At 56.7% G+C, this 461,373-nt stretch carries 408 protein-coding genes, 14 tRNA genes, 5 pseudogenes and 1 riboswitch (1 of these 428 running past the window's edge); of the genes and pseudogenes, 234 read left to right on the top strand and 193 right to left on the bottom strand.

The window, feature by feature from the left end; translation table 11 throughout:
• Positions 1-397, top strand: partial view of a hypothetical protein gene (locus B3X29_RS06090; protein ID WP_159339315.1) — the 3' portion only. The gene continues 65 nt to the left of window position 1, outside the view; the window shows 397 of its 462 coding nt (coding positions 66-462); its start codon lies off the left edge, out of view; the stop codon is at positions 395-397.
• Between the two features lie 557 nt (positions 398-954).
• On the opposite strand, the gene B3X29_RS06085 is transcribed toward B3X29_RS06090, so the two are convergent.
• Positions 955-3,195: a TonB-dependent siderophore receptor gene (locus tag B3X29_RS06085; RefSeq protein ID WP_159339314.1), complete on the bottom strand. Its 2,241-nt coding sequence runs from the start codon at positions 3,193-3,195 to the stop codon at positions 955-957.
• Between the two features lie 254 nt (positions 3,196-3,449).
• Here B3X29_RS06085 and fes point away from each other — a divergent pair, with 254 nt between their 5' ends.
• The 3 genes from fes to entF are packed head-to-tail and all read left to right on the top strand — an operon-like array spanning position 3,450 to position 8,742.
• Positions 3,450-4,652 carry an enterochelin esterase gene (fes, locus tag B3X29_RS06080; RefSeq protein WP_159339313.1) on the top strand — a complete coding sequence of 401 codons (1,203 nt, stop codon included), beginning with the start codon at positions 3,450-3,452 and terminating at the stop codon, positions 4,650-4,652.
• Positions 4,653-4,666: 14 nt separating this feature from the next.
• On the top strand, positions 4,667-4,879 hold the full coding sequence (locus tag B3X29_RS06075) for an MbtH family protein (RefSeq protein ID WP_103178621.1): 213 nt from the start codon (positions 4,667-4,669) through the stop codon (positions 4,877-4,879).
• Positions 4,876-8,742 (top strand): enterobactin non-ribosomal peptide synthetase EntF, encoded by a 3,867-nt coding sequence (gene entF / locus B3X29_RS06070; protein WP_159339312.1) that lies wholly within the window; start codon positions 4,876-4,878, stop codon positions 8,740-8,742. The genes B3X29_RS06075 and entF overlap by 4 nt, the downstream gene beginning before the upstream one ends.
• 96 nt (positions 8,743-8,838) lie before the next feature.
• On the opposite strand, the gene fepC is transcribed toward entF, so the two are convergent.
• From fepC to fepD, 3 genes are read right to left on the bottom strand one after another with little or no spacing between them, the layout of a single operon-like run.
• The gene (gene fepC, locus B3X29_RS06065) at positions 8,839-9,633 is read right to left on the bottom strand and encodes an iron-enterobactin ABC transporter ATP-binding protein (protein ID WP_103178623.1); all 795 of its coding nucleotides are present in this window, start codon (positions 9,631-9,633) and stop codon (positions 8,839-8,841) included.
• Positions 9,630-10,619: an iron-enterobactin ABC transporter permease gene (gene fepG, locus B3X29_RS06060; RefSeq protein WP_159339337.1), complete on the bottom strand. Its 990-nt coding sequence runs from the start codon at positions 10,617-10,619 to the stop codon at positions 9,630-9,632. Before fepG ends, fepC begins: the two co-directional genes overlap by 4 nt.
• Complete coding sequence (gene fepD / locus B3X29_RS06055) at positions 10,619-11,623, bottom strand: Fe(3+)-siderophore ABC transporter permease (protein WP_263951182.1); 1,005 nt, start codon at positions 11,621-11,623, stop codon at positions 10,619-10,621. The genes fepG and fepD overlap by 1 nt, the downstream gene beginning before the upstream one ends.
• Before the next feature lie 111 nt (positions 11,624-11,734).
• On the opposite strand from fepD, the gene entS reads away from it, so the two are divergent.
• Positions 11,735-12,970, top strand: coding sequence for an enterobactin transporter EntS (gene entS, locus B3X29_RS06050; RefSeq protein WP_159339310.1), 1,236 nt, complete (start codon positions 11,735-11,737; stop codon positions 12,968-12,970).
• Between the two features lie 174 nt (positions 12,971-13,144).
• Here the strand turns inward: entS and fepB are convergent, their stop codons facing one another.
• Entirely contained in the window at positions 13,145-14,104 is a 960-nt protein-coding gene (gene fepB, locus B3X29_RS06045) for a Fe2+-enterobactin ABC transporter substrate-binding protein (protein WP_159339309.1), read from the bottom strand.
• Positions 14,105-14,291: 187 nt separating this feature from the next.
• Here fepB and entC point away from each other — a divergent pair, with 187 nt between their 5' ends.
• The 7 genes from entC to B3X29_RS06010 all read left to right on the top strand — a co-directional run bounded on the left by entC (position 14,292) and on the right by B3X29_RS06010 (position 21,731).
• Complete coding sequence (gene entC, locus B3X29_RS06040) at positions 14,292-15,467, top strand: isochorismate synthase EntC (RefSeq protein ID WP_159339308.1); 1,176 nt, start codon at positions 14,292-14,294, stop codon at positions 15,465-15,467.
• Positions 15,468-15,476: 9 nt separating this feature from the next.
• Entirely contained in the window at positions 15,477-17,075 is a 1,599-nt protein-coding gene (gene entE, locus B3X29_RS06035; protein WP_159339307.1) for a (2,3-dihydroxybenzoyl)adenylate synthase EntE, read from the top strand.
• 11 nt (positions 17,076-17,086) lie between these two features.
• On the top strand, positions 17,087-17,941 hold the full coding sequence (locus B3X29_RS06030; protein WP_159339306.1) for an isochorismatase: 855 nt from the start codon (positions 17,087-17,089) through the stop codon (positions 17,939-17,941).
• Positions 17,938-18,690 carry a 2,3-dihydro-2,3-dihydroxybenzoate dehydrogenase EntA gene (gene entA, locus B3X29_RS06025; protein ID WP_201304717.1) on the top strand — a complete coding sequence of 251 codons (753 nt, stop codon included), beginning with the start codon at positions 17,938-17,940 and terminating at the stop codon, positions 18,688-18,690. The genes B3X29_RS06030 and entA overlap by 4 nt, the downstream gene beginning before the upstream one ends.
• Positions 18,691-19,104 (top strand): proofreading thioesterase EntH, encoded by a 414-nt coding sequence (gene entH / locus B3X29_RS06020; protein ID WP_159339305.1) that lies wholly within the window; start codon positions 18,691-18,693, stop codon positions 19,102-19,104.
• A 264-nt stretch (positions 19,105-19,368) separates the two neighbouring features.
• A complete protein-coding gene (gene cstA / locus B3X29_RS06015; protein WP_156654077.1) occupies positions 19,369-21,474 on the top strand; it encodes a pyruvate/proton symporter CstA in 2,106 nt (701 codons plus the stop codon).
• A 59-nt stretch (positions 21,475-21,533) separates the two neighbouring features.
• Entirely contained in the window at positions 21,534-21,731 is a 198-nt protein-coding gene (locus B3X29_RS06010; RefSeq protein WP_014169079.1) for a YbdD/YjiX family protein, read from the top strand.
• On the opposite strand, the gene B3X29_RS06005 is transcribed toward B3X29_RS06010, so the two are convergent.
• The 4 genes from B3X29_RS06005 to B3X29_RS05990 all read right to left on the bottom strand — a co-directional run bounded on the left by B3X29_RS06005 (position 21,728) and on the right by B3X29_RS05990 (position 24,502).
• Complete coding sequence (locus B3X29_RS06005) at positions 21,728-22,132, bottom strand: helix-turn-helix domain-containing protein (protein ID WP_103178634.1); 405 nt, start codon at positions 22,130-22,132, stop codon at positions 21,728-21,730. The genes B3X29_RS06010 and B3X29_RS06005 overlap by 4 nt on opposite strands.
• Positions 22,113-22,409, bottom strand: a complete 297-nt coding sequence (locus tag B3X29_RS06000) for a type II toxin-antitoxin system RelE family toxin (RefSeq protein ID WP_103178635.1) — start codon at positions 22,407-22,409, stop codon at positions 22,113-22,115. The genes B3X29_RS06005 and B3X29_RS06000 overlap by 20 nt, the downstream gene beginning before the upstream one ends.
• Positions 22,410-22,599: 190 nt before the next feature.
• The gene (locus tag B3X29_RS05995; protein ID WP_103178636.1) at positions 22,600-23,343 is read right to left on the bottom strand and encodes an SDR family NAD(P)-dependent oxidoreductase; all 744 of its coding nucleotides are present in this window, start codon (positions 23,341-23,343) and stop codon (positions 22,600-22,602) included.
• 61 nt (positions 23,344-23,404) lie between these two features.
• On the bottom strand, positions 23,405-24,502 hold the full coding sequence (locus B3X29_RS05990) for an oxidoreductase (RefSeq protein WP_159339304.1): 1,098 nt from the start codon (positions 24,500-24,502) through the stop codon (positions 23,405-23,407).
• Positions 24,503-24,660: 158 nt separating this feature from the next.
• Between B3X29_RS05990 and B3X29_RS05985 the strand changes: the two genes are divergently transcribed.
• The 4 genes from B3X29_RS05985 to B3X29_RS05970 all read left to right on the top strand — a co-directional run bounded on the left by B3X29_RS05985 (position 24,661) and on the right by B3X29_RS05970 (position 29,567).
• Positions 24,661-26,163: a sugar ABC transporter ATP-binding protein gene (locus tag B3X29_RS05985; protein WP_103178638.1), complete on the top strand. Its 1,503-nt coding sequence runs from the start codon at positions 24,661-24,663 to the stop codon at positions 26,161-26,163.
• Entirely contained in the window at positions 26,160-27,155 is a 996-nt protein-coding gene (locus tag B3X29_RS05980) for an ABC transporter permease (RefSeq protein ID WP_156654079.1), read from the top strand. The genes B3X29_RS05985 and B3X29_RS05980 overlap by 4 nt, the downstream gene beginning before the upstream one ends.
• A 20-nt stretch (positions 27,156-27,175) precedes the next feature.
• A complete protein-coding gene (locus B3X29_RS05975; RefSeq protein ID WP_156238044.1) occupies positions 27,176-28,240 on the top strand; it encodes a sugar ABC transporter substrate-binding protein in 1,065 nt (354 codons plus the stop codon).
• An 85-nt stretch (positions 28,241-28,325) separates the two neighbouring features.
• The gene (locus B3X29_RS05970) at positions 28,326-29,567 is read left to right on the top strand and encodes an LVIVD repeat-containing protein (RefSeq protein ID WP_290512930.1); all 1,242 of its coding nucleotides are present in this window, start codon (positions 28,326-28,328) and stop codon (positions 29,565-29,567) included.
• Between the two features lie 91 nt (positions 29,568-29,658).
• Here B3X29_RS05970 and mtnK read toward each other — a convergent pair whose 3' ends face one another.
• Positions 29,659-30,858 (bottom strand): S-methyl-5-thioribose kinase, encoded by a 1,200-nt coding sequence (mtnK, locus tag B3X29_RS05965; protein WP_159339302.1) that lies wholly within the window; start codon positions 30,856-30,858, stop codon positions 29,659-29,661.
• A 105-nt stretch (positions 30,859-30,963) separates the two neighbouring features.
• Between mtnK and mtnA the strand changes: the two genes are divergently transcribed.
• Positions 30,964-31,992: an S-methyl-5-thioribose-1-phosphate isomerase gene (gene mtnA, locus B3X29_RS05960; RefSeq protein ID WP_159339301.1), complete on the top strand. Its 1,029-nt coding sequence runs from the start codon at positions 30,964-30,966 to the stop codon at positions 31,990-31,992.
• An 87-nt stretch (positions 31,993-32,079) separates the two neighbouring features.
• On the opposite strand, the gene B3X29_RS05955 is transcribed toward mtnA, so the two are convergent.
• From B3X29_RS05955 to B3X29_RS05945, 3 genes are read right to left on the bottom strand one after another with little or no spacing between them, the layout of a single operon-like run.
• The gene (locus tag B3X29_RS05955; protein ID WP_156654082.1) at positions 32,080-32,622 is read right to left on the bottom strand and encodes a 1,2-dihydroxy-3-keto-5-methylthiopentene dioxygenase; all 543 of its coding nucleotides are present in this window, start codon (positions 32,620-32,622) and stop codon (positions 32,080-32,082) included.
• Complete coding sequence (mtnC, locus tag B3X29_RS05950) at positions 32,619-33,308, bottom strand: acireductone synthase (protein ID WP_103178645.1); 690 nt, start codon at positions 33,306-33,308, stop codon at positions 32,619-32,621. Before mtnC ends, B3X29_RS05955 begins: the two co-directional genes overlap by 4 nt.
• On the bottom strand, positions 33,305-33,919 hold the full coding sequence (locus B3X29_RS05945) for a methylthioribulose 1-phosphate dehydratase (RefSeq protein ID WP_159339300.1): 615 nt from the start codon (positions 33,917-33,919) through the stop codon (positions 33,305-33,307). The genes mtnC and B3X29_RS05945 overlap by 4 nt, the downstream gene beginning before the upstream one ends.
• 121 nt (positions 33,920-34,040) lie before the next feature.
• On the opposite strand from B3X29_RS05945, the gene B3X29_RS05940 reads away from it, so the two are divergent.
• Entirely contained in the window at positions 34,041-35,201 is a 1,161-nt protein-coding gene (locus B3X29_RS05940; protein ID WP_159339299.1) for a pyridoxal phosphate-dependent aminotransferase, read from the top strand.
• A 109-nt stretch (positions 35,202-35,310) separates the two neighbouring features.
• Here the strand turns inward: B3X29_RS05940 and citR are convergent, their stop codons facing one another.
• The gene (gene citR / locus B3X29_RS05935; protein WP_103178648.1) at positions 35,311-36,225 is read right to left on the bottom strand and encodes a DNA-binding transcriptional repressor CitR; all 915 of its coding nucleotides are present in this window, start codon (positions 36,223-36,225) and stop codon (positions 35,311-35,313) included.
• 714 nt (positions 36,226-36,939) lie between these two features.
• Here citR and ahpC point away from each other — a divergent pair.
• A complete protein-coding gene (gene ahpC / locus B3X29_RS05930) occupies positions 36,940-37,503 on the top strand; it encodes an alkyl hydroperoxide reductase subunit C (RefSeq protein ID WP_103178649.1) in 564 nt (187 codons plus the stop codon).
• A 315-nt stretch (positions 37,504-37,818) separates the two neighbouring features.
• On the top strand, positions 37,819-39,384 hold the full coding sequence (gene ahpF, locus B3X29_RS05925; RefSeq protein WP_159339298.1) for an alkyl hydroperoxide reductase subunit F: 1,566 nt from the start codon (positions 37,819-37,821) through the stop codon (positions 39,382-39,384).
• Positions 39,385-39,440: 56 nt separating this feature from the next.
• On the opposite strand, the gene uspG is transcribed toward ahpF, so the two are convergent.
• A complete protein-coding gene (gene uspG / locus B3X29_RS05920; protein ID WP_103178651.1) occupies positions 39,441-39,869 on the bottom strand; it encodes a universal stress protein UspG in 429 nt (142 codons plus the stop codon).
• 202 nt (positions 39,870-40,071) lie between these two features.
• Between uspG and B3X29_RS05915 the strand changes: the two genes are divergently transcribed.
• Positions 40,072-41,310, top strand: coding sequence for a zinc-dependent alcohol dehydrogenase (locus tag B3X29_RS05915; protein WP_159339297.1), 1,239 nt, complete (start codon positions 40,072-40,074; stop codon positions 41,308-41,310).
• Between the two features lie 71 nt (positions 41,311-41,381).
• Here the strand turns inward: B3X29_RS05915 and rnk are convergent, their stop codons facing one another.
• Complete coding sequence (rnk, locus tag B3X29_RS05910) at positions 41,382-41,792, bottom strand: nucleoside diphosphate kinase regulator (protein ID WP_103178653.1); 411 nt, start codon at positions 41,790-41,792, stop codon at positions 41,382-41,384.
• A gap of 397 nt (positions 41,793-42,189) precedes the next feature.
• Between rnk and B3X29_RS05905 the strand changes: the two genes are divergently transcribed.
• Positions 42,190-42,810 (top strand): flavin reductase family protein, encoded by a 621-nt coding sequence (locus B3X29_RS05905; protein WP_159339296.1) that lies wholly within the window; start codon positions 42,190-42,192, stop codon positions 42,808-42,810.
• 4 nt (positions 42,811-42,814) lie between these two features.
• Here B3X29_RS05905 and rna read toward each other — a convergent pair whose 3' ends face one another.
• Positions 42,815-43,624 (bottom strand): ribonuclease I, encoded by an 810-nt coding sequence (gene rna / locus B3X29_RS05900; protein WP_159339295.1) that lies wholly within the window; start codon positions 43,622-43,624, stop codon positions 42,815-42,817.
• 88 nt (positions 43,625-43,712) lie between these two features.
• Positions 43,713-45,086 (bottom strand): anaerobic C4-dicarboxylate transporter DcuC, encoded by a 1,374-nt coding sequence (dcuC, locus tag B3X29_RS05895; RefSeq protein ID WP_159339294.1) that lies wholly within the window; start codon positions 45,084-45,086, stop codon positions 43,713-43,715.
• Between the two features lie 715 nt (positions 45,087-45,801).
• Here dcuC and pagP point away from each other — a divergent pair.
• Both pagP and cspE read left to right on the top strand, forming a co-directional pair.
• Complete coding sequence (gene pagP, locus B3X29_RS05890; protein WP_255410820.1) at positions 45,802-46,377, top strand: lipid IV(A) palmitoyltransferase PagP; 576 nt, start codon at positions 45,802-45,804, stop codon at positions 46,375-46,377.
• 190 nt (positions 46,378-46,567) lie between these two features.
• Positions 46,568-46,777, top strand: a complete 210-nt coding sequence (gene cspE / locus B3X29_RS05885) for a transcription antiterminator/RNA stability regulator CspE (protein WP_002439184.1) — start codon at positions 46,568-46,570, stop codon at positions 46,775-46,777.
• Positions 46,778-46,997: 220 nt separating this feature from the next.
• Here the strand turns inward: cspE and crcB are convergent, their stop codons facing one another.
• Positions 46,998-47,381: a fluoride efflux transporter CrcB gene (crcB, locus tag B3X29_RS05880; protein ID WP_103178657.1), complete on the bottom strand. Its 384-nt coding sequence runs from the start codon at positions 47,379-47,381 to the stop codon at positions 46,998-47,000.
• Between the two features lie 66 nt (positions 47,382-47,447).
• Between crcB and B3X29_RS05875 the strand changes: the two genes are divergently transcribed.
• Positions 47,448-48,236 carry a deaminated glutathione amidase gene (locus B3X29_RS05875; RefSeq protein ID WP_103178658.1) on the top strand — a complete coding sequence of 263 codons (789 nt, stop codon included), beginning with the start codon at positions 47,448-47,450 and terminating at the stop codon, positions 48,234-48,236.
• A 125-nt stretch (positions 48,237-48,361) separates the two neighbouring features.
• Positions 48,362-48,565: a twin-arginine translocase subunit TatE gene (tatE, locus tag B3X29_RS05870; protein WP_103178659.1), complete on the top strand. Its 204-nt coding sequence runs from the start codon at positions 48,362-48,364 to the stop codon at positions 48,563-48,565.
• A gap of 84 nt (positions 48,566-48,649) precedes the next feature.
• Here tatE and lipA read toward each other — a convergent pair whose 3' ends face one another.
• The 14 genes from lipA to leuS form a co-directional block, all read right to left on the bottom strand.
• Positions 48,650-49,615 (bottom strand): lipoyl synthase, encoded by a 966-nt coding sequence (gene lipA / locus B3X29_RS05865; protein WP_103178660.1) that lies wholly within the window; start codon positions 49,613-49,615, stop codon positions 48,650-48,652.
• A 206-nt stretch (positions 49,616-49,821) separates the two neighbouring features.
• Entirely contained in the window at positions 49,822-50,775 is a 954-nt protein-coding gene (locus B3X29_RS05860) for a YbeF family transcriptional regulator (RefSeq protein ID WP_156654091.1), read from the bottom strand.
• A gap of 304 nt (positions 50,776-51,079) precedes the next feature.
• Positions 51,080-51,721 (bottom strand): lipoyl(octanoyl) transferase LipB, encoded by a 642-nt coding sequence (gene lipB, locus B3X29_RS05855; protein WP_103178662.1) that lies wholly within the window; start codon positions 51,719-51,721, stop codon positions 51,080-51,082.
• Positions 51,722-51,813: 92 nt separating this feature from the next.
• Complete coding sequence (gene ybeD / locus B3X29_RS05850; protein ID WP_003022706.1) at positions 51,814-52,077, bottom strand: DUF493 family protein YbeD; 264 nt, start codon at positions 52,075-52,077, stop codon at positions 51,814-51,816.
• 107 nt (positions 52,078-52,184) lie between these two features.
• Positions 52,185-53,396 (bottom strand): D-alanyl-D-alanine carboxypeptidase DacA, encoded by a 1,212-nt coding sequence (dacA, locus tag B3X29_RS05845; RefSeq protein WP_103178663.1) that lies wholly within the window; start codon positions 53,394-53,396, stop codon positions 52,185-52,187.
• A gap of 138 nt (positions 53,397-53,534) precedes the next feature.
• On the bottom strand, positions 53,535-54,656 hold the full coding sequence (rlpA, locus tag B3X29_RS05840; RefSeq protein WP_103178664.1) for an endolytic peptidoglycan transglycosylase RlpA: 1,122 nt from the start codon (positions 54,654-54,656) through the stop codon (positions 53,535-53,537).
• Between the two features lie 10 nt (positions 54,657-54,666).
• On the bottom strand, positions 54,667-55,779 hold the full coding sequence (gene mrdB, locus B3X29_RS05835; protein WP_103178665.1) for a peptidoglycan glycosyltransferase MrdB: 1,113 nt from the start codon (positions 55,777-55,779) through the stop codon (positions 54,667-54,669).
• A 2-nt stretch (positions 55,780-55,781) separates the two neighbouring features.
• Positions 55,782-57,683, bottom strand: a complete 1,902-nt coding sequence (gene mrdA, locus B3X29_RS05830; RefSeq protein WP_103178666.1) for a peptidoglycan DD-transpeptidase MrdA — start codon at positions 57,681-57,683, stop codon at positions 55,782-55,784.
• A gap of 30 nt (positions 57,684-57,713) precedes the next feature.
• Entirely contained in the window at positions 57,714-58,181 is a 468-nt protein-coding gene (rlmH, locus tag B3X29_RS05825) for a 23S rRNA (pseudouridine(1915)-N(3))-methyltransferase RlmH (RefSeq protein ID WP_103178667.1), read from the bottom strand.
• A 3-nt stretch (positions 58,182-58,184) separates the two neighbouring features.
• A complete protein-coding gene (gene rsfS / locus B3X29_RS05820) occupies positions 58,185-58,502 on the bottom strand; it encodes a ribosome silencing factor (RefSeq protein ID WP_103178668.1) in 318 nt (105 codons plus the stop codon).
• Positions 58,503-58,772: 270 nt separating this feature from the next.
• Positions 58,773-59,426, bottom strand: coding sequence for a nicotinate-nucleotide adenylyltransferase (gene nadD, locus B3X29_RS05815; protein WP_103178670.1), 654 nt, complete (start codon positions 59,424-59,426; stop codon positions 58,773-58,775).
• 3 nt (positions 59,427-59,429) lie between these two features.
• The gene (holA, locus tag B3X29_RS05810; RefSeq protein ID WP_159339292.1) at positions 59,430-60,461 is read right to left on the bottom strand and encodes a DNA polymerase III subunit delta; all 1,032 of its coding nucleotides are present in this window, start codon (positions 60,459-60,461) and stop codon (positions 59,430-59,432) included.
• Positions 60,461-61,039, bottom strand: a complete 579-nt coding sequence (lptE, locus tag B3X29_RS05805; RefSeq protein ID WP_103178672.1) for an LPS assembly lipoprotein LptE — start codon at positions 61,037-61,039, stop codon at positions 60,461-60,463. The genes holA and lptE overlap by 1 nt, the downstream gene beginning before the upstream one ends.
• Positions 61,040-61,053: 14 nt before the next feature.
• Entirely contained in the window at positions 61,054-63,636 is a 2,583-nt protein-coding gene (gene leuS, locus B3X29_RS05800; RefSeq protein WP_159339291.1) for a leucine--tRNA ligase, read from the bottom strand.
• 215 nt (positions 63,637-63,851) lie between these two features.
• Here leuS and B3X29_RS05795 point away from each other — a divergent pair, with 215 nt between their 5' ends.
• Positions 63,852-64,334, top strand: a complete 483-nt coding sequence (locus B3X29_RS05795; protein WP_103823619.1) for a zinc ribbon-containing protein — start codon at positions 63,852-63,854, stop codon at positions 64,332-64,334.
• Positions 64,335-64,380: 46 nt separating this feature from the next.
• On the opposite strand, the gene B3X29_RS05790 is transcribed toward B3X29_RS05795, so the two are convergent.
• From B3X29_RS05790 to miaB, 12 genes are all read right to left on the bottom strand, one after another.
• A complete protein-coding gene (locus B3X29_RS05790; protein WP_159339290.1) occupies positions 64,381-66,171 on the bottom strand; it encodes a filamentous hemagglutinin N-terminal domain-containing protein in 1,791 nt (596 codons plus the stop codon).
• A gap of 65 nt (positions 66,172-66,236) precedes the next feature.
• The gene (locus B3X29_RS05785) at positions 66,237-67,910 is read right to left on the bottom strand and encodes a ShlB/FhaC/HecB family hemolysin secretion/activation protein (RefSeq protein WP_156654095.1); all 1,674 of its coding nucleotides are present in this window, start codon (positions 67,908-67,910) and stop codon (positions 66,237-66,239) included.
• Positions 67,911-68,260: 350 nt separating this feature from the next.
• Positions 68,261-69,199 carry a pyrimidine-specific ribonucleoside hydrolase RihA gene (gene rihA / locus B3X29_RS05780; protein ID WP_159339289.1) on the bottom strand — a complete coding sequence of 313 codons (939 nt, stop codon included), beginning with the start codon at positions 69,197-69,199 and terminating at the stop codon, positions 68,261-68,263.
• Positions 69,200-69,321: 122 nt separating this feature from the next.
• On the bottom strand, positions 69,322-70,047 hold the full coding sequence (locus B3X29_RS05775; RefSeq protein ID WP_103178677.1) for an amino acid ABC transporter ATP-binding protein: 726 nt from the start codon (positions 70,045-70,047) through the stop codon (positions 69,322-69,324).
• Positions 70,047-70,721, bottom strand: a complete 675-nt coding sequence (gene gltK, locus B3X29_RS05770) for a glutamate/aspartate ABC transporter permease GltK (protein WP_103178678.1) — start codon at positions 70,719-70,721, stop codon at positions 70,047-70,049. The genes B3X29_RS05775 and gltK overlap by 1 nt, the downstream gene beginning before the upstream one ends.
• The gene (gene gltJ / locus B3X29_RS05765) at positions 70,721-71,461 is read right to left on the bottom strand and encodes a glutamate/aspartate ABC transporter permease GltJ (RefSeq protein ID WP_103178679.1); all 741 of its coding nucleotides are present in this window, start codon (positions 71,459-71,461) and stop codon (positions 70,721-70,723) included. Before gltJ ends, gltK begins: the two co-directional genes overlap by 1 nt.
• Before the next feature lie 158 nt (positions 71,462-71,619).
• Positions 71,620-72,528, bottom strand: a complete 909-nt coding sequence (locus tag B3X29_RS05760; protein ID WP_201304716.1) for an amino acid ABC transporter substrate-binding protein — start codon at positions 72,526-72,528, stop codon at positions 71,620-71,622.
• A 352-nt stretch (positions 72,529-72,880) separates the two neighbouring features.
• Positions 72,881-74,419, bottom strand: a complete 1,539-nt coding sequence (gene lnt, locus B3X29_RS05755) for an apolipoprotein N-acyltransferase (RefSeq protein WP_159339287.1) — start codon at positions 74,417-74,419, stop codon at positions 72,881-72,883.
• Between the two features lie 5 nt (positions 74,420-74,424).
• Positions 74,425-75,303 (bottom strand): CNNM family magnesium/cobalt transport protein CorC, encoded by an 879-nt coding sequence (gene corC, locus B3X29_RS05750; protein ID WP_103178682.1) that lies wholly within the window; start codon positions 75,301-75,303, stop codon positions 74,425-74,427.
• A gap of 104 nt (positions 75,304-75,407) precedes the next feature.
• Positions 75,408-75,875 (bottom strand): rRNA maturation RNase YbeY, encoded by a 468-nt coding sequence (ybeY, locus tag B3X29_RS05745; protein ID WP_103178683.1) that lies wholly within the window; start codon positions 75,873-75,875, stop codon positions 75,408-75,410.
• Positions 75,872-76,918 (bottom strand): PhoH family protein, encoded by a 1,047-nt coding sequence (locus B3X29_RS05740; RefSeq protein ID WP_103178684.1) that lies wholly within the window; start codon positions 76,916-76,918, stop codon positions 75,872-75,874. The genes ybeY and B3X29_RS05740 overlap by 4 nt, the downstream gene beginning before the upstream one ends.
• Before the next feature lie 150 nt (positions 76,919-77,068).
• Positions 77,069-78,499: a tRNA (N6-isopentenyl adenosine(37)-C2)-methylthiotransferase MiaB gene (gene miaB / locus B3X29_RS05735; RefSeq protein WP_103178685.1), complete on the bottom strand. Its 1,431-nt coding sequence runs from the start codon at positions 78,497-78,499 to the stop codon at positions 77,069-77,071.
• Between the two features lie 136 nt (positions 78,500-78,635).
• Between miaB and ubiF the strand changes: the two genes are divergently transcribed.
• Positions 78,636-79,811, top strand: a complete 1,176-nt coding sequence (gene ubiF, locus B3X29_RS05730) for a 3-demethoxyubiquinol 3-hydroxylase (protein WP_159339286.1) — start codon at positions 78,636-78,638, stop codon at positions 79,809-79,811.
• Positions 79,812-79,908: 97 nt separating this feature from the next.
• Here ubiF and B3X29_RS05725 read toward each other — a convergent pair.
• The 12 genes from B3X29_RS05725 to nagB all read right to left on the bottom strand — a co-directional run bounded on the left by B3X29_RS05725 (position 79,909) and on the right by nagB (position 86,779).
• Positions 79,909-79,983, bottom strand: a tRNA-Gln gene (locus tag B3X29_RS05725).
• A 36-nt stretch (positions 79,984-80,019) separates the two neighbouring features.
• Positions 80,020-80,094 (bottom strand) — tRNA-Gln (locus tag B3X29_RS05720).
• 43 nt (positions 80,095-80,137) lie between these two features.
• A tRNA-Met gene (locus B3X29_RS05715) sits at positions 80,138-80,214 on the bottom strand.
• 16 nt (positions 80,215-80,230) lie between these two features.
• Positions 80,231-80,305, bottom strand: a tRNA-Gln gene (locus B3X29_RS05710).
• Between the two features lie 33 nt (positions 80,306-80,338).
• Positions 80,339-80,413 (bottom strand) — tRNA-Gln (locus tag B3X29_RS05705).
• A 23-nt stretch (positions 80,414-80,436) separates the two neighbouring features.
• Positions 80,437-80,521: transfer RNA gene (locus B3X29_RS05700), tRNA-Leu, on the bottom strand.
• Positions 80,522-80,529: 8 nt separating this feature from the next.
• Positions 80,530-80,606: transfer RNA gene (locus B3X29_RS05695), tRNA-Met, on the bottom strand.
• Between the two features lie 225 nt (positions 80,607-80,831).
• Entirely contained in the window at positions 80,832-82,496 is a 1,665-nt protein-coding gene (gene asnB, locus B3X29_RS05690) for an asparagine synthase B (protein ID WP_103178688.1), read from the bottom strand.
• A 250-nt stretch (positions 82,497-82,746) separates the two neighbouring features.
• A complete protein-coding gene (locus tag B3X29_RS05685; RefSeq protein ID WP_159339285.1) occupies positions 82,747-83,499 on the bottom strand; it encodes an HAD-IIA family hydrolase in 753 nt (250 codons plus the stop codon).
• Between the two features lie 45 nt (positions 83,500-83,544).
• Positions 83,545-84,765 (bottom strand): DNA-binding transcriptional regulator NagC, encoded by a 1,221-nt coding sequence (gene nagC, locus B3X29_RS05680; protein WP_103178689.1) that lies wholly within the window; start codon positions 84,763-84,765, stop codon positions 83,545-83,547.
• Between the two features lie 8 nt (positions 84,766-84,773).
• On the bottom strand, positions 84,774-85,922 hold the full coding sequence (nagA, locus tag B3X29_RS05675) for an N-acetylglucosamine-6-phosphate deacetylase (RefSeq protein ID WP_103178690.1): 1,149 nt from the start codon (positions 85,920-85,922) through the stop codon (positions 84,774-84,776).
• A gap of 56 nt (positions 85,923-85,978) precedes the next feature.
• The gene (gene nagB / locus B3X29_RS05670; protein WP_103178691.1) at positions 85,979-86,779 is read right to left on the bottom strand and encodes a glucosamine-6-phosphate deaminase; all 801 of its coding nucleotides are present in this window, start codon (positions 86,777-86,779) and stop codon (positions 85,979-85,981) included.
• Between the two features lie 328 nt (positions 86,780-87,107).
• On the opposite strand from nagB, the gene nagE reads away from it, so the two are divergent.
• The 4 genes from nagE to chiQ all read left to right on the top strand — a co-directional run bounded on the left by nagE (position 87,108) and on the right by chiQ (position 93,120).
• On the top strand, positions 87,108-89,057 hold the full coding sequence (gene nagE / locus B3X29_RS05665) for a PTS N-acetyl glucosamine transporter subunit IIABC (protein WP_159339284.1): 1,950 nt from the start codon (positions 87,108-87,110) through the stop codon (positions 89,055-89,057).
• A gap of 179 nt (positions 89,058-89,236) precedes the next feature.
• Positions 89,237-90,904, top strand: a complete 1,668-nt coding sequence (gene glnS, locus B3X29_RS05660) for a glutamine--tRNA ligase (protein ID WP_103178693.1) — start codon at positions 89,237-89,239, stop codon at positions 90,902-90,904.
• 433 nt (positions 90,905-91,337) lie between these two features.
• A complete protein-coding gene (chiP, locus tag B3X29_RS05655) occupies positions 91,338-92,744 on the top strand; it encodes a chitoporin ChiP (RefSeq protein ID WP_156654102.1) in 1,407 nt (468 codons plus the stop codon).
• 46 nt (positions 92,745-92,790) lie between these two features.
• Complete coding sequence (chiQ, locus tag B3X29_RS05650) at positions 92,791-93,120, top strand: ChiQ/YbfN family lipoprotein (protein ID WP_103181045.1); 330 nt, start codon at positions 92,791-92,793, stop codon at positions 93,118-93,120.
• A gap of 155 nt (positions 93,121-93,275) precedes the next feature.
• On the opposite strand, the gene fur is transcribed toward chiQ, so the two are convergent.
• The 4 genes from fur to ybfF form a co-directional block, all read right to left on the bottom strand.
• Positions 93,276-93,722 (bottom strand): ferric iron uptake transcriptional regulator, encoded by a 447-nt coding sequence (gene fur, locus B3X29_RS05645; RefSeq protein WP_010428651.1) that lies wholly within the window; start codon positions 93,720-93,722, stop codon positions 93,276-93,278.
• Between the two features lie 290 nt (positions 93,723-94,012).
• Positions 94,013-94,543, bottom strand: coding sequence for a flavodoxin FldA (gene fldA, locus B3X29_RS05640; protein WP_168192007.1), 531 nt, complete (start codon positions 94,541-94,543; stop codon positions 94,013-94,015).
• A gap of 155 nt (positions 94,544-94,698) precedes the next feature.
• Positions 94,699-94,986 (bottom strand): LexA regulated protein, encoded by a 288-nt coding sequence (gene ybfE, locus B3X29_RS05635; protein ID WP_103178695.1) that lies wholly within the window; start codon positions 94,984-94,986, stop codon positions 94,699-94,701.
• A 128-nt stretch (positions 94,987-95,114) separates the two neighbouring features.
• Entirely contained in the window at positions 95,115-95,888 is a 774-nt protein-coding gene (ybfF, locus tag B3X29_RS05630) for an esterase (RefSeq protein WP_103178696.1), read from the bottom strand.
• 183 nt (positions 95,889-96,071) lie between these two features.
• On the opposite strand from ybfF, the gene seqA reads away from it, so the two are divergent.
• On the top strand, positions 96,072-96,614 hold the full coding sequence (seqA, locus tag B3X29_RS05625; RefSeq protein WP_159339283.1) for a replication initiation negative regulator SeqA: 543 nt from the start codon (positions 96,072-96,074) through the stop codon (positions 96,612-96,614).
• Positions 96,615-96,638: 24 nt separating this feature from the next.
• Positions 96,639-98,279: a phosphoglucomutase (alpha-D-glucose-1,6-bisphosphate-dependent) gene (gene pgm, locus B3X29_RS05620; RefSeq protein ID WP_103178698.1), complete on the top strand. Its 1,641-nt coding sequence runs from the start codon at positions 96,639-96,641 to the stop codon at positions 98,277-98,279.
• A gap of 96 nt (positions 98,280-98,375) precedes the next feature.
• Here the strand turns inward: pgm and potE are convergent, their stop codons facing one another.
• The 9 genes from potE to kdpF form a co-directional block, all read right to left on the bottom strand.
• On the bottom strand, positions 98,376-99,689 hold the full coding sequence (gene potE / locus B3X29_RS05615) for a putrescine-ornithine antiporter (RefSeq protein WP_103178699.1): 1,314 nt from the start codon (positions 99,687-99,689) through the stop codon (positions 98,376-98,378).
• Entirely contained in the window at positions 99,686-101,884 is a 2,199-nt protein-coding gene (speF, locus tag B3X29_RS05610) for an ornithine decarboxylase SpeF (protein WP_159339282.1), read from the bottom strand. The genes potE and speF overlap by 4 nt, the downstream gene beginning before the upstream one ends.
• A gap of 254 nt (positions 101,885-102,138) precedes the next feature.
• Positions 102,139-102,243, bottom strand: coding sequence for a leader peptide SpeFL (gene speFL, locus B3X29_RS05605; protein WP_138369585.1), 105 nt, complete (start codon positions 102,241-102,243; stop codon positions 102,139-102,141).
• Between the two features lie 276 nt (positions 102,244-102,519).
• Entirely contained in the window at positions 102,520-103,197 is a 678-nt protein-coding gene (gene kdpE / locus B3X29_RS05600; protein ID WP_159339281.1) for a two-component system response regulator KdpE, read from the bottom strand.
• A complete protein-coding gene (gene kdpD, locus B3X29_RS05595; protein WP_214421733.1) occupies positions 103,194-105,869 on the bottom strand; it encodes a two-component system sensor histidine kinase KdpD in 2,676 nt (891 codons plus the stop codon). The genes kdpE and kdpD overlap by 4 nt, the downstream gene beginning before the upstream one ends.
• Positions 105,870-106,445, bottom strand: coding sequence for a potassium-transporting ATPase subunit KdpC (gene kdpC / locus B3X29_RS05590; RefSeq protein WP_159339279.1), 576 nt, complete (start codon positions 106,443-106,445; stop codon positions 105,870-105,872).
• A gap of 12 nt (positions 106,446-106,457) precedes the next feature.
• Positions 106,458-108,506: a potassium-transporting ATPase subunit KdpB gene (gene kdpB / locus B3X29_RS05585; protein WP_180210003.1), complete on the bottom strand. Its 2,049-nt coding sequence runs from the start codon at positions 108,504-108,506 to the stop codon at positions 106,458-106,460.
• 18 nt (positions 108,507-108,524) lie between these two features.
• Entirely contained in the window at positions 108,525-110,204 is a 1,680-nt protein-coding gene (gene kdpA / locus B3X29_RS05580; RefSeq protein ID WP_156654107.1) for a potassium-transporting ATPase subunit KdpA, read from the bottom strand.
• Positions 110,204-110,293: a K(+)-transporting ATPase subunit F gene (kdpF, locus tag B3X29_RS05575; RefSeq protein ID WP_103178707.1), complete on the bottom strand. Its 90-nt coding sequence runs from the start codon at positions 110,291-110,293 to the stop codon at positions 110,204-110,206. The genes kdpA and kdpF overlap by 1 nt, the downstream gene beginning before the upstream one ends.
• A 309-nt stretch (positions 110,294-110,602) precedes the next feature.
• On the opposite strand from kdpF, the gene B3X29_RS05570 reads away from it, so the two are divergent.
• From B3X29_RS05570 to nei, 10 genes are all read left to right on the top strand, one after another.
• A complete protein-coding gene (locus tag B3X29_RS05570; RefSeq protein ID WP_103181047.1) occupies positions 110,603-110,809 on the top strand; it encodes a YbfA family protein in 207 nt (68 codons plus the stop codon).
• 179 nt (positions 110,810-110,988) lie between these two features.
• On the top strand, positions 110,989-112,401 hold the full coding sequence (phrB, locus tag B3X29_RS05565) for a deoxyribodipyrimidine photo-lyase (RefSeq protein WP_159339277.1): 1,413 nt from the start codon (positions 110,989-110,991) through the stop codon (positions 112,399-112,401).
• Positions 112,402-112,410: 9 nt separating this feature from the next.
• The gene (locus B3X29_RS05560; RefSeq protein WP_103178709.1) at positions 112,411-113,154 is read left to right on the top strand and encodes a type 2 GTP cyclohydrolase I; all 744 of its coding nucleotides are present in this window, start codon (positions 112,411-112,413) and stop codon (positions 113,152-113,154) included.
• A gap of 14 nt (positions 113,155-113,168) precedes the next feature.
• Positions 113,169-113,825 (top strand): 5-oxoprolinase subunit PxpB, encoded by a 657-nt coding sequence (gene pxpB, locus B3X29_RS05555; protein WP_103823566.1) that lies wholly within the window; start codon positions 113,169-113,171, stop codon positions 113,823-113,825.
• Positions 113,819-114,751: a 5-oxoprolinase subunit PxpC gene (gene pxpC / locus B3X29_RS05550; protein WP_103178711.1), complete on the top strand. Its 933-nt coding sequence runs from the start codon at positions 113,819-113,821 to the stop codon at positions 114,749-114,751. The genes pxpB and pxpC overlap by 7 nt, the downstream gene beginning before the upstream one ends.
• Positions 114,741-115,475, top strand: a complete 735-nt coding sequence (gene pxpA / locus B3X29_RS05545; protein ID WP_103181048.1) for a 5-oxoprolinase subunit PxpA — start codon at positions 114,741-114,743, stop codon at positions 115,473-115,475. Before pxpC ends, pxpA begins: the two co-directional genes overlap by 11 nt.
• Before the next feature lie 35 nt (positions 115,476-115,510).
• Positions 115,511-116,221 carry a DUF969 domain-containing protein gene (locus tag B3X29_RS05540; RefSeq protein WP_103178712.1) on the top strand — a complete coding sequence of 237 codons (711 nt, stop codon included), beginning with the start codon at positions 115,511-115,513 and terminating at the stop codon, positions 116,219-116,221.
• The gene (locus tag B3X29_RS05535; RefSeq protein ID WP_159339276.1) at positions 116,218-117,213 is read left to right on the top strand and encodes a DUF979 domain-containing protein; all 996 of its coding nucleotides are present in this window, start codon (positions 116,218-116,220) and stop codon (positions 117,211-117,213) included. Before B3X29_RS05540 ends, B3X29_RS05535 begins: the two co-directional genes overlap by 4 nt.
• A 9-nt stretch (positions 117,214-117,222) precedes the next feature.
• Positions 117,223-117,867: a pyroglutamyl-peptidase I gene (gene pcp, locus B3X29_RS05530; protein WP_114387648.1), complete on the top strand. Its 645-nt coding sequence runs from the start codon at positions 117,223-117,225 to the stop codon at positions 117,865-117,867.
• A 12-nt stretch (positions 117,868-117,879) separates the two neighbouring features.
• On the top strand, positions 117,880-118,671 hold the full coding sequence (gene nei, locus B3X29_RS05525) for an endonuclease VIII (protein ID WP_159339275.1): 792 nt from the start codon (positions 117,880-117,882) through the stop codon (positions 118,669-118,671).
• A gap of 72 nt (positions 118,672-118,743) precedes the next feature.
• Here nei and B3X29_RS05520 read toward each other — a convergent pair whose 3' ends face one another.
• Together B3X29_RS05520 and B3X29_RS22635 are read right to left on the bottom strand one after the other, a co-directional pair.
• Positions 118,744-120,030 (bottom strand): citrate synthase, encoded by a 1,287-nt coding sequence (locus tag B3X29_RS05520; RefSeq protein ID WP_103178716.1) that lies wholly within the window; start codon positions 120,028-120,030, stop codon positions 118,744-118,746.
• A gap of 205 nt (positions 120,031-120,235) precedes the next feature.
• Positions 120,236-120,343: a hypothetical protein gene (locus B3X29_RS22635; protein ID WP_418936630.1), complete on the bottom strand. Its 108-nt coding sequence runs from the start codon at positions 120,341-120,343 to the stop codon at positions 120,236-120,238.
• A 327-nt stretch (positions 120,344-120,670) separates the two neighbouring features.
• Here B3X29_RS22635 and sdhC point away from each other — a divergent pair, with 327 nt between their 5' ends.
• The 26 genes from sdhC to pnuC all read left to right on the top strand — a co-directional run bounded on the left by sdhC (position 120,671) and on the right by pnuC (position 143,099).
• Positions 120,671-121,075 (top strand): succinate dehydrogenase cytochrome b556 subunit, encoded by a 405-nt coding sequence (sdhC, locus tag B3X29_RS05515; RefSeq protein WP_168192044.1) that lies wholly within the window; start codon positions 120,671-120,673, stop codon positions 121,073-121,075.
• Entirely contained in the window at positions 121,069-121,416 is a 348-nt protein-coding gene (sdhD, locus tag B3X29_RS05510; RefSeq protein WP_103178717.1) for a succinate dehydrogenase membrane anchor subunit, read from the top strand. The genes sdhC and sdhD overlap by 7 nt, the downstream gene beginning before the upstream one ends.
• Positions 121,416-123,182 carry a succinate dehydrogenase flavoprotein subunit gene (gene sdhA / locus B3X29_RS05505; protein ID WP_159339274.1) on the top strand — a complete coding sequence of 589 codons (1,767 nt, stop codon included), beginning with the start codon at positions 121,416-121,418 and terminating at the stop codon, positions 123,180-123,182. Before sdhD ends, sdhA begins: the two co-directional genes overlap by 1 nt.
• Before the next feature lie 15 nt (positions 123,183-123,197).
• Complete coding sequence (gene sdhB, locus B3X29_RS05500) at positions 123,198-123,914, top strand: succinate dehydrogenase iron-sulfur subunit SdhB (protein WP_103178719.1); 717 nt, start codon at positions 123,198-123,200, stop codon at positions 123,912-123,914.
• A 238-nt stretch (positions 123,915-124,152) separates the two neighbouring features.
• Positions 124,153-126,960, top strand: a complete 2,808-nt coding sequence (sucA, locus tag B3X29_RS05495; protein ID WP_103823558.1) for a 2-oxoglutarate dehydrogenase E1 component — start codon at positions 124,153-124,155, stop codon at positions 126,958-126,960.
• Positions 126,961-126,974: 14 nt separating this feature from the next.
• Entirely contained in the window at positions 126,975-128,201 is a 1,227-nt protein-coding gene (odhB, locus tag B3X29_RS05490) for a 2-oxoglutarate dehydrogenase complex dihydrolipoyllysine-residue succinyltransferase (protein ID WP_103178721.1), read from the top strand.
• An 87-nt stretch (positions 128,202-128,288) separates the two neighbouring features.
• Positions 128,289-129,455, top strand: a complete 1,167-nt coding sequence (gene sucC, locus B3X29_RS05485) for an ADP-forming succinate--CoA ligase subunit beta (RefSeq protein ID WP_103178722.1) — start codon at positions 128,289-128,291, stop codon at positions 129,453-129,455.
• Positions 129,455-130,324, top strand: coding sequence for a succinate--CoA ligase subunit alpha (gene sucD / locus B3X29_RS05480; RefSeq protein WP_032617085.1), 870 nt, complete (start codon positions 129,455-129,457; stop codon positions 130,322-130,324). Before sucC ends, sucD begins: the two co-directional genes overlap by 1 nt.
• 811 nt (positions 130,325-131,135) lie before the next feature.
• Entirely contained in the window at positions 131,136-132,737 is a 1,602-nt protein-coding gene (cydA, locus tag B3X29_RS05475; protein WP_103178724.1) for a cytochrome ubiquinol oxidase subunit I, read from the top strand.
• 15 nt (positions 132,738-132,752) lie between these two features.
• Complete coding sequence (gene cydB / locus B3X29_RS05470; protein ID WP_103178725.1) at positions 132,753-133,892, top strand: cytochrome d ubiquinol oxidase subunit II; 1,140 nt, start codon at positions 132,753-132,755, stop codon at positions 133,890-133,892.
• Positions 133,893-133,906: 14 nt separating this feature from the next.
• The gene (cydX, locus tag B3X29_RS05465) at positions 133,907-134,020 is read left to right on the top strand and encodes a cytochrome bd-I oxidase subunit CydX (RefSeq protein WP_003858598.1); all 114 of its coding nucleotides are present in this window, start codon (positions 133,907-133,909) and stop codon (positions 134,018-134,020) included.
• Entirely contained in the window at positions 134,020-134,304 is a 285-nt protein-coding gene (gene ybgE / locus B3X29_RS05460) for a cyd operon protein YbgE (RefSeq protein WP_103178726.1), read from the top strand. Before cydX ends, ybgE begins: the two co-directional genes overlap by 1 nt.
• Before the next feature lie 148 nt (positions 134,305-134,452).
• On the top strand, positions 134,453-134,857 hold the full coding sequence (gene ybgC / locus B3X29_RS05455) for a tol-pal system-associated acyl-CoA thioesterase (protein ID WP_032617092.1): 405 nt from the start codon (positions 134,453-134,455) through the stop codon (positions 134,855-134,857).
• Positions 134,854-135,546: a Tol-Pal system protein TolQ gene (gene tolQ, locus B3X29_RS05450; protein WP_072036639.1), complete on the top strand. Its 693-nt coding sequence runs from the start codon at positions 134,854-134,856 to the stop codon at positions 135,544-135,546. Before ybgC ends, tolQ begins: the two co-directional genes overlap by 4 nt.
• A gap of 3 nt (positions 135,547-135,549) precedes the next feature.
• A complete protein-coding gene (gene tolR, locus B3X29_RS05445; RefSeq protein WP_039029343.1) occupies positions 135,550-135,978 on the top strand; it encodes a colicin uptake protein TolR in 429 nt (142 codons plus the stop codon).
• Between the two features lie 37 nt (positions 135,979-136,015).
• Positions 136,016-137,341: a cell envelope integrity protein TolA gene (gene tolA / locus B3X29_RS05440; protein WP_103178727.1), complete on the top strand. Its 1,326-nt coding sequence runs from the start codon at positions 136,016-136,018 to the stop codon at positions 137,339-137,341.
• Between the two features lie 127 nt (positions 137,342-137,468).
• Positions 137,469-138,761 (top strand): Tol-Pal system beta propeller repeat protein TolB, encoded by a 1,293-nt coding sequence (gene tolB / locus B3X29_RS05435; RefSeq protein ID WP_103178728.1) that lies wholly within the window; start codon positions 137,469-137,471, stop codon positions 138,759-138,761.
• A 34-nt stretch (positions 138,762-138,795) separates the two neighbouring features.
• A complete protein-coding gene (gene pal, locus B3X29_RS05430) occupies positions 138,796-139,317 on the top strand; it encodes a peptidoglycan-associated lipoprotein Pal (protein WP_032617096.1) in 522 nt (173 codons plus the stop codon).
• A gap of 9 nt (positions 139,318-139,326) precedes the next feature.
• Positions 139,327-140,109: a cell division protein CpoB gene (gene cpoB / locus B3X29_RS05425; protein ID WP_103178730.1), complete on the top strand. Its 783-nt coding sequence runs from the start codon at positions 139,327-139,329 to the stop codon at positions 140,107-140,109.
• A 162-nt stretch (positions 140,110-140,271) separates the two neighbouring features.
• Positions 140,272-140,347: transfer RNA gene (locus B3X29_RS05420), tRNA-Lys, on the top strand.
• Positions 140,348-140,482: 135 nt separating this feature from the next.
• Positions 140,483-140,558 (top strand) — tRNA-Val (locus B3X29_RS05415).
• Positions 140,559-140,561: 3 nt separating this feature from the next.
• Positions 140,562-140,637: transfer RNA gene (locus B3X29_RS05410), tRNA-Lys, on the top strand.
• Between the two features lie 146 nt (positions 140,638-140,783).
• Positions 140,784-140,859: transfer RNA gene (locus B3X29_RS05405), tRNA-Lys, on the top strand.
• Positions 140,860-140,888: 29 nt separating this feature from the next.
• Positions 140,889-140,964 (top strand) — tRNA-Lys (locus tag B3X29_RS05400).
• Between the two features lie 341 nt (positions 140,965-141,305).
• Positions 141,306-142,349, top strand: coding sequence for a quinolinate synthase NadA (gene nadA / locus B3X29_RS05395; protein WP_156654111.1), 1,044 nt, complete (start codon positions 141,306-141,308; stop codon positions 142,347-142,349).
• Positions 142,350-142,379: 30 nt separating this feature from the next.
• Positions 142,380-143,099 (top strand): nicotinamide riboside transporter PnuC, encoded by a 720-nt coding sequence (pnuC, locus tag B3X29_RS05390; protein WP_103178732.1) that lies wholly within the window; start codon positions 142,380-142,382, stop codon positions 143,097-143,099.
• Here the strand turns inward: pnuC and zitB are convergent.
• Positions 143,096-144,034 carry a CDF family zinc transporter ZitB gene (gene zitB, locus B3X29_RS05385; RefSeq protein WP_159339273.1) on the bottom strand — a complete coding sequence of 313 codons (939 nt, stop codon included), beginning with the start codon at positions 144,032-144,034 and terminating at the stop codon, positions 143,096-143,098. The two genes, pnuC and zitB, sit on opposite strands and share 4 nt — an antisense overlap.
• A 108-nt stretch (positions 144,035-144,142) precedes the next feature.
• A complete protein-coding gene (locus tag B3X29_RS05380; protein ID WP_168192045.1) occupies positions 144,143-144,673 on the bottom strand; it encodes a protein YbgS in 531 nt (176 codons plus the stop codon).
• A gap of 321 nt (positions 144,674-144,994) precedes the next feature.
• Between B3X29_RS05380 and aroG the strand changes: the two genes are divergently transcribed.
• A complete protein-coding gene (aroG, locus tag B3X29_RS05375; protein WP_159339272.1) occupies positions 144,995-146,047 on the top strand; it encodes a 3-deoxy-7-phosphoheptulonate synthase AroG in 1,053 nt (350 codons plus the stop codon).
• Between the two features lie 66 nt (positions 146,048-146,113).
• Here aroG and gpmA read toward each other — a convergent pair whose 3' ends face one another.
• From gpmA to modE, 7 genes are all read right to left on the bottom strand, one after another.
• Positions 146,114-146,866: a 2,3-diphosphoglycerate-dependent phosphoglycerate mutase gene (gene gpmA / locus B3X29_RS05370; RefSeq protein WP_103178736.1), complete on the bottom strand. Its 753-nt coding sequence runs from the start codon at positions 146,864-146,866 to the stop codon at positions 146,114-146,116.
• Positions 146,867-147,077: 211 nt separating this feature from the next.
• Positions 147,078-148,118, bottom strand: a complete 1,041-nt coding sequence (galM, locus tag B3X29_RS05365) for a galactose-1-epimerase (protein WP_103178737.1) — start codon at positions 148,116-148,118, stop codon at positions 147,078-147,080.
• Positions 148,112-149,260 (bottom strand): galactokinase, encoded by a 1,149-nt coding sequence (gene galK / locus B3X29_RS05360; RefSeq protein ID WP_114387637.1) that lies wholly within the window; start codon positions 149,258-149,260, stop codon positions 148,112-148,114. The genes galM and galK overlap by 7 nt, the downstream gene beginning before the upstream one ends.
• Positions 149,261-149,262: 2 nt before the next feature.
• Complete coding sequence (galT, locus tag B3X29_RS05355) at positions 149,263-150,309, bottom strand: galactose-1-phosphate uridylyltransferase (RefSeq protein WP_103178739.1); 1,047 nt, start codon at positions 150,307-150,309, stop codon at positions 149,263-149,265.
• A 9-nt stretch (positions 150,310-150,318) separates the two neighbouring features.
• A complete protein-coding gene (galE, locus tag B3X29_RS05350; RefSeq protein WP_156654112.1) occupies positions 150,319-151,335 on the bottom strand; it encodes a UDP-glucose 4-epimerase GalE in 1,017 nt (338 codons plus the stop codon).
• Between the two features lie 206 nt (positions 151,336-151,541).
• Positions 151,542-153,011 (bottom strand): molybdate ABC transporter ATP-binding protein ModF, encoded by a 1,470-nt coding sequence (gene modF, locus B3X29_RS05345; RefSeq protein WP_159339271.1) that lies wholly within the window; start codon positions 153,009-153,011, stop codon positions 151,542-151,544.
• Between the two features lie 68 nt (positions 153,012-153,079).
• Positions 153,080-153,868, bottom strand: a complete 789-nt coding sequence (modE, locus tag B3X29_RS05340; RefSeq protein WP_103178742.1) for a molybdenum-dependent transcriptional regulator — start codon at positions 153,866-153,868, stop codon at positions 153,080-153,082.
• A gap of 128 nt (positions 153,869-153,996) precedes the next feature.
• Here modE and B3X29_RS05335 point away from each other — a divergent pair, with 128 nt between their 5' ends.
• From B3X29_RS05335 to modC, 4 genes are all read left to right on the top strand, one after another.
• Positions 153,997-154,146: an AcrZ family multidrug efflux pump-associated protein gene (locus B3X29_RS05335; RefSeq protein WP_103178743.1), complete on the top strand. Its 150-nt coding sequence runs from the start codon at positions 153,997-153,999 to the stop codon at positions 154,144-154,146.
• Between the two features lie 179 nt (positions 154,147-154,325).
• Positions 154,326-155,102, top strand: coding sequence for a molybdate ABC transporter substrate-binding protein (modA, locus tag B3X29_RS05330; RefSeq protein ID WP_159339270.1), 777 nt, complete (start codon positions 154,326-154,328; stop codon positions 155,100-155,102).
• The gene (gene modB, locus B3X29_RS05325) at positions 155,099-155,788 is read left to right on the top strand and encodes a molybdate ABC transporter permease subunit (RefSeq protein ID WP_156654116.1); all 690 of its coding nucleotides are present in this window, start codon (positions 155,099-155,101) and stop codon (positions 155,786-155,788) included. The genes modA and modB overlap by 4 nt, the downstream gene beginning before the upstream one ends.
• Positions 155,789-155,790: 2 nt before the next feature.
• The gene (gene modC, locus B3X29_RS05320) at positions 155,791-156,849 is read left to right on the top strand and encodes a molybdenum ABC transporter ATP-binding protein ModC (protein ID WP_103178746.1); all 1,059 of its coding nucleotides are present in this window, start codon (positions 155,791-155,793) and stop codon (positions 156,847-156,849) included.
• On the opposite strand, the gene B3X29_RS05315 is transcribed toward modC, so the two are convergent.
• Positions 156,850-157,668, bottom strand: coding sequence for a pyridoxal phosphatase (locus B3X29_RS05315; protein WP_159339269.1), 819 nt, complete (start codon positions 157,666-157,668; stop codon positions 156,850-156,852).
• Between the two features lie 153 nt (positions 157,669-157,821).
• On the opposite strand from B3X29_RS05315, the gene pgl reads away from it, so the two are divergent.
• Both pgl and tisB read left to right on the top strand, forming a co-directional pair.
• Positions 157,822-158,817, top strand: a complete 996-nt coding sequence (pgl, locus tag B3X29_RS05310; RefSeq protein ID WP_159339268.1) for a 6-phosphogluconolactonase — start codon at positions 157,822-157,824, stop codon at positions 158,815-158,817.
• 440 nt (positions 158,818-159,257) lie between these two features.
• Positions 159,258-159,347, top strand: coding sequence for a type I toxin-antitoxin system toxin TisB (tisB, locus tag B3X29_RS05305; protein ID WP_103178749.1), 90 nt, complete (start codon positions 159,258-159,260; stop codon positions 159,345-159,347).
• Positions 159,348-159,399: 52 nt separating this feature from the next.
• Here tisB and B3X29_RS05300 read toward each other — a convergent pair whose 3' ends face one another.
• The gene (locus B3X29_RS05300) at positions 159,400-160,683 is read right to left on the bottom strand and encodes a putative acyl-CoA thioester hydrolase (protein WP_103178750.1); all 1,284 of its coding nucleotides are present in this window, start codon (positions 160,681-160,683) and stop codon (positions 159,400-159,402) included.
• A gap of 1,351 nt (positions 160,684-162,034) precedes the next feature.
• Between B3X29_RS05300 and B3X29_RS05295 the strand changes: the two genes are divergently transcribed.
• The 3 genes from B3X29_RS05295 (at position 162,035) to B3X29_RS05285 (ending at position 164,382) form a co-directional block, all read left to right on the top strand.
• A complete protein-coding gene (locus B3X29_RS05295; protein ID WP_156654119.1) occupies positions 162,035-162,313 on the top strand; it encodes a hypothetical protein in 279 nt (92 codons plus the stop codon).
• Positions 162,314-162,389: 76 nt separating this feature from the next.
• Complete coding sequence (locus B3X29_RS05290; RefSeq protein ID WP_156654120.1) at positions 162,390-163,664, top strand: hypothetical protein; 1,275 nt, start codon at positions 162,390-162,392, stop codon at positions 163,662-163,664.
• Positions 163,665-163,734: 70 nt separating this feature from the next.
• The gene (locus B3X29_RS05285; protein ID WP_236560450.1) at positions 163,735-164,382 is read left to right on the top strand and encodes a hypothetical protein; all 648 of its coding nucleotides are present in this window, start codon (positions 163,735-163,737) and stop codon (positions 164,380-164,382) included.
• A 441-nt stretch (positions 164,383-164,823) separates the two neighbouring features.
• On the opposite strand, the gene B3X29_RS05280 is transcribed toward B3X29_RS05285, so the two are convergent.
• Positions 164,824-165,441 (bottom strand): hypothetical protein, encoded by a 618-nt coding sequence (locus B3X29_RS05280; RefSeq protein WP_159339267.1) that lies wholly within the window; start codon positions 165,439-165,441, stop codon positions 164,824-164,826.
• A 447-nt stretch (positions 165,442-165,888) separates the two neighbouring features.
• Between B3X29_RS05280 and B3X29_RS05275 the strand changes: the two are divergent.
• The 6 genes and pseudogenes from B3X29_RS05275 to hutH all read left to right on the top strand — a co-directional run.
• Positions 165,889-165,987: pseudogene (locus tag B3X29_RS05275) on the top strand (recombinase family protein); the annotation flags it as partial.
• Positions 165,988-166,768: 781 nt separating this feature from the next.
• Positions 166,769-167,992 carry an imidazolonepropionase gene (gene hutI, locus B3X29_RS05270; RefSeq protein ID WP_159339333.1) on the top strand — a complete coding sequence of 408 codons (1,224 nt, stop codon included), beginning with the start codon at positions 166,769-166,771 and terminating at the stop codon, positions 167,990-167,992.
• Positions 167,989-168,927: a formimidoylglutamase gene (gene hutG / locus B3X29_RS05265; protein WP_156654122.1), complete on the top strand. Its 939-nt coding sequence runs from the start codon at positions 167,989-167,991 to the stop codon at positions 168,925-168,927. Before hutI ends, hutG begins: the two co-directional genes overlap by 4 nt.
• Positions 168,928-168,971: 44 nt before the next feature.
• The gene (locus B3X29_RS05260) at positions 168,972-169,706 is read left to right on the top strand and encodes a histidine utilization repressor (RefSeq protein ID WP_103178753.1); all 735 of its coding nucleotides are present in this window, start codon (positions 168,972-168,974) and stop codon (positions 169,704-169,706) included.
• Positions 169,707-169,831: 125 nt separating this feature from the next.
• Positions 169,832-171,517, top strand: a complete 1,686-nt coding sequence (gene hutU, locus B3X29_RS05255) for a urocanate hydratase (protein ID WP_156654123.1) — start codon at positions 169,832-169,834, stop codon at positions 171,515-171,517.
• Positions 171,517-173,037, top strand: coding sequence for a histidine ammonia-lyase (gene hutH / locus B3X29_RS05250; RefSeq protein ID WP_156654124.1), 1,521 nt, complete (start codon positions 171,517-171,519; stop codon positions 173,035-173,037). Before hutU ends, hutH begins: the two co-directional genes overlap by 1 nt.
• Positions 173,038-173,178: 141 nt before the next feature.
• On the opposite strand, the gene B3X29_RS05245 is transcribed toward hutH, so the two are convergent.
• Positions 173,179-173,655, bottom strand: a complete 477-nt coding sequence (locus B3X29_RS05245; RefSeq protein WP_103178756.1) for a kinase inhibitor — start codon at positions 173,653-173,655, stop codon at positions 173,179-173,181.
• 44 nt (positions 173,656-173,699) lie between these two features.
• Positions 173,700-175,007, bottom strand: coding sequence for an adenosylmethionine--8-amino-7-oxononanoate transaminase (gene bioA / locus B3X29_RS05240; protein ID WP_156654125.1), 1,308 nt, complete (start codon positions 175,005-175,007; stop codon positions 173,700-173,702).
• A 69-nt stretch (positions 175,008-175,076) separates the two neighbouring features.
• Between bioA and bioB the strand changes: the two genes are divergently transcribed.
• The 4 genes from bioB to bioD are packed head-to-tail and all read left to right on the top strand — an operon-like array spanning position 175,077 to position 178,707.
• Positions 175,077-176,117 (top strand): biotin synthase BioB, encoded by a 1,041-nt coding sequence (gene bioB, locus B3X29_RS05235; RefSeq protein ID WP_103823529.1) that lies wholly within the window; start codon positions 175,077-175,079, stop codon positions 176,115-176,117.
• The gene (bioF, locus tag B3X29_RS05230) at positions 176,114-177,271 is read left to right on the top strand and encodes an 8-amino-7-oxononanoate synthase (RefSeq protein WP_156654126.1); all 1,158 of its coding nucleotides are present in this window, start codon (positions 176,114-176,116) and stop codon (positions 177,269-177,271) included. Before bioB ends, bioF begins: the two co-directional genes overlap by 4 nt.
• A complete protein-coding gene (gene bioC / locus B3X29_RS05225) occupies positions 177,255-178,010 on the top strand; it encodes a malonyl-ACP O-methyltransferase BioC (protein WP_156654127.1) in 756 nt (251 codons plus the stop codon). The genes bioF and bioC overlap by 17 nt, the downstream gene beginning before the upstream one ends.
• The gene (bioD, locus tag B3X29_RS05220) at positions 178,003-178,707 is read left to right on the top strand and encodes a dethiobiotin synthase (protein WP_168192008.1); all 705 of its coding nucleotides are present in this window, start codon (positions 178,003-178,005) and stop codon (positions 178,705-178,707) included. The genes bioC and bioD overlap by 8 nt, the downstream gene beginning before the upstream one ends.
• Here the strand turns inward: bioD and B3X29_RS05215 are convergent.
• Positions 178,667-179,371 carry an ABC transporter ATP-binding protein gene (locus B3X29_RS05215; protein WP_103178761.1) on the bottom strand — a complete coding sequence of 235 codons (705 nt, stop codon included), beginning with the start codon at positions 179,369-179,371 and terminating at the stop codon, positions 178,667-178,669. The genes bioD and B3X29_RS05215 overlap by 41 nt on opposite strands.
• 745 nt (positions 179,372-180,116) lie before the next feature.
• On the opposite strand from B3X29_RS05215, the gene uvrB reads away from it, so the two are divergent.
• Positions 180,117-182,132, top strand: coding sequence for an excinuclease ABC subunit UvrB (uvrB, locus tag B3X29_RS05210; protein WP_103178762.1), 2,016 nt, complete (start codon positions 180,117-180,119; stop codon positions 182,130-182,132).
• Positions 182,133-182,224: 92 nt separating this feature from the next.
• On the opposite strand, the gene yvcK is transcribed toward uvrB, so the two are convergent.
• A complete protein-coding gene (gene yvcK, locus B3X29_RS05205; RefSeq protein WP_103178763.1) occupies positions 182,225-183,133 on the bottom strand; it encodes a uridine diphosphate-N-acetylglucosamine-binding protein YvcK in 909 nt (302 codons plus the stop codon).
• A 225-nt stretch (positions 183,134-183,358) separates the two neighbouring features.
• Positions 183,359-183,493: riboswitch (molybdenum cofactor riboswitch) on the top strand.
• Here yvcK and moaA point away from each other — a divergent pair.
• The 6 genes from moaA to B3X29_RS05175 all read left to right on the top strand — a co-directional run bounded on the left by moaA (position 183,481) and on the right by B3X29_RS05175 (position 186,950).
• Positions 183,481-184,470 (top strand): GTP 3',8-cyclase MoaA, encoded by a 990-nt coding sequence (gene moaA / locus B3X29_RS05200; protein WP_159339265.1) that lies wholly within the window; start codon positions 183,481-183,483, stop codon positions 184,468-184,470. Its footprint overlaps the riboswitch before it by 13 nt.
• 20 nt (positions 184,471-184,490) lie before the next feature.
• Complete coding sequence (gene moaB, locus B3X29_RS05195; RefSeq protein WP_103178765.1) at positions 184,491-185,003, top strand: molybdenum cofactor biosynthesis protein B; 513 nt, start codon at positions 184,491-184,493, stop codon at positions 185,001-185,003.
• Positions 185,004-185,006: 3 nt separating this feature from the next.
• Complete coding sequence (gene moaC, locus B3X29_RS05190; RefSeq protein ID WP_156654129.1) at positions 185,007-185,492, top strand: cyclic pyranopterin monophosphate synthase MoaC; 486 nt, start codon at positions 185,007-185,009, stop codon at positions 185,490-185,492.
• On the top strand, positions 185,485-185,730 hold the full coding sequence (gene moaD / locus B3X29_RS05185) for a molybdopterin synthase sulfur carrier subunit (protein WP_159339264.1): 246 nt from the start codon (positions 185,485-185,487) through the stop codon (positions 185,728-185,730). Before moaC ends, moaD begins: the two co-directional genes overlap by 8 nt.
• Position 185,731: 1 nt before the next feature.
• A complete protein-coding gene (gene moaE, locus B3X29_RS05180) occupies positions 185,732-186,184 on the top strand; it encodes a molybdopterin synthase catalytic subunit MoaE (protein WP_103178768.1) in 453 nt (150 codons plus the stop codon).
• A 58-nt stretch (positions 186,185-186,242) separates the two neighbouring features.
• Positions 186,243-186,950 carry a Bax inhibitor-1/YccA family protein gene (locus B3X29_RS05175; protein WP_103178769.1) on the top strand — a complete coding sequence of 236 codons (708 nt, stop codon included), beginning with the start codon at positions 186,243-186,245 and terminating at the stop codon, positions 186,948-186,950.
• Between the two features lie 84 nt (positions 186,951-187,034).
• Here B3X29_RS05175 and B3X29_RS05170 read toward each other — a convergent pair whose 3' ends face one another.
• The 3 genes from B3X29_RS05170 to B3X29_RS05160 are packed head-to-tail and all read right to left on the bottom strand — an operon-like array spanning position 187,035 to position 189,996.
• Positions 187,035-187,997: a lysylphosphatidylglycerol synthase domain-containing protein gene (locus B3X29_RS05170; protein ID WP_103178770.1), complete on the bottom strand. Its 963-nt coding sequence runs from the start codon at positions 187,995-187,997 to the stop codon at positions 187,035-187,037.
• Positions 187,997-189,238: a cardiolipin synthase ClsB gene (gene clsB, locus B3X29_RS05165; RefSeq protein ID WP_103178771.1), complete on the bottom strand. Its 1,242-nt coding sequence runs from the start codon at positions 189,236-189,238 to the stop codon at positions 187,997-187,999. The genes B3X29_RS05170 and clsB overlap by 1 nt, the downstream gene beginning before the upstream one ends.
• The gene (locus tag B3X29_RS05160) at positions 189,235-189,996 is read right to left on the bottom strand and encodes an endonuclease/exonuclease/phosphatase family protein (protein ID WP_103178772.1); all 762 of its coding nucleotides are present in this window, start codon (positions 189,994-189,996) and stop codon (positions 189,235-189,237) included. The genes clsB and B3X29_RS05160 overlap by 4 nt, the downstream gene beginning before the upstream one ends.
• A 132-nt stretch (positions 189,997-190,128) precedes the next feature.
• Here B3X29_RS05160 and B3X29_RS05155 point away from each other — a divergent pair, with 132 nt between their 5' ends.
• Positions 190,129-190,539 (top strand): YbhQ family protein, encoded by a 411-nt coding sequence (locus tag B3X29_RS05155; RefSeq protein ID WP_114315572.1) that lies wholly within the window; start codon positions 190,129-190,131, stop codon positions 190,537-190,539.
• Here B3X29_RS05155 and B3X29_RS05150 read toward each other — a convergent pair.
• From B3X29_RS05150 to cecR, 5 genes are all read right to left on the bottom strand, one after another.
• Positions 190,501-191,607: an ABC transporter permease gene (locus B3X29_RS05150; RefSeq protein ID WP_103178774.1), complete on the bottom strand. Its 1,107-nt coding sequence runs from the start codon at positions 191,605-191,607 to the stop codon at positions 190,501-190,503. The two genes, B3X29_RS05155 and B3X29_RS05150, sit on opposite strands and share 39 nt — an antisense overlap.
• Positions 191,608-191,715: 108 nt before the next feature.
• Positions 191,716-192,849, bottom strand: coding sequence for an ABC transporter permease (locus B3X29_RS05145; protein WP_159339263.1), 1,134 nt, complete (start codon positions 192,847-192,849; stop codon positions 191,716-191,718).
• Positions 192,842-194,578 carry an ATP-binding cassette domain-containing protein gene (locus tag B3X29_RS05140; RefSeq protein WP_103181051.1) on the bottom strand — a complete coding sequence of 579 codons (1,737 nt, stop codon included), beginning with the start codon at positions 194,576-194,578 and terminating at the stop codon, positions 192,842-192,844. Before B3X29_RS05140 ends, B3X29_RS05145 begins: the two co-directional genes overlap by 8 nt.
• Positions 194,571-195,566, bottom strand: coding sequence for a secretion protein HlyD (gene hlyD / locus B3X29_RS05135; RefSeq protein ID WP_103178776.1), 996 nt, complete (start codon positions 195,564-195,566; stop codon positions 194,571-194,573). Before hlyD ends, B3X29_RS05140 begins: the two co-directional genes overlap by 8 nt.
• Positions 195,563-196,240, bottom strand: coding sequence for a transcriptional regulator CecR (gene cecR, locus B3X29_RS05130; protein WP_114315569.1), 678 nt, complete (start codon positions 196,238-196,240; stop codon positions 195,563-195,565). Before cecR ends, hlyD begins: the two co-directional genes overlap by 4 nt.
• 270 nt (positions 196,241-196,510) lie before the next feature.
• Between cecR and rhlE the strand changes: the two genes are divergently transcribed.
• Both rhlE and dinG read left to right on the top strand, forming a co-directional pair.
• On the top strand, positions 196,511-197,872 hold the full coding sequence (gene rhlE / locus B3X29_RS05125) for an ATP-dependent RNA helicase RhlE (RefSeq protein WP_103178778.1): 1,362 nt from the start codon (positions 196,511-196,513) through the stop codon (positions 197,870-197,872).
• 95 nt (positions 197,873-197,967) lie between these two features.
• Positions 197,968-200,145 (top strand): ATP-dependent DNA helicase DinG, encoded by a 2,178-nt coding sequence (gene dinG / locus B3X29_RS05120; protein WP_159339262.1) that lies wholly within the window; start codon positions 197,968-197,970, stop codon positions 200,143-200,145.
• Here dinG and B3X29_RS05115 read toward each other — a convergent pair.
• From B3X29_RS05115 to B3X29_RS05095, 5 genes are read right to left on the bottom strand one after another with little or no spacing between them, the layout of a single operon-like run.
• The gene (locus tag B3X29_RS05115) at positions 200,132-200,632 is read right to left on the bottom strand and encodes a fimbrial protein (protein ID WP_159339261.1); all 501 of its coding nucleotides are present in this window, start codon (positions 200,630-200,632) and stop codon (positions 200,132-200,134) included. The two genes, dinG and B3X29_RS05115, sit on opposite strands and share 14 nt — an antisense overlap.
• A gap of 7 nt (positions 200,633-200,639) precedes the next feature.
• Positions 200,640-201,629, bottom strand: coding sequence for a fimbrial protein (locus B3X29_RS05110; protein WP_103178780.1), 990 nt, complete (start codon positions 201,627-201,629; stop codon positions 200,640-200,642).
• Positions 201,630-201,645: 16 nt separating this feature from the next.
• Positions 201,646-204,189 carry a fimbria/pilus outer membrane usher protein gene (locus B3X29_RS05105; RefSeq protein ID WP_159339260.1) on the bottom strand — a complete coding sequence of 848 codons (2,544 nt, stop codon included), beginning with the start codon at positions 204,187-204,189 and terminating at the stop codon, positions 201,646-201,648.
• Positions 204,190-204,202: 13 nt separating this feature from the next.
• The gene (locus B3X29_RS05100) at positions 204,203-204,877 is read right to left on the bottom strand and encodes a fimbrial biogenesis chaperone (protein ID WP_159339259.1); all 675 of its coding nucleotides are present in this window, start codon (positions 204,875-204,877) and stop codon (positions 204,203-204,205) included.
• A gap of 57 nt (positions 204,878-204,934) precedes the next feature.
• Positions 204,935-205,471: a fimbrial protein gene (locus tag B3X29_RS05095; protein ID WP_103178783.1), complete on the bottom strand. Its 537-nt coding sequence runs from the start codon at positions 205,469-205,471 to the stop codon at positions 204,935-204,937.
• Positions 205,472-205,751: 280 nt separating this feature from the next.
• Here B3X29_RS05095 and ybiB point away from each other — a divergent pair, with 280 nt between their 5' ends.
• Positions 205,752-206,714, top strand: a complete 963-nt coding sequence (gene ybiB / locus B3X29_RS05090) for a DNA-binding protein YbiB (RefSeq protein WP_156654136.1) — start codon at positions 205,752-205,754, stop codon at positions 206,712-206,714.
• Positions 206,715-206,826: 112 nt separating this feature from the next.
• Here the strand turns inward: ybiB and ybiJ are convergent, their stop codons facing one another.
• From ybiJ to mcbA, 5 genes are all read right to left on the bottom strand, one after another.
• Positions 206,827-207,087, bottom strand: a complete 261-nt coding sequence (ybiJ, locus tag B3X29_RS05085; RefSeq protein ID WP_159339258.1) for a DUF1471 family protein YbiJ — start codon at positions 207,085-207,087, stop codon at positions 206,827-206,829.
• 285 nt (positions 207,088-207,372) lie between these two features.
• Positions 207,373-207,639 (bottom strand): DksA/TraR family C4-type zinc finger protein, encoded by a 267-nt coding sequence (locus tag B3X29_RS05080; protein ID WP_039029401.1) that lies wholly within the window; start codon positions 207,637-207,639, stop codon positions 207,373-207,375.
• Between the two features lie 72 nt (positions 207,640-207,711).
• The gene (ybiX, locus tag B3X29_RS05075; protein ID WP_156654137.1) at positions 207,712-208,389 is read right to left on the bottom strand and encodes a PKHD-type hydroxylase YbiX; all 678 of its coding nucleotides are present in this window, start codon (positions 208,387-208,389) and stop codon (positions 207,712-207,714) included.
• Positions 208,390-208,471: 82 nt separating this feature from the next.
• Positions 208,472-210,757: a catecholate siderophore receptor Fiu gene (locus B3X29_RS05070; RefSeq protein WP_290511850.1), complete on the bottom strand. Its 2,286-nt coding sequence runs from the start codon at positions 210,755-210,757 to the stop codon at positions 208,472-208,474.
• Between the two features lie 272 nt (positions 210,758-211,029).
• A complete protein-coding gene (gene mcbA / locus B3X29_RS05065) occupies positions 211,030-211,290 on the bottom strand; it encodes a DUF1471 family periplasmic protein McbA (RefSeq protein WP_156654138.1) in 261 nt (86 codons plus the stop codon).
• Positions 211,291-211,531: 241 nt separating this feature from the next.
• On the opposite strand from mcbA, the gene rlmF reads away from it, so the two are divergent.
• The gene (rlmF, locus tag B3X29_RS05060) at positions 211,532-212,446 is read left to right on the top strand and encodes a 23S rRNA (adenine(1618)-N(6))-methyltransferase RlmF (RefSeq protein WP_159339256.1); all 915 of its coding nucleotides are present in this window, start codon (positions 211,532-211,534) and stop codon (positions 212,444-212,446) included.
• Between the two features lie 34 nt (positions 212,447-212,480).
• Here rlmF and ybiO read toward each other — a convergent pair whose 3' ends face one another.
• The 6 genes from ybiO to rhtA form a co-directional block, all read right to left on the bottom strand.
• Positions 212,481-214,694 (bottom strand): mechanosensitive channel protein, encoded by a 2,214-nt coding sequence (ybiO, locus tag B3X29_RS05055; protein ID WP_156654140.1) that lies wholly within the window; start codon positions 214,692-214,694, stop codon positions 212,481-212,483.
• Between the two features lie 135 nt (positions 214,695-214,829).
• On the bottom strand, positions 214,830-215,552 hold the full coding sequence (glnQ, locus tag B3X29_RS05050) for a glutamine ABC transporter ATP-binding protein GlnQ (RefSeq protein WP_103178792.1): 723 nt from the start codon (positions 215,550-215,552) through the stop codon (positions 214,830-214,832).
• Positions 215,549-216,208 carry a glutamine ABC transporter permease GlnP gene (glnP, locus tag B3X29_RS05045; protein ID WP_039029408.1) on the bottom strand — a complete coding sequence of 220 codons (660 nt, stop codon included), beginning with the start codon at positions 216,206-216,208 and terminating at the stop codon, positions 215,549-215,551. Before glnP ends, glnQ begins: the two co-directional genes overlap by 4 nt.
• 120 nt (positions 216,209-216,328) lie before the next feature.
• On the bottom strand, positions 216,329-217,075 hold the full coding sequence (glnH, locus tag B3X29_RS05040; RefSeq protein ID WP_103178793.1) for a glutamine ABC transporter substrate-binding protein GlnH: 747 nt from the start codon (positions 217,073-217,075) through the stop codon (positions 216,329-216,331).
• 360 nt (positions 217,076-217,435) lie between these two features.
• The gene (gene dps / locus B3X29_RS05035) at positions 217,436-217,939 is read right to left on the bottom strand and encodes a DNA starvation/stationary phase protection protein Dps (RefSeq protein WP_103178794.1); all 504 of its coding nucleotides are present in this window, start codon (positions 217,937-217,939) and stop codon (positions 217,436-217,438) included.
• A 279-nt stretch (positions 217,940-218,218) separates the two neighbouring features.
• Positions 218,219-219,106, bottom strand: coding sequence for a threonine/homoserine exporter RhtA (gene rhtA / locus B3X29_RS05030; protein WP_156654142.1), 888 nt, complete (start codon positions 219,104-219,106; stop codon positions 218,219-218,221).
• A 355-nt stretch (positions 219,107-219,461) separates the two neighbouring features.
• On the opposite strand from rhtA, the gene ompX reads away from it, so the two are divergent.
• Positions 219,462-219,980, top strand: coding sequence for an outer membrane protein OmpX (gene ompX / locus B3X29_RS05025; RefSeq protein ID WP_103178796.1), 519 nt, complete (start codon positions 219,462-219,464; stop codon positions 219,978-219,980).
• A gap of 278 nt (positions 219,981-220,258) precedes the next feature.
• Here the strand turns inward: ompX and B3X29_RS05020 are convergent, their stop codons facing one another.
• Together B3X29_RS05020 and mntS are read right to left on the bottom strand one after the other, a co-directional pair.
• The gene (locus B3X29_RS05020; RefSeq protein ID WP_159339254.1) at positions 220,259-221,842 is read right to left on the bottom strand and encodes a phosphoethanolamine transferase; all 1,584 of its coding nucleotides are present in this window, start codon (positions 221,840-221,842) and stop codon (positions 220,259-220,261) included.
• A gap of 279 nt (positions 221,843-222,121) precedes the next feature.
• Positions 222,122-222,247, bottom strand: a complete 126-nt coding sequence (mntS, locus tag B3X29_RS05015; protein ID WP_103178798.1) for a manganase accumulation protein MntS — start codon at positions 222,245-222,247, stop codon at positions 222,122-222,124.
• Between the two features lie 183 nt (positions 222,248-222,430).
• On the opposite strand from mntS, the gene mntR reads away from it, so the two are divergent.
• The 5 genes from mntR (at position 222,431) to B3X29_RS04990 (ending at position 228,302) form a co-directional block, all read left to right on the top strand.
• On the top strand, positions 222,431-222,904 hold the full coding sequence (gene mntR / locus B3X29_RS05010; protein ID WP_103178799.1) for a manganese-binding transcriptional regulator MntR: 474 nt from the start codon (positions 222,431-222,433) through the stop codon (positions 222,902-222,904).
• Entirely contained in the window at positions 222,901-224,010 is a 1,110-nt protein-coding gene (locus B3X29_RS05005; protein WP_159339253.1) for an anion transporter, read from the top strand. The genes mntR and B3X29_RS05005 overlap by 4 nt, the downstream gene beginning before the upstream one ends.
• A gap of 103 nt (positions 224,011-224,113) precedes the next feature.
• Positions 224,114-225,214 (top strand): HlyD family secretion protein, encoded by a 1,101-nt coding sequence (locus tag B3X29_RS05000; protein ID WP_156654146.1) that lies wholly within the window; start codon positions 224,114-224,116, stop codon positions 225,212-225,214.
• Positions 225,211-226,782 (top strand): DHA2 family efflux MFS transporter permease subunit, encoded by a 1,572-nt coding sequence (locus B3X29_RS04995; RefSeq protein WP_159339252.1) that lies wholly within the window; start codon positions 225,211-225,213, stop codon positions 226,780-226,782. The genes B3X29_RS05000 and B3X29_RS04995 overlap by 4 nt, the downstream gene beginning before the upstream one ends.
• Positions 226,779-228,302 (top strand): efflux transporter outer membrane subunit, encoded by a 1,524-nt coding sequence (locus B3X29_RS04990; protein WP_201304726.1) that lies wholly within the window; start codon positions 226,779-226,781, stop codon positions 228,300-228,302. The genes B3X29_RS04995 and B3X29_RS04990 overlap by 4 nt, the downstream gene beginning before the upstream one ends.
• An 812-nt stretch (positions 228,303-229,114) precedes the next feature.
• Here B3X29_RS04990 and ldtB read toward each other — a convergent pair.
• Positions 229,115-230,035 (bottom strand): L,D-transpeptidase, encoded by a 921-nt coding sequence (ldtB, locus tag B3X29_RS04985; protein WP_103178805.1) that lies wholly within the window; start codon positions 230,033-230,035, stop codon positions 229,115-229,117.
• Positions 230,036-230,254: 219 nt separating this feature from the next.
• Here ldtB and B3X29_RS04980 point away from each other — a divergent pair, with 219 nt between their 5' ends.
• Entirely contained in the window at positions 230,255-231,850 is a 1,596-nt protein-coding gene (locus B3X29_RS04980) for an ABC-F family ATPase (RefSeq protein WP_103823489.1), read from the top strand.
• 407 nt (positions 231,851-232,257) lie between these two features.
• Here B3X29_RS04980 and B3X29_RS04975 read toward each other — a convergent pair whose 3' ends face one another.
• From B3X29_RS04975 to B3X29_RS04960, 4 genes are all read right to left on the bottom strand, one after another.
• Entirely contained in the window at positions 232,258-233,520 is a 1,263-nt protein-coding gene (locus tag B3X29_RS04975) for a DUF1479 domain-containing protein (protein ID WP_103178807.1), read from the bottom strand.
• A gap of 150 nt (positions 233,521-233,670) precedes the next feature.
• Positions 233,671-234,486, bottom strand: coding sequence for a Cof-type HAD-IIB family hydrolase (locus tag B3X29_RS04970; RefSeq protein WP_103178808.1), 816 nt, complete (start codon positions 234,484-234,486; stop codon positions 233,671-233,673).
• Between the two features lie 168 nt (positions 234,487-234,654).
• Entirely contained in the window at positions 234,655-237,087 is a 2,433-nt protein-coding gene (locus B3X29_RS04965) for a formate C-acetyltransferase/glycerol dehydratase family glycyl radical enzyme (RefSeq protein WP_159339250.1), read from the bottom strand.
• Between the two features lie 4 nt (positions 237,088-237,091).
• Positions 237,092-237,991 carry a glycyl-radical enzyme activating protein gene (locus B3X29_RS04960; protein WP_159339249.1) on the bottom strand — a complete coding sequence of 300 codons (900 nt, stop codon included), beginning with the start codon at positions 237,989-237,991 and terminating at the stop codon, positions 237,092-237,094.
• A 127-nt stretch (positions 237,992-238,118) separates the two neighbouring features.
• On the opposite strand from B3X29_RS04960, the gene fsa reads away from it, so the two are divergent.
• On the top strand, positions 238,119-238,781 hold the full coding sequence (gene fsa, locus B3X29_RS04955; RefSeq protein ID WP_159339248.1) for a fructose-6-phosphate aldolase: 663 nt from the start codon (positions 238,119-238,121) through the stop codon (positions 238,779-238,781).
• A gap of 89 nt (positions 238,782-238,870) precedes the next feature.
• Here the strand turns inward: fsa and moeB are convergent, their stop codons facing one another.
• Both moeB and moeA read right to left on the bottom strand, forming a co-directional pair.
• The gene (gene moeB, locus B3X29_RS04950) at positions 238,871-239,623 is read right to left on the bottom strand and encodes a molybdopterin-synthase adenylyltransferase MoeB (RefSeq protein ID WP_156654151.1); all 753 of its coding nucleotides are present in this window, start codon (positions 239,621-239,623) and stop codon (positions 238,871-238,873) included.
• Positions 239,624-239,625: 2 nt separating this feature from the next.
• On the bottom strand, positions 239,626-240,858 hold the full coding sequence (gene moeA / locus B3X29_RS04945) for a molybdopterin molybdotransferase MoeA (protein ID WP_159339247.1): 1,233 nt from the start codon (positions 240,856-240,858) through the stop codon (positions 239,626-239,628).
• A 189-nt stretch (positions 240,859-241,047) separates the two neighbouring features.
• Here moeA and iaaA point away from each other — a divergent pair, with 189 nt between their 5' ends.
• The 5 genes from iaaA to gsiD are packed head-to-tail and all read left to right on the top strand — an operon-like array spanning position 241,048 to position 247,321.
• Positions 241,048-241,986 carry a beta-aspartyl-peptidase gene (gene iaaA, locus B3X29_RS04940; RefSeq protein WP_159339246.1) on the top strand — a complete coding sequence of 313 codons (939 nt, stop codon included), beginning with the start codon at positions 241,048-241,050 and terminating at the stop codon, positions 241,984-241,986.
• A gap of 11 nt (positions 241,987-241,997) precedes the next feature.
• Entirely contained in the window at positions 241,998-243,869 is a 1,872-nt protein-coding gene (gene gsiA, locus B3X29_RS04935; protein WP_159339245.1) for a glutathione ABC transporter ATP-binding protein GsiA, read from the top strand.
• Between the two features lie 32 nt (positions 243,870-243,901).
• Positions 243,902-245,440, top strand: a complete 1,539-nt coding sequence (gene gsiB, locus B3X29_RS04930; protein WP_156654155.1) for a glutathione ABC transporter substrate-binding protein GsiB — start codon at positions 243,902-243,904, stop codon at positions 245,438-245,440.
• 47 nt (positions 245,441-245,487) lie between these two features.
• Positions 245,488-246,408 (top strand): glutathione ABC transporter permease GsiC, encoded by a 921-nt coding sequence (gene gsiC / locus B3X29_RS04925; protein ID WP_159339244.1) that lies wholly within the window; start codon positions 245,488-245,490, stop codon positions 246,406-246,408.
• 1 nt (position 246,409) lies between these two features.
• The gene (gene gsiD / locus B3X29_RS04920; RefSeq protein WP_103178818.1) at positions 246,410-247,321 is read left to right on the top strand and encodes a glutathione ABC transporter permease GsiD; all 912 of its coding nucleotides are present in this window, start codon (positions 246,410-246,412) and stop codon (positions 247,319-247,321) included.
• 107 nt (positions 247,322-247,428) lie between these two features.
• Here gsiD and B3X29_RS04915 read toward each other — a convergent pair whose 3' ends face one another.
• Both B3X29_RS04915 and B3X29_RS04910 read right to left on the bottom strand, forming a co-directional pair.
• Complete coding sequence (locus tag B3X29_RS04915; RefSeq protein WP_159339243.1) at positions 247,429-248,169, bottom strand: nitroreductase family protein; 741 nt, start codon at positions 248,167-248,169, stop codon at positions 247,429-247,431.
• 109 nt (positions 248,170-248,278) lie between these two features.
• Positions 248,279-248,956, bottom strand: a complete 678-nt coding sequence (locus B3X29_RS04910; RefSeq protein ID WP_159339242.1) for a type 1 glutamine amidotransferase domain-containing protein — start codon at positions 248,954-248,956, stop codon at positions 248,279-248,281.
• 149 nt (positions 248,957-249,105) lie between these two features.
• Here B3X29_RS04910 and B3X29_RS04905 point away from each other — a divergent pair, with 149 nt between their 5' ends.
• The gene (locus B3X29_RS04905) at positions 249,106-249,543 is read left to right on the top strand and encodes a GNAT family N-acetyltransferase (protein ID WP_103178821.1); all 438 of its coding nucleotides are present in this window, start codon (positions 249,106-249,108) and stop codon (positions 249,541-249,543) included.
• A gap of 57 nt (positions 249,544-249,600) precedes the next feature.
• Here the strand turns inward: B3X29_RS04905 and B3X29_RS04900 are convergent, their stop codons facing one another.
• Positions 249,601-249,774: a hypothetical protein gene (locus B3X29_RS04900; RefSeq protein ID WP_168192009.1), complete on the bottom strand. Its 174-nt coding sequence runs from the start codon at positions 249,772-249,774 to the stop codon at positions 249,601-249,603.
• Positions 249,775-249,854: 80 nt separating this feature from the next.
• Positions 249,855-250,418, bottom strand: coding sequence for a hypothetical protein (locus B3X29_RS04895; RefSeq protein ID WP_159339241.1), 564 nt, complete (start codon positions 250,416-250,418; stop codon positions 249,855-249,857).
• 318 nt (positions 250,419-250,736) lie between these two features.
• Between B3X29_RS04895 and B3X29_RS04890 the strand changes: the two genes are divergently transcribed.
• From B3X29_RS04890 to B3X29_RS04860, 7 genes are all read left to right on the top strand, one after another.
• Positions 250,737-253,499: a sigma 54-interacting transcriptional regulator gene (locus tag B3X29_RS04890; RefSeq protein WP_159339240.1), complete on the top strand. Its 2,763-nt coding sequence runs from the start codon at positions 250,737-250,739 to the stop codon at positions 253,497-253,499.
• A 105-nt stretch (positions 253,500-253,604) separates the two neighbouring features.
• Positions 253,605-254,027, top strand: coding sequence for a PTS sugar transporter subunit IIA (locus tag B3X29_RS04885; protein ID WP_156654159.1), 423 nt, complete (start codon positions 253,605-253,607; stop codon positions 254,025-254,027).
• A gap of 15 nt (positions 254,028-254,042) precedes the next feature.
• Positions 254,043-254,513, top strand: coding sequence for a PTS sugar transporter subunit IIB (locus B3X29_RS04880; protein ID WP_103178825.1), 471 nt, complete (start codon positions 254,043-254,045; stop codon positions 254,511-254,513).
• Positions 254,514-254,529: 16 nt separating this feature from the next.
• On the top strand, positions 254,530-255,306 hold the full coding sequence (locus B3X29_RS04875; RefSeq protein WP_156654160.1) for a PTS mannose/fructose/sorbose/N-acetylgalactosamine transporter subunit IIC: 777 nt from the start codon (positions 254,530-254,532) through the stop codon (positions 255,304-255,306).
• Complete coding sequence (locus tag B3X29_RS04870) at positions 255,287-256,132, top strand: PTS system mannose/fructose/sorbose family transporter subunit IID (protein ID WP_103178827.1); 846 nt, start codon at positions 255,287-255,289, stop codon at positions 256,130-256,132. The genes B3X29_RS04875 and B3X29_RS04870 overlap by 20 nt, the downstream gene beginning before the upstream one ends.
• A gap of 12 nt (positions 256,133-256,144) precedes the next feature.
• Positions 256,145-257,206, top strand: a complete 1,062-nt coding sequence (locus tag B3X29_RS04865) for an SIS domain-containing protein (protein ID WP_156654161.1) — start codon at positions 256,145-256,147, stop codon at positions 257,204-257,206.
• 13 nt (positions 257,207-257,219) lie between these two features.
• Positions 257,220-258,230, top strand: a complete 1,011-nt coding sequence (locus tag B3X29_RS04860) for an SIS domain-containing protein (protein WP_156654162.1) — start codon at positions 257,220-257,222, stop codon at positions 258,228-258,230.
• A 51-nt stretch (positions 258,231-258,281) separates the two neighbouring features.
• On the opposite strand, the gene rimO is transcribed toward B3X29_RS04860, so the two are convergent.
• Positions 258,282-259,607: a 30S ribosomal protein S12 methylthiotransferase RimO gene (gene rimO / locus B3X29_RS04855; protein WP_159339239.1), complete on the bottom strand. Its 1,326-nt coding sequence runs from the start codon at positions 259,605-259,607 to the stop codon at positions 258,282-258,284.
• 294 nt (positions 259,608-259,901) lie between these two features.
• On the opposite strand from rimO, the gene bssR reads away from it, so the two are divergent.
• Entirely contained in the window at positions 259,902-260,285 is a 384-nt protein-coding gene (bssR, locus tag B3X29_RS04850; protein ID WP_103178831.1) for a biofilm formation regulator BssR, read from the top strand.
• Between the two features lie 104 nt (positions 260,286-260,389).
• Positions 260,390-261,508: a PQQ-dependent sugar dehydrogenase gene (locus B3X29_RS04845; RefSeq protein WP_159339238.1), complete on the top strand. Its 1,119-nt coding sequence runs from the start codon at positions 260,390-260,392 to the stop codon at positions 261,506-261,508.
• A 1-nt stretch (position 261,509) separates the two neighbouring features.
• Here B3X29_RS04845 and B3X29_RS04840 read toward each other — a convergent pair whose 3' ends face one another.
• The gene (locus tag B3X29_RS04840) at positions 261,510-262,136 is read right to left on the bottom strand and encodes a glutathione S-transferase family protein (protein ID WP_103178833.1); all 627 of its coding nucleotides are present in this window, start codon (positions 262,134-262,136) and stop codon (positions 261,510-261,512) included.
• Between the two features lie 256 nt (positions 262,137-262,392).
• On the opposite strand from B3X29_RS04840, the gene dacC reads away from it, so the two are divergent.
• Positions 262,393-263,598 carry a serine-type D-Ala-D-Ala carboxypeptidase gene (gene dacC / locus B3X29_RS04835; RefSeq protein WP_103178834.1) on the top strand — a complete coding sequence of 402 codons (1,206 nt, stop codon included), beginning with the start codon at positions 262,393-262,395 and terminating at the stop codon, positions 263,596-263,598.
• A 107-nt stretch (positions 263,599-263,705) separates the two neighbouring features.
• Here dacC and deoR read toward each other — a convergent pair whose 3' ends face one another.
• The 3 genes from deoR to B3X29_RS04820 form a co-directional block, all read right to left on the bottom strand.
• A complete protein-coding gene (deoR, locus tag B3X29_RS04830) occupies positions 263,706-264,464 on the bottom strand; it encodes a DNA-binding transcriptional repressor DeoR (RefSeq protein WP_103823460.1) in 759 nt (252 codons plus the stop codon).
• A gap of 67 nt (positions 264,465-264,531) precedes the next feature.
• A complete protein-coding gene (gene ybjG, locus B3X29_RS04825; protein ID WP_156654169.1) occupies positions 264,532-265,140 on the bottom strand; it encodes an undecaprenyl-diphosphate phosphatase in 609 nt (202 codons plus the stop codon).
• Between the two features lie 7 nt (positions 265,141-265,147).
• Positions 265,148-265,876 carry a phosphatase PAP2 family protein gene (locus tag B3X29_RS04820; protein ID WP_290511848.1) on the bottom strand — a complete coding sequence of 243 codons (729 nt, stop codon included), beginning with the start codon at positions 265,874-265,876 and terminating at the stop codon, positions 265,148-265,150.
• A 167-nt stretch (positions 265,877-266,043) separates the two neighbouring features.
• Here B3X29_RS04820 and B3X29_RS04815 point away from each other — a divergent pair, with 167 nt between their 5' ends.
• Positions 266,044-267,279 carry an MFS transporter gene (locus tag B3X29_RS04815; RefSeq protein WP_103178842.1) on the top strand — a complete coding sequence of 412 codons (1,236 nt, stop codon included), beginning with the start codon at positions 266,044-266,046 and terminating at the stop codon, positions 267,277-267,279.
• Between the two features lie 196 nt (positions 267,280-267,475).
• Here B3X29_RS04815 and B3X29_RS04810 read toward each other — a convergent pair whose 3' ends face one another.
• Together B3X29_RS04810 and B3X29_RS04805 are read right to left on the bottom strand one after the other, a co-directional pair.
• Positions 267,476-268,288 carry a Cof-type HAD-IIB family hydrolase gene (locus tag B3X29_RS04810; RefSeq protein WP_159339236.1) on the bottom strand — a complete coding sequence of 271 codons (813 nt, stop codon included), beginning with the start codon at positions 268,286-268,288 and terminating at the stop codon, positions 267,476-267,478.
• The gene (locus tag B3X29_RS04805) at positions 268,288-269,496 is read right to left on the bottom strand and encodes an MFS transporter (RefSeq protein ID WP_103178844.1); all 1,209 of its coding nucleotides are present in this window, start codon (positions 269,494-269,496) and stop codon (positions 268,288-268,290) included. Before B3X29_RS04805 ends, B3X29_RS04810 begins: the two co-directional genes overlap by 1 nt.
• Before the next feature lie 81 nt (positions 269,497-269,577).
• Between B3X29_RS04805 and B3X29_RS04800 the strand changes: the two genes are divergently transcribed.
• From B3X29_RS04800 to crtB, 7 genes are all read left to right on the top strand, one after another.
• Entirely contained in the window at positions 269,578-270,126 is a 549-nt protein-coding gene (locus B3X29_RS04800; RefSeq protein WP_156654173.1) for a TetR/AcrR family transcriptional regulator, read from the top strand.
• Between the two features lie 211 nt (positions 270,127-270,337).
• Positions 270,338-270,910 carry a DUF2239 family protein gene (locus B3X29_RS04795; RefSeq protein ID WP_290511847.1) on the top strand — a complete coding sequence of 191 codons (573 nt, stop codon included), beginning with the start codon at positions 270,338-270,340 and terminating at the stop codon, positions 270,908-270,910.
• Between the two features lie 210 nt (positions 270,911-271,120).
• The gene (locus tag B3X29_RS04790) at positions 271,121-272,041 is read left to right on the top strand and encodes a polyprenyl synthetase family protein (RefSeq protein ID WP_103178847.1); all 921 of its coding nucleotides are present in this window, start codon (positions 271,121-271,123) and stop codon (positions 272,039-272,041) included.
• A complete protein-coding gene (gene fni / locus B3X29_RS04785) occupies positions 272,038-273,066 on the top strand; it encodes a type 2 isopentenyl-diphosphate Delta-isomerase (RefSeq protein ID WP_103178848.1) in 1,029 nt (342 codons plus the stop codon). Before B3X29_RS04790 ends, fni begins: the two co-directional genes overlap by 4 nt.
• Positions 273,066-274,241 (top strand): lycopene beta-cyclase CrtY, encoded by a 1,176-nt coding sequence (gene crtY, locus B3X29_RS04780; RefSeq protein WP_290511846.1) that lies wholly within the window; start codon positions 273,066-273,068, stop codon positions 274,239-274,241. Before fni ends, crtY begins: the two co-directional genes overlap by 1 nt.
• Positions 274,234-275,712 (top strand): phytoene desaturase, encoded by a 1,479-nt coding sequence (locus tag B3X29_RS04775; protein ID WP_103178850.1) that lies wholly within the window; start codon positions 274,234-274,236, stop codon positions 275,710-275,712. Before crtY ends, B3X29_RS04775 begins: the two co-directional genes overlap by 8 nt.
• A complete protein-coding gene (gene crtB, locus B3X29_RS04770; protein WP_103178851.1) occupies positions 275,709-276,635 on the top strand; it encodes a 15-cis-phytoene synthase CrtB in 927 nt (308 codons plus the stop codon). Before B3X29_RS04775 ends, crtB begins: the two co-directional genes overlap by 4 nt.
• On the opposite strand, the gene B3X29_RS04765 is transcribed toward crtB, so the two are convergent.
• Both B3X29_RS04765 and B3X29_RS04760 read right to left on the bottom strand, forming a co-directional pair.
• Positions 276,574-277,110, bottom strand: a complete 537-nt coding sequence (locus B3X29_RS04765) for a sterol desaturase family protein (protein WP_103823447.1) — start codon at positions 277,108-277,110, stop codon at positions 276,574-276,576. The two genes, crtB and B3X29_RS04765, sit on opposite strands and share 62 nt — an antisense overlap.
• Positions 277,111-277,342: 232 nt before the next feature.
• Positions 277,343-277,960 (bottom strand): hypothetical protein, encoded by a 618-nt coding sequence (locus tag B3X29_RS04760; protein WP_290511845.1) that lies wholly within the window; start codon positions 277,958-277,960, stop codon positions 277,343-277,345.
• Positions 277,961-278,323: 363 nt separating this feature from the next.
• Here B3X29_RS04760 and B3X29_RS04755 point away from each other — a divergent pair.
• The 6 genes and pseudogenes from B3X29_RS04755 to B3X29_RS04730 form a co-directional block, all read left to right on the top strand.
• Positions 278,324-279,430: pseudogene (locus B3X29_RS04755) on the top strand (replication endonuclease); the annotation flags it as partial.
• A gap of 155 nt (positions 279,431-279,585) precedes the next feature.
• Positions 279,586-279,774 carry a hypothetical protein gene (locus B3X29_RS04750; protein WP_159339234.1) on the top strand — a complete coding sequence of 63 codons (189 nt, stop codon included), beginning with the start codon at positions 279,586-279,588 and terminating at the stop codon, positions 279,772-279,774.
• 9 nt (positions 279,775-279,783) lie between these two features.
• Positions 279,784-279,965 (top strand): annotated as a pseudogene (locus tag B3X29_RS04745) (DinI-like family protein).
• Between the two features lie 294 nt (positions 279,966-280,259).
• Positions 280,260-281,441 carry an AAA family ATPase gene (locus B3X29_RS04740; RefSeq protein WP_159339233.1) on the top strand — a complete coding sequence of 394 codons (1,182 nt, stop codon included), beginning with the start codon at positions 280,260-280,262 and terminating at the stop codon, positions 281,439-281,441.
• 1 nt (position 281,442) lies between these two features.
• The gene (locus tag B3X29_RS04735) at positions 281,443-282,189 is read left to right on the top strand and encodes a hypothetical protein (protein WP_159339232.1); all 747 of its coding nucleotides are present in this window, start codon (positions 281,443-281,445) and stop codon (positions 282,187-282,189) included.
• 452 nt (positions 282,190-282,641) lie between these two features.
• Positions 282,642-283,340 (top strand): DUF4145 domain-containing protein, encoded by a 699-nt coding sequence (locus B3X29_RS04730; RefSeq protein ID WP_159339231.1) that lies wholly within the window; start codon positions 282,642-282,644, stop codon positions 283,338-283,340.
• An 8-nt stretch (positions 283,341-283,348) separates the two neighbouring features.
• On the opposite strand, the pseudogene B3X29_RS04725 reads toward B3X29_RS04730, so the two are convergent.
• The 3 genes and pseudogenes from B3X29_RS04725 to B3X29_RS04710 form a co-directional block, all read right to left on the bottom strand.
• Positions 283,349-284,378: pseudogene (locus B3X29_RS04725) on the bottom strand (phage portal protein).
• A pseudogene (locus B3X29_RS04720) lies at positions 284,378-285,408 on the bottom strand (terminase large subunit domain-containing protein); the annotation flags it as partial. The pseudogenes B3X29_RS04720 and B3X29_RS04725, both read right to left, overlap by 1 nt.
• 422 nt (positions 285,409-285,830) lie before the next feature.
• Positions 285,831-287,516 (bottom strand): aspartate:alanine antiporter, encoded by a 1,686-nt coding sequence (locus B3X29_RS04710; protein WP_103178853.1) that lies wholly within the window; start codon positions 287,514-287,516, stop codon positions 285,831-285,833.
• 273 nt (positions 287,517-287,789) lie between these two features.
• Here B3X29_RS04710 and B3X29_RS04705 point away from each other — a divergent pair, with 273 nt between their 5' ends.
• A complete protein-coding gene (locus B3X29_RS04705) occupies positions 287,790-288,179 on the top strand; it encodes an inner membrane protein YbjM (protein ID WP_103178854.1) in 390 nt (129 codons plus the stop codon).
• A 13-nt stretch (positions 288,180-288,192) separates the two neighbouring features.
• On the opposite strand, the gene B3X29_RS04700 is transcribed toward B3X29_RS04705, so the two are convergent.
• Entirely contained in the window at positions 288,193-288,462 is a 270-nt protein-coding gene (locus B3X29_RS04700; protein ID WP_159339230.1) for a GrxA family glutaredoxin, read from the bottom strand.
• A gap of 181 nt (positions 288,463-288,643) precedes the next feature.
• Between B3X29_RS04700 and nfsA the strand changes: the two genes are divergently transcribed.
• From nfsA to B3X29_RS04645, 11 genes are all read left to right on the top strand, one after another.
• Positions 288,644-289,366, top strand: a complete 723-nt coding sequence (gene nfsA, locus B3X29_RS04695) for an oxygen-insensitive NADPH nitroreductase (protein ID WP_103178856.1) — start codon at positions 288,644-288,646, stop codon at positions 289,364-289,366.
• A gap of 72 nt (positions 289,367-289,438) precedes the next feature.
• Positions 289,439-290,341 carry a 30S ribosomal protein S6--L-glutamate ligase gene (gene rimK / locus B3X29_RS04690; RefSeq protein ID WP_103178857.1) on the top strand — a complete coding sequence of 301 codons (903 nt, stop codon included), beginning with the start codon at positions 289,439-289,441 and terminating at the stop codon, positions 290,339-290,341.
• 61 nt (positions 290,342-290,402) lie between these two features.
• Positions 290,403-290,879 (top strand): YbjN domain-containing protein, encoded by a 477-nt coding sequence (locus tag B3X29_RS04685; RefSeq protein WP_103178858.1) that lies wholly within the window; start codon positions 290,403-290,405, stop codon positions 290,877-290,879.
• 349 nt (positions 290,880-291,228) lie between these two features.
• Complete coding sequence (gene potF, locus B3X29_RS04680) at positions 291,229-292,341, top strand: spermidine/putrescine ABC transporter substrate-binding protein PotF (RefSeq protein ID WP_103178859.1); 1,113 nt, start codon at positions 291,229-291,231, stop codon at positions 292,339-292,341.
• 96 nt (positions 292,342-292,437) lie between these two features.
• Positions 292,438-293,571, top strand: a complete 1,134-nt coding sequence (gene potG / locus B3X29_RS04675; protein WP_103178860.1) for a putrescine ABC transporter ATP-binding subunit PotG — start codon at positions 292,438-292,440, stop codon at positions 293,569-293,571.
• A 9-nt stretch (positions 293,572-293,580) separates the two neighbouring features.
• Positions 293,581-294,531: a putrescine ABC transporter permease PotH gene (gene potH / locus B3X29_RS04670; RefSeq protein ID WP_103178861.1), complete on the top strand. Its 951-nt coding sequence runs from the start codon at positions 293,581-293,583 to the stop codon at positions 294,529-294,531.
• Positions 294,528-295,373, top strand: coding sequence for a putrescine ABC transporter permease PotI (gene potI, locus B3X29_RS04665; protein WP_103178862.1), 846 nt, complete (start codon positions 294,528-294,530; stop codon positions 295,371-295,373). Before potH ends, potI begins: the two co-directional genes overlap by 4 nt.
• 59 nt (positions 295,374-295,432) lie before the next feature.
• Positions 295,433-295,921 carry a YbjO family protein gene (locus tag B3X29_RS04660; protein ID WP_103178863.1) on the top strand — a complete coding sequence of 163 codons (489 nt, stop codon included), beginning with the start codon at positions 295,433-295,435 and terminating at the stop codon, positions 295,919-295,921.
• Between the two features lie 40 nt (positions 295,922-295,961).
• Positions 295,962-297,089, top strand: a complete 1,128-nt coding sequence (rlmC, locus tag B3X29_RS04655) for a 23S rRNA (uracil(747)-C(5))-methyltransferase RlmC (protein WP_156654179.1) — start codon at positions 295,962-295,964, stop codon at positions 297,087-297,089.
• Between the two features lie 157 nt (positions 297,090-297,246).
• Positions 297,247-297,939 (top strand): response regulator transcription factor, encoded by a 693-nt coding sequence (locus B3X29_RS04650; RefSeq protein ID WP_103178865.1) that lies wholly within the window; start codon positions 297,247-297,249, stop codon positions 297,937-297,939.
• Complete coding sequence (locus B3X29_RS04645; protein WP_159339229.1) at positions 297,936-299,390, top strand: sensor histidine kinase; 1,455 nt, start codon at positions 297,936-297,938, stop codon at positions 299,388-299,390. The genes B3X29_RS04650 and B3X29_RS04645 overlap by 4 nt, the downstream gene beginning before the upstream one ends.
• Before the next feature lie 147 nt (positions 299,391-299,537).
• On the opposite strand, the gene artJ is transcribed toward B3X29_RS04645, so the two are convergent.
• The 6 genes from artJ to B3X29_RS04615 all read right to left on the bottom strand — a co-directional run bounded on the left by artJ (position 299,538) and on the right by B3X29_RS04615 (position 304,069).
• The gene (gene artJ, locus B3X29_RS04640) at positions 299,538-300,269 is read right to left on the bottom strand and encodes an arginine ABC transporter substrate-binding protein ArtJ (protein WP_103823610.1); all 732 of its coding nucleotides are present in this window, start codon (positions 300,267-300,269) and stop codon (positions 299,538-299,540) included.
• 173 nt (positions 300,270-300,442) lie between these two features.
• On the bottom strand, positions 300,443-301,111 hold the full coding sequence (gene artM / locus B3X29_RS04635) for an arginine ABC transporter permease ArtM (RefSeq protein ID WP_039029540.1): 669 nt from the start codon (positions 301,109-301,111) through the stop codon (positions 300,443-300,445).
• Entirely contained in the window at positions 301,111-301,827 is a 717-nt protein-coding gene (gene artQ / locus B3X29_RS04630) for an arginine ABC transporter permease ArtQ (RefSeq protein WP_156654181.1), read from the bottom strand. The genes artM and artQ overlap by 1 nt, the downstream gene beginning before the upstream one ends.
• A gap of 6 nt (positions 301,828-301,833) precedes the next feature.
• Positions 301,834-302,565: an arginine ABC transporter substrate-binding protein ArtI gene (gene artI / locus B3X29_RS04625; protein WP_103178869.1), complete on the bottom strand. Its 732-nt coding sequence runs from the start codon at positions 302,563-302,565 to the stop codon at positions 301,834-301,836.
• Positions 302,566-302,584: 19 nt separating this feature from the next.
• Entirely contained in the window at positions 302,585-303,313 is a 729-nt protein-coding gene (gene artP / locus B3X29_RS04620) for an arginine ABC transporter ATP-binding protein ArtP (protein WP_039029538.1), read from the bottom strand.
• Between the two features lie 237 nt (positions 303,314-303,550).
• Positions 303,551-304,069 carry a lipoprotein gene (locus tag B3X29_RS04615; RefSeq protein ID WP_159339228.1) on the bottom strand — a complete coding sequence of 173 codons (519 nt, stop codon included), beginning with the start codon at positions 304,067-304,069 and terminating at the stop codon, positions 303,551-303,553.
• Positions 304,070-304,184: 115 nt separating this feature from the next.
• Between B3X29_RS04615 and B3X29_RS04610 the strand changes: the two genes are divergently transcribed.
• From B3X29_RS04610 to B3X29_RS04600, 3 genes are all read left to right on the top strand, one after another.
• Entirely contained in the window at positions 304,185-304,508 is a 324-nt protein-coding gene (locus tag B3X29_RS04610; protein WP_103178871.1) for a heavy metal-binding domain-containing protein, read from the top strand.
• The gene (locus tag B3X29_RS04605) at positions 304,505-305,335 is read left to right on the top strand and encodes an N-acetylmuramoyl-L-alanine amidase (RefSeq protein WP_159339227.1); all 831 of its coding nucleotides are present in this window, start codon (positions 304,505-304,507) and stop codon (positions 305,333-305,335) included. The genes B3X29_RS04610 and B3X29_RS04605 overlap by 4 nt, the downstream gene beginning before the upstream one ends.
• A 253-nt stretch (positions 305,336-305,588) precedes the next feature.
• On the top strand, positions 305,589-306,212 hold the full coding sequence (locus tag B3X29_RS04600; RefSeq protein WP_103178873.1) for a helix-turn-helix domain-containing protein: 624 nt from the start codon (positions 305,589-305,591) through the stop codon (positions 306,210-306,212).
• Here B3X29_RS04600 and B3X29_RS04595 read toward each other — a convergent pair.
• Together B3X29_RS04595 and B3X29_RS04590 are read right to left on the bottom strand one after the other, a co-directional pair.
• Complete coding sequence (locus B3X29_RS04595) at positions 306,206-306,859, bottom strand: hypothetical protein (protein WP_197431837.1); 654 nt, start codon at positions 306,857-306,859, stop codon at positions 306,206-306,208. The genes B3X29_RS04600 and B3X29_RS04595 overlap by 7 nt on opposite strands.
• Positions 306,859-308,436 (bottom strand): ExeA family protein, encoded by a 1,578-nt coding sequence (locus B3X29_RS04590; protein ID WP_156654184.1) that lies wholly within the window; start codon positions 308,434-308,436, stop codon positions 306,859-306,861. Before B3X29_RS04590 ends, B3X29_RS04595 begins: the two co-directional genes overlap by 1 nt.
• A 304-nt stretch (positions 308,437-308,740) precedes the next feature.
• On the opposite strand from B3X29_RS04590, the gene gspC reads away from it, so the two are divergent.
• From gspC to B3X29_RS04515, 15 genes are all read left to right on the top strand, one after another.
• Positions 308,741-309,472, top strand: coding sequence for a type II secretion system protein GspC (gene gspC / locus B3X29_RS04585; RefSeq protein WP_103181054.1), 732 nt, complete (start codon positions 308,741-308,743; stop codon positions 309,470-309,472).
• A gap of 13 nt (positions 309,473-309,485) precedes the next feature.
• Positions 309,486-311,396 (top strand): type II secretion system secretin GspD, encoded by a 1,911-nt coding sequence (gene gspD, locus B3X29_RS04580; protein ID WP_156654185.1) that lies wholly within the window; start codon positions 309,486-309,488, stop codon positions 311,394-311,396.
• Between the two features lie 11 nt (positions 311,397-311,407).
• The gene (gene gspE, locus B3X29_RS04575; RefSeq protein ID WP_159339226.1) at positions 311,408-312,886 is read left to right on the top strand and encodes a type II secretion system ATPase GspE; all 1,479 of its coding nucleotides are present in this window, start codon (positions 311,408-311,410) and stop codon (positions 312,884-312,886) included.
• The gene (gene gspF / locus B3X29_RS04570; RefSeq protein WP_103178877.1) at positions 312,886-314,094 is read left to right on the top strand and encodes a type II secretion system inner membrane protein GspF; all 1,209 of its coding nucleotides are present in this window, start codon (positions 312,886-312,888) and stop codon (positions 314,092-314,094) included. The genes gspE and gspF overlap by 1 nt, the downstream gene beginning before the upstream one ends.
• Before the next feature lie 2 nt (positions 314,095-314,096).
• Positions 314,097-314,540 (top strand): type II secretion system major pseudopilin GspG, encoded by a 444-nt coding sequence (gene gspG, locus B3X29_RS04565; protein WP_159339225.1) that lies wholly within the window; start codon positions 314,097-314,099, stop codon positions 314,538-314,540.
• Entirely contained in the window at positions 314,540-315,025 is a 486-nt protein-coding gene (gspH, locus tag B3X29_RS04560; protein ID WP_159339224.1) for a type II secretion system minor pseudopilin GspH, read from the top strand. Before gspG ends, gspH begins: the two co-directional genes overlap by 1 nt.
• Positions 315,018-315,398: a type II secretion system minor pseudopilin GspI gene (gene gspI / locus B3X29_RS04555; RefSeq protein ID WP_159339223.1), complete on the top strand. Its 381-nt coding sequence runs from the start codon at positions 315,018-315,020 to the stop codon at positions 315,396-315,398. Before gspH ends, gspI begins: the two co-directional genes overlap by 8 nt.
• Positions 315,395-316,054: a type II secretion system minor pseudopilin GspJ gene (gene gspJ / locus B3X29_RS04550; protein WP_159339222.1), complete on the top strand. Its 660-nt coding sequence runs from the start codon at positions 315,395-315,397 to the stop codon at positions 316,052-316,054. Before gspI ends, gspJ begins: the two co-directional genes overlap by 4 nt.
• Entirely contained in the window at positions 316,051-317,064 is a 1,014-nt protein-coding gene (gene gspK / locus B3X29_RS04545; protein ID WP_159339221.1) for a type II secretion system minor pseudopilin GspK, read from the top strand. The genes gspJ and gspK overlap by 4 nt, the downstream gene beginning before the upstream one ends.
• Positions 317,065-317,079: 15 nt before the next feature.
• Positions 317,080-318,225 (top strand): type II secretion system protein GspL, encoded by a 1,146-nt coding sequence (gspL, locus tag B3X29_RS04540; protein WP_159339220.1) that lies wholly within the window; start codon positions 317,080-317,082, stop codon positions 318,223-318,225.
• Positions 318,222-318,707, top strand: a complete 486-nt coding sequence (gene gspM / locus B3X29_RS04535) for a type II secretion system protein GspM (RefSeq protein WP_156654191.1) — start codon at positions 318,222-318,224, stop codon at positions 318,705-318,707. The genes gspL and gspM overlap by 4 nt, the downstream gene beginning before the upstream one ends.
• A complete protein-coding gene (locus tag B3X29_RS04530) occupies positions 318,704-319,501 on the top strand; it encodes a prepilin peptidase (protein ID WP_103178885.1) in 798 nt (265 codons plus the stop codon). Before gspM ends, B3X29_RS04530 begins: the two co-directional genes overlap by 4 nt.
• 247 nt (positions 319,502-319,748) lie before the next feature.
• Positions 319,749-322,439: a glycosyl hydrolase family 18 protein gene (locus B3X29_RS04525; RefSeq protein ID WP_156654192.1), complete on the top strand. Its 2,691-nt coding sequence runs from the start codon at positions 319,749-319,751 to the stop codon at positions 322,437-322,439.
• A 96-nt stretch (positions 322,440-322,535) separates the two neighbouring features.
• Positions 322,536-322,979 (top strand): type III secretion system invasion protein IagB, encoded by a 444-nt coding sequence (gene iagB / locus B3X29_RS04520; protein WP_156654193.1) that lies wholly within the window; start codon positions 322,536-322,538, stop codon positions 322,977-322,979.
• Between the two features lie 135 nt (positions 322,980-323,114).
• On the top strand, positions 323,115-324,956 hold the full coding sequence (locus B3X29_RS04515; protein ID WP_159339219.1) for a glycoside hydrolase family 19 protein: 1,842 nt from the start codon (positions 323,115-323,117) through the stop codon (positions 324,954-324,956).
• A 55-nt stretch (positions 324,957-325,011) separates the two neighbouring features.
• Here the strand turns inward: B3X29_RS04515 and B3X29_RS04510 are convergent, their stop codons facing one another.
• From B3X29_RS04510 to poxB, 4 genes are all read right to left on the bottom strand, one after another.
• A complete protein-coding gene (locus B3X29_RS04510) occupies positions 325,012-326,025 on the bottom strand; it encodes an NAD-dependent epimerase/dehydratase family protein (RefSeq protein WP_103178888.1) in 1,014 nt (337 codons plus the stop codon).
• Between the two features lie 91 nt (positions 326,026-326,116).
• Positions 326,117-327,553, bottom strand: a complete 1,437-nt coding sequence (locus B3X29_RS04505) for an SDR family oxidoreductase (RefSeq protein ID WP_159339218.1) — start codon at positions 327,551-327,553, stop codon at positions 326,117-326,119.
• 9 nt (positions 327,554-327,562) lie between these two features.
• A complete protein-coding gene (gene ltaE, locus B3X29_RS04500; protein WP_159339217.1) occupies positions 327,563-328,564 on the bottom strand; it encodes a low-specificity L-threonine aldolase in 1,002 nt (333 codons plus the stop codon).
• 38 nt (positions 328,565-328,602) lie between these two features.
• The gene (gene poxB, locus B3X29_RS04495) at positions 328,603-330,321 is read right to left on the bottom strand and encodes a ubiquinone-dependent pyruvate dehydrogenase (RefSeq protein WP_159339216.1); all 1,719 of its coding nucleotides are present in this window, start codon (positions 330,319-330,321) and stop codon (positions 328,603-328,605) included.
• A gap of 151 nt (positions 330,322-330,472) precedes the next feature.
• Between poxB and B3X29_RS04490 the strand changes: the two genes are divergently transcribed.
• Positions 330,473-330,907: a DoxX family protein gene (locus tag B3X29_RS04490; protein WP_156654197.1), complete on the top strand. Its 435-nt coding sequence runs from the start codon at positions 330,473-330,475 to the stop codon at positions 330,905-330,907.
• A gap of 99 nt (positions 330,908-331,006) precedes the next feature.
• On the opposite strand, the gene hcr is transcribed toward B3X29_RS04490, so the two are convergent.
• From hcr to aqpZ, 4 genes are all read right to left on the bottom strand, one after another.
• Positions 331,007-331,975 (bottom strand): NADH oxidoreductase, encoded by a 969-nt coding sequence (hcr, locus tag B3X29_RS04485; RefSeq protein WP_159339215.1) that lies wholly within the window; start codon positions 331,973-331,975, stop codon positions 331,007-331,009.
• A gap of 11 nt (positions 331,976-331,986) precedes the next feature.
• Positions 331,987-333,639 (bottom strand): hydroxylamine reductase, encoded by a 1,653-nt coding sequence (hcp, locus tag B3X29_RS04480; protein WP_156654198.1) that lies wholly within the window; start codon positions 333,637-333,639, stop codon positions 331,987-331,989.
• Between the two features lie 143 nt (positions 333,640-333,782).
• Positions 333,783-334,682, bottom strand: a complete 900-nt coding sequence (locus B3X29_RS04475) for a lysine exporter LysO family protein (protein ID WP_103178895.1) — start codon at positions 334,680-334,682, stop codon at positions 333,783-333,785.
• A gap of 167 nt (positions 334,683-334,849) precedes the next feature.
• Entirely contained in the window at positions 334,850-335,545 is a 696-nt protein-coding gene (gene aqpZ / locus B3X29_RS04470; RefSeq protein ID WP_156654199.1) for an aquaporin Z, read from the bottom strand.
• 371 nt (positions 335,546-335,916) lie between these two features.
• Between aqpZ and B3X29_RS04465 the strand changes: the two genes are divergently transcribed.
• Positions 335,917-337,575 carry an ATP-dependent endonuclease gene (locus B3X29_RS04465; RefSeq protein WP_156654200.1) on the top strand — a complete coding sequence of 553 codons (1,659 nt, stop codon included), beginning with the start codon at positions 335,917-335,919 and terminating at the stop codon, positions 337,573-337,575.
• Here B3X29_RS04465 and B3X29_RS04460 read toward each other — a convergent pair.
• Entirely contained in the window at positions 337,572-338,528 is a 957-nt protein-coding gene (locus tag B3X29_RS04460) for a VirK/YbjX family protein (RefSeq protein WP_159339213.1), read from the bottom strand. The two genes, B3X29_RS04465 and B3X29_RS04460, sit on opposite strands and share 4 nt — an antisense overlap.
• Positions 338,529-338,687: 159 nt before the next feature.
• Between B3X29_RS04460 and macA the strand changes: the two genes are divergently transcribed.
• Both macA and macB read left to right on the top strand, forming a co-directional pair.
• Positions 338,688-339,803: a macrolide transporter subunit MacA gene (macA, locus tag B3X29_RS04455; RefSeq protein WP_103178898.1), complete on the top strand. Its 1,116-nt coding sequence runs from the start codon at positions 338,688-338,690 to the stop codon at positions 339,801-339,803.
• Positions 339,800-341,740, top strand: coding sequence for a macrolide ABC transporter ATP-binding protein/permease MacB (gene macB, locus B3X29_RS04450; protein WP_159339212.1), 1,941 nt, complete (start codon positions 339,800-339,802; stop codon positions 341,738-341,740). Before macA ends, macB begins: the two co-directional genes overlap by 4 nt.
• A gap of 164 nt (positions 341,741-341,904) precedes the next feature.
• Here macB and cspD read toward each other — a convergent pair whose 3' ends face one another.
• Positions 341,905-342,126, bottom strand: a complete 222-nt coding sequence (gene cspD, locus B3X29_RS04445; protein WP_032617324.1) for a cold shock-like protein CspD — start codon at positions 342,124-342,126, stop codon at positions 341,905-341,907.
• Positions 342,127-342,451: 325 nt separating this feature from the next.
• Here cspD and clpS point away from each other — a divergent pair, with 325 nt between their 5' ends.
• From clpS to B3X29_RS04430, 3 genes are all read left to right on the top strand, one after another.
• Positions 342,452-342,772, top strand: a complete 321-nt coding sequence (gene clpS, locus B3X29_RS04440; RefSeq protein ID WP_103823399.1) for an ATP-dependent Clp protease adapter ClpS — start codon at positions 342,452-342,454, stop codon at positions 342,770-342,772.
• Positions 342,773-342,802: 30 nt separating this feature from the next.
• Positions 342,803-345,079 carry an ATP-dependent Clp protease ATP-binding subunit ClpA gene (gene clpA, locus B3X29_RS04435; RefSeq protein ID WP_159339211.1) on the top strand — a complete coding sequence of 759 codons (2,277 nt, stop codon included), beginning with the start codon at positions 342,803-342,805 and terminating at the stop codon, positions 345,077-345,079.
• Positions 345,080-345,814: 735 nt separating this feature from the next.
• Complete coding sequence (locus B3X29_RS04430; protein WP_103181057.1) at positions 345,815-346,228, top strand: hypothetical protein; 414 nt, start codon at positions 345,815-345,817, stop codon at positions 346,226-346,228.
• A gap of 77 nt (positions 346,229-346,305) precedes the next feature.
• Here the strand turns inward: B3X29_RS04430 and infA are convergent, their stop codons facing one another.
• From infA to trxB, 5 genes are all read right to left on the bottom strand, one after another.
• Entirely contained in the window at positions 346,306-346,524 is a 219-nt protein-coding gene (gene infA, locus B3X29_RS04425; RefSeq protein WP_001040187.1) for a translation initiation factor IF-1, read from the bottom strand.
• 286 nt (positions 346,525-346,810) lie between these two features.
• On the bottom strand, positions 346,811-347,518 hold the full coding sequence (gene aat / locus B3X29_RS04415; RefSeq protein WP_103178902.1) for a leucyl/phenylalanyl-tRNA--protein transferase: 708 nt from the start codon (positions 347,516-347,518) through the stop codon (positions 346,811-346,813).
• A gap of 47 nt (positions 347,519-347,565) precedes the next feature.
• Positions 347,566-349,287, bottom strand: coding sequence for a heme ABC transporter ATP-binding protein/permease CydC (cydC, locus tag B3X29_RS04410; protein ID WP_290508574.1), 1,722 nt, complete (start codon positions 349,285-349,287; stop codon positions 347,566-347,568).
• Positions 349,287-351,053 (bottom strand): heme ABC transporter permease/ATP-binding protein CydD, encoded by a 1,767-nt coding sequence (cydD, locus tag B3X29_RS04405; RefSeq protein WP_159339209.1) that lies wholly within the window; start codon positions 351,051-351,053, stop codon positions 349,287-349,289. Before cydD ends, cydC begins: the two co-directional genes overlap by 1 nt.
• Positions 351,054-351,166: 113 nt before the next feature.
• Positions 351,167-352,135, bottom strand: coding sequence for a thioredoxin-disulfide reductase (gene trxB, locus B3X29_RS04400; protein ID WP_103178905.1), 969 nt, complete (start codon positions 352,133-352,135; stop codon positions 351,167-351,169).
• Positions 352,136-352,684: 549 nt separating this feature from the next.
• On the opposite strand from trxB, the gene lrp reads away from it, so the two are divergent.
• From lrp to B3X29_RS04350, 10 genes are all read left to right on the top strand, one after another.
• The gene (gene lrp / locus B3X29_RS04395; RefSeq protein WP_000228469.1) at positions 352,685-353,179 is read left to right on the top strand and encodes a leucine-responsive transcriptional regulator Lrp; all 495 of its coding nucleotides are present in this window, start codon (positions 352,685-352,687) and stop codon (positions 353,177-353,179) included.
• 133 nt (positions 353,180-353,312) lie between these two features.
• Positions 353,313-357,191: a DNA translocase FtsK gene (gene ftsK, locus B3X29_RS04390; RefSeq protein ID WP_159339208.1), complete on the top strand. Its 3,879-nt coding sequence runs from the start codon at positions 353,313-353,315 to the stop codon at positions 357,189-357,191.
• Positions 357,192-357,318: 127 nt separating this feature from the next.
• A complete protein-coding gene (lolA, locus tag B3X29_RS04385) occupies positions 357,319-357,933 on the top strand; it encodes an outer membrane lipoprotein chaperone LolA (protein ID WP_290504601.1) in 615 nt (204 codons plus the stop codon).
• 9 nt (positions 357,934-357,942) lie between these two features.
• Positions 357,943-359,286: a replication-associated recombination protein RarA gene (gene rarA / locus B3X29_RS04380; protein ID WP_103178908.1), complete on the top strand. Its 1,344-nt coding sequence runs from the start codon at positions 357,943-357,945 to the stop codon at positions 359,284-359,286.
• Between the two features lie 92 nt (positions 359,287-359,378).
• Positions 359,379-360,671 carry a serine--tRNA ligase gene (serS, locus tag B3X29_RS04375; RefSeq protein WP_103178909.1) on the top strand — a complete coding sequence of 431 codons (1,293 nt, stop codon included), beginning with the start codon at positions 359,379-359,381 and terminating at the stop codon, positions 360,669-360,671.
• Positions 360,672-360,878: 207 nt separating this feature from the next.
• The gene (gene dmsA / locus B3X29_RS04370; RefSeq protein WP_159339206.1) at positions 360,879-363,323 is read left to right on the top strand and encodes a dimethylsulfoxide reductase subunit A; all 2,445 of its coding nucleotides are present in this window, start codon (positions 360,879-360,881) and stop codon (positions 363,321-363,323) included.
• Positions 363,324-363,333: 10 nt separating this feature from the next.
• Positions 363,334-363,951, top strand: a complete 618-nt coding sequence (locus B3X29_RS04365) for a DMSO/selenate family reductase complex B subunit (protein WP_156654207.1) — start codon at positions 363,334-363,336, stop codon at positions 363,949-363,951.
• 1 nt (position 363,952) lies between these two features.
• The gene (locus tag B3X29_RS04360) at positions 363,953-364,816 is read left to right on the top strand and encodes a dimethyl sulfoxide reductase anchor subunit family protein (RefSeq protein ID WP_156654208.1); all 864 of its coding nucleotides are present in this window, start codon (positions 363,953-363,955) and stop codon (positions 364,814-364,816) included.
• Positions 364,817-365,090: 274 nt separating this feature from the next.
• Complete coding sequence (locus B3X29_RS04355; RefSeq protein WP_103178912.1) at positions 365,091-366,239, top strand: MFS transporter; 1,149 nt, start codon at positions 365,091-365,093, stop codon at positions 366,237-366,239.
• A 123-nt stretch (positions 366,240-366,362) separates the two neighbouring features.
• Positions 366,363-366,881 carry an anti-virulence regulator CigR family protein gene (locus B3X29_RS04350; RefSeq protein WP_103178913.1) on the top strand — a complete coding sequence of 173 codons (519 nt, stop codon included), beginning with the start codon at positions 366,363-366,365 and terminating at the stop codon, positions 366,879-366,881.
• 34 nt (positions 366,882-366,915) lie between these two features.
• On the opposite strand, the gene pflA is transcribed toward B3X29_RS04350, so the two are convergent.
• The 4 genes from pflA to ycaO form a co-directional block, all read right to left on the bottom strand.
• The gene (gene pflA, locus B3X29_RS04345) at positions 366,916-367,656 is read right to left on the bottom strand and encodes a pyruvate formate lyase 1-activating protein (protein WP_114315454.1); all 741 of its coding nucleotides are present in this window, start codon (positions 367,654-367,656) and stop codon (positions 366,916-366,918) included.
• 202 nt (positions 367,657-367,858) lie between these two features.
• Positions 367,859-370,141, bottom strand: coding sequence for a formate C-acetyltransferase (gene pflB, locus B3X29_RS04340; protein WP_103178915.1), 2,283 nt, complete (start codon positions 370,139-370,141; stop codon positions 367,859-367,861).
• A gap of 51 nt (positions 370,142-370,192) precedes the next feature.
• The gene (gene focA, locus B3X29_RS04335) at positions 370,193-371,050 is read right to left on the bottom strand and encodes a formate transporter FocA (RefSeq protein ID WP_139156327.1); all 858 of its coding nucleotides are present in this window, start codon (positions 371,048-371,050) and stop codon (positions 370,193-370,195) included.
• Between the two features lie 403 nt (positions 371,051-371,453).
• Entirely contained in the window at positions 371,454-373,214 is a 1,761-nt protein-coding gene (gene ycaO, locus B3X29_RS04330) for a 30S ribosomal protein S12 methylthiotransferase accessory factor YcaO (protein ID WP_156654210.1), read from the bottom strand.
• Between the two features lie 139 nt (positions 373,215-373,353).
• Between ycaO and B3X29_RS04325 the strand changes: the two genes are divergently transcribed.
• The 13 genes from B3X29_RS04325 to B3X29_RS04265 all read left to right on the top strand — a co-directional run bounded on the left by B3X29_RS04325 (position 373,354) and on the right by B3X29_RS04265 (position 388,223).
• A complete protein-coding gene (locus B3X29_RS04325; protein ID WP_156654211.1) occupies positions 373,354-374,046 on the top strand; it encodes a DUF421 domain-containing protein in 693 nt (230 codons plus the stop codon).
• Between the two features lie 163 nt (positions 374,047-374,209).
• Positions 374,210-375,298, top strand: coding sequence for a 3-phosphoserine/phosphohydroxythreonine transaminase (serC, locus tag B3X29_RS04320; RefSeq protein WP_159339204.1), 1,089 nt, complete (start codon positions 374,210-374,212; stop codon positions 375,296-375,298).
• Positions 375,299-375,367: 69 nt separating this feature from the next.
• Positions 375,368-376,651, top strand: a complete 1,284-nt coding sequence (gene aroA, locus B3X29_RS04315) for a 3-phosphoshikimate 1-carboxyvinyltransferase (RefSeq protein ID WP_103178920.1) — start codon at positions 375,368-375,370, stop codon at positions 376,649-376,651.
• A gap of 183 nt (positions 376,652-376,834) precedes the next feature.
• Positions 376,835-377,518, top strand: a complete 684-nt coding sequence (cmk, locus tag B3X29_RS04310) for a (d)CMP kinase (RefSeq protein WP_103178921.1) — start codon at positions 376,835-376,837, stop codon at positions 377,516-377,518.
• 111 nt (positions 377,519-377,629) lie between these two features.
• Positions 377,630-379,303: a 30S ribosomal protein S1 gene (gene rpsA / locus B3X29_RS04305; RefSeq protein ID WP_032617357.1), complete on the top strand. Its 1,674-nt coding sequence runs from the start codon at positions 377,630-377,632 to the stop codon at positions 379,301-379,303.
• A gap of 120 nt (positions 379,304-379,423) precedes the next feature.
• Positions 379,424-379,711 (top strand): integration host factor subunit beta, encoded by a 288-nt coding sequence (ihfB, locus tag B3X29_RS04300; protein ID WP_039029484.1) that lies wholly within the window; start codon positions 379,424-379,426, stop codon positions 379,709-379,711.
• A gap of 213 nt (positions 379,712-379,924) precedes the next feature.
• Positions 379,925-382,189 (top strand): ComEC family protein, encoded by a 2,265-nt coding sequence (locus B3X29_RS04295; RefSeq protein WP_159339203.1) that lies wholly within the window; start codon positions 379,925-379,927, stop codon positions 382,187-382,189.
• A gap of 36 nt (positions 382,190-382,225) precedes the next feature.
• A complete protein-coding gene (gene msbA / locus B3X29_RS04290) occupies positions 382,226-383,974 on the top strand; it encodes a lipid A ABC transporter ATP-binding protein/permease MsbA (RefSeq protein ID WP_103178923.1) in 1,749 nt (582 codons plus the stop codon).
• Positions 383,971-384,975: a tetraacyldisaccharide 4'-kinase gene (lpxK, locus tag B3X29_RS04285; protein WP_159339202.1), complete on the top strand. Its 1,005-nt coding sequence runs from the start codon at positions 383,971-383,973 to the stop codon at positions 384,973-384,975. Before msbA ends, lpxK begins: the two co-directional genes overlap by 4 nt.
• A 15-nt stretch (positions 384,976-384,990) precedes the next feature.
• Positions 384,991-386,220: a winged helix-turn-helix domain-containing protein gene (locus B3X29_RS04280; RefSeq protein ID WP_159339201.1), complete on the top strand. Its 1,230-nt coding sequence runs from the start codon at positions 384,991-384,993 to the stop codon at positions 386,218-386,220.
• 45 nt (positions 386,221-386,265) lie between these two features.
• Positions 386,266-386,448, top strand: a complete 183-nt coding sequence (ycaR, locus tag B3X29_RS04275; RefSeq protein ID WP_103178926.1) for a protein YcaR — start codon at positions 386,266-386,268, stop codon at positions 386,446-386,448.
• On the top strand, positions 386,445-387,191 hold the full coding sequence (gene kdsB, locus B3X29_RS04270; RefSeq protein WP_159339200.1) for a 3-deoxy-manno-octulosonate cytidylyltransferase: 747 nt from the start codon (positions 386,445-386,447) through the stop codon (positions 387,189-387,191). Before ycaR ends, kdsB begins: the two co-directional genes overlap by 4 nt.
• Before the next feature lie 138 nt (positions 387,192-387,329).
• Positions 387,330-388,223 (top strand): YcbJ family phosphotransferase, encoded by an 894-nt coding sequence (locus B3X29_RS04265; protein WP_103178928.1) that lies wholly within the window; start codon positions 387,330-387,332, stop codon positions 388,221-388,223.
• Here B3X29_RS04265 and elyC read toward each other — a convergent pair.
• On the bottom strand, positions 388,200-388,979 hold the full coding sequence (gene elyC, locus B3X29_RS04260) for an envelope biogenesis factor ElyC (protein ID WP_114315443.1): 780 nt from the start codon (positions 388,977-388,979) through the stop codon (positions 388,200-388,202). The two genes, B3X29_RS04265 and elyC, sit on opposite strands and share 24 nt — an antisense overlap.
• A 124-nt stretch (positions 388,980-389,103) precedes the next feature.
• Here elyC and cmoM point away from each other — a divergent pair, with 124 nt between their 5' ends.
• The 7 genes from cmoM (at position 389,104) to B3X29_RS04225 (ending at position 399,738) form a co-directional block, all read left to right on the top strand.
• Positions 389,104-389,889: a tRNA uridine 5-oxyacetic acid(34) methyltransferase CmoM gene (cmoM, locus tag B3X29_RS04255; RefSeq protein ID WP_103178930.1), complete on the top strand. Its 786-nt coding sequence runs from the start codon at positions 389,104-389,106 to the stop codon at positions 389,887-389,889.
• Positions 389,886-391,208 (top strand): chromosome partition protein MukF, encoded by a 1,323-nt coding sequence (gene mukF / locus B3X29_RS04250; RefSeq protein ID WP_103178931.1) that lies wholly within the window; start codon positions 389,886-389,888, stop codon positions 391,206-391,208. The genes cmoM and mukF overlap by 4 nt, the downstream gene beginning before the upstream one ends.
• Positions 391,189-391,893: a chromosome partition protein MukE gene (mukE, locus tag B3X29_RS04245; RefSeq protein WP_103178932.1), complete on the top strand. Its 705-nt coding sequence runs from the start codon at positions 391,189-391,191 to the stop codon at positions 391,891-391,893. The genes mukF and mukE overlap by 20 nt, the downstream gene beginning before the upstream one ends.
• Positions 391,893-396,341, top strand: a complete 4,449-nt coding sequence (gene mukB / locus B3X29_RS04240; RefSeq protein ID WP_103178933.1) for a chromosome partition protein MukB — start codon at positions 391,893-391,895, stop codon at positions 396,339-396,341. The genes mukE and mukB overlap by 1 nt, the downstream gene beginning before the upstream one ends.
• 183 nt (positions 396,342-396,524) lie before the next feature.
• Positions 396,525-398,345, top strand: coding sequence for a L,D-transpeptidase (gene ldtD, locus B3X29_RS04235; RefSeq protein WP_159339199.1), 1,821 nt, complete (start codon positions 396,525-396,527; stop codon positions 398,343-398,345).
• A 178-nt stretch (positions 398,346-398,523) separates the two neighbouring features.
• Positions 398,524-399,072 carry a YcbK family protein gene (locus B3X29_RS04230; protein WP_103178935.1) on the top strand — a complete coding sequence of 183 codons (549 nt, stop codon included), beginning with the start codon at positions 398,524-398,526 and terminating at the stop codon, positions 399,070-399,072.
• A gap of 18 nt (positions 399,073-399,090) precedes the next feature.
• The gene (locus B3X29_RS04225; protein ID WP_159339198.1) at positions 399,091-399,738 is read left to right on the top strand and encodes an MBL fold metallo-hydrolase; all 648 of its coding nucleotides are present in this window, start codon (positions 399,091-399,093) and stop codon (positions 399,736-399,738) included.
• 112 nt (positions 399,739-399,850) lie between these two features.
• On the opposite strand, the gene B3X29_RS04220 is transcribed toward B3X29_RS04225, so the two are convergent.
• The 4 genes from B3X29_RS04220 to pncB all read right to left on the bottom strand — a co-directional run bounded on the left by B3X29_RS04220 (position 399,851) and on the right by pncB (position 405,676).
• Positions 399,851-401,041, bottom strand: coding sequence for an amino acid aminotransferase (locus tag B3X29_RS04220; RefSeq protein WP_103178937.1), 1,191 nt, complete (start codon positions 401,039-401,041; stop codon positions 399,851-399,853).
• Positions 401,042-401,225: 184 nt separating this feature from the next.
• Positions 401,226-402,305: a porin gene (locus B3X29_RS04215; RefSeq protein ID WP_159339197.1), complete on the bottom strand. Its 1,080-nt coding sequence runs from the start codon at positions 402,303-402,305 to the stop codon at positions 401,226-401,228.
• A 605-nt stretch (positions 402,306-402,910) separates the two neighbouring features.
• A complete protein-coding gene (gene asnS / locus B3X29_RS04210) occupies positions 402,911-404,311 on the bottom strand; it encodes an asparagine--tRNA ligase (protein ID WP_103178939.1) in 1,401 nt (466 codons plus the stop codon).
• 162 nt (positions 404,312-404,473) lie between these two features.
• A complete protein-coding gene (gene pncB / locus B3X29_RS04205; protein WP_103178940.1) occupies positions 404,474-405,676 on the bottom strand; it encodes a nicotinate phosphoribosyltransferase in 1,203 nt (400 codons plus the stop codon).
• A gap of 264 nt (positions 405,677-405,940) precedes the next feature.
• On the opposite strand from pncB, the gene pepN reads away from it, so the two are divergent.
• Positions 405,941-408,553 carry an aminopeptidase N gene (gene pepN, locus B3X29_RS04200; protein WP_290504600.1) on the top strand — a complete coding sequence of 871 codons (2,613 nt, stop codon included), beginning with the start codon at positions 405,941-405,943 and terminating at the stop codon, positions 408,551-408,553.
• A 156-nt stretch (positions 408,554-408,709) separates the two neighbouring features.
• Here the strand turns inward: pepN and ssuB are convergent, their stop codons facing one another.
• The 5 genes from ssuB to ssuE are packed head-to-tail and all read right to left on the bottom strand — an operon-like array spanning position 408,710 to position 412,950.
• Positions 408,710-409,480, bottom strand: coding sequence for an aliphatic sulfonates ABC transporter ATP-binding protein (gene ssuB / locus B3X29_RS04195; RefSeq protein WP_156654217.1), 771 nt, complete (start codon positions 409,478-409,480; stop codon positions 408,710-408,712).
• Complete coding sequence (gene ssuC, locus B3X29_RS04190) at positions 409,477-410,268, bottom strand: aliphatic sulfonate ABC transporter permease SsuC (protein WP_114387510.1); 792 nt, start codon at positions 410,266-410,268, stop codon at positions 409,477-409,479. The genes ssuB and ssuC overlap by 4 nt, the downstream gene beginning before the upstream one ends.
• Positions 410,269-410,277: 9 nt before the next feature.
• Positions 410,278-411,423: an FMNH2-dependent alkanesulfonate monooxygenase gene (gene ssuD, locus B3X29_RS04185; RefSeq protein WP_159339196.1), complete on the bottom strand. Its 1,146-nt coding sequence runs from the start codon at positions 411,421-411,423 to the stop codon at positions 410,278-410,280.
• Complete coding sequence (locus B3X29_RS04180) at positions 411,420-412,382, bottom strand: sulfonate ABC transporter substrate-binding protein (protein WP_159339195.1); 963 nt, start codon at positions 412,380-412,382, stop codon at positions 411,420-411,422. The genes ssuD and B3X29_RS04180 overlap by 4 nt, the downstream gene beginning before the upstream one ends.
• Positions 412,375-412,950 carry an NADPH-dependent FMN reductase gene (gene ssuE / locus B3X29_RS04175; protein WP_103178946.1) on the bottom strand — a complete coding sequence of 192 codons (576 nt, stop codon included), beginning with the start codon at positions 412,948-412,950 and terminating at the stop codon, positions 412,375-412,377. The genes B3X29_RS04180 and ssuE overlap by 8 nt, the downstream gene beginning before the upstream one ends.
• Positions 412,951-413,198: 248 nt before the next feature.
• Between ssuE and pyrD the strand changes: the two genes are divergently transcribed.
• Complete coding sequence (gene pyrD / locus B3X29_RS04170; protein WP_103178947.1) at positions 413,199-414,209, top strand: quinone-dependent dihydroorotate dehydrogenase; 1,011 nt, start codon at positions 413,199-413,201, stop codon at positions 414,207-414,209.
• A 167-nt stretch (positions 414,210-414,376) separates the two neighbouring features.
• The gene (gene zapC, locus B3X29_RS04165) at positions 414,377-414,913 is read left to right on the top strand and encodes a cell division protein ZapC (RefSeq protein ID WP_103178948.1); all 537 of its coding nucleotides are present in this window, start codon (positions 414,377-414,379) and stop codon (positions 414,911-414,913) included.
• On the opposite strand, the gene B3X29_RS04160 is transcribed toward zapC, so the two are convergent.
• The gene (locus tag B3X29_RS04160; RefSeq protein WP_103178949.1) at positions 414,910-416,019 is read right to left on the bottom strand and encodes a YcbX family protein; all 1,110 of its coding nucleotides are present in this window, start codon (positions 416,017-416,019) and stop codon (positions 414,910-414,912) included. The genes zapC and B3X29_RS04160 overlap by 4 nt on opposite strands.
• 97 nt (positions 416,020-416,116) lie before the next feature.
• Here B3X29_RS04160 and rlmKL point away from each other — a divergent pair, with 97 nt between their 5' ends.
• The 6 genes from rlmKL to rmf all read left to right on the top strand — a co-directional run bounded on the left by rlmKL (position 416,117) and on the right by rmf (position 424,045).
• Positions 416,117-418,225 carry a bifunctional 23S rRNA (guanine(2069)-N(7))-methyltransferase RlmK/23S rRNA (guanine(2445)-N(2))-methyltransferase RlmL gene (rlmKL, locus tag B3X29_RS04155; protein WP_290504599.1) on the top strand — a complete coding sequence of 703 codons (2,109 nt, stop codon included), beginning with the start codon at positions 416,117-416,119 and terminating at the stop codon, positions 418,223-418,225.
• A gap of 12 nt (positions 418,226-418,237) precedes the next feature.
• On the top strand, positions 418,238-420,145 hold the full coding sequence (locus B3X29_RS04150) for an ABC transporter ATP-binding protein (protein WP_103178951.1): 1,908 nt from the start codon (positions 418,238-418,240) through the stop codon (positions 420,143-420,145).
• An 18-nt stretch (positions 420,146-420,163) separates the two neighbouring features.
• Positions 420,164-421,417, top strand: coding sequence for a membrane integrity-associated transporter subunit PqiA (gene pqiA / locus B3X29_RS04145; protein WP_103178952.1), 1,254 nt, complete (start codon positions 420,164-420,166; stop codon positions 421,415-421,417).
• A gap of 4 nt (positions 421,418-421,421) precedes the next feature.
• The gene (pqiB, locus tag B3X29_RS04140; RefSeq protein WP_103181058.1) at positions 421,422-423,059 is read left to right on the top strand and encodes an intermembrane transport protein PqiB; all 1,638 of its coding nucleotides are present in this window, start codon (positions 421,422-421,424) and stop codon (positions 423,057-423,059) included.
• Complete coding sequence (gene pqiC / locus B3X29_RS04135; RefSeq protein ID WP_103178953.1) at positions 423,059-423,622, top strand: membrane integrity-associated transporter subunit PqiC; 564 nt, start codon at positions 423,059-423,061, stop codon at positions 423,620-423,622. Before pqiB ends, pqiC begins: the two co-directional genes overlap by 1 nt.
• 255 nt (positions 423,623-423,877) lie before the next feature.
• A complete protein-coding gene (gene rmf, locus B3X29_RS04130) occupies positions 423,878-424,045 on the top strand; it encodes a ribosome modulation factor (protein WP_010429337.1) in 168 nt (55 codons plus the stop codon).
• Between the two features lie 73 nt (positions 424,046-424,118).
• Here rmf and fabA read toward each other — a convergent pair whose 3' ends face one another.
• Both fabA and B3X29_RS04120 read right to left on the bottom strand, forming a co-directional pair.
• The gene (gene fabA / locus B3X29_RS04125; protein ID WP_000227926.1) at positions 424,119-424,637 is read right to left on the bottom strand and encodes a bifunctional 3-hydroxydecanoyl-ACP dehydratase/trans-2-decenoyl-ACP isomerase; all 519 of its coding nucleotides are present in this window, start codon (positions 424,635-424,637) and stop codon (positions 424,119-424,121) included.
• Between the two features lie 68 nt (positions 424,638-424,705).
• Positions 424,706-426,466, bottom strand: coding sequence for an AAA family ATPase (locus B3X29_RS04120; protein ID WP_159339194.1), 1,761 nt, complete (start codon positions 426,464-426,466; stop codon positions 424,706-424,708).
• A 186-nt stretch (positions 426,467-426,652) separates the two neighbouring features.
• Here B3X29_RS04120 and matP point away from each other — a divergent pair, with 186 nt between their 5' ends.
• Entirely contained in the window at positions 426,653-427,108 is a 456-nt protein-coding gene (gene matP, locus B3X29_RS04115; protein WP_103178956.1) for a macrodomain Ter protein MatP, read from the top strand.
• A gap of 66 nt (positions 427,109-427,174) precedes the next feature.
• Here the strand turns inward: matP and ompA are convergent, their stop codons facing one another.
• Positions 427,175-428,230: a porin OmpA gene (gene ompA / locus B3X29_RS04110; RefSeq protein WP_103181059.1), complete on the bottom strand. Its 1,056-nt coding sequence runs from the start codon at positions 428,228-428,230 to the stop codon at positions 427,175-427,177.
• A gap of 354 nt (positions 428,231-428,584) precedes the next feature.
• Positions 428,585-429,094, bottom strand: coding sequence for an SOS-induced cell division inhibitor SulA (gene sulA / locus B3X29_RS04105; protein ID WP_156654225.1), 510 nt, complete (start codon positions 429,092-429,094; stop codon positions 428,585-428,587).
• 217 nt (positions 429,095-429,311) lie between these two features.
• Here sulA and B3X29_RS04100 point away from each other — a divergent pair, with 217 nt between their 5' ends.
• Positions 429,312-429,941 (top strand): TfoX/Sxy family DNA transformation protein, encoded by a 630-nt coding sequence (locus B3X29_RS04100; protein WP_159339193.1) that lies wholly within the window; start codon positions 429,312-429,314, stop codon positions 429,939-429,941.
• Here the strand turns inward: B3X29_RS04100 and yccS are convergent.
• Both yccS and B3X29_RS04090 read right to left on the bottom strand, forming a co-directional pair.
• On the bottom strand, positions 429,922-432,057 hold the full coding sequence (gene yccS / locus B3X29_RS04095) for a YccS family putative transporter (RefSeq protein ID WP_103178959.1): 2,136 nt from the start codon (positions 432,055-432,057) through the stop codon (positions 429,922-429,924). The genes B3X29_RS04100 and yccS overlap by 20 nt on opposite strands.
• A gap of 18 nt (positions 432,058-432,075) precedes the next feature.
• Entirely contained in the window at positions 432,076-432,522 is a 447-nt protein-coding gene (locus B3X29_RS04090) for a YccF domain-containing protein (RefSeq protein ID WP_103178960.1), read from the bottom strand.
• Positions 432,523-432,645: 123 nt separating this feature from the next.
• Here B3X29_RS04090 and helD point away from each other — a divergent pair, with 123 nt between their 5' ends.
• Positions 432,646-434,700: a DNA helicase IV gene (gene helD, locus B3X29_RS04085; RefSeq protein ID WP_159339192.1), complete on the top strand. Its 2,055-nt coding sequence runs from the start codon at positions 432,646-432,648 to the stop codon at positions 434,698-434,700.
• A gap of 39 nt (positions 434,701-434,739) precedes the next feature.
• Here helD and mgsA read toward each other — a convergent pair whose 3' ends face one another.
• Together mgsA and csgI are read right to left on the bottom strand one after the other, a co-directional pair.
• Entirely contained in the window at positions 434,740-435,198 is a 459-nt protein-coding gene (gene mgsA / locus B3X29_RS04080; protein ID WP_103178962.1) for a methylglyoxal synthase, read from the bottom strand.
• 79 nt (positions 435,199-435,277) lie between these two features.
• Positions 435,278-435,940 carry a curli synthesis inhibitor gene (csgI, locus tag B3X29_RS04075; protein ID WP_103178963.1) on the bottom strand — a complete coding sequence of 221 codons (663 nt, stop codon included), beginning with the start codon at positions 435,938-435,940 and terminating at the stop codon, positions 435,278-435,280.
• A 170-nt stretch (positions 435,941-436,110) separates the two neighbouring features.
• Here csgI and B3X29_RS04070 point away from each other — a divergent pair, with 170 nt between their 5' ends.
• The gene (locus tag B3X29_RS04070) at positions 436,111-436,524 is read left to right on the top strand and encodes a CoA-binding protein (protein ID WP_103178964.1); all 414 of its coding nucleotides are present in this window, start codon (positions 436,111-436,113) and stop codon (positions 436,522-436,524) included.
• Positions 436,525-436,561: 37 nt separating this feature from the next.
• On the opposite strand, the gene hspQ is transcribed toward B3X29_RS04070, so the two are convergent.
• Both hspQ and rlmI read right to left on the bottom strand, forming a co-directional pair.
• On the bottom strand, positions 436,562-436,879 hold the full coding sequence (hspQ, locus tag B3X29_RS04065) for a heat shock protein HspQ (protein WP_103823342.1): 318 nt from the start codon (positions 436,877-436,879) through the stop codon (positions 436,562-436,564).
• A gap of 60 nt (positions 436,880-436,939) precedes the next feature.
• Positions 436,940-438,130 carry a 23S rRNA (cytosine(1962)-C(5))-methyltransferase RlmI gene (gene rlmI / locus B3X29_RS04060; RefSeq protein ID WP_159339191.1) on the bottom strand — a complete coding sequence of 397 codons (1,191 nt, stop codon included), beginning with the start codon at positions 438,128-438,130 and terminating at the stop codon, positions 436,940-436,942.
• Between the two features lie 175 nt (positions 438,131-438,305).
• Between rlmI and B3X29_RS04055 the strand changes: the two genes are divergently transcribed.
• The 3 genes from B3X29_RS04055 (at position 438,306) to yccX (ending at position 440,006) form a co-directional block, all read left to right on the top strand.
• Complete coding sequence (locus tag B3X29_RS04055) at positions 438,306-438,863, top strand: kinase inhibitor (RefSeq protein WP_159339190.1); 558 nt, start codon at positions 438,306-438,308, stop codon at positions 438,861-438,863.
• A gap of 71 nt (positions 438,864-438,934) precedes the next feature.
• Positions 438,935-439,663 carry a helix-turn-helix transcriptional regulator gene (locus tag B3X29_RS04050; RefSeq protein ID WP_409201136.1) on the top strand — a complete coding sequence of 243 codons (729 nt, stop codon included), beginning with the start codon at positions 438,935-438,937 and terminating at the stop codon, positions 439,661-439,663.
• Between the two features lie 61 nt (positions 439,664-439,724).
• A complete protein-coding gene (gene yccX / locus B3X29_RS04045) occupies positions 439,725-440,006 on the top strand; it encodes an acylphosphatase (RefSeq protein ID WP_156654232.1) in 282 nt (93 codons plus the stop codon).
• On the opposite strand, the gene tusE is transcribed toward yccX, so the two are convergent.
• Both tusE and yccA read right to left on the bottom strand, forming a co-directional pair.
• Positions 440,003-440,332: a sulfurtransferase TusE gene (gene tusE / locus B3X29_RS04040; protein WP_103823605.1), complete on the bottom strand. Its 330-nt coding sequence runs from the start codon at positions 440,330-440,332 to the stop codon at positions 440,003-440,005. The two genes, yccX and tusE, sit on opposite strands and share 4 nt — an antisense overlap.
• Positions 440,333-440,418: 86 nt before the next feature.
• Positions 440,419-441,078, bottom strand: a complete 660-nt coding sequence (gene yccA / locus B3X29_RS04035; protein WP_103823337.1) for an FtsH protease modulator YccA — start codon at positions 441,076-441,078, stop codon at positions 440,419-440,421.
• 267 nt (positions 441,079-441,345) lie between these two features.
• On the opposite strand from yccA, the gene B3X29_RS04030 reads away from it, so the two are divergent.
• The 5 genes from B3X29_RS04030 (at position 441,346) to B3X29_RS04010 (ending at position 448,140) form a co-directional block, all read left to right on the top strand.
• Positions 441,346-442,974 carry an ABC transporter substrate-binding protein gene (locus tag B3X29_RS04030; RefSeq protein ID WP_156654233.1) on the top strand — a complete coding sequence of 543 codons (1,629 nt, stop codon included), beginning with the start codon at positions 441,346-441,348 and terminating at the stop codon, positions 442,972-442,974.
• Between the two features lie 145 nt (positions 442,975-443,119).
• Positions 443,120-443,207, top strand: a tRNA-Ser gene (locus B3X29_RS04025).
• A 228-nt stretch (positions 443,208-443,435) separates the two neighbouring features.
• Complete coding sequence (locus tag B3X29_RS04020; protein WP_103178972.1) at positions 443,436-445,433, top strand: BCCT family transporter; 1,998 nt, start codon at positions 443,436-443,438, stop codon at positions 445,431-445,433.
• Positions 445,434-445,665: 232 nt separating this feature from the next.
• On the top strand, positions 445,666-446,031 hold the full coding sequence (locus B3X29_RS04015) for a hypothetical protein (protein ID WP_103823334.1): 366 nt from the start codon (positions 445,666-445,668) through the stop codon (positions 446,029-446,031).
• 12 nt (positions 446,032-446,043) lie between these two features.
• Positions 446,044-448,140, top strand: coding sequence for a pyrroloquinoline quinone-dependent dehydrogenase (locus B3X29_RS04010; RefSeq protein WP_103178974.1), 2,097 nt, complete (start codon positions 446,044-446,046; stop codon positions 448,138-448,140).
• 63 nt (positions 448,141-448,203) lie between these two features.
• Here B3X29_RS04010 and B3X29_RS04005 read toward each other — a convergent pair whose 3' ends face one another.
• On the bottom strand, positions 448,204-449,061 hold the full coding sequence (locus tag B3X29_RS04005) for an alpha/beta fold hydrolase (RefSeq protein ID WP_159339189.1): 858 nt from the start codon (positions 449,059-449,061) through the stop codon (positions 448,204-448,206).
• A gap of 208 nt (positions 449,062-449,269) precedes the next feature.
• Here B3X29_RS04005 and B3X29_RS04000 point away from each other — a divergent pair.
• Together B3X29_RS04000 and B3X29_RS03995 are read left to right on the top strand one after the other, a co-directional pair.
• A tRNA-Ser gene (locus tag B3X29_RS04000) sits at positions 449,270-449,357 on the top strand.
• A gap of 219 nt (positions 449,358-449,576) precedes the next feature.
• Entirely contained in the window at positions 449,577-450,581 is a 1,005-nt protein-coding gene (locus tag B3X29_RS03995; protein WP_156654235.1) for a substrate-binding domain-containing protein, read from the top strand.
• On the opposite strand, the gene B3X29_RS03990 is transcribed toward B3X29_RS03995, so the two are convergent.
• From B3X29_RS03990 to B3X29_RS03975, 4 genes are all read right to left on the bottom strand, one after another.
• Entirely contained in the window at positions 450,574-451,458 is an 885-nt protein-coding gene (locus B3X29_RS03990) for an NAD(P)-dependent oxidoreductase (protein ID WP_159339188.1), read from the bottom strand. The genes B3X29_RS03995 and B3X29_RS03990 overlap by 8 nt on opposite strands.
• Positions 451,459-451,508: 50 nt before the next feature.
• Positions 451,509-452,864: an NAD(P)H-dependent oxidoreductase gene (locus B3X29_RS03985; RefSeq protein ID WP_159339187.1), complete on the bottom strand. Its 1,356-nt coding sequence runs from the start codon at positions 452,862-452,864 to the stop codon at positions 451,509-451,511.
• Between the two features lie 25 nt (positions 452,865-452,889).
• A complete protein-coding gene (locus tag B3X29_RS03980) occupies positions 452,890-454,248 on the bottom strand; it encodes an MFS transporter (protein WP_159339186.1) in 1,359 nt (452 codons plus the stop codon).
• A 232-nt stretch (positions 454,249-454,480) separates the two neighbouring features.
• Positions 454,481-455,587: an NADH:flavin oxidoreductase/NADH oxidase gene (locus B3X29_RS03975; RefSeq protein WP_103178979.1), complete on the bottom strand. Its 1,107-nt coding sequence runs from the start codon at positions 455,585-455,587 to the stop codon at positions 454,481-454,483.
• Positions 455,588-456,445: 858 nt separating this feature from the next.
• On the opposite strand from B3X29_RS03975, the gene B3X29_RS03970 reads away from it, so the two are divergent.
• The 4 genes from B3X29_RS03970 to B3X29_RS03955 all read left to right on the top strand — a co-directional run bounded on the left by B3X29_RS03970 (position 456,446) and on the right by B3X29_RS03955 (position 461,314).
• Positions 456,446-457,006, top strand: a complete 561-nt coding sequence (locus B3X29_RS03970; protein WP_103178980.1) for a fimbrial protein — start codon at positions 456,446-456,448, stop codon at positions 457,004-457,006.
• Between the two features lie 61 nt (positions 457,007-457,067).
• Complete coding sequence (locus tag B3X29_RS03965; protein WP_159339185.1) at positions 457,068-457,730, top strand: fimbrial biogenesis chaperone; 663 nt, start codon at positions 457,068-457,070, stop codon at positions 457,728-457,730.
• 78 nt (positions 457,731-457,808) lie between these two features.
• The gene (locus tag B3X29_RS03960) at positions 457,809-460,238 is read left to right on the top strand and encodes a fimbria/pilus outer membrane usher protein (protein ID WP_159339331.1); all 2,430 of its coding nucleotides are present in this window, start codon (positions 457,809-457,811) and stop codon (positions 460,236-460,238) included.
• 11 nt (positions 460,239-460,249) lie between these two features.
• Positions 460,250-461,314 carry a fimbrial protein gene (locus B3X29_RS03955; RefSeq protein WP_159339184.1) on the top strand — a complete coding sequence of 355 codons (1,065 nt, stop codon included), beginning with the start codon at positions 460,250-460,252 and terminating at the stop codon, positions 461,312-461,314.
• Positions 461,315-461,373: the final 59 nt, after the last annotated feature.

Raw genomic sequence — 461,373 nt, 5'->3', positions numbered from 1 at the left:
CACCGTGCTGGCGAATCACTGTGAGCGTTTTGCTTATACCCTGCTGGAAACCGACGAACCCGCTGAAAAGCTGGCGCTGTGCGCCCGTCTTTGTGCCTGTCTCGCGCTGTTGCAACCCATGCTCAACGAGCCCATCCCGGCGCACCTGGTGGAACATTTCACCCTTAGCGATCTGCCTTCCCGTCTGCCCGCATTCGAGCCGGAAAGCGATCAGCTGGGCATCTATTGCCAGACCGTCACGCAGCTTTTAATCAGCAATATCCTGCCGCCGGAGATGGCGCGCGTGATGGAGGGGCTGCTGTATGACCTGGTGAGCTTTTACGCCGACACGCTCAACGCCCCACGCTGGCTGCAAACGCCGGATGGGCGGGTGGCGTTTGATGCGTTGATCGATTGAGTTTGTAGGCCGGGCAAATGCAGTGCCGCCCGGCACAACAATGCCGGGTGGCGGCTTCGCCTTACCCGGCCTACAAAACTGCAAACGCCGGATGGGCGGGTGGCGTTTGATGCGTTGATCGATTTAGTTTGTAGGCCGGGCAAACGCAGTGCCGCCCGGCGCAACAATGCCGGGTGGCGGCTTCGCCTTACCCGGCCTACAAAACCAAAAAAATAAAAACCAGCGATGAAGAAATTAAAAAAAACAACGGGCTTACAGCGGCTCCCTGGTCCGGCTGAAAATCGCCGAAGCGTTGACCGCAGGCCGGGGCGAGGCGCAGGGACGCGCCGAGAGGGGGCGACCTACAGGGATGTAGGATCGCCCCCGACCCGATAGCCGGAGGGAATAAGCTGAGGGCACCGCGAAGCGGCGATTTTCTTGCCGGGAGCCGGGATTGTTAAGGGGGCGGCGATAGCCCCCTTAACACGTTCACGGGTGACGAGGTCAACAAAGAAGCAGCGAACGCAAGGTGAACGGAACCACCTCCATTGCCGCATGTCCCCCCAACCGACAAACCATCAGAACCGCGTATTCACACTCATAAACCAGGTCCGCCCCGGCTCATTATAGGTATACGCCCCCGCACCATACATATACGCCCCTGTCGTCGCATTCCCCGTCGTCTGGGCATTCCCCGCACGCCACTGGCGTTTATCAAAGACGTTATCCACGCCCCCGGTGAGACTCACATATTTGGTCACATCCCAGGTCGCGCTCAGGCCGACGATGCTGTACGGGCTCACTTCGTCCAGCTCAGATCCGGTCGCCGGCTGGCCTTTATAGTTGTACTTCTTCGGCTGCTGCTTGCCGTACCAGGTGAAGGTCGACTGCAACGACACATCCTGCTGCACCTGCCAGCTCAGGGTGGAGTTCAGCGTGTACTCCGGGATGATCGACAGACGATCGCCGGTCTCCTTGTTCTTGCTTTGCAGCATATAGGTAATGTTGTTGGTCCAGTTGATGGCGTCGCTGACCGGCACGTTCAGGGTGCCTTCCAGCCCTTCAACTACCGCCTTCGGCACGTTTTCCCACTGATAAATATCGGTGCGGGTTCTCCCGGCAGAGGTCTGGCCGATCGGCGCATAGCCCGCTTCAATCTTGTCGCGGTAGTCGTTGCGGAACCAGGTCACGCCCGCCAGCCAGCCGTCGCGTTTCCACTCCAGGCCAATCTCTTTGTTGATGCTGGTTTCCGCTTTCAGATCTTCGTTACCCAGCATGTAGCAGCCCACGCCGTCGGCACTGGCATAGCAGCCCTGGCCCTTGCTGTAGAGCAGGTAGTTCGGGTTGGTCTGGTAGAGGCTTGGCGCTTTATAGGCGCGGGCGATGCCCATCTTCAGGGTGAAATCATCCCCCAGCCCCTGGGAGAGGTTCAGGGACGGGCTCCAGTTGTTGCCGACAATGGAGTGATGGTCGAAGCGCAGCGCCGGGGTCAGCATGGTGGTGTCGGTCAGCTCCATGTTGTTTTCAGCGAACAGGGAGAAGATTTCCGCGTCGGAGTAGGGACTGCGATTATCGCTCATTCCCGCAATGGCGCCGCCCTGCAGGGCCTGGCCGTTGGAGGACATATCCTTCATCCGCTGCTGATCCCACTCGGCGCCCAGGGTCAGGTTCTGGTTGACGATAAAGTCGATCGGCAGGTTGATCTCACTGTGCAGCATCACGTCGGAGAGGTCGGTGTCGGTGAACTTATCGCTGTTGAACAGCCCCTCCAGACCGCCCGCCAGCCCCTCGCCGAGACGGGAGTTGCGGGTGTGCTCGTACTGCGCCCAGTTATTGGTGGTGATGCCATTATCCCAGCCGCCGGTCCAGGTCAGGGCGAAGTTCTGGCGATAGATCCGGTTGGACTCTTTGCCATAATTTTTCTTCACCAGCCCGTTGCTGCTGTTGTCGTTGTTGGTGTTCTGGGTATCCCCGGCATAGAGGTTGTTCTGGCGGCTATAGCCCGCTTCGAACTGCAGGGCCTGCATCGGGGCAAACTCCCAGCGCAGCACGCCGTTCACGTCTTTATTCTCCACGCCTTCACGTCCGGCGGGCAGCGTGTCGGCATAGGCGCCGGTACGTTCAGACTGATGGCCCTGGTTGATATCCCAGGCGTCGGCCTGGGTTTTATCCAGGTTGCCATACAGACGGAAGCTGAACGCGTCGCTCAGCGGGCCGCTCAGGCTAAAGTTGGTGCGTTTGGTGGAGCCTTCTTCGTTGTGCTCAGGGGCATTCAGGTAGGTGTTCCAGGAGCCATGCCACTCGTTGCTGACCTTTTTGGTGATGATGTTCACCACGCCGCCCGCCGCGCCGTTACCGTAACGCGCCGCCGCCGGGCCTCGGATCACTTCGATACGCTCGATCATCTCTGGCGGCACCCAGCCGGTGTCGCCGCGGGTGTCACGCTCGCCGCGCCAGCCCAGACGGATGGAGTTGCGGCTGGTCACCGGCTTACCGTCAATCAGGATCAGGGTGTTTTCCGGGCCCATGCCGCGGATATCAATCTGGCGGTTGTTGCCGCGCTGGCCGCTGGTGGAGTTACCGGTCAGGTTAACGCCCGGCATGGTGCGGATGATCTCCGACACATCGCGCGCCGACGGGTTTTTACGGATCTCATCCGCGGTAATGGTGGAGACGCCCGGCGCCTGCAGGTTCTGCTCGGCGGCGGTAATCACCATGGTATCTTCGTGCCCGGCGGTTTCGGCTGCCATCGCAGGCAGTGCCACACCGTAAATTCCCAGATTGACCAGTAAGGTCAGCGAGTGAAGCTTATTATTCATTGTATGTCCTGCTTTTCGATGCCGCATGCCTCATGGCTCCGTCCCGAATGGGTGAGGCGGCGGAAGGAGATCGCCCGCAGTCTGCGAAAACCCCTCGATCCTGAGTCAGTACGCAGCGCAGAGCATGGTTATTAACTGTTCGCGCTTCCCACAGCGCGCCCATACGCTATTGCAAATGCAAATAGTTATCAATAATATTATCGATATTGTTTATCTTTAATCAACAATTCAGAACAAATCATGGGGTTGAATCGGTGACGACGCTGGAAACGGGAAGTGATGCCTGGTGGCAGTCGAAACAGGGACCCGACCGGGTGCGGGAGGGGGATCATTATCGGGTGACGTTCTGCTGGCGCGACCCGCAGGGCACGGAGCAGACCTCGCCGCTAAAAAAGGTGTGGCTCTATATCACCGGCGTGACCGATCATCACCATAACGCCCGCCCCCAGACGCTGGAGCGGATTAATGGCACCGACGTCTGGCAGTGGCAGGGCGAGTTCAGCCCCCACTGGCGCGGCAGCTACTGTTTTATCCCCTCTGAACGCGACGACGACTTTGCGGATGCGGTGTTTGCCTCCGACCCGCCGGACCGCATGGCCCTGCGCGAAGGCTGGCGCAGGCTGCTGCCAAAGGCTATCGCCGATCCGCGCAACCCGCAGCACTGGCGCGGCGGACGAGGCCATCCGGTCTCGGCTCTCGAAATGCCCGAAGCGCCGCTACAGCCTGGCTGGGATCGGCCGGATACCCCCTGTCAACCCGCGCAGTGCATCACCTGGCAGAGCGCAAGGCTCGGCAACACCCGCCGGGTATGGATCTTTACCACCGGCGAAGCATCCCCAAACGAACGTCCGCTGGCGGTGCTGCTCGACGGGCAGTTCTGGGCCGAGAGCATGCCGGTCTGGCCCGCGCTGACGGCGCTCACCCTCGATGGTCAGTTGCCGCCTGCAGTCTACGTGCTGATCGACGTCATCGACACCGACCATCGCAGCCGCGAGCTCCCCTGTAATCCCGATTTCTGGCTCGCCGTTCAGGAGGAGCTACTGCCACAGGTGCAGGCCCTGGCGCCGTTCAGCGACCGCGCCGATCGCACCGTGGTTGCCGGGCAGAGCTTTGGCGGCCTCTCGGCGCTCTATGCCGGGCTGCACTGGCCCCAGCGCTTTGGCTGCGTGCTCAGCCAGTCGGGCTCCTTCTGGTGGCCACATCGCGGCGGCAAACACGACGGCATCATTATCGAACAACTCAAAAACCAACAACTTTCAGCCCAGGGGCTGCGCATCGTCCTGGAGGCGGGGCGACGTGAACCGCTGATTTTTCGCGCCTGTCAGGCGCTGTATGCCGAGCTACAGCACACGCAGCAGCCGGTTATCTGGCGTCCGGTGGACGGCGGACATGATGCACTTTGCTGGCGGGGAGGGCTGACGCAGGGGCTGATGACTCTCTGGCAGCCGCTTATTTAATAATGGAGTCTGGTATGGAATTCAGTAACCCCTTCGACGATCCGCAGGGTCTGTTCACCATTGTGCAAAACGCCCAAAATCAGTACAGCCTCTGGCCGCAGCAGTGCGCCTTGCCCGACGGCTGGCACGTGGTGTGTGAGGCGCAGTCGCAGGAAGCCTGTCAGCAGTGGCTGGCGGCCCACTGGCAAACCCTGATCCCGGCCCATTTTGCACAGGTGACTCCATGAGCGTTAAACATCCTCTCGTGGCGGCCCAGCCGGGGATCTGGATGGCGGAACAGCTCTCCGACCTGCCCAACGCCTGGAGCGTGGCCCACTACGTCGAGCTGACCGGCCCGGTGGATGCGCCATTGCTGGCGAAAGCGGTGGTGGCGGGCATGATGCAGGCCGATACCCTGCGCATGCGGTTTACCGAGGATAACGGCGAGATCGGGCAGTGGGTGGATGAGAGCCTTATCCTGCCGGAACCGCAGATTATCGACCTGCGCCATCACGCCGACCCGCATGCCGCCGCGTTGGCAACCCTGCAGGCCGACCTCAACCAGAATCTGCGCGTCGACAGCGGCCAACCGCTGGCCTTCCACCTCCTGCTTCAGGTGGCAGATAACCGATGGTACTGGTATCAGCGCTATCACCATTTAGTGGTAGATGGCTTCAGTTTCCCCGCCATAACCCGGCAGATCGCCGCCATTTACCGCGCCTGGTCTAAGGGGGAAGCCACGCCGGAATCGCCGTTTACCCCCTTTGCGGAGGTGGTGGAGGAGTATCAGCGCTACCAGCAGAGCGACGCATACGCCCGCGACGGCGCCTTCTGGGCGGAGCAGCGTAAGCAGCTGCCGCCGCCGGTGTCGCTCTCCAGCGCGCCACTGCCGGGGCGCGCCGCCACAACCGATATTTTGCGCCTGAAGCTGACCGCCGATCGCCAGGCCTTCAGCCAGCTGGCGAATAAGAGCCAGAGCCAGCGCACCGACCTTGCCCTGGCGCTGGTGGCCCTCTGGCTCGCCCGCCTGACCGGACGGATGAGCTACGCCGCCGGGTTTATCTTTATGCGCCGGATGGGCTCCGCGGCGCTGACCGCCACCGGCCCGGTGCTGAACGTGCTGCCCCTGGCGGTGAACATCAACCCGCAGGAGACGCTGCCCGAGCTGGCCCAGCGCCTGGCCGGGCAGATGAAAAAGATGCGCCGTCACCAGCGTTACGACGCCGAGCAGATTGTCCGCGACAGCGGGCGTGCCGCCAGCGACGAGGCGCTGTTTGGCCCGGTGTTTAACGTCAAGGTCTTTGATTACCAGCTGGATATCGATGGCGTGCAGGCGGTGACCCATACCCTCGCCACCGGCCCGGTCAACGATCTGGAGATGGCGCTCTTCCCGGACGAGCAGGGCGGGCTGAGCATTGAGATCCTCGCCAACAAACAGCGTTACGACGAGGCCACCCTGCTGCGCCACGTCGAGCGCCTGCCCGGGCTGTTGGCGCAGTTTGCCGCCAACAGCGACCTGCGCTGCGGCGAGGCCGAAACGGTCTCCGACGTTGAATATCAGCAGCTGGAAAAGATTAACCAGACCGCGGTTCCGCTGCCGCGCACCACCCTGAGCGGGCTGGTGGCGGAGCAGGCGGCGAAAACCCCGGACGCCCCGGCGCTGGCCGATGCGCAATACGAGTTGACCTACCGCCAGATGCGCGAGCAGGTGGTGGCCCTGGCGAACCTGCTGCGCGAGCGCGGGGTGAAGCCCGGCGACAGCGTGGCGGTGGCGCTCCCGCGCTCGGTGTTCCTGACCCTGGCCCTGCATGCCATTGTCGAAGTGGGGGCCGCGTGGCTGCCGCTGGACACCGGCTATCCCGACGATCGCCTGCAGATGATGATCGAGGATGCGCAACCCTCGCTGCTGATCACTACCGACGACCAGCGCCCGCGCTTTGACCATCTGCCGGTGGCGACTTTTAGTTACAACATACTATTGTCTGCGGCCGATGCCAGACCTCTGCACCTGAGCAGGCCGGAACAGACCGCCTATATCATCTTTACCTCCGGCTCAACAGGACGACCGAAAGGGGTGATGGTCGGCCAGACCGCCATCGTCAACCGCCTGCTGTGGATGCAAAACCACTACCCGCTCACCGCCGCGGATGTGGTGGCGCAAAAAACGCCGTGCAGCTTTGACGTCTCGGTATGGGAGTTCTGGTGGCCGTTTATCGCCGGGGCGAAGCTGGTGATGGCCGAGCCGGAGGCGCACCGCGATCCGCTGGCGATGCAGGAATTCTTCGGGAAATATGGCGTCACCACCACCCACTTTGTGCCGTCGATGCTGGCGGCCTTTGTCGCGTCGCTGACCCCGGAAAATGTTGCCTGCTGCGCCAGCCTGAAGCAGGTGTTCTGTAGCGGCGAAGCCCTGCCCACCGCCCTGTGCCGGGAGTGGGAGCAGCTTACCCAGGTGCCGCTGCATAACCTTTATGGCCCCACCGAAGCGGCGGTGGATGTCAGCTGGTATCCGGCTTATGGCCCGGAGCTGGCGGCAGTAGAAGGCAACAGCGTGCCGATTGGCTTCCCGGTGTGGAATACCGGCCTGCGCATTCTGGATGGGATGATGCGCCCGGTGCCGTTCGGCGTGGCGGGGGATCTGTACCTCACCGGCATTCAGCTGGCGCAGGGCTATCTGGGCCGTCCGGATCTGACCGCCAGCCGCTTTATCGCCGATCCTTTTGCCCCCGGCGAGCGCATGTACCGCACCGGGGATGTGGCCCGCTGGCTGGATAACGGCGCGGTGGAGTATCTGGGCCGCAGCGACGATCAGCTGAAAATTCGCGGCCAGCGCATCGAGCTGGGTGAAATCGACCGGGCGATGCTGACCCTGCCGGACGTGGCCCAGGCGGTGACCCACGCCTGCGTCATCAACCAGGCGGCAGATACCGGCGGCGATGCCCGGCAACTGGTGGGGTACGTGGTTTCGGAATCCGGCCTGCCGCTGGATCGCGATGCGCTTTTAACGGCGCTGAAAGCCCAACTGCCGCCGCACATGGTGCCGGTAGTGTTACTGCAACTCAGTGACCTGCCGCTCAGTGCTAACGGCAAGCTGGATCGTAAGGCGCTGCCGCTGCCGGAACTGACGGTTAAAGCCCAGGGGCGCCCGCCACAAACCGACGCCGAATGGACCATTGCCGCGGCGTTTTCCGCCCTGCTGGGGTGTGAGGTTAACGATATCGAGGCGGATTTCTTTGCCCTCGGCGGCCACTCGCTGCTGGCGATGCGCCTTGCCGCCAGCCTCAGCCGCCACTTTGCCCGTCAGGTGACCCCCGGCCAGGTGATGGTGGCCCCGACGGTGGGCAAGCTGAGTGCCTTACTGGCATCCGACATCAGCGACGAGCAGGCTCAGCGTCTGGGCTACGAGACGATATTGCCTCTGCGCGAAAGCCACGGCCCGACGCTGTTCTGCTTCCATCCGGCCTCCGGGTTTGCCTGGCAGTTCAGCGTCCTGGCCCGCTACCTGAATCCGCGCTGGTCGATCATTGGCATTCAGTCGCCGCGCCCGGGGCCGATGCAAAACGGCGCGACCCTGGATGAGGTGATTGAACACCATCTGGCGACGCTCCGGACTCAACAGCCGCGCGGGCCTTATTATCTGTTCGGCTATTCGCTGGGTGGCACCCTGGCTCAGGGGATCGCCGCCCGCCTGCGCGCGCAGGGAGAAGAGGTGGCGTTCCTCGGCCTGCTCGACACCTGGCCGCCGGAGACGCAAAACTGGTCCGAAAAAGAGGCCAACGGCCTGGATCCTGAGGTCTTAGCGGAGATTGAACGTGAGCGACAGGCGTTCCTCGCCGCCCAGCAGGGGCAGGCATCCGGGGAGCTGTTTAGCGCCATCGAGGGTAACTACGCCGATGCGGTGCGCCTGCTGACCACGGCGCACAGCTCAACCTTTGACGGCAAAGCGACGCTGTTTGTTGCGGAACGCACGCGAACGATGGATCCGCACAAGGCCTGGGCGCCGTGGGTAGGGGAGTTAGAGGTCTACCATCAGGATTGCGCCCATGTGGAGATCATCTCCCCGCAGGCGTTTGAGCACATCGGTCCGGTGTTGAAGGAAATATTGGGGTAGCCACAATGCCCGGCGGCGCTGCGCTTGCCGGGCCTACGGTTCGTGCCATAAGGGTTTTTTAGGCCGGGTAAGGCGTAGCCGCCACCCGGCGTTTTTCTACCGCCGTCCCAGCGGCACCACCAGCGGCGTGCCCGCCACCGGGTCGTCGATGATCATGCAGCGCATCCCGTAGATCCGCTCGATCAGATCCGGGGTGACGATCGCTTTCGGTGCCCCCTCCGCCACAATCTTGCCGTCGCGCAGGGCAATCAGATGGGTGGCATAGCGGCACGCCTGGTTCAGATCGTGCAGCACCGCCGCCAGGGTAAAGCCCTGGGTGCGGTTGAGGTCGCTCAGCAGCTCCAGCAGATCGATCTGATGGCTGATATCCAGCCAGGTGGTCGGCTCATCCAGCAGCATGATCGACGTCTCCTGGGCCAGCACCATCGCAATCCACGCCCGCTGGCGCTGCCCGCCAGAGAGGGTATCCACGCTCTGCGCCGCCAGGTCGGTAATACCGGTGGCCTGCATCGCTTTGGTTACCGCCGCCTCATCCTCTTTACGCCAGCGGGTAAACAGCGGCTGGTGCGGATAGCGCCCGCGCGCCACCAGCTCCTGGACGGTAATATCCCCCGGCGTAGTGGCGTTTTGCGCCAGCAACCCGACCCGGCGCGCCACCTCTTTGCTGGCGAAGCGCTGGATCTGCTCCCCATCGAGATAAACGCTGCCGTGCAGCGGCGTCATCAGACGGCTCAGGGTACGTAAGAGCGTCGATTTCCCGCAGCCGTTGGGGCCGATAATGGCGGTAAAGTGGCCGTCGGGGATCGCCACCTGCAGATCCTCGGCCACGATTTTCTTACCGTAGCCAAGGGTCAGATTGTCGCCGCGCAAGCGGGTCAGATTGGCACTCATTTCTTGCGGGACTCCTGAACAAGCAAGACGATGAGGTAGATGCCGCCAAGACTGACGGTCACCACCCCCACCGGAAGTTGATAGGGCATAAACAGCCGCTGGGCGCAGAGATCTGCCGCCAGCAGCAAAAGCGATCCGCACAGCGCCGACTGGGTTAATCCCCAGCGGGCGGTGCCGCTCAGGCGGCGGGCGATGTGCGGCGCCACCAGCGCAATAAAGGAGATCGGCCCGGCGATGGCGGTGGCCGCGGCGGTTAACACCACCGCCACCAGCATCAGCATCAGGCGTGAACGCTCGACGCTCACCCCCAGCGCACAGGCGCTGTCATCGCCCATCTCCAGCAGCCGCATGCGCTTCACCAGCAACAGGGCGCAGACAAACATCAGCAGGATCAGCGGGGCGGCGGGCAGGGTTTTGGCCCACGTCAGGCCGTTAAGCGACCCGGCGAACCACAGCCCGGCAGAGAGCGAGGTCTCCAGCGACGCCTGTAGCAGCAGCCAGGTATTAAAGGCCATCAGCATGGCGCGCATGCCGATGCCGATGATGATCAGGCGGAAGGTCTCGATCCCGTCGCGCCAGGCAAGCGCCCAGACCACCAGCGAAGTGAGAATACCCCCCGCCATGGCCGCAAGCGTAATGGCCGTCAGGTGCTGGCCAAACAGCACCATCGCCACCAGCACGCCGCTCCAGGCGCCGGTGTTAAAGCCCATCACGTCCGGGCTGCCCAGCGGGTTGCGCATCAGCGACTGGAATATCGCGCCGCTGATCCCCAGCGCCGCGCCGACCAGCAGGGCCATCATCACTCTGGGTAAGCGCCATTCGGTGACCACCATGGTGATATTGCGCGGCGCGCTGCCGGTGAGGGCGTTAAAGACCTGACTCATATCAAGCGTCACCGCGCCGCTTTGCAGGCTGACGATCGCCACGGCGAGACTCACCAGCACCAGCAGCAGGCAGCTGAACACTAAACGACGGGAAGGGGCCATCACACTCCACCTCCGCGCTTGCGACGCACCAGGAAGATCAGCACCGGCGCGCCGATAAAGGCGCTGACCACGGATACCCGCAGCTCGCCCGGTACCAGAAGGCGACCGAGGATATCGGCAAACAGCAGCAGGGCAGGGGTGGCAAGCAGGGTTACCGGCAAGGACCAGCGGTGATCGGCCCCCACCAGCCAGCGGGCCATGTGCGGCATCATCAGGCCGATAAAGGCGATGGGGCCCACCACCGCCGTGGCGCTTCCGCACAATACGGTGATGGTCAGTAATCCCAGCAGCTGGGTGCGCGCCACCCGGCTGCCGAGCGCGGTAGCGGTGTCGCTCCCGAGGCTCAGGCTGTTGAGCGCCCGGCTTAACAGCAGCGCCACGGCGGCGGCGATCAGTACCGGCACGCTCACCACCTGCAACGTTTGCAGGGTGCGGATATCCAGAGAGCCCGCCTGCCAGAAGCGCAGCTGGTCGTAAACGTCCGGGTTGAGCAGGGCGATGCCGTTGGAGAGCCCCTCCAGCACCGCGCCGAGGGCCACGCCCGCGAGCGTCAGGCGCACCGGGCTGAGCTGGCCGCCGCCCTGGCTGCCGGTAAAGGCCACCAGCAGGGAGGCGGCAAAGGCGCCGCACAGCGCCATCACCAGCTGTTCGCCGGGAGAGGAAAAGCCAAACAGCGCCGCGCCCAGCACGATGGCGAAGCTCGCTCCGGCGTTAACGCCGAGAATACCGGGGTCAGCCAGCGGGTTGCGGGTCAGGGTCTGCATCAACGCCCCGGCGAGACCGAGGGCAGCACCGGCCAGCAGGCCGGCCAGGGTGCGCGGCAGGCGGGCATCCCGCACGATGGTGCAGTCGGCGGTTTGACAGGTGGCGGAGATGGCATCCACCACCACCGAAAAGGGCAGCGGTTTGGCGCCCACCAACAGGCTGAGGGCAATCGCCAGCGTGAGCAGTAACAGTAAGCCGGGCACGGCAACGGCCCGTGACGCGGAAAGGGAGTACGACATAGCTACGTCCATGATTTGATAATGATAGTAATTATCGTTATCTATCTTATTTAGCTATGTTAGCATGTGCGGCCATGGAATTGGTACAAAAGAAACCATTAAGGCTTTGTAATGACCCGACAATCCTGGCTGCTCAATCTGAGTTTGCTGAAGACCCATCCGGCGTTTCGTGCTGTTTTTATTGCCCGTTTTATCTCTATTTTATCCCTTGGCCTGCTCGGTGTGGCCGTCCCGGTACAAATCCAGATGATGACCCACTCCAGCTGGCTGGTGGGGCTCTCCGTTACCCTCACCGGCGGGGCGATGTTTATCGGCCTGATGGTGGGCGGAGTGCTGGCGGATCGCTACGAGCGTAAGAAGCTGATTCTGCTGGCGCGGGGCACCTGCGGGGTGGGCTTTGTCGGTCTCTGTCTGAACGCGCTGCTGCCGGAGCCGTCATTAATTGCCATCTATGCCCTCGGTCTGTGGGATGGCTTTTTTGCATCATTAGGGGTGACGGCGCTGCTGGCGGCGACACCTGCGCTGGTGGGGCGTGAGAACCTGATGCAGGCGGGAGCCATCACCATGCTCACCGTGCGTCTGGGATCGGTGATCTCGCCGATGGTCGGCGGCCTGCTGCTCGGCACCGGGAACGTGGCCTGGAACTACGGCCTGGCGGCGGCGGGCACCTTTATCACCACCTTAACCCTGCTGCGGCTGCCGCTGCTGCCGCCTCCGCCCCAGCCGCGCGAGCATCCGCTTAAGTCGCTGCTGGCGGCGATCCGCTTTCTGTTCAGCAATCCGCTGATCGGTGGCATCGCCCTGCTGGGCGGGCTGCTGACGATGGCGAGCGCGGTGCGGGTGCTCTATCCGGCGCTGGCGATTTCGTGGCAGATGAGCGTGTCACAGATTGGCCTGCTCTATGCTGCCATCCCGCTGGGTGCAGCCTTTGGCGCCCTCACCAGCGGCAACCTGGCGCAGAGTGCCCGTCCGGGGCTGATTATGCTGCTGGCGACCCTGGCCTCGTTTATCGCCATCGGCTTCTTCAGCCTGATGCCGGTCTGGGCGCTGGGGGTGATCTGCCTGGCGCTGTTTGGCTGGCTGAGCGCGGTGAGTTCGCTGCTGCAGTACACCCTGATCCAGACCCAGACCCCGGAGGCGATGCTCGGGCGTATCAACGGCCTGTGGACGGCGCAAAACGTCACCGGCGATGCGATTGGTGCCGCCATTCTCGGCGGGCTGGGGGCGATCATGACCCCGGTAGCGGCGGCGAGCAGCAGCGGGTTTGTGCTGGCGATAGTGGGGGCGATATTGCTGGTGGTGCTGGCGGAGCTACGCCGGTTCCGGCAGGAGATTGCCACGGTTTAACGCGGTGGAATGTGCCGGGTGGCGGCTACGCCTTACCCGGCCTACAAAACCTACACCGGCACGAACCGTAGGCCCGGTAAGCGCAGCGCCACCGGGCATCAGGCCGCACGGTACAACCCCCCCCCGAACCGTAGGCCCGGTAAGCGCAGCGCCACCGGGCATCAACATGCACGACTATTTAAACAAGGTCTCTAACCGCTCCAGCACCCGGGTGGCGCTGAAATAATCCAGACGGAAGGTCTCCGTCCCCAGCGCCCAGACGCGTTTGTTCTGCACTGCCGGCAGATGGGACAGCAATGGATTGGCGTAGATCGCATCCACATCCTTCTGATCCCCTGCAAACAGGAACAGCCCTTCGCCGTTCAGCCCGGTCGCCAGGTTTTCCCCTCCTAACTGCACAATGTCGTGGCGCTTGCCCTGGCTCTGCGAGGCGTTCAGCCCGGCGGGCAGGGGAGCGAGGGAGAAGCCCAGCTGTTGCAGCAGCTTGCCCTGCGCTGACTCGGCGGTCCACAGGTTGGCGCTGTGGGCGGCAGCGGTATAGACGATGGCATTCACCGGCTGCGGCGGCAGCGTCATCTGCGCTTTCACCCGGGCGAGCTGCTTATCAAACTCCGCAATCCGCGCTGCGGCCTGCTGCTCCTGGCCTGTAATCGTGCCCAGCTGGGTCAGCAGCGCCTGCCAGCTTTTATCGTCGTAATTGATGATAAGCGTCGGGGCGATGGCGGAGAGCTGATCGTAGAGCGCGACGGCGGAATCGCCCCCGGTGGCGCTAATGAGGATCAGATCCGGCATCTGGGCGGCCACCGCTTCTGCGCTCGGCTCGCCGATGTAGAGCCGCGCCAGCTTACGCTCTTTCGCGATCTCTCCCCACTGGCGCAGGAAACCCTGACCGTCCGCCACCCGGTTATTCGGGGTGGTGGCGCCGCTGGCAACCACCGGGGCGTCAATGGCCAGCAGGGAGCCGGTGAGGGTCACGCTGGTGGAGACAATCCGCGTCGGTTTGCTCTCAAGGGTGTGCGTTCCGCGGCTGTCCGTCACCTGACGCGGCCAGTCGGCGGCGACGGCTGAGGTTAATCCTGAAAATAAAAGGCTGATAAAAAGCAGGGTGTTACGGCAATAGGCGGGCAGTTTCACTAAGGGGCATCCTGTTTTTGTTGAAGTTAATGCTTCTCATTTTCATGAATGAGCCGAAGGGATGCAAGCGATAGTCGCACAAGTTACACGCTGGGCTGTTGACACCATTGCACTCTGGGATTAGGTTAGCCAGCGAAAATATAAATGATAATAATTCTTACTGCTTTTATCATTTCAGGAGGATGATATGGATACGTCACTGGCTGAGGATGTTCAGCACACCGCGACCCGGCTGCAAAAAGAGAGCTTCTTCTTTATGTCGCCCTATCGCAGTTTCACCACCTCTGGCTGCTTTGCCCGTTTTTCCACTCCCGCCGTTGGCGGCGACGATCCGGCAAGCCCATTCCAGCAGCAGCTGAAACAGGCCTTTGCCAATGCTAAAGCCGCTGGCATCAGCAACCCGGTGATGGTAGGGGCTATCCCCTTCGATACCCGCCAGCCGTCATCGCTGTTTATCCCGGAGCTGTGGCAATCATTTGCCCGCCCGGCGCGTCAGCAGTCTGCCCGCTATGCCGCCCGAACCTCACCGCTGACGGTCAAATCCCGCACCGAGATCCCGGCCCAGTTAGCCTTTGAGGAGATGGTGGCCCGCGCCGCCGTTTTGACCGCCACTCCGCGCGTCAACAAGGTAGTGCTGTCGCGCCTGATCGATATCGCAACCGAAGAGAAACTCGACAGCGGCGCGCTGCTGGAAAAACTGATCGCCCAGAACCCGGCCAGCTTTAATTTCCACGTCCCGCTGGAGGATGGCGGGGTGCTGCTGGGCGCCAGCCCGGAGCTGCTGCTGCGTAAAGAGGGGGCGCACTTCAGCTCCCTGCCGCTGGCAGGCTCGGCTCGTCGTCAGCCGGATGACATGCTCGATCGCGAGGCGGGCAACAAGCTGCTGGCCTCGGAAAAAGATCGCCACGAACATGAGCTGGTCACCCAGGCGATGAAGGCGGTGCTGGCTCCGCGTAGCCATCGGCTGACCATGCCCGCCTCGCCGCAGCTCATCACCACCCCGACCCTGTGGCACCTCGCCACCCCGGTGGAAGGCGAAGCGCGTGAAGATGAGAACGCCCTGACCCTGGCCTGCCTGCTGCACCCGACCCCGGCATTGAGCGGCTTCCCGCACCAGGCGGCGAAGGAGCTGATTGCCGAGCTGGAGCCGTTTGACCGCGAGCTGTTCGGCGGCATCGTCGGCTGGTGCGACAGCGAAGGCAACGGCGAGTGGGTGGTGACCATCCGCTGCGCGCGTATTCAGGCCAACAGCGTACGTCTGTTTGCCGGTGCCGGGATTGTTCCGGCCTCTTCCCCGGTGGCCGAATGGCGTGAAACCGGCGTGAAGCTGACCACCATGCTCAACGTTTTTGGTTTGCATTAAGGATTAATCATGACCCTTCCCTTTACCCGCTGGCCCGACGAATTTGCCCGCCGCTATCGTGAAAAAGGTTACTGGCAGGATCTGCCCCTGACGGACATTCTCACCCGCCACGGCGACAGCGACGCGTGGGCGTTAGTCGACGGCGAACGCCGCATCACGTACCGCCAGTTCCAGCAGTCCGTCAATAACCTGGCGTCGGCGTTGCAGGCGCAGGGCGTTCAGCGGGGTGAAACCGCCCTGGTACAGCTGGGCAACGTCGCCGAGTTCTACATCACCTTTTTCGCCCTGTTGCAGGTGGGCGTGGCCCCGGTTAATGCCCTCTTCAGCCATCAGCGCAGCGAGCTGAACGCCTACGCCAGCCAGATTGAACCCGCGCTGCTGATTGCCGATCGCGCTCACGGTCTCTTTGCTGGCGACGACTTCCTCAACACCTTTGTTGACCAGCACCGTTCCGTGCGCACGGTGCTGCTGCGTGGAGACGGGCTGGAGGCAGCGATTGCCCGCCCGGCGGAACATTTTATCGCCACCCCGACCCCGGCGGACGAAGTGGCGTTCTTCCAGCTTTCCGGCGGCAGCACCGGCACGCCGAAGCTGATCCCGCGCACCCACAACGACTATTACTACAGCATTCGTCGCAGCAACGAAATCTGCGGCATTACCGCGGATACCCGTTACCTGAACGCACTCCCGGCGGCGCATAACTTCGCGATGAGTTCCCCCGGCTCGCTGGGGGTCTTTATGGCCGGAGGCTGCGTGGTGCTGGCGAACGATCCGAGCGCCACGCTCTGCTTCCCGCTAATCGAACAACATCAGATCACCGTCACCTCGCTGGTGCCGCCTGCGGTCAGCCTGTGGTTACAGGCTATCAGCGAGGGGGCGGGCAATGCGCAGCTGGCATCCCTGCAACTGTTGCAGGTGGGCGGGGCGCGACTCTCCGCCACCCTGGCCGCCCGTATTCCGGCTGAGATCGGCTGTCAGCTCCAGCAGGTGTTTGGCATGGCCGAAGGGCTGGTGAACTACACCGCGCTGGATGATACGCCGGAGCGCATTATCAATACCCAGGGTCGCCCGATGTGCCCGGATGACGAAGTGTGGGTGGCCGATGAGCACGGTAATCCGCTGCCGCGCGGCGAGGTGGGGCGCCTGATGACCCGCGGGCCGTACACCTTCCGCGGCTACTACAAGAGCCCGGAGCACAACGCCAGCGCCTTCGATGAGAACGGCTTTTACTGCTCCGGGGATCTGATCGCCATTGACGAGCAGGGCTACATCACCGTGCAGGGGCGTGAGAAAGATCAGATTAACCGCGGCGGTGAAAAAATTGCCGCCGAAGAGGTGGAAAACCTGCTCCTGCGCCACGAGGCGGTGATCCACGCCGCGCTGGTCAGCATGGAAGACAGCCTGCTGGGCGAGAAGAGCTGCGCGTATCTGGTGGTGAAACAGCCCCTGCGAGCGGTGGAGGTGCGCCGCTTCCTGCGCGAGCAGGGCGTCGCCGAATTTAAGCTGCCGGATCGCGTCGAGTGCCTGGAGGCACTGCCGCTGACGCCGGTAGGGAAAGTGGATAAAAAACAATTACGCCTGTGGCTGGTCGAACGGGCCCGGGGCTGAGGAGCAAGACGATGGCAATTCCAAAATTAACCGGTTACACGCTGCCGGGCGCGGCAGATCTGCCGACCAATAAAGTGAGCTGGACGATGGAGCCCGCGCGCGCCGCGCTGCTGATCCACGATATGCAGGAGTATTTCCTCAACTTCTGGGGCGAGAACTGCCCGATGATGGCGCAGGTGGTGGCGAACATCGCCCGGCTGCGTGACTACTGCAAACAGCAGGGGATCCCGGTCTACTACACCGCCCAGCCGAAAGAGCAGAGCGATGAGGACCGCGCCCTGCTGAACGACATGTGGGGGCCGGGCCTGACCCGCTCGCCGGAGCAGCAGCGCATCGTGGCTGAACTGACGCCGGACGAAGCCGACACCGTGCTGGTGAAGTGGCGCTACAGCGCGTTTCACCGCTCGCCACTGGAGCAGATGCTCAAAGAGAGCGGCCGCGACCAGCTGATTATCACCGGCGTGTACGCCCATATCGGCTGCATGACCACCGCTACTGACGCCTTTATGCGCGACATCCAGCCATTCTTCGTCGCCGATGCGCTGGCAGACTTCACCCGGGACGAGCACCTGATGTCGCTCAACTATGTGGCCGGTCGCTCCGGGCGCGTGGTGACTACCGACGAGCTGCTGCCCTCGCTGCCAACCAGCAAAGCGGCGCTGCGCGAGCTCATCCTGCCTCTGCTGGATGAGTCCGACGAGCCGATGGATGATGAAAACCTGATCGACTACGGGCTGGATTCGGTGCGGATGATGGCCCTGGCGGCACGCTGGCGCAAAGTGCACGGCGATATCGACTTCGTGATGCTGGCGAAAAACCCGACCCTTGATGCCTGGTGGGCGCTGCTCTCCCGCGAGGTGAAATGATGCTGGGTTTCACGGGTAAAACTGTCTGGGTGACCGGGGCCGGAAAAGGCATCGGTTACGCCACGGCCCGGGCGTTTGCGGCGGCGGGCGCGGAGGTGACGGGCTTTGATGTCGCCTTCCCGCAGGCGGAATATCCCTTTGCCACCGAAGTGCTGGACGTGGCGGATGCGCAGCAGGTCAACGCGGTTTGCGGGCGTCTGCTGGCGAGCCTCGAGCGGCTTGATGTGCTGGTGAATGCCGCCGGTATTTTACGCATGGGCGCCACCGACCAGCTCTCACAGGCGGACTGGCAGCAGACCTTTGCGGTCAACGTCGGTGGAGCGTTCAACCTGTTCCAGCAGACGATGGGCCAGTTCCGTCGTCAGCAGGGCGGGGCGATTGTCACCGTGGCCTCCGACGCGGCCCATACGCCGCGCATCGGCATGAGCGCTTACGGCGCCTCGAAAGCGGCGCTGAAAAGTCTGGCGCTCACCGTCGGCCTGGAGCTGGCGGGGAGCGGCGTGCGCTCTAACCTGGTCTCGCCGGGCTCCACCGATACCGACATGCAGCGCACCCTGTGGAAAAGCGACGATGCCGAGCAGCAGCGTATTCGCGGGTTTGGCGAGCAGTTCAAGCTCGGCATTCCGCTGGGTAAAATCGCCCGCCCAGAGGAGATCGCCAGCACCGTGCTGTTCCTCGCCTCCGACCACGCCAGCCACATCACGTTGCAGGATATCGTGGTGGACGGCGGCTCCACGCTGGGGGCCTAGATGATCTGGAAACGTCATTTATCGCTGGAGGCGCTGAACGCTACCAGCCTGAATACGATGGTGGCGCATCTGGGGATCGTCTACACCCGGCTGGAGGATGACACCCTGGAGGCCGAGATGCCGGTGGATACGCGCACTCATCAGCCGTTTGGTTTACTGCACGGCGGCGCGTCGGCGGCGCTGGCGGAGACCCTGGGGTCGATGGCTGGCTTCCTGATGACCCGCGACGGGCAGAGCGTGGTGGGCACGGAGCTGAACGCCACCCATCACCGGGCGGTGGCGCAGGGCAAGGTGCGCGGGGTGTGTCAGCCGCTGCACCTCGGGCGCACCAGCCAGAGCTGGGAGATTGTGGTGTTTGACGAGCAGGGACGGCGCTGCTGTACCTGCCGGTTGAGTACGATGGTGTTGGGGTAGAGCGTGCGGCTGTGTGCCGGGTGGCGCTGCGCTTACCCGGCCTACGGTTCGATGCGGCTGTTTGCCGGGTGGCATTTCAGCGCTGAGCCCTGTTTTAATTAAGGTCCTCCGCCGCGGGACGGGGTGAAAGTGATCGGCTTAACAATGTTATGTAAATGACTGGTTGGATGTCTGTTTTTACGTGTGGTTGAGTTGTTAAATCTTAAGCGAGTGTTATAGATACAAAATGTAACATCTCACTTCTGCGATGATGGAAACCATATCATGAATAACTCAGGGAAATACCTCATATGGGCAGGGCTCTCCGTGGTGGGTGCCTTTGCGCTGGGCTATATCGCCCTCAACCGCGGTGAACAGATCAATGCGCTGTGGATAGTCGTCGCAGCGGTCTGTATCTATCTGATTGCCTACCGTTTTTACGGCAAGTTTATTGCCCATAACGTCCTCTCGGTTGACCCGACGCGCATGACGCCAGCGGTGCGCCATAACGACGGGCTGGACTATGTGCCAACCGATAAAAAAGTGCTGTTCGGTCACCACTTTGCCGCTATCGCCGGGGCCGGGCCGCTGGTGGGGCCGGTGTTGGCCGCGCAGATGGGCTACCTGCCGGGGATGATCTGGATCCTCGCCGGGGTGGTGCTGGCAGGCGCAGTGCAGGACTTTATGGTGCTGTTCGTCTCCACCCGCCGCGACGGGCGTTCCCTCGGCGAGCTGGTAAAAGAGGAGATGGGCCCGACCGCCGGGGTGATTGCGCTGGTGGCCTGCTTTATGATCATGGTGATCATCCTTGCGGTGCTGGCGATGATCGTGGTGAAAGCCCTGACCCACAGCCCGTGGGGGACATATACCGTCGCCTTTACCATTCCGCTGGCAATTTTTATGGGGATCTACATCCGCTACCTGCGCCCGGGGCGCATCGGCGAAGTGTCGGTGATTGGCCTGGTCTTCCTGGTCTTCGCCATTATCTCCGGCGGCTGGGTGGCCGAGAGCCCAACCTGGGCGCCATACTTTGACTATACCGGCGTGCAGCTGACCTGGATGCTGGTGGGCTATGGCTTTGTAGCGGCGGTGCTGCCGGTGTGGCTGCTGCTGGCTCCGCGCGATTACCTCTCCACCTTCCTGAAAATCGGCACCATTGTTGGCCTGGCGATTGGCATTCTGATCATGCGCCCGACCCTGACCATGCCGGCGGTGACGAAGTTTATTGATGGCACCGGTCCGGTCTGGTCCGGCAATATGTTCCCGTTCCTGTTTATCACCATCGCCTGTGGCGCGGTCTCTGGCTTCCATGCCCTGATCGCCTCCGGCACCACGCCGAAGATGTTGGCGAATGAAAACCAGGCCTGCTTTATCGGCTACGGCGGCATGCTGATGGAGTCCTTCGTGGCGATCATGGCGCTGGTCTCCGCCTGCATTATCGATCCGGGCGTCTACTTTGCGATGAACAGCCCGATTGCGGTGCTGGCGCCTGCCGGTACGGCGGACGTGGTGGCCTCTGCGGCCCAGGTGGTCAGCGGCTGGGGCTTTAGCATTACCCCGGATACTCTCTCTCAGATTGCCAACGAGGTGGGCGAGCAGTCGATTATCTCCCGCGCGGGCGGTGCGCCGACCCTGGCGGTGGGCATGGCCTACATTCTGCACGGCGCGCTGGGCGGTCTGATGGATGTGTCGTTCTGGTATCACTTCGCCATCCTCTTCGAAGCGCTCTTTATCCTGACGGCGGTGGATGCCGGGACACGTGCGGCGCGCTTTATGCTGCAGGATCTGCTGGGGGTGATCTCCCCCGGCCTCAAACGCACCGAATCGCTGCCTGCGAACCTGCTGGCGACGGCGCTCTGCGTCCTGGCGTGGGGTTACTTCCTGCATCAGGGGGTGGTCGATCCGCTGGGCGGCATCAACACCCTGTGGCCGCTGTTCGGTATCGCTAACCAGATGCTGGCCGGTATGGCGCTGATGCTCTGCGCGGTGGTGCTGTTCAAGATGAAACGTCAGCGTTACGCCTGGGTCGCCCTGGTGCCAACCGCCTGGCTGCTGATCTGTACCCTGACCGCAGGCTGGCAGAAAGCCTTCAGCAGCGATGCCAAAGTGGGCTTCCTGGCCATCGCCAACAAGTTCCAGGCGATGATCGACAGCGGCAAGATCCCGGCGCAGTATACCGAGTCCCAGCTCTCGCAGCTGGTCTTTAACAACCGTCTGGATGCCGGGCTGACCATCTTCTTTATGGTGGTGGTTGTGGTGCTGGCGCTCTATTCTCTGAAGACCGCGCTGGCCGCCCTGAAACAGGACAAACCTACCGCGAAAGAGACGCCGTATGAGCCGATGCCGGCCAACTATGAAGAGATTGTGACCCAGGCGAAAGGGGCGCATTAACCTGTGTGCCGGGTGGCGCTAGCGCTTACCCGGCCTACCTTTTTTGTGAGAGAAGAGCGATGTTCGATACCCTGTCAAAAGCCGGTAAATATTTAGGGCAGGCCGCAAAAATGATGATCGGCGTGCCGGACTACGACAACTATGTCGAGCATATGCGCGTCAACCATCCTGACCAGACGCCGATGACCTACGAGGCGTTTTTCCGCGATCGCCAGGATGCCCGCTACGGCGGTAAAGGCGGCGCGAAGTGCTGTTAACCCTCTTTCGGTAAGTAGAGGCTGATCTGCTCCTGCTTACAGCCATAAATGGCCGCCAGCTTTTCGCGGGTGCGTTTTTGCGGGCGGGAATCCACGGCTTCCAGCTGTGATACGGCGGACTGGCTGATGCCCAGCTTGTCGGCCACCTCCTGCTGGGACAGGCCGCGGTAGATGCGCCAGGCCGCCTGCAGGCTGACATTTTCGCTATGCATTATGTTGCAGACCTCTCCCGGCAAGCCAACACTATCGTAGATATCTGATTCGTAAGGAATGTCTTCCCATTCGCTTTCATCGTCGTCATCCTGCTCCAGCATGGCTAAGCGCATGCGAAGATAGTCCCTGTACGGAATGACGGCATATTGCGTTTTTCCCTCTTCATCCTTAATCAACTGCACAGTCATATTCCATCTGCTCCTCATGAAGATAGGTGGTTGTTGTTCGACGCTTAACGGATACCACATAACAGGTATCACTTTGCTGATTCTCAAGGGTGTAGATGACCCTGTAATCACCCACCCGCAATCGATGGTGGTTTTCGGGTGAGGACAATTTTTTAATATCCGCCACGGGAGCGGCGTGGTCATCCAGACTCGCCAGCCTGCGTGCAATGCGCCAGCGATAGCGGGGATCGATTTTCGCTAACTGTTTCTCCGCGGTTTTTGACCAGACAATCTTCATCCGTACCTCCACTATACGCCCACACGAAATATAAGGAAATAATAAGACTATTAGATAAATTCCGAATGTCTTATGGGGTACTGTAGGGCGAGGGGGAGAGCGGAAAAAGCGGCAAAAGTGAGTTTGTCGAGGCGGGTCGAAAACGCCTCTGCCGGACGACAGAGGCTAACATCAAAACTGCGAGCAGGCGTCAGGCGTTCAGCCCGCCGTCCACATCCAGCCCGGTGCCGGAGATCTGCCCGGCGGCGGGGCTGGCAAGGAAGGTCACCGCGGCGGCGACATCCTCTGGCTGACCATAGTGCCCGAGGGCAATAAGCTGACGCTGGGAGGCGGCCTGATCGCCATCTTCCGGGTTCATGTCACTGTTGGTTGGGCCAGGGTGAACCAGGTTGACGGTGATCCCGCGCGGGCCGAGATCGCGCGCCAGCCCGCGGGTCAGGGAGTTGAGCGCCGATTTGGTCATGGAGTAAACGGCGATGCCGGGCTGGGCAACGCGGTTCGCCAGACAACTGCCGATGTTGATGATGCGCCCGCCGTCGGACATGTGAACCAGCGCCTCCTGAATGGCGATCACCACCCCGCGAATATTGACGTTGATAAGGGCATCAATGTCCGCCAGGGTCATCGTCTCCAGCGGACCACCGCGCGCAATCCCGGCATTGTTCACCAGGATATCCAGCCCGCCGAGGCTGCGCGCCGCCTGGGTGACGGCATCCTGAATCGCCTGAGCGCTGGCGCTGTCCGCCTGGATCGCCTCGGCGCGCCGCCCCAGCGCGCGGATCTCATCCGCGACGGCCTGGGCTTTATCGGCGGATTTCTCATAGGTGATAACGACATCGGCGCCGGCGCGTGCCAGGGAGAGCGCAATGGCACGGCCTAACCCACGACTGGCACCGGTTACCAGCGCCTTTTTACCTGTTAAGTCGATCTGCATGATGACCTCGTTACGAGAGTGGTGATGATCATCATTAGGTATAGAGGGCCAGTTCCCGGCGTCAATGCGCCGGGTGGCTGAAGTTTTCCACTTTTTCAAATGCGGCGCGCAGCACCTCCGGCGTCAGGGCGATCGGCAGGGCGTGGATCGACTCTACCGGGCGCAGGGTATGGGCGATCACCTGGTCCAGCGCCTCGCGGTTATGGATGTCCACTTCCAGCTCACGCAAGGTGGTGGGCAGGTTAAAGCGCTGGTAGGCCGCGACCAGCTCGCGCAGCACCTCGTCCTGGCCGAGCAGGGCGCTCTGCACCAGGATCCCGTATGCCACCTTGGTGCCGTGGAGGAATGGCGCGGTCTGCGGCAGCACCGTTAAGCCGTTATGCACCGCATGCGCTGCCGCCACGCGGGTGTAGCGCTCCCCGAGCCCGCCGACCATGCCGCCACCGGCGATAATGGCATCCACCACGTCATGAAACTCACGCGTCACCTCGCGCCGCGTCTGGTCCGCTAACGCCTGCTCGCTGTGCGCCAGCAGCACGTCGCGGATCGCCAGCGCCCCGTTAATGCCGAGCCTCACCGTCAGCGGGAGGTGTTCGGGCTCTGGAGCCAGCACCACCGCTTCATACCATTTCGCCAGCGTGTCGCCGATCCCCGCCAGCAGGTACTCTGCCGGGGCGTTGAGGACGATCTCGGGCTCGACGAGCACCAGATAGTTGGCATCGTCAAAGATCTCAAAATGGAGCGCCTGCCCGGCGTCGTTGTACCACACCGACAGCGGGGTCCATGCCGCGCAGGTGGCCGCGATGGTGGGAATAGCCACCAGCGGCAGACCCAGACGGCGGGCCATTGCTTTAGCGGTATCCAGCAGCGCGCCGCCGCCGACGCCAATCACCACGCTGCGATCCGCGCCGGAGGCTTCTGCAAGCTGATTCACATCGCGCTTGCTGCAGTGGCCTTTAAAGAGCAGCCGTTTTGCTCCGGCAGCGTCAAAACTGTCCGGCAGGAACGGTCGGGCCCCGGCCAGGGCGCGTTCACCGTAGATCCATACCGCCCGGGAGAGTTGCTCCGGGGTAAAAAAATCGTCCAGGCGAGCCAGAGCGCCGCGGTGGGAGTAGTAGTTTGCCGGGCCGGGAACGACGCGGATGTCAGTGTTGCTCATGAGGGTTTCCTTTTTGCGAAGCGCTAACCTGATGTTATGTCTGGACATCCGGATGGCTAATACTATTTTGCTTTATCTTATGCTTTTTCCGTCGTTGCCAGCCAGCCAGTGCTGTGAAAAATTCTATAAATCAAAAGATTAATACAGGATTGCAGCGGATGATAACCAGTCGCCTCGAGATGCGCGGCATCAGCCTGGCTTTTTCTGGCTTTCAGGCGTTGTCGCAGGTGGATTTCACCCTGACGGGCGGATCGGTGCACGCGCTCACGGGCGCGAACGGCGCCGGGAAATCCACGCTGATGGCGGTGCTGTGCGGGACGCACGCCCACTATACGGGCGAAATCAGCATCAACAATCAGCCCGTCATCATTCGTGAGCCGGTGGAGGCCAAACAGCTGGGTATCCACCTGGTGCAGCAGGAGGTGGACGTGGCGCTGATCCCCGGCCTCAGCATCGCAGAAAACATCATGCTCGACCATCTGGCGCAGCCGGGACACCGCTTTCGCTGGGGCGCGATGCGGGAGCAGGCCCGGCAGGCGCTGGCGCAGCTCGACGTCTCCCTCGACGTGCGACGTTCCATCGACAGTTGCACCCTGGCAGAAAAGCAGCAGATCCTGCTGGCGCGGGCGCTCTCCCATCACTGCCGCTTTCTTATTCTCGACGAACCTACCGCGCCGCTGGATGCCCACGAAAGCGAGCGGCTGTTCACGGTTGTGCGCCGCCTGCAACAGCAGGGGATCGGGGTGGTCTTTATCTCCCACCGCATCCATGAGCTGAAGGCGATCTGCGACACCTTAACGGTGCTGCGCGACGGCAAGTTGATTGAGTCCGGCCCGATGGCGAATCTCAGTGGGGAGGCGATTGTCGAGAAGATGCTCGGCCATGCGCTGACCGATATCTACCCTCCTGCGCGACCAAAGCACAGCGCCGAAACGCTGCTGCGGGTGGAAGGGCTGCACGACGAAGGGCTGCTGAAGGATATCTCCCTGCATCTGCGTAAGGGGGAGATTCTCGGTATCGCCGGGCTGGCGGGGGCCGGAAAAACCGAGCTCTGCAAGGCGCTCTTTGGCGCGACCAAAAGCCAGGTGGCGAAGGGCGAGCTGAACCAGCAGCCGTGGACGCCGCGCGACCCGGCAGACTCCGTGCTGCGCGGGCTGGCGCTGGTGCCGGAGGAGCGGCGTAAAGAGGGCATTTTTATCGATGAGCCGGTGAGCATGAACCTGGCTGTGTCAGCGGATAACTCCTTTTCACGCTGGAGCCTGTTTGGTCATCGCCAGGCGTGGCGCTGGGCCGAAGAGGTGATCGCCCGGGTGGGTGTGCGCACCCGCGGGCCAGGGCAGGTACTGCGCCGTCTGTCGGGCGGCAACCAGCAAAAGGTGGCGATTGGCAAGTGGCTGCGCGGTAACGCCCAGGTGCTGATCTTCGACGAGCCCACCAAAGGGGTGGACGTGAAGGCCAAAACCGATCTGTTCCAGCTTATTGACGGCCTGGCGCGGGAAGGTAAAGGGGTGATTTACGCCTCGGGCGAGTTCGCCGAACTGGTGGGGCTGTGTGACCGCATCTGCGTGCTGTGGGACGGGCGCATTGTGGCGGAAGTGGACGGGGCAAGCGCCCGGGAAGAGACATTACTTTATTATTCAACCGGAGGAACGGCGTCGTGAGCAAGGCCCTTTCAGTCAACGAGGCGGTGTCTGGCCGTCAGCACATTTTCGATTTTCTCTATAAATGGGGCATGTTGCTGACGGTGGTCGCGCTGGTGGCCATTTTCGGCCTGGCGTCGGAGAACTTCCTCGACCCCAACAACATCATCAACATTCTGCGCTCCATTGCCATCGTGACGGTGATTGCCGTCGGGGTCTCCATCTCGCTGACCATCGGCGGGTTTGACCTCTCGGTGGGCTCGACGGCGTCACTGGCGAATGCGCTGGTGATCTCGCTCTTCGTCTGGCACGGCTTCGGCACCACCGAATCGATTCTCATCACTCTGGCGCTCTGCACCCTGGTGGGGCTGTTTAACGCCTTTTTAATCGTCATTCTGCGCATTCCCGACATGCTCGCCACCCTCGCCAGCCTGTTTGTGATCCAGGGGGTGGCGATGACCTACAGCTATGGCGGGTCGATCACCGAGAACATGGTCCTGCCGAGCGGCGACATGGCGGAGGGGACTATTCCGGCGACGTTTGGCGCGCTGGGGCAGGTGCCAACCATCGTCATTATCATGCTGGCGGTGACGCTGCTGGCGCAGCTGGGGCTGTCGCTCACCACCCACGGTCGCCGGATGTATGCCATTGGCGGTAACCCGGAGGCGGCGCGCCTGTCCGGGATCCGCACCACCCGCTACAAGGTGGCGGCCTATGTGATCGCCTCGCTGCTGGCGGGGCTGGGCGGGATTCTGCTCGCCTCGCGCATTGGCTCCTCGCAGGTGAATGCCGGCGGCGGCTATCTGATGGATGCGGTGGCGGCGGCGTGGATCGGCTTTTCGCTGGCGGGCTCCGGTAAACCGAACGCGCTGGGCACCCTGGTGGGGGCGGTGATCCTCGGGGTGCTCTCCAACGGGCTGGTGATGCTCTCGGTACCCTATTACGCCATGGACATTATAAAAGGGCTGGTGCTTGCGGTGGCACTGGCGATGACGTACGTACAAAAACGCTAACAACACAACGGGATAACAGAATGAAAAAAGTTGCACTCTCTTTGCTGACGCTGGGATTACTGAGTTCACTGCCGGGCTATGCGGCGACCCCTGCGCCGGTGCCGGCGGCGATTGCCAACCATGAGGGGCAGATCCGCATCGCGGTGATCCGCAACCTCGGCTCCGACGACAACACCACCCAGTTTGTGGCCGGGGCGATTCAGGAAGGGAAAAAGCTCGGCTTTAAGGTCAGCACCTTTTTAAGCAACGGCGACGATGCCAAATTCCAGGACTTCGTTAACCAGGCCATCAGCCAGAAGTATGACGGGATTATTCTCTCTCAGGGGCGTGACCCGTACTCCACCGCGCTGGTGAAAAAGGCGGTGGATGCCGGGATCAAGGTGGCGGTGTTTGATACTGCGGTGAACGGCGAGATCCCGGGCGTGACGGTGACCCAGCAGGATGACGCCTCCCTGACCAACCTCTCGTTCGGCCAACTGGTGAAGGATTTCAACGGCAAGGCTAACATCATCAAGCTATGGGTGGCGGGCTTCCCGCCGATGGAGCGCCGTCAGACCGCTTACCAGGCGTTGCTGAAGGCGAACCCGGGCATTAAAGAGCTGGAGTCCATCGGGGCGGTATCGTCCGATGTGCAGGGCGACACCGCCAACAAGGTGGGCGCGGTGCTGGCGAAATACCCGAAAGGCAAGATCGACGCCATCTGGGGCACCTGGGATGCCTTCAGCCAGGGCGCTTATAAAGCGCTGAAAGAGAATGGCCGCACCGAGATCAAACTCTACAGCATCGATATCTCCAACCAGGATCTGCAGCTGATGCGCGAAGCGGGCAGCCCGTGGGTGGTGAGCGTGGCGGTCGATCCGAAGCTGATTGGCGCGACGAACGTGCGTCTGATCGCCAATAAAATTGCCGGAGAAGCGACGCCTGCGACCTATGACTTTAAAGCCGCGGCTATTCCGCAGGCGCTGCTGTCGGCCCAGCCGGGTGCGGTGAACGTGGCCTCTTTAGGCAAAATCATTCCAGGCTGGGGCCAGACCGACGATTTTATCGCCCCGTGGTTCGCGACGCTGGAAGCGAAGGCTAAATAAACTTTGCCGGGTGGCGGCTGCGCCTTACCCGGCCTACGGACAGTAGGCCCGGTAAGCGCAGCGCCACCGGGCAACAGGAGGTTGTGTGACCGCATTACCCACCCCCGAATACAGCCGCAATATGCGCTTAATCGGCCACAGCGACCAGGGCGGACGCCCGGACGGCGTGCAGCTGATGGTGCATCGCGGCTTCGCCTATATTGGGCATATGGTGTCGCAGGGCTTTTCCATCGTCGACGTGCGCGATCCAAAGAACCCGAAGGCGGCGGGCTATGTGCCTGCGCCGCCGGGCACCTGGAACGTGCATCTGCAGGCCCATGACGATCTGCTGCTGGTGATCAACGCCCGGGATCTGTTTGCCGATGCCCGCTTTGCTGACGAAAAGGTCTACTACACCCGCCAGGTGGGGGAGACGGTCAGCGACGTGCAGGACAAAGGCTGGAGCGCCGGGCTGCGCATCTTTGATATCTCCACTCCGGATAAGCCGCGGGAAATCAGCTTCCTGTCGCTAAGCGGCATCGGCATTCACCGCATCTGGTACGTGGGCGGGCGCTGGGCCTACGTCTCGGCGCTGATCGACGGCTTTACCGATTACATTTTCCTGACCATCGATCTGGCGGACCCGCGCAAACCCGAAGTGGCGGGGCGCTGGTGGCTGCCGGGGATGAACCAGGCGGCAGGGGAGACCCCCAACTGGCCGGAAGGCAAACGCTACGCCCTGCATCACGCCATCATCGCCGGGGATACCGCCTACGGCAGCTGGCGCGACGGCGGCCTGACCCTGCTGGATGTAAAGGATCGCAGCCAGCCGAAATTGATCAGCCATCGCAACTGGAGCCCGCCGTTTGGTGGCGGCACCCACACCGCGCTGCCGCTGCCGGACCGGGATCTGCTGGTGGTGCTGGATGAAGCGGTGCTCGACAATCAGGAGGATGGGGAGAAGCTGATCTGGCTGTTTGATATTCGCGAGCCATCGAACCCGGTCAGCATCGCGACCTTCCCGCAGCCAAACGAGCGGGATTATGTGGCGAAAGGGGCGCATTTCGGGCCGCACAATTTACATGAGAACCGCCCCGGGAGCTTTGTCAGCTCAACGCTGATTTTTGCCACCTACCAGAACGCCGGGATGCGCGCCTATGATATCTCCGATCCCTACCGTCCGGTGGAAACCGGCGCGCTGGTGCCTGCCGCACCGGAGAAAATGATGGATACGCGACCCAACCGCCCGCAGGTGATCCAGTCCTGCGATCTGTTTGTCGATGCACAGGGGATTATCTACAGCACCGACTACAACGGCGGGCTGTCGGTAATTGAGTATTTAGGTTGAGTTTTTGCCGGGTGGCGGCATCGCCTTACCGGGCCTACATTCGAATCGTAGGCCCGGTAAGCGTTAGCGCCACCTGGCAAACAGACCGCACCTAACTGTACTGACGCACCCGCGCCACCAGCTCATCCACGCTGTCGATACGGTCGGCAATGACGATTAACGCTTTACCGAGCGTAATGGCGTGGCGCAGGCATTCGTGGCGCATCTCGTCATCACGGATGGTGTCGATATCCGCCACGTGTGACAGGCCCACGCTGCGGCGGATCAGCTCGGTGCCGCAGAAGCCAATCGCGTCGTGCCAGACCTTTTTCAGAAACGCGCTGGCATAACCCGGCACGCTGAGCGCCGCATCGCGGGATTTCTCCGTTGCCAGCGCCTGGAAACGTTCCGCGAAGGTATTCCAGAGTTCCTGGATATCGATCAGGCGCTGTTCACGCCCGGCCGCTGCATCCCGGATGCCAAGGTGGCCCGGCAGGCCGCAGAAGTTCAGCAGCAGGTTGCCGATGGCGGTGCCGATATCAAACCCAATCGGGCCGAAATAACCGAACTCGGCGTCAATGGCCTTCAGGCTGCCCTCGGCGACAAAAATCGAGCCGCTGTGAATGTCGCCGTGCAGCAGCGCTTCGGCCTGGGAGAAGAAGCGGTGTTTCAGGGCGGCGACGGCAATTTTCAGCTGGGCGTCGTCGCGCAGGGCGGCCACGTCGCTTTCCAGCGCCGCCGGGTAGTTGTTACGCGCGTGGATCTGGTACGGATCGTTGAAGAAGAGATCTTCGGTGATCTCGCACATCGCCGGGTTGAGGAACTTCGCCACCTGCGCTTTTTTGGTATGCGGGTGCAGGTAAAAATCGCTGGTGTGGAACAGGGCGTGAGCGAGGTACTCCCCCAGCTGACGTGCTGCCTGGGGGTAAAACACATTGTTGATCAGCTCCCCGCGCCAGATCTTATGGCTGGAGAGATCTTCCATCACCATCACCGCCAGATCCGGGTCGAAGTGGTGGATTTTGACCGTATGCTGCGGGCTGTGCTGATAGTGCTCCACCAGAGTTTGCGCTTCGAGGCGGGCGCGATCCAGCGTCAGCGGCCAGGATTCCCCCACGCAGCGCACGTAGGGCAGGGCCTGCTTTACGATGATGCGGCTGACGCCCTGGTTATCGAAGATTTTAAACACCAGATTGAGGTTACCGTCGCCTACCTCCTGCGCCTCTACCAGCGAGGCGGGATCGTCGAGGCCGCCAAACTGTTGGGCATACGCTACGGCGTCCTGAGCGGTAAAGGTATGGTATTGCGACATTGCTTGTTCCTCATCTGTTCCGGTAATAAAGACATTTAGACGTCTATACATCTGAATTTTATCCTGACACAATGTGCTACAACAACGCAACAGAGAATTAACGACATGCAGAGATTACAGACGACCAGCCTGCGGGTGACGGAAAATCAGCTATTTATTCTCGACCAACAGGCGCTTCCGCAGGAGAAACGCTGGCTGGATGCGACAACGGTAGAGGCGCTGGTGGGACATATTCACGCCCTGCGCGTGCGGGGCGCGCCGCTGATTGGGCTTTCTGCCAGCCTGCTGTTGGCGCTGCTGGCGGAAAACGGCCATAGCCGGGATGAACTGGCGGTGGCGCTGGAGACGCTGCGCGCCTCGCGTCCGACCGCGGTCAACCTGATGAACAATCTCGACCGTATGAAACTGGCGCTGTGGCAGGAGGATTTTGTCCCGGCGCTGGGGGCAGAGGCGCTGCGCCTGATCGACGAAGATAAGCAGCTCTGCGACGCGATTGCCCATGCAGGCAGCGCGCTGGTGAAGCCCGGCAGCCGCCTGCTCACCCATTGCAATACCGGTGGCCTGGCGACCGCCGGTGTGGGCACCGCGCTGGGGGTGATTGCCCTTGCCCATCAGCAGGGCAAGGTCAGCAACGTCTGGGTGGATGAGACCCGTCCGCTGTTGCAGGGCGGCAGGCTGACGGCCTGGGAGCTGGGTGAGCTGGGCGTGCCGTATAGTCTGATCACCGATTCAATGGCCGCCAGCCTGATGGCCAAAGGCCAGGTGGACGCGGTGTGGGTGGGGGCGGATCGCATTGCCGCTAACGGCGATGTGGCGAATAAAATCGGCACCTACTCCCTGGCGGTACTGGCGAAATTCCACGGTATTCCCTTCTATGTGGCCGCCCCGCAAACCACGCTCGATCCGAACTGTCCGAACGGGGAGGCGATCCCTATTGAACAGCGCGATGCCCGGGAAGTGACCGGCGTGGCGGGGAGCTTCGGTGCGGTGCAGTGGGCGCCCACTGACGCACAGGTCTATAACCCGGCGTTCGACGTCACGCCAGCGTCACTGATAAGTGGGTGGGTGCTGGATACGGGCGTGGTGCGGCCGGAAGAGGTGGCGAAGGGATTTTTTGGCAAGGGTGCGGTCTGAATAATGCCGGGTGGCGCTAACGCTTACCCGGCCTACAAACCGTTTGTAGGTCCGTGCAAGCGCAGCGCCGCCGGGCAGGGCATGGTGCTACGGCAATCTCGGATAGCTATCTGCAATCGCATCCCCGGTAAACTGCGCCACCCAGCCTTCCGGGTTATCGAAAATCCGGATCGCGGTAAAGTTCGGCTCAGAGCCCATATCAAACCAGTGCGGCGTACCGGCGGGAACGGAGATCAGGTCGTTCTTCTCGCATAACACCTGACAGACCTGGTCGCCAATGTGCAGGCAGAACAGCCCGGCGCCTTCAACAAAGAAACGCACTTCATCTTCGCCGTGGGTGTGTTCATTGAGAAACTTCGCCCGCAGGGCCTCTTTTTGCGGGTTATCCGCGCGCAGGCTGATGACATCCCAGCTCTGGTAGCCCTTCTCCGCCACCAGCTTATCGATGGCGTGCTGGTAGGCATTAATCACCGTCTCCGGCGACGGATCGCGGCCCAGATCGCGGTCGGCTTCCCAGCGCTCAAAGCGGACGCCGCGGGCGTTCAGCTGCTGCTGGATCGCCTCAGCGTCGGTGCTGTGCCACTCCGGCTGGCTGGCTTCTTTATCTGAATAAATGGTCAATGCGCTCATGAAGGGATCTGCTCCGGATTGATGTCGTCAAACTGATGCACCTGATGGTGATGGCTGGCCCCGTCCTCATCGCCGCGAATCAGCTGCAGGGTGCGAAAACCGGCCTGTTCCGCGGCATCCAGCTCCTGATGAATATCCGACAGGAAGAGGATCTGCGAGGGGGCTGCGCCAATCTGGGCCGCAATATTCTGATAAGACGCTACCTCGCGCTTGGCACCTATGTGGGTATCAAAATAGCCGCTGAACAGATGAGTAATATCACCTTCGTCGCTGTAGCCAAATAACAGTTTCTGCGCCGCCACGGAGCCGGAGGAATAAACATAGAGATCAATGCCCTGCGCTTTCCATTTTTCGAGAGAGGGCAGAACGTCCGGATAGAGATGGCCGGTGAAGTCGCCGTTGACGTAACCCTCCCGCCAGATGATCCCCTGCAACGCTTTGAGCGCTGTCGATTTGCGATCGTCATCCATAAAGGCGAACAGGGTGTCAATCAGATCCCGGGTGCTGGCCTGCGGCTGGTCAATCTCTTCGCGCAGATTGTCCAGAATGGTGTTGACCGGTTCGGCATACTGCTGGGCGTTGATAAAGGCCGCCAGCCGCTCGCGCGCATAAGGGAACAGAACATTGTGGACAAAACGAATATCGCTGGTGGTGCCTTCAATATCCGTCACAATCGCGCGAATCATACTCTCTCCAGTTGTCGTAAACGCATCTCGCACTCGAACAGGAATTCGAGGCCTTCAAGGTGACGCCGGGCTTCGGCCACGTCGCGTCCCCAGCAGGTTAAGCCATGACCGCGCAGAAGAAAACCATAATTCAGCGGGCGCTCCCGACCGTAATGGGCGATTCGCGAGGCCAGGGCGTCGATATCCTGGTCGTTATCAAACACGGCGATGGGCACCGTATCGAGGTGGCTGGTCTGGCCGCGGAGTGATTTCTGCATCTCAAAGCCGCTGAGGCGTAGCTCCGGCGTTTTCACCAGTCGGGAGAGCACCGTGGCGTTGACCGTATGCACATGCAGCACCGCGTTGGCCTCCGGGAAGAGGCGATAAATCAGAGTATGCAGGCCAGTTTCTGCGGAAGGCTTACGCCCGGAGGGGGCGCGGTTGGTGGCAATCTCAACCTGCAGGAAATCCGCGGGCGTCAGGCTGCCTTTGTCTTTGCCGGACTCGCTGAGCCAGCACCAGGTCTCATCCTGCCGCACGGACATATTGCCCCCGGTGGCGGGTGCCCATCCCTTTGCGCCGATCCAGTGGCAGGCATCCACCAGTGCTGTGAGTCGCAGGTCGTCTGTCATCCTTCTTACCTCTTCGGCCAGGAATATCATTATGGTTTAGACGTCTAAGCGTCTTGATTGCCAAATACTAACATCGTGTTATAGTGGCAGCAACATATGTATTACATACAGGTCCGTCGACATGCGTAATAACCCCTTGATTCCAGACAGCAAACTTCCGGCTCTCGGCACCACGATCTTCACGCAAATGAGCGCTCTGGCGCAGCAATACAACGCCATAAATCTGTCGCAGGGTTTTCCCGATTTCGATGGCCCGGACTACCTTCAGCAACGTCTGGCCTGGCATGTGGCGAACGGTGCGAACCAGTATGCGCCGATGACGGGGGCGCAACCGCTGCGCGAAGCGATTGCCGATAAAACCGCGGAACTGTATGGCTATCAACCGGATGCTAATAGCGACATCACCGTCACCGCCGGGGCGACTGAGGCCCTCTACGCCGCAATCACCGCCCTGGTGCGTACCGGCGACGAGGTCATCTGCTTTGACCCAAGCTACGACAGCTATGCCCCGGCGATTGCGTTATCGGGTGGGGTGGTAAAGCGCGTGGCGCTCCAGCCGCCGCACTTTCGCCCGGACTGGCAGGCCTTCGCGGCACTGCTCAGTGAGAAAACCCGGCTGGTTATTTTGAACACGCCGCACAATCCCTCTGCGACGGTATGGCGGCAGGCGGATTTTGCCGTGCTCTGGCAGGCCATTGCGGAACGCGAAATCTATGTGCTGAGCGATGAAGTGTACGAGCATATCTGCTTTGCAGAGGCGGGGCATGCCAGCGTGCTTGCGCATCCGCAGCTGCGCGAGCGGGCCGTTGCCGTCTCCTCTTTTGGCAAAACGTTCCATATGACCGGCTGGAAAGTGGGGTACTGCGTGGCGCCTGCGGCGATCAGCGCCGAACTGCGTAAGGTGCATCAGTTCCTGACGTTTGCGGTCAATACCCCGGCACAGCTGGCAATTGCTGATATGCTGCGCCACCAGCCGGAACACTACCGTGAGCTGCCGGACTTTTATCGCGCCCGCCGGGATCGCTTTATCGGGGCGTTGAGTGAAAGTCGTCTGGAAATTCTGCCCTGCGAAGGGACCTATTTCCTGCTGGCGGACTACAGTGCAATCTACGATCTGGATGACGTCAGTTTTTGCCAATGGTTAACCAAAGAGGTAGGGGTGGCGGCGATCCCGCTGTCGGTATTCTGTGCTGACCCGTTCCCGCATAAACTTATTCGCCTCTGTTTTGCCAAGCAGGAGACGACATTACTGGCGGCGGCAGAACAGCTGAACAAATTATAATAAAATAAATATAAATCAGTGGGTTCTAATACGCAGAATTATAAAATAATTTCTGCGTATTTATTTTGTAATAGTATTAACAGTGTGATTCAATTCCCATCAGACCTTGTTACTCATACTGAAAACCCTCGGCACTCACTTGCTCGACAAAAGTAGAGAATACGCTGCTATTTAATGCCGTGCGGTTATACAGCATATAAACATTCAGGGTGGGTAAGGTAAAAGGGACCTCAATTTTTTTCAGATTAAATGCCTCACGATACTGTTCATATACCGCCTCAGGCATAAAGCCGAGTAAGTTTGATGAACCTACCATCATAATCAGTGAAAAAAAGGAGTCACAGCGGAAAGCGATTTTCCTGTCCGGAAACGAGTTTTCTGCCTGCATCTGAAAGACTTTAACGCCCGGTTCATCACTCATAAAGAAAGTGTATTTTTCCTTACTCAGTTCTTCCTGAGTGGCAACCGAGCCGATGCGCGGGTGATCCTGACGACACACCGTCACCACGGGTAAATCGAGGTAGCGAGTGCAGACAATCGACCGGTTGGCTATCGGGGCGAAAGAGAAGACCAGGTCAGCTTTACGGTAGGCTAACAGGTCTTCCGCCGAGTCGGCCGCCAGCAGCATGTCGTGGTATTCAATTTCATAATTATGCTCACGCATCAACAGTTTCATCGACGCGATCAATGGGCCTCTCGTCATGACCTGCGGGCAGTAGATAACAAAGTTCTTCTTCAGCGCCGAGCCATGCATGATATTGATCGTCTGCTCGATACTATTCAGATTTTGTTCGAGATGCATATGTAAATTGACCCCCACCGTCGTCGGGGAGATGCCTTTACCGGAGCGGATAAACAGCGGATCGTTCAGCTGATTACGTAATCGTTGCAGTGACTGGCTCACCGCAGAGGGGGTAATAAATAGCGTTTCTGCTGCTTTGCTGATACTGAGATGCTGGTAAATGCACTCAAAAATCACCAACAGATTAAGGTCAAATTTTTTCAAATCGTAAAGGTTAGCCATGATTCGTCCTGAGTAAGCTCTCTGAATGGCATTATCATATAAATAATAACTATAGAAGTAAGTTTGCCATTCATCATCCATTTGATCGGATAACTTAAGATAATTTAAATTTCAACTTAATATATCATGGCTGCAAATTAATTAAATAAAGGCCGAACAATTATTATAGTAATTTTCACCATAAAAAGGCGGGCAAAAGCGTTGCTATTACGCTGCCAGTCAGGTATTAAGGCTTACTCATCATCCTATTAAGCTGTTCCTTATTCGCCAGGCTGGCCACCTGCTGTAATTCATTCTGGCTATTCGTATAACAGCGCGCCAGCGTGGCCGCTGCGCCTGGCTTATCCATGATCCCCTATAAAATCACTCGCAAAGCGCGGGTTCGGTAAAACCTATCACAGCCATAGGTATTATTACCCTGTCAGCGAATTGCCCTTTCGTTGAGGGGGTGGTGTAATCCCCTTTGCTGTCACGGCCTGACTAAAGGTCATGTAGAGCGCAACACATCGCCAGCTTCGGCTGGCACTGATGTTACCCCCGGGTAGCTCAGGTATCAGGGCCGCCGTCAAGGCGGCCTTTTTACTTTTTTAGTTCACGCAGTTTCTTGTGAAAGGTTGTTAGGTATCGCTGATTGATTTGATAATGCAAACGCATTAGCCCGGATCGGCAAAGTTCGGTACCTTACACCTCAACGAAAACACGGAGGAAGTACAGATGTCTTTAATTAATACCAAAATCAAACCTTTCAAAAACCAGGCGTTCAAAAACGGTGAATTCATCGAAGTTACCGAGAAAGATACCGAAGGTCGCTGGAGCGTCTTCTTCTTCTATCCAGCTGACTTCACCTTCGTCTGCCCGACTGAACTGGGTGACGTTGCTGACCACTACAGCGAGTTCCAGAAGCTGGGCGTAGATATCTACTCTGTCTCTACTGACACCCACTTCACGCACAAAGCATGGCACAGCAGCTCTGAAACCATCGCGAAAATCAAATATGCGATGATCGGCGACCCAACTGGCGCCCTGACCCGTAACTTTGACAACATGCGTGAAGATCAGGGTCTGGCAGACCGTGGTACTTTCATCGTTGACCCGCAGGGCATCATCCAGGCGGTAGAAGTTACAGCTGAAGGCATCGGCCGTGACGCATCTGACCTGCTGCGTAAAGTGAAAGCGGCTCAGTACGTTGCTTCTCACCCAGGCGAAGTTTGCCCGGCGAAATGGAAAGAAGGCGACGCGACTCTGGCTCCGTCCCTGGACCTGGTTGGCAAAATCTAAATTTCCGTCGTATTTCGCGCCATAGCGGCGTTGGCGTCGCCTGCTCACCCCGGTCACTTACTTATGTAAGCTCCCGGGGACTCACAGGCTAGCCGCCTTGCTCTGACGCGAACCACTTTGGAGATTCGTTTGCAACGCCCGGCGGCGCTGCGCTTGCACAGGCCTACAAAACGCAGGCCGGGTAAACGAAGTGCCACCCGGCATTCAATGGGCGCATCCGCGCCCATTTCATTCCAGCACCATGATGCAAGTTGCACTCAGGCAGCCAGGATTAGGCCGCTTGCATGATGATGTTTTTTAAGCAGGAGATAAAGAATGCTCGACACAAATATGAAAACCCAGCTCAAAGCCTACCTTGAGAAGCTGACCAAACCTGTTGAGCTGATTGCCACGCTGGATGACAGCGCTAAATCGGCAGAAATCAAGGAACTGCTGGCGGAGATCGCCGACCTGTCCGAAAAGGTCACTTTTAAGGAAGATAACACCCTTGCGGTGCGTAAACCCTCTTTCCTGATCACCAACCCAGGTTCGACCCAGGGGCCGCGCTTTGCCGGTTCTCCGCTGGGACATGAATTTACCTCACTGGTGCTGGCCCTGCTGTGGACCGGTGGTCATCCGTCGAAGGAAGCGCAGGCATTACTTGAGCAGATCCGCGACCTGGAGGGTGATTTTGAATTCGAAACCTACTACTCGCTCTCCTGCCATAACTGCCCGGACGTGGTGCAGGCGCTGAACCTGATGGCGGTGCTGAACCCGCGCATCAAACACACCGCCATTGACGGCGGGGTGTTCCAGAACGAAATCACCGATCGTAACGTGATGGGCGTTCCGGCGGTGTTTGTGAACGGTAAAGAGTTTGGTCAGGGTCGTATGACGCTGGCTGAAATCGTCGCAAAAGTGGATACCGGCGCGGAAAAACGTGCAGCAGAAGAGCTGAACAAGCGTGATGCCTATGACGTGCTGATTGTCGGTTCCGGCCCGGCGGGTGCGGCGGCTGCGGTTTACTCTGCCCGTAAAGGTATTCGCACCGGTCTGATGGGCGAACGCTTTGGCGGCCAGGTACTGGATACGGTAGATATTGAAAACTATATCTCCGTGCCTAAAACCGAAGGTCAGAAACTGGCTGGCGCCCTGAAAGCGCACGTCAGCGAATATGAAGTGGATGTGATCGACAGCCAGAGCGCCAGCAAACTGGTGCCGGCAGCGCAGGAAGGCGGTTTCCACCAGATTGAAACGGCATCTGGTGCGGTGCTGAAAGCGCGCAGCGTGATCATTGCTACCGGTGCCAAATGGCGCAACATGAACGTGCCTGGCGAAGAACAGTATCGCACCAAAGGGGTAACCTACTGCCCGCACTGCGACGGCCCGCTCTTCAAAGGCAAACGCGTGGCGGTAATTGGTGGCGGTAACTCCGGTGTGGAAGCGGCCATCGACCTCGCCGGTATCGTGGAGCACGTCACGCTGCTGGAGTTTGCGCCAGAGATGAAAGCCGATCAGGTCCTGCAGGATAAAGTGCGCAGCCTGAACAACGTCGACATCATCCTGAACGCGCAGACCACCGAAGTGACAGGCGATGGCAGTAAAGTGACCGGCCTTGAGTACCGCGACCGCGTGAGCGGTGACGTACACAGCGTTCAGCTTTCGGGGATCTTTGTGCAGATTGGTCTGCTGCCGAACACCACCTGGCTGGAAGGCGCCATTGAGCGTAACCGCATGGGCGAGATCATCATCGACGCCAAGTGTGAGACCAGCGTGAAGGGCGTATTTGCGGCGGGCGACTGCACCACCGTACCGTACAAACAGATCATCATCGCCACTGGCGAAGGGGCGAAAGCGTCACTGAGCGCCTTTGATCATCTGATTCGTACCAAAACAGCATAAGAACGTAAGATAACACCTGCACTGTAAAGAGGCTACCCTGGGGTAGCCTCTTTTTTTTATCTCACGACCAGCACCGGCACAAAGGCGTGGCGGATCACGCTGGAGGCGTTCGACCCCAGCAGATGGGTGGAGATTGACGGGTTACGCGACCCGATCACCACGATATCGGCCTTCAGCTCGCTGGCCATCTCATTCACGACGTCACGCACGTGACCAAAACAGACATGGGTTCTGAGACGTGAGGAGTCGATGCTGAAGTGGCCGATCATGGTCTGCAGCCGGGCTTGTGCTTCTTTTTCGATATGCTCTTCAAAGCGGCGCATATCGGCGGCAAAGCGATGCAATCCGAAGGTGGACGAGCCCGGTAAAACATGCAGTAAGTGAATAATACCATCCTGCTGCGCCAGGAATTCAGCGTGGCGAATCGCCTTGTCGCTCAATTCCATCTCAAAAACATCCACCGGCATAATAATCGTCTGGTACATACCCGTTTCTCCCTGTTTATTTACGCTTATTCCATTCAAACACAAAATATAAGCAAATTCTGATAGCTGGCAGGCATTTTTTAATATCGTCGCGCTTGTAGGCCAGGAATAATCCCAAAGCCGTGCAATTTCCCGGTATATCCCCGCTGATGGCTACCCTTTTAAGGTAAACCCGCATTTTTTCTCTGAATCCGGAGGTCGAATGAAAGCATTGACGTATCATGGCCCACATAACGTTAAGGTTGAAACGGTACCCGATCCGGCCATCGAGCAAGCTGACGATATTATTCTGCGCATCACCGCCACCGCGATCTGCGGTTCTGATCTGCATCTCTATCATGGGAAGATCCCGAAGGTGGAACATGGCGATATCTTCGGCCATGAGTTTATGGGGGAAGTGGTAGAGACCGGCCGAGAGGTGAAAAACCTCGCTAAGGGCGATCGGGTAGTGATCCCCTTTGTGATTGCCTGCGGCGACTGCTTTTTCTGCCGCCTGCAGCATTATGCCGCCTGTGAAAATACCAACAGCGGGCGCGGCGCTTCCCTGAATAAAAAACAGATCCCACCTCCGGCTGCGCTTTTTGGCTATAGCCATCTTTACGGTGGTGTGCCCGGCGGCCAGGCGGAATATGTCCGCGTGCCAAAAGGCAACGTCGGCCCCTTTAAGGTGCCGCCGCTGCTGTCAGATGATAAGGCCCTGTTCATGTCGGACATCCTGCCCACTGCCTGGCAGGCCGCCAAAAATGCCCAGATCACTCAGGGCAGCAGCGTCGCGGTATTTGGCGCCGGGCCAGTAGGCCTCCTGACCGTTGCCTGCGCACGTTACCTCGGGGCCGAGCAGATTTTTATCGTCGATCATCACGACTACCGACTGCGCTTCGCCCAGGATCGTTACGGCGCGATCCCCATTAACTTCGATCGCGACGACGATGCCGCAGAAAAAATCATTGAGCAGACCCGGGGTCAGCGTGGGGTGGATGCTGTTATCGATGCGGTAGGTTTTGAGGCGAAAGGGAGCACCACGGAAACGGTGCTGACCAACCTCAAGCTCGAGGGCAGCAGCGGTAAAGCCCTGCGGCAGTGTATTGCTGCGGTACGGCGCGGTGGGATCGTCAGCGTGCCGGGCGTCTATGCCGGCTTTATTCATGGTTTCCTGTTTGGCGATGCCTTTGACAAAGGGCTCACCTTTAAAATGGGGCAGACTGACGTTCATGCCTGGCTGGGTGAACTGTTGCCGCTGATCGAGCAGGGGCTGCTCACGCCTGAAGAGATCGTCACCCATTATATGCCGTTTGAAGAGGCGGCTCGCGGATATGAGATCTTTGATAAGCGTCAGGAAGAGTGCCGGAAAATTATTCTGGTGCCTGGTGCACAAAGCGCGGAAGTGGCAAAAGAGCGGGTCACGGGGCTGGTCAACCCTATGCCTGGCGGCGTGATCTGATAGCGGAAGGCCGGAAAGAGGATGCCCGGGCATCCTCTGGGTTAAGCGCGTAAACGCTTATTCAGATGGGCTTAGCGCAGGTATTCGCCTGCTGCTTCAGGCTGCCAGAGCAGTTCCAGCACCTCCAGATGCGTGGCGGTACCGCCTGGCAGTTCCCAATGGATAGTGTCGCCGGTACGCAGGCCAATCAACGCGGCCCCCACCGGTGCCAGGACCGACAGTTGCGTGCTGCTGTCGGTCATCTGCGCCGGGTAGACCAGCGTGCGGGTACGCACTTCGCCAGTGGTCAGATCGCGGAATTTCACCTGGCTGTTCATGGTGACCACGTCAGACGGCATGTCCTGCGGGGCACACATCTGGGCACGATCCAGTTCAGCGTTCAGGGCATCTGCGACGGGTAGCGATGCAAAGGCCGGTTGCTCCAGCAGGCGGTCGATACGTTCAGCATCGAGTTCGTTAATGATAATGGTGGGTCTGGACATTATTTACTCCATGTCGTTAATGCTGCGACAACCGCAGAAGATGCCAAAAGAAAACCCTCGCCATCCGGTAGCGAGGGTTTAACGATAACTGATAATACTGAGTCTGCGCCCGGGTTTGAAGTGATGGCTGTCACATTCATGGTGTGGATTGAGTTCCAGGCTGTCATCTGCCTCTATAGTATGAATTTTGTACGAAAAACGTGATCGTTCGCCGATTTGGATTATCCTTTTTATGCGCCCTTACAAAGTAAGCGCCGCTGATAAGCGTCGATAAACGACACATATTCATTCTTCATTTCATACGGATTGCGTTACGCTGATCCTCTTGGGGCAGGGGGATGAGCGAAGCGTAATCCGTGCCTGCCGGTTTACATTCCAAACCTGTTCAGAGAGCGCTATGTACTTTTATCAACCTTCCCAGGGACACGGCCTGCCGCACGATCCACTTAACGCCATTGTTGGCCCACGTCCGATTGGCTGGATTGCCTCATGCGATCCTCAAGGACGCCCCAATCTGGCCCCCTACAGCTTCTTCAACTGTTTTAATTACCATCCGCCCATCATCGGTTTTGCCAGCACCGGCTGGAAGGACAGCGTGCGCAATATTGTCGAGACCGGGGAGTTTGTCTGGAATCTCACCACCCGTGAGCTGGCCAGCGCCATGAATGAGACCTCTGCCAGCCTCGCGCACGGGGAGGATGAGTTTTTACGTGCCGGGCTGACTAAAGCGGAGAGCCAGCTGGTGAAGGTGCCGCGCGTCGCCGAAAGTCCGGTCAATTTTGAGTGCCGCCTGTCACAGTGTATCCAGTTGACTGCCGCCAGCGGCGCTCCGGTCGATACCTGGCTGGTGCTGGGGGAAGTGGTGGGGATCCACATTGACGAAAACCTGCTGCAGGACGGGATCTATCAGACGGCGAAAGCCCAGCCGGTGCTGCGCGCCGGTGGCCCGACGGCGTACTTCGCCATTAGCGAGGATCAACGCTTTGACCTGGTCCGCCCGGACGCGCGAAAAGGGTAAGATCTCAGTAACCGATTTTGTCGATCACAAACTGTTTGCCACAGTTGCCCGGATGCGGCTGTGGCACAAATGAGGAGGTTGCCAGCGGGGCGTTGATGCTGGCCGCGGTGAGGGAAAGCTGTACTTCAGTGAGATAGGCCGGATTACCGCTGCAGCTGAGCTTGACGGCTTTCACCGTTGTCTGCCCCCAGCTTCTGGCGACGGCGGCGTCAAAGGCGCTGCGGGTGACGGTTTTGCCGTAGTTGGCCGCGAGGAACTGCCCCAGCGGGCTGGCTTTGACTTCCTGGTTCATGCGCACCATGGTGCCGAAATAGGCGTCGGGATCGAACCCAAAGCAGACGCCGTGTTTGGCATATTCGTAACGTTCGAGGCAGGAGTTGCCGCCTGCGCCGGGCATCACCTCATTTAGCTTCGCGGCACCGGTTAGCGACAGGCCGGTCTCGGCGGCGTCGCATTTACGGCTGGCTTTTGCCTCCGGCATATTGGGAATGGGGCGGGTGGCGCAGCCATAGCGCATCCAGCGGCGATCGTCGACGCCGCGAGCGGCGATAGATTTCGGCAAGCCCGGCCACAGGCCGTGAACGGTGAGGATCGTCGTTTTGTCGTTACGCTCTTTTTGCAGGCGGCACTCATCTGGCGCTGCGCGGTTGCGGTCATGCAGGCTCTGGCAAAAACCAGATTGCCATGAGAGCGCCAGCACGTAGCGATCGAAATCCGCATATTGCGTCGCCTGAAGCGGGGCGGCCTGCGCCGGGAAAGCGCACAGCGCAACTGCGGTTACGCTGACAGGCAAAACGAAATCCTTTCTGAACATGTCAATTCCTGATGGTTGAATGCAAAATATTGCTGGTGCTTATTAAAGCACAAAAAGCGCCCGCAGGCGCTTTATGCTGTGGCGTGGCTTAGCCCACGGCGGTGCCAGGCACCAGTACTTCCGTGGCAATAATCACAATCACCAGCCCCACCAGCACCGGAACAGAGGTGCGTTTTACCACTTCGAACGGCGAAATCTTCGCCATCCCGGCAACGGCGACCACCACACCGGAAACCGGGGAGATGGTGCGGCCCAGGTTGGAGGCCTGCAGCATCGGGATGGTGAGATAGGCCGGGTTAATACCGGACGAGTGCGCCAGTTTCGGGATCATCTCCACGAAGGCGTAGAACGGCGCATTACCGGAGCCGGTGGTCATCGCCGCCAGCATGGTCAGGACAACCAGCACCATCATCAGGATGATACTCGCCGAACCAAACGAGGTGGCGATGGAGATCAGGCTCTGGATAAAGCCGATAGTGCTCAGCCCCTGGGCAAAGACCCCGGCCGCCACCAGTAGCATCACTACCCCGGCGAAAGCATCCGCCATGCCGCGATAGGCCACTTCCAGGCCGCTAAAGACCTTCTGAGTATTGAAGCCGCGAACAAATTCCAGCAGCGCGGCAATCAGCATGCAGAGCACCAGAATGGTGATGATATGCAGTTCCGGACCCCATTTGCCCTCGAAAATCAGCACGCCGACGATGGGCGTAAACGGCAGAATTGCATAGAAGGAGGGGGCGGTGGTGGTGATTTCGCTGACATCGAGGCGTTCGTGCGAGATGTTCTCTTTATTATCGAGGTAACGCTGCCAGAAGAAGTGCGCAATTGCCATGCCGATAATGGCGGCAATAGAGATCGGCAGGGTGGTTTTAAAGGCGAAATCGATCAGCGGCATCTCGGCAGCTTTAGCGGCCAGTACCACGTCACCGGAGGTGGGGGAGAGAATAATCGCTGCCGGGGAGGCACAGATGGCTGCCGCCGCACCGCGACTGATCCCCACGTTGACCATTACCGGGAACAGGGTCGCCATCAACAGTACCCCGAGGCCCGTCGCTGACGACACGGCCAGTGACATCAGGCAGGCGACAAAATAGGCGGCAATCATCAGCAGGTAAGGGGAGTTGATATAGCTCAGCGGCTTTGAGGCCAGCTTAACGACCATATCATTGGCGCCGATGTGAGTCATATAGGCGGCAAAGCCGCAGAGCATCATGATCATCATCCCCAGATCGCCACCGCGGCTCATCAGCAGGATTTTGATATATTCAATGATGTCGGTTGCGGTGTAACCGGTGCTGGTGGCACTGGACGGCAGCACCTGGTGACCCATCAGGGCACTGACAATCAACAGAGCCAGACCGCCGACAAAGAGCACCCCGGTAGCGGAGTAACCTTTAATGATGTAGCGTGCGACGCCGACAATGACAACCACCCCGATCAGGAGCTCGATAAACGTTAGCATGGTTTCCTCTGTTTCCCGACGCCCCCAGAGCGAAGGATAAAGTAGCAATGAAAATAAGGTGACAAAATGTGCCGAAATAATGGCCCGGTCTCGCTGACTAAAATCAATAAATCGGCGACTAAAGCGTCGTTGTTGCCGATTTTCTGCTGCAGCGCTATGTATCTTCGCTGGTTGGTCCTGGTTCGCGTGTCGACGCGCGATCACCACACTCCTTAAACCCGCCTTTGGCGTCTCTCTGCTGCAGAAAGAAACCCGATACATTCAGATAATCAAATTTCAATACGCTTTAACCGTCACTTCGCGGATAATATTTTACCGCTCGGATCGCTCTTAAAATATATTTAAGATGGGCTTATGCGGATAAAAATATTACCTTTTTAGCCGTTATTTCAATGCGGATAAATATCCGGCAAAGGCGTCCTGGCGCGATGCGTGTTGCCAGCCTGAGGAGTGGGTGGTTGGCGGGTTTCTCGACGGTATAGGAGCCCCGCAACACCGCTGCGATAGGGGGTAAGCTATTCGTGTGCTATATAAGCTATTGCATCATCATTAATTTTTCTTAAAAGCATCTTAATATTTTGCGGTAAGCCATTTTTTATCAGGACAATTCTTATCTGCTGCGCTGAATAATTAAGATAAACGCCAATGTCGTCATGTTTCCATTCCGCTATTCTGTGCGAGAAGACGCGGTGAATATGAAAATGGTAATTTGATTGTGACGTTTTTTAATAAATCTTTCCTTATTTTTTCTTTTATTTTTGCTCAGTTACCTTTTTCAACTGCGGCAATGGCTAAAGATGTGCCTACTCTCAGGGACTGGGTCAAAACGATCCACAACGATATGGTTGAAACCTGGGAGGCGCCCCAGCATTACGATCTCTATGTCCCCGCCATCACCTGGCATGCCCGCTTTGCCTACGATAAAGAGAAGACCGATCGCTATAACGAACGTCCGTGGGGCGCGGGAGCGGGCCAGTCGCGCTGGGATGAAAAAGGTAACTGGCATGGACTTTATGCCATGGCGTTTAAAGACTCTTACAATAAATGGGAGCCGATTGCGGGCTACGGCTGGGAGAAAACCTGGCGGCCGCTGGCCGATGACAACCTCCATCTGGGGCTCGGGTTTACTGCTGCAGTGACGGCGCGCGATAACTGGAATTACATCCCCGTTCCGGTGCTCTTACCGCTGGCTTCTGTGGGATATGGTCCGGCAACCTTCCAGATGACCTACATCCCCGGTACCTATAACAACGGCAACGTTTACTTCGCCTGGATGCGGTTTCAGTTTTAACTGAAAAAACTTTACACGCTGGTGATTTAATAGCCAGTTATTGAATAGTAAAGGATAAAAATTGGGCAGGAAAAATTAACGCGACTTTTGTCACTTTTCTTCAAAAAGCCACTGGACAAAACCGCTAACAATTGTTGTACTGATACCCGACACAGCATTTGTGTCCAATTTTCATGTAAAGGTAATTTTGATGTCTAAGATTAAAGGTAACGTTAAGTGGTTTAATGAGTCCAAAGGATTCGGTTTCATTACTCCGGAAGATGGCAGCAAAGACGTGTTCGTACACTTCTCTGCAATCCAGAGCAATGGTTTCAAAACTCTGGCTGAAGGTCAGCGCGTTGAGTTTGAAATCACTAACGGTGCCAAAGGCCCTTCTGCTGCTAACGTAATCGCTCTGTAATTCAGACGAGACAGCAAGAATTTCAAAACCCGCTCACCGAGCGGGTTTTTTTCGTTTTCAGCTCAGCTAAACATGTACAGTTTCAGAAAGCTGGCGATAATCAGTATGCCCAGCATCACCGCCCCTGCGCTTGCCATTTTCTCTTTCATTCCCACGCCCTCTCAGTCAACTGCCTCAAGGGTGCCTGAGAAAAATTAAGCCAACATTAAGGGCCGTGGTTTTAGTGTGCGTTAATTGCAGAAACTAACCAAAATGCGAGCGCGGTCATCATTAGCGAGCCCAGCAGATTGACCGCGACGTTCAGCAGCGCCCAGGCGGCGCGGCCATCCTGTAACAGGAACACCACTTCCGCCGAGAAGGTTGAGAACGTGGTCAGCCCGCCGCAGAAGCCGGTGGTGATCAATAATTTCCACACCGGATCGATGTGGGTCATCCTGTTGAACCACGCCAGCCCCAGGCCAATAATAAAGGCACCCGTGAGATTCGCTGCCAGCGTGCCGAACGGGATTTGCTGATGCAGCGGATTAAATCGCATGCTCAACAGCCAGCGCGCCACGCTTCCTGTGCCCCCACCGATAAAAACGGCTAAAAGTAGTTGAAACACGAACAATACCTGCTGTTTGATGTGTAAGGGCTATGAGTGTAACGCCGTTTGAGGCAGGGGGAAAATATGTACGTGGCGGTTGGACAGTTTGCAGTAACAGCGGAGTGGCAAAAAAATGCCGAAACCTGCGTGTCGCTGATGGCACAGGCGGCAGAGCAGGGGGCATCGCTGCTGGTCCTACCCGAAGCGCTGCTGGCACGTGATGATAACGATCCCGACCTCTCTGTAAAGTCCGCCCAGCAGCTCGACGGTGGCTTTCTGACGCGGTTGCTGGAGGAGAGCGCACGTAATCACCTGACTACGGTACTGACCGTACATGTTCCTTCAAGCAGAGGCAGAGCCATTAACACCCTTGTCGCCCTACGCGACGGCAGGATCGTTGCGCAGTACGCCAAACTCCATCTTTATGATGCGTTCAGTATTCAGGAGTCCCGTCTGGTTGATGCGGGCTCGGTTGTGCCGCCGCTGATTGAGATCGACGGCATCCATCTGGGGCTAATGACCTGCTACGATTTGCGCTTCCCGGAGATGGCATTGAATCTGGCGCTGGCGGGAGCTGAGGTATTGGTTTTACCTGCGGCATGGGTCAGAGGGCCGCTCAAGGAGCACCACTGGTCAACGCTTCTGGCGGCCCGGGCGCTGGATACAACCTGCTATGTGATCGCAGCAGGCGAGTGCGGCAATAAGAATATCGGTCAGAGCCGCATTATCGATCCCCTGGGCGTGACCATTGCAGCCGCGGCTGAAGGCCCGGCACTGTTGCTGGCTGAGATCGACCGGGAGCGCATCATCAAGGCGCGCCAGCAGTTGCCGGTCCTGCGCAACCGACGTTTCGCGCCACCGCAATTATTGTGAGTTTTTTAAACAACGCTTGATTCACCTTGTTACAGATTGCTATTGTGTGCGGGCGCCAAATGACCGTTAATAAGGTCGGGTTTTTAAGGCGCGAAATGCAGCCTGTTTACGTCAAGAAGGTATCTATGGGTGAGATTAGTATTACCAAACTGCTGGTGGTAGCCGCACTGGTTGTCCTGCTGTTTGGTACCAAAAAATTACGTACGCTGGGCGGAGACCTGGGTGCTGCCATCAAAGGCTTTAAAAAGGCGATGAACGAGGATGACGCAACGGCGAAAAGAAGTGCCGACGCGGATATCACTGCCGAGAAGCTCTCTCACAAAGAGTAACGGCAACGCGTTAAAGCGTTTGATAAAAAAACCGGCCTGTAAGCCGGTTTTTTTATGGGTGAACTGTAAACTTTTGTGACGGGTTTACTTCACCTCTTCGCCTTTCGCCTGCATATCGGCGTGATAAGACGAACGCACAAACGGACCACAGGCAGCGTGGGTGAAGCCCATTGCCATCGCTTCGGCTTTCATCTCGTCAAACTCTTCCGGGCTCACGTAGCGCTGCACTGGCAGGTGGTGACGGCTTGGCTGCAAATACTGGCCCAGCGTCAGCATGGTGACGCCATGACGACGCAGATCGCGCATCACTTCAACGATCTCTTCGTTGGTTTCACCCAGCCCGACCATCAGACCCGATTTCGTCGGGATATCCGGATGGGCTTCTTTAAAGCGCTCCAGCAGCTTCAGGGACCAGTTGTAATCTGCACCCGGGCGCACCTGACGATAGAGGCGCGGTACGTTTTCCAGGTTGTGGTTAAAGACATCTGGCGGGTTGGCATTGAGAATCTCCAGCGCGCGATCCATACGGCCACGGAAGTCCGGAACCAGCGTCTCAATCTTAATGGACGGGCTTTTCTCACGGATGGCAGTGATGCAGTCAGCAAAGTGCTGAGCGCCGCCGTCGCGCAGATCGTCACGGTCGACGGAGGTGATAACCACATAGCGCAACGCCATATCAGCAATGGTCTGCGCCAGTTTCTGGGGTTCATTGGCGTCCGGGGCGACAGGACGTCCGTGGGCAACGTCACAGAATGGGCAACGGCGGGTACAGATTGCGCCGAGGATCATGAAGGTCGCGGTGCCGTGGTTGAAACATTCAGCGAGGTTCGGGCAGGAGGCTTCTTCACAAACGGAGTGAAGGCCGTTTTTGCGCATCGCCGCTTTAATTCCCTGAATACGCGAAGAGTCCGCCGGAAGTTTAATTTTCATCCATGCCGGTTTTCTTAACAGCGCTTCGCGCTCCGTAGCCACGTTTTTAACCGGGATTAGGGCCATTTTATCGGCATCGCGGTATTTAACACCGCGTTCCATCACAATGGGTTTACTCATAGCGTGCGTCTTCCAGTTGCGAATATCGAAGGAAAGCGTTTCAATTCAAGGGAATGTTGTATTTATCAACTATTTTTGAACGAACGACAGGCAGTATATCATTGATACGGACGATAAAGCAGCCTGCCCGGTCGCCAAATTGTAAAATAGTTGTTGTTTTGAGCCTTTTATGCGGAATAACCCGCTTTTATGGATGAGGATAAGGCTTAAAAGGCCTGGCGGATGACGTTGATGAGATTTTCCAGCACCGGGTCGCGCAGGCTCAGCTTGTTGTAATACAGCGAGATTTCTACGCATTCAGCATTGAGCGGGGCGAAGGGGATCTGCTCCAGCGGCCAGCAATGGCGTACCAGGTTAAACAGGCGCTCCGGGATGATACCAATCAGATCGCTGTTGCCGATCAGGGCGGCAATCGTAAAAAGATTGTAACTGCTGAAGTTGACCTGCTTTTCCGGGAAAATGTCGTTAATGCGTTGTCGCAGCCCATTCAGGTTTTGGCCTTCCAGCGTGAGCAGCGTTTGCTCATAGTGCTGCAAATTGTCTACCGTTGCGGCCTGGCTCAGCGCCGGATGGTCTTTACGGCAGATTAGCAGCAGTCTGTCGGCGAAAAGTACGTGGTGGCTCAGGGCGCGGGCATTCAGGGAATTGCTGTCCACAATCAGATCGGACTGGAACTGCCCTAACTGCGTCTCGGCGTCAACGATCGAAATATTACGCAGCATCAGGTGTGGCGCATGGATCTTCACGGCCTGGTAGATTGGCGGCAGAACCAGAGCGCCTACGGTCGGGGTCGTGCCAATGGTGATAGTGCGCTGCTTATCGTAGCTGCCGGTAAGATCCAGCGCCCCGAGAATCGATTCCAGCCCCTGGCTGATATATTCGTGCAGATGTGTGGCGTAGGCGGTGGGGGTCACCCCCTGGCCTTTACGAATAAAGAGCGGATCGGGAAAAATTGTCCGTAATTTTTGAATGGACTGACTAATTGCCGAGGGAGTGAGATTCAGAATTTTCGCAGCATTAACGATCCCTTTATGAACATATACCGCCTCAAAAATCGTCAATAAGTTGAGATCGATATTACGTAAAGTCCGAAAAATTTGCGGTTTTGCATCACTGCCGATTTCACTCAAGCGCTTTTCTGGAAGTTTATTATTATCCACGCTATCCCTCCATATATATTCACGATATAAATAATAGTTGAATTTAAATAATGTGCTTATTGAGATGGGTAAACAGGTTCTGTTAATTGAGGTTCTTTACATTAACTCTTTGAATTACATTGTTTTCGATCAGGCGTGACTGCGCCAGTCGGCATGCCATGCCGACGCGGAAAAACAGGTGAAATGCGAATGTGCAGACGTGTTGCAGGCGTTTTGAAAATATAGAAATCAGGGAGTGTTGTAAAGGATAAATGGTTCAAATAAGACTGGCTCATCAAATAAATGAGCCAGTCGGGAAAGAGAATTAAGCAGCAATATATTTATGAGGTGGATTATTTAGCAGTGCTAAAATAGAGTTAACCAAATGTGGGCGCGCCACCTCGGGCGTAATGTCCTTGACCCACTCACACATTTGCGCCATCTCCATCCCGGCATAACCGCAAGGGTTAATGCGCTGAAAAGGCGAAAGATCCATATTGATGTTTAATGCCAGACCGTGAAAAGAGCACCCTTTACGAATTCGCAGACCAAGGGAGCATATCTTTCTTTCACCGACATAGACGCCGGGAGCGTCCGCCCGCGGGTGCGCATCAATATCAAATTCAGCCAGCGTGTTAACCACTGTCTGTTCCAGCAGCGTCACCAGCTCGCGCACGCCGAGCTTTCTGCGTTTCAGGTTAAGCAGAACATACATCACCTGCTGGCCCGGCCCGTGATAGGTAATCTGTCCGCCACGATCGCTCTGGATAACCGGTATATCGCCAGGCATCAACAGATGCTCAGCTTTGCCTGCCTGGCCCTGGGTAAAGACGGGGGGATGCTCTACCAGCCATATCTCATCCGGCGTGTTCTCGTCGCGTGTGTCAGTAAATTCATGCATAGCCTGGGAGACAGGCTCATAGGGCTGCAGCCCAAGCTGGCGAACGAGAAGGGTGTCCTGATACAAAACGATCTCTCCGAACGAAGGAACAAACTGTAGCGGGGAGTATATCACAGAGGAGAAGCAGGTTACCCGGCGATGCGGGTAACCGAAAGGCGTTAAAGCACCATACGAACGATATCGATATTGCCGAGCTCTTCGTACAGGGTCTCGACTTGTTCAATATGCGTGGCCGTGATGGTGATCGACACAGAGTGGTAGTTACCTTTGCTGCTTGGTTTCACCGTCGGAGAGTAGTCTCCTGGCGCATGGCGCTGTACCACCTCAACCACCTGATCAACCAGCTCAGGCAACGCCTGTCCCATTACTTTGTAAGTAAAAGGAGTAGGGAATTCAAGCAGTTCATTAAGTTTGGTTTTCATGGGAGCTCCGGCAGTACGTCAAAAAAATAATAACTCCCACATCAGGTGGGAGTTATCAGGTTACATAGTATATGGGGACAGAAATCACACTTTCAAGTGTTCAATTCTTAACCAAACCAGTGATGGAACATCAATTTAATGTAATCAATGATTTTGCCGAAGAAATTGCCTTCAGGGATTTCATCCAGCACCACCAGTGGGCGCTGATCGATGGTTTTACCATCGAGCTGGAAGTTGATGGTGCCGACAACCTGGTTTTTCTTCAGCGGGGCGTGCAGCTCGCTGGCGTTCAGCACATAGCTGGCCTTCAGATCTTTCATGCGTCCACGAGGAATGGTCAGGTAGAGATCTTTATCTACACCCAGGGAGGCACGATCGTTATTACCGAACCAGACCGGCTCAGAAGCAAACTCTTTCCCCGCTTTCAGCGGGTTAACGGTTTCGAAGAAGCGGAAGCCCCAGGTCAGCAGCTTCTTGCTCTCAGTCTCGCGTCCTTTAAAGGTACGACCGCCCATCACGGCAGAGATAAGACGCATCTGGCCTTCCGTCGCCGAGGCGACCAGGTTGTAACCCGCTTTTTCAGTGTGGCCGGTTTTGATGCCGTCAACGTTCAGGCTGTTGTCCCACAGCAGGCCGTTACGGTTGGTCTGACGAATACCGTTAAAGGTGAACTCTTTCTCTTTGTAGATGGTGTATTCGTTCGGTACGTCACGGATCAGCGCCTGACCAATCAGCGCCATATCGCGCGCAGAGCTGTACTGACCTTCAGCATCCAGGCCGTGAACCGTCTGGAAGTGGCTGTTTTTCAGACCCAGCGCGCTCACGTAGCTGTTCATCAGGCCGACGAAGGCATCCTGGCTGCCAGCCGCAAAGTCTGCCATCGCCACGCAGGCATCGTTACCGGACTGCAGGTTGATGCCGCGGATCAGCTGAGAGACAGGCACCTGCATACCCGGTTTCAGGAACATCAAAGATGAGCCCTTAAATACCGGGTTGCCGGTAGCCCATGCATCGTTACCGATGGTGACCAGGTCGGTCTCTTTGAATTTACCTGCTTTCATGGCCTGACCGATGACATAGCTGGTCATCATTTTGGTCAGACTGGCCGGATCGCGTCGTGCATCAGCGTTCTGTTCAGCCAACACTTTGCCGGAGTTGTAGTCGATCAGGATGTAGGATTCCGCGTCGATCTGCGGAACGCCTGGGATCATGGTCTTGATATTCAGGTCATCGGCGTGAGCAACAGAGAGCGTGGCAGCGCAAAGCGCCGTAGTGAGCGCCATGCGCTGCATAAAACGAGCGGAGAAAGTGGTCTTCATGGTCAGAACAACGACATCCGTGATGGAATTAAAAAAAGTGCCTTACTATAGCAAATGCTATACAGGCAGGCATCCGACTTTCAGCATGAGAATGTGAATCATCATGACAAAAACTGACAATTCGGATACCGCCGATTATCATTTTGCAACAGCGATAAATGACTGTAACTGCGCTTCATTCTGCAGGCGCTGCTGCAACGCGGCGGCCTCAGATTTGCTGGCAAACGGGCCTAACTGGATACGCCAGACTGCACCATTTTGCTCAACACGACCCGGAACACCAAACTGCTGGCCGAGGCGCTGCTGATACTGCTGCGCACGTGCCCGATCGCTGACTGCGCCAACCTGCACGACATAGCCACCGGCCTGGGCAGGGGCGGAAACGGGGGCCGTAACCGGCGCCTGAGTCGGAGCGGAAACTGGCGCAGTGACCGGAGCTGTCTGGTTCACCGGCGCGGTGACGACCGGCTGCGGCGCTGGCGGTTCGCTGCCTTCCAGTACACCTGGCGCAAGCGTGGTGGGTGCGCCGAGGAAGCCGCTGCTGCTGACCGGTGCGCCCATGCTGTCTTCGCTTTTCAGCGTGTCGTTACTGATGGGGCGCACGTCACCCTGCGGCGCAGGTTCGGAAACGGACGACGCGCTACCCATACCGCCGCTCAGATCGGGACGCGCGGGCAGGGCATAAGTCTGTTTTGCCACGGTAGTACAGGCCATACCCGGGCCGGAGAGCGAACCGTCCTGGGCGACAATAATCGGGTCGATCCGCACTTTGGTATTGTTTGACGTGTTCAGGCGGTCTGCCGCGGCGCGCGAAAGCGAGATGACGCGATCGTTGCCGTAAGGGCCCCGGTCATTAATACGCACCACGATCATCCGGCCATTCGCCAGGTTGGTGATACGCGCATAGCTCGGGATCGGCAGGGTCGGATGCGCAGCCGTAAGCTGCATTGGATCAAACACTTCACCGGATGCGGTCAGGTTGCTTCCCGGCTCGGCATCATAAATAGCCGCCAGGCCTGCCTGACTGAAGCGGGAAAGATCCTGGACGATTTTGTAGCTCTTACCGTCTCGCTCGTAATCCTGGTTCGCGGTAGCGCTGAGCGGTTCAAAGCGCGGATCGGCTCCGCTGATCTCAACCACCGGACCATTACATACTGCCGGCTGCGGCGGTGCGACGGTCGCTTGCTGCTGACCATCGTCACTTGTACAGGCTGCCAGTAAACTCACTGCGATGCAGATCCCAGACCACTGCTTACGCATTGCGTGCCCCTTATACGCTTTTTGACAACATTTTTCTGTGTGTGTGGATCGACATGACGATCCCGAACCCGGCCATCAGAACGATCAGGGCCGAGCCTCCGTAACTCACCAGGGGAAGCGGTACGCCTACCACCGGCAGAATACCGCTCACCATACCAATATTTACGAAAACATAAACGAATAAAATCAACATCAAGCCACCGGCCATCACGCGGCCAAAGGTGGTTTGCGCCCGGGCGGCTATCCACAATCCACGCATGATCAACAGCAGGTAGAGCGCCAGCAGGATCAAAATCCCCACCAGACCTAACTCTTCGGCCAGTACCGCGAAAATAAAGTCGGTATGGCGTTCGGGCAGGAACTCAAGCTGCGACTGTGTTCCGTGCAGCCAGCCTTTACCGCGCAGGCCGCCAGAGCCGATTGCAATCTTCGACTGTATAATATGATAGCCTGCTCCCAGCGGGTCGCTCTCCGGATCCAGCAGCATCATCACACGCTGACGCTGGTAATCATGCATCAGGAAGAACCACAGAATCGGTACAAAGGCTGCGACCAGCACCACCGCAATGCCGATAAGCCGCCAGCTCAGGCCAGAGAGGAACAGTACGAACAGGCCGGAGAGGGCGATCAGGATTGAGGTGCCGAGGTCTGGCTGCGCCGCCACCAGCAGCGTCGGCAGGAAGATCAGCACCAGCGCGATAGCCGTATTTTTCAGCGACGGCGGACACACATCACGGTTGATAAAGCGCGCCACCATGAGGGGGACGGCGATTTTCGCAATCTCTGAGGGCTGAAAACGCACAATACCCAGGTCGAGCCAGCGCTGCGCGCCTTTCGAAATCGCCCCGAACGCATCGACCGCCACCAGCAGAATAATACAGAAGATGTAGAGATAGGGGGCCCAGCCTTCGTAGACGCGCGGCGGGATCTGCGCCATCACCACCATGATGATCAGACCCATGGTGATCTGGCCGATCTTGCGTTCGGTCATCCCGAGGTCCTGGCCGCTGGCGCTCCAGATGACCAGGGCGCTATAAACCAGCAGCGCCAGCAGGATCAGCAGCATGGCCGGGTCGATGTGGATCTTGTCCCACAGCGATTTTTTATTCGGATTATCCGTCACGATTATTGGTCCTCCGCGCCGGCGGCAGCCGGGCTCTCGCTCGGCAGGTCAGTGTTGTTGTCACCCAGCATAATGTGGTCAAGGATCTGGCGCATAATGGTGCCGACCGCCGGGCCGGCACCGCCGTTTTCCAGAATGATCGACACAGCAACCTGTGGGTTCTCATAAGGGGCAAACGCAATCATCAGCTTATGGTCACGCAGACGTTCAGCAATTTTGTGTGCGTTATAGGTTTCGTTCGCCTTCAGGCCGAAGACCTGCGCAGTACCGGATTTGGCAGCAATTTTGTACGGTGCGCCGGCAAAGTACTTATGGGCCGTACCGTTCGCGCGGTTAGCAACGCCGTACATCCCGTCTTTGGCAATTTCCCAGTAACCGGAGTGGATGTCTCCCACCGGCGGTTCATGGGGCTGCGCCCACGGCACTTTTTTGCCATCTTCGACGGTGCTCATTAGCAGGTGCGGCACTTTCACCACCCCGTCGTTGATAAGGATCATCAGCGCTTTGTTCATCTGGATCGGGGTCGCGGTCCAGTAGCCCTGGCCGATGCCTACCGGAATGGTGTCACCCTGATACCACGGCTTTTTAAAGCGTTTCAGCTTCCATTCTCGGGTTGGCATGTTACCGGAACGCTCTTCGGCCAGGTCGATACCGGTGTAATGGCCATAGCCAAATTTGCCCATCCATTCCGAGAGACGGTCGATGCCCATATCGTAGGCCACCTGGTAGAAGAAGGTGTCTGCCGACTCCTCCAGCGATTTGGTGACGTTCAGATGACCGTGCCCCCACTTTTTCCAGTCGCGGTAGCGTTTTTCAGAGCCCGGCAGCTGCCACCAGCCCGGGTCGAAGAGACCGGTGTTGCGGGTGATGACCCCGGCGCTCAGGGCCGAGACCGCCACGTACGGTTTCACCGTTGACGCAGGCGGATAGACCCCCTGGGTCGCGCGGTTGACCAGCGGCGTATTCGGGTCGTTGAGCAGGCCAGAATAGTCTTTGCTGGAGATGCCATCCACAAACAGGTTCGGGTCATAGCTCGGGGTTGAAACCAGCGACAGAATGCTGCCGGTGCGCGGATCGGTGACAATCACCGCCGCACGACTGCCTGCCAGCAGGGTTTCGATATACTGCTGGAGCTTAAGATCCAGGGTCAGATAGATGTCATGTCCGGCCTGCGGCGGCACCTCTTTCAACTGACGGATCACCCTTCCCCGGTTGTTAACCTCAACTTCTTCATAACCGGTCTGGCCGTGGAGAACGTCTTCGTAATAACGCTCAATACCCAGCTTGCCGATATCGTGCGTTGCCGCGTAGTTGGCGAGCTTGCCATCTTTATCCAGCCTGTCGACATCTTTATCGTTGATTTTCGAGACATAGCCGATAACGTGAGTTAGCGCAGAGCCGTACGGATAGAAGCGACGTTTGTAGCCTTTAACTTCCACGCCGGGGAAGCGGTACTGGTTCACGGCGAAGCGGGCAACCTGCACTTCGGTGAGGTTGGTTTTTACCGGGATCGAGGTAAAGCGGTGCGAGCGTGAGCGCTCTTTTTTGAAGGCGGCGATATCGTCATCAGTAAGATCGACCACATTGCGCAGCGCATCAAGCGTCTGCTGCACGTTATCGACCTTCTCCGGCATCATTTCAATCTGGTAGATGGTGCGGTTCAGCGCCAGCGGCGTACCGTTGCGGTCATAGATGATGCCGCGACTGGGGGCGATGGGAACAAGTTTGATGCGGTTTTCGTTGGAGCGGGTCTGGTAATCGGTAAAACGGACAATCTGCAGATTATAGAGGTTGGCGATCAGCACGCCAGTCAGCAGCAAAATCCCCAAAAAGGCGACCAGCGCCCGGCGCACAAACAGCGCGGACTCAGCCGTATAGTCGCGAAAAGAATTCTGTAGTTTCATCCGCTGCTTAATTTATCCAGGACTTAATCATTACTCACGGTGATAAGGGTGGTTGGTCGTGATGCTCCACGCGCGGTAGAGGCTTTCAGCAACCAGAACCCGAACCAGCGGGTGGGGGAGCGTCAGCGCGGAGAGAGACCAACTCTGTTCTGCTGCCGCTTTGCAGGCGGGGGATAACCCCTCCGGTCCGCCAATTAACAGGCTGACGTCGCGACCGTCCTGCTTCCAGCGTTCCAGCTCAACCGCCAGTTGCGGCGTATCCCAGGGTTTGCCCGGAATATCGAGAGTGACGATGCGGTTTTTACCGGCAGCAGCCAGCATCAGTTCACCCTCTTTATCGAGAATACGTTTGATATCCGCGTTTTTACCGCGCTTGCCAGCGGGGATCTCCACCAGCTCGAACGGCATGTCTTTTGGAAAACGACGCAGATATTCAGTAAACCCCGTTTGTACCCAGTCGGGCATTTTTGTACCGACGGCTACCAGTTGCAGCTTCACGCATTAACCCCAGAGTTTTTCCAGCTCATACAGGCGACGGCTCTCTTCCTGCATGACGTGGACAATCACATCGCCAAGGTCAACGACGACCCAGTCAGCGGTCGCTTCGCCTTCAACGCCGAGCGGCATCATGCCGGCAGCGCGAGACTCCTGAACCACATGATCGGCGATGGAGGCAACATGGCGCGTAGAAGTGCCGGTGCAGATAATCATGCAATCGGTGATGCTTGATTTGCCCTGAACGTCGATGGCAATGATGTCCTGACCTTTCAGATCATCAATTTTGTCGATAACAAAATCCTGGAGTGCTTTACCCTGCAAGTTTTCCCCCTGGGAGAGTGAGATTGAACAACTATAAATTCGTAGCCAGACAGTATACCTGAACTGGCTGCAGTGTCGGGACAAATGTCACCGGACGGGCATGAGAAGGCGGGTATCATCCCACCCTCAGCCGAAGATTGCATCGCCATTTTTGTAAAACAGTTTTTGTAAAACAGTGCTGGCGGGAAGTCTGGCAGCGGAGGATATCAGCCTGGTCGGGGGTGTCAATGGCGAGAGCGCGAATGGCGCGCTTTTTCTCCCGGGCGCCAGTCAGTTGCTGCTTTTCTGATACAACCCCTGCTGTTGAATATAACGCAACACCGGCATCGGTAACATCTCATCACAGGGGAGCCCCTGCTGCAGGCGCTGGCGGATAAGTGTGGCTGAGATATCAAACCAGGGCGTCTCCGCGAGGTAAATTTTGCCGGCAGGCTGGTTGTGCAGATCTTCAGATTGATAAGTGAGGTGCTGCTCCAGCCACAGCTGATGCCGCTCCTCTTTCATCGCCAGGGGATAGCCTGGCCGACGGCAGACGATTAAATGGCTGTTATCGAGGATTGTTTCGTACTGATACCAGCTCGGGAAATTGAGCAGCGAGTCCTGGCCGATAATAAAGGCCAGCGGTTTTTCCGGCCCCTGTTCGCGTCGCCACTCCTCTAGCGTCTGCGCCGTATAGGAGGGGCTGTTCCGGCGCAGCTCGCGCTCATCAAGAACAAACAGCGGTTTATCGGCGATCGCCAGCTCCAGCATCTGTTTGCGCTGGGCGGGGGTAGCCTCGGGCTGCGGGCGATGCGGCGGCACGTTGTTCGGCATAATAGTGACGCATTGCAGGCCAATCTGGTTGGCCAGGATCTCGACCGGTTTCAGATGCCCGTAATGTACCGGGTCAAAGGTGCCGCCATAGAGTGCCTGTAGAGAGTGCATCTCTTACCCTTCTATAAAAATGTCTGCCAGCGCCTTGTGGCACAGCAGCAGAGAAAGGCTTTCCAGCTCAGACCAGATCGACTGACCGTAATCCTGCTTCAGAGTCAGTTCGGTGCGTGTCAGAAGCTGAACGGCCTGGCGCAGCTGTTCCGGGCTCAGCCGGTTCAGGGCTTCGGTGGTCATGACGCGGCGGTTCTGCCAGACCCGGTGTTTATCAAACAGCGCGCGCAAAGGCGTATGCGCTGACTGGCGTTTAAGCGTCACCAGCAGCAGCAGTTCCCGCTGTAAGGTTCGCAGCAGAATCACCGGCTCGCTGCCTTCGAGACGCAGCTGCTGCAGAATATGCAGAGCGCGTTTGCTCTTAGCGGACAGCAGGGCATCGACCCAGTGAAAAGGGGTAAAGTGCGCCGCGTCGTTAACTGCCTGCTCAACGCGCGGTAAGGTCAGTTTGCCATCGGGCCAGAGCAGCGCCAGCCGCTCCAGAGCCTGGGCCAGCGCCAGCAGATTACCTTCGTAACAGTAACAAAGGAGCTGGTTGGCCGCGTCATCCAGCTGCAGATTGCGCTGCTTTGCCCGGGCCGCCACCCATTTTGGCAGATGCGCCTGCTCCGGTGTCTGGCAGGTCACCAGCACCGAATGGTTTGCCAGCGCCGTAAACCAGGCGGCATTTTCCTGCGCTTTGGTCAGTTTATTGCCGCGAACGATCAGCAGCAGATCGCTGTGCAGCAGGCTAACCAGCGTGGCAAGCTGTTCGTTGATCGCCGCGTTAGGGCCGTTTTCCGGGAGCTGGATAAGCAGCGTTTGCCGGGCAGCAAACAGGCTCATGGCCTGACAAAGGGAGAAAATCTCCTGCCAGTCGGTGCTGTTATCCAGGGTGAAACTGTGGTGCTCCTCAAAGCCCTGAGTGGCCGCAACCTGACGCACGGCGTCCTGGCTTTCCTGGAGCAGCAGCGGATCGTTTCCGAGAAACAGATACGCCGCGCGCAGCCCTTCATTGAGCTGCGCGCGGAGTTGTTCAGGGTACAACCTGAGCATTACTGACCCAGCGTCGTGGAGACGCGCGAGGAGGATGCCGTTGGCTGAGCAGCAGGCTGAGCTTTCAGGTCATTCTCTTTTTCAGCAGTCTGGACGCTCGGCAGCTTACGGATCAGCTGTTCCGCCGCCTTGTCGTACATTTCGTTGATGATAATGGTCTGCTCAGCGTCTTTCGCCAGTGCCGTCTGCGGGTTATCGAAGAACGAACGGTAGACCTTGGTGCTGATAGGGTAAATGTCACTACCCGGGATCAGTACCGCAGCGTGCACTTCCATCACCATCTGATATTCCGCAGTACGACCATCCTGGAAGATGGAGGCGGTATCCTGGCTCAGGGTAGAGTTCAGGATGCGGAACGATGGGATGTCCTGGCGCAGCGTACCTTTTTCGATCAGTTCAACGCCGTTAAGACGCAGCTGGTTACGAATGGCACGGCTAAGCGGACCATTTGGATCGCCCGAATCGAAAATCATCGTTTTCATCTGCTCCGGCACCTGTGTGGTGTTACGCAGATGCCAGCCACATCCGGCGGTGACCAGCACCGCTAGCGATAACAGTAATGTTGCCAGTTGTCGCACGCTTCCTCCCGCGCTTAGCCAACGACCAGGTTCAGCAGTTTACCAGGCACGTAGATCACTTTACGTACGGTAACGCCATCAAGATACTTCGCCACCAGAGTTTCCTGGCCAGCACGCTCGCGGACCTGCTCTTCGGTTGCATCAACCGGAACAGTAATCTTACCGCGAACTTTACCGTTGACCTGCACGACGACCAGCGTGGTGTTTTCCACCATTGCGGATTCATCAGCCACCGGCCACGGGGCATTGTCGATATCGCCTTCGCCGTTCAGCTCCTGCCACAGGGTGAAGCTGACGTGCGGGGTGAACGGGTTCAACATACGTACCACTGCCAGCAGCGCTTCACGCATGATGGCGCGATCCTGCTCGCCCTCCTGCGGGGCTTTCGCCAGCTTGTTCATCAATTCCATAATAGCCGCAATTGCGGTATTGAAGGTCTGACGGCGACCAATATCATCGGTCACTTTGGCAATCGTTTTATGCACATCGCGACGCAGCGCCTGCTGATCTTCCGTCAGCGCCGCGGTATTCAGTGCCGGTGCGTCACCCTGAGCGGTGTGCTCGTAAACCAGTTTCCAGACACGTTTCAGGAAGCGGTTAGCCCCTTCCACGCCGGACTCCTGCCATTCCAGAGTCATATCCGCCGGCGAGGCGAACATCATGAACAGGCGCACGGTATCGGCACCGTAGCGCTCAACCATCACCTGCGGGTCAATGCCGTTGTTTTTGGACTTCGACATTTTGCTCATGCCGGTATAAACCAGCTCGTGGCCCGCGGCATCTTTCGCCTTCACGATACGGCCTTTTTCGTCGCGCTCAACGATGGCATCAACCGGGGAGACCCAGTTACGCTCGCCGTTTGCGCCCACGTAGTAGAAGGCGTCGGCCAGCACCATGCCCTGACACAGCAGCTGTTTGGCTGGCTCGTCAGAGTTCACCAGGCCCGCGTCGCGCATCAGCTTGTGGAAGAAGCGGAAGTAGAGCAGGTGCATGATGGCGTGTTCGATACCGCCAATGTAGATATCTACCGGCAGCCAGTAGTTTGCGGCTTTGGAATCCAGCATCCCTTCCTGATGCTGCGGGCAGGTGTAACGCGCATAGTACCAGGAGGACTCCATAAAGGTGTCGAAGGTGTCGGTTTCACGCAGCGCAGGCATACCGTTTACGGTAGTCTTCGCCCACTCAGGGTCGGCTTTGATTGGGCTGGTGATGCCGTCCATGACCACATCTTCCGGCAGGATCACCGGGAGTTGATCTTCTGGCGTTGGCATAACGGTGCCATCTTCCAGGGTGACCATTGGAATTGGCGCGCCCCAGTAACGCTGACGGGAAACGCCCCAGTCGCGCAGACGGTAGTTAACTTTACGCTCGCCGACGCCCAGCGCGGCCAGTTTGTCAGCAATGGCGTTAAAGCCCTCTTCAAAGCTCAGGCCGCTAAATTCACCGGAGTTAAACAGGGTGCCTTTTTCGGTCAATGCCTGTTCAGACAGGTCAGGCTCGCTGCCATCTGCTGCCAGGATAACCGGCTTGATCGCCAGGTTGTATTTGGTGGCAAACTCATAGTCGCGCTGATCGTGACCCGGAACCGCCATGACAGCGCCCGTACCGTATTCCATCAGCACGAAGTTGGCGACCCAGACCGGGATTGCTTCGCCGGTCAGCGGGTGTTTGGCGTAGAAACCGGTGGCAATGCCTTTTTTCTCCATCGTCGCCATGTCGGCTTCGGCCACTTTGGTGTTGCGGCATTCGTCGATGAAGGTCGCCAGTTCCGGATTGTTCTCTGCCGCTTTCTGCGCCAGCGGGTGACCTGCGGCCACGGCCAGGTAGGTCGCACCCATGAAGGTGTCCGGACGGGTGGTGTAGACGGTCAGCGGCCGATCGTAGTTTTCAACGTTGAAGGTGATCTCTACCCCTTCAGAGCGGCCGATCCAGTTACGCTGCATGGTCTTCACGGTATCTGGCCAGTGGTCCAGGTTATCCAGATCGTTCAGCAGTTCGTCGGCGTAAGCGGTGATTTTGATAAACCACTGCGGGATCTCTTTGCGCTCAACTTTGGTGTCGCAGCGCCAGCAGCAGCCGTCGATAACCTGTTCGTTCGCCAGAACGGTCTGATCGTTCGGGCACCAGTTAACGGCGGAGGTTTTTTTGTAGACCAGCCCTTTTTTGTAGAGCTCGGTGAAGAACTTCTGCTCCCAGCGGTAATATTCCGGGGTGCAGGTCGCCAGCTCGCGGCTCCAGTCATAGCCAAAGCCCAGCATCTTGAGCTGGTTTTTCATGTAGGCGATGTTGTCGTAGGTCCATGGCGCTGGCGCAGTGTTGTTTTTTACCGCGGCACCTTCTGCAGGCAGACCAAACGCATCCCAGCCGATTGGCTGCAGGACGTTTTTACCCAGCATACGCTGATAACGGGCGATCACATCACCGATGGTGTAGTTACGCACGTGGCCCATGTGTAGTCGGCCAGAAGGATAGGGAAGCATCGACAGGCAGTAATACTTCTCTTTGCTCTCGTCTTCGGTGACTTCAAAAGTGCGCTTCTCGTCCCAGTGTTGCTGGACTTTCGATTCTATCTCTTCCGGGCGGTATTGCTCTTGCATGGCAGCCAGTGGTCCTGTGTTCAATACAGCTACAAACGTAGCCAATGGATGTGGTAATTCAGATCCGCATAGCATAGCCCAAACGCCCGCGTCAAAACAGCCTTTACCACTAAAAGCGCCTTGCAGGAATTTACGTAGAGTGTGGATGACCTGACAAAGCGGGGCGCAAATAAGGTCTATCATTAGAGAGGTTTACTTACCCGGGAGGCAAAATGATGAACAAGGTTGCTCAATTTTACCGTGAACTGGTCGCCACATTGACAGAACGTCTGCGGAATGGTGAGCGTGATATTGATGCGCTCGTCGAGCATGCACGCGTTAAGGTGATGCAGACGGGTGAGTTAACGCGCACCGAAGTGGAAGAGGTGACCCGCGCGGTTCGCCGCGATCTGGAAGAGTTCGCCCGTAGCTATGGCGAGAGTCAGGACGAGGCCACCGACAGCGTATTTATGCGGGTGATCAAAGAGAGCCTCTGGCAGGAGCTGGCGGACATTACCGATAAAACCCAGCTGGAGTGGCGTGAGGTCTTTCAGGATCTGAACCACCACGGGGTGTATCACAGCGGTGAGGTTGTCGGGCTGGGGAATCTGGTATGCGAGAACTGCCATTTCCACATGGCGATTTATACGCCGGAGATGCTGCCGGTCTGTCCTAAATGCGGCCACGATCAGTTCCAGCGTCGGCCATTTGAACCCTGAGGTAAACGCAACGATGCGCGAGGCGCGCATCGTTGCGTTTTGGCACTTATTGCGCGCGCTTGATCTCAACAGAGTTAAAGTGTTGCAGGCCGCCCATTTCACTGGTGCTGTTATGCGATGAAGTCAGCACCAGTCTGGATGCGGACAGGGTGCCTTTATCACAGGTTTGCAGTTTAAATAAACCGCAGCGATAGCCGCCATTCTCAACTTTATTTGCCGTGATATTGAGCGTATCGTCGGCGCTAATCGTGCCGCGGTTGGTAAACCGGGCGTTTTTCGTGTTTAAGGTCATGTTTTTTAACGCGCGAATGGACCCCTCATTCCATAATTCCTGCCCCGAGTTGAGTGTGATGTCGTTGGCGTAAAGGGTGCCCGCGTTCTTGAGGGTCTGATTATTTATTTCAATTGACGGGGCGGTGATATCGCCAAGGTTGGTGAGGTTGTTAACGTTAGCCGTGAACTTCTTCCATACCTCAGTATTGGCTGTCGCCGTCTGCCCGAACATGCCATTGGTCTGCACAATGAGATCGCCCTGTGAAACCAACTGGCCTTCGTTGATGATTGAGCCATTGCTGATGGCGTTATGTTCCTGATTAGCTGACTGAATGATCACATTATCATAACCGTACAGGTTGCCGGTAATCTGCATCGCGCTGCCAGAGAAATTCACGCGTACATTTTGGCCGCTAATGGATCCGCCGTTAAGAACGTTATTCAGGACGTTAACGTTAGTATTACCGTTGGAAGTGAGAGTAGAACCATAGCGGGTAATGAGGTCGCCGTAGGTCGTTAACTCCAGCCCTTCCTGGCCTTTGATGTTACCCTTATTCTCCACGCTTCCATAGTTGGACAATATCAACTGTTTGGTCGAGGTGATATTGCCCTCGTTAATCAGATGATTCATCCCGCGAATCAGCGTATTGTTTTTGGTGCTAATGTTCCCCGTATTATACAGAACGCCAGCTGAAACCACCTGAGTGGCAAAGCCATTGCTGTTGATAGCGCCTTCGTTCACCAGCGCGCCGTTGCTGGCCATTGCCAGGCTGGTATTCGCAACGATAGTGCCCTTGTTACGCACGCCAAAACCCAGGTTATTACCCATCATGGTAATGGAGTTGGCGCGGACCCCGCCGAAGTTAGCGATATCAATGCTGTAGACCGGATTATTTAGCTCTTCTTCGGTTGCCTGTTTCTTATGGGAGGTCACCACATCGGTTTTCCCATCCATGGTGAAACTACCCGCGCTCAGATAGGCGTTGCTGGCTTCCAGGGTGCCGGTGAGCTTAATGGCGTCCGCCAGCAGCATGACGTAACTGTTTTCGGCGTTCATGCCGTTGCCGTTGATAGTGATGTTGCCTTTCGTCACGTCATAGCTGCCAATGGCGCCACTTTCAGCCAGATTCACTTTACCGGTGGTCAGAATGGCTTTATTAGTGTTAATGAAGCTACAGCCTGAACAGGTAATACCGTTCGGGTTAGCGACAATGACATCGGCTTTTTGGCCCGACACTTCCATAAAACCAGCGAGGAGACTGGCTTTGTTCGAGGCCACTTCATTGAGGATCACCGATGCCGCAGCGCCATCCAGGTTACTGTTTTTTGCGATGTCGCCATATTTGCTGTGCGTAGCATCTGCCAGGTTGTTATTGAAGATAACGCCTTTGCTGTCGACGTTAAATTCATTATAAATATTATGAGACACACCCGCCTTGTTGGGCTTTTCAATATCGATGACTTTAGGCCCATTCCCCAATTTATAGGTGTTTGGCTCAGCCATGACCACGGATGAACTCAGCGCGGCGGCAAGCGCTACGTAGATGATTTTCATTTTGAACATATTATTTATTCCTTTAAATAGAAGTACTCTGTAGAATTAACGCGAGATTGCTGTATATGTGGCGATTAAAACCTCCATTTTAATGACATACCTAAATTCAGTGCGTCGCTATGGAAATTATCCGGCTTGACCAGTGGGGTCGCGACGAAGAGATCGTATTGCGTCAGATATTTTTCACCCCGGAGCCCGATTACCGCGCCTGATAATACTTTTCCATTATAATAATTCGGGCTGCCAATCATTCGGCCAATATCTAAACCCAGGTAAAGCTGCTGGTTCGGGTCGGGAAGATCCCAGATGAAGTCGTTACGCCAGTACCATCCCTGATGGCCGGAAAGGGTGTTTTCACCGTCGAAACCGCGTACCGTCCAGCGGTTGCCGATATTGAACTGATTGTCGGAAGAGAGGATATCCGGTGAAAATTGCGCGCGAATCTGCGGGGCATAGCTAAATTTATCCCCTGTCAGATCGAATTTCAGTAATGCCTGGATCTCGGCATGGAGTACGCGTGAGAACTTGCTGTAAAGGTTAGCTTTCTCCTCGGGGGTCGGCGTGGAGCGTAGCCACGCCAGGCTGCGCTGAATGCCCAGGCTGGCATCGACCACTTTGCGGTCGAAATAACGCTGATGACGCAGGGTCATTTCCCATCCCGGATTCTGTTTGCGCATGACCTCGATTTCGGTGCCGCCTAAAAAGTAGCTCGACCGGCTTTTAAATATCCGGCCCTCAAGGGTCGTTTTCTGCTGGCGTGTGTGGGAAAGCAGACGAGAGAGCGTGGCGCTGTAATAGCGATTTTTCGAGATGTACTCGCTTGTAGTCCAGTATCCTTTGAAAAGCTGGCGATATTCGCTGTATGCGCCGTAGAGCGCTAACGCCCAGTAGCCAAAGGGGACGGAATAGTAAAGGCTGCCGTTGTGGTTGCCATCTTTGCGCTGGTTGAATTCAACATCACCGCCAGCCGAGAGATAGAAAATGTCGTTCAGACGGGTGATGTCATACAGATAGAGGGCCGCGCCGCCCAGATAGCGGCCGCTGGCGCGGCTGCCTGAGTCGTCCAGCCATGCACCTGCCTGCCACTTTTTACCCAGTTGACGGGTTAATGAAATGTCGGTTTCCGCGTGGTGCTCCCCCGGTATAAGCTGCATATGGGCTGAGGAACCTGGAAGGCGTTGCAGGTTGGCCATGCCTTGCTCCAGATCGGATAAGCGCAGGGTATCGCCGGAAGAGAAAGGCAACGTGTTCCAGAGTGCCGTCGTCGCTTTTGTCCTGGGCTGAAAAGCAATTTTCCCGATTGTCCCGTAGGTCAGAATCAGGTGCAGGACACCCCCTTCCAGGGATTGCTGCGGTACGTTGATTAACGAGGTGATATATCCCTTTACCAACAACTCGTTCTGCATGGTATTAGAGAGCAGGCGGATGCCTTTAATACCGAGGCATTTATTCACCCCCTGCCTGGTGATTTTACCCAGCAGCCTGCTGGTTAATTTTTCATCGTCAGATTCAATAATGATTTTATTTATATTTTTGCAGATTGCTTCGTTTGGAAAATTGATAATCCCCGGGCGACTATTTTCACGCGTGGAGGAATGTTCCTGTTCCTGCGGCGTCAGCGCGGAATAACGGGCTTTATCCTGCTCAATTTGGTTAGCGGTGCCGCTTGAAACACTGGCTTCAGCGAGCGGGCAGACTGCGAGTAAAATTAACAGGCTGGAAAGCAGCCTGTTTTTATTAATTAGCATGAAGCAACATCCATTTTGTTTCATTTAATCTATTGAGGCGCCGCCCATAAGTATAAGAATCATTCTCAGACTTGACCTGCGGCGTGTATAGTTTCAGTGCCGATTGCCACGAAAGCAAATTATGTATATTTTTAGCAAAGCTAATCCCCTCTGTTTTATTTTAAATAAGCAGGGCGGGGATTTTTTCTGAAAAGGCCTGGATAATATCCGGGTTTTGTCTTTTCTACCACTCTCAGCTATCTCAAGAAAGCATGAATTCATTATTTACAGCTTTGCTTTTATATATTTTACGGAGAGTTATTTGCAGAATAAATGGATCAAGCGCCCGTCCGCTGTCGGGCGCCAGTGAGTTAGTGCGAATAAAATGCCAGTCTGTCTGCCAGTAAATCAACAAACGCCTGGCGATCGATATCCAGCATAATGTCGGTGTTGGGCGTATTGCCGCTGAGGAAGTAATAATCGACCACGGTCATACCCTGGGTATATTTGCCCTGCGTTTCAACCCCAACCCAGCGTTTAGCGGTACTGAAGATCTCTGGTTTTAACAGCCAGGCGATAGTGCAGGGATCGTGCAGCGGTGCCCCCTGGAAACCCCATTTCTCGGTTTTATGGTACTCCATAAAGAAGTCGAGCAGCTCCGCCACGGTGGTTGCCACCGGGTTGCCGATCCGGCGAAAACGTTCGATATCCTCCGCCATAATTTGCGCCTGATGCGTCACATCCAGCCCGGCCATGACCACCGGAATGCCGGACTGAAAGACGATCTCGGCCGCCTCGGGGTCAACAAAGATGTTGAATTCCGCCGCAGGCGTCCAGTTACCCAGCCCCATCGCACCACCCATGATCACAATCCGGGCGATTTTCGCATGCAGTTCAGGGTGGCCATTCAGCAGCAGGGCGACGTTGGTTTGCGGACCGGTAGAGACCAGCGTCACCGGTTCTGTGCTTTCGCGCAGTACGTTTGCCATCAGCTCCACTGCCGTACAATCCTGCGGCACAAAATCTGGCTCGGGCAGGGCAGGGCCGTCAAGCCCACTTTCCCCGTGTACATTGTCGGCAATGATCAGATCGCGCATCAGGGGCTTAATCGCGCCGCCTGCCACCGGAATATCGCCGCGTTTCAGCAGGGTCAGCATGCGCAGCACATTGCGCAGGGTTTTGTCAGGGGTCTGGTTACCGGCAGAAGAGGTTACAGCCTTGAGCTCAAGCTCGGGTGAGGCGAGGGCAAGGACGAGTGCTATCGCGTCATCATGACCCGGATCGCAATCGAGGATAATGGGCAGTGCCATAGAAATCTCCATTTCTCAGTGTTGTTTGGCGACAAGGCTAACGCTGAAGGCAGAGGCAGACGAGATAAAGAGATAAAAAGCGTGAAGCGGTGCGCAATCTGAGCGATTGCGCACCGGGGAGATTAATGCAGGATCTTGGCGAGGAAGTCTTTAGCGCGTTCAGACTGCGGGTTATTAAAGAACTCCTCTTTCGCGGAGTCCTCGACGATTTTCCCCTCATCCATAAAGATCACGCGGTTTGCGACTTTACGCGCAAAGCCCATTTCGTGCGTGACCACCATCATGGTCATTCCTTCCTGCGCCAGTTGCACCATAACATCCAGCACTTCATTGATCATCTCCGGATCAAGGGCGGAGGTCGGCTCATCAAAGAGCATCGCGACGGGATCCATACAGAGCGCACGGGCAATCGCCACGCGCTGCTGCTGGCCGCCGGACAGCTGCGCCGGGAATTTATCGGCATGGGCGGAGAGGCCCACGCGCTCCAGCAGTTTCAGCCCTTTCTCACGTGCGGCCGCCTTATCGCGCTTGAGGACTTTGACCTGCGCCAGGGTCAGGTTCTCAATGATCGACAGATGCGGGAAGAGTTCAAAGTGCTGGAACACCATCCCGACGTTGGAACGCAGCTTCGCCAGATTGGTCTTCTTGTCATTCACCCTGGTGCCGTTGACGATGATCTCGCCCTGCTGCACCGGCTCAAGACCGTTCACGGTTTTAATCAGCGTGGATTTACCCGAGCCGGATGGCCCGCACACCACTACCACTTCGCCCTTTTTCACTTCCGTGGAGCAGTCGGTCAGCACCTGAAAGTGCCCATACCATTTAGAAACATTTTTCAGGGAAATCATTACACTGTCCTTTTCTTCAGCCAGCTGACCAACAGCGACGCGCTTAAACTAATTGCAAAATAGACCGCACCTGCGAACAGGATCATCTCAACCTGGGTACCATCGCGCTCGCCGATGGTAGAGGCGGTACGGAAGAAGTCTGCCAGGCTCAATACATAAACCAGCGAGGTATCCTGGAACAGCACGATACCCTGGGTGAGCAGCAGCGGAACCATGGCGCGGAACGCCTGCGGCAGAATGATGAGCTTCATCGACTGCCAGTGGGTCATGCCTAACGCCAGCGCAGCGCTGGACTGCCCGCGGGAGATACTCTGGATCCCGGCACGAATAATTTCTGAATAGTAGGCCGCCTCAAACATGGAGAAGGCCACCATTGCCGAGATTAAACGGATATCGGATTTCGGCGACAGGCCTAAAACGTTCTGCAGGAATCCAGGAACGATCAGATAGAACCACAGCAGCACCATCACCAGCGGGATAGAACGGAAAACGTTCACGTAAGCGGTCGCAAACCAGGCCACAGGCTTAAAGCTCGACAGACGCATTACCGCCAGCAGGGTACCCCAGACAATCCCGACAATCACCGCCGTCAGGGTGATCTTCAGCGTGATGATCAGGCCATCGATCAGGTAGGGCATGGAGGGAACAATAGAGCTCCAGTCAAATTCGTACATTATTTGCCCCCCAGGTTGCCCGGCAGGCGAACTTTACGTTCAACCAGGTTCATCACCAGCATAATGACAGCATTAATCAATACATAGGCCAGGGTAATGGCGGTGAAGGATTCCCACGCATGGGCGGAATAATCCAGCAGTTTGCCCGCCTGCGCGGCCATATCCACCAGACCGATGGTCGAGGCGATGGCCGAGTTTTTCACCAGGTTCATCATCTCCGACGTCATCGGCGGTACAATCACGCGGTAGGCGTTGGGCAGCAGCACATAGCGGTAAGCCTGCGGCAGGGTAAGACCCATCGCCAGCGCCGCATTTTTTTGTCCACGTGGCAGAGACTGGATAGCCGCACGCACCTGCTCGCAGACGCGGGCGGCGGTGAACAGACCCAGACAGAGCATCGAGGAGACAAAGAACTGCACGTTTGGATCCAGTTCCGATTTGAACCACATGCCGATATCTTCCGGCAGCAGTTCCGGGATGACCAGATACCAGGTAAAGAACTGCACGATTAACGGAACGTTACGGAACAGTTCGACGTAGCAGGTGCCAATGGAAGAGAGAAAACGGTTAGGCACGGTACGCAAAATACCGAACAACGAGCCGACAAGAAACGCAATAATCCAGGCGGTGATCGACAGCGCGACCGTGACCTGAAAACCGCTCCACAGCCAGCCAAGATAGGTGGTGTTGCCGAACGGGGCTTGCTGCAGGAAAATGCCCCAGTTCCAGTCAATTGACATAGTAAACTCCAGAAAAAAAAGGGTAGCAGCGCTACCCTCGAAGATTGGTGAGAAGCTTTAATATTCGCGCTGAATGGGGAACGACCACTCAGCGTTTAGTCTGTCCGCGCTTCCCGACAATCGAGAGGGCAGGAGAACCCGCCCCTTAGTGGTTCTAATTAGTTAAGTGCCTTGTCATTCGGTTCTTTAAACAGTGCTTTCATATCGTCAGACAGTTCAAAGTTCATGTTGAGATTTTTTGGTGGGATTGGGTTTTTAAACCACTTATCGAACCATTTCTCTGCTTCACCGGAGGTCTGAACCTGAGCGATGGTGTCGTCGACGAGTTTCTTAAACTCCGCGTCGTCTTTACGCATCATGCAGCCGTAGGCCTCTTTTGATTGCGCCGTGCCAACGATTTCCCAGTTATCCGGTTTTTTCGCTTTAGCACGCTCACCCGCCAGCAGAGCATCGTCCATCATAAACGCGACGGCGCGGCCGCTTTCCAGAGTACGGAAAGAGTCACCGTGGTCTTTGGCGCTGATGATACGCATGTCCATTTTCTTCTCTTCATTCAGCTTGTGCAGCAGAACTTCAGAGGTCGTCCCGGAGGTCACAACCACCGCTTTGCCTTTCAGATCGGCGAAGTCTTTAACATCGCCGCCTTTTTTGGTCAGCAGACGGGTACCCACCACGAAGATGGTGTCGGAGAAGGCAGCCTGTTTCTGACGCTCAAGGTTGTTGGTGGTGGAGCCACACTCAAAATCAAAGGTGCCGTTTTGCAGCAGTGGAATACGGTTTTGTGAAGTGATTGGGATCAGCTTCACTTCCAGATCCGGTTTGTTGAGCTTTTTCTTCACCGCGTCGACGATCGCGTTGGAGTAAGCCTGTGAGTAGCCCACGACTTTTTGCGTGTTGTCGTAGTATGAGAACGGAACAGACGATTCACGGTGACCGACCACAATCACGCCGTTTTTCGCGATTTTTTCCAGGGTGCTGCCTGCTGCCGGAGCAGCATCTTCGGCGTGAACGACGCCTGCGGACAATCCCATCACCAGCATTGCTGTGGCCAGTTTACGTAATTGCATATCCAACTCCTTTATTATCAGCGCCAGAGACGCATTGATATTCGGTGTGATGTTGTTATAGCTCGCGCGATACGAGTGCAGTGTTATACCTGTTTGTTAACATTTAGTTTGGCTTAATGTAAAGATTTTGCTGCGTTATTGTTTATTTTTGCGAAGCGCGCCGCACCATTCAGAGGCATAAATCTTTCGTTGCACCGTTTCGGTGCTACCGATGAGCTACCCTGGTGCGACCGGGTTGCACAGTAAGCCAAATCGCGTTTACGTAATTAGGTAAAGCAATAACCGTGCCAGAGTTGCGGCGTAGGCCCGGCAAGCGTAGCGCCGCCGGGCAAAGAAGAGGAGGAGAAGGGGACTACTTACGACGCTGACGCAGGCTCATCAGCACGGCGCCAAAACCGAACAGCGCGGTGAGGATCCACAGGGGCCAGTTGCCGGTGCGGGCGTAAGGCGTCAGCCCGGTCGTCGGCGTGACTTTTGTGGTCAGCACGTCGCGGGTGAACTGCGGCAGCATGGCCTGAATTTCACCCTGCGGACCAATCACGGCGGTAATGCCGTTATTGGTGCTACGCAGCAGAGGGCGCGCCAGCTCCAGGGAGCGCATCCGCGCCATCTGGAAATGTTGCCACGGGCCGATCGACTTACCGAACCAGGCATCGTTGGAGATGGTCAGCAGATAGTCGGTGTTCGGGCGGAAATTATCCCGCACCTGCTCACCGAGGATGATCTCGTAGCAAATGGCGGCGGTCAGTAAAAAGCCATGGGCGCTCAGCTGAGGCTGAACGTAGGCGCCCCGGCTAAAGGAGGACATCGGCAGATCGAAGAACGGCGCCAGCGGGCGAAGAATCGACTCCAGCGGCACAAACTCACCAAACGGCACCAGGTGATTCTTGTTGTAGCGGTTCGCCGACTCGTAGCTGTACGGATTGTCTTTTCCCAGCGTGATAATGGTGTTGTAAGTGTCGTAACGGTTCTGCTTGTTCAGCCGCGCGTCAACGATACCGGTGATCAGCGTGGAGTTTCGCGCCCGCAGCAGATCGTCCATCATGGTCAGAAAACGCTGCTGGTTGATCTCCAGATCCGGAATTGCCGACTCAGGCCAGATAATCAGCTGGGATTTGCCCATCTCTTTCTGGGTGGCATCCAGATAAATTTTCAGGGTGTTGATCAACTGACCTTCATCCCATTTCAGCGACTGGGGAATATTACCCTGCACCATCGACACCTGGGTGGCGCGTTCCGGCTCAAGGGTAAACCACTGGATATAACGCAGCGGGAAAGGCAGGGCAAAAAGCACCACAGCCATGACCAGCGCTCGCCCGTTGCGCTGCACCAGCGCCAGCACCAGCAGGCCGCTTACCACCATCAGCAGGAAGTTGATCGCCTCGACGCCCATCACCGGCGCCAGGCCCTTTAGCGGGCCATCTATCTGGCTGTAGCCGAACTGCAGCCACGGAAAGCCGGTCAGCACCCAGCCGCGCAGGAACTCGGTAATTTGCCAGACCACCGGGGCGGCAATCGCCACCCGCAGCCAGCTGGTTTTTGGCCACAGGCGGGAGAGGATCCCGGCAAACAGACCCGTGTAGAGCGAGAGGTACGCCGCCAGCAGCACCACGAGGAAAACATTCACCGGGCCTGGCATGCCGCCAAACTGGGCAATACTGACGTAAACCCAGTTAATACCGGAGCCAAACAGGCCCAGCCCCCAGAAATAGCCAATCGCCGCCGCCTGAACAGGGCGTCGGTTAAGGGTCAGCCCCTGGAGCCCCATCAGGGAGAGGAGGGCCGCTGGCCAGAAGTCATAAGGGGAAAAAGCCAGCGTACCGCTGGCTCCGAGGATCAGCGCCAGCAGCAGACGCGTGCGCTGGCGTTCAAGCAAGGGGGCAAATGCCATTTAAATCAATCATCCAGTGTGGGTTGCGGAGCATTGTCCGGCATTCTGACATGAACCTGAATAATACGTCGACTGTCGGCCATCGCCACCTTGAACTGATAGCCGTCAATTTCCACGGTTTCGCCACGCGCCGGCAGGTGACCAAACGCCTGCATCACCAGCCCGCCGATGGTATCTACCTCTTCGTCGCTGAAATGCGTGCCGAAGGTGTCATTGAAATCTTCGATTGGGGCGAGCGCACGCACGGTCCAGGTGTGGCGGCTCAACTGACGGAAGTCGATATCCTCTTCTTCGTCATATTCATCTTCAATTTCGCCAACAATCAGCTCAAGAATATCTTCGATGGTGACCAGGCCCGAAACACCGCCAAATTCATCGATAACAATCGCCATGTGGTAGCGCTGAGAGCGGAACTCTTTCAGCATGCGATCGACCCGCTTACTTTCCGGGACCACTACCGCCTGACGTAACACTTTTTCCATGCTGAAGGCTTCGGCATCGCTGCGCATAAACGGCAGCAGATCCTTGGCCATCAAAATTCCTTCAATGTGGTCTTTGTCTTCGCTGATCACCGGGAAACGAGAGTGAGCGGATTCGATAATGACATCGAGGCACTCATCCAGGGTCTGGTTGCGTTTCAGGGTAATCATCTGCGAACGGGGGATCATGATATCGCGAACGCGCTGGTCGGCGATGTCCATTACCCCTTCAAGCATCTCGCGCGTATCTTCATCGATAAGCTCGTTCTGCCCGGAGTCACGGATAAGCTCCAGAAGGTCATCACGGTTTTTAGGTTCACCGTGGAACAGCTGGCTCAGAAGGAGGGAGAAAAATCCTTTTTTGCTGTTTGGTGTGTCGCTACTGTGTGAATTGTCGTCGCTCATGGCGTTTGTTAAGGGTTCTCATGTTGGTCTGTTGACTGCCGTCGCGGACTTTTGTCATACGCAACGGCACATTATGCCAGTAAGGCGCAAACGCACCCTACAGACTACTCTTTCTCGGCAATGTACGGATCCTCATAGCCCAGAGCAAGCATTATCTCTGTCTCAAGGGATTCCATCTCTTCCGCTTCGTCATCTTCAATGTGGTCGTAGCCCAGCAGATGCAGGCTGCCGTGCACCACCATGTGCGCCCAGTGGGCCTCGAGGGGCTTCTGCTGCTCCTTCGCTTCCTGCTCAACCACCTGGCGGCAGATGATCAGATCGCCAAGCAGCGGCATTTCGATACCCGGTGGGGCTTCGAACGGGAAAGAGAGCACATTGGTCGGCTTATCTTTCCCGCGGTAGGTCAGGTTCAGGTCGTGGCTTTCTGCTTCATCCACCAGGCGAATCGTGACTTCTGACTCCTCCTGAAACTGCGGGATGACGGCATTCAGCCACGCCTGGAACTGGCTCTCTTCCGGCAGGCCGGCGTTATCTTCACAGGCCAGCTGTAAATCGAGGATCACCTGACTCATTTCTGCTCTTGCTCCTGGGCTTCGCGTTTACGTTCCGCGGCCTGTTCTGCTTTACGTTTTTGATCTGCGGCTTCCCACGCTTCATACGCCGTGACGATGCGGGCAACTACCGGGTGGCGCACCACGTCTTCACTGTGGAAGAAGTTGAAGCTGATTTCGTCCACTTCGGACAGGACTTCAATAGCGTGACGCAGACCCGACTTGGTGCTGCGTGGCAGGTCAACCTGGGTGATATCGCCGGTGATCACCGCTTTGGAGTTAAAGCCAATACGGGTCAGGAACATCTTCATCTGTTCGATGGTGGTGTTCTGGCTCTCATCCAGGATGATGAACGCATCGTTCAGGGTACGGCCACGCATATAGGCCAGCGGAGCCACTTCGATGACGTTACGTTCAATCAGTTTTTCGACCTTCTCAAAGCCAAGCATCTCAAACAGCGCATCGTACAGCGGGCGCAGGTAAGGATCGACCTTCTGGCTCAGATCACCAGGCAGGAAGCCCAGCTTCTCGCCCGCTTCAACGGCCGGACGGGTGAGCAGAATGCGGCGGATCTCCTGGCGCTCAAGGGCATCCACGGCAGCAGCCACCGCAAGGTAGGTTTTACCAGTACCTGCCGGGCCGACACCGAAGGTGATGTCATGATCGAGGATATTGGCGATGTACTGCGCCTGGTTTGGCGTGCGCGGCTTAATGACGCCACGCTTGGTCTGAATGTGGATAGCCTTGCCGAATTCCGGCACGCTCTCCGCGCTCTGCTCCAGCACTCGCGATTCTTTGATCGCCAGATGGATCTGTTCCGGCTCAATATCCTGAGTTTCACCGCGCATCGGCGCGGTATCAACGTACAGACTACGGAGAATATCCGCAGCGGCATTGACGCAAATGGCGCGTCCGGTGAGTTTGAACTGGTTATCGCGACGATTAATCTCGATACCCAGACGTCGCTCCAGATGTTTGATGTTGTCATCAAACGGCCCGCACAGGCTCAGCAGGCGAGCGTTGTCTGCTGGCTCAAGGGTAATTTCACGTGTGTCTATATTCAAACCGTTCCTCTTAATGTCTCGGGTGTCATAGGGCAGTGGGTCTGTCTTATGAAAGTATTCACGCCACGGAATAAAGGCGCAAGCATTGCGAAGGATATGGGGGAGAGCAGGGGGAAATACAAGGCCTGTCAGAAACGACAGGCCGAAGGATCACGGCTGATAAACGCTGACGCCGAGATCGTTTTCTTTACGAGTACGGGCAATCACCGATTCCGGCGACTGGGCGACGCGCAGGCCCATTTCATCTTCGGTGCGCACCAGTTTGCCACGCAGGGAGTTGGTCAGCACCTCGAGGATCTCAATATCGACGAACTTGCCCACCAGATCCGGCGTACCTTCGAAGTTCACCACGCGGTTGTTCTCTGTACGGCCAGAGAGCTCCATGATGCTCTTACGTGAAGTGCCTTCTACCAGTACACGCTGCACGGTGCCGAGCATCCGGCGGCTCCAGGCGTTGGCCTGCTGGTTAATGCGATCCTGCAGAATATAGAGACGCTGCTTTTTCACCTCTTCCGGCACGTCGTCAACCATATCGGCGGCAGGCGTCCCTGGACGCGCCGAGAAGATGAAGCTGTAACTCACGTCGAAGTTCACATCACCAATCACCTTCATGGTGCGTTCAAAATCGTCGTCCGTTTCCCCCGGGAAGCCGACGATGAAGTCAGAGCTTATCTGAATATCCGGGCGCGCTTCACGCAGCTTGCGGATAATCGCTTTATATTCCAGCACGGTGTGGGTGCGGCCCATCAGGTTCAGTACGCGGTCAGAACCACACTGGATCGGCAGATGCAGGAAGCTCACCAGCTCTGGCGTATCGCGGTAAACCTCGATGATGTCATCGGTAAATTCGATCGGGTGGCTGGTGGTAAAGCGGATGCGGTCGATACCGTCAATCGCCGCCACCAGACGCAGCAGTTCAGCAAACGAGCCGGTGCTGCCGTCATAGTTCTCGCCGCGCCAGGCGTTAACGTTCTGCCCGAGCAGGTTCACTTCGCGCACACCCTGTGCCGCCAGTTGGGCGATCTCAAACAGGATGTCGTCGCAAGGACGGCTGACTTCTTCGCCGCGGGTATAAGGCACCACGCAGTAAGTACAGTATTTATTGCAGCCTTCCATGATGGAGACGAAGGCGGTCGGGCCATCTGCGCGCGGTTCCGGCAGACGGTCAAATTTTTCGATTTCCGGGAAGCTGACGTCAATAATCGCCTTGCGATTACCGCTTCCGCGTACGGCGTTGATCATCTCCGGCAGACGGTGCAGGGTCTGCGGACCAAAAATAATGTCGACGTAGTGGGCGCGCTGACGAATCAGCTTCCCTTCTTGCGAGGCAACACAACCGCCGACGCCGATGATGATATCCGGGTTTTTCTGCTTGAGGAGCTTCCAGCGACCTAACTGGTGAAAGACTTTTTCCTGCGCCTTCTCACGGATTGAGCAGGTATTCAGCAGCAGCACATCTGCCTCTTCCGCCACGTCGGTGAGTTGATACCCATGGGTGGCATCCAGCAGATCGGCCATCTTGGATGAATCGTATTCGTTCATCTGACAGCCCCAGGTTTTAATATGGAGTTTTTTTGTCATCGACTTGCTCATGCTCAGGATTGCAGGGCGCGTATTGTAATGCTTTGGTGCGGTTGTGACCAGTATGAAGGTTGTCAGCCTCAAGGCCAAAAAAATCCGGTAAACTTAGGAGATTATTAAATAAGGACAAATGACCATGACTATCCAACAAGCCGGGATCGCCGTCGTCGGCGGCGGTATGGTCGGCGGGGCGCTGGCGCTGGGGCTGGCGCAACACGGGTTCGACGTCACCGTTATCGAACAGGCGCCACCTGCTGCTTTTGACGCGTCACAGCAGCCGGATGTACGCATTTCGGCGATCAGCGCCGCGTCAGTTGATCTGCTTCGTGGGCTGGGGGTATGGGACGCGGTGCTGGCCATGCGCGCGCATCCGTATCGTCGCCTGGAGACCTGGGAGTGGGAAAACGCCCACGTGGTGTTTGACGCCGCGGAGATGAAACTCCCGCTGCTGGGTTACATGGTTGAAAATAGGGTGCTGCAACAGGCGCTCTGGCAGGCGCTGGAGGCGCATCCGCAGGTGACGCTGCGCGTTCCTGCGTCGGTGAAGGCGCTCCACCGCCACAACGATCAGCATCTGATTGAGCTGGATAATGGCGAGCAGCTGGCGGTAAAACTGCTGGTTGGGGCCGACGGCGCAAATTCCCGGGTGCGCGAGCTGGCCGGGATCGGCATTCACGCCTGGCAATATCAGCAATCCTGCATGCTGATCACCGTCGCCTGTGAGAACGATCCGGGTGACAGCACCTGGCAGCATTTCACCCCGAACGGTCCGCACGCGTTTTTACCGCTGTTTGACCGTTGGGCATCCCTGGTGTGGTATGACACCCCCGCGCGGATCCGCCAGCTGCAGGGGCTCTCTATGGAACAGCTGCAGCGCGAAATCGCCCACCATTTCCCGCCGCGTCTGGGTAAGGTCACGCCGGTCGCCGCAGGGGCATTCCCCCTGACGCGTCGTCATGCGCTGAAGTATGCCCGCGAAGGGCTGGCGCTGGTCGGCGATGCGGCGCATACCATTCATCCGCTGGCGGGGCAGGGGGTTAACCTGGGCTATCGCGACGTCGAAGCGCTGATAGATGTACTCAGTAATGCCCGCAGCCACGGCGAAGCCTGGGCCAGCCATCAGGTGCTTAAGCGTTATCAGATGCGACGAATGGCCGATAACTTCATTATGCAGTCCGGGATGGATCTCTTTTACGCCGGGTTCAGCAACGATCTCGGGCCGCTGCGCATCCTGCGTAATGTGGGATTGATGGCGGCACAGCGCGCCGGTGGACTGAAACGTCAGGCGCTGAAGTACGCCTTAGGGCTCTAGACATTCCCTGGGCCGGGTAAGGCGAAGCCGCCACCCGGTTTGTTCAGTCTGGAAACGTAGAAAAGCAAAAAGCTCGCCGAAGCGAGCTTTTTTTATGTGGCTGGGGTGCAGGGATTCGAACCCCGGAATGCTGGTATCAGAAACCAGAGCCTTACCGCTTGGCGACACCCCAATTGCGTTAAACAAATAGCTTAACGACTTTTTAAATTGGCTGGGGTACGAGGATTCGAACCTCGGAATGCCGGAATCAGAATCCGGTGCCTTACCGCTTGGCGATACCCCAACAAATTTTTTGCTTTACCGACCGGAATCGATACAAGCTGATATGGTGGCTACGACGGGATTCGAACCTGTGACCCCATCATTATGAGTGATGTGCTCTAACCAACTGAGCTACGTAGCCAGACTGCTTTCTTCGATGGCTGGGGTACCTGGATTCGAACCAGGGAATGCCGGTATCAAAAACCGGTGCCTTACCGCTTGGCGATACCCCAATAACCGCGGAGAACCGCAAAATCGAAGAAATATGGCTGGGGTACCTGGATTCGAACCAGGGAATGCCGGTATCAAAAACCGGTGCCTTACCGCTTGGCGATACCCCATCCGTGCAACGCTTACCTGGGAATGGTGCGGGAGGCGAGACTTGAACTCGCACACCTTGCGGCGCCAGAACCTAAATCTGGTGCGTCTACCAATTTCGCCACTCCCGCAAAAAAGATGGTGGCTACGACGGGATTCGAACCTGTGACCCCATCATTATGAGTGATGTGCTCTAACCAACTGAGCTACGTAGCCATCTTTTTTTCGCGTTACCTTATCGGCGTTGCGGGGCGCATTATGCGTATAGACCCTTGCAGCGTCAACACCTTTTTCAACGAAAATGTCTGGAATGTGACTGTTTGGTTAGGTTGCGAACAGCGTGACCGAATATTCGGCAATTATTGGTTATTAATCGTTTTTGTCCAGCGAAACGCGAGGCAAAAAAAGAGGCCCCGAAGGGCCTCATGGCGATCTGACTGATTACTTATAGGCGGACTGATGCACACCCACGGCACGACCTGATGGATCGTTCATGGTTTTGAAAGCTTCATCCCACTCAATGGCTTTCGCCGAGGAGCAGGCGACGGAAGGACCGCCAGGAACACACTCTGCTGCGCTTGGCAGCGGGAACAGCTCTTCGAAGATCTCACGGTACAGATAGGCTTCTTTCGAACCCGGCGTGTTGTACGGGAAGCGGAAGCTGGCGGTTTCCAGTTGCTGATCGGAAATCTGCTTCGCTGCCACCTCTTTCAGGGTGTCGATCCAGCTGTACCCTACGCCGTCAGAGAACTGCTCTTTCTGACGCCATGCCACGCTTGCAGGCAGGTAAGATTCGAAGCATTCGCGCAGAACGTGTTTCTCCATCTTACCGTTGCCGCACATTTTGTCCTGCGGGTTGATACGCATGGCCACGTCGAGGAATTTTTTATCCAGGAAGGGAACGCGCGCTTCAACACCCCATGCAGACATCGCTTTGTTGGCACGGGCGCAGTCAAACATGTGCAGGGCCTGCAGTTTACGCACGGTCTCTTCGTGCAGCTCTTTGGCATCCGGCGCTTTATGGAAGTAGAGGTAGCCGCCGAACACTTCGTCAGAACCTTCGCCGGAAAGTACCATTTTAATGCCCATAGCCTTGATTTTACGGGACATCAGGTACATCGGCGTGGAGGCGCGGATGGTGGTCACATCATAGGTTTCAATGTGATAGATAACGTCGCGGATCGCATCCAGCCCTTCCTGCACCGTAAAGTGGATCTCATGGTGCACGGTGCCCAGGTGATTTGCCACCTCCTGCGCGGCTTTCAGGTCCGGGGATCCTTCCAGGCCGACGGCGAAGGAGTGCAGCTGCGGCCACCAGGCTTCGGAGCGCTCCTGATCTTCCACGCGACGTGCGGCATACTTTTTGGTGATCGCCGAGATAACGGACGAGTCCAGACCGCCTGAGAGCAGCACGCCGTAAGGCACGTCCGACATCAGGTGGCTTTTCACTGAATCTTCCAGCGCCTGGCGCAGCTCGTTTTTATCGGTGACGTTGTCTTTAACGGCATCGTAATCGAACCAGTCGCGCTGATAGTACTGGCGAATTTCGCCATCCTGGCTCCACAGATAGCTGCCTGCCGGGAACTCTTTGATGGTGCGGCAAACCGGCACCAGGGCTTTCATTTCAGAGGCAACATAGAAGTTGCCGTGCTCATCATGGCCCATATAGAGCGGGATAATCCCGATGTGGTCGCGGCCAATCAGGTACGCATCTTTTTCGCTATCGTACAGCGCAAAGGCAAACATACCCTGCAGATCGTCGAGGAACTCGGGCCCTTTCTCCTGGTAGAGGGCCAGGATCACTTCGCAGTCAGAACCGGTCTGGAAGGTGTAGCGATCGCCGTACTCCGCGCGCAGCGCCTGGTGGTTGTAGATTTCACCGTTGACCGCCAGCGCATGGGTTTTTTTCTCGTTATATAACGGCTGGGCACCGGCATTGACATCCACAATCGACAGACGCTCGTGCGCCAGGATGGCTTTATCGCTGGCGTAGACACCGGACCAGTCCGGGCCGCGATGGCGCATCAGACGGGAGAGTTCCAGTGCTTTTTTACGCAGTTCGCCTGCGTCAGTTTTGATATCCAGTACGCCGAAAATTGAACACATAACCTTCTCCATTAACCCTGTTGCAGTGTGATGTTGCTTGCTTATGAAAATGCCGCAAAAGCGGAGGGGCGGCAAGCGATTTGCCGGGTAAAAAGAAAAAAGTGCAATACCTGTTGATGAATGTTGAAAAAAGCGTACGCCTTAAGCTGGATTATTGATGTTTATTCAGTAAAAGGCGTTTTTTATTAGATGAATTTCTATTTTTGACGCGGCAAAATGAAAAAACCACGTCCGGGGACGTGGTTTTGGGTTACAGGACATCAATTTCCGCGACCGAGGGGTAAATCCAGCTTGGTCGGAACGGCATCGAATCGATATCGTCCAGGGTGGATACCCCCGACAGGACCAGGATGGTTTCCAGCCCGGCCTGGAAGCCGGCCAGAATATCGGTGCGCAGGTTATCGCCCACAATCACCGTATCTTCCGAGTGGGCCTGCATTGTGTTGAGTGCTGCACGAATGATCCACGGGCTGGGCTTACCAACATAAAACGGCATGCGGCCGGTCATCTTCTCAATACCGGCACAGAGTGCGCCGCAGGCCGGGTAAAAGCCGCGGCCATGGGTATCCGGGTTGGTGGCGATAAAGCGGGCGCCGTTGGCGACAAAGAAGGCCGCCTTGTGCATCATCTCCCAGTTATAGGAGCGCGTTTCGCCAACGATAACAAAGTCGGGGTTGACGTCGGTGATGGTAAAGCCCGCTTTGTACAGTTCATGGATCAGTGCGCCTTCACCGACTACATACGCTTTTTTGCCTTCCTGACGCTTCAGGAAATCTGCGGTGGCCATTGCCGAGGTATAGAACACGCTGGCGGGCACATCGATACCGGCGTTGGCAAAACGGTTCGCCAGATCCTGTCCGGTCTGCGACGGGAAGTTAGTGAGCAGCACCAGCGGCATACCCTTTTCCATGATGCCGTTAAGAAACTCTGCAGCGCCCGGCACGGCAACGTTGTCGTGCATCAGCACGCCGTCGATATCACAAATAACATTCTTAATGGTCATGAACTTCCCGACATCAAAAAAAGAAGGCGTCACTATGAAGCGCTGTCAGCTTTCCAGCAAACGCTGCAACAGGATACCGTTAAGCATGGCGCGTTTTACCAGGGCAAAAGCGCCAATCGCGGAACGGTCGTTCAGCGCGGAGCGAACCACCGGCAGGTTCTGGCGAAACGCCTTCAGCGCCTGGGTATTGATGCACCCTTCGATGGCAGGCAGCAGCACTTTTTCGGCCTCGGTAATTTCACCGGCGATCACCACTTTTTGTGGGTTAAACAGGTTGATGGCGATGGCAATGGTTTTACCCAGATGACGGCCAACCTGCTCAATCACTTCACTGGCTAACGCGTCGCCCTTATTGGCCGCCCGGCAGATGGCGCTGATTTTACAGTCATCGAGCGTGACGCGGCTCTGATAACCCTGCTCCAGCAGATGGCGCACCCGCTGCTCAATGGCGGCGTTGGCAGCGACGGTTTCCAGACAGCCAAAGTTGCCGCAGTGGCAGCGCTCACCCAGCGGGTCAACCTGAATGTGGCCAATCTCGCCCACGTTACCGTTACGGCCAATAAAAATGCGGCCATTAGAGATAATACCGGCACCCGTACCGCGGTGAACGCGCACCAGAATTGAGTCTTCACAATCCTGACTTGCACCAAAGTAGTGCTCGGCCAGCGCCAGGCTGCGGATATCGTGACCCACAAAGCAGGTTACGGCGAAACGCTTTTCCAGCGCGTCGATCAGCGCCCAGTTTTCGACCTGAATATGCGGCATATAGCGGATCACGCCGCTTTCGGGATCGACGAGCCCGGGCAGGATCACCGAAATGGCAATCAGCTCGCGGATTTTGCGCTGGCAGGATTCGATAAACAGCTCGATGGCGTTAAGCAGCGCATGTTCGAGGGTCTCCTGAGTGCGTTCCGGCAGGGCATAGTGCTCTTCAGCAATGGCCTTACTGCTGAGATCGTACAGCGTCAGGGTGGCGTCATGACGTCCAAGGCGCACGCCAATGGCGTGGAAATGACGGGTTTCGGTAACAATTGAGATAGCGCGACGGCCTCCGGTGGAGGCCTGCTGATCCACTTCTTTAATCAGCCCGCGCTCAATAAGCTGACGGGTAATTTTCGTCACGCTGGCGGGGGCAAGCTGGCTCTGTTCTGCAATCTGAATCCGCGAGATGGGTCCGTGCTGGTCAATCAGTCGATAAACCGCCGCACTGTTCAGCTGTTTTACCAGATCAACGTTGCCAATTTGAGCTTGTCCGCCAGGTGTCATACTTTCGCTTACTCTGTAACGACCTCGTTACCATTAACGATGGTCTTGATGATTTTATAATCGTGTGTGAATGCGGTGAGGTTAGCGACCATCCCCGGTGCAATACTGCCCAGCTGTTTATCTACGCCTATCGCGCGTGCCGGATAGAGCGTTGCCATACGCAGCACTTCATCGAGGGCAATGCTGCAATGTTCAACCAGATTGCGCACGCCTTCGATCATGGTCAGAGCCGAGCCGCTTAACGTTCCGTTCTCATCCACACAGAGTCCATTCCGGTAGTATATTGTTTTACCAGCAAAAATGAACTGTTCAATATTTGCCCCAGCTGGTGCCGTGGCGTCTGTTACCAGACACAGTTTGTCACCTTTCAGGCGCTTAGCGTTACGCACGTTGGCGTAATCGACATGTAAACCGTCAACAATAATGCCGCAATAGACATCTGGTTCGTCGAAGATCGCCCCGGCGAGACCGGGTTCGCGTCCGGTAATATAAGGCATAGCATTATAAAGATGGGTCGCGAAGGTGATACCGGCGCGGAAGCCCACTTTGGCCTCTTTTAGCGTGGCGTTGGAATGCCCTGCAGAGACCACAATACCTGCGCCCGCCAGCTTGCGGATCACCTCAGGATCGACCATTTCTGGCGCCAGGGTCACTTTGGTGATCACATCCGCGTTGGCACAGAGAAAATCAACCAGTTCACCGTCAGGTTTACGGACGTAATCAGGATTATGGGTGCCTTTCTTGACGATATTCAGCCACGGCCCCTCAAGGTGCAGACCCAGCGCCTGGTGTGGATATTTCGCCAGATATTCACGCATCACGCGAACGCCTTGCTTCATCAGGTCGTCGCTGGTGGTAATAAGCGTCGGCAGGTAGCTGGTGCAGCCCGATTTTTCATTGGCGCGCTGCATAATTTCCAGCGTTTCAACGGTGACGGCTTCGGCAGTATCGTTGAACTGCACGCCGCCACAGCCGTTAAGCTGTACGTCGATAAAACCGGGGGAGATGATTGCTCCATTGAGCGAGCGTTGTTCAATGTCCGCTGGCAGTTCGGCCAGTGGGCAGACACGTTCAATCAGGCCATTGGCGATAACGATCGCATGGTCATCCAGAATTTCATGGCCGGTATAAATCCGACCGTGGGTTAAAGCGTACATAACGACCCCCGGTTTAAAAATAGCATGCCGTCTCTGCAGGCAGAGACGGCGTCACATTACAGACCTTTAATATTTTCTGCTTCTAATTCGTTGAAATACTTCAACGTCTTCACTTTCAGTTCCATGGTAGACGGTTCATCGCATACCACAACTGCTTTCGGATGCAGTTGCAGACAGCTGATGGTCCACATGTGGTTGACGTTGCCTTCTACCGCCGCCTGCAGCGCCTGCGCTTTTACACTGCCCAGCACCAGAATCATCACTTCTTCCGCATCCAGCAGGGTACCCACGCCAACGGTCAGGGCATATTTTGGTACCTGGTTAACGTCGCCATCAAAGAAACGGGAGTTTGCCACACGGGTGTCATGTGTCAGGGTTTTGATACGGGTACGGGAGGCCAGAGAAGAAGCAGGTTCGTTGAAGGCGATATGACCGTCGTTACCGACGCCACCCATGAACAGGTGGATTTTACCGTAAGCACGGATTTTTTCTTCGTAATGACGGCACTCTGCATCAATATCCGGGGCATTTCCGTCCAGCAGATTAATATTTTCCGGTTTAATATCAATGTGATCAAAGAAGTTCCGGTGCATGAAGCTATGGTAGCTCTCCGGGTGCTCTTTTGGCAGGCCTACATACTCGTCCATGTTGAAGGTGACAACATGTTCAAAGCTAACCTGGCCCGCTTTATGCATCTCAACCAGTGCTTTATAGGCGGTAAGAGGTGTGCCACCGGTAGGCAGACCCAGTACAAAAGGACGATCGGCTGTCGGTTTGAACGCGTTGATACGTTGTACGATATGGCGAGCAGCCCATTTGCCGACTTGTTCTGCGGTTGCCAGGGGGATCAGTCTCATTATTCACCTCTGAAGTTTTAGTAAAAGTTGGCGGATTGCTTGTCGGGGTATGATATAAGCCTAACCTGTTTCACACCGAGAGGGGTCAATCCGTCCTGATTTTTCGTATCATAAAATAAGTTTTCACTGTTTGCCAGTACAGGGGAGGGGAAGAAACAATATTTGGTGACAAAACTCACAAAAAGTACGCGTTTAATTTGCGATACGAATTAATTTTTCAGACACTCTCAAAGCCAGTGAATCATCAACTGTATTTATCGTTCGTTACACAATAAAAAAACATAGTTTATGCGCGAGCCTTAACAAAGGGTCTCGTAGGGGGAATAGGATGAATATTTTAGGTTTTTTCCAGCGCCTCGGTAGGGCTTTGCAGCTCCCTATCGCCGTGCTACCGGTTGCAGCGCTCCTGCTGCGATTCGGGCAACCCGATCTTCTTAACGTGCCGTTTATTGCTCAGGCTGGCGGCGCAATTTTTGACAACCTGGCGCTGATTTTTGCCATCGGTGTGGCGTCAAGCTGGTCAAAAGACAGCGCTGGTGCTGCGGCACTGGCCGGGGCCGTGGGTTACTTCATCCTCACGAAAGCGATGGTGACCATCAACCCTGAAATCAACATGGGCGTACTGGCGGGTATCATTACCGGCCTCGTCGGTGGTGCCGTCTACAACCGCTGGGCAGGTATCAAACTCCCTGACTTCCTGAGCTTCTTCGGCGGAAAACGTTTCGTGCCGATCGCGACGGGCTTTTTCTGTCTGATCCTTGCCGCCATCTTTGGCTACGTGTGGCCACCGGTGCAGCACGCTATCCATGCGGGTGGCGAGTGGATCGTTTCCGCGGGCGCAATGGGTGCGGGTATCTTCGGTTTCATCAACCGTCTGCTGATCCCAACGGGTCTGCATCAGGTGCTGAACACCATCGCCTGGTTCCAGATTGGTGAGTTCACCAACGCGGCGGGTGCCGTGTTCCACGGTGATATCAACCGTTTCTACGCAGGCGACGGCACCGCGGGCATGTTCATGTCCGGCTTCTTCCCAATCATGATGTTTGGTCTGCCTGGCGCTGCGCTGGCAATGTACCTGGCTGCGCCGAAAGAGCGTCGCCCAATGGTTGGCGGTATGCTGCTGTCCGTTGCGATCACGGCCTTCCTGACCGGCGTGACCGAGCCACTGGAATTCCTGTTCATGTTCCTGGCGCCGCTGCTGTATCTCATGCACGCCTTCCTGACCGGTATCAGCCTGTTTGTGGCCACTCTTCTGGGTATCCATGCTGGCTTCTCCTTCTCCGCAGGCGCTATCGACTACGTGTTGATGTACAACCTGCCGGCGGCAAGCAGCAATGTCTGGATGCTGATGGTGATGGGCCTGGTGTTCTTCGTTATCTACTTCCTCCTGTTCAGCGCGGTTATTCGTATGTTTAACCTCAAAACGCCGGGCCGTGAAGAGACAAAAGATGACGTCGTAACCAGTGAAGCAAACAGCAATACCGAAGAAGGTTTAACTCAGCTGGCAACCAGCTACATTGCCGCTGTAGGCGGTACCGATAACCTGAAAGCCATTGATGCCTGTATTACCCGCCTGCGTCTGACCGTTGGCGACTCTGCGCGCGTGAGCGATGCCATGTGTAAACGCCTGGGCGCGTCTGGTGTGGTGAAACTGAACAAACAAACCATCCAGGTTATCGTGGGTGCGAAGGCCGAATCTATCGGCGACGAAATGAAAAAAGTGGTTGCCCGTGGGCCGGTCGCTGCTGCCTCAACGGATAGCGCACCCGTGGCTGACGCGCCGGTTGCGAAACCGCAGGCGGTGCCAAATGCGGTAACCATTGCCGCACTGGTTTCGCCAGTCACCGGTGAGGTGGTGGCTCTGGAGCAGGTTCCTGATGAAGCCTTCGCCAGTAAAGCCGTGGGTGACGGTGTCGCGGTTAAACCAACGGAGAAAACCGTTGTGTCGCCTGCGGCGGGCACCATCGTTAAAATCTTCAATACCAACCACGCGTTCTGCCTGGAAACCGACAAAGGGGCGGAGATCGTTGTCCACATGGGCATCGATACCGTAGCGCTGGGTGGCCAGGGCTTCAAACGCCTGGTCGAAGAGGGTGCGGAAGTGGTGGCGGGTCAGCCGGTTCTGGAGATGGATCTCGACTACCTGAACGCCAACGCGCGCTCGATGATTAGCCCGGTTGTCTGCAGCAATATCGATGACTTCAGCGGCCTGGTCATTAAGGCGCAGGGTCAGGTTGTGGCCGGTCAGACACCTCTGTATGAAATTAAAGGCAAATAAGTGCTCCTGAGTAAGCGTTAGTGCCTGAGCGGCGGGGATATCCCCGCCGCTTTTTTTTGCAGCAATCGCCCTCATAATTCTCTTCCGGGACCGTTTTTTGCGTAACTAAAGGTTGTCACTACGCCCGGCTTATAAGATCATATGCCGTTATACGTCGTTTACGCTTTGAGGAATCCACGATGAGTGAGGCTGAAGCCCGCCCGAGCAACTTTATCCGTCAGATCATTGATGAAGATCTGGCCACTGGTAAGCACACCACAGTTCATACCCGTTTCCCGCCGGAGCCGAATGGCTACCTGCATATTGGTCATGCGAAATCGATCTGCCTGAACTTCGGCATCGCGCAGGACTATCAGGGTCAATGCAACCTGCGTTTCGATGACACCAACCCGGTGAAAGAAGATATCGAATACGTAGAGTCCATTAAGAACGACGTGCAATGGTTGGGCTTCAACTGGTCTGGCGACATCTGCTACTCCTCCGACTATTTTGACCAGCTGTATGCTTACGCCGTAGAGCTGATCAACAAAGGTCTGGCCTACGTTGACGAGCTTTCCGCTGACGAAATCCGCGAATACCGCGGCACGCTGACCGCGCCGGGCAAAAACAGCCCGTACCGCGATCGCAGCGTGGAAGAGAACCTGGCGCTGTTTGAAAAAATGCGTGCCGGTGGCTTCGAAGAGGGTAAAGCCTGCCTGCGCGCTAAAATCGATATGGCCTCACCATTTATCGTGATGCGTGACCCGGTGCTGTACCGCATTAAGTTTGCCGATCACCATCAGACCGGCAGCAAGTGGTGCATCTACCCAATGTACGACTTCACCCACTGCATCAGCGATGCGCTGGAAGGCATTACTCACTCCTTATGTACGCTGGAGTTCCAGGACAACCGTCGTCTGTATGACTGGGTGCTGGATAACATCTCCATTCCGGTGCATCCGCGTCAGTACGAATTCTCTCGTCTGAATCTGGAATACACCGTGATGTCCAAGCGTAAGCTGAACCTGCTGGTTACCGACAAGCACGTTGAAGGCTGGGATGACCCGCGTATGCCAACCATCTCCGGTCTGCGTCGTCGTGGCTATACCGCCGCATCTATCCGCGAGTTTTGCAAACGCATCGGCGTGACCAAGCAGGACAACACCATTGAGATGGCGTCGCTGGAATCCTGCATTCGCGAAGATCTGAACGACAATGCGCCGCGCGCGATGGCTGTTATCGATCCGGTTAAGCTGGTTATCGAAAACTATCCTCAGGGCGAAAGCGAGCTGGTGACCATGCCGAACCATCCGAGCAAGCCGGAGATGGGTAGCCGTGAAGTGCCGTTCAGCGCAGAGATCTGGATCGATCGCGCCGACTTCCGCGAAGAAGCGAACAAGCAGTACAAACGCCTGGTGCTGGGCAAAGAAGTGCGCCTGCGTAATGCCTACGTGATCAAAGCTGAGCGTGTTGAAAAAGATGCTGAAGGCACTATCACCACGATCTTCTGCAGCTACGATGCCGAGACTCTGAGCAAAGATCCTGCCGATGGCCGCAAGGTGAAAGGCGTTATCCACTGGGTCAGCGCGGCACATGCGCTGCCGGTTGAGATCCGTCTGTACGATCGCCTCTTCAGCGTGCCAAACCCGGGTGCCGCAGAGGACTTCCTGGAGGTCATTAACCCGGAGTCGCTGGTGATCAAGCAGGGCTTTGCGGAGCCATCCCTGAAAGGGGCTGTTGCCGGCAATGCGTATCAGTTTGAGCGCGAAGGTTACTTCTGCCTCGACAGCCGCTACGCCACAGCCGATAAACTGGTGTTTAACCGTACCGTTGGTCTGCGTGATACCTGGACGAAAGTCGGCGAATAACCGATCATTTTCTGATAAACGCCGCGCATTGCGGCGTTTTTTTTGCCAGACAATCGGGTCAGAATTTAACCATATGTTCGCGTTGCGAATTAATTCCCTTTCTTAAAACTGTTCGCTTTTTCTTCCTTTTCGCAAATTCACCGTAATAGCTATCAGAATGGCTGTTTAATGCCTGCCTGTTAAAAATAACTCGCTAATTATTCCTGTTATTTTAATAAAATATTCTTCTTCCTTTGCTTTGTTACAATTAGCAATCAAATATGTGCGCTTTGTCATAATCCTGACGTTTGATCGCTGAAAAGCATTGATAATTCGCGTCGCGAAAAATAGTCTACAGAGAGGAGATGTAAGCGGGTATTTCTGGTTACCTCCACTTTTTACTTTTTGTTTTTCGCCGTTTTAGGCGCTTTAAATACGTCAAAGAGGATTAATTATGCGTACGTTCAGTGGCAAACGTAGTGCGCTAGCGCTGGCTATTGCCGGTGTAACAGCAATGTCAGGCTGGATGGTTTCTCCGAAAGCCCAGGCCGAAGGTTTTATTGATGATTCCACGCTCACGGGCGGTATTTATTACTGGCAGCGTGAACGTGACCGTAAAGATGTCGAAGCAGATAAATATAAAACTAACCTGGCTCACTCCACCTGGAACGCCAACCTCGATTTCCAGTCCGGCTATGCCGCCGATATGTTCGGTCTTGATCTTGCTGCGTTCACGGCCATTGAAATGGCGGAAAATGGCGACAGCGGCCACCCGAACGAAATTGCGTTCTCCTCCAGCAACAAAGCCTACAAAGAGGACTGGTCCGGCGATAAGAGCGGAATCAGCCTGTATAAAGCGGCAGCAAAATTTAAATACGGTCCGGTCTGGGCGCGCGGCGGCTGGCTGCAACCAACCGGCCAGACCCTGTTAGCGCCACACTGGAGCTTTATGCCAGGTACCTACCAGGGTGCCGAAGCCGGGGCAAACTTTGACTACGGCGACAGCGGGGCGCTGAGTTTCTCGTATATGTGGACCAACGAGTACAAAGCGCCGTGGCATCTTGAGATGGACAAGTTCTATCAGAATGACAGAAAAACCCGCGTTGATTATCTCCACTCATTTGGCGCGAAGTACGATTTCAAAAATAACCTGATTCTGGAAGCCGCGTTTGGCCAGGCGGAAGGCTTCATCGATCAGTACTTTGCCAAAGCGAGCTACAAACTGGATATCGTGGGCGGCCCCCTCTCTACCAGCTACCAGTTCTACGGCACGCGTGATAAAGCCGATAGCGGCACCGTGAACGATATCTACGACGGCACGGCATGGCTGCAGGCGCTGACCCTGGGTTATAAGGTCGGTCAGGTCGACTTACGTCTGGAAGGGACTTACGTTAAGGCGGAAGGGCAGCAGGGCTATTTCCTGCAGCGCATGACCCCAACCTATGCTTCGTCCAACGGTCGTCTGGACGTGTGGTGGGATAACCGCTCCGACTTCAACGCCAATGGCGAAAAAGCGGTCTTCTTCGGCGCGATGTATGACCTGAGCAACTGGAACCTCGCAGGCTGGAGCGTCGGTGCTTCTTATGTTTACGCCTGGGATGCAAAACCAGCAGACTGGCTGATCAACAGCGCGGGCCAGCGTGAAGATATCGCCTCTAACAAGATCAAAGAGTCTGCCTATAGCCTGGATGCGATCTACACCCTGCAGGACGGTCGCGCGAAAGGCACCATGTTCAAACTGCACTTCACGCAGTATGACAACCACTCCGACATCCCAAGCTACGGCGGCGGTTACGGCAACATCTTCCAGGATGAGCGAGACGTGAAGTTTATGGTTATCGCCCCGTTCACCATCTTCTGATGACTCACCCGGCGGGGGATAACCCCGCCGACTGGAGACTGCTATGCTGAAAAAATTCGTACTGGTTGCGCTGCTGGCATCAGGACTGGCCGCCTGCGCACAACCCCAGACCCAGAGAGAAGACACCCGTCTGAAAGAGGCCTACAGCGCCTGTATCAATACCGCTGAAGGTTCGCCAGAAAAAATCGAAGCCTGCCAGAGCGTGCTGAACGTGCTGCGCCAGGAGAAGAAGCACGAACAGTTTGCCACCCAGGAAAGCGTGCGAGTGGCGGATTACCAGGCCTGTATTATGGCGCGCAAAACGGGTAACAATCAGGACGTGACCAAAAATTGCGACAAAATCTGGCAGGAAATTCGCAGTAATAACAGCAAGTAATTCGCTGTTTTTAACGCCCGGTGGCGCAATGCTCACCGGGTCTACCAGGGTGAAATCACCCGTAGGCCCGTGTAAGCGCAGCGCCACCGGGCTTTTTACATTATGACAGGCATAAAAAAGCCAACCGTCAGGTTGGCTCGGAGCAGGCGGATGAATTATTTCGCGTCGTGCGCGTGATCATCTTCGCGGCAGTCGCCTTCGGCACAGTGGCCATAGAGGTAGAGACTGTGGTTGGTCAGACGAATGCCATGACGGGCGGCAATTTCACGCTGACGTGATTCGATAGAGTCGTCGCTGAATTCGATCACTTTGCCGCAATCCAGGCAAATCAGGTGATCGTGGTGATGCTGCTGCGTCAGTTCAAATACGGATTTCCCGCCTTCAAAGTTGTGACGCGTCACGATGCCTGCATCGTCGAACTGGTTCAGTACACGGTAAACGGTCGCCAGACCAATCTCTTCGCCCATGTCGATCAGACGCTTGTATAAGTCTTCCGCACTGACATGATGGTTATCCGGACCCTGAAGCACTTCCAGGATTTTTAACCGTGGAAGCGTGACTTTCAGTCCGGCCTTCTTTAATGCGGTGTTGTTGTCAGTCATGCGGAATCTGTCCTGTTGCTAAACGATTCACTTCTAAAGAAGAAGTGACAGAAAATGCACCTGGGAAATGCGTCTCATTATAGAACTGCCATGACCTAATGAAAACTGCAAGTCTCAAGTAAAGTATGCTTATAAAAACGTGGTACCGCCAACAAACTTGTTACAGGGTGACCCGTTTGAACCTGGATCATTGTACAGGTATGGCAGGAAAAGTTAAAAATTTGTAGCAATTATTTTGATTGATATTACCTATCAATGCGGCGCAACTATGGCGTTGCGCCGCAGTGTGATCAGGCGTTGAGAATATCGTCGAGGTGCAGCTCTTCGCGAACCTGCTTAACCCATTTCTCTACGCGCTCAGCGGTCAGTTCAGGCTGGCGATCTTCATCGATGGCAAGACCCACGAAGTGGTTATCATCGGCCAGACCTTTAGAGGCTTCGAAGTGGTAGCCAGCAGTTGGCCAGTGACCAACGATTACGGCGCCGCGCGGCTCAATGATATCGCGGATGGTGCCGAGAGCGTCGCAGAAGTACTCTGCGTAATCTTCCTGATCGCCACAGCCGAACAGGGCAACCAGTTTGCCGTTGAAATCGATCTCTTCCAGAGACGGGAAGAAATCGTCCCAGTCGCACTGCGCTTCACCGTAGTACCAGGTAGGGATGCCCAGCAGCAGGATATCGTAGCCTTCGATATCTTCTTTGCTGCTTTTCGCAATGTCATGCACATCGGCAACGTCTTTACCTAGCTGTTTTTGAATGTTTTTTGCGATATTTTCGGTATTACCCGTGTCGCTGCCAAAAAAAATGCCGATGATTGCCATGAGTAAAATAACCTCTTGAAACTTAATGGTATGGTGGCGCAATTTAGCCACGGATAAGGGCAATCATAGCAGAACAGAGAAGCCTGCGGAAACTGCAATCACCCAGGACTGCACTCTGTGCTACATGAAAGCAATAAGAAGGGGAGTTTTCTGACTTACGCTTTGCCGTGCCATATCTCGAGCTGCGCAATCAGCATCTCTTCAATCAGCTCACTGCGGCTGATATCACGGGCATTCGCCAGCTCGTTTAGCGCATCGACGGCTTCAGCGTTCAGTTTCAGCTCGACGCGTTTAAGCCCGCGGCTTTTATCGCGTTTAAGCTGATTGCGCTTATTGATGCGCAGCTGTTCATCACGCGAAAGCGGATTGGTTTTCGGTCGTCCCGGGCGACGCTCATTCGCGAACAGATCTAATGTCGTGCGGTCCGTGTGTTCTTTGGCCATGATTTTGAGACTTCGGGGGAAACAAGACACCCTGCTAATGCCCGGGCGATAAGCGCGCCATCATACATCACCGAAAACGGCACGCCAACGACTGGAGGCCCGCTGGCGACCAGTCGCTCTCTTTTTAATCAATTTGCCGTGTCAGCGAGGTAACGACGGATAGCGCGCAGCACCGCGTCCGGTTTTTCGGCATGAACCCAGTGTCCGGCGCCGGCAATGACATGCGCACGCGCCTGAGGGAATTGCGTCAGTAGCGCATCGCGATACGCTTCGGTTACATACGGGGAGTTGCCGCCGGTAATAAACAGCGTCGGATGCGGCCACGCCGGCACCGGCTGCCAGCCGACGATCTGGTCATATTGATCCCAGAGCACCGGCACGTTAAAGCGCCATTCGCCGTCGACGAAGGATTTCAGCAGAAACTGCACCACGCCTTCTTCGTTCAGATGCTCACGCATCAGCGCGGCAGCCTGCTGGCGGGTGCTAACGCCAGCGTCCGTGACGGCGTTGATAGCGGCGAAGATCTCATCATGGCGGCGCACATCGTAATCCACCGGCGCCACGTCGATCACCACCAGGCCCGCAATGCGCTCCGGCGCAAGCGCCGTCAGCGCCATCACCGCTTTGCCACCCATGGAGTGACCAATCAGGGTCGCTTTTTCAATATTATGCTCATTCAGCGTATCCAGCAGATCCTGGGCCATATCGGCGTAGGTCATCTGCGGCGAGCGCGGCGACAGGCCGTGGTTGCGCATATCTACCTGCAGCAGCGCGTGATCCTGCACCAGATCCCGTGCCAGTACGCCAAGATTATCCAGACTACCAAACAGACCATGCACCAGGACGATGGGAGAATTATTGTGCGGCGATTGTGCAGATTGCGCTCGGGTATTCAATTTCATGGCAAAGTTCTTTTTTTACGTATGTCAGGTTAGGGTATCATGTTGACCATTCTGCCGCCCGGCTGCAAGGAAACAGTTAATTCTGACTTTTGCCGCCATCCTGGCTTGACGCTATCCGCTGTTGGGTTTTGACCTTATACTCCCAACGACTTGTATTCAGATAAGATATCGCACTGGATTAAGATGAAAACAATCGAAGTTGATGACGAACTCTATCAGTATATTGCCAGCCAGACGCGGCATATCGGTGAGAGCGCGTCCGACATTTTACGGCGCATGCTCAAAATGGCCGCCGCCTCGCAGTCTGCCGCTCCAGCCCCCAAAGAGACGCGCCAGCCCGTTGCCGTCGTCCAGGAAAAGCCGCTGACGCAGGTAAAAGACAAAGTGCGTGCGATGCGCGAACTGCTGCTTTCTGACGAATACGCTGAGCAGAAGAAAGCAGTTAACCGCTTTATGCTGGTGCTGACTACACTCTATTCACTGGATCACAACGCGTTTGCCGATGCGACGGAGTCACTGCATGGTCGCACGCGTGTCTACTTCGCGGGTGACGAGCAAACGCTGTTACAGAATGGTAATCAAACTAAACCCAAGCACCTCCCTGGTACACCGTACTGGGTGATCACCAATACCAATACCGGACGTAAACGCAGCATGATCGAACACATCATGCAGTCGATGCAGTTCCCGGTGGAATTGATTGATAAGGTTTGCGGAACTATCTAACCCTTGCATCAGAAGGACCAGGCAATGGCAAATCACAATCGTGCGGGTCAACCTGCACAACAGAGCGATTTGATTAACGTCGCCCAGCTTACCGCACAGTATTACGTGCTGAAGCCGGAAGTGGGCAACGCAGAACACGCAGTTAAGTTTGGTACATCCGGGCACCGCGGCAGTGCGGTACGCCATAGCTTTAACGAGCCGCATATTCTGGCCATTGCTCAGGCCATCGCGGAAGAGCGTGCCAAAAACGGCGTCACCGGTCCGTGTTACGTGGGTAAGGATACACACGCCCTGTCAGAGCCAGCGTTTATCTCCGTACTGGAGGTGCTGGCGGCCAACGGCGTGGATGTCATCATTCAGGAAAACAACGGCTATACGCCGACCCCTGCCGTTTCTAACGCCATCCTGGTGCATAACCAGAAGGGCGGCGCGCAGGCTGACGGCATTGTGATCACGCCGTCCCACAACCCGCCAGAGGATGGCGGCATCAAATACAACCCACCCAACGGCGGCCCGGCTGACACTAACGTCACGAAAGTGGTGGAAGATCGCGCCAACGCGCTGCTGGCTGATGACCTGAAAGGCGTGAAGCGCATCTCTCTGGACGAGGCGATGGCCTCCGGCCACGTGAAAGAGCAGGATCTGGTGCAGCCTTTCGTTGAAGGACTGGCAGATATCGTCGACATGGCGGCGATCCAGAAAGCGGGTCTTAAGCTGGGCGTCGACCCGCTGGGCGGTTCCGGTATTGAATACTGGAAGCGTATTGCGGAGCACTACAAGCTGGATCTGACCATCGTTAACGATCATGTCGATCAGACCTTCCGCTTTATGCACCTGGATAAAGATGGTGCAATCCGTATGGACTGCTCCTCCGAGTGTGCGATGGCTGGCCTGCTGGCGCTGCGCGACAAGTTCGACCTCGCCTTTGCCAACGACCCGGATTACGACCGTCATGGTATCGTCACGCCTGCGGGCCTGATGAATCCAAACCACTATCTGGCGGTGGCGATCAACTACCTGTTCCAGCATCGTCCTCAGTGGGGGGCAGAGGTTGCCGTCGGTAAAACCCTCGTCTCCTCCGCAATGATCGACCGTGTGGTTAACGACCTGGGCCGTAAGCTGGTGGAAGTGCCGGTGGGCTTTAAGTGGTTTGTAGACGGTCTGTTCGACGGCAGCTTCGGCTTTGGCGGCGAAGAGAGCGCGGGTGCCTCCTTCCTGCGCTTCGACGGTACGCCGTGGTCTACCGACAAAGACGGTATCATCATGTGCCTGCTGGCGGCGGAGATCACTGCCGTCACCGGTAAGAACCCGCAGGAGCACTACGATGAGCTGGCCGCCCGTTTCGGTGCGCCGAGCTACAACCGTCTCCAGGCCTCTGCCTCCTCCGCCCAGAAAGCGGCGCTCTCTAAACTCTCACCTGACATGGTCAGTGCCAGCACCCTGGCAGGCGACCCGATCACCGCCCGTCTGACGGCGGCACCGGGCAATGGTGCCTCTATCGGCGGTCTGAAGGTGATGACCGAGAACGGCTGGTTCGCGGCGCGTCCATCCGGTACGGAAGATGCTTACAAGATTTACTGCGAAAGCTTCCTCGGTGCGGAACACCGCCAGCAGATTGAGAAAGAAGCGGTAGAGATTGTCAGCGAAGTGCTGAAAAACGCATAACTGCGGTTTGTGCGCCGGGCGGCACTGCGTTTGCCCGGCCTACAACTGCTTCGATTTTGTAGGCCCGGTAAGCGCGAGCGCCACCGGGCTTTTTTGTCAGCTCATTTTGTTCTTCAGTTCAAAGCGCGGTGAAACCAGCCCGTAGAGCGTCCAGCCCATAAAGGTCACCATAGCACCGTACAGCATCGCTTCTTCGCCAGAAGAGTAAAGCGCATAGAAGCTGTAAATCGCTCCCACCAGCGCCACGATATTGGCGATTTTCGCCTTGCCCGGGTCAACTTTTGCCACCTTCTGAATGATCACCAGTGCCGCCATCGACAGAATGTAGGGGATGATGTTGGTCACAACGGCCAGATTGACCAGCACGTTAAACTGGCTGTTCAGCGATGGACTAATGGTCATCAACGACAGACCGCTCTGGAAAATCACAATCGCCAGCATGCCCTGTACCGGCGCATCCGCTTTGGTTACGCGGGAGAAGATTTTCGGGAAGTAACCAGCATCCGCTGATGTTTTGAACACCTGTGCGATGGTGAACTGCCAGCCGAGGAGCGAGCCACAGCAGGACATAACCATCAGACCCATGATCACTTTCCCGACTTCCGGCGTGAACATCTGGGCGAAGGCCAACCCGAACGGTGCGGTGGAGGTCGCGAGATCCATGTTCGGTACGATTCCGGCAATCACGTTAGTGGAGACAATGTAGATCACCGCCGCACCCAGGGTGCCGCCCAGTACCGCAATGGGGACGTTCTTTTCAGGATTATCCACCACTTCAGCGTTAGCACACGCGGATTCCAACCCGAGAAAGGCCCATAACGTCATGGCGATGGAGGAGCCCACCGCGGTGAAGAACGGCACATGATGGGGATTCCAGGAGTTGGCATACAGCGTTGGGCTAAACCAGAACCAGCCAATGATGCACAGCCCGACAACCGGGATAATGACACCCCAGACGGTGATACTACTTAACTGACCCGTGATGCGCGCCCCGCCAAAGTTGGCCACGGTGCAGATCCACAGTACGCCGATGGTCGCCAGCCCAATTTGCACCGGACTGAGCGTGGCACCAAACAGCTCGGTGCCGTAGCCCACCGCTGAAATCGCAATCGCGACGTTGGCGATCAGCAGCGACACGCCGTAGGTATAGTTGGCCATAAAGTTGCCTGACTTACCGAAGGCATACTCGGCGTAACCGCCCATCCCGCCTGACTTGCGGCTGAACATCCCGCACTTGGCAAAAGCCCACGCCAGCGCCATCGATCCCACTGCCGTCACCAGCCAGGAGATAATTGAGATCGTTCCCACTTCCGCGAGTTTGGTCGGCAGCATGATAATGCCCGATCCCATCATGTTGACCATAGTGAGAATGGTGAGCTGCACGACGCCCATTTTGTTGGATTTACTCATAATTTTTCTCCTTTCAGCAGCACAGGCTGAGCGGCAGGTTGTTTGATGACGTAGCAGCGCACCTGTTTGCGACCGTCACACTCCTCGACGTACACCCCCTGTAACTCCGGTGCAAAGCCCGGCAGCAGGTTGATCCCCTCTTCAAGCGCGGCAAAGTAGCGCAGCACGGAACCGCCCCATACTTCGCCCGGGACCACGCACAGCACCCCCGGTGGATAGGGGAGCGCCCCTTCGGCGGCAATCCGGCCTTCCGCGTCGTGCAGCGAGACCAGTTCGACTTCGCCACGTAGATAGGCAATGTTCGCCTCTTGTGGGTTCATCATCACCCGCGGGAAATACGCCTTACGGAACATCTCTTTCTGCAGTTGCTTCACGTTATGGCGGGCATAAAGTTCATGCATCTCCAGGCAAATCTGGCGCAGGGTGTAACCGGCATAGCGTTCCGGGTACTGTTTGCAGATGGATGGCAGAACCTCTTTCAACGGGGCATCGGTCTGGAGCAGTCTCTCGAAGCGCACAAGCTGGGCGACAAGCTGCTGCAGTTTGCCCATGTCCTCTGCTGGCGTAAGCAGGAAGAGAATTGAGTTAAGATCGCATTTTTCCGGGACGATGCCATTTTCACGCAGGAAGTTAGCCAGAATGGTGGCCGGCACGCCGAAATCCTCATACTCCCCGGTGCGCGCATTGATGCCCGGAGTGGTTAGCAGCAGCTTGCACGGATCGATAAAGTACTGGTGCTCGGCGTAGCCTTCAAAAGCGTGCCATTGCTCACCCGGAACAAAGTGGAAGAAGCGCAGGTTGGTGGCGATGTCGGCGGTGCTGGCGCTTTCCCACGGACGACCATCTACCGTTTCCGGTACGAAGGGACGGATAAACTGACAGTTTTGCAGGATCAGCTTGCGCGCCTCGATGCCGTTCACCACGCAATCCATCCACATATTGCGACCGCTCTGGCCCTCATGCATACGGGCGTTGATATCCAGCGCGGCAAACAGCGGATAGAAGGGGCTGGTGGAAGCGTGCATCATAAAAGCGTTGTTAAGCCGTTTATGCGGAACATAGCGCGGCTGGCCTTTGATATGCCGGTCTTTCTTGTGGATCTGCGAGGTCTGCGAGAAGCCTGCCTGCTGCTTATGCACCGACTGGGTAACCAGGATCCCAGGGTCGTTCTCGTTCAGTTCCAGCAGCAGCGGAGAGCAGTCCGCCATCATCGGAATGAACTGCTCGTACCCCACCCAAGCAGAATCAAAGAGAATGTAATCGCACAGGTGACCAATCTTATCCACGACCTGGCGGGCGTTATAGATGGTGCCATCGTAAGTGCCCAACTGGATCACCGCCAGGCGGAACGGACGCTGGTCGCGGGCACGGCCTGGCGCAACCTCGGCGATCCGTTCGCGCAGATAACGCTCTTCAAAACAGTGTGCGTCAATACCGCCGATAAAGCCGTACGGGTTTCGTGCAGTTTCCAGATAAACCGGCGTAGCGCCCGCCTGTAACAGTGCCCCGTGATGGTTAGATTTATGGTTATTACGGTCGAACAGCACCAGATCGCCCGGTGTGAGCAGGGCGTTCAGCACGACCTTATTAGACGAAGAGGTTCCGTTCAGTACGAAGTAGGTTTTATCGGCATTAAAGACTTTCGCCGCATGCTGTTGAGCAGTACACGGCGTGCCTTCGTGGATCAGCAGATCGCCCATTGCCACGTCAGCATTGCACAGGTCGGCGCGGAACAGCGTTTCGCCAAAGAAATCGACAAATTGATTTCCCGCAGGGTGGCGGCGGAAGAACTGTCCACCCTGATGTCCCGGGCAGTCAAAAGCGCTGTTGCCTTGCTTAACATAATCTACCAGCGCGCGGAAGAAGGGGGGACGCAGCTGGGTTTCATACTTCTGCGCAGCTGCTTCCAGCTGGCGTCCGTAGAAGTCATTGCAGTTATCGGTACATTCAAAAACGCCCTGGATACGCGATAAATACTCTGCCGGAACAATCTCTTCTTTATGCGTGGAAATAAAAACGGGAATATTGAACCCCGTGGCATCTATTTTTTCTATAGTACCATTGGAAATATCGCTCACCGCCAGGACTACTGCGGCGACATCAATATAATCCGAGTCGTTCACGTCCACCATATCGCGGGTCGTGGTAAAGCAGTGCGGGCAGGTGCGGCTGGTGGCAATTTTTAACGTTTTCATCTTTCGCTCTTTATTTTAGGTAATAGAGGTCCTTCGATTTCCTGTGAAAAAGAAATCGCTATTTGCCGGAAAAAAAGCAAAGTCGGGCCGCTGATAAAAAATCAGTAAATTGCTTTTTGTTGAATAAAATCCAGCCCGTCCGGTTACGGTTAATTCTGGATCAAGGAGAATGAGCGCACTGGTTCACAGTCAACTGACTGTAAAAGAAGCTTTTTCAGGAGTGTGTGTAAGCAAGCGCGCCAGAAGTCGAAGGACTACCGGGCGTTAAAGAGATGAAAGTCAAAGCAGTTGCGGTGGGCAAACTTCATTATATGCGTTACCCGCCTTATATGAGGCATAAAACGGTTGTTATTTTCCATTTCCCTTTTCCTTTCAGTAATTGAAAGCGTGGTCATTTTATCCGGAAAGAGACGGCAAACCGTGAAGAGGATCAACATTAAGCGATCATTTGAAAAATAATTATCCGCATTTTATTTAAAGTGCAGATCATAATTCTGGATTGTGGGTATTATGTTAATGCGCTGTTTTTTTAGTGTGTCAAGAGACTTGAAATAAGGGTGAATAAATATGAGGCTGATATTTTAAAATAAACCAGGAGAGTAATTGTTTTAAGCGAAATGAGAGTGAATGATTATTCACAGCATAAACCGATAACCGATACCGGTTTCCGTTAATAAATGGCGCGGGCGCGCGGGATCCGTTTCGAGTTTCTGGCGAAGGTGCCCCATATATATGCGCAGGTAGTGACTATGCTCCACCGCATTCGGTCCCCAGACCCGACTTAACAGCTGGCGCTGGGTAAGAACTTTGCCGTGATTGTTGAGCAGGACCGCCAGCAGGCGGAACTCGATGGGGGTCAGGTGGATTTCAGCCTCACCGCGTTGAATGCGGCGCGAGGCCAGATCGACACGAATATCCGAAAAGGTATACACCGGGTCGACGGGGGCGGTGGTCGCGTGGCGGCGAAGGGCGACGCGCAGACGCGCCTGCAGTTCGCCAATGCCAAACGGCTTACTGAGATAGTCGTCGGCACCGGCATCGAGTGCGGCAATTTTGTCGGTCTCCTCCAGACGGGCGGAGAGCACGATGATCGGCATCTGGCTCCACTGGCGCACCTCCCGGATAAAGTCGAGGCCGTCGCCGTCCGGCAGGCCCAAATCGAGGATCACCAGGTCCGGCTTGCGGGTGGCGGCTTCAATCAGGCCTCGCTGTAGCGTCCCGGCATCGTGAACGCGCAACCCTTCACCTTCCAGCGCGGCACGCAGAAAACGACTGATGGCGAGTTCATCTTCAACAATCAGGACGTTAATCACAAATCCTCTGGAAAGTCATTCAGTTCGGGTGGGGCATCAAGCGGCAGTGTAACACAAAAACCGGCCCCCCCTTCGGGGCGATTATGGGCGGTAATGGTGCCGCCGTGCACCTCAACAATCGCCTGGCAGATAGCCAGCCCCAGCCCGACGCCGGGAATGGCGGACTCCTTATTTCCGCGGGCGAATTTATCAAAGATAGCCTCTTCCTGACCCGCCGGAATGCCCGGGCCGCTATCCCAGACTTCCAGCTGGAGCTGGTCCGGGGTGACGCTGGCGTCAATGCCGATTTGCGCTTTGCTGCCCGCATATTTCGCGGCGTTCTCCAGCAGATTAATCAGCACCCGCTCGAACAGCGGGCCATCCACATGGATCAACGCCAGCGGATCGGACATCGCGAGCGCGATATGCCGGCCACCCAGCCCCGGCTCCAGGGTTTTTAAGGCGCTGCCGATCACCTCTTCCAGCGTCAGCCACTCTTTTTTCAGGTTAAAGCCGCCGGACTGGATCCGCGCCATATCCAGCAGGTTGTTCACCAGCCGGGTGGTGTTCAGCACGTGCTGGCGGATCTCGCTGGCCTGGATAGCGTGGCGGGAGCCTTCTGCCGCCAGGTCGAGGGTCAGGATCTCCGACTGACCGAACAGCACCGTCAGCGGCGTGCGCAGATCGTGGGAGAGGGCGGCCAGCAGCGAATTGCGAATGCTCTCCCGCTCGCTGGCTAACCGCGCCTGTTCTTCGCTGGCGGTGAGCGCCAGCCGCTCCAGCGCGCTCGCCACCAGCAGGGTAAAGGTCTCCAGCAGCCGCTGCTGCTCGGGGATCATCAGCTGGCGCAGGTTAGCCGGCTCGACAATCAGTACCCCCTGACGCTGCAACGGCAGGATCTGATAGGGTACACCCGGGAGCGTGTCGGTGCCTGCTCCCGCAGGCTGGCCTTTATCAAAGCTCCAGTGGGCAATGGCCTCATCCCACGGCGTGATGCCCGAAGCCGGGGTGAGGGGGGCGAGTTTGCCTTCGCGATCCGGGAGCAGGATCAGGCTGCGGGCGTTAAAGGTGGAGTGAATAAACTGCTGGCTGGTCTGGACGATATCCTGCGGTGCGCGGCCCACCGCCAGCGCCTTCGACATCTCATACAGTTGGCGGGTGCGTTGCTCGCGGTAACGGGCGATCCGCGCCTGATAGCGCACCCCCGCCGTCAGGTTGCCGATAAGCAAACCTACCGCCAGCATCACGGCGAAGGTGAGGACGTACTGCACATCCGACACCGCCAGGGTGCCGCGCGGGGCGATAAAAAAGAGATCGAAGCTGATGACGTTGATTACCGTCGCCAGCACCGAGGGCCAGCGGCCGTAAAACAGGGCCACGATCACCACACCCAGCAGGTAGATCATCACCAGGTTGGCGGCATCGAAGCCGGGTAGCCACTGGCTGGCAACAAAGGTGATCAGCGCGCAGAGCAGCACCGCCACCAGACAGCCGCGCAGCTGGATCCGCCATTTGTCGCTGAATGCCCGGTTGTCCGGGGTTCTGGCGGGCAGGGCGGCCGGTTTGTCGTCCAGCGCGACGATCAGCAGATCGAGGTCGGGGGCGCGCTGTGCCAGCTTGTCGGCAAAGCTCTCCCGGCTGAACCCGCGGCGACGGGTGCGCCTGCCGATAACAATTTTGCCGAGGTTATGCTCCCGGGCGTAGCGCAGGATGGCTTTCTCTTCCGCCTGCTCGGCCAGGGTGGCGGTTTCGGCCCCAAGCTCCTGCGCCAGACGCAGGGCGCCAAGAATGGCGCGGCGCTGGTTCTCCGGCAGACGGTGCAGCTGCGGCGTCTCCACGTAGACCGCATGCCAGACGCTGCCAAATTTTGCCGCCAGACGCGCGGCGGTGCGCACCAGCTTCTCGTTGCCGCTGCCGTGGCCGATGCAGAGCAAAATCGCATCGCGGGTATGCCACACCTTCTCCTGACCCTGGCGGTCGCGCCAGGCCCGCATCTGATCGTCCACCCGGTCGGCGGTGCGGCGCAGAGCCAGCTCGCGCAGGGCGATCAAATTGCCTTTACGGAAGAAGTGCTCGATGGCCCGCTCAGCCTGCCCGGCGATATAGACTTTGCCCTCATGCAGTCGCTGGCGCAGATCGTCCGGGGGGAGATCCACCAGCACCACCTCGTCCGCCGCGTCGAAGAAGGGATCCGGGACGGTCTCCCGCACCTGAATACCGGTCACGCCGCTGACCACGTCGTTGAGGCTCTCCAGATGCTGGACGTTGACGGTGGTGAAAACATCAATTCCGGCGTCCAGCAGCTCCTCGACATCCTGCCAGCGTTTGGGATGACGCGAGCCCGGGGCATTGGTGTGCGCCAGCTCGTCCATCAGGATCAGTGCCGGACGGCGGGCGAGGGCGGCGTCGAGATCGAATTCCGTTACCAGACGCCCACGATGATGAATGCGGCGCGGCGGCTGGGTTGCCAGCCCCGCCAGCAGCGCGGCGGTCTCCTGGCGACCGTGGGTTTCCACGACACCGATGAGAATATCGAGCCCCTGGGCGCGCAGACGCTGGGCTTCACTGAGCATGGCGAAGGTTTTGCCGACGCCCGCGCAGGCGCCGAAGAAAATTTTCAGCTTACCGCGATGGGGCCAGGCGGCCTGTTCCAGCAGTTTGTCCGGGTCCGGGCGCAGAGGCTCGTCAATCATTTACTCTTTCCTTAGCGCGTCCAGCGCCAGATTCAATTCAACAATATTGACCACTGGATTGCCCATCGCGCTGAATAATGGCTTTTGCGTATGGGCGGCCACCAGCTGGCTGAGCTGTTCGGCGCTGAGCTGACGCGCCAGAGCCACCCGTGGGATCTGCCAGGCGACGGCCTGCGGCGTCAGGCTGTAGTCCAGCCCGCTGCCTGAGGCGGTCACCAGTTCAACCGGCACTGCCGGGCTCGCCTGCGGGTTGGCTGCACGCAGAGCCTCCACGCGGGCGCGAACGGCGTCATCCAGCTCAGGGTTGCTGCCCGCCAGATTGCTGCCGCCCGAGGCCATGGGATTATACGGGCTCTCAGCCGTAGCGGAAGGACGCCCGTGAAAGTAACCCGCCGCGGTAAAGTTCTGCCCAATCAGCCGGGAACCGCGGATCTCCCCCTGCTGGTAGATAAGCGATCCGTTGGCCTGGTCGGTAAACCACCACTGACCCAGCGCGGTGGTCACCAGCGGATAGAGCCCGCCGGTTATCAGGGCCAGCAGAATAAACAACAGTATAGCGGGACGTAACATAGCCATTTGATTTTCCTCTTAAACCAGCCCGAACAGGGTGAGCACGACATCGATGGCTTTAATGCCGATAAACGGCACCACCAGCCCACCCAGACCGTAAATCCACAGATTGCGGCGCAGCATGGCGGCGGCGGTGAGCGGCTTGTAGCTCACCCCTTTCAGCGCCAGCGGGATCAGAAAGATAATGATCAGCGCGTTGAAGATCACCGCGCTCAGGATGGCCGAGGCGGGGGAGTGCAGATGCATCACATTCAGGGCGTTCAGTTGCGGATAAGTCGCGGCAAACGCCGCCGGAATAATGGCGAAATATTTCGCCACGTCGTTGGCGATACTGAAGGTGGTGAGCGAGCCCCGGGTCATCAGCATCTGTTTGCCGATATGCACCACCTCGATCAGCTTGGTCGGATTAGAGTCGAGGTCAACCATATTGCCCGCCTCTTTCGCCGCCTGGGTGCCGGAGTTCATGGCTACCGCCACGTCCGCCTGGGCGAGGGCCGGGGCGTCGTTGGTGCCGTCACCGGTCATGGCCACCAGCCGTCCTTCTCCCTGGTACTGGCGGATCAGCGCCAGTTTGGCCTCCGGCGTCGCTTCGGAGAGAAAATCATCCACCCCCGCTTCGGCGGCAATGGCGGCCGCCGTCAGGCGGTTATCCCCGGTGATCATCACCGTTTTGATGCCCATTTTACGCAGCTGGGCAAAGCGCTCCTTGATGCCGCCTTTGACGATATCTTTCAGGGCGATCACCCCGAGTACGGTCGCCCCTTCCGCCACCACCAGCGGCGTGGCCCCCTGACGCGCGACGTTCTCTACCAGGGTATCTACCTGCGGCGGGAAGTGGCCGTTATTGGCCGCAATATGGCGGCGAATCGCGTCCACCGAACCCTTGCGGATCAGGCGGTCCTGAATATTGATGCCGCTCATCCGCGTTTGCGCCGTAAAGGGCACAAAGGTGGCATTCAGGCTTTGCACGTCGCGCTGGCGCAGGTTAAAGCGCTGCTTGGCGAGAATGACGATGCTGCGGCCTTCCGGGGTTTCGTCCGCCAGCGATGCCAGCTGGGCGGCGTCGGCCAGCGTTTGCTCATCCACCCCCGGGGCGGGCAGGAACTCAGATGCCTGACGGTTGCCGAGGGTGATGGTGCCGGTCTTATCCAGCAGCAGCACGTCGACGTCGCCTGCCGCCTCGACGGCTCGCCCGCTGGTGGCGATAACGTTGGCCGCCAGCATCCGGCTCATGCCCGCCACACCGATGGCCGACAGCAGGCCGCCGATGGTGGTCGGGATCAGGCAGACCAGCAGGGCCACCAGCACGGTGACGCTCACCGCCGTCCCGCCATAGGACGAGAAGGGCCACAGAGTGGCCGTCGCCAGCAGAAAGACGATGGTCAGCGCCACCAGCAGAATGGTGAGGGCGATTTCGTTCGGGGTTTTGCGCCGCTGGGCGCCTTCCACCATGGCGATCATCCGATCGAGGAAGGTTTCGCCCGGATTGACACTGCACTGGATCACCAGCCAGTCGGAAAGAATGCGCGTTCCGCCGGTGACCGAGGCAAAATCGCCCCCGGACTCACGGATCACCGGCGCGGACTCACCGGTGATGGCGCTCTCATCCACCGAGGCGCCCCCTTCGATAACCTCCCCGTCGCAGGGGATAATATCTCCGGCTTCCACCAGAACGATGTCGCCTTTGCGCAGCGTATCCGCTGGCACCGTTTCGCTGGCAGCACCATATTTCGCTTCGCGCAGCTTGCGGGCGAACGCGGTCTTTTGTACCCCTTTAAGGCTGTTGGCCTGCGCTTTGCTGCGTCCTTCCGCCAGCGCTTCGGCGACGTTGGCAAACAGCACGGTGAACCACAGCCACAGGCTGATCGCTGCGGTAAAGGTGGCGCTTCCTGACAGCCATCCGCCTGCCATGGCGAGGGCAAGCAGGGTGGTCAGCAGGCTCCCCAGCCAGACGATAAACATCACCGGATTGCGCCACTGCACGCGCGGATCTAATTTTTTTATCGCATCCATCAGCGCCTGGCGAACCAGAGCAGGTTCAAGCAGGGCCAGTTGCTTACGACTCATGAAGAATACTCCGTAAAATCAGCGTAAAGAGAGGTGTTCCGCAACCGGGCCTAATGCGAGGGCGGGAATAAAGGTGAGGGCGCCGACCAGCAGGACGGTGCCGATCAGCAGACCCACAAACAGCGCGCCGTGGGTAGGCAGCGTGCCGCCAGAGGCGGGCTGGCGGGTCTTGTTCACCAGCGATCCGGCGATGGCTATGACCGGAATAATCACCCCAAAGCGGCCGACCAACATGCAGAATGCCAGCAGGCAGTTCCAGAACGGTGAGTTTGCGCTCAGGCCCGCAAAGGCGCTGCCGTTGTTGTTGGCTGCCGACGACACCGCGTACAGCACCTCGCTGAAGCCGTGGATCCCGGGGTTGAAGATGCCGCTGCGCCCGGCGTCAGTCATCAGCGCCAGTGCGGTGCCGAGCAGCACCAGCGCCGGGGTGACGAGGATCGCCAGCGCGGTCAGCTTCATCTCACGCACGTCGATTTTCTTACCCAGATATTCCGGGGTGCGGCCAATCATCAGCCCGGCGATAAAGACCGCCAGCAGCACAAACAGCAGCATGCCGTACAGGCCCGATCCAACGCCGCCAAACACCACTTCACCAATCTGCATCAGCCACATCGGGATCATGCCGCCCAGGGCGGTGAAGGAGTCATGCATGGCGTTAACCGCTCCGCAGGAGGCGGCGGTGGTGATCACCGCATACAGGCTGCTGGCGAGAATGCCAAAGCGGCTCTCTTTTCCTTCCATGTTGCTGTTGCTGTCCGCGCCGAGCAGCATTAAGTGGCTGTTACCCTGCCACTCCGCCCACATCACCAGCGCCGCGCAGACCACAAAGATGGCGGACATGGTCCACAGGATCGTATGCCCCTGGCGCCGATCGCTGACCGACTCGCCAAAGGCAAAGCACAGTGCGGTGGGGATCAGGAAGATCGCCAGCATCTGCACGGCGTTGGTCAGCGCGGTCGGATTCTCAAACGGATGGGTGGAGTTGGCATTAAAGAAACCCCCTCCGTTGGTACCCACTATTTTGATCGCTTCCTGCGAGGCGACCGGCCCCATCGGCAGCAGCTGCCTGGCCCCCTCCAGCGAGGTGAAGGGCTGATAAGGAAGCAGGTTCTGCAATACACCCTGCTGCATAAACAGCAGGGCGATAACCAGCGACAGCGGCAGCAACACCCACAGGGTGATGCGGGTCAGATCGACCCAGGCGTTGCCAAGCGTAGTGATATTCTGGCGGGAGAAGGCGCGGGTCAGGGCAAAAATCACTGCGATACCGCTGGCCGCAGAGAGGAAGTTTTGTACCGTCAGCCCCGCCATCTGGCTGAAATAGCTCAGAGTTGTTTCACCGGCATAGGACTGCCAGTTGGTGTTGCTGACAAAGCTGACGGCGGTATTCAGCGCCAGATGCCATGAAAGCCCCGGCAGCTGCTGCGGATTGAGCGGCAGAGTGCCCTGAAGCATCAGCATGGCGAAGAGCACAACCAGGCCCACGCCATTAAGCAGCAGAATAGCCAACAAATAATGGCGCCAGCTCATCTCGTCGGCGCGGATCCCCAGCAGGCGCAGTATCCCTGCGTCAATGGCCTGCACCCCGGGCAGCGGCAGGCCGTTAATCATGCGTGCCAGCCACATCCCCAGTGGCCGGGCGAGTATGAACAGTACCAGCAGAAAGCTGGCGATAAGCAGAAATCCCTGAGCAGCCATCAGAATGCCTCCGCGTTAAGCAGGGCATAAATCAGATACCCCAGTAACAGAAACAGCAGCGCGATGCCCACAATTACACCTGCACTCACAATTCACCTCCGGGTGACATTAGTCATGGTGCAAACGGTAAATTTTCTGGCGCAAAGATTTCGCAAAAATCAGACGGGGAGGTGTAAAAAAAGTATAAAAATAGCTAAGACCATAATTTAACTAATGGTTAGTATTAATTTAACTTTTATGTAACTAAATTACGGGATGAAGTGTAAAGATCCCTTTTAGAGGACAAAAAAAGTGGTCGGATGAGTAGTAAAATTACAGCCAAAGCGTTACTATTTTCAGCAGATAATCAGTTTTACTTTTCCGGAGCAGGTTTCCGGCCAGAAAGAGGGGAGAAAATGATGGAATTTTACAAAGCGTATCCGGCACATATCGTTTTTATTCGCCGCACTTTCGCTGTGTTAGCGGGTGTTCTGGCGTTACCAGTTATGCTGTTCTGGAAAGATCGTGCACGTTTTTACAGCTATCTGCATCGCGTATGGGCGAAGACCAGCGATAAGCCGGTGTGGATGGATCAGGCTGAAAAAGCCATTTGTGATTTTTATTAAGAAAGACTACACACAGCAATTGCAGTAACAAAAAACCGCCACAGCAATGTGGCGGTTTTTTTATCCCCCGGGATTCGCGGTCCGTTGGGCGGCCTTTTTTATTTCAGTATGGCTACACTTGTTAAAGCAAAGTATCCTCGGTGACTTGTAGATGTTACAGACGATAATACTGGAGTGTTATGGCCACCCATCTGGTCTGGTTTCGCGCCGATCTGCGCATCCACGATAACCTTGCGCTTGCCGCCGCCTGCCGCGACAAACATGCCCGCGTCCTGGCGCTTTTCATCGCCACGCCGCAGCAGTGGCGTGAGCACGCCATGGCGCCTCGCCAGGCCGCCTTTCTTCATGCTCATCTCAACGATCTGCAACAGCAGCTGGCCGACAGAAACATTCCGCTGCTCTACGCGCAGGTGGCTGATTTCGCCGCCCAGGGCGAAAAAGTGGCGCAGCTTTGCGCAGAGCATGAGGTCACCCATCTCTTTTATAACTACCAGTACGAACTGAACGAGCAGCAGCGCGATCGTCAGCTGGAGCGCGCGTTGCAGAACGTGACCTGCCAGGGTTTTGATGACAGCGTGATCCTGCCGCCGGGCAGCGTCATGACCGGCAGTCATGAGATGTACAAGGTCTTTACGCCGTTTAAAAACGCCTGGCTGCGGCGGCTGAAAGAGGGGCTGCCTGAGTGTGCGGCGGCTCCTGCCGTCCGCGAGGGCGAAAAGGTGACCCCGGCGGCGCTGGATTTCGATTATCCGCAACAGCCATTCGATACTGACCTCTTTCCAGCGAGCGAGAGAGAGGCGATTGCCCGGCTGCGTCAGTTCTGTCAACAGGGGGCAGGGGAGTATGAGGCGCAGCGCGATTTTCCGGCTATCGAAGGGACCAGCCGTCTCTCCGCCTGCCTGGCGCTGGGGGTGCTGTCTCCTCGCCAGTGCCTGCACCGCTTGCTGGCAGAACAACCTGAGGCGCTGGAGGGGGGGCCGGGGGCGGTATGGCTTAACGAGCTTATCTGGCGCGAGTTTTATCGTCATCTGATGACGTATCACCCTGATTTATGTAAATATCGGCCATTCATCCGCTGGACTGATAACGTCGAATGGCAGTCTGACGATGTGCAGCTGAAAGCCTGGCAAGAGGGACAAACCGGCTATCCGATTGTCGATGCAGCCATGCGTCAGCTGAATGAAACCGGCTGGATGCACAATCGCCTGCGGATGATCACCGCCAGCTTTCTGGTAAAGGATCTGCTTATCGACTGGCGTGCCGGGGAACGTTACTTTATTTCACAGCTGATCGATGGCGACCTGGCCGCCAATAACGGCGGCTGGCAGTGGGCGGCATCAACCGGAACCGACGCCGCCCCTTATTTTCGTATTTTTAACCCGACAACCCAGGGACAGAAGTTTGATTCCGACGGCGTGTTTATCCGCCGCTGGCTGCCGGAGCTGGCCACCGTGCCGGACAAGGCCATCCACGATCCCTGGATCTGGGCGGACAAGCAGGGCGTCACCCTCGCGTATCCCCGCCCGGTTGTCGACCATAAACAGGCGCGCGTTGCCACGCTGGCCGCGTATGAAGCCGCCCGTAAAGCATAGGGAGTCATAATGAAAAACAGTGAACTGGAACGACTGATTAACGACAAACTGAACAGCGCCAGCTTCAGCGACTACGCACCGAATGGCCTGCAGGTGGAAGGGCGCGAAACTATTCAGAAGATTGTTACCGGTGTGACGGCAAGCCAGGCGCTGCTGGATGAAGCGGTTCGCCAGCAGGCCGATGCCGTTATCGTTCATCACGGCTATTTCTGGAAGGGGGAATCTCCGGTTATCCGCGGCATGAAGCGCAACCGCCTGAAGACCTTGCTGGAAAACGACATCAACCTCTATGGCTGGCACCTGCCGCTGGATGCGCACCCGGAGCTGGGAAACAACGCCCAGCTGGCGGCGCTGCTCGGCATTAACATCATGGGCGAAATCGAGCCGCTGGTGCCGTGGGGGGAACTCTCCATGCCGGTGCCGGGGCTGGAGCTGGCCTCGTGGATCGAAGCGCGGCTGGGGCGTCGTCCGCTGTGGAGCGGCGATACCGGGCCGGATGAGGTAAAACGCGTCGCCTGGTGTACCGGCGGCGGACAGAGCTTTATTGACAGCGCGGCGCGTTTTGGCGTCGATGCGTTTATCACCGGCGAAGTCTCTGAGCAAACCATTCACTCCGCCCGCGAGCAGGGGCTGCATTTTTATGCGGCAGGTCACCATGCCACGGAACGCGGCGGCATTCGCGCGCTCAGCGAATGGCTGACAGAAAACACCGACCTGGATGTCACCTTTGTCGATATTCCTAATCCAGCCTGATGAGAGGTATCTAAGTGCAGCGAGCACGTTGTTATCTGCTAGGCGAAACCGCCGTCGTACTGGAACTGGAGCCGCCGGTGACCCTGGCGACGCAAAAACGGATCTGGCGCTTGACCCAGCGACTGGGTGAAATCCCTGAAGTGGTGGAAGCCATTCCGGGGATGAATAACATCACCGTGGTGCTGCGCAATCCCCACTCGGTGGCGCTGGATGCCATAGAACGTCTGCAGCGCTGGTGGGAAGAGAGCGAAGCGCTGGAACCCGATTCCCGCGCTATCGAGATCCCCGTGGTGTATGGTACTGCTGCGGGCCCCGATCTGGGCGAGGTGGCGCGTCACGCGGGGCTGACCGAGAAACAGGTCGTGGAGCTCCATTCCTCCGCGGATTATGTGGTCTGGTTTTTGGGCTTTCAGCCGGGCTTTCCGTATCTGGGCGGGCTGCCTGAGCAACTGGCTACGCCGCGTCGCGCTGAACCCCGGTTGCAGGTGCCGGCGGGCTCGGTGGGGATTGGCGGGTCGCAGACCGGTATTTATCCCTTAGCCACACCCGGAGGCTGGCAGCTGATTGGGCACACCTCTCTGCCGCTGTTCGATCCCGCTCGTGACGAGCCGGTGCTGCTGCGACCGGGCGACACCGTGCGGTTTATCCCGCAGAAGGAGGGGGTATGTTAAAAATCATTCGTGCGGGTCTTCATACTTCGGTGCAGGATGGCGGACGTATCGGGTTTCGCCAGTCAGGAATCAGCTACTGCGGCGCGCTGGATAAACCGGCACTGCAGATTGGTAATCTGCTGGTGGGCAATGACCCGGATGATGCCGCGCTGGAGATCACCCTGGGGCAATCTATCTTCGAATTTGAACAGGATGGCTGGTTTGCCCTGACCGGTGCGGGCTGTGATGCCCGGCTTGACGGGGCCGCGGTCTGGACCGGCTGGCGCCTGCCGGTGAAAGCCGGGCAACAGCTCACCCTTAATCGTCCCCGCCGGGGCATGCGCAGCTATCTGGCCATTGCGGGCGGAATCGACGTGCCGCAGGTCATGAACTCCCTCAGCACCGACCTGAAGGTGGGGCTGGGCGGTCACGAAGGGCGGCTGCTGAAAGATGGCGATCGCCTGCAGGTTCGGGCCGGTGGGCGTGAATTCCGTGAAGCCCAGGGCGTGAAACAGCTCCTTTGGAGTAACCGCGTGCGGGCCTTGCCGGGACCGGAATACCATGAGTTCGATCAGGCCTCCCAGGATGCGCTCTGGCGTCTGCCCTGGCAGCTCAGCCCACAGAGTAACCGTATGGGCTACCGCCTGCAGGGGCAAAAGCTGGCGCGCACCACCGATCGGGAGATGCTGTCGCACGGGCTGCTCCCGGGCGTGATTCAGGTGCCGCATAACGGACAGCCTATCATTCTGATGAACGATGCCCAGACCACCGGGGGGTACCCGCGGATCGCCTGCATCATCGAGGCCGATATGTACCATCTGGCGCAGGCCCCGCTCGGACAACCTATTCACTTTGTCCCCTGTACGCTGGAAGAGGCGCTGGAGGCGCGGCGCATCCAGAAGCAGTACATCGAACAGCTGGCGTGGAGGTTACATGATCGCGGTTGATTTAAATGCAGATTTAGGTGAAGGGTGCGGCAGCGATGCCGCACTGTTAAAGCTGGTGTCGTCAGCCAATATCGCCTGCGGATTCCATGCCGGCGATGCCGAAACCATGCTGGCCTGCGTGCGCGAAGCGCTAAAAAATGGGGTGGCCATCGGGGCGCACCCCAGCTTCCCGGACCGGGAAAACTTTGGCCGCACGGCCATGACCCTGCCGCCGGAGACAGTCTACGCCCAGATGCTCTACCAGATTGGTGCCCTGGCGGCGATCGTTCGCGCCGAAGGCGGGCAGCTGCGTCACGTAAAACCGCACGGCATGCTCTATAACCAGGCGGCAAAAGATCGCGACCTGGCGGATGCGATCGCCCGCGCCGTTTCGACCGTTGACCCGGATCTGATCCTGGTCGGGCTGGCGGGGAGCGAGTTGATCCGCGCGGGAACGCGCTATGGCCTGATCACCCGGGAAGAGGTGTTTGCCGATCGTGGATATCAGGCCGATGGCAGCCTGGTGCCGCGTACCCAGGCCGGGGCGCTGATCGCCGATGAAGATCAGGCCCTGGCGCAAACCCTGGAGATGATCCAGCGCGGACGGGTGAAGAGTATTACCGGTGAATGGGCAGCCGTGCATGCGCAGACGGTGTGTATCCACGGTGACGGCGAGCATGCGCTGGCCTTTGCCCGTCGTCTGCGCAGAGAATTTGAAGAAAATAATATAAAAATCAGTGCATAACGCACACTTGCAAACACAACGACAGGAAAAAGGTCATGGCAGAGACGCTATCCCTCTGGCCACTCATCGGTATCGCGGTGATTGTGGTCGGGTTTCTCTTACGCTTTAACCCGGTGCTGGTGGTCATTGTCGCCGGGATCGTCACCGGCCTGGCGGCGCAAATGCCCATCGCCACCATTCTGGAAAAACTGGGCGAAGGGTTCCTCAATACCCGTAACCTGCCTTATATCCTGCTGATCCCGCTGGCGGTTATTGGTCTGCTGGAGCGCCACGGCCTGAAAGAGCGGGCCCAGGCGTGGATCGCGAAGATCCACAGCGCCACCGCCGGGCGGCTTTTGATCGTCTATCTCTTCGTCCGTGAAACGTCGGCGGCAATGGGGCTGACCAGCCTTGGCGGACACCCGCAGATGGTGCGCCCGCTGCTGGCGCCGATGGCGGAAGGGGCGGCGGAGAAAAAGTATGGCGAGCTGCCGGGGGCGGTGCGCTATCGACTGCGGGCGATGTCGGCAGCCACCGATAACGTCGGGCTCTTCTTTGGAGAAGATATCTTTGTCGCCTTTGGCGCCATCATCTTTATGCATAACTTTATGCTGGAATCCGGTGGGATCCAGACGGAGCCGCTGCATATTGCCCTCTGGGGGATCCCGACCGCGCTCTGCGCCTTTGCGATCCACGCGACCCGCCTCTACCGCCTGGATAAGCATCTGGAGCGCGAGCTGGCCAAAGTGCAGGGAGAGGTAAAATGAATTTCCAGCAAAGCTATCTCTACTGGCTGGCAGGGCTGATCCTGCTCATCGTGGCGCTGATGTCGTTTCGCGATAAAGCCAACCCGCGACGTATGACCACCGGTCTGTTCTGGGGCATTTACGGCCTGCTGTTCCTGCTGGGGAACTGGACCTACGATCTGGTGGGCGACAAGCGCACCGTCCATATCGCAGTGGGTGTGGCAGTCGTGCTGCTGGCACTGATCGCCGGTTTCGGCGGGGTGCGCCAGGGGAGTTATCACCAGCGCACGCCAGAAGAGCGTGAGAGCAGCGCGAAGCGTCTGGGCAATCGCCTCTTTTTACCAGCGCTGGCCATTCCGGTGGTGACGGTGGTGGGCGTGCTGATGTTCAACCACATCCCGGGCCTGCAGGAGACGCTGTTCGGGCCGGGTAACCACTCGACCCTGGTGACGCTCTTCTCCATGACCGTCGGCTCGCTGATTGGCCTGACGATGGCGGTTAAAATGACCCATGAGAAAGTGCATCAGCCTTTGCAGGAGGCGCGCCGTCTGCTCGACTCCATCGGCTGGGCCTTTATTCTGCCGCAGATCCTGGCGACCCTTGGCCTGCTGTTTACCGCCGCCGGTGTCGGGGAAGGCATTTCATATCTCACCCAGACGTACCTGGCGGTCGACAGCCGGTTTATTGCGGTAGCGGTCTATGCCGTGGGCATGGCGCTGCTGACCATGGTAATGGGTAACGCCTTCGCCGCGTTTCCGATTGTCACCGCCGGGATCGGTATTCCCATTCTGGTGCTGCAACACGGCGGCAACCCGGCGGTGATGGCGGCGATTGGCATGTTCTCCGGCTACTGTGGCACCCTGATGACGCCGATGGCGGCCAACTTCAATATTGTGCCCGCCGCGCTGCTGGAGTTACCCGATAAAAACGCGGTCATTAAGGCGCAGGTCCCCACCGGGGTATTGCTGCTGATCGCTAACGTCTTCCTGCTCTACTTCCTGATGTTCCTGTAAGGAGAAATGATGCGAACCGTATTGATCACCGGCTTTGAGCCGTTTGGCGGCGAAACCGTTAACCCCTCATGGGAGGTGGTAAAGCAGCTTGATGGCGCAATTATTGACGACTGCCGCGTGGTGGCGCGGCAGTTGCCCTGCGTGTTTGGCGAGTCGTTATCGGTGCTGAACGCGGCCATTGACGCGCTACAGCCCTCCGTTGTACTGGCGGTAGGGCAGGCCGGGGGCCGGGTGGATGTCACCGTTGAGCGGGTGGCGATCAACGTTGATGATGCCCGTATCCCGGATAACCATGGCCGACAGCCGGTGGATGTGGCTATCGTTGAGGGCGGCCCGGCGGCCTGGTTCAGCACGCTGCCCATTAAAGCGATGGTGGCGGCGCTGCGTGAATCAGGTATTCCTGCTTCGGTTTCGCAGACGGCGGGAACATTCGTCTGCAACCACGTGATGTATGGCGTGCTGCACAAGCTGGCCGACCGCCCGGAGGTGAAGGGCGGATTTATCCATATTCCTTACCTGCCCGAGCAGGCGGCGGCGCACCCTGGCGCCCCGAGCATGGCGACGCAAACCGTGAAGCAGGCGCTGGAGATCGCCATTACGGTGGCGCTGCGCCAGGAGGCGGATATTAAAGTGGTGGGCGGCGCAACGCACTAACAAGGAGTCATCATGCCAGAAGGACCAGAGATCCGCCGCGCGGCGGATAGCCTGGAGGCGGCGATAAAAGGCAAACCGCTCACCGACGTGTGGTTTGCTTTCCCTCAGTTAAAACCGTTTGAATCCCGGCTTATCGGCGAGACGGTCACGCATCTGGAGACGCGCGGTAAAGCGCTGCTCACTCACTTTTCTAACCAGCTGACGCTCTACAGCCATAACCAGCTGTATGGCGTCTGGCGGGTGGTTGAGACCGGCCAGGAGCCGCAGACCACGCGGGTCCTGCGCGTTAAGTTACAGACCGCGGATAAAACCATTCTGCTCTACAGCGCCTCGGATATTGAGATGCTCTTGCCGGAGCAACTCACTACCCATCCCTTCCTGCAGCGGGTGGGGCCGGATGTCCTCGATTTACGCCTGACGGCAGAGGAGGTGAAAGCGCGGCTGTTGTCGGCAAAATTCCGCAACCGGCAGTTTTCCGGGCTGCTGCTGGACCAGGCGTTTCTCGCTGGTCTGGGCAACTATCTGCGGGTGGAAATTCTGTGGGAGGTGGGGCTGGCGCCGCAGCATAAAGCGTCACAGCTCACCGAAGAACAGCTCGACGCGCTGGCGCATGCGCTACTGGCGATCCCGCGTCTGTCGTATAACACCCGCGGAGTGGTGAATGACAAGAAGCATCATGGGGCATTATTCCGCTTTAAGGTGTTTCATCGGGCGGGGAAAAAGTGCGAGCGGTGCGGCGGGGTGATTGAGAAAACGACGCTCTCTTCCAGACCGTTTTACTGGTGTCCTGAGTGCCAGATGTAAAAAAGCCGGGTGGCGCTTGCGCTGACCCGGCCTGCTTAGGCCCGGCAAGCGTAGCGCCGCCGGGCATCGCTTTTAGCGTTTGGTCACGTCAGACTCGAAATTACGCTGCTCGTAGCCGGTGTACAGCTGACGAGGACGGGCAATTTTCATCCCTTCGGTGTGCATTTCGTTCCAGTGTGCAATCCAGCCCACGGTACGCGCCATCGCGAAGATAACGGTAAACATGGAAGATGGAATGCCCATCGCTTTCAGGATGATACCGGAGTAGAAATCGACGTTCGGGTAGAGTTTCTTCTCGATGAAGTACGGGTCGTTCAGCGCGATGTGTTCCAGCTCCATCGCCACCTGCAGCAGGTCATCTTTGGTGCCCAGCTCTTTCAGCACTTCGTGGCAGGTTTCACGCATCACGGTTGCGCGCGGGTCATAGTTTTTGTAAACACGGTGACCGAAGCCCATCAGACGGAAGGAGTCGTTCTTATCCTTCGCACGACGGACGAATTCAGGAATGTGTTCAACGGAGCTGATCTCTTCCAGCATCTTCAGTGCCGCTTCGTTCGCGCCACCGTGTGCCGGTCCCCACAGGGAGGCGATACCTGCTGCGATACAGGCGAACGGGTTCGCGCCTGAAGAACCAGCGGTACGGACGGTAGAGGTAGAGGCGTTTTGCTCGTGGTCAGCGTGCAGGATCAGGATACGATCCATTGCGCGTTCCAGAACCGGGTTCACTTCGTACTCTTCGCACGGCGTGGCGAACATCATACGCAGGAAGTTACCGGCGTAAGAGAGGTCGTTGCGCGGATAAACAAACGGCTGTCCGATGGAGTATTTGTAACACATCGCTGCCATGGTTGGCATTTTGGACAGCAGACGGAACGCGGCGATATCGCGGTGACGCTGGTTATTCACATCCAGGGAGTCATGGTAGAACGCGGCCAGTGCACCGGTGATCCCGCACATTACCGCCATTGGGTGTGAATCGCGGCGGAAGGCGTGGAACAGACGGGTAATCTGCTCATGGATCATCGTGTGACGAGTGACGGTGGTTTTGAACTCATCGTACTGTTCCTGCGTCGGCTTTTCGCCGTTCAGCAGGATGTAGCACACTTCCAGGTAGTTGGAGTCAGTCGCTAACTGGTCGATGGGGAAACCGCGGTGCAACAGAATACCTTCGTCACCGTCGATGTAGGTGATTTTGGACTCGCAAGATGCGGTGGAGGTAAAACCAGGGTCAAAGGTAAACATACCTTTAGAACCAAGACTACGGATATCAATAACATCCTGACCGAGCGTGCCTTTTAGCACATCCAGTTCAATAGCAGCGTCACCATTTAGGGTGATTTTTGCCTTAGTATCAGCCATTTACGGTCTCCTTAGCGCCTTATTGCTTAAGACTGCCCATAACCGGATTTGCATTCAGCTGATTTATCATTGTTACCAGTTTGTTATTTGGCTCGCCGCTCAGCTCACGAGGAGAAACCAGGGTACAGAGCAATGGCGCTAGCAGGTAAACAAATGAGAAACCAGAGAAATAACAGCAAATCAGTGTTTGTTCAGTCCGAATTATTCAAACCTGTATATCACTAATAACTGTCCTGATAACTTCGGTCAATACCATCACACTGTTACATAACTTATTCTCAGGTGAAAGAGAGACCTCATAACTTTTGCGCATTATATGCCTTTTCTGGTGATGTTTGTAACAATAATGTTTAACATTTGTCAAATCAGATGATTAAAAATTAAAAAGATGTTGTTATCGTGACCCTGATCACTGTTCCAGAGAAAACCCGACAAACTGTATGTAGGTTAATTGTAATGATTTTGTGAACGGCCTATACTGCCGCCAGGTCTCCGGAAAACCCTGCAATCCCGAGCCAACCAGCGTTGTAACGTGTCATTTGAGCATCTGGAAGCAATGTTTTGCATGACGCACAGTTATATAAAAGGCACGCTGTCTGACCCGCATCGCAGTCCGGAGGAAGGAAACTATAAGAACAGCATGTGGGCGTTATTCATGATAAGAAATGTGAAAAAACAAAGACCTGTCAATCTGGATCTCAAAACGATCCGATTCCCCGTAACGGCAATAGCGTCCATCCTTCATCGTGTATCCGGTGTGATCACGTTTGTCGCGGTGGGTATCCTGTTATGGTTACTGGGTACCAGCCTCTCGTCTCCGGAAGGATTCCAGCAGGCCGCCGACATCATGAACGGTTTCTTTGTGAAATTTATCATGTGGGGCATCCTCACCGCGTTGGCCTATCACGTTGTTGGCGGCATCCGCCATATGCTGATGGATGTCGGCTATCTGGAAGAGACCTTCGAAACCGGCAAACGTACCGCTAACATCTCCTTTGTTATCACTGTCGTGCTTTCACTTCTCGCAGGAGTTCTCGTATGGTAAGCAACGCCTCCGCATTAGGACGCAACGGCGTACATGACTTTATTCTGGTCCGTGCTACCGCTATCGTTCTCACCCTCTACATCATCTACATGATCGGTTTCTTTGCCACCAGCGGCGATCTGACCTGGGAAATCTGGACTGGCTTCTTCGGGTCTGCCTTTACCAAAGTGTTTACCCTGCTGGCGCTCTTCTCCATTCTGATCCACGCGTGGATTGGCATGTGGCAGGTACTGACCGACTACGTTAAATCAATGGCGATTCGTCTCGCGTTGCAGCTGGCTATTGTCGTTGCACTGGTGGTTTACGTTATTTATGGATTTGTTGTGGTGTGGGGTGTGTGATGAGACTTCCAGTCAGAGAATTTGACGCTGTAGTGATTGGCGCTGGCGGCGCAGGTATGCGCGCGGCGCTGCAAATTTCCCAGAGCGGCCAGACCTGTGCGCTGCTCTCTAAAGTGTTCCCGACCCGTTCCCATACCGTATCTGCGCAGGGTGGCATCACCGTTGCGCTCGGTAATACCCATGATGATAACTGGGAATGGCATATGTACGACACGGTGAAAGGCTCCGACTATATCGGTGACCAGGACGCCATTGAATATATGTGTAAAACCGGCCCGGAAGCGATTCTGGAGCTTGACCACATGGGGCTGCCGTTCTCCCGCCTGGAGAACGGCACCATCTATCAACGTCCGTTTGGCGGCCAGTCGAAGAACTTCGGCGGCGAGCAGGCGGCACGTACAGCGGCGGCTGCGGACCGTACCGGTCACGCCTTGTTGCACACGCTGTACCAGCAGAACCTGAAGAACAAAACCACCATCTTCTCCGAGTGGTATGCGCTGGATCTGGTGAAAAACGAAGATGGCGCCATCGTCGGTTGTACCGCCCTGTGCATTGAAACCGGTGAAGTAGTCTACTTCAAAGCCCGTGCCACCGTGCTGGCGACCGGCGGCGCAGGCCGTATTTATCAGTCCACTACGAACGCCCATATCAACACCGGTGACGGCGTCGGTATGGCTATCCGCGCTGGCGTACCGGTGCAGGATATGGAGATGTGGCAGTTCCACCCAACCGGTATCGCCGGTGCGGGCGTGCTGGTAACAGAAGGCTGCCGCGGTGAAGGCGGCTACCTGCTGAACAAACATGGCGAGCGCTTCATGGAGCGTTATGCCCCGAATGCGAAAGACCTGGCGGGTCGTGACGTGGTGGCGCGTTCCATCATGATCGAAATCCGTGAAGGCCGCGGCTGCGACGGTCCGTGGGGCCCGCACGCGAAGCTGAAATTGGATCATCTGGGTAAAGAGGTTCTGGAATCCCGTCTGCCGGGCATCCTGGAACTCTCCCGTACCTTCGCTCACGTCGACCCGGTTAAAGAGCCGATCCCGGTTATCCCAACCTGTCACTACATGATGGGCGGTATTCCGACCAAAGTGACCGGCCAGGCGCTGACCGTGAACGAGCAGGGCGAAGATGTGGTGATCCCGGGCCTGTTTGCGGTAGGCGAAATTGCCTGCGTATCCGTACACGGCGCCAACCGTCTGGGCGGCAACTCTCTGCTCGACCTGGTGGTGTTTGGTCGTGCGGTCGGTCTGCATCTGCAGGAGTCCATTGCCGAGCAGGGGCCACTGCGTGATGCCACCGAAGCGAATATTGAAGCCTCTCTGGAACGTCTCAACCGCTGGAACGGCAACCGTAACGGCGAAGATCCGGTGGAAATCCGTAAAGCGCTGCAGGAGTGCATGCAGCACAACTTCTCGGTATTCCGTGAAGGTGACGCGATGGCCAAAGGTCTTGAGCAGCTGAAAGCGATCCGCGAGCGTCTGAAAAATGCCCGTCTGGACGACACCTCCAGCGAGTTCAACACCCAGCGCGTTGAATGTCTGGAGCTGGATAACCTGATGGAAACCGCATACGCAACGGCGGTCTCTGCAAACTTCCGTACCGAAAGCCGTGGCGCCCATAGCCGCTTCGACTTCCCGGATCGTGATGATGAAAACTGGCTGTGCCACTCCCTGTATCTGCCAGAGACGGAATCCATGACGCGACGCAGCGTCAATATGGAACCGAAACTGCGTCCGGCGTTCCCGCCGAAGATTCGTACTTACTAATGCGGAGACAGGACAATGAAACTCGAATTTTCAGTTTATCGTTATAACCCTGATGTTGATGACGCTCCGCGTATGCAGGATTACACCCTGGAAGCGGAAGAAGGCCGTGACATGATGCTGCTGGACGCCTTAATGCAGCTGAAAGAAAAGGATCCGACACTGTCGTTTCGTCGTTCCTGCCGTGAAGGGGTGTGTGGCTCCGACGGTCTGAACATGAATGGCAAAAACGGTCTGGCCTGTATCACGCCTATCTCGGCGCTTAACCGTCCGGGACAGAAGATTGTCATCCGCCCTCTGCCGGGTCTGCCGGTGGTGCGTGATTTGGTGGTGGACATGGGGCAATTCTATGCACAATATGAGAAGATTAAGCCTTACTTGTTGAATAATGGGCAAAATCCACCCGCTCGCGAGCATTTACAGTCGCCAGAGCAGCGTGAAAAACTCGATGGCCTGTATGAGTGTATCCTCTGTGCATGTTGTTCGACCTCTTGCCCGTCGTTCTGGTGGAACCCGGACAAGTTTATCGGCCCGGCTGGCCTGCTGGCAGCGTACCGCTTCCTGATTGACAGCCGCGATACCGAAACCGACAACCGCCTGGAAGGGCTGAGTGATGCTTTCAGCGTATTCCGCTGCCACAGCATCATGAACTGCGTCAGTGTATGTCCTAAGGGGCTGAACCCGACGCGTGCCATCGGCCACATTAAGTCGATGTTGTTGCAGCGCAGTGCGTAAGTAACAACGCCGGATGGCGCTGCGCTTATCCGGCCTACGATTTTGTAGGCCCGGTCAGCGTAGCGCCACCGGGCAATTTGCAGAAACCTTTAAAAACTGCCCTGAAGTCTAGACAGTTTCTAAAGGTTCCTTCGCGGGCCAAATGAAAAGAGCTCGCAGGTGAACCCCGGCACGTACACGTAGTGTGCGTGGTAGTTTCTACGGCGAAAGTAAGCATAAAAATGCTTAAGGGATCACGATGCAGAACGGCGCAATGAAAGCCTGGCTGGACTCTTCATTCCTCTCTGGTGCAAACCAAAGCTGGATTGAACAGCTCTATGAAGACTTCTTAACCGACCCTGACTCAGTGGACGCTAACTGGCGTTCCATGTTCCAGGAGTTACCTGGAACGGGTGTCAAACCGGATCAATTTCATTCCAAAACACGTGATTATTTCCGTCGTCTGGCGAAGGATGCCTCACGTTACTCTTCCGCTATCTCCGACCCTGACACCAATGCGAAGCAGGTTAAAGTCCTGCAGCTGATTAACGCCTACCGCTTCCGCGGCCACCAGCACGCAAATCTGGATCCGCTGGGACTGTGGAAGCAGGAGCGCGTGGCTGATTTAGATCCGGCATATCACGACCTGACCGAAGCGGATTTCCAGGAAACCTTCAACGTTGGCTCTTTCGCTATCGGCAAAGACACGATGAAGCTGGGCGATCTGCTGGAAGCGCTGAAGCAGACCTACTGCGGCTCCATCGGCGCAGAGTATATGCACATCACCTCTACCGAAGAGAAACGCTGGATCCAGCAGCGTATCGAATCTGTTGCCGGTAAATCCACCTTCAATGCCGACGAGAAAAAGCGTTTCCTGAACGAACTGACCGCAGCCGAAGGGCTGGAGCGTTATCTCGGTGCGAAATTCCCGGGCGCAAAACGCTTCTCGCTGGAAGGCGGCGATGCGCTGGTGCCGATGCTGAAAGAGCTGATCCGCCACGCGGGCAACAGCGGTACCCGCGAAGTGGTACTGGGCATGGCGCACCGTGGTCGTCTGAACGTGCTGATCAACGTGCTGGGTAAAAAGCCGCAGGATCTGTTCGACGAATTCGCGGGCAAACATAAAGAACACCTCGGTACCGGTGACGTGAAGTACCACATGGGCTTCTCATCGGATATCGAAACCCAGGGCGGCCTGGTTCACATGGCGCTGGCGTTTAACCCGTCGCACCTTGAGATCGTAAGCCCTGTGGTTATCGGCTCCGTACGCGCCCGTCTGGATCGTCTGGACGAGCCAAGCAGCAACAAAGTTCTGCCAATCACCATCCACGGCGATGCGGCAGTTACCGGGCAGGGCGTGGTTCAGGAGACCCTGAACATGTCGAAAGCGCGGGGTTACGAAGTGGGCGGTACCGTTCGCATCGTCATCAACAACCAGGTGGGCTTCACCACCTCTAACCCGCTGGACGCACGTTCCACCCCATACTGCACCGACATCGGTAAGATGGTTCAGGCGCCAATTTTCCACGTTAACGCGGATGACCCGGAAGCGGTCGCGTTCGTGACCCGCCTGGCGCTGGATTTCCGTAACACCTTTAAGCGCGATGTGTTCATCGATCTGTTCTGCTATCGCCGTCATGGCCATAACGAAGCGGACGAGCCGAGTGCAACCCAGCCGCTGATGTACCAGAAAATCAAAAAACATCCGACCCCGCGTAAAATCTATGCTGACAAGCTGGAAGCGGAGAAGGTTGTCACCCTGGAAGATGCCACCGAGATGGTCAACCTCTACCGCGACGCGCTGGATGCCGGCGAATGCGTGGTGAAAGAGTTGCGTCCGATGAACATGCACTCCTTTACCTGGTCGCCATACCTCAACCACGAGTGGGATGAGAGCTACCCGAACAAGGTAGAGATGAAGCGTCTGCAGGAGCTGGCAAAACGCATCAGCACCGTACCTGAAGCGATCGAGATGCAGTCCCGTGTGCAGAAGATCTACGCTGACCGTCAGGCGATGGCCTCAGGCGAGAAGCTCTTTGACTGGGGCGGAGCTGAGAACCTGGCGTACGCCACTCTGGTTGATGAAGGTATTCCGGTCCGTCTGTCCGGTGAAGATGCGGGCCGCGGCACCTTCTTCCACCGTCATGCGGTGATCCATAACCAGACCAACGGTTCAACCTATACCCCGCTGCAGCACGTGCACAACGGCCAGGGCCAGTTTAAGGTCTGGGACTCCGTGCTCTCTGAAGAAGCGGTGCTGGCATTCGAATACGGTTACGCCACCGCAGAACCACGCACCCTGACCATCTGGGAAGCGCAGTTCGGCGACTTCGCCAACGGTGCGCAGGTGGTTATCGACCAGTTCATCTCTTCCGGTGAGCAGAAGTGGGGCCGTATGTGTGGCCTGGTGATGCTGCTGCCGCACGGCTACGAAGGCCAGGGGCCGGAGCACTCCTCCGCACGTCTGGAGCGTTATCTGCAGCTCTGCGCCGAGCAGAACATGCAGGTCTGCGTACCGTCTACCCCGGCACAGGTTTATCACATGCTGCGTCGTCAGGCGCTGCGCGGGATGCGCCGTCCGCTGGTGGTGATGTCGCCGAAATCGCTGCTGCGTCACCCGCTGGCGGTCTCCAGCCTGGAAGAGCTGGCAAACGGCACCTTCCTGCCGGCCATCGGTGAAATTGACGAACTGGATCCGCAGGGCGTTAAGCGTGTCGTAATGTGTTCTGGTAAGGTTTATTACGACCTGCTGGAACAGCGCCGTAAGAACGATCAGAAAGATGTCGCCATCGTGCGTATCGAACAGCTTTATCCGTTCCCGCATCAGGCGATGCAGGAAGTGCTGAAACAGTACGCTCACGTACATGATTTTGTCTGGTGCCAGGAAGAGCCGCTCAACCAGGGCGCATGGTACTGCAGCCAGCATCATTTCCGTGAAGTGATTCCATTTGGGTCTGCTCTGCGTTATGCAGGTCGCCCGGCCTCCGCCTCTCCGGCGGTAGGGTATATGTCCGTTCACCAGAAGCAGCAACAAGATCTGGTCAATGACGCGCTGAACGTCGATTAATTAAAGGATACATAATGAGTAGCGTAGATATTCTTGTTCCCGACCTGCCTGAGTCCGTAGCAGATGCAACCGTCGCCACCTGGCACAAAAAACCAGGCGACGCGGTAACCCGCGACGAAGTGCTGGTAGAAATCGAAACTGACAAAGTGGTACTGGAAGTACCGGCTTCAGCGGATGGCATTCTGGATGCAGTCCTGGAAGATGAAGGTACGACGGTAACCTCTCGCCAGATCCTCGGTCGCCTGCGTGAAGGCAACAGCGCGGGCAAAGAGTCCAGCGCTAAGTCTGAAGAGAAAGCCTCTACGCCGGCCCAGCGCCAGCAGGCTTCTCTGGAAGAGCAGAGCAACGACGCGCTGAGCCCGGCGATCCGTCGCCTGCTGGCTGAGCACAGCCTCGACCCGGCGGCCATTAAAGGCACCGGCGTTGGTGGCCGCCTGACCCGCGAAGATATTGACAAACACCTGGCGAAAGCGCCGTCTGAAGCGAAAGCAGAAGCCAAAGCGCCTGAAGCGGCACCAGCAGCACAGCCTGCTCTGGGCGCACGCAGCGAAAAACGCGTGCCGATGACCCGCCTGCGTAAGCGCGTGGCCGAGCGTCTGCTGGAAGCGAAAAACTCCACCGCGATGCTGACCACCTTCAACGAAGTGAACATGAAGCCAATCATGGACCTGCGTAAGCAGTACGGTGACGCCTTTGAAAAACGTCACGGTATCCGTCTGGGCTTTATGTCCTTCTACGTGAAAGCGGTTGTTGAAGCGCTGAAACGCTACCCGGAAGTGAACGCATCTATCGATGGCGATGATGTGGTTTATCACAACTACTTCGACGTGAGCATGGCCGTTTCTACTCCGCGCGGCCTGGTAACCCCGGTTCTGCGTGATGTGGATACCCTGGGCATGGCTGACATCGAGAAGAAAATTAAAGAGCTGGCAGTGAAAGGCCGTGACGGCAAGCTGACCGTAGATGACCTGACTGGCGGTAACTTCACCATTACCAACGGCGGCGTATTCGGTTCGCTGATGTCTACCCCGATCATCAACCCACCGCAGAGCGCGATCCTGGGCATGCACGCCATTAAAGACCGCCCGATGGCGGTAGACGGTAAAGTGGAGATCCTGCCAATGATGTATCTGGCGCTCTCTTACGATCACCGTCTGATCGATGGCCGCGAGTCCGTGGGCTTCCTGGTGGCGATTAAAGAGCTGCTGGAAGATCCGACCCGTCTGCTGCTGGACGTCTAGTTTTTCGCGGTACTGCCCGGCGGCACCTGGTCTGCCGGGCCTACAAAAGCATGACCTAACGATTACCCTGAAGGATGGATAGAACACATGAACTTACATGAATATCAGGCAAAACAGCTGTTTGCCCGGTATGGCTTACCGGCTCCGGTGGGTTATGCCTGCAATACCCCTCGTGAAGCAGAAGAAGCCGCCTCTAAAATCGGTGCGGGTCCATGGGTAGTGAAATGTCAGGTTCACGCTGGCGGCCGCGGTAAAGCGGGCGGTGTGAAAGTCGTTAACAGTAAAGAAGAGATCCGCGCCTTTGCGGAGCACTGGCTCGGCAAACGTCTGGTGACCTACCAGACAGACGCAGCCGGCCAGCCGGTTAACCAGATCCTGGTTGAAGCGGCAACCGATATTGCTAAAGAACTCTACCTGGGCGCAGTCGTAGACCGTAGCTCCCGTCGCGTGGTGTTCATGGCCTCTACCGAAGGCGGCGTGGAGATCGAAAAAGTGGCGGAAGAGACGCCGCATCTGATCCACAAAGTCGCTATTGATCCGCTGGCAGGCCCAATGCCTTACCAGGGTCGTGAGCTGGCCTTCAAACTGGGTCTGGAAGGTAAACTGGTGCAGCAATTCACCAAGATCTTCATGGGCCTGGCAACCATCTTCCTGGAGCGCGATCTGGCGCTGATCGAAATCAACCCGCTGGTGATCACCAAGCAGGGCGATCTGATCTGCCTCGATGGCAAACTGGGCGCTGACGGCAACGCGCTGTTCCGCCAGGCTGACCTGCGCGAAATGCGCGACCAGTCTCAGGAAGATCCACGTGAAGCGCAGGCTGCACAGTGGGAGCTGAACTACGTGGCACTCGATGGCAACATCGGCTGCATGGTTAACGGTGCGGGCCTGGCAATGGGCACCATGGACATCGTTAAGCTGCACGGCGGCGAGCCGGCAAACTTCCTGGATGTGGGCGGCGGCGCAACCAAAGAGCGCGTGACCGAAGCATTCAAAATTATTCTCTCCGATGACAACGTGAAAGCCGTTCTGGTTAACATCTTCGGCGGTATCGTACGTTGCGACCTGATCGCTGACGGTATCATCGGCGCGGTAGAAGAAGTGGGCGTGAACGTCCCGGTTGTCGTTCGTCTGGAAGGTAACAACGCTGAACTCGGCGCGAAAAAACTGGCTGACAGCGGCCTGAATATTATTGCAGCGAAAAGTCTGACGGATGCAGCTCAGCAGGTTGTTGCCGCAGTGGAGGGGAAATAATGTCCGTTTTAATTAATAAAGATACCAAGGTTATCTGCCAGGGCTTCACCGGTAGCCAGGGTTCATTCCACTCTGAGCAGGCGATTGCCTACGGTACGCAGATGGTTGGCGGCGTAACGCCAGGTAAAGGCGGCACCACCCATCTGGGCCTGCCGGTGTTCAACACCGTTCGTGAAGCGGTAGAAGCGACTGGCGCAACTGCCACCGTGATCTACGTTCCGGCGCCGTTCTGCAAAGACTCCATCCTGGAAGCGATCGACGCAGGCATCAAACTGATTATCACCATCACCGAAGGTATTCCGACCCTGGATATGTTGACCGTGAAGGTGAAGCTGGACGAAGCGGGCGTGCGCATGATCGGGCCAAACTGCCCGGGCGTGATCACCCCAGGCGAATGCAAAATCGGCATCATGCCGGGTCACATTCACAAGCCAGGTAAAGTGGGCATTGTCTCTCGTTCCGGTACCCTGACCTATGAAGCGGTTAAGCAGACCACCGACTACGGTTTCGGCCAGTCCACCTGTGTGGGCATCGGCGGCGACCCGATCCCGGGCTCTAACTTCATCGACATCCTGAAGCTGTTCCAGGAAGACCCGCAGACTGAAGCGATTGTGATGATCGGTGAAATCGGCGGTAGCGCAGAAGAAGAAGCGGCTGCTTACATTAAAGATCACGTGACCAAGCCAGTTGTTGGCTACATCGCGGGTGTGACCGCGCCGAAAGGCAAGCGTATGGGCCATGCAGGCGCCATCATCGCGGGCGGCAAAGGCACTGCGGATGAGAAATTCGCTGCGCTGGAAGCCGCTGGCGTGAAAACCGTGCGCAGCCTGGCTGACATCGGTGAAGCACTGAAATCCATCATTAAGTAAATCCTCTCTGCTCCCCGTGCGGGGAGCTTTGACATAATAAATGTCCGTTTCGACATGGTTGGCCATCGCAAGATGGCCTTTTTTTTGCGCGACAGTGTTTACGTGTGGAGACAGAGGTGGGCAGGGCGGATGAAAGTTAAGCAAACGGGCGTGAAAACATTTTTGGTGCGACGGGATGAAACAAATTAGCAACACATTGGTGTTAAATTATAGATTGTTAAAAGTAAAATATTTGTGATAATAATTTTTGATAAAACCCCTGCGGAAAATTACTGTGAACCATCTGACATTAGTAGTACAGGCTTATTAAAAAAATGCTTCGCTGCCTGCGTTAATTTAAATCACCTTTATTTATAATCCCCGCTTTATTTGATAACCATCAAGCGAATATTAAAACATATCATTAACATCATTTTCATTGCATTTACCACGCGTAAACACCCTTAACACGTTCAGGCATTATTGATTTTTATCAATATTTAATACCTGGAAAAGAGCGTCAAAAGGCGCTAAATTGTTCCCGATCAAATTGGTCGGAAAGTGGTAATTTTGCTAAATATTGATCGCTGTCGTAAATCGTAAAAGACTTCCATTAAAAACCTGTTTATTGTAAGGGTTTTGCAGCGTAATATATTTGCGGGATCAATTTCAGTTTTTATTAACGCATCTGTAACCTTTCATCATCGCTTTTTTCCTCCTGCGAGGATTAAGTAACGAAGAAAGGGTGCTGATAATTTTTGGGGCATGTGTGTGGATCCTTCTCTAACGGGATTCACTCTCGGAGTCTTCATGCGATGAGCAAGGAGTCATAATGTTAGACGTAGTCGAACTGTCGCGCTTACAGTTTGCCTTGACCGCGATGTACCACTTCCTGTTTGTGCCGCTGACGCTCGGTATGGCGTTCCTGTTGGCCATCATGGAAACGGTTTACGTCCTCTCCGGCAAACAGATTTATAAAGATATGACCAAGTTCTGGGGCAAGTTGTTTGGTATCAACTTTGCGCTGGGCGTGGCAACCGGCCTGACCATGGAGTTCCAGTTCGGGACTAACTGGTCTTATTATTCCCACTATGTCGGGGATATCTTCGGGGCGCCGCTGGCCATTGAAGGTCTGATGGCCTTCTTCCTCGAATCTACCTTTGTAGGTCTGTTCTTCTTTGGTTGGGATCGTCTGGGTAAAGTCCAGCATATGTGCGTAACCTGGTTGGTGGCCCTGGGCTCTAACCTGTCCGCACTGTGGATCCTGGTCGCCAACGGCTGGATGCAGAACCCTATCGCCTCTGATTTCAACTTCGAAACCATGCGTATGGAGATGGTCAGCTTCTCCGAGCTGGTGCTGAACCCGGTCGCGCAGGTGAAATTCGTTCACACTGTGGCCTCCGGCTATGTCTGCGGCGCGATGTTCGTGCTGGGCATCAGCGCCTACTACATGCTGCGTGGTCGTGACTTCGCCTTTGCTAAGCGCTCTTTCGCCATCGCGGCGAGCTTCGGTATGGCGGCTATCCTCTCCGTTATCGTGCTGGGTGATGAATCCGGTTACGAAATGGGCGACGTGCAGAAAACCAAACTGGCAGCGATCGAAGCAGAATGGGAAACCCAGCCTGCCCCGGCCGCCTTTACCCTCTTTGGTATCCCCGATCAGGATGCGCAGGAGAACCACTTTGCTATTCAGATCCCTTATGCGCTGGGCATCATTGCCACCCGCTCTGTGGATACGCCGGTTATCGGTCTGAAAGATCTGATGGTGCAGCATGAAGAGCGTATCCGTAACGGGATGAAAGCCTACTCGCTGCTGGAAGAACTGCGTTCCGGGACCAGCGATCAGTCTGTTCGCGACCAGTTTAACGACGTGAAAAAAGACCTTGGCTATGGCCTGCTGCTGAAACGCTATACCCCGAACGTCTCTGACGCGACGGAAGAGCAGATCCAGATGGCGACCAAAGACTCGATTCCGCGCGTGGCGCCGCTCTACTTCGCCTTCCGTATCATGGTGGGTTGTGGTGTGCTGATGCTGCTGATTATCGCCGCCTCCTTCTGGTCGGTCATTCGTAACCGTATCGGTGAGAAGAAATGGCTGCTGCGCACCGCATTGTATGCGATTCCGCTGCCGTGGATTGCCATTGAATCCGGCTGGTTTGTTGCGGAGTATGGCCGTCAGCCGTGGGCTATCGGTGAGGTGCTGCCAACTGCGGTGGCGAACTCCTCTCTTACCGCAGGCGATCTGATTTTCTCCATGTTGCTGATTTGCGGCCTCTACACTCTGTTCCTGGTGGCTGAACTGTTCCTGATGTTCAAGTTTGCGCGCCTTGGCCCAAGCAGCCTGAAAACCGGTCGCTACCATTATGAGCAGTCCACCGTTGCTTCTCAGCCTCACTACGAGCAGTCCACCGTGACTACTCAGCCGGCACGGTAAGACAGGAGTCATCAAATGATCGATTATGAAGTATTGCGTTTTATCTGGTGGCTGCTGGTCGGGATCTTACTGATTGGTTTTGCGGTCACTGACGGTTTCGACATGGGGGTGGGCATGCTCACCCGCTTCCTCGGTCGTAATGATACCGAGCGTCGAATTATGATTAACTCCATCGCCCCGCACTGGGACGGTAACCAGGTGTGGCTCATCACCGCAGGCGGCGCACTGTTCGCTGCCTGGCCGATGGTCTACGCGGCTGCGTTCTCCGGCTTCTATGTGGCGATGATTCTGGTGCTGGCATCCTTGTTCTTCCGTCCGGTCGGTTTTGATTACCGCTCGAAGATTGAAGACACCCGCTGGCGTAACCTGTGGGACTGGGGCATCTTCATCGGTAGCTTCGTGCCGCCGCTGGTCATCGGCGTGGCGTTCGGCAACCTGCTGCAGGGCGTGCCGTTCCACCTTGATGAATATATGCGCCTCTACTACACCGGTAACTTCTTCCAGCTGCTGAATCCGTTTGGTCTGCTGGCAGGGGTCGTCAGCGTGGCGATGATCATCACCCAGGGGGCAACCTACCTGCAGATGCGTACCGTGGGCGAGCTGCACCTGCGCTCCCGTGCCGTCTCGCAGATGGCGGCTCTGGTGACGCTGGTTGGCTTTGCGCTGGCAGGTCTATGGGTGATGTTTGGTATCGACGGTTATGTTGTGACCACTGCGATTGACCATACCGCGCCGTCGAACCCGCTGACCAAAGAGGTGGCTCGCGAGGCTGGTGCCTGGCTGGTGAACTTCAATAACACACCGATTCTGTGGGCGATTCCGGCACTGGGCGTCGTGCTGCCGGTGCTGACCATCCTGACCTCCCGCGCGGAGAAAGGGGCACTGGCGTTTGTCTTCTCTTCACTGACGCTGGCGTGCATCATCCTGACAGCCGGTATCGCGATGTTCCCGTTCGTGATGCCATCCAGCACGATGATGAATGCAAGCCTGACGATGTGGGATGCAACCTCCAGCCAGATGACCCTTAATCTGATGACGTTTGTGGCTGCCGTGTTCGTACCGATTATTCTGGCTTACACCGCCTGGTGTTACTGGAAAATGTTCGGTCGTATCACGAAAGAACATATCGAAAGCAACACCCACTCTCTGTATTAAGGAAGGAGCTGAATATGTGGTATTTCGCATGGATTTTAGGAACGCTTCTGGCCTGTGCATTTGGTGTGATTACCGCACTGGCGCTTGAGCACGTTGAAGCGACCAAAGCCGGTGAAGAAAAACACTGATGATCACGTATCTCTACGCGATCATGGATAAGCGCCCGTTAAGGGCGCTTTCCTTAGTGATGGCCTTACTGCTGGCGGGCTGTATTTTCTGGGATCCGTCGCGCTTCGCGGCGAAGACCAGCGAGCTTGAGATCTGGCACGGTTTTCTCATTATGTGGGCGGTATGTGCAGGCGTAATCCACGGGGTGGGATTTCGTCCGAAAGCCGTACACTGGCAGGGCATTTTTTGCCCGCTGATTGCTGATGTGATCCTGCTGTTGGGCCTGTTTTTCTTTTTCAACTGAATAAGAACTATCCGTTAATATTATGGGCTTACCCGGGCCCATAAAAATTTACTCTCTGTTTACTTTCCCCCATTCCAAACCACCATTCCCGCGCGTATAGTAGCGAAGTTTAAAAGCTCTAACCTTTTTTGCATTACCGGGATGTAAAGTGAATACAACGCTATTTCGATGGCCGGTTCGGGTCTACTATGAAGACACGGATGCCGGTGGTGTGGTTTACCACGCCAGCTACGTTGCCTTTTATGAACGAGCACGCACTGAAATGCTGCGCCATCATCACTTTAGCCAGCAGGTTCTGTTGGCGGAGCGAGTTGCCTTCGTGGTACGCAAGATGACGCTGGAGTATTTTGCGCCTGCCAGACTCGACGATATGCTCGAAGTCCAAACAGAAATAACATCAATGCGCGGAACCTCACTGGTTTTCACGCAGCGGATCGTCAATGCAGAGAACACGGTACTGAACGAAGCTGAAGTCCTGATTGTCTGTGTTGATCCACTCATCATGAAGCCTCGTGCGCTTCCTAAGTCTATTGTCGCGGAGTTTAAGCAGTGACTGACATGAATATCCTTGATTTGTTCCTGAAGGCAAGCCTTCTGGTTAAACTTATCATGTTGATTTTGATTGGTTTTTCAATCGCATCCTGGGCCATCATCATTCAGAGAACCCGTATCCTCAATGCGGCAGGCCGCGAAGCGGAAGCCTTTGAAGACAAGTTCTGGTCTGGTATCGAACTTTCCCGTTTGTATCAGGAGAGCCAGGGCCGTCGTGAAAACCTCTCCGGCTCCGAGCAAATCTTCTATAGCGGATTTAAAGAGTTCGCCCGTTTGCACCGCGCGAACAATCATGCGCCGGAAGCGGTAGTGGAGGGAGCATCCCGTGCGATGCGCATCTCCATGAACCGTGAACTGGAAACGCTGGAAACGCATATTCCTTTCCTGGGTACCGTGGGTTCCATCAGCCCCTATATCGGTCTGTTTGGTACGGTATGGGGGATCATGCACGCCTTTATCGCCCTGGGTGCGGTAAAACAGGCGACGCTGCAAATGGTTGCACCAGGTATCGCTGAAGCGCTGATCGCGACTGCTATTGGTCTGTTCGCGGCGATTCCAGCGGTTATGGCGTATAACCGTCTGAACCAGCGCGTGAACAAACTGGAACTGAACTACGACAACTTTATGGAAGAGTTCACTGCGATTCTGCACCGCCAGGCGTTTACCAGCACCGAGAGCAACAAGGGGTAAACCATGGCCAGACAGCGTGGACGGGGTCGTCGCGAACTGAAGTCCGAAATCAACATTGTACCGCTGCTGGACGTGCTGCTGGTGCTGCTGCTGATCTTTATGGCGACAGCACCCATCATCACCCAGAGCGTGGAGGTTGATCTGCCGGATGCGACAGAATCTCAGGCTGTAAGTACCAATGACGATCCGCCGGTCATCATTGAGGTATCCGGAGTAGGGCAGTACAGCGTGGTGGTGGAAAAAGATCGTATGGATCAGCTGCCGCCGGAGCAGGTCATTGCGGAAGCGCAACGACGCCTGCAGTCCAATCCGAAAACGGTCTTCTTAATCGGTGGCGCGAAAGACGTGCCTTACGATGAAATAATTAAAGCGCTGAACCTGTTGCATAGCGCGGGCGTTAAGTCAGTCGGCTTGATGACGCAGCCTATTTGATTATCTGCGTACACAACAGAGTTTTTGGGAACCCATAGTGTCAAAGGCAACCGAACAAAACGATAAGCTTAAACGGGCGATAATTATCTCGGCGGTGCTGCATGTGATTCTTTTTGCAGGACTGATCTGGAGTTCGTTCGATGAGCATCTGGATGCCGCTGCCGGAGGTGGTGGAGGTTCTTCCATCGATGCCGTCATGGTCGATCCCGGCGCGGTCGTTCAGAACTATAACCGTCAGCAACAGCAGCAGGCGAGTGCAAAACGTGCTGAAGAGCAGCGTGAAAAGCAGGCGCAACAGCAGGCGGAGGAGCTGCGTGAAAAGCAGGCCGCCGAGCAGGAACGTCTGAAGCAGCTTGAGAAAGAACGTTTGCAGGCGCAGGAAGCAGCGAAAGAGCAGGCGGAGCAGCAAAAACAGGCTGAAGCCGCCGCGAAAAAAGCGCAGGAGCAGCAGAAGCAGGCGGAAGAGGCGGCAGCCAAAGCCGCAGCGGAAGCGAAAGCGAAGGCAGATGCTCAGGCAAAAGAAGCTGCTGAAGCCGCCGCAGCCGCAGCGAAAAAAGCTGCAGCCGATGCCCAGAAACAGGCTGAAGCCGAAGCCGCAAAAGCAGCGGCTGACGCGAAGAAAAAGGCAGAAGCGGAAGCGGCTAAGAAAGCTGCTGCCGACGCACAGAAAAAAGCCGAAGCAGAAGCCGCTAAACAAGCCGCCCAGGAAGCCGAGAAAAAAGCGGCTGCCGAAGCAGCGAAGAAAGCGGCTGCTGCGGAAAAAGCCGCGGCCGCTGAAAAGGCTGCTGCTGAAAAAGCCGCAGCCGAGAAGAAAGCGGCTGCCGCAGAAAAAGCCGCAGCCGATAAGAAAGCCGCAGCCGAAAAAGCGGCTGCAGAAAAGAAAGCGGCTGCCGATAAAGCTGCTGCTGACAAAGCTGCCGCCGCGAAAGCCGCTGCCGCCAAGAAAGCCGCAGCAGAAAAAGCGGCCGCATCGGATGTCGACGATCTGTTCGGTGATTTAAGCTCAGGTAAGAATGCGCCGAAATCGGGTGGTGCAAAAGGTAACGGCCAACCAGCAAAAGATAGTGGAACAAGCGGGGCGAATGGTGGTGCGTCAGGCGCTGATATTAGTGCTTATGCTTCGCAGATTCGTAATGCAATTCAGAGCCGTCTATATGGCGCTGATCTGTATGCCGGTAAATCCTGTGTGCTACATATTAAGCTGGCGCCAGATGGCCTGCTGCTGGATGTCACTGAAGAGGGCGGTGATCCTGCCTTATGTCAGGCTGCGCTGACGGCTGCAAAAACTGCCAGAATTCCTAAACCGCCTAGCCAGGCTGTTTATGAAAAAGTAAAAGATGCCAAACTTGATTTCAAACTGTAGCGTTTTTCCCGCTAAAGTTGGCAAAACAGTCTACGTTTGAGGCTGTGGATTGGTAGTTTTGTTTATTTGGGTTTGTTAACATTCTGCTAAATTATGCGGGTAAGGTTACCCGGATATGGGAGATATGATGAAGCAGGCATTACGTGTTGCAATGAGTTTCTTAATGCTGTGGGCAGCGGTGCTGCACGCAGAAGTGCGTATCGAGATCACCCAGGGGGTGGATTCGGCACGTCCAATTGGTGTGGTTCCGTTCCAGTGGAAAGGGCCAGGCGCTGCGCCGGAAGATGTGGGCGGCATTGTTGCCGCTGACCTGCGCAACAGCGGTAAATTCAACCCATTAGACCGTTCTCGTCTGCCACAGCAGCCGGGCACAGCCGCAGAGTTGCAGCCAGCAGCATGGTCTGCACTGGGTATCGACGCGGTGGTGGTGGGTCAGGTGACCCCTAACCCGGACGGCGGTTACACCGTGGCCTATCAGCTGGTGGATACCGGTGGCGCACCGGGTACCGTGCTGGCGCAGAACAGCTACAAAGTGAACAAGCAGTGGCTGCGTTATGCGGGCCATACGGCAAGTGATGAAGTGTTTGAGAAGCTGACCAGCATCAAAGGCGCTTTCCGCACCCGTATCGCTTACGTTGTACAGACCAACGGCGGTCAGTTCCCGTATGAGCTGCGCGTCTCTGACTACGATGGCTACAACCAGTTCACCGTTCACCGTTCACCACAGCCGCTGATGTCTCCGGCCTGGTCGCCGGATGGTTCTAAGCTGGCCTACGTGACCTTCGAAAGCGGTCGTTCGGCGCTGGTTATCCAGACGTTATCTAACGGCGCGGTACGTCAGGTTGCCTCTTTCCCACGTCACAACGGCGCACCAGCATTCTCGCCTGACGGTTCTAAACTGGCGTTTGCCCTGTCTAAAACCGGTAGCCTGAACCTGTACGTGATGGATATCGCCTCCGGCCAGATCCGTCAGGTAACTGATGGTCGCAGCAACAACACCGAACCAACCTGGTTCCCGGACAGCCAGAACCTGGCCTTTACCTCTGACCAGGCGGGTCGTCCACAGGTCTATAAAGTTAATATTAATGGCGGTGCACCGCAGCGTATCACCTGGGAAGGTTCTCAGAACCAGGACGCCGACGTGAGCGCTGATGGTAAGTTTATGGTAATGGTCAGCTCGGCCGGTGGTCAGCAGCACATTGCTAAACAAGATCTGGGCGGGGGCGGCGTACAAGTTCTGTCGTCGACTTTCCTGGATGAAACGCCAAGTCTGGCACCTAACGGCACTATGGTTATCTACAGCTCTTCTCAGGGGATGGGATCCGTGCTGAATCTGGTTTCTACCGATGGGCGTTTCAAAGCGCGTATTCCGGCAACTGATGGACAGGTAAAATCACCTGCCTGGTCGCCGTACCTGTAATAATAATTAATTGAATAATATAGGAATCATAGAAATGCAACTGAACAAAGTGCTGAAAGGGCTGATGATCGCTCTGCCTGTTATGGCAATCGCAGCGTGTTCTTCTAACAAGAACGCCAGCAACGACCAGAGCGGCGAAGGCATGATGGGTGCCGGCACCGGTATGGACGCAAACGGCAACGGCAATATGTCTTCTGAAGAGCAGGCGCGTCTTCAGATGCAACAGCTGCAGCAGAACAACATTGTTTACTTCGATCTGGACAAGTTCGACATCCGTTCTGACTTCGCTGCGATGCTGGATGCGCACGCTAACTTCCTGCGTAGCAACCCGTCTTACAAAGTCACCGTAGAAGGTCACGCGGACGAACGTGGTACTCCTGAGTACAACATCTCTCTGGGTGAGCGTCGTGCTAACGCCGTTAAAATGTACCTGCAGGGTAAAGGCGTTTCTGCTGACCAGATCTCCATCGTTTCTTACGGTAAAGAAAAACCTGCAGTACTGGGCCACGACGAAGCGGCTTACTCCAAAAACCGTCGTGCCGTACTGGTTTACTAAGAGAATTGCATGAGCAGTAACTTCAGACATCATCTGTTGAGTCTGTCGTTACTGGTTGGTATAGCGGCCCCCTGGGCCGCTTTTGCTCAGGCACCAATCAGTAGTGTCGGCTCAGGCTCGGTAGAAGACCGGGTCACCCAACTCGAGCGTATTTCTAATGCTCACAGCCAGCTTTTAACCCAACTTCAGCAGCAGCTCTCTGACAATCAAACCGATATTGACTCACTGCGCGGACAGATCCAGGAAAGCCAGTATCAGCTCAATCAGGTTGTGGAGCGTCAGAAGCAGATCCTGTTGCAGATTGATAACCTGAATAATGGCGGCGCAGCAGCGCAACCGGCAGCAGGGGATCAGGGTGCTGCGGCAACGCCTCAGGCTGACACATCAGCCTCGACCGCTGCGCCTGTGCAGAGCGGTGATGCGAATACTGATTACAATGCGGCAATTGCCCTGGTGCAGGATAACTCGCGCCAGGACGAGGCGATGGCGGCGTTTCAGAACTTCGTGAAGAAATACCCGGATTCGACTTATCAGCCAAACGCAAATTACTGGCTGGGACAGTTGAATTACAACAAGGGTAAAAAAGACGATGCGGCATTCTATTTTGCCTCTGTCGTTAAAAATTACCCGAAATCACCGAAAGCTCCTGACGCGATGTATAAGGTCGGTGTGATCATGCAGGACAAAGGCGACACCGCAAAAGCGAAAGCCGTTTTCCAGCAGGTAGTCACAAAGTTCCCGGGCACCGAAGGGGCAAAACAAGCGCAAAAACGCCTTGCTGCGATGGGATGATTGCCGCATGACCAGAAATCGCTTTATTTCTGGTCTTGCCGCATAATTCGTAAGCAGTTAAGTGATATTCATCAAAATTTTAGTTGCGCAGAATTCTTAAATCAGTAATATATGCCGCCGTTGCCAAGGGATATCAAACACCCCAGAAGCAGCCGAAATAGTGGGTCGTTAGCTCAGTTGGTAGAGCAGTTGACTTTTAATCAATTGGTCGCAGGTTCGAATCCTGCACGACCCACCACTACTTAAGTAGAAAGCAGTAGGTTAGCGTGAAGGATAACGTTGCGTCAGCAACGGCCCGTAGGGCGAGGCGAAGCCGAGTCATCCTGCACGACCCACCACTAACTAAGTAGTAAGTAGTATCCAGCGTAGTATCGGGTGATTAGCTCAGCTGGGAGAGCACCTCCCTTACAAGGAGGGGGTCGGCGGTTCGATCCCGTCATCACCCACCACTCGGGTCGTTAGCTCAGTTGGTAGAGCAGTTGACTTTTAATCAATTGGTCGCAGGTTCGAATCCTGCACGACCCACCAATTTTACTATCTTACTCAGATAGTAAACGAGAAGGATAACGTTGCGTCAGCAACGGCCCGTAGGGCGAGGCAAAGCCGAGTCATCCTGCACGCCCCACCACTTTCTGGTGGTACCGAGTAATAATCTTCGAAGTCAGCACCCGAATGGGTCGTTAGCTCAGTTGGTAGAGCAGTTGACTTTTAATCAATTGGTCGCAGGTTCGAATCCTGCACGACCCACCACTTCGAAGAAAAGCAGTACATCCCGCAAGGGGTCGTTAGCTCAGTTGGTAGAGCAGTTGACTTTTAATCAATTGGTCGCAGGTTCGAATCCTGCACGACCCACCAATTTTACTTTCTGACTCAGAGAGTAAACGTGAAGGATAACGTTGCATCAGCAACGGCCCAAGGGCGAGGCGAAGCCGAGTCATCCTGCACGACACACCAATGTAAAAAGGCGCCCTAAAGGCGCCTTTTTGCTATCTGTTATTCCAGAATCCAAAATGCGAGGGTTTACGTAGGTCGGGTAAGCGAAGCGCCACCCGACAAATGCTGCCCGCACGCTTTTGGTGTGACTTTCTCTCTCAGATTCGCTATCTTGTTTAGTATATAAAACACAATTGCCATTACTTTGGTTTCCGCCAAAAAATAACGGCAAACTTGTTAAGCCAGTAAAACGAGAAGCCAAAATGAGTGTGATGTTTGATCCAGAAGCCGCTATCTATCCTTTCCCACCAAAGCCTGCCCCGCTGAGCCTGGACGAAAAGCAGTTTTACCGTGAGAAAATTAAGCGTCTGCTCAAAGAGCGTGATGCGGTTATGGTGGCCCATTACTATACCGATCCTGAAATTCAGCAGCTTGCAGAAGAGACGGGCGGTTGTATCTCGGACTCGCTGGAGATGGCGCGCTTTGGTGCTAAGCATCCTGCTTCGACGTTGCTGGTGGCCGGGGTGCGTTTTATGGGCGAGACGGCCAAAATCCTCAGCCCGGAAAAAACGATACTGATGCCGACCCTGAATGCGGAGTGCTCGCTCGATCTGGGCTGTCCGATCGACGAGTTTACCGCCTTCTGTGATGCCCACCCTGACAGAACGGTCGTCGTCTACGCCAACACCTCTGCCGCGGTTAAAGCGCGTGCCGACTGGGTGGTCACCTCCAGTATCGCCGTTGAACTGATTGAGCATCTCGACAGCCTGGGCGAGAAGATTATCTGGGCACCGGACAGACATCTTGGCAATTACGTCCAGAAACAGACCGGAGCGGATATTCTCTGCTGGCAGGGCGCCTGTATCGTCCATGATGAATTCAAAACGCAGGCGCTGGCGCGCATGAAGGGGCTCTACCCGGATGCGGCCATTCTGGTTCACCCGGAATCCCCGCAGGCGATCGTTGATATGGCGGATGCCGTCGGCTCAACCAGCCAGCTGATCGCTGCCGCGAAGACGCTGCCGCATCGCCAGTTGATTGTGGCGACCGATCGCGGCATCTTCTACAAAATGCAGCAGGCGGTGCCAGAGAAAGAGCTGCTGGAAGCACCGACCGCAGGCGAGGGGGCAACCTGTCGCAGCTGCGCGCACTGTCCGTGGATGGCCATGAACGGGCTCAAAGCGATTGCAGACGGTCTGGAGACGGGCGGAGCCGCCCATGAAATCCATGTTGATGCCGCGCTGCGAGAGGGGGCGTTAATTCCGCTTAACCGAATGCTGGATTTTGCGGCTACACTACGTCCTTAAACCACGTAAACGTAACGCTCAGGGGAAAAGATGGATTTTTTTAGCACGCAAAACATTCTGGTACATATACCGATTGGCGCTGGCGGCTATGACTTGTCATGGATTGAAGCGGTCGGGACAATTGCAGGTCTGCTCTGTATCTGGCTTGCCAGTCTGGAGAAGATCGTCAACTACGCGTTTGGCCTGGTGAACGTCACCCTGTTCGCCATTATCTTCTTCCAGATCCAGCTGTATGCCAGCCTGCTGCTGCAGCTGTTCTTCTTTGGGGCCAATATCTACGGCTGGTACGCCTGGTCCCGGCAGAACAGCCAGCAGGAGGCGGAACTGCAGATCCGCTGGCTACCGTTGCCGAAGGCCATGGGCTGGCTGGCTGCCTGCGTGGTAGCCATTGGCCTGATGACGGTCTATATCGACCCGGTGTTCGCTTTCCTGACCCGCGTAGCGGTCTCGGTGATGAATACCCTGGGGCTGAACGTCACCATGCCGGAGCTGCAGCCTGACGCCTTCCCGTTCTGGGATTCATGCATGATGGTTCTGTCGATTGCCGCCATGATCCTGATGACCCGTAAGTATGTCGAAAACTGGCTGCTGTGGGTGATCATCAACGTGATAAGCGTGGCGATCTTTGCCCTGCAGGGCGTCTACGCCATGTCGCTGGAGTATATGATCCTCACCTTCATCGCCCTGAACGGCAGCAGGATGTGGATCAACAGCGCGCGTGAACGGGGTTCACACGCGCTGGCACGTTAATGGTGGTGATGATGGGCGTGACCGGACGGGATCTCGTTGAGGTGGCAGTCCGGTCCGTTACAGGGGGTGTATTCCATCTGAATGGTGCTGTGCGCAATGGCGTAATGGTGCTCCAGAAAGTGCTGAATACGCCCCAGTAACGCATCATGATCGTGAGGCGGGATAACCTGAACATGCAGGGTCATCAGCGGTTTTTCTCCCACCATCCAGACGTGTACATGATGCACATCGCGCACTTCAGGAAGGGAGCGCGTTAAGTTGCGCTTCAGCGCCGGGATATCCAGCGTCGCCGGCGCCCCTTCCAGCAGCTCATTGACGCTCTCCTGTAGAAGCCGCCAGGCACTGCGTAACACCAGGCACGAGACTAGAATCGACAATATCGGGTCGATGGGCGTCCAGCCGGTCCAGAGGATCACCAGCGCCGCAACGATGGCTCCCACCGATCCCAGAAGATCCCCCAGCACATGCAGCGCCGCTGCCCGCACGTTGAGATTCTTTTCTCCACTGCCGCGATGCAAAATCCAGAACGCCAGGATATTGGCGATAAGCCCGGCAACGGCTACCACCATCATGGTGACACCCGCGACAGGCTGCGGATGGTAGAAACGCTGGAAGGCTTCCCAGACGATTAAAATCGTGATCAAGACCAGCGCGATGGCGTTGACGAAGGCGGCGAGGGTAGTGAGACGTAGCCAGCCAAAGGTGCGTCCGTGGCTAGGCGGGCGCCGGGCGAATATCACCGCCAGTAGCGCAAACAGCAGCGCAGCGGCGTCCGTGAACATATGACCCGCATCGGCCAGCAGCGCCAGCGATCCAGAAACCAACCCGCCGATCACCTCAATGATCATAAAGGTGGCGGTGACGCCGAACGCCAGCGTTAAGCGTTTAGCATTTTCATCCTGTGAAGAAGGGGCGTGCGAGTGGGAGTGCGCCATGAATACTGTCCCGGTAAATAATTATTTTAAGTGTAGAGTTTTTAACATTTTGCACAAAAAATAAAGGAGAGCCGTAGCTCTCCTTCATCATAACCGCATTACCGTCAATTACTGAGTAGTGCCGTCAGTCTTTTGTTCTTGTGGGGTTCTTTCGGTATCAACTTTGCCGGATTGATCCGGACATTTACCGTCTTTACACATCGAATTCCTGTGCTGATCATCCTTGGACATGCCGTCGTTACTCATCTTACTTGGGTCGTCATTACCCATGACGGAGTTAGTGCCGCCAGTGGTTGAACTGTTGCCGGTACCATTGGTCACCCCGGTGCCGCTGGAGTTCGTTCCATCTGGATTGAGCATGGAACCCGTGCCAGTCCCCGTACCCGTACCTGTTGTGCCTGTACCTGTTGTGCCGGTGGTGCCGGTTGTACCAGAACCGGTGTTAATCTGGCTGTTGCCGGTGTTATTTGGAGCAATATTCTGGCGTGCGTCAGGCGCAACGGCCCCTGCATCAGCGGCGGCATTCGCCTGGCCATTATTGGTGTTAGAGCCGGCGGCGCTATCAGCAGCCAGTGCCGCACCGCTCGCCATCGTGAGCGAAGCTGTCAGGAAAAGGGTTGCGAGTTTAGTCATTTTCATCATGCTGCTCCTGTTCTGGTCGTTATGTTCTGGATAACTTCTTTCCACAGTGCATATGCGAAATCGATATACTGCTCAGTGGTTAAAGATGCCATGATCCCTACTTAGGTCAGTATGGAATCGCGATAAAATTTATAAATGCAGTGCATACAGTTAAAAAGTTTAGGGTGTATCTCGTTTTTCGCTACTTTGTTGCGTTTTTTAAGCGAATTCCAGGATTTATCTGTGCGTAGTGTAAAAGTGAGTTTACACTTCCTGACTGACAAGATAGATTGGAGGGATTGCATTCATTTATAAAAGTATGGCAACGCTGGAACGAACATGAATTATCAGAATGACGATTTGCGCATTAAAGAGATCAACGAGTTATTACCCCCTGTAGCGCTCCTTGAGAAGTTTCCCGCCACCGAAAACGCCGCCAATACCGTTTCTCATGCCCGTAAAGCGATCCACAAGATCCTGAAAGGTAATGACGATCGTCTTCTGGTGGTTATCGGTCCATGTTCCATTCACGATCCTGCGGCGGCAAAAGAGTATGCGGCGCGACTGCTGACCCTGCGCGAAGCGCTGAAGGATGAGCTGGAAATCGTCATGCGCGTCTACTTTGAAAAGCCACGCACCACCGTAGGCTGGAAAGGGCTGATTAACGATCCGCATATGGATGGCAGCTTCCAGATCAACGACGGTCTGCGCATCGCCCGTAAGCTGCTGCTGGACATCAACGACAGCGGTCTGCCTGCGGCGGGTGAGTTCCTCGATATGATCACCCCACAATATCTCGCAGACCTGATGAGCTGGGGCGCCATTGGCGCGCGTACCACCGAGTCTCAGGTTCATCGCGAGCTGGCGTCAGGGCTCTCCTGCCCGGTTGGTTTTAAAAACGGCACCGATGGCACCATCAAAGTGGCGATTGACGCCATTAACGCTGCCGGGGCGCCGCACTGCTTCCTCTCCGTCACCAAGTGGGGTCACTCCGCGATTGTGAACACCAGCGGGAACGGCGACTGCCATATCATTCTGCGCGGCGGCAAAGAGCCTAACTACAGCGCGACGCACGTCGCCGAAGTGAAGGCGGGCCTGGAAAAAGCCGGTCTGGCGGCGCAGGTGATGATCGACTTCAGCCATGCCAACTCCAGCAAGCAGTTCAAAAAGCAGATGGATGTGGGCACCGATGTCTGCCAGCAGATTGCCGGCGGTGAAAAGGCGATTATCGGGGTGATGATTGAAAGCCACCTGGTGGAAGGCAATCAGAATCTGGAAGGCAGCGAGCCGCTGGTCTACGGTAAGAGCGTCACCGATGCCTGCATTGGCTGGGACGATACCGAAACGGTACTGCGCCAGCTGGCGAATGCGGTGAAAGCCCGTCGCGGCTAAAAAAATGCCGGATTCGCATCCGGCATTCAGAACGCAGAGCCCGGTCATTGCGACCGGGCTTTTTTATTACTTGGCTTTACCCTGGTTCGCAACGGCCGCCGCTTTAGCCGCGATTTCGTCAGCGTTACCCAGATAGTAGTGCTTGATTGGTTTGAAGTTTTCGTCGAACTCGTACACCAGCGGCACGCCGGTCGGGATGTTCAGCTCGAGGATCTCGTCTTCACCCATGTTGTCCAGGTATTTCACCAGCGCGCGCAGGGAGTTACCGTGCGCAGCGATGATCACGCGCTCACCGCTTTTCAGGCGTGGCAGAATGGTTTCGTTCCAGTAAGGAACAACGCGATCGATGGTCAGCGCCAGGCTTTCGGTAGTTGGCAGCTCAGCGTCAGTCAGGGATGCGTAACGCGGATCGTGGCCTGGGTAACGCTCGTCATCTTTGGTCAGCTCTGGTGGGGTGACCGCGAAGCCGCGACGCCACTGTTTAACCTGCTCGTCACCGTATTTCTCTGCGGTTTCGGCTTTGTTCAGACCCTGCAGCGCACCGTAGTGACGCTCGTTCAGCTTCCAGGACTTCTCAACCGGCAGCCAGGCCTGATCCAGTTCGTCCAGTACGTTCCACAGGGTATGGATGGCACGTTTCAGCACGGAGGTATAAGCAAAATCGAAGCTGAAGCCTTCGTCTTTTAGCAGTTTGCCCGCCGCTTTCGCTTCGCCAACACCTTTTTCGGACAGGTCAACATCATACCAACCGGTAAAGCGGTTTTCGTTGTTCCACTGGCTTTCGCCATGACGTACCAGAACCAGCTTAGTTACAGCCATATTTTACTCCTCCAGAACAAGCATTATTTGAATGATAACAATTCTCATTATATTGCTGCGGCTGAGCCGCGGGCAACGCTTAACCCTAACCATAGCGAAAATAGTGTCGCAGTGTAAGATGCTTGTGAATGAGGGGTTGTGATTTTGTCCGTAACTGGTGCTATTTTCAGCAAGATGGATAAAAAAAGCCCTCCGGCAGGAGGGCTCGTTTTTATTGCGCAATAAAGTGATATTCGGTAACGCTGATGTACTCTTCGCCCGGGCGCAGTATGCAGTCAGGCTGCGGCCATTCCCCATGATTCGGGCTATCGGGTAAGAACTCGCTCTCCAGCGCCAGGCCCTGCCAGGCCCGGTATTCTCCATCTTCGCGCGCCGGGGTACCCTCGAGGAAGTTACCAGAATAGAATTGCAGGGCAGGGGCGGTGGTATAGACCGTCATCTGCAGCTTTTCATCGGCAGACCAGAGATGCGCCGCGGGCTGGCTCAGATCGCCCTGGGCATCAAGGAGGAAAGCATGATCGTAACCGTTCACCTTGCGCTGGTGGTCATCCGCCAGGAAATCCTGGGCGATAGCTTTGGTAGTGCGGAAATCAAAGCTGGTACCCGCCACCGCTTTTAATCCTTCATGGGGGATCCCCATTTCATCGACCGGCAGATAGCGCTGGGCCAGCAGTTGCAGCCTGTGGTTACGCACGTCGCTGCAGTCGCCGTCGAGGTTGAAGTAAGCGTGGTTGGTCAGATTGACCGGGCAAGGTTTATCCACGGTGGCGCGGTAGGTAATGGCGATCCGGTTGTCCTCCGTTAAGCGATAATGGACGCTCGTCGAACAGTTGCCAGGGTAGCCCTGGTCGCCATCCGGGGAGTCGAGGGCCAACAGCGCTTCGCCATCGTTCTGCTGCACAATGCGCCAGCGGCGCTTGTCAAATCCATCCGGGCCGCCGTGGAGCTGGTTTTCGCCCTGGCTTGGCAGCAGGTCATAGCGCACGCCGTCCAGTTCAAAGCGGCTTTTGGCGATACGGTTGGCATAACGGCCTACCGAGGCGCCCAGGAAGGCCGTTTGCTCCACATACTGCTCAGGTGACGCACAGCCGAGCAGGGTTTCGCGGACGCTGCCGTCGGTCATCGGGACGCGGGCGGAGAGCAGCGTCGCACCCCAGTCCATCAGCGTGACGACCATCCCTGCTTCGTTGCGCAGGGTGATCAGGCGATACGGCAGGCCGTCAGGGGCGAGAACAGGTGTTTCGTTTAGCACTGGCCAGCTCCTTGTGATGCATTACAAACATAGAAAGTCTCTTTGATACCGGTTTTGGCTTCATACTGTTGTTCCACGGCTTGCTGAACAACCGGCACCAGTTCCTCCGGTACCAGCGCCACCACGCAGCCGCCGAAGCCGCCGCCGGTCATACGCACGCCGCCTTGATCGCCAATGGCGGATTTCACAATCTCAACCAGGGTGTCGATCTGTGGAACGGTGATTTCGAAGTCATCGCGCATGGAAGCATGCGACTCGGCCATCAGCTCACCCATCCGTTGCAGATCGCCTTTCTCCAGCGCAGCCGCTGCTTCTACGGTACGGGCGTTTTCGGTCAGGACGTGACGAACGCGTTTTGCCACTACCGGGTCCAGCTCGTGGGCCACTTTATTGAACTCGGTGAGCGAGACATCACGCAGCGCAGACTGCTGGAAGAAGCGCGCGCCGGTTTCACACTGCTCACGGCGGGTGTTGTACTCGCTGCCCACCAGGGTGCGTTTGAAATTACTGTTGATGATGATCACCGCCGCGCCTTTCGGCAGGCTGACCGCTTTGGTGCCCAGCGAGCGGCAGTCGATCAGTAACGCGTGGCCTTTTTTGCCCAGCGCCGAGATCAGCTGATCCATGATGCCGCAGTTACAGCCGACGAACTGGTTCTCTGCTTCCTGGCCGTTAAGGGCGATCTGCGCACCGTCCAGCGGCAGGTGATAAAGCTGCTGGAAGACGGTGCCGACAGCCACTTCCAGCGAGGCAGAGGAGCTCAGGCCCGCACCTTGTGGGACGTTGCCGCTGATCACCAGATCTGCGCCGCCAAACTCCTTGTTACGTTTTTGCAGATGCTTCACCACGCCGCGGACGTAGTTAGACCACTGCTGGCTGTCATGGGCAACAATCGGCTCATCCAGCGAAAATTCATCGATCTGGTTGTCATAATCCGCTGCCATAACGCGCACCTTGCGGTCGTCGCGTTTTGCGCAGCTGATCACCGTCTGGTAATCAATGGCGCAGGGCAGGACGAAACCGTCGTTGTAGTCGGTATGTTCGCCGATGAGGTTAACGCGGCCTGGCGCCTGGATTGCGTGAGTGGCGGGATAACCAAATTTTTCAGCAAACAGGGCGTGGGTTTTATCTTTCAGACTCATTGTTATTCTCCGGATTCGCGAAAATGGACATCACTCACTGCACGCAGACGCTCTGCGGCCTGCTCCGCCGTCAGGTCACGCTGGGTTTCTGCCAGCATCTCATAGCCGACCATAAACTTACGTACGGTGGCGGAGCGCAGCAGCGGCGGATAGAAGTGGGCGTGCAGCTGCCAGTGTTGATTCTCTTCGCCATTAAACGGTGCGCCGTGCCAGCCCATGGAATAGGGGAAGGAGCACTGGAACAGGTTGTCATAGCGGCTGGTCAGTTTTTTCAGCGCCAGCGCCAGATCGCTGCGCTGGGCGTCGCTCAGATCGGTTAACCGCAGAACGTGGGCTTTCGGCAGCAGCAGGGTCTCGAATGGCCATGCCGCCCAGTATGGCACCACCGCTAACCAGTGTTCGGTTTCCACGACGGTGCGGCTGCCATCAGCCAGCTCGCGCTGGACATAGTCCAGCAGCATGGACGACTGCTGCTCAGCGTAATAGGCTTTTTGCAGGCGATCTTCCCGCTCCACTTCGTTAGGCATAAAGCTGTTGGCCCACACCTGGCCGTGGGGATGGGGATTCGAGCAGCCCATCGCCGCGCCTTTGTTCTCGAAGACCTGCACCCAGGGATAGGTTTGTCCCAGTTCGGCGGTCTGTTCCTGCCAGGTTTTCACCACTTCGGTCAGCGCTTCTACGCTCAGCTCCGGCAGGGTTTTGCTGTGATCCGGCGAGAAACAGATTACCCGGCTGGTGCCGCGCGCGCTTTCGCAGCGCAGCAGCGGATCGTCACTCTGCGGGGCGTCCGGCGTGTCGGTCATCAGGGCGGCAAAGTCATTGGTAAAGACGAAGGTGCCTTTGTAGTCCGGGTTGATATCGCCGGTGACGCGAGTATTTCCCGGACAGAGGAAGCAGTCCGGATCGTGCTGGGGCAGTGTCTCGCTGGACGGTGTCTCCTGCGCGCCCTGCCAGGGGCGTTTGGCGCGATGCGGAGAGACCAGGATCCACTGCCCGGTTAATGGATTAAAACGACGATGCGGGTGATCGACGGGGTTAAATTGGGTCATGACAGGTCCTTAGTCCGAATAGCCTTGTGGGTGGCGAGACTGCCAGCGCCAGGTATCCTGTGCCATTTCGTCAAGCGTGCGGGAGACACGCCAGTTAAGCTCTTTATCCGCCTTCGATGCATCGGCCCAGTAGGCAGGCAGATCGCCGTCGCGACGCGGGGCGAAGTGGTAGCTCACCGGTTTGCCGCAGGCGGCGCTGAAGGCATTCACCACATCCAGCACGCTGCTGCCGACGCCCGCACCGAGGTTGTAAATGTGAACGCCCGGTTTATTGGCCAACTGCTGCATGGCGGCGACGTGGCCGTCGGCGAGATCCATCACGTGAATGTAGTCGCGAACGCCGGTGCCGTCCGGGGTAGGGTAGTCGTTGCCGAAGACCGCCAGCGAGTCACGACGGCCTACCGCAACCTGGGCAATATAGGGCATCAGGTTGTTAGGAATGCCCTGCGGATCTTCACCCATGTCGCCGGATGGGTGCGCGCCCACCGGGTTGAAATAACGCAGCAGGGCGATGCTCCACTCCGGCTGTGCTTTTTGCAGGTCAGTCAGGATCTGTTCCACCATCAGCTTGCTCTTGCCGTACGGGCTTTGCGGCGTACCGGTCGGGAAGCTTTCAACATAAGGGATTTGCGGCTGGTCGCCGTAGACGGTGGCGGAAGAACTGAAGATCAAGTTTTTGACGCCCGCCGCGCGCATGGCAGAGACCAGGCGCAGCGTGCCGTTGACGTTGTTGTCGTAATATTCCAGCGGCTTCGCCACGGATTCGCCCACCGCTTTCAGGCCAGCAAAGTGAATCACCGTATCAATGGCGTGATCGTGCAGGATCTCAGTCATCAGCGCTTCGTTACGAATATCGCCTTCGACAAAAGCAGGCTGTTTACCGGCCAGGCGCTCCATAACCGGCAGCACGCTGCGTTTACTGTTGCACAGGTTATCAAGGATGATGACGTCATGGCCATTTTGCAGCAGTTGCACACAGGTATGACTTCCTATGTAACCGCTACCACCTGTTACCAGAACTCGCATATTTCGCTCCATTAGGCTTATGGTATGAGATAATCCTAGCATAACAGAGAGCAGGAAAGTGTGACATGGGATAAAATAGTGGAATCGTTTACACTGCGCAAAACGCAGCTGCTCTCCGGCTAAAAAAGGATTGTAGATCAAAGCGCTCGGGGTGGGATGTTGCAGGTTGTCCGAAAAAGAGCGGGGGCGTGGCCCCCGTCAGGATGTCAGATGCGGCCAACCTGGTAGCGATAGCCGTCGCCGTCGGCGACAAATTCCAGGCGGTGGGTGATACAGGCGGGTGCGTCTTCGGCATGGTGAGAAACAAACAGTAGCTGCGTTTCACCTTCGCTAATCAGGACATCAACAAAACGGCGAATAAGCTGGCGGTTCAGGGGATCCAGCCCCTGTAGCGGCTCGTCGAGGATCAGCAGCGTCGGGTGTTTCACCAGCGCGCGCACGATGAGTGCCAGCCGCTGCTGGCCCCACGACAGGCTGCTGAACGGGGCATCCGCAACCCGGTTATCCATCCCCAGAATATTCAGCCACTGCTGCGCCAGCTTGTGCTGCCGGTCAGACACCGCCTGATAAATCCCGATGGAGTCGAAATAACCGGACAGGATGACGTTGCGCACCGTGGTACTGACGCGGTAATCGAGGTGCAGGCTGCTGCTGACGTAGCCGATATGTTTTTTGATATCCCAGATGGTTTCGCCGCTGCCGCGACGGCGGCCAAAGAGGGTGAGATCGTTGCTGTAGCCCTGGGGGTGATCCCCGGTAATGAGGCTAAGCAGGGTCGATTTCCCGGCGCCATTAGGGCCGACAATCTGCCAGTGCTCACCGGGATTTACCGTCCAGCTTAACTGGTTGAGGATCGGACGATCGTTATAGGAGACCACGCCGTTATTCAGCACAATCCGCGCCTCGCCCTCCGGCAAACCGTGACGCGCAGACGGCGCATCCGGTTCGGGCAGGGTAATGCCGTTCAGTTTTTCACTGTGCGCCAGTTGGGCAATCAGCGCCTGCTTCAGCAGAGCCGCTTTTTCGCCCACCGCCGTCAGGGTGCAGTCGGCCAGCACCCCCGCGTGCTGGACAAAATCGGGGATCTCGTCAAAACGGTTCAGGACCAGCACCAGGGTATAGCCCTGCTGATTAAGCGAGGCCAGCAGATCCGCCAGCTGGCTGCGGGATTGCACGTCGAGGCCGTCAAAAGGTTCATCCAGGATCAGCAGGTCGGGGTCGGCCATCAGGGCCTGGCACAGCAGTGTTTTGCGGGTTTCACCGGTAGAAAGATACTTGAAACGTCTCTCCAGCAGGTAAGTGATGCCGAACTGTTCCGCCAGCTGGCGGCAACGGACGTCGTCTTTGATCTCGTCCTGAATGATTTCAGCGGCCGTTCGGCCAGTATCATCTTCATCGGGGCTGAGCATATCGGTGTTGTTACGCTGCCACTCGTCGCTGACCAGTTTCTGCAGTTGCTCGAAGGAGAGGCGGGTCACGCGGGTGAAACTGCTCTGGCGTTCGCCCTTCAGCAGCGTCAGCTCGCCAGCCAGGGCGCGGGCGACGGCAGATTTGCCGCTGCCGTTACTGCCCACAAAAGCCCAGCTTTCACCACCATTCAACGTAAAATCAGCGAGGGTGAGCGTGCGCGTGTCGCTAAGACGAAACGTGCCTTGCGAAATTTGCAATGATGACATGATTTATCCCATTTTTTGCAGCAATAAGCATCAGGGATAACCCACTGTCGGCACACATGTCAATGCGCTTAGCACAACGTGGCGATAATCACCCGGTCGGCATTAAAATATGCGGTCGCCTCAGCACCTTCTTCTAAATCCTGGCTCTGGGCCAGCGGCACGGTGGCGCAGAGCGTCTGGCCGTCGGGCAGGGTCATCAGCACTTCACACTGCTCGTCGCCACGGTCGATATGGTTGATAACTCCCTGTAGCTGGTTATCCGCCTGTTTTGCCGTTTCCCTGTCCAGCGTGATGTTGACCCATGGCGCTTTCAACAGCACCAGCACCTCTTTGCCCTCATCCAGCCCCAGCCGCTTGCCGCTCTGGGCCGTAATGGCAACTTTCAGGCGGGTGGTGCCGTCGGCGAGTAAAATATCGACATGCTGCTGGACCTGGTCATCATCGCGGGCGGTGACCGTGCCAAACCATTGGTTGCGGGCGCTGGTTTGCAAAGAGAAACGCGAGATGGCGCCGAGCAGGCTGTCCAGCGGCAGGGCGTCGTCATCGCTTAAAACATCAAAGGCCTTTTGCTGGATCTGCGCCAGCAGGTCATAGAGCTGGATCAGCCGCTGCCCGTAGCGCGTCAGGATGGCACCGCCGCCGCCTTTGCCGCCGGTGGCGCGATCGACCAGGGTCTGTTCGCTCAGCGTGTTCATCTCGTTGATAGCATCCCACGCGCTTTTATAGCTAATTCCGGCGTTTTTTGCCCCCTGGCTGATGGAGCCGGTTTGCTCAATTTGCTTGAGCAGGGCAATGCGGCGGGGATCGGCGAATAGTTTTTGCGAAAGACGTAGGGTGAGGAGAATTTCGGCCTGCATAACAATGTCCTGGCAAAAAGGTTATTGTGACGTAATTCGTTTCGGGCGCAAACAGTACCGCACAAAAGGGGATGTAATTCTCGCTTTTCCGGTTAGAATAAGGCAATTCACATTGTCTGGAGAAAGCCATGTTAGAGTTGCTGAAAAGTCTGGTATTCGCCGTGATCATGGTACCAGTGGTGATGGCTATCATCCTCGGTGCCATCTACGGCCTGGGTGAGGTGTTCAACATCTTTTCCAATGTCGGCCACAGAAAACAGCCGAAAAAACAGCATTAATTCCCTTTAAAAACGCCCGGTTCCGCCGGGCGTTTTGCTCTCAAGTTTCCCCCTTCCTCGCCGATACTATTTTCAGGACAAAATTGATCTACTCCCCGATCGCTACGATTTAACGCTGGGCAAACCTGACGGTTATCGTTATATTTCAATTTATATAACGGTCTTTGCAGGAGCTTTAAATGAAACGTACATGGTCAGGATTGGTTACCGGCGTGACGCTGACACTCACGCTGGCCGGCCAGGCGTTGGCAGACGAAGGCAAGATCACCGTCTTTGCCGCCGCATCACTGACGAACGCAATGCAGGATATTGCCGCGGTGTATAAAAAAGAGACAAACGTCGACGTGGTGTCGTCATTTGCCTCTTCGTCCACTCTGGCGCGACAGATTGAAGCAGGCGCCCCTGCCGACCTCTTTATCTCGGCCGATCAGAAGTGGATGGATTACGCCATCGATAAAAAAGCGGTTGATGCGGCGAGCCGTGTCACCCTGCTCGGCAACAGCCTGGTTGTGGTGGTGCCGAAAGCCAGCGCTCAGGGCGAGGTGGCTATCAACAAGGAGACGCCCTGGAGCAGCCTGCTGAAAGGGGGACGACTGGCGGTGGGCGATCCGGAACACGTTCCGGCAGGCATTTACGCTAAAGAGGCGCTGCAAAAACTGGGTGCCTGGGAGACGCTGGCTCCTGAACTGGCGCCTGCGGAAGATGTGCGTGGCGCACTGGCGCTGGTGGCGCGCAATGAAGCGCCGCTTGGGATCGTCTACGGTTCCGATGCGGTTGCTGAAAAAGGGGTGAAAGTGGTGGGTACGTTCCCTGAAGACTCGCATAAGAAAGTGGAATATCCTGTGGCCATCATTGATGGACATAAAAACGCAACCGTCAGCGCCTTTTACGATTATCTGAAGGGGCCGCAGGCGTCTGCCATCTTTAAACGTTACGGATTTACGACGCACGAATGATATTGACCGATCCCGAATGGCAGGCCGTGCTGCTGAGCCTGAAAGTCTCTTCCCTCGCGGTTGCATTGAGTTTGCCCTTTGGGGTCTTTTTCGCCTGGTTACTGGTTCGCTGTCAGTTTCCGGGCAAAGCACTCCTCGACAGTATTTTGCACCTGCCTCTGGTGCTGCCGCCGGTGGTTGTAGGGTATCTGCTGCTGATTGCCATGGGGCGGCGCGGTTTTATCGGCGAGCGCCTGTATGAGTGGTTTGGCATTAGCTTTGCCTTCAGCTGGCGCGGCGCCGTGCTGGCGGCGGCGGTGATGTCATTCCCGCTGATGGTACGGGCGATCCGCCTGGCGCTGGAAGGGGTCGATCTTAAACTTGAACAGGCGGCCCGTACCCTCGGGGCCGGGCGCTGGCGCGTCTTTTTCACCATTACGCTTCCCCTGACGCTGCCGGGCATTATTGTCGGCACGGTGCTGGCATTTGCCCGCTCGCTGGGGGAGTTTGGCGCCACCATCACTTTTGTTTCCAACATTCCGGGCGAAACACGCACTCTCCCGTCGGCCATGTATACCCTGATCCAGACCCCGGGTGGCGAGGGGGCTGCGGCGCGGTTGTGCCTGATCTCCATTGTGCTGGCGCTGGTGTCGCTGCTGGTGTCGGAGTGGCTGGCGCGCATCAGCCGTGAACGGATGGGGAAATAATCATGCTGGAACTCAATTTTACCCAGACGCTGGGCGATCACTGCCTGACCCTCAACGAAACCCTGCCAGCCAGCGGCATTACCGCCATTTTTGGCGTCTCCGGCGCGGGCAAAACGTCGCTAATCAACGCGATAAGCGGGCTGACGCGACCTCAGACGGGGCGGATCGTACTCAACGATCGGGTGCTGAACGATGCCGAAAAGCGTATTTTTCTCGCGCCAGAAAAGCGCCGGATTGGTTATGTCTTCCAGGACGCCAGGCTGTTTCCCCATTACAAAGTACTGGGCAACCTGCGTTACGGCATGGCGAAAAGCATGGCCGGGCAGTTCGATAAGCTGGTGGCTTTGCTGGGCATTGAGCACCTGCTTGACCGGCTGCCGTCGTCGCTGTCGGGCGGCGAAAAGCAGCGCGTGGCGATAGGCCGGGCGCTGCTTACTGCCCCGGAACTGCTGCTGCTGGACGAACCGCTGGCCTCGCTCGATATCCCCCGTAAGCGCGAGCTGCTGCCTTATCTGCAGCGCCTGGCCCGCGAAATCAACATCCCGATGCTCTATGTGAGCCATTCGCTGGATGAGATCCTGCATCTGGCCGATAAGGTACTGGTGCTGGAAAATGGCAGCGTGAAAGCGTTCGGTAATCTGGAAGAGGTGTGGGGGAGCAGCGTAATGCATCCCTGGCTGCCGCAGGAGCAGCAAAGCAGCATTCTGAAGGTGAGCGTGCTGGAACACCATCCGCACTATGCCATGACCGCCCTGGCTATCGGCGATCAGCATGTCTGGGTCAACAAGCTGGATAAACCGCTGCAAACCAACCTGCGCATTCGCATTCAGGCGTCCGATGTCTCGCTGGTACTCCAGCCGCCGCTACAGAGCAGCATCCGTAATATTCTGCGCGCCAAGGTCGCCCAGTGTTACGACGACAACGGTCAGGTGGAGGTGCAGCTGGAGATTGGCAGCCGCACGCTGTGGGCCCGCATCAGCCCGTGGGCCAGAGATGAACTGGGGATCAAACCTGGCCTCTGGCTCTACGCGCAGATCAAGAGCGTCTCCATCACCACCTGATCACAGCAGACGGGTATAGATAAATTCGGCGATGCTGTTGGTGGTGTTATCGCCGATCACCACATTCGCGCGCGCTTTGACGGCGTCGTCCGCATTCCCCATCGCCACTCCGGTACCAGCCGCTTCCAGCATGCTGATGTCATTGTAGTTATCGCCAAAGGCAATGACGTCCTTCATAGAGCCGCCGATGGATTCCACATACTCCGTCAGGCGTTTCCCCTTGCTGTTGCCTTTACGGGCGATATCCACCTGATCGTGCCACGACCATTCGCACTCCAGCCCCAGCGTCTGCTCAACCTGTGTGGCAAAGTCGTTGAGTTTGCCTGTGTCCTCACCGGTCAGGGCAAATTTCCAGATCGCGTTGACCTCACGGGCGGCCTGGGCGAGGGACGGCACCTGCGTGAAGACCGGGCGCTGCGCTTCCGGCAGCGCCTGTGCCCAGTTGCTGGTGCGAATCACGTGGCCGGTAGGACGCTCGTACAGCATCGCGTCGTCAACATACATCAGGCCGTGAATGGCATGCTCATTGAGCAGATCGATCAGTTGCAGCGCCTGCGGAACCGGTAAGGGATCGGCTTGCAGAACCTTTTTTGCTTGATAATCATACAAATAGGTTCCATTACAACAAATTGCAGGTGTATCTAACGCCAGTGCCTGATAAAAAGGATGAATAGCAACGTGATGCCGACCCGTCACGATGAGGAGTTGATATCCCGCCTCCTGGGCACGCTTCAGTGCTTCAAGCGAAGAGGGGAGCAGGGTTTTTTGCGGCGTTAACAGCGTACCGTCTAAATCCAGTGCAATCACACGCGAGGTCATTTGATATTCCGGGTTAATGTTGAAAGGAGGGGATGCGCAGATGGTACACCGTGCAAGTAACGCTGCAAAATTCCTGGTTAAAATTCAGCATTCACCGTTAAAAACGACTATCCTGGTACATTACTTTTACGCGCAGTGAGGAAAGGAGCATTCATGAAACAAACCGTTTATACCGCCAGTCCTGAAAGCCAGCAGATCCATGTCTGGCGTCTGAATCCCGAAGGTTCGCTCACCCTGGTTCAGGTTGTCGATGTTCCCGGCCAGGTTCAGCCGATGGTGATCAGCCCGGATAAACGTTTCCTGTATGTGGGTGTTCGCCCGGAGTTCCGCGTGCTCGCGTACCGTATCTCGCCTGAAGATGGCGCTCTGACATACACGGCCGAAGCCGCGCTGCCCGGCAGCCCGACGCATATCTCCACCGATCTGCAGGGACGCTTCATTTTTAGCGGCTCCTACAATGCCGGCTGCGTCAGCGTAACCCGTCTGGATGACGGTATTCCTGGCGAAACCGTTGAGGTGGTTGAAGGGCTGGAAGGGTGCCACTCGGCTAACATCTCCCCGGATAACCGCACTCTGTGGGTGCCGGCGCTGAAGCAGGATCGCATCTGCCTGTTTACGCTGGGCGATGACGGCAAGCTGACCGCGCAGAACCCGGCGGAAGTGGCTACCGTTGAAGGGGCCGGTCCGCGTCATATGGCATTCCATCCGAATCAGCAGTACGCCTACGTGGTGAATGAGCTGAACTGCACGGTAGACGTCTGGGCCCTGCGCGATCCGCACGGCAAGATTGAGTGCGTGCAGACCCTGGACATGATGCCGTCTGATTTCACCGATACCCGTTGGGGGGCAGATATCCATATCACACCTGATGGCCGTCACCTCTATACCTGCGACCGTACCTCCAGCCTGATCACCGTGTTTAGTGTTTCGGAAGATGGTAGCGTGCTGGCTATCGAAGGCTTCCAGCCAACCGAAACGCAGCCGCGCGGCTTCAACGTCGATCACAGCGGTAAATTCCTGATTGCGGCGGGGCAAAAATCGCACCATATCGCGCTGTATGAAATTCAGGGTGAGCAGGGGCTGCTTGAAGAGAAGGGACGTTACGCCGTCGGCCAGGGGCCAATGTGGGTGGTGGTTAACGCGCACTAAGACGGATGAAATAAAAAAACCTCGCGAATGCGAGGTTTTTTTATGCCCGGTGGTAGCCGGGTGAGCACATCAACATAAACCAACCGCCTTATATTAGCGTCGTACTGACCCTTTGCACAACGTCAGTTGCTTAATCCTGGAAGAGTGACTCGTAGTGATATTAACTTAAATTTTTGAATAATATTGATTTTAACCGCGCTCCTTTATAAATTCCTATTTGATAAAAGACTGTTTAAATATCCAGTCTCGTCTGCTTATAATCAGAACTGTTGGTGTAGATGTGTGGCAGTCCGCAATCTGGGATCACTTTTAAGTCCTGGCTGGCGGGTGGTGCCGTCAGTGCCTTAACTGCGGAGCACATCAACATAAACCAACGCCCACTGGCGACAGGCAGCGGAAAGGTAAGTCAGTGGAAGTGCTCCTGACCCAAGGAGTGGCGTATGAGCATGATGGGATGGATAATTCTGTTCCTGCAACTCATGGTTGCAGTTCTGCAACTGCTGGATGCGTATCTTAAAACCGGTGCCTGACGTGTTCAGCCGCAGCATTAAGGGGGAGTTGCTCCCCCTTTTTGCTAAATATTTACTGCTTCGGCTCTGCGATCACTTTACTTCCCACGCCGCGGTTGTTGTATTCCCACATGCGGTTGAAGTTAGCGTCGTTGAGGTTACGCTGCACGTTGCCTTTCTCATCCACCGCACCGGTGTTACCCGCATACGGACGCTGAGAGATGGCGGCGTTGCCCCACGGTTTAGCCATATTAAAGCCTTCGTTGATCACGCTGTCGCGGATCACCACCTGACCGTTAGTGGCGGAATCGACATCCAGGGAGCGGCCGAGTTGTGCCACGCCGTCGCCCATCGCGGTAAAGCGGCTGTTCACTGCCAGGAAGCCGTAGAACAGATTGGACTGCGTCGCAGGGGCGAAGACGTAGCCTTCCTGCTGGGTACGGGTGTTCATGACGCGGAAATCGGTGTTATCAAACACCACGGCACCGCGACCAGAAACCATATCCACATCCCCTTCAATGTAGCTGTTGGTCACCAGCGTACGGGTGATACGGTTGTTTTTCAGGGTGTTGTCAACGCCGCTGTTAGTGACGAAGAAGGTGTTCTGGCGACCCAGAATGTTCACCTTGTCGATTTGCACCCGATCGCCATCGCTGCGCAGAGCCACCGCCTGGTGGTTTCCGGCATCCACGCTGTCACCCAGATTGTTTTCAATGGTCAGGTTCTGCAGCTGCAGACCGTTGTTCTGCGACCAGAAGACCGCGGAACACATCAGGCCAACGGTGGCGCTGTGCTTGCTCTGGCAACGGTCGAACATATACCAGGCCGGTTTGCCCGGCATATATTTGCCGCCCGGGTTAACCAGGTGACGCCAGGTTGCGGTGTCGATCTCGGAGTCGATCGCCAGACCAATTTTGACATCGATCGGTTTTTCACCCGTACCGTAGATCGTCACGCTCCCCGGCGCGGCGGGCACATACACAGTACCTTCGTATTCGCCCGGTAAAATGGCGATGTACTGACGGGAGCTGCTGTGCTTAGCAATGGCAGCATCGACTGCCGCCTGGATGGAGGTGTGCGTCACGCCCTGGGTTCCCGCCGGGCCAACCACAAAGTTCGGCTGCTCAGGCAGGCGGATGGCATAAGGACTCCACGGCGCCGCGTTCGGATCCATGGCCGTAAAGTAGCGAGCCTGCTGGAAGTTTTTCGCTTCGTCAGCGGAGAGGATCGGACGGGAAGCCGTGCCCGGCGCAACCTGCTCTGATGGCAGTTGATCTGGCGGAGTAGAGCTGCACGCCGATAACGTCACGCCAAATGCGAGTGCCAGCGCCAGACGAGAAATCCTGGAAATGTTCAAGGGAAGCTCCTGCAAAACATATCAATAGGGGGACAACTGAAATAGCCTGCTTTTTTATACTAAGTTGAGCGAAACGGGAAGATGAAAAGGCAAAAATACATCTAACTAAAACTTAGAAAATCTTTATATGGTGCTGCCTACATCTCATTCTGTCGAAAAAACGAGAAAGATCGCTTAATGGTCGATGTAAATTGCAAATGACTTCGCTTTTTAATCGCATTCTACTTGAACACCGTGTGCACATTACAGATAAGTGTGGTTTAGAGCAAACGTGATGAAAAAGTTTTACTGGTGACGTGGTTGCGTACATAGTAAATGTACAAAGTTGAATAACGCTCAAAGTTATCTATGTTCCTGATCTTCAAGAAAATTAGACGCCTTCATCAATCAGGAATAAGCTCTGATAGGGGCTGGCAAGGAATCGCCACGGCTTCGGTAGCCATACTCCAAATGGGAGATGCTTTTAATTTCCGCTTTCGCTCGAAATACCCCCCTCAACTGACCGATGTGCAGAGCGCACGCTTAATAAGTGCTTTTCGAACTAATCTTTTTATTGGCCGCTCCGCTGGTGCAGGTGATGTTTGGTCACTGGTGCCATCGTAAGCTGATGCTTACGGACATCGCGTTATTGCTCTGGCGCCGGGCATTGCCTTGTGATCTGGTGGCATCGGCTTTGGGCTCGGCGGGTTTATCCGGTAGCGGGGTTCTATGGGCTGGACGGGATGTCTATGGCCTTTATTTTGCTGGCGATGGTCAGACTGCGGCTGTCGGAAAACTCAGAACACCCATGATGCTGGCAAATCCTTGTAAAAATGAGACTGAGCCCTGTCTAAGCGATGCTTAGATTTTACAGTCTTCGATATCTGGACAGACCAACAGAGACATTAGAGAACGCAGCAATGGAATACCTGGTCTCTTTTTATTTTGCACTTAAGCTAAATTGGCTATTCCTCAACCTGATTATCCATTTCGCTACTTTTTACCTCCTGCTTTTCCCTGTCTCATTAATAAACCATTGCTATGTTCGCATAGCTCCGTGAGCCTGACGAAAACTGGATAACGGTACTGGTCTTATAGCGCTTCCCCAAGGGCAATATTATTCAGCTGATATCAGTAGTTTCATCACTATATTATATTTAATTAAATCAATTAATGATGTTTAACATATTCATGATAGTTATAATCTATCATTTGGTTGCTTTTTGATCGTCACAAACGATGTGACGAGCAGCGAATTTAATTGAATGCTATTGGCTGAGAGCAAGCTCAGAGTGGCTTGCCGGGCGAGATTAAAGCCTTTGGGAAAGGCAGCTGGATTAGCTGCTATTTTTTGATTACTTAGGGAATTGGTATGCGTAAGCTTCTTTGGGGTGTCGGTCTGGTTACTTTACTGACAGGGTGTGGTGATGACGGGATCTATGGAACATGGAAAAACACCTCATCAGGCCTCGTAATCAAGATCGAAGAAAAGAATATTAAAATGCCGGGCATAGGAAATGTTGCTGTTCAAAAATGGGATGTGAGCAAAGACCAAAAAGAGTATGTAGCTCATACTACCTATACCACATTAGATATTGAAAAAACAAAAAATGGAATAGCAATCATGGGCGTAGAGTATGAACGTCAATAACCCTATGACAACGCTACTATATACATATTAAATACCTGTAAGTATTTTCCTGTTTTACTAATTCAAAGGATAGACTATGCGCAAGTCCATTATGTTAGCAGTAGGATTTTCTGTTGTTCTCTCAGGATGTGATAAAGCTGTTGAAGATAAACCAATCAATGAACTCACCAGCGAGGAAGCAAATGCTATTTGTAAGCGCCCCGAAATTATTTCGCAATTAGAAAACAGTTTCAAAAAAGGAAGCATCGAATTCTTAAATCGTAATCCACTAGGCTATTCTCCATTTATGGATAGATATAAATCAGAAGCAGGATACCTTGATGGCAATGAAAGGAAAAAATTGAGAATTGACGCTAGTTATCATTATACGGCGGATGATTTTTCTAAAGGATTTGGCTCGACAGATAAAGTACAAATCAATAATGCATCGCTTACTGCTAGCGGTCAAGATGAGCTGTCATGTAGTGCCAAAATTGAGTTTAGCTCTGATGAAATCTATGGCGTATTATTTTCAAACGACATTTCATATAATGTGAAAAAAGAAAATAACAAATTCTTTACTGATGCCGAGCTTTCTCTGCAGAAATTAGAACATCATAAAACTGAACCGACGTCACAACAAAAAACGTGGCGCGATAAACTTGAAGCAAAACTCAACGCTGATGATGATGCGTTAAGAAATATTTCTGATGCTGATTTTAAAGTCGTTTCTCAGGATGATATTTATTATGTCTATTTTGCTCAGACGCCACGCCAGTTTAGTGACGATGAATTAATGGATTTCTTTAGTTCTAAGTGGAACAATACTACAGATGTATTTGCTAAAGAAGACATTAAAAAAGAAGAGCTTCCAAAAATCAAAGCTAAAATTAATCAATATAAAGATGTAAAAAACATTTTAGCTTACTCGACATTTAGTCTAAATAGTCAAATTGCTGAACAATCTGCTCTTAAGACAGAAAATGGTGAAAAGTCAATTCCTGCCTCTGACGGCTGGGTTTCGGCAAGGGATAGCTATGACATTGCTAAAAAAGGTTTCAAATATAATGCAGCCGGTTGTGATATGAACGGCGGTTTAACGATCGAGCGTCGTGGGATTAAAGTCTCTACAGATGACGTATTACGTGGCTGTACTGTTGTTGTGCCAGATGATAAAGCTCGTGAAGTTTCGGCTAAATTTGCAGCTATTAATAGTAAAGGACTCGATGTAGGCTCTTTTGTAAAATCCTATCTTCATATCTCGAAGGTTGATGGTGATAGTAACACTATTCATACAACAATTATTAGAGATGAAGTCAAAGTTTACGATCCTGAAACTAATGAAGTAATCATTGATACCGTTGTAAGATAATTACTGCGAGGGAGCTTCAAGGCTCCCTTTAATATTGAATTAAAATGAGAGAACCACCATGAACTCATTAATGATGACTATTGTTATAGCATTACTGATGAACATTCCCGCAATATTACCTGTTTTATTTTTAAAAATAGATAAGTCTCACAAAACGGGAATAGCTATACGTGTATATCTTGTATCTGTCTTATTAATTTTTTCATTGGTAACACTAACATCTAATATCACTAATGAATACTCACCATTCCCGTTCTGGTTGCCAATTGCATCTGTAGTACTTTTTATGATTGCGTTGGTAAACTGTGTAAAACATATTCGTAAGTTTGTTACAAAGTGGAAAAGAAGAACCATAATTCTAACTTCGTTTATTATCGTCTATGCTATCAGATTTAATGTCATATTCATTAATACAGGTTTGGGGTTTGAAATAACATCATTTGGTATAGTTTGGTCAGCATTTTTCGTTTTCGCTTGTTTACTTGCCTATATAGGTACATCCGACACGCAAAAATTAGATTCAGCCTACAATGCGTTAAGCAATCACTCGTCGGAAACTCGCGTAGACAAAAGTTATGCTTCGCAAACTGATATAGACTATGATGTAAGTATTAAGGGAAGAAGCGTATTGAACGATCCTAATCTTTCACTTATCGAACAACAGCGCTACAGAGATGCGCTTCAGAAAAAGGAAGATGAAGGTGGGTCCGGTTGGTAAATAATAACCGTGAAATGTTTTACTAGTTATAAAAAGGCAAACAGGGCATCCGTTTGCCTTTCTATTTTTCTATATCGTGGAAAAATCAATATTTAATGGCTGGGCTTCGGCAACTAAGTATTAAATATTTTTCGAGAAACTACTAATAATGATGGTGTGTTAGAAGCATCAATTAGTAAATTTCATTAAAGTCAAACAAGGCTGCCAGGGAGCGGATCAGTGCAGAGTTAAAGTCACCGCCATCTATGAGATCACGCTGTAATACCATTTCAATGGATGATGTCCCGCGGGGGAGTACTGACGGCATAATCTCCCGTGCCAAAAACTTTATTCGATGTAGTTCACCTGCGAGAAATCGTTCGCATTATCACAGAATTGTAATGTTAGCGGTAGGCAACAGCCCACCGCTAACTCATTTAACACGTCAATACGGAAAAAATATTAACTAAAGTACGGGAAAAACTTAAATGATCCCCAAAGACCACTATTAAGCGACACCAGCCCAACGGCTATATAGGCCAGCACTGCAATAAATGCGAAGCTATACAATACTTTTTTCTTTAACTTCCGCCAGAATTTAACTACCAGAAATGACAGTACAACTCCCACCCCTAGCTGAATAAGCAATCGCGTTGCCAGGTCACCAACTTCAAAGAGGTAAGCGAACTGAAGAGGGGCAAATAGGATGACATAAACAATATAAAGGATTGAAAAAATTATCCTTGCCAGGATTGAGGTAAGCCCCCCTTCATATATGAGCATTTGCGCAGCCTGTAGCCCTGGCACTAAAATAACGCCCCATAGCGTAAACCAGATAATAATTGAGGCGAGAACTTTGCGCGCGCCACTGGCGAAAGCCAGCTGGTCTTCATAAGACATGGACGTCGATGTTGATGTTGGCTGCTGGATAGTTCCCCATGAATTATTAACCGGCTGGTTTGGTTGGCTGATGGGGGCTTCCCAGCTAGCTGCGTTATCAGCACGCCATTTTTCATCATACTGCTTAAAAGGCTGTGCACTTGTCACATATTTTCCGTCGCTATCTCTTCTGACGCTCATTGTTAACCCTCGCAATTAAATTGGTATAGCGTTTTATGATTAATACTTAACTGAAATTTCTATATTCATATACGACATATTAACGATTATAACGTATCTAAAATAAATCAGAAGATTAAGCGTTAAGTTAAAATATAACCCGTCTGCATGCGAATTACTCTTTGTCTTTGGCGTCTAACCGTCTTCCGTTACGTCATCTACCGTCTCTTCAACATACTCTTTGCCTGCGGCCTGTTCAGCTCTTCCTGAAAGGCCATCAGCTGCGCGTGGCACTCCGCGCGAGCATTGGTAATAGCTTCCATCTTTATTTCATCCGGTATTTAGCGGGTAATATATTTATCCAGTACTTCAGCACTAAATACATTACTCTGATTTCGCCAATCTTGGCGTCGGCTTGGCAAACAGAAAATATCCTGCGTTAAAACTGTTTTGTACAGGCTGCCAGGGAAAACGATTGAACTACTGGCTGCGTTAGATAGTCGTTTTCACTGCCTGGATCTCGTCGGTGTTGACCTGACAAGTGCAGCCGGAAGAATGACTATGCAGGAACGTCGGGATAAAGACAGACGTCACTAAAAAAGCACCTCCGAGTATCGCACGAATATCCTGGCATGAATCAAATCTTCCTGTTAAAGGCAACCGGTTCAAAAAGAACAACGGGACAGGGCCGCTTGATGCTTTTGCAAATGTTACGAGTATATCTGCAGCCTTGACGGCGCGTTGTTTAGCTGGTCCCAAGGGCTCAACATCAGGCGAGATGCCACACAGCCAGATGACGCGAAAAACACACGCCCAGAAGGTGGGGGCTAGCCTAAAACCGTGCACATGGAATATGGGCAGGTCAGATTCTTTAAAACTTTATCAATGAGGTCCGGTTTACGCCCTAATGCGTTGAGCGAAGAAAGCGCTCTGGATAATATCCTTGATATTTTCAATGTTGTGACGATACAGGATGAAGGCCTTCGGTTCAAACACTTGCACCCTTTCACTGGTGAGCAGCATGAGTACGCCTTTGATGGGCATGGACCGCTCAACGCTTAAAGAACCATCATCAACCACCTTTACCTGACCCCTTCTGACTCTATCGTTCGCATACTAATCTACTTTTAAGTATAGGTGCCGAGCCAGTTATGACTAATGAAAGGAGCATGTAGTAATGCTCTAAAAATACTGCTGAAACTTTTAGTTGAGTGCAAAAAAGTTGCTTTTTCTTCCCGCGGTTAGCGAGGAAGTTGTCACAAATAAATAACAATCTCGGTAAAGGCGATTGACAGGGCGACAGGAATGAAAATAAATGTCTATACAACCCATGACGAGTGGAAGCCCGATGCTGCAACTTTATCCTGACGATCTGATCTGGCGTAACCTGCGCCTCGCGACGCTGGATCCCGACCACGACACCCCCTATGGCCTGCTGGAAAACCGGGCATTGATTGTGCGCGGTGAGACCATCCTGGCCATCGTGCCGGAATCTGACCTGCCGGATGATCTGCCCAACACCATCGATTTACAGGGGCGGCTGGTGACGCCGGGCCTGATCGACTGCCATACGCATCTGGTGTTTGGTGGCGATCGTGCCGCCGAATGGGAGCAGCGACTCAACGGCGTCTCCTATCAGACCATCAGCGCTCAGGGCGGCGGGATTAACGCCACGGTCACTGCCACCCGGGAGAGCACGCCTGAGCAGCTCGAACAGCTTGCGCAGCAGCGCTTGCAGCGCTTAATGCGCGAGGGTGTCACCACCCTCGAGATAAAGTCGGGTTACGGCCTGGATGACGAATCCGAAGAGAAGATGCTGCGCGTGGCCCGGCGTCTTGCACAGACCAACCCGGTGGAGATCAGCCCGACGCTGCTGGCGGCCCACGCCGTGCCGAAGGCGTATCGCCACGATCCGGATGCCTACATCGACCATGTTTGCCAGCATATGCTGCCTGCACTGTGGGAAAAAGGGCTCTTCGAAGCTGTGGATGTCTTCTGCGAAAATGTCGGGTTTACGCCCGAACAGAGCGAGCGGGTGTTCCAGGCGGCGCAGACGCTGGGCATCCCCATTAAAGGCCACGTTGAGCAGCTCTCCAGTCTCGGCGGCACTGCGCTGGTGAGTCGTTACCATGGGCTCTCCGCCGATCATATTGAATATCTCGACGAGGCTGGTGTCGACGCGATGGCGCAGAGCGGCACCGTGGCGGTGTTACTCCCCGGCGCATTTTACTTTTTACAGGAGCGACAGCGCCCGCCGGTTGCGCGGTTACGCCAGCGGGGGATACCGATGGCGGTCGCCACGGACTACAACCCGGGCACCAGTCCGTTCGCCAGCCTGCATCTGGCGATGAACATGGCCTGCGTGCAGTTTGGTCTCACCCCGGAAGAGGCGTGGGCAGGGGTAACCCGGCACGCGGCACGGGCGCTGGGGCGCGGCGACACCCATGGCCAGTTGAAGGCGGGGTTTGTGGCGGATCTGGCCATCTGGGATGCGAAAAACCCGGTTGAGATGGTCTATGAGCCGGGTCGTAACCCGCTTTATCAGCGCGTATTCAGAGGAAAAGTAGAATGAACCTATGGCAGCCGGTTTCACCTGAGGTCTGGCAGGGTCGCGACGACAGCAGCGAGGCCAGCAACGCGCTGCGCCTGTTCCAGACCGTGCAACTTAGCGACACGCCAACGCCGACCGGCGACGGTATCGCCCTGATTGGCTTCGCCTGCGATGAAGGGGTCAGGCGCAATCAGGGCCGAACCGGTGCCGCACAGGCGCCGGACGTAATACGCCGGGCGCTGGCGAACATGGCCAGTCATCAGGGTCACGAGCGGCTGACCGATATCGGCAACATCCGCGTGGAAGGGGAGGCGCTGGAGGCGGCCCAGCAGGCGCTGAGCGAGACGGTCACCGCCTGTCAGCGGGGCGGGATGCGCACCCTGGTGTTCGGTGGCGGGCATGAAACCGCCTGGGCCCATGGCCGCGGCGTGCTGGATGCCTTTGCCGGCGAGCGTGTAGTAATCATCAACCTCGACGCGCATCTCGATCTGCGAAATGCCCGCCAGGCGACCTCAGGGACACCGTTCCGCCAGCTGGCGCTCTACTGCGCACAACAGCAGCGTGAGTTTCGTTATGCCTGCTTCGGGGTCAGCCGGGCGGCCAACACCCAGGCGCTGTGGGATGAGGCTGCGCGCCTTAACGTTACGCTGGTGGAGGATCTCGATTTCCGCCAGCAGGCGCTTGACGCGCTCACAACGCTTCTGGAACAGGCAGATCGTGTCTACCTGACCCTCGATCTCGACGTGATGCCTGCCGGGGAGATGCCCGCCGTGTCGGCCCCCGCCGCGCTGGGGGTTCCCGCCCGTGATCTGCTCCCGGTTATCGAGCGGATCTGTCGCAGCGGCAAACTGCAGGCGGCCGATCTGGTTGAGTTCAGTCCCGGCTTCGATCGTGACAGTCAGGGGGCGAAGCTCGCCGCACGGCTGGCGTGGCAAATCGCTCACTGGTGGGCATAAAGCTTGTATATACTCGATTTTTTATGACGGCTTAAGGAATTGCTATGTTCTCTCGCGCCCCGCAGCAGCAGGCCAGTGCGCCAGCCCCTTTCTATGAAAAGGTCAAGCAGGCGATCAGCCATCAAATCGCCACCGGCGTCTGGCGTCCCCACGATCGTATCCCCTCCGAGGCGGAGCTGGTGGCCCAGTTCGGCTTCAGCCGGATGACCATCAACCGCGCGCTGCGGGAGCTGACCGATGAGGGACTGCTGGTGCGCCTGCAGGGGGTCGGCACCTTTGTTGCCGAGCCAAAAGGGCAGTCAGCGCTGTTTGAGATCCGCAGCATTGCCGATGAGATCGCCTCCCGCAACCATCAGCACCGGTGTGAAGTGCAGTTCCTCGAAGAGACGCAGGCCAGCGCCGCCCAGGCGGTAGCGTTGAACGTCAAAGAGGGATCGCGCATCTTTCACTCCCTGATGTTGCACTATGAAAATGACGTCCCGGTGCAGATAGAGGATCGCTGCGTCAATGCCGCACTGGTGCCGGACTACCTTCAGCAGGACTACACCACCACCACGCCCCATGCTTATCTGTCGCGGGTTGCGCCGCTGACGGAAGGGGAGCATATCGTCGAGGCGGTGCGGGCCACGCCGAAGGAGTGCGAACTGCTGCGCATCAAGGAGCACGACCCCTGCCTGCTGATCCACCGCCGCACATGGTCAGCCTCCCACATCGTCTCCCATGCCCGGCTGCTCTTCCCCGGCAACCGCTACCGGCTGCAGGGCCATTTTATGTCATAAGCGAAAAGCGTGATTGCTGACGCAATATAACAAAAATGTATCGTAATTGTTAAAACCGCTCTTGTGTGCACTTGTCTATACAAGTATATCTTACTGTATATTCTGTCCCCTATGAGGAGCACACAATGTCGTCAGGTAAGTTTCGCCAGCAAGAGATCCGCGCCCCACGTGGCACCCGGCTGACTGCCAAAAGCTGGCTCACCGAAGCCCCGCTGCGCATGTTAATGAATAACCTCGATCCCGACGTGGCGGAGAACCCTCACGAGCTGGTGGTCTATGGCGGGATTGGCCGCGCCGCGCGCAACTGGGCGTGCTATGACGCCATTGTCGCCGCGCTTACTGAACTGGAAAGCGACGAAACCCTGTTGGTACAGTCCGGCAAACCGGTCGGCGTGTTCAAAACCCACGAAAACGCCCCGCGCGTGCTGATCGCCAACTCCAACCTGGTGCCGCACTGGGCCACCTGGGAACACTTTAACGAGCTGGATGCGAAAGGGCTGGCGATGTATGGCCAGATGACCGCCGGCAGCTGGATCTACATTGGCAGCCAGGGCATCGTCCAGGGGACCTACGAGACCTTTGTCGAAGCAGGCCGCCAACACTATAACGGCTCCCTGAAAGGCCGCTGGGTGCTCACCGCAGGCCTGGGCGGTATGGGCGGCGCACAGCCGCTGGCGGCAACGCTGGCGGGGGCCTGTTCCCTGAATATTGAGTGCCAGCAGAGCCGCATCGATTTCCGTCTGCGGACCCGCTACGTTGATGAGCAGGCCGAAACGCTTGACGACGCCCTGGCGCGCATCCAGAAATATACCGCCGAGGGACGGGCCGTCTCCATTGCCCTGTGCGGTAACGCCGCCGAGATCCTACCGGAACTGGTGGCGCGCGGCGTGCGCCCGGACCTGGTCACCGACCAGACCAGCGCCCACGATCCGCTGCACGGCTACCTGCCAAAAGGCTGGAGCTGGGAAGCGTACCAGCAGAAAGCGCAGCAGGATCCGGAAGGCACCGTGCTGGCGGCGAAGCGTTCCATGGCTGACCACGTTAACGCGATGCTGGCCTTCAGCCAGCAGGGTGTACCGACTTTCGATTACGGCAACAACATCCGTCAGATGGCGAAAGAGATGGGCGTGACCAACGCCTTCGACTTCCCGGGCTTTGTCCCGGCCTATATCCGTCCGCTGTTCTGCCGCGGGATTGGCCCGTTCCGCTGGGTGGCCCTCTCCGGCGACCCGGAGGATATCTACAAAACCGACGCCAAAGTGAAAGAGATCATTCCCGATGATGAGCACCTCCATCACTGGCTGGACATGGCCCGCGAGCGCATCAACTTCCAGGGACTGCCGGCGCGGATCTGCTGGGTTGGGCTGGAGTGGCGTCAGAAGCTGGGCCTGGCCTTCAACGAAATGGTGCGCAGCGGTGAAGTCTCCGCGCCCATCGTCATTGGTCGCGACCATCTCGACTCCGGCTCGGTTGCCAGCCCGAACCGCGAAACTGAAGCGATGCAGGACGGCTCCGACGCGGTCTCCGACTGGCCGCTGCTGAACGCGCTGCTCAACACTGCCAGCGGCGCCACCTGGGTCTCGCTGCACCACGGCGGCGGGGTGGGCATGGGCTTCTCCCAGCATGCCGGGATGGTGATCGTCTGCGACGGCACCGATGAAGCCGCGGCCCGTATTGCCCGCGTCCTGCACAACGATCCGGCGACAGGCGTTATGCGCCATGCCGATGCCGGGTATGACATTGCCATCGACTGCGCGAAAGAGCAGGGACTCAACCTGCCGATGATCGCGGCCACACAAGGAAAGCACTAATGAACGCCTTAACCCTGACGCCCGGCTCCCTGACCCTGGCCCAGCTGCGCCAGATCTGGCAGCAGCCGCACCAGTTGACGCTCGATGAGGCGGCCCATAAGGCGATTAACGACAGCGTCGCCTGCGTGGAAGCCATTGTTGCAGAAGGGCGCACCGCCTACGGCATTAACACCGGGTTTGGCCTGCTGGCGCAGACGCGCATCGCCACCCACGATCTGGAAAACCTGCAACGTTCGCTGGTGTTGTCCCACGCGGCGGGCGTGGGCGAGCCGCTGGATGATGACATGGTGCGCCTGATGATGGTGCTGAAGATCAACAGCCTGGCGCGCGGTTTCTCCGGCATCCGCCTGAGCGTGATTGAGGCGCTGATTGCCATGGTCAATGCGGGCGTCTACCCGTGGATCCCGGCCAAAGGCTCGGTGGGTGCCTCCGGCGACCTGGCGCCGCTGGCGCACATGTCTCTGACCCTGCTCGGCGAAGGCAAAGCCCGCTACCGTGGCGAATGGCTCCCGGCCGCCACCGCCCTGCAAAAAGCGGGGCTGGCCCCGGTGACGCTGGCGGCGAAAGAGGGGCTGGCCCTGCTGAACGGCACCCAGGCCTCCACCGCCTTTGCCCTGCGCGGTCTGTTTGAAGCTGAAGATCTCTTTGCCTCGGCGGTGGTCTGCGGGGCGCTGACCACCGAAGCGGTGCTCGGCTCCCGGCGTCCGTTTGATGCCCGCATCCACGAGGTGCGCGGCCAGCGCGGGCAGATCGACGCCGCGGCGCTGTTCCGCCACGTTCTGACCGACACCAGCGCCATTGCCGACTCGCATCATAACTGCGACAAGGTGCAGGATCCCTACTCCCTGCGCTGTCAGCCGCAGGTGATGGGCGCCTGCCTGACCCAGCTGCGCCAGGCGGCAGAGGTGCTACTGGTGGAATCCAATGCCGTCTCCGACAACCCGCTGGTCTTCGCGGCGGAAAGTGAGGTGGTCTCCGGCGGCAACTTCCATGCCGAACCGGTGGCGATGGCGGCGGATAATCTGGCCCTGGCGATTGCCGAGATCGGCGCGCTCTCTGAACGCCGTATCGCGCTGATGATGGATAAACATATGTCCCAGCTGCCGCCGTTCCTGGTGCGCAATGGCGGGGTGAACTCCGGCTTTATGATTGCCCAGGTCACCGCCGCGGCGCTGGCGAGCGAGAACAAGGCGCTGTCCCACCCGCACAGCGTGGACAGTCTGCCCACCTCCGCCAACCAGGAAGACCATGTCTCAATGGCCCCGGCAGCAGGCCGTCGCTTATGGGAGATGACGGGTAATACCCGTGGCGTGCTGGCGGTCGAGTGGCTGGCGGCAGCGCAAGGCTGCGATTTGCGTGATGGCCTCACCTCCAGCCCGCTGCTGGAGCAGGCGCGTCATATCCTGCGGGAGCAGGTGGCGCACTATGATGATGATCGCTTCTTCGCCCCGGACATTGATGCAGCGATGGATCTGCTGAAGAAAGGGAGTCTGGCGGCGATGTTACCGGCCTTCCTGTAATACACGCCCGGTGGCGCTACGCTTACCGGGCCTACAAATGCCAACGTAGGCCGGGTAAGGCGAAGCCGCCACCCGGCAAATGCCCGGCGGCGCTGCGCTTGCACGGGCCTACGGTTTTGTGCGGTTTCCGGGACTGCTTTTTTATGAATACATCGCCGTGATGGAGGCACTTCCCAGGGTGTGGAAATGGACGTTAAAGCCCACCATTGCACCGCTCGCCTCCTCATCTACCTCAATCCTTTCCACATCCAGCGCATGCACCGTGAAGATATAGCGATGGGTTTCGCCCTTAGGGGGTGCCGCGCCGCCGTATCCCGCTTTGCCAAAATCGGTGCGGGTCTCTACGGCACCCTCCGGCAGCGCCACCAGCGACGAGCCTGACCCCTGCGGCAGCACGCGGATATCGGCCGGGATATTGGCGACAACCCAGTGCCACCAGCCGGAGCCGGTAGGGGCGTCCGGGTCATAACAGGTCACGACAAAGCTTTTGGTGCCCGGCGGCACCTCGTCCCACGCCAGATGCGGAGAGATGTTATCTCCCTCATAGCCCATACCGTTAAACACGTGGCGCAGCGGGAGTTTATCGCCGTCGCGCAGATCCTTACTGATGAGTTTCATACTGTTCCTCCGTAATAAGCTCAGCCAGAAGTGTAACGCATAAACTAGATCGTAAAGTGCGCAGGTTCCTGTACGGCATCCACCACCGCGGCGGTCAGCTTGCTGAGCTGGTCACGGCTGATCGGATACGGCGGCATCAGATAGATTAGCTTGCCGAACGGCCGCACCCAGACGCCGCGCGCCACAAAGAAGCGTTGCAGCGCCGCCATGTTCACCGGGTGAGTCGTTTCGACGACGCCAATGGCCCCCAGCACCCGCACGTCGGCGACACATTCTGCCTCCCGCGCCGTCGCCAGTTCATCCTTCAGCTGGGCTTCGATGGCGGCCACCTGGGTCTGCCACTCGCCGCTCTCCAGCAATGCCAGACTTTCACTGGCGACGGCGCAGGCCAGCGGGTTACCCATAAAGGTCGGACCGTGCATAAAGCAGCCCGCCTCGCCGTTGCTGATGGTCTCGGCCACCAGGCGGGTGGTGAGGGTGGCGGAGAGGGTCATGGTGCCGCCGGTCAGGGCTTTGCCGAGGCAGAGAATGTCCGGCGTAATCCCCGCGTGCTCGCAGGCAAACAGTTTACCGGTGCGCCCGAAGCCGGTGGCAATCTCGTCGGCAATCAGCAGGATACCTTCCCGGTCGCACATCCTGCGGATGCGCTTCAGCCATTCGGGATGGTAGATGCGCATGCCGCCGGCACCCTGCACGATGGGCTCAAGGATCACCGCGGCAATCTCGTGGCGATGGGCGGCCATCAGGCGGGCAAAGCCGACCATATCCTTCTCATCCCACTCGCCGTCAAAGCGGCTCTGCGGCGCCGGGGCAAAGAGGTTCTCCGGCAGGTAGCCCTTCCACAGGCTGTGCATCGAGTTGTCGGGATCGCAGGCCGACATCGCCCCGAAGGTGTCGCCATGATAGCCGTTACGGAAGGTGAGGAACCGCTGGCGGGATTCGCCTTTGGCGTGCCAGTACTGCAACGCCATTTTCATCGCCACCTCCACCGCCACCGAGCCGGAGTCGGCCAGGAACACGCACTCCAGCGCGTCGGGGGTCATTGCCACCAGCCGACGGCAGAGATCTACCGCGGGAGGATGGGTGATCCCGCCGAACATCACGTGCGACATGCGGTCAATCTGCGCTTTCATCGCGCTGTTCAGCCGGGGGTGATTGTAGCCGTGAATGGCCGCCCACCATGAGGACATCCCGTCTACCAGCTGTTCGCCGTTGGCCAGCGTCAGCTCGCAGCCGTGGGCTTCCGTCACCGGATAAACCGGCAGGGGCTGGGTCATGGAGGTGTAAGGATGCCAGATATGTTGCCGATCGAAGGCGAGATCGTCCGTTGTCATAATCGACTTGTAAACCATTTTGAAAACATTTAGGTTTACAAGCATAAACCGAAACCACGCTGAACTAAACCCCTTTGGAGATGCCCCATGGCTCACCAGACTCGCTGGACAATGTCGCAAGTCACTGCATTATTTGAAAAACCCCTTCTTGAACTGCTGTTTGAAGCGCAGCAGATCCACCGTCAGCATTTCGATCCGCAGCAGATTCAGGTCAGTACGCTGCTGTCGATCAAGACCGGCGCCTGCCCGGAAGACTGTAAATACTGCCCGCAAAGTGCGCGCTACAAAACCGGCCTCGAATCCGAGCGGCTGATGGAGGTGGAGCAGGTGCTGGAGTCGGCGCGTCAGGCGAAAAACGCCGGGTCGACCCGCTTCTGCATGGGCGCGGCGTGGAAAAACCCGCACGAGCGCGACATGCCTTACCTCGAACAGATGGTACAGGGCGTTAAGGCGATGGGGCTGGAGGCCTGCATGACCCTCGGCACGCTGGATGACAGCCAGGCGCAGCGCCTGGCCTCGGCGGGGCTCGATTATTACAACCACAACCTCGACACCTCCCCGGAGTTCTACGGCAATATCATCACCACCCGTACCTACCAGGAGCGGCTGGACACGCTGGATAAAGTGCGTGAGGCGGGCATTAAGGTCTGCTCGGGCGGCATCGTGGGGCTGGGCGAAACGGTCACCGATCGCGCCGGTCTGCTGTTGCAGTTGGCGAACCTGCCGACCCCGCCGGAAAGCGTGCCGATCAACATGCTGGTGAAGGTGAAGGGCACTCCGCTGGCCGATAACGACGACGTTGACGCCTTTGATTTCATCCGCACCATTGCGGTGGCGCGGGTGATGATGCCAACCTCTTATGTGCGCCTCTCGGCGGGCCGCGAGCAGATGAACGAGCAGACCCAGGCGATGTGCTTTATGGCCGGGGCCAACTCTATCTTCTACGGCTGCAAACTGCTCACCACCCCGAACCCGGAAGAGGACAAAGATGTCCAGCTGTTCCGCAAGCTGGGGCTTAATCCGCAGCAGACCGCGGTTCTCACCGGCGATAACGAACAGCAGCACCAGCTGGAACAGCAGCTCTTCAACGCCGATACCGACCAGTTCTATAACGCGGCGACGCTATGACCTGGCAGCAACGTATTGATGCCGCCCTCGACGCCCGTCGGGCGGCAGAGGCGCTGCGCGTGCGCACCCCGGTGGAGAACGGCGCAGGCCGTTTTCTCACCTGCGACCAGCGGCGCTACTCTAATTTCTCCAGCAACGACTATCTCGGTCTGAGCCAGCATCCGGCCCTTATCCGCGCCTGGCAACAGGGGGCGGAGCAGTATGGCGTGGGCAGTGGCGGCTCCGGCCACGTCAGCGGCTATACCCGCGCGCATCAGGCGCTGGAGGAGCAGCTCGCCGACTGGCTCGGCTACCCCCGGGCGCTGCTGTTTATCTCCGGCTTTGCTGCCAATCAGGCGCTGATTGCTGCCCTGACCGGCAAGGACGATCGCATTGTGGCCGACCGCTTAAGCCACGCCTCCCTGCTGGAAGCGGCCAGTCACAGCCCGGCCCAGCTCCGGCGCTTCGCCCATAACGATGCCGCTCAGCTCGCTTCGCTGCTGGATATACCCTGCGAGGGCCAGCAGCTGGTGGTGACCGAGGGGATCTTCAGCATGGATGGCGACAGCGCCCCGCTGGTCGATATCCATGCTGTGGCCCGGCGTCAGGGCAGCTGGCTGCTGGTGGACGATGCTCACGGGATTGGCGTTACCGGGCCAGAAGGGCGCGGCAGTGCGGCACATCTGGGCGTCAAACCCGAGCTGCTGGTGGTCACCTTTGGCAAAGGCGTTGGCATCAGCGGCGCAGCGGTACTGTGCAGCGACCCGGTGGCTGATTATCTGTTGCAGTTTGCCCGACATCTCATCTACAGCACCAGCATGCCCCCTGCCCAGGCGGTGGCATTACTGGCAGCCTTTAATCTTATTCGCAGCGACGAAGGGGAGGCGCGGCGGCAGCGGCTCTCGACGCTTATCAGCCAGTTCCGCGCAGGCGTGAGCGGCCTTCCGCTTGAGATCACCGCCTCGCAAAGCGCCATTCAGCCGCTGATTGTGGGCGAAAACGCGCGCGCCCTGCATCTGGCGCAGACCCTCAGAGAGAAGGGGATCTGGGTGACGGCCATTCGTCCGCCTACCGTACCGGCGGGCACGGCGCGCTTACGCCTGACCCTGACGGCGGCCCATGAAGCGGCAGACATCACCGCGTTACTGGAGGCGCTGCATGTCGCAAGTGAATAAACAGGCCATTGCCGCCGCCTTTGGCCGGGCGGCGCAGAGCTATTCCCGCCACGACGCGCTCCAGCGGCAAAGTGCTGACGGCCTGCGGGCGCTGCTCGCAGAAAACGCCTTCCCCAGCGTGCTGGACGCCGGCTGTGGCCCGGGCAGCAACAGCCTCGCCTGGCGCAGAAGTGGCAGCGTGGTGACGGCGATGGATCTCAGCGCCCCGATGCTGGAGGAAGCGCGCCGCAACCGGGCGGCCGACCACTATCTGCAGGCGGATATCGAAGCCATTCCGCTGGCGGATGCGCAGTTCAGTCTGGTCTGGAGCCATCTGGCGGTGCAGTGGTGCGCCAGCCTGCCGCAGGCGCTGACGGAGCTCTGTCGCGTGGCGAAGCCCGGAGGCAGGGTGGCCTTTACCACGCTGCTGAACGGCTCCCTGCCGGAGCTGAAGCAGGCCTGGCAGGCGGTAGACACGCAGCCGCACACCAACCGCTTTCTGAGCCGGGAAGAGGTAAACGATGCCCTCGATGGCTGGCGGCACCGCTGTGCGGTCCAGACCATCACGCTGCACTTTGACGATGCGCTCAGCGCCATGCACTCCCTGAAGGGGATCGGCGCCACCCATCTGCATGCCGGGCGGGCCGCCAGGCCCTTAACCCGGGGACAGCTGCAGGATCTGGCGCAGGCCTGGCCGCAGCGTAATGGCAAATACCCGCTCTCTTATCAACTTTTTCATGGGATTATCGAACGTGACTGAACGCTATTTTGTCACCGGCACCGACACCGAGGTCGGAAAAACCGTCGCCAGCACCGCCCTGCTACAGGCGGCACGGGCGCTGGGCCGCAACACCGCCGGGTATAAGCCCGTGGCCTCGGGCAGCGAAATGACCGCGGAAGGGCTGCGTAACAGCGATGCGCTGGCGCTACAGCGCAACAGCAGCGTGGCGCTCAGCTATCAGGCGGTGAACCCTTACACCTTCGCGGAGCCCACCTCGCCGCATATCGTCAGCGCGGAAGAGCAACGACCCATCGAGTTCAGTGCGCTTTCAGCCGGGCTACGCGCGCTGGAAAGCCAGGCCGACTGGGTGCTGGTGGAAGGGGCGGGCGGCTGGTTTACGCCGCTCTCCCCGGAGCAGACCTTCGCCGACTGGGCAATCGCCGAGCGCCTGCCGGTGATCCTGGTGGTGGGGGTGAAGCTGGGCTGCATCAACCACGCCATGCTGACCGCCCAGGCGATCCGCCAGGCGGGGCTGCATGTTGCAGGCTGGATAGCCAATGGGGTGGTAGCCCCCGGCAAACGTCATGGCGAATACATGGCAACGCTGAAACGCGTACTGCCTGCACCGCTGCTGGGCGAAATCCCCTGGCTTGGCGAGCAGGCCGACACGGCGGATATCGGGCGTTATCTCTCTCTCAGCGCACTGGCGCCGTCGGCCCCATCCAGTGGGCAATAAGCGGGTCATCCAGCTCGCTGACGCGGCCCTGGGCCACGTTTCGCCCGCGGTAAAGCAGGCAGAAGCGCTCCGCCACCCGGCGGATCAGCGACAGGTGCTGCTCGGCGAGCAGCACCGTTAGCCCCAGTTCGCGGTTAAACCTGAGCAGCAACTGCGCCAGCCTGATGCTAAACAGCGGGCTGGCGCCACGGCTGGGCTCGTCGAGGATCAGCAGGCGAGGGCGGGTGACCAGCGCGTTCGCCAGTGCCAGCTGGTACTGCTGGTCGTCGTTCAGTCCTGACGCCCGCTGCTGACGTAGCGGGTAAAGCTCCGGAAAGAACTCAAAAATTTCGCTACTCACCGACCCGCCCACGCTCCCTTTTGCCATCCGCGCGATATGCAGGTTCTCTTCTACCGTCAGCTGGGAAAAAATCCGCCTCTCCTGTGGGACAAAGCCAATTTCTGCGCCCGGAAGCCACTCACAAGGGGAGGCTCCGGCGTCATGCCAGACCATCGTACCGCTGGCAATAGGCAGCAGGCCGGCGATGCAGTTTACGAGGGTGGTTTTTCCCATTCCGGGCAGTCCGACCACCCCGGTACAGACGCCGGGCGGCAGATCAAGGTCGACGTTCCACAGGGTGTGGCGATCCCCGTAATACTGATTAACGGCACGCAGGCTCAACATGGTGTTTCTCCTTAACAGGCATCGATGACCTCGGGTACAGTGCAAGACTCTTGCCATCGACCTGAAAAGGAGGATTAAACCCCGTTTTTTCGGAATCCCCTCAGTAAACAGCGCAGGTAGCCAGGAAGCGTGCACTGCCCCGGTGCCCCAAAGGGTGAGCCTGGTGCAGCGACTATTTGAACAAAATGTGAGCAGTGTCTCGTCAATTCGTTATCCAATTTTTGGCAACAGATCGCCAAAATTGGGCAATAAAAAATTTTTACCGTCGCGCTGTGGGTAAAAACCGGGAATTAGCCGAGTCACGCTCCGTATGGGCTGGAGGCAGTTATCCACTATTCCTGTGGATAACCATGTGCATTAGAGTTAGAAAACGCGAGGTAAGCGAGAGAATACGCGGCCTGCGCCTGAATTGCTGCGAAACGCGTCTTTTTGAAAAGATTAAATTAAATCAATGCGTTAAATAAAATCAATCGTTGTCATTAAACGGTCACGATAATGCGCTTAAGTCCGGCGTCTCGCCTTGACAAATGTTAAAAAATAAAAAGTTCTGGGGATAACCGTGCGTTGATGGAATTTTATCCCGTCGCAGCCGAAATTTTGTGCAGCTTCGTTTGATTCTTACCCAGGGTGGCACAAAACGACGCGGTTGCCACTGGATTTATGTCCAGTATAATTTACTGGCAAAAATAGCCATCAGGAGTAAAATTACTCACCTGCCGTATTAACCATCATCAGGTCGCCGTTCATGAGTAAACCGTTCAAACTGAATTCCGCTTTCCGTCCTTCCGGCGATCAGCCTGAAGCGATTCGCCGTCTGAAAGAGGGGCTGGAGGATGGGCTTGCGCACCAGACGCTGCTGGGGGTGACCGGGTCGGGTAAAACCTTCACCGTTGCCAACGTGATCGCCGATCTCCAGCGCCCTACAATGGTGCTTGCCCCGAACAAAACCCTGGCGGCGCAGCTCTACGGCGAGATGAAAGAGTTCTTCCCGGAGAATGCGGTGGAGTACTTCGTGTCGTACTACGACTACTATCAGCCGGAAGCCTACGTTCCCAGCTCGGACACCTTTATCGAGAAAGATGCCTCGGTGAACGAGCATATCGAGCAGATGCGTCTCTCCGCAACCAAGGCGCTGCTTGAGCGCCGTGACGTGGTGGTGGTGGCCTCGGTGTCGGCCATCTACGGCCTCGGCGACCCGGATCTCTACCTGAAGATGATGCTGCACCTGACCGTGGGGATGATTATCGATCAGCGCGCCATTTTGCGTCGCCTGGCCGAGCTGCAGTACACCCGTAACGATCAGGCGTTCCAGCGCGGCACGTTCCGCGTGCGCGGCGAAGTGATCGACATCTTCCCGGCGGAGTCGGACGACTTCGCGCTGCGCGTCGAGCTTTTCGATGAAGAGGTGGAGCGGCTGTCGCTGTTCGACCCGCTGACCGGCCATGTGGAATCGACCATTCAGCGCTTCACGGTCTACCCGAAAACCCACTACGTCACCCCGCGCGAGCGCATCGTGCAGGCGATGGAGGACATCAAGGTTGAACTGGCGGATCGCCGCAGGGTGCTGTTAGAAAATAACAAGTTGCTGGAAGAGCAGCGTATCAGCCAGCGTACCCAGTTCGATCTCGAGATGATGAACGAGCTGGGCTACTGCTCCGGTATCGAAAACTACTCGCGCTATCTCTCTGGCCGTGGGCCGGGCGAAGCGCCGCCAACCCTGTTTGACTACCTGCCGGCGGATGGCCTGCTGGTGGTGGATGAATCCCACGTCACCATTCCGCAGATTGGCGGGATGTATCGTGGCGACCGGGCGCGTAAAGAGACCCTGGTGGAGTACGGCTTCCGTCTGCCGTCGGCGCTGGATAACCGTCCGATGAAGTTTGAAGAGTTCGAGGCGCTGGCGCCGCAAACCATCTACGTGTCGGCTACGCCAGGTAACTACGAGCTGGAGAAGTCGGGCGACGAAGTGGTGGATCAGGTGGTGCGTCCGACCGGCCTGCTGGACCCGATTATCGAAGTACGCCCGGTGGCCACCCAGGTAGATGACCTGCTCTCGGAGATCCGCGCCCGGTCGGCTATTAACGAGCGTGTGCTGGTGACGACCCTGACCAAGCGGATGGCGGAAGACCTGACCGAATACCTCGAAGAGCACGGTGAGAAGGTGCGCTATCTGCACTCGGATATCGACACCGTGGAGCGCATGGAGATTATCCGCGATCTGCGTCTTGGCGAGTTCGATGTGCTGGTGGGGATCAACCTGCTGCGTGAGGGGCTGGATATGCCAGAAGTGTCGCTGGTGGCGATTCTGGACGCCGATAAAGAGGGCTTCCTGCGTTCCGAGCGCTCGCTGATCCAGACCATTGGCCGTGCGGCACGAAACGTTAACGGCAAAGCGATTCTCTACGGGGATAAGATCACCCCGTCGATGGCGAAAGCGATCGGCGAAACCGAACGCCGTCGCGAGAAGCAGCAACGCTATAACGAAGAGCACGGGATCGTTCCGCAGGGGCTCAACAAGAAGGTGGTGGATATCCTGCAGCTCGGACAGAATATCGCGAAAACCAAAACCAAGGGTCGCGGCAAGTCGCGCTCACCGGTTGAGGCCGATACCGTGGCACTGACGCCGAAAGCGCTGCAGCAGAAAATCCACGAGCTGGAAGGGCAGATGATGCAGCACGCACAGAACCTGGAGTTCGAAGAGGCGGCGCAGATCCGCGACCAGCTGCATCAGCTGCGGGATTTATTCATCGCCGCGTCGTAGTTTGTACCCGGTGGCGCTTACCGGCTCAACAACGGCACGCTGCCTGTAGGCCCGGTAAGCGAAGCGCCACCGGGCATTACAGGCCGCGCAAGCTAACCCAACGCCTGAATCGCCCTCTCCAGCGCCACGCGGAGCAGATGCCGGTCGTGACGGTACTTGATGTCGCTTGCTTCGAGCGGCTCCTGCACCACCACCCGGCCCTCCATACCTGAGATATCCTCTTTCGGCCCGACCACTACCGCATCGACGATCTTTTTACCGACATACTGCTCCATCAGCGCCAGCTTTGCGGCCAGCGAAAGCCCGGCGGCGGCCGGACTGAGTTCGCGACCCAGATTGCCGATATAGACCACCGGGGCGGGCGTGCGCCGCAGCGCCTGGGCCAGCTCTTTAATCAGCAGGAGCGGCATCAGGCTGGTGTAAAAACTGCCGGGGCCGATGAGGATCAGATCCGCTTCACCAATCGCTTCTACCGCTTCGCGGGTCGCCGGGACAGTGGGGTAGAGCATCAGCTCTTTCGGGGGCAGGGCAAGCTGATCGATATTCACTTCGCCATACACTTCATGGTCGTTGCAGTCGATTGCCATCAAATCGACCGGAAGCTCGGACATGGGGATGAGAAAGGCGTCCACTTTAAGCAGGTTGCGGATTAAATTGATCGCCTCCAGAGGCCGCACGCTGAGGTGATCCAGCGCCTTTAACATCAGATTTCCAAGGTTATGCCCGGAAAGCTCGCCATTACCGGCAAAACGATACTCAAACATGGCCGAAGCCACGCTCGGTTCCGTGATAAGCTGATTTAAACAGTTGCGCATGTCGCCCCAGGCGATACCGCCTTCGGAGCGGCGGATGCGCCCGGTTGAGCCGCCATTATCGGTGGTCGTGACGATCCCTGTCAGGCGGGAGCCGAGCGATGACAGGGAGGACATGACCCGGCCCAGTCCATGGCCTCCGCCGAGAGCGACCACCCGGTCAAGATCCGCAAAAGTGCGATTGCGCATAAAAATTCCTTATTGAGACCAACATGTAAACAGTAACGCAACTACTCCTAAATGACGATGCTGCGACCCGCGCAAAATGACGTATATCAATGCAAAAATGTGATAATGACGTATTCTGAACCGAAATTGCACGATTAGCTCGCTATATACATTTTTATATAGCGTAAGTCGACGATAGCGAAACTCGCTTTAACACGCTACTATCGACATAACCACGTTTTCATCATTGAAAACATACACTCTAGCCTTTGCGCCTGTGTCGACAGATATGGCGCTCTGGCCGTGGCGCTTTTGCCACCAGGGTACAGGAAGAAATGACTGTGCCTCCCGTATCAGGAAAGGTGTACATGGCTTCACAACTTACCGATGCATTCGCGCGTAAGTTTTTTTACCTGCGTTTGTCGATTACCGATGTGTGCAACTTCCGTTGCACCTACTGCCTGCCGGATGGCTATAAGCCTGGCAGCGTCACCAATAACGGCTTTCTCTCCGTGGATGAAGTGCGCCGCGTCACGCGCGCGTTTGCCGCCATGGGAACGGAGAAGGTCCGTCTTACCGGCGGCGAACCCTCGCTGCGCCGGGACTTCACCGATATTATCGCGGCGGTGCGCGAAAACGACGCCATCCGCCAGATTGCGGTCACCACCAATGGCTATCGTCTGGCGCGCGATGTCGCGCAATGGCGCGACGCGGGGCTGACAGCCATCAACGTCAGCGTCGACAGTCTGGATGCCCGCCAGTTTCATGCCATCACCGGACAGGATAAATTCCACCAGGTGATGGAAGGTATCGACGCGGCCTTTGCGGCCGGCTTCGACAAGGTGAAGGTCAACACCGTGCTGATGCGCGATGTGAACCATCATCAGCTGGATATCTTCCTGGCGTGGATCAAGCCCCGCCGCATTCAGCTGCGCTTCATTGAGCTGATGGAAACCGGCGAGGGCAGCGACCTCTTCTCCCGTCATCACATCTCCGGCATGGTATTGCGCGATGAACTGCTCAAACGCGGCTGGATCCACCAGCTTCGCCAGCGCAGCGACGGCCCGGCGCAGGTCTTTTGCCACCCCGACTACGAAGGGGAGATTGGCCTTATCATGCCGTATGAAAAAGACTTCTGTGCCAGCTGTAACCGCCTGCGCGTCTCGTCGGTGGGCAAGCTGCACCTCTGCCTGTTTGGCGATGGCGGCGTCGACCTGCGCGATCTGCTGGCCGATGATGCGCAGCAGGCGGCGCTGCAAGCACGCATTTCTGAGGCGCTGATGCACAAAAAACAGACCCACTTCCTGCATCAGGGCAACACCGGGATCACCCAGAACCTGTCATACATTGGCGGGTAATCGCAACAAGGAACCAGAAGATGAGTCAGGTAAGCGCTGAATTTATCCCGACGCGTATTGCTATTCTTACCGTTTCTGAACGCCGCGGCGAAGAGGATGACACCTCCGGCCACTGGCTGCGCGATGCGGCCCACGAGGCCGGGCATCAGATCGTCGACAAGGCCATCGTCAAAGAGAACCGCTACGCCATTCGCGCGGAAGTATCGCGCTGGATCGCCAGCGATAACGTCCAGGTGGTGCTGATCACCGGCGGCACCGGTTTTACCGCAGGCGATCAGGCCCCGGAAGCGCTGCTGCCGCTTTTCGATCGCGAGATCGAAGGCTTCGGCGAGGTGTTCCGCATGCTCTCGTTTGAAGAGATTGGCACCTCGACCCTGCAGTCGCGCGCTGTTGCAGGGATCGCCAACAACACGGTGATTTTTGCCATGCCAGGTTCCACGAAAGCCTGCCGCACCGCGTGGGAAAACATTATCGCCCCGCAGCTGGATGCCCGCACGCGTCCGTGTAATTTCCATCCACACCTGAAGAAATAAGCTATGTCGCAACTGACCCACATTAACGCCGCGGGCGAAGCCCATATGGTGGATGTCTCCGCCAAGGCCGAAACCGTGCGTGAAGCCCGCGCGGAAGCGTTCGTCACCATGCTCCCGGAGACGCTGGCGATGATTATCGACGGTAGCCACCACAAAGGGGACGTCTTCGCTACGGCGCGGATCGCCGGCATTCAGGCCGCCAAACGCACCTGGGAGCTTATCCCGCTGTGCCATCCGCTGATGCTCAGCAAAGTGGAGGTCAACCTGCGGGCCGAACCGGAGCAGAACCGCGTGCGCATCGAATCATTGTGCCGCCTGACCGGGAAAACCGGCGTGGAGATGGAAGCCTTAACTGCCGCCTCCGTGGCGGCATTAACCATCTATGACATGTGCAAAGCGGTACAGAAAGACATGGTTATCGGCCCGGTTCGCCTGCTGGCGAAAAGCGGGGGGAAATCGGGTGATTTCAGGGCACAAGAGCATGATTAAAGTACTGTTTTTTGCGCAGGTGCGCGAGCTGGTGAATACCGACAGCCTGACGCTGGATATAGAGGTAGAAAACGTCGAAGCGCTGCGGGCGCATCTGGCGGCGCAAAGCGACCGCTGGGCGCTGGCGCTGGACGCGAGCAAACTGCTGGTGGCGGTAAACCAGACGCTGGTGGAGTTCACGCATCCGGTCAAACCGGGCGATGAGGTGGCCTTCTTCCCACCGGTGACCGGGGGCTGAGATGAGTGACACCAAAATCCTGGTCGAACCGGCGCGTTTTAACGTCGGCACGGAGTATAACTGGCTTGCTGAGCGTGACGAAGATGGCGCGGTGGTCACCTTCACCGGCAAGGTGCGTAACCATAATCTCGGCGACAGCGTAAAAGCGCTGACCCTTGAGCACTATCCCGGCATGACGGAAAAAGCGCTGGCGGAGATCGTTGAACAGGCGCGTCAGCGCTGGCCGCTCGGCCGCGTGACCGTCATCCACCGCATCGGCGAGATGTGGCCGGGGGAGGAGATCGTCTTCGTTGGCGTCACCAGCGCCCATCGCGGCAGCGCCTTTGCGGCGGGTGAGTTTATTATGGATTACCTGAAAACCCGCGCCCCGTTCTGGAAGCGCGAAGCGACCCCGGAGGGCGATCGCTGGGTCGAGTCCCGCGACAGCGACAAGGAAGCCGCCAACCGCTGGTAGCCGGATTGCCGGGATGTGTTAGGCTTTAACAGTGTGTCCACTTAAAAAGGAGTGTGTTATGGACAGATTTCCCCGTTCCGATTCCATCGTGCAGCAGAGCCGTACCGGGCTGCAAACCTACATGGCCCAGGTCTATGGCTGGATGACCTGCGGCCTGCTGCTCACCGCGTTTGTCGCGTGGTTTTCCGCCAATACCCCTGCGGTGATGATGTTTGTCTTCTCCAGCAAAATCACCTTCTTTGGCCTGATCATCGCCCAGCTGGCGCTGGTGTTTGTCCTCTCCGGGCTGGTGCATAAGCTCAGCGCCGGGATGGCCACCACGCTGTTTATGCTCTATTCGGCGCTGACCGGCCTGACGCTCTCCAGTATTTTCCTCGTCTACACCTACTCCTCCATCGCCAGCACCTTTGTGGTGGCCGGCGGGATGTTTGGCGCGATGAGTCTCTACGGCTACACCACCAAACGCGACCTGAGCGGCTTTGGCAACATGCTGTTTATGGCGCTGATTGGTATCGTGCTGGCGTCGCTGGTGAACTTCTGGCTGAAGAGTGAAGCGCTGATGTGGGCGGTGACCTATATCGGGGTGATTGTCTTTGTCGGGCTGACGGCGTATGACACCCAGAAGCTGAAAAACATTGGCGAGCAGATTGACGTGCGCGACAGCTCTAATCTGCGTAAATACTCCATTCTGGGGGCGCTGACCCTCTATCTGGACTTCATCAACCTGTTCCTGATGCTGCTGCGCATCTTCGGCAACCGTCGTTAAGTAATATGCCCGGCGGCGCTTCGCTTGCCGGGCCTACAACACTGTAGGCCGGGTAAGCGCAGCGCCACCCGGCCAGTCCCGCCACTACTTCGCCATCTGTTGTTCGTTTTTGGCCCGCAACTTCTTCGCCCGGCTCTCCAGCACCAGATAACAGACCGTCGCCAGCCCCAGAGGCAGGAAATAGTAGAGCATACGATAGGCCAGCAGGGCGGCGATGATGGTACCGTGAGAGACATGTTCCCCCGCTAACAGGGCGATAAACACCGCTTCCAGCACCCCAATCCCGGCCGGGATATGGACAATCACCCCGGCGATACTGCTCACCAGCAGCACGCCCAGCACAAAGAAGTAGTTGATATCTTCACCCATCAGCAGCCAGATAATGGCCCCCATCGCCATCCAGTTGGCGGCGGAAATGCCCATCTGCGCCAGCGCAAAGCGCCAGGAGGGGAGCACAAGCTTTTGCTTTTTGATGGTTACATGGCGCCGCTTAGCGAACGCGCAGGCCCACAGATAGAACCCAATCACCAGCAGCAGCACGATGCCAATAATGCGCAGCGTCGACTGATCGATATACCAGTGAGCGGGCAACTGCACTACGCCCGCGGTGAAGATTACCCCGCCCAGCAGAACGTAACCCAGCCAGTTGGTGGTAATACTCAGGGAGAAGATGCGGGTGATGGTGCTGCTGGGCAGTCCCAGGCGGGAGTAAAGCCGGTAGCGCATGCCGATGCCGCCCACCCAGGTGCTCAGGGTCAGGTTAAAGGCGTAGCAGATAAACGACACCAGCATGACCTGGCGCTTGGCCAGCTTATGCCCGCAGTAGACTCGTCCCAGCAGGTCGTAACAGCCATACAGCAGGAAGCTCAGTATCACCAGCGCCACGGCGCCCATCAGCGACACACGGTCGTAGTCGCGGATGACCTTCCACACCTCACCCCAGTCGACTTTTTTGGCGTAAATGACCAGCAGCACTGCAACGGCTATAAAAAATACCCAGGTGAGGATCTTTTTTGCCAGACGCCAGCGCGAATGTTTTTTGCTCATCAGGGTTTTACCCCCGTGTTGCTCGCCTCAACGCGATCCTGAGTCTCCATCTCGGGTTGTACCGGCGGGGGGACCTGCGCCAGTTTAGGCGTATGCGCAGGCAACCAGCCGACCAGCGCCGGGAAATGGCGCAGGAAGTGGAACACCACCACGCTTTTGCCCAGATTCCACCAGGTGCGTTTCGGCACCATCGACTCATCCACCCGGACGCAATCCTCGGCGATGATGGCGGTGAGATTGTCACGCAGGGTCTGGTTAAACTCGCGATCGTGAATAATCAGGTTGGCCTCCAGATTCAGCGACAGGCTAAGGGGATCGAGGTTGCTGGAGCCGACAGTTACCCAGTGATCGTCCATCAGCGCGACCTTACCGTGCAGCGGACGGCGGCGGTATTCGTAAATCTCGACGCCGCCTTTCACCAGATAGTTGTAGAGCAGGCGGGCGCCCACGGTCACTATGGGCATATCCGGCTCGCCCTGCACAATCAGCTTAACCCGCACGCCGCGCCGGGCTGCGTTACGCATGGCGTGCAGCAGGCGATACCCCGGGAAGAAGTAGGCGTTGGCGATAATCACCTCCCGACGGGCGTTGGTCAGCATCTTCAGATAGTGCCGCTCAATATCGTCCCGGTGCTCTTCATTATCGCGCCAGACAAACAGCGCCTGCGCTTCGCCCGGTTTGGTATTCTCTTCGGCGCGATGACGCCGCTTCCACCAGCGACGCACTGCGGCTTTGCCGGGGAGGTTTTCCACGACAAACTGCAAAATATCCTGTACCACCGGGCCTTCGACCTGAACGGCATAATCCTGTTTGGCTTCAGGACCGTAGTCCGACATATGTTCCGCGGAATAGTTAATCCCGCCCACAAAGGCCACCTGATCGTCCACCACCACAATTTTACGGTGCATGCGGCGGAAGACGTTGGTACGCATACCCAGCAGAGGCGGGCGTGGATCGTAGTAGCGGAATACCACCCCTGCTGAGGTGAGTTCCCCCACGAATTCATCGCTGAGGTCGGGGGAGCCGTAGCCGTCCAGCAGCACTTCGATATGCACCCCGCGCTGGGCCGCCCGCAGGATCACCGAATGCAGTTTTCGCCCCACGTTGTCTTCAAACCAGATAAAGGTTTCAAGCAGTACCCGGCTTTGCGCTTTCTCGATGGCGGCAAATACCGCCGGGTAATATTGATCGCCATTTTCCAGCAGCTTTATCCGGTTGCCGCTTTGCCATGAACATTTCATAGATGAATCTCCGCACTTAACGGCGCATGGTCGGAAAGGTGACGCCAGTTGCTCAGGGCCAGCGCGGTGGGGCTGCTGGCGTGAGCGTTTTTGACATAGATCCTGTCCAGACGCAGCAGCGGGAATCTCACCGGGAAGGTACGGGCGGGCCTGCCGTGGGCGAGGGTGAAGATCTCTTCTAACCCGGCCCCCGTTTTCAGCGGATGGTTGGCGCGCTGGCGCCAGTCGTTAAAATCTCCGGCGACCACCACCGGTTCGCCTTCCGGCAGGCCGTTGACCCACTCGGTCATCATCTGCAGCTGGGCCTGGCGGTGCGCTTCGCGCAGGCCAAGGTGGACCGAGGCCACATGCAGCGATCTGCTCAGCTCCGGGATCGCGACACGGCAGTAAAGCAGCCCACGTTTTTCACTCTCGCCCACCGAGACATCGTGATTTTCATAGTGTTCGATAGGGTAGCGGGAGAGAATGGCATTGCCGTGATGCCCCTCGGGATAGACGGCATTACGCCCGTAAGCGTAGTCGCTCCACATGGTGTCGGCGAGAAATTCGTAGTGGCTGGTATCGGGCCAGTTTTCCACATGCAAAGGATGAACTTCATGCGCGCCCATCACCTCCTGCAGGCAGACGATATCCGCGCTGACGGTTCGTACAGCGTCACGCAGTTCGGGCAGAATGAAACGGCGGTTAAAAGCCGCGAATCCTTTATGAATATTGATTGTTAACACTTTAAGCGAAAAATGCCGGGTTTGTTGGGCCATACACTCCTTCCCGCGTCACTATCCTGATGAAAATAAAGTGTAGTCGTCGTCACAAAAAGGTGCTGTGTTACGGAATTTTCCGTAAAGTGCGATAGTCTGAACAGGCAGAGTAAAATCCTTCAGGAGAGTGCCATGAAGTGGCAACAACGCATACGCGTCGCAACCGGCCTGAGTTGCTGGCAGATTATGTTGCATTTATTGGTGGTGGCCGTGCTGGTGATGGCCTGGATGAGCGGTACCCTGGTGCGGGTCGGCTTAGGATTATGCGTGCTGTACGGCGTGACTGTCCTGTTGATGCTCTTTTTACAGCGTCATCATGAAGCGCGCTGGCGCGAAGTGGCGGATGTGCTCGAAGAGCTCACCACCACCTGGTATTTTGGCGCGGCACTGATTGTGCTGTGGCTGTTGTCCCGCGTGCTGCAAAACAACTTTTTGCTGGCTGTCGCAGGGCTGGCTATCCTTGCTGGGCCCGCGATCGTTTCCCTGTTAACCAAAGACAAAAAGCTACGCGATATTCCGCCTGAACATCGCGTACGCCACTGAACCCGTCACGGCCGCTATCACCAGTAGCGGCCACAAACTCCCCCAGACAATATCCAGACTCGCATCCTTGAGATAGATCTGCTTGGTGATATCGGTGAAGTGCCGGATCGGATTCACCCAGGTTAAGTTCTGCAGCCAGACCGGCATGTTCTCCACCGGCGAGACGTAGCCCGAGAGCAAAATGGCGGGCATCATAAAGACGAACACCCCGATAAACGCCTGCTGCTGGGTCGAGCAGAGCGCCGAGATCAGCAGACCAAACCCCACCAGCGACAGCCCGTAAATCACCATTGTGAAGTAAAAGAGCAGAAGCGATCCGGCAAACGGGATGTGATAGGCCCAGATGCCAATTGCCAGCACAATGCTGGCCTGGAAAGTGGCGACAATCAGCGCCGGGACCGCCTTACCGACAAAGATTTGCCAGGTCGCCAGCGGGGAGACCACCAGCTGATCGAAGGTGCCCTGTTCGCGCTCCCGGGCCACCGACAGGGAGGTGACGATCATCACCCCAATGGTGGTGATCATGGCGATCAACGACGGCACCACAAACCATTTGTAGTCGAGGTTCGGGTTATACCAGTTGCGCACCACCAGCTCGCTGTTGTTCGGTTTCGGTTTGCCCGCCATCAGCTCCTGCTGGTAATCCTTTACCACCTGTTGCAGGTAGTTGGCGGCGATTTGCGCGCTGTTGGAGTTACGCCCGTCGAGAATGAGCTGCATAGGGGCAGTTTGCAGGGTGTCGAGGTTACGGGAAAAATCGGCCGGGAAGCGCACCAGCAGCAGCGCCTTTTGCGTATCGATGGTGGGCTGGATCTCCTGTGGGCTCTTCAGGATCAGCACATGGGTAAAGGCTTTGGCGCGGGCGAAACGCTGGGTCAGCTCCACCGAATGTTTGCCGTTATCTTCGTTATAGACAGCGATCGTGGCGTTGGTCACCTCCAGGGTGGCCGCCCAGGGGAAGAGCAGCACCTGGATCAGCACCGGCAGAATCAATATCGCCCGGGTCTGCGGCTCGCGCAGCAGGGATTGCAGCTCTTTGCGAATCAATGTCCATAAACGGTAAAACATAGTGTCGTCCTCTCGTCGGGTGGCGCTATCGCTTACCCGACCTACAAAATCAACGGGCCTTGTAGGCCCGGTAAGGTAGCGCCACCGGGCACAATCGATGCACGACGGCTAATCCAGGCGCCGTTTGGTTTTCATCCATGTCAGGCCGATAAACATTACCGCCGAGGCAATCAAAAACAGCAGGTTCACCATCAGCACCACCGGAATATTGCCCGCCAGGAACAGGCTTTGCAGGGTGCTGACGAAATAACGCGCCGGGATGATATAGGTCACCGCGCGGATCACCGCCGGCATACTGTCGATCTGGAAAATAAACCCGGACAGCATTATCGACGGCAAAAACGCGGCATTCAGCGCCACCTGGGCGGCATTAAACTGGTTGCGGGTGATGGTGGAGATAAGCAGCCCCATCCCCAGCGTGCTGAGCAGGAAAAGGCTGGTGATGGCGAACAGCACCAGCAGCGAGCCGCGATAGGGCACGCCGAGAATAAATACGGATACCAGCATGCAGAGCAGCATCGCCAGCATTCCGAGGAAATAGTAGGGGATCAGCTTGCACAGCAGCAGTTCCGTGCGCGTCACTTCGGTGGAGAGCAGCGCCTCCATGGTGCCGCGCTCCCACTCGCGGGCAATCACCAGCGAGGTCAGAATGGCGCCGATCACCGTCATGATAATGGTTACCGCACCGGGAATAATAAAGTGCTGGCTGATGGCCGCCGGGTTAAACCAGTAGCGGGTCTGGACGTCAATCAGCGGCTCAAACGTCTCGCCGCGATCGTCCGCCCGCTGCATCTGCCACAGCTGCCAGATCCCCTCTGAGTAGCCCTGCACGAAGTTGGCGGTATTGGGCTCGCTGCCGTCGGTGATCACCTGGATCGGAGCGGTATCGTTCGGGCGCGCCATGCGGGCGGCAAAATCCCCCGGGATCACAATCATCCCGCGAATGCGTCCGGCCTGCATCATCTGGGTGAGCTTATGGCGATCGTCACTGATGGTGGCGTCGATGTAGGGCGAGCCGGTCAGGGTATGGGTGAAGTCCAGCGCCTCTTCGCTGTGCTGCTCCAGCAGGATCCCCACCCGCAGCTTGCTGGAGTCGAGGTTTATGCCGTAGCCGAAGATAAAGAGCAGCAGCAGGGGGATCACCACCGCAATCAGCCAGCTGCTCGGGTCACGCACAATCTGCCGCGTCTCTTTGATGCACAGGGCGCGGACCCGACGCCAGGAGAGGGCTTTGTCAGACATGGCCATGCTCCTTATCCCAGTCGTTAATGAGCGTGATAAACGCCTGTTCCATGGTGGGATCGGGCTGCTGCGCATCCGCCACCTGGGCTTTCAGATCGTCGGGTGTGCCGTGGGCAATCAGCTTGCCGCGATAGACCAGCCCAATCCGGTCGCAATACTCCGCCTCGTCCATAAAGTGGGTGGTCACCATCACCGTAACCCCCTTTTCCACCATGCTGTTGATATGCAGCCAGAACTCCCGGCGGGTGAGGGGATCGACCCCGGAGGTGGGTTCATCAAGAAACAGAATGTCCGGCTCGTGCATCAGCGAGCAGGCCAGCGCCAGCCGCTGCTTGAACCCGAGCGGCAGCGCGTCGGTGGCCTGGCCGGCGACCTGGCGCAGGCCAAACGCCTCGCTCATGCGGGCGATTTTTTCATTCTGCACCCGCCCGCGCAGGCCGTAGACGCCAGAGAAAAAGCGCAGGTTTTGCTCAACCGTCAGGTTGCCGTAGAGCGAGAACTTTTGCGCCATATAGCCCAGATGCTGGCGCGCTTTGCCGGAGCTGACCTTCAGATCCATATCCAGCACCAGCGCTTTGCCGGCGGTGGGCACCAGCAGGCCGCACATCATTTTAAAGGTGGTGGATTTACCCGCGCCGTTAGGGCCCAGCAGGCCGAAGATTTCGCCGCGTTTTACCGTAAAGTTCACATTGTCGGTAGCGGCAAAATCACCAAATTTTTTGGTCAGGGATTTGGCCTCGATCACCGTCTCGCCGGGGGTGCCCTCCACGGTATGCAGGATCGCCCCCAGCGGCGATTCGGCGGTGCCTGCGCCGCCGAGCAGATCGATAAAGGCATCTTCAAACCGCGGCGCAGTCTCATCAATCGCCAGATCCGGCAGATCCGCGTTTCGGCGCAGATCGTCGGCGCGGGCCTCTTTTTTGAGGATCACCCGCACCGATTTCCCCTGGATCATGCCGTCGCTCACTTGGGGCAGCTTCAGCACCCGTTGCAGCAGGCGGCGGTTGTTCTCGTGGGGAGAGTGCAGCAGCACGCTGCGCCCGGTCATGCTCCGGGTCAGGGCTGTGGGATCGCCCTGATAGAGCAGTTCACCTTCGTTCATTAGCAGCACGTCCCGGCACTGTTCCGCTTCGTCGAGATACGAGGTGCTCCAGAGGATCAACATCCCGTCGCCTGCCAGCTCATGCACCATCTGCCAGAGCTCGCGACGGGAGATGGGATCCACGCCGACGCCGGGTTCGTCCAGCAGCAGCACCTTCGGTTGCCCCACCAGCGTACAGGCCAGCCCCAGCTTCTGCTTCATGCCGCCGGAGAGCTTGCCCGCCAGCCGGTCGGTGAAGGGGCCGAGCGACGTAAACTCAAGCAGGCGCTGAAAGGTTTTCTCCCGGGTTTCGCCGGTGACGCTGCGCAGGTCGGCATACAGGGTCAGGTTCTCCATCACCGTCAGATCTTCATACAGTCCGAACTTCTGCGGCATATAGCCCAGCATCGCATGCAGGGCGCGATCGTCGCGAACCGGGTCCAGCCCCAGCACGCTGGCGCTGCCTTCGTCGGGCTTCAGCAGGCCGGCAAGCATCCGCATCAGGGTCGTTTTGCCCGCGCCGTCCGGGCCGACCAGCCCGGTGACGTAGCCTTTATGCACCGTGCAGTCGAGCGGCGCGACGGCGGGTTTGTCCATCCCGGCAAAGCGTTTGACCAGGCCGGTAAGCTGGATCACCGCATCACTCATGGGCTTGCCCATTGTCGAAGCTGACGGTCACCGGCATTCCCTGGCGCAGGGCATCGTCGGCATCGTTCACGATAATGCGCAGGCGATAGACCAGATCGGTACGCAGGTCCGGGGTTTCGACGGTTTTCGGCGTAAATTCCGCGGTCGGGGAGACAAAGCCGATTTTCCCGTGGTACGGCTTGTCGGGGCGACTGTCGGTATAGAGCAGCACTTCGCGCCCCGGTTTCGCCTCGCCGAGACTGGCTTCATTGACGTAAGCCCGCACCCATACCGGACGCGTCAGGGAGAGGGTCAGTACCGTACTGCCCGCGTTCAGCATACTGCCGGGCTCCATGGCGCGTGTCAGCAGGGTACCGTTGGCCGGGGCCACCAGGGTAGTGTCGTGCAGATCCAGCTGCGCTTGCGCCAGCTGAGCCTGGGCCTGTTCGAGGCTGGCTTTTGCCTGGGCGATATCCTGCTCGCGGTTGCCGGAGCGGTACTGGCGCAACTTATCCTGGGAGGATTTCAGCGTCGCCAGAGCCTGATCCCGCGAGGAGCGGGCGTTCTCAAGATCGTTGGCCGACACGGTGCGGCTTTTCCACAATCCCTGCTGACGGACAAAGAAGTTCTGCGCGTAGTCATAGGCGGCCTGCGCCTGTTTAACGGCGGCGGCGGCCTGGGCGACCTCTTCGTCACGGTAGCCCGCCTGCATTAAGTCGTATTGCGCCTGTGCCACGGCAACCCCCGCCTGGGCCTGCAACAGCGCGTTCTGGTAGGGGGCCTGGTCCAGCGTGCCCAGCGTCTGACCAGCGGTAATGGCATCGCCTTCATCCACGCTCAGGGAGGCGAGCCGTCCGCCGACGCGAAAGCTCATGTTCACGGTGCGGATATCGACGTTACCGTACAGGGTCAGCGTTTTATCCTGCTGGCTCTGATACCACAGCCAGCCGCCGATACCGGCTGCCAGCACAACCACCACAGCCACAATAATGGCGACAGGTTTTTTCATGACTCCAGGCTCCTTTGCGTTAAGCCCTGCAGGATCAAATCGACATGACAGGTGATGACCTGACTGATTTGCAGCGCTTTATCCTCATCAAATTCGGTCCAGCCGGTGCGTAACAGAATGGTTTCACGCCCCAGGCGAAAGGCGAGCACTTCCCCCAGCAGGGCATGGGTATGCAAAATGGTCTGCGTATCAAGAGGGTCACGCCCGGTATAGGCCGCCACCAGCCGGGTCAGGTGGGAGTGCATCGGGGCGATAACCTGATCGTGGACCAGCTGGTAAGCGGCAGAGGGCGAGAGTTGCTCGCGTGAAATAAACTTACTCAGGTTCAGCGTATCGTCATGGGTCAGCAGCTGAATCATGTTGTTGCAGGCGGTTAAGATCAGGCCACGAATGGCCGCGCGATCCGGCGACGGCTCGGCAAGCAGGGCGGTGGCTTCCTCCACGTGGGGGCGAAACTGGGTGCCAATGAAGTCGGCGATCCACTGGGCGCAGGCGAGGTAGAGATCCTCTTTCGAGCCAAAATAGTAGGTGATGGCGGCGATATTCTGCCCCGCCTGCGCGGCGATATCGCGGGTGGTGGCATGCAGCCCATATTCGCCAAACTGCGCCAGCGCGGCGGCGATTAACTGGCTTTTCGCCTGCTCACCTTTGGTGGTGGTCGGGATCGGATTCATAGCGGCACACAAAATTAATCAATCGATTGATTAAGAGTATGACTGTTTTTTGAGCTTGTCCACTTTTGTCGGCACGTTTTGCGCCGGGCGGCACGGCGTTGCCCGGCACAGGTAATAACGCGGAGTTATGAGTTTGCAGGATAATTTATGCGCCAAGTCACAAAAGCTGCTACACTCCGCTGCTTCGCGACACCGTGGTTTTTGTCCTTTCATTTGTTATATCTCCCTGAAAACTACACCTGAAAATGGTCGGGGCGGTTCGGAGTTGTTATGTCTTTTGATACCCTTGGCCTGAACCCGGAAATTCTGCGCGCTGTAGCGGAGCAGGGTTACCGCGAACCGACCCCTATCCAGCAGCAGGCCATTCCTGCTGTACTGGCAGGCCGCGATCTGATGGCCAGCGCCCAGACCGGGACCGGTAAAACTGCCGGCTTTACCCTGCCGCTGCTGCAACGCCTCATCTCAAGCGAACCGCACGCCAAAGGCCGTCGCCCGGTACGCGCCCTGATCCTGACCCCAACCCGTGAACTGGCCGCCCAGGTGGGTGAGAACGTGCGCGAGTACAGCCGCTATCTCAACATCCGCTCGCTGGTGGTGTTTGGCGGGGTGAGCATCAACCCGCAGATGATGAAACTGCGCGGCGGCGTGGACGTGCTGATCGCCACCCCGGGCCGCCTGCTCGACCTGGAACACCAGAACGCCGTTAAGCTCGACAGCGTGGAGATCCTGGTGCTCGACGAAGCCGACCGCATGCTGGACATGGGCTTTATCCACGATATTCGTCGCGTGCTGGCAAAATTGCCGGCCCGCCGTCAGAACCTGCTCTTCTCTGCAACCTTCTCCGACGAGATCAAAGGCCTGGCGGAAAAGCTGCTGCACAATCCGCTGGAAGTGGAAGTGGCGCGTCGCAACACCGCCTCCGAACAGGTGACCCAGCATGTTCACTTTGTTGATAAAAAGCGCAAGCGCGAACTGCTCTCCCAGATGATTGGCGAAGGCAACTGGCAGCAGGTGCTGGTCTTTACCCGTACCAAGCACGGGGCGAACCACCTGGCGGAACAGCTGAACAAAGACGGCATCCGCAGCGCGGCCATCCACGGAAATAAGAGCCAGGGGGCACGTACCCGCGCGCTGGCCGATTTCAAATCGGGTGATATCCGCGTACTGGTGGCAACCGACATCGCCGCCCGCGGCCTGGATATCGAAGAGCTGCCGCACGTGGTGAACTACGAGCTGCCGAACGTCCCGGAAGATTATGTCCACCGTATCGGCCGTACCGGTCGCGCGGCGGCAACGGGCGAAGCGCTGTCGCTGGTCTGTGTTGATGAGCACAAGCTGCTGCGCGACATTGAACGCCTGCTGAAAAAAGAGATCCCGCGTATCGCCCTCGAGGGCTATGACGTTGATCCGTCCATCAAGGCCGAGCCGATCCAGAACGGGCGTCAGGGCGGGCGTGGTCAGGGCGGTGGACGCGGGCAGGGCGGCGGTGGACGTGGTCAGCAGCAGCCGCGCCGTAGCGAAGGCGGCGCGCCGAAAGCGGCAAATAAACCGCCGCGTCGCGATGGCGAGGGCAAACCGGCGGGTGAAGGCCAGCGTCGACGCCGTCCGCGCAAGCCGTCAGCAGCGCAGTAATCTGGAAGCCCGGTCGTAAAGCCGGGCTTTTCTTTTGCGGCCCGCTTGAGAAAGTGCCACAATAGTGGCTGTTTATACAGTACTTCAGGTTCATCATGGCTTTAACCGCCGCGCTGAAAGCGCAAATTGCCGCCTGGTATAAGGCGCTACAACAGCAGATCCCCGACTTCATTCCCCGCGCACCGCAACGGCAGATGATTGCCGATGTGGCAAAAACGCTGGCCGGTGACGAGGGCCGACATCTGGCAATTGAAGCCCCGACTGGCGTCGGTAAAACCCTCTCTTACCTGATCCCCGGCATCGCTATCGCCCGGGAAGAACAAAAGACGCTGGTGGTCAGTACCGCCAACGTCGCCCTGCAGGATCAGATCTACAGCAAAGACCTGCCGCTGCTGCGCAAAATTATTCCCGAGCTGCGCTTCACCGCCGCCTTTGGGCGTGGGCGCTATGTCTGCCCGCGCAACTTAGCCGCCCTTGCCAGCACCGAGCCCACCCAGCAGGATCTGCTGGCCTTTCTGGATGACGAGCTGACCCCCAACAATAAAGCTGAGCAGGAGCAGTGCGCCCGGCTTAAGGCCGATCTCGATAGCTATAAATGGGATGGCCTGCGGGATCACACCGATCAGGCGCTCAGTGACGATCTCTGGCGCAGGCTCAGTACCGATAAGGCCAGCTGTCTGAACCGCAACTGCCACTACTATCGCGAATGCCCGTTCTTTGTTGCCCGCCGCGAAATTCAGGAGGCTGAAGTGGTGGTCGCCAACCATGCGCTGGTAATGGCGGCGATGGAGAGCGAAGCGGTGCTGCCGGATCCGAAAAACCTGCTGCTGGTGCTGGATGAAGGCCATCACCTGCCGGACGTCGCCCGCGACGCGCTGGAGATGAGCGCCGAGATAACTGCCCCCTGGTTCCGCCTGCAGCTCGATCTGTTCTGCAAGCTGGTGGCGACCTGCATGGATCAGTTCCGGCCGAAAACCATTCCGCCGCTGGCGATCCCGGAGCGCCTCAGCGAGCACTGCGAAACGATCTATAGCCATATCGCCTCGCTGAATAACATGCTCAATCTCTATCTGCCACCCGGCCAGGAAGCAGAGCACCGCTTTGAGATGGGCACGCTGCCGGAGGAGATCATGGATCTTTGCCGCGAGCTGGCGCAGCTTATTGAAAAACTGCGTGGGCTGGCGGAGCTGTTTTTAAACGATCTCAGTGAAAAAACCGGCACCCATGACGTGGTGCGTGTCCACCGGGTGCTGCTGCAGATGAACCGTGCCCTGGGTATGTTCGAGGGGCAGAGCAAGCTGTGGCGGCTGGCGTCGATGGCCCAGGCCTCCGGCGCGCCGGTCACCAAGTGGGCGACGCGGGAGGTCCGGGAGGGGCAGGTGCATCTCTTCTTCCACTGCGCGGGCATTCGCGTCAGCGATCAGCTGGAAAAGCTGCTCTGGCGCAGCGTTCCGCATGTGGTGGTGACCTCCGCCACGCTGCGCTCGCTGAACAGTTTCTCCCGCCTGCAGGAGATGAGCGGTCTGAAGGAGAAGGCGGGCGATCGCTTTGTGGCCCTCGACTCGCCGTTCAACCACTGCGAGCAGGGCAAGCTGGTGATCCCGCGTATGCAGTATGAGCCGCTGATTGACAACGAAGAGCAGCACCTGGCCGAAATGGCGGCCTACTTTCGCGAACAGCTGGAGAGTAAAAAGTATCCCGGCATGCTGGTGCTGTTCGCCAGCGCCCGAGCAATGAACCTCTTTTTAACCTTTGTCACCGACCTGCGCCTGTTGCTGTTGGTTCAGGGGGATCAGCCCCGCTACCGGCTGGTAGAGCTGCACCGTAAACGTATCGAGGCCGGAGAGCGCAGCGTGCTGGTGGGGCTCCAGTCCTTCGCCGAAGGGCTGGATCTGAAGGGCGACTACCTGACCCAGGTGCATATCCATAAGATTGCCTTCCCGCCTATCGACAGCCCGGTGGTGCTCACCGAAGGCGAGTGGCTGAAAAGCCTGAACCGCTTCCCGTTTGAGGTGCAGAGTCTGCCTGCGGCGTCGTTCAACCTGATCCAGCAGGTCGGGCGCCTGATCCGCAGCCACAGCTGCTGGGGCGAAGTGGTGATCTACGATAAGCGGCTGTTGACCAAAAACTACGGCAAGCGGTTGCTGAATGCCCTGCCGGTCTTTCCCATCGAACAGCCTGAGGTTCCCGAAGTAAAAAAACGCCCGGCTAAGCTTGCCGCCGGGCGCAGGAAAAGCATCCGTGCTAAGGGGCGTGGTCCTACTGGTAAGTGAAGGTAAACAGCACCGTGCTTGAAAACTCCCCCGCGTGGACCGGAACGTACGAGGCGTAATAGCGTGCCGCCATCGGGAAATCGGCGCTGTGGGTGATCGGGTCAATTACCGCATTGAAGCGCGCTTCTGGCGCCAGAATGATCGAGTCGGTGCGGTCGCCCAGTTCCAGCGCCAGCCCTTTCGCCGTACCGGTGTTGGCGAACTTGAACGGATGAAGCCTGTCGCGCTGCCCCTCCAGGTTGATCGTCGCCAGGGTGAGGCTTTGCGGGCAATGCGAAATGGTGATATCAAAATTTTTCCACACGCCGACATCCCCCGGCGCTTTAAAATCACTGGCCACCGCCTGGCCGAGATTGACCACTTTATTCTGGCTGGTGCTGTCCACCTCGCAGGCCGTATCGTAAATATTGCCTTTGATGCTGAGGAGCACGTCGGTGGCTGAGGCGGGCAGGCTGGCCAGCAGCACGAGCAGGACTACATATTTCATCGGGATCTCACTGATATTCAATGTCGATGGTGGCAATGGTATTGGCTCTTCCGGCAGTCGCCTGAACGCCAGTCTGGTAATACTGCACCCTGAAGGGCAGGTCGAACGGCTGGTTGGGAACGGTCTGGTCGCCAAAAGGGATAGGGTAGTTGTAGCGTAGCGCCACGCCGCCAACCATCATTCGCACCCCGATGCCCGTGGCGCTGTCGCTGCCCGGTGTCAGGTTCAGCACGTCATTGCCGTCACCGAGCGAGGTGCTGCCGTTGGCGCTGGTAACCCGGGCGGTCATGGTCACCGCGTCGGTACAGGTTGCCGTCAGGTTAAAGCTTTGCCAGCCGCTGGTGCTGCCGATGTGGGTAAAGAGAGTGACCGGAAAATTCCCCAGCATAATGACCAGGCTTCTCGGATCTACGGAGCAGGTGGTGGCCTTCAGCGCCAGGCTGCCGCCGTAGCGCACGGCGTTCAGTTGACCCAGCTGTTGATCGGGGTAGATACCCAGGGACCAGATGCCGTTACGCACCGTCGTTGACGTCTGCTCTTTGGTGGTGCTTGCCGTTTTGATCAGCTGCATCCTCAGCGATACGTTGAAGCTGCCGGAGCCGTCACTGCTGACGTACCCCAGGGGCGTGCTTCGGCTGTCACAGTGGGCGTTACGGCCCCGGACCGGCTGGCCGGCGCTGTTCAGCAGTTCAATACCAATCCCCTCGATACCGCTGCGCCAGACGCCCGGCATCCCCGGAATTTCATCGCCTTCGCCCAGATGGCAGGCGGTGATTGGCTTACCGCTGTCGGCAGCGTCACAGTGGCCTTTTACCGTGTGCGTGCGGGCGGAGCCGGGGATAGCATTGCCCACCCCCAGCGTGGCGGGCACCGTCAGCGCACCCGGCGTGGTTGTCCAGGGCAGATCTGCGGTAGAGCATGCTGCTTTAGCCTGCGGCATAAACAGAAACAGGGCGGCAAACAGGGCCAGTACAGAGCCGTAACGGAAGGGTTTCATCTTTTCCTCGATGCTGTCACGAGCACTGCGCGGTGACGCTAATCACCGGGTCAGCGGATCGGGACGGCAGTTGATAGTGGGCGGAGCAGTGCGCGCCTGCGCCTTTGCCCCAGCTGACGTTGACACTGCCCCGGGCGTGCATCCCGGTCAGATAGACCTGGCCGCCATCACCAACGATAAATTCGCCGCTCTCATGGGCCGGCGCCGCCGTGGCACCAAAGGGCACCGGACGTCCATCGGCGCGGGTGAGGGTCAGCAGCACCCGGCTGCCGACGCGGGTATTAAAGTGGGTACGCACCACCGCCCCACGGGTTGGGGTAATAATTTGGGCCGCCTGGCCGACGTCGGCGCCTGCAGGCAGGCTCTCGGTATCCAGTGACACGGTATTGTGATGGTACGGCGTGACGTAAGGCACAATGGCATAGCCACGATAGTCGGTTTTAACCCCGGTCTGGTTTTCGATCCCGGTGCCGTTGGCCCCCGGCGCCTCTACCAATGCCACCGTGTCCCCCATCGGCTGGCCGAGGGTGATGCCGTGGGCATGAGCAATTATGCTCCCCTGTACGCCGAGGTTGAGCTGGCGCTGCTGGTTATCCTGGGAATAGCCTGCCGTCATCTCGCCGTAGGTGGCTTTGTAATCGCTGTTCAGGTTGGTGCTATAGCCGGAAGTGTGGCTGTGGCCCTGCTGAATCCCCCAACTGAGGTTATCCCCCGCCAGCGCGGTGCCGTTCAGGCCGACGCTCTGGCTGGTGTCATGCTTGCTGTTGTTAAAGGTGTAATTGACCCAGGTATTGCTCAGCCAGCGATCCAGCGGAACGGAGACGTTAAAGCCGAAGGTCTGCTCGTTCTCCCGCCGATCGTCGTCATCCTCTTCATCCTGGACGTTTTTGCTCAGGCCATAGTTGATACCGTAGCTGATGCCGTGCCAGCTGCCGTTATAGCCGATGCTCAACGAGGTCATACTCTGGTCGCTGTGCCAGTAATTCTCTTTGACCAGGCTTAACGTCATCGAGCCCAGGGAGCCGCCCAGGGATTGATCGATAGTGGCTTCCTGGCGGTTGCGGCGGCGATCCGTCGGGCTCCAGTCGTCGTCGTGGGTATGGGAGTTAAGGACGTCTGCCATGGTGTCAAACCCGGCGCTGTTGTAGCGATACCCGGCCACCGTAAAGTGGGTGCCGGTGGTCGCGAAGTCTTTGCTATAGCGCACTCGCCAGGCGCGGCCACGGGAGGTTTTTTGCCCCTGCATCTGCGATTTTGCCGCGGTCATATCCACCGAAAACGCTCCCCAGTCACCGATGTTTTTACCGGTGCCGAGCGCCAGGGCATCGTAATACTGACTGGTCTGGATACCGCCGTAGGCGGTGATATCGTACGGCAGGCCATAGATCCCGGTGCCCTGCAGGAACGGTGTCTTCTCCACGCTGTGGTCATAGCTGCGGTAGCGCCCGCCAGTCAGGCTGTACTTGAAGCGGCCTTCACGCTGTAAAACCGGCACCGAGGCGTAAGGCACCACAAAGTGCTGCTCGCTGCCATCGGTCTCTTTGACGGTAACGTTCAGATCGCCGCTGCCGCCGGTAGGGTAGAGATCGTTAATTTCAAACGCGCCGGGGGCGACGTAGTTCTGATAGATCACGTAGCCGTTCTGGCGCACCACCACCTGGGCGTTACTGTGCGCCACGCCGCGAATGCGCGGGGCGAAGCCCTTCAGGCTGTCCGGCAGCATGTCATCGTCGGAGGCAATCTGCGCCCCGGTGAACGACAGGCTGTCAAACACGTCGGAGGGGGTAGAGCTTTCTCCGAGAGTAACGACGCTGCCCAGCGACAGAATATTGCGCTGGGCATAGCTGTAGACCGGCGAGAAGTCGTGCTGCGTGGTACGATCGTCCCGGGTGCGGCTCCAGGTGGAGTAGTTGCGTAGACGCCAGGCGCCGAGGTTCAGTCCCGGCCGCAGGTTGAGATATTCATTACGCTGGTGGCTGCCCTCTTCACCCCGGCTGCGGCTATCCCCGGCGGAGTAGCTGTAGTTCAGCAGGAAAGCGTTGATCCCGTTGTCCATCTCATCCGGCGCCACATAACCGTGAGGCACGGGAACAATGGCCGCCTGGGGGATGCTCAGCAGCAGCTGCTGCTGGCCGGGGCGGAAAGTGGCGCTGGCGGCCGGTAACCCAGAGAGATCGACACAGCCGTCATCCTTGGTGACGCTGAATTTATCGCTCTGGATACCCAGGCTCTTCAGGGTTTCTGGCGAGAGGCAGGGTTGCAGGGTGGCCGGACCGCTGGCTGGCTGTTGCAGGCCAAAGGCGATCTTTCTGTTAGCCACTTTATTATTATTCACATAGACATCCACCTGATAGCTCCCCGGCGCGATGCCCGGGCCCTTCTCATACAGCGAGAGGTCGGTTTTGCCCTGGCCGGGCGTGTCGATATCCAGCAGTGCCGGGTTGAAATAATCCTCCGCCAGCACCTGCTGTACCCCCACGTTCAGCACCGCGCAGCCCAGGGCAATCAGCAGGGTGCGTACGGGATTACGGGGGGCTTTGGTGGAGTAGTCCCAGGGCATGGCGGCGTCGGGCTTATTGCAGTGGTGCAGACAGGGCGTGGCTCACCGCGCCATAATCGTTGATAATTTTCCAGGAAACCGTGTTGCCGGTGATGCCGCCCGGCACGGCAAAGTGCGCGTCGCTGTCGGGAGCCACCCAGGTGACATTGCTGACTTTTTTGCCGCCTACGGTGATGGACTGGAAGTTCATGTAAAACGGTGTCGGGTTGCTCACCACCAGGTTATTCCCCTGTTTATGCCAGCGTAATTTATCTGCCACCTCATCCGGCTTGCCGCTCACTCCTCTCGGACGGTAGATCAGTTTGATCCGCGTTTTAATGGCGATTTGCAGGGTGTTGCTGCTCTCGTTCGGGGAGGTAGAGGGGATAGATTTAATATTCAGCCAGTAGAGCGATTCGCGATCGGCTGGCAGATTGCCCCCGGTGCGCACGACGCGCAGGACGTTGTCCTGTCTGCCATCGAGGCGAAACAGCGGCGGGGTGATAAGAAACGGCGCTTTATCCCGCCCGGCATCAACGTTCTCTACCCAGGACTGCACCAGGTAGTCGAGGTTATCCGGGTTGGAAATCCCTAACGACGCTTCTTTTTTATCTCCCTGATAAATTAAACGGGTCCCTTCGATAATCACCCCGGCGTGAGCGGCGGTGGTCATGACTAACAGGGAGGCGATGAAAATAGATTTACGCATGGTGGGACTCTGAATAAAGCTGACAGCGCCTGGCCGCAGGGGCCAGGCGTAACAGGATTAGTTGTACATTACGGTAAAGGTGGAGACGGCATTCGCCGGACCGGCGGTGATGGTGCTGCCGGTCTGGATATAGCGTGCGCCAAATACCAGATCGTTGGTAGTGGTGCCAGACTGCAGGGTATAGCTGGTCGAGGCGGTATAGAGGCTCAGCGGATTTTCGGTTTTATCCAGCAGCTGAATACCCACGCCGGTTGCCGCACCGGTGCCTGGGGTGACGGCCAGCACGTTGGCGTTGGTGCCGTCAGCGGAGCCACCAAAGGTGATGGCCGCGCTGGTGATGGTTTCCGGGCAGTCTTTCAGTTGAATATCAAATCGGATGGTGCCGGTGGTGGAACCAGAACCGGTGAAGGCCGTTTGTGACACTTTGCCAAGGGACACATCCAGCGGGCTGCTGACGCCATTGACCACCTGGCAGGCGGAATCAATGATCTCACCCGTAAAATTAATTTGCCCCTCGCCGCTGGTTGCAGCCCAGGCAGAGACAGAACAACATAATGCAGTGGCAATAAAGGTGCCGGAGACAATTTTACGCATAATAATTCCTGAGTGAATTCCGGTGTTTATAACATCCGTTGTGATTAATTTTTGGAAAAAAGCGGGGCGACTTTTTATCGGGGGCTAATTTACGTAATTTATTGCAAATTAATAAACATTGGCCTGGTCAATAGTAATTTCATTAGCGGTTGCAATATAATTTTTACTGAAAATACAACAAGTTAATTTTGATTTTACCCGATAGCGATAAGAGAAATGTCTGTTCGATGGCCCCTTATCAACGCTATAGTGTTAATAAGATGTCACAAGGAGAACGATCGTGGATTATCGCAAAATTATTAAAGAGGTCGGTCGAGGGAAAAATCATGCCCGCGACCTGGATCAGGAGACCGCCCGGGCCCTCTATACCGCGATGCTGAACGGCGAGGTGCCGGACCTGGAGATGGGCGGCATTTTGATTGCGCTGCGCATTAAGGGTGAGGGCGAAGGCGAAATGCGGGGCTTCTATGAGGCGATGCAGGCACAAACCCTGCGCCTGACGCCCCCGGTCGCAAAGCCGATGCCGGTGGTGATCCCAAGTTATAACGGGGCGCGTAAGCAAGCCAACCTGACCCCGCTGCTGGCGATCCTGCTGCATAAGCTGGGTTTCCCGGTGGTGGTGCACGGCGTGAGTGAAGATCCGACCCGCGTGCTGACGGAAACCATTTTCACCCTGCTGGGCATTGAGCCGACCCGTCACGGCGGCCAGGCGCAGGCGAAGCTGGATGGGCATCATCCGGTCTATATCCCGGTGAGTACTCTCTGTCCGCCGCTGGAAAAACAGCTGGCGATGCGCTGGCGTATGGGGGTGCGTAACAGCGCCCATACCCTGGCGAAGCTGGCGACGCCGTTTTCAGAAGATGCCGCGCTCCGCCTTTCCAGCGTGTCGCACCCGGAATATGTCACCCGCGTGGCGACATTTTTTGCCGATATCGGTGGCAGAGGGCTTCTGATGCACGGGACGGAAGGCGAAGTCTATGCCAACCCGCAGCGCTGTCCGCAGCTAACGCTGATTGATGCTGCGGGCACCCGGGTGGTGCTGGAGCGCGGCGAAGAGAACAGCGACGTTGTTCTGCCGCAAGCGAAGGATGCTGAAACCACGGCTCGCTGGATTGAGGGCTGCCTCGCCGGGCGCGAAGCGGTGCCGCACTCCCTGAAGCTGCAGATGGCCTGTTGCCTGCTGGCGAGCGGCCAGGTGGAGACGGTGGAGGCCGGTCTGGCGCGGGTTAACCGGAGTTTTTAACTAAAAAAAGGCCCGTCCAGCGATGGACGGGCCAAAAAAATAACAACAGGGTCAATGAGGGTTGGAACATCTCGCCAGCGGACCGGCGAGCAGAGCAGAGATAAGGGTCAGGTTATTTGTAGATAACCGCAGTGCCGCTCAGCTTGTTGTTGGTATTAGCGGAGGTAATGGTGTAACCGGTCGCGCCCGCGGCTTCAGCTTTCGCCGCCAGACGTGCTTCCAGGCCATCCAGCGTGGTCGCGCCTTCTGCACTGACCACACCGATTTTATTCATGCTGTTTGCCTGGGCAGCGGTCACAGATTCCGCAGCGAAAGCACTGAAAGAGAGAGTGGTCAGGGCAACAGCAGCGACAGCATATTTGATGGTTTTCATGGTCAGTATCTCGCAGGTTATTCTGTTAAGGGGACGTTGTTCCGTCGATGTGATAAGTATCACGCTTTTTTGCGAGAGATAAAATCGAAGAGAATTGACGTCATCCTTCGAAAAATTTGAATGACAAATAAGTTATTGAATATTAATAAATTCAGTGAATGGATTTACGTTTCTTACCGTTGCGCTTTACAGACGGGACGGAGAGGGCACATTTTGCCAAACCAGGGGCTAAAATTCGTGCACAAAAAAGTAATCGCTTGCGTGGCCTCATAGCCAGCATAGCAGTCAGCGTAACTGGCTGTCTTTCGATCCTCTGCGATTATATCCTGCGTGTGATGCATTATGTGAATCTTTCTCCTGCTGACAGGCGATGCAAAGCCGCACGCCAGGCACCGCCTTGCGCCGCGCTTCGGGGATCGGCTCTTCACACTCTTCGCAGAATTTCAGGCTCTCGCCTCGCGGAATTTCGCCCCGCGCCCGCGCCACTGCATCTTCAATGGTACTGTTGATCTGTTCGTTAACGGCATCATCATTCGCCCAACCGGAAGCCATAGACCCCTCCTGACAGGTTATTGCGCTGTTCAGTAACTATGGGGCCAAAAAACGTACAATCAAGGCGAACGGCTAGATTTCAGACCATTCACGCAGCAGGTTGTGATAGAGATTCAGCAGGGAGAGCACTTCGTCGCTTTCGCCGTGACGGGCACGAAGGGTCTGGATGTTGCGATCCAGCTCGAACAGCATGCCGCGCTTTTTATCGTCGCGGATCATCGACTGGATCCACATAAAGGAGGCTACCCGCACGCCGCGGGTGACCGGCGTGACGCAGTGCAGGCTGCTGGAGGGATAGAGCACCAGATCGCCCGCCGGGAGCTTGACGCTGTGCTGGCCGTAGGTGTCGTTCACCACCAGCTCGCCGCCCTCGTAGCTGTCGGGGTCGCTTAAAAAGAGGGTGGCGGAGAGATCGGTCCGCATCCAGCCGCTTTGCGGATGGCTTCGCACGGCGCCGTCAACGTGAAAACCGTAGGTCTCCTGCTGCTGGTAGCGGTTAAACAGCGGGCTTGAGATCTGGCGCGGCAGAGCGGCGGCAAAAAAGAGCGGGTGCTGATTCACCGCCTGCAATACCGCGGCCTGTAGCGTGGCATACAGCGGGCTTTGGGTGTCTACCTGCTGGTTGTTTTTAACCTGCGCCCCCTGGTTGCCTACCGTGGCGCGCCCGTCAATCCACGGGGCCTGCTCCAGTTGGGCGCAAAAGTGCGCTACCTCATCGGCGTTCAGCACGCCCGGAATGTGATACATCATAATAATTCTCCGAAGCGTGGGGCTAAAGCCCCACGCGGATCAGACGTGCACTGAAGCATGGGGAGCCATGCCCCCCAGAGGATCAGAAGTGCATGTTCGCCGTTAACATAAAGGTGCGCGGCTCGCCCGGATGGTAACGGTAGCCGCTCTTGTTGATGGAGGCGACATAGTCTTCATCAAACAGGTTGTAGACGTTGAGCTGCATGTCGAGGTTGCGGTTGACGCGATAGCCCAGTTTGGCATCCGCCACCCAGTACCCTTCGGTGAACGACGGCGTACCCACCGCGCCGTCAGCGCCGCGGTGCATGCTGCCGATATAGCGGGCGCCTGCGCCAACGGAGAGATCGTCCGTGGCCTGGTACTGGCTCCACAGGGTGAAGGCATGTTCCGGGGTATAGGGCAGAGATGAGGTGCCATCCTGCGCCACGTCATTGCCGGTGCGCACGCTGGCGCGCTGCTGGGTATAGCCGCCGATCACCTGCCAGGCCGGGGTGATGTTACCGGCTGCCGACAGCTCATAGCCTTCGACGCGTTTTTTACCGTACTGGGAGTAAGTGCCGTCGTCGTTCTGCTCGACTTCGTTTTCGATGTCGGTGCGGAAGACTGCCGCGGTCAGGAGCAGACGCTTATCGAGCACTTGCCATTTGGTACCCAGCTCGCTGGTTTTGGCCTTCTGCGGCTTAAAGTCGGTGCGGTTGGCGCTGCTGCCTGTTCCGCCCTGGGCCAGCGCGAAGTTATTGCCGCCTGGCGGCTGCTGGGAGATGGCGTAGTTCACATAGACGTTGCCGTATTCGTTCAGGTGATAAAGCGCCCCAGCCTTCCAGTTGACCAGGTTACCGGAGGTGGCGGTATCGATCGTCGTGACCGGGGAACCTTTCGGCGTGCCGGCCGGGCAGGCCACAGCTCCACGCCCCGTGCCGCCGCAAATGCTGGCGCTGTCATAGTCGGTATGGTAGGTATCGAGACGAATCCCGCCGTTCAGCTCGAAATCACGGGTGACCTGCAACGTATCGAAGGCGTACAGACCGAAGGTATCGGTCCGGCCATTGGCATTAGCGCCATTGTTATTCAGACCGCCAATATCGACGTTGCTGTTCGGATGATAGATATTGACCGGCGGCGGGGTGATGGCATCCACGCCGTAGTTGGTCTGGGTTTCACGGGTGAACTCCACTCCGGTACTGATATCGTGGCCGACGCTGCCGGTATAGAATTTAGTGGTCAGGTTGGTCTGGTTGGTCAGGATCTTATTGCTGACATCTTTGGTGTTGGCGAGGCGCGACCAGGTCCAGGTGTCCACATTATTACGGTCAGGCTGGGTGATGTTGCTGGCGCCACCCATTACGGCGGTCATCAGATAATCCTGCTTCACCCGCGACCAGCGCGTGGTGTTGCGCAGGGTGGTGTTGTCGTTAAAGTCGTGCTCAAAGCGCATCGTGGCGGTGTCAGACGTAGAATCGTCATAATCGGAATCGGTGCCGTAGAAGTTGCTGGTGTTCACCTTGCCGGAGTGATTCAGCGCCGCGGTGCCCGCCGAGGGGGCAGAGTAGCCCGGCAACCCGATAGTCGGGATCCCGCCATCCGGAGTGTTGTGCTGGGTGACATGCAGGTAGTTCAGGTAGAGGCGGTTTTCCGTTCCCAGCCCCAGGGCGAGGGAAGGGGCCACGCCGTAGCGCTCGTTTTTAACGTTATCGCGCCCTTCATCGTGAGTTTTTTCACCCATCAGGTTCAGACGAAACGCCGAGGTATCGCCCATCACCTGGTTAATATCGAGGGTTCCACGGCGCATATAGGCGCTGCCAATGCTGGCAGAGGCATCAATACCGGAATCCAGACGCGGCTGTTTGCTGATCATATTGATCGAGCCGCTCGGGGCGCTGCGTCCGTAATCGCTGCCGGACGGCCCTTTGATCACTTCCACCTGTTCGGTGTTGAAGGTGTCACGGGTGGTGGTGCTGATGTCGCGAATACCGTCAACGTAGATGCTGTTCGAGGTATCCACGCCGCGCATGTAGACCGCGTCGCCGGTGGTGGAGTTGCCGTTTTCACCGGCGAAAAAGGCGCCAACACCCGGAACGTTTTTCAACGCGTCGGTCAGATTGGTGGTGCCCTGATCCTTCAGCACCTGCTCGGAGATCACCGTCATGGTACGGGTGGTGTCTGCCACCGGGCGACTGAATTTGGCGTCGGCAGATTTCTGCGGGGCATAGAGCGAAGGCTGGGCGGCCTCCACCACCAGGGTATCGTCAGGTTTGTTATCCGTGCTGTCTGCGGCAAGCGCTGTCGCCACCGGGGAAAGGCCGATACACAGACCCGCAAAAAAGGTCAGCGAGTTAAAGCTGTTCGGAACGTTGCGATTTTTATCCATATTGTTTAGCGACTTATAATTTTTAGTATTGAGTTTTCATTACGTTGTCAGGCAGGTCTGCGCCTTATCCTGTGCCACGCTATAACCGTAATGAGCCTACAAATGATAATTATTGTGATAAACATTATCATTTGGCGTCACTTTTTATCACTCTCGTCAACAAAATGAAATACGTAAATTTACATTGCCTGCTAAAAAACTTCACAAAGTGGATTTTGGGCAAAAAATGAACTGCACCCCGGGGGATGCAGTATGCAGTGCAGAGCGGGGGATTACTTGTAAATCGTGGCGGTACCGAACATGGTGTTGTCGCCGCTGGCAGAATTTACCACAAAGCCTTTAGCACCTTGTTCACGCGCTTTCTCAGCCAGTTTGTCCTGCAGATCGTCAAGGTTTCTTGCGCCAGAAGCCTGCACGGTTCCGGCGGGTCTCAGTTGACCGGTATCGCCATTGCTGAGTGATTCGATTGACCATGCAGCAAACGACGCACCTGCCAGTGAAGCGGCAGCGAGCATTACCAGGTATTTTTTCATAATCACTTCCTCTGATTGACAACGGGTGATGCACAGTAAGTGTAGAACGGCTCAGAGCGTGATTTAGGGCAAAAAATTGATGATGATCTGCTTATTTTTTGAACGACATTTTTTGACAATTCCATGACAAATCAGCGACATACAGGTGACTGATTTCTGGTGTTTTATTCTGTGGCGCAGAGAAATATTTACCGTTGCGCCCGCAACGGGTATCTTACGCCGCTGTTTACAGGAGAACGCCATGACATCCCAGAAGCCGGGGTTGCATCCTCGCAACCGCCACCGTAGCCGTTACGACATGAATGCCTTATGCGAGAGCTGTCCGGCGCTGCGCGAATTTATCACCCAGACGCCCACAGGCGAGCCAACGGTGAACTTTGCCGATCCACAGGCGGTGAAGACGCTGAATAAAGCGCTGCTGATGCATTTCTACGGGGTGTCGCAGTGGGATATTCCGGACGGCTATCTCTGCCCACCGGTGCCGGGGCGTGCCGACTACATTCACCATCTCGCCGATCTGCTGGCGGAGGGTAACAACGGCGTCGCTCCCGCAGAGGCAACCCTCCTGGATATTGGCACCGGCTCGAACCTCATTTACCCGCTGATTGGTGTGCATGAATATGGCTGGCGCTTTACCGGCAGTGAAGTGGACCCGCAGGCGTTTGCCAACGCCACGGCCATCATTAACGGTAACCCCGGCATGAGCCGCGCCATCCGTCTGCGTCGTCAGAAAGAGGCCTCGGCAATCTTCACGGGTATTATCCATAAAAACGAACAGTACGATGCCACCCTGTGTAATCCGCCGTTCCATGATTCCGCTGAATCCGCCCGGGCGGGCAGCGAGCGTAAGCGTCGCAACCTCGGCCAGGCGGCCGATGCCGCGCTGAACTTCGGCGGCCAGCAGCAGGAGCTGTGGTGCGAAGGCGGCGAAGTGGCCTTTATCACGAAGATGATTGCCGAAAGCGCCCAGTTTGCCCGTCAGGTGAAGTGGTTTACTACCCTGGTCTCTCGCAGCGAAAACCTGCCGCCGCTCTACCGCGCCCTGACCGACGTCGGCGCGGTGAAAGTGGTGAAAAAAGAAATGGCCCAGGGACAGAAGCAGAGCCGCTTTATCGCCTGGACCTTTATGGACAACGCCAAACGCCGCCAGCGTTAACCGCTTCTCCCCGGTGGCGCTGCGCTTACCGGGGCTACAGGGTGGGCTCCTGCGGTGACGGTGGTGTCGGGCCCGGCGACGGCAGCAGCTGATACATCTGCACCGGCATCCGCACGTTCGCCTGGTCAAAGTGTTTTTTCACCATGCTGTCGAGGGCGAAACGCACCGTCCACTGTTTCAGCGGCTGGGTGGTGAACGACACGCGCAGGGTAAAGGCGGTGCTGGTCAGGCCGACAATCCCGGCAAACGACGGCTCGCCGATAATCAGCCCGCGAATATCCTCCCTCTCCAGCAGCTCATCCACCGCCGCTTTCAGCGCGTCTTTCGCTTTTTCGGCATCTTCATGCCTGTCCACGTCATAGTTCGCCACCACCGACCCGATGCCGCGGACAAAGTTGGCGAAGGTAGTGATCGATGACCACGGAATAATGTGATACGCCCCGGTATCCTGCCGCACCCCCACCGAACGAATCGACATCCGCTCCACCGTGCCGGTCAGCGGCCCGATGGTCACCAGATCCCCGGTATTCATCCCGTTTTCAAACTGAATAAAGATCCCGGTGATGATGTCCTTCACCAGCGTCTGGGAGCCAAAAGAGATCGCCAGCCCCAGCGCCCCGGCACCGGCCAGCAGCGGGGCGATGTTGACGCCAATTTCCGAGAGCACAATCATGATGGTAATGGTGCTGATGACCACCGCCAGCGCGTTGCGGAACAGCGTCAGCAGCGTTCGGGCGCGGGCGCTGGGCAGTGGCCGGCCATGAATATCTGACGCCAGCCGGTTCTCGATCAGGCTCGCCAGGATCGTCCAGCCGATGGCGGAGAAGAAGAGGATCAGCGCGATACGGATCAGAATATCGACCGTCTTTTCCCCTGCGCCGTTGTGCAGCCAGTTCCAGAAGTCGAACAACCCCCAGGCGCTGAGCAGCAGCATAATGGCGACGCAGACTGTCAGGAACCGCGCCACCTTCAGCGACACGGAGATCCAGCCGTTGAGCCGTTTTTGCAGCTCCGGATAGCTGCGCTGCACGTGCGGCGAGAGGGTGATGGTTTTAGCCAGCCAGCGCGAGAGCAGCCCCGACACGAAGGCGGCAATGCCGACGATGGCCAGGCTGCGGAAGGTCGCCCCCATCATAAATTTCAGGCTGTTGCCCGGATCGAAGAGGGAGAAGAAGCAGAGCACAATAAAATAGGCGCTCGCCAGCCAGTGCCACACCAGCGCGAAAGCGCGAATAAACAGGCTGAAGAAGGCCAGCGAACGGTCGGCAAGGTGGAGCAGCCCTTCGGTAATGGCGCGCTTGTTATGAAAGATCAGGTACAGCGCCCAGACGGTAATACAGAGCATGATCAGCACGTTGGCCAGAGCGCCAATCTGCACGTTGACCTGATTGGAGATAATCGGCACCGCTACCAGCAGGCCATAGCCGATAAGGCCGCTCAGAATACTCAGGCGTAGCGACCAGTACTGCGCGGCGCTGTCGTTAATGGCGAAAGGTCGTAGATCGGGCACCCGCGGGCAAAATATCAACCGCAGGATCGCTTTAAAGAATTCAATCAGCGCGAAGGCATTGAGGAACAGCGCCTGCTGGAAGGCAATGGTCGGGTTGCCGGTGTTGAGATACTCACGCAGCATCTGGCCAATAAACAGGGTTAGCGCCAGCAGCAGCAGATCGATAATAAAGGCCGCGGCGATGGTCAGCGGCAGATGAACCCAGCTGCTGGTTTCGCGGTTCTTTTTGCGCCCCCAGCTCCCCATTTTGCGGTACAACGGCCAGGCGCAGAGCCTCACCATCCAGTAAAAGGCAAAGACCAGTCCGGCCAGGATCAGAAACTGCTGCGCGGCGGCGGTGAAGGTTTGCGGGTTAAAGGCCTTATGCGGGGAGCCGATCAGGTTGCGGTAGAGCTGGGCGAAACGGGAGGCGAGGGCATCGCCATAGTGACGGCTGATATCAGTGACGTTCTCCAGCACCGTTTTCTCGTCGGTGATCTCTGGCGGGGTTATTTTAGGCACCGGTGTCTCAGGCGGTGTGGCAGCCACGCTGCGCAGCTGATCGATCAGCTCCTTGCGCGAGGCGTCATTTTCCAGCACATCAGCCAGCGCCGAGTAGGCCGCCTTTTTCTGCTCAACGTCCGGCTCCGGTGGCGGCGTGCTCTGCTCGCTGGCGGTGGCGGCGGGAATGCCCGGCAGGCTGACGGCCTGGGCAGGCAGACAAAACAGGCTTATCAGGAGCAGCAAAATCCACGGCACGATGTCCTCCGGTGACAAAATTGTGCAAAGTGATAAGTATAGAAGGCGCGCGGGGGCGGGGGGTTTTTGGGAGAATTCCGGCAATAAAAAAGCCGGGTGACGGCTACGCCTACCCGGCTTACAAAGGGCAAAAACTTACGCAACGTGCTGCAAAAACTCCTGCAAACGCTGGCTCGGTGGGTTCTCAATCAACGTCTGCGGATTGCCATCTTCGGCAATACGGCCTTTGTCGATAAAGATCAGGCGTGAGGCCACTTTCTCGGCAAAGCCGATTTCGTGGGTCACGATCACCATAGTCATCCCTTCTTCCGCCAGATCCTGCATAACTTTCAGCACTTCGTGGCGCAGTTCCGGGTCGAGGGCCGAGGTTGGCTCATCGAAGAGCATCATCTTCGGTTTCACCGCCAGCGCACGGGCGATGGCCACGCGCTGCTGCTGACCGCCGGAGAGCTCGGACGGGTAGTGATGCCCGCGCTCCGCCAGCCCCACTTTCGCCAGCAGCTCTTTTGCAAGCCGCTCGGCTGCCGCTTTGTCGGCGCCGCGCACGCGCAGGGGGCCAAACATCACGTTTTCCAGCGCCGTCAGGTGCGGGAAGAGATAAAACTGCTGGAACACCATGCCCGCTTCCTGGCGGATCAGGCGCTCGTCCACTTTCGGGTCGTTAACCTTCAGGCCATCGACAATCAGATCGCCGCTGGTGATCTCCTCCAGCTTGTTGATGCAGCGCAGCAGGGTCGATTTGCCGGAGCCGGACGGCCCGATAATGACCACCACTTCGCCGGTCTGAATAGTCAGGTCGATGTTGTGCAGCACCTGGGTCTGACCGAAGTGCTTGGAGACGTTTTTAAATTCAATCACAGGATTTTCATCCTTCTTTCAAGACGACGCAGCACGAAGCTCAGCGCCAGTGTAATAATCAGATAGACCACGGCCACGGCGCTCCAGATCTCCAGCGCACGGAAGTTACCGGCAATGATCTCCTGGCCCTGACGGGTCAGTTCAGCCACGCCGATAACAATGAACAGGGAGGTATCTTTAATGCTGATGATCCACTGGTTACCCAGCGGTGGCAGCATGCGGCGCAGCGCCAGCGGCAGGATCACGTGGCGGATGGTTTCGCGACGGGAGAGACCCAGCGCCAGACCGGCCTCGCTGAAGCCTTTGTGGATCGACAGTACCGCACCGCGGGTGATCTCGGCGATATAGGCGCCCGAGTTGATCATGATGGTGACCACCGCCGCGCTGAACGGGTCAATCCGCAGGTCGGTAAAGGCCATCGGCAGGGCGAAGTAGATAAACATCACCTGCACCACAATCGGCGTCCCGCGGATAACTTCGATGAAAACCAGCGCTACGTGGTTGGCTATCCAGCCGCCGTAGGTGCGGGCAAAACCGGCGACAAGGCCGATAATCAACCCGCCAACCAGACCGAGGACCGAAATCCACAGGGTCATTTTGGCGCCTTCAAGCAAAAGAGGAATGGCGGGCCAGATGGCGCTCCAGTCAAACTGCATGATGAGTTCCTGTATACCGTGGTGAAAACAGACAATTAACCATCAGGGGGATGGTTACAATTGTAGGCCCGGTCAACGCAAGCGTCACCGGGCAGTACAGTTCCTGTTTAACAGGCTGTTTTATTTAGGTTCAGTACCGAACCATTTTTTATAGATTTCGTTGTAGGTGCCGTTCTCGCGCAGGGTTTTCAGCGCGCCATTCACTTTAGTACGCAGCTCGTCGCTGCCTTTCGGGAAGGCGATACCGTATTCCTGTGCTTCCAGGGAATCACCTACCGCTTTGAACTTGCCATTGCCTGCGGTTTTGATGAAGTAAAGGATGTTTGGCGTGTCGTGCAGCACGGCGTCAGCACGGTTGGTGCCGAGTTCCATGTAGGCGTTGTCGATGTTCGGGAACTGGCGCAGATCTTTCGATTTGATATTTGCCTTGGCGTAATCAACAGAACCGGTGCCGCTCTTCACCGCAACCACTTTGCCGTCGAGATCTTTCACGCTTTTAACGTCGTTGTTATCCGCTTTCACCATCACCAGCAGGCCGCTTTTGTAGTAGCCGTCAGAGAAGTCGATCGCTTTTTTACGTGCGTCAGTAATGGTGATACCGGCCAGCGCCAGGTCAACGTTTTTGGTTTGCAGGGCCGGCACGATACCGCTGAAGTCCATTGGCTTCAGGGTGTAGTCCAGCTTCAGTTCTTTGGCGATAGCCGCCCACAGATCCACATCAAAACCAACGTACTGGTCGCCCTGTTTAAATTCGAACGGTACGAAGGCGGTGTCGGTGGCAACAATCAGTTTCTTATCAGCAGCCTGAGAAGAGACCGCAAAAGCCAGGGTAAGTGCAGCCAGTGAAACTTTTAATACAGACTTCATAGCATTTCCTTTTATATCCACGGGGCGATCCCCTGCGAGAACGAACGCTCTATGAAAAAATCGTGCCAACTTTACAACGTGTTGTTTTTGCAAGGCCAGGACGGATTTCATTGCACAAAAAAGGTCACAATGGCGGTCAGTTGCACCATAACGAAGCACTGTTTTGGTGCAGCGAAACGCCATCACTAACGGTTATGCTATTTAGCGCAAATATTGATGAGAAAACAATCTTTCATTAACGATTGTGTGAGGTGATTATTACAAATGCTTTACGTTTGCCGGGGGAGAGGAGAAATGACTGCACCATGAAAGTGCAAAACCCCCGCCGAGGGCGAGGGTGTAATAGCAAAAAGCTATGGATTACTCGATGTTAGATTCGATGAACCACAGGAACTGATCCAGGTCGCGGGAAGCCGCGGTGAGGATATCCGCCGTGTCTTCGTCTTTCACTTCGCCAATCGCTTTACGCACATCGTTAGCGACCACGGCATAACGATCCGCCAGCTCTTTCAGGTGGTCCTGAACGCTGTGGATATCCAGCGGGTAGCTCTTCAGCGGCGTTTTGCTGTTAATCACTTGGGTAGTACCCAGCGCCACACCGCCCAGCTGCACGGCACGTTCGGCCATGGTATCCAGGTGGGTAGTCAGTGCAGTGCGGAAGCCATCCAGCATCTCATGCACAGCAATAAAGTTGGCACCGCGCATATTCCAGTGAGCCTGTTTAGTAATCAGAGACAGGTCAATGAACTGGATCACCTGGCGATTCAGCAGCTCAATCGTCGCTTTCTTATCGCTGTCTGACACATCGTTACGGGTATACAGCAGATTAGGTGCTTTTGTTTTTACCAGTTTAGCGGTAGGCATAATCTCATTTCCTCTTGATGTTGGCGTCCAAAGTTATTTCGAGATTAAGTATAGCACTGGCTATAGATAGCGCGACCGGGTACTGCCTATCGGTTTAATAGTGAAAGGTTGGTTGTTATATGTAACCTATTGAAAATAAAACAATATGGATATATGCGGGTAAATTAATCTTATTTTTTAAGGGCTTTGAGGGAGGGGAGGGAGATATTTCAAAATAATGACGCTAATGCGAATGGGAATATTTTGCCGGGAAGCCGCTCCCCGGCAAAATAACGCCTGCTAGCGGATATCCACCTCTTCGACTTTACTCTCCCGGCGCAGGGTAAGGGTCGAACCCATCGAGGCGGCAATGATTGAGCAGAGCGCCAGAGTCTGGGTGAAGGTCAGGGATTCGCCAAGAAACACCATCCCGGATATTGCCGCCAGCGCCGGTTCCATGCTCATCAGGGTGCCGAAAATACGCGTCGGCAGGCGTGTTAAGGCAATCATCTCCAGTGAGTAGGGGAGCGCGGTGGAGAGCACCGCCACCGCCAGCCCCACCGGCAGGATTGACCACTGCCAGATCGATTCGGTGGCCTGAGCCATCCCCAGCGGAACGAAAACAATGGCGGCGATAAGCGATCCGAGGGCGACCGTGGCCGGGCCGTGCTCTTCTCCTGCGCGCTGTCCGGTCAGAATATAGATGGCCCAGCAGGCACCGGCCCCCAGCGCCAGCGCCGCACCAGTGAGATCAACGTGCGAGACGTCCTGGCCCAGCGGCAGGAGAAACCATAGCCCGAGCACCGCCAGCACCACCCAGATAAAGTCTACCGGACGTCGGGAGGAGAAAAGGGCTACCGCTAGCGGGCCGGTGAACTCCAGCGCCACGGCGATCCCCAGCGGCACCGTCTGAATCGACAGGTAGAAGAGGTAGTTCATCGCCCCCAGAGAAAGCCCGTAAAACAGCAGGGGCAGGCGCTGCTCCTTCTGAAAGCGCAGCCGCCAGGGTTTAAAAATCACAACCAGAATGAGGGTGCCGAGCGCAATACGCAGCGCCGTCACGCCAGGGGCACCCACTAGCGGAAAGAGCGATTTTGCCAGCGACGCGCCGCTCTGAATTGAGAGCATAGCAATAAGGATAACGATGACGGGCAACCAGACCGGCGCCCTGCGAGACAACCCAGGCATCCTTTCTCCTGTCAGTTTGTGTCAAAGGAAGTAAAGAGGAGGAGTGTAAAGGAAATAACGCCGGGCGGTTGAGACTTTGTTGAAAAAAAGTCGTCACAAATCCGTAAAATGGCGTCACACGAGCGGATGATTTCTGTAACAGTTTAGGAATCGTCTGGATGAATGTATTGTGACTGACGCGCAAAATTAGCTGATTGAAACACAAATCTGGTGTTTTTTGAATAAGATAGCTGCTGGTGGAAATGTTTAGTTACATGAAAACCCGCGTTAGACATCATGAATCACAAAGAGTTTCACAAGTTTTTTTGATATATTTAAAACTTACGGATTTACTTGAAGCACATTTGAGGTGGTTATGAAAAAAATTGCATGTCTTTCAGCACTGGCGGCAGTTCTGGCTGTTACCGCAGGTTCCGCAATGGCGGATACTTCTACCGTTACTGGCGGTTACGCTCAGAGCGATATGCAGGGCGTGATGAACAAAACCAACGGTTTCAACCTGAAATATCGCTACGAGCAGGATAACAACCCACTGGGTGTTATCGGTTCCTTCACCTACACCGAGAAAGACCGTTCTGAAGACGGCGCGTACAACAAAGGTCAGTACTACGGCATCACCGCTGGCCCGGCTTACCGTCTGAACGACTGGGCAAGCATCTACGGTGTTGTGGGTGTTGGCTACGGTAAATTCCAGCAGACTGAAAACCAGGGCTTCAACCGTACTGCAAGCAACAGCGACTACGGCTTCTCCTATGGCGCAGGTATGCAGTTCAACCCAGTTGAAAACGTTGCGCTGGACTTCTCCTATGAGCAGAGCCGCATCCGTAACGTTGACGTTGGCACCTGGATCGCGGGCGTAGGTTACCGCTTCTAATCACTTCGGTGAGCCAATATAAAAACCCGCTTCGGCGGGTTTTTTTGTTTTGTCCTTCCCTGTGCGCTGAAGAGCCACCAGGAATATTTCGCGTCTACAGCAATGATCAAATTCTAAAAAAAATCGCTAACTTACAGCGGCTCCCTGGTCCGGCTGAAAATCGCCGAAGCGTTTCCGGAAGGCCGGGGCGAGGCGCATGCTCTCCCTCACCCCAACCCTCTCCCTCAAGGGAGAGGGAGCAGACCATGGTTGCGGACCGATAGGTGGGGGCTAACAACCTACCGGCTTTTCGTCTCAAAGAGATCCGTCCCCAGATGGTTGTAATCCACTTTCTGTAATTTAAAGTTGGTCACATACACCGGCGGCGCTTTGTCGTTTGACAGGAAGCGGTACTTATTCGCGATCTCTTTGGCCGTGATCCCCGTCCACTGCGAGAAGAAGCTCAGGAAATCATTCGCCGAGCGGCGCGTTTTGATGATGCGATGGGCTTTGTCATCGCTCGACAACACCATAAACGGCACCTGGAAGTTCTGCTGATAAGCGTCGTCGTGCGCCAGATACTGCACCTCTTTTCCACGCTCCTTGAACGCCAGCCCGTGATCGGAGAAATAGACCATCGAGAAGCTCTCGCCGGTGTTTTGCAGCTGGGCATAGAGCTTGCTGAGCAGGTCATCGGTCTGGGTCATGGTGTAGAGATAGCACGAGGTCTCTTTCGACTGCACGAACTCGGCATATTTCCCCTGAGTGCGATCGCAGGCCTGCGGGTGGGAGCCCATCAGGTGCAGAACGATCAGCTGCGGCTGGGTGCGATGGCTGCTGAAGACCTGTTCGGTCATCTTCAGTAACGCCTCATCCCGGGTATTTTTATCCGCCTCGAAATCACCGCTTTTCAGGAAATGCACTTCGTCAGCCCGTTTGGCAATGCTGGCGATGGCGGTATCGTATTCCCCGATCTGCCCCTGGTTGGAGAACCACCAGCTCTGGAAGCCCGCGCGGTTGGCGAGGGTCACAAAGTTATCCTGATACTGTGGCTTGTTATCCACTACCCGGTTAAGCGTCAGCCCCAGCGACTTCTGGGTTGAACCGCTGGCGGCAATGTAATCGGTAAACAGGGTGCCGTTGACCTTGCTGGCAAACGGGGTGTTATTCCAGTGGCCGCCAAACGCCCCCAGCGCATCGCGGCGGGCACTTTCACCGATCACCACCATATAGATGTGATACTTCGGTTTTACCCCCAGCACGTTCCAGGTGTCCTTCATCTGTGACAGTTCGGCCATCCGGGCCTGCTCTTCAACCACTTCCTGGTTGTTCACCACCACATCTTTGACGAAGCGAAACACCGGATAGCCGGTATCTTTCAGCTTGAAGACGCCGCCCCAGGCCAGGTTCTGCACCGGGGCGACGAAAAAGGCCACCACGCTGAAGACCAGGCACAGGCTGTCGATTTTGCTCCACGCGTTTCTGGGCTGGGGCTTACGGCGCACGGCAATCACGCCGAGCGCAAAGATAAACAGGGCGACAATATAGCTGTACCACGGGAAGATGGTGAGGATCTCCGTCGACTCTTCCATGTTGGTGGAGTGCATCGCCAGCAGGGTATTAAAGTTTGGCGCGCCGTAGGCCTGACCAAACGGGAAATACATGGCCGCCACCAGCGAGCAGATCCCAACCACCCCTTTCTGCAGTCGCGGCGCGCCGAGCCACAACAGATGCAGGATACAGGTGAAGGCAACGGCATACAGCAGGCTAAATTCGTAGCCCAGAGCAAAGTTAATCAGCAGCGACTGTAAAAAATAGAATCCGGTCCACGGGCTTAAGGCCCGGCTGCGGGTAATGAGCGTCTCTTTCAGGGTTAAATTCATAGGTCACTATCGCGAAAACGCCATGTGCTCACCCTGGCGCCAAGGGTCAAAACCTGCCTGAGAATGCGTAGAAGGGGGATTGAGGTCCGCATCTGCGAGCCGCAAAAAGTGCAGGGCTGCAAGAAGATAGAGCCAGTAAGGTATAACGTCAACAGATATAAAAGGGGTGTTTTGCGAAGAGGGCTGCATTTCCGTAAAAAAGATCGGGGAATAGCCGTCCGCGAGGGAGTATAGCGATGATAAATGACAAAAAAATGAAGCGGCGTACCGCGACGCCGCTTAGTGGGAAGGTTTGTTCTGCTCTGGCTTGCCGTTGATGATGTCGCAAATCATATTCAGCAGCATTAAGCGTACCTTAAAGGGAGAGTGGCTAAACACGCGCATACACCTCTTGAATTCGTTCATGTGACCTCCTGCGGGTTGATCCCTTCGATCCCTGAAGGGTGACTGCATTACATACAGATATAGCACAGGCTATGTTGTATAGCTATGGCTATTACGTTAATTTTTTGTGCTTGTGTAGCGATGGTTTACAATGGCCGCTTATGCATTGATACGCTTGATGTGTCACCGGATTGAGGAAGCACAATGAATCGCCGTGCAGGTAAACCAACAACAAAAAAAATGACGCAACTGGTCAATGTCGAAGAGCATGTCGAAGGCTTTCGCCAGGTTCGCGAAGCGCATCGCCGCGAACTGATTGATGACTATGTCGAGCTGATCTCGGATCTGATCCGCGAAGTAGGGGAGGCCCGTCAGGTGGATATGGCGGCGCGTCTCGGCGTCTCGCAGCCGACGGTGGCAAAAATGCTCAAGCGTCTGGCCACGGTGGGCCTGATCGAAATGATCCCCTGGCGCGGCGTCTTTCTCACTCCGGAAGGGGAAAAGCTGGCGCAGGCGAGCCGCGAGCGCCATCAGATTGTCGAAAACTTCCTGTTGGTGCTGGGCGTAAGCCCTGAGATTGCCCGCCGGGATGCTGAGGGGATGGAACACCACGTTAGCGAAGAGACGTTGCAGCAGTTCCTGGCCTTTACGCTGAAACACGGATCCGCCGCAGAATGACCTTTCCAGGCCTGCGGGCGCTGGCCCGCGATCGCTTCTTTCATCTGTTGCTGGTGGTCGGGATTGGACTCAGTTTTCTGGTGCCCTTCGCACCTGAGCGCTGGCCTGCCGCCATCGACTGGCACACCATTATTACCCTCGCCGGACTGATGATGCTCACCAAAGGGGTCGAGCAGAGCGGCTTTTTTGACGTACTCGGGCGCAAGATGGTGCGCCGTTTCGCTACCGAGCGGCGCCTGGCGCTGTTTATGGTCTTCTCTGCCGCGCTGCTCTCCACCTTCCTGACCAATGATGTGGCGCTGTTTATCGTGGTGCCGCTGACGCTCACGCTGCGCAAGCTGTGCGAAATCCCGGTCAACCGGATGATCATCTTCGAGGCGCTGGCGGTTAACGCCGGGTCGCTGTTGACCCCGATTGGTAATCCGCAAAACATCCTGCTATGGGGGCGCTCCGGGCTGTCGTTCGCCGCCTTTACCTGGCAGATGGCGCCGCTGGCGCTGGTGATGATGCTCACCCTGGCGCTGCTGTGCTGGTTTGCTTTCCCGGCAACGCCGCTGCGCTACCACAGCGGCAGCGCCGTCGCCCAGGCGAAACCGCGGCTGGCGTGGAGTTGTCTGGCGCTCTATCTGGTCTTTCTGGTGGCCCTCGATCTGAAGCAGGAGCCATGGGGAGTGCTGCTGGTAGCGGGGGGCTTCCTGCTGCTGGCGCGTCGGGTGCTGATAAGCGTCGACTGGACGCTACTGCTGGTGTTTATGGCGATGTTTATCGATGTGCACCTGCTGATTCAGGTCCCGGCGTTGCAGGGCGTACTGCAAAATGTCACCCATCTGTCGCAGCCGGGACTGTGGTTGACCGCCATCGGGCTGTCGCAGTTTATCAGCAACGTGCCCTCTACCATTCTGCTGCTGAACTATGTGCCGCCGACGGCGTTGCTGGCCTGGGCGGTAAACGTTGGGGGCTTTGGTCTGCTGCCGGGATCCCTCGCTAACCTCATCGCCCTGCGGATGGCAAACGATCGTCGTATCTGGTGGCGCTTCCATCTCTGGTCGCTGCCGATGCTGGTCTGGGCCGGGTTCGTCGGTTTCGGATTATTCCTTCTCATATAGTGCCCTCTTTGTCAGTTTTTCCTGGCAAATGTATAGCAACGTCCTAACTTTAGTGAGCGGTATAAATGGTGATACCGCTCACTAACAGGATGGATGCTGTTCTATGGCCGAAGAAAACCACACCTCTGACGACGCAGATAATAAAGACAATAAAGAGACTGAACGTAAACGCCCCGGCAAAAAACCGCTGATTATTCTGGGTATTGTGGTGATCGTGATGGTCATCGTGGCCCTGGTCTGGTGGATGATGACCCGAAACCAGGAGACCACCGACGATGCCTTCACCGAAGGCGACGCCGTCACCATCGCCCCGAAAACCGCAGGCTACGTCACCGAACTGCGGGTGCGGGATAACCAGCGGGTGAAAAAAGGCGATCTGCTGGTGACCATCGATCCCCGGGATACGCTCGCCCAGCGCGATCAGGCTAAAGCCCAGTTGGGTCTGGCCGAGGCCCAATTGCATCAGGCCCAGGCGCAGCTTGCCCTCTCGAAAGTGCAATATCCCGCCCAGCGCGACGAAGCGAATGCCCAGGTGATTAAAGCCCAGGCCGATCTCGCCAATGCCCAGGCGGAGTATCGCCGTCAGCGCGGCGTCGATCCCCGCGCCACTACCCAACAGAGCATCGACGCGGCCAATGCCCAGCTGCGCAGCGCCCAGGCCCAGCTAGCCAGCGCCAAAGCGCAGCTTGAGGTGGCCTCCCAGGTGCAACTGCAAATTCGTCAGCAGGAGACCAACGTCGAAGCCCGGGAACGTCAGGTGGAGCAGGCGCGCGCCCAGCTGGAGACCGCCGAGCTGAACCTCTCTTACACCCAGGTGCGTGCTCCCTTTGATGGCTACATCACGAAGCGCAACGTCCAGACCGGTACCCTGGTGCAGGCGGGCACCGCGCTCTTTTCTCTGGTTTCGAGCGATATCTGGGTGGTGGCCAACTTCAAAGAGTCCCAGCTGGAGCGGATGCGCCCCGGGAATAAGGTTACGCTGAGCGTGGACGCCTGGCCGGATATGGAGCTGGAAGGGCATGTCGACTCTATCCAGCAGGGGAGCGGCTCGCGCTTTGCCGCCTTCCCGTCGGAGAACGCCACCGGTAACTTCGTGAAGATCGTCCAGCGCGTGCCGGTGAAAATTGTCATTGATAAAGGGCTGGACCCTAATAAGCCGCTGCCGCTGGGCCTGTCGGTTGAGCCGAAGGTAACCGTGGAATGACCGACCACAGCCATGAAAACTGGCGGCCCGCCAGCAACCCGTGGGCGGTGGCGATCGTCGTCACCCTCGCGGTGTTTATGGAGATCCTTGATACCACCATCGTGAACGTGGCGCTGCCCCACGTGGCGGGCTCACTCTCCGCCAGCTATGACGAATCCACCTGGGTGCTCACCAGCTATCTGGTGGCGAACGGCATCGTGCTCCCCATCTCGGCGTTTCTGAGCCGGCTTTTTGGCCGCAAGCAGTTCTTCCTGATCTGCATTGTGATGTTCACCATCTGCTCCTTCCTGTGCGGGATCGCCACCGAGCTTTGGCAGATCATCCTGTTCCGTATTCTGCAGGGCTTCTTCGGTGGCGGGCTGCAGCCGACCCAGCAGTCGGTGCTGCTCGACTACTTTAAGCCGGAAGATCGCGGCAAGGCTTTTGGCCTGTCGTCCATCGCCATTATTGTCGCCCCGGTGCTGGGGCCGACGCTCGGCGGCTGGATCACCGATAACTACTCCTGGCGCTGGGTGTTCTTTATTAACATTCCGGTGGGGATAGTGACCGTTCTGGCGATCTATCAGCTGCTGGAAGATCCGCCCTGGGAGAGTAAATCGAAGGAGAAACTCTCCGTCGACTGGACCGGCATCGGGCTTATCGCCCTTGGCCTCGGCTGCCTGCAGGTGATGCTCGACCGCGGGGAAGACGAAGACTGGTTTAACTCGAACTTTACGCGTACCTTCGCCGTCCTGACGTTGATCGGCATTATCGGCGCCATCTACTGGCTGCTGTATGCCAAAAAGCCGGTGGTGGATCTGCACTGCATGAAGGATAAAAACTTCGCCGTCTCCAGCCTGCTGATGGCCGGTATGGCGATGATCCTCTACGGCAGTTCGGTGGTGATCCCGCAGCTGGCGCAGCAGGACCTGGGCTATACCGCCACCTGGTCAGGGCTGGTGCTCTCGCCCGGCGCGATCCTCATTGTGCTGACCATCCCGCTGGTGCTGAAGCTGATGCCGATTGTGCAGACGCGCTGGATCATCGCCTTCGGCTTTGCCTGCCTGGCGACGGCCTTCTTCTGGTCGCGGACGCTGACGCCGGATATCGACTTCGAGACCCTGGTGCTGTTCCGCAGCGCCCAGTCGATTGGGCTGGGGTTCCTGTTTGTGCCTCTGACCACCATCGCCTTTATCTCGATCCCCCGGCGGCTGAACGCCGACGCTGCGGCGCTTTTTACCATGTTCCGTAACGTAGCGGGGTCAATCGGTATTTCGCTCTCGACGGCAGCCATTACCGAGCGCTCCCAGGCCCACAGCGCCCATCTCGCCACGCATACCTCGGCGTTTGATGAGCCGTTCCAGCAGACGATCCGCGAGATGGCCCAGGCGATCCAGAACTTTACCACCCAGGTGGGCGACCCCACCGGCATCGCCACCGGGCGCATGTACCAGGCGATGATTGAGCAGTCGCGTTTCCTGGCCTACGTGGACGTCTTCACCATTCTGAGCGCGGTGGCCCTCTTACTGATTCCGTTTTGTTTGTTGCTCTCGCCAGTTAAGAGCGAGGGGAGTGCAGGAGCACACTGATGATTCGACGTTTAAGCCCCCTGATGTTAATGCTGCTGCTGGCAGGCTGTGCCGTAGGGCCTGATTACCAGCAGCCCGCGCCGCAAACCCCGAGCCAGTGGAACGATCCGGGTGATGGCGGCGTGAAATCACAAACCGCGTCGAGCGCCATCAATCCTCGCTGGTGGAAATCCTTCGGCGATCCGCAGTTGGACAGCCTGATTGAGCGCGCCATCGCCGGCAACCTGTCGCTACAGCAAACCGTGCTGCGCATCGCCGGGGCGCGGGAACAGATCAACCAGGCGGGCGGCGCCTTCTTCCCGGCGGTGAACGGCAACCTGCAGGCTACCCGGCAGCAGCTGGGGCTGGAGGGGGAGCTGAAATCCCACGGCGTGTACGACCAGCTTGATGATGTCGACCCTGAATTGCGCGGGGCGCTGGGGCCGCTGACCCAGCCGATTAACCTCTATCAGGGCAGCTTTGACGCCCAGTGGGAGCTGGATCTGTGGGGCAAGGTGCGCCGCCAGGTTGAAGCCGCCAACGCTCAGCAGCAGGCGGCTATCGAGCAGCGCAACGATGCGCTGGTGTCGCTGGAGGCGGAAGTCGCCCGCGCCTGGCTCCAGCTGCGCGGTGCCCAGAGCAGCATCGCGACGCTCAACACCCAGATCGAGAGCGCGCAGCAGACTCTGGATCTGACCAGCAGCCGCCAGCGCGGCGGCCTGTCGCCGCAGATGGACGTGGAGAACGCCCGCGCCCAGCTCGGCAATCTGGAGGCGCAGCTTCCGCAGTATGAAGCCCAGGCGCGGCAGGCGATGAACGGCCTGGCGATCCTGCTGGGCAAACCGCCGGGGGCGCTGGACGGCGAATTGCAGGCCAGCAAACCGCTGCCCGCGTTGCCGGAAATTGTCCCCACCGGGATCCCGTCCACGCTGGCGCGGCGACGTCCGGACGTGCGTGAGGCCGAGGCGAATCTGCATGCGGCCACCGCGCAGATCGGCGTGTCGGTGGCGCAGCTCTTCCCCAGCGTCTCCCTCAGCGGCCAGTTTGGGCTGCGTAACAGCGAGGCCAGCTGGCTCACCGACTGGAGCAGCCACTTCTACAGCGTCGGGCCGCAGGTCTCTATTCCTATCTTCCAGGGCGGACGGCTGGTCTCCAGCGTGAAGGTCGCCCGTGCCCAGCAGGGCGCCGCCGTGCTGGACTATCGTCAGACGGTGCTTACCGCGCTGGGGGATGTGGAAAATGCGCTGGTCAGCTACCGCACCGACCAGAAGCGGGAGGCGGGATTAAGCAAAACCATCGATGCGCTGCAAAACGCTTTCGATCTGGCGAGCAGCAGCTATCGTCAGGGGATCGCCACCTTTATCGACGTGCTTGATGCCCAGCGCCAGCTGGCCCAGGCGCAGCAGCAGCGGGATCAGGCCCGGGTACAGAGCGCGCTGGATCTGGTGGCGCTTTATAAAGCGCTTGGCGGGGGATGGGAGCCGTATCAGGAGGTGCAGCTGCCGGATTATGCTGTGTTTGGGGATGCGCCGAGGGGATGATTTAGCGCTTTGGAAAGAAATTGCATATTCGCCTTTCAGAGGCAAGTTCCGTTCACTTTATGACGGATAGAATATGACGTTCCATCACACGTGAACGGGAAAAGGGGGCCACCGCGGCCCCCTTTTCAATCCCCGCGGCCCCGCAAGAAATCGGTGCTTCGCACTGCGCTCACCTCCCGACCTGCTGCCTGCGGTCGGCTCAACTCGTGATTACTCGTCCCGTCCCTGGGACTCGCCCCTTCGGGGCCAACGCAAGCGTTGTTCAAAATTGCTCCCAGCAATTTTGTCTGTCTCGATTCGCCTCTGGCCGCCATCCCTGGCGTCCAGCCCTTGTCATCCGGTCTCCGGTTCGCCGATTTCAGCGGGAACTCAACCCCCGTGCCACATTTAGGCAATGAAATAAGGATTTAAATAATTTATTCAAAAAATTCTGAAGGCGGAGGGAGCGTAGGTCCGGCTGAAAATCGCCGAAGCGTTTCCTGTAGGCCGGGGCGAGGCGCATGGATGCGCCGAGAGGGCGTGACCTACATGGATGTAGGATCACGCCCGACCCGAAAGCCGGAAGGAATAAGCTGAAGACAAAATTGCCGGGAGCAATTTTGGACAGCGCTTGCGCTGGCCCCGAAGGGGTGAGCCCCAGGGATGGGGCGAACAATCCGCGAAGCGGCGATTTTCTTTGCCGGGAGCCGGGATTGTTAAGGGGGCGGCGATAGCCCCCTTAACACGTTCACCGCAGCGGGGTGAACATAATGCAGAGATGCTTTAGTGAACGGAACAATTCCACTGTTTCAGCAGAATTGTTCCTATTGCCATCAGTTCAACCGAACCGGCATCCCCGAACGATTCTGAATCGCCTGATCCACAATCGTCGCATCCACATCCTGCTGGCCGGTCACCGCCTGCACATTGCTGGTCAGGGTAATTGGCACAGTCACGTTATTGTCGATCTGCTCTTCGCTGGTAGAGAGCGGGTTATGCACTTCGAGGTAACGGCTGCCATCTGGCTCGGTGGTCGCTTTTACCGGCTCGTTGATGAACTGTACGCGAGTACCCACCGGTACGTTTTCGAACAGGAATTTGATGTCGTCGTTACGCAGACGCACACAACCGTGGCTCACGCGCAGGCCGATACCGAAGTTGGCATTGGTGCCGTGAATCGCATACAGACGGCCAATATAGAGCGCGTACAGACCCATTGGGTTATCCGGGCCCGCAGGCACAACGGCTGGCAGCGGCTCGCCCGCGGCAATGTATTCCGCGTGCATTTTCGCGGTTGGGGTCCAGGTTGGGCCCGCTTTCTTACGCTCAACTTTGGTGGTCCAGTTCATCGGGGTATCTTTACCCAGCTGGCCGATACCGATTGGCAGCACGATTACGGTGTTGGTGCCTTTCGGGTAGTAGTACAGACGCATTTCGGCGCTGTTGATGATGATACCTTCATGCACGGTATCCGGCAGGATCAGCTGCTGAGGAATGTTCAGCACGGTGCCGCCTTTCGGCAGGTACGGATCGACGCCCGGGTTAGCTTCCATCATGTTGGAGAGGCCAAGTTGATATTCTGCTGCGAAATATTCCAGCGGCTGGCTGTTGCCTTCTTCAATGGTCACAACCTGGTTCTGACCGACCAGACGGCTACCGTCGGTTGGCAGTGGATAGGTGACAGCAGAAGCGGTCTTGCAAAACCCTACTACGGCAAACGCCGCCGCAAAAAGCGAAGTTAATTTCATATTCATGTTGTGCGAGGTATCTGTGCCACGTTGGCAGGTTGTTTAAAAGTCAGAACGGTTTAGGGAGCGCATTATATGTGCATTCCCACCCGCATGGAATTCGGATGTGTACTAAATCACACTTTTTTCAATTCTGTTAAGTGTAGCGCTACGTTGTTAAGCGGGATCTCATTTCGGAATTGTGGCATAATGCCGGGTTTATCACACTTCTCGCAGGAATCTCCCGTGTTAGTTACCAGCAACGTCACTATGCAGTTTGGCAGTAAGCCGCTGTTCGAAAACATTTCCGTCAAGTTTGGCGGCGGCAACCGTTACGGCCTGATTGGTGCCAACGGTAGCGGAAAATCCACCTTCATGAAGATCCTCGGCGGCGATTTAGAGCCGACCCTGGGCAACGTTTCTCTCGATCCGAACGAGCGCATCGGTAAGCTGCGTCAGGATCAGTTCGCCTTTGAAGCGTTTACCGTGCTTGATACGGTGATCATGGGGCACGTTGAGCTGTGGGAAGTGAAGCAGGAGCGCGATCGCATCTACGGCCTTGCCGAAATGAGCGAAGAAGATGGCTATAAAGTGGCCGATCTCGAAACCCAGTACGGCGAAATGGACGGCTACTCCGCCGAAGCCCGCGCCGGTGAGCTGCTGCTCGGCGTCGGTATTCCGGTTGAACAGCATTACGGCCCGATGAGCGAAGTCGCGCCAGGCTGGAAGCTGCGTGTTCTGCTGGCGCAGGCGCTCTTCTCCAACCCGGATATCCTGCTGCTCGACGAACCGACGAACAACCTGGACATCGATACCATTCGCTGGCTGGAGCAGACGCTGAACGAGCGTAACAGCACCATGATCATCATCTCGCACGACCGTCACTTCCTGAACATGGTCTGCACCCACATGGCCGATCTCGACTACGGCGAGCTGCGCGTTTATCCGGGCAACTACGACGAGTACATGACCGCCGCGACCCAGGCGCGTGAGCGTCTGCTGGCCGACAACGCCAAGAAAAAGGCGCAGATTGCCGACCTGCAATCCTTCGTCAGCCGCTTTAGCGCCAACGCCTCTAAATCCCGTCAGGCCACCTCCCGCGCCCGTCAGATTGACAAAATCAAGCTGGAAGAAGTTAAAGCCTCCAGCCGTCAGAACCCGTTCATCCGCTTCGAGCAGGATAAGAAACTGTTCCGTAACGCGCTGGAAGTGGAAGCCCTCACCAAGGGCTTTGAAGAGGGGCCGCTGTTTAAAAACTTCAACCTGCTGCTGGAAGTGGGTGAGAAGATCGCGATTATCGGCGCCAACGGCGTGGGTAAATCCACCATGCTGAAGACCCTGGTGGGCGAACTCCAGCCGGACAGCGGCACCGTGAAGTGGTCCGAAAACGCCTCTATCGGCTATTACGCGCAGGATCACGAGTATGAGTTTGAAAACGACCTGACCGTATTCGAATGGATGAGCCAGTGGAAATCAGAAGGCGACGACGAGCAGGTGGTGCGCAGCTTCCTGGGCCGTCTGCTCTTCAGCCAGGACGATATCAAAAAACCGGCGAAGGTCCTCTCCGGGGGTGAGAAGGGCCGTATGCTGTTCGGCAAGCTGATGATGCAGAAACCGAACATTCTGGTGATGGACGAACCGACCAACCACCTGGATATGGAATCGATCGAATCGCTGAACATGGCGCTGGAGATGTATCAGGGCACCCTGATCTTCGTCTCCCACGACCGTGAGTTCGTCAGCTCGCTGGCGACCCGCGTAATTGAAATTACGCCGGAGCGCGTGGTGGACTTCAGCGGTAACTACGAAGACTACCTGCGCAGCAAAGGTATCGACGGCTAATCACCCGTTTCTGACCCTTCCCGTTCGGGGAGGGTCTGCTTTCCCCCTGTCTACACGCTTTCCCCCGCATTTTTCATAACTTCTTGTTTATAAACACAATATCAATGCGTTTATATAATTGGTATACCAATTATGGCACCATTTCACCTGTCATATAACTATCGGAAAATTGGTATAAAAACTTAAAAGAAAGGAGAACCGGCGGCGAGCGGAAATCAGGCAGTTTCGTGCAAAAAGCGGGATAAAAGCGGCACACACTTTGTAACCGTTATGCGGTGAGACATCATGACCTGTTGTTTGCGTTAAGAAAAATGATTTTTAACGTAACCGGAGCGCGGTCACAAAATTACCGGGGGGAGATTAAGCGGGGCGGCGACGCCCATACTGGACGCGCCGCCATAAAGGGGTCAGGCCATGCCGAGTGCGCGCTTGCCGTGAATGTTCAGATCATCAACGGTGAAACGTGACTGCCACGTCGCTTCATAATCTTCACGCGGGAAATCGCCTGGCGAGGCGCCGGTTTCCAGCGCCGCTTTTACCTTCTTCGCATAGGCGAGGTTTTTCTCACACATCGGCGCCGCCGGAATGTACATCACGTTGCCCCAGCCCTGCTGGTTCTCGACCGGGGCCACCGAGTGGATCACATCGCAGTGCCACCACACGGAGTCACCTGCTTCCAGAGCCGGAATGCTGGTCAACGCTTCCATTAACAGCGGATGCCACTTCTCGGAGATCGGCAGCACGCGTCCTGGCGCCACGCCGCAGAGTTCATCTTCCGGCACATCATCCAGCAGCGGACGCAGCAGAATGTACGCCATCGCTTCCGGGATTGGCACCACGTGCAGCAGCCCCTGATCCGGGATCATATCTGAGAGCGCCGTCCAGCCCTGGAAGGTGCGGAACACCGAGCATTTGGTGGTGTTGTCCACGGTGTACTCTTCCACTTCGGTGCGGTGGGCGGCATCCCACGGATCGTACTGCTCGATATTGCCATCAAAGACCCGGGCGAAGACCTGCTGATAGGCCGGAAGCAACCAGCGCTCCAGCGCGCCGGAGTCAGTGTGCGCCCCCAGACCCTTCGAGGTGGTTCCCGGCGGACGGCGACGAATGCGGTCCGGGTAGATCACGCTGACGTCCGGGTTGAACCACTGCTTGCCGTTGCTCTCAAAAGTCCATAAACGGTTCAGGAATGACTGCACCTGGGCCATCTCTTCGCTCTGACGGGCTTCCATCTGGGCGTGCGACCAGTAGATCGGGTAGATCTCCGGGCGGGAGGCGGTGAGGGTGCCAAAGAAGTTATCCCCCGGACCTTTATAGACATCATCAAAACGGTTGAGATCCAGATAGTCGAGCATCGCGTTATCCCACGCCAGCGCCTGCTCACGCGGGAAATGACCTTTGATTACCGCACAGCCCCGGCGTTTCACCGCCTCGCGCTGCGCCGGGCTGATGTTACCGCTCTGCACGTCGGCAAAGGGGATCACCGGCCAGACAGGATCGCCTTTGCTTTTCAGGGCATTAATTTCTGCCACGCGGCTGGCAATTTTATCGCTCAGGCGATCAAACACGCCCTGCACGTCGCCAATCTGCGCCCGCAGGTCACGTTTCATCTGGCGGATGGCCGCTTTGTGATCAGCGGGCAAAGTTTCACTGGTAAACGTTAAGGTCATAACAGCCTCGCTATCTTTCATTCGAAAGTAAAAGTAATTACAAGTGATACTTTAGGTTAAAAAAAAGTTAATGCAAGTTAAATAACTTGATGAAGTGCACAACCCGGAGAAAAAGAGGGAGGTTCGCCGGAGGAGGCTCCGGCGGGAAAATCAGTTGCTGAAAGGCGGGGTGTTATCGAGGACGGCCTGAATCACGTTCAGCGCGCCCTGGTGGTTGTTGTCGTCGGTCTGATAGCGGGTGATGGCTTTGATATTTTCGCCCGCGTTACCCATGGCGAAGGAGTAGTGGGCAAATTTCAGCATTTCGGCGTCATTACCGCTGTCGCCAATGGCGACGCACGCCTGCGGGGAGATGTGCCAGCGTTTCAGCAGGCGGCTGATGCCGTTGGCTTTATGCAGGCCGGGAATGATCAGATCGACAAAGCCAAACCCGCTGGTCACCGGCTTCATGATGCCGTCGAGGGAGACATGCAGGGCGTCAATCAGGTTCGGGATATCGCTGTCCGGCAGGTTCAACGAGAACTTGAACAGTACGTCGTCGATGTCGCGATAGTCGCTGATGCGCTGTAAGCGGTGATAGTGTTTTGACATCAGGTCGACGAAGGCATCGGGTGCCTTGTCGCTGACGTAAGCACTCTCCAGACCGCAGGCGACAAAATTCAGGGCGCTATCTTTCAGCAGTTCGCCAATGACAATCTGCGACTCATGTTTGGTCAGTTCGCCGTGGAAGATCTGCTCGCCGTGATCGAACACCAGCGCGCCGTTCTCCGCCACGAAGGAGATCTGCGATTTCAGCTCCGGGAAGAAGGAGATGAGCTGGTAATACTGGTTGCCGCTGGCGACAACGAACTCGATATTGCGGGCCTGAAGTTGCTGGAACTGCGCCTGAAAGCGGTCACGATCGTACTGCTTGGCGTCATCAAGAAAAGTTCCGTCCATATCGGTGACGATAACTTTAACGGTCATACATTGCGCTCCTGGATATAACTGCGACCAGCAACATTCTAATAACAATGTGACCAAAACCACAAATTTAATTTCGAATGAAAGTGAAAAGCCGGGTGGCGCTGACGCTTACCCGGCCTACGGGGGGAATTGTAGGCCCGGTAAGCGTAGCGCCACCGGGCAATGGGGTTACAGCGTATGCTCAGTACGCGCAATAATATCGTCCTGCGCATCCGGTGACAGGGCGGTGAAGAATGCCGAGTAACCCGCCACGCGCACCACCAGATCACGATACTGATCCGGGTGTTTCTTCGCTTCCAGCAGCGTTTCGCGCGACACGATGTTGTACTGGATATGCCAGCCTTTATGCACCTCGAAGAAGGTGCGCAGCAGCACCATCAGCTTCTGGCGGTCGCTGTCGTTATCCAGCGTCGCCGGGTTGAGCTTCTGGTTCAGCAGCACGCCACCCAGAATCGCCTCGGTCGGCAGTTTGCCCACGGAGCCGATAACCGCGGTTGGGCCCAGGTGGTCCGTACCGGAGGCCGGGCTGGCCCCTTCCGCCAGCGGAGTATGCGCTTTACGCCCGTCCGGGGTCGCCATGGTTGCCGCGCCAAACGGCACGTTGGCGGAGATGGACGAGGTGCCGGCATAGTAGTTGCCGCCAATTGGACCGCGACCGTAGCGCGGGTTATGGTACTGCTTCAGCTCTTCGATGTAGGTCTGGTAGGCACGGGTCAGCAGCAGATCCACGCTGTCGTCGTCGTTGCCGTACTTCGGCGCGCCGTTGATCAGACGCTGGCGCAGCTGCTCGTGGGTCAGCCCCTCGTAATCATCCGCAAGGGCCGCCGCCAGCTGCTGCTGACCAATCGCCCCCTCTTCAAAGACCAGCTTCTTCACCGCCGCCAGGCTGTTGCCAAGGTTGGCGATGCCCACCTGCAGGCCGGATACCCAGTCGTACTTCGCGCCGCCCTGCTTGATGCTCTTCGCGCGCTCGATGCAATCATCCACCAGCGCCGAGCAGAGAATGTCGTGGACGTTCTCTTCCAGCATGGTGTCCACCACATATTCGATTTCGATGGACTTGCGGGTGTAGTAGCGGATCTGGCTATCCCAGGCGGTCATCACTTCGTCAAAGTTGTTGAAGTTGCCCGCCGAGAGCGCTTTTTCCTGCGGCAGGAATACTTTACCGCTGGTGGCGTCGCGGCCACCCTCCATCGTCGCCAGCATCACGCGGGCGAAGTTAATGAAGCTCATGCCGGTGCAGCGATAGCCCCACTTGCCGCCCACGGCGGTTTCGATACAGCCGATGGCCGCATAGTCGTAGGCGTCCTCTTTCTCTACCCCGAGCTTGATAAATTCCGGGATCACAATCTCATCGTTGTTGAAGGCTGGCATCCCGAAGCCACAGCGGATCACCTGCACGCAGGCGTCGAGGAAGTCGTTGCTCATGCCTGCATGGTAGCGCACGCTCAGGTTCGGCTGGGTGGAGCGCAGACGACCGCAGGATTCCAGAATCGCGTAAGAGAGCGGGTTCACCGCATCCATCGCCATACCGTTCACCAGTTTCTGTCCGCCGATGGTAACGTTCTGATACAGCGGGCTACCGGCAGAGGCTTTGGAGTGGGAGCCGGAGCGGATCTTGTTCACCTCCAGCAGCTTCAGCCAGCAGCTGTGCAGCAGCTCAATGGCGTGCTCACGATCCAGAGACTGGTTCAGCTCCACGTCGCGGCGGTAGTACGGGTAGAGATACTGGTCCATCCGGGCAAAGGAGACCGAATGGCCGTTGGACTCAATCTGCAGGATCAGCTGGATGAAATAGCACAGCTGCAACGCCTGCCAGAAGGTTTTTGGCGGTTCGTGGGCGATCACATCGCAGTTTTCCGCCATGGCCAGCAGTTCGTCGCGGCGGCGTTCGCGGGTTTCGCTGGCGGCCATCTCACGCGCCAGGTCGGCAAAGCGTTCGATATGCATACTTACCGCTTCCAGCACGATATCGATCGCTTTCAGGAACTGTTCACCGTGCAGATCATCCAGTACCGTCAGGTTGATGCGGGAGCGGCGCTCGGCCACCTTGTGGCGCAGGCCGTCGAGCCCCTTTTCCAGCAGCAGCGGGAAGTTCACCGCCAGGTGGGCGTCGCCGGAGGTCATGTTGCCTTCGGCTTTAATAATCCCGGTTTCCAGCAGGCCTTTTTGCTCATCGGTGAACATACCGTAGCAGCGATCCTGCACCGTCTGGCCACGCCACCACGGGCAGAGTTCATGCAGAACGCGTTTGTTCTCTTCGCTTACCGCAAAGCCCGCGCCCGGACGGTCGGCGAGATCGTCGATCTCTTTTTCAATCCACGAGACGGTGTATTCCGGGAAGATCGGCGCAGCGCGCACTTCGCTTGCCTGGTTACCCATAATCAGTTCGTCATGTTTGATCCAGATGGTGCGCTGCGCCAGGTGATGCGCCAGGGCCAGCGCGCGGCGGACCGGGATCGGCTTATCCATATGCTGCTGGTACATTTCCGTATAGTGCTGCGCACGTTCGGTACAGACCGGCGGCTTTACAATATGGACCAGGGCAGTTTTATGCGCCTTAATGCGATCGCTCAGGGTAGTAAGATTCAGCTGTGTCATAACATTATCCTCGTAAGGTCGCGGTTAACCCTTTCTGGGCGGCGTACTGCCGGGCAAAGTCCAGTAATGCAGGATTATCGAGCGGTTTATCTGGGGCAGAGTAGGGTTGGCCGAGCAGGGTGTATTTGTTCATGCCCAGCGTGTGATACGGTAAAAAATGGATGTCACGGACGTTCAGTTCATCCGCGGCAAAATTGGTAATCGCGGTAATCGACGCTTCATCGGCGTTAAAGCCCTGGATCAGCGGCACGCGAATGGTGAGCGTTTTCCCGGCGGCGGCGAGGCGTCTGAGGTTATCCAGCACCCGTTTCGCCGAGCCGTCGGTCCACTGCTTAAAGACCGCGCCGTCGACATGTTTCAGGTCGGTGAGAAACAGATCGATGTACGGTAACGACGGTTCGATATAGTGCCACGGCACGTGCAGACAGGTTTCCACGGCGGTATGAATGCCCGCGTCGTGGCTGGCCTGGAAGAGGGCGCGGGCCAGCGTCGGGTTCATAAAAGGTTCGCCCCCGGAGAGGGTGACGCCGCCGCCGCTGCGATCGTAAAACGGCTTATCCCGCAGGACGGTCGCCATGATCTCCTCCACCTGCTTCTCTTCACCGCAGACGGTCAGGGCCTGAGTCGGGCAGCAGTGGGTGAGGGCATCCAGATGGGTATCGTCGAGTTTTTCGCGGTGGATCACCAGGCCATTCAGCGTGCGGTGGATGACCGCGGGCGCCGCCTGCTGGCAGAGGTTACACCCCTCCAGGCACAGGCGAGCGTCGAACAGCAGATCCCGCGAGCGTTCGCGGCTTTCAGGGTTCTGACACCAGCGGCAGCCCAGGGAGCAGCCTTTCATAAAGACCACGGTACGAATCCCCGGGCCGTCGTGTGTCGAATAACGCTGAATGTTGAAGATCATAATGTCGCCTCTTGTTGCGTATGAAGATTAAATTACTTTCGAATGAAAGTTATCTTGACGCAAATCAACTCTGAGGCAGGTTTTGCCGTGATAGGGTTACGGCATAGTCATTTTTGAGGACCCCATCATGGAACTGTATCTCGACACATCCGACGTCATTACTGTTAAAAAACTGGCCCGCGTCTTTCCGCTGGCAGGCGTCACCACCAACCCAAGCATTGTTGCCGCGGGCAAAACGCCGCTGGAAGTCCTGCTGCCGCAGCTGCAGGAGGCGATGGGCGGCCAGGGCCGTCTGTTTGCCCAGGTGATGGCGACCAGCGCGGAAGGGATGGTGGAAGATGCGCTGAAGCTGCGCGGTATCGTCGCGGATCTGGTGGTCAAAGTGCCGGTCACGGCGGAAGGGCTGGCGGCCATTAAGATGCTGAAAGCGCAGGGTGTGCCGACGCTCGGTACGGCGGTCTACAGCGCGGCGCAGGGGCTGATGGCGGCGCTGGCGGGGGCGGAGTATGTCGCGCCCTATGTCAACCGCGTGGATGCGCAGGGCGGGGATGGCATTCAGACGGTGGCGGAGCTGCAACAACTGCTGACGCTCCACGCGCCGCACGCCAAAGTGCTGGCCGCGAGCTTCAAAACCCCGCGTCAGGCGCTGGATTGCCTGCTGGCGGGCTGTGAATCCATCACCCTGCCGCTGGATGTGGCCCAGCAACTGATTACCTCTCCGGCGGTGGACGCGGCGATTGCAAAATTTGAGCAGGACTGGCAGAACGCCTTTGGACGGACATCGATCTGACCTTATTGCCGGGCGGCGCTAACGCTTGCCCGGCCTACGGTTCGAGGTTTTTGTAGGCTGGGTAAGGCGAAGCCGCCACCCGGCATGTTTTACCCCCCGCACACCTCACACCCCGGATTGCGCATCAGCTTCATCTCGCGGAACTGGCAGGTCATCGCGTCGTACATCACGATTTTCCCCGCCGCGGGCGTGCCGTAACGGGCCAGCACCTTAATCGCCTCCATCGCCTGCATCGACCCGATCACCCCCACCAGCGGCGCCATCACCCCCGCCTCAACGCAGGTCAGGGCGTTTTCGCCAAACAGACGGCTCAGGCAGCGGTAGCAGGGCTCGCCCTCCGCGTACGTAAAGACGCTCACCTGTCCTTCCATACGGATCGCTGCCCCGGAAACCAGCGGTGTCTTATGAGCGAAACAGCCCGCATTGAGCTGATTGCGAATGGTGACGTTGTCGGTGCAGTCGAGCACCAGATCGTGTTGGGCTATCTGGTCAGAGAGCGCGGCGTCGTCGAGCAGGGCGTTGAGCAGCGTAAACTGCACGTTAGGGTTGATGCGCGAAAGCGATGCCTGGGCCGAGACCACTTTCGGCTCACCCAGGGTCGCATCGCTGTGCAGGGTCTGGCGTTGCAGGTTGGAGAGCGACACGGTGTCGAAATCGAGCAGCGTCATGCGCCCGACACCGGCCGCCGCCAGATACTGCGCCGCGGCGCAGCCTAATCCGCCGAGGCCGACCACCAGCACATTCGCGGCCTTTAACGCTTCCTGGCCGTCGAAATCAAAGCCGCGCAGCACAATCTGGCGATTGTAGCGCAGCATCTCGTTGTCGCTCAGCTCCACCGTCATGGTTAGCCTCCAAACAGGGCGTTAAACGGCTCGACTTCCACCCACTCACCCGCTTCCACGTTACCGCGTTCGCGCTCAAGCACGATAAAGCAGTTCCCCTGGCTGAAGGAGCTGAAGATATGCGAGCCCTGATGTCCGGTGGAGCGCACCTCCAGCTCGCCCTCGGCGTTACGCGCCAGAATGCCGCGCTGGAAGTCGAGACGGCCCGGCGATTTTTTCAGGCGGGTGGCGGCGCGGACGCGCTGGCGGGCGGGCAGGCTGTGCGCCCGGTTGCCGGAGAGCTTCGCCAGCAATGGTTGTACCAGCTGATAGAAGGTGAGCGCCGCAGAGACCGGGTTCCCCGGCAGGCCGCAGAACCAGCTATCCGGCAGTTTGCCGAAGGCGAAAGGTTTGCCGGGCTTGATGGCCAGTTTCCAGAAGCCGATCTCACCCAGTTCATCGAGGATCGTTTTGGTGTAGTCCGCTTCGCCCACCGAGACGCCACCGGAGCTCAGGACCACGTCGGCCACGCGATCGGCTTCGATAAAGGCCTCCCGCAGTTTTTGCGGATCGTCAGGAATAATGCCGAGGTTGATCACCTCACAGCCGAGCTGCTCCAGCATCAGGTGCACCGCCAGCCGGTTGGTGTCGTAGATCTGCCCTTCGGCCAGCGGCTGGCCCGGCAGCTGAAGCTCATCGCCGGTGGAGAAGAGCGCCACGCGCACCTGGCGCACCACGGCGATCTCTGCAATGCCCAGCGAGGCCAGCACCGGCAGTTCGGCGACGGTCAGTTTTGTCCCCGCCGGGAAGACGGTCGCGCCGAGGGCAATATCTTCCCCGCTGCGGCGGATATTTTGTCCCGGCTTAACGCTGGCGGTAAAACGCACGCCATCGTCGGTCTGCTCGGTCTCCTCCTGCATCACCACCGCATCGCAGCCTGGCGGCACCGGCGCGCCGGTCATAATGCGCACGCAGCTTCCGGCAGGCCATTCACCCTGGAAAGGCTGACCGGCAAAGGCTTTTCCCGCCACCAGCAGCGCGGTGCCTGCCGCCAGATCCGCCAGACGCACGGCGTAGCCATCCATCGCTGAGTTATCAAAGCCCGGCACGTTCAGGGGAGAGATGATGTCGGCGGCGGTCACGCGGCCAAAACAGCGCAGCAGCGGCAAGGTTTCCTGCTCTGTAAGCGGAGAAATTCGATCGAGCATCTGGGTGAGTGCCGTCTCAAGCGGCATCAGTCCGGCGGTAAAATCCATGGGTCACTCCAGGGAGAGAATAACGAAGGCGGCCATTATGGCAGAAAAGTGCCGTTAACTGTATGACACCATGGGCTTACCCTTTACATCACGGTGACGTCTTTCTATATTCAAAAATTATATGAATTGTCAGCCACGATAATGATATTTATAAAAAAAGCGGCCATTACGTGCCCAAAGGTAAAGTAAATGGGGAAGGCAGTCATCGCAATCCACGGCGGCGCCGGGGCTATCACCCGCGCGCAGCTTAGTCAGGAGCAGGAGAGGCGTTACGTTGAGGCGCTCTCATCGATTGTGGAAACCGGCCAGCGGATGCTGGAGGCGGGCGAAAGCGCGCTGGATGTGGTTACCGAGGCGGTACGCCTGCTGGAGGAGTGCCCGCTGTTTAACGCCGGGATTGGCGCGGTATTCACCCGGGATGAAACCCACGAGCTGGATGCCTGCGTGATGGACGGCATTAGCCTGAAAGCGGGCGCCGTGGCCGGGGTCAGCCATCTGCGCAACCCGGTGCTGGCCGCCCGTCTGGTGATGGAGCAGAGCCCGCACGTGCTGCTGGTCGGGGAGGGCGCCGAGAAATTTGCCTTTGCCCACGGCATGGAGCCGGTGTCGCCGGAGATTTTCTCTACCCCGGAGCGCTATCAGCAACTGCTGGCGGCCCGCGGGGCGGATGAAACCCGGCTCGACCACGCCGCCCCGCTGGACGAGGCGAGCAAAATGGGGACCGTGGGCGCCGTCGCGCTGGATAAAGCGGGGAATCTGGCTGCGGCCACCTCCACCGGGGGAATGACCAATAAACTGCCTGGCCGGGTGGGCGACAGCCCGCTGCCCGGTGCAGGCTGCTACGCCAATAACGCCAGCGTGGCGGTCTCCTGTACCGGTACCGGGGAGGTGTTTATCCGCACCCTGGCGGCCTATGACATTGCCGCGCTGATGGATTACGGCGGCTTAAGCCTGGCAGAAGCCTGCGAGCGGGTGGTAATGGAAAAACTCCCGGCGCTGGAGGGCAGCGGCGGGCTGATTGCCATCGATCGCGAGGGCAATGTGGCACTACCGTTTAACAGTGAGGGCATGTACCGTGCCTGGGGATACGCAGGCGATACGCCGAGCACCGGGATTTACCGTGAATAAGGGGGAGAGGCATGCCGCACAGTGATGAACTGGACAGTCAGCAGGTGCTGGCGGTACACAACCTGAACGTTGCCTTTTCCGACAACCGTCAGTCGATCCCGGCGGTTAAACACCTCTCTTTTTCGCTAAAACGCGGCGAGACGCTGGCGATTGTCGGTGAGTCCGGTTCCGGTAAATCGGTGACCGCGCTGTCGCTGATGCGCCTGATTGAACAGTCCGGCGGGCAGGTGGCGTGCGATAGCCTGCTGCTGCGCCGTCGCAATGGCCAGGTGAGCGATCTCACCGCCCTGAACCCCTCCCAGATGCGCAGCGTGCGCGGCGCGGATATCGCCATGATTTTCCAGGAGCCGATGACCTCCCTCAATCCGGTTTTTCCGGTGGGGGAGCAGATCGCCGAATCCATTCGCCTGCATCAGGGTCTGAACCGCGATGGGGCGCTGGCCGAAGCCCGGCGCATGCTGGAGCAGGTACGGATCCCGGAGGCCGACGCCGTGCTGTCGCGTTATCCGCACCAGCTTTCCGGCGGCATGCGCCAGCGGGTGATGATCGCCATGGCGCTCTCCTGTCGCCCGGCGGTGCTGATTGCCGATGAACCGACCACCGCGCTGGACGTCACCATCCAGGCGCAGATCCTGCAGCTCATCAAGGTGTTGCAGGAGGAGATGGAGATGGGGGTGATCTTTATCACCCACGATATGGGCGTGGTGGCGGATATCGCCGATCGGGTGCTGGTGATGTATCAGGGCGAGGCGGTTGAAACCGGCACTGTGGAGCAGGTTTTCCATGCCCCTGAGCACCCCTATACGAAGGCGCTGCTGGCCGCGGTGCCACGTCTGGGGGCGATGAACGGCAGCGATCTGCCCCGGCGTTTTCCGCTGATCTCCCTTGCCGAACCCGGCCATCAGGAGGCCGAAACCGAGCAGGATACCGTGGTGCCCGGCGAGCCCATTTTACAGGTGCGCGACCTGGTAACCCGCTTTCCCCTGCGCGGCGGCCTGTTTAACCGCGTCAGGCGCGAAGTCCACGCGGTGGAGAGCGTCAGTTTCGATTTATGGCCCGGCGAAACGCTGTCGCTGGTGGGCGAATCCGGCAGCGGCAAATCGACCACCGGCCGGGCGCTACTGCGGCTGGTGGAGGCCCAGGAGGGCACCATCACCTTTAACGGTGAGCGCATCGACACCCTGCCGGCCGGGAAGCTGCAACCCCTGCGGCGGGATATTCAGTTTATTTTCCAGGATCCCTACGCCTCCCTCGATCCCCGCCAGACGGTGGGCTATTCGATTATGGAGCCGCTGCGGGTGCATAACCTGCTGGACGGGGATGCCGCCCAGCGGCGGGTGGCGTGGCTGCTGGAGCGCGTGGGTCTCAAACCGGAACATGCCTGGCGCTATCCCCATGAATTTTCCGGCGGCCAGCGGCAGCGGATCTGTATTGCCCGCGCGCTGGCGCTGAACCCGAAGGTGGTGATTGCCGACGAGTCCGTCTCGGCGCTGGATGTCTCCATCCGGGCGCAGATCATTAATCTGCTGCTCGATTTACAGCGCGAGATGGGCATCGCCTTTCTGTTTATTTCCCACGATATGGCGGTGGTGGAGCGCATCAGCCACCGGGTGGCGGTGATGTACCTCGGGCAGATTGTCGAGATTGGCCCGCGGCGGGCGGTGTTTGAAAATCCGCAGCACCCTTACACCCGCAAACTGATGGCGGCGGTACCGGTGGCCGATCCGGCTCACCGGCAGGCCCGACGGGTGCTGCTGCAGGACGAGCTGCCGGGCAACATTCGCCAGCGGGGAGAACCCACCGAGCGCGTGGCGTTGCGGGAGGTCAGCCCCGGCCATTTCGTCGCGCCGCCGCGTCAGGACAATGCTTTTTCGCGTTTATAACTTAAGACAGCAGGGAACAACAGGAGAAGAACATGACAAAATTTGTTGCTCGCAGATGGCTGTTAGCCGCGAGCGTAACGGCGGTCCTCGCGGCCACGCCGGCCTTCGCAGCAAAAGATGTGGTCGTGGCGGTGGCCTCCAATTTCACCACCCTCGATCCCTATGATGCCAACGACACGCTCTCCCAGCAGGTGGCGAAGTCGTTTTATCAGGGGCTGTTCGGCCTCGATAAAGAGATGCAGCTGAAAAACGTACTGGCCGAGAGCTACACCGTCTCTGATGACGGGCTGGTCTACACCATCAAGCTGCGCAGCGGGGTGAAGTTCCAGGACGGCACCGACTTCAACGCGGAAGCGGTAAAGGTCAACCTCGATCGCGCCAGCAACCCGGACAACAGCCTCAAGCGCTACAACCTCTATAAAAATATCGCCAGCACCGAAGCCGTCGATCCCACCACGGTAAAAATCACTCTCAAAGAACCCTTCTCCGCCTTTATCAACATTCTGGCGCACCCGGCCACGGCGATGATCTCCCCGGCGGCGCTGAAAAAGTATGGCAAAGAGATTGGCTTCCATCCGGTGGGTACCGGGCCGTATGAGCTGGTGACCTGGAACCAGACCGACTTTGTGAAGGTGAAGAAATTTGCCGGTTACTGGCAGCAAGGGCTGCCGAAGCTGGACACCATCACCTGGCGTCCGGTGGTGGATAACAACACCCGCGCGGCGATGCTGCAGACCGGCGAAGCGCAGTTTGCCTTCCCGATCCCCTATGAGCAGGCTGCGCTGCTCGGCAAAAACAGCAAGCTGGAGCTGGTCGCCAGCCCGTCCATTATGCAGCGCTACATCAGCATGAACGTGACGCAAAAGCCGTTCGATAACCCGAAAGTGCGCGAGGCGATCAACTACGCCATCAACCGCGAGGCGCTGGTGAAGGTGGCCTTTGCGGGCTATGCCACTCCGGCAACCGGGGTCGTGCCGCCCACCATCGCCTATTCCCAGCAGTACCATCCGTGGGAATACAATCCGACAAAAGCGCGCGCGCTGCTGAAAGAGGCTGGCTACCCGAATGGCTTCAGCACTACCCTGTGGTCGTCGCACAATCACAGCACCGCCCAGAAGGTGCTGCAGTTTACCCAGCAGCAGCTGGCGCAGGTGGGCATTAAGGTGAAGGTGACGGCAATGGATGCCGGACAGCGTGCCGCCGAAGTGGAAGGCAAAGGGCAGAAAGAGAGCGGGGTGAGGATGTTCTACACCGGCTGGTCGGCCTCTACCGGCGAAGCCGACTGGGCGCTGTCGCCGCTGTTCGCCTCGCAAAACTGGCCGCCAACGCTGTTCAATACCGCGTTTTACAGCAATCCGCAGGTGGATAAAGATCTGACGGATGCCCTGAAAACCACCCAGCCGGAAGAGAAAGCGAAACTGTATAAGGACGCGCAGGATACCATCTGGAAGGAGTCGCCGTGGGTGCCGTTAGTGGTCGAGAAACTGGTTTCGGCGCATAACAAGGCGCTGACCGGGTTCTACATCATGCCGGATACCGGCTTTAGCTTTGACGACGCGGATCTGAAATAGAGCACTCATTCCCGCAGGCATGCCCCTGCGGGATGAGAGGAATGTGCATGCTGAATTATGTGATTGAACGCCTGCTTGGCCTGATCCCGACGCTGCTGATTGTCGCGGTGCTGGTCTTTTTATTTGTGCATCTGCTGCCAGGCGATCCGGCGCGGCTGATTGCCGGTCCGGAAGCGGATGCCACGGTCATTGAGCTGGTGCGTAAGCAACTGGGGCTGGATCAGCCGCTTTACCGGCAGTTCTGGCACTACATCACCAACGTCCTGCAGGGGGATTTTGGTACCTCGATGGTCTCCCGTCGGCCCGTTTCCGCGGAGATCGCCAGCCGCTTTATGCCCACCTTCTGGCTGACCCTCGCCAGCATGGCCTGGGCGGTGCTGTTTGGCCTGATGGCCGGGATTGTGGCAGCCGTGTGGCGTAACCGCTGGCCGGACCGGCTGGGTATGGCGCTGGCGGTGACCGGCATCTCCTTCCCGGCCTTTGCGCTGGGGATGCTGCTGATGCAGATCTTTTCCGTGGAGCTGGGCTGGCTGCCCACCGTGGGTGCGGACAGCTGGCGGCACTACATCCTGCCTTCGCTGACGCTCGGCGCGGCGGTGGCGGCAGTGATGGCCCGCTTCACCCGCGCCTCGTTCGTGGATGTGCTGAATGAAGACTATATGCGCACCGCCCGGGCGAAGGGGGTGAGCGAGAGGTGGGTGATCCTCAAGCACGGCCTGCGCAATGCGATGATCCCGGTGGTCACGATGATGGGACTACAGTTCGGTTTTCTGCTCGGCGGCTCCATCGTGGTGGAAAAGGTCTTCAACTGGCCGGGGCTTGGGCGCCTGTTGGTCGATTCTGTCGACATGCGCGACTACCCGGTGATCCAGGCGGAAGTGCTGCTCTTTTCGCTGGAGTTTATTCTTATCAACTTAGTGGTGGATGTCCTGTATGCCGCCATTAATCCGGCTATCAGGTATAAGTAAGATGCGACTGTTAAACTGGCGCCGGCAGGCCATGTTAAAGGCGATGCCGGGGCTCAAACCGGATCAGATCCGCACCCCGTGGCATGAATTCTGGCGACGTTTTCGTAAGCAGCCGGTGGCGATCGCCGCCGGGCTGTTCGTGCTGATGCTGATCCTTGTGGCGATACTGGCACCGTGGATCGTCCCGTTCGATGCGGAAAACTATTTCGATTACGACCGTCTGAACGAGGGGCCATCAATGATGCACTGGTTCGGCGTGGACTCGCTGGGGCGTGATATCTTCAGCCGGGTGCTGATGGGGGCGCAGATTTCGCTGGCGGCGGGCGTGTTTGCGGTGCTGATTGGCGCGGCCATCGGTACGGTCCTGGGCCTGCTGGCGGGCTACTATGAGGGCTGGTGGGACCGGATTATCATGCGCATCTGTGATGTGCTCTTTGCCTTCCCCGGCATTCTGCTGGCGATTGCGGTGGTGGCGGTGATGGGCAACGGCATGGCCAACGTGATTATCGCCGTGGCGATCTTCTCCATTCCGGCCTTCGCCCGTCTGGTGCGCGGCAATACCCTTGTATTGAAACAGCAGACCTTTATCGAGTCGGCGCGCAGTATCGGCGCCAGCGACACCACGATTCTGTTTAATCACATCCTGCCGGGCACCGTCTCCTCCATCGTGGTCTATTTCACCATGCGTATTGGGGTGTCGATTATCTCCGCCGCCAGCCTGTCGTTCCTCGGCTTAGGCGCCCAGCCGCCCACCCCGGAATGGGGCGCAATGCTTAACGAGGCGCGGGCCGATATGGTGATTGCTCCGCACGTGGCGCTGTTCCCGAGCATGGCGATCTTCCTCACCGTGCTGGCGTTTAATCTGTTGGGTGATGGACTGCGGGACGCGCTGGACCCGCGCATTAAGGGGTGATCGGGTGCTCGCATTTATGCCGGGTGGCGCTGACGCTTACCCGGCCTACAAACGGCATTTAACCCGTAGGCCCGCGCAAGCGCAGCGCCGCCGGGCAAGGGCAGAGATTACTTGTCGACGCCGAAGCCCTGCTTAATCAGGGCTGGCAGTACGTCCGGGAAGTAAATGTGCTGGTAATAACCGCTCACGCTTTCACTCCAGGTTTCGCCGTCGGTACGGTTAATCGCCTGCCAGTGTTCGGTCATCTGCTGGTTGTAGCGGGTGATTTTCGCTTCCAGCCCGTCGGTGACATAGGCTTCGTCGTGGCGGAAGGTCTCCAGCGGCAGACGCGGTTTGTGATGGGATGGCACATCGACATGACCAATCACCACGCCCGCGACCGGGAAGGTGTGTTCCGGTAGCTCAAGCAGTTCAATCAGCTCTTGCGGCTTCAGACGGATCCCGCCAATCGGCACAATCCCCAGCCCTTCAGAACGGGCCGCCGCCATCACCGAGCCCAGGGCAATGCCCACGTCGGTCGCGCCTGCCACCAGGCTTTCGATACTCTGGTGCGCCACCTGCTCGTTACCCGCCAGCTTCATGCCAACCTCGGTTTTGTACATATCCAGCACAAAGGTGATAAACACCGGGGCTTTGGCAATCCACGGCTGGCCGCCGGCGATCTGTGAAATTTGCGCCCGCTTTTCGGCATCGCGCGTGACAATAACCGACACCTGCTGGGAATGGACGGAGGTAGGAGCACGGTAAGCAGTGCTGATAATGCGTTCGAGCGTGGTGTCATCGATGGCTTGATCGGTAAAGCTGCGCTCGCTTTTATGGTCGTTAAACAGGTCAATAATGGTGTTCATGCGTTCTCCCGTGTGAAGCGCAAAATCTTAACAGCCTGAAACTGTTTTGCATTTAACACTCTTTGCGGTTCACGCAGGCGAAAAGCCCGGCCAGCGGCCGGGTGGGGAGTTAGCGCAGCGCAGCAACCAGCGCTTTGGCCGTCTCTTCGGAGCTTGCCGGGTTCTGCCCGGTGATCAACTGGCCGTCTTCGACAATAAAGGATCCCCAGTTCGGGCCTTTCTGGTAGTTCGCACCCAGGGCGATCAACTCATCTTCCACCAGGAAAGGAACGATGTCGGTCAGCTCGACGTCGGCCTCTTCGCCATTGGTAAAACCGGTCACCTGACGGCCCTTGACCAGCGGCTCGCCAGAGGCGGCCTTCACATGGCGCAGAACGCCCGGAGCATGGCAGACGAAGCCGGTGAGTTTACCCGCGCGGGTGAAGGCTTCAATCAGGGAGATGGAGGTCTGGGATTCGGCCAGATCCCACAGCGGGCCGTGGCCGCCCGGATAGAAGACGGCATCAAAATCGTCCTGACGCACGCTGTCGAGCTTCAGGGTATTGGCGAGCTCGCGCTGGGCCGCCGGATCGGCTTTGAAGCGCCGGGTCAGTTCGGTCTGAAAATCGGCGGAATCACTTTTGGGATCCAGTGGCGGCTGGCCGCCCGCCGGGGAAGCCAGCACCACCTCGGCACCTGCGTCTTTGAAGACGTAATAGGGGGCGGCAAACTCCTCCAGCCAGAAGCCGGTTTTCTTGCCGGTATTGCCCAGTTCACTGTGAGAGGTGAGAACCATTAAGACTTTCATTGTTTTCTCCGGTGATGTGGATAGCTATAAAGGTAGCCTGGTTCAGCGAAGCCATCCCCGGAGGGAGGGCCGTTTCAGAATGATTACGGCAGCTTCCAGACAATCCTTGTTATCATCGGGAGATATCAGACACATCAAGGATCACATCAATGATTAAGGTGCGTGAAGCGAAAGCGGAAGATTACGCAGCATGGTTAGCGCTGTGGCAAGGCTATCTCGATTTTTACGGCACCGCGCTGGATGAGGCGGTGACGCTGGCGACCTGGCGCCGGGTATTATCCCCGGATTCGGGACTGTTTTGCCGACTGGCAGAAACGGAACAGGGTGTAGTGGGTTTTGCCATCTGCGTGCTGCATGAAGGCACCTGGGTAACCCAGCCGCTGTGTTATCTGGAAGATCTGTTTGTGGATGACGCGGCGCGCGGCAAAGGGGCGGGCAGGGCGCTGATCGAAGCCATTATTGCTGAGGCCCGGAATAAGGGCTGGTCGAAGGTCTACTGGGTGACCCGGGAGGGCAATCCGGCCCGGGCGCTCTATGACAAGCTGGCCACGGTGGATGATTACGTTCGCTACCGGATTACGATCTAACTCGGTGCATAGTCAGCCCCTCTCTTTAGAGAGAGGGCTGGAATGAGAGGAAATCCCTTAGCCTAATTTGACGTATTCAGCCTTCTTTGTTGGACCCACGAGATCCCTCTCTTTTTCACGCTGGCCTACTTGTGCAAGTTTGTTGCCGTCAATCGTTGCCCAGAAGTCTGCGGCGCGTTGGGCCGCAGCCATCGCTTTGGTGGAATCAATTTTTTTGTTTTGCTTGATCATAACCTCTCCCGGTTAGTTTTTGACCATTGCATCTGAGTTTACAGCGGTCGTCTTTGCCTGACAAACAGTCCATTTTTATGTCAGGTCATACTCATCACTTTACGTCGAATCATTGCCTGAATATCTGCTACTGAAGAAGACATTTTATTGGGTGCGTAAAAAACTTGTGAGAACCCATATGCTCGATATCGTGGTTTTATCTCCTCCAATGGATTTTCTATAACCACATCCTCAAGTTCCATCATGCTGCAAAATATTGTCGAATAGACCAGTGCAATGATAAAGACGTTGCCTGTAAGTGCGGAGTGTTCATCAGTTATCAGATTTTCCAGCATACAAATGGCGAACTCTTCCCGGCGAGCATCATATTTGCAAATTATCGCTGCATGCAGGGCGCCGGGATCGTTAGCCTTCGTACTTTTTAGGCTGATATCTAAAATGCCGTCATCGTTGGCGCTTCCATGATAATGCTCCATCCCCCATCGCCAGTTGAGAACAGCGTTATCGCTCTCTTTATGAAGATAATTTTTGTCTGTTTGACTTAACGCGCTGACTACAATGCTGCCCCAACCGAAACCCTGTATGATTTTTTGGGTAGTGTTAAGGCACTGCTCGTGTATTTCCTGGAGCGATAAATTGCGCATTTCATCAGCCTTCCTTAGCTGTCATCTTCTCACGTTGTCGTGAGAGAAAACGGTCATAACCCGATTCGGTTTAATGTTATTGGCGTACAAACACCCTACGCCGCAAACAGGCACGGTTAAAGCAGGGAAATAGCGCAGAATTCAATCCTGCGAGGCGCCTTCAGAAAAGATGTAAATCTACCCGGCCTGGGCATTGTTCCCCCCGCTGGCATTCTGTGCACTCCTCCACAAAAGCGCACATAACCCGCCGTCGCGTTCCCTCCGCCCGCGCATTTGCGGGCATCATATCCCCATGACACTCCAGTTGTGGGATAAGCCATGCGTAATGAAATCCTGAGCTTTTTGGCCAACCAGACCGATTTTTTTGACCCGCAAAACCTGAGTGAGGTCTTTACCGCCAGCTATCTGGCAGAGCGGTTTGATCTCAAACGCAACACCGCCAGCCACTATCTGAACCAGCTGGTAGCGCAGGGCGAGCTGGTTAAAATCAATACCCGGCCGGTCTACTTCCTGCACAAGAAAGCCTTCAGCCAGCAGTTCTCCCCTCTGTCAGGTAACGAATACGACAGCATTGCGCAGCTGCTTAACGACGGCACCAGTGAACAGGCGCCCCCGGATCACTTTTCGCTGCTGATCGGTCATGATGGCAGCCTGAAGAAGGCCATTGCCCAGCTGAAAACGGCGCTCTTTTACCCCGATGGTGGTCTGCCGCTGCTGATCACCGGGGAGAGCGGCACCGGCAAAAGCTATATGGCGAACCTGATGCATGCCTACGCCATCTCGCAGGGGCTACTGGCGGATGATGCCCCCTTTGTCAGCTTCAACTGCGCCCAGTACGCCAGCAACCCGGAGCTGCTGGCGGCAAACCTGTTTGGCTATGTGAAAGGGGCTTTTACCGGCGCGCAGACCGACAGGCAGGGGGCCTTTGAGGCCGCCGACGGCGGAATGCTGTTTCTCGACGAAGTGCATCGCCTGAATGCCGAAGGCCAGGAGAAACTCTTTACCTGGCTCGATCGCAAGGAGATCTACCGGGTGGGGGAAACCGCCCAGGGTCGTCCCATCACCACCCGGCTGGTCTTTGCCACTACCGAGGATCTGCACAGCACCTTCTTAACCACCTTCCTGCGGCGTATCCCCATTCTGGTCACGCTGCCCGACCTTAACGCGCGTTCCCGCCAGGAAAAAGAGGCGTTGATCCTTCAGTTCTTCTGGCGGGAAGCGAAGAAGCTGGATGTTCCCCTGACTCTTACGCCCCGACTGCGCCAGGTGCTTCTCCACGTCCTTTATCGCGGTAACGTGGGCGAGCTGAAAAACGTGGTTAAGTATGCGGTCGCCGCGGCATGGGCCAGGCAGCGGGGGCAGGAGACAATTAGCGTTACCCTTCAGGATCTGCCGGAGAAGGTGCTGGCTGCCATCCCGACGCTGAGCGATGCGCCCGTGGTGGAAGAGCCGCTGACGATAGCGCCGCAGACCAACCTGCTGTGGCTGCTCCGCGCCCACGACCGGACCCAGGGGTTGATCCATGACACCCAGTGTCAGGTGCTGGCTCTGTACGAAGAGGTGATCGCCGGTCGGTCAGACTGGGAGGATGTGCACCGGCGGATGGGGGAAGAGATCGAAACCCTGTTCGACAGGCTGGTGTTCCATCATCGCGAGACTACCGCCTCGCCACTGTTGCAGCTCACCACCCAGCAGGTGCGGGAGGCGTTTTACCGCCTGGAGCAGCAGTTTAACGTGCAGTTTAACGGCAATGGGATCTACGCCCTGAGCCACTATCTTGTGCATCGCGCCCATGGGGGGCTCTCGGCCCTGAGCCAGGAGCGTGTCCGTCTGCTGGATGATTTCCTGGCGCAAAAGTACCCCCAGCTGTACCGTTTTTGCCAGGCGATGATCGCCGCCCTGACGCAAAAACTCGATATCGACGCCCAGCGCATCGATGCCCTGCTGCTGGTGCTGTGGCTACATAAAGCCGGGGCGGTAAGTCAATCCCAGGTGACGCGGGCGGTGATCCTGGCCCACGGCTACGCCACCGCCAGCAGTATTGCTAACGTGGCGAATCGCTTACTGAAACAGACCGTTTTTGAATCCTTCGACATGCCCCTCGACGTTACGCCGGAGGCGATTGCCCAGCAGGTCATGCACTACATCGAAAGTAACGCCGTGACGTCTGGGCTGATGATCCTGGTGGATATGGGGTCGCTTAATGCTATCCATAGCCACTTTCAGCGTCGCCTCTCGACCCCGGTGGCGATTGTGAATAACGTCTCCACCAGCATGGCGCTCTATGTCGGAGAGCGGATCCTGCAAGGGCACCACATTGAAGCGATTGCTCAGGAGGTTGGCGCGGATTTACCGGTGGAGCACCAGATCTTCTGGCCGCAGGCCAGTAAACCCCGGGTGATCCTCACCACCTGCATCACCGGAATCGGCGCGGCGGCCAATCTCTGTCATCTGCTGAAGGCCAGCATCCCGGAGGCGCTGGGGATAGAGGTGATCGCCTGCGATTACGAGATGCTCAGCGCCCCCCAGGAGCGGACGGTGGCCTTCAACCGCTACGACATACTGGCGATTGTCGGCACCTTCGATCCACAGGTGCCCGCTGTGCCGTGGATCTCGCTGGATTCGCTGATTGCCGGGGAGGGGACGCGACCGCTGATGCGCATCTTTGGTGACATTGCCACCCAGGAGCAGGTGGACGAGATTAACAATCTGCTGCTGAAGAACTTCTCCCTGCGGCGGGTGATTGAGTCGGTCACCATTCTGGATACCACCAAAGTGATTAACCAGGTGGAGCAGTTTGTCTTTCGCTATGAGCATCTGGCTGGCTACCAGGTACCAAACGAACGCAAGGTGGCGCTCTATGTGCACATTAGCTGTCTGATCGAGCGGCTCATCCGCAACGCGTCACCTTCCACCTATGCCGGACAACAGTGTCCTGAAAGCGAGCTGGCGCTGCTGCGCCAGGCCTTTAGTGTCATTGAGAGCAGTTATAGTGTCAAAATCCCCGTCGTCGAGCTCTGTTATATCCACAATATTCTGACCCTGGATACGGAATTTATTCAGGCAGATCAAGAGTTTTAAACCCTCCCATCCTTCTCTCCTCCCACGCGCCACTTTTTCTGGCACGTGGGTTGCACTCTCTGTTTAGCACATCGCTGCACAGTGGAATGAGCTTTCGAGGACAGGATGAAACGACATTACATTTTTGCCAGTCACGGCACCTTTGCCCGCGGGTTACTCGATTCGGTTGAGCTGATCCTCGGCAAGCAGCAGGACATCCATACGCTCTGCGCCTACGTCGACGAGAACCGCGATTTAACCGAGCAGGTAGAAACCTTACTCGCCAGCCTGCCCGAAGAGGATGAGGTGATTGCGATCACCGATATTTTTGCCGGTAGCGTCAACAACGAATTTATCCGCTTTTTGCACCGGCCAAATTTTCATTTGATCGCAGGCCTCAATCTCCCGTTGGTGATCGGCTTGCTGATTTCAGCGGATGAGCAGGATAGCGAGAAATTAATTCACGAAGCGTTATTCAGTTCCAGAGAGAGTATTCAGTATTGCAACCAGTCTATTGCCAGTGCGCTGCAGGCGGATAAAGACTTCTGATCGAGAGGAAGAATAATGATTACGTTATTACGCGTTGACCACCGATTATTACACGGACAGGTCGCCTTTTCCTGGACCCAGTATGTCGGGGCGGATTGCATATTAATTGCCAACGACAGTGTGCCCAATGATGAATTACGTAAAACGACCATCAAGCTGGCAAAACCGCCCGCGGTGAAGCTGGTGATTAAAAATATCAACGACTCCATTGAAGCCATTAAAAGCGGCGTCACCGATAAATATCATCTTTTTATCGTTGTGGAGTCCGTAGACGATGCCTGGCGTTTAGCTTCGGCGGTGGACGGTATTAAAAGCATTAATCTTGGCGGCATTAAAGCGAAAGAGGGGGCGCGCAATATCTCTAAGGCCATTAATTTGCTGCCGGACGAAATAGAAAAACTTACTCAACTGGTCGGCAACGGTATTGAAGTCGAAATACGCCAGGTGCCGAACGATCGCAAGCAGTTATTAGCCGAAACGCTGTAATTCATGAGGACTCACTATGGTAGAGGCACTTTTACTCGGACTGGTGGCGTTTATCGCCCAGTCTGAATATGCCCTCGGCACCTCGCTGCTCTCCCGGCCCATTGTCACCGGCCTGTTAACCGGGCTGGTGTTGGGCGATGTGCAGACGGGGGTGGTGATGGGCGCGACGCTCGAGCTGGCGTTTATCGGCTCGTTTTCGGTGGGGGCGTCGATCCCGCCGGACGTGGTCACCGGCGGGGTGCTCGGCGTGGCATTCGCCATCACCTCCGGGGCGGGAACGGAAACGGCGCTGCTGCTCGGCCTGCCAATCGCCACCCTGACGCTGGTGCTGAAAAACGTCTATCTCGGCATGTTTATCCCCATGCTCAGCCAGAAGGCCGACAGCTATGCCGAACAGGCGGATACCGGCGGTATCGAGCGGATGCACCTTATCGCCGGGTTTGGTCTGTCGCTGATGCTGGCGGCGGTGGTGACGGTGTCATTCCTGGTGGGCAGCAGCGCGGTGAAATCATTGCTGGATGCCATCCCGGAATTTATTAAGCACGGGTTAAGCGTGGCGACGGGGATCATTCCGGCGCTGGGCTTTGCCATGCTCGCCCGGCTGTTGATCAACAAAAAAGTGGCCCCGTTCTTCTTCCTCGGCTTTGCCCTGATGGCGTACCTGAAAATACCCGTCACCGGTATCGCCATTCTCGGTGCCATTGTGGCGGTGGTGATGGTCAATATGACCGCCCCTAACGCTCCCCGTACAACGACCGATCAAGGAGTCGCTGATGACGACGAAGATTTCTGAAGAGACCCTGCCCGAGACGCAGGATGAGAACGCGATTAACGCCCGCGATCTGCGCCGGGTGTTCTGGCGGTCGTTCCAGATGGAGTTTTCCTGGAACTATGAGCGGCAGATGAACCTTGCCTTCGTCTATGCCCTGATCCCGGTGCTGAAAAAGCTCTATCCGCAAAAGGCCGCGCTGGCGGCGGCACTAAAACGCCACCTGGTGTTCTTCAACACCACGCCGCATATCGTCACGCTGCTGCTGGGCATCACCACGGCGATGGAGGAGAAAAACAGCCAGCAAAACGAGATGGACGGCACGGCAATCGACAACGTGAAGGCGTCGCTGATGGGGCCGCTGGCCGGGCTGGGGGACTCCTTCTTCTGGGGGACGCTGCGCCTGATCGCCACCGGGATCGGCACCAGCCTGGCGCTGCAGGGCAACATCCTGGGGCCAATCCTGTTCCTGCTGGTGTTTAACGTGCCGCACATTCTGGTGCGCTGGCTTTTTACCCGCTGGGGATACGTGCTGGGCACCGGGGTGCTCCATCGGGTGCAGAAGAGCGGGATGATGGAGAGCCTTACCTACGGGGCGTCGATTATCGGGCTGATGGTGGTGGGGGCGATGGCCGCCTCGATGATCAACATCACTATCCCTGTCTCCTTCGGCGCGGGAGAGGCGAAAACCGAGGTCCAGGGGATCATCGACAACATCATGCCTTGTCTGCTGCCCCTTATCAGCTTCGGCATTGTCTACTGGCTGCTGGGGCGCAAGGTAAAACCGCTCACCATCATCGGCGGCATGGCGCTGGTGGGCATTCTGGGTTCGTGGATCGGTCTGTTTTAAGCGGAGAAAACGATGCAACCAACAATGATGACCTATATCGAGGAGCAGCCTGCGGCGCTGGAGAATATTCTCCGGCACTATCCGGCTCATCTCGAATCGCTGGAGGCCTTTGCCCGTCAGCACCCGGTACGCCGTCTGCTGGTGCTGGCGACCGGATCGTCGCTCAATGCGGCGATGTGCGCGCGCTACTTCTTTGAACACCGCTTCGGCCTGCTGGTGGAAATCAAGGAGCCGTACAACTTTGTGCATTATGAAGCCATCGACCCGCACACCGACATGGTGCTGGTGGTCTCCCAGAGCGGAAAAAGCGCCTCGACGCTGGCGGCGATGGAAAAAGTGCAGGCCGCCGGGCTGCCGGTGTTCGCCCTGACGTCAGACCCGGATAGCCCGATAGGCCGCCGCTGCGATCGTGTGCTGGATATCCATACCGGGATCGAGAAGGTGGGGTTTGTGACCCGCGGCTTTAGCGCCACGGTGCTCAATCTGCTGCTGGTTGCGCTCACGCTTGCCCAGGCGCAACAGCAGATTGATGAACGGGAAGCACAGGACTACCTGAAGGCGCTGCACCAGCTTGCAACGGCGATCCCCGACACCATCGCCCGCACGGAGACGTTTTTCGCGCACCATCAGCACACTCTTCGGGAGGGCACACGCTTTGTTGCCATCGGCGAAGGGGCCCTGACCGGGGTGGCGAAGGAGTTCGAAACCAAGTTCACCGAAACGGTGCGGGTGCCGTCCGGCGGATTTGAGCTGGAAGCCTACATGCATGGCCCCTATCTGGAGGCCAACGCAGAGCATGTGATGTTCTTTATTGAGGATGCACCAAACCCACGCCTGCGGGCGCTCAGGGACTATATGGCCCCGGCGGTTAAACAGACGTTTCTGGTGACGCTGACGGGCGAGGAGCAGGAAAATACCCTGGCGCTGAACTGCGGCCTGCCGCATCTGCTCTCGCCGCTGCTGTTGATTGTCCCCATGCAAATTCTGGCCTGGCGTACCGCCTGCGCCAAAGGCATCGATCTCTCGGTGCGTATCTTCGATGACTTCGATCGGGTTTTAAAAAGCAAAATATAGCAGGAGAACAACTATGTTAGGTTTTAATCAGGACGAGTACCTGACCAGTGCTCGTGAGATTGTTGCTGCGCGTAAACAGGCGGAACAGGTCGCCGACGATATTTATCAGCAGGGCTTCAGCACGCTATTTTTCTCCTCGGTAGGGGGATCGCTGGCGCCGATGATGGCCATTAACGCCTTCGCCCGGGAATTAACCGAAATACCGGTTTACCTTGAACAGGCGGCAGAATTAATTCATGCCGGACATAAACGCTTAAATAAAGATTCCGTGGTGATTACCCTCTCGAAATCGGGGGATACCAAAGAGTCGGTGGCGATTGCCGAATGGTGCAAGGCGCAGGGGATCCGCGTGGTGGCGATCACCAAAAACAGCGACTCACCGCTGGCGAATGCCGCCACCTGGCATATTCCGATGCGGCACAAGAACGGCGTGGAATATGAATATATGCTGCTCTACTGGGTATTTTTCCGCTTACTGCATCGTAACGGGGAATTCGTGGATTACGACCGCTTTGCCAGCCAGCTGGAGCTGTTACCTGAGAATCTCCTTAACGCCAAAAAGCAATTTGATCCACAGGCGGATGCCATCGCGCAAAAATACCATACCGCCGATTATATGATGTGGATTGGCGGCGCGGAGATGTGGGGCGAAGTCTATCTCTTCTCGATGTGCATTCTGGAGGAGATGCAGTGGAAGCGCACCAAATCGGTTTCGTCTGCGGAGTTTTTCCACGGCACGCTGGAGCTGCTGGAGAAAGAGGTGCCGCTGTTCCTGGTCAAAGGCGAGGGCAAATGCCGGGCGCTGGACGACCGCGTCGAACGTTTCGCGGCGAAAATTACCGATAATCTGGTGGTGTTTGATCCGCGTGATTACACCCTGGCGGGCATTGACGATGCGTTCCGCTGGCTGCTGGCGCCGTGCGTCATCTCAACCCTGCTGGTGGACCGTCTTGCCGCCCACTTCGAGCATTACACCGGCCACAGTCTGGATATCCGCCGTTATTACCGGCAGTTTGAGTATTAATCACAATAAAAAAGGGGACGTGACGTCCCCTTAATCTATGTAGCTGTGTGATTAAACCCGGCTGCCCCACAGGTCATATTCGTCAGCATTTTCAACCTTCACGCGCACGATATCGCCCGGTTTCACCTTCGTTTCACCGTTCAGGTAGACCGCACCGTCGATTTCCGGGGCGTCGGCCATGCTGCGGCCAATGGCGCCTTCTTCATCCACTTCGTCGATGATCACCAGAATTTCGCGGCCCACTTTCTCCTGCAGACGTTCAGCAGAGATCTGCTGTTGCAGCTGCATGAAGCGGTTCCAGCGCTCTTCTTTGATCTCTTCCGGCACCTGATCCGCCAGTTCGTTGGCGGTCGCGCCTTCAACCGGGCTGTACTTGAAGCAACCCACGCGATCCAGACGGGCTTCTTTCAGGAAATCGAGCAGCATCTGGAAATCTTCTTCGGTTTCACCCGGGAAGCCGACGATAAAGGTGGAGCGCAGGGTCAGATCCGGACAGATTTCACGCCACTGCTTGATGCGCGCCAGCTGGCGGTCAACGGAGCCAGGACGCTTCATCAGCTTCAGGATGCGCGGGCTGGCGTGCTGCAGCGGGATATCCAGGTACGGCAGGATCTTGCCTTCCGCCATCAGCGGGATCACGTCGTCCACGTGCGGGTAAGGGTAGACGTAGTGCAGACGGGTCCAGATGCCCAGCTTAGCGAGCTGTTCGCACAGGCCGACCATGCTGGTTTTCACCGGCTCGCCGTTGTGGAAACCGGAGCGGTGCTTCACGTCCACGCCGTAGGCGGAGGTATCCTGAGAGATCACCAGCAGCTCTTTTACGCCCGCATCGGCCAGACGTTTGGCTTCGGCCAGCACTTCGCCAATCGGACGGCTCACCAGATCGCCACGCATCGACGGGATAATGCAGAAGGTGCAGCGATGGTTGCAGCCTTCGGAAATTTTTAAGTACGCATAGTGACGGGGCGTCAGCTTCACGCCCTGTTCCGGCACCAGGCTCAGGAACGGGTTGTGCTTTGGTTTTGGCACGTAGTGGTGCACATGTTCCAGCACCTGCTCATAGCTGTGCGGACCGGTGATTTCCAGCACCTTAGGATGGACTTCGCGGATCTGATCGACTTTGGCACCCAGGCAACCGGTGACAATCACCTTGCCGTTTTCGGTGAGTGCTTCACCGATGGCTTCCAGAGACTCCTGTACGGCGCTATCGATAAAGCCGCAGGTGTTAACGATCACCATATCGGCGTTGTCGTAGCTTGGTACCACGTCATAGCCTTCGGTGCGAAGCTCGGTCAGGATACGTTCGGAATCCACCAGGTTTTTCGGGCAGCCCAGAGAGACGAAGCCGATTTTCGGCTGGTGCGTAACATTGCTCATAGATTAAAAAGTAGTCAGTTATGGAGTTATCAGGGCAGGGATTGTACAGATTTCCGCGGCGAATTTATAGCGATCTGTGCAGCGGCAGACGCAGGTAGCCTGATATTGCGCACCGGAAGAAGAATAAGGATTTAAGCGCCTGCGGGTCCGCCTGTTTTTGGCGATACCCATCCGGGACAATTTAACATTGTAAATGTCAGTCATCCGCCGTGGATTATTGACCTGACGCATTAAACTGCGCAAAAAATAGACATAATCTAAGAGTGTACTAAGGCTGACAAGGGGGGAAAAAGCATGTCCGTTGACAGACTAAAACGCGATCTTCTTAACAAGATGATCAACGCCCGAATCGATCTCGCGGCCTATCTGCAGTTAAGGAAAGCGAAGGGGTATATGTCAGTCAGCGAAAGCGACCATCTGCGTGACAATTTTTTTGAACTTTGTACTTACATGCGTGAAAAAGCGCCTGAACTGAGGGCGCACTGCAATGCTGAGGAGCAGGCGATGCTCTATCGTGCCGCCGGTTCGCTCACCACCGCAGGCGTCTGTATGATGACCGGCAACCATGATTGCCCGACATTCATCGCCGTCAACGCAGAGAAGCTGGAAAGCTGTCTGAACGATCTCACTCTCTGCATCCAGTATCTGAAATCGCATACACCGCTGATTCGGAGCTGACCCCGGGGGAGGCAACTCCCCCAACTGCTTAAGCTTTTGTAAAAGTGATAATGCCCCTGCGCTGAGTGGCTACCTTTAAGTCATACCTTGTAAAGGAGTGCATTATGCGTCGATCCTCGCTTATTTCCCTGCCATTGTTACTGATCTCTGCCTCGCTGTTTGCCGCGTCAGCCGACGTGAAGGTTTCGGTACTGCAAAATAAACTCGATCATCCGTGGGCGCTGGCGTTCCTGCCGGAAGATCAGGGGATGTTGATCACCCTGAAAGGCGGGCAGCTTAAGCGCTGGCAGGCGGGCAAAGGGCTCTCCGATCCCATCGTCGGCGTGCCAAAGGTCTGGGCTAACGGCCAGGGCGGGTTGCTTGACGTGGCGCTGGCCCCTGATTTTGCCACGTCGCGTCGGGTCTGGCTGAGCTATGCCGAAGCGGGGGATGACGGTAAAGCGGGCACCGCGGTAGGGTATGGCCGTCTCAGCGACGACAATACCCGGCTGGAGGGCTTCAAGGTGATCTTCCGCCAGCAGCCAAAACTCTCCACAGGCAATCACTTTGGTGGCCGGCTGGTGTTCGACGGGAAAGGCTATCTCTATATCGCCCTGGGGGAGAATAATCAGCGGCCCACCGCCCAGGATCTGGACAAGCTGCAGGGCAAAGTGGTGCGTCTTACTGACCAGGGGGCCGTACCGGACGATAACCCGTTCGTAAACCGTCAGGGCGCACGACCCGAGATCTGGTCTTACGGCATTCGTAACCCGCAGGGGTTAGCGATGAACCCGTGGAGCGATACGCTGTGGCTTAATGAGCACGGCCCACGCGGCGGCGATGAAATCAACATTCCGGAAAAGGGCAAAAACTACGGCTGGCCGCTGGCGACGCACGGCATCAACTACAGCGGATTGCCGATACCGGAAGCGAAGGGCGAGCAGGTGGCAGGCACCGAGCCGCCGCTGTTTGTCTGGAAGCAGTCCCCGGCCCTCAGCGGCATGGCCTTCTACAACAGCGATGTTTTCCCGCAGTGGAAGAACAAACTCTTTATCGGCGCGCTGAAAGACAAAGATGTGATTGTGCTGAACGTTAACGGCAATCGCGTGACGGAAGAGGGGCGTATTCTGGGGGATCGCAATCAGCGGGTGCGCGATGTGCGGGTCGGGCCGGATGGCTATTTATACGTGCTGACCGATGAGTCGGACGGGCAGCTGTTGAAGGTCAGCCCGTCCGGGACATAGCTTAGCTGACCGGGATCATCACCACGTTGCGGTATGCCGGTCGCTCGCTCAGGTTGGTCAGCCAGCGCGCCAGATTGGGGCGCGGCGTCCACTCAAGATCGACGTTGGTGAGGTTCCAGACAAACGGTGCGACGGCGATATCCCCCACGCCAAACGCATCGCCCGACAGCCACGGTTGTGTCGCGAGAGCCTCATCCAGCATGGCGAACAGGGATTCGCAGCTCTCTTTTGCTGCGTTAATCGCCGCATAGTTACGTTCGGCTTCCGGGGTTCTCACCAGCCCCATCAGGATCACCCGGTGGGCGGGGGAGAGCGTCTGGTTAGCCCAGTCCATCCACTTCTCACCCACGGCACGCTTCGCAGGGGCATCGATCCACAGCCTGTTCTGTCCATATTGCGCCGCAAGGTAGCGCACAATAGCGTTGGACTCCCACAGCGTCAGATCGGTTTCGTCATCGCGCAGCAGCGGTACCAGGCCATTGGGATTCATCGCCAGATACTCCGCCTCTTTATTCACCCCGTACTGCATTCCCGCCATGATCTGGTTGAAGGGTAAATCGAGCTCTTCCAGCGTCCAGAGCACCTTTTTGACGTTCGTTGAATTGTTCCGGCCCCACAAAGTAATCATAATAACCCCTTATAATTAAAGCCGATATCAGGATGAGATCCGTGTGTAGGGCTTCCATGTTGGGATAAACCTAACAAATACGCAACAGAGGCGAAAAAAATCGATGGGGTCAAAGCTTATCGGATTGTAATTGCGTAAACTTTAAAAAAGTTTACCAGGTTTTAGTTTTTTTAAAGCCATTAGTACGTTATTAATCAACGTTTCTTGCGACACGGCGGTATGACGTGATTTTTGGAATGGACATTCGGGTGGCAACATGATGCGAAAAACTTCTTATTTACGTGGTCTGGTAGCAGGTAGTGCGCTGCTGGTCCTTTTTGCACCTTCGCTGTACGCAGCGGAACAGGCGGCGCCAGAGGCACCGCCGGTTGATGCGCGCGCCTGGATACTGATGGACTACGCCAGCGGTAAAGTGCTGGCCGAGGGCAACGCTGACGAGAAACTTGATCCTGCAAGCCTGACCAAAATCATGACCAGCTACGTGGTAGGGCAGGCGCTGAAAGCGGGCAAAATCAAGCTCACCGACATGGTGACCATCGGTAAAGATGCCTGGGCGACCGGTAACCCGGCGCTGCGCGGCTCCTCGGTCATGTTCCTGAAGCCTGGCGATCAGGTGGCGGTTTCTGACCTGAACAAAGGGGTAATCATTCAGTCAGGAAATGATGCCTGTATCGCGCTGGCCGATTATGTGGCCGGCAGTCAGGATTCTTTTATTGGTTTGATGAATGGCTATGCCCAGCGACTGGGCCTCACCAACACCACCTTTAAAACCGTTCACGGTCTGGATGCGCCGGGCCAGTTCAGTACCGCCCGCGATATGGCCCTGCTCGGTAAGGCACTGATTCATGACGTGCCGGAAGAGTATGCGATCCACAAAGAGAAAGAGTTTACTTTCAACAAAATCCGCCAGCCGAACCGTAACCGCCTGCTCTGGAGCAGCAACCTTAACGTTGACGGGATGAAAACCGGAACCACGGCGGGGGCTGGCTACAACCTCGTGGCGTCGGCGACCCAGGGCGATATGCGTCTGATCTCAGTGGTGCTGGGCACCAAAACCGACCGCATCCGCTTTAACGAGTCGGAAAAACTGCTGACCTGGGGCTTCCGCTTCTTCGAAACTGTTACCCCTATCAAGCCGGATGCGACGTTTGTCAGCCAGCGCGTCTGGTTTGGCGACAAGAGCGAGGTTAAACTCGGCGCCGGGGAGAGCGGTTCCGTGACCATTCCGCGCGGCCAGCTGAAAAACCTGAAGGCCAGCTACACCCTCACCGACAAACAGCTCACTGCGCCGCTGAAGAAAGGCCAGGTGGTCGGTACCATCGACTTCCAGCTGAACGGCAAATCCATCGAACAGCGTCCGCTGATTGTGATGGAGGCGGTGGAAGAGGGGGGCTTCTTTGGCCGGATGTGGGATTTCGTCATGATGAAATTCCACGAATGGTTTGGGGGTTGGTTTAAGTAAATAAAACAGCGCCGGGTAGCGGCTTCGCCTTACCCGGCCTATGAACAGCCCAAACGCCTGAATCGTAGGCCCGTGCAAGCGCAGCGCCGCCGGGCAGTAAACCCCACTCAGTACATCAGCTTTATCTGCTGCGCCTTAGCATAAGCAACCAATTCCTCATCCGGACGGCAGTCGCTCACGATGGCATCAAAACAGGTCAGCTCGCCCATTCTCGCCGGGCGCACTTTACCTATCTTGCTGTGATCCACCACCAGTACATGGTACTGAGCCATGCTCATCGCCCACTGTTTTACCGGCAGTTCATCCAGATTAAAGCAGGTTGCGCCCTGACGGACATGTACACCCGCCGCGGAGTAAAAGGCGATATCCGGGCAGAGATTATTAAGCGTGTCCTGCAGATTGAGCGGTTTGAAAATGGCATTGCTGGCGTGGAACTCGCCGCCGCAGAGGATCACCCGGCACCCCGGTTTTTCCTGCAGGGCGAGGAACGTATTCAGGGAGTAGCAGACGCCGGTAAAGGGCAGGTCGTTATCAATGGCTTCGATGATCCAGGGGGTAGTGGTACCGCAATCGAAAAAGAGCGTTTGATGCGGCTGCACCAGCGAGGCGGCCAGACGTGCGGCTTTGCGCTTCTCTTCCACCAGACGGGTCTTTTGATCGCTCAGCAGATAGTGGCTGGCGCTGCGGGGTTCGAGGACGATATAGCCGCCAAGCAGCACTACGGGGCCGCTTTCACTGTTGAGATCCCGTCGAATGGTCATCTCAGAGACACCCAGCAGCGCGGCGGCTTCTTTCAGATGCAATTTATCGCTGCGCTTAAGCGCATTAATCAGTTGAGCCAGCCGTTCGTCACGTCGTGTTTCCATAGGTCCTCGGAGCCAAAAATGAACCCCCGTTACGCCGGGGGCTCAAGTTTAACTCGCTAAACCCGACTTAGTCACGTATCCAGCCTTTACGGATAGGCAGGGCAAAGCAGAAGCGGTGAAGCTGCGAAAGACGTTGATAGATAACGTCACCGCACAGATTCCAGAGGATCTGCGCGCTCAGGCAGCCCAGCAAGCCGACCATCAGCCCGCCCAGCATATCCATCGGCCAGTGCACGCCAAGATAGACGCGGGACCAGGCGACAGCGCAGGCTACCATCATTAAGACGATGCCCGACCAGACGCGGTGCCAGAACAGGAACGCCAGCGCAAAGGTGAAAATGACGGTGCCGTGATCGCTCGGGAAGGAGTCGTCTGCGGCGTGAGGCAGGAAGTTATAGCCGACACGATCGACAAACGGGCGGTCATGAGGGAAGAGATGCCCCAGCAGCCACGACGCTGCCAGGCTGATCACCAGCGCCATGGCAATTTTAATCACCAGCTGGCGCTGGGCACCCACCTGTTTGCGCGGTCCCCATAGCCAGAGGATCGCAATCAGCGCCGGCACGATGCTGATCAGGTCTTTCGCCACAAAGGTGGCGAGATTAATGCTCCACTCCGCTGAAGCAGGTGTGGCATTAATCAGATGAAACAGTCCGTAGTTCAGATCTTCTAACATATCCTCGTTACTCTTTTGCAAACCAGGCGGACACCAGGCCATAGGCCACCACCTGAGAAAACCACACCCACCAGCCTGCCCACAGGTTATGGGAGAAGAAATGTGCACCGCGCATCACCTGGCCATAGCCCATCCCCAGCCCGAGCACGATACCCGCAGCGACCATTCCCCAGGCCAGGCGCGGACGTTCACGCCAGAAGGCGAAGAACAGCCCCATCACCATAAAGCCGCTTGAGGCGTGCCCGCCCGGAAAACAGCGCCCGGGGCCGCTGCCGGCAGGGGCGGCGTCAAACAGGGGATAGGACAGCGCTTTGCCGCCGTACTCCATCAGGTCCCAGGGGCAGCTGTGATGGCTGGTGGCTTTCAGTATGCCCACCACCGCCGTGCCAAGCCCCATCAGCAACGCCCCGGTCACCCACTGAGCGTTGCGTCGCCAGATACCGTACAGCAGCATCCCGGCGGCCAGAGTGATGGTCAGGTATTTCGCCAGTCGATGATTGAGCAGATCGAGCAGCGCGTTCTGCTGCAGCGGAAAGCGTTGGCTCGCCGCATCAAACCAGTAGCCGGTCAGCACCCTGTCGAGGGTTTCATCCCGCGAAAGCCAGATAAAAACCGCGGCCAGCACCAGCAGCACAATGAACTGGTTAACATAAAAACGTACCGGCAAAGGGTAAAGGGGTTTTGTCTTAGAACTCTTTAACTTAGACAATTCTGAAGCGGAGGAAATCTGTGTCATAATTAAGGTCAATGACTGGAAAAGCCTAAGCATACGGATGCCAACTTAAGGAAACCTTAAACGACGGCGATTTGTGCGTTATTTCTGAACTGCTGCGTGAATCTGCTATCGCTGGCGCGGCCATTTCATTACACTCTGCGCGATTTTTTATCGGATATTGAGACTCCATGTTAAACCGTTCTTCTTCTGGCACTCGCCTGGGGCGTCAGGCGTTGTTGTTCCCCCTGTGCCTGGTGCTTTACGAATTCTCCACCTATATCGGTAACGATATGATCCAGCCCGGCATGCTCGCCGTAGTGGCGCAGTACAACGCCGGGATCGAGTGGGTGCCCACCTCCATGACCGCTTACCTGGCGGGGGGGATGTTTTTACAGTGGCTGCTCGGCCCGCTGTCGGACCGTATTGGCCGTCGTCCGGTGATGCTCACCGGGGTGGCGTGGTTTATCGTCACCTGTCTGGCGACCCTGCTGGCGCAAACCATCGAGCAGTTTATGGTGCTGCGTTTTTTACAGGGGGTCAGCCTGTGCTTTATCGGCGCGGTCGGGTACGCCGCCATCCAGGAGTCGTTTGAGGAGGCGGTGTGCATCAAAATCACCGCCCTGATGGCTAACGTGGCGCTGATTGCGCCGCTGCTGGGCCCGCTGGTAGGGGCGGCGTGGGTGCACGTCGCGCCATGGGAGGGGATGTTTGTGCTGTTTGCCGTGTTGGCCGCCATCTCGTTTTATGGTCTGCACCGGGCGATGCCCGAAACGGCTACCCGCATCGGCGAAAAGCTCTCACTGCAGGAGCTGGGGCGCGACTATAAAGAGGTGCTGAAAAACGGTCGCTTTGTGGCCGGGGCGCTGGCGATTGGCTTTGTCTGCCTGCCGCTGCTGGCGTGGATCGCCCAGTCGCCGGTGATCATCATCAGCGGCGAAAACCTCAGCAGCTACGAATATGGCCTGCTGCAGGTGCCGATTTTTGGTGCGCTGATTGTGGGTAATATCGTGCTGGCCCGTTTGACCTCGCGCCGTACCGTGCGCTCGCTGATTATTATGGGCGGCTGGCCGATCGTGATTGGGCTGGTGGTGGCCGCGGTGGCGACGGTCGTCTCATCGCACGCTTACCTGTGGATGACCGCGGGTCTCAGCATCTACGCGTTTGGTATTGGGCTGGCAAACGCCGGGCTGGTGCGTCTGACGCTGTTTGCCAGCGAGGTGAGCAAAGGGACGGTGTCGGCGGCGATGGGCATGTTACAGATGCTGATCTTTACCGTGGGCATTGAGGTGAGCAAACACGCCTTCAGCAGCGGCGGCAACGGGCTGTTCAGCCTGTTTAATCTGGTAAACGGCCTGCTGTGGCTGGCGCTGATGTTTGTCTTCCTGAAAGACAAGCGGGTGGGCAGTTCGTTACAACCGGATTAAGCGGGCATGGTGCCCGCATTTTGCCGGGTGGCGGCTTAGCCTTACCCGGCCTACAAGACCTGCGAACCCGTAGGCCTGCGCAAGCGAAGCGCCGCCGGGCATAGGCACTGTGCTCGCATTTTTGCCGGGTGGCGCTGCGCTTACCCGGCCTACAAAGTCGCAGGCCCGTGCAAGCAACGCGCCGCCGGGCATGGCCTTAGCTGAACGGCGCCTCGCGGTTCAGGACGCGGTCGATAATCTCCAGCACCCCTTCTTCATTATTGTGCGGCGCCTCATAGCGGGCGATCGCTTTGATGTGATCCCGGGCGTTGGCCATGGCAAAACTAAACCCGGCCTGGCTCAGCATCTCCACGTCGTTACCGCTGTCGCCAAAGGCGACCACTTCGCTGTCATCAATGCCCCACAGTTCCTGAAGCAGACGCAGGCCGTTGGCCTTGTGGATCCCCGGCAGGATAAGGTCGATATTGCCGTAGCCGGTGGTCACCGGCACCATAATATCGCTCAGTTTGTCGTGGATCATCTCCTGGATGCGCGGGATCGCCTCATCCGGCAGATTCAGCCCGAATTTAAAGAAGATATCGTTAAAGTTGTCGAAATTATCCACCTTTTCCAGGCGGTGATAATATTTCGCGGCAACGTCGTGGAACGCTTCGCCATAGTGCTTGAGGGTATAGGCGCTGCCTTTCCCGCAGGCGATCACTTCCACTTCCGGGATGGAACAGAGAAACTCCGCGACGGTGGCGAACTGCGCCTGGGTCAGCTCGCCGTTATAAATATCCTCTCCGGCATTCACCACCCAGCCGCCGTTTTCAGCGACGAAGGCGATCTCATCGGCTATCTCCGGGAAAAAGGAGATCAGCTGGTAGTACTGGTTACCGCTGGCGACCACAAACCGTATGCCACGCTCCTTCATTTGCGCATACTGGCGCAGAAAGCGCGCGCGATTGTACTCCTTCGCATCGTTCAGGAAGGTGCCATCCATATCAACCGCAATCATCTTAACGCTCATTATCCATTCTCCATGACAGATTCACTCTGCGACGCCGGTTTAGCGACCGCCCGGGCGACCAGGGCGGCAATGATCACTAAGCCCAGTACCACCATCATGGCGCTGCGTAAGCCATAATGCTCCCCGAGGAAGCCCAACAGCGGCGGGCCCACCAGGAAGGCGAGATAGCCGGTGGTGGCAACCACGCTGACGCGCCCTGGCGCATCCGGGCCGGTATCGCTGGCTGCCGAGATGGTGAGCGGGAAGCCGAGCGAAGCGCCAAGTCCCCACAGGATCACCGACACGCCGGCCACCCAGTCGACATCAACAAAAATAATCAATGCAATACCCAGCCCGCCCAGCAGGGCGCTGGCGCGGACCACCGTCACGCGGCTGTAGCGGTCGATAAACCAGCCGCCGGTAAAGCGACCGACGGTCATACCGAGCGTAAACCCGGCGTAAATCAGCGAGCCGGAGGTGGGGCTGAATCCGTGGCCGTCCACCATCAGCAGCGGCAGCCAGTCGTTTGCAGAACCTTCGGCAAAGGCCATCGCCAGGACCACCACGCCAATCAACATCAGCTGCATATCGCGATAAAACGGCACGCCTTTCTCACCCTTTTTGCTCTCACCGGCCTGGTTCTTGCCGTTGCCATCCGGGATGGCGGTGATCCCCAGCAGAACCGGGGCGATACAGACCAGCGCCGCCAGCAAAGTATGGGTCGTGGCAGCGATACCGGAGGCGGTAAGTGCCATGCCGATACCGGCGCCTGCCAGGGTACCGAGGCTGTAAAAGCCGTGCATCATCGGCAGCACGGTTTTGTTCATCTCCTGCTCGATAGTGGCGCCTTCGACGTTGATCGCCACCTCTGCCGCGCCAAAACTGCCGCCAAAGACGGTCAGCCCGAGGGCAAACGCCAGCGGGGAGGCAAACCATAGCGCAGCGCTGAGCATCATCATACCGAGAATCGCGCAGCACATGGTGGTGCGGATCACGGTCCGCGTGCCGAAGCGCTTAACCAGCCAGGCGGAGCAGAGAATGCCGCTCATCGAGCCTATCGACAGGCCAAATAGCACGATGCCCATTTCCGCCGTCGAGACCGACAAAATGTCGCGAATGGCGGGGGTACGTGTGGCCCAGGAGGCCATCAACAGGCCGGGGATAAAGAAGAACATAAACAGCGCCCACAGGCGGCGTTGCAGCTTTTTGCGCGATGAGATGTCGGTCATGATTTCTGTACCAGAGGGACAACACAGGAGACAACACTAGCAAGTTTGTGTACATTTGTACATAAATTCGCTGAGGTAAAAATGAACAGACGACCCAACGATCCGCAACGGCGGGAACGGATATTGCAGGCCACCCTGGACACCATCGCCGAACACGGCCTGAACGCCGTCACCCACCGCAAAATCGCCAGCTGCGCCGGGGTGCCGCTGGGGTCGATGACCTACTATTTCGCCGGAATGGACGCGCTGCTTGAGGAAGCCTTCACCTGGTTTACGCAGCAGATGTCGGTGCAATACCGCGAGTTTTTTGCCGGGGTGACGGGGCCGGAGATGGCCTGCGAGTCGATTACCACTCTGATTCACAGCTCCCAGGTCACCACGCCGCACAATATGGAGCTGATGTACCAGCTTTATGCCTTTATGAACCGCAGCCCGTCGTTAAAAACCGTGATGCAGGACTGGATGAAAACCAGCCAGACGACGCTGGAGCAGTGGTTTGATCCGGTCACCGCCCGCGCGCTGGATGCGTTTATCGAAGGGATGACGCTGCATTTTGTTACCGACCGGCAGCCGCTTTCACGAGAAGAGTTAAGGGCGATGGTAGGGCGGATTGCGGGGGAGGGGGGATAAGCGTCAGGTCAGCAACAGCCTTTGCCGCAAACGCAGATAGTGATTTTACTTTTACGTAACATTGTGCCAGAAATAGTGTTGAAAATTTATCCACAAATCGATGGCATCATATCAGGCTAAACGGGCATAATAAATTTTACCCGGGTAAAATTGGCACCATTCTTATTGTCAGCCTACGCTTATATTTTTACCCGGATAAAAAGGCAAGCACATGCCCGCTATCACCCTTACCGCCTTCTGGCGGCAGCAGGAGATTGCGCACGGAACCCTGAGCGAACTGATGCAGCAGTTACAATTCGCTAACATCGGTCGTGAAACCGTTTTCATCTTTAACGATCGCAGCGGCAAGCGCCTCGATATTCATCTTCATGCAGATATTGCCAGCACCCTGGCGGTCTACCCGGAGCTGGCGGAAAGCACCGCGGTGAAAACCCGTGGACGACCAAAACTGGGCGTGTCGGCAAAAGAGGTCACCCTGCTGCCCCGACACTGGGAGTGGCTGGCTACCCAGCCCGGCGGCGCTTCCGCCACCCTGCGCAGGCTTATCGATCAGGCGAGGAAAAGCGCTAAACCGGTGGATAACAAGCGCCAGCGCCACGACCGCGCCTATCACTTTATGTACGAAATTGCCGGGGATCTTCCTGGCTACGAGGCCAGCATGCGCGCGCTGTTTGCTGACGATGAAGCCACGTTTACGGCCACTATCGCAAACTGGCCGCAGGATGTGCGCGAGTACGCGCTACGGTTAGCCTTTAGCAAAAAAGAAGCGAACCAGGACGCCTAAAATCTCTACAAGTGTAAATTTTTGTGCAATTTGCTTCTTTGGTATTACTATAATTTATTGATTTTAATAATATTAAAATCCACTACTGCTTTCTCTTTTTTCGTCAGACAACAAAACGCAGAAGGATACGCTACGCTTTGTAAACCAGCCTGCGGCAAGCGTTTCTACCTCTTCTGCGGACGTCGCCACCATAACACCGGGGAAGCCACTATGACCCACAGTCATGAAGATGATGTGAAAATGCTGCTGTCTGCGTTTGAGCAACGTCTCGAACAACTTTTGCCTGCGGGAGAGCAGGAAGGGCAGGTCTATGCGGCCATGCGCGATGCCACGCTTGTCGCGGGCAAGCGCATGCGCCCTCTGTTGCTGCTGCTGGCGGCGCGGGATATGGGCTACAAAACAGAGCCGACGGGCATTCTCGATCTGGCCTGCGCCATTGAGATGGTCCATGTCGCCTCCCTGATCCTGGATGACATGCCCTGCATGGACAACGCTACGCTCCGCCGCGGGCGGCCTACGGTTCACTACCAGTATGGCGAACACGTGGCGATTCTGGCGGCGGTGGCGCTGCTCAGTCACGCTTTTTGCGTCATCTCCCGCACGCCTTCGCTGACCCACGAGGCAAAAGCGCGGGCGATTGCTGAGCTCTCTGCCTCCGTGGGGCATATGGGGCTGGTGCAGGGACAATTCCGCGATCTCAATGAGGCTCGCCAGAACCGAAACACCGATGAGATCCTCCTGACCAATGAGCTGAAAACCAGCAGCCTGTTTAACGCCACCCTGCAACTGGCGGCGATTGCGGCCGACGCGCCGCCTCCGGTCAGCGAACGGTTGCGCTTTTTTGCCCGCGATCTCGGCCAGGCCTTCCAGCTGATTGATGACCTGACCGATGGCTCCAGTGCCAACGGCAAAGATCCGCATCAGGATAAAGACAAATCGACGCTTGTTGCCGTGCTCGGGGCAGAGAGTGTCTTCCTGCGGCTGCGCGAGCACGTGCGCAGCGCCGATCAGCATATTGCTACCGCCTGTCAGCCGGGAAATACCGCCCGCTACTATGTTCACATCTGGTTTGAAAAACAGCTGACGCTTATCAGCCAGAGCCTGTCATTATCCCTGTCGGAGTGTCAATGAGCAGCCTGTCGCAACGTAAAAGCGATCATCTCGATATCGTCCTTAACAGCACGCCCGGCGTAAAAAAGTGTACCAGCGGCTTTGAAAAATGGCGCTTCGGGCATTGCGCACTGCCCGAACTGCATCTTGATGAGATTGACCTCTCGACCCCGCTGTTTGGCCGAACCCTGAACGCGCCGCTGCTGATAAGCTCCATGACCGGCGGCACCCGCCGGGCGAGCCAGATTAACCAACACCTTGCCACCGCCGCCCAGACGCTGGGGCTGGCGATGGGGGTGGGCTCCCAGCGCGTGGCGCTGGAGAGTGACGCCAGGTATGGCCTGACGCGCGAACTCCGAGCCGTTGCCCCGGACATTGTGCTGATGGCGAACCTCGGCGCGGCGCAAATCGCGGGACCACAGGGGCTGGATTATGCCAAACGGGCCGTCGAGACCCTTGCGGCGGATGCGCTCATCATCCACCTTAACCCCCTGCAGGAGGCGCTGCAGCACGGCGGGGATCGCAACTGGTGCGGCGTCATCGATGCCATCCATCGCACCGTCGAGGCGCTGCATGTGCCGGTGGTGGTCAAAGAGGTGGGCAACGGGATTTCGGTACCGGTGGCCCGCAAGCTGGTCGCGGCAGGTGTGGCGATGCTGGATGTCGCCGGTGCCGGGGGCACCAGCTGGGCGGCGGTTGAGGGCGAACGCGCCGTTAATGCCCACGACCGGGCGGTGGCGATGGCCTTTGCCGACTGGGGGATCCCGACCGCAACGGCGCTCCAGGATCTGCATCAGGCGCTGCCCGATATGCCGCTGGTGGCCTCAGGCGGGATCGCCAACGGCATTGAGGTGGCAAAAGCGATCCGCTTAGGCGCAAGCCTGGTGGGGCAGGCGGCCGGCGTGCTGCAAAGCGCGTTAACCTCCAGCGAGGCGGTTATCGACCATTTTCAGGTGATTATCGACCAGCTGCGCGTCGCCTGCTTCTGCACCGGCAGTGCAAACCTGGCCCAGCTGCGTCAGGCCACGCTGGTGGCGCAAACGTAATGGCGCCAGCATGGGATATCATCTTAGCGGGCGGCGGACTGGCCAACGGGCTGATCGCCTTACGCCTGCGACAGCTACAGCCGGCGCTGCGCGTACTGCTTCTTGAGGCTGACAGTAAGCCTGGCGGGAATCACACCTGGTCTTTTCACGAGGGCGACATTACTCCGGAACAGCATCGCTGGGTTGCCCCGCTGGTGGCTCACCGCTGGCAGGGGTATGACGTCCGCTTTCCGGACCTGAACCGCACCCTTGCCGGGGACTATCTCAGCATCACCTCCGAACGTTTTGCCGAGGTGTTGACCGCGACCTGCGGCGACAATCTGCATACCCGCGTCGCAGTCACCGCGCTCACCCCGACGTCGGTGACGCTTGCTGACGGCACCACGCTCCAGGCCCGGGCGGTCATTGATGGTCGGGGCTACATGGCGGACAGGCATCTTACTACCGGCAGCCAGTCTTTCCTCGGCCAGCAGTGGCGTCTGAGCGAGCCCCATGGCCTGACCCGGCCCATCCTGATGGATGCCACGGTCAATCAGCAGGGCGGGTATCGCTTTGTCTACACGCTGCCGCTTTCCGCCACCGAACTCTTGATCGAAGATACTCACTACGTTGACGCCGCCCGACTGGATGCTGGCGTTGCGCGGCAAAACATCGCCGATTATGCCCGCGAGCAGTGCTGGGCGCTGGCGCATCTTGAGCGCGAAGAGCAGGGCGACCTCCCCATTATGCTGGCGGGCGATTTCCCGGCCTTCTGGCAGGGGCGAGACAAACAGCCCTGCAGCGGCCTGCGCGCCGGGCTGTTTCATGCCACCACCGGCTATTCTCTGCCTCACGCGGTGGCGCTGGCCGAGGCTATTGCCGCAAGCGCGGATAGCAGCGCAGCCGCGCTTTTTTCCGTTATCCATCGCTACTCCCTGCGCCAGTGGCGCGAGCAGTGCTTTTTCCGCTCCCTCAACCGCATGCTCTTCCTGGCGGGGGATGCCGATAAGCGCTGGCAGGTGATGCAGCGGTTTTACTCTCTTAACGAAGGGCTGATTGCCCGCTTTTACGCCGGAAACATTACTCTGGCCGATAAAGCGCGGATCCTGGCAGGCAAGCCCCCGGTACCCGTCGGCGAAGCGATGCTCGCCATACTGAAACTCACTCCCCGGATGCGAGCGTTTCACCATGAATAAAACAGTGATTATTGGCGCCGGTTTTGGCGGATTAGCGCTGGCCATTCGGCTACAGGCGCAGGGCATCAACACGCTTCTGCTGGAGCAGCGGGATAAGCCCGGCGGACGCGCTTACGTTTATCACGACGAGGGATTCACCTTTGACGCCGGGCCGACGGTGATAACCGATCCCAGCGCCATCGAAGAGCTCTTTACCCTGGCCGGTAAACGCATGGTCGATTATGTCGAGCTGCTGCCGGTGACCCCGTTCTATCGCCTCTGCTGGGAGACGGGAGAAGTCTTTGATTACGACAACGTGCAGACCCGGCTGGAAGAGCAGATAAGACGATTTAACCCGCGCGATGTAGAGGGCTACCGCAAGTTTCACGCTTATTCGCGGGAGGTGTTTAACGAGGGCTATCTCAAGCTTGGCACGGTGCCGTTCCTCTCTTTTCGCGACATGCTTCGCGCCGGGCCGCAGCTTACCCGCCTTCAGGCCTGGCGCAGCGTCTACAGCATGGTCTCCCGCTTTATCGAGAACGAACAGTTGCGCCAGGCGTTCTCGTTTCATTCCCTGCTGGTGGGGGGCAATCCCTTCGCCACCTCGTCCATTTACACCCTGATCCACGCCCTTGAACGGGAGTGGGGCGTCTGGTTTGCCCGGGGCGGCACCGGGGCGCTGGTGCAGGGGCTGGTGAAGCTCTACCAGGATCTGGGCGGCGAGCTACAGTTGAATGCGGAGGTGACCCGGCTGCAGGCAGACGGCGATCGTATCAGCGCCGTCACGCTAAAAGATGGCCGGACGATCCCGGTCGCGGCGGTGGCCTCCAATGCCGACGTGGTGCATACCTATGAAAAGCTGCTGGGACATCATCCCACAGGGGCGGCGCGCGCGGCCTCGCTTAAGCGCAAACGGATGAGTAACTCCCTGTTTGTGCTCTATTTTGGCCTTAACAAGCAGCACGATCTGGCCCACCACACCGTCTGTTTCGGGCCGCGCTATAAAGCGCTTATCGACGAGATATTTAATAAAAACGCCCTGGCGGAGGATTTTTCCCTCTATCTGCATGCCCCCTGCGTCACCGACCCCTCCCTGGCCCCGCCGGGCTGCGGCAGCTACTACGTGTTAGCGCCTGTGCCGCATCTGGGGACGGCGGATCTCGACTGGGACGTTGAGGGGCCGCGCCTGCGCGACAGGATTTTTGCCTATCTCGAAGCCCACTACATGCCGGGGCTGCGTAGCCAACTGGTGACTCACCGCATGTTTACCCCGTTTGATTTTCGCGACCAGCTTGGGGCGCATCTGGGCTCCGCCTTTTCGGTGGAGCCGATCCTGCGCCAGAGCGCCTGGTTCCGGCCGCACAATCGCGACAGCCGCATCCCCAACCTCTACCTGGTCGGGGCGGGTACCCACCCAGGCGCCGGTATTCCCGGGGTGATTGGCTCGGCCAAAGCAACGGCAGGACTGATGCTGGAGGCGCTTTCCCGATGAACACAACCCTGATGGATCACGCCACCGACACCATCGCCGTGGGGTCAAAAAGTTTTGCCACCGCCGCAAAGCTGTTCGATCCCGCCACCCGGCGTAGCGTGCTGATGCTTTACGCCTGGTGCCGCTACTGCGACGACGTGATCGACGGGCAGGAGCTGGGGTTTAACGTCACTCCTGTAGAGCTCACCCCGGCAGAACAGCGTCTTGAGATGCTCAAACGCCAGACCCTGCGCGCCTGGGAGGGGGGCGAGATGCATGAACCCGCCTTTGCCGCCTTTCAGGAGGTGGCGCTGGGGCACAACATCCCGCTCCAGCTGGCTTACGATCATCTGGATGGCTTTGCCATGGATGTGCGCGAGACCCATTACGAGACCTTCGATGACACCCTGCAATACTGCTATCGCGTGGCGGGGGTGGTGGGGCTGATGATGGCGAGGGTGATGGGCGTGCGCGATGAAGCGGTGCTCGATCGCGCCTGCGATTTAGGCCTGGCGTTTCAGCTGACCAATATCGCCCGGGATATTGTCGAGGATGCCCGGGTTGGTCGCTGCTATCTGCCGGCCCGGTGGCTGGCGGAGGCGGACATCGACCCGGCGGCAATGACCTCACCCCAGATGCGCCAACCCCTCGCGGGCATTGCCCAGAGGCTGGTGGCCGAAGCCGAACCTTACTATGCCTCTGCCCGGCAAGGTCTGGCCGGGCTACCGCTGCGATCCGCATGGGCAATTGCCTCGGCGCACGGGGTCTACCGTGAAATTGGCGTGAAGGTGAGCGCGGCGGGTGCCCGCGCCTGGGATAATCGACAGGGCACCAGTTCGGTGGAAAAATCGGGATTACTGCTAAAAGGCGCCTTGCTGGCGCTTACTTCTCGTTTTGCGACGCCGTCGCCGCGTCCGGCTCAGCTCTGGCAGCGCCCTCGCTAGCCGCGCGACGCGCCTTGCGCTGGCGTAACGTCGCCTGCAATTTTTCTACCGGCGGGGCATAGAGAAAACCAAAGGAGACGCAGTCCTCTTTGCCCCGCACCGCATGGTGCAGACGGTGCGCCAGATAGAGACGCTTGAGATAACCTTTGCGCGGGATATAGCGAAACGGCCAGCGCTGATGCACCAGCCCATCATGCACCATAAAGTAGAGCGCGCCGTAGGCCGTCATCCCGGCACCAATCCACTGCAGCGGCCACAGGCCCCACGTTCCCAGTGCAATCAGCACAATCGCCAGCACGGCGAATACCACGGCGTAAAGATCGTTCACCTCAAACCAGCCTGTGCGCGGCTCGTGGTGCGATTCATGCCATCCCCAACCCCAGCCGTGCATGATGTACTTGTGGGAAAGAGCGGCGACGAGTTCCATGGCGGCAACGGTTAAAAGTACGATCACGGTGTTGTACAACGCGAGCATTGGGGCTCCTTGGGCTCGGGGGATTGTGGTCTCAGGTATTAAGCGTAACAGGTAATTGGAGGAAGGGGGGCGAAGTATGCGAACCGGATTTTATGATAATAAAATCGATGACCGCTTGTAACATCCCATGGCAAAAGGATGTGATAAAGACATTTAAGCTAAATAAATAACCTGGAGTCAGCGTTATGCAGTCCTGATGATCCAGGTTGTTGCCATTATTTATAGGCTGTCGCTAAAGAATATTATGATAATTAAGGTAACCGTACCATACTGCAATTGCAGAACCATAAATGACAGTGACAATCCATCCTTTGTTTAATTTTGGTGACGTAAAGTGAAAAGACTTTTCTCTTCTGATCGCAACATAAGTCGTTAAACAATAACCCAGGACGGCTAAAAGTATGAACAGTGAAAGAAATAGTTTGACGATATTATCTATTGTCAAATCTTGAGGGTTATCATAAAACAATATGCCAAAGTTGATAAAGGTCAAAAGCGTTAAACCGGTCAATGCACCTGCTATCCAGATAAGGACATCGGAAGTGAAACGTCTGAACGTGTGATAGAGTATTTTAACATTCTGACATTTTGGGGAAGAGATGCTCTCACTGTGTTTTGTATATAAAGCAAACAGTACCATAATCGTGCTTACCGGAAAAACAAAATTCAGAGCAGGCATAGTTGATGCATAAGCTTTCATTAAATAATCTGCTGCAGAATAATTATTGCTTCTCCAGTTAATGATTAGCGTTATTAAAGGAAATAGTGTCCAGATAGAAGCCCGATACAAGAGATCGCGGTATATTGTTACTTTAAGAAGTTCGTCGAACCAATTGCTTTCAACTTTCATTCGTATTCCTCAGTTTGCGCATATAGTGAAAGGTGAGATGAGGTTATCGGCAAAAGTCAGTAAAGTATGAGGTTTATTTTACCGCGTAAATTGATGGCTATTAATTGAAACAAAAATGTGCTTAGTAAATTTGCTATTATTTATGTAGAGCATTACGCGACCGTCGGGGTGACCAGGTTTGAGAATGTACATTTTCCTTCCCGCACCCTGCGCAGAACTTACATAAGTGTGTAAAGTCTGGGGTCATTGGTCAATAAATAAAGATGGCTCAAAACAGCCTTGAAATCTTCGTTTTATTCTTCTGTGGTATCCAGCCCTAAAAGTGCACGGACCACTCCCTAAAAACCTTGCAATTTATTTGATTATGGCGTCCGCGTTGCTGAACCACATCATGACGGCACCGTGCACTGGCACCTGCTGTGCTTCATGCGCAAAAAAGACCGCAAATCCATCACCGCGCTGCTGCGTAAATTCGCCATTCGTGAGGACCGGGAGGAGCTGGGCACCAATACCGGGCCGCGCTTCAAGTCTGAGCTTATCAACACGCGCAAGGGTACACCGACCAGCTATATCGCCAAATACATCAGCAAGAATATCGACGGGCGCGGGTTGGCGCAGGAAATCAGTAAAGAAACGGGCAGATCACTGCGTGATAACGCTGAGAACGTAAACGCCTGGGCTTCGCTGCACCGTGTTCAGCAATTCCGCTTCTTTGGTATCCCTGGCCGTCAGGCGTACCGCGAGCTGCGCTTGCTGGCTGGTCAGGCTGCCAGGGCGCAGGGTGACAAGAAGGCAGGCGCGCCGGTACTGGAAAACCCGCGTCTGGATGCGGTGCTGGCTGCAGCTGATGCTGGCTGTTTTGCCACCTACATCATGAAGCAGGGCGGCGTCCTGGTTCCCCATAAACATCACCTTGTCAGAACTGCCTTTGAGCTGAACGACGAGCCTAGCGCCTACGGCGATCATGGTGTTCGTATTTACGGCATCTGGTCCCCGATCATTGAGGGCCGGATCTGCACTCATGCAGTGAAGTGGAAAATGGTTCGTAAAGCCGTTGACCTTCATGAGGCGACAGCCGACCAGGGCGCTTGCACCCCTTGGACTCGTGGCAATAACTGTCCCCCTGTTGAAAATTTGAACCAGACAGGGGGGGAAGTACCGGATATTACGTCCATGGATGAAAAGGCCCTGCAGGACTATCTGCACGGCATGGGCAAAAAGGAACGGCGGTAGCTGGTTGCCCGGCTCAGGCTTGTAAAACCGAAACGGAAAAAGGCTTACAAGCAGGATATTTCGGAGTAGTAGCGCCTGCAGCTGGAGTATGAGCTGCGGTCCAGAGGATTCGATGACAGTGAGTACGAGCCAGATTTACTTTTACGCGGCGGCAGCCTTCCGTCAGGGGGAGGGCTGCGCATCTTGTACCAGAACGGGCGGCTGCGCGAGGATGAGAAGTGGCGGCAGTATTACTGACACGTCGGAAGTTTTTTCTGTTCTTGATTCATATCAGGTCTTTCTTTTTGAAGACCAAAAAAGCGTTTTACATTTAGAATTGCTATTATACTATATATATATACAGTGTTTATACATACAGTTATATTGTGTAAGTGGCCGTAAAAGGAGGGAAAATGCAGGATTATCTTTTGGAGTCATTGAAACTTCAGCGCATTGATTTTTTCTTAAAGCTGGTAGCAGCAAGCGATTGTTGCGAAGAAGAAAAGCAGCTGGCTATTCAGTGGGTTTCTGAGCTGACTGATGAGCTGATGGCAAAAATACGTAACCATGAGTACTGCCGCACAATGGACTCTACCAGTTAGGGGGGATCTATGCGCATTGAAATAATTATCGATAAAGAGCAGAAGATAAGCCAGGCAACACTGGGAGCCCTTGAATCCGAGCTTTGCTGAAATTTGCGCCCTTTCTATCCAAAACGTCAATCCACATACGTAAGGGAAGCGCTAACGACTTGGAGCTGAGCGGCTTAAAACTGAACGAAAGTAAAAAGTGAGTACTGGAAATTTTGTAGCAGGTCAGGGAGGACTACAGATGGCTACATTAAAACATTGATCCCGATAAGAGCCTATCAGAGGGAGCAAGGTTGAACAACGAGTGAAGCGAGGCGTTAGGTATGGCGGTCATTACCTTCAATGGTCGTCAGCTTTGTACTGTTTGCTCAACCAGCGGGCGCAACACACTTTTCTAGCTCGAATATAAAATAAGATTTTGTATTTACAATACTTGGCTTGTTACTTAGTATCGAGCTAATCCTGAGTGTGGGTTAGTAGAAATTATAAGGAAATATATGAAACTGACTGAGCTAACTATCAATGGTGTCGGGGGGATAAAATCCCTGTACGTAAAATTTAGACCTGACATGAATATTATATGTGGGCCTAACGGAATTGGAAAATCTACCCTCTTGCTTGCTGCTTCCTTTCCTTTTCTTTATGGATACACTAATAAAATAAAACGCAATGTCACTTCTGAAACAGGAAGTGTCAGTCTAAAAATAGAAGATAATTCTACCATCTTCAATCCAGTGTTAGATGTTAACGTCCATTTGCCTACAGAAAAAATACACCATTTTAGTAATAACGGATTCGATAAAAGAAAACTAATAAAATTTGAAACATTACGTAACTTTGATTATAAACATCTTGAAGCGTTGAATGCAGATAAATCACTATCCGATGATGCTGTTTCGCAACAAATTAATTTAGGTGTCAATTTACATGATATAAAGGATTGGTTTGCTAAGAGGGATTTGTTTGAAAAAGTAGATAATGGTTACGGTCCTAATACAATAAAAAATATACATCTCGCAAGGGAGTGTATATCAATTTTAAATCCACAGTTTTCTTACAATCGCGTCGATCCTAAATCTTACGATATTTTTGTAAATACCCCAACCGGGGTAATATGGTATGAATATCTGTCCTCGGGGTTCAAATCATGTATGAGTCTCCTTCTCGGGATTATTAAAGAGATCGAGCTTCGTTATCCGGAGCAAGATCTTTACGCCCAAGAATTCGATGGAGTGATTCTTATTGATGAAATTGAGCTCCATTTGCATCCTGAGTGGCAGGCAAGAATCACTGAAGCCCTAACGACAACATTTCCATCAGCACAATTTATCGTCACAACTCACAGCCCACATGTAGTACAGAATGCAAAATCACATCAGATCATTGCGTTAGTACCAGATAATGATGGCGCAGTGAGAGTAAAAGAACTTCCTGAAAATGGCTTGGGTTATTCGGCTTGGACAGTTGAAGAGGTTTTGTTAGATGTAATGGGGATGGAAAGCACTCTCAGTAGAAAACTTCAGGAACTGCTTGATAATTTCGAACGTTTTGTTGATGGAGAAGATTTCGACAAAGCTAAAGAAATTTATGATTATTTGGATATGGCGTTGCATCAAAATAGTGTTCTTCGTAAATCTCTTAAAATAAGCCTGATGTCAATTCGAGAGAGAGAAGAGTAAAATGATTAAGCTTGAGCGGAATTTTATTCCTGATTTTTTTACTCGTATGGATCTTCTATCTTTAACTCAGGAGTTCAAAGATAATGGAACATCTGTCTGGCATCATCCGGAAGTAAAATCGGCATGTCTAAAATTAGGTAATGGTAAATGTGCATTTTGTGAGGTCAAGCTCGAAGAGGCTAGCACCTATAATGAAATTGAGCATTTTAAGGATAAAAAAACTTTCCCTGATGATGTCATTAAATGGGAGAATCTCCTTCCTTCATGCCGTCACTGTAATGGTTCTAAACAACGCCATAATGTTGTACTCAATCCTATAATAAATCCATGCAACGATTTACCGCCAGAACACCTTTATATGAGAGGTTATCGTATTAAAGGTAAAACTGATTTAGGTGAAACAACAGTGGATGTTTTAAATTTTAATCACAGGGAGCACAAGTTTATACCGCGTTGTAAAGCAGGGGAGCTCATAGATAGCAGTATTGATGACGCAATAGAAAAGCTTAATGGGTTTAATGAAAGTCCAAGTACTAGACGTAAAAACATTCTTATGAATCTAGTCGAGGCAATATTAGGTGAGTGTCAGAAAACATCCCCCTTTTCTGCTGTGTCAGCAACAATGCTTCATCGTTCAGTCGAATATTCTTATCTGAAAGAGACCATGCAGATGCAAGGGTTATGGTCAGATTATATGCAGGAACTTCATGATGAATCTTTGTGCCTGACATTACCGTCAATTCGCTAGTAAATACATTTTTTCCATAAAAGCTAAACGTTCAGATATTCTTGGCTGAACGTTTGATTTTAAGAATGCGATAAGCAGATTGGGGCTAGTGAGTATCTCGGGAAAATAAACCATTTACAGACTATGTTTATCGCTCAAAGCACACTTCAAGATTTCTTAGTTCTTCTGCTTCGATATACAAATGGTCATTACTTCTCCCCTAAGTGCATGCCTATGCTGCATGAGAGCGCATGATCGTTTGAGGAGTGTTGTAGCTCAGGCCCGCCAGGTGTGACGGACTTTTCGTATGTTATGCACCTGCATGAAAACCATTCTCGAAAGTGGGCAGGCGTGGCGGGGATACGAGCGCGCGCTGATGGTTGAAATGATGAAGTTTGTGGTATCAAATATGCTCATTTTTCAAATCATCAATATTCAATGGTTAGGCTTGTTTTACTAGGGGAGATACAGATATGGTCACGTTAGTGGATGACTGCCCAAGATGCGGTTCACAGAAAATTGCATTCGACGTCAACGGCTGGAATCTCTTGAAGGTGTATAACGGCTTGGGTTTGACTAAGACTCACGAGTATGAATTTTATTGTGTATGCCGAGAATGTCATAAAACGACGATCTTTCTATGCTGGCCGTTAGAAAAAGGTCAAACCTTTGATGGGTTTAATTGGGCCGGCGGGGGATTTGGTTTAAGGGATGTGGCTGAAGTTGGTAACCCTATTTCCCCTGCTGATTTAGCAGTGGGGGAGCCACCTGAATATTTACCTGAGCATATTAATAGCGCATATGAGGAAGGGGCTAAATGCTTGGCTATCGGCTGCTATAATGCGGCAGCCACTATGTTTAGACTTTGTCTCGACTATGCAACAAAAGATCTTATTCCTGATGGCGATGAAGGGCCTGCGCAAAAGATAAAGAGAAGCCTGGGTTTAAGAATGGAATGGCTATTTGCTAATAACTTCTTGCCAAGGGACTTAAGGGATTTAGCAGAATGTGTAAAGGATGATGGTAATGATGGCGCGCATGAAGGGATACTGGATAAGGCAGCGGCGGAAGATTTAGAGGATTTTACATACATTTTTCTGGACCGTCTTTATACCGAACCTCAGCGCCTTGTCGAAGCTAGGACAAGACGCGAATTAAGAAGAAAGAAATAAGGTGAAAATTAATCATCAACTAAGATATAGGGTGTAAATCTAATTACCTCCTCTTCAAGCCAGTCGTTTAATTCCTGCAGCCTTTTCTGCAAAGGCTGCAACTCATTTCGAACAAACACGCGACTGGCTTTTTCTACATCACCGAAACCGCCTGTATTGTTAGGAATGATGCCCATCATCTGCGGTGGTACACGGTGCGCAGCCATCATGTCATCACGGCTAACATTTTTGATGTTCAGGAATTCATCTTTTGCGGCAACCTCTGACAGGGGAATGATCTGAATCCCGTCCTTTTTACCGTTTGGCGAGTACATAAACAGGTTGCGGAAATTACCGGGGCCCTTTGCGCTTTTCATGGCCTGGCGGATGTTGTTCACATCTTCCTGGTTCTGCGCGGCGTCGGTCATGTACATGATAAAGCCCGCATGGCTGCCGTTGATGTAATACTTGCGGCGGAAAAGCGTGACGGACTCGTTGAGCAGGGCGGACGGAATAGCTGAGAGGTAGCCGGGTAGCCCATAAATTTCCTGGTTAATATCAGGTTCAAGAAGATGGAAAATGCTTCCCGGCGTGAACTCATAGGGCTGCGTGGTGAATCCGTACTGCACAAACCAGTAAGTGTCCAGGTCAACGCCGCGGCGGGTATGTTTCGCCAGGGCTGGCTCCAGCGAGAGAACGCCGCCGAGCCGGTTGGTGCGTTTCTCAAGGTAGGCGTTGCCGAATACTAGGTAATCCTGCACGAACCGGCTGAATGACTGCTGACTGAGTAAAGGATGCGGAATAAACGTGCTGGTAAGAATGTTGCGCTTAACGGCAATCGGTGAACTGTGATGCACGGCGGCGCGATAGGTGCGCGCCAAGCCCGTCAAAACTCACCGGCGGTTCATACCAGCGATCCATCTGTACGTACTCTACATAATCCAGCAGTTCCCGGCGGTCTAGTACCGAGATCGGATGACCAAAGCTAAAAGCCTCTGCCGAGGTGGTTTTAGTTTCTTCTGTGGTTAGGGTATCGACAGGGGCGTTAAGATCACTCATCAAAAAATCTCCACAATATTGCTGGTATTGGCGGCTTCGCCCTGCAGCGGTTCGTTAAACAGTGCGTGCATCGTTGCCCATGCCAGGTCTGCATGGCTGGCTTCGTAGGTGGGGCGGTTCCCGCTGGCGGTGGTGGCCCGGCGGAAAGCCATGAATGACTGCGCGATGTCGGTGTGCCCGGCGTCTAACTCCAGACGGCGGTGGCTGATAATGTCGTATGCATTGAGCACCAGGGCGTTTTTGACGTTGGGGTTGTAGACGAACTCGCGCACGGCAGAGAAGAACGCCTTCACGTTCTCGTACACACCATGGCCGACGCCGGTGGAGTCGATGCCGATATAGGTCACATTGTACTGCTGAGTCAGCTTTTTAATCGCGTCAGCCTGGGCGCGGAAGTCCATCCCGCGCCACTAGTGCCGCTCAAGAATACGGAACTTGCCGCCCGGCACCGTGGGGTGTGCCACCACCACGCATCCGGCGCTGTCGCCGTTCTGCGTACCTTTTGCCGGGTCATAGCCAATCCAGACTTCGCGCTAGCCAAACGGGCGCAGCGCCAGCGCCTGAAAATAGGACCATACTTCCCAGCTGTCCACCATGCAGGCCTGCAGCTCGCTCAGCGGGAACACTGACGCCAGATCGTCAATAAACTCGCACATCAGCAGGTTCTGGTATTCGTCCGGGCTGTACTCCATGCGCAGCTGGTCGAGGTCGAAAAGGTTACAGCCGCCGCGTACCGCATCTTCCACGGTGACGATCTGGCGGTACTGACCGTCCGGGCAGAGCAGGCCCCGGGCCAGATTGCTGTGGGTCAGGTCAATATCCACCTTGTACGCTTTGTTGCGGCCCCGGTTGAACAGTGTACCGGACCAAAACGGTTAGGCGCTGTGGGTCAGGCTGGAAGGTGTGGAAAAGTAGGTCTGCCGCCATTTTTTGTGAATGGCCATACCGGAGGCCACCTTGCGCAGTTCCTGGAATTTCGGTATCCAAAAATATTATCTAGTTACAGATTGCAGTGGTAGTTCTGCGCAGTGGAACTTTGGTGGTGGATTGGTTGGCGGCGTTGCTACGAATCTCGCTCCTGCTTCACACGGCCGTATGATGGAGCAATTGGCGCAAGAGATATGCCGCACTCAGCAACACAATATCAGGCTGTAGCTTGATTCCGATGGTAGCGGTTAGGAGTTGCGTCGGGCCACGACTGGCAACAAGAAACGCCGTATTTAGCGCCAGTTGTTTGCGAAGGAGCCGGAATTCAATAGCTTAAGTGATTTATTTGTAAAATTATAAATTCAAGACAACAAAAAACCCATCAACCTTGAACCAAAACGGCGGGGTTGATGGGCTCCACAAATTGGGGACATCAAAGAAAAGCAGTGGCAATAGTTATGACTGACGTCTTGCAGAAAAGTTCTGCGCATAGCGAAAATTTTTTCGCCATTGCGCAAAAATTTTTTATCCCAGACCCGGCCAGATGATGATGATTAGCGTCCCCGCGAGGGTTAACAATACGTTAGCGATGGCATAGGTGCCCGCGTAGCCCAGCGCCGGAATGTTGCTGCGCGCGGTATCGCTGATGATTTCCATCGCAGGCGCACAGGTTCGCGCCCCCATCATGGCGCCAAACAGCATCGCGCGGTTCATACGCAGCACGTAGGCACCGAACAGGAAACAGATCACCACCGGCACCAGGCTCACGATTAACCCGGCCACCAGCATCTGCCAGCCTACCGCGCCCAGACTGTGGCCAATGCCGCTGCCTGCGCTTAAGCCGACGCCCGCCATAAACACCATCAGGCCAAACTCTTTCACCATGTTCAGCGCCCCCTGGGGGATATAGCCGAAGGTAGGGTGGTTGGCGCGCAGGAAGCCGAGCATGATCCCGGCGAACAGCAGGCCGGCGGCGTTGCCGATGCCAAAGCTGAAATTGCTGAACTGGAAGGTGATCATCCCGATCATCAGGCCGACGATAAAGAAGGCGCAGAAGGCGAGCAGGTCGGTCACCTGGCTGTGAATGGAGATAAAGCCGATGCGGTCAGCAACGGTCTTCACGCGGCGCGTGTCGCCGCTCACCTGCAACACATCGCCTTTGTTCAGCACAATGTTGTCGTCGATAGGCATCTCAATCTGGCTGCGGATCACCCGGTTGAGGAAGCAGCCGTGGTCGGTCAGTTTAAGCTGACCCAGACGGCGGCCCACGGCGTTGTGGTTTTTCACCACGATCTCTTCGGTGACGATGCGCATGTCCAGCAGGTCGCGGTCGAAGACCTCTTTGCCGTTACGGAAGCTCGGGTCGAGACGGGCGTGCGCATCCGGATAACCCACCAGGGCGATATCGTCACCCATCTGCAACACCGCGTCGCCGTCCGGGTTCGCCAGAATGCCGTTACGGCGGATGCGTTCGATATAGCAGCCGGTCTGGCGATAAATGCCCAGCTCGCGCAGGTTTTTACCGTCTGCCCAGGCCACCAGCTCCGGGCCGACACGGTAGGCGCGGATCACCGGGAGGTAGACTTTGCGTTTGCTGTCCGTATCCAGACCGCGTTCGCGAGCGATTTGCTGGGCGCTGGTCTGCAGATCCTGATGCTGTAACTTCGGCAGATAGCGTGCGCCCACGATCAGGCTCACCAGACCAATCAGATAGGTCAGGGCATAGCCGAGGCTGAGATGATCTAACGCCATAGAGAGCTGGGCGTTATCCAGCCCCAGATGGCGCAGCGTATCCCCCGCGCCAACCAGCACCGGCGTGGAGGTCATCGAGCCGGCCAGCATGCCCGCCGTCAGGCCGATATCCCAGCCAAACAGTTTGCCTAAGCCTAACGCAATCAGCAGGGCGCTGCCGACCATCACCAGCGCCAGCATCAGGTAATTTTTGCCGTCGCGGAAGAAAATAGAAAAAAAGTTAGGTCCGGCTTCAACACCGACGCAAAAAATAAACAGCATAAAGCCCAGATTAAGGGCATCCGTGTTAATACTGAAATGCTGCTGGCCTAATAATAACGAGACGACTAAAACGCCAATAGAATTACCAAGTTGGATTGATCCCAGGCGTAATTTACCCAGGCACAGGCCCAGCGCCAGTACCACAAATAATAGCAGGATGTAATTCCCGTTTAACAATTCTGCGACGTTTATGTTCACGAAGGATAACTTCTTGTTTACCAGTAAGTGGTTGAAGGGACAGGTGATTTAGGCTACTGTTTTCCCGGTGTTGAGGAGCGCTGCGGCTCCCGGCCGCACACTATAATATATATCGAATAATAATACCAAACTATTACTTTATTTATAACAGACAGCAACATCTGCTCGTGATTGCGTAACGACGCGCCGTTCAGGCATGGAATGCCATATAAACCATCTGATTGTGCGTCCAGTGGACGAAAAATGAATTTGCCCGCGCTGTAGGGGGACGATTTGAATATTAAACGTAACTGGTTTGGGGTGGCTTGCTGTTTTTTACTTTTCACCGGCGTGTGCATCTGCCTGACGTTCAACGTAAGGGGGGCATTTATTGCCGCCGGGCGTCCTGAGCTGGGATTATTGTTCTTCACCTTGCCCGGTGCTGCCGCCAGTTTTGTCTCCCGCGGAGGAGAGGTCATCCGGCCGCTGCTCGGCGCAATACTCGCCGCGCCCCTCTGTCTGGTGGTAATGCGTCTGGTCTTTATCCCTTCACGCACGATTGTGCAGGAGATGGCCTGGCTGTTAAGTGGGGTCTTCTGGTGTGCGTTGGGGGCGCTGTTCTTTCTGTTCGTGCGCCGGGCGCTGGAGAACCGCCGGGCAAGAATAAAAACGCCCTCAGAGTGAGGGCGAGAAAGGCTTACTGGGCAGCAAACAGCCCGAGGTGCGCTTTGGCATAGGCTTCAAAATCGGTAAAGCCGCCGATGTGGTTCTGATCGAGGAAGATCTGCGGTACGGTTTCAACCGGCTTACCGACGGTTTTTTCCAGATCGGCTTTGGTGATGCCTTCGGCATGAATGTCCACGTAGCGGTAGTTAAAATCATCACGCTCGGCGGTCAGTTTTTCTGCCAGATCTTTAGCGCGCACACAGTAAGGGCAGCCTGGACGTCCAAAAATTACTGCAAACATGTTCTCTCTCCTGAAACGAAGCCTGACGGCGAATGACGCTATATTGCCGATAACTATCGGTAATGAAAAGCAGGTTCTGCCTGTTACATTGATACCTCCAGGCTATGTTTCGCCAATTACAGCCGCCTTTTCTTTGCCTATACTGGCGATATTGTCATTAACGCCCGTACAGAGAGACCGCATGACGCCCGTAATTGATCTGCTTCGTTCCCACCGTTCCATTCGCCATTTTACCGATCAACCCATCAGCGATGCCCAGCGTGAGGCCATTCTTGCCGGCGCGCAGGGAACCTCCAGCTCCAGCTTCCTGCAGTGCAGCTCCATCATCCGCATTACCGATCCCGCGATGCGTGAACAGCTGGTGACCCTCACCGGCGGGCAGAAGCACGTGGCCGAGGCGGCGGAATTCTGGGTCTTCTGCGCCGACTTCAACCGCCATCTGCAAATTTGCCCCGAAGCACAGCTTGGACTCGCCGAGCAGCTCCTGTTGGGCGTGGTGGATACCGCAATGCTGGCGCAGAACGCCATGACCGCGGCGGAGTCGCTGGGGCTGGGTGGGGTTTACATTGGCGGCATCCGCAACAGCATTGAGGCGGTGACCGAGCTGCTGCAGCTGCCGAAGCATGTCCTGCCGCTGTTTGGCCTCTGCCTGGGCTGGCCTGCGGATAACCCGGACGTCAAGCCGCGCCTGCCTGCGGCGATGGTGATGCATGAAAACCACTACCAACCGGTCGATAAAGCGGTGCTGGCGCAGTACGACGAGGAGCTGGCGAACTACTACCTCAGCCGCGCGACCAATAACCGCCGCGACACCTGGAGCGACCATATCCGGCGCACCATTATCAAAGAAAATCGTCCGTTTATTCTCGACTATTTGCACAAACAGGGCTGGGCGACGCGATAAGTCCATTCATCCTGCGCCTGCCTGCGTGTATGATACGCAGGCTTTTACCAGATCATGTCTGAGAGGTGCAGGGTGAAAATTGCCATATTGTCCCGGGATGGAACGCTCTGGTCGTGTAAACGCCTGCGTGAAGCGGCGCAGCAGCGCGGCCATCTGGTGGAAATCCTCGATCCGCTGTCCTGCTATATGAATATCAGCCCGGCGGCATCTTCTATTCACTATAAAGGGCGCCAGCTGCCGCATTTTGACGCGGTTATTCCGCGCATTGGCTCGGCTATCACCTTTTATGGCACCGCCGCGCTGCGCCAGTTTGAGCTGCTCGGCAGTTATCCGCTGAATGAATCCGTGGCGATCACCCGGGCGCGTGACAAACTACGCTCCCTGCAACTGCTGGCCCGCCAGGGAATCGACCTGCCGATCACCGGTATTGCCCATTCGCCCGACGACACCCACGATCTGATCGAGATGGTCGGCGGCGCGCCATTGGTGGTTAAACTGGTTGAAGGCACCCAGGGCATTGGCGTGGTGCTGGCCGAAACCCGCCAGGCGGCAGAGAGCGTGGTGGATGCGTTTCGCGGCCTGAACGCGCACATTCTGGTGCAGGAGTACATTAAAGAGGCGAAAGGGCGCGATATTCGCTGCCTGGTGGTGGGCGATGAAGTGGTTGCGTCCATCGAGCGTCAGGCGAAAGAGGGCGATTTTCGCTCTAACCTGCATCGGGGCGGCGTAGCCCGGGTGGTGGAGATCACCCCACGCGAGCGGGAGATGGCCCTGCTGGCCGCCAGAACCCTGGGGCTGGACGTTGCCGGGGTCGATATCTTACGCGCCGACAGAGGGCCGCTGGTGATGGAAGTCAACGCCTCGCCAGGGCTGGAAGGCATTGAGAAAACCACCGGGATTGATATCGCCGGGAAGATGATCGGCTGGATTGAACGCCATGCCACGCCGGAGTTTTGCCTGAAAACGGGCGGATAACTGGCCTGCCGCACAGTGTGGCCTGGACCAGGCACTATTTTTTTGAAGGGGTTCCACCGTTATGGATTCACTTGTAGTACCGACACTTGATACGTTACGCCATTGGCTGGACAACATGGGCGTCAGCTTTTTTGAATGCGACACCTGCCAGGCGCTGCACCTGCCGCACATGCAAAACTTTGACGGCGTGTTCGATGCCAAGCTCGATTTGATTAACGACGTCATTCTTTTCTCCGCGCTGGCGGAGGTCAAACCCTCGGCGCTGCTGGCCTTAGCATCGGATTTGTCCGCCATCAATGCCAGTTCTTTGACGGTAAAAGCATTTCTCGATATACAGGATGATAATCTGCCAAAGCTGGTGGTTTGCCAGTCTTTATCCGCGTCCGTTGGGCTGACCTTCCCGCAGTTCGCGGCCTTTATCCAGCAGAGCGAAGAGCAGATCTCTATGGTGATGCTGGAAGCCAGCGCCCATCATCTGCTCTACAACGCCGAAGAGGGCGCTGAGCAGCCTGAATCTGCGGGCAATTTTCTGCACTAAACCTGTCTGACATTTAGGCAGTCGCTGTTGTGGCGGCTGCATAACACCCGTTTTTCTGCTGACTTTAACCTTTCTTTAAAGAATTATTCACCGCCATCCCGCCAATTCGGCTTATCACATAGATACTTCTTGCATAAAAAATTGTTAAAAGGCGTTTTTTAATCTGAGCTATAGCTACGGAGACAAGCTACAGTTTATTCTTGCGATGCTGTTAAACGCGAGCAGATACAGCCACCTGAGTAACATCTTCTGCTACAGGCGGAGTGATAAATTATGCACGTTTCTTGCATAGGCTAAGAGTGTTCATTTTTAGTGCGTTTGTTAACGTGCTTTCAGAAGGATTAACGCTATGATCGCTTTAAATAAAAAATGGTTATCGGGTCTGGTTGCGGGCGCGCTGATGGCGGTCTCTGCAGGCTCGCTGGCGGCAGAGCAAAAAACGCTGCATATCTACAACTGGTCTGATTATATCGCTCCGGATACGGTGGCGAATTTTGAAAAAGAGACCGGGATTAAAGTCGTCTATGACGTCTTCGATTCTAACGAAGTGCTGGAAGGCAAACTGATGGCGGGCAGCACCGGCTTTGACCTGGTCGTACCGTCAGCCAGCTTCCTGGAACGTCAGCTCTCTGCGGGCGTGTTCCAGCCGCTGGATAAAAGCAAACTGCCGGACTGGAAAAATCTCGACCCCGAACTGCTGAAGCTTATCGCCAAACACGATCCGGACAATAAATACGCCATGCCGTACATGTGGGCCACCACCGGCATTGGCTATAACGTCGAGAAAGTGAAACAGGTGCTGGGTGCCGATGCGCCGGTAAACAGCTGGGACCTGGTGCTGAAGCCAGAGAACCTCGAGAAGCTGAAAAGCTGCGGCGTGTCGTTCCTTGATGCGCCTGAAGAGATTTTTGCCACCGTCCTGAACTATCTCGGCAAAGATCCCAACAGCACCAAAGCGGATGACTACACCGGTCCGGCCACCGACCTGCTGCTGAAGCTGCGTCCAAATATCCGTTACTTCCACTCCTCCCAGTACATCAACGATCTGGCAAACGGCGATATCTGCGTAGCCATCGGCTGGGCAGGGGACGTGTGGCAGGCGGCGAACCGCGCGAAAGAGGCGAAAAACGGCGTGAATATCGCCTATTCAATCCCGAAAGAGGGGGCAATGGCCTTCTTTGACGTCTTCGCGATGCCAGCCGATGCAAAAAACAAAGAGGAAGCCTATCAGTTCCTGAACTATCTGCTGCGTCCGGAAGTTATCGCCCACATCTCTGACCACGTCTTCTATGCCAACGGCAACAAAGAGGCCACGAAGCTTGTCAGCGCTGAAGTGCGTGATAACCCGGGGATCTACCCGCCGGCAGAGGTGCGCGCCAAGATGTTTACCCTGAGCGTGCAGGAGCCGAAAATTGACCGCGTCCGTACCCGGGCGTGGACGAAAGTGAAAAGCGGTAAATAACCGTTCGTCGTAGGCCGGGCAAGCGTAGCGCCCCCGGCAACAGGCGCACCGTTCTGGTGCGCCTGCACCATTTTGATTGATGCCGGAGAGCACCCCGTGAACGACGCGATCCCCCGCCCGCAGGCGAAAACCCGTAAAGCGCTGACCCCGCTGCTGGAAATCCGTAACCTGACCAAATCTTTTGATGGTCAGAATGCCGTGGATGATGTCAGCCTGACTATCTACAAAGGTGAAATTTTTGCTCTGCTTGGCGCATCTGGCTGCGGGAAATCGACCTTGCTGCGCATGCTCGCCGGGTTTGAACAGCCCAGCGCCGGGCAGATTATGCTGGATGGCGTCGACCTCTCCCGGGTGCCGCCCTATCAGCGCCCGATCAATATGATGTTCCAGTCTTATGCCCTCTTTCCGCACATGACCGTGGAGCAGAACATCGCCTTTGGCCTGAAGCAGGACAAACTGCCAAAAGCGGAAATCACCGCCCGCGTGGCCGAAATGCTGAGCCTGGTGCACATGCAGGAGTTTGCGAAGCGCAAGCCGCACCAGCTCTCCGGCGGCCAGCGTCAGCGCGTGGCCCTGGCCCGTAGCCTGGCGAAGCGGCCAAAGCTGCTGCTGCTCGATGAGCCGATGGGGGCGCTGGATAAAAAGCTGCGCGACCGTATGCAGCTGGAAGTGGTGGATATTCTCGAGCGCGTGGGCGTGACCTGCGTGATGGTCACCCACGACCAGGAAGAGGCGATGACCATGGCCGGGCGTATCGCCATCATGAACCGCGGCAAATTCGTGCAGATTGGCGAGCCGGAAGAGATTTACGAGCACCCGACCACCCGCTACAGCGCCGAATTTATCGGCTCCATGAACGTATTTGAAGGGCTGCTGAAAAGCCGCGAAGAGGACGGGCTGGTGATTGACTCACCGGGGCTGATCCATCCCCTGAAAGTGGCGGCGGACAACTCGGTAGTGGATAACGTGCCGGTCTACGTGGCCCTGCGCCCGGAAAAAATCACCCTCTGCGAAGAGGCGCCCGCGGATGGCTACAACTTTGCCGTGGGGGAGGTGGTGCATATCGCCTACCTCGGCGATCTCTCCATCTACCATGTCCGCCTGAAGAGCGGGCAGATGATCAGTGCGCAATTGCAGAACACCTTCCGCTACCGCAAGGGGTTGCCAACCTGGGGTGACGAAGTGCGTCTGTGCTGGGAAGCCGATAGCTGCGTTGTGCTGACGGTATAAGGAAGGGCGATGAACAAACCTGAACCTGCGACCCGCGTAGCGGCGGGCATTGATACCAGCTGGCTGACCCGTATGCAGATGGCCCACGGGCGTAAGCTGGTGATTGCGCTGCCCTATCTGTGGCTGATCCTGCTGTTTCTGCTGCCGTTTCTGATTGTGTTCAAAATCAGCCTGGCGGAGATGGCGCGGGCGATCCCACCCTACAGCGATCTGCTGGAGTGGGGGGACAGTCAGCTGTCGATCATGCTTAACCTGGGCAACTTCCTGCAGCTGACCGAGGATCCACTCTATTTTGAGGCCTATCTGCAGTCGTTGCAGGTCGCGGCTATCTCGACGATCTGCTGTCTGCTGCTGGCCTATCCGCTGGCGTGGGCGGTGGCGCACAGCAAGCCCTCAACGCGTAATATTCTGCTGCTGCTGGTGATTTTACCCTCGTGGACCTCGTTTCTGATCCGCGTTTATGCCTGGATGGGGATCCTGAAAAACAACGGCGTGCTGAATAACGTTCTGCTCTGGCTCGGGGTTATCGACCAGCCGCTGACCATTCTGCACACCAATCTGGCGGTCTATATCGGCATTGTCTACGCCTATCTGCCGTTTATGGTGCTGCCTATCTACACCGCCCTGACGCGCATCGACTACTCGCTGGTGGAGGCGGCGCTGGATCTCGGTGCCCGTCCGATGAAAACCTTCTTCAGCGTGATAGTGCCGCTGACCAAAGGTGGGATTATCGCCGGGTCGATGCTGGTGTTTATCCCGGCGGTGGGGGAGTTTGTGATCCCGGAACTGCTCGGCGGCCCGGACAGCATCATGATTGGCCGCGTGCTCTGGCAGGAGTTCTTTAATAACCGCGACTGGCCGGTGGCCTCGGCGGTGGCGATCGTGATGTTGCTGCTGTTGATCGTGCCGATCATGTGGTTCCACAAGTACCAGCAGAAACAGATGGGAGATCACGGATGAACAATTTACCGGTAGTGCGCTCTCCGTGGCGGATCCTGATCCTGGTCCTCGGCTTTACCTTCCTCTATGCGCCGATGCTGATGCTGGTGATCTACTCCTTTAACAGCTCGAAGCTGGTGACGGTGTGGGCGGGCTGGTCAACGCGCTGGTACGGCGAGCTGTTCCGCGACGAGGCGATGATGAGCGCCGTGGGCCTGAGCCTGACCATTGCCGCCTGCGCGGCGACGATGGCGGCCATTCTGGGCACGATTGCCGCGGTGGTGATGGTGCGCTTTGGTCGTTTTCGCGGGGCCAACGGCTTCGCCTTTATGATCACTGCCCCGCTGGTGATGCCCGATGTCATCACCGGCCTGTCGCTGCTGCTGCTGTTTGTCGCCATGGGGCATGCCATCGGCTGGCCATCGGATCGCGGCATGCTCACCATCTGGCTGGCCCACGTCACCTTCTGTACCGCCTATGTGGCGGTGGTCATCTCCTCGCGCCTGCGCGAGCTGGACCACTCCATTGAAGAGGCGGCGATGGATCTCGGGGCGACGCCGCTGAAGGTTTTCTTCATCATCACCCTGCCGATGATCATGCCGGCAGTGATCTCCGGCTGGCTGCTGGCCTTTACCCTGTCGCTGGACGACCTGGTGATCGCCAGCTTTGTCTCCGGGCCGGGGGCCACCACGCTGCCGATGCTGGTCTTCTCCAGCGTGCGCATGGGGGTCAACCCGGAGATCAACGCCCTGGCGACGCTGATTCTCGGCGTGGTTGGCATCATCGGGCTGATTGCCTGGTATCTGATGGCGCGGTCTGAAAAACAGCGTCAGCGCGATATCCAGCGTGCAAGACGCGGCTGAAGCTCCTAAAATCTGCAAAGAAGCGAAATTAAGATGCCGCGTTATCGCGGCATCGTTTCATGGAAGACATCACGTTGGGATTTTTCACGAAAACAAGCCGTTCGCATGCCCGTCTGAACGTTCCTGCACTGGTGCAGGTGGCGGCGCTCGCCATTATCATGATCCGCTGCCTCGATGTGTTTATGATTTTCAATACGCTGGGGATGCGCGGGCTGAGCGAATTTGTTCACCGCAGCGTACAGACCTGGAGCCTGACGCTGGTCTTTTTCGCCAGCCTGATGCTGGTCTTTATCGAAATTTACTGCGCCTTTTCGCTGGTGAAAGGGCGTAACTGGGCGCGGATTATCTACCTGCTGACCCAGATCACCGCCACCGGCTATCTGTGGTCCGCCTCGCTGGGTTACGGCTATCCCGAGCTGTTCAGCATCCCTGGCGAGTCAAAGCGCGAGATTTTCCACACTCTGGTGATGCAAAAACTGCCCGACATCCTGGTGCTCGGCCTGCTGTTTGTGCCTGCGGCCAGCCGACGGTTTTTCCGTCTGCAATAACGTGTATAATCGCTGCCCCCAGACGTATTAAGGTTTCGTTATGCAGTGCGCACTCTATGATGCCGGTCGCTGTCGCTCCTGTCAGTGGATAGCGCAGCCGGTCTCTTCACAACTTTCCGCCAAAATGACCGATTTGCAGACGCTGCTCTCTGGCCTGCCGGTGGCGGAGTGGTGCGCGCCGGTCAGCGGGCCGGAACAGGCGTTTCGCAATAAAGCCAAAATGGTAGTCAGCGGCAGCGTCGAAAAACCGCTGCTCGGCATGCTGCACCGCGACGGCACCCCTGTCGATCTGACCGACTGCCCGCTCTATCCGGCCTCGTTCGCGCCGGTCTTTGCCGCCCTGAAACCCTTTATTGCCCGCGCGGGCCTGACGCCCTACAACGTGGAACGCAAGCGCGGCGAGTTAAAGTACATTCTGCTCACCGAAAGCCAGCTTGATGGCGGGATGATGCTGCGCTTTGTGCTGCGCTCAGAGGCCAAGCTACCCCAGCTGCGCGCGGCGCTGCCGTGGCTACAGGAACAGCTGCCGCAGCTGAAGGTGATTACCGCCAATATTCAGCCGGTGCATATGGCGATCATGGAAGGGGAAGAGGAGATCTTCCTCACCGACGCTCAGGCGCTGGCAGAGCGTTTTAACGACGTGCCGCTGTGGATCCGCCCGAAGAGCTTCTTCCAGACCAACCCGACCGTGGCAAGCGAGCTGTACGCCACCGCACGCGACTGGGTGCGTGGTCTGCCGGTTAACCATATGTGGGATCTCTTCTGCGGCGTCGGCGGCTTTGGCCTGCACTGCGCCACCCCGCAGATGCAGCTGACCGGGATTGAGATCTCCGCCGAGGCGATCGCCTGTGCCACTCAGTCCGCCGCGGAGCTGGGGCTGACGAATCTGCACTTCCAGGCGCTCGATTCGACGCAGTTTGCCACCGGCCAGGGCAACGTGCCGGAGCTGGTGCTGGTAAACCCGCCGCGCCGCGGTATCGGTAGGGCGCTGTGTGACTACCTGAGCCAGATGGCGCCAGAGTTTATTATCTACTCCAGCTGCAACGCCCAGACGATGGCGAAAGACATTCGCGACCTGCCCGGTTACCGGATTGCGCGGGTGCAGCTGTTCGATATGTTCCCGCACACTGCGCACTATGAAGTGCTGACGCTATTAGTTAAATCCTGAGACCTTGCCCGGCGGCGCTACGCTTGCACGGGCCTACGGTTTCCCAGGCCGGGTAAGGCGTAGCCGCCACCCGGCGACAATCTTAAACAAAATGTGAACGTTTCCCTCCCCGGAAATCGGGTAAGCTTTAGCAGTTAAGATTCAATAAGGCTGACCGATGAAGCACATCCTGCTGGTGGAGGATGACGGCGATATCGCCGCATTACTGCGCCTCAATTTAGAAGACGAAGGTTACGTGATTACCCATGAAGCGGACGGGGGCAGGGCGCAGCAGCTGCTCGGGCAACCTCACTGGGACGCGGTGATCCTCGATCTGATGCTGCCCAACGTTGACGGGCTGACCCTCTGTAGAACGATCCGCGCCCGGGACCACTACCTGCCGGTGATTATCATCAGCGCCCGCAGCAGCGAAACCGAGCGTATTCTGGGCCTGGAAACCGGGGCCGATGACTATCTGGCTAAACCCTTCTCGGTGCAGGAGCTGGTGGCGCGCATCCGGGCGCTGTTCCGTCGTCAGCAGGCGATGGGGCAGCAAACGTCCGGGCTGATTAATGCCCACGGCCTGACCATCGACCCGCTGGCCCGCAGCGTGCTGCTGCGCGGCGAGGTGGTTGACCTGACGCCGCGCGAGTTCGACTTACTTTACTTTTTTGCCCGCCATCCAGGCGAGGTCTTCTCCCGGCTCGCCCTGCTCGAACAGGTGTGGGGATACCAGCACGAAGGGTACGAGCACACCGTCAACACCCATATCAATCGTCTGCGGGTAAAAATTGAGAAAGATGCCGCCGAGCCGGAGATCATACGCACCGTCTGGGGTAAAGGCTATCTGTTTGCGGAACGCCCGCTATGATCCGCCGTCTCACCCTGATCTTCATCCTCCTGCTGACAGGCTGTGCGGCGGTGGCCTGCGCGGTGCAGCTCTGGACCAGCATGCAGTATGGCAACGCCATGGTGCAGCGCCTCTCCGGCGGGCTGGCGCAGCACATTGCCCAGCGCGAAACCCTGCTGGATGCACACGGGCAGGTGGATCGCTCCCGTCTCAAGCCGCTGTTCGACAGGCTGATGACCTACAACCCCAGCGTGGAACTCTACATCCTCTCCCCGGACGGGCAGATCCTTGCCGATGCCGCGCCGCCGGGGCATATCAAACGCCAGCGCCTCGCCGTTGCGCCGGTACAGCAGTTCCTGAGCGGCGGGATGATGCCGGTCTACGGCGACGACCCGCGCAGCCTGACGGGAGAGAAGGTCTTTAGCGCCGTGCCGCTGCATCAGGACGGCGTGCTGCGCGGCTATCTCTACATCATTTTGCAGGGTGAAGAGCTGAATGCGCTGGCGGAACAGGCATGGCAGAAAACGCTCTGGAGCACGGTGCTCTGGTCGCTGCTGCTGGTGGCCCTTTTCGGCGCGCTGGCGGGCGGCCTGGTCTGGTACTGGGTGACCCGGCCGGTGAAGCAGTTAACCGACGAGGTGAGCGGCCTGGATCGCGAGAGTATGCACGTCATCAAGCAGCTTGCCACCCAGCCCATACAGACCGCGCCCTCTGATGAAGTGGCCCTGCTGCGCAACACCTTTATCGAACTGGCGCAGCAGATTGCCAGCCAGTGGGATCAGCTGGCCGACAGCGACCGGCAGCGCCGGGAGTTTATCGCCAATATCTCCCACGATCTGCGTACCCCGCTGACCGCGCTGCTGGGCTATCTGGAAACTTTGTCGCTGAAATCGGGTACGCTATCCGCAGAGGAGACGCAGCACTATCTCGCCATTGCCCTGCGTCAGGGGCATAAAGTGCGCCATCTGTCGCAGCAGCTGTTTGAGCTGGCGCGCCTTGAGCACGGCAGCATCAAGCCCCAGCGCGAGCGCTTTGCTATCGGGGAGCTCATCTCCGACGTGGCGCAAAAGTTTGACCTGGCGGTAGAGACGCGCAAGCTGCGGCTGCATATCGACGTGCCGCGCCAGCTGCCGATGATCAACGCCGATCTGTCGATGATCGAGCGGGTGGTCACCAATCTGCTGGATAACGCCATCCGGCATACGCCGCCGGGCGGTGAGATCGGGCTGAAAGTGTGGCTGGAGGGCGAGCAATTGCAGGTGGAAGTCAACGACAGCGGACCGGGGGTGGATGAACACCTGCGCGCCGATCTCTTTATGCGGCCTTCAGCGCTGAGCCAGCAGGCGTCGCGGGATAATCGCGGCGGGCTGGGGCTGTTGATCGTCAAAAGAATGCTGGAACTGCACGGCGGGGGGATCAGGCTGGTGGAGGCGGCGAAAGGGGCGCGTTTTCGCTTCTATGTGCCGTTATAAAAACGCCGGGTGGCGGCTTCGCCTGACCCGGCCTACAAAACCACAAACCGCACCATCCGTAGGCCCGGTAAGGCGTAGCCGCCACCGGGCATCAGACAGCACCATTCGCAGGCCGGGTAAGCATTAGCGCCACCCGGCAAAACAGGCTTACTGCGGGAACCACTGGTCGCTGATTTTCTGATACGTGCCGTCGGCTTTAATCGCTTTCAGGGCACCGTTCAGTTTCTCTACCAGGGCTTTGTTATCCGGACGAACTGCGATGCCCAGGCCGGTGCCGAAGTACTGCGGATCGGTCACTTTATCGGTGGCGGTACCCAGCTGCGGGTTGGTCTTCAGCCACTCGTTCACCACCGCGGTATCGCCAAACACGCCATCAATACGGCCATTTTTCAGGTCGATAATCGCATTCTGGTAGCTGTCATAGGCGACGGTTTTCACTTCCGGGTGCTTATCCTGGAGGTATTTCTGGTGCGTGGTGCCGTTTTCCATGCCGATGCGCTTGCCTTTCAGCTGCTCAAAGGAGGTGTACTGGCCTTTTTTGGCAATCACCACCGCGGAGTTAGCATAGTACGGCTCGGTGAAGGCGACCTGCTTGCTACGTTCCGGCGTGATATCCATGCCGGAGATCACCGCGTCATATTTTTTAAATTTCAGGGACGGGATCAGGCTGTCAAAGGCGTGGTTAGTAAAGGTGCACTCGGCCTGCATCTGCTTGCACAGCGCTTTCGCCAGGTCGATATCAAACCCGACAATCTGGTTGCTGGCATCCAGTGATTCGAACGGTGGATAGGTCGCAGAAACACCGAAGTTGATTTTATCGGCAGCAGAGGCGCCTGCGGCGAAGGTAGCGAGTAAAGCGGCCAGAACTAACTTTTTCATGATGAAGCTCCCGTCTGTCAATCTTGTCATTATGTGCCGTGTCTGCGGCTGGGAGTTACATTGCCACTTAATGAATTTGTATGCAATAAAAATGATTAAATATTAATTGGGAAATAAAAAAGACGGGAAGGTTTAAGGGCTTACCGTCTTTCTTAAATCAAACATATGCAGTTTTAATTGCGGCGTTCGAAGGCGAGGGCTCTGCGTTCAACCAGACGCATCAGCAGCGTCAGCAGGCCGTTGACGATGAGGTAGATAATACCTGCGGCGCCAAACACCATCACATCGTAGGTCCGACCGTACAGCAGCTGTCCGTGGCCCATCACCTCCATCAGGGTGATGGTGTAGGCCAGCGACGTACTCTTGAACACCAGCACCACTTCGTTGGAATATGACGAGAGGGCGCGTTTAAAGGCGTAGGGCAGGAGGATCGCCAGCGTATCTTTCTTGCTCATCCCCAGCGCGCCGCAGGACTGCCACTGGCCGTCCGGAATGGCGCGGATCGCACCGTAGAAGAGCTGCGTGGTATAGGCGGCACTGTTCAGCGAGAGGGCGAGCAGGGCGCAGAGCCACGGCTCCGAGAGCAGATGCCACAGCACCGGATATTCCTGCAGCGTCGGGAACTGGCCCGGGCCGTAATAAATCAGGAAGATCTGCACCAGCAGCGGCGTGCCGGTAAACAGGGTGATATAGCCACGCACAATCCACACCAGCACCGGCGTTTTGAGCGTCAGGATGATGGTAAAAATCAGCGCCAGGATTAGCGCCACGATAATCGAGGCCACCGTCAGCGTCAGGCTGGTATGCAGCCCTTTCATCAGTTCGGGTAAATACTCAAGCATCAGCCTGGTCTCCGTTCAAAACGCGTCGCACGCAGATCAATACGCTTGAGAATGTACTGACTGAGCAACGTGATCACCAGGTAGATGGCCGCCGCCACGATGTACCAGGTAAAAGGCTCCTGAGTACGGGTGGCAATGCTTTTGGTCTGCAGCATCAGGTCGTTAACGCTGATTAAGCTCACCAGCGCGGTGTCTTTCAGCAGCACCAGCCACTGGTTGCCGAGCCCCGGCAGGGCATGACGCCACATCTGCGGCATCACCAGACGGAAGAAAATGGCGGTTTTCGACAGCCCCAGCGCCTGACCAGACTCCCACTGTCCCACCGGCACCGCTTTCAGCGCGCCGCGCAGGGTTTGCGAGGCATAGGCGGAGTAGAGCAGGGAAAGGGCAATCACACCGCACAGGAACGGGCTGACGTCAAAGTTTTCAATCTGCATCTGAATCGGGATCTGCACCACGCCCAGATTGAGCGTAAAGCCGTCCGACAACATCAGCAGCAGCTGCGAGGAGCCAAAGTAAATAAACAGCACCACCAGAATTTCCGGCAGGCCGCGCAGCAAGGTCACCAGTGCTGAGCCGGCCCAGGCGACAGGTCGCCACTTAGCCGACTCCCACACGGCAAAGATCATCGCCAGCACCAGGCCGATGATCAGCGCACAAACGGCAAGGCCGACGGTCATCCCGGCGGCGCTTGCTAATGGAAAAATTTCGTTCATCAGATCTTACTTCTGGAACCATTTGTTGTAGATGGAATCGTAGGTGCCATCTTTCTTCACTTTTTCCAGCGCAGTGTTGAATTTCTGCTGCAGCTCGGTGTTGCCCTGACGAACAGCAATGCCAAGACCGGTGCCGAAGTAGTCTTTATCCGTCACTTTATCGCCCACCGCGGCCAGCTTGTCGTTCGCTTTCAGCCATTCGGTCACCACCGCGTTATCACCAAAGACGGCGTCGATACGGCCATTCTGCAGATCCAGACGGGCGTTCTGGTAGCTGTCGTAAGGCACGGTGGTGATTTCCGGGTGCTTATCCATGATGAATTTCTGGTGGGTGGTGCCGTTCTGCACGCCCACTTTCTTGCCTTTCAGCGCGTCGATAGAGGCATATTTACCCTTCTGACCGATGAACAGGGCGGAGTTCTCATAGTATGGCGTACTGAACAGAACCTGCTTCTCACGTTCCGGGGTGATGTCCATACCGGCCATCACCGCGTCGATACGACGGAATTTCAGGCTTGGGATCAGGCTGTCGAAAGACTGGTTGGAGAAGGTACAGGTGGCGTCGATCTCTTTACACAGGGCGTTCGCCAGATCCACGTCAAAGCCCACAATCTTGTTATTCGCATCCATAGACTCAAACGGAGGGTAGGAGGCTTCCGTGGCAAAACGGATGGTCTGTGCTGCGGTGGCAGAGAGGCTAACGCTGGCAAGCAGCGCGGCAATCACTATTTTTTTCATTGTCGTTCTCTCGGTTCGATTAGTGAGACAGATAATTTCTGAATGCATCGGTCTGCGGCTCGGCAAAGCAGCGCGCATCCCCTTGCTCCACAATATGACCGTTTTCCATATAGACCACACGGCTGGCGGTTTTACGCGCTACTTCCACCTCGTGAGTCACGATCACCTGGGTAATGTTGGTCTCCGCCAGCTCGCGAATGATACTGACGATCTGGGCAGTGATTTCCGGGTCGAGCGCGGCGGTGGGTTCATCAAACAGGAGAACCTGCGGCTCCATCATCAGGGCGCGGGCAATGGCCACACGCTGCTGCTGGCCCCCGGAAAGGTGCAGCGGATAACGGTCGCTGTAGGGCTTCAGGCGCAGACGTTCCAGCAGCTTCTCGGCACGTGCCAGCGCCTGCTCTTTTGACAGGCCCAGCACGCGGCACGGCGCTTCAATCAGGTTCTGCTGCACGGTGAGGTGCGGCCAGAGATTATATTGCTGAAAGACCATGCCGACATTCTGGCGCAGATCGCGGATCGCTTTCTCAGAAGGGGCTTTCGCAAAATTGAAGTGGTTGCCCGCAATATCCAGCGTACCGGAGCGGGGCATTTCAAGCAGATTAAGGACGCGAAGCAGCGAGCTTTTACCCGCGCCGCTGGGACCAAGCAGAACCAGCGTTTCGCCCTCAGGGCAATTCAGGGTGATGTCGAACAGCGCCTGGTGTGCGCCGTAAAAGCAGTTAATGCCGTTTAGTTGAATACTCATCGGGGCAGTCTTTACTCATCCAGGCAATCTATAGCAATTGAGGCCGCAAATAGTACCGTTGACAGAATAGTTATGCAATATAACTGCGTTAAAAGTTAAATATAAACCGTATCCATACCTAAACATAGCACAAAATAGCGGAAGGGCAGGTCGACGAGAATAAATGTCGGCATTCCTCACGAAATGCCAGACATTTTACGGGGTTTTCCCCTGGTTAACGGTCTGAAACGCGCGCGTTTAGCGGTTTTCAATCGACTGGCGCAGGGTGCCAGCCGGGGCGTGGACAGTGCCGCCCAGGTAGCGAACGTCGTCGATAGCCCAGCACTGACCTTCCCGGATCATCAACACTTCATCCTGCCAGGTCTGGCTACCCTGCGTCAGCTTGACGCGCAGCGGAATATTTCGCGCATCGGTATTCGGGATGGTCGATGCGCTGGAGACTTCTGCTTTTTCAGGCGCGGTGGTGCGGCTGGAGAAAGGATAGTCTTTCAGCAGGTTACGGTGCTGCGGATCGCGGCTGGCATCACTCAGCAGCTGGGCCAGGCCGTCGCTCAGGTAGGGGCGCAGGGCGGTGAGGTCATTGCTGCGGTGCGTAATGCGGTAGTCATAGAACTGTTGAGCCACGGCATCCGGCCCGCCGGTGATGCAACTGCCGCTGCGGGTACCGATCTCCTTAAAGGCCGGGGTGACTGGCGTTGTGCAGGCGCTGAGCAGCAGCGCGCAAGGCACTAAAAGCGTCAAAGCAGAATAGCGCATGATGATTTCCTTATTAGGCTGCAATAATTAACTAACCTTTAAATCATAGCGTAACGAGCAGATAATGATTTTGTTCTTAACCGCTTAGGCCCTTAACCGCGCAAAGGAGATCAGGATGCAATTTTCAACCACCCCCACTCTGGAAGGACAACCCATCAGCGAATACTGCGGCGTGGTGACCGGGGAAGCCATACTCGGCGCCAACGTCTTCCGCGACTTTTTTGCCGGCATCCGCGATATCGTGGGTGGCCGCTCCGGCGCCTATGAGAAAGAGCTGCGTAAAGCCCGTGAAATTGCCTTCAGGGAGATGGGCGAGCAGGCGAAGGCGATGGGGGCTGACGCGGTAGTGGGGATCGATATCGACTACGAAACCGTCGGCAAAGATGCCAGCATGCTGATGGTTAGCGTCAGCGGTACGGCGGTGAAAACGCGCCGATGAAGCAGGCTTTTGCGCCCCTCCTGCTGGCGCTGCTGCTGGCAGGCTGTGCGGCAGAAAAAGGGATTGTCGAGAAAGGGACCTATGAGCTGGACACCCGGCGTCAGGCGCAGGCGGCCTATCCGCGCGTTAAGGTGCTGGTTATCCATTACACCGCCGACGATTTTGACAGCTCGCTGGCTACCCTGACCGATAAAAACGTCAGCTCCCACTATTTGATCCCGGCGATCCCGCCCCTGCATAAAGGAAAACCGCGGATCTGGCAGCTGGTGCCGGAGCGGGATCTGGCCTGGCATGCCGGCGTCAGCTTCTGGCGTGGCGCCACGCGTGTTAATGACACCTCTATTGGCATTGAGCTGGAAAACCGCGGCTGGCAAAAAATTAACGGCCAGAAACGCTTTGTTCCCTTCGAACCGGCGCAGATCGCTGCCCTGATCCCACTGGCGAAAGATATTATCCAGCGTTACGACATCAAACCCCAGAACGTGGTCGCCCACGCGGACATCGCCCCGCAGCGCAAGGACGATCCCGGTCCGTTGTTCCCCTGGCAGGCGCTGGCGCAGCAGGGGATAGGCGCCTGGCCGGATCCGGCCCGGGTGGCGTTTTATCTGAACGGGCAACCGCCTTATCAACCCGCAGACAGTGCCACACTCCTCAGTTTATTATCTCGCTACGGATATGATGTTCCAGATAATATTTCGCCCGCACAACAAAAGCGCATTATTATGGCTTTTCAGATGCATTTCAGACCGCAATTATGGAATGGTGTTTCTGATAGAGAAACAATTGCTATCGCCGAAGCGTTACTTGAAAAATATGGCCAGGGATAAGCCTCGACTATCACTATTGAGGTAGTTTTCTCTGTATCGACCTTAAGATTAATCTTAGGTTCATTTGTGATTCATTTTTAGTTAATTGACTTAAAATTACCCGAATATAATATGTACATATAGCTTGCTAACTATTAGGTAGAGCAAATATTATTTGATAGTCATTCTTAGCAAAATTATTTTGAATTATCTGTTGCGACGTTTCTGACGCAGTGGGCTGCTTTATCCATAAAAAAATTAAACAGGCATAATAATGTTAAACGTATACTGTAAAAATAATCGACCGAAAAAGGCGATTGACGCCCTTGTTGCCGCTACGGCGGATTATCCTGAAAAAACATTAAAAAAATGGCAGAAAATTATTACCGCCGATTCACAATATGTTCATGTGATGGTCAGCGGTGAAATCGAAATTCGTCGTAACTCTGACGAGTTAAGTATGTTTACCATGCGTCAGGCCGGATTTTTAGGCATCTCAGCCATCTATAACACCGCCTCCCGCATGTACGGTCTGGTACGCGATACCACCATCATTCGCACCATCAGACGTGATGAGTTCGAACGTCTTATTAGCGAGAAAAACCTTTGGCCAGAATTCAGCCAGTACTTGATCTGGTATATCGACATACTGAGCAAGCGCGATGATATTCTGGTAGCCCGCAGCGCTTATTCTATAGTCCGGGAATTCCTCCTCGAAATTAATGACCTGATTGTTCATCAGAATCGTGATATTAACGTATATGACTATATTCAGGAATACACCAGCCTGGCGCGCAGCACCATTATTAAAATTCTCTCAGACCTGAAAAAAGGTCATTACATTGTGGTTGAAAAAGGCAAATTAATAAATATCACCAGCCTGCCTGAACGCTACTGATAACCATTACGAATATCTCCATGGGTTAACGCCTGTGGAGATTTTTTTCGCATCGATGCATCTATTTTTTCTGTTTTTAACGCTGCCGTCTGATTTATCACCCGATTCGTCGTCTCAGAATCATATTGCGTCTCATCAACCGGCGCATCCGGTATCTTTCCCTGCAAATAATCTTGCTGCTGCTCTTTCAGCGCCTCCATAAACCGTTCTTTTAGTGAATCGGCATCTGTTTCTTGCCGGGCGGTATGCGTATCGGGCAACGGTTCACTGGAAATGTCATTGTCCGGAGCCTGCTGCCAGTCTAATGACTTATCCATCATCAACGGATCGTCTGACGGTAGCGGTGGTGCGGCATACTCCGCAGCTTTTGGTTTCGGTTCCGGGAACGGTTTTGAGACATAAACATAATGCATCTCCGAAAGCTGCGTATCCGGTTGCGCCACGCTCACCGGTTTGGGGATCGGCGCCGGATGTCGAAGATTCCAGTAGAGATGGGCGTACAGCCCGGCAATCAAAATGGCCCCCACGCAGCATAAGCAGGCCAAAGTTCGGAAGGCGATCCTATGCAACGCGGGAAGGCGGTAAGAGAACCAGACCGCCTCGCCGGTATTAAAGCTGCGCTGGGCAGCGAGGCATATAGTAGACATTAGTGCGTTTTTCCTTGCGCCAGAACATGCGGTGCGGTGTCAGCGACCGGGGAGAGAACCGTCGGAATAGTGTTATTGGCCCGCATTAGCTGCATCAGCGTCTCTTCCCCCGGCATACCGTCAACGTTCAGCCTTGCCTGGGCCTGAAATTCGCGGGTGCGCTGCACCAGCGTCTGCGTCCAGGTGTGAGCATGGGTTTCGGGTTCATGCAGCGCCTGGCTGAGTTGTGTATCAATCCAGGCCAGATCCTGGCGGCTGCTGGCGGCGCCGACCATATCTTGTCCTGCCGGGGTCAGACGGTGCAATAACGTGTAATTCCCGGTGGCGTGGGCGTTAAACCAGCTGCGCTTCACCTGCCAGGTGCGATTATTCAGCAGCAGATCCAGCGAGTTTGCCCCAACGCGGGCTACCACCGCATAGTTCAGGTGATCGCCGGTTTTCAGTTCACTCACCCACGGATAGCCCTCTTTTTCCAGCGCCTGCAGCGAGGCGTTGCCCTGTTTACAGATGAGATTCACCCGGGCGGCATTCTGGCAAAGCGCCTCGTCCGTTGAGGGATCGTACCCCCACATGGTGTAGAGCTGATGCATGGCGTCCGGCGCATTCACCACCTCTTTATCAAGGGTCGGCAGAACCGGCGCCTGCGGTGTGCGGACTGTCTGTTTCCAGCTTGCCGGAACAGGCAGCGGCACGGGGAGTTTCGCTGTGATGGCGCCCGAGAAATACCATCCGCAGGCGGCAAACAGCACGCTGGCGAACAGGCCGACCGTCGCCAGGGTTTTGCGATGGGTGTTGCGCGGCAGCACTTCACCCGCCGCCAGACGTAAATGGCGTGGCCCCACGCCGGGCGCCCGTTCGGTCCAGGCCGCCAGTAGCGACAGGTGCGCCAGCGCGTTCAGCTGGCTCACCGATCCTCTGGTCAGGGCGTGCATCCGGCGTATGCGGGCAGGGGTAAAGGGAGACGTTTCCGCCCCATGCTCCTGCGATTGCGCCTCAACATAGCGCATCACTTCGCGACAGGTGAGCGGGCGCAGGGTATGGCGGGTATGCACCCGGGACGCCAGCCCAGAGTGCTTCATCAGACGCGCATCCTGATCAGGGGTACCGGTCAGGACCAGCGTCAACGACAGATCGCACTCCTGCGCCCGGGAGAGCAGCATGCCCAGCGCCTCCCAGCCGTTATCGCGCATCGCCTGAACGGCGGAGAGGGTCACGACCATGCCACTCGTTTTGCTGGCTGGGTATTTTTCGTGCCACTGGCGCAGTACCGCGTCAACAGCCTGAATTTTGTTGCTGGCCTCTTTGGTCTGGGCGCTGAGTTTATACAGCAGCCCCTTCGCGCTCAGCTTTGGAAAAGCGTTAACGGCAACCCCGGCGGAGGCGTTCGCCAGTAGGTGTCCGGTGAAGGTGTTGAGCAGTGCCTCGTCATCGCCAAACAGCGCCACAATCCCGGGCACGGTTGATTTCTCTGCCAGCATGCCGAAGACATCCTGATGATAGGCCGCAAAGAAACTGCCGCAGGGGCTGGCTGCGCTCCTGAAGGGGGGGCGGGTAAATTTAAAATGGCTGAGGAACATAACGCTTCACCGATCTATTTCATTGACCAAATGTCACCCGGGAAAGTAAGGGATGCGCGGTAAAGGGTCAATTTTGCGTGAGGAGAAAAATAACCTGCGTCGACTGACTAACATCGGTTAATTATCTGGTCAATATTTTTCTGTATTAAAGTTAGTGGCAAACCCGATGGAGCGGGAGGCACATCATTATTACTATTTCAGAGTTTTCAGGTGCAGCGCCAGGCTGCTAACTTCTGCATTGACTAAAAGGTCACTATTAAAAATGAAAATGCAGCTCTATTCCCGGTTTATTGCGCCATGCGTAATGTTTGTTCTGCTGATATTTAGCGGCCAGCAGGGATATGTCGTATTTAAAGCGTATAAAAAGGCGGCCAATTCCGACCCGAATAAGGCACCCGCGCTTTCCCGCATGCGACAGTCAGAGCAGGACTTTGCCCTTTTCCAGCCAGCGGTTAACCAACCCGTGGCACAGCAGGCGGCAAAAAAGAGCATTTCTGCCGAGGTGGACGGCATCATCAACAGCGACGAAGCGTGGCTCTCCTTCGCCGTTATCAAAACGCCTGTCGGGCAGAAGAGTCTGCGTGAAGGCGACCCGCTGCCCGGTTACAACGATGCCTACATCGATGAAATTAATCCCGATAACGTGGTGGTGAGTTACGAGGGCGAGCGGCAGGTGCTGGCGTTAAAACGCCCTGACTATTTCAAAGGCGACATCAATTCTTCGCCCGCACTGAAGCCTAAAGGCGATGCCGGGGCGGATAATGTCCATCTTGACGATTATCTGGTGCTGAAACCCTATATCGAAAAAGGGCAGCTCGAAGGCTATCAAATCAAGCCCAAAAATGCCTCTTCCTTTTTTAGCGCGAGCGGGCTGGAAAAGGGGGATGTGGTAGTGAAAGTGAATTCCGTCGATATGACGCGAGCGGAGCAGGCAAAAAGTATTATTGCCAGCTGGTCGAAAATGAGAGAAGCGGAAGTCGTAGTCAGACGCCACGCTCACCTTGAAAATATTCGGGTTAATGTATTAACCAATTAACAAGTGTAATGAGATGAAGAAATTTCCCTGGGCATGTCTCGCGCTGACTGCCGCCTCTTTTATTTCCAGTTCGGTGATGGCGGCGAACTTCAGCGCCAGTTTTAAGAACACCGATATTCGAGAATTTATCGATACGGTAGGGCGCAACCTTAATAAAACCATTCTGGTCGATCCCTCCGTGCAGGGCAACGTATCGGTTAAGACCTATAACGTGCTGACGGAAGAGGAATACTATCAGTTCTTCCTGAGCGTGCTGGATCTGTACGGTCTGTCGGTGATCCCGATGGATAACGGCATGGTGAAAGTGGTGCGTTCCACGGTGGCGCGTACCGCGGGCGTGCCGCTGGCGGACAGTCAGCATCCCGGCAAAGGCGATGAGATTATCACTCGCGTGGTGCGGATGGAAAATGTGCCGGTGCGTGAGCTGGCGCCGCTGCTGCGCCAGCTGAACGATGCCTCCGGCATTGGTAACGTGGTCCACTTTGAACCCTCTAACGTGCTGCTGCTGACCGGTAAAGCCTCGGTGGTGAACCGGCTGGTGGATCTGGTCCAGCGGGTCGATCGCTCCGGCATGCAGCGTCGCGAAATCGTACCGCTACGCTATGCCTCAGCCAAAGCGCTCTCCGATATGTTGAACAATCTCAACAACGAAGAGCAAAAAGGGCAGAACGCGCCGCAGCTGGCGACGAAAGTCGTTGCCGATGACGAGACCAACAGCCTGGTGATCAGCGGCTCGGAAGAGGCCCGCGCGCGCACCCGGTCGCTGGTAAGTGAGCTCGATCGGGAGCAGAACAACGAGGGCAATACCCGCGTTTTCTATCTGAAATATGCCAATGCCAGCAAAGTCGTGCCGGTGCTCACCGGCATTGGCGAACAGCTGAAAGACAAAGCGCCAGCGTCAAAAAGCAAAACGGCCTCCGCCAGCAGCGATCTGAATATCACTGCCGACGAGGCCACCAACTCACTGGTGATCACCGCCCAGCCTAACGTGATGAACTCGCTGGAAAAAGTGATCGACAAACTCGACATCCGCCGTCCGCAGGTGCTGGTAGAAGCGATCATTGCCGAAGTGCAGGACGGCAACGGCCTCGACCTTGGCGTGCAGTGGACCGGCAAACATGGCGGCGTGCAGTTTGGTGCCACCGGTCTGCCAATCAGCCAGATCAAGAACGGTACCATGAAAGGGACCAGCTTTACCGGTATGGCGACCGGCTTCTTTAACGGTGATTTTGGCGCGCTGATGACCGCCCTCTCTACTGACGGTAAAAACGACATTCTCTCAACCCCGAGTGTGGTCACCCTGGATAACAAAGAGGCGTCGTTCAACGTGGGTCAGGATGTGCCGGTCCTGTCCGGCTCGCAGACCACCAGCGGCGATAATGTTTTTAACTCGGTGGAGCGTAAGACGGTCGGTACCAAGCTGAAAATTATTCCGCAGATCAACGACGGTGACATCATCCACCTGAAGATTGAGCAGGAAGTTTCCAGCGTGGATGCCAGCGCGACGGAAGATGCCAGCCTCGGTCCAACCTTCAACACCCGTACCATCAATAACGAAGTGATGGTGCACAGCGGGCAGACGGTAGTGCTCGGCGGGTTAATGGAGAACGTCACCAAACAGAATGTCTCGAAAGTGCCGCTGCTGGGGGATCTTCCGCTGGTGGGACAGCTGTTCCGCTACACCTCCCAGGATACCTCGAAACGTAACCTGATGGTCTTTATCCATACCACCGTTCTGCGGGATGACGATAGCTACAGCGCCTCGTCGAAGGAAAAATATGACCAGATCCGCGCGCGCCAGCAGCAGCGCATGGAGGAGAAAAAGCTGGGCATTGTCTCTAACGATGACACAGCGGTGCTACCGGCCTATCCGTCTAAGGGCACTTCCGCCACTCCGGCCCCGCGCAATCCGTTTAAAGGGTAAGGGGGCGGGAGATGGATGAACTCACCAATGCCTTATGCACCAGCAGCTTTGCCAAGGATAACGGCGTCCTCTTTTATCAGGATCAGGTCTTTGTCCGCGATGACGCCCCGGCCTTTGCTCTGCTGGAGATGCGCCGGGTGCTGGCCCGTTCTTTTACGCCGGTTGTCCTGACGCCAGAGGCGTTTGACGAGATGCTGGCTAAAATCTGGCAGCAGAATAGCGGTGTCTCGCAGCAGCTGGTGGATGACATGGATGCCGATATCGATCTGATGGCGCTGACCGAGGAGATCCCGGATAACGAGGATCTGCTGGATAACGACGAAAACTCGCCGGTGATCCGCCTGATCAACGCCATTCTCGGCGAGGCGGTGAAAGATGGTGCCTCGGATATTCATATCGAAACCTTTGAGCGTACCCTGAGCATCCGCTTTCGCGTCGACGGCGTGCTGCGCCCGGTGCTGCAACCGGCGCGCAAGCTGGCGCCGCTGCTGGTGTCCCGTATCAAGGTGATGTCGAAGCTCGATATCGCCGAAAAACGCCTGCCGCAGGATGGGCGTATTTCGCTGCGTATCGGGCGTAAAGCCATCGACGTGCGTGTTTCCACCATCCCCTCGCAGTACGGCGAGCGGGTAGTGATGCGTCTGCTCGATAAAAGCAATCTCAAGCCGGACATTAACAAGCTGGGTCTAATCGACGAAGAGTTACAGCAGCTGAAGGGATTAATTGGCCGTCCGCATGGCATCATTCTGGTCACCGGCCCGACCGGTTCCGGGAAAAGTACCACCCTGTACGCCATTCTTTCGGCGCTGAACGGCCATGAACGCAACATCCTCACCGTTGAAGATCCCATCGAGTATGAGCTGGAAGGGGTGGGGCAAACCCAGGTTAACCCGCGCGTCGACATGACCTTTGCCCGCGGGCTGCGCGCCATTCTGCGCCAGGACCCGGACGTGGTGATGATCGGTGAAATCCGTGACGGCGAAACCGCGCAGATTGCGGTGCAGGCGTCTCTCACTGGTCACCTGGTGATGTCCACGCTGCACACCAACAGCGCGGCAGGGGCCATCACCCGCCTGCGCGACATGGGCCTGGAGTCATTTTTAATCGGATCATCGTTGCTGGGTGTCATTGCCCAGCGTCTGGTGCGTCGGCTGTGTGTACACTGCCGGACCACCAGTCCGCTGGACGCCAATGAAAAAGCGCTGTTCAGCTTTATGGCGACCCCGCCGAAGGCGATTTATCGCGCGGTGGGCTGCGAGCAGTGCCGTCAGAGCGGCTATCAGGGGCGAGCCGGGATCCATGAATTCCTGGTGGTGGACAGCGCGATGCGCCGGGCCATTCACGAAGATAAAGATGAAATGTCCATCGAGACCGAACTCTTCAAACAGGCCTACAGCCTGCGTGAAAACGGCCTGCTGAAGGTGATTTCCGGCGTCACCTCCCTGGAAGAGGTCATGCGCGTCACCGCCGAGCGCGGGGGAGATGAATAATGGCGTGGTATGCGTGGACAGCCACCAGTGCGGCGGGGAAAACCCAGCGCGGCATCCTGCAGGCCGAGGGGCCGAAGCAGGTTCGCCAGACGTTGCGTGAGCAAAAGCTGATGCCGGTGAGCATTACGCCGACCCGCGAACCTGCGACAACCGGTAGCGCGCAGAAGGGGATCAAACTCTCCACCCCGGTGCTGTCGATGTTCACCCGTCAGCTGTCAACTCTGGTGAACGCCGCGCTGCCGCTGGAGAGCGCCCTGAAGGCGATTGCAAAGCAGTCGGAAGATAAAAAGCTGGCGGCGATGGTGACCGGGATCCGCGACAAAGTGGTGGAAGGGCACACGCTGTTTGACGCCTTCAGCCAGTTTCCGCGCACCTTCGACAAACTCTACTGCACCCTGGTGATGGCCGGGGAAAAAACCGGCCATCTCGGGGACGTGCTGGAAAAACTGGCGGAGTACAACGAGCAGCGCCAGAAGATGAAAAGCAAGCTCACCCAGGCGATGGTTTACCCCATCACCCTGACGGTGGTGGCGGTGGCGGTGATCTGCATCCTGCTGGTGGCGGTGGTGCCGCAGGTGATTGAGCAGTTTACCCATATGAAACAGCAACTGCCGATCACCACCCGCACGCTGATCGCGGTGAGTGATTTCCTGCAGGCGTATGGCCTCTATATCGGCGGCGGGCTGGTCACGGCATTTATCGGCTTTAAAAGCTGGCTTAAAAACGCCCGGAACCGCTTTGTCTGGCACCGCTGGCTGGTTAACGCCTCGCCAATCAAAAAACTGGTCTGCGCCATCAACAGCGCGCGCTATATCCGCACCCTCAGTATTTTGCAGGCCAGCAGCGTGCCGCTGCTTGAGGGGATGTATATCGCCATGGACGGGATTGAAAATCTGCACGCCCGCCAGGTGCTGGAACAGGCGGCGGACACCGTGCGCCAGGGAGCCTCGTTATATGCCGCCCTGGAGCAGGCGAGATTATTCCCGCCCACCATGCTGTACATGATTGCCTCCGGCGAAGAGAGCGGCGAGCTGGGTAACCTGATGGATCGCGCGGCCGAAAACCAGGAATCAGCATTACAGCATCGCATCACTTTAACGCTGTCGGTATTTGAACCGGCGCTGGTGGTCTCTATGGCGACCATCGTTCTGTTTATTGTGATGTCAATATTACAACCGCTTCTGCAACTTAATAATATGGTAGGTTAATTATGGCGATGAAACGAAAAAACCTGGCGGGCCAGGCGGGCTTTACTTTGCTCGAATTAATGGTGGTCATTGTTATTCTCGGCGTACTGGCCAGTATGGTGGTGCCGAATTTAATGGGAAATAAAGAGAAAGCGGATATCCAGAAAGCCACCAGCGATATTGTGGCGCTGGAAGGCTCGCTGGATATGTATAAGCTGGATAACCACCGTTATCCCACCACTGAACAGGGCCTGCAGGCGCTGGTCACCAAACCTGAAATCGCGCCAATCCCGAACGGCTACCGCGCTGACGGCTATATTCGCCGCCTGCCGCAGGATCCGTGGGGCAGTGATTACATTCTGGTCAGCCCGGGCGAACATGGCGCCGTTGACGTATTCTCCGCCGGTCCGGACGGCGAAGCCAATACCGCAGACGATATTACCAACTGGTCGCTCAATAAAAAATAATGAACAGGCAACGCGGCTTTACGCTGCTGGAAATTATTCTCGCGCTGGTGATATTCGCCAGCTGCGCCATGATGGTGGTCTCAACAATACCGTCGCGCAACGGCGCGGATATATTTGGTCAGCAATTAAAAGCCGTTGTTGAATATGGTTCCGACCGGGCGGTGATGGACGGAAATATTGTGGGCCTGGTGGTGACGCCGGATAAATATCAGCTGATGACGCTCAATGAAAAAAAGGGTGAACGCCGCTGGGTGCCGTTAGCGCAACGCCGTATCACTACCGGGGGCGACTTCCCTGAAGGGATGCACGTCTCGCTCACCCCGCAGCGTCTGGCCGCCACGCCTGACGCCGAGCCGCAGATCGTCTTTTTGCCGGACGGCGAGATGAGCCGTTTCACCCTGACATTACAGAGTGACGATAAACAACACCATTTCCGCGTGGTGTCGCAGGGCGCGGCACCGGTTACGGTAGAGAACGATGGCTAAACGAAATGCCTCGCAGCGCGGGATGACGCTGCTGGAGGTGATGGTCGCCCTGGTGATCTTCTCCACCGCCGCGCTGGCGTTAATGAACTCTGTCTCCCTGAACGTGCGCTTTACCCACGGTCTGGCGGATACCCTCCAGGCCTGCTGGGTCGCTGAGAATCTGCTCGCCGAAGCGCAGCTGACCAAGAGCGACTTCCCGGATGCAGGGCAGAAGGGGACGGAACTGATGGGCGGGCGCAACTGGAACTGGCGGATGCAGCGGGTGAAGGTTGCCGATAAGCGCTGGGCGGAGGAGATCCTGGTCTATGCCGAAGGGGATGAGAGCCAGCCGGTGGTAGCGATGCGGGTACTGCCTCCGGGAGAGAAAAAATGAAGAAACGGCAAAGCCAGCGCGGCTTTACGCTGCTGGAGATCATGATTGCGCTGACCATCTTTGCGGTGATCAGCACCCTCGCCTGGCAGATCCTCGACGGCGCGATGCGTACCAGCAATGCCACCGATCGCAACGCGTCCAGGCTCAATCAGATCCAGCGCGCCTGGAGCCTGCTGGAGCGTGATTTTTTTCAGCAGCAGGCCCGGGCACCGCGCAATGAACCCGACGTTTTTCGCCAGGATGATAACGCCATCGAACTGACCACCCTCAACGGGGTGAGCGGGCATGTCCAGCTGGAGCGGGTGCGCTGGCGGTTTGAGGATCACCGGCTGTGGCGCGATGTCTGGCCGACCATCGACAGCCCGGCAGGCGTAAAACCCGAAGTGGTGCCGATTGTCTCTGAGGTGAAATCCGCCCAGTGGCGATTTTTCAGCGGTTCATGGCAGAAGCCCTGGCGAGAGAGCGGGCATCAGCCAGACGGGGTCGAGTTGACCCTGACCATGGAGAGCGGCGACACCTGGCGCTGGGTCTTTACCACCCCAGGCGACATGCCGCAGCCGCAGATCGCCGTGAAAACGGCTGAAAAGCCCGAAGAGGCGAAGCCTGCGTCCGCTCCTGAACAAGCGCCAGCACCGGTACCGGAAAGTCAGCCATGAACAAAATGAATCAAAGCCAGCAGCGGGGCGTTGCGCTGCTGGTGGTGCTAATCCTGCTGGTGATGATGTCGGCCCTGGCGGCCAGAATCAGCCAACAGTTCAGCCGTAATTTACAGAAAACCCACTACCAGGTGAGCCAGCAGCAGCTGCGCTGGGCGATACAGCGCCAGGAGCAGGCGGTGAAGCAGCTGTTGCAGACCGCCGCCAGCGGCGAGAATCCGCTGGAGCCGGACGGTGAGTGGCATCAACCCCTTGAGACACAGGGGGAGTTTTACACGGTGGTGAGCCAGGTTGAGGACGCGCAGGACTGCTTTAACGTCAATAATCTGCTCACCGTGGAGCAGGCGGCAAAGGATCAGGCCACGTCAGCCATACCGGAGAAGTCCCGTAAGCAGCAGACGGTTGAACAACTGCTGGCCGACGCGGGTCTGGATCAGATCACCGCTGAGCAGGTCTATCAACAGCTGGTGGATTACCTGGACGGCGACAGCACCACGGCGAAAGGGGCCGCGGAGAGTGATGCCTGGGCAGGTGTGCAGCCCGCGCGGCTTCCGGCCAACCAGATGATGCGCAACATCAGCGAAATCAGGCTGCTGCCCGCGTTTCCGGCATCGGCCTATGCCAAAGTCAGCGCGCTACTGTGCGCCCTGCCGGATGCCAGCAGCAAGATCAACGTCAATACCCTCAAGCCTGAACAGGCAAAACTGCTGGCGGCGCTGTTTGCGGGAAAACTGACGGAGGATGACGCCGCCCGGCTGCTCGCGTCACGCCCGGAAGCGGGATGGGAAAACGTGGAGGCCTTCAGCAAGGCGCTGGAGCAAAATTTTCCCCAGCTGAAAGACGAGTTAACTCAGGTGGCTGAACAGGTAGCCGTCAACAGTCGCTACTTCCGGGTGAACTACACCGGCAACACCGATGATTTAACGCTGCGCGTGGTCAGTCAGCTTCAGGTTAACAGTGAAGCGGGCGAGATCGTAACCTGGCAGCGCCGTTACCGAATGATTGAATAATAAAAGCCGATACCGATGAAAAAGATACTTTTTGTACGTCCCGACAGCCGCGAGGACGGGACCATTGCATGGTGCGAATCCGGGAGCCAGCAGGTCAATACGCTCCACGGCATGGCGGCCCTGTCGACGCTTGCGGACCATCCGCTGGCGTCGCGCATCTGTCTGCTGTTACCCGCCGGTGAGACGATCTTCCGCCACTTCTCCCTGCCAAAGAAAGGGCTCAGCGCCCAGGCGACGCCATTCTCGTGGATGGCCGAGGAGACGCTGATCGGTGACGTCGACGACCTGCACTGGACGGTATTGAGCAAAAAAGGAGAGGAAGTGGATGCTGTCGCCATTGAGGGTCGGCGCTTGCGCAACTGGCTCACCCGCTTTGAGCAGGCCGGGCTGAAGGTCGTTCAGGCCCTGCCTGACGCCTGGCTGCTGCCGGTCGTGGAAGGAGGAAGCACGCTGGTTGCGCTGGATGAGAGCTACTGGCTGCGCTTTTCACCGGCCAGCGCCTGTGAAGCCGACGCCTCGCTGCTGCCGCTGCTGATGGCGAAATCTCAGCCGGGGATGGTGCGCTGCTATGGCGAGGCGCCTGCCGGAATTGCGGTGGATGAATCCTTACCCTGGCAGCACCCGTTAGTGCTGATCCAGCCGCAGTGGCAGAACTGCCGGGCCAATGTGCTGCACGGCGAGTTTCATCCCCGCGGCGCCCAGGGCGGTGCCTCCAAAGGCATGAAAGGGGCAATGGTTGCCCTGGCGCTGCTCAGCGTCGGATTGCTGCTGGGGCCGAGACTGGCAATGGCCCTGCTGCTGGTGCACCAGGAAAACCAGCTGCAACAGGAGATCGCCACGGTCTATCAGTATCATTTCCCCAGCCTTCGCCAGCAAAGCAATATTAAGTATCACTTTGGTCAGAACCTGAAGAAGGTTAACAAAGGCGTCTTTCTGCAAATGGCGGATCTGAACAAAGCGAAGCAGGCGGTTCCGGGTATAGAAATTAACCTGCTGGATTATGACGGTTCGCAAAACCGCTGGACGCTCAGCGCCAGCAGCCAGAACAGCGCATCGCTGCAGGCGTTCATTCAGCAGAGCAGTGCGGATTTCAACTTTTCGCTGCAGCCGGTTTCAACGGTCGCGCCCTTTACCGCCATGATCACGGGGAAACACAAATGAAAGAGCGTGTCGCACAGCTTAAAGCGCGGTATCAGAATTACTCTGCCCGTGAAAAGGTGCTGATGAAATTCTGCGCCGCGGCGCTGGGCTGCGCCGTCGTCTATTACGGCGGCATGGTTCCGCTGGATAATATGATTAAAAATAGCCAGTCAACGCTGAAGCGCCAGAGAGATACCCTTAACTGGATGCGTAGCGAAATCGATAAAAACCATCTCCAGGTGCAGCAATTAACAACCGACAATCCGCGTAGCGTGGTGGAAAACAGCGCAAAGCAAATAAAGCTGCCGCTAAATGATGTGCGTCAGGAGGGGCAGACGTTATCGTTTATTGTGCCCCGGATGGAGATCAATGAGCTGAAGAACTGGTTGCGCGAAATTAACGCCACCTCAGGGATCAAACTGGAGAAAATAAAGCTGACTCCTGTCGACCACCAGCGTGACGTCAGGGCAGAGATCCAGCTTAGCTGGAAAAAAACGGCATGACGGCTTTCGTCCTGTTCAGAGAGAGCAGCCCGGGCCTGTTCAGCCTGATGAGCGCCGTTTTTGGCGCAATTATCGGCAGCTTTCTCGGCGTGGTAGCAGAGCGGATCCCGCCGATGCTGCTTGAAGATGAGGCCGGGATTAACTTACTCGTTCCGGGCTCGCACTGCCCGGCATGCCAGCATGATTTGGCCTGGTGGCAAAATATCCCACTGGTAAGCTGGTTGGCGCTACGCGGGCGCTGCCACTACTGCGGCAGCGCTATCCCATTGCGTTTATGGTTACTTGAAGCCTTTACCTTCCTCTTTTTTGGCACCACCGCCTGGTCTATGCCAGACCTTGCCGGGCTCTTTTCCCTCTGGCTGTTGAGCGCCTTTTTGCTGCCGCTCGCCCTCATCGATGGGCGGCATCTGCTGCTGCCGGACTGCCTGACACAACCGCTGCTGTGGGCCGGGCTGCTGGTCCACCTTATCAGCCCGACGCTGCCCCTGCGCGATGCCATTATCGGCGCCGTGGCGGGCTACCTCTCTCTCTGGCTTGTCTACTGGACGTTTCGCCTGATAACCGGTCGCGAAGGTCTGGGTTACGGTGATTTCAAGCTGCTGGCCGCGCTGGGCGCCTGGTGCGGCTGGCAGGCGCTGCCTGATGTACTGTTACTGGCGTCGTTAACCGGCATTGCCGGACATCTCCTCTTTATTAAAGCGGATCAAAAAGCCGCGCACATTCCTTTTGGCCCGGCACTGGCGGCCGGAGGCGTTATTACCTTTATTTTGCAAAATTATTCACTCATCCCCTAATTAAATCTGTCAATTATATTTTGAGATTTTTTCGACAAGGGAAAGAGGTGAGTAATCATTTTTTTGCTAATACTATCTTCGTTATAAACCGCATGTGACGTTAATTTTATAATTAAGATTAACTGAAAATATTAAAAACATTTTAATTCATTATGTATTTAATTTTTTTTAAATCCATGTTGGTTTTATTTCATGTTTAAGGAAGACATGTTTTTTAAAGTTCACGTAGAGTTATTAGGATATGAAAATGAATTTCTTTAAGCCTAAATACCTGGCGCTTTTTGTTGCAGCGGCAACCAGCCCTGTATTTGCAGCCGTTCCAGGTGTGCCATCATTGACCAGCGGCAACGACAAGTTTGCTATTGTTGAAGTTGACCAGGCCGCGCAGGACTATAACTCTCTGGTAAAAGTTCACGATGGCGCAGACGTTAAAGTTGAGTGGAATGTCTGGAGTGGTGATGCTCCAACCTCGGCAAAAGTGCTGCTGGATGGTAAGGAAGTCTGGTCTGGCGCGAGCGGCGCGACAGGCTCCGCCACCTTTAAGGTGAAAAAAGGGGGCCGTTACCAGGAGCAGGTTCAGGTATGTAATGACAGCGGCTGTAGCACCAGCGCCAGCAAACTGATCATTGTGGCGGATACCGACGGTAGCCACCTGCTGCCATTAAACACCACGCTTCATGAGAACAACAAAGCGTTCGCCAAACATACCGATAAAGTGGTTGCGGCCTATTTCCCTGAGTGGGGCGTATACGACCGTAACTTCACCGTGGATAAAATCCCGGTTGCCAACCTGAACCACATTCTTTACGGCTTCATTCCAATTTGCGGTGGCGATGGCATCAACGACAGCGCTAAATCTTCCGGCGCGCTGGAATCCCTGAAACGCGCCTGTGCTGGCCGTCAGGACTACACCGTCGCCATTCATGACCCGTGGGCTGCGCTGCAAAAACCACAGCAAGGTGTGACCGGCTGGGACGAACCGTACAAAGGTAACTACGGCCAGCTGATGGCGATGAAAAAAGCCAATCCAAACCTGAAGATCCTGCCTTCTGTGGGCGGCTGGACCCTGTCCGATCCCTTCTTCCAGATGGACAACAAAGTGCTGCGCGACCGTTTCGTCGGCTCAGTTAAAGAGTTCCTGAAAACCTGGAAAGTGTTTGATGGCGTGGATATCGACTGGGAATTCCCGGGCGGCGGCGGCGAGAATGCCAAACTGGGCAACCCGCAGACCGACAAAGCCACCTATACCGCACTGATGCACGATCTGCGCGCCATGCTGAACGAGCTGTCTGCTGAGACTGGCCGTACTTACGAGCTGACCACCGCTATCGGCGCCGGTAGAGATAAGATTGAAGATGTCGATTACACCACTGCACAGCAGTACATCGACCACATCTTCCTGATGAGCTACGACTACTACGGCGCATGGAGTAACACCGAACTGGGTCACCAGGCGGCGCTGTACGGTGCTTCCTGGAAACCAGATACCAACTACACCACCGATAACGCCGTGAAAGCGATGCTGGACCAGAAAGTACAGCCGGGCAAAATCGTAGTGGGTGCGGCGATGTACGGTCGCGGCTGGACCGGCGTACACGGCTACACCGGCGACAATCCATTCACCGGCACCGCGACTGGCGCAATTCCGGGTACCTGGGAAGCGGGTATCATTGACTACCGCGTGATTGCCAATCAGATGAAAGGCAAGCCAGGCTGGGAGTACAAATATGACAGCGCGGCAGAAGCGCCTTACCTGTTCAACAAAGCCACCGGCGAGCTGGTGAGCTATGACGACGCCCGTTCGGTTGCGGCGAAAGGCAAGTACGTACTGGACAAAAACCTCGGCGGTCTGTTCGCATGGTCTATTGAATCCGATAACGGCGATATCCTGAACGCCATGAACGAAAGCCTGTTGGGCAACGGTTCCTCTTCTGACGAGCCAGCGAACACCAACCACGCGCCTGTGGCGACCGCTGCTGACCAGACCGTGACCGGTCCGGTGACCGTCACGCTGGATGGTTCTGCTTCTTCCGACCAGGATGGCGATGCGCTGACCTACAAGTGGACGCAGATTTCCGGAACCGCGGTGAATATCGCGAACAGCACCTCCGCGAAAGCCACCTTTAGCGTTCCGGCTGTGACCAGCGACCATACCCTGGCCTTCCGTCTGACCGTGACCGATGCGAAAGGGCTCTCCAGCACCGTGAACGTCCAGGTCGTCAACAAAGCGCCTAAAGCGAACCAGGCTCCGGTGGTTAACCCAATGCAGGCCGTCACCCTGGAAGCGGGTCAGACGCAGTCCCTGCATGTCCAGGCATCCGATCCAGATGGCGATGCGCTGACCTATAGCTGGAGCGTACCGGCAGAGATGAATGCTACCGGTATCAATACCTCAAGCGTGCGCATCACTGCGCCGGAGGTGACCTCCGAGTCCAGCTACTCCCTGAGCGTAGTGGTCGGCGATGGCAAAGAGAGCGTGCACTCAACCGTGCAGGTTAACGTCACGCCAAAAGCGTCTGAGCCAGCCGATGATGTCACGCCGCCTGCGGATGACGTCACGCCACCAGCTGATGAAGATACTCCTCCGTCCGACGAAGGAGCAACCGGTAGCTGTGATAAGCCTGTCGATGCCAACGCCAGCAAATATGCTGCGTGGAGCAGCAGCAAGGTCTACAACACTGGCGATACCGTTAGCTTCGACCATCTGGTCTGGAAAGCGAAGTACTGGACTCAGGGCAACCAGCCTGGCTTTGGCGAGGGAGCATGGGAACTGGTCAGCAAAGTGAAGTTCAGCTGGCAACCCGAAATGGTTTATAACGGCGGCGACACGACCACTTATGAAGGTTTCGTTTACCGTGCGAAGTGGTGGACCCGTGGTGATAACCCAGCCAACAGCGATGTATGGGTGAAAGAAGGCGCAGCAGCAGACTGCAAATAATCGTCCTTCTCTGAGATGGCGGGCGCGATCTTTGCCCGCCATCAATGACCGCGCTTCACCGCGCGGTCAGTCCATCAGCGTCGGCCAGGTGAAGAGATGAAACGCGTTATTTTTCTGTTGTTGTTAATCAGTCAGGGGGTATTAGCCAACTGCTGGAATTCTGCCGGGAAATATTACCATGTCGATCCCTGGTTATTATTTGCCATTGCGGACGTGGAGTCCGGCCTCAATCCGAACGCGGTCGGTTATAACCACGACGGCTCCCGGGATGTCGGTCTGATGCAAATAAATAGTACGCATTTTGCTGAACTGGAAAAAAAGGGCATTGATGAATACCGGTTAATAACGGAGCCCTGCACCTCTATTATGGTTGGCGCTTCTATTCTCTCCGGCATGATTAACGTTTACGGCTATAACTGGGAGGCGGTCGGCGCCTATAACGCGGGACTGAAACCGGAGAATTATCCCCAGCGCAGGATTTACGCCAGAAAAGTCTGGGCGAAATATCAAAGAATAAAACGGATGTCGCAGTACCGATAGTCAGTTTTTTTTGAAGAATATCTTACGAGTGTTCTTCAGAAAGAAAAGGTTGCTGTCCCGGATTTATTTATTAAAGGGTTAATACATAAATCGAGTTCGTATTGCTTATTATCGTTTTTAAAAGGAACAACGTAGATGAATAAAAGGACATTGCTGAGCATTCTGGTCGCGGGGGCGTGTGTTGCGCCAGTAATGGCACAGGCAAACATGCTCAAGGCGGAAAGCAGTGAACCCTACACGATAAAAGCCAGCGATCTGGCAAAAAAAGAGCAGGCGTTAACGGATTTTCCGCTGATGAAGTCGGTCAAGGCGACAATCCGCACCCTGGATAACGCCCTGGTGGAGCAGATTGAGCCGGGTAAGGCGACCAATCCAGATAACGTGAAGCGTGTTGAAAGCATTCTGAAGGAGAGCGACTGGGAGTATCTGTTCCCGCTGCGCGCCAAAGAGTACAGCTACAGCAACTTACTGAAAGCGGTGGGTAAATTCCCGGCGCTGTGCGATACCTACACCGATGGCCGCGACAGCCTGGCGATTTGCCGTAAAGAGCTGGCGACCATGTTTGCACACTTCGCGCAGGAGACCGGCGGGCATGAATCCTGGCGTCCGGAAGCCGAATGGCGTCAGGCGCTGGTATACGTTCGCGAAATGGGCTGGAGCGAAGGCCAGAAGGGCGGCTATAACGGCGAATGCAACCCGGATGTCTGGCAGGGACAGACCTGGCCGTGCGGCAAAGACAAAGACGGCGATTTCCTGAGCTACTTTGGCCGCGGCGCCAAGCAGCTCTCCTACAACTATAACTACGGTCCGTTCTCGGAAGCGATGTTTGGCGACGTCCGCACGCTGCTGGACAAACCGGAGCTGGTTGCCGACACCTGGCTGAACCTGGCGAGCGCCATCTTCTTCTTCGCCTACCCGCAACCGCCGAAGCCGAGCATGCTGCAGGTCATCGACGGCACCTGGCAGCCAAACGATCACGACAAAGCTAACGGCCTGGTACCGGGCTTCGGCGTGACCACCCAGATCATTAACGGCGGCGTGGAATGTGGCGGCCCGACGGAAATTGCCCAGTCCGAAAACCGGATCAAATACTACAAAGAGTTCGCCAACTACCTGAAAGTGCCGGTTCCGGAAAATGAAGTCCTGGGCTGTGCCAACATGAAGCAGTTTGATGAAGGCGGCGCCGGTGCCCTGAAAATTTACTGGGAACAGGACTGGGGATGGAGCGCAGATACGCCGGACGGCAAAACCTACGCCTGTCAGCTGGTGGGTTATCAGACGCCATTCAGCGCCTTTAAAGAGGGCGATTACACCAAGTGCGTGCAGAAGTTCTTTAACGTGAATATCGTCAATGACGATGGCTCTGCGGTTAACCCGAGCGATAATACGCCAGCGGACAATACCCCGGCAGACAATACGCCAGCGGATAATACTCCGGCTGATAACACCCCGGCAGACAATACGCCAGCAGATGAGACGCCAGCTGTGACTAACCATGCGCCGGTTGCGGTCATTTCCGGCCCGGTTGGGGCGGTTGACGCGGGTGCCCAGGTCTCCCTGAGCGCGGAAGGCTCCACTGACGAAGATGGCAACAAACTGACCTATACCTGGCGTTCCCAGGACGGCCAGACCGTCTCCGGTGAAGACAAAGCGGTAGTGACCTTTACTGCGCCTGAAGCAGCAACGGCTCAGCAGATTGAAGTGAGCCTGACCGTCAGCGATGGCGAGCTGAGCGACACCACGACTTACCTGCTGAACGTGAAAGCGAAAGCGCAGACCCCGTCAGGTGACGAAGGCTCAGACACTTACGCGGCGTGGAGCGCCAACAACAAGTACAACGCAGGGGATATCGTGAACAACCACGGTAAACTCTTCCAGTGCAAGCCGTTCCCGTACAGCGGCTGGTGTAACAGCACCCCGGCTTACTATGAACCAGGCGTAGGCCTGGCATGGGCAGACGCCTGGACCGCACTTTAATAGCAAAACGGCAACCTCAGGGTTGCCGTTTTTTTCTCTGCCGCGCGCCGGGCTGTTAGCGATGTAACTTCCCGTGATCCCGCAGCCAGGCCGCGGTGCGCACAATCCCCTCATCCAGCGTCACCAGCGGCTTATAGCCCAGCTCACTCTCAGCGCGTTGCGTATCGAGGGTAAAATCAAAGTTCAGTTTCGACACCCCGTAGTGCGTCAGCATCGGCTCTTTGGCAGCCTTATTGCCCAGCCGCTCCATGCTGCGGGCAATAATATCCAGCATCGGGTAGGGCACGGAGCGGATCCGGCAGTGAATGTTCAGCTCGTCGATCAGCTTTTGCACAATGCTGCGCAGCGAGCGTGGCTCGCCGTTGGTGATGTTGTATGCCCGGCCGGATGGCAGCCCGTCGCACTCACGCTGGCTGGCCAGCCACATGGCATGAATGGCATTGTCGTAATAGGTCATGTCCACCAGCGCATCCCCGCCGCGCGGCAACAACACGCTGCCGTAGTGGTGCATCATCTGCGCCAGGCGCGGAATAAACACTTTGTCGTGCGGGCCAAACAGGCTCTGCGGACGCAAAATGGTAAAACGGGTATGCGGGTTAGACTGCGCCAGCAGATCGATTACCTCTTCGCTGGCGGCTTTACTGCGGGCAAATTCGCAGGCGAAGCGCGCCGGACGGAAATCTTCCTGGATATCGCGATGGTGGTGATAGTCGAAATAGAGCGACGGCGAGGAGATATGCACGAAGTTGCGCACGCCCCAGGCCACAGCCCACTCACCCAGACGGCGGGTGGCGCGCACGTTTGCCAGGTCGAACGCTTCCTGGGTTCCCCAGGGTGAGGTAAAGCTGGAGCAGTGCCACAGCGTATCGATTCCGGCCAGCATCACTTTTGCCTGGGAAGAGACCAGTTCCGTCAGGTCGGCATGGACAAACTCTGCGCCCATTTTTTGCAGCAATTTACCCATCGCTTCATTACGACCGGTGGCCCGGACGCTGACGCCTTTATTGCGCAAAAACTCCACCGCATTGCGGCCTAAGCCGCTGGTGGCGCCGGTAACCAGTACCTTCATATCGATCCACTGTATTGAAAGAATTTCGTGCGCATTCTTCCGTGAATTACGACTGTATGCAATGGGAAACGTGAAAGATTCAGAGTTTTAATTACTCTTTTTCTCTGTTTTGTTCTGCCAGAAAAACAATACGCCGGGCCATTCCCCGGAAGATAAACAGGTGCGCCGGGATCATCAGCAGCCAGTAGAACAGACCTGGCATGCCGTGCGGATGCCACCAGGCGCGCACGTCCAGCTCCCGGTGGTCGCCTTTGTCCTTGAGCGTAAAGCACAACCGCCCGAGGCCGGGGGCTTTCATGCCAAACAGCAGCGCCAGCTGCTTTTCAGGTTCAACGATAATTACCTTCCAGCTGTCAACGGTATCGCCGGTTTGCAAATATGGCGCGGCCGGACGGCCTTTCGCCAGCTTATGCCCGACGAGCCGATCCATCATCGCCCGGGTTTGCCACAGCGCGTTGCCAAAGAAGTAGCGCTCTTTACCGCCGATCTGGTTCACCACTTCCCACAGGGCGCTGAGGCTGGCGGTGGTTTTCACCGTGCATCCGGCCTGTTTCGGGTAGTAACCATATTCCGGACGCCAGCGGGCGAACGCCTGGGCGTCGTAGCCCCAGTCGCTGGAGTTCACCAGCTTCTCCTCTTCTTTCAGCGTGTTACGAACCGCGTCATCGAAGGGGATCAGCGTTTGCGGGATCAGGTTGCGCAGCGCGCGATCGTCAGCCAGCAGATCGTGTTTCAGCCCCTGGATTAACGCTTTGGCAATGGTCGGCGGCACGGAGGTAATCACATTTAAAAACCACACTGAGATCCAGCGGGTCGGGAAAGGAATGGGGATCAGCGGGCGACGACGGCCACTTACCCGCATAAAATGTTCAAACTGCTGCTGATAGCTCAACACCTCGGGTCCGGCGGCCTCCAGCACCCGGTGCTGCGTGGCCGGGTGGTTGAGAAGCTCCACCATATAGTGCAGCAGGTTCTCCAGCGCAATCGGCGTGGTGCGGGAGCGGACCCAGCGCGGCGGGGTCAGCACCGGCAGGTTATAGACCATATCGCGCATCACTTCGAAGGCGGCAGAACCGGCGCCAACGATGATCCCGGCCCGCAGTTCGGTAAGCGGGATCCCGGCGCTGCGCAGGATATCGGCGGTAAGTTGCCGGGCGCGCAGATGGTCGGACTGCTCATGCGCCGGTGCCTGTAACGAACTGAGAAAGATAATCTGCTTAACCGGGTGTTCCAGCAGCACGTCGCGCACGTTCATCGCCACCTGCCGCTCGTGGGCGATAAAGTCCCCCCCTTCGCCCATGCTGTGTACCAGATAGTAAAGGGTATCCACCCCCTCCAGCAGCGCCGCCAGCGTCTGCGGCCAGTTGAGGTCGATAGCATGGCAGGTGACGTGGGGCAGGGCCTGCTTTTGCAGACGTTCAATGCTGCGTGCCGCAGCCCGGACCTGGTGCCCGTGTGCGCTCAGGGCGGCCACCAGATGTTGACCGATATACCCGCTGGCACCCAGCACCAGAATACGTTGCGGCACGTGGACTCCTTAGCGCTGCAAAAATGCCTGCCAGTGGGCAACCACGTCTGTCAGCTGCTCGCGGTTAACGTCGAGATGCATCACCAGACGCACCACCGGCGAGGCGTTAATCAGCACGCCGCGCGCCTTCATAAACTCGCCTAATGCTGCGGCGTGTTCCTCTCCGACGCGGACAAAGAGCATGTTGGTGTCGTGACGCATCACGTCGGCGCCGATCTCGCGCAGCTGCGCAGCCATCCACGCGGCGTTGTCGTGATCGTCCTTCAGGCGGACTACGTTATTTTTCAGGGCGTACAGACCTGCCGCGGCGAGGATCCCGGCCTGGCGCATGCCGCCGCCGGTCATTTTGCGCCAGCGGTTGGCGCGCTTGATGTAGTCGGCGTTGCCCACCAGCAGGGAGCCCACCGGCGTGCCCAGCCCTTTGGAGAGACAAATGGTGAACGAGTCGCAATATTGCGTAATCGCTTTCAGCTCACAGCCATACTCCACCACGGCGTTGAAGATGCGCGCGCCGTCAACGTGCAGCCCCAGTTTACGCTCGCGGGTAAACTCCCACGCCGCTTTCAGGTAGTCGCGCGGCAGCACTTTGCCGTTATGGGTATTTTCGAGGCTGAGCAGTCTGGTGCGGGCGAAGTGAATGTCGTCGGCTTTGATTTTAGCCGCCACCTTGTCCAGCGGCAGGGTGCCGTCGGGGGCGGCATCGATAGGCTGCGGCTGAATGCTGCCGAGCACCGCCGCGCCGCCCGCTTCGTACAGATAGTTATGCGCTCCCTGGCCGACGATATACTCTTCGCCGCGCTCGCAGTGGCTGAGCAGTGCCACCAGGTTCGCCTGGGTGCCGGTGGGCAGGAACAGCGCAGCCTCGTGGCCGCTCAGTTCGGCGGCATAGCGCTGAAGTTCGTTAACGGTGGGGTCATCGCCATAGACGTCGTCCCCGACCGGTGCGGCCAGCATCTCCTTGAGCATGGCCTGCGTCGGGCGGGTTACGGTATCGCTACGTAAATCAATCATTTCACATCCCTATAGTTTAAAAGGTGATGTGAAATGTTTTACCTGAGCCAGTTGGTTTTTGCCAGCTCCAAAACTTCGTCACCGCGGCCACTGATAATGGCGCGCAGCATATAGAGACTAAAGCCCTTCGCCTGTTCCAGTTTGATCTGCGGCGGAATAGCCAGCTCCTCTTTGGCCACCACCACATCCACCAGCACCGGGCCGTCGGTGGCAAAGGCGCGGCTGAGGGCATCATCCACTTCCGAGGCTTTCTCCACGCGAATACCGGTGATACCGCAGGCTTCGGCGATGGCGGCGAAGTTGGTGTCGTGCAGATCCGTACCGTCGGTCAGATAGCCGCCCGCTTTCATCTCCATCGCCACAAAGCCCAGCACGCTGTTGTTAAAGACGATGATTTTGATCGGCAGTTTCATCTGCGCCACTGAAAGGAAGTCGCCCATCAGCATACTGAAGCCGCCGTCGCCGCACATCGCCACCACCTGACGGTCCGGCGCGGTGGCTTTCGCCCCCAGCGCCTGCGGCATGGCGTTGGCCATTGAGCCGTGGTTAAACGACCCCAGCAGGCGGCGCTTGCCGTTCATTTTCAGGTAACGCGCCGCCCAGACGGTGGGGGTACCCACGTCGCAGGTAAAGATGGCATCCTCGGCGGCGTAACGACTGATCTGCTGGGCCAGATACTGCGGGTGCAGCGCTTTATCGCTGGGTTTCGCCTTGTCATCCAGCCCTTTGCGGGCATCGCGATAATCGCTCAGGGCTTTATCCAGGAAGGTGCGATCGGTCTTCTCCTCCAGCAGCGGCATGAGTGCGCTCAGGGTCGCCTTGATGTCGCCCACCAGCGCCATATCCACTTTACTGTGCGCCCCGATGCTGGCGGGGTTAATGTCGATCTGGATAATTTTGGCGTCGGTGGGGTAAAACGCGCGATAGGGGAACTGGGTCCCGAGCAGCACCAGGGTGTCGGCATTCATCATGGTGTGGAACCCGGAGGAGAAGCCAATTAGCCCGGTCATCCCCACGTCGTAGGGGTTATCGTATTCTACATGCTCTTTCCCGCGCAGGGCGTGAACAATCGGCGCCTTAAGTGTGCCGGCAAATTCCAGCAGCTCCTCGTGGGCTCCGGCGCAGCCGCTGCCGCACATCAGGGCGATGTTGCTGGAGTAGCGCAGCAGCTGGGCCAGTTTTTTCAGCTCCGCGTGGGCGGGCGTCACCACCGGCTGGGGCGCAGGATACCAGTGGGTGCTGGCACTTTCCGGCGCCGCCTGCAGCGCCACGTCGCCTGGCAGCACAATCACCGAAACGCCGCGCTTCAGAATGGCGTTGCGCATCGCCAGGGCCAGCACCTGGGGGATCTGCTCAGGGGAGGAGACCAGTTCACAGTAGTGGCTGCATTCACGGAACAGCTCCTGCGGATGCGTCTCCTGAAAATAGCCGCTGCCAATCTCGCTCGACGGAATGTGCGCGGCGATAGCCAGCACCGGGACATGATTACGGTGACAATCAAACAGACCGTTGATCAGGTGCAGATTGCCAGGCCCGCACGAGCCCGCACAGACCGCCAGCTCTCCGGTCAGCTGAGCTTCGGCCCCGGCGGCGAACGCGGCGACCTCCTCATGGCGGGTCGGCATCCATTCGATGGTGCCCATTCGGTTCAGGCTGTCGCTCAGACCGTTGAGGGAATCCCCGGTAACACCCCAGATCCGTTTTACCCCGGCCTGTTCCAGCATTTTCGCAATATAGTTCGCCACGGTTTGTTTCATGGTAGTCCATCTCCTGAATGTGATAACGCTTTCAAGCTTAGATGAAACTGACCGGCATGCCCGCGGAATCCCCCTTATTAATAGTTGCTTTCACTGTGCAACATTTCGTCATATTGTGGTATGAGTTTAGTTAAAAATGGAGTCAATTCAGATGGTTAAATCATTGTTACTTGCTGTTAATAAAACGCTAACGCACGAAGATTTCGGCAGATTGTTGCTGCGGCTGGCGGTGGGGGGATTGATGCTGTTTCATGGCCTGCATAAGGCTATCGACGGGGTCGGGGGGATTGCAGGCATGCTGGTGGCAAAAGGGCTGCCGGGCTTTATCGCCTGGGGCGTGCTGATGGGTGAAGTGGTGGCGCCGATCCTGATTATTCTCGGCATTCTCACCCGTCCGGCGGCGCTGATATTAGCGTTCACCATGGTGGTGGCGTGGCTGATGGTAGGTACCGGGAAAACCTTCGCGCTGGATGCGGTAGGGGCATGGGCGATTGAGAGTCTGGTCTATTTCTTTGTGGGGGCGCTGGCGGTGGCATTTTTGGGGGCAGGGCGGTTTGCGGTGGTCAGCGATCCGGCGTGGAAGTAATTCCTCTGCAGCGGTAATGCCGGGCGGCACTGCGTTTGCCCGGCCTACGGTTCGCGCTCTTTTGTAGGCCCGGCAAGCGTAGCGCCACCAGGCGTTTTTTCAGGCCAGCACCAGATCCCCCTGCGGATGGCAGGAGCAGGCCAGCACATAGCCTTCCGCCACTTCGGCATCCGTCAGCGTCATGGTGCTGGTAACGGTATAGTTCCCGTCCACCACTTTTGTTTTACAGCAGCCGCACACGCCTGCACGGCAGGCAGCCACCACCGGCACGTTATTGCTCTCCAGCGCCTCCAGCAGCGTACTGCCCACGCGGCCAAAGAAGGTTTTCGCAGGCTGCAGTTTGGTGATCTTCAATCCGTGGGTGGCGGCTTCCGCGACCGGGGTAAAGAACTGCTCTTTAAAGAAGCGGGTCACGCCCAGGGCCTTCACCTCTTCTTCAACGATTGCCATATAGGGCGCCGGACCACAGGTCATCACCGTGCGGGAGGCGATATCCGGTACGCTTTGCAGCAGTTCGCGACTCAGGCGACCGGCGACAAACCCCTCTGTAGCGTTGTTTTCCGCCACCAGGGTAACCGGGTAGTGACGCCATTCGTCTGCAAAAATGACATCCTGCGGCGAGCGCACGCTGAAGATCACCGCCACGTCAGCCTGCGGGCGATTCTTCGCCAGCCAGCGCCGCATCGACATCACCGGCGTGACGCCGCAGCCGGCGGCCAGCAGCAGGAATTTATCGTCCGGCTTATCGTCGCAGGTAAAATCTCCCTGCGCGTCAGAGAGCCAGATATAATCCCCACGCTTCACCTCACCTGTCAGCCACTGTGAGCCCGCCCCCTCATCAATGCGACGAACCGTCAGCGTAATGTACTCGCTGATGCCCGGCGTCGAGGAGATCGTGTACGCCCGCAGCGTCTCTGCGGAGTGACGCACGCTGACCAGCGCATACTGCCCGGCACGGTAAGGATAATAGTCGTGGCACAGCAGCGAAATCGTCCAGACATCCGGCGTTTCCTGATGGATGTGGTGCACCTGCATCCGCCATGGGCACTGATGGGTTGGCATCGTCATACTTTTACTCCTTACGCGCTCAGCAGTTGCTTCATATCTTCTTCAACGGTGGTCACGGAACGCAGACCGAACTTCTCGTTGAGAACCGCCAGCAGATCCGGGGTGAAGAAGCCAGGCGCCGTCGGGCCGGTGACGATGTTTTTCACGCCCAGCGAGAGCAGGGTCAGCAGGATCACAATCGCTTTCTGCTCGAACCAGGAGAGCACCAGGGACAGCGGCAGATCGTTTACGCCGCAGCCCAGTTTTTCCGCCAGGGTGACCGCGAGGATGATGGCTGAGTAGGCATCGTTACACTGACCGGCATCGATCAGGCGCGGCAGCCCTTCGATATCCCCGAACTCCAGCTTGTTGAAGCGGTACTTACCGCAGGCCAGGGTCAGGATGAGGCAGTCGTCCGGCACGCTGGTGGCGAAGTCGGTGAAGTAGTTACGTTCCCCGCGCGCGCCGTCGCAGCCGCCCACCAGGAAGATATGACGCAGTTTTTCGCGGCTCACCAGATCAATCAGGGAATCTGCCGCACCCAGCAGGGTCTGGCGACCGAAACCGACGGTGATCAGGTGCGGAATTTCGCTGTAGGGGAAGCCCGCCATCTGCTGGGCCTGGGCAATCACCGGACCAAAATCGTCGCCTTCGAGGTGGCTCACGCCCGGCCAGCCGACGATGCTGCGGGTCCAGATGCGGTCATCGTAGGCACCCACCGTCGGGTCGATGATGCAGTTCGAGGTCATCACGATAGGGCCCGGGAAGCGGGCGAATTCCACCTGCTGGTTCTGCCAGCCGCTGCCGTAGTTCCCGATCAGATGTTTGAATTTACGCAGTTCCGGGTAGCCGTGGGCGGGCAGCATCTCGCCGTGGGTGTAGACGTTAACGCCGGTGCCATCGGTCTGCTCCAGCAGGTTGTAGAGATCTTTTAGGTCGTGACCGGAGATCAGGATGCATTTGCCTTCGGTCGCTTTGACGTTGACCTGCGTCGGGGTTGGGTGGCCATATTTGGTGGTTTCACCGGCATCCAGGATGCTCATCACTTTGAAGTTCATCTGGCCGATCTCCATGGAACACGCCAGCAGGGCGTTCATGTCGGAAGGCCAGGTGCCGAGCCACGCCATAATTTTGTGGTACTGGGCGTAGATGTCGTTGTCGTACTGATCCAGAACGTGGGCGTGCTCCATATAAGCCGCGGCACCTTTCAGGCCGTACAGGCAGAGCAGACGCAGGCCGAGAATGTTCTCGCCAATCGCCGCTTTGTCTTTGTTCGGGGTAAATTCAGCCGCCTGGCGCTGCAGATCGCCGAGGTCGTCGCTGACCAGTTGCAGGTCACCCATCGGGTTATCGACCTGGGCGCTGGCATCCACATTCAGGCACTGCGCTTTGAGGGCTTCACGCAGGGCGATGGCTTCGCGGGCGTAGCCCACAATGCGCGGGGAGTCGAAGTTCACGTTAGTCAGGGTAGAGAAAAACGCGCGCGGGGCGAAGTGATCAACGTAGTGGTCGATAATGCCATATTCCCGGGCTTTAACTGCCCAGGCGGATAAACCCTGCAGGGAGGCGATCAGTAAATCCTGCAGATCGGAGGTTTCTGCGGTTTTACCGCACATGCCCTGTGCGTAAGAGCAGCCGTTGCCAGCTGGGGTACGGATGGTTTGTTCACATTGCACACAAAACATAATCACACCTGTTAAAGTTATATTTGATATACATGTTTAAGATTATGCCTGTGGCGATACGGTGGGAAGCGCTTTCTGCCACAAAGTAGAGGGATATTGATTTAGCGCAATTTTGGCGGCAGCAGGCTACCGCCAAAGAAGTATCAGGCTGAGAAGAACGCCATCATGACGGGCACCAGCAGGCTTAAAATAAAGCCGTGAACGATGGCGGCAGGTACCATCTCCAGCCCGCCCGAGCGTTGCAGCACCGGCAGGGTGAAATCCATTGAGGTGGCACCGCACAGCCCCAGCGCCGTGGAACGACTGCGGCGCACCAGACCGGGAATCAGCATGATGGCGATCAGCTCGCGCCCCAGATCGTTAAAGAAGGCGGCGCTGCCAATGACCGGACCGAAAGACTCGGTTAACAGAATGCCGGAAAGCGAATACCAGCCAAAACCGGAGGCCATCGCCAGGGCAGTATTCAGCGGCAGGTCGAGAATAAAGGCGTTAATCACCCCGCCAATCAGCGAACTGCCCACCACCACCACCGCCACTATCATGCCGCGACGGTTGAGAACGATCTGTTTTAAGGTCATGCCATTATTTCGCAGCTGAATACCAATAAGGAACAGCAGGAAGATCAGGGTATATTCACTGGCCTCGGTGGCGTGTTGTAAAAAAGAGAATCCTGTCAGCCCCAGCAGAAAACCGAGCACCACCACGCCGCATAATTTTAATGACTCCAGCGCCATGGCAATGCGTGAAGGCAATTTTTCCTGATGGTGATGATTTTTCCACGGAATAGCGCGCTCCAGCCAGAACAGGGCCGCGATATTACAGAGCAAAATAACGGCCATCGTAATAATGGAGTAGTGCAGGATAGAGAGCAGATTGGTGGCAAGATTATCGAGGAAGGCGAGGCTGATCCCCATAAAAAAGAGAATGACGTAGACAATTCCGCTCAAAAGTCGGTTGATCAGTTTTAACGCTGACAGCTGATGAAGAGGAATGAGATAGCCCACGATCAGTGGGAGCAGAATGATTAAGAGTCCTGAAAACATGAACAACCGGTCCTGTATATGAGTGGCGCTGTGACACTACCCAATTCAGACGGTTCAGTAAAGGTGAAAACAGTGCCGGGCGGCGCTTCGCTTGCCCGGCCTACGAAATGCTGTCCCGTAGGCCGGGTAAGGCGAAGCCATCACCCGGCGCCACAACGCGCGCACGCTTAATCGCGTTTTTCCAGCAGGGTGCGGTACAGCACGCCGCCAATAATACCGCCGATAATCGGCATCACCCAGAACAGCCACAGCTGTTGCAGCGCCCAGCCGCCCTGGAAGATGGCTACCGCTGTGCTGCGCGCCGGGTTAACAGAGGTGTTGGTCACCGGAATGCTGATCAGGTGGATCAGGGTCAGCGCCAGGCCAATCGCAATCGGCGCGAAACCGGCCGGGGCGTGCTTGTCCGTTGCGCCGTGGATCACCAGCAGGAAGCCCGCAGTCAGCACAATTTCAATCACGATGGCAGAGAGCATGGAGAAACCGCCCGGGGAGTGTTCGCCAAAGCCGTTTGAGGCAAAGCCGCTGGCCGCAGCATCAAAGCCCGCTTTACCGCTGGCAATAACATACAAAATAGCGGCAGCAATAATTCCACCAATGACCTGGGCAATAATATAGCCAGCAACCTCTTTTGCCGGAAAACGGCCGCCGGCCCACAATCCTAATGTTACCGCCGGGTTAAAGTGACCGCCGGAAATATGCCCCACGGCATACGCCATCGTTAAAACCGTTAAACCAAAGGCCAGCGAAACGCCGACAAAACCAATTCCCAGTTCCGGGAACCCTGCTGCCAGGACGGCGCTACCGCAGCCACCAAATACCAACCAGAATGTCCCAAAACATTCCGCTGCTAATTTTCTGAACATAACCACCTCAAAGAAAAAATGAGCGCAATCCTGCGCCATTGTTATTTATCGCCAAAACAAGCGACGATTTTTAAAACGCCACTATTCTAAAAATGAATATTCCCTCTCACCAGTTAAATAAATACGGTAAGTTTGATGTAGGGCAATGTGTTGCGCTTCCTTGCTAAATTATGGCGAGTAAAGCAGAGTTACATTTTCGGCAGCAAGAGTATGCGGCGGAAATCGTTATTACAAATGAAACTGTCTGGTTAAATTCTTAATTTTCCCTTCTGGCAATCATTATTCCGCCGACGATGGAGTGTCCGTCCGGGCCCGCTGGCGTTATACTCCTGATAACTTAAAGGAAAAAGTTCATTTCTCCCGGAGGGTACATGTTGCTAGAGCGTGTGGAAATCGTGGGGTTTCGCGGCATTAACCGTCTGTCGCTGATGCTTGAGCACAACAACGTGCTGATCGGAGAAAACGCCTGGGGTAAATCGAGCCTGCTGGACGCCCTGACGTTGCTGCTATCGCCGGAATCCAGTCTGTACCATTTTGTCCGGGAAGATTTCTGGTTCCCCCCCGGGGATCTGCAGGGGCGTGAACACCATCTGCATATTATCCTTACCTTTCGTGAAAGCGAGCCGGGGCGCCATCGCGTTCGCCGCTATCGTCCTCTTGCCGATTGCTGGGTGCCCTGTGATGATGGCTATCGGCGCATTTTTTATCGTCTGGAGGGTGAGCTTGCCACTGATGACAGTGTGCTGACCCTGCGCGGTTTTCTCGATACTGACGGCCAGGTCCTGCCGCTGGAGGATATCGACGAGCGGGCGCGCCATCTGGTCCGTCTGATGCCGGTGCTGCGCCTGCGTGATGCCCGCTTTATGCGCCGCATTCGCAACGGTACCGTCCCCGACATGCCTGATGTGGAGGTCACCGCCCGGGAGCTGGACTATCTGGCCCGGGAACTGGTCGCCCGCCCGCAAAACCTGACCGACGGCCAGATCCGCCAGGGGCTGTCGGCAATGGTACAGCTGCTGGAGCACTACTTCTCCGAACAGGGCACCTCCCCGGTGCGCAACCGGCTGATGCGGCGGCGCTCCCATGACGAGCAACGCAGCTGGCGTTATCTCGATATCATCAACCGGATGATCGACCGTCCCGGCGGCCGCTCGCACCGGGTGATTCTGCTGGGGCTCTTCTCCACGTTGTTGCAGGCCAAAGGCACCGTCCGGCTGGACCGGGATGCCCGTCCGCTGCTGCTGGTGGAAGATCCCGAGACGCGCCTGCACCCAATCATGCTCTCGGTGGCCTGGCACCTGCTGAATCTGCTGCCGTTGCAGCGCATCACCACCACCAACTCCGGCGAACTGCTGTCGCTAACCCCGGTCGAGCACGTCTGCCGTCTGGTGCGTGAGTCGTCGCGCGTCTCGGCTTACCGCCTGGGTCCGGGGGGCATGAATGCGGAAGACAGTCGCCGTATCGCCTTCCATATTCGCTTCAACCGCGCCTCCTCGCTGTTTGCCCGCTGCTGGCTGCTGGTGGAAGGGGAGACCGAAACCTGGGTGATTAACGAGCTGGCCCGTCAGTGTGGGCACCACTTTGATGCCGAGGGCATCAAAGTGATCGAGTTTGCCCAGTCGGGCCTGAAACCGCTGATTAAATTTGCCCGGCGGATGGGCATCGAATGGCATGTGCTGGTGGATGGTGACGAAGCGGGTAAGAAATATGCCGCGACCGTGCGCGGGCTGATCAATAACGATCGGGAGGAGGAGCGCGAGCACCTGACGGCGCTGCCCGCCATGGACATGGAACACTTCATGTACCGGCAGGGCTTTGCCGATGTCTTTCACCGGGTGGCGATGATCCCGGACGACGTCCCGATGAACATGCGACGGGTGATCATGAAGGCCATTCACCGTTCCTCGAAACCCGATCTGGCGATTGAGGTGGCGATGGAGGCTGGTCGTCGCGGCGTGGAGGCGGTGCCCACGCTGTTACGGAAGATGTTCTCCCGCGTGCTGTGGCTGGCACGCGGGAGGGCGGACTAGCGGCGGGTCGCCCGGTTGACCTGATCGATCAGGCTGTCCAGCAGGGTAAACCGGCGGCGGTACTCGGCGCGTTTTTTGCTGGCGATCTCCTCCATCGGTTTGCGCGGCATGGCGAGCGGCAGCCTGAAGTTGCCCTCGCTGTCGCGCTCCCCGCCCAGCGACAGCCAGAAACTGTCGTAGTCGGCCAGCAGTTTCCCCTCTTTTTTCTTGCGATAGCGCCAGCTGCGATAAATATGGGTGCTGTTGCTGACGGCGATAATCTGCTCCACGGCCAGGGCGCTGCCGAGCGTCATGGCGGCTTCCACCAGCAAACGTTTCGGGAACAGGCCGTGACAGGCTTTGGTGGCGCTCTGAATCGCCTCGTGCGGCACAAAGGCTTTTGCCCCCTGCATCCCGCCGATAAACAGCGTCGGGGTGCCGTTAACCTGACACAGCGTAAAGGTCATCTCCGCCAGCACCGTCTGCTGTTCGTCGCAAAACGCCAGCGTCGCTTCGCCCTCTTTATCGAGGAAGGCATCAGCGCACAGACGCAGGGTAAAGGCGCGATCGTCTTTCCCGGTCAGGGTCAGTAACGTGACCCCCTCCCGGGAGAGATAGCCGTTCATCAGCGCGGCCGGGAGCCGGCTCTGCAGGGTCTGATAGTGCCAGTTCAGCGCCTGGAGCGTTTGCTGGCGATTCATCGCCACCGAGAGCCACGGGCGATGCAGGCGGCAGGGCAGTCCCGGCTGGGCCTGTAACAGTTGCAGCAGTTGCGGCTGTTTTGTCAGGCTTGCCAGCAGACGTGCAGTGCTGAACGGCGTCATCAGCGAGCGCAGCATAAACTTGCGGCGATAGGCCGGATTACGCCAGGCAAGGCCGGGGGTTAATGTCCCGGAGGCCAGATGCTGAAATAGCTGCCAGGCTGATTTAGGTTGCTGCTGATGTGAATAAGATGACTCTGCGATGGAGGACATAATAGATCCCGGTCTTGTTGCCAGGCCTTTATTTCAGCAGGGGTTTTATCAACCTCTCCTCAACAACTTTCACGCGCCACGAAAAGCAGGGGTTTCGTTGAGGCGCGGTTTAGTTAGAATCAACAGTTATGTAAGCCGGAATTGCTATTTGGAATATTTATGAACTTAAAGGGAAAGCGCAGGAAGCTGTTTCTGCTGCTGGTGCTGATTGTACTGGTGGGTGGATTCTGGCTGTGGCGGGTGCTAAACGCACCGGTGCCGCAATATCAGACATTGATTGTCCGTCCGGGCGAGTTGCAGCAGAGCGTGCTGGCGACCGGCAAACTGGACGCGCTACGCAAGGTTGACGTGGGTGCCCAGGTCAGCGGCCAGTTGAAGACCCTATCGGTGGAGATTGGCGACAAGGTGAAAAAAGGGCAACTGCTGGGGGTTATCGACCCGGAGCAGGCCGAAAACCAGATCAAAGAGGTGGAAGCGACGCTGATGGAGCTGCGCGCCCAGCGCAGCCAGGCGGAAGCGGAGCGTAAGCTCGCCCAGGTGACCCTGAACCGTCAGCGGCAGCTGGCGACCACCCAGGCGATCTCGCAGCAGGATCTGGATACCTCGACCACCGAGCTGGCGGTGAAGCAGGCGCAGATTGGCACCATCGATGCGCAGATCAAACGCAACCAGGCCTCGCTGGACAGTGCCAAAACTAACCTCGAGTACACCCGCATCGTTGCACCGATGGCCGGGGAAGTGACGCAGATTACGACCCTGCAGGGACAGACGGTTATCGCCGCCCAGCAGGCGCCGAACATCCTGACCCTGGCGGATATGGGTACCATGCTGGTGAAGGCGCAGGTTTCGGAAGCGGATGTGATCCACCTGAAGCCGGGGCAAAAAGCCTGGTTTACCGTGCTGGGGGACCCGCAAACCCGCTATGAAGGGGTGCTGAAGGATATTCTCCCGACGCCGGAGAAGGTCAACGACGCCATTTTCTATCACGCCCGGTTTGAAGTCCCCAACCCGCAGGGGGTGTTGCGCCTGGACATGACCGCCCAGGTGCATATTCAGCTCTCCGGGGTGAAAAACGTGCTGACCATTCCGCTGGCGGCGCTGGGCCAACCGGTAGGAGATAACCGCTATAACGTGAAGGTGCTGCGTAACGGTGAAATCCGCGAGCGTGAGGTGAGTCTCGGCTCGCGCAACGACACCGATGTGGTGGTGGTGAAAGGGCTGGAAGAGGGTGAAGAGGTGGTCATCAGCGAGAGCCAGCCAGGGGCGGCGAAATGACCGCCCTGCTGGAGCTGAATGATATCCGCCGCAGCTACCCCTCCGGCGACGGGCCGGTGGAGGTGCTGAAGGGCATCACCCTGCAGGTAGAGGCGGGGGAGATGGTGGCGATTGTCGGGGCGTCAGGCTCCGGTAAATCGACGCTGATGAATATTCTTGGCTGTCTGGATAAACCCACCAGCGGCACCTATCGCGTGGCGGGCACCGACGTCGCCACGCTGGACAGCGACGCGCTGGCCAAACTGCGTCGGGAACATTTCGGCTTTATCTTCCAGCGTTACCATCTGCTTTCGCATCTGAGCGCGGCGCAAAACGTCGAGGTGCCCGCGGTCTATGCTGGCGTAGAGCGCAAAAAACGTCTTGAGCGGGCGCAGGCGCTGCTGACCCGGCTGGGGCTGGGGGAGCGGGTGGATTATCAGCCGTCGCAGCTGTCCGGCGGCCAGCAGCAGCGGGTGAGTATCGCCCGGGCGCTGATGAACGGCGGGCAGGTGATCCTGGCGGATGAACCGACCGGGGCGCTGGACAGCCACTCCGGGGAAGAGGTGATGGCAATCCTGCACCAGCTGCGGGATCAGGGGCACACGGTGATTATTGTCACCCACGATCCGGAGGTGGCCTCCCAGGCCGGACGCATTGTCGAGATCCGCGACGGCGAGCTGGTCAGTAATCCGCCGCCCGGCCTCAATGCTACCCGGCGTCAGGAGGTGGCGTTACCGCCGCCGTCGGGCTGGCGGCAGTTTGCCAGCAGCTTTCGCGAAGCGCTGACCATGGCCTGGCTGGCGATGGCCGCCAACAAAATGCGCACCCTGCTGACCATGCTTGGGATCATCATCGGCATCGCCTCGGTGGTGTCGATTGTGGTGGTGGGCGACGCGGCCAAACAGCTGGTGCTGTCGGATATCCGCTCCATCGGCACCAATACCATTGACGTCTATCCCGGCAAAGATTTTGGCGATGATGAGCCGCAGTACCAGCAGGCGCTGAAGTATGACGATCTCACGGCCATTCAGAAGCAGCCGTGGGTTAACTCCGCCACCCCGGCGGTGTCCCAGAGCCTGCGTCTGCGCTATGCCAATATCGATGTGGCGGCCAGCGCCAACGGCGTCAGCGGCGACTATTTCAACGTCTACGGTATGACCTTCAGCGAAGGGGGCACCTTCAATGCAGAGCAGCTTGCAGGGCGGGCGCAGGTGGTGGTGCTCGACAGCAACGCCCGGCGACAGCTGTTCCCCAATAAAGCGAAGGTGGTGGGCGAGAGCGTGCTGGTGGGGAATATGCCCGCAACGGTGATTGGCGTGGCGGAGGAGAAGCAGTCGATGTTTGGCAGCAGCAAGATTTTGCGCGTCTGGCTGCCTTACACCACCATCTCCGGGCGCATTATGGGGCAGTCGTGGCTTAACTCCATCACCGTCCGGGTGAAAGAGGGTTACGACAGCGCCCAGGCAGAGCAACAGCTTGAGCGCCTGTTGACCCTGCGCCACGGGAAGAAAGATTTCTTCACCTGGAACATGGACGGGCTCTTGAAAACGGCGGAAAAGACCACACGTACTCTTCAGCTCTTCCTCACGCTGGTGGCGATCATCTCCCTGCTGGTCGGGGGGATCGGGGTAATGAATATCATGCTGGTGTCGGTGACGGAGCGAACGCGTGAAATCGGCATCAGGATGGCGGTGGGCGCCCGGGCCAGCGATGTGCTGCAACAGTTTTTGATTGAAGCGGTGCTGGTCTGTCTGGTGGGCGGTGCGCTGGGGATTACGCTCTCGCTGCTCATCGCCTTTACGCTGCAGCTGTTTTTACCCGGCTGGGAAATTGGTTTTTCACCGATGGCGCTGCTAACTGCCTTCCTGTGTTCTACCTTTACCGGGGTACTGTTTGGCTGGTTGCCGGCCAGAAACGCCGCGCGATTAGATCCGGTGGATGCGTTAGCCCGGGAGTGAATCTGTTGCCGGGTGGCGGCTACGCCTTACCCGGCCTACGAAATCCGTAGGCCCGCGCAAGCGCAGCGCCGCCGGGCATCAGGCCGCACGGCAGCCCACAAATAAAAATGCCAGCGCATCGGGCTGGCATTTTGAGTGCGGGGTGTACACAATGAAACAGAGGGCTATGCCACCACTTCTGCTTCGATGGGCACAATAACGCTGGCATGATTGCCTTTTGGCCCAAGGTGTACATCGAACCGGACGGCCTGCCCGGCTTTCAGCGTTCTGTATCCATCCATCTGAATGGTGGAGTAATGTGCGAAAATGTCTTCGCCGCCGCCTTCAGGGCAGATAAAACCAAACCCTTTGGCGTTGTTGAACCACTTAACTGTACCCGTTTCCATGCTTCGACATCCTTCGTAAATCTTATTGAGTTAGATGTAATGAACCGGTGGTGAAGTGGGGGCTGTTCAAAACCTCGCCAACTCACGCCTGTTCAATTTAGATAAACCAAAGGGATCGTCAAGCCTTTGCCGGGTAAGGAAGGTGAAAAATGCGTCAAAATTTGAAGCAGTTAACGCTATTGAACGGTATTGTGACAGACATCGCGGATGGCAATAATAGATATAGGTTATCTGACATCTAAGGTAGATTCAGGTTATGTATAGACTCCCGTCAGCATCACAGAGATACGCGACCGGAGACCGTAAACGAAGATGACGACTGACAATGGGTAAGACGAACGACTGGCTCGATTTCGATAAGTTGGCGGAAGATGAAGTGCGCGACGCGCTAAAACCGCCATCTATGTATAAAGTTATGTTAATGAACGATGATTACACGCCGATGGAATTTGTTATTGACGTGCTACAAAAGTTCTTTTCTTATGATGTTGAACGTGCAACGCAACTGATGCTTACGGTTCACTATCATGGCAAAGCCATCTGCGGTGTTTTTACCGCAGAAGTCGCCGAAACCAAGGTGGCAATGGTGAACCAGTATGCAAGGGAGAACGAGCATCCGTTGCTGTGTACGCTGGAAAAAGCCTGAATAAGGCAATGAAAATTGGGGGAGGTGCCTATGCTCAATCAAGAACTGGAACTCAGTTTAAACATGGCTTTCGCCAGAGCGCGTGAGCACCGACATGAGTTTATGACGGTCGAGCACCTGCTGCTTGCACTGCTCAGTAACCCATCCGCCCGCGAAGCGCTTGAAGCCTGCTCCGTGGATCTGGTGGCGCTGCGTCAGGAACTTGAAGCCTTCATCGAACAGACCACACCTGTACTGCCCGTCAGTGAAGAGGAGCGCGACACGCAACCGACGCTCAGCTTCCAGCGTGTACTCCAGCGTGCGGTATTTCACGTCCAGTCCTCCGGACGTAGCGAAGTCACCGGTGCCAACGTGCTGGTTGCCATCTTCAGCGAGCAGGAGTCGCAAGCTGCCTACCTGCTGCGCAAACACGAAGTCAGCCGCCTCGATGTGGTGAACTTTATCTCTCACGGAACGCGAAAAGACGAATCGAATCCGTCTTCGGATTCCAGCCATCAGGTCAACAGCGAAGAGCAGGCAGGCGGGGAGGAACGTATGGAAAACTTCACCACCAATCTTAACCAGCTTGCCCGTGTTGGCGGTATCGACCCGCTGATAGGCCGCGATAAAGAGCTGGAACGGGCGATTCAGGTGCTGTGCCGCCGCCGCAAGAATAACCCACTGCTGGTGGGGGAGTCTGGCGTCGGTAAAACCGCCATTGCCGAAGGGCTGGCCTGGCGCATCGTGCAGGGCGACGTCCCGGAAGTGATCGCCGACTGCACCATCTATTCGCTGGATATCGGTTCCCTGTTGGCCGGCACCAAATACCGCGGTGATTTTGAAAAACGTTTCAAAGCGCTGCTGAAACAGCTGGAGCAGGATACCAACAGCATCCTGTTTATCGACGAGATCCATACCATCATCGGCGCCGGTGCGGCATCGGGTGGTCAGGTGGATGCCGCTAACCTGATTAAACCGCTGCTCTCCAGCGGCAAGATCCGGGTAATGGGTTCAACCACCTATCAGGAGTTCAGCAATATTTTCGAAAAAGATCGTGCCCTGGCGCGTCGCTTCCAGAAAATCGATATTACTGAACCGTCGGTTGAAGAAACGGTGCAGATCATCAACGGCCTGAAGACGAAGTACGAGGCGCACCATGATGTGCGTTATACCGCGAAAGCGGTGCGTGCGGCGGTGGAGCTGGCGGTGAAATACATCAACGATCGCCACCTGCCGGATAAAGCGATTGATGTGATCGACGAAGCGGGCGCGCGTGCGCGTCTGATGCCGGTCAGCAAGCGTAAGAAAACGGTCAACGTGGCGGATATCGAATCCGTGGTGGCCCGCATCGCGCGTATCCCTGAGAAGAGTGTTTCTCAGAGCGACCGCGATACGCTGAAAAACCTTGGCGATCGCCTGAAAATGCTGGTCTTTGGGCAGGATAAAGCCATTGAGGCCTTAACCGAAGCCATTAAGATGGCCCGCGCCGGGCTGGGGCATGAGCACAAACCTGTCGGTTCTTTCCTGTTCGCCGGCCCGACCGGGGTGGGGAAAACCGAGGTGACGGTTCAGCTCTCCAAAGCGCTGGGCATCGAGCTACTGCGCTTCGATATGTCCGAGTATATGGAGCGCCACACCGTCAGCCGTCTGATCGGTGCGCCTCCAGGCTATGTGGGCTTTGACCAGGGCGGCCTGCTCACCGACGCGGTGATCAAGCATCCGCACGCGGTACTGCTGCTCGATGAGATCGAGAAAGCGCACCCGGACGTGTTCAACATCCTGCTGCAGGTGATGGATAACGGGACGCTGACCGATAACAACGGGCGCAAGGCGGACTTCCGCAACGTGGTGCTGGTGATGACCACCAACGCCGGGGTGCGTGAAACCGAGCGTAAATCCATCGGCCTGATCCACCAGGATAACAGCACCGATGCGATGGAAGAGATCAAGAAGGTCTTTACGCCGGAGTTCCGTAACCGTCTGGACAACATTATCTGGTTCGATCATCTCTCTACCGAGGTGATTCATCAGGTGGTGGATAAGTTCATCGTCGAGCTGCAGGTTCAGCTGGATCAGAAAGGGGTCTCTCTGGAAGTGAGTCAGGAAGCCCGCAACTGGCTGGCAGAGAAAGGCTACGATCGTGCGATGGGTGCCCGTCCGATGGCGCGTGTGATTCAGGACAACCTGAAGAAACCGTTGGCTAACGAGCTGCTGTTTGGTTCGCTTGTGGATGGTGGTCAGGTGACGGTGGCGCTGGATCAGGCGAAGAATGAGCTGACGTATGATTTCCAGAGTGCGGCGAAACATAAGCCGGAGGCGGCTCACTAACGCTGTTATGTGATGATAAAAACCGGGCAAATGCCCGGTTTTTTTTATGGTTTTTTAGTCGTTGTAGGCCCGTGCAAGCGCAGCGCCGCAGGGCGATGCACGGTGGGTGAGAACATGTGGCGGCTGTGATGGTTCCGTTCACCTTGCGTTCGCTGCTTCTCTGTAAACCACGTCACCGGTGAACGTGTCAGGGGGGCTCGCCGCCGCCCCCTGACCACCCCGGCTCCCGGCCAGGAAAATCGCCGCTTCGCGGTCCCCTCGGCTTTTTCCCTTCGGCTTTCGGGTCGGGCCATGCGCCCCGCCCCGGCCTGCGGTCAACGCCTCAGCGATTTTCAGCCGGACCAGGGTGCCGCTGTGAGTAGAGGGTCTGTCTCTGGCTTTTGTGTTGCTGTAGGGGGGATGAAAATTTTGCGAGGCGTTATCCATAATTTAATTATGGGTATTGCTGGATAAAACCACAGTAATAGAATGGCGATGCACCTGCAAAATCAGGTGCCAGGATTGGCGTCCTGAACAAACTTCGGAAATGGTGTTGCATGCGCAACATTAGCGGTTTCGTTCACTCTTTTGAAAGCTGCGGATATAATCCGCATGCTCAGATTATGGTGGGCTGGGCCAGGGCTTCTTTGAAGCGCCGATTTTTCCGAGGGTAGTCGGTACGCCAACCTGGTTCAGTCCACCGCCTGAGTTGGCGTTCGGGTGGTCAGCAAAAAATTACTTTCGGAGATTATGATTATGGATAATAACACCATCACCCAGCTTTACAGCGAACTCGAACTGTCTACCCCCGATCTCTCCACCCTTGCCGCGCGCTGCAACCTGCTCACCGAAATCCTGGTCGATTGCGACTCGCTGCCGCAAACGCAGCCTGTCTGCCGCTGCCTGGCGGCCTACCTTGATGCATTCAGCGCTGAGCTGGCAAAATCCATGACCGACTTTCGCGTGCTGGATGAGAACGATATCCCGCCCGTGCACAAACAGGAGTGGCTGCTGGACAGCACCGAAGCCCAGTGCGATTACTGCCGGGCCTTAAACCATGTGCTGCTGGTGTCGCATTTCGACCGCGAGATGCTCCCGCACCTTACCGGGCTGCTGCATGATATTGCGCATACCATGCTGGCGGATCTGACCGTAGTGCGTATCCACTGATACGGGCGGGGCATAAAAAAAGGCCGGGATAACCCGGCCTTTATTATTCTTTGTACGCCATTGCAGGCGAAATACTCTTAGCGACTACGGAAGACAATGCGGCCTTTGCTCAGGTCGTACGGGGTCAGCTCAACAGTCACTTTGTCGCCCGTCAGAATACGGATATAGTTCTTACGCATTTTACCGGAGATATGCGCGGTAACGACGTGACCGTTTTCCAGTTCTACGCGAAACATGGTGTTAGGCAACGTTTCCAGAACGGTACCCTGCATTTCAATATTGTCTTCTTTGGCCATCTAATCCTCTGGGGTATCACTACCAAGTTTTGAACCGGCAAGATAATGCCGAAATTCCTCAATTAAGTAAAGATTTGTGCGTTTAAAACGCAACAAAGCAGTTTCAGCGTATTGCCCGGACGTCACGGTTCAACCGTACGAAAAGCGCATACGTAAAGGGGAGGTGGCAGGATAAACGATAGGGCGTTATCGGATGCGAACTATTCCCAAACGGCGGCGGGGCAACAGGCAGAACCTACTCTGCGGCAGAATTATAGCACCTTGAGGAAAAATATGCGGAAAACATTTATCCCTGAGGCGTAAATAACGTCGTCGGCACCCAGAAATTTTGCGGTAATTTTTGCATGCGCAGGGTCGCCAGCTGCGCCAGATATTCATGACGCGAGATCTCCACGACACCCAGAGAGGCGGTATGTTCGTTCAGCACCTGGCAGTCAACTAACTTGCCGCCGCTGCGGGCAAAGCGTTCGCAGAAGACCAGCAACGCGGTTTTCGAGGCGTTAACCGCGCGGCTGAACATCGACTCGCCGCAAAACAGCGTGCCCTGCGCCACGCCGTACATGCCGCCCACCAGTTCATCCTTATCATCCCATACCTCAATCGAATGGGCGTAGCCCAGCTCGTGCAGGCGATGGTAGGCGACGATCACCTCGGGCGTGATCCAGGTTCCTTCAAAGCGATCGCTGGCGCAGCCCTCGATCACCTGACCAAACGCATGGTTGAGGGTGACGCGATAAGGGGAGCGAGCGTGAAAACGCTTCATGCTGCGGCTGATATGAAACTCCGCAGGCCAGAGAACGGCGCGGGGGTCGGGCGACCACCATAAGATGGGATCGCCGGGAGAGAACCACGGAAAAATCCCCCGCTGGTAGGCCATCAGTAAACGCGACGGACTCAGATCGCCGCCCAGGGCCAGCAAACCATTAGGTTCACGCAGCGCCCCTTCCGGAGAAGGGAACGCAAGAGAGTGACGAGAGAGCTGGACCAGGCGCATGACAACAAAACTCCAGTACGCAAAGTGGGGATCGGTTCAAATATAGACTACAGACGTTGTTTGAACTGGTAGTAGCGGCCCTGTTTTGCCAACAGTTCAGCGTGATTACCTTGCTCAATAATTTGTCCGTTGTCCATCACAATAATTTGATCGAAATCCGCCAGGCCGCGCAGACGGTGCGTCACCATCAGCACGGTTTTGTCCTGCATCTCTTTTTTGAGTAAATCAAGGATTTGCCGCTCGGTAGTGGCGTCCAGCCCTTCGGTTGGCTCATCCAGCAGCATCAGCGGCGCATTGTGAAGCAGCGCACGCGCAATGGCCAGGCGGCGCAGCTCGCCGCCGGATAACTGACGGCCGCCTTCGCCAAGCCAGCTGTTGAGCCCTTCATCTTCCAGCAGCTTGTGCAGACCTACTTTTTCCAGCATCCCGCGTAATGCTTCATCGGCAGCGCCGGGCGCGGCTAACAGCAGGTTATCGCGCAGGGTGGCGCTGAAAAGATGAACCCGCTGGGGCACCACGCTTACCGTTTTGCGCAGCGCAGTCTCGCTCATCTGCACCAGAGTCGTGTCGTTAAACAGGATCTGACCCTGCGCCGGGTCCCATGCTCTGGTCAGCAGCTGCAGCAGTGTCGATTTACCGCAGCCTGTGCGACCCAGCACCGCCACATGGGCGCCCGCGGGGATCGTCAGGTTAATGTGGTCCAGCGCGGGCTGCGCCTGACCTTCATAGGCAAAACTGACATCCGAAAGGCACAGGGCCAGCTGCTCAGGGACCGCTGATGCGGTCGTACTGAACTGCACTTCCGGCTGCTGGCCGGTAATCTGGGTGATACGCAGCGCGGAGGCCACCACCTGGCCCAGGTGCTGAAAGGCACCGGTCACCGGCGCCAGGGCTTCAAACGCCGCCAGCGCACAGAAGACAAACAGGGCGATTAACGGGCCTGGCTGCGCGTTATCGCCCACGCCGCCGGAAGCCATCCACAGCATCGCCATGACTGCGCCTCCGCCAATTAACAGCATCAGCGCCTGGGAGAGGGCCGTGAGTTCCGACTGCTTGCGCTGGGCTTCGTGCCAGTTCAGCTCGGTATTTTCCATCTGCACGCGGTAGCGGCGGCTGGCACCAAAGATCGTCAGCTCCGCCTGACCCTGTAGCCAGCCCGTCAGCTGCTGGCGATACTCGCCCCGCAGACGCGTCAGCTTTTCACCGGTCGGTTTTCCGGCGCGGTAAAACAGCGGGGGTAAGATAAAGAGCGTTGCGAGCATGATCCCGCCGAGCACCAGCGCAATGTGAACGTCCAGCAGGCACAGCCCCAGGGTGACCACCACAATGACCACCAGGGCGCCCACCAGCGGAGAGATCACGCGCAAATAGAGGTGATCGAGGGTATCCACGTCGGCGACGACGCGGTTAAGCAGTTCCCCCTGGCGATAGCGTGCCAGTCCGGCAGGGGAGAGGGGGAGCAGCTTGCTGAAGGTGGTAACGCGCAGGTGTTGCAGCACGCGGAAGGTCGCGTCATGGCTGACCAGACGTTCAAAGTAGCGCCCGGCGGTACGGGTGATGGCCGTACCGCGCACCCCGGCGGCGGGCAACATATAGTTGAAGCTGTAGAGCCCGGCAAAACCGGCGACCGCCGAGGCAGAGAGGAACCAGCCGGAGAGCGTCAACAGGCCGATACTCGCCAGCAGGGTGACGATCGCCAGCACCACGCCCAGCGTCAACATCCATTTGTGGCGCATATAAAGCGCCAGATAAGGCAGTAAAGCGCGCATCAAATCTCCTCCTGACGGTTTGCCAGCAGGGCCGCAAACGGCCCCTGTACCGCCGCGAGCGTGGCGTAATCGCCCTGCTCAACAAGCTGACCATTGTCCATGACCCAGATCTGATCCCACCGGGAGATGCCCTCCAGCTGGTGCGTCACCATCAGCGTGGTTTGCTGCTGCGAGGCGGCATCCAGCGCCAGCATCACGCGCTGTTCACTGTGCGCATCCAGGCTGGCGGCTGGCTCATCCAGGAGTAAAAGCTGACACGGGTTAAGCAGGGCGCGGGCCACGGCAATGCGCTGCGCCTGGCCGACGGAAAGCCCCGCCGACTGATCGCCCACCACCGTGTCCACGCCGTTCGGCAGCAGGGGCAGGAATTCGCTAACCCAGGCACGGTCGAGCACCGACTGCAGCTCCTCTTCGCTGGCATCCGGGCGCGCCAGCAGCACGTTTTCCCGCAGCGTGGCCGCAGGGAGCTGCGGGTTCTGTCCTACCCAGCTTAAGTGGGTGCGCCACTCGTCAGGATCGAGCGCTGAGAGCTCGGCCTGGTTGATCCGCAGCGAGCCGCTGTAGGCCATAAAGCCAGATAATGCATTCAGCAGGGAGCTTTTACCGGAGCCGCTGGTGCCAACCAGCACCACGCGCTGGCCTGCCGCGAGGGTGAAGGTTAATGGCCCCGCGAGCACCTTACCTTCCGGCGACAGTACGCAGAAATTCTCTGCTTCAATACTGACTGGTCGGGTGGTGTTCAGGGTCACGTCGCCACGCTGCGGATGAGCCAGCGGCGTTTCAAGGAAGGTTTTCAGGCTGTCGGCGGCGCCCACGGCCTGCGCTTTCGCATGATAAAAGGTGCCCAGATCGCGCAGCGGCTGGAAAAATTCCGGCGCCAGAATTAACGCCAGAAAGCCTGCAAAAAGGGTCACGGCGGTACCGTAATGACCGAAATCAAGGGCGCCCAGGTAGGAGAAACCGAAATAGACGGCAACCAGCGCAATCGACAGTGAGGTAAAGAACTCCAGCACCCCGGAGGATAAAAATGCCAGGCGTAACACTTCCATGGTGCGCTGACGGAAATCCTGGGAGGCGTGGCGGATGTTGTCGGTTTCGGCTTCACCGCGACCAAAAATACGCAGCGTTTCCATGCCGCGCAGACGGTCAAGGAAGTGGCCGCTGAGACGTCCGAGCGCCAGGAAATTGCGGCGGTTGGCGTCGGCAGCCCCCATACCGACCATCGCCATAAAGAGCGGGATCAGCGGGGCGGTACCCAGCAGGATCAGCGCGGCGACCCAGTTATAAGGAAAAATCGCGAGCACGATCAGCAGGGGAACGAAAGCGGCCAGCGCCATCTGGGGCAGATAGCGGGCGTAGTAGTCGTGCATGTCATCGATCTGTTCGAGGATCAGCGTCGCCCAGCTTCCGGCGGGCTTGCCCTGGATCCAGGCAGGCCCGGCCTCCTGTAGCCTGTCCAGCACCTGGCGGCGAATTTCATAGCGAATGTTCTGCCCGGCGTGGAAGCCCACGCGCTCGCGCAACCAGACCACCCAGGCACGCAGAATAAAGACCAGAATCAACACAATGAAAGGCAGTAACAGCGCCTCGCGCGGGATATTTTCCATAATCATATGGTTAAGAATGCGGGCCAGAAGCCATGCCTGGCCGACAATCAACAGTCCGCTGATAAACCCTAAAAGACGGGAAATATTCAGCCAGCGGCGGGAAATAACGCTTTGCTTTTTCAGCCAGCGAGTTAACTCTTGTTGACGGGTTTTTTCCATTGCGTGCTTTGCAGGTGATGTTATTAGGTATTGGGCACGGCAATGTTACAACGCAGAGACGATAAAGGCGACTTATCGCCGCCTTTTTTACGTTTGTTGCTGATTTGTAAAAATTATTTACTCTGATCGGCCAGTCCGTCGAGATATCGTTCTGCATCCAGCGCGGCCATACAACCGGTGCCCGCAGAGGTGATCGCCTGACGATAAATGTGGTCCATCACGTCGCCCGCAGCGAATACGCCCGGGATGCTGGTCTGGGTAGCATTGCCGTGAATACCTGACTGCACTTTGATGTAGCCGTTCTCCAGCTCAAGCTGGCCGTCGAAGATAGCGGTGTTCGGGCTGTGGCCGATGGCAACAAACAGACCTGCCACTTCCAGCGTTTCAACGTTGTCGGTGTTCTGGGTGTCACGGATACGCAGGCCCGCCACGCCCATCTGATCGCCGGTCACTTCTTCCAGCGTGCGGTGGGTGTGCAGCACGATGTTGCCGCTGGCCACTTTGTCCATCAGACGTTTGATCAGGATCTTTTCCGCGCGGAAAGTATCACGGCGGTGAATGAGGTGCACTTCAGAGGCGATATTCGCCAGATAGAGTGCCTCTTCAACCGCGGTATTGCCACCGCCGATGACCGCCACCTTCTGGTTGCGATAGAAGAAACCGTCGCAGGTTGCACAGGCAGAGACGCCGCGACCTTTGAACTCCTCTTCAGAAGGCAGACCCAGATAGCGGGCTGAAGCGCCGGTAGCGATGATCAGCGCGTCGCAGGTGTACTCCGCGTTGTCACCGGTCAGGCGGAACGGACGGTTTTGCAGATCGACCTTGTTGATGTGGTCAAAAATGATTTCGGTATCAAATTTGGCGGCATGCTCGTGCATGCGCTCCATCAGCAGCGGCCCGGTCAGGCCTTCAGGATCGCCTGGCCAGTTTTCTACTTCGGTGGTGGTGGTCAGCTGACCGCCTTTTTCCATGCCCGTAATCAGTACCGGTTGCAGGTTAGCGCGTGCAGCGTAGACCGCTGCGGTATATCCCGCAGGTCCAGAACCAAGAATTAGCAGCTTACTGTGTTTGGCCGTGCCCATGAGATCCTCATTGTTGTTGGCAGACATTTTCCTGGATTGTAGGGAATTTGTTGGCGTAAAAAAAGGGCGCAGCGATTTTGTTAACGATGTGTGTGATAGAAAGGGCCAATCAACGAGAGGTAAGAAAAGGTGATTTTATAACAATAATCATAGGTAATCGGTCGAAACGACGGCGATAAAATGAGGATTAATCGCCGGACGTAATGAATATCCGGCATGTTGTACTAAAAATCGATGTTTTGCTTTGACAATCCCCTGCGCTTTTGCGAAAACATTCAAGGAAGAAAAAAAATGGTCTTTGTGTAACGCATAGTCATGCACAAAATCACCATTTTTACCGGGTCAGCGAAATCTACGCATGGTGTGGACAGATGCCATACGTGATGTTGATGGCCGCCTCTGGGCAACGGTCTTCATACCACATAACCCCAATCGGATCGCGCAAACTATAAAACAGGCGATGCGATTAACCGCGGGGAAAGACTCTGAACAGTGAAGTGCACAGGGTCCTGGCAGGAGTTAGGGAAGGAATACAGAGAGACAATAATAATGGTAGATAGCAAGAAGCGCCCTGGCAAAGATCTCGACCGCATCGATCGTAACATTCTTAATGAACTGCAAAAGGATGGGCGTATTTCCAACGTCGAGCTTTCAAAACGTGTGGGACTTTCCCCGACGCCATGCCTTGAGCGTGTGCGCCGACTGGAAAGACAGGGTTTTATTCAGGGCTATACAGCGCTGCTGAACCCGCATTATCTGGATGCCTCACTTCTGGTATTTGTTGAGATTACTCTGAATCGTGGTGCGCCGGATGTGTTTGAGCAATTTAATGCTGCCGTACAAAAACTTGAAGAAATTCAAGAGTGTCATCTGGTTTCCGGGGATTTCGACTACCTGTTGAAAACCCGCGTGCCTGATATGTCCGCCTACCGTAAGCTGCTGGGCGAAACCCTGCTGCGACTGCCTGGTGTGAACGACACCCGTACCTATGTGGTAATGGAAGAAGTCAAACAGAGCAATCGTCTGGTTATTAAGACGCGCTAATACGGAACAGGTGCAATATCAGCGTACTTTGATTACACTCCTGGTAATCCATACAGCAACAGTGTCGGGCTCCCCGGCACTGTTGTCCGTTTAGCACTCAGGCAGGAATTGCCTGATACCTGGAGAGCCTTTCTTGAGCCAGGAATATACTGAAGACAAAGAAGTCAATTTAACCAAGCTTAGCAGTGGGCGCCGACTCCTTGAGGCGTTACTGATCCTTGTTGCCCTTTTTGCCGTCTGGTTGATGGCAGCCTTACTCAGTTTCAACCCCTCCGATCCTAGCTGGTCACAAACCGCATGGCATGAGCCTATCCATAATTTAGGCGGCGTACCGGGGGCATGGCTGGCGGACACGCTGTTCTTTATCTTTGGCATAATGGCGTACACCCTTCCCGTCATTATTATTGGCGGCTGCTGGTTTGCCTGGCGCCATCGCCAGAACGATGACTACATCGACTATTTTGCTGTCTCGCTGCGCCTGATTGGTGCGCTGGCTTTAATCCTCACCTCCTGCGGCCTGGCGGCGATTAATGCCGACGACATCTGGTATTTTGCCTCCGGCGGCGTGATTGGCAGCCTGCTGAGCACCGCGCTACAGCCGATGCTGCACAGCAGCGGTGGTACTCTGGCGCTGCTCTGCGTCTGGGGGGCGGGGCTGACGCTGTTTACCGGCTGGTCCTGGGTCACCATCGCCGAGAAAATCGGCAGCGTGATCCTCAATATCCTGACCTTTGCCAGCAACCGTACCCGTCGCGACGATACCTGGGTTAACGACGAAGAGTACGAAGATGATTACGAAGACGCGGAGCCGAGCGCTGAGCGTCGTGAATCTCGCCGCGCCCGCATTATGCGCGGGGCGCTGGCGCGCCGTAAGCGTGTGGCAGAGAAATTCGCCAATCCATTAGGCCGCAAAACCGATGCGGCATTGTTCTCCGGCAAACGGATGGATGACGAAGAAGAGGTGGCTTATAGTGCCCGTGGTGTTGCCGCCGATCCGGATGATGTGTTGTTCTCCGGTAATCGTGCGCTGCCGTCCGATTATGATGAGTTCGATCCGCTGCTCAACGGTCACTCAGTAGCTGAGCCCCTTGCTGCCGCTGCTGCCGCAACCACGGCAACCCAGGCCTTTGCTGCGCCGGTTGAACCGGTCACTCCGACGCCTTCTGTGCCAGAGATGCCGCTGCAGCAACATGCGGTTGAATGGCAAGCGGAACCTGCATCGCCGATCCCGGAGCCGGAACCGTATGTCGCCGCAGCACCGCAGGAGTGGCAACCGCCTTATCAGCCTGAACCTGTCTACGCGCAGCCGCAGTATGAGCCGCCGCAGCAGCCTGCCTATCAGCCTGAACCTGTTTATCAGCCTGAGCCTGTTTATCAACCAGAGCCGGTCTATCAGCCGGAGCCTGTTATCACCCCGCCGGTTGTCGAAGAGCCGCCGGTTGAAGAGGTGAAACCGTCCCGTCCGCCGCTTTACTATTTCGAAGAGGTGGAAGAAAAACGTGCCCGGGAACGCGAGCAGCTTGCGGCCTGGTATCAGCCGGTGCCCGAGGCGGCACAAGAGCCAGCCCCGATTAAGGCCGCTGAAACCCCGACGATTCCGGTTCCCGCTGTGGAACCCGCCTCCGCCGTTGCACCTGTTGCCGCAAGCGTGCAGCAGGCAACAAGCTCAGGCGCCGCGGCGGCCAGCGCTGCCGCGCCGTTATTCAGCCTGGCAACCGGCGGCGCACCGCGTCCGCAGGTAAAAGAGGGGATTGGTCCGCAGTTACCGCGGCCTAATCGCGTACGTGTTCCGACCCGCCGTGAACTGGCCTCGTATGGCATCAAGCTGCCTTCCCAACGAATGGCCGAAGAGAAAGCGCGTGAAGCCGGACGTCAGCCGTATGATGAACACTACGACGACGAGGCCGATGAAATGCAGCAGCAGGAGGAGCTGGCCCGCCAGTTCGCTCAGCAGCAACAGCAGCGGTATGGTGGTGATGAGCATCAGGTCCAGCCACAGTCCTTTGAAACGCAGGATGACGAAGATAGTGCCGCCGAAGCGGAGCTGGCTCGCCAGTTCGCCGCCACGCAGCAGCAGCGTTATTCCGGTGAGCAACCGACAGGGGCTAATCCGTTCTCGCTGGCGGACTTTGAATTCTCGCCAATGAAAGATCTGGTGGATGATACGCCGAGTGAGCCGCTGTTCACGCCGGGCGTGATGCCGGAAGCCGAGCCGCCGCGTCAGGCGGTTACGCCGCGTCAGGCGGTTACGCCGCCACAGCCGCAGCAGCCCGTTCAGCCACAACATGTTGCACAACCGCAGCAGCCAGTTCAGCCGCAGCAGTATGCACAACCGCAGCAGCCTGTTCAGCCGCAGCAGTATGCACAGCCTCAACAGTCCGTGCAGCCGCAGCAGCCTGTACAGCCTCAGCAGTATGCGCAGCCGCAACAGCCGGTGCAGCCACAGCAGCCAGCCGCTCAGCCTCAGCAGAGCCTGATCCATCCGCTGTTGATGCGCAATGGCGACAGCCGCCCACTGCAAAAGCCAACCACGCCGCTGCCGTCGCTGGATCTGTTAACGCCGCCGCCAACGGAAGTCGAGCCGGTCGATACCTTTGCCCTGGAGCAGATGGCTCGTCTGGTTGAGGCGCGTCTGGCCGACTTCCGTATTAAAGCGGATGTGGTGAACTATTCTCCTGGGCCGGTGATCACCCGGTTCGAGCTGAACCTGGCGCCGGGTGTTAAAGCCGCGCGTATTTCCAATCTCTCCCGTGACCTGGCGCGTTCGCTGTCGACCGTGGCTGTGCGCGTGGTTGAGGTGATCCCAGGCAAACCCTATGTCGGTCTGGAGCTGCCGAACAAAAAACGCCAGACCGTTTACCTGCGTGAAGTGCTTGATAACGCCAAGTTCCGCGATAACCCGTCGCCACTGAGCGTGGTGCTGGGTAAAGACATTGCGGGTGAGCCGGTGGTGGCCGATCTGGCTAAAATGCCGCACCTGCTGGTGGCGGGTACCACCGGTTCCGGTAAATCTGTCGGCGTTAACGCCATGATCCTCAGCATGCTCTATAAAGCGCAGCCGGAAGATGTGCGTTTCATCATGATCGACCCGAAAATGCTGGAGCTGTCGGTCTACGAAGGCATCCCGCATCTGCTGACCGAAGTCGTGACCGACATGAAAGATGCTGCCAATGCCCTGCGCTGGAGCGTCAACGAGATGGAGCGTCGTTACAAGCTGATGTCTGCGCTGGGCGTGCGTAACCTCGCCGGGTATAACGAGATCATCGCCGAAGCGGCGAAAATGGGCCGTCCAATTCCGGATCCGTACTGGAAACCGGGCGACAGTATGGACGCCGAACATCCGGTGCTGGAAAAACTGCCGTATATCGTGGTGCTGGTGGATGAATTTGCTGACCTGATGATGACCGTCGGCAAGAAAGTGGAAGAGCTCATCGCCCGCCTGGCGCAAAAAGCCCGTGCGGCAGGGATCCATCTGGTGCTGGCGACCCAGCGTCCGTCGGTGGATGTGATCACCGGCCTGATTAAAGCTAACATCCCGACCCGTATCGCCTTTACCGTGTCGAGTAAAATCGACTCCCGTACCATCCTTGACCAGGGGGGCGCAGAATCGCTGCTCGGTATGGGGGATATGCTCTATTCCGGGCCGAACTCGACTTCGCCGGTGCGTGTTCACGGGGCGTTTGTTCGTGACCAGGAAGTGCATGCCGTGGTGCAGGACTGGAAAGCGCGCGGTCGCCCGCAATATGTCGAAGGCATTACCTCTGACAGCGAAAGCGAAGGCGGCGGCGGTGGCGGCTTTGACGGCGGCGAAGAGCTGGATCCGCTATTCGATCAGGCGGTTAACTTTGTTACCGAGAAACGTAAAGCCTCTATCTCCGGCGTACAACGCCAGTTCCGCATCGGCTATAACCGGGCGGCGCGCATTATTGAGCAGATGGAAGCGCAGGGCATCGTCAGCGAGCAGGGACATAACGGCAACCGTGAAGTGCTGGCCCCGCCACCGTTTGAATAACGGCCTCGATTGCAAAGATGGGTAAAGCTGCAAAAATTAAGCATTTTCTTCTGTCGCCTGCCTGCGGGCAGGTCCAGAATAGTGACAGAAACCCCCATTTCGGGAAGACGCTTTGTAAGGATGAACAATGAAAAAAATCGTAATCACCTGTGCATTACTCACTGGCTTTGTGGCAAGTAGCGTCTGGGCTGATGCCGCCAGCGACCTGAAAAGCCGCCTGGATAAAGTGAGCAGCTTCCATGCCAGCTTCACGCAGAAAGTGACTGACGGCAGCGGCAACGCGGTGCAGGAAGGCCAGGGTGACTTGTGGGTTAAACGTCCGAATCTCTTCAACTGGCATATGACCCAGCCGGACGAAAGTATCCTTGTCTCCGACGGTAAAACCCTGTGGTTCTTTAACCCGTTTGTTGAGCAGGCCACCGCCACCTGGCTGAAAGATGCCACCAGCAACACGCCGTTTATGCTGATTGCCCGTAACCAGTCCAGCGACTGGCAGCAGTACAACATCAAACAGAGCGGCGATGAGTTTGTGCTGACCCCGAAAGGCAGCACGGGCAACCTGAAGCAGTTCACCATCAACGTGAGCAGCAACGGCACCATCAATCAATTCAGCGCCGTGGAGCAGGACGATCAGCGCAGCAGCTATCAGCTGAAATCCCAGCAGAACGGTGCCGTCGATGCATCGAAATTCACCTTTACCCCGCCGAAGGGCGTAACGGTGGACGATCAACGTAATAAGTAAGAGGCGTGAGTGAGCAACCTGTCGCTCGATTTTTCAGATAATGCGTTTCAACCTCTGGCCGCCCGTATGCGGCCAGAAAATTTAGCGCAGTATATCGGTCAGCAGCATCTGCTGGCCGCGGGCAAGCCCTTGCCACGCGCGATTGAGGCCGGGCATCTGCACTCGATGATCCTCTGGGGGCCACCGGGCACCGGTAAAACGACCCTGGCGGAAGTGATCGCCCGCTATGCTGATGCAGATGTCGAGCGCATCTCCGCCGTCACCTCCGGCGTGAAAGAGATCCGCGAAGCCATCGAACGGGCGCGGCAGAACCGCAATGCCGGACGCCGCACGATCCTGTTTGTTGACGAAGTCCACCGCTTCAATAAAAGCCAGCAGGATGCCTTCCTGCCGCATATTGAAGACGGCACCATCACCTTTATCGGCGCCACCACGGAAAACCCCTCGTTTGAACTGAACTCGGCGCTGCTGTCCCGCGCCCGTGTCTATCTGCTGAAATCGTTAACCACCGATGATATCGAGCAGGTGCTGACGCAGGCGATGACCGACAAGGCCCGGGGCTACGGCGGCCAGGATATCGTGCTGCCTGACGAGACGCGTCGCGCCATTGCCGAGCTGGTTAACGGTGATGCGCGCCGGGCGCTGAATACCCTGGAGATGATGGCCGATATGGCCGAAACCGACGACAGCGGCAAGCGGGTATTGCTCCCGGCGCTGCTGACCGAAATCGCCGGTGAACGTAGCGCGCGTTTTGATAATAAAGGCGATCGTTTTTACGATCTGATCTCGGCGCTACACAAATCAGTGCGCGGCAGTGCGCCCGATGCCGCGCTTTACTGGTATGCGCGCATTATCACTGCCGGAGGCGATCCGCTGTATGTCGCCCGCCGCTGTCTGGCGATTGCCTCCGAAGATGTCGGTAACGCCGATCCGCGCGCCATGCAGGTGGCACTTTCCGCCTGGGACTGCTTTACCCGTGTCGGACCTGCCGAAGGCGAACGCGCCATTGCCCAGGCCATTGTCTATCTTGCCTGCGCACCCAAAAGTAATGCTGTCTATACCGCCTTCAAAGCGGCGATGTCCGATGCCCGCGAACGTCCTGATTACGATGTTCCAGTCCATCTGCGCAACGCGCCGACCAAACTGATGAAAGAGATGGGTTACGGTGAGGCGTATCGCTATGCCCACGACGAGCCCAACGCCTACGCCGCCGGGGAGGAGTATTTCCCGCAGGAAATGGCACAAACACGCTACTATCACCCGACAAACAGAGGCCTTGAGGGTAAGATTGGCGAAAAGCTCGCCTGGCTTGCCGGACAGGATCAAAATAGCCCTATAAAACGCTACCGTTAGGGCTATCGTTGCGGTAATGTTGGCAATTGTATCCTTGTGACCGCAGGCTGTGGTCACATTTCCTATTTTAATTCGATAAGCACAGGATAAGCATGCTCGATCCCAATCTGCTGCGTAATGAGCCAGACGCAGTCGCTGAAAAACTGGCACGCCGGGGCTATAAACTGGATGTAGATAAGCTGCGCGCTCTTGAAGAGCGTCGTAAAGTTCTGCAGGTACAAACAGAAAACTTGCAGGCAGAGCGTAACTCTCGATCGAAATCCATCGGCCAGGCGAAAGCGCGCGGGGAAGACATTGAGCCATTACGCCTGGAAGTGAACAAGCTGGGTGAAGAACTGGATCAGGCGAAAGCCGAGCTGGACGTTCTTCAGGCCGAAATTCGTGAAATCGCGCTGGCGATCCCGAATACCCCTGACGACAGTGTTCCTGTCGGTAAAGACGAAAACGACAACGTCGAAGTGAAACGCTGGGGCACGCCTCGCGAGTTCGACTTCGAGGTTCGCGATCACGTTACGCTGGGCGAAATGCACGCGGGGCTCGATTTTGCCGCTGCCGTTAAGCTGACCGGTTCCCGCTTTGTGGTGATGAAAGGGCAGATCGCCCATCTGCACCGCGCGCTGGCCCAGTTCATGCTGGATCTGCACACCGAGCAGCACGGCTACAGCGAAACCTACGTACCGTATCTGGTGAACCACGATACGCTGTATGGTACCGGCCAGCTGCCGAAATTTGCCGGCGATCTGTTCCACACCCGTCCACTGGATGAAGAAGCCGACAGCAGCAACTACGCGCTGATCCCAACGGCAGAAGTGCCGCTGACCAACCTTGTGCGCGATGAGATCATCGACGAAGACGATCTGCCGATCAAACTGACGGCGCACTCTCCATGCTTCCGTTCTGAAGCGGGCTCTTATGGCCGTGATACCCGCGGTCTGATCCGTATGCACCAGTTCGACAAAGTCGAAATGGTGCAGATCGTGCGTCCGGAAGAGTCCATGGCGGCGCTGGAAGAGATGACCGGTCACGCGGAAAAAGTGCTGGAGCTGCTGGGTCTGCCGTACCGCCGCGTGGCGCTGTGTACCGGTGACATGGGCTTTGGCGCCTGCAAAACCTTCGACCTCGAAGTGTGGGTACCGGCGCAGGGAACCTACCGTGAAATCTCCTCCTGCTCTAACGTAGGCGATTTCCAGGCGCGCCGCATGCAGGCTCGCTGCCGCAGCAAATCCGACAAGAAAACCCGTCTGGTGCACACCCTGAACGGCTCCGGTCTGGCAGTGGGACGTACGCTGGTCGCGGTGCTGGAAAACTACCAGCAGGCGGACGGCCGTATCGAAATTCCTGAAGTGCTGCGTCCGTATATGAAAGGCCAGCAGTACATCGGTTAAATTGTTTTTAAGTAAAAAGCGCCTGCGGGCGCTTTTTTTATGCCCCGGTTTTGATGTCAGGCAATATCCCCTCCCTCTAAAGTAGTAATACTTTCCAAACAGTTGGTTAGCGTAAACGTCTGCTAACGCACGGTATCTTTATATAAAAAACTATATAGCGGTTGTTACCGCACCTTTGAACTTTGTGAGCAATCAAAGTGAGAGTCTATGAAAATGAAAACGCCTGAAGCTCTGCTGGCTGCTGAGGTGAGTCGACGTGGATTGATGAAAACCACGGCGATTGGCGGCCTGGCTGTTGCCAGTAGCGCATTCACATTGCCTTTTTCACGTCTGGCATCGGCTGCACAAGCCGCTGAGACCGTTAAACCTGATGAGAAAGTGGTCTGGAGCGCCTGCACGGTAAACTGCGGCAGCCGCTGTCCACTGCGCATGCATGTCGTTGACGGTGAAATTAAATATGTTGAGACCGACAATACCGGGGACGATAATTACGAAGGATTACATCAGGTTCGCGCCTGCCTGCGCGGCCGCTCAATGCGCCGTCGTGTCTATAACCCGGATCGCCTGAAGCAGCCGATGAAGCGCGTGGGTAAACGCGGCGAAGGCAAGTTCGAACCCATCAGCTGGGAAGAGGCCTTTGACACCATCGCCGGTACGATGCAGCGTCTGATTAAAGATTACGGTAACGAATCTATCTACCTGAACTACGGCACCGGCACCCTCGGCGGCACCATGACCCGCTCCTGGCCGCCGGGAAAAACCCTGATCGCCCGTCTGATGAACTGCTGCGGGGGATACCTCAACCATTACGGTGACTACTCAACCGCACAAATTGCCGCTGGCCTGAACTACACCTATGGCGGGTGGGCAGATGGCAACAGCCCGTCGGATATCGAAAACAGCAAGCTGGTGGTCCTGTTCGGCAATAACCCTGGCGAAACGCGCATGAGCGGCGGCGGGGTAACGTACTACGTCGAACAGGCGCGGGAAAAATCGCAAGCCCGGATGATCGTCATTGACCCGCGCTATACCGACACCGGGGCAGGGCGCGAAGATGAGTGGATCCCCATCCGTCCAGGCACCGATGCAGCGCTGATCTCTGCCCTGGCGTGGGTGATGATCACTGAAAACCTCGTCGACCAACCTTTCCTCGACAAATATTGCGTCGGCTACGACGAAAAAACGCTGCCGGAAGGGGCACCGGCGAACGGCCACTATAAAGCCTATATTCTCGGCCAGGGCAATGACGGCATCGCCAAAACCCCGGCCTGGGCCGCGGCCATCACCGGCATTCCCGAGGCGCGCATCATTAAACTGGCACGTGAAATTGCCGGGGCGAAGCCTGCCTTTATCTCTCAGGGCTGGGGGCCGCAGCGTCATGCGAATGGCGAACTTGTCTCCCGCGCTATCGCCATGCTGGCCATTTTGACCGGCAATGTGGGGATTAACGGTGGCAACAGCGGCGCGCGTGAAGGCTCATATTCACTGCCTTTTGTACGCATGCCGACCCTGGAAAACCCGGTTAAGACCAGCATCTCAATGTTTATGTGGACCGATGCCATCGAGCGCGGCCCGGAAATGACCGCCACCCGTGATGGGGTACGCGGCAAAGATAAACTCGACGTGCCAATTAAAATGGTCTGGAACTACGCCGGGAACTGCCTGATCAACCAGCATTCGCAGATCAACCGTACCCATGAGATCCTGCAGGATGATAAAAAATGCGAGCTGATTGTGGTGGTGGACTGCCATATGACCTCCTCGGCGAAGTATGCCGATATTTTGCTGCCAGACTGCACCGCCTCTGAACAGATGGATTTCGCCCTTGATGCCTCCTGCGGCAATATGTCGTATGTGATTTTTGCGGACCAGGCGATCAAACCGCGCTTCGGCTGTAAAACCATCTATGAGATGACCACAGAGCTGGCGAAACGTATGGGCGTTGAGCAACAGTTCACCGAGGGACGCACCCAGGAAGGGTGGATGCGCCACCTGTACGAGCAGTCACGTGAGGCCATCCCGGAGTTGCCGTCATTTGATGAATTCCGCCAGCAAGGCATGTTCAAAAAGCGTGACCCGGAAGGGCACCACGTGGCGTATAAAGCCTTCCGTGCCGATCCTGTTGCCAATCCGCTGACCACCCCGTCAGGCAAAATTGAGATCTATTCCGCTGAACTGGCGCAGATTGCCGCGACGTGGGAGCTTGAGAAAGACGATGTGATCGATCCACTCCCGGTTTACAGCCCGGGCTTCGAAAACTACGACGATCCGCAGGTCAAATCCTTCCCGCTGCAGTTGACCGGCTTCCACTATAAGGCGCGTACGCACTCTACCTACGGTAACGTTGATGTCCTTAAGGCGGCCTGCCGTCAGGAGATGTGGATCAATCCGCTGGATGCTAAGGCCCGCGGGATCGCCAACGGCGACCGGGTACGGATCTTTAACAGTCGTGGCGAAGTGCACATTGAAGCCAAAGTGACGCCGCGTATTCTGCCGGGCGTCGTCGCGCTAGGTGAAGGCGCCTGGTACAACCCGGACGCCAACCGCGTCGATCAGGCTGGCTGCATTAACGTGCTCACCACGCAACGCCCGTCGCCGCTGGCGAAAGGCAATCCGTCTCACAGTAACCTTGTTCAGGTTGAAAAGGCGTAAGGAGTAGCCGATGACCACTCAGTATGGATTTTTTATTGATTCCAGCCGCTGCACCGGGTGTAAAACCTGCGAGCTGGCCTGTAAAGACTATAAGGATCTGACGCCGGATGTCAGCTTCCGCCGCATCTACGAGTACGCGGGCGGTGACTGGCAGGAGGACAACGGCGTCTGGCATCAGAACGTCTTTGCCTACTATCTCTCTATTGCCTGCAACCACTGCGAAGATCCCGCCTGTACCAAGGTGTGCCCGAGCGGCGCGATGCACAAGCGCGACGACGGCTTTGTCGTGGTGAATGAAGATGTCTGCATCGGCTGTCGTTACTGCCATATGGCCTGCCCATACGGCGCACCGCAGTACAACGCCGCCAAAGGCCATATGACCAAGTGCGACGGCTGCCATGACCGCGTGGCGGAAGGCAAAAAGCCGATTTGCGTGGAGTCCTGCCCGCTACGGGCGCTGGATTTCGGTCCGATTGCCGAGCTGCGCCAGAAGTACGGCAAGCTGGCTGCGGTCGCGCCGCTGCCGTCTGCGCACTTTACGAAGCCGAGTATCGTCATTAAACCCAATGCCAACAGCCGACCAACGGGTGATACCACCGGCTATCTGGCCAATCCAAAGGAGGTGTGAGATGGGAAGCGGATGGCATGAATGGCCGTTAATGATTTTTACCGTCTTCGGACAGTGCGTGGCGGGCGGTTTTATTGTGCTCGCGCTGGCGCTGTTAAAAGGTGATCTGAAGGCTGAACAACAGCAGCGTCTGGTGCTGAGCATGTTTGGCCTGTGGGTGCTGATGGGCATCGGCTTTATCGCCTCCACGCTGCACCTGGGCTCGCCGATGCGCGCGTTCAACTCCCTCAACCGTGTGGGGGCCTCATCCCTCAGCAATGAGATTGCCAGCGGGGCGATCTTCTTTGCTGTTGGTGGTCTGGGCTGGCTGCTGGCCGCGATGAAGAAGCTGCCTGCCGGGCTGCGCAGCCTGTGGCTGATTGTTACTATGGTGCTGGGCGTGGTGTTCGTCTGGATGATGGTTCGGGTCTATAACACGATCGACACCGTGCCGACCTGGTACAGCGTCTGGACCCCAATGAGCTTCTTCCTGACGATGTTTATCGGCGGGCCTCTGCTGGGTTTCCTGCTGCTGCGCGTGGCGGGTGTGGATGGCTGGGCCATGCGTTTGCTGCCCGTCGTCTCCCTGCTGGCGCTGGTGGTGAGCGCCATCGTTGCCCTGATGCAGGGGGCGGAACTCGCAACCATCAGCAGCTCCATTCAGCAGGCGTCAGCCCTCGTGCCGGATTACGGCTCGCTGATGGCCTGGCGCGTGGTGCTGTTAGCGGTCGCGCTGGCCTGCTGGATTGTACCGCAGCTTAAAGGCTATCAACCTGCGTTACCGATATTGTCGCTGGCATTTGTGCTGGTGCTGGCGGGCGAATTACTGGGGCGCGGCGTCTTTTACGGTCTGCATATGACTGTTGGGATGGCTGTCGCCAGTTAACGCTGATTTTTGTTATATAAAGCCGGGACATAGTGCCCGGTTTTTTTATTTTCGATCATGAAATTTTTCTTCTGTCGTTTGGCTTTAAGTTTGTCGGTACATAAATAAAAACAAACACATAACTATTATTGATAGCCACCATTCCATTAGCAGGATGAGTTTTTTCAATCGACAGGGACCTTATCGTGCTTGCGGCTCAAGAGGGTGGATTGACTTTGTTTTTGCCAGTGGCATGATGCGCACGAAATCTGAACTTCCTCACGGTTTTTAATCCATGTCGACCTATACCCGGCCAGTGCTCCTGTTGCTCTGTGGCCTGCTTTTGCTGACCCTCGCGATCGCGGTGTTAAACACGCTCGTCCCGCTGTGGCTCGCCCATGAAAATCTACCGACCTGGCAGGTTGGCATGGTCAGCTCGTCCTTTTTTACCGGCAACCTGCTGGGAACATTAATGACGGGAAGCCTGATCAAACGCTTTGGCTTTAACCGCAGCTACTATCTGGCGTCGCTTATTTTTGCTGCCGGCTGTGCCGGGCTGGGGCTGATGGTGGGCTTCTGGAGCTGGATGGTCTGGCGCTTTATTGCCGGCGTAGGCTGCGCCATGATCTGGGTGGTCGTGGAAAGCGCCCTGATGTGCAGCGGTACCTCCCGCAACCGCGGTCGCCTGCTGGCGGCCTATATGATGGTCTATTATGTCGGGACCGTGCTGGGCCAGTTGATGGTCAGCAAGCTTCCGACCGACCTGATGAGCGTCCTGCCGTGGGTGACGGGCATGGTGCTGGCCGCGATTCTGCCGCTGCTCTTTACGCGCATTGTGAACCAGAGCAGCGAGCATCAGGAAGCGACCCACGTCTGGCCGATGCTGAGACTGCGCCAGGCGCGTCTGGGCGTTAATGGCTGCATCATCTCCGGGATTGTGCTGGGTTCGCTGTATGGTCTGATGCCGCTCTATCTCAACCATCAGGGGGTCAGTGATTCCGGGATCGGTTTCTGGATGGCGGTGATGGTCAGCGCCGGGATTGTCGGGCAATGGCCGGTGGGGCGTCTTGCCGACCGCTTCGGGCGTCTGCTGGTGCTGCGCGTACAGGTCTTCGTGGTGATCATGGGGTGCTTTGCCATGCTCAGTAATGCCGCCATGGCGCCTGCACTGTTTATTCTGGGCGCGGCTGGCTTTACCCTCTATCCGGTGGCGATGGCCTGGGCCTGTGAAAAAGTGGAGCATCATCAGCTGGTGGCGATGAACCAGGCGCTGTTGCTGAGTTACACCATCGGCAGTTTGCTGGGCCCGACCTTTACTGCCATGCTGATGCAGAACTATTCTGACAATCTGCTGTTTATAATGATCGCCAGCGTGTCGTTTATTTATCTCTTAATGTTGCTGCGCAAGGCGGGCGAACACCCGACGCCAGTGGCGCATGCCTGAACAAATAAAAGCCTGTCGATGACAGGCTTTTTTGTCTTTGTCACATCTAAGAGTTTTACGCATTGTTTGTTTATCATGCCAGGCGATAATTCAGAGGCGTTCTTCCACTAAAAGGCAGCGATTATGTCTACTCGTCGTTTTACCACTACCGCGCTGGCAGTAGTGTTGTCTTTATCATTTGCAACTGCACCTGTTATGGCTAATCCAGGCAATGGGAATGGAAATGGCCACGGCAATGGCGGCGGGCAAGGTAATAGCGGTAATCATGGTAACGGAAATTCCGGGAAGGGGAATTCCGATAATCATGGTAATAAACAAAATAACGGTAACCACACTTCCGGCAAATCCAATAAAAGCGTAAGAGAGGATGTGGATGCACGTGTCAGTTACGATCATGCCCGTCATCTGGCACTGAACTATGGCTTAACAGGTTATGACTCACTGCCGCCGGGGATTGCGAAAAACCTCGCCCGCGGTAAACCTCTGCCGCCGGGAATTGCGAAAAAGAGTGTACCGGCTTCAATGTTAGGTCAATTGCCTTCTTACCCTGGTTATGAATGGCGGGTAGTCGGCAAGGATCTGGTGTTAATTGCGCTGAGTACGGCAATTGTGACGACCATTATTAATGGTGTCTTTGACTAATAAATAGAACGCCCGGTAAAAACCGGGCGTTTTGCTAATACATGACCTTGTGACCGTACTGCTCCAGAATGCCTTTTACGCGTTCCATGGTCTCTTTCTTCGGCGGCTTCACGCCATCAAGTTTGTATTCTTCGCCCATCGCCACCCATTTATGTTTGCCCAGCTCGTGATACGGCAGCAATTCAATTTTCTCGACATTGCCCATATCACGCGTGAACTCACCCAGACGGTGGGCAGAGTCATCATCATCTGACCAGCCTGGAACGACGACATAACGGATCCAGGTTTTAATGCCTTTGGCGGAGATGTATTTTGCGAACTCCAGAGTGCGATGGTTCGAGACCCCCACCAGGTTCTGGTGAATTTCATCGTTCATCTGCTTGAGATCGAGCATCACCAGATCGGTCACTTCCAGCAGTTCGTCGATCACCGGATCGTAGCGACGGACAAAGCCATTGGTATCCAGACAGGTATGAATACCCTCTTTACGGCAGGCGCGGAACCAGTCGCGCACAAACTCGGCCTGCAGGATCGCTTCCCCGCCAGATGCGGTTACGCCGCCGCCAGAGGCGTTCATAAAGTGGCGATAGGTCACCACTTCTTTCATTAACTCTTCAACGGTGACCTCTTTGCCGCCGTGGGTATCCCATGTATCGCGGTTATGGCAATACATGCAGCGCATCAGGCAGCCCTGGAAGAAGGTAATAAAACGGATGCCCGGGCCATCGACGGTGCCACAGGACTCAAAGGAGTGGATGCGACCAATAGTTGACATTGCGGTGATATCTCCAGGTTCGGCCCTTCCGGGGCCTGTGTATGTGCACAACTCGTTGGCTGTGTCGAGTCTGTTTTGGCTGTTATCCATTTATTATAGATAGCGGGCAAAAGAGACTGCGGAGTGGGAGGTGTTAAAAAGGCCCCACTTGCGTGGAGCCTTTATTGTACGCCTATTACTGCGCGATTTCAGTCAAATCCACTTACATGGACTGAGTGAAAGTACGGGTAATAACGTCTTTCTGCTGCTCTTTAGTCAGCGAGTTAAAACGTACTGCGTAGCCAGATACACGGATGGTCAGCTGCGGATATTTTTCCGGATGTTCCATCGCATCGAGCAGCATTTCACGGTTCATAACGTTCACGTTCAGGTGCTGACCACCTTCGATGGACGCTTCATGATGGAAGTAACCGTCCATCAGACCCGCGAGGTTGGTTTTACGCACTTCGTCATCTTTACCCAGCGCATTTGGAACGATAGAGAAGGTGTAAGAGATACCATCTTTAGCGTAAGCAAACGGCAGTTTTGCAACGGAGGTCAGAGAGGCAACAGCACCTTTCTGGTCACGGCCGTGCATTGGGTTAGCACCTGGTCCGAATGGCGCGCCAGCACGACGACCGTCTGGGGTGTTACCGGTTTTCTTACCATACACAACGTTAGAGGTGATGGTCAGAACAGACTGAGTCGGGATAGCGTTACGGTAAGTAGTGAGTTTCTGAATTTTCTTCATGAAACGTTCTACCAGGTCAACCGCCATGTCATCAACGCGAGCGTCGTTGTTACCAAACTGCGGATATTCGCCTTCGATTTCGAAGTCGATAGCCAGACCGTCTTCGTCACGAATTGGTTTAACTTTCGCATATTTGATAGCAGACAGGGAGTCAGCCGCAACGGACAGGCCTGCGATACCACATGCCATGGTGCGCACGACGTCACGGTCATGCAGCGCCATCAGAGAGGCTTCGTAGCTGTACTTGTCGTGCATGTAGTGAATGACGTTCAGCGCGGTGACATACTGTTTAGCCAGCCAGTCCATGAAGTGATCCATGCGATCCATGACTTCGTCATAGTTCAGCACGTCGCCTTTGATCGGCTCAGACTTAGGACCAACCTGCATTTTCAGTTTTTCATCAACGCCGCCGTTGATTGCGTACAGCATGGTTTTCGCCAGGTTTGCACGCGCACCGAAGAACTGCATTTGTTTACCAACAACCATTGGGCTTACGCAGCAAGCGATAGCGTAGTCATCGTTGTTGAAGTCAGGACGCATCAGATCATCGTTCTCATACTGCAGAGAAGAGGTGTCGATGGAGACTTTAGCGGCGAATTTCTTGAAATTCAGCGGCAGTTTTTCAGACCACAGAACGGTGATGTTCGGCTCCGGAGACGGCCCCATGGTGTACAGGGTGTTCAGGAAGCGGAAGCTGTTTTTGGTTACCAGAGTACGGCCATCTACGCCCATACCACCGATGGATTCCGTTGCCCAGATTGGGTCACCAGAGAACAGCTCATCATATTCTGGGGTACGCAGGAAGCGAACCATACGCAGTTTCATGACCAGGTGGTCAATCATTTCCTGAGCGTCTTGTTCGTTGATTTTGCCTGCTTTCAGGTCACGTTCGATGTATGCATCCAGGAAGGTGGATACACGACCGAAGGACATTGCTGCACCGTTCTGAGACTTAACCGCAGCCAGGTAACCGAAGTAGGTCCACTGGATCGCTTCCTGAGCGTTGGTTGCAGGGCCGGAGATATCGCAACCGTATTTCGCTGCCATCTCTTTGATCTGACCCAGCGCGCGGTGCTGTTCAGCAATCTCTTCACGCAGACGGATAGTGGCTTCCAGGTTTACGCCATTTTCCAGGTCGGACTGCAGAGACTGGAACTGGGCGTATTTGTCTTTCATCAGGAAGTCGATACCGTACAGCGCAACGCGACGGTAGTCACCGATGATACGGCCACGGCCATAGGCATCTGGCAGGCCGGTCAGGACGCCAGATTTACGGCAGTTCAGGATGTCTTTGGTATAAACGTCAAACACGCCCTGGTTGTGGGTTTTGCGGTATTCGGTGAAGATTTTTTTCAGCATTGGGTCCAGCTCGCGATTGTACGCTTTGCAGGAACCTTCAACCATTTTAATACCACCGAACGGGATAATCGCACGTTTCAGTGGCGCTTCAGTTTGCAGACCAACAATCTTCTCGAGGGACTTGTTGATATAACCCGCGTCGTGAGAAGTGATGGTGGACGCGATGGAGGTGTCGAAATCAACAGGCGCGTGAGTGCGGTTTTCCTGCTTAACGCCTTCCATAACGCTATCCCACAGGGCAGTGGTTGCGTCGGTGGCACCGGCCAGGAAGGATTCGTCACCTTCATATGGGGTGTAGTTTTTCTGGATGAAGTCACGAACGTTGACTTCATTCTGCCAATCACCTTTGGCAAAACCTTCCCATGCTGTGGCTAACTTTTCATTAAGTTCGGACATGTAACACCTACCTTCTTAAGTGGATTTTTTATTTACTGCCTGAGACAACCGTTAATGATGGTTATCGCCACGCAGGTAAATGACCCAGTATGTCAACCCAACCAGCAGACCACCGCCGATAATGTTCCCGATTGTGACCGGGATCAGGTTATCAGTAATGAAGTTCATAACGGTCAGGTGAGAGAAATTCTCCGGGCTTGAACCAACTGCGGTCCAGAACTCCGGGCTGGCAAAGTCACGGATTACGATACCGAAAGGGATCATAAACATGTTTGCAATGCTGTGTTCAAAGCCGCTGGCAACGAACATGGCGACAGGCAGAACCATGATCATCGCTTTATCCATCAGGCTGCGACCGGAGTAACTCATCCAGACCGCCAGGCAGACCATCAGGTTCGCCAGGATGCCAAGGGCAACGGCTTCAATAAATGTATGGTGCATTTTATGGTCGGCGGTTTGCAGGACATTCAGGCCCCAGCCGCCGTTGGCTGTCATATACTCCCCGGACAACCACATCAACAGAACAAAGAGTAGGGCACCAATCAGGTTACCGATATAAACGTTGATCCAGTTTTTGGCCAGTTGACCCCAGGTGATTCTACCGCTGGCTTTCGCCACGACGATAAGCACCGTCGAGGTAAAGAGATCGGCGCCGCAAATGACGCAGAGAATCAGGCCCAGCGAGAAACAGATGCCACCAATCAGCTTGGCAATACCGTAAGGCATCGCGGCGGTACCGGTGGTCGCAGTGATATAGAAAACGAAGGCGATGGAGATGAACACGCCGGCGGTAATCGCCAGGAAGAACGTCGTCATCGGTTGTTTCGTTGCTTTATAGACACCCGCTTCTTCGGCAACTTTTGCCATTGCAGCTGGGAGTAAAAGATCAAAAGGGTTGTCAGCTTTCACACTAACTCTCTCTTTATTAAGTCGGCGACGAGATACTAACAAAGCATTATAGAAGAGAAATTGATGTAGATCATATCTCGCCTGGCTTATAGGCCCGCAAAGTGCGTGGTTTTACAGCAAATGCGGAGTAAGTTTTTGATTATCCTGATAAAAATAAATTTTAAAAGTTACAAAATGAGTTGATTTTTTCTCCTGACGCTTACTCCGACAGTTAATTAAAATGGAGTATTTCATATAAAAAGTAACAATAACTGTCAGGCCGCTATTATTATAGCTACCAATATTTAACTTAATTATTACAACCAAAGATTTATTACCGTAAAAATAAAACGGGGCAATAAAATTGCCCCGTAATATAACGTAGGTGATTGTATTCGCCTACTGTTTGTAATGGTATGTAACGTTATTTAGCCCAGTACGCGCTTTTTGCTTTCTGCAATTTCTCATAGGCCTTCAGCAAGGACTGGTGCGCAGGGAAGGCTTTCAGATCGCTGTCCACCGCCTGCAAGCCATAGAACGGCGCTTCGCCGCTCAGGGCCGCGCTGGCATTCTCTACCGCTTCGGCGCCGTACATACGGGTAAAGGCATTGAGGTACTGCAGCGGCTGACGCTCTTCTTCCTGCGCCAGCAACAGCAGGGTCTGCAGGCAACGGTAGTAGTTTGCACGCTCCGCGCTGAATACCGAGGCGTTGAACTCGATGGTCCATTCGGTCCAGATCAGCGCCTGTTCCAGATCGCCGCCTGCCAGCGCCAGCATCGCCTTCAGCTCGCCAATACGCAGGGTGTACCAGCCATTATCTTTACCCGTTGCCAGCCCCAGCAGCTCGCGTACGCGAGTGAAGTCGTCATGACCTTCGTCGTCCAGCTGGGTAATAAGGTTCAGGTAGTCCTCTTTCTCCCATGTGCTCTCCGGCAGCGCCAGCAGGGTTTCGCGCAGATGGCTGCCCATGCTGTTATTGGCCAGCCACAGATCTTCTACCGGATAGATGTCGGACATGCCCGGCACCAGAATACGGCAGGCGTAGACGCCCAGATGTTCATAATCGGCGATGTACACTTCCTGCCCTTCGGCAGTGAAGATAGCCATCAGCGTGGCGAACTCTTCCTCTGTGGTGCCGGAGAAGCTCCAGTCAACAAACGGATAATCCGCGTCCTGCTTAAACAGATCCCAGGAGATAGAGCCGCTGGAGTCGATGAAGTGCGTTTCCAGGTTGGCATGTTCCGCCACTTCTTCGTCATCAAACGTCGGCGGAGTGAAGACATCGAGATCTTTCAGGCTACGGCCCTGCAGCAGTTCCGTGACGGTACGCTCCAGCGCTACGCCAAAGTCCGGGTGCGCCCCGAAGGAGGCGAAGCAGGTGCCGTTCGCCGGGTTGAACAGCACCACGCAGATAACCGGATACTTCCCGCCCAGCGAGCCGTCATAGGCGAAGATTGGGAAACCTTCTGCTTCCAGTTTGGCAATGGACTCCACCACGCCCGGGTAGCGGGCCAGCACATCAGCCGGGATCTCCGGCAGGCTGATAGATTCCGCGATAATGCGGTTTTTAATATGGCGCTCAAAGACTTCGGACAGACCCTGAACACGCGCTTCGTTGCGTGTGTTACCGGCTGACATGCCGTTGGAGACATACAGGTTGCCGACGATGTTCATCGGAATATAGACGGTTTGCTCGTCAGACTGGCGGGTAAACGGCAGGGCGCAGATACCGCGATCTTCATTACCTGACTGCAAATCAACCAGCATGCTGGCGGTCAGTTGATTCTCCAGATCGTAAAACGCACGCAGGCGATCGTCGAGGATCCCTTCCGGCAGTTCGTCATCTTCGGTCAGTGGGAACCATTTTTCATTTGGATAGTGAACAAACGGGCCATTCGCCACGGTCTCGCCCAGCCAGAAATCGGCAAAGAAATAGTTAGTGGACAGACGTTCAAAATACTCACCCAGCGCAGAGGCCAGCGCCGCTTTTTTGGTTGCACCTTTGCCATTGGTAAAGCACAGCGCGCACTCTTTATCGCGAATATGCACAGACCAGACGTGGGGAACCGGGTTGAGCCAGGAGGCCTCTTCGATGTTAAAGCCCAGGTCGGTCAGTTTTTGCTGGAAGCGAGCGATGGAATCTTCCAGGGCGGCGTCTTTGCCGGGGATAAACGTTTGAGTCATGGGGATCACTTATATCGTACGGAAAGCGCGCAATGATACGGGTTTTGCATGACAGGCGCTATCTCCCCGGCGGTTTCGGCGAAAATAAAAGGCTGGGCTATGCTTATATTCAGTAACCTACTGTAAAGGAATATAAAAAATGAAAGCATTCGATCTTCAACGAATGGCCTTTGATAAAGTACCCGTTGAGTTTTTAGGCGAGGTCGCGCTGCGAAGTCTCTACACCTTTGTACTGGTTTTCCTGTTCCTCAAACTTACCGGACGACGCGGCGTGCGCCAGATGTCGCTCTTCGAAGTGTTAATCATTCTGACCCTGGGGTCGGCGGCGGGGGACGTGGCATTTTATGACGATGTGCCGATGATTCCCGTCTTTGTTGTTTTCATCACCCTGGCGTTGCTCTACCGGCTGGTGATGTGGCTGATGTCGAAAAGTGAAAAGCTGGAAGACCTGCTTGAGGGCAAACCGGTCGCCATTGTCGAAGAGGGCAAGCTGGCCTGGGAAAAAGTAAAGCGCGCCAACATGACCGAGTTTGAGTTCTTTATGGAACTGCGGGTGAGCGGCGTCGAACAGCTTGGGCAGGTTAAGCTTGCCATTATGGAGACCAACGGGCAGATAAGCGTTTACTTTTATGACGATGAGCAGGTCAAGCCCGGGCTGTGCATATTGCCGGATGAATTTGTGGAACGTTTTATGACGATACCGGAAGTCGGGGAATATGCCTGTCGGCGTTGCGGTCATGTTCAGACTCTACAGGCCGGGGCACATCAATTATGTCCACGTTGTACGAATCCGGAATGGACGAAGGTTAGCTGGGCCAAACGCATCCCCTGACAGCAATTTTGTCGGTTTTGTGACAGCCCGCTGGCAGAATGTATTGTGTGATGGCGGGCACATTTTCCGGGGCATGAGTTTTAGACATTGCGGCGCGTGTCACTGAATGATAAAACCGATATCCACAGTTATTACTTATGGCTTTATAGCGTGGTGAGGGGAAATGGCTCAGGTCTTTAATTTTAGTTCAGGTCCGGCAATGTTACCGGCGGATGTGCTCAAACAGGCTCAACAGGAGCTGTGCGACTGGAACGGTCTTGGCACGTCGGTAATGGAAGTCAGTCACCGTGGTAAAGAGTTTATTCAGGTGGCGGAAGAGGCAGAAGCAGATTTTCGTTTCCTGCTGAATATCCCCTCAAATTACAAAGTATTATTCTGTCACGGCGGCGGTCGCGGTCAGTTTGCCGGTATTCCGCTGAACCTGCTGGGCGACAAAACCACCGCCGACTATGTTGATGCCGGTTACTGGGCTGCCAGCGCGGTAAAAGAAGCGCACAAATACTGCTCTCCGAACGTGATTGATGCCAAAGTCACCGTTGACGGCTTACGCGCGGTAAAACCGATGAGCGAATGGCAGCTCTCCCGCGATGCGGCCTATCTGCACTACTGCCCAAATGAAACCATCGACGGCATCGCCATCCACGAAGAGCCAAACTTTGGCGAGGATGTGGTCGTCACGGCGGACTTCTCCTCCACCATTCTCTCTTCGCCGCTGGATGTCAGCCGCTACGGCGTGATCTACGCTGGCGCGCAGAAAAACATCGGCCCGGCCGGCCTGACCCTGGTGATCGTGCGCGAAGATCTGCTGGGTAAAGCGCACAAATCCTGCCCGTCGATTCTGGACTACAGCGTGCTGAACGATAACGACTCCATGTTCAACACCCCGCCGACCTTTGCCTGGTATCTCTCTGGCCTGGTCTTTAAATGGCTGAGAAACAACGGCGGCGTGGCGCAGATGGATAAGATCAATCAGCAGAAATCTGAGCTGCTCTACAGCGTCATCGACGGCAGCGACTTCTATCGCAACGACGTCGCCAAAGCGAACCGTTCCCGCATGAACGTGCCGTTCCAACTGGCCGACAGCAATCTCGATAAGCTGTTCCTCGAAGAGTCCTTCGCTGCTGGTCTGCATGCGCTGAAAGGTCACCGCGTGGTTGGCGGCATGCGCGCCTCCATCTATAACGCCATGCCGCTCGAAGGCGTTAAGGCGTTGACCGACTTCATGACTGACTTCGAACGTCGCCACGGTTAATCACGCCCCTGTTCACCCCCGTAGCCTCGCTGCGGGGTTTTTATTATGTTGAATTGAGACTTAAATTTCATGGAATCCCTGACGTTACACCCTATCGCGCGGGTAGATGGCACCATTAATCTGCCTGGTTCAAAAAGTGTCTCGAACCGCGCCTTGCTGCTGGCTGCGCTGGCAAACGGCACCACTGTTCTCACTAACCTGCTGGACAGCGATGACGTTCGCCATATGCTTAATGCGCTGAAAGCGTTGGGAGTCCACTATACCCTGTCTGCGGATCGTACCCGTTGTGAAGTGACGGGCAATGCCGGTGCGCTGCACTCCGCCGACGCGCTGGAACTCTTCCTCGGCAACGCCGGCACGGCTATGCGCCCGCTGGCGGCAGCCCTGTGCCTGGGCAGCAATGACATCGTGCTGACGGGCGAGCCGCGCATGAAAGAGCGCCCGATTGGTCATCTGGTTGATGCGCTGCGTCAGGGCGGCGCGCAGATTGACTATCTGGAGCAGGAAAACTATCCGCCGCTGCGTCTGCGTGGAGGTTTTACCGGCGGTGAAGTGGCGGTGGACGGCAGCGTTTCCAGCCAGTTCCTGACCGCGTTGTTGATGACCGCACCGCTGGCGCCACAAAACACCACTATCACCATTAAAGGCGAGCTGGTTTCCAAACCCTATATCGATATCACGCTGCACCTGATGAAGACCTTTGGCGTTGAGGTGGAAAACCACAGTTACCAGCGTTTCGTGGTGCGCGGCGGGCAGCAGTACCAGACACCGGGCAATTACCTGGTAGAAGGCGATGCCTCGTCGGCCTCTTACTTCCTGGCGGCGGGTGCCATTAAAGGCGGTACCGTTAAAGTGACCGGTATTGGTCGCAACAGCGTGCAGGGCGACATTCGCTTTGCTGATGTGCTGGAGAAGATGGGCGCCGTGGTGACCTGGGGCGATGACTACATCTCCTGCACCCGCGGGGAGCTGAACGCCATTGATATGGACATGAACCACATTCCTGACGCGGCGATGACCATTGCCACAGCGGCGCTGTTTGCCAAAGGCACCACCACGCTGCGCAACATCTACAACTGGCGTGTGAAAGAGACCGATCGCCTGTTTGCCATGGCAACCGAGCTGCGTAAAGTGGGTGCGGAAGTGGAAGAGGGCGAGGACTATATCCGCGTAACGCCTCCGGCCAGGCTACAGGCGGCGGAAATTGGCACCTATAACGATCACCGTATGGCGATGTGCTTCTCGCTGGTGGCGCTCTCCGATACGCCGGTCACCATCCTTGACCCGAAATGTACCGCGAAAACGTTCCCCGACTACTTCGAACAGCTGGCGCGTATTAGCACTTCTGCATGATATCGCGACGCCGCATCACCTGATGCGGCGTTTCCTTACGCTTCCTGACATCATCATCGTCCATTTCTTCTACACTCAGCTTCAAACATTTCGTAATTTGCACGCAAAGGTAACAGTTGTGCACGTTGACGCGTATAATGCGCGGCGTTTACACATCGGTATGCCTAAATTAAGGAGAAAAAGATGACGGCAATTGCCCCGGTAATCACCATTGACGGGCCGAGTGGCGCAGGTAAAGGCACGCTATGCAAAGCCATGGCGGAAGCACTGCAATGGCATCTTTTAGATTCGGGCGCAATCTATCGTGTGCTGGCGCTGGCTGCCTTGCATCATCATGTCGATGTCGCCTCTGAAGAGGCGCTGGTGCCGCTGGCCGCCCATCTGGATGTACGTTTCATCTCCACCAACGGCAACCTGGAAGTGATCCTTGAAGGGGAAGATGTCAGCGCTGAGATCCGCACCCAGGAAGTGGCGAACGCTGCCTCTCAGGTCGCGGCTTTCCCACGCGTACGCGAGGCGCTTTTACGTCGCCAGCGCGCGTTCCGCGACGCCCCGGGCCTGATCGCTGACGGACGCGACATGGGAACCGTGGTTTTCCCTGATGCGCCGGTGAAAATTTTCCTTGACGCTTCCTCGGAGGAGCGCGCGCAGCGCCGTATGCTGCAGTTGCAGGAAAAGGGCTTTAGTGTTAACTTTGAACGTCTTTTGTCTGAGATAAAAGAGCGTGACGATCGCGACCGTAATCGCGCCGTTGCACCGCTTGTTCCCGCAGATGATGCATTAGTTCTGGATTCTACCAGTTTAACTATTGAGCAAGTGATTGAAAAAGCGCTACAATATGCGCGCCAGAAATTGGCTCTCGCGTAATCGCGACCGATTTAGCAGTACCCCCGCTGCAATGGATTGACGGCGGGTATGTGAAACAACCCCATCCGGCACGGAGCCAGGTGGACGTTAATATTAACCTGAAGATTAAACATGACTGAATCTTTTGCTCAACTGTTTGAAGAATCCTTAAAAGAAATCGAAACCCGTCCGGGTTCCATCGTTCGTGGCGTTGTTGTTGCTATCGACAAAGATATCGTACTGGTTGACGCTGGTCTGAAATCTGAGTCTGCCATCCCGGCAGAGCAGTTCAAAAACGCCCAGGGCGAGCTGGAAATCCAGGTTGGTGACGAAGTTGACGTTGCTCTGGATGCAGTAGAAGACGGCTTCGGTGAAACCCTGCTGTCCCGTGAGAAAGCTAAACGTCACGAAGCTTGGATCACGCTGGAAAAAGCTTACGAAGAAGCTGAAACTGTGGTCGGTGTTATCAACGGCAAAGTTAAAGGCGGCTTCACTGTTGAGCTGAATGGTATTCGTGCGTTCCTGCCAGGTTCACTGGTAGACGTTCGTCCAGTTCGTGACACCCTGCACCTGGAAGGCAAAGAGCTTGAGTTCAAAGTAATCAAGCTGGACCAGAAGCGTAACAACGTTGTTGTTTCCCGTCGTGCCGTTATCGAATCCGAAAACAGCGCAGAACGCGATCAGCTGCTGGAAAACCTGCAGGAAGGCATGGAAGTCAAAGGTATCGTTAAGAACCTCACTGACTACGGCGCATTCGTTGACCTGGGCGGCGTTGATGGCCTGCTGCACATCACCGACATGGCGTGGAAACGCGTTAAGCACCCAAGCGAAATCGTGAACGTGGGCGACGAAATCACTGTTAAAGTGCTGAAGTTCGACCGCGAGCGTACTCGTGTATCCCTCGGCCTGAAACAGCTGGGCGAAGATCCATGGGTAGCTATCGCTAAACGTTACCCAGAAGGTACTAAACTGACTGGTCGCGTTACCAACCTGACCGACTACGGCTGCTTCGTTGAAATCGAAGAAGGCGTTGAAGGCCTGGTTCACGTTTCCGAAATGGACTGGACCAACAAAAACATCCACCCATCCAAAGTTGTTAACGTTGGTGATGTAGTGGAAGTTATGGTTCTGGATATCGACGAAGAACGTCGTCGTATCTCCCTGGGCCTGAAACAGTGCAAAAACAACCCATGGCAGCAGTTCGCGGAAACCCACAACAAGGGCGACCGTGTTGAAGGTAAAATCAAGTCTATCACTGACTTCGGTATCTTCATCGGCCTGGACGGCGGTATCGACGGCCTGGTTCACCTGTCTGACATCTCCTGGAACGTTGCAGGCGAAGAAGCAGTACGTGAATACAAAAAAGGCGACGAAATCGCAGCAGTTGTTCTGCAGGTTGACGCAGAGCGTGAGCGTATCTCCCTGGGCGTTAAACAGCTCGCAGAAGATCCGTTCAACAACTGGGTTGCACTGAACAAGAAAGGCGCAATCGTAAACGGTAAAGTGACTGCAGTTGACGCGAAAGGCGCAACCGTAGAGCTGGCTGACGGCGTTGAAGGTTACCTGCGCGCTTCTGAAGCTTCACGTGACCGCGTTGAAGATGCAACTCTGGTTCTGAGCGTAGGCGACGACGTTGAAGCTAAATTCACCGGCGTTGATCGTAAGAACCGTGCAATCAGCCTGTCTGTTCGTGCTAAAGACGAAGCTGATGAGAAAGATGCAATCGCAACTGTTAACAAACAGGAAGATGCAAACTTCTCTAACAACGCAATGGCTGAAGCTTTCAAAGCAGCTAAAGGCGAATAAGTTACTCGTAGAGTGACTTGACAGATTGCAGGATTCGTCCTGTAATCAATAACAAAGGGCGGCTACGGCCGCCCTTGTTTAAGCTGTTTAGCTAATTGGTTTGAAGGAACCGGAGGAATCATGACCAAGTCAGAATTGATTGAAAGACTTGCCAGCCAGCAATCGCATATACCTGCGAAAGCAGTGGAAGATGCCGTAAAAGAGATGCTGGAGCATATGGCTACCACTCTTGCACAGGGCGAGCGCATTGAAATCCGCGGTTTCGGTAGTTTTTCTCTGCACTATCGTGCTCCACGTACCGGGCGTAACCCGAAGACTGGTGACAAAGTAGAGCTGGAAGGTAAATACGTTCCGCACTTTAAGCCGGGTAAAGAGCTGCGCGATCGCGCCAATATTTACGGCAACTGAGTTTCGCCTGCGGGCAAAACTGAGTGACCACAAGAAAAGCACCTGCGGGTGCTTTTCTTGTTTTTCTCCTTTTTAGCCGGAAGCTACGCCGCAAATTGCACGGCTTTTTGCTGCACACCGTTTATTTATGCCAGCCTGCGTCGCAACCGCACAATTTCGCACCTGACAGACGTAACGTCTGAACGCACACTGCCCTGACACAGGGAGGTGTAAATGCGTTTAATGTCGTTAGCGACATGTCTGATCCTGGCTATCCTGCCGCTTCTGTGGCTGCCCGCTCTGCCAGCGCTGCCGTTTATCCAGGCCATAGCGGTTGCCGGATTTCTGCTCGCCTTAATTCGTCATAACGTGGCCCGCTACAGTGGTTTCTGGCTGCTTTTCTTCGCCTGGGGAGCGCTGGCCGCGCAAAGTGCGGTCTGGCCAATGCAGCATCTGACCCGGGGTCCGCAGAAAGCGGAGATAGAGATCGTAGCGGTTGAAAACGACGCGGCCTATCGGGCCCGTATTACCCAGCTCAACGGCAAAGCGATGGTGCCAGCAGTAGGCGTCACGCTGTATGGCAACACGCTGCCGCAACCGGGCTGCGCCGGGCAGCGGTGGTCGATGACCTTATCGTTACGCGCCGTTCATGGGCAACTCAACGATGGCGGGTTCGATTCCCAGCGCTATGCCCTGGCACAGCATCAGCCCCTGACCGGGCGTTTTACCCATGCCGATGTAACAGATGCTCGCTGTAGCTTACGCGCCCGCTATCTCACCTCGCTGATGGCCACACTTTCTCCCTATACCCAGGGGCCGGTTCTGCTGGGGCTGGGGATGGGAGAGCGGCTGGCGGTAACGCCAGAGATAAAAAATCTGATGCGGGAAACCGGCACCGGGCATCTGATGGCGATCTCGGGTTTGCACATAGCCCTGGCGGCGTCGGTTGTCTGGCTGCTGGTGCGGGGCATACAGTTTTTCATTCCGGGGCGTTGGGTAAGCTGGCGAGCCCCGCTGGTGGCAGGGTTCTGCTTTGCCGCCTTTTACGCCTGGCTTACCGGAATGCAGCCTCCTGCGTTGCGTACCGTCGTCTCACTGGGCGCTTGCCTGGCGTTGCAATTGAGCGGTCGTCTCTGGTCGCCCTGGCAGGTATGGCGCGTCTGCATTGCTGCCATTTTACTGGCCGATCCGCTGGCCGTGCTGTCGCACAGTCTTTTACTGTCCGCTTTTGCCGTGGCGGTGCTGATTTTCTGGTATCAGTGGGTGCCTGCTCCGCGCTTTTCTGGCCCGTGGGTCGTCAGGGCCGTGGTTAGCTTGCTGCACCTGCAGCTTGGCATGCTGTTGCTGTTGCTGCCGGTACAGATTGTCGTCTTCCATGGTTTCAGCCTCTCTTCACTGGTCGCGAATCTGGTGGCGGTGCCGCTGGTAACCTTTATTTCGGTGCCGTTGATCTTATTGGGAATGGGGCTGCATCTCTGGAGGTGGCCGGGGGCGGAAAATATGGTCTGGACGCTGGCGGATGGCTCACTGTCGCTGCTGTTCAGATTTTTAACCGCGCTGCCTGACGGTTGGATCCCGGTCGATAAACGCTGGCTGTGGCTGACCCTGCTGCCCTGGGCCGCCATTGTCGCCTGGCGTCTGCGCGGGGCGCGTACCTGTCCGGTGGTCTGTGTCTCGGCACTGGTGCTGGCAAGTAGTCCGCTATGGCGGGCTGATAAAACCGAGGGCTGGGCGGTGCATATGCTGGATGTCGGACAGGGGCTGGCAATGGTGATCGAGCGGCAGGGGAGAGCGATCCTTTATGACACCGGCCCCGCCTGGACGGGCGGGGACAGTGCGCAACAGCTGATCATTCCCTGGTTACGGTGGCACCATTTACGCCCGGAGGGGGTGATTATCAGCCACGAACACCTCGACCATATCGGCGGGGTGGTATCGCTACGTAAGGCGTGGCCGTCTATGTGGATAAGAAGCCCGCTGCGCTGGGCCGGGCATGGCCCGTGTGTGCGCGGAGAGCGCTGGCAGTGGCGAGGGCTGACCTTCAGCGCACACTGGCCCCTCGCCAACAAACCGCAGCGCGGCAATAACGGTTCCTGCGTGGTTAAAGTTGAGGACGGTACCCATAGCGTGTTGTTAACCGGCGATATTGAAGCGAAGGGAGAAAAAGCGATGCTCAGTCGTCACTGGCAATATCTTGCGTCTACACTTATCCAGGTGCCGCACCATGGCAGTAATACCTCCTCGTCACTCCCTCTGGTGCAGCGCTTGGGTGGGCAGATCGCTCTGGTGTCTGCCTCCCGCTATAACGCGTGGCGACTGCCTTCGTTTAAAGTGGCTCGCCGCTACCAAAAGGAGGGGTATCGCTGGCTAACAACACCCCGACTGGGACAACTTACCGTTTCTTTTTCACAACATGGCTGGCAAATCCATAGCTTACGGGATCAAATTTTGCCCCGTTGGTATCATCAGTGGTTTGGCGCGCCCGGAGATAACGGGTAGAATATGCGGCTATTTCAACAAATGCTGGTTTTTTGAATGCATAACGACAAAGATCTCTCCACGTGGCAGACCTTCCGCCGACTCTGGCCGGTGATTGCACCCTTCAGAACGGGCCTAATCGTGGCGGGCGTAGCGTTAATCCTCAACGCAGCCAGCGATACCTTCATGTTATCGCTCCTCAAACCGTTACTGGACGACGGTTTTGGTAAAACGGATCGCTCAGTGTTGCTATGGATGCCGCTGGTGGTTATCGGCCTGATGATTTTACGCGGCATCACCAGCTATATCTCCAGCTACTGCCTCTCCTGGGTTTCGGGCAAAGTGGTGATGACCATGCGCCGCCGCCTGTTCAGCCATATGATGGGCATGCCGGTCGCGTTTTTTGACAAGCAGTCGACCGGCACCCTGCTGTCGCGCATTACTTACGACTCCGAGCAGGTTGCTTCCTCCTCCTCCAGCGCGCTGATCACCGTTGTGCGTGAAGGGGCGTCGATTATTGGTCTGTTCGCCCTGATGTTCTGGTACAGCTGGCAGCTGTCGCTGATCCTGATTGTGCTGGCGCCGATTGTTTCGATTGCGATCCGCGTCGTCTCGAAGCGTTTCCGCAGCATCAGTAAGAACATGCAGAACACGATGGGGCAGGTGACCACCAGCGCCGAGCAGATGCTGAAAGGCCATAAAGAGGTGCTGATTTTTGGCGGCCAGGAGCTCGAAACCAAGCGCTTCGATAAGGTCAGCAATAAGATGCGTCTGCAGGGGATGAAGATGGTGTCTGCTTCTTCCATCTCCGATCCGATCATTCAGCTCATCGCCTCCCTGGCGCTGGCGTTTGTGCTCTATGCCGCCAGCTTCCCGAGCGTGATGGAAACCCTCACCGCCGGTACCATTACCGTGGTCTTCTCGTCGATGATTGCCCTGATGCGCCCGCTGAAATCGTTAACCAACGTTAACGCCCAGTTCCAGCGCGGGATGGCAGCCTGCCAGACGCTGTTTGCGATCCTTGATTCCGAACAGGAAAAAGACGAAGGCAAACGCGTGATTGAGCGCTCAACCGGCGACGTGGAGTTCCGCAATGTGACCTTTACCTATCCGGGTCGTGATACGCCTGCTCTGCGCAATATCAATCTGAAAATTCCGGCAGGCAAGACCGTGGCCCTGGTGGGCCGTTCTGGCTCGGGTAAATCGACCATCGCCAGCCTGATCACCCGCTTCTACGATATTGATGAGGGTGAGATCCTGATTGATGGCCACGATCTGCGCGAGTACACCCTGCGGTCGCTGCGTAATCAGGTCGCGCTGGTCTCCCAGAATGTGCATCTGTTCAATGACACCGTGGCCAACAACATCGCCTATGCCCGGAATGAAGAGTACAGCCGTGAGCAGATCGAAGCGGCGGCGCGGATGGCCTACGCCATGGACTTCATCAATAAGATGGATAACGGCCTGGACACCATTATCGGTGAAAACGGTGTCCTGCTCTCCGGCGGTCAGCGCCAGCGTATTGCCATTGCGCGCGCGCTGCTGCGTGACAGCCCAATCCTGATCCTCGATGAAGCCACCTCGGCGCTGGATACCGAGTCCGAACGCGCTATCCAGTCTGCGCTGGATGAGTTGCAGAAGAACCGTACCTCACTGGTGATTGCCCACCGCCTGTCGACGATTGAAAAAGCCGACGAAATCGTGGTGGTGGAAGATGGCTACATCGTCGAGCGGGGCAGCCACGCCGACCTGCTGGCGCACCAGGGTGTATATGCTCAGCTTCATAAAATGCAGTTTGGCGAATGATCGCTCGCATCTGGTCTGGTGAGTCTCCGCTCTGGCGGTTGCTGTTGCCGCTCTCCTGGCTGTATGGCCTGGTCAGCGGCCTGATCCGCCTGAGTTATAAAGTGGGGCTCAAACGGGCCTGGCGCGCGCCGGTGCCGGTGGTGGTGGTAGGAAATCTCACCGCTGGCGGTAACGGTAAAACGCCGGTGGTGATCTGGCTGGTGGAACAGCTGACAAAACGCGGGATTCGCGTGGGGGTCGTCTCCCGGGGATATGGCGGCAAGGCGGAGCGCTATCCGTTGCTGCTGACCGCGCAAACCACCACGGCGCAAGCGGGGGATGAACCGGTGCTGATCTTTCAACGCACCGGTGCGCCGGTAGCGGTTTCGCCGGTGCGCAGCGAGGCGGTGCAGGCTCTGCTGAACCAGACGGATGTCCAGATCGTGATTACTGACGACGGACTACAGCACTACGCGCTGGCCCGGGATAAAGAGATCGTGGTGATTGATGGCGTCCGCCGCTTTGGTAACGGCTGGTGGTTACCTGCCGGACCGATGCGCGAGCGCGCGTCGCGTTTGCGGTCCGTGGATGCGGTTATCGTCAACGGTGGTACAGCGCAGGCAGGGGAGATCCCGATGCAGCTGCACCCAGGACTTGCCGTGAATCTTCTGACCGGTGAGCGGCGCGACGTTGCTGAGCTTAACCATCTGGTGGCGATGGCCGGTATCGGTCATCCTCCGCGCTTTTTCTCTACCCTCGAAGCCTGCGGCGCCAAACTTCAGCGTAGCGTGCCGCTGGCCGACCACCAGGCGCTGAGCCTGGAGCAGGTTGCGGCGTTTACTGGGCCAGGTCAGACGTTGATCATGACCGAAAAAGATGCGGTGAAATGCCGCGCCTTTGCCCGGGATAACTGGTGGTATTTACCGGTTGATGCCCAACTGCAGGGTGAACAGCCTGAACAACTGCTCCAGGCACTTATCGCCCTTGCAGGGCAGGTAAAAGAGGTTTCGCCCGCGCACTAACTGACAGGAAAAGGCATGGCTTTACCGCAACTCACGCTTTCAGCCGCACGTCATCTGCATCTTGCCGCCCAGGGGCTTTTGAAAAAGCCCCGTCGTCGCGCCCGACCCGCCGATATTCTTACCACCATCAAGCGCATGTCGCTGCTCCAGATCGACACCATCAATATCGTCGCCCGCAGCCCTTACCTGGTGCTCTTCAGCCGTCTCGGCCCCTATTCGCCCGACTGGCTGGATAACGCCCTGCGTCAGGGAGAGCTGATGGAGTACTGGGCGCACGAGGCGTGTTTCCTGCCGCGCAGCGACTTTGCGCTGGTGCGTCACAGAATGCTCGCGCCCGATAAAATGGGCTGGAAATACCGTCAGGCCTGGATGCAGGAACATGCGGATGAAATAGAAGAGCTTATCGCCCATATTCAGGAGAAAGGCCCTGTCCGTTCCGCCGATTTTGAACATCCCCACAAAGGAACGAGCGGGTGGTGGGAGTGGAAGCCGCATAAACGCCATCTTGAGGGATTGTTTACCGCTGGCAAGGTGATGGTGGTTGAACGGCGTAACTTTCAGCGCGTTTACGATCTCACGCATCGGGTGATGCCGGAGTGGGATGACAGCCGGGATATGCTGACCCAGGCGGCGGCAGAAGCCATAATGCTGGAAAACAGTGCCCGCAGCTTAGGCATTTTCCGCCCCCAGTGGTTGGCCGACTATTACCGCCTGCGTCAGCCCACGCTGGCCCCCTTGCTTGAGCGCTGGCAGGCGCAGCAGCAGGTGGTCCGCGTCGAGGTGGAGACACTGGGGGAGATGTGGCTGCATGCCGATCTGCTGCCGTTGCTTAACGAAGCGCAGGAAGGGAAGCTCACCGCAACCCATAGCGCCGTTCTCTCACCCTTCGATCCGGTGGTCTGGGATCGCAAGCGTGCGGAACAGTTGTTTAACTTCAGCTACCGGCTGGAGTGTTATACCCCGGCGCCGAAACGCCAGTACGGCTATTTCGTTCTGCCGCTGTTGCATAGAGGGCAACTGGTAGGGCGGATGGATGCAAAAATGCACCGCAAAACCGGCGAGTTACAGGTCATCGCCCTTTATCTGGAAGAGGGTATTCGGATAAGCGTCGCGCTGGAGAAAGGGCTCGCCACGGCAATCAGTGATTTTGCGCGCTGGCAGGGGGCAACACGCATCGCGCTGGGCCATCTTCCTTACGGACTTTTTCACACCTGTCGAACTGGCTGGGAAATAGACGCGGTCTGAAAAAGGAATATGGTAAACTTTACCGATTATTGATACGGAGGAACTATGGATCACCGTTTACTGGAAATTATTGCCTGCCCGGTGTGCAACGGCAAACTCTACTACAGCCAGGATAAGCAGGAGCTGATTTGCAAAGTGGATAGCCTTGCCTTCCCTCTGCGCGACGGCATTCCTGTCCTGCTGGAAACCGAAGCCCGCGCCCTGGCGCCTGAAGAGAGCAAACCATGAGTTTTGTTGTCATTATTCCGGCGCGCTTTGCCTCCACGCGTCTGCCGGGTAAACCGCTGGTGGATATCAACGGCAAGCCGATGATCGTGCATGTGCTTGAACGTGCCCGTGAGTCCGGCGCGGAGCGGATCATTGTCGCCACCGATCATGAAGAGGTGGCGCGTGCGGTCGAAGCGGCGGGCGGCGAAGTCTGTATGACCCGCGCCGATCACCAGTCCGGCACTGAGCGTCTGGCCGAAGTGGTGGAAAAATGCGGTTTTAGCGACGACACGGTGATTGTTAACGTCCAGGGCGATGAGCCGATGATCCCGGCGGTCATTATTCGTCAGGTGGCGGAAAACCTGGCCCAGCGTCAGGTGGGTATGGCGACCCTGGCCGTGCCGGTTCATAGCGCTGAAGAGGTATTCAACCCGAATGCAGTGAAGGTGGTACTGGACGCCGAAGGCTATGCGCTCTATTTCTCCCGCGCCACCATCCCCTGGGATCGCGATCGCTTTGCCGAATCCCGGGATAACATTGGAGACAGCATCCTGCGTCATCTGGGTATTTATGGCTATCGTGCAGGCTTTATCCGCCGTTACGTCAACTGGCAGCCGAGCCCGCTGGAGAACATCGAAATGCTCGAACAGCTGCGCGTGCTGTGGTACGGCGAAAAGATCCATGTCGCCGTCGCGCATGAGGTCCCGGGCACAGGCGTCGATACGCCAGACGATCTGGCCCGCGTTCGCGCTGAACTTCGCTAATCCCCGTCATCCCCTCTTTTGAGGGGATTTTTTTGTCTCAATTTTCTGAATTTCTGCTACAGAATCTTCTCATGAGGGTGACATCCGCCTGCCAGACGCTCATTATAAAAGCAGTAGTCTTAATGGGGGTAATCTCAAATGGAACAGCTGCGAGCCGAACTCAGCCATCTGCTGGGTGAAAAACTGAGCCGTCTGGAATGTGTGCATGAAAAGGCGGATACCACGCTATGGTCGCTGTACGACAGCCAGGGAAACCCCATGCCGTTACTGGCGCGAAGCTTCTCTTCACCGGATGTGGCCCGACAGCTGGCGTGGAAAATCTCCATGCTGGCCCGCAGCGGCACGGTAAGAATGCCGACCGTTTATGGCGTGATGACCCACGAAGAACATCCGGGCCCGGATGTCCTGCTGATTGAGCGTCTGCGCGGTGTCCCGGTGGAAGCGCCAGCCCGCACGCCTGAACGCTGGGAGCAGCTAAAAGATCAGATAGTTGAAGCGCTGCTGGCCTGGCACCGGCTGGACAGCGGAGGGCTGGTCGGCTCGGTGGACAGCACCCAGGAAAATCTCTGGCCCCTCTGGTACCGCCAGCGGGTCGAGGTGCTGTGGGGGACGCTAAACCAGTATCACAACACCGGCCTGACCATGCAGGATAAACGGATCCTGTTTCGTACCCGCGAGTGCCTGCCCACCCTGTTTGAAGGATTCAATGACAACAGCGTGCTGATCCACGGTAATTTTACGCTGCGCAGTATGCTCAAAGATCCCCGCAGCGATCAGCTGCTGGCGATGGTCGGGCCCGGCGTGATGCTGTGGGCCCCCCGGGAGTATGAACTGTTTCGCCTGAGCGAGAGCGGGCAGGCGGAGGATTTACTCTGGCACTACCTGCGGCGCGCGCCGGTCTCAGAGTCGTTCCTCTGGCGGCGCTGGCTCTATACGCTGTGGGACGAAGTGGCGCAGCTGGTGAATACCGGGCATTTTAGCCGCGCCAACTTCGATCTGGCCTCGAAATCACTGCTCCCCTGGCTCGCCTGACAGGCCCTTCAGCCACTGCCAGACGCGCCCGAGCGTCTCATAGCCCACGCGATCGCTGTGCATCAGCCATACCGGGGACGGAATGATCCGTTCCCAGGGGTTAAGCGGGGCGCTAATCGCCAGCTGGTTCGCGGGCGCGGGCAGGGGATGCAGACCCTGGCGTTCAAAGAAGATCATCGCCCGCGGCAGATGGGAGGCTGAGGTCACCAGCAGGAAGGGCGCATCGCCTATCGCCTGCTTCACCGCGGCGGCTTCCTCTTCGGTATCCTTTGGACTGTCGAGAGTGATGATCGCCTCGCGCGGCACGCCCAGCGACTGCGCCACGCGCGCGCCCGCTTCGGCGGTACTCACTGGATTGCTTTGTGCTGCCGCCCCGGTGAAGATCATCTTCGACCCGGGATTTGCCAGCCACAGCCGCATGCCTTCATTGAGGCGCGGCAGGCTGTTATTGATCAGATTGGAGCTGGGAGCCCATTGTGGATCCCAGGTGTAGCCCCCGCCGAGCACCACGATGTACTTAACCTTCTCATTTCCCTGCCAGGTAGGGTATTTGTCTTCGACCGGGCGTAACAGCCCATCCGCTACCGGCTGCAGGCTCAGCAGCGTCAGCGCCAGCCAGCCTGCCGTAACCAAAATTTTGCCGCTTTTCTGATGGCGGCTGAACCATAGCAACCCCAGCCCCAGTGCGATACACAGCAGAAGAAGAGGGAGGGGAAGCATCATGCCGCCAATATATTTTTTTAGGGTGAAAAGCATCCTTTCTGGCTCCTTTTTTAACCATATAGCTGATGATTGTCAGCGATATTACACCAGAGAGGTTCATTCTCCGCCCGGCTGTGACAAAATAGCGGTTTTGTTGTGAGTGGGTGGAGCTCTCCCAATGCGGGATCGCAATTTTGATGACATCGCGGAAAAGTTTGCCCGCAATATTTACGGCACGACTAAAGGCCGTCTGCGGCAGACGATCCTCTGGCAGGATCTGGACATCCTGCTGGATGGGTTTGGCGACAAGAAACTGCGTGTCCTCGACGCTGGCGGCGGTGAAGGCCAGACGGCGATAAAAATGGCTGAGCGTGGGCACCACGTTATCCTCTGCGATCTCTCCGCTGAAATGATCGCCCGCGCTGAACAGGCCGCGGTGGAGAAAGGTGTGAGCGATAACATGCAATTTATACATTGTGCCGCTCAGGAGATCGCTCAACATTTGGAAAGCCCGGTTGATCTGATATTGTCTCATGCGGTGCTGGAATGGGTAGCCGAACCCCAGGCGCTGCTGAAGACGCTCTGGTCGATACTGCGCCCCGGCGGCGCGCTGTCGCTGATGTTTTACAACGCTAATGGCCTGTTGATGCGTAATGTGCTGGTGGGTAATTTCGGTTATGTACAGCAGGGCATGTACAAGAAGAAACGCCGTACGCTGTCACCGGACTTTCCGCGCGACCCGCAGCAGGTTTATGGCTGGCTGGAAACTTCCGGCTGGCAGATTACCGGGAAAACCGGCATCAGGGTGTTTCATGATTATCTGCGTGATAAACAGAAGCAGCATGAGTGCTTTGACGCCCTGACAGAATTAGAGACGCGGTACTGTCGCCAGGAGCCTTATATTAGCCTTGGCCGCTACATTCACGTCACCGCGCGCAAGCCGCAGAGCAAGGATAACTTATGAGTGAATTTTCCCAGACAGTCCCCGAACTGGTTGCCTGGGCCCGAAAAAACGATTTCTCCCTCTCGCTGCCGGTAGACAGACTCTCTTTTCTGCTGGCGGTCGCCACGCTGAACAGCGAACGGCTGGATGGAGAAATGAGCGAGGGCGAACTGGTGGATGCGTTCCGCCATGTCAGTGATGCGTTTGAGCAAACCAGCGAAACCATTAATGTGCGTGCCAATAACGCGATTAACGATATGGTGCGTCAACGTCTGCTGAACCGCTTTACCAGCGAGCTGGCAGAAGGGAATGCCATCTATCGTCTGACGCCACTGGGCATCGGCATTACCGACTATTACATTCGCCAGCGCGAATTCTCGACCCTGCGCCTCTCGATGCAGCTCTCCATTGTGGCGGGCGAACTGAAGCGTGCAGCCGATGCCGCAGATGAGGGCGGTGACGAGTTCCACTGGCACCGTAACGTCTATGCGCCGCTGAAATATTCAGTAGCCGAGATTTTCGACAGCATCGATTTGACGCAGCGCATCATGGATGAGCAGCAGCAGCTGGTGAAGGACGACATCGCCCAGCTGCTGAACAAAGACTGGCGGGCGGCAATCTCCAGCTGTGAAATGCTGCTGTCAGAAACCTCCGGCACCCTGCGTGAACTGCAGGATACGCTGGAGGCTGCGGGCGACAAGCTGCAGGCCAACCTGCTGCGCATTCAGGATGCCACCCTGGCCCAGGACAATCTGCATTTTGTCGATCGCCTGGTCTTCGATCTGCAGAGCAAGCTGGACCGTATTATCAGCTGGGGCCAGCAGGCGATTGACCTGTGGATCGGCTATGACCGCCACGTGCATAAATTTATCCGAACCGCTATCGATATGGATAAAAACCGCGTGTTTGCCCAGCGTCTGCGCCAGTCGGTACAGACCTATTTCGATGCGCCGTGGGCGCTGACCTACGCCAGCGCTGACCGCCTGCTCGATATGCGTGACGAAGAGATGAGCCTGCGCGACGAAGAGGTCACCGGCGAGCTGCCAGCCGATCTGGAATATGAAGAGTTTAACGAAATACGGGAACAGCTTGCCGCGATGATCGAGGAGCAGCTGGCGATCTTCAAAACCAAAAACAAACCACTCGATCTCGGTCTGGTGGTGCGCGACTACCTCGCACAATACCCGCGTGCCCGCCATTTCGATATCGCCCGCATCGTGGTCGATCAGGCGGTACGCCTGGGCGTCGCGCAAGCAGATTTCACCGGCCTGCCGCCGAAGTGGCAGCCGATCAACGATTACGGAGCCAAGGTACAGGCGCATGTCATTGACAAATATTGAACACGTGATGCCAGTTAAGCTGGCCCAGGCGCTGGCAAATCCAATCTTTCCGGCGCTGGACAGCCAGCTGCGTGCCGGTCGTCACATTGGTCTCGACGAGCTGGATAATCACGCTTTTTTAATGGATTTTCAGGAGTACCTGGAAGAGTTTTACGCCCGCTATAACGTGGAGCTGATCCGCGCGCCGGAGGGGTTCTTCTATCTGCGCCCGCGCTCCACCACGCTTATCCCGCGCTCGGTGCTCTCCGAGCTGGACATGATGGTCGGCAAAATTCTCTGCTATCTCTACCTCAGCCCGGAGCGTCTGGCGAACGAAGGCATCTTCACCCAGCAGGAGCTCTATGACGAGCTGATGACCCTGGCGGACGAAGGCAAGCTGCTGAAGCTGGTAAACAACCGCTCCACCGGCTCGGACGTTGACCGTCAGAAGTTACAGGAAAAAGTGCGCTCCTCCCTGAACCGTCTGCGCCGTCTGGGGATGGTGTGGTTTATGGGCCATGACAGCAGCAAATTCCGCATCACTGAATCTGTGTTCCGCTTCGGTGCCGACGTGCGCGTGGGTGATGACGCCCGCGAAGCGCAGCTGCGCATGATCCGTGATGGCGAAGCGATGCCGGTGGAAAACCATCTGCAGCTCAATGACGAGCATGAAGACAATCAGCCGGATAGCGGGGAGGAAGAGTAATGATTGAACGCGGTAAATTTCGCTCACTGACGCTGGTTAACTGGAACGGTTTCTTTGCCCGCACCTTTGATCTCGATGAGCTGGTGACCACGCTCTCGGGCGGTAACGGGGCAGGGAAATCCACCACCATGGCGGCCTTCGTCACGGCGCTGATCCCGGACTTAACCCTGCTGCACTTCCGTAACACCACCGAAGCTGGCGCGACCAGCGGTTCCCGCGATAAGGGTCTGCACGGTAAGCTGAAGGCGGGTGTCTGTTACTCCGTGCTGGACGTGATCAACTCCCGCCATCAGCGCGTGGTGGTTGGCGTCCGCTTGCAGCAGGTCGCCGGTCGCGACCGTAAAGTGGATATCAAACCGTTCGCCATTCAGGGGCTGCCAACCTCCGTTCAGCCCACCGCGCTATTGACGGAAACCCTGAACGAACGCCAGGCGCGCGTGCTGACGCTGCAGGAGCTGAAAGACAAGCTGGAAGCCATCGAAGGCGTGCAGTTTAAGCAGTTCAACTCCATCACCGAATACCACTCGCTGATGTTCGATCTGGGCATCGTCGCCCGTCGTCTGCGCTCCGCCTCGGACCGCAGTAAATATTATCGTCTGATCGAAGCCTCGCTCTACGGCGGGATCTCCAGCGCCATTACCCGCTCTCTGCGTGATTACCTGTTACCGGAAAACAGCGGTGTGCGTAAGGCGTTCCAGGACATGGAAGCGGCGCTGCGTGAAAACCGTATGACGCTGGAAGCCATTCGCGTCACGCAGTCTGACCGTGACCTGTTCAAGCACCTGATCAGCGAAGCCACCAACTATGTGGCGGCGGACTACATGCGCCATGCCAACGAGCGCCGCATTCATCTCGATCAGGCTCTCGAGTATCGCCGTGAGCTCTTCACCTCCCGCCAGCAGCTGGCCTCTGAGCAGTACAAGCACGTCGAGATGGCCCGCGAGCTGTCCGAGCATAACGGGGCAGAAGGGGATCTGGAGGCCGACTATCAGGCCGCCAGCGATCACCTGAACCTGGTGCAGACCGCGCTGCGTCAGCAGGAAAAAATCGAGCGCTACGAAGCGGATCTCGATGAACTGCAAATTCGTCTGGAAGAGCAGAACGAAGTGGTGGCGGAAGCTGCCGACAAGCAGGAAGAGAACGAAGCCCGGGCTGAAGCCGCCGAGCTGGAAGTGGATGAGCTGAAAAGCCAGCTTGCTGACTATCAGCAGGCGCTCGACGTCCAGCAAACCCGCGCCATTCAGTACAATCAGGCGTTGCAGGCGCTGGAACGTGCAAAAGCGCTTTGCCATCTGCCGGACCTGACGCCAGAGAGCGCGGATCAGTGGCTGGAGACTTTCCAGGCCAAAGAGCAGGAAGCTACAGAAAAACTGCTGAATCTCGAGCAGAAAATGAGCGTGGCGCAAACTGCGCACAGCCAGTTTGAACAGGCATACCAGCTGGTGGCCGCGATTAACGGCCCGCTGGCGCGCGCCGAAGCGTGGGAAGTGGCCCGCGAGCTGCTGCGTGATGGCGTTAACCAGCGCCACCTGGCGGAACAGGTTCAGCCGCTGCGTATGCGCCTGAACGAGCTGGAGCAGCGCCTGCGTGAACAGCAGGAGGCGGAACGCCTGCTGGCTGAGTTCTGCAAGCGTCAGGGTAAACGGGTCGATATTGACGATCTGGAAAGCCTGCATCAGGAGCTGGAAGCCCGTATCGCGTCGCTGTCCGACAGCGTATCCAGTGCCAGCGAACAGCGTATGGCGCTGCGTCAGGAGATGGAGCAGCTACAGTCGCGTATTCAGACGCTGATGCAGCGCGCCCCAGTCTGGCTGGCCGCCCAGAGCAGCCTCAGCCAGCTCAGCGAGCAATGCGGCGAAACCTTCGAATCCAGCCAGGAGGTCACGGAGTATCTGCAGCAGCTGCTGGAGCGTGAACGCGAAGCAATTGTTGAACGTGACGAAGTGGGGGCGCGTAAGCGCGCCGTCGACGACGAAATCGAACGTTTAAGCCAGCCGGGTGGTGCGGAAGATGCCCGTCTGAACACCCTTGCAGAGCGTTTTGGCGGCGTGCTGCTGTCAGAGATTTATGACGACGTCAGCCTGGAAGATGCCCCGTACTACTCGGCGCTGTATGGTCCATCCCGCCACGCGATTGTGGTGCCAGATCTGTCGCTGATCGCGGACCAGCTCGAAGGGCTGGAAGATTGCCCGGAAGATCTCTATCTGATCGAAGGGGATCCGCAGTCGTTCGATGACAGCGTCTTTGGCGTCGACGAGCTGGAAAAAGCGGTGGTGGTGAAAATCGCCGATCGCCAGTGGCGCTATTCGCGCTTCCCGGCGCTGCCGCTGTTTGGCCGCGCGGCCCGTGAAAGCCGTATTGAGAGCCTGCACACCGAGCGCGAAGCGCTGTCAGAACGTTTTGCGACGCTCTCGTTCGACGTGCAAAAAACCCAGCGTCTGCACCAGGCGTTCAGCCGCTTTATCGGCAGCCATCTGGCCGTGGCCTTTGAGGCCGATCCGGAAGCCGAGATCCGCAAGTTCACTACCCGCCGTACCGAGCTTGAACGCGCGATTTCAGCCCACGAAAATGATAACCAGCAGAGCCGCCTCCAGTTCGAGCAGGCTAAAGAGGGCGTCGCCGCCCTTAACCGCATTCTGCCGCGCCTGAACCTGCTGGCGGACGACACCCTCGCCGATCGCGTGGATGAGATCCAGGAGCGTCTCGACGAAGCGCAGGAAGCCGCGCGCTTTGTTCAGCAGTACGGCAATCAGCTGGCGAAGCTGGAGCCGATGGTCTCAGTGCTGCAGAGCGACCCGGAACAGTTCGAACAGCTGAAAGAAGATTATGCCTGGTCCCAGCAGGTCCAGCGCGAAGCGCGTCAGCAGGCGTTTGCCCTGACCGAAGTTTCCCAGCGCCGGGCGCACTTCAGCTACTCCGACTCGGCGGAGATGCTGAACGGCAACAGCGACCTGAACGAGAAGCTGCGCCAGCGTCTGGAGCAGGCGGAAATGGAGCGTACCCGCGCCCGTGAGGCGATGCGTAGCCATGCCGCGCAGCTGAACCAGTACAATCAGGTGCTGGCGTCGCTGAAAAGCTCGTTTGATACCAAGAAAGAGCTGCTGACCGACCTGCATAAAGAGCTGCAGGATATCGGCGTGCGGGCCGACAGCGGGGCGGAGGAGCGGGCGCGTATTCGTCGCGACGAACTCCATGCCCAGCTCAGCAATAACCGTGCCCGCCGCAACCAGCTGGAAAAAGCGCTCACCTTCTGTGAAGCGGAGATGGACAACCTGACCCGCCGTCTGCGCAAGCTGGAACGTGACTACCACGAGAAGCGCGAGCAGGTGGTGACCGCCAAAGCGGGCTGGTGCGCCGTAATGCGAATGGTGAAAGACAACGGTGTTGAACGCCGTCTGCACCGCCGCGAGCTGGCCTATCTCTCCGGCGATGAGTTGCGTTCTATGTCGGATAAGGCGCTGGGTGCGCTGCGTCTGGCGGTGGCGGATAACGAACACCTGCGCGATGTGCTGCGCATGTCGGAAGATCCGAAGCGCCCTGAGCGCAAAATTCAGTTCTTCGTGGCGGTCTATCAGCACCTGCGCGAGCGTATTCGCCAGGATATCATTCGCACCGATGACCCGGTTGAAGCCATTGAACAGATGGAGATTGAACTGGGCCGTCTGACGGAAGAGCTGACCTCACGTGAGCAGAAGCTGGCGATCAGCTCCCGCAGCGTGGCCAATATCATCCGTAAGACGATCCAGCGCGAGCAGAACCGTATTCGTCAGTTGAACCAGGGGCTGCAGAGCGTCTCCTTCGGTCAGGTCAACAGCGTGCGGCTGAACGTCAACGTGCGTGAAGCCCACGCCACGCTGCTTGATGTGCTGGCCGAGCAGCACGAGCAGCATCAGGATCTGTTCAACAGCAACCGCCTGACCTTCTCCGAAGCGCTGGCGAAGCTGTATCAGCGTCTGAACCCACAGATCGACATGGGCCAGCGCACGCCGCAGACCATCGGTGAGGAGCTGCTGGACTACCGTAACTATCTCGAGATGGAAGTGGAAGTTAACCGTGGTTCTGACGGCTGGCTGCGCGCGGAATCGGGCGCCCTGTCGACCGGGGAAGCGATCGGTACCGGGATGTCGATTCTGGTGATGGTGGTCCAGAGCTGGGAAGATGAATCCCGCCGTCTGCGCGGCAAGGACATCTCTCCATGCCGCCTGCTGTTCCTTGATGAGGCGGCGCGTCTGGATGCCCGTTCGATCGCCACGCTGTTTGAGCTGTGCGATCGTCTGGATATGCAGCTGATTATCGCGGCGCCGGAAAATATCAGTCCGGAGAAAGGCACCACCTATAAACTGGTGCGTAAGGTCTATCAGAACAGCGAGCATGTCCACGTTGTGGGTTTGCGCGGCTTTGCCCCGCAGCCGCCTGAGTCCTTGCCCGGAACGGCTGACGCCTCCTGAGGAATCTGAAAATTAGCGATGGCGGCCCCCGGGCCGCCTTTTTTTATTCCTTGAGCTTGTACTGGCGGCTGCGTTAACTTTAAACTTCTTTACATAAGGTAAGGCTGGTGCCGGTCTGCCTTTCTATAATGAAGTGAAGCCCCGGTGATGAGGGCGTGACGTATAGCAAACAGGGGGCAAGGGATGTTGCTGAATAATATGTATGGTCGTCAGCTGTCGGCACTCAGTTTGTGTCTGACGGTATTAGTTGCTCCGCTGTTTAGTGCGCGGGCGGATGAGCCCGAGCTGGTTCCTGTCGATAGCTCCGCCACGGTGGGCGCGCAACCGACTGCGCTGTCCCAGCCGCTTGAACAATCGCCTGCCACCGCCATAATGGCCGGTATCCGGCCGCTGCCTGCGGATATCAATGCAGAGCAACGCCGTCAGGAACTGCTTGCGGCGCTGCCTGCCGGTTACACCCCGGCCTATCTCAATCAACTTACGCTGCTGTATGCCGCGCGTGACATGAAGCCGATGTGGGACGATCGTGAAGCCGTGCGCGCGTTCCAGCAGCAGCTGGCTGAAGTCGCCATCGCCGGATTTCAGCCGCAGTTTACTGCCTGGGTCGAGTTGCTGACCCAGCCTGCCGTCACCGGAATGGCGCGTGACGTGGTGCTGTCGGATGCGATGATGGGCTACCTGCAGTTTGTGGCGGGGATCCCGGTCAACGGCAACCGCTGGCTCTACAGCAATAAGCCTTACAAGCTGGCGACACCGCCGCTGTCGGTGATTAACCAGTGGCAGCTGGCGCTGGATAACGGCACGGTGCCGCACTTCATTGCCGGGCTGGCTCCGACGCATCCGCAATATGCTGTGATGCACCAGTCGCTGCTGGAGCTGGTGGCTGACACGCAGCCCTGGCCCCGGATCCAGAGTACCGCTAAGCTGAGCCCGGGGCAGTGGAGTAGCGACGTACCCGCGTTGCGAGAAATCCTCAAACGTTCCGGCGTGATTGACGGCGGGCCGAAAATTGCCCTGCCGGGTGACGATCCGCAAAGCGTGGTCGTCAGTCCATCGGCTCCGTCTGTCGAAAAGAAGAAGTCTGTTTCCAGCAAGCCGGCCTCCTATGACCGCAGCCTGGTTGAAGCGGTAAAAGCCTTCCAGACCAGCCAGGGGCTGGGCGCTGATGGCGTTATCGGCCAGGCGACGCGTGAGGCGCTAAACATGACTCCTGCGCAGCGTGCCGGGGTGCTGGCGTTGAATATCCAGCGCCTGCGTTTGCTGCCCGGAACACTCTCGACGGGCATCATGGTGAATATCCCGGCCTTTTCGCTGGTCTATTACCAGAATGGCAGCGAAGTGCTGGCCTCCCGCGTGATTGTGGGCCGCCCGGATCGTAAAACGCCGATGATGAGTAGCGCGCTGAATAATGTGGTGGTTAACCCGCCGTGGAATGTGCCGCCGACGCTGGCGCGCAAAGATATTTTGCCGAAGGTGTGGAATGACCCGGGTTATCTTGAACGCCATAACTATACCGTGCTGCGCGGCTGGAACAGTAAAGAGGCGATAGATCCGTGGCAAGTCGACTGGGCGACCATCACGCCGGCGAATTTACCCTTCCGTTTCCAGCAGGCACCGGGTGCACACAACTCGCTGGGTCGGTATAAATTCAATATGCCAAGCTCGGATGCCATCTATCTGCACGATACGCCGAACCACAACCTGTTCCAGAAAGATGCGCGTGCGCTCAGCTCCGGTTGTGTGCGCGTCAATAAAGCGTCAGAACTGGCAAATATGTTGTTACAGGATGCAGGCTGGAACGACACACGTATCTCGGATGCGCTGAAGCAGGGTGACACGCGATATGTGAATATCCGCCAGAATATTCCGGTTAATCTGTACTATCTTACCGCCTTCGTCGGCAAAGACGGTCGAACGCAGTACCGTACAGATATTTACAATTATGATGAGACTGCCCGGTCCAACACACAAATTCTGCCCAAAGCAGAGCAATTGATCAGATAAATGAAGAAGTTCGGAAAATTCCGGTAGTCTAAGTGGGAAAATAAACGGGGTCTTGCGGTTGCAAGCCCCGTCTTTCCTGGGTTGTGGTGCCTTGACGATGACAGGTTTGCCCGGTAATGTGCCCTTCGTGCGCTGTAAAGCATCTATACGATAACATTGACCTGTAGACCTGATTACCATGGACAAATTCGACGCTAATCGCCGTAAGTTGTTGGCGTTAGGTGGCATTGCGCTGGGCGCGGCCATCTTACCTACGCCATCATTTGCCACGCTCTCTACCCCTCGACCACGTATTTTGACGCTTAATAACCTGCACACAGGTGAGTCAATCAAAGCTGAGTTTTTTGACGGTCGGGGCTATATTCAGGATGAATTAGCCAGGCTGAATCACTTTTTCCGTGATTTCCGCGCCAATAAAGTAAAAACCATCGATCCGGGATTATTTGACCAGCTTTACCGCCTGCAGGGTTTGCTTGGCACCCGCAAACCGGTACAGCTCATTTCCGGCTATCGCTCCCTTGATACCAATAATGAATTGCGTGCCCACAGCCGCGGTGTAGCCAAAAAGAGCTATCACACCAAAGGGCAGGCGATGGATTTTCATATTGAAGGCATTTCGTTAGCCAATGTTCGCAAAGCTGCGTTATCTATGCGCGCAGGTGGTGTAGGATATTACCCACGTAGCAACTTTGTGCATATTGATACCGGGCCATTGCGGCACTGGTAATAACAAATCAGGAGCAGTATGAACTATCGTATTATTCCGGTCACCGCCTTCTCCCAGAACTGTTCGCTTATCTGGTGTGAACAAACCAAACTGGCAGCCCTGGTCGATCCCGGTGGCGATGCAGAGAAGATCAAACAGGAAGTCGCTGCCGCTGGCGTGACCTTAATGCAGATCCTGTTGACCCACGGCCATCTCGATCATGTGGGGGCGGCGGCTGAACTGGCACAGCATTATGGCGTGCCGGTGATTGGCCCGGAAAAAGAAGATGAGTTCTGGCTGCAGGGATTGCCGGCGCAAAGCCGCATGTTTGGCCTTGATGAATGTCTCCCTCTGACGCCGGATCGCTGGCTGAATGAGGGCGAGAGCGTCAACGTGGGCAATGTGACATTACAGGTCTTGCATTGTCCAGGGCATACTCCAGGCCATATTGTTTTCTTTGATGACCAGTCGCGCCTGCTGATTTCCGGTGATGTGATCTTTAAAGGCGGCGTAGGGCGCAGTGATTTCCCCCGGGGCGATCACGGCCAGCTGATCCGCTCGATCAAAGAGAAGTTATTACCGCTGGGCGACGATGTGACCTTTATTTCAGGTCATGGACCGATGTCTACCCTGGGATACGAACGGCAGCATAATCCGTTCCTGCAGGATGAACTGCCGGTCTGGTAATCACCATTAAAAAAGCCTGCTTTAAGCAGGCTTTTTTAATTGCCCGGTGGCGCTACGCTTACCGGGCCTACACGTAGGCCGGGCAAACGCAGTGCCGCCCGGCTTACCGTTTTTACAGCACTGCGACAATCGCTTCGCACAGTGGCGCCATGTTATCCGGCGTCATCCCCGCCACGTTAACACGACCTGATGCCACCGCATAGACGCCAAACTCTTCGCGCAGACGCAGAACCTGCTCTTTGGTCAGGCCGCTGAATGAGAACATGCCATTCTGTTTGATGATAAAGCTGAAGTCGCGATCCGCCCCTTTTTCTGCCAGGGTGTTCACAAACAGCTGACGCATGCGCTGAATACGCTGACGCATGTCGTTCAGTTCCTGCTCCCAGATAGCGCGCAGGGCGTCATTACTGAGGATAGTCGCCACTACAGACGCACCGTGAGCCGGCGGGTTAGAGTAGTTAGCACGAATAACGGATTTCATCTGGCTGAACGCACGGTCAACGGTCTGCTCATCAGACGCCACCAGCGTACAGGCACCAACGCGCTCATTGTAGAGGCCGAAGTTCTTGGAGTAGGAGCTGGCAACAATCAGCTCTTTATGGACTGCTGCGAAAGCGCGCAGGCCTTCTGCATCTTCTTCCAGACCACGGGCAAAGCCCTGATACGCGAAGTCGAACAGCGGCAGCCAGCCTTTTTCTACGGAGAGTTTCGCCAGCTGTTCCCACTGCTCCAGCGTCGGATCAATGCCGGTTGGGTTATGGCAGCAGCCGTGGAACAGCACCACATCGCCCGCCTGCGCTTCGCTCAGGCTGGCCAGCAGGCCGTCGAAGTCCAGAGAGTGGTTGGCCGCGTCGTAGTAAGCATATTCACGCACTTCCAGACCCGCAGAGTTAAAGACGCTCTTGTGGTTCGGCCAGCTCGGATTGCTCACCCAGACGGTTTTTACGCTGGTGTTTTTGGCAAGGAAATCCGCTGCCACGCGCAGTGCGCCAGTACCGCCAGGGGTCTGTGCCGTGCGGGCACGTTTATCGCTGACAATCGCGCTGCCTTTGCCGAAGAGCAGTTCCTGGGTGCAACGACCAAATTCAGGAATACCGTCGATGCCGAGGTAGTTTTTGGTATTTTCATTTTCCAGCAGATACTGCTCAGCTTTTTTTACGCTGGTCAGTACCGGGGTCTTGCCGGTCTCATCTTTATAGACACCAATACCCAGGTTAATTTTCCCGGGGCGGTCATCGGCACGAAACAGATCGGCCAGGCCCAGAATAGGGTCGGCAGGGGCGGCGGTAATGTTCTCAAACATGACGAAGTTCCATTGTGGTTACGGAAGTGAAATCCGCTATCAGGTTAACGATAGTTCTACAAAATGCCAACCGTTTGCTACAAAAAGCGTGCGGCTTTTCAAAAGTCGCCATTTTTTGCTTTCAGGCATAAAAAAACAGGGCCGAAGCCCTGTTTTTTAGACATATAACAAAGTGGTGTACTGATTAGAACTGGTAAACGATACCTACACCCGCCTGGTCGTCGGTAGACAGGCCAGTTGCTTCGGTGTAGTTGTTGTCGTCCAGCAGGTTGAAGCGGTACGCAGCGTACACGTTCATGTTCTTGTTGAAGTAGTACCAGGTACCCACTTCTACGTATTTCACCAGGTCAGCATCGCCGCCGGAGAAACCGTTACGACCAGTCAGATCTTTACCTTTGGACTGTACGTAACCCACGGATGGACGCAGACCGAAGTCGAACTGGTACTGAACCACAGCTTCAACGTTCTGAGTCTTGTTCGCGAACTCGCCGTCGTTTTCACGGGTCATGTTCTGAGATTCGCCGTACATTACTGCTGCGTACAGGTTGTTTGCATCATATTTCAGGGAGGTTGCCCAGCCTTCAGCACGTTCGCCTTTATTGTCTGCACTCTGCGCAGTAGAGCGGTCAGAGTTAGAGTAGGCTGCGGTTACGTTGAAGCCTTCAGCGAAGTCATAGCCCAGAGAGTAGCTGCCGCCGTCGCCGTTCTGACGGCTGGTGGTGTGGCCAGACTCGTTTTTACCCTGATACTGCAGACCTACTGCCAGGCCGTCAACCAGACCGAAGAAGTCAGAGTTACGGTAGGTAGCCAGACCGGTGCTACGTGCGGTCATGAAGTTGTCGGTTGCCGCCAGGGAGTCACCGCCCCAGATAACGAACATATCGGTAGAAGCCAGCGCATCATAGAACACGCCGTAGTTACGACCGTAGTCGAATGAACCGTAGTCACCAGCTTTCAGGCCTGCGAATGCCAGACGGGTCTTGGTGCCCTGAGCGCCTTCCTGGGAAGAAGCGTCCATGTTGTATTCCCACTGACCGTAACCGGCCAGTTGGTCATTAATCTGAGTTTCACCTTTGAAGCCGATACGCGCATAGGTGGTATCACCGTTGTTGGTGTCACCGTTGGTGGTCCAGATGTGCTCACCTACAGCTTTACCGTAGAAGTCCAGCTTGTTAGCGTTTTTGTTATAGATTTCTGCTGCGTTAGCTGCACCGGCTGCCAGCAGGGCAGGGATAACCACTGCCAGGATATTGCGCTTCATCATTATTTATTACCCTCATTGGTTTTTTTATGACACTCGCCACTGCCGTCAATAAATTCTGTCAATAAATATTTCCGGAACTATTGATGAGAGTTTGGTGTCTTTATGTGTCTGACAGGCATCTTTCCATTCAAATAGCGGTTTCGCTAGCCTGAAAGTGCTACAAACATAAAGAATCAGTTACAATAAGAAAATATGTGTAACTAAATGTGAATTTTAAGGAACTTTGTGAGGCACCTCAAAGTTCAGAGTTGAATGGCTAAATTTAAAGCTTCACATATTCTATCTATATGAATTGCTTATCTTAATTTCAGATAATGACTTTTTTTATGATCCGAAGCATTAGCGAACAATTTTTCTTATTTCTGGAGATGGACGTCTGGATAGCCGGGAGTTTGTGCGAAAAATGTGCTAATGCTTAAGAAAGAGATTAGGCGCAATAAGAATAGGGTTTATTTTTTATTCAAAGATGTTTCATGGAAATAAAGCGTAACACTGTAGAGGATCTGGCGGGGTTGCGCTTTAAAGATGCTGACTTTCAACTGACACAAGTTGACACGGCAGGATAAAATAATGGCCAGCATAGCTGGCCATTGAGTATTACGGGATTAGAACGTTGCGCTGCGCGGAGTACGCGGGAAAGGAATAACATCACGCACGTTCTGAACACCGGTGACATAGGCAATCAGACGCTCAAAACCGAGCCCGAAACCGGAGTGCGGCACGGTGCCATAGCGACGTAAATCGCGATACCACCAGTAGTCCTCTTTGTTGAGGCCCATTTCAGCCATACGCGCATCCAGCACATCCAGACGCTCTTCACGCTGAGAACCCCCGATGATTTCACCGATGCCCGGCGCCAGCACGTCCATCGCGGCAACGGTTTTGCCATCTTCGTTAAGGCGCATATAGAACGCCTTAATGTCTTTCGGATAGTTTTTAACTACTACTGGCGCCTTGAAGTGTTTCTCGGCCAGGTAACGTTCATGCTCGGAAGCCAGATCAACGCCCCAGTAAACCGGGTTCTCGAACTTCTCACCGCATTTCTCGAGGATCGCGACGGCATCGGTGTAATCCACCTGCGCAAAGTCAGCAGAGACGAAACGCTCCAGACGGGCAATCGCATCGCTGTCGACGCGCTCGGCGAAGAATTTCATGTCGTCTGCACGCTCGGTGAGCACGGCCTTGAAGACATACTTCAGCATCGCTTCTGCCAGGCCCGCAACATCATTGAGATCGGCGAAGGCCACTTCTGGCTCCAGCATCCAGAATTCTGCCAGGTGGCGGCTGGTGTTGGAGTTTTCAGCACGGAAGGTCGGGCCGAAAGTGTAGATCTTAGACAGCGCACAGGCGTAGGTTTCGCCGTTCAGCTGGCCAGACACGGTCAGGAAGGCCTCTTTACCAAAGAAATCTTTGTCGTAATCCACTTTGCCTTCTGGCGTGCGCGGCAGGTTTTCCATATCCAGCGTGGAGACGCGGAACATCTCGCCTGCGCCTTCGGTATCAGAGGCGGTGATAAGCGGCGTGGAGACCCAGAAGAAACCCTGCTCGTCGAAGAAGCGGTGCAGCGCCTGTGCAAGCGTATGACGAACGCGGGCCACGGCACCAATCATGTTGGTACGCGGGCGCAGGTGAGCCACTTCGCGCAGATACTCGATGCTGTGGCGTTTTGCCGCCATCGGGTAGGTATCTGGATCTTCAACCCAGCCGGTCACTTCAATGGAGGTGGCCTGCAGTTCATAGCTCTGACCCTGGCCCTGAGAAGCCACGATTTTACCGGTGACGACAACGGAGCAACCCGTGGTCAGACGCAGCACTTCCTGATTGTAATTGGGCAGAGAATTATTAATTACGGCCTGTACAGGATCAAAGCAGGAACCGTCATAGACGGCGAGGAATGAAAAGCCAGCTTTTGAATCTCGGCGGGTACGCACCCATCCGCGCACGGTGACTTCGCTGTCAACGGCTACGCGGCCCTGGAGTACGTCGGCTACAGGCACAACGCTCATAATAGTCTCTCTATGTTGTCCAAAAATAAAATCTGTATCCCCCTAAACAGGGGGATATCTATGTTACCTGGCATCCGCCATCAGACAAGCAGATTTCGCAATCATAAGAGAAGAAATAGGAAATAAATAAGAGAAGGGAGCGCGGCAGGCTCCCCGAAGAGATTAGCTGGCGATTTTTACCTGAGGCAGGTCGAACGCTTTGCGCAGTGCCCGCACGAAGGCTTTGTCATGACAAATGGTTTTGCCCGGGCTGTCGGAGAGCTTCGCCACCGGCTTGCCGTTACATTCCACCAGCTTAATCACGATATTCAGCGGTTTTACCTGCGGAATATCGCAGGTCAGACGGGTGCCGATCCCAAAGGCCAGATTTACGCGCGAGGAGAAGTGTCGGTACAAGCCTACCGCTTTTGGCAGGTCGAGATTATCTGAGAAGACCAGCACTTTGCTCATCGGGTCGATGCCCAGCTTTTGATAATGGGCAATCGCTTTCTCACCCCACTCCAGCGGATCCCCGGAGTCATGGCGCAGCCCCTGATAGGCGTTGGCGAACTCAGGCCCGAAATCACGCAGGAAGGCGTCCATGGTAATACAGTCGGTTAAGGCGATGCCGAGCTGCGCCGGATACTCTGTAAGCCAGGCGGCCAGCGCCGCACGCTGGCTGGTCGCCAGCTCCGGACTGATCTGCTGATGCGCCTGGAACCACTCGTGCGCCTGGGTGCCCATTGGGGTCAGGTTCAGACGGCGGGCCAGATCGTAATTGCTGGTGCCGACAAACCACGGCTCCTGCTGCAAACGCTCGACAATGGCCTGTTGCACCTCGCGGGAGAAACGGCGACGGGTGCCAAAATCCATCAGACGGAAACGCGACATATCCAGCGAGTCGGTCAGCCGGGCAAAATCAACCAGCTTCTGTTCCAGCGTCGTCAGAGCCAGCTCAACGCTCGCCTCCGGTGAACGGAAGCGGTGCACCAGCTCGCTGATCACCGCCAGCAGGGGCACTTCCCACATGATCACTTCCCGCCACGGACCTTCAAGGCGAATATGTAGCTTGCCATTATCGTTGCTGATGTTGACCTGTTTCGGGTCGTAGCGGAAATTGCGCAGCCACTGAAGGTAATCTTCTTTAAAGAAGGGCAGGCTGGAAAGCCACTGGAATTCATCATCCTGCAGACGAAGATGCTGCATTGCGTCGACTTGCTCACGGATGGCGTCAGCATAGATCCCCAGCAAATCGTCACCACGGCAGCGGAATTCAGCCGCGACCTGTACGTCGTGGTATTGGTGGAAAACGGCTTGCTGCATATGCAGTTTGTACGCGTCGGTATCCAGCAGCGTATGCAGAACAGGAGAAGCGAATTGAGTCATAGGTGCGCAGTAGCATCCTCTCACGGGAGCGTTTAGTACAATAAACGACTAATGAAACCGCTGGAGTATACCTTGTTTAGCGATTTATTGAACCCCGATCACACCATAAGCCTGGTTCAGGGTCGAGAGCATTTCGTGCCGCGTGTTATAAAAATGTAGCAAATAGAGTGTTTGTGACTGAAAAGATGAACATTCTGCATAGCGCGATTTAGACAACAGGAATAGACTGGTTCGTTATTCGACAAACGATGCAAAAGGTTTTCTATGACACAACAGCCTCAAGCCAAATACCGCCACGACTACCGTGCGCCGGATTACCTGATTAGCGATATCGATCTGACTTTTGACCTGGATGCCACAAAAACCGTTGTGACGGCGGTAAGCCAGGTGACGCGTCACAACGCCACGGCGGTGCCGCTGCGTCTTGACGGCGAAGACCTGACCTTAGTGTCGGTGCAGGTAAACGACACCCCATGGACCGACTATAAAGAAGAAGATAACCAGCTGGTGCTGGATAACCTGCCGGAACGTTTTACGTTACGCATCGTTAACGAGATTAGCCCGGCGTCTAACACCGCACTGGAGGGGTTATACCAGTCGGGCGTGGCGCTCTGCACCCAGTGTGAAGCTGAAGGTTTCCGTCACATCACCTGGTATCTCGACCGCCCGGATGTGCTGGCCCGCTTTACCACCAAAATCATCGCCGATAAAGCCACCTATCCGTTTTTGCTCTCCAACGGTAACCGCGTAGGCGAGGGCGAGCTGGATAATGGCCGTCACTGGGTGCAGTGGCAGGATCCGTTCCCGAAACCGTGCTACCTGTTTGCGCTGGTGGCGGGTGATTTTGACGTTCTGCGCGACACCTTCACCACCCGTTCAGGCCGTGAAGTGGCGCTGGAGCTGTTTGTCGATCGCGGTAACCTCGACCGCGCCCCGTGGGCGATGACCTCGCTTATCAACTCCATGAAGTGGGATGAAAAGCGTTTCGGTCTCGAGTATGACCTCGACATCTATATGATCGTCGCCGTCGACTTCTTCAATATGGGCGCGATGGAGAACAAGGGCCTTAACGTCTTTAACTCCAAATATGTGCTGGCGCGTACCGATACCGCCACCGATAAAGACTACCTCGATATCGAGCGCGTCATCGGCCACGAATATTTCCACAACTGGACCGGCAACCGCGTCACCTGCCGTGACTGGTTCCAGCTGAGCCTGAAAGAGGGCTTAACCGTCTTCCGCGATCAGGAGTTCAGCTCCGATCTCGGCTCGCGGGCGGTGAACCGCATCAATAACGTGCGCACCATGCGCGGCCTGCAGTTTGCCGAAGACGCCAGCCCAATGGCGCACCCGATCCGCCCGGATAAAGTGATTGAGATGAACAACTTCTACACCCTGACGGTGTATGAAAAGGGTTCTGAAATTATTCGTATGATCCACACCCTGCTGGGCGAAGAGAATTTCCAGAAAGGGATGCAGCTCTATTTCGAACGCCATGACGGCAGCGCCGCCACCTGCGACGATTTCGTTCAGGCGATGGAAGATGCCTCTAACATCGATCTCTCTCACTTCCGCCGCTGGTACAGCCAGGCCGGTACGCCGATCGTGACCGTTAAAGACGACTACAACCCGGAAACCGAGCAGTACACCCTGACCATCAGCCAGCGCACGCCGCCGACCGCCGAGCAGGAAGAGAAGCACCCGCTGCATATTCCGTTCGCCATTGAGCTGTACGATAACGAAGGCAAGGTGATCCCGCTGCAAAAAGGCGGCCATCCGGTGCATAACGTGTTGAACGTGACCCAGGCCGAGCAGACCTTCATCTTTGATAACGTCTATTTCCAGCCGGTACCTGCGCTGCTGTGTGAATTCTCCGCGCCAGTTAAGCTGGAGTACAAGTGGAGCGATCAGCAGCTGACCTTCCTGATGCGTCATGCACGTAATGACTTCTCCCGCTGGGATGCGGCGCAGAGCCTGCTGGGGACCTATATCAAGCTGAACGTCAATCGTCATCAGCAGGGGCAGCCGCTGTCGGTACCGGCGCATGTTGCCGACGCCTTCCGCGCCATTCTGTTAGATGAGAGGATCGATCCGGCGCTGGCGGCTGAAATCCTTACCCTGCCGTCGGTGAACGAAATCGCCGAGCTGTTTGAGATTATCGATCCGATCGCTATCGCGACGGTGCGTGAGGCCCTGACCCGTACCCTGGCAACCGAGCTGGCGGATGAGTTCCTGGCGGTCTACAACCACCCCAAACTGGACGCCTATCGGGTTGAGCATGCCGATATTGGCAAACGCTCACTGCGTAACACCTGCCTGCGCTACCTGGCATTTGGGGAGACGGCGCTCGCCGACGAACTGGTCAGCAAGCAGTATCACACGGCCGACAACATGACCGATGCGCTGGCTGCGCTGGCTGCCAGCGTTGCCGCAGAGCTGCCGTGCCGTGATGCCCTGATGCAGGAGTATGACGACAAATGGCATCAGGATGGTCTGGTAATGGACAAGTGGTTCATCCTGCAGTCCACCAGCCCGGCGGCGGATGTGGTGAACAAGGTGCGCAGCCTGCTCAATCACCGCTCGTTCACTCTGAGCAACCCGAACCGCGTCCGTTCCCTGATTGGCGCCTTTGCCAGCAGCAACCCGGCCGCCTTCCATGCGGAAGATGGCAGCGGCTACCAGTTTATGGTGGAGATGCTGACCGAGCTCAACAGCCGTAACCCGCAGGTAGCGTCGCGTCTGATTGAGCCGCTGATCCGTCTGAAACGCTACGATGAGAAGCGTCAGGCGAAGATGCGTGCCGCGCTGGAGCAGCTAAAAGGGCTGGAGAACCTCTCCGGCGATCTCTACGAGAAGATCAGCAAGGCGCTGGCCTGACAGAAAGCCGGGTCCGGCCTGGGTTCTGTTTTGTAGGCCGGGTAAGGCGAAGCCGCCACCCGGCAGTGCTGTGCAGCCTGATGCCCGGTGGCGCTACGCTTACCGGGCCTATGGTTACCCTCCCTCTCCCTGTGGGAGAGGGTCAGGGTGAGGGCATCAGGCATTAGCCGTAATCAACTGCCGCTCCGTTACCCCACGCTTCATCACCCGATCCAGGACCTCCGCTTCCAGCTCCGCCAGCCGTGCCGAACCCACCCGGCGAGGGCGAGGAAGGTCAATCGTCAGATCCAGCCCAATCTTGCCCTCCTCAATGAGCAGTACCCGGTCCGCCATGGCCACGGCTTCGCTCACATCGTGGGTCACCAACAGCACCGTAAAGCCGTGCTCCTGCCATAACGAGACGATAAGATCCTGCATCTCAATCCGCGTCAGGGCGTCCAGCGCCCCCAGCGGCTCATCCAGCAGCAACAGCCCCGGGCGATGGATCAGCGCTCTGGCCAGCGCCACGCGCTGTTTCTGTCCCCCTGACAGGGCGGCAGGCCACTCCCCGGCGCGATTGTCCAGCCCGACGGCGGCCAGCGCCTGTAATGCCTGCGCTTTCCAGTCGCCTTTCAGCCCCAACCCCACGTTATCGATTACCGGTTTCCACGGCAGCAGTCGGGCATCCTGGAACATCATCCGGGTATCGTCCTGGATCTCCGCCAGCGGGGTGTTCCCGGCCAGCAGTTCGCCGCTGTTTGGCGCTTCCAGCCCGGCCAACAGGCGCAGCAGGGTGCTTTTGCCACCGCCGCTGCGGCCCACCACCGCCACGAATTGCCCGGCGGGAATATGCAGCTCCAGTTCGTTCAGAATGGTGTTTTCGCCGTAGCGTTTGGTCACGCCATTGAGCAACAGCGGCGTACCCTGGTTTAAGCGAGCTGTATTCATGCGTGTGCCTCCTTTATCGCGTAGGCCGGATTCCAGCGCAGCCAGCGGCGTTCCAGCCACTGGGCGCTGACATCCGCCAGTTTGCCGAGCAGGGCGTAGAGAACAATGGCCACCACGACCACATCGGTCTGCAGGAATTCGCGGGCGTTCATCGCCAGGTAGCCGATACCCGAGTTGGCGGAGATGGTTTCCGCCACAATTAACGTCAGCCACATCAGGCCGAGGGCGAAGCGCACGCCGACCATAATGGAGGGGAGGGCGCCCGGCAGGATAACGTGGATAAACAGGGCGAAGCCGGACAAACCGTAGCTGCGCGCCATCTCCACCAGCCCGCGATCGATATTACGGATGCCGTGCCAGGTGTTGATATAGACCGGGAAGAGCGTGCCGAGGGCGACGAGAAAAATCTTCGCCGTCTCATCGATACCAAACCAGAGGATCACCAGCGGGATCAGCGCCAGATGTGGCACGTTGCGCAGCATCTGAATCGAGGTGTCCAGCAGACGCTCGCCCCAGCGGGAGAGACCGCTGATCAGCCCCAGCGTCAGGCCAATCGTCCCGCCGATGGAAAAACCAATCACCGCGCGCCAGGCGCTGATCGCCAGATGCTGCCACAGCTCGCCGCTGGCGCTCAGCGACCAGAAGGCCTCCACAACCCCCTCCGGCGACGGCAGGATGCGGCTGGAGAGCCAGCCCACGGAGGAGGCCAACTGCCAGATAAGCACAATGCCTGCGGGAAGCAGCCAGGGTGCAATGCGCAGCAGCCATTTTCGGGAAGAATGAGCCATGCGTTCTCCTTAGCTCTGGGCGACTTTACGCGGAATAAATTCGTTGGCGACCGCTTCGCCCTGCTGCAACAGCTGCTGCGGCTGCGGGATCTCCGGAATGGCGACATCCAGATGCGGGAACAGCAGTTCGCCCACCTTGTACGCCTCCTCCAGATGCGGATAACCGGAGAGAATAAAGCTGTCGATACCGAGGTCAGCGTACTCATTAATGCGCGCTGCCACGGTCGGGCCATCCCCCACCAGGGCGGTACCTGCGCCGCCGCGCACCAGGCCGACGCCCGCCCACAGGTTCGGGCTGATCTCCAGATTCTCTCTTTTACCGTTGTGCAGGGAGGCCATTCGGTGTTGCCCCACGGAATCGGTGCGGGCAAACGCGGCCTGCGCTTTGGCAATGGTGTCATCGTCCAGATGCGAAATCAGGCGGTCGGCGGCCTGCCACGCCTCTTTAGTGGTTTCGCGCACAATCACATGCAGACGAATACCGAAGCGGACTTTACGACCCCGCGCCGCGGCTTTGGCGCGCACCTGTTCGATTTTCTCTTTTACCAGCGCCGGCGGCTCGCCCCAGGTAAGGTAGAGATCCACCTGCTCGGCGGCCAGATCCTGGGCAACGTCCGATGAACCGCCAAAATAGAGCGGTGGACGCGGCTGCTGGATCGGCGGGAAGTAGAGTTTCGCGTCACGCACATGGATATGCTTGCCCTCGAAGGTGACGTTCTCCCCCTCCAGCAGACGACGCCAGACGTGAGTGAATTCAGAGGAGGCTTCGTACCGCGCGGTGTGATCCAAAAAGACGCCATCTCCCGCCAGCTCCTGCGGATCGCTGCCGGTCACCAGGTTAAACAGGGCGCGGCCATTCGACAGACGGTCGAGGGTCGCGGCCTGGCGTGCGGCCACCGTCGGGGAGGTCACGCTGGGACGCAGGGCCACCAGAAACTTCAGGCGTTGGGTCACCGGGATCATCGACGCCGCCACCAGCCACGCATCCTCGCAGGAACGACCTGTCGGGATCAGCACCCCGGTAAAACCAATCCGATCGGCCGCCTGGGCGATCTGCTGGAGATAAGCATGATCCACCGGACGAGCACCCTCGTCGGTGCCAAGGTAATGACCGTCGCCATGGGTAGGTAAAAACCAGAACAGATTCAGACTCATGATTTATCTCCTTTCGATGCAGTGGGCTGCCAGATGCGGTCGCGAATAACGATTTTTTTCGGTACCAGATGGTTGTCGTAAAACAGGTCGGCGGTTTGCTGCTGTAACACGGCGATTTTCGCATCCACCGGTTTGATGACGGTTGGCGGGCGATGGTCAAGGTAGGTAGCAATGACCGGCTCCGGCAGACCCATCGATTTTGCCAGCAGGGCGATACTGGCCTGGCGCTGGCTCTGGGTGAGGGCGTCCGCTTCGCTAAAGGTATCCAGCACGCCCTGAATAAAGGCACCGTTCTTCTCGGCATAGGGGCGTGCGGCAAGGTAGAAAGAGCCGGTCTGTTTCAGGGTTTCGCCATCTTTCAGTACTCTCACCTCCCCCTGCAGCAGCACCGCAGAGTAGTAAGGGTCCCAGATAGCCCAGGCATCGACACTCTTTTGCTGGAAGGCGGCGCGGGCATCCGACGGGGAGAGATAGACCGGCTGAATATCCTTAAAGGTCAGGCCCGCCTGCTGGAGCGCGCGCAATAAAAGGTTGTGGGAGCTGGAGCCTTTCTGGAAAGCCACTTTGTGGCCTTTCAGATCCGCCACGCTCTTAATCGGGCTATTTTCAGGCACCAGGATCACTTCGGCTTTCGGTTTTGGCGGCTCAACGCCGACGTAAAGCAGATCCGCGCCGGCGGCCTGGGCGAAAATTGGCGGGATATCGCCCGTGCTGCCGAGATCGATACTGCCTACGTTCAGCGCCTCCAGCATCTGCGGGCCGGCCGGGAACTCGACCCAGGAGAATTTGGTGTCCGGGTAGCGTTTTTCCAGCAGCTGATGGCTTTTCGCCAGCACCATACTGACGCTGCCTTTCTGATAGCCAATACGCAGATTGTCGGGCGCGGGCTCTGCGCCATGCGCCAGGGCGGAGAGAGCCACCAGACCTGCCAGACTCAGGCGTGCGAGAGATTTAAACATGGGCGACTCCTTTCTGAAGACCGAAGGCTGGAACCTGCACGTCGCGGCGATGCAGCGCCTGCCAGAAGGTCTCCAGCGCGCTGTCGAGGCGGGTTTGCAGGTTTGGGGTAAAGTGCGGCTTGTGCTGGTAATCGATGACCTGAGAATCATCGGCAAAGACGCCGTGCAGGATCTCCTGGGCTTTCAGGGCGTTGAGCACCGGTTTCAGGGCGTAATCCACCGCCAGCAGGTGGGCCACAGTGCCGCCCGTCGCCAGCGGCAGGACGACTTTGCCCTCTAACGCGCGCTCCGGCAGCAGATCCAGCAGGGTTTTCAGGGCACCGGAGAACGAGGCTTTATAGATCGGCGTGGCGACGATCAGCCCATCGGCCTCTTTTAACTGTTCATTCAGCGCCTTCAGCGCAGGGCTGTCGAAGCGGGCATAGAGCAGATCTTCCGGGGCAAAATTTTGTAGATTCCAGTGGAACACCTCCACATCCAGAGAGGTAAGCTGCTCCCGGGCGTACTCCAGCAGTGCGCTGGAGCGGGAAGGGAATCGCGGACTGCCGGCCAACGTAATGACGCGCATAGATGCTCCTTATAACCAATTATTCGCTTTTATCTAACATTGATAACATTTGTTGGCAGTGTGGCACCGCTGGCTTATTCCGCTAAATGATTTATCCGCAAGATAAATGCCGAAAATTGAATAAAGGAGGAGTGAAAAGTAAACGATTGCGCGGCACGGGGTTTTTTTTGCCTCAGGTCAATTCCCTTTCCCGCTGCGATCGCAGATAATACGCCCCCGGTTTGCACACCGGGAATCCAGGAGAGTTCATGTACTACCCCTTCGTTCGTAAAGCCCTTTTCCAGCTCGATCCTGAGCGCGCTCATGAATTAACATTCCAGCAGTTACGCCGTATTACGGGAACCCCGCTCGAAGCGCTGGTGCGCCAGAAAGTGATGGATAAGCCGGTCACCTGTATGGGGTTAACCTTTAAAAACCCATTGGGTCTGGCGGCAGGGCTGGATAAAAATGGCGAGTGCATTGATGCACTGGGTGCGATGGGCTTCGGCTCCATCGAAATTGGTACCGTCACACCGCGTCCGCAACCGGGTAACGACAAGCCACGCCTGTTCCGCCTGGTAGAAGCCGAGGGGCTGATTAACCGCATGGGGTTTAATAATCTCGGTGTCGATCATCTCGTTGAAAATGTGAAAAAGGCCCATTTCGACGGTGTATTAGGCATTAATATCGGCAAAAATAAAGACACGCCGGTCGAGCAGGGCAAAGATGACTACCTGATCTGCATGGAGAAAGTCTACGCTTATGCCGGATATATTGCGGTGAATATCTCCTCGCCTAACACGCCAGGTCTGCGTACCCTGCAATACGGCGAAGCGCTGGACGACTTATTAACCGCCATCAAAAATAAGCAAAATGAACTCCAGGCGACGCACCATAAATATGTGCCGGTCGCCGTTAAAATTGCGCCGGATCTGAGTGAAGAAGAGCTGATTCAGGTGGCCGACAGTTTAGTTCGTCATAATATTGATGGTGTTATCGCTACCAATACCACGCTCGACCGCACTTTAGTTCAGGGGATGAAGCACTGCGATGAAATGGGTGGCTTGAGCGGACGCCCGGTGCAGTTAAAAAGCACCGAAATAATTCGTCGTCTGTCGCAGGAATTAAATGGCCGCTTACCGATTATTGGGGTTGGCGGGATTGATTCAGTCATCGCCGCCCGTGAAAAAATGGCTGCTGGCGCTTCGCTTGTTCAGATATATTCCGGCTTTATTTTTAAAGGTCCGCCGCTGATTAAAGAAATCGTTAATCACCTCTAACCTTTTAGCATGACTGACAACCAGGGCTTTATTTCCAGCTCTGGTTGTTTTATATTCCCGGACTGTTGCTTTATTAGACATAGTAGTCTTTGATTACTGAGGTTAAAAAAACGAAGCGGCAATAAGGACTTTCTTACGACAGGACGTTTCGGGCACGGGAGAGACAGATGCGAATTAAACCTGACGATAACTGGCGCTGGTATTTCTGCGAAGAGCACGATCGTATGATGCTCGATCTGGCCAATGGTATGCTGTTTCGTTCGCGTTTTGCCCGCCGGATGTTAACCCCGGACGCCTTTGCCGATACCGGTTTTTGCGTCGATGATGCCGCACTCTATTTCTCTTTTGAAGAGAAGTGCCGTGACCTGGAACTGTCGAAAGAGCAGCGTGCTGAACTGGTGCTCAATGCGCTGGTGGCGATCCGCTTCCTCAAACCCCAGATGCCAAAAAGCTGGCACTTTCTTGCCCACGGTGAACGCTGGACGCCGGTTATCGGTGATGCCGCCTGTGTCAGCCTGAGCGAAAATGGTGAGCAGGTGAATTTGCTGGTGGTGGAGCCGGGCGACAACGCTGCGCTCTGTTTACTGGCGCAGCCCGCGGTGACCATTGCCGGGCGCACCATGCAGTTGGGCGACCCGATTAAAGTGATGAATGACAGGCTGAAACCGCAACCGGTCAGCTTCAGCCTGGAACAGGCCGTTTAAGCCTCGAGTTGTAACGACGTTTTCGGTACGCAGCTACAGCACAGGATTGTGCCGTCGCTGCCAATGGCCGATTTCTTCAGCGCGCTCACTTCCCCCTCAACCAGCGTAATGCGACAGCATCCGCAAATCCCCGCACGGCAGGAGTAGGGCACGCGAATCCCGGCCTGTTCAAGCTGCTCCAGTAACACCTGCTGATTGTTACCGCGAATGGTCTGCCCCTGCCACTGGATGGTCACCGCCGTTGCAGGCTGCACTTCCACGTCGCTGGCCTCTTCTTCGGCGCCTGCACCGTAGAGACGGCCCGGGGCGGTCGAGAGGATCTCCACCTCGTCGCCCACGCGGATCACTCCGCTGGAGCGCGGGATCAGGTTCTGGCCGAAATCGACATCACCATTATCCTGCGCGGTGCGGAAAGATTGCAGGGTTTTTAGCGGTTCGCCAGCCGGGTGTTTCTGCCCTTTCTCCGGGCTGACGGTGGTAAAGATGCAGCGGCTGCAGGGTTTCACCACGTCAAAAATGACCTCGCCGATGCGGATCACTTTCCAGGTGTCCTCTTCCCAGGCGGCAGCGCCTGTCACCACCAGGTTCGGGCGGAACTGCTCCATCTGCACGCTGGCCGGGCAGCGCTGTTGCAGGTCGCGCAGCGAGGCTTCGTTTGTGAGCAGATACGGGAATCCGTCGGCAAAAGAGAGCGGCACCGCGGCAAACTTAGCCACGCGTCGCGTCAGCTCCGGCCCAACCCAGCGGAGCTGAACCGGGCGGGAAAAGAATTCGCTCAGCCAGCGGTTGATCGCGTCCGGGGCGATACGGGCGGTAAAGTGGTTGCCCCAGACTTCGGTGGGCGCATCCGCTGGCGCAAAATCGCTGAAACGGACGATACTACTGGAACCATCCGGCGCAGTCAGATGGAGACCATCCTGAACCGGCGCCGGGATGAAGCGAACCATTTGCGGGAACTGGCGTGCGGTAATAAATGTGCCATCCAGCTCTGTGACCATAAAAATGCGATCAAAGGCAAAACCGCTGACATCGGCAAGGGCATGCGTGAGCCCAATACCGCGCATGGATTTAACCGGATGAATGAAAAGCCTGGATAACGTCGCCACGGCGCAGCCCTCAAATGAAAATAAGCCCTCAACTTTATGACATAGAGCCCAGATTGGCTATAATGCGCAGCAATTTTCTTAGAGTAAAAGTGACGATATGAATTCTCTGTTTGCCAGTACGGCCCGTGGGCTGGAAGAGCTGTTAAAAACTGAACTGGAAAATCTGGGCGCGCAAGAGTGCCAGGTGGTTCAGGGTGGTGTCCATTTTCAGGGCGACACGCGGCTTATTTACCAGAGCCTGATGTGGAGCCGCCTGGCCTCACGCATCATGTTGCCGATGAGAGAGTGCAAGGTTTATAGCGATCTCGATCTTTATATTGGCGTGCAGACTATCGACTGGACAGAGATTTTTGCCCCAGGCGCCACTTTTGCCGTGCACTTCAGCGGCCTGAACGATGAGATCCGTAACAGCCAGTACGGGGCGCTGAAGGTCAAAGATGCCATCGTCGACTGTTTCACGCGCAAAAATCTGGAGCGTCCGAACGTCGATCGTGAAAATCCGGACCTGCGCATCAACGTTCGCCTGAATAAAGAAGTTGCCAGCATTGCGCTGGATCTGTGTGGCGAAGGCCTGCACCAGCGCGGCTACCGCGATCGTGCCGGTATTGCGCCGATCAAAGAGAACCTGGCGGCCGCCATCGTGATGCGTTCCGGCTGGCTACCGGGTACGCCGTTGCTCGATCCGATGTGTGGTTCCGGTACCCTGCTTATCGAAGCGGCGATGCTGGCAACCGCCCGCGCGCCTGGCCTGCATCGCGGCGCGTGGGGCTTTAAGGGCTGGGCTCAGCACGACGAGGCCATCTGGCAGGAGGTAAAAGCCGAAGCCCAGACGCGCGCACGTGCCGGGCTGGCAGCCTATGAATCCCGCTTCTATGGTTCTGACAGCGACGCCCGCGTCATTGAACGCGCGCGCAGCAACGCCCGCCGCGCCGGGATCGGCGAGCTGATCGCCTTTGAGGTTAAAGACGTTTCCCAGCTCACCAATCCGCTGCCAAAAGGCCCGTACGGCACGGTAATCAGCAACCCGCCTTACGGCGAACGTCTGGACAGCGAGCCTGCGCTGATTGCCCTGCATAGCCTGCTGGGGCGCACCATGAAGGATCTGTTTGGCGGCTGGAACCTCTCTTTGTTCAGCGCCTCCCCTGAGCTGTTGAGCTGCCTGCAACTGCGCGCCGAGCGCCAGTTCAAGGCCAAAAACGGTCCGCTGGACTGCGTGCAGAAAAATTACCATCTGGCCGAGAAAGAGGCGGACAGCAAACCTGCCACCATCGCGGAAGATTACGCCAACCGCCTGCGCAAGAACCTGAAGAAATTTGAAAAATGGGCGAAGCAGGAAGGCATTGAATGTTATCGCCTGTATGACGCCGATTTGCCGGAATACAACGTGGCGGTCGATCGCTACGCCGACTGGGTGGTTGTGCAGGAGTATGCCCCGCCTAAAACCGTCGATCCGCAGAAAGCCCGTCAGCGTATGCTTGATATTATTGCCGCGACCATCAGCGTGCTGAATATTGCGCCAAACAAACTGATCCTTAAAACCCGTGAGCGTCAGAAGGGTAAAAACCAGTATGAGAAGATGAACAGCAAGGGCGAGTTTATCGAAGTAGGCGAATACAACGCGCGCCTGTGGGTGAACCTCACCGACTATCTCGATACCGGGCTGTTCCTCGACCACCGCATTGCCCGCCGCATGCTGGGCCAGATGAGTAAAGGTAAAGACTTCCTGAACCTCTTCTCCTATACCGGCAGCGCCAGCGTACATGCCGGCCTGGGCGGTGCGCGTACCACTACCACCGTGGATATGTCCCGCACCTATCTGGAGTGGGCGGAGCGCAACCTGCGCCTTAACGGCCTGACCGGCCGCGCGCACCGCCTGTTGCAGGCTGACGTGCTGGGCTGGCTGCGTGAAACCGAAGAGCAGTTCGATCTGATCTTTATCGATCCGCCGACCTTCTCTAACTCCAAACGCATGGAAGAGTCTTTCGATGTCCAGCGCGACCATATTGCGCTGATGAAAGATCTCAAACGTATGCTGCGTAAAGGCGGCACGATCATGTTCTCGAACAACAAACGCGGTTTCCGCATGGATCATGAAGGGCTGGAAAAACTGGGGCTGAAAGCACAAGAGATTAGTCAAAAAACCCTGTCCCAGGATTTTGCCCGTAACCGTCAGATCCATAACTGCTGGCTGATTACCGCGGTCTGAAAGGAAAAGTAAATGTCATTAATTAGTATGCATGGGGCGTGGCTGTCGTTCAGCGACGCGCCGCTTCTCGATAATGCTGAGCTGCATATCGAAGATAACGAACGTGTCTGTCTGGTGGGGCGTAATGGCGCCGGAAAATCGACGCTGATGAAGATCCTCAACCGCGAGCAGGGGCTGGATGACGGGCGCATTATTTACGAACAGGATCTGGTTGTGGCGCGTCTGCAGCAGGATCCGCCGCGCAACGTTCAGGGCAGCGTCTACGATTTTGTCGCCGAAGGCATCGAAGAGCAGGCCGAATACCTGAAGCGCTACCACGAGATCTCACATCTGGTGATGACCGATCCCAGCACCAAAAACCTGAATGAGATGGCGCGCCTGCAGGAGCTGCTGGATCATCATGGCCTGTGGCAGCTGGAAAACCGCATTAACGAAGTGCTGGCGCAGTTAGGTCTGGAAGCGGACATGCCGCTGGCCTCTCTTTCTGGCGGCTGGCTGCGTAAGGCGGCGCTGGGCCGGGCGCTGGTCAGCGGGCCGAAAGTGCTGCTGCTCGATGAACCGACTAACCACCTGGATATCGAAACCATTGACTGGCTGGAAGGGTTCCTGAAAACCTTCAACGGCACCATTATCTTTATCTCTCATGACCGTTCGTTTATCCGCAATATGGCGACCCGTATTGTCGATCTCGATCGCGGCAAGCTGGTGACCTATCCGGGCGATTACGACACCTATCTGCTGGAAAAAGAGGAAAACCTGCGGGTAGAGGAGCTGCAAAACGCAGAGTTTGACCGCAAGCTGGCGCAGGAAGAGGTGTGGATCCGTCAGGGCATTAAAGCGCGTCGTACCCGTAATGAAGGCCGCGTCCGTGCCCTGAAAGCGATGCGCCGCGAGCGCAGTGAACGCCGCGAGGTGATGGGCAGCGCGAAGATGCAGGTCGAAGAGGCGAGCCGTTCAGGCAAAATCGTCTTTGAGATGGAAAACGTCAACTACCAGGTCGACGGCAAGGTGCTGGTGAAGGACTTCTCCGCCCAGGTTCAGCGCGGCGACAAAATCGCCCTTATCGGCCCGAACGGCTGCGGTAAGACCACGCTGCTGAAGCTGATGCTGGATCAACTTAAGGCAGATAGCGGCCGCATCCACTGCGGTACCAAGCTGGAAGTGGCGTACTTCGACCAGCACCGCGCTGAGCTGGATCCGGATAAAACGGTGATGGACAACCTCGCCGAAGGCAAGCAGGAAGTGATGGTGAACGGTAAGCCGCGCCACGTGCTGGGCTATCTGCAGGACTTCCTGTTCCATCCCAAACGGGCGATGACCCCGGTGCGCGCCCTCTCTGGTGGGGAGCGTAACCGCCTGTTACTGGCGCGTTTGTTCCTGAAACCCAGCAACCTGCTTATTCTTGACGAACCGACCAACGATCTTGACGTTGAAACGCTGGAACTTCTGGAAGAACTGATTGATAGTTATCAGGGAACTGTGATGCTGGTCAGCCACGATCGTCAGTTCGTGGATAACACCGTCACCGAATGCTGGATCTTCGAAGGCCAGGGACGAATTGGTCAGTATGTGGGCGGTTATCACGATGCCCGTGGGCAGCAGGCACAATCGCAGGCGACAAAACAGTCAAAAGCGAAGGTGGAAGCGGAAGTTGCTGTTCCAAAAGCAGAAAATAGCAAACGCACCACGGCCAAATTAAGCTATAACCTTCAGCGCGAACTGGAAGGCTTGCCGCAGCGTCTGGAAGAGCTCGAAGCCAGTCTGGAAAGTTTGCAGGCTCAGGTGGCAGACGCGTCATTCTTCAGCCAGCCGCATGACTATACTCAAAAAGTTCTGGCCGATATGGCCCAGGCTGAGCAGGCGCTGGAAGAGGCATTTGAACGCTGGGAATATCTTGAGGCTCTGAAAAACGGCGCATAAGTTAAACATGGAGCCAGTATGTGTGAACATCACCATGCCGACCGGCATATTTTATGCTCACAGTGCGATATGCTCGTGGCGCTTCCGGTGCTCGAGCATGGCCACAAAGCGGCATGCCCGCGCTGCGGGACAACGCTGACAACAGAGTGGGACGCGCCGCGGCAGCGTCCTACTGCTTATGCCATTGCTGCGTTGTTTATGCTCTTTCTCTCCAATCTTTTCCCCTTTATTAATATGAAGGTGGGGGGGATCACCAGCGAAGTCCATTTGCTGGAGATACCCCGCGTGATGTTCTCAGAGAATTACGCCAGTCTGGGAACATTCTTTTTACTTTTCGTCCAGATCGTACCGGCGTTTTGCCTGGTGGTTATCTTACTTCTCGTGAACCGGGCGCATATGCCCGGAGCACTGAAAATCAGGCTGGCGCGGATCCTGTTCCAGTTGAAAAGCTGGGGGATGGCGGAGATTTTCTTAGCCGGTATTCTGGTGAGCTTTGTTAAGCTGATGGCCTACGGCGATATCGGCATTGGCAGCAGTTTTATTCCCTGGTGCCTGTTCTGTATCCTGCAACTACGCGCGTTTCAGTGCGTGGATCGCCGTTGGGCATGGGACGATATCGCTCCTGCGCCCGTATTGCCGCAAACGCTGCAACCCGGTGTGCCGGGAATCAACCAAAATTTGCGCTTATGCGCCTGCTGCACAGCGATCCTTCCTGCCGACCAGTATGTCTGCCCGCGTTGCGCAACAAAAGGGCATGTGCGGCGTAAAAACAGTCTTCAGTGGACCATGGCACTGCTTATTACCTCCATGATCCTCTATCTCCCGGCCAACATACTGCCGATTATGATTACCGACCTGCTGGGCGATAGAATGCCATCGACTATCATGGCCGGGGTTGTACTGCTATGGAGTGAAGGCTCCTATCCGGTTGCGCTGGTGATCTTTATCGCCAGTATTATGGTTCCCACGCTCAAAATGATTGCGATTGCCTGGCTCTGCTGGGATGCCAAAGGACACGGCAAGCGTGACAGCGAGCGGATGCATCTGATCTATGAAGTCGTAGAGTTTGTCGGGCGCTGGTCAATGATTGACGTCTTTGTGATTGCCGTCCTCTCTGCGCTGGTGCGTATAGGCGGATTAATGAGTATCTATCCCGCCATCGGAGCGGTAATGTTTGCATTGGTCGTGATTATGACCATGTTTGCGGCCATGACTTTCGACCCTCGGTTATCCTGGGATCGTGAGTCAGCGTCGAGCCATGAGGATGAATAAAAGCATGGAAAAGAGAAGCGGAGAGGCGAAAGTGCAGAAGGTCAGAAACTGGTCGCCGGTGTGGATTTTCCCCATCGTGACTGCCCTGATCGGTGCCTGGATCCTGTTTTATCATTACAGCCATCAGGGTCCGGAAGTGACGTTAATCACCACCAACGCCGAGGGGATTGAGGGCGGTAAAACCACCATCAAAAGCCGCAGCGTGGATGTGGGGGTCGTCGAAAGCGCGACCCTGACTGACGACCTGACACACGTAGAGATCAAAGCCCGTCTCCACGCTGGCATGGAGAAGCTGCTACACGGCGACTCGGTGTTCTGGGTGGTGAAACCGCAGGTGGGCCGTGAAGGCATCAGCGGTCTGGGCACGTTATTATCCGGGGCATATATTGAACTGCAACCGGGGAAAAAGGGCGTCCAGCCAGCGGAATATCAACTGCTGGACTCACCGCCGCTGGCGCCACCCGATGCGAAGGGGATCCGCGTCATCCTCGACAGTAAAAAAGCGGGCCAGCTGAGTCCGGGCGATCCGGTATTGTTCCGCGGTTATCGCGTGGGTTCCGTTGAAACCAGCACGTTTGACACCCAAAAACGCACCATCAGTTACCAGCTGTTTATCAATGCGCCTAACGATCGCCTGGTGACCAGCAACGTGCGTTTCTGGAAAGACAGCGGTATCGCCGTAGACTTAACCTCAGCCGGTATGCGCGTCGAAATGGGCTCACTCTCTACGCTCTTCGGCGGTGGCGTCAGTTTTGACGTGCCGGAAGGGCTGGATCAGGGCCAGCCGGTGGCGCAGCACACGGCATTCAAGCTCTATGACGATCAGAGAAGCATTCAGGATTCGCTCTATACCGACCATATCGACTACCTGATGTTCTTCAAAGATTCTGTCCGCGGCCTGCAGCCGGGCGCGCCGGTTGAATTCCGCGGTATCCGTCTCGGAACCGTCGCTAAGGTGCCGTTCTTTGCGCCGGGTATGCGCCAGGTGCTGGATGATGACTACCGTATTCCGGTGCTGATCCGCATTGAGCCGGAGCGGCTGATTAATCAGGTTGGCGATACGCCGGACATTGCTCAGCATATCGACGGGCTGATGAAGCGCGGCCTGCGCGGCTCGCTCAAAACCGGTAATCTGGTGACCGGGGCGCTGTATGTGGATATGGACTTCTTCCCGAAAGAGCCGCCGCTAAAAGCGATCCGCGAGTTTGGCGGGTATAAAATTATCCCGACCGTCAGCGGTGGCCTGGCGCAGATCCAACAGCGTCTGATGGAAACGCTGGATAAGATCAACAACCTGCCGCTCAATCCGATGATTCAGCAGGCCACCAACACGCTTAGTGAAAGCCAGGCGACGATGCGCCGACTGCAGGCCACGCTGGATAATCTCAACAAGCTGACCGCCAGCCAGTCGATGCAGCAGCTGCCGCAGGACATGCAGAAGACGCTGCGTGAACTGAACCGCAGTATGCAGGGCTTCCAGCCGGGCTCCGCGGCATATAACAAGATGGTGGCGGATATGCAGCGCCTCGATCAGGTTCTGCGTGAGCTCCAGCCGGTACTGAAAACGCTGAATACCAAGAGCAATGCGCTGGTATTCGAAGCAAAAGAGAAAAAGGACCCTGAGCCGAAGGGGGCTAAATAATGAAAAAATGGCTAATCATCACCGCAGTGGCGCTTCTGACCGCCTGTAGCGCATCAGAGAACAAGAGCTATTATCAGCTGCCGCTGGCAGCGCAGGCGGGCGGGCAAACGACGGCCAGCCAGGGGAACCGCCTGCTGTGGGTCGAACAGGTAGCGGTCCCTGATTATCTCGCCGGTAATGGCGTGGTCTATCAGACCAGCGATGTGCAGTACGTCATCGCCAGCAACAATCTCTGGGCCAGCCCGCTGGATCAGCAGCTGCGTAACACGCTGGTCGCCAACCTTGGCAGCCAACTGCCGGGATGGGTGGTAGCCTCGCAGCCGCTGGGAAGCGACCAGGATACGCTTAACGTCAATGTCACTGGCTTCCACGGGCGCTATGATGGCAGGGTGATCGTCAGCGGGGAGTGGCTGCTAAACCATCAGGGTCAGCTGATCAAACGACCTTTCCATCTGGAGCTGATCCAGCAGAAAGATGGTTACGATGAGATGGTAAAAGTGCTGGCCCAGGGCTGGGCGCAGGAGTCTGCCAGCATTGCGAGAGAGATCTCCCGACTGCCATAAGTAAAATTCATCGCACGGAGCCGCACTTGGCTTGATGCTAATTGCGGCTTTTTTTTCGTTTGCCCCTCAGGCGGTTACTTGTGCCGCGTCACAATTTTTGTACAAATGAACTTTTGTGTAGCTCACATTTATGACACTGGCGTGAATTTTGCGCATTGACGCTCGGCGGTAATCAGGGTATTCGTTATCTGTGATTGCACATTTTGTAATCACTGTTTTCTTTTCCACCAGATCAAATAATGAGGGAAACGAGGCATGAAGAGACAGAAACGAGATCGCCTTGAAAGGGCTCATCAACGTGGTTATCAGGCTGGCATCGCCGGACGTTCAAAAGAAATGTGTCCCTATCAGACCTTGAATCAGAGGTCACAATGGTTAGGGGGCTGGCGAGAAGCCATCGGAGACAGGGCAGTACTTGCTTGATAGCGTCTCTTTAAAAAAAGAAACCTCCGCACTGCGGAGGTTTCGCCTTTATATGCTCTGGTAAAAGCAACAATCAGAATGCGGAGGTGTCCTGGAACAGACCCACTTTCAGGTCGTTCGCGGTGTAGATCAGACGCCCGTCGACCAGCACTTCGCCATCCGCCAGGCCCATAATCAGGCGACGGTTAACAATGCGTTTGAAGTGAATACGGTAGGTAACTTTTTTCGCGGTCGGCAGAACCTGACCGGTGAATTTCACTTCACCCACGCCCAGCGCGCGGCCTTTACCTTCGCCACCCAGCCAGCCGAGGTAAAAGCCAACCAGCTGCCACATCGCGTCCAGACCCAGGCAGCCTGGCATCACCGGATCGCCAATAAAGTGGCAACCAAAGAACCACAGGTCCGGGTTGATATCGAGCTCTGCTTCTACGTAACCCTTATCGAAGTTGCCGCCGGTTTCCGTCATCTTCACGACACGGTCCATCATCAGCATGTTCGGGGCCGGTAACTGCGGGCCTTTCGCGCCAAACAGTTCACCGCGACCAGAGGCAAGAAGATCTTCTTTTGTATAGGATTCGCGTTTATCTACCATGTTCTCAGTATGCCTTATTTTAGTGAAGGACGCAGGATAGCTAACACGTGTACGCTGAACAAGTCCGATCAGTTTGGCGTGAACCAGTTCAACCAGCGTAACGGCCAGGGATAACGGTGGCGCGCTTCCTGTTGCGTTGCCTGCGCAATACGTTCCTGGATAGTCTGCATCAGTGTGGTTTGCCCCTCGGCGTCCCACTCCAGGTTTGTCAGTAAGGGTAGCGCATCTGTAATGTCTTCGATGGCCCAGAGGCTGAATTGTTCCTCTTCTACCGCCTTCAGCAGTTCCTGACTGAGGCTGAGATGACGCACGTTCGGAAGAGGAATGATCACACCCTGTTTACCGCTCAGCCCACGCTGCTGGCAAACGGTAAAGAAGCCCTCGATCTTCTCATTCAGACCGCCGACCGGCTGCGCGCGACCAAACTGGTCCACGGAACCGGTGATCGCAATGCTCTGATTCACCGGCACATCGGCCAGGGCGCTGATGAGGGCACACAGCTCTGCCATCGACGCACTGTCGCCATCCACTTCGCTGTAGGACTGCTCGAAGGTCAGCGAGGCGGTGAAGGGGATCTGCTGCTCGAGCTGCAGTTCCGACATCAGGAAGGCCTGCATGATCATCATGCCCTTGGCGTGAATATTCCCGCCCAGCTCGGCTTTGCGTTCGACATCGATAAACTCACCGTCGCCGATATGCACGACGCAGCTGATACGCGACGGCTCGCCAAAGGCGCGCGGGTGGCCAGGGAATTCAATTACCGACAGAGCGTTGATCTGCCCGACGCGTTCGCCTTCGGTTTCAACCAGGATCTGCTCAAGCAGGATCTCATCCTGCATGCGATCGGCAAGATAGCCTTCACGCCATTCGCGCTGCACCAGCATCTGGGAGAGCTGTTCGCCGGTGACCGTATCGTCTTCGGTCATGGCTGCGGCTTCACGCAGCTGTTTGCCAAGCCAGAGAGGACAAAGCGGCAGAGTCTCCTGATCGCCGGTATAGCGGACCGCTTCACGGATCAGCACCGGCCAGGCATCGGCAGCAGGCGTTGGCAGCTGCGCACGCTGGCAGACGGCGTAAACCCACTGCAGCCATTGCTGCATATCTTCAGCATCCGCAATCTGGGTACTCTCTTCAAACTCGCTGTAGACCACCTGGTCGGCCAGTTCGGGTTCCATCTCCTGGAAATCCGCCAGCGCTTCGCGATCGCCGATGAGCACCACTTTCAGGGTGAGCGGCATAGAGGGCACAGCGACCGGAAGAGGGCGCGACTCGTCGTAGGCCACCCAATCGAAGCGCTGCTGGCTAACGCTGTTTTTCAGGCGCATCCACAGAAGCGGCTGAGCAAGCAGCGTGCGCAGGGAGATAACCAGCATGCCGCCGTTTGCCTGATGAACCAGACCGGGGTGCAGGGTAAGTTCACCGTTAAACTGGCGCAGACAGCCGAACAGCTGCTCTGCTTCTGTCCAGCCCGCCTGGACGATGTTGCCGGTGACAGCAAAACGGCCATCGGGTACGGTGGCGGGTTCAAAGGTAACGGTATGCCCATCGATGCGGTACTCACCACCAAAGACCGTTCCGGCTTCTGGCTGCAGCTGCCGCATGGCATCTGCCAGAAGATTCAGATACTCCGCTTCGTCTGGCGCTTTCAACAACATGAATGGTGAGGTAGCCCATGGGCTTAACACCTGCTCCAGCGCGTAATGCAAACGGGGCTGAGTGTCGCTGAGGATGTATTCGTCTTCTTTCGCGAGATCTGGCTGTGCAAACAGTTCCTGATAACTGTCGGTATCCGGAACAAGGTCACGCCATGCAAGTTTCGTAATGGTCAAAGTTGATGTTTTTTAGTCAGAAGTAAAACGATGGAGTATACCGTAAGGCGCAGGCTCTGCACATGAGGGAATCGGGGTTTCCGGGCAGGAATGCGTCACCGCGTGTCACAGGATATGATTTCTTTTCAGCAGATTGCTAAAAAACTGATATTCTGAACACAGTTACACGGTCACACTGAGATCGCAATGAAATATCAACAACTGGAAAATCTCGAAAGCGGCTGGAAATGGAAGTATCTGGTCAAAAAACACCGTGAAGGGGAGTTGATCACCTGCTACCTCGAAGCCAGTGCTGCAAAAGAAGCTGTAGATTTATTGCTGACCCTCGAAAATGAACCCATTCTGGTCAATGGCTGGATTGAAAAGCATATTAATCCTGCCTTACTGAACCGAATGAAGCAGACTATCCGTGCGCGGCGCAAACGGCACTTTAATGCTGAGCATCAACATACCCGTAAAAAGTCGATTGATCTGGAGTTCATGGTCTGGCAGCGTCTGGCCGGGCTCGCCCAGCGACGGGGGAAAACCTTGTCAGAAACCATCGTACAGCTGATTGAAGATGCGGAACATAAAGAGAAGTACGCCAGTCAGATGTCGACCCTGAAAACCGATCTCCAGGCGCTGCTGGCCGGTAAAAAGTAGCGTTTTACTTTACTTCAGGCAATAAAAAACCCCGCAACATGGCGGGGTTTTTTGTCAGACGATAACTTATGCCGCTGGCTGAGTTACAACGTCTTTGATGCCTTTAACTTCGATCTCTACGCGACGATCTGGAGCCAGGCAGTCGATCAGTGCAGCGCGAGCTTTCACGTTGTCACAGGTAGAACCGGTAACTGGGTTAGATTCGCCCATACCACGTGGGGAGATCTTGTTAGCCGGGATACCTTTAGAGATCAGGTAGTCAACAACGGACTGAGCACGTTTCTCAGACAGACCCTGGTTGTAAGCGTCAGAACCGATACGGTCGGTGAAGCCCAGAACCACGACGGAACCATCTTTAGGATCCAGGTTGCTCAGCTGGGTGTACAGCTGATCCAGTGCCTGCTGACCTTCTGGTTTCAGGGTTGCTTTGTTGAAGTTGAACAGAACGTCAGACTTCAGAGTGAAGTGCTTGGTCTGTACTTCTGGAGCCGGTGCTGGAGCTGGAGCAACGATTGGCGCTGCTTCTTCCTGCTGGCCGAAACGGTAGGAAACACCCACGCTCAGCATGCCGTTGTCTGGACGAACACCAACGGTGTTGCCGTCGCCGATGTTGTTAACCCACTGGTATTCCAGACGGGTAGCAACGTCACGGGTCATAGCCCACTCAACGCCACCAGCGAATACTGGGGATACGCCGGTGTCATGGTCGTCGCCAGCGATGCTGTTGCTGGAGTCTGCACGCCATACCATGCCGCCCAGACGGGTGTAGATGTCTACAGCGTCATTTACTGGGTAGCCCAGTTTAGCAGTCAGCTGAACGCCCTGAGCTTTGAATGCGCCGTTAACGTTGTCGCCTTTGTAAGGCATACGGCCCAGCCAGTCGTAACCCATTTCGAAGCCAACGTACGGGTTAACCTGATAACCACCGAACGCGCCTGCGCCCAGCTGGCTTTCATGAGTTGGACCGTCGTTGTTCAGAGCGTCGTTATACCAACCAGTGTCATGGAACTGAGACCAGCCCAGTTTACCACCAGCGTACCAGGTATTATCTTTCGGAGCGGCCTGCGCTACGGTAGCGAAACCAGCCAGTGCCACTGCAATCGCGATAGCTGTCTTTTTCATTTTTTGCGCCTCGTTATCATCCAAAAATCGCCATGAGAATCTCAATGAGAGTCACGGTTAAATCCTTCACCGGGGGGCGGGGACAAAGAGTAAACCTACCGATATCTTCGGCTTAGGCCGAGCACCCCTGGCGATGTAAAGTCTACAACGTACCTGAAAACTTACAAGTGTGAACTCTGTCAGGCATATGAAAAAAAAAGTTTTGTATACACAATATTTAACATTTATTGCGCAATTTAAGGCGTGCTAAAATGAAGAAAGCCGCGGCAGACAAGACTTTTCGCGGCTTTTTTATAGAGAACCAACGGCGTACAGAGGGCGCAAAAAAAATTCCAGGAATACTCTTATTTTTACTTAATGATACAAATTGGAGTGAATTTTTAGCCCAGAAAGGTGTCCGTTGCCCAGAGCATTCATTCGAATGGGACGCATTATGAAGCCGAGCGCATTACCTTCTTCGGCGGCTTCAGCCAGACGATGTTGCTCCGTTTCCGTCAACTCGTGCGTAAACCAACCGATCACGACGCTGTAATTTCCGGTACGTAACGCCCTCACCATTGAATCTACAGTATGGCATGGATCCATCTGGCTTATCTGCATCACTTTTGCGAGCGGCAAGCCGGCGGACTGCACCCATTCCCGGCTCAATTTCTGCTGCGGCGTAAGCCACAGCTGCCAGCGCGACTGCTGACCAAGCTGCTGTAACAGTGGCAGCAATAACAGCTGCGTCATCATGGGCTGGTCTTCACGGTAGAGCACTTCACTAATCAGCCCGGTGGAAACAGGCGCAGTGGAATTCAGCGCGCTTTTACCTGCGGTAGAAGAGAAAGTAGTTGAACGGTTTGCATAGCCTGAAGAGTACATAATCAATCCAGCCCTGTAGTTACTGTATGGATATACAGTAACCCCTGTGCGACTAAAGATCAACCTCATTTTCGGAAAGCTCCTCGCAAATTTGGTTTGTAATTCAGTCGTATTGAAAAATCAGCTTGCCGTTCAATCATAAGTTACCTATTTTTTGGCTAACGGATCCGTTAACAAGCGACTTCATCATTACTCCATGATTTAAAAGGGAAATATCATGAAAAAGTTATCGTATGAACGGATCTATCAATCAGCAGAATACCTGTCTCCTCTGGGCGAGGTTCAGTATCGTGCCCTGTTTGGCGGTTACACTCTGGCGGTAGATGACACGGTATTTGCCATGGTGTCGGAAGGGGAGTTATACCTGCGGGCCTGTGAAGAGAGTGCACCCTACTGCGTAAAGCATGCCTCGTCTTTCCTGTCGCTGGTGAAGCGGGGGCGGCCGGTGTTGTTAAACTATTTTCGCGTCGATGAAGGACTCTGGCAGGATCGCGAAACGCTTCTGCAGCTCTCGTCGTTTGCGCTGGAGGCGGCGCGGCGGGAGCGCTGCGAACGCTACAAGCGCGAGAGGCTGAAAGATTTACCCAATCTCACCTTTCAGCTGGAGATCCTGCTCTATGAAGCGGGCATCACCAATGAAGAGGCATTACGTGAGCTGGGAGCAGAACAGTGCTGGCTGAAGATCAGAGCGCTGAACAAGCACCTCAGTTACAAGGTGCTGTTTGCGCTGGAAGGGGCGATCACCGGGCTCCACGTCGCTGCGCTCCCGGAAGTCAGACGCCAGGAGCTGGTGGAGTGGTACAAAAAGCTGCCGGTTGAGACGCCCGTCACTCCGGCAGTTGATTAACGTGCTGTTGTAGATGGCAAATTTCTGGCAGCAACGCGATGAGCAGACCAATCTGCTGCAGCACCAGAGGCGCCTTGCTCTCTGCGCCTGGCTCAATATGTGAAATGCGTTGCGCCAGTTCGCTTAGTGCCTGTTGAACACGAGGCTCATCCGCCGGACGTTGATGAAGCGCATCATCAACATAGCAGACCGCATCGTCGAGCAACCCCAGGATTGCGGGGTTGTTGAGCCGCTCGCGGTGTGCGCCCAACGCGGCGATGTAGCTGGTAAAAGTATGGTTCAGGCACAGCAAACGGAATGCGATTTCACGGGTTTCTGCGGTTGCCCGCGGCTCCGTGGACATATTCGACACCACAGAAGCCAGCTCCGCGTCGCGGTTATAGGCGTCACGCCGGGCTATACGGTACGCCAGACGGTTATCGCGCCCCTGGTGATACTGCTCAAGGATGGCATCGAGATAACGGCAGTTAGCATTCATCGCCTGATCCAGCACCCGAGGCAGATTACGGAACCGCCAGTCTGGCCAGATGAAACTCACTGCAGCCCAGGCAATGGCGCAGCCAATTAACGTATCAATGACGCGCGGCAAAGCTACCTCAAAGCCTTCCCCAAGCAGGTTAAAGCAGAGCAGCACCAGCAGGGTGATAAACATGGTGGCGTGGGCATATTGCACATTGCGAAACGCAAAAAACAGCACGCCGGTGATCACAATTAAGATCAGCTGGCCTTCCAGCGAAGGGACAAAGTAAAGGATGGGTAACCCGACAGCGACCCCTACCAGGGTGCCGAGAATACGCAGCGCCAGCCGATGGCGGGTGGCGTTGTAGTTGGGCTGACAGACAAAGAGGCTGGTAAGCAAAATCCAGTAGCCGTGATTAAGCCCGGTTATCTGTATAAAAGCATAACCAATACAGAGCACCAGCGACATCCTCACCGCATGGCGAAACAGCGCCGATTCCGGAGAAAAATGACGACTTAAACGCAGCCAGATATCGCTAAACCCATGCAGACTGTCATCCGCAAGCTGGTTATTCACATCATTACCGGGTGTTGCCAGCGCCTGCTCAGATTCGATGGTGGCGAGCTGGGCATCTATGGCGCGTAAGTTATTTAACAGAAAACCCAGCGCTTTCATCTGCTCAGCAGAGGTGCCGCTGGCCTGAACGCGGTCGAGCGCTGCATCCAGGTGGGTAAACGCCCGTTCAAATCGCGGATCGTGCTGATAAGGGGTGCGCAGCAGAATGGAGCGCGACAGCTGCTGGCAGGCTTGCGACTGCATGGACAACAGACGCTGGAAGCGGAACATCACGTCGCTGTAGCGAAACTTTTCGCGCAGATCGGCGTACTGAATATGCGATGAGCTGGCGCGCTCGTGGATATCCTGCGCCACAAAGTAATAATGTAAGGTTCGGCGGGTGCCGCGCTGACCGCGATCGCCGCGTAAACGGGTGAGTAACGATGCTTTGGTCTGGTTTAGTGTGGTCACCAGTTGCCCGTTCGCCAGGGCCAGATCGTACAGCGGTGCCTGGCCATCATCTTCAATATCCGGATCGAAGAGCCGGGACTTTAATTCCAGATAGTGGGCCAGCTGCTCATAGCTGCGGGCCAGATTATCCTGCAACGGGCGAATGGGAAAAATAAGATGCCCGGCGAGCGTCAGCAGGTTATACCAGACCGCGCCCAGCAACAGCAGCACCGGCTGTTGATACCACTGGTCATACAGCGACACCCCCAGCATGGTATAGATGGCAATAAGCAGCGCGCCAAAGGCGATGGTGGCGTAGCGCTGGCCCAGCCCACCCAGCAGAATAAAGACGCTGGTGGAGAGCGTCAGCCCAATCGCGAAAAACCATGGCCACGGGAAGAGCAGCTCAACCGATGCAGAGGCGATAAAAAAGCAGATCAGGGTGATAACCAGATTGCGCAGCCGACCGGTAAGGCGATCGTCCAGGTCGGCCAGCGCACCGGCAACCACCCCCAGCGTCAGCGGGATGGTCAGCTTTACTTCGCCCAGCCACCAGGGCAGGGCGGTGCTGCCACACAGGGCAATAAAGATCCGGGCATTGTAGAGCCAGGCGCTGTTCAGGGTGTAGCGGCGAAGCAGGGGGCTTAGCATGGGCGCGCGGAGTCCTTGTTACGGAAAACGACGGCGGGCGTTGGCTTCCCGCGCGGCGCGGGCCACTTCCACCGGCACAACCCGGCGTCCGACCGGCCATAGAGCGATGGCGGCAATTTTGAAATTGGCGATCCCGACGGGGATGCCAATCAGGGTCAGGCACTGGGCGATCCCCGCCGCAATATGCATCACACACAGCCACCAGCCGAAAAAGATCAGCCACAGAATATTGAGCAGCGTTCCGCCGGTGTTCATCAGCGTACTTTTACTGTCAGGCTCCAGTTCATCCACGTGAACCGCTTCGTTACCGTAAGGCACCAGCGAGAGTTTGGTGATTTCCCAGCAGGAGCGCGTCAGCGGCAGGGTGAAGATCAGCACCACGCTGACCAGCGTCGCCAGCAGCCAGGAGAGGGTAGTGACAAAACCACCCAGCACAAAATTCAAAATATTCAGAACGGTACGCATAAAACCTCAATTCTTGCCGTAATGTTGAAGCCCTGCTGATTGTAACGTTTTTTTGCGCTGGAGCACCTGAAAACTGGCAGTTAAACTGTTATGCAATTATTCACGTCGTGGATCAGGCTGGACATGGAACTGAAAGCAACATCGTTAGGCAAGCGCCTGGCACAACATCCGTACGACAAAGTCGTTCTGCTCAACGCCGGGGTCAAGGTCTCAGGCGAACGTCATGAATATCTCATCCCTTTCAACCAGCTATTGGCCATTCACTGCAAACGCGGCCTGGTCTGGGGGGAGCTGGAGTTTGTTCTGCCCGATGAAAAAGTGGTCCGTCTGCATGGCACCGAGTGGGCGGAAACCCAGCGTTTTCACCACCATCTGAACACGCTCTGGCAGCAGTGGAGTGCTGAAATGAGTGAGGTGGCGGCGCAGGTCCTGCAAAACGCGCTGAATGACATTGCCGCAACAAATGAGCAAAACAGCTGGCTGACGCGGGAAAAAACGCTCGGTTTGCAGCAAAAAATTCGCCAGGCGTTACAGGCCTTGCCATTGTCCGTCTCACGGCTCGACGAGTTTGATAACTGCCGGGAAGCCTGGCGTCAGTGTCAGGCCTGGCTGGAAGACATTGACCAGAGCAGGCTGGCGCACAATCAGGCGTGGACCGACGCCATGCTCAGCCAGTATGCCGACTTTTTTGCCGGTATTGAGTCTTCCCCCCTCAATCCGGCCCAGGCCCGGGCGGTGGTCAATGGCGAGTCGTCGCTGCTGGTGCTGGCCGGTGCCGGTAGTGGCAAAACCTCGGTGCTGGTGGCCAGGGCAGGCTGGCTGCTGACCCGCAATGAAGCCTCTGCCGATCAGATTTTACTCCTGGCCTTTGGCCGTAAGGCGGCCCAGGAGATGGATGAGCGGATCGAGGCGCGGCTGCATACCCGCGACATTACCGCCCGAACCTTCCACTCCCTTGCCCTGCACATCATTCAGCAGGGGAGTAAAAAGGTGCCCGTGGTCAGCGAGCTTGAAAATGACACCGCGGCGCGGCAGAAGCTATTTATCGATGCCTGGCAGCAGCAGTGTAGCGATAAAAAAGCGCAGGCCAAAGGCTGGCGCCAGTGGCTGGAAGAGGAGCTGAACTGGGACGTGCCGGAGGGCAGTTTCTGGCAAAACGAGAAGCTGGCGCGCCGACTGGCACCCCGGCTCGATCGCTGGGTAAGCCTGATGCGCATGCACGGTGGCGCTCAGGCAGAGATGATTGCCGGCGCCCCTGAAGAGGTGCAGGCGCTGTTTTCAAAGCGGGTGAAGTTGATGGCACCGCTGCTTAAGGCGTGGAAAGCTGCCCTGAAAGCAGAAAACGCCGTTGATTTTTCCGGCCTGATTCATCAGGCGATCGTTATTCTGGAAAAAGGTCGTTTTATCAGCCCCTGGAAACACATACTGGTGGATGAGTTTCAGGATATCTCCCCTCAGCGTGCGGCGCTGCTGGCGGCGCTGCGGGCACAGAACAAGCACACCACTCTGTTCGCCGTGGGGGACGACTGGCAGGCGATCTATCGCTTTAGTGGCGCACAGCTGTCGCTGACTACCGCGTTTCATCACTACTTTGGCGAAGGCGATCGCTGCGATCTCGATACGACTTACCGGTTCAATAACCGGATCGGTGAGATTGCCAACCGCTTTATCCAACAGAACCCGCATCAGCTGGCAAAACCGCTGAACAGCCTCTCGGCAGGGGACAAAAAAGCGGTCACGCTGCTGGCAGACGATCAGCTTGATGCCCTGTTGGATAAGCTCAGCGGTTACGCCAGACCGGAGGAGCGCATTCTGGTGCTGGCGCGCTATCACCATCTCAAGCCCGCCAGCCTGGAGAAAGCCGCGACCCGCTGGCCAAAGTTGCAGCTGGATTTTATGACCATCCACGCCAGCAAGGGGCAGCAGGCGGACTATGTCATCGTCGTGGGGTTACAGGAAGGAAGCGACGGTTTCCCGGCGCCTGCGCGCGAATCGGTCATGGAGCAGGCTCTGCTGCCTGTGACTGAAGACTTTCCCGATGCCGAAGAGCGGCGATTGTTATATGTGGCGATGACCCGCGCCCGCCACCGGGTCTGGTTGCTGTTCAATAAACAGCAGCCGTCACGCTTTGTGGAGATGTTGAAAAACATCGATGTGCCGGTGGCACGGAAACCGTAGGCCGGGTAAGGCGAAGCCGCCACCCGGCAGGACGGGCATTTACTTCAGACGTTCAGCCAGATAGCGCTGATAATCCGGGATCAGGATCTCCACCGGCGAGTTGAACTGTGGGGATTCGATAATAAAGTCCGCCGTCGACAGGTTAGTGGCGACCGGAATATTCCACACCGTTGCCAGACGCAACAGGGCTTTTACGTCCGGATCGTGCGGTACTGCATTGAGCGGGTCCCAGAAGAAGATCAGCACATCAATCTTTCCTTCCGAAATCTGGGCGCCCACCTGCTGATCGCCCCCCATAGGGCCGCTCAGCATGGCATTCACCTGCAGCCCGGTCTCACGATGGATCAGGTTGCCGGTTGTTCCGGTGGCCGAAAGCTGATGTTGTCCCAGCAGGGATTTATGACGCTGAACCCAGTTGAGCAGCATCTGTTTGCAGTGATCGTGCGCGACAAGGGCGATATGTTTGCGTTCCGGCAGTGTGCGGGTTGTGAGTTCCATAGTCTCTATCCGTTAGTTAACTGGCTACAGATTACTGGAAGCACCTGACGCTGCAAGAGAAAGGGATAAAAAATGCGGCTCAGGACGAGGGTTGTTGCTTCGCCCATTGCAGGAAACGGCTTCGGGTCTCGGGATCGGCCTGGGCAAACCAGTATTTCAGGCGCTGCTCCGTCATGCTCTGGGATTGCGGTGGCGGCATATCCAGTTCAGACACGCCGGACAAGAGCGTGCTGTCATCGGCCATGGTGGTAGAAAACTGCGGTATCGAGGCGCTCTGCCCGGCTTTGTTATAGCGCTCGGTATCGTACTCGTAATTGACGCCGTTCGGCGTATTGGTGATCGCCAGAATATCCAGCTTGACCGGAATCGGGGTCGCGTCACCATCCAGCAATTCGATTTGCGGTGATTTATCAAAAAGTTGTGACTCTTTTTCTGTTTCCAGCCGCGGAAGGCTAAAATTAACCTGACTGATCCGCTGGGTGTTAAAGCTGGCGACCAGAGGAGGGGAGATATAGATGCGCTCCTCGTGATTGCCAAGGCGAATGGTTTTTTCTACCCGGAAGACAATCTGATGCGGACCGTTGTCCAACTCTATGCTATCGGCGCCGCGCAGCAGGGAACTGGAGACTTTTTTGCCATCAAGTACCAGCAGGTCGATGTCTGTAGAGAGCCGCAGCGTTGTGGCGAAAACGCAAACCGGCATGAGCAGCGCAAACAGACTCCAGGCAATGCCGGTTTTCATAGAGAGCCCTCTTAAAAGACATGCGTCTTGAATAATGTATCAAAATTTTTCGTTAATCATATTTACTAACATATAGACAGGGTCCGGCAATTTGCCCTCATACAGACGTATGGGATGAGAAGATACTTAACGGCGCTGATACCCGGTTTGAACGAGCCAGGAGGAGATAAATGAAAGAGAACAACATAGCTGACATCCTTACCACCACCCGAACCATTGCGTTGGTAGGGGCGAGTGATAAGCCCGATCGCCCGAGTTATCGGGTGATGAAATACCTGCTCGACCAGGGCTATCACGTGATCCCGGTATCACCAAAAGTGGCAGGCAAAACATTGCTGGGCCAGCAGGGATACGGCACCCTGGCGGAAGTACCGGAAAAAATCGATATGGTGGATGTGTTCCGCAACTCTGAAGCGGCCTGGGGGGTGGCGCAGGAAGCCATTGCGGTCGGGGCGAAAACGTTGTGGCTACAGCTCGGGGTAATCAATGAACAGGCGGCGGTGCTGGCACGGGATGCAGGCCTGAATGTGGTGATGGATCGCTGCCCGGCCATTGAGATCCCCCGTCTCGGGATGGCGAAGTAATAAAAAACCCGGTCAGCCGTGGGCTACCGGGTTTTCATTAGTTACGCAGGCGCGGCGCCTGCAACTGTTTGCGGATCGTTTGCGCCAGTTCATCCATCGATGGCTGTTCAGGATGTTCATCCTGCTGTTCGCTACTTAACTGGGCTTCGGCAAGATAGGTATGCACGGCCTGGCCATCGTCATCTTCCATCACCACGTGGTACCAGGGCGCGGCGCGGAGTTCTGCATTCACCGCCAGCTCATCCGCTGACGGCTCGTCGAGAGAATATTCCGGGTCGATATCCACGACCACACCCAGATAACCTAACAGGGAATGGCGGACCTGCTGGCCGATACCGAATTTGCTGGCATTCATAGTCACCTCCCGGGAAACGTTACTTACACTATAGGTGTGGGCAACATTCCACTTTTCAAGTTACATGATGCGACAGGCAAATCCTTTCAGATACAGCCCTTCCGGATAGGTAGCGATCACCGGATGATCGGCCGCCTGACGGAACTGCTCTATAAATTGTACATCACGACCAGCATCTACAGCGGCATCCGCGATAATTTTCTGGAATAATTCGGTGGTCATCAGGCCGGAACAGGAGAAGGTCAGCAACACTCCGCCCGGATTAAGCAGCTGGATGGCGAGCATATTAATGTCTTTATACCCACGACAGGCGCCCATCAGCTGGTTTTTATTTTCCACGAACTTCGGCGGATCCATGACGATCACGTCAAACGTCTCGCCCTGGTCGCGGTATTTGCGCAGCAGCTTAAAGACGTCATCGCGCACAAACTCGGCTTTACTGAGATCCAGCTTGTTCAGCTCGACGTTCTGCTTCGCCACGTCCAGCGCTTCCTGGGACGTATCCACGCTCACCACCTGACGACATCCGCCCATCAGCGCCGAAACCGCAAAACCGCCGGTATAGGAGAAGCAGTTCAGCACGCGCTTGTCGGCAACGTACTGGCGTGTTGCCAGACGGCTGTCGCGCTGATCGAGGTAGTAACCGGTTTTGTGGCCGCCCTGAATATCCACCAGCAGTTTCATGCCGTGCTCTTCGATAGGCAGCAGGGCAGGTGGCAGTTCGCCCGTTACCGGACCCTGGGTCAGTTCCATGCCCTCTTTTTTACGCACCGCGACGTCGCTGCGATCGTAAATGGCACACTCAGGGAACAGCGTCTGCAGCGCGCTGATTAACGCCGCGCGTTGATACTCCGCCCCCGCGCTTAGCAGCTGCAGCACCAGGAAATTGCCAAAACGGTCGATGGTCACGCCTGGCAGACCGTCGGATTCACCGGCGATCAGACGATAGCTGTCCAGCCCGTCGCGTTTTGCCAGCCAGTCGCGCCACTGCTGCGCCTGCTCCAGGCGACGGACAAAGAAGTCGATATCGATGGATTCATCTTTATTAAACGTCCAGACGCGCGCCCGGATCTGGGACGCAGGCGAGTATGCGCCGCGCGCTAACCATTTACCCTGGTGGTCAACGATATCGATGGTTTCACCGAGGCTGGCTTTGCCTTCCATACGGGCAACTGCACCGGAGAAGACCCAGGGATGGCGGCGCAGCAATGATTTCTCGCGCCCTTTGGCTAACACTAAACGTACACTCATAATTTTCTGTTCTGTCGATTCCAGGGAAATGGCGCGTAGAGTAGCACAGATGGTCAGTGGCAATCATCTGCGGACACTATTGAGCGTTTCGGCACATTTTAAAATCGCTCAGGCACATTATGAATTCGTCGTGAGCTTTACAGTGAGGTTTCCGGTTCAGCAAAAGGAAACCACAATGAAAAAGCACATTGCCATCGCCGCCATTACGCTGGCGACAATCAGTTTTACTGCGTCTGCGGCGTTGCCGTTTAGTCTCAGCAGTCAGGATATCGCCGACGGCCACCCCTTAACGCAACAGCAGGTTTTTACTGGCTTTGGCTGCAAGGGAGGAAATGCCTCGCCACAGCTGGCCTGGCAGCATCCCCCGGCGGGCACAAAAAGTTTTGCCATCACGGCCTACGATCCAGCCGCCCCCACGGGCAGCGGCTGGTGGCACTGGACCCTGGTCAATCTTCCCGCTCACACGCTGAGCCTGCCCGCTGGCGCCGGAAAAACGAACAGCGATAAATTACCCGCAGGGGCGGTGCAGGGGCGGAACGATTTCGGGTATGCTGGCTTTGGTGGGGCGTGTCCGCCGGAAGGGGATAAACCGCACCCCTATCAGTTCACCGTCTGGGCGCTGAATGTGGATAAACTGCCAATCGACAGTAATGCCAGCGGCGCGCTGGTCGGTTTCATGCTCAACAGCCATGTACTGGCTAAAGCGCAATTAACCGCAACATACGCACGATAAAAGGTGGTCCGGTGCAGGATTTTCATTTTCAACATAATCATCTGACAGCGGCTGAGGTCAATGCCAGCAAAATGCATCGCCTGCACCACGTAAAGCTTTTTTACCCGGCCATTTGCCATATTACACACGGCAGCAAGGTGATTATTCAGGATGAGCGGCGCTTAGTGGCGACGCCGGATGAGCTAATCATTATTCCGGCGAATACCCCAATGGAGATCATTAATCAGCCCGCGCAGGAGCTGTTTCATTCCGATCTGCTGCTGTTATCCCCCGACATTATCGCCGAGTTTAAAACGCGCTACCTGCAATCCTGGCCGCGCGCCAGAACGGACTCGTTGTGTGCTCCGCTCAGCGAAGGGCTGGCCTTTATGTGGAGCAATCTGCTGCATGCGGTGCGGCACGGTTTTCCGGAAGAGCTGCAAAAGCATCAGGCCTTCGGGCTCCTGCTGGCGCTGCTGCATGATGGGGTGGCAGGGCCGCTGCTTATCGAGAGAAATATCAATCTTACCGAGCAGGTACGGCATTTCATCATGGTGTCGCCCGGTAAGGCATGGACCGCGCAGGAGATCGCCAGCCGTCTGGCCGTAAGCGTACCCACCTTGCGCCGACGCTTACGGGAAGAGTCGCAAAGTTTTCGCCAGATTGTGGAGGAGGTACGCATGGCGGTAGCGCTCTCGCAGCTACAGTCGACCCGCCTGCCCATCGGCGAGATCGCCATGCAGTGCGGGTACCTGTCCAGCTCGCGTTTCACGGCCCGTTTCCGCCAGCATTACGGCTGTTTGCCCAAAACGCTACGCTAAACCTGGAGCCATAATTTGCTATTCTTTGGGTTCAGGTCAGGCATGGATAAGGGGAGGGAGTATGGCAAATGTCTGCATCATCGCGTGGGTTCACGGCACGGTTCAGGGTGTGGGCTTTCGTTACAGCACGCAGCGAGAAGCCACGGAGCTGGGGCTGACCGGTTACGCGCGTAATCTGGATGACGGAAGCGTCGAAGTGGTGGCCTGCGGCGAGGCGGAACAGGTCGATAAACTGCTCGCCTGGCTTAAGGCGGGCGGGCCGCGCATTGCACGGGTTGAAAAGGTTCTGTCAGAACCGCATCAACCCGGCCGGGAATACGTGAACTTCGGTATTCGCTATTAAATGCACTTCACGGGCTTAGGCAGACCGGCGATTTTGGTTGCCTGTTTTGCCGGGCCTTTCGGGAACAGACGATAGAGGTAGCGGCTGTTGCCTTTCTCCTCGCCATACTTATTGGCCATCGCTTTCACCAGCATGCGGATGGCGGGAGAGGTGTTAAATTCCAGATAGAAGTCGCGCACAAAGCGCACCACTTCCCAGTGCTCTGGCGTCAGGGCAATAGACTCTTTTTCGGCGATAATCGCCGCCAGCCCTTCGCTCCACTGGCTGGTCTCTTTCAGATAGCCTTCGCTATCGGTCTCAATCTCTTTACCTTCAAAGTTCAGCATAATCATCACGGAATTATCGAAAACCGCAACAGTTTACCAAAAAAGAAAGCCCCGCATAAGCGGGGCTGGTTATAGAGCACTGTCGGTTAATCGCGGCTGGCGAAGCCCAGGATGCTCAACAGGCTGACAAAGATGTTGTACAGCGATACATACAGGCTCACGGTAGCGCGGATGTAGTTCGTCTCACCGCCATGAATGATGTTGCTGGTTTCCATCAGGATCGCCCCGGAGGAGATCAGGATGAACACGGCGCTGATAGCCAGGTGCAGAGCTGGCAGCTGCAGGAAGATGTTCGCCACCATACCGATCAGCACTACGACGATGCCCGCCATCAGCATACCGCCAAGGAAAGACATGTCCTTGCGGGTGGTCAGCACATAGGCAGAACAGCAGAAGAAGACCAGTGCTGTCCCCCCCAGCGCCAGGCCGATCAGATCGCCCATACCGGCAGACAGGTAGGTGTTAAGCATTGGCCCCAGGATGTAGCCCAGGAAACCGGTGAAGGCGAACGCCGACAAAATACCTACCGGCTTGTTAGCCGTTTTGTAGGTCAGGAACATCAGACCATACATACCTACCAGAGTCAGGATCAGCCCCGGCGATGGCAGCATCAGCACGGTGCTGGCGGTGGCCGTCAGCGCGGAGAAGGCCAGCGTCAGGCTGAGCATAAAGTAGGTATTGCGCAGCACCTTGTGGGTGCTGAGTAGCGATGTGCGGTCGCGTGAAGAACTAATAATACGATCCATGAGTCACTCTCTTATGACAGATGTAATTGACGGCAAGAATAGAAAACGACGCGCCGGTTATAAAATGGTTTTACCCATCTTTACTCAGCATCTTAGGTATTGAGGTAGCATGAAATGTTTCGCAATGCGCTCAATGCAGCACAAACCCCGGTTTGTCAGGATTAATCAGATCAAGCTCTTATAGGTCACTGAAATATATTGCCTTATTCCAGCCCCAGCGCTAAGAGTTATTTTGCATCGTCAAAACTAAACTATAAGGCGAAGGACATGAAACCCTCATCACAAGCAACATTTACCCTCTCTTTACTGACGGCAGGCATCCTGTGCGCAAGCACAACGGCGTTCGCCGCCAGTGTACCGGCAGGAACAGAGCTGGCAGAGAAGCAGGAACTGGTCAGGAATAATGGCAATGAGCCGGCATCGCTCGATCCGCATAAAGTCGAAAGCGATGTCGAATTCAATATTATCAGCGATATATTCGACGGGCTGGTGAGCGTCTCGCCGCAAGGTGAGATCCAGCCGCGGCTGGCCGAGAAATGGGAGAACAAAGACAACACCGTCTGGACCTTCCATCTCCGTCCGGGGATTACCTGGAGTGACGGTACAGCGATTACTGCCCAGGACGTAGTCTGGAGCTGGCAGCGGCTGGTGGACCCCAAAACCGTCTCGCCGTATGCCAGCTTCCCAGGCAACATGCATATGGTCAACGCCACCGATATCGCCGAGGGGAAAAAAGCCCCTGATACCCTGGGGGTGAAGGCGCTGAACGACACCACTCTGGAAGTGACGCTGGATCAGCCCAACGCGGCATTTCTTGCCATGCTGGCGCACCCGTCGCTGGTGCCGGTGGATAAGGTCCTGATTGGTCGCTACGGCGATAAATGGTCCAGGCCGGAGCACTTTGTTGGCAGCGGGGCCTATACCCTCAAGCAGTGGGTGGTCAACGAGCGGATCGTCGCCGAGCGCAACCCGCGCTACTGGGACAATGCCCATACGGTGATCAACAAGGTGACTTATCTGCCCATCACCTCCGAAGCCGCCGACGTGAACCGCTACAGGGCGGGTGAAATCGATATCGCTTATACGCTGCCTATCAACCAGTTCGCGCAGCTGCAAAAAACGCTGGGCAAAGAGGTGGATGTTTCCCCGCAGCTGGCAACCTACTACTACCAGTTCAATACCTCCCGGCCGCCGTTTAACGATCCGCGCGTGCGCAAGGCGCTGAACCTGGCGCTGGATAAAGAGATTATTGCCGGGAAGGTGCTGGGGCAGGGGCAACGTCCGGCCTGGGTGATTAGCCAGCCGGATATCGGCGGGGTGAAACTGAAAAATCCGGATTACGCCAGCTGGCCGATGGATAAACGCATCGCCGAAGCGAAAAAACTGCTGAACGAAGCAGGCTTTAACGACGGCCACCCGCTCAGCTTTAACCTCCTGTATAACACCTCGGAGTCACACCAGCGGATTGCCATTGCCGTCAGCTCGATGTGGAAGAAAAACCTCGGCGTGGAGGCGAAGCTGCAAAACCAGGAGTGGAAAACGATGCTGGACACCATGCATACCCACAACTTTGACGCGGTGCGCTACGCCTGGATCGCCGATTTCGACGATGCGGCGACTTTCCTGAATAACTTCCGTACCGGTGACAGTCAGAACACCAGCCAGTACAGTAATGCGGCCTATGACGAGGCGCTGGCTAATGCCGCGAAGGCGAAAACCACCGCCGAGCGCGGGGCATTTTACCAGCAGGCCGAAGATCTGCTGGCGCGGGATGTCCCGGCTATTCCGGTCTATCACTACGTGCGCACCCATCTGGTGAAGCCGTGGGTGGGCGGATTTACGCCGGATAAGCTGGGGTACTACTTCACCAAAGATATGTATATCAAAAAACACTGAGCAGTCAGCGCGTGATTTTGTGCTGATAAAATGGTCAGGGTGTTGGCTATTCAACCGATTAACCGCATTTTGACTATTTTTCAGGCGAACGATCGCGGGCACGCTTTACAGGGCGCAAGGAGCTGTTTATAGTTCGCCTCATTCTGGAAGTGTGGCCGAGCGGTTGAAGGCACCGGTCTTGAAAACCGGCGACCCGAAAGGGTTCCAGAGTTCGAATCTCTGCGCTTCCGCCAGATTAGATAAGCCCTGCGATAGCAATATCGCGGGGCTTTTTCTTTTGTCGTTTTACCTGTCCGATGACATTATGTCAGCCAACTAAAGACCCGATCTCAATAAATTAAACCCAGTAATCACAAGGAGATAATCCGATGACAATGTCATCAGCACCTGCATAAGCAGCGTAAATTTGCTAACCTCAAAGAGGTGATTCCTCACATCCGGATTAATGGAATAGATAAAATATGAGTGAAAATAACACCATCCCCCAGAAGTCTGAAAGCAAGATTAACAAAGCGGTATTCTATACATCTGCTTTGTTAATTTTCCTTCTAGTTGCTTTTGCAGCGATTTTTCCTGACGTAGCTGACAAAAATTTTAAACTGCTACAGCAGCAAATATTCACCAACGCCAGCTGGTTCTACATCCTGGCGGTCGCGCTGATCTTACTCAGCGTGACCTTCCTGGGGTTGTCGCGCTACGGCGATATCAAACTTGGCCCCGATCATGCCCAGCCCGATTTCAGCTATCACTCCTGGTTTGCCATGCTCTTTTCAGCGGGTATGGGGATCGGCCTGATGTTCTTCGGCGTGGCCGAGCCGGTTATGCACTATCTCTCTCCACCGGTAGGTACGCCCGAGACCGTCACCGCCGCGAAAGAGGCGATGCGGCTGACCTTCTTCCACTGGGGGCTTCATGCATGGGCTATCTACGCCATTGTGGCGCTAATCCTGGCCTTTTTCAGCTACCGGCACGGCCTGCCTCTGACGTTGCGCTCGGCGCTTTATCCCATTATTGGCGACAAAATTCATGGTCCGATAGGCCATGCCGTTGATATTTTTGCCGTTATCGGTACCGTTTTTGGGGTGGCGACCTCGCTGGGTTATGGCGTGCTGCAGGTGAACGCCGGGCTCAATCATCTCTTCGGGGTGCCCATCAACGAAACGGTGCAGGTTATCCTGATCGTGGTCATCACCGGGCTCGCGACAATTTCCGTGGTCTCCGGGCTGGATAAAGGCATTCGTATCCTGTCCGAGCTTAACCTGGGGCTGGCGTTACTGCTGCTGGCGCTGGTACTGTGCCTGGGTCCAACCGTGCTGCTGCTGAAATCCTTCGTGGAAAACACCGGCGGCTATCTCTCCGAGCTGGTGAGTAAGACGTTCAATCTTTACGCCTACGAGCCAAAATCCAGCAACTGGCTGGGTGGCTGGACGCTGCTCTACTGGGGCTGGTGGCTCTCCTGGTCACCGTTTGTCGGGATGTTTATCGCCCGCGTCTCCCGCGGCAGAACCATCCGTGAATTCGTCACCGGGGTGCTCTTTGTTCCCGCGGGCTTCACGCTGATGTGGATGACCGTCTTCGGCAACAGCGCGATCAATCTCATCATGCGCGAGGGGGCAACCGATCTGGCGAATACGGTGCAGCAGGACGTTGCGCTGGCGCTCTTCAACTTCCTTGAGCACTTCCCGTTCTCGTCTGTGCTGTCGTTTATCGCCATGGCGATGGTCATCGTCTTCTTTGTCACCTCGGCCGACTCCGGGGCGATGGTGGTGGATACGCTGGCATCCGGCGGCGAGGCCAATACTCCCGTCTGGCAGCGCATTTTCTGGGCCGCGCTGATGGGCGTGGTGGCGATTGCGCTGCTGCTCGCGGGTGGGTTAAGCGCGCTGCAAACCGTCACCATCGCCAGCGCGTTACCGTTTTCCATCATCCTGCTGATTTCCATCTACGGGCTGCTCAAAGCGCTGCGTCGGGATTTAACCAAACGCGAGAGCCTGAGCATGGCGACGATTGCGCCGACCGCGGCCCGCAATCCTATTCCGTGGCAGCGTCGTTTACGCAACATTGCCTATCTGCCAAAACGATCGCTGGTGAAACGCTTTATGGACGAAGTCATCAAACCGGCGATGATCCTCGTGCAGGAGGAGTTGAGCAAGCAGGGCACGGTGAGCCGAATCAGCGATGCCTCCGACGATCGTATTCGTCTTGAGGTGGACTTAGGCAACGAACTGAACTTCCTCTATGAGGTGAGGCTGCGGGGCTATAACTCTCCGACCTTTGCCCTGTCGGCGATAGACAACGACGAACAGCAGGCGGAGCAACACCGATACTATCGTGCGGAAGTCTACCTCAAAGAAGGGGGACAGAATTACGACGTGATGAGCTGGAACCAGGAGCAGCTGATCAACGATATTCTCGACCAGTACGAAAAGCATCTGCACTTCCTGCATCTGGTTCGTTAACATCATTATGCCGCCTCCTCAGGCGGCATTTTTTATGCCCAACTACGCGGCTATGCCGTGTTTGCACGCCCCCTTTAAAATCCTTCTTCTATACTCAGTTACGTTTAGTGATCTATGCCGCTGTTTTTCTTACTGCCTGAGTTTTTCGCTATTGCCCATGCAAGTCGCAGCCGCATAAATCCACGAGCCTGAATTATTGGTTAATTTTGTTTTGATAGGGGGAGTTCCTGGTATGTTACATTCTCAATCCTCCCGCGCTGGCACGATATTGCTGCTGCTGGCTGCGGTCATTGGCGTCGCGGTGGCGTTATACGCCTGGCTGACGCCTCTTACCGGCGTTACCGATACCATCGGTGCGCTGGGCGTCGCCATTGCCAGCGCGGTACTGGCGGTACTGACCTTGATGTTACGTGCCGCATCTGGTCGTGGGGCGCGTATCTTTCTGATTATCGTCACCCTCGTGGTACTCATTGGTATTGGGTTCGCCGCCGCGCTGCTGCACCAGTACATCATTACTGCAGCGATGGTGGTCGGCCTGATTGGTCTGATTATGCTGAGCAGCAAGCCCGTTCACCACAATACCCGCGTCAGAGCCTGAGGAGTCCCACCCGTGTATAACGATAAACACTACCCCTTTATGAAAGTCAGCATGACGGCGCTGGCGCTGCTGATCGCGCCACTCTCTGTGCAGGCGCAGGAGAAAGCCACTGAGGCCTCTCAGGGAACGCAAGAAGAGCTCAACGTGGATGCAGCGGATCAGCAGGCGCCGGGAACCACCAAAACCACCGATGAAGCCTCTACCGGGCAGAGTGAGGGACAAAAAGTGGCTTCGGCTGAGCAACCAGCGACCCCGCTGGTGCCCTCTGCCGCCACTTGGGACAGCTTCCATGGACAGCTTAACGCGCAGAAATACAGCCCGTTGACCCAGATCACGGCGGAGAACGTCGGTAAATTGACCAAAATCTGGGAGTTCCATACCGGCGACGTGTCGGATGGTAAAGGCGACACCCCTGCAACCGTCTGGTCAGCAACGCCCATTTTTGCTAACGAGACGCTCTATATCGGTACCCCTTTCGATCGCCTGATTGCGCTGGATCCAGGCACCGGGAAAGAGAAGTGGCACTACGACACGAAGTCTTCGCGTAAAGCGCTAACCCAGCCGGTGCTGAAAAACCGCGGCGTCTCCTACTGGCAGGCCAAAGAGCCGGTCGCCGGTGAAGCCTGTCAGAAGATCGTCTATATGGGCACCGTGGACGGCAAGCTCTTTGCGCTGGATGCCGATTCAGGCAAACCCTGCACCGGTTTTGCAGACAACGGCGTGCTGGATGTGAATCAGTGGAACACCGTTAACGCCAAATTCCCGCTCTCCATCCTGCAACCGCCAACGGTGGTGGGTAACCACCTGCTGGTGGGCTGGGCCGGCAAAGACTGGGCTTATGCCGAAGCACCTCCGGGCACCGTATTTTCTATCAATGCCCAGACCGGCGAGCGGGAATGGTCCTTCGAGGCGATCCCGGAAGAGATTCGCCAGCGCACCGGGACGGCCAACGTCTGGACGCACATGTCTGCCGACGAGGCCAACGGCCTGGTTTATCTGCCGGTCTCCTCTCCGTCGCCTAACTACTGGGGCGGTAACCGTGTAGATGCGATCCCGCTTGGCACCTCGACAACCGCGCTGGATATCAATACCGGTAAAGTGGTCTGGTCCCGCCAGTGGGTGCATCACGACGTGTGGGATTACGATATCAACTCCGCGCCAACGCTGATGGATATCACCGTAGACGGCAAGCAGATCCCGGCGCTGGTACAGGCCACCAAGCAGGGCTTCCTGTTTGTGGTTAACCGCCTGACGGGGGAGGACGTCTGGCCTATCGAGGAGCGTCCGGTGCCGCAGGGCGACGGTTCAGTGCAGGGGGAAAAACTTTCGCCAACCCAGCCGTTCCCGACCAAACCTGCGCCGCTGCTCGATCAGTCGAAAAAGCCGGAGATCTGGAAGCTGGCCGATATGGTGGGTGCCGGTCAATGTTCCCGCCTGTGGGATAACCTGACCTATGAGGGGATGTACACACCGCCTACCGCCAAAGGCGAGGGGGCGCTGACCTATCCGGACAGCGCCGGTGGCGTGCAGTGGGGCGGGGTGGCGTTCGATCCGAATAAGCAGATCGCTATCGTCAACACCTCGCATATCGTGCAGTACGTGAAGCTCTACAGCCGCGAAGATTACGATAAAGCCGATAAAACCGCCGGTAACGAGAGCGGCTTTGCACCGCAGGAAGGCGCGCCTTACGGCATGCGTCTGCTGGTCGCCAATAACTGGCTGGGCATGCCGTGCTGGAAACCGCCGTTTGGTGAGATCGTCGCGCTGGATATGCATACGGGTGACGTGAAGTGGCGTCGTCCGGTTGGCGCCTCGCAGCAGTACGGCTTCTTTATGCCGGAAAGCTGGGGCTCCCCAACCATCGGCGGCCCGGCTATCACCGCGGGTGGCGTGATCTTCATCGGTGCCTCTATGGATGCCAAAGTACGCGCTTATTCCGTGGAAAGCGGTGAAGAGCTATGGTCCGATCAGGTTGAAGCCCCGGCTGTGGCGAACCCGTCGGTCTATGAGTACAAAGGGCGTCAGTATGTGGCGTTTGTCGCGGGCGGGAATACGATCCTGAAGGATCAGGTAGGCGACCAGGTTGTGGTTTACGCCCTGCCTGAATAATTCCTCGACGCGCAATGTCATCATAATGGGGCCTGTGGGCCCCTTTTTATATTCACTGCTCGCTCAATCCGGGCACTGACTCGCCAGCCATTGTCCGACAATGGGCCATAATTTTTCCGCACAGCGCGTGCGGAAAAACCCCATATGCCCCACGCCGGGCAGGCCAAAATCCGCATGACGGATCTCGCGGCGGTCGATTTTTGCGTTTTTGACCGGCTCTATCAGGCGCGTAATGGCCTCAGGATTAGCCCACGGATCGTCGTCAAACCCCATAACCATCAGAGGGAGCCTGACCTCAGCCGCTCTTCGACGCGCATCCCAGTCAGGATCGTCGTAGAAGTAACCCGGCATGGCGCTCCAGCGCCCCCACTGCCGCATGACAGGCGCCGGTAAATCTTCTCCCAGCCCGAGGCGTTTTGCCGGCATATAACCAAATATACGGCAGAGGAGTGGACCGAGAACGCGCAGCAAGCACCAGACGCGCACTTTTTCCGCCGTCTGTTTTATGGAGCGGGTCACCCCGGCGTGGGATGCCACAATGACCGCAGCCTGAAGATGCCGGGTAGCCGTCGACAGCAGAACGGCGTGCCCACCCACGCTGTGCCCAACAGCCAGCAGGCTAAGATCGGGGAAACGTGACCTGGCCCAGGCCGTAATGCAGCCCACATCCTGTTCGATCCAGTCTGACATGGAGACATTGCAGCTGCGGAGCATCCCCGACGTTGAACGACCTGTACCCCGAAAGTCATAGGTCAGGACGCTGAATCCATACTCGTAAAGATACTCAGCAAAACGCTGATAAAATTCCTGCACAACCGCTGTCGCGGGGTGAAGGATAACCAGCGCGCGGGCATCTTCTCTCTCCCAAAGCGTGGCAGCGAGAGAGTCGCCTTCATTTAGCGGTATCATCATTGAATGCATAGGTAAACCTTGGTTGAGTGGTCATACCAGTTATGAATAAAAGACAATAGCCGCTTCTGATGAGTCTGGCGATTTTTTCTTGTCTGGAATTTGACGGTTGTCAGCAGAAGATGATGCGCGCGGGGTTGTACAAAAGGCGAACACATTCAATTTCCTGAATTTTTTGCTTTACATAACCTCCAGAGATGTTTATAGTGCGCCTCACTCTGGAAGCGTGGCCGAGCGGTTGAAGGCACCGGTCTTGAAAACCGGCGACCCGAAAGGGTTCTAGAGTTCGAATCTCTACGCTTCCGCCAAATTTAAAAACCCTGCGATAGCAATATCGCAGGGTTTTTTGCTTTTGTGCTTTTTCAGCAAAAGTTGACGTCTTCTGCGCAACTTATTTCCCTGGTTGAAGGTAAGCGCTGTCATAAATTTTATCGATACGTGATTTTGCCACTAACATCATTTTCATCGAAACATGATTGATCTAACATAAAATTATCTACTCTGCGGACGTGAGGCGAAGTGCTACATTGAATGATAAAAAGAAAAGCACCATCAAAGATGTCGCTGCTTTAGCCGAAGTATCAATCGGTGTTGTCTCCCGTGTATTGAATCCCGGAACCGGTTCAGTTTCCGAACGTACCCGGCAGCGGATTATCGCTGCCATGCAAACCCTAAGTTACACCCCGCAGAGCGCCGCGCGTGAACTCAAGACAAACCTGAACAATACCATCGGCTTGGTTGTGGCCGACATCAGTAACGACTTTTTCTCTGAAATTTCGGATCTCATTGTACGGCGCGCTCGCGAAATGGGGATGAACGTCATCCTGGTCACGACGCAGGAAGATCCCTTGCTTGAGCGGGAAAGCCTGGAAATGTTGATGCAAAAGCGGGTCAAAGCCATCATCGCAACGCCGACAAGCGCTAATAAGGATATGTGGCAATCGATCAGTAACATGGGGATAGCGATCGTGTTTATCGATCGCTATCTGGAGGATTTTACAGGCGCCAGTGTTATTGGGTTTAACAATGAAACCTCTGCTCGCCAGGCGACCTCTTATCTGGTCGAGCAAGGCCATCGGCGTATTGGGTGGATAAGTGGGCCCCTCAATACATCCACTTCTTTGCAAAGACTGGAAGGTTACAAGAAAGGTCTGCAGGCGCAGGGAATTGAATGTAATAAACAGCTTATCGCAGTGAAGAATTTTCGCGATCCACTCGCCAGCCAGTCGCTTGATGAATTGCTGTCGCTTGCAGATCCACCGACAGCAATCATTATTGGCAATACGTCAATCGCACCGGTCATCATGTCGCGGATCCGCGAGCTAAAATTGGCTGTGCCCGATGACCTTTCCGTCATCGTTTATCATGACAGTCACTGGAGTCGTCTACTGAGCCCGTCCATTAGCGTTATAAAACATCCCCTTGAAGAACTGGCCAGTAAAGCACTGTTGAGTTTATCCAGTGAACAGCAAAAACCCTGCGAACTGGATAGCATATTAGTTAAAAGAGAAAGTGTTTCCAGGATTAAATAGCCACATTATTTAAACGCTGAATTTGCTTAATAATGGCGCAATGATCCAGGTCACCCTCTCCGGCATCAATCATCTGGCTGAAGAGTTGATTCACTGTTTCTGTTAACGGTAGGGTCAAATTAAGCTGCTTCGCCAGTGCTACAGCACTGCGCGTGTCTTTAAGCTGCCACTTTGCAGCGCCCCGAGCTTTAAAGTCCCCTTTAACCATGCGTTCGCCCTGGTGTTGCAACAATGTGGAATCTGCAAACCCGCCTAGTAGGGCTTCGCGCACTTTTTCTGGATCGGCACCGCCGCGTTGCGCGAGAGTAAAAGCTTCTGACAATAAACTTAAGGTTCCGGCGACAATAATCTGGTTTGCAAGTTTGGTGAGCTGACCGGCTCCAACTTCTCCGACATGCGTGACTTTCCCCAGGTGTGATAGCAAAGGACGAAGGCTATCAATGAGCTGCCTGTTTCCTCCCGCCATTAAGGATAATGAACCTTTCTCTGCGCCTGTTGTTCCGCCGGAAACAGGGAGATCGACATAGTGGGCCTGAACACTATGGGCCTTACGCGCTTGTTCAACCACAATGTCCGGCGACAGGGTACTCATCATGAGGATGATTGTATCTGGACCAATGTACTGAAGTGAGTCGTGATTGAATATCACCTCATCGCACGCTGTTGCATCACTTAACAAACAGATGATGAGCTCACTGTCAGCCAGTAACAGCGAAGCAGATTGTTCGATCTTTACGCCAGCGCTTGCCAGTTGCAGCGCTTTTTCTTGCGACCTGTTCCACACCGTGACCGAATATCCGGCAGCGACAAGTCGACGCGCCACTGGTTGTCCCATCAACCCCGTACCCAACAAGCCAATACGCATTTCGCTTTTCATTTGTCCTCCTGATATACCCGCAACAGTAGCCGTTGCGGGTATCACCCTGTTTATAATCCCGCAAGATTGACCATTTGCTTGCGCAATTCGACGATATCCAGATTGTTGTCAAAATGAACATCGGAGAAACGAATCGCCTTATCTTTTGCGACATCCTTCACCAGTCGGACATGATGGGCCAGCCCCATTGGCAAAAAATCTTGTGCCACACTGATGCTGGCTGGCAAGGCATTGGCCCAGACAGTAAACCCGCCTTCACCATCCAGCATCTCACCCGCTTTGAGATCGCGTTTTGCCGTTGCAACCGCATCGCCCCGGAAACTTAATGCTGTCCCGGTAGCTTCTCCTCGTAATACCGCGGAGAGAATACTGATGCTGGTTTCCAGACCAATCAGATGGAAAGGGCGCCACATCGACGCGTACCAGCCGCTTGGGTCGGTCAGTAATCCGTACTGTTTGAAACAGGCCCGGCTGTATTCATCCCGGGCTTTAAATGTCACGAAAACGCCGTAGCGGATATTGTTAAGCACCTCACGTCCGTCAGGCTCCTGACTGGCTGCGATATCCACAAGCCCACTGCGACCCAGGCGCCCGCCATCAGATGCCGGTGAGAAGACCCGCGCCAGGTCATGCACCCCGGCAGGGGGAAATTCCAGTCCGTTATCGGGACAGTCTAATCCGGTTGCGTTGGCGACAGCCGCCATCTCAATGGCCGCTTTAGTACCATCGGTAAACGAGTTGTACATTTTTGGGTTAAAGTCCCCGGCAGCAACTTCTTCGTCAGACCAGCCAAAGAATCCCCAGACGGTATCCGGTGTGGAGTAGCGGTATCGCGGTTCGTAATTCATCCCTTTACCTGCGGCAACGATTTCAAAGCCACAGGCTTTAGCCCAGTCAACCAGTTCACAAATGATCGCCGGTTGATCACCATAAGCCATGCTGTAAATCACCCCGTTCTGGCGCGCACGTTCCGCTATCAAAGGCCCGCACAACACGTCGGCTTCCACATTTACCATCACCACGTGTTTTCCATTTTCGACCGCATGGAGAGCGTGACGAGTGCCGGCCAGAGGATGCCCCGTCGCTTCAACTATGCAATGGATTTGCTCACACCGGATCAGCTGTTCTGCATCCTCAACGACGCAGGTTGTGCCTTCGCGTAAAGCTGCTTCGATGTTATGCGCCTGATACTGCGATTCTGGCCATCCCACACGCGCCAGGGCAGCACGGGCTTTCGGGACATCCAGGTCTGCAACGGCCACCACATGCAGCCCTTCCAGGTGTCGCAGTTGGGCAAGTACCATCGAACCAAATTTGCCGGCGCCGATAATGCCCACACGAACAGGCTGTGCTGAACCCGATTTTGCGGCACAGGCACGCTCAGCTAACAATGCTGCTAAGTTCATTTTCTTCTCCTTTAAGGGGGATGGATTAACGCCAGCCAGCAATCTGACGGCGATTTCTGCTCATGAGATAAATCAGCAACGGCGAGAACAAAACCAGGACAGCTAACAGATAGAGACCGCTCTGTGATTTACCGGAAATCGAGATAACGAGGCCAACCAGGAAGGGCCCGAAGAACCCACCAATATTGCCAATTGAGTTAATCAGTGCCATGCCACCGGCACAGCCTCGGCTGGTAAGAAAGGATGCTGGAAGGGTATAAAACGTCGGCACGCATGACAGCATACCCACCGTCGAAAGCGTTAACCCCACCATGGATATCACGGGTGAGTCGCTGATAGCGGCGACCACAAATCCGACAGAAAAGAGCAGCGATGGAAGAATAAAATGCCAGGTTCGCTCATTGGTTTTATCAGAGTGATTCGACCACCAACACATCACCACCGCGCCTGCGATATAGGGAATCGTACCCAGCATGCCGACAACAGTATCAGAGTAATCGAAGCGCTTGATAAACTGCGGCATCCAGAAACCGAGGCCTGTGAGACCAATGACGGTAAAGAAATAGGCCATCCCCAGCAGCCAGACTCGTCGGTCTTTGATCATTTCCCTGAAACCGGAGTGTCCGGCGGACAAGGTCGCCTGTTGGTCTTTTTCCATCAGGTCCTGATAAGCCTGACGCTCTTCGGGTTTAAGCCAGGACGCTTTGGACGGTTTATCGGTAAGATAAAGAAAAACCACAACGGATAAGATGACAGGCGGGCAGCCTTCAATTAAAAATAGCCACTGCCAACTCTCCAGCCCCCCAACATTATGGAAATTATCGAGAATATAACCCGAGATCGGATTGGCGATAATAGCAGCCAGCGGAACACCCAAATAGTAAATGGAGAAGACCTTAGCCAGCTCCTTTTTGGGAAACCAGGTTGTGAGATAGAAAACAATACCTGGCGCCAGTCCCGCCTCGGCCACGCCCAGTAAAAAGCGCAGGATACTAAGCGTCACCACGCCTTGTGCAAACGCCATCGCCATGGAAATAATGCCCCATGTGATCATGATTCGGGCTAACCAGAAGCGTGCACCGTATCGTTCCAGCAGCACATTGCTGGGAATTTCAAACAGGATATAACCGAAGGAGAATATCCCCACAGCAAAGCCAAAATGTTCAGGCGTTAACCCCAGGGATTGATTCATGGTTAACGCGGCCATGCCGATATTTGAGCGATCTATAAACGCAAGCAGATACATCAGCAGTATCAGGGGCATCAGCCGAAATTTGGCTTTTTTTATCGCCCCCCTTGCCAGCGATGAAATTTCTGTTTGGCCTGGCTCAGGCGTAACACTCACACCGGCCAGCGTACTATCGAACTCTTCTACGTGTTTCATGATGTATCCCAGTAGCGTTTAACCCACTGAAAATCACGGAAAATGCATGAATACCGCGACAGTTTTATGAAAAAGTAAAACGTTTTACTTTTTCAAGAGTTTTACGACTGATACAGAAACAGTCAAGAGATGCGCGGGGAAAGTTAATAAATTGTGACTAGGTTAACGAGTTGTAAATGATCATGCTTTCAGACGGGGAAGGATACCCGTGATGCCACGGGTATCCGAAACATCAGGACTTAAACAGGTTCTTCAGGGTGTGCGGCTGGCAACGAAGATACTGTTCCGGCGCATGGACCTGGGCGCCCAGCGCCGCTGCCGCATGCCATGGCCAGCGCGGGTTATAGAGTGCGCCGCGGGCGATGGCAATAAAATCAGCATCCCCGCTGGCTACGATGGATTCCGCATGCTCGGGCTCGGTAATTAATCCCACCGCCACCACCGGAATATTTACCGCAGCTTTCACCGCCCTTGCCAGCGGCACCTGATAGCCCGGATAGACCTCAATCTTCTGATCCGGATGCAGACCGCCGCTGGAGACATGGATCACGTCAACGCCACGCGCTTCCAGCATTCTGGAGAACTCGACCGCTTCTTCAAGGTTAAATCCGCCTTCCACCCAGTCCGTCCCGGAGATACGCACGCTGATGGCTCTCTCCGCCGGGAAGGCTTCCCGCACCGCGTCGACAATTTCCAGTGGGAACCGGGCTCTGTTTTCCAGCGATCCGCCGTAATTATCCGTGCGCTGATTAGAGAGCGGCGATAAAAACTGATGGAGCAGATAGCCGTGGGCGGCGTGGATCTGGATCAGATCGATATTCAGTCTGGCAGCACGTTTTGCGGCCTCAGCGAACTGGTTGCGGATTTCGGCTAAGCCCTCGCTGTCGAGAGCGGTTGGCGGGACATAGCCCTCGTTGTAAGGCACTGCAGAAGGGGCTAACGTCTGCCAGCCCCCTTGCTGGTCGGGTGGGATTTGCTGCCCCCGATGATCCCACGGCTTGTGCGTTGACGCTTTTCTGCCCGCGTGGGCCAGCTGGATGCCAACAGGAATATCTGACCACTTACGCAGGGTATCCAGCACCCGGCCCATCGCTTCCTCGGTTTTGTCATCGTAGAGCCCGACGTCAGCGTAGGTAATGCGGCCTTCCGGGGAGACGGCTGCCGCCTCAATGGTAAGCAGACCCGCACCGGAAAGGGCCAGTTGCCCCAGATGAAGGGTATGCCAGTCATTCATGCAGCCCTCTTCGGCAGAATACTGACACATGGGGGCGATCACGATGCGATTGTCGAGTTCAAGATTGCGGATACGTAACGGTGTAAACAGCTTGGGTTGAGACATACATGTCACTCCAGATTGCAGCGTTAGAAACAGGGGAGGGCGATTTTTACCCTTATATATTCATCAACATAACGCAGAGATAACGATAACTGAACCTGCCGTTTATGCAAAAGTCCGCTGCGTCAGACGCAACGCTTTAATGATTACGCTATTCACTTTGCGACGTTGCTGAAAGATGCGCCATCAGAAAATCGACAATCACTTTCACTTTTTTGCTGTTCCTGCGGGTGGGGTGTGCCGTGAGTATGTGGCGGGAGGCGCGATGCGCGCCGTGACATGGGCGGCTTTATTGTTGCTCCAGATAATGGCAGTAAAACATGGTGCGGGCTTTATTTAAAAACCTGTCCAGAGCATTTGAAATAAAACTTCAGTTGTCTGTATAGTTATTTTAAAGTAAACATTAATATTCGATTTTTGTTTATTGGTTCGTTATAAGATTTATCTTAATATTAATTTCACTGCTAGTTTTCCTCATGGGTATAATTGCAAAGGTAGCCAATTTATAGGGCTGAATGTTATTTTTATGTGGCCATTTCTCACCATGATAGTGCAATAAAATACAAAAATATTAAGATTAATCAATGATATCAATGTTGACATGTCAACATTGCCGGGACGGCTAGTTTGCGCAGCAGATCCCCGGTTGTTTTTTAGGGTGACGGGAAATATTATTTTCTGTGCGTAGGTGTATTAAACGCATTTTATTATTTTATAAAGGGCGATTAATCAGGAGAGTAATGCATTCTGGTTAACCAGTAGCGGCATTCTGTTTAAAGGGAAACGCAGAAGGGATGAATATCATGACCGAAGGGCATCGGTCCACCTCATCATGAATAACAAGTAAAGTTGAGCGTAATAATGAAAGATCAAATTCGCGTAGCTGCAATTCTGGCGGGCGCGCTGGCCTCTGGTGCCGCATTTTCTAATAATATGACCACGAATCCGGGTGCTGCCGCGGGTACGCAAAACACCGGCGGGATCGTGGAGTTCAGCGGTGAAATCGTCGACGCCTCCTGCAATATCACCACCAAAAGCAAAGACGTGCAGGTTGACCTGGGGAAATGGGGCGCAAGCTATTTCACCGCAGCAGGCACCGAAACGACTAAAACTCCTTTCAAAATTGAGGTAGATAACTGTCCGGCGTCGGTGACGACGGTTGCCGTGCTGTTCGATGGTCAAAAAGATGCCCTTGATGCCACCCTGCTGGCGGTGGCCGGTGGAGCGAAAGGTGTGGGTATTAAATTGTATAACAACGGCGCTTCCAGCTCTCAGGTTGCCCTGGGGACGGTTTCAGCGAGCGTTCCGGTAGCCTCCGGTAAAGCCACGGTGCCCTTTTTTGCCGACTACGTCTCCACGGAGAAGACCGTCACCCCGGGTGCGGCTAATGGCGTTGCAAACTTCCTGATGGTTTATAACTGATCCCCGCATGAGCAGGCCCTGCGCCTGTTCATTTTCTTTTTTGTCCAATGGTATCTGCACGATGAAACAGCTTCTTGCCGCTGTGATGGCCGCTTTTCTTCTGGTCTGCGCCACCGCTCAGGCCGGGGTAGTGATGGGCGGAACCCGCGTGATCTATGAGGAAGGGAAACGCGAAGCCACCATTACGGTGACGAACATGGATACCCGTGTTCCCTACCTGGTGCAGTCGTGGGTTGAAAACCAGGCCGCAGACGATAAACGCCCGGTGCCTTTTGTGGTTACGCCGCCGCTCTTTCGCCTCGATCCTGAGCAGGAGAACGTCCTGCGGATCAGCTTCACCGGGGGCGCATTGCCTACAGACCGGGAGTCAGTGTACTGGCTGTGCGTGAAAAACATCGCCCCGACGCAAAAAGCGGCGTCCAACAAGCTCCAGATCAACGTGAAATCGAAGTTCAAGCTCTTCTGGCGGCCAAAAGGGCTGGGCGAGGCCAAAGACGCCTGGCAGAAGCTGACCTTTACCCGGCAGGGTAACCGGCTGGTGGCCCATAACCCGACGCCGTTTTATGTCTCCCTCTACAGCCTGACGGTCGGCGGAAAAGCGATCCCCGAACCGGGCATGATCGCGCCTAAGAGCAGCCAGATATGGACGGGGGTCGGCACCGGGCAGGTGACGTGGCGCGCCATTAACGACTCTGGCGGTATCACTGACGCCGCGCAGCAGTAACCGGGGGCGAGGGTGAAAACGAACACTTCACGCCGCGACGGTGCGTTACTGCTGGCAACGCTCCCCACTGCGCTGTTGATGATCTCGAGGCCCGGGGTGGTGCGGGCAGAAGATTACTTCGATCCGGCGGCGCTGGAACTGAGCTCTGCGCAGCAAAAAACCGCCGATCTGCACTATTTTGCCACCGCAGGCGGGCAGCAGCCCGGCACCTGGCCGGTCACCATCTGGGTCAATGACCAGCAGGTCAGCGAGGGGAATATCACCTTCGTGGAGGAGAATGGTACCCTTGTGCCAGTGCTGACGGCGGCCCAGCTGGCGGAATATGGCGTCAACGTTAGCGCGTTCTCCTCATTTGAACGCCTGCACGACGGGGAAACCTTCACCCGTATCGGCCAGTACATCCCGGATGCCAGCAGCCGGTTCGACTTCCCGACCCAGCGGCTGAACCTGAGTATTCCCCAGGCGGCAATGAACGTTCAGCGCGAGGGGTATATTGATCCCGCACGCTGGGATGAGGGGATACCGGCGGTGTTTGTCGACTACACGCTCTCCGGCGCGCAAACCGGGCAATCCACCCATAACGGGCGCTCCACCTTCCTCAACCTGCGCAGCGGGGTGAACCTCGGGCCGTGGCGGCTGCGCAACACCTCGTCCATGCAGTACGACTCCACCCGGCGCTGGCAGTCGCTCAGTACATACCTGCAACGGGACGTCGCCCCGCTGAAAAGCCAGCTGCGGATTGGGGATACCTACACCAGCGGGGAGGTGTTTGACAGCGTGCAGTTTCGCGGCGTCCAGCTGATGTCAAATGAAGAGATGCTCCCGGACAGCCTGCGCGGTTTTGCTCCGGTGATCCGCGGCGTCGCCCACAGTAACGCCAAAGTGACCATCTCCCAGCATGGCTATGTGATCTACGAAACCTACGTCTCCCCGGGGGCGTTTGCCATTAAGGATCTCTATCCGACCGCGCAGAGCGGCGACCTGGAGGTCAACGTGAAGGAGAGCGACGGCTCGGAGCGCACCTTTACCCAGCCGTTCTCGTCCGTGCCGTTTATGCTGCGGGAGGAGCGGGTAAAATACAGCCTCAGCGCCGGGCGCTTTCACCCAGGCCACGATGAGAGCCGCACCCCGGCGTTTATCCAGAGCACGCTGTTTTACGGTTTACCGGCAGCCTTTACCCTGTCTGGCGGCACGCAACTGGCCGATGATTATTACGCGCTGGCCCTCGGGGTGGGGCATAGCTTAGGGGAGCTGGGCTCGCTGGGTACCGACGTGACGCTGGCAGACACCACAACCCCCTCCGGCAAGCGCTACCGCGGCCACTCCCTGCGGGCGCAGTATCAGAAAAGTTTTGCCCGGGCGGGCACCTCGTTCAGCCTCGCCAGCTACCGCTACTCCTCTAGCGGGTTTTACGACTTCAGTGAGGCGATGAGGCTGGAGCAACGTTACGGGCTGGTGGATAACAAACGCACCCGGGAAGAGGTTGCCATCAGCCAGACCCTCGGCGAGGTGGGGAACCTGTCGTTGTCCGCTTACGTTCAGGACTACTGGCACAACCAGAGCAGCGACAAAACGCTCCATGCCGGCTTTTACAGCGCCTGGAAAGGGATCTCCTGGGGGCTGGGCTACTACTATACCCAGTCAAGCGGACACAATAATCCCGATCGCTCCTGGTCCTTCAATATCACCATTCCGCTGGGTGGTTCGCTTGCCAGCAGTTCAGTGAGCTACACCACCTCGTCGGATAATCGCGGCTATACCTCGCACCAGGTGTCGATGTATGGCTCGGTGCCGAAGAGCCCGAATCTTTACTACGCCGTGCAGCAGGGCTACGCCAGCCAGGGGCAGGGGAGTAACAGCGGCGCATCCCTCGACTACCACGGCGGCTATGGGCAGGCGCAGCTGGGTTACCGACACGATCGCGACAGCAGCCAGCTCACCTGGGGAACGTCGGGCTCCATCGTTGCGCACCCGCATGGCATCACATTGGGGCAGAGTCTGGGGGACAGCTTTGCCATCGTGCGTGCGCCGGGGGCGGTCAACGTGGCTGTTCAGAACGGCAGCAACGTTCATACCGACTGGCGGGGTTACGCGGTGGTGCCTGCGCTGACGGCCTGGCACAAAAACGTCATTACCCTTGATACCGAATCGATGACCAGCGACACCGACGTAGAACAGTTCGGCGCGACGGTGATCCCCGGCGGTGGGGCGGTGGTCGAGGCAAACTTCCGGACCCATATCGGCCATCGCGTGCTGTTTACCCTGCATGACCGTTCGGGGCCAGTGCCGTTTGGCGCCAGCGCCCAGCTGGTTGGCGATCGCAATGCCGCCACCGGCATGGTGGCCGACGGCGGAATGGTCTACCTGAGCGGTATTCCGGATACCGGCACCCTGGAGGTGAACTGGAATGACAAAGGGGAAGCCCACCGCTGCACGCTGCCTTTCCACATCGCCGCCGACCAGCCGGATGCGGTGAAGCGTATCGAGGCAGCCTGTTTATCACAATGAGGATATTAACCATGCGGTTAGTCTGTTTACTTTTGACGGTTGCCGGGCTGTTCAGCCCTGGCGTATGGGCGGCAGCCTGCAATGGCGATACCGGCCAGATGACCATCAACGTTCAGAACATCAAGTATCTCCCTTCGCTGCGTAACAACACCCAGATGACCAGCATCATGGCCGACAGCGGCAGCGGGTTTCGTTTTAGCTGCGATCAGGAGGCCCGGCAGGCCGGGGCGATAGCGGTGAAATATGAACAGGAGCGCACCGGGAATGAGACCTTTATCAATGGCCGAATGGTGTTTGAGTCGGCCATTCCGGGTATCGGCTATGCCCTGGGCTTCCAGTGTAGCGGCGGGCCGATCCACTACCTGGACGGCTCCGGTATGCATGAGACGCAGGTCTGTAACAGCAGCGAAAACCCCGCGCTGCTGCACCAGGAACATATCGTGGTGAAGGCGTTTATCACCTTCTTTAAAACCGGTGACGTCAGCCTCGTCAGCGGCAACCACACCAACGCTTCGCCGTTGGGGGCGGTCGGTAAACTCTATGTCGATATTCCCGGCTCAGGCACAACCGGCACGCCCATCAGCGCCGACCTGACGGCGATGAACGTGGATATCGGCGCGGTGGGCAGTTGTAATGTCACCACCCCGACCATTTTTGTCGATTTAGGCAAGGTTAACCGCGCCGATTTTAAAGGGGTGGGGCAGACGGCGGGGACGGCGAAGAGATTGACCATTCCGGTCTATTGTTCGCAGCCAGCGCAGATCAAAATTGGCTTTTTTGGCACGCCAGCCGCCACCGGCATCACCGATACGCTGGCCATTACCCCGTCGCCGTCGAGCGCCAGCGGCGTGGGGGTCAGGCTGAGCTACGGCAATAATGGCGCCAGTGCGCCGGTCGCGGGCACTGCCCTGCACATCAACGAGGCCGGAAACCTGCCGGGTCTGGGACAGGTGACCGCGACAAATGCCGCCAGCGCCCAGCCTTTCCACTTTGTTGCCCAGCTGGTACAGACTGACCCGACCGTGACGGCGGGGTGGGCAAACACCACTGCCACCTTTGCGCTGGAGTATAACTAGCCTTCTGCGAACGGGCGTCGGTTCATGCGTGCCCGTTTTACATCTTCCCGTCAGGCCTG

Origin of the sequence: Leclercia sp. UBA5076 (genome assembly GCF_002416465.1) — a bacterium.
In the GTDB taxonomy this organism is placed as follows: domain Bacteria; phylum Pseudomonadota; class Gammaproteobacteria; order Enterobacterales; family Enterobacteriaceae; genus Enterobacter.
The sequence above is the reverse complement of the archived record's forward strand: the minus strand, read 5'-3'. Positions and strand labels throughout refer to the sequence as shown.

Coding starts and splice junctions, on each gene's coding strand:
- B3X29_RS06085 (WP_159339314.1), bottom strand. CDS start 3,195: ATGAATAATAAGCTTCACTCGCTGACCTTACTGGTCAATCTGGGAATT.
- B3X29_RS06075 (WP_103178621.1), top strand. CDS start 4,667: ATGGAATTCAGTAACCCCTTCGACGATCCGCAGGGTCTGTTCACCATT.
- entF (WP_159339312.1), top strand. CDS start 4,876: ATGAGCGTTAAACATCCTCTCGTGGCGGCCCAGCCGGGGATCTGGATG.
- fepC (WP_103178623.1), bottom strand. CDS start 9,633: ATGAGTGCCAATCTGACCCGCTTGCGCGGCGACAATCTGACCCTTGGC.
- fepG (WP_159339337.1), bottom strand. CDS start 10,619: ATGGCCCCTTCCCGTCGTTTAGTGTTCAGCTGCCTGCTGCTGGTGCTG.
- fepD (WP_263951182.1), bottom strand. CDS start 11,623: ATGTCGTACTCCCTTTCCGCGTCACGGGCCGTTGCCGTGCCCGGCTTA.
- entS (WP_159339310.1), top strand. CDS start 11,735: ATGACCCGACAATCCTGGCTGCTCAATCTGAGTTTGCTGAAGACCCAT.
- entC (WP_159339308.1), top strand. CDS start 14,292: ATGGATACGTCACTGGCTGAGGATGTTCAGCACACCGCGACCCGGCTG.
- entE (WP_159339307.1), top strand. CDS start 15,477: ATGACCCTTCCCTTTACCCGCTGGCCCGACGAATTTGCCCGCCGCTAT.
- B3X29_RS06030 (WP_159339306.1), top strand. CDS start 17,087: ATGGCAATTCCAAAATTAACCGGTTACACGCTGCCGGGCGCGGCAGAT.
- entA (WP_201304717.1), top strand. CDS start 17,938: ATGATGCTGGGTTTCACGGGTAAAACTGTCTGGGTGACCGGGGCCGGA.
- entH (WP_159339305.1), top strand. CDS start 18,691: ATGATCTGGAAACGTCATTTATCGCTGGAGGCGCTGAACGCTACCAGC.
- cstA (WP_156654077.1), top strand. CDS start 19,369: ATGAATAACTCAGGGAAATACCTCATATGGGCAGGGCTCTCCGTGGTG.
- B3X29_RS06010 (WP_014169079.1), top strand. CDS start 21,534: ATGTTCGATACCCTGTCAAAAGCCGGTAAATATTTAGGGCAGGCCGCA.
- B3X29_RS06005 (WP_103178634.1), bottom strand. CDS start 22,132: ATGACTGTGCAGTTGATTAAGGATGAAGAGGGAAAAACGCAATATGCC.
- B3X29_RS06000 (WP_103178635.1), bottom strand. CDS start 22,409: ATGAAGATTGTCTGGTCAAAAACCGCGGAGAAACAGTTAGCGAAAATC.
- B3X29_RS05995 (WP_103178636.1), bottom strand. CDS start 23,343: ATGCAGATCGACTTAACAGGTAAAAAGGCGCTGGTAACCGGTGCCAGT.
- B3X29_RS05990 (WP_159339304.1), bottom strand. CDS start 24,502: ATGAGCAACACTGACATCCGCGTCGTTCCCGGCCCGGCAAACTACTAC.
- B3X29_RS05985 (WP_103178638.1), top strand. CDS start 24,661: ATGATAACCAGTCGCCTCGAGATGCGCGGCATCAGCCTGGCTTTTTCT.
- B3X29_RS05975 (WP_156238044.1), top strand. CDS start 27,176: ATGAAAAAAGTTGCACTCTCTTTGCTGACGCTGGGATTACTGAGTTCA.
- mtnK (WP_159339302.1), bottom strand. CDS start 30,858: ATGTCGCAATACCATACCTTTACCGCTCAGGACGCCGTAGCGTATGCC.
- mtnA (WP_159339301.1), top strand. CDS start 30,964: ATGCAGAGATTACAGACGACCAGCCTGCGGGTGACGGAAAATCAGCTA.
- B3X29_RS05955 (WP_156654082.1), bottom strand. CDS start 32,622: ATGAGCGCATTGACCATTTATTCAGATAAAGAAGCCAGCCAGCCGGAG.
- mtnC (WP_103178645.1), bottom strand. CDS start 33,308: ATGATTCGCGCGATTGTGACGGATATTGAAGGCACCACCAGCGATATT.
- B3X29_RS05945 (WP_159339300.1), bottom strand. CDS start 33,919: ATGACAGACGACCTGCGACTCACAGCACTGGTGGATGCCTGCCACTGG.
- B3X29_RS05940 (WP_159339299.1), top strand. CDS start 34,041: ATGCGTAATAACCCCTTGATTCCAGACAGCAAACTTCCGGCTCTCGGC.
- citR (WP_103178648.1), bottom strand. CDS start 36,225: ATGGCTAACCTTTACGATTTGAAAAAATTTGACCTTAATCTGTTGGTG.
- ahpC (WP_103178649.1), top strand. CDS start 36,940: ATGTCTTTAATTAATACCAAAATCAAACCTTTCAAAAACCAGGCGTTC.
- ahpF (WP_159339298.1), top strand. CDS start 37,819: ATGCTCGACACAAATATGAAAACCCAGCTCAAAGCCTACCTTGAGAAG.
- uspG (WP_103178651.1), bottom strand. CDS start 39,869: ATGTACCAGACGATTATTATGCCGGTGGATGTTTTTGAGATGGAATTG.
- B3X29_RS05915 (WP_159339297.1), top strand. CDS start 40,072: ATGAAAGCATTGACGTATCATGGCCCACATAACGTTAAGGTTGAAACG.
- rnk (WP_103178653.1), bottom strand. CDS start 41,792: ATGTCCAGACCCACCATTATCATTAACGAACTCGATGCTGAACGTATC.
- B3X29_RS05905 (WP_159339296.1), top strand. CDS start 42,190: ATGTACTTTTATCAACCTTCCCAGGGACACGGCCTGCCGCACGATCCA.
- rna (WP_159339295.1), bottom strand. CDS start 43,624: ATGTTCAGAAAGGATTTCGTTTTGCCTGTCAGCGTAACCGCAGTTGCG.
- dcuC (WP_159339294.1), bottom strand. CDS start 45,086: ATGCTAACGTTTATCGAGCTCCTGATCGGGGTGGTTGTCATTGTCGGC.
- cspE (WP_002439184.1), top strand. CDS start 46,568: ATGTCTAAGATTAAAGGTAACGTTAAGTGGTTTAATGAGTCCAAAGGA.
- B3X29_RS05875 (WP_103178658.1), top strand. CDS start 47,448: ATGTACGTGGCGGTTGGACAGTTTGCAGTAACAGCGGAGTGGCAAAAA.
- tatE (WP_103178659.1), top strand. CDS start 48,362: ATGGGTGAGATTAGTATTACCAAACTGCTGGTGGTAGCCGCACTGGTT.
- lipA (WP_103178660.1), bottom strand. CDS start 49,615: ATGAGTAAACCCATTGTGATGGAACGCGGTGTTAAATACCGCGATGCC.
- ybeD (WP_003022706.1), bottom strand. CDS start 52,077: ATGAAAACCAAACTTAATGAACTGCTTGAATTCCCTACTCCTTTTACT.
- dacA (WP_103178663.1), bottom strand. CDS start 53,396: ATGAAGACCACTTTCTCCGCTCGTTTTATGCAGCGCATGGCGCTCACT.
- rlpA (WP_103178664.1), bottom strand. CDS start 54,656: ATGCGTAAGCAGTGGTCTGGGATCTGCATCGCAGTGAGTTTACTGGCA.
- mrdA (WP_103178666.1), bottom strand. CDS start 57,683: ATGAAACTACAGAATTCTTTTCGCGACTATACGGCTGAGTCCGCGCTG.
- nadD (WP_103178670.1), bottom strand. CDS start 59,426: ATGCACTCTCTACAGGCACTCTATGGCGGCACCTTTGACCCGGTACAT.
- holA (WP_159339292.1), bottom strand. CDS start 60,461: ATGCTCAGGTTGTACCCTGAACAACTCCGCGCGCAGCTCAATGAAGGG.
- leuS (WP_159339291.1), bottom strand. CDS start 63,636: ATGCAAGAGCAATACCGCCCGGAAGAGATAGAATCGAAAGTCCAGCAA.
- B3X29_RS05795 (WP_103823619.1), top strand. CDS start 63,852: ATGAACAAGGTTGCTCAATTTTACCGTGAACTGGTCGCCACATTGACA.
- B3X29_RS05790 (WP_159339290.1), bottom strand. CDS start 66,171: ATGTTCAAAATGAAAATCATCTACGTAGCGCTTGCCGCCGCGCTGAGT.
- B3X29_RS05785 (WP_156654095.1), bottom strand. CDS start 67,910: ATGCTAATTAATAAAAACAGGCTGCTTTCCAGCCTGTTAATTTTACTC.
- rihA (WP_159339289.1), bottom strand. CDS start 69,199: ATGGCACTGCCCATTATCCTCGATTGCGATCCGGGTCATGATGACGCG.
- B3X29_RS05775 (WP_103178677.1), bottom strand. CDS start 70,047: ATGATTTCCCTGAAAAATGTTTCTAAATGGTATGGGCACTTTCAGGTG.
- gltK (WP_103178678.1), bottom strand. CDS start 70,721: ATGTACGAATTTGACTGGAGCTCTATTGTTCCCTCCATGCCCTACCTG.
- gltJ (WP_103178679.1), bottom strand. CDS start 71,461: ATGTCAATTGACTGGAACTGGGGCATTTTCCTGCAGCAAGCCCCGTTC.
- B3X29_RS05760 (WP_201304716.1), bottom strand. CDS start 72,528: ATGCAATTACGTAAACTGGCCACAGCAATGCTGGTGATGGGATTGTCC.
- lnt (WP_159339287.1), bottom strand. CDS start 74,419: ATGGCATTTGCCCCCTTGCTTGAACGCCAGCGCACGCGTCTGCTGCTG.
- corC (WP_103178682.1), bottom strand. CDS start 75,303: ATGAGCGACGACAATTCACACAGTAGCGACACACCAAACAGCAAAAAA.
- ybeY (WP_103178683.1), bottom strand. CDS start 75,875: ATGAGTCAGGTGATCCTCGATTTACAGCTGGCCTGTGAAGATAACGCC.
- miaB (WP_103178685.1), bottom strand. CDS start 78,499: ATGACAAAAAAACTCCATATTAAAACCTGGGGCTGTCAGATGAACGAA.
- ubiF (WP_159339286.1), top strand. CDS start 78,636: ATGACTATCCAACAAGCCGGGATCGCCGTCGTCGGCGGCGGTATGGTC.
- asnB (WP_103178688.1), bottom strand. CDS start 82,496: ATGTGTTCAATTTTCGGCGTACTGGATATCAAAACTGACGCAGGCGAA.
- B3X29_RS05685 (WP_159339285.1), bottom strand. CDS start 83,499: ATGACCATTAAGAATGTTATTTGTGATATCGACGGCGTGCTGATGCAC.
- nagC (WP_103178689.1), bottom strand. CDS start 84,765: ATGACACCTGGCGGACAAGCTCAAATTGGCAACGTTGATCTGGTAAAA.
- nagA (WP_103178690.1), bottom strand. CDS start 85,922: ATGTACGCTTTAACCCACGGTCGGATTTATACCGGCCATGAAATTCTG.
- nagB (WP_103178691.1), bottom strand. CDS start 86,779: ATGAGACTGATCCCCCTGGCAACCGCAGAACAAGTCGGCAAATGGGCT.
- nagE (WP_159339284.1), top strand. CDS start 87,108: ATGAATATTTTAGGTTTTTTCCAGCGCCTCGGTAGGGCTTTGCAGCTC.
- glnS (WP_103178693.1), top strand. CDS start 89,237: ATGAGTGAGGCTGAAGCCCGCCCGAGCAACTTTATCCGTCAGATCATT.
- chiP (WP_156654102.1), top strand. CDS start 91,338: ATGCGTACGTTCAGTGGCAAACGTAGTGCGCTAGCGCTGGCTATTGCC.
- fur (WP_010428651.1), bottom strand. CDS start 93,722: ATGACTGACAACAACACCGCATTAAAGAAGGCCGGACTGAAAGTCACG.
- fldA (WP_168192007.1), bottom strand. CDS start 94,543: ATGGCAATCATCGGCATTTTTTTTGGCAGCGACACGGGTAATACCGAA.
- ybfE (WP_103178695.1), bottom strand. CDS start 94,986: ATGGCCAAAGAACACACGGACCGCACGACATTAGATCTGTTCGCGAAT.
- ybfF (WP_103178696.1), bottom strand. CDS start 95,888: ATGAAATTGAATACCCGAGCGCAATCTGCACAATCGCCGCACAATAAT.
- seqA (WP_159339283.1), top strand. CDS start 96,072: ATGAAAACAATCGAAGTTGATGACGAACTCTATCAGTATATTGCCAGC.
- pgm (WP_103178698.1), top strand. CDS start 96,639: ATGGCAAATCACAATCGTGCGGGTCAACCTGCACAACAGAGCGATTTG.
- potE (WP_103178699.1), bottom strand. CDS start 99,689: ATGAGTAAATCCAACAAAATGGGCGTCGTGCAGCTCACCATTCTCACT.
- speF (WP_159339282.1), bottom strand. CDS start 101,884: ATGAAAACGTTAAAAATTGCCACCAGCCGCACCTGCCCGCACTGCTTT.
- speFL (WP_138369585.1), bottom strand. CDS start 102,243: ATGGAAAATAACAACCGTTTTATGCCTCATATAAGGCGGGTAACGCAT.
- kdpD (WP_214421733.1), bottom strand. CDS start 105,869: ATGATTGACGAGCCTCTGCGCCCGGACCCGGACAAACTGCTGGAACAG.
- kdpC (WP_159339279.1), bottom strand. CDS start 106,445: ATGGCTATGTTACGTCCCGCTATACTGTTGTTTATTCTGCTGGCCCTG.
- kdpB (WP_180210003.1), bottom strand. CDS start 108,506: ATGAGTCGTAAGCAACTGGCCCTGCTTGAACCTGCTCTGGTTCGCCAG.
- kdpA (WP_156654107.1), bottom strand. CDS start 110,204: ATGGCTGCTCAGGGATTTCTGCTTATCGCCAGCTTTCTGCTGGTACTG.
- B3X29_RS05570 (WP_103181047.1), top strand. CDS start 110,603: ATGGAATTTTACAAAGCGTATCCGGCACATATCGTTTTTATTCGCCGC.
- phrB (WP_159339277.1), top strand. CDS start 110,989: ATGGCCACCCATCTGGTCTGGTTTCGCGCCGATCTGCGCATCCACGAT.
- B3X29_RS05560 (WP_103178709.1), top strand. CDS start 112,411: ATGAAAAACAGTGAACTGGAACGACTGATTAACGACAAACTGAACAGC.
- pxpC (WP_103178711.1), top strand. CDS start 113,819: ATGTTAAAAATCATTCGTGCGGGTCTTCATACTTCGGTGCAGGATGGC.
- B3X29_RS05540 (WP_103178712.1), top strand. CDS start 115,511: ATGGCAGAGACGCTATCCCTCTGGCCACTCATCGGTATCGCGGTGATT.
- B3X29_RS05535 (WP_159339276.1), top strand. CDS start 116,218: ATGAATTTCCAGCAAAGCTATCTCTACTGGCTGGCAGGGCTGATCCTG.
- pcp (WP_114387648.1), top strand. CDS start 117,223: ATGCGAACCGTATTGATCACCGGCTTTGAGCCGTTTGGCGGCGAAACC.
- nei (WP_159339275.1), top strand. CDS start 117,880: ATGCCAGAAGGACCAGAGATCCGCCGCGCGGCGGATAGCCTGGAGGCG.
- B3X29_RS05520 (WP_103178716.1), bottom strand. CDS start 120,030: ATGGCTGATACTAAGGCAAAAATCACCCTAAATGGTGACGCTGCTATT.
- B3X29_RS22635 (WP_418936630.1), bottom strand. CDS start 120,343: ATGCGCAAAAGTTATGAGGTCTCTCTTTCACCTGAGAATAAGTTATGT.
- sdhC (WP_168192044.1), top strand. CDS start 120,671: ATGTGGGCGTTATTCATGATAAGAAATGTGAAAAAACAAAGACCTGTC.
- sdhD (WP_103178717.1), top strand. CDS start 121,069: ATGGTAAGCAACGCCTCCGCATTAGGACGCAACGGCGTACATGACTTT.
- sdhA (WP_159339274.1), top strand. CDS start 121,416: ATGAGACTTCCAGTCAGAGAATTTGACGCTGTAGTGATTGGCGCTGGC.
- sdhB (WP_103178719.1), top strand. CDS start 123,198: ATGAAACTCGAATTTTCAGTTTATCGTTATAACCCTGATGTTGATGAC.
- sucA (WP_103823558.1), top strand. CDS start 124,153: ATGCAGAACGGCGCAATGAAAGCCTGGCTGGACTCTTCATTCCTCTCT.
- odhB (WP_103178721.1), top strand. CDS start 126,975: ATGAGTAGCGTAGATATTCTTGTTCCCGACCTGCCTGAGTCCGTAGCA.
- sucC (WP_103178722.1), top strand. CDS start 128,289: ATGAACTTACATGAATATCAGGCAAAACAGCTGTTTGCCCGGTATGGC.
- sucD (WP_032617085.1), top strand. CDS start 129,455: ATGTCCGTTTTAATTAATAAAGATACCAAGGTTATCTGCCAGGGCTTC.
- cydA (WP_103178724.1), top strand. CDS start 131,136: ATGTTAGACGTAGTCGAACTGTCGCGCTTACAGTTTGCCTTGACCGCG.
- cydB (WP_103178725.1), top strand. CDS start 132,753: ATGATCGATTATGAAGTATTGCGTTTTATCTGGTGGCTGCTGGTCGGG.
- cydX (WP_003858598.1), top strand. CDS start 133,907: ATGTGGTATTTCGCATGGATTTTAGGAACGCTTCTGGCCTGTGCATTT.
- ybgE (WP_103178726.1), top strand. CDS start 134,020: ATGATCACGTATCTCTACGCGATCATGGATAAGCGCCCGTTAAGGGCG.
- tolR (WP_039029343.1), top strand. CDS start 135,550: ATGGCCAGACAGCGTGGACGGGGTCGTCGCGAACTGAAGTCCGAAATC.
- tolB (WP_103178728.1), top strand. CDS start 137,469: ATGAAGCAGGCATTACGTGTTGCAATGAGTTTCTTAATGCTGTGGGCA.
- pal (WP_032617096.1), top strand. CDS start 138,796: ATGCAACTGAACAAAGTGCTGAAAGGGCTGATGATCGCTCTGCCTGTT.
- cpoB (WP_103178730.1), top strand. CDS start 139,327: ATGAGCAGTAACTTCAGACATCATCTGTTGAGTCTGTCGTTACTGGTT.
- nadA (WP_156654111.1), top strand. CDS start 141,306: ATGAGTGTGATGTTTGATCCAGAAGCCGCTATCTATCCTTTCCCACCA.
- pnuC (WP_103178732.1), top strand. CDS start 142,380: ATGGATTTTTTTAGCACGCAAAACATTCTGGTACATATACCGATTGGC.
- zitB (WP_159339273.1), bottom strand. CDS start 144,034: ATGGCGCACTCCCACTCGCACGCCCCTTCTTCACAGGATGAAAATGCT.
- B3X29_RS05380 (WP_168192045.1), bottom strand. CDS start 144,673: ATGAAAATGACTAAACTCGCAACCCTTTTCCTGACAGCTTCGCTCACG.
- aroG (WP_159339272.1), top strand. CDS start 144,995: ATGAATTATCAGAATGACGATTTGCGCATTAAAGAGATCAACGAGTTA.
- gpmA (WP_103178736.1), bottom strand. CDS start 146,866: ATGGCTGTAACTAAGCTGGTTCTGGTACGTCATGGCGAAAGCCAGTGG.
- galK (WP_114387637.1), bottom strand. CDS start 149,260: ATGAGTCTGAAAGATAAAACCCACGCCCTGTTTGCTGAAAAATTTGGT.
- galT (WP_103178739.1), bottom strand. CDS start 150,309: ATGACCCAATTTAACCCCGTCGATCACCCGCATCGTCGTTTTAATCCA.
- galE (WP_156654112.1), bottom strand. CDS start 151,335: ATGCGAGTTCTGGTAACAGGTGGTAGCGGTTACATAGGAAGTCATACC.
- modF (WP_159339271.1), bottom strand. CDS start 153,011: ATGTCATCATTGCAAATTTCGCAAGGCACGTTTCGTCTTAGCGACACG.
- modE (WP_103178742.1), bottom strand. CDS start 153,868: ATGCAGGCCGAAATTCTCCTCACCCTACGTCTTTCGCAAAAACTATTC.
- B3X29_RS05335 (WP_103178743.1), top strand. CDS start 153,997: ATGTTAGAGTTGCTGAAAAGTCTGGTATTCGCCGTGATCATGGTACCA.
- modA (WP_159339270.1), top strand. CDS start 154,326: ATGAAACGTACATGGTCAGGATTGGTTACCGGCGTGACGCTGACACTC.
- modB (WP_156654116.1), top strand. CDS start 155,099: ATGATATTGACCGATCCCGAATGGCAGGCCGTGCTGCTGAGCCTGAAA.
- modC (WP_103178746.1), top strand. CDS start 155,791: ATGCTGGAACTCAATTTTACCCAGACGCTGGGCGATCACTGCCTGACC.
- B3X29_RS05315 (WP_159339269.1), bottom strand. CDS start 157,668: ATGACCTCGCGTGTGATTGCACTGGATTTAGACGGTACGCTGTTAACG.
- pgl (WP_159339268.1), top strand. CDS start 157,822: ATGAAACAAACCGTTTATACCGCCAGTCCTGAAAGCCAGCAGATCCAT.
- tisB (WP_103178749.1), top strand. CDS start 159,258: ATGAGCATGATGGGATGGATAATTCTGTTCCTGCAACTCATGGTTGCA.
- B3X29_RS05295 (WP_156654119.1), top strand. CDS start 162,035: ATGCGTAAGCTTCTTTGGGGTGTCGGTCTGGTTACTTTACTGACAGGG.
- B3X29_RS05290 (WP_156654120.1), top strand. CDS start 162,390: ATGCGCAAGTCCATTATGTTAGCAGTAGGATTTTCTGTTGTTCTCTCA.
- B3X29_RS05285 (WP_236560450.1), top strand. CDS start 163,735: ATGATGACTATTGTTATAGCATTACTGATGAACATTCCCGCAATATTA.
- B3X29_RS05280 (WP_159339267.1), bottom strand. CDS start 165,441: ATGAGCGTCAGAAGAGATAGCGACGGAAAATATGTGACAAGTGCACAG.
- hutI (WP_159339333.1), top strand. CDS start 166,769: ATGCTGCAACTTTATCCTGACGATCTGATCTGGCGTAACCTGCGCCTC.
- hutG (WP_156654122.1), top strand. CDS start 167,989: ATGAACCTATGGCAGCCGGTTTCACCTGAGGTCTGGCAGGGTCGCGAC.
- B3X29_RS05260 (WP_103178753.1), top strand. CDS start 168,972: ATGTTCTCTCGCGCCCCGCAGCAGCAGGCCAGTGCGCCAGCCCCTTTC.
- hutU (WP_156654123.1), top strand. CDS start 169,832: ATGTCGTCAGGTAAGTTTCGCCAGCAAGAGATCCGCGCCCCACGTGGC.
- hutH (WP_156654124.1), top strand. CDS start 171,517: ATGAACGCCTTAACCCTGACGCCCGGCTCCCTGACCCTGGCCCAGCTG.
- B3X29_RS05245 (WP_103178756.1), bottom strand. CDS start 173,655: ATGAAACTCATCAGTAAGGATCTGCGCGACGGCGATAAACTCCCGCTG.
- bioA (WP_156654125.1), bottom strand. CDS start 175,007: ATGGTTTACAAGTCGATTATGACAACGGACGATCTCGCCTTCGATCGG.
- bioB (WP_103823529.1), top strand. CDS start 175,077: ATGGCTCACCAGACTCGCTGGACAATGTCGCAAGTCACTGCATTATTT.
- bioF (WP_156654126.1), top strand. CDS start 176,114: ATGACCTGGCAGCAACGTATTGATGCCGCCCTCGACGCCCGTCGGGCG.
- bioC (WP_156654127.1), top strand. CDS start 177,255: ATGTCGCAAGTGAATAAACAGGCCATTGCCGCCGCCTTTGGCCGGGCG.
- B3X29_RS05215 (WP_103178761.1), bottom strand. CDS start 179,371: ATGTTGAGCCTGCGTGCCGTTAATCAGTATTACGGGGATCGCCACACC.
- uvrB (WP_103178762.1), top strand. CDS start 180,117: ATGAGTAAACCGTTCAAACTGAATTCCGCTTTCCGTCCTTCCGGCGAT.
- yvcK (WP_103178763.1), bottom strand. CDS start 183,133: ATGCGCAATCGCACTTTTGCGGATCTTGACCGGGTGGTCGCTCTCGGC.
- moaA (WP_159339265.1), top strand. CDS start 183,481: ATGGCTTCACAACTTACCGATGCATTCGCGCGTAAGTTTTTTTACCTG.
- moaB (WP_103178765.1), top strand. CDS start 184,491: ATGAGTCAGGTAAGCGCTGAATTTATCCCGACGCGTATTGCTATTCTT.
- moaC (WP_156654129.1), top strand. CDS start 185,007: ATGTCGCAACTGACCCACATTAACGCCGCGGGCGAAGCCCATATGGTG.
- moaD (WP_159339264.1), top strand. CDS start 185,485: ATGATTAAAGTACTGTTTTTTGCGCAGGTGCGCGAGCTGGTGAATACC.
- moaE (WP_103178768.1), top strand. CDS start 185,732: ATGAGTGACACCAAAATCCTGGTCGAACCGGCGCGTTTTAACGTCGGC.
- B3X29_RS05175 (WP_103178769.1), top strand. CDS start 186,243: ATGGACAGATTTCCCCGTTCCGATTCCATCGTGCAGCAGAGCCGTACC.
- B3X29_RS05170 (WP_103178770.1), bottom strand. CDS start 187,997: ATGAGCAAAAAACATTCGCGCTGGCGTCTGGCAAAAAAGATCCTCACC.
- clsB (WP_103178771.1), bottom strand. CDS start 189,238: ATGAAATGTTCATGGCAAAGCGGCAACCGGATAAAGCTGCTGGAAAAT.
- B3X29_RS05160 (WP_103178772.1), bottom strand. CDS start 189,996: ATGGCCCAACAAACCCGGCATTTTTCGCTTAAAGTGTTAACAATCAAT.
- B3X29_RS05155 (WP_114315572.1), top strand. CDS start 190,129: ATGAAGTGGCAACAACGCATACGCGTCGCAACCGGCCTGAGTTGCTGG.
- B3X29_RS05150 (WP_103178774.1), bottom strand. CDS start 191,607: ATGTTTTACCGTTTATGGACATTGATTCGCAAAGAGCTGCAATCCCTG.
- B3X29_RS05145 (WP_159339263.1), bottom strand. CDS start 192,849: ATGTCTGACAAAGCCCTCTCCTGGCGTCGGGTCCGCGCCCTGTGCATC.
- B3X29_RS05140 (WP_103181051.1), bottom strand. CDS start 194,578: ATGAGTGATGCGGTGATCCAGCTTACCGGCCTGGTCAAACGCTTTGCC.
- hlyD (WP_103178776.1), bottom strand. CDS start 195,566: ATGAAAAAACCTGTCGCCATTATTGTGGCTGTGGTGGTTGTGCTGGCA.
- cecR (WP_114315569.1), bottom strand. CDS start 196,240: ATGAATCCGATCCCGACCACCACCAAAGGTGAGCAGGCGAAAAGCCAG.
- rhlE (WP_103178778.1), top strand. CDS start 196,511: ATGTCTTTTGATACCCTTGGCCTGAACCCGGAAATTCTGCGCGCTGTA.
- dinG (WP_159339262.1), top strand. CDS start 197,968: ATGGCTTTAACCGCCGCGCTGAAAGCGCAAATTGCCGCCTGGTATAAG.
- B3X29_RS05115 (WP_159339261.1), bottom strand. CDS start 200,632: ATGAAATATGTAGTCCTGCTCGTGCTGCTGGCCAGCCTGCCCGCCTCA.
- B3X29_RS05110 (WP_103178780.1), bottom strand. CDS start 201,629: ATGAAACCCTTCCGTTACGGCTCTGTACTGGCCCTGTTTGCCGCCCTG.
- B3X29_RS05105 (WP_159339260.1), bottom strand. CDS start 204,189: ATGCCCTGGGACTACTCCACCAAAGCCCCCCGTAATCCCGTACGCACC.
- B3X29_RS05100 (WP_159339259.1), bottom strand. CDS start 204,877: ATGCGTAAATCTATTTTCATCGCCTCCCTGTTAGTCATGACCACCGCC.
- B3X29_RS05095 (WP_103178783.1), bottom strand. CDS start 205,471: ATGCGTAAAATTGTCTCCGGCACCTTTATTGCCACTGCATTATGTTGT.
- ybiJ (WP_159339258.1), bottom strand. CDS start 207,087: ATGAAAACCATCAAATATGCTGTCGCTGCTGTTGCCCTGACCACTCTC.
- B3X29_RS05080 (WP_039029401.1), bottom strand. CDS start 207,639: ATGGCTTCCGGTTGGGCGAATGATGATGCCGTTAACGAACAGATCAAC.
- ybiX (WP_156654137.1), bottom strand. CDS start 208,389: ATGATGTATCACATTCCGGGCGTGCTGAACGCCGATGAGGTAGCGCAC.
- B3X29_RS05070 (WP_290511850.1), bottom strand. CDS start 210,757: ATGGATAAAAATCGCAACGTTCCGAACAGCTTTAACTCGCTGACCTTT.
- mcbA (WP_156654138.1), bottom strand. CDS start 211,290: ATGAAAAAATACCTGGTAATGCTCGCTGCCGCTTCACTGGCAGGTGCG.
- rlmF (WP_159339256.1), top strand. CDS start 211,532: ATGACATCCCAGAAGCCGGGGTTGCATCCTCGCAACCGCCACCGTAGC.
- glnP (WP_039029408.1), bottom strand. CDS start 216,208: ATGCAGTTTGACTGGAGCGCCATCTGGCCCGCCATTCCTCTTTTGCTT.
- glnH (WP_103178793.1), bottom strand. CDS start 217,075: ATGAAGTCTGTATTAAAAGTTTCACTGGCTGCACTTACCCTGGCTTTT.
- dps (WP_103178794.1), bottom strand. CDS start 217,939: ATGCCTACCGCTAAACTGGTAAAAACAAAAGCACCTAATCTGCTGTAT.
- rhtA (WP_156654142.1), bottom strand. CDS start 219,106: ATGCCTGGGTTGTCTCGCAGGGCGCCGGTCTGGTTGCCCGTCATCGTT.
- ompX (WP_103178796.1), top strand. CDS start 219,462: ATGAAAAAAATTGCATGTCTTTCAGCACTGGCGGCAGTTCTGGCTGTT.
- B3X29_RS05020 (WP_159339254.1), bottom strand. CDS start 221,842: ATGAATTTAACCCTGAAAGAGACGCTCATTACCCGCAGCCGGGCCTTA.
- mntS (WP_103178798.1), bottom strand. CDS start 222,247: ATGAACGAATTCAAGAGGTGTATGCGCGTGTTTAGCCACTCTCCCTTT.
- mntR (WP_103178799.1), top strand. CDS start 222,431: ATGAATCGCCGTGCAGGTAAACCAACAACAAAAAAAATGACGCAACTG.
- B3X29_RS05005 (WP_159339253.1), top strand. CDS start 222,901: ATGACCTTTCCAGGCCTGCGGGCGCTGGCCCGCGATCGCTTCTTTCAT.
- B3X29_RS05000 (WP_156654146.1), top strand. CDS start 224,114: ATGGCCGAAGAAAACCACACCTCTGACGACGCAGATAATAAAGACAAT.
- B3X29_RS04995 (WP_159339252.1), top strand. CDS start 225,211: ATGACCGACCACAGCCATGAAAACTGGCGGCCCGCCAGCAACCCGTGG.
- ldtB (WP_103178805.1), bottom strand. CDS start 230,035: ATGAATATGAAATTAACTTCGCTTTTTGCGGCGGCGTTTGCCGTAGTA.
- B3X29_RS04975 (WP_103178807.1), bottom strand. CDS start 233,520: ATGACCTTAACGTTTACCAGTGAAACTTTGCCCGCTGATCACAAAGCG.
- B3X29_RS04970 (WP_103178808.1), bottom strand. CDS start 234,486: ATGACCGTTAAAGTTATCGTCACCGATATGGACGGAACTTTTCTTGAT.
- B3X29_RS04965 (WP_159339250.1), bottom strand. CDS start 237,087: ATGACACAGCTGAATCTTACTACCCTGAGCGATCGCATTAAGGCGCAT.
- B3X29_RS04960 (WP_159339249.1), bottom strand. CDS start 237,991: ATGATCTTCAACATTCAGCGTTATTCGACACACGACGGCCCGGGGATT.
- fsa (WP_159339248.1), top strand. CDS start 238,119: ATGGAACTGTATCTCGACACATCCGACGTCATTACTGTTAAAAAACTG.
- moeB (WP_156654151.1), bottom strand. CDS start 239,623: ATGACGGTGGAGCTGAGCGACAACGAGATGCTGCGCTACAATCGCCAG.
- moeA (WP_159339247.1), bottom strand. CDS start 240,858: ATGGATTTTACCGCCGGACTGATGCCGCTTGAGACGGCACTCACCCAG.
- iaaA (WP_159339246.1), top strand. CDS start 241,048: ATGGGGAAGGCAGTCATCGCAATCCACGGCGGCGCCGGGGCTATCACC.
- gsiA (WP_159339245.1), top strand. CDS start 241,998: ATGCCGCACAGTGATGAACTGGACAGTCAGCAGGTGCTGGCGGTACAC.
- gsiB (WP_156654155.1), top strand. CDS start 243,902: ATGACAAAATTTGTTGCTCGCAGATGGCTGTTAGCCGCGAGCGTAACG.
- gsiC (WP_159339244.1), top strand. CDS start 245,488: ATGCTGAATTATGTGATTGAACGCCTGCTTGGCCTGATCCCGACGCTG.
- gsiD (WP_103178818.1), top strand. CDS start 246,410: ATGCGACTGTTAAACTGGCGCCGGCAGGCCATGTTAAAGGCGATGCCG.
- B3X29_RS04915 (WP_159339243.1), bottom strand. CDS start 248,169: ATGAACACCATTATTGACCTGTTTAACGACCATAAAAGCGAGCGCAGC.
- B3X29_RS04910 (WP_159339242.1), bottom strand. CDS start 248,956: ATGAAAGTCTTAATGGTTCTCACCTCTCACAGTGAACTGGGCAATACC.
- B3X29_RS04905 (WP_103178821.1), top strand. CDS start 249,106: ATGATTAAGGTGCGTGAAGCGAAAGCGGAAGATTACGCAGCATGGTTA.
- B3X29_RS04900 (WP_168192009.1), bottom strand. CDS start 249,774: ATGATCAAGCAAAACAAAAAAATTGATTCCACCAAAGCGATGGCTGCG.
- B3X29_RS04895 (WP_159339241.1), bottom strand. CDS start 250,418: ATGCGCAATTTATCGCTCCAGGAAATACACGAGCAGTGCCTTAACACT.
- B3X29_RS04890 (WP_159339240.1), top strand. CDS start 250,737: ATGCGTAATGAAATCCTGAGCTTTTTGGCCAACCAGACCGATTTTTTT.
- B3X29_RS04885 (WP_156654159.1), top strand. CDS start 253,605: ATGAAACGACATTACATTTTTGCCAGTCACGGCACCTTTGCCCGCGGG.
- B3X29_RS04880 (WP_103178825.1), top strand. CDS start 254,043: ATGATTACGTTATTACGCGTTGACCACCGATTATTACACGGACAGGTC.
- B3X29_RS04875 (WP_156654160.1), top strand. CDS start 254,530: ATGGTAGAGGCACTTTTACTCGGACTGGTGGCGTTTATCGCCCAGTCT.
- B3X29_RS04870 (WP_103178827.1), top strand. CDS start 255,287: ATGACGACGAAGATTTCTGAAGAGACCCTGCCCGAGACGCAGGATGAG.
- B3X29_RS04865 (WP_156654161.1), top strand. CDS start 256,145: ATGCAACCAACAATGATGACCTATATCGAGGAGCAGCCTGCGGCGCTG.
- B3X29_RS04860 (WP_156654162.1), top strand. CDS start 257,220: ATGTTAGGTTTTAATCAGGACGAGTACCTGACCAGTGCTCGTGAGATT.
- rimO (WP_159339239.1), bottom strand. CDS start 259,607: ATGAGCAATGTTACGCACCAGCCGAAAATCGGCTTCGTCTCTCTGGGC.
- bssR (WP_103178831.1), top strand. CDS start 259,902: ATGTCCGTTGACAGACTAAAACGCGATCTTCTTAACAAGATGATCAAC.
- B3X29_RS04845 (WP_159339238.1), top strand. CDS start 260,390: ATGCGTCGATCCTCGCTTATTTCCCTGCCATTGTTACTGATCTCTGCC.
- B3X29_RS04840 (WP_103178833.1), bottom strand. CDS start 262,136: ATGATTACTTTGTGGGGCCGGAACAATTCAACGAACGTCAAAAAGGTG.
- dacC (WP_103178834.1), top strand. CDS start 262,393: ATGATGCGAAAAACTTCTTATTTACGTGGTCTGGTAGCAGGTAGTGCG.
- deoR (WP_103823460.1), bottom strand. CDS start 264,464: ATGGAAACACGACGTGACGAACGGCTGGCTCAACTGATTAATGCGCTT.
- ybjG (WP_156654169.1), bottom strand. CDS start 265,140: ATGTTAGAAGATCTGAACTACGGACTGTTTCATCTGATTAATGCCACA.
- B3X29_RS04820 (WP_290511848.1), bottom strand. CDS start 265,876: ATGACACAGATTTCCTCCGCTTCAGAATTGTCTAAGTTAAAGAGTTCT.
- B3X29_RS04815 (WP_103178842.1), top strand. CDS start 266,044: ATGTTAAACCGTTCTTCTTCTGGCACTCGCCTGGGGCGTCAGGCGTTG.
- B3X29_RS04810 (WP_159339236.1), bottom strand. CDS start 268,288: ATGAGCGTTAAGATGATTGCGGTTGATATGGATGGCACCTTCCTGAAC.
- B3X29_RS04805 (WP_103178844.1), bottom strand. CDS start 269,496: ATGACCGACATCTCATCGCGCAAAAAGCTGCAACGCCGCCTGTGGGCG.
- B3X29_RS04800 (WP_156654173.1), top strand. CDS start 269,578: ATGAACAGACGACCCAACGATCCGCAACGGCGGGAACGGATATTGCAG.
- B3X29_RS04795 (WP_290511847.1), top strand. CDS start 270,338: ATGCCCGCTATCACCCTTACCGCCTTCTGGCGGCAGCAGGAGATTGCG.
- B3X29_RS04790 (WP_103178847.1), top strand. CDS start 271,121: ATGACCCACAGTCATGAAGATGATGTGAAAATGCTGCTGTCTGCGTTT.
- fni (WP_103178848.1), top strand. CDS start 272,038: ATGAGCAGCCTGTCGCAACGTAAAAGCGATCATCTCGATATCGTCCTT.
- crtY (WP_290511846.1), top strand. CDS start 273,066: ATGGCGCCAGCATGGGATATCATCTTAGCGGGCGGCGGACTGGCCAAC.
- B3X29_RS04775 (WP_103178850.1), top strand. CDS start 274,234: ATGAATAAAACAGTGATTATTGGCGCCGGTTTTGGCGGATTAGCGCTG.
- crtB (WP_103178851.1), top strand. CDS start 275,709: ATGAACACAACCCTGATGGATCACGCCACCGACACCATCGCCGTGGGG.
- B3X29_RS04765 (WP_103823447.1), bottom strand. CDS start 277,110: ATGCTCGCGTTGTACAACACCGTGATCGTACTTTTAACCGTTGCCGCC.
- B3X29_RS04760 (WP_290511845.1), bottom strand. CDS start 277,960: ATGAAAGTTGAAAGCAATTGGTTCGACGAACTTCTTAAAGTAACAATA.
- B3X29_RS04750 (WP_159339234.1), top strand. CDS start 279,586: ATGCAGGATTATCTTTTGGAGTCATTGAAACTTCAGCGCATTGATTTT.
- B3X29_RS04740 (WP_159339233.1), top strand. CDS start 280,260: ATGAAACTGACTGAGCTAACTATCAATGGTGTCGGGGGGATAAAATCC.
- B3X29_RS04735 (WP_159339232.1), top strand. CDS start 281,443: ATGATTAAGCTTGAGCGGAATTTTATTCCTGATTTTTTTACTCGTATG.
- B3X29_RS04730 (WP_159339231.1), top strand. CDS start 282,642: ATGGTCACGTTAGTGGATGACTGCCCAAGATGCGGTTCACAGAAAATT.
- B3X29_RS04700 (WP_159339230.1), bottom strand. CDS start 288,462: ATGTTTGCAGTAATTTTTGGACGTCCAGGCTGCCCTTACTGTGTGCGC.
- nfsA (WP_103178856.1), top strand. CDS start 288,644: ATGACGCCCGTAATTGATCTGCTTCGTTCCCACCGTTCCATTCGCCAT.
- B3X29_RS04685 (WP_103178858.1), top strand. CDS start 290,403: ATGGATTCACTTGTAGTACCGACACTTGATACGTTACGCCATTGGCTG.
- potF (WP_103178859.1), top strand. CDS start 291,229: ATGATCGCTTTAAATAAAAAATGGTTATCGGGTCTGGTTGCGGGCGCG.
- potH (WP_103178861.1), top strand. CDS start 293,581: ATGAACAAACCTGAACCTGCGACCCGCGTAGCGGCGGGCATTGATACC.
- potI (WP_103178862.1), top strand. CDS start 294,528: ATGAACAATTTACCGGTAGTGCGCTCTCCGTGGCGGATCCTGATCCTG.
- B3X29_RS04660 (WP_103178863.1), top strand. CDS start 295,433: ATGGAAGACATCACGTTGGGATTTTTCACGAAAACAAGCCGTTCGCAT.
- rlmC (WP_156654179.1), top strand. CDS start 295,962: ATGCAGTGCGCACTCTATGATGCCGGTCGCTGTCGCTCCTGTCAGTGG.
- B3X29_RS04650 (WP_103178865.1), top strand. CDS start 297,247: ATGAAGCACATCCTGCTGGTGGAGGATGACGGCGATATCGCCGCATTA.
- B3X29_RS04645 (WP_159339229.1), top strand. CDS start 297,936: ATGATCCGCCGTCTCACCCTGATCTTCATCCTCCTGCTGACAGGCTGT.
- artJ (WP_103823610.1), bottom strand. CDS start 300,269: ATGAAAAAGTTAGTTCTGGCCGCTTTACTCGCTACCTTCGCCGCAGGC.
- artM (WP_039029540.1), bottom strand. CDS start 301,111: ATGCTTGAGTATTTACCCGAACTGATGAAAGGGCTGCATACCAGCCTG.
- artQ (WP_156654181.1), bottom strand. CDS start 301,827: ATGAACGAAATTTTTCCATTAGCAAGCGCCGCCGGGATGACCGTCGGC.
- artI (WP_103178869.1), bottom strand. CDS start 302,565: ATGAAAAAAATAGTGATTGCCGCGCTGCTTGCCAGCGTTAGCCTCTCT.
- artP (WP_039029538.1), bottom strand. CDS start 303,313: ATGAGTATTCAACTAAACGGCATTAACTGCTTTTACGGCGCACACCAG.
- B3X29_RS04615 (WP_159339228.1), bottom strand. CDS start 304,069: ATGCGCTATTCTGCTTTGACGCTTTTAGTGCCTTGCGCGCTGCTGCTC.
- B3X29_RS04610 (WP_103178871.1), top strand. CDS start 304,185: ATGCAATTTTCAACCACCCCCACTCTGGAAGGACAACCCATCAGCGAA.
- B3X29_RS04605 (WP_159339227.1), top strand. CDS start 304,505: ATGAAGCAGGCTTTTGCGCCCCTCCTGCTGGCGCTGCTGCTGGCAGGC.
- B3X29_RS04600 (WP_103178873.1), top strand. CDS start 305,589: ATGTTAAACGTATACTGTAAAAATAATCGACCGAAAAAGGCGATTGAC.
- B3X29_RS04595 (WP_197431837.1), bottom strand. CDS start 306,859: ATGTCTACTATATGCCTCGCTGCCCAGCGCAGCTTTAATACCGGCGAG.
- B3X29_RS04590 (WP_156654184.1), bottom strand. CDS start 308,436: ATGTTCCTCAGCCATTTTAAATTTACCCGCCCCCCCTTCAGGAGCGCA.
- gspC (WP_103181054.1), top strand. CDS start 308,741: ATGTTTGTTCTGCTGATATTTAGCGGCCAGCAGGGATATGTCGTATTT.
- gspD (WP_156654185.1), top strand. CDS start 309,486: ATGAAGAAATTTCCCTGGGCATGTCTCGCGCTGACTGCCGCCTCTTTT.
- gspE (WP_159339226.1), top strand. CDS start 311,408: ATGGATGAACTCACCAATGCCTTATGCACCAGCAGCTTTGCCAAGGAT.
- gspF (WP_103178877.1), top strand. CDS start 312,886: ATGGCGTGGTATGCGTGGACAGCCACCAGTGCGGCGGGGAAAACCCAG.
- gspG (WP_159339225.1), top strand. CDS start 314,097: ATGGCGATGAAACGAAAAAACCTGGCGGGCCAGGCGGGCTTTACTTTG.
- gspH (WP_159339224.1), top strand. CDS start 314,540: ATGAACAGGCAACGCGGCTTTACGCTGCTGGAAATTATTCTCGCGCTG.
- gspI (WP_159339223.1), top strand. CDS start 315,018: ATGGCTAAACGAAATGCCTCGCAGCGCGGGATGACGCTGCTGGAGGTG.
- gspJ (WP_159339222.1), top strand. CDS start 315,395: ATGAAGAAACGGCAAAGCCAGCGCGGCTTTACGCTGCTGGAGATCATG.
- gspK (WP_159339221.1), top strand. CDS start 316,051: ATGAACAAAATGAATCAAAGCCAGCAGCGGGGCGTTGCGCTGCTGGTG.
- gspL (WP_159339220.1), top strand. CDS start 317,080: ATGAAAAAGATACTTTTTGTACGTCCCGACAGCCGCGAGGACGGGACC.
- gspM (WP_156654191.1), top strand. CDS start 318,222: ATGAAAGAGCGTGTCGCACAGCTTAAAGCGCGGTATCAGAATTACTCT.
- B3X29_RS04530 (WP_103178885.1), top strand. CDS start 318,704: ATGACGGCTTTCGTCCTGTTCAGAGAGAGCAGCCCGGGCCTGTTCAGC.
- B3X29_RS04525 (WP_156654192.1), top strand. CDS start 319,749: ATGAATTTCTTTAAGCCTAAATACCTGGCGCTTTTTGTTGCAGCGGCA.
- iagB (WP_156654193.1), top strand. CDS start 322,536: ATGAAACGCGTTATTTTTCTGTTGTTGTTAATCAGTCAGGGGGTATTA.
- B3X29_RS04515 (WP_159339219.1), top strand. CDS start 323,115: ATGAATAAAAGGACATTGCTGAGCATTCTGGTCGCGGGGGCGTGTGTT.
- B3X29_RS04510 (WP_103178888.1), bottom strand. CDS start 326,025: ATGAAGGTACTGGTTACCGGCGCCACCAGCGGCTTAGGCCGCAATGCG.
- ltaE (WP_159339217.1), bottom strand. CDS start 328,564: ATGATTGATTTACGTAGCGATACCGTAACCCGCCCGACGCAGGCCATG.
- poxB (WP_159339216.1), bottom strand. CDS start 330,321: ATGAAACAAACCGTGGCGAACTATATTGCGAAAATGCTGGAACAGGCC.
- B3X29_RS04490 (WP_156654197.1), top strand. CDS start 330,473: ATGGTTAAATCATTGTTACTTGCTGTTAATAAAACGCTAACGCACGAA.
- hcr (WP_159339215.1), bottom strand. CDS start 331,975: ATGACGATGCCAACCCATCAGTGCCCATGGCGGATGCAGGTGCACCAC.
- hcp (WP_156654198.1), bottom strand. CDS start 333,639: ATGTTTTGTGTGCAATGTGAACAAACCATCCGTACCCCAGCTGGCAAC.
- B3X29_RS04475 (WP_103178895.1), bottom strand. CDS start 334,682: ATGTTTTCAGGACTCTTAATCATTCTGCTCCCACTGATCGTGGGCTAT.
- aqpZ (WP_156654199.1), bottom strand. CDS start 335,545: ATGTTCAGAAAATTAGCAGCGGAATGTTTTGGGACATTCTGGTTGGTA.
- B3X29_RS04465 (WP_156654200.1), top strand. CDS start 335,917: ATGTTGCTAGAGCGTGTGGAAATCGTGGGGTTTCGCGGCATTAACCGT.
- B3X29_RS04460 (WP_159339213.1), bottom strand. CDS start 338,528: ATGTCCTCCATCGCAGAGTCATCTTATTCACATCAGCAGCAACCTAAA.
- macA (WP_103178898.1), top strand. CDS start 338,688: ATGAACTTAAAGGGAAAGCGCAGGAAGCTGTTTCTGCTGCTGGTGCTG.
- macB (WP_159339212.1), top strand. CDS start 339,800: ATGACCGCCCTGCTGGAGCTGAATGATATCCGCCGCAGCTACCCCTCC.
- cspD (WP_032617324.1), bottom strand. CDS start 342,126: ATGGAAACGGGTACAGTTAAGTGGTTCAACAACGCCAAAGGGTTTGGT.
- clpS (WP_103823399.1), top strand. CDS start 342,452: ATGGGTAAGACGAACGACTGGCTCGATTTCGATAAGTTGGCGGAAGAT.
- clpA (WP_159339211.1), top strand. CDS start 342,803: ATGCTCAATCAAGAACTGGAACTCAGTTTAAACATGGCTTTCGCCAGA.
- B3X29_RS04430 (WP_103181057.1), top strand. CDS start 345,815: ATGGATAATAACACCATCACCCAGCTTTACAGCGAACTCGAACTGTCT.
- infA (WP_001040187.1), bottom strand. CDS start 346,524: ATGGCCAAAGAAGACAATATTGAAATGCAGGGTACCGTTCTGGAAACG.
- aat (WP_103178902.1), bottom strand. CDS start 347,518: ATGCGCCTGGTCCAGCTCTCTCGTCACTCTCTTGCGTTCCCTTCTCCG.
- cydC (WP_290508574.1), bottom strand. CDS start 349,287: ATGCGCGCTTTACTGCCTTATCTGGCGCTTTATATGCGCCACAAATGG.
- cydD (WP_159339209.1), bottom strand. CDS start 351,053: ATGGAAAAAACCCGTCAACAAGAGTTAACTCGCTGGCTGAAAAAGCAA.
- trxB (WP_103178905.1), bottom strand. CDS start 352,135: ATGGGCACGGCCAAACACAGTAAGCTGCTAATTCTTGGTTCTGGACCT.
- lrp (WP_000228469.1), top strand. CDS start 352,685: ATGGTAGATAGCAAGAAGCGCCCTGGCAAAGATCTCGACCGCATCGAT.
- lolA (WP_290504601.1), top strand. CDS start 357,319: ATGAAAAAAATCGTAATCACCTGTGCATTACTCACTGGCTTTGTGGCA.
- serS (WP_103178909.1), top strand. CDS start 359,379: ATGCTCGATCCCAATCTGCTGCGTAATGAGCCAGACGCAGTCGCTGAA.
- dmsA (WP_159339206.1), top strand. CDS start 360,879: ATGAAAATGAAAACGCCTGAAGCTCTGCTGGCTGCTGAGGTGAGTCGA.
- B3X29_RS04365 (WP_156654207.1), top strand. CDS start 363,334: ATGACCACTCAGTATGGATTTTTTATTGATTCCAGCCGCTGCACCGGG.
- B3X29_RS04360 (WP_156654208.1), top strand. CDS start 363,953: ATGGGAAGCGGATGGCATGAATGGCCGTTAATGATTTTTACCGTCTTC.
- B3X29_RS04355 (WP_103178912.1), top strand. CDS start 365,091: ATGTCGACCTATACCCGGCCAGTGCTCCTGTTGCTCTGTGGCCTGCTT.
- B3X29_RS04350 (WP_103178913.1), top strand. CDS start 366,363: ATGTCTACTCGTCGTTTTACCACTACCGCGCTGGCAGTAGTGTTGTCT.
- pflA (WP_114315454.1), bottom strand. CDS start 367,656: ATGTCAACTATTGGTCGCATCCACTCCTTTGAGTCCTGTGGCACCGTC.
- pflB (WP_103178915.1), bottom strand. CDS start 370,141: ATGTCCGAACTTAATGAAAAGTTAGCCACAGCATGGGAAGGTTTTGCC.
- ycaO (WP_156654210.1), bottom strand. CDS start 373,214: ATGACTCAAACGTTTATCCCCGGCAAAGACGCCGCCCTGGAAGATTCC.
- B3X29_RS04325 (WP_156654211.1), top strand. CDS start 373,354: ATGAAAGCATTCGATCTTCAACGAATGGCCTTTGATAAAGTACCCGTT.
- serC (WP_159339204.1), top strand. CDS start 374,210: ATGGCTCAGGTCTTTAATTTTAGTTCAGGTCCGGCAATGTTACCGGCG.
- aroA (WP_103178920.1), top strand. CDS start 375,368: ATGGAATCCCTGACGTTACACCCTATCGCGCGGGTAGATGGCACCATT.
- cmk (WP_103178921.1), top strand. CDS start 376,835: ATGACGGCAATTGCCCCGGTAATCACCATTGACGGGCCGAGTGGCGCA.
- rpsA (WP_032617357.1), top strand. CDS start 377,630: ATGACTGAATCTTTTGCTCAACTGTTTGAAGAATCCTTAAAAGAAATC.
- ihfB (WP_039029484.1), top strand. CDS start 379,424: ATGACCAAGTCAGAATTGATTGAAAGACTTGCCAGCCAGCAATCGCAT.
- B3X29_RS04295 (WP_159339203.1), top strand. CDS start 379,925: ATGCGTTTAATGTCGTTAGCGACATGTCTGATCCTGGCTATCCTGCCG.
- msbA (WP_103178923.1), top strand. CDS start 382,226: ATGCATAACGACAAAGATCTCTCCACGTGGCAGACCTTCCGCCGACTC.
- lpxK (WP_159339202.1), top strand. CDS start 383,971: ATGATCGCTCGCATCTGGTCTGGTGAGTCTCCGCTCTGGCGGTTGCTG.
- B3X29_RS04280 (WP_159339201.1), top strand. CDS start 384,991: ATGGCTTTACCGCAACTCACGCTTTCAGCCGCACGTCATCTGCATCTT.
- ycaR (WP_103178926.1), top strand. CDS start 386,266: ATGGATCACCGTTTACTGGAAATTATTGCCTGCCCGGTGTGCAACGGC.
- kdsB (WP_159339200.1), top strand. CDS start 386,445: ATGAGTTTTGTTGTCATTATTCCGGCGCGCTTTGCCTCCACGCGTCTG.
- B3X29_RS04265 (WP_103178928.1), top strand. CDS start 387,330: ATGGAACAGCTGCGAGCCGAACTCAGCCATCTGCTGGGTGAAAAACTG.
- elyC (WP_114315443.1), bottom strand. CDS start 388,979: ATGCTTTTCACCCTAAAAAAATATATTGGCGGCATGATGCTTCCCCTC.
- cmoM (WP_103178930.1), top strand. CDS start 389,104: ATGCGGGATCGCAATTTTGATGACATCGCGGAAAAGTTTGCCCGCAAT.
- mukF (WP_103178931.1), top strand. CDS start 389,886: ATGAGTGAATTTTCCCAGACAGTCCCCGAACTGGTTGCCTGGGCCCGA.
- mukE (WP_103178932.1), top strand. CDS start 391,189: ATGTCATTGACAAATATTGAACACGTGATGCCAGTTAAGCTGGCCCAG.
- mukB (WP_103178933.1), top strand. CDS start 391,893: ATGATTGAACGCGGTAAATTTCGCTCACTGACGCTGGTTAACTGGAAC.
- ldtD (WP_159339199.1), top strand. CDS start 396,525: ATGTTGCTGAATAATATGTATGGTCGTCAGCTGTCGGCACTCAGTTTG.
- B3X29_RS04230 (WP_103178935.1), top strand. CDS start 398,524: ATGGACAAATTCGACGCTAATCGCCGTAAGTTGTTGGCGTTAGGTGGC.
- B3X29_RS04225 (WP_159339198.1), top strand. CDS start 399,091: ATGAACTATCGTATTATTCCGGTCACCGCCTTCTCCCAGAACTGTTCG.
- B3X29_RS04220 (WP_103178937.1), bottom strand. CDS start 401,041: ATGTTTGAGAACATTACCGCCGCCCCTGCCGACCCTATTCTGGGCCTG.
- B3X29_RS04215 (WP_159339197.1), bottom strand. CDS start 402,305: ATGATGAAGCGCAATATCCTGGCAGTGGTTATCCCTGCCCTGCTGGCA.
- asnS (WP_103178939.1), bottom strand. CDS start 404,311: ATGAGCGTTGTGCCTGTAGCCGACGTACTCCAGGGCCGCGTAGCCGTT.
- pncB (WP_103178940.1), bottom strand. CDS start 405,676: ATGACTCAATTCGCTTCTCCTGTTCTGCATACGCTGCTGGATACCGAC.
- pepN (WP_290504600.1), top strand. CDS start 405,941: ATGACACAACAGCCTCAAGCCAAATACCGCCACGACTACCGTGCGCCG.
- ssuB (WP_156654217.1), bottom strand. CDS start 409,480: ATGAATACAGCTCGCTTAAACCAGGGTACGCCGCTGTTGCTCAATGGC.
- ssuC (WP_114387510.1), bottom strand. CDS start 410,268: ATGGCTCATTCTTCCCGAAAATGGCTGCTGCGCATTGCACCCTGGCTG.
- ssuD (WP_159339196.1), bottom strand. CDS start 411,423: ATGAGTCTGAATCTGTTCTGGTTTTTACCTACCCATGGCGACGGTCAT.
- B3X29_RS04180 (WP_159339195.1), bottom strand. CDS start 412,382: ATGTTTAAATCTCTCGCACGCCTGAGTCTGGCAGGTCTGGTGGCTCTC.
- ssuE (WP_103178946.1), bottom strand. CDS start 412,950: ATGCGCGTCATTACGTTGGCCGGCAGTCCGCGATTCCCTTCCCGCTCC.
- pyrD (WP_103178947.1), top strand. CDS start 413,199: ATGTACTACCCCTTCGTTCGTAAAGCCCTTTTCCAGCTCGATCCTGAG.
- zapC (WP_103178948.1), top strand. CDS start 414,377: ATGCGAATTAAACCTGACGATAACTGGCGCTGGTATTTCTGCGAAGAG.
- rlmKL (WP_290504599.1), top strand. CDS start 416,117: ATGAATTCTCTGTTTGCCAGTACGGCCCGTGGGCTGGAAGAGCTGTTA.
- B3X29_RS04150 (WP_103178951.1), top strand. CDS start 418,238: ATGTCATTAATTAGTATGCATGGGGCGTGGCTGTCGTTCAGCGACGCG.
- pqiA (WP_103178952.1), top strand. CDS start 420,164: ATGTGTGAACATCACCATGCCGACCGGCATATTTTATGCTCACAGTGC.
- pqiB (WP_103181058.1), top strand. CDS start 421,422: ATGGAAAAGAGAAGCGGAGAGGCGAAAGTGCAGAAGGTCAGAAACTGG.
- pqiC (WP_103178953.1), top strand. CDS start 423,059: ATGAAAAAATGGCTAATCATCACCGCAGTGGCGCTTCTGACCGCCTGT.
- rmf (WP_010429337.1), top strand. CDS start 423,878: ATGAAGAGACAGAAACGAGATCGCCTTGAAAGGGCTCATCAACGTGGT.
- fabA (WP_000227926.1), bottom strand. CDS start 424,637: ATGGTAGATAAACGCGAATCCTATACAAAAGAAGATCTTCTTGCCTCT.
- matP (WP_103178956.1), top strand. CDS start 426,653: ATGAAATATCAACAACTGGAAAATCTCGAAAGCGGCTGGAAATGGAAG.
- ompA (WP_103181059.1), bottom strand. CDS start 428,230: ATGAAAAAGACAGCTATCGCGATTGCAGTGGCACTGGCTGGTTTCGCT.
- sulA (WP_156654225.1), bottom strand. CDS start 429,094: ATGTACTCTTCAGGCTATGCAAACCGTTCAACTACTTTCTCTTCTACC.
- B3X29_RS04100 (WP_159339193.1), top strand. CDS start 429,312: ATGAAAAAGTTATCGTATGAACGGATCTATCAATCAGCAGAATACCTG.
- yccS (WP_103178959.1), bottom strand. CDS start 432,057: ATGCTAAGCCCCCTGCTTCGCCGCTACACCCTGAACAGCGCCTGGCTC.
- B3X29_RS04090 (WP_103178960.1), bottom strand. CDS start 432,522: ATGCGTACCGTTCTGAATATTTTGAATTTTGTGCTGGGTGGTTTTGTC.
- helD (WP_159339192.1), top strand. CDS start 432,646: ATGGAACTGAAAGCAACATCGTTAGGCAAGCGCCTGGCACAACATCCG.
- mgsA (WP_103178962.1), bottom strand. CDS start 435,198: ATGGAACTCACAACCCGCACACTGCCGGAACGCAAACATATCGCCCTT.
- csgI (WP_103178963.1), bottom strand. CDS start 435,940: ATGAAAACCGGCATTGCCTGGAGTCTGTTTGCGCTGCTCATGCCGGTT.
- B3X29_RS04070 (WP_103178964.1), top strand. CDS start 436,111: ATGAAAGAGAACAACATAGCTGACATCCTTACCACCACCCGAACCATT.
- hspQ (WP_103823342.1), bottom strand. CDS start 436,879: ATGAATGCCAGCAAATTCGGTATCGGCCAGCAGGTCCGCCATTCCCTG.
- rlmI (WP_159339191.1), bottom strand. CDS start 438,130: ATGAGTGTACGTTTAGTGTTAGCCAAAGGGCGCGAGAAATCATTGCTG.
- B3X29_RS04055 (WP_159339190.1), top strand. CDS start 438,306: ATGAAAAAGCACATTGCCATCGCCGCCATTACGCTGGCGACAATCAGT.
- B3X29_RS04050 (WP_409201136.1), top strand. CDS start 438,935: ATGCATCGCCTGCACCACGTAAAGCTTTTTTACCCGGCCATTTGCCAT.
- yccX (WP_156654232.1), top strand. CDS start 439,725: ATGGCAAATGTCTGCATCATCGCGTGGGTTCACGGCACGGTTCAGGGT.
- tusE (WP_103823605.1), bottom strand. CDS start 440,332: ATGCTGAACTTTGAAGGTAAAGAGATTGAGACCGATAGCGAAGGCTAT.
- yccA (WP_103823337.1), bottom strand. CDS start 441,078: ATGGATCGTATTATTAGTTCTTCACGCGACCGCACATCGCTACTCAGC.
- B3X29_RS04030 (WP_156654233.1), top strand. CDS start 441,346: ATGAAACCCTCATCACAAGCAACATTTACCCTCTCTTTACTGACGGCA.
- B3X29_RS04020 (WP_103178972.1), top strand. CDS start 443,436: ATGAGTGAAAATAACACCATCCCCCAGAAGTCTGAAAGCAAGATTAAC.
- B3X29_RS04015 (WP_103823334.1), top strand. CDS start 445,666: ATGTTACATTCTCAATCCTCCCGCGCTGGCACGATATTGCTGCTGCTG.
- B3X29_RS04005 (WP_159339189.1), bottom strand. CDS start 449,061: ATGCATTCAATGATGATACCGCTAAATGAAGGCGACTCTCTCGCTGCC.
- B3X29_RS03990 (WP_159339188.1), bottom strand. CDS start 451,458: ATGAAAAGCGAAATGCGTATTGGCTTGTTGGGTACGGGGTTGATGGGA.
- B3X29_RS03985 (WP_159339187.1), bottom strand. CDS start 452,864: ATGAACTTAGCAGCATTGTTAGCTGAGCGTGCCTGTGCCGCAAAATCG.
- B3X29_RS03980 (WP_159339186.1), bottom strand. CDS start 454,248: ATGAAACACGTAGAAGAGTTCGATAGTACGCTGGCCGGTGTGAGTGTT.
- B3X29_RS03975 (WP_103178979.1), bottom strand. CDS start 455,587: ATGTCTCAACCCAAGCTGTTTACACCGTTACGTATCCGCAATCTTGAA.
- B3X29_RS03970 (WP_103178980.1), top strand. CDS start 456,446: ATGAAAGATCAAATTCGCGTAGCTGCAATTCTGGCGGGCGCGCTGGCC.
- B3X29_RS03965 (WP_159339185.1), top strand. CDS start 457,068: ATGAAACAGCTTCTTGCCGCTGTGATGGCCGCTTTTCTTCTGGTCTGC.
- B3X29_RS03960 (WP_159339331.1), top strand. CDS start 457,809: ATGATCTCGAGGCCCGGGGTGGTGCGGGCAGAAGATTACTTCGATCCG.
- B3X29_RS03955 (WP_159339184.1), top strand. CDS start 460,250: ATGCGGTTAGTCTGTTTACTTTTGACGGTTGCCGGGCTGTTCAGCCCT.